General features: G+C 62.4%; 416 protein-coding genes, 1 tRNA gene, 3 pseudogenes and 3 riboswitches (2 of these 423 only partly in view). Of the genes and pseudogenes, 221 read left to right on the forward strand and 199 right to left on the reverse strand.

The window, feature by feature from the left end:
• A protein-coding gene (locus A0W34_RS03035; RefSeq protein WP_081557295.1) for an NAD-glutamate dehydrogenase domain-containing protein crosses the window boundary here: on the forward strand, positions 1-2,261 show its 3' portion. It extends 946 nt beyond the left edge of the window; the window shows 2,261 of its 3,207 coding nt (coding positions 947-3,207); its start codon lies off the left edge, out of view; it ends in the stop codon at positions 2,259-2,261.
• On the opposite strand, the gene A0W34_RS03040 is transcribed toward A0W34_RS03035, so the two are convergent.
• Positions 2,238-3,755 (reverse strand): PucR family transcriptional regulator, encoded by a 1,518-nt coding sequence (locus A0W34_RS03040; RefSeq protein ID WP_064074534.1) that lies wholly within the window; start codon positions 3,753-3,755, stop codon positions 2,238-2,240. The genes A0W34_RS03035 and A0W34_RS03040 overlap by 24 nt on opposite strands.
• Positions 3,756-3,883: 128 nt before the next feature.
• Here A0W34_RS03040 and gabT point away from each other — a divergent pair, with 128 nt between their 5' ends.
• Together gabT and A0W34_RS03050 are read left to right on the forward strand one after the other, a co-directional pair.
• Positions 3,884-5,248 (forward strand): 4-aminobutyrate--2-oxoglutarate transaminase, encoded by a 1,365-nt coding sequence (gene gabT, locus A0W34_RS03045; RefSeq protein ID WP_007727077.1) that lies wholly within the window; start codon positions 3,884-3,886, stop codon positions 5,246-5,248.
• Position 5,249: 1 nt separating this feature from the next.
• Entirely contained in the window at positions 5,250-6,695 is a 1,446-nt protein-coding gene (locus A0W34_RS03050; RefSeq protein ID WP_064074533.1) for an NAD-dependent succinate-semialdehyde dehydrogenase, read from the forward strand.
• A gap of 52 nt (positions 6,696-6,747) precedes the next feature.
• On the opposite strand, the gene dszD is transcribed toward A0W34_RS03050, so the two are convergent.
• The 3 genes from dszD to A0W34_RS03065 all read right to left on the reverse strand — a co-directional run bounded on the left by dszD (position 6,748) and on the right by A0W34_RS03065 (position 9,127).
• The gene (gene dszD, locus A0W34_RS03055; protein WP_003941189.1) at positions 6,748-7,326 is read right to left on the reverse strand and encodes an NADH:FMN oxidoreductase DszD; all 579 of its coding nucleotides are present in this window, start codon (positions 7,324-7,326) and stop codon (positions 6,748-6,750) included.
• A gap of 208 nt (positions 7,327-7,534) precedes the next feature.
• A complete protein-coding gene (locus A0W34_RS03060; protein ID WP_003941167.1) occupies positions 7,535-8,008 on the reverse strand; it encodes a YbaK/EbsC family protein in 474 nt (157 codons plus the stop codon).
• A 15-nt stretch (positions 8,009-8,023) separates the two neighbouring features.
• Positions 8,024-9,127, reverse strand: a complete 1,104-nt coding sequence (locus A0W34_RS03065; protein WP_075832018.1) for a hypothetical protein — start codon at positions 9,125-9,127, stop codon at positions 8,024-8,026.
• 126 nt (positions 9,128-9,253) lie between these two features.
• Between A0W34_RS03065 and A0W34_RS03070 the strand changes: the two genes are divergently transcribed.
• The 3 genes from A0W34_RS03070 (at position 9,254) to A0W34_RS03080 (ending at position 13,812) form a co-directional block, all read left to right on the forward strand.
• Positions 9,254-9,838 carry a TetR/AcrR family transcriptional regulator gene (locus tag A0W34_RS03070; RefSeq protein ID WP_029254386.1) on the forward strand — a complete coding sequence of 195 codons (585 nt, stop codon included), beginning with the start codon at positions 9,254-9,256 and terminating at the stop codon, positions 9,836-9,838.
• Positions 9,839-9,883: 45 nt separating this feature from the next.
• Positions 9,884-10,057: riboswitch (M-box (ykoK) riboswitch) on the forward strand.
• Positions 10,058-10,404: 347 nt separating this feature from the next.
• On the forward strand, positions 10,405-13,098 hold the full coding sequence (gene mgtA / locus A0W34_RS03075; RefSeq protein ID WP_081557296.1) for a magnesium-translocating P-type ATPase: 2,694 nt from the start codon (positions 10,405-10,407) through the stop codon (positions 13,096-13,098).
• 9 nt (positions 13,099-13,107) lie between these two features.
• Entirely contained in the window at positions 13,108-13,812 is a 705-nt protein-coding gene (locus A0W34_RS03080; RefSeq protein ID WP_003941187.1) for an MgtC/SapB family protein, read from the forward strand.
• A gap of 18 nt (positions 13,813-13,830) precedes the next feature.
• On the opposite strand, the gene A0W34_RS03085 is transcribed toward A0W34_RS03080, so the two are convergent.
• The 5 genes from A0W34_RS03085 to A0W34_RS03105 form a co-directional block, all read right to left on the reverse strand.
• Complete coding sequence (locus A0W34_RS03085; RefSeq protein WP_064074530.1) at positions 13,831-15,192, reverse strand: lipase family protein; 1,362 nt, start codon at positions 15,190-15,192, stop codon at positions 13,831-13,833.
• Positions 15,193-15,256: 64 nt separating this feature from the next.
• A complete protein-coding gene (locus A0W34_RS03090; protein WP_081557297.1) occupies positions 15,257-15,706 on the reverse strand; it encodes a GNAT family N-acetyltransferase in 450 nt (149 codons plus the stop codon).
• A gap of 18 nt (positions 15,707-15,724) precedes the next feature.
• On the reverse strand, positions 15,725-16,201 hold the full coding sequence (locus tag A0W34_RS03095; RefSeq protein WP_081557298.1) for a GNAT family N-acetyltransferase: 477 nt from the start codon (positions 16,199-16,201) through the stop codon (positions 15,725-15,727).
• 175 nt (positions 16,202-16,376) lie between these two features.
• Entirely contained in the window at positions 16,377-17,498 is a 1,122-nt protein-coding gene (locus A0W34_RS03100) for a DUF475 domain-containing protein (protein ID WP_046377871.1), read from the reverse strand.
• A 137-nt stretch (positions 17,499-17,635) separates the two neighbouring features.
• On the reverse strand, positions 17,636-18,211 hold the full coding sequence (locus A0W34_RS03105; protein ID WP_003941199.1) for a TerD family protein: 576 nt from the start codon (positions 18,209-18,211) through the stop codon (positions 17,636-17,638).
• A gap of 243 nt (positions 18,212-18,454) precedes the next feature.
• Between A0W34_RS03105 and A0W34_RS03110 the strand changes: the two genes are divergently transcribed.
• The 9 genes from A0W34_RS03110 (at position 18,455) to A0W34_RS03150 (ending at position 28,722) form a co-directional block, all read left to right on the forward strand.
• Positions 18,455-19,600, forward strand: coding sequence for a hypothetical protein (locus A0W34_RS03110; protein ID WP_007727045.1), 1,146 nt, complete (start codon positions 18,455-18,457; stop codon positions 19,598-19,600).
• Positions 19,601-19,692: 92 nt separating this feature from the next.
• Positions 19,693-20,850, forward strand: coding sequence for an HpcH/HpaI aldolase/citrate lyase family protein (locus A0W34_RS03115; protein ID WP_070161536.1), 1,158 nt, complete (start codon positions 19,693-19,695; stop codon positions 20,848-20,850).
• On the forward strand, positions 20,847-22,136 hold the full coding sequence (locus A0W34_RS03120; protein ID WP_081557300.1) for a phosphoribosyltransferase family protein: 1,290 nt from the start codon (positions 20,847-20,849) through the stop codon (positions 22,134-22,136). The genes A0W34_RS03115 and A0W34_RS03120 overlap by 4 nt, the downstream gene beginning before the upstream one ends.
• Positions 22,133-23,242, forward strand: coding sequence for a cysteine protease StiP family protein (locus A0W34_RS03125; protein WP_003941082.1), 1,110 nt, complete (start codon positions 22,133-22,135; stop codon positions 23,240-23,242). Before A0W34_RS03120 ends, A0W34_RS03125 begins: the two co-directional genes overlap by 4 nt.
• Positions 23,239-24,096, forward strand: coding sequence for a hypothetical protein (locus A0W34_RS03130; protein WP_007727039.1), 858 nt, complete (start codon positions 23,239-23,241; stop codon positions 24,094-24,096). The genes A0W34_RS03125 and A0W34_RS03130 overlap by 4 nt, the downstream gene beginning before the upstream one ends.
• A 27-nt stretch (positions 24,097-24,123) precedes the next feature.
• The gene (locus A0W34_RS03135) at positions 24,124-25,533 is read left to right on the forward strand and encodes a TerD family protein (RefSeq protein WP_054187881.1); all 1,410 of its coding nucleotides are present in this window, start codon (positions 24,124-24,126) and stop codon (positions 25,531-25,533) included.
• 158 nt (positions 25,534-25,691) lie between these two features.
• Positions 25,692-26,585 (forward strand): SGNH/GDSL hydrolase family protein, encoded by an 894-nt coding sequence (locus tag A0W34_RS03140; RefSeq protein WP_042922710.1) that lies wholly within the window; start codon positions 25,692-25,694, stop codon positions 26,583-26,585.
• 40 nt (positions 26,586-26,625) lie between these two features.
• Positions 26,626-28,182: a TerD family protein gene (locus A0W34_RS03145; protein WP_081557301.1), complete on the forward strand. Its 1,557-nt coding sequence runs from the start codon at positions 26,626-26,628 to the stop codon at positions 28,180-28,182.
• Positions 28,183-28,266: 84 nt separating this feature from the next.
• Positions 28,267-28,722: a tellurite resistance TerB family protein gene (locus A0W34_RS03150; RefSeq protein ID WP_003941110.1), complete on the forward strand. Its 456-nt coding sequence runs from the start codon at positions 28,267-28,269 to the stop codon at positions 28,720-28,722.
• Positions 28,723-28,778: 56 nt separating this feature from the next.
• On the opposite strand, the gene A0W34_RS03155 is transcribed toward A0W34_RS03150, so the two are convergent.
• A complete protein-coding gene (locus A0W34_RS03155; RefSeq protein WP_003941084.1) occupies positions 28,779-29,300 on the reverse strand; it encodes a 2-oxo-4-hydroxy-4-carboxy-5-ureidoimidazoline decarboxylase in 522 nt (173 codons plus the stop codon).
• Positions 29,301-29,865: 565 nt separating this feature from the next.
• On the opposite strand from A0W34_RS03155, the gene A0W34_RS03160 reads away from it, so the two are divergent.
• A complete protein-coding gene (locus tag A0W34_RS03160) occupies positions 29,866-30,315 on the forward strand; it encodes a hypothetical protein (protein ID WP_003941092.1) in 450 nt (149 codons plus the stop codon).
• A 296-nt stretch (positions 30,316-30,611) separates the two neighbouring features.
• On the opposite strand, the gene A0W34_RS03165 is transcribed toward A0W34_RS03160, so the two are convergent.
• Positions 30,612-30,848 (reverse strand): hypothetical protein, encoded by a 237-nt coding sequence (locus A0W34_RS03165; protein WP_054826767.1) that lies wholly within the window; start codon positions 30,846-30,848, stop codon positions 30,612-30,614.
• A 463-nt stretch (positions 30,849-31,311) separates the two neighbouring features.
• On the opposite strand from A0W34_RS03165, the gene A0W34_RS03170 reads away from it, so the two are divergent.
• The gene (locus A0W34_RS03170) at positions 31,312-32,007 is read left to right on the forward strand and encodes a hypothetical protein (RefSeq protein WP_081557302.1); all 696 of its coding nucleotides are present in this window, start codon (positions 31,312-31,314) and stop codon (positions 32,005-32,007) included.
• A gap of 151 nt (positions 32,008-32,158) precedes the next feature.
• Here A0W34_RS03170 and A0W34_RS03175 read toward each other — a convergent pair whose 3' ends face one another.
• From A0W34_RS03175 to A0W34_RS33605, 3 genes are read right to left on the reverse strand one after another with little or no spacing between them, the layout of a single operon-like run.
• A complete protein-coding gene (locus A0W34_RS03175; RefSeq protein WP_198035684.1) occupies positions 32,159-33,130 on the reverse strand; it encodes a CehA/McbA family metallohydrolase in 972 nt (323 codons plus the stop codon).
• The gene (locus tag A0W34_RS33785; protein WP_074447135.1) at positions 33,114-33,476 is read right to left on the reverse strand and encodes a DDE-type integrase/transposase/recombinase; all 363 of its coding nucleotides are present in this window, start codon (positions 33,474-33,476) and stop codon (positions 33,114-33,116) included. The genes A0W34_RS03175 and A0W34_RS33785 overlap by 17 nt, the downstream gene beginning before the upstream one ends.
• Positions 33,477-33,503: 27 nt before the next feature.
• Positions 33,504-33,635, reverse strand: coding sequence for a hypothetical protein (locus A0W34_RS33605; RefSeq protein WP_257237336.1), 132 nt, complete (start codon positions 33,633-33,635; stop codon positions 33,504-33,506).
• A 216-nt stretch (positions 33,636-33,851) separates the two neighbouring features.
• On the opposite strand from A0W34_RS33605, the gene A0W34_RS03185 reads away from it, so the two are divergent.
• Positions 33,852-34,982 carry a lipase family protein gene (locus tag A0W34_RS03185; RefSeq protein WP_232329971.1) on the forward strand — a complete coding sequence of 377 codons (1,131 nt, stop codon included), beginning with the start codon at positions 33,852-33,854 and terminating at the stop codon, positions 34,980-34,982.
• A gap of 375 nt (positions 34,983-35,357) precedes the next feature.
• Here A0W34_RS03185 and A0W34_RS03190 read toward each other — a convergent pair whose 3' ends face one another.
• Positions 35,358-35,765 carry a DUF6301 family protein gene (locus tag A0W34_RS03190; protein ID WP_232330045.1) on the reverse strand — a complete coding sequence of 136 codons (408 nt, stop codon included), beginning with the start codon at positions 35,763-35,765 and terminating at the stop codon, positions 35,358-35,360.
• Between A0W34_RS03190 and A0W34_RS33350 the strand changes: the two genes are divergently transcribed.
• On the forward strand, positions 35,715-35,900 hold the full coding sequence (locus A0W34_RS33350) for a hypothetical protein (protein WP_230793181.1): 186 nt from the start codon (positions 35,715-35,717) through the stop codon (positions 35,898-35,900). The genes A0W34_RS03190 and A0W34_RS33350 overlap by 51 nt on opposite strands.
• A 61-nt stretch (positions 35,901-35,961) precedes the next feature.
• Here A0W34_RS33350 and A0W34_RS03195 read toward each other — a convergent pair whose 3' ends face one another.
• Complete coding sequence (locus A0W34_RS03195) at positions 35,962-37,188, reverse strand: MFS transporter (protein WP_065456192.1); 1,227 nt, start codon at positions 37,186-37,188, stop codon at positions 35,962-35,964.
• Positions 37,189-37,493: 305 nt separating this feature from the next.
• On the opposite strand from A0W34_RS03195, the pseudogene A0W34_RS03200 reads away from it, so the two are divergent.
• A pseudogene (locus A0W34_RS03200) lies at positions 37,494-37,700 on the forward strand (lipid-transfer protein); the annotation flags it as partial.
• Here A0W34_RS03200 and A0W34_RS03205 read toward each other — a convergent pair.
• Positions 37,700-38,521, reverse strand: a complete 822-nt coding sequence (locus A0W34_RS03205; RefSeq protein ID WP_156888901.1) for an HAD-IIB family hydrolase — start codon at positions 38,519-38,521, stop codon at positions 37,700-37,702. The pseudogene A0W34_RS03200 and the gene A0W34_RS03205 overlap by 1 nt on opposite strands.
• A gap of 636 nt (positions 38,522-39,157) precedes the next feature.
• Positions 39,158-39,706: an AAA family ATPase gene (locus A0W34_RS03215; RefSeq protein ID WP_021333803.1), complete on the reverse strand. Its 549-nt coding sequence runs from the start codon at positions 39,704-39,706 to the stop codon at positions 39,158-39,160.
• A 343-nt stretch (positions 39,707-40,049) separates the two neighbouring features.
• Between A0W34_RS03215 and A0W34_RS03220 the strand changes: the two genes are divergently transcribed.
• Both A0W34_RS03220 and A0W34_RS03230 read left to right on the forward strand, forming a co-directional pair.
• Entirely contained in the window at positions 40,050-40,190 is a 141-nt protein-coding gene (locus A0W34_RS03220) for a hypothetical protein (protein WP_156888902.1), read from the forward strand.
• A gap of 773 nt (positions 40,191-40,963) precedes the next feature.
• Positions 40,964-41,758: a hypothetical protein gene (locus A0W34_RS03230; RefSeq protein WP_021333806.1), complete on the forward strand. Its 795-nt coding sequence runs from the start codon at positions 40,964-40,966 to the stop codon at positions 41,756-41,758.
• A gap of 328 nt (positions 41,759-42,086) precedes the next feature.
• Here A0W34_RS03230 and A0W34_RS03235 read toward each other — a convergent pair whose 3' ends face one another.
• Together A0W34_RS03235 and A0W34_RS03245 are read right to left on the reverse strand one after the other, a co-directional pair.
• Positions 42,087-43,121, reverse strand: a complete 1,035-nt coding sequence (locus A0W34_RS03235; RefSeq protein ID WP_081557307.1) for an AurF N-oxygenase family protein — start codon at positions 43,119-43,121, stop codon at positions 42,087-42,089.
• A gap of 788 nt (positions 43,122-43,909) precedes the next feature.
• The gene (locus A0W34_RS03245; protein WP_081557308.1) at positions 43,910-44,173 is read right to left on the reverse strand and encodes a hypothetical protein; all 264 of its coding nucleotides are present in this window, start codon (positions 44,171-44,173) and stop codon (positions 43,910-43,912) included.
• A gap of 456 nt (positions 44,174-44,629) precedes the next feature.
• On the opposite strand from A0W34_RS03245, the gene A0W34_RS03250 reads away from it, so the two are divergent.
• Together A0W34_RS03250 and A0W34_RS32695 are read left to right on the forward strand one after the other, a co-directional pair.
• Complete coding sequence (locus A0W34_RS03250) at positions 44,630-45,079, forward strand: hypothetical protein (protein WP_156888903.1); 450 nt, start codon at positions 44,630-44,632, stop codon at positions 45,077-45,079.
• Positions 45,079-45,225, forward strand: a complete 147-nt coding sequence (locus tag A0W34_RS32695) for a hypothetical protein (protein ID WP_156888904.1) — start codon at positions 45,079-45,081, stop codon at positions 45,223-45,225. Before A0W34_RS03250 ends, A0W34_RS32695 begins: the two co-directional genes overlap by 1 nt.
• Positions 45,226-45,509: 284 nt before the next feature.
• Here the strand turns inward: A0W34_RS32695 and A0W34_RS32700 are convergent, their stop codons facing one another.
• The 3 genes and pseudogenes from A0W34_RS32700 to A0W34_RS03265 all read right to left on the reverse strand — a co-directional run bounded on the left by A0W34_RS32700 (position 45,510) and on the right by A0W34_RS03265 (position 47,593).
• Entirely contained in the window at positions 45,510-45,851 is a 342-nt protein-coding gene (locus tag A0W34_RS32700; RefSeq protein ID WP_156888905.1) for a hypothetical protein, read from the reverse strand.
• A 555-nt stretch (positions 45,852-46,406) separates the two neighbouring features.
• Positions 46,407-46,902 (reverse strand): annotated as a pseudogene (locus A0W34_RS33355) (transposase); the annotation flags it as partial.
• A 97-nt stretch (positions 46,903-46,999) separates the two neighbouring features.
• Positions 47,000-47,593 carry a TetR/AcrR family transcriptional regulator gene (locus A0W34_RS03265; RefSeq protein ID WP_021333814.1) on the reverse strand — a complete coding sequence of 198 codons (594 nt, stop codon included), beginning with the start codon at positions 47,591-47,593 and terminating at the stop codon, positions 47,000-47,002.
• A gap of 140 nt (positions 47,594-47,733) precedes the next feature.
• On the opposite strand from A0W34_RS03265, the gene A0W34_RS03270 reads away from it, so the two are divergent.
• Positions 47,734-48,630: an SDR family oxidoreductase gene (locus A0W34_RS03270; protein ID WP_065456185.1), complete on the forward strand. Its 897-nt coding sequence runs from the start codon at positions 47,734-47,736 to the stop codon at positions 48,628-48,630.
• Positions 48,631-49,117: 487 nt separating this feature from the next.
• Here the strand turns inward: A0W34_RS03270 and A0W34_RS03275 are convergent, their stop codons facing one another.
• Together A0W34_RS03275 and A0W34_RS03280 are read right to left on the reverse strand one after the other, a co-directional pair.
• Positions 49,118-51,097, reverse strand: a complete 1,980-nt coding sequence (locus tag A0W34_RS03275; RefSeq protein ID WP_081557309.1) for an amino acid permease — start codon at positions 51,095-51,097, stop codon at positions 49,118-49,120.
• A gap of 4 nt (positions 51,098-51,101) precedes the next feature.
• On the reverse strand, positions 51,102-51,920 hold the full coding sequence (locus A0W34_RS03280) for a polysaccharide deacetylase family protein (protein WP_007727026.1): 819 nt from the start codon (positions 51,918-51,920) through the stop codon (positions 51,102-51,104).
• Positions 51,921-52,042: 122 nt separating this feature from the next.
• On the opposite strand from A0W34_RS03280, the gene A0W34_RS03285 reads away from it, so the two are divergent.
• From A0W34_RS03285 to A0W34_RS03295, 3 genes are all read left to right on the forward strand, one after another.
• Positions 52,043-53,572 (forward strand): LCP family protein, encoded by a 1,530-nt coding sequence (locus A0W34_RS03285; protein ID WP_231915144.1) that lies wholly within the window; start codon positions 52,043-52,045, stop codon positions 53,570-53,572.
• 133 nt (positions 53,573-53,705) lie between these two features.
• Positions 53,706-53,912: a hypothetical protein gene (locus tag A0W34_RS32710; RefSeq protein ID WP_124568973.1), complete on the forward strand. Its 207-nt coding sequence runs from the start codon at positions 53,706-53,708 to the stop codon at positions 53,910-53,912.
• 46 nt (positions 53,913-53,958) lie between these two features.
• The gene (locus A0W34_RS03295) at positions 53,959-54,789 is read left to right on the forward strand and encodes a crotonase/enoyl-CoA hydratase family protein (RefSeq protein ID WP_081557310.1); all 831 of its coding nucleotides are present in this window, start codon (positions 53,959-53,961) and stop codon (positions 54,787-54,789) included.
• Between the two features lie 125 nt (positions 54,790-54,914).
• On the opposite strand, the gene A0W34_RS03300 is transcribed toward A0W34_RS03295, so the two are convergent.
• Positions 54,915-55,406: an inorganic diphosphatase gene (locus A0W34_RS03300; protein ID WP_003941181.1), complete on the reverse strand. Its 492-nt coding sequence runs from the start codon at positions 55,404-55,406 to the stop codon at positions 54,915-54,917.
• Positions 55,407-55,509: 103 nt separating this feature from the next.
• On the opposite strand from A0W34_RS03300, the gene dacB reads away from it, so the two are divergent.
• The 7 genes from dacB (at position 55,510) to A0W34_RS03335 (ending at position 65,310) form a co-directional block, all read left to right on the forward strand.
• A complete protein-coding gene (gene dacB, locus A0W34_RS03305; RefSeq protein ID WP_081557311.1) occupies positions 55,510-56,919 on the forward strand; it encodes a D-alanyl-D-alanine carboxypeptidase/D-alanyl-D-alanine endopeptidase in 1,410 nt (469 codons plus the stop codon).
• On the forward strand, positions 56,919-57,992 hold the full coding sequence (locus tag A0W34_RS03310) for a zinc-dependent metalloprotease (RefSeq protein WP_075832045.1): 1,074 nt from the start codon (positions 56,919-56,921) through the stop codon (positions 57,990-57,992). The genes dacB and A0W34_RS03310 overlap by 1 nt, the downstream gene beginning before the upstream one ends.
• A complete protein-coding gene (tilS, locus tag A0W34_RS03315; RefSeq protein ID WP_075832047.1) occupies positions 57,993-58,970 on the forward strand; it encodes a tRNA lysidine(34) synthetase TilS in 978 nt (325 codons plus the stop codon). It abuts the gene before it with no gap.
• A gap of 3 nt (positions 58,971-58,973) precedes the next feature.
• Positions 58,974-59,528: a hypoxanthine phosphoribosyltransferase gene (gene hpt, locus A0W34_RS03320; protein WP_003941159.1), complete on the forward strand. Its 555-nt coding sequence runs from the start codon at positions 58,974-58,976 to the stop codon at positions 59,526-59,528.
• 122 nt (positions 59,529-59,650) lie between these two features.
• Positions 59,651-60,316: a DUF4190 domain-containing protein gene (locus tag A0W34_RS03325; protein WP_075832049.1), complete on the forward strand. Its 666-nt coding sequence runs from the start codon at positions 59,651-59,653 to the stop codon at positions 60,314-60,316.
• 22 nt (positions 60,317-60,338) lie between these two features.
• Positions 60,339-62,651, forward strand: a complete 2,313-nt coding sequence (locus tag A0W34_RS03330; protein WP_223304573.1) for an outer membrane protein assembly factor BamB family protein — start codon at positions 60,339-60,341, stop codon at positions 62,649-62,651.
• A 46-nt stretch (positions 62,652-62,697) separates the two neighbouring features.
• Positions 62,698-65,310, forward strand: coding sequence for a DUF7937 domain-containing protein (locus A0W34_RS03335; protein WP_156888906.1), 2,613 nt, complete (start codon positions 62,698-62,700; stop codon positions 65,308-65,310).
• A gap of 32 nt (positions 65,311-65,342) precedes the next feature.
• Here A0W34_RS03335 and A0W34_RS03340 read toward each other — a convergent pair whose 3' ends face one another.
• On the reverse strand, positions 65,343-66,752 hold the full coding sequence (locus tag A0W34_RS03340; protein WP_081557313.1) for an acyl-CoA synthetase: 1,410 nt from the start codon (positions 66,750-66,752) through the stop codon (positions 65,343-65,345).
• A gap of 28 nt (positions 66,753-66,780) precedes the next feature.
• Positions 66,781-68,121: an SLC13 family permease gene (locus A0W34_RS03345; protein WP_042451970.1), complete on the reverse strand. Its 1,341-nt coding sequence runs from the start codon at positions 68,119-68,121 to the stop codon at positions 66,781-66,783.
• 99 nt (positions 68,122-68,220) lie between these two features.
• Here A0W34_RS03345 and A0W34_RS03350 point away from each other — a divergent pair, with 99 nt between their 5' ends.
• From A0W34_RS03350 to A0W34_RS03415, 14 genes are all read left to right on the forward strand, one after another.
• Positions 68,221-68,868: a FadR/GntR family transcriptional regulator gene (locus tag A0W34_RS03350; RefSeq protein ID WP_064688650.1), complete on the forward strand. Its 648-nt coding sequence runs from the start codon at positions 68,221-68,223 to the stop codon at positions 68,866-68,868.
• A gap of 267 nt (positions 68,869-69,135) precedes the next feature.
• A complete protein-coding gene (gene ftsH, locus A0W34_RS03355; protein WP_081557314.1) occupies positions 69,136-71,682 on the forward strand; it encodes an ATP-dependent zinc metalloprotease FtsH in 2,547 nt (848 codons plus the stop codon).
• A gap of 59 nt (positions 71,683-71,741) precedes the next feature.
• Positions 71,742-72,359, forward strand: a complete 618-nt coding sequence (folE, locus tag A0W34_RS03360) for a GTP cyclohydrolase I FolE (RefSeq protein ID WP_019746783.1) — start codon at positions 71,742-71,744, stop codon at positions 72,357-72,359.
• A gap of 5 nt (positions 72,360-72,364) precedes the next feature.
• Positions 72,365-73,225 (forward strand): dihydropteroate synthase, encoded by an 861-nt coding sequence (folP, locus tag A0W34_RS03365; protein ID WP_020968349.1) that lies wholly within the window; start codon positions 72,365-72,367, stop codon positions 73,223-73,225.
• Position 73,226: 1 nt separating this feature from the next.
• Positions 73,227-73,592, forward strand: coding sequence for a dihydroneopterin aldolase (gene folB, locus A0W34_RS03370; RefSeq protein ID WP_003945780.1), 366 nt, complete (start codon positions 73,227-73,229; stop codon positions 73,590-73,592).
• Positions 73,589-74,092 (forward strand): 2-amino-4-hydroxy-6-hydroxymethyldihydropteridine diphosphokinase, encoded by a 504-nt coding sequence (folK, locus tag A0W34_RS03375; protein ID WP_064075118.1) that lies wholly within the window; start codon positions 73,589-73,591, stop codon positions 74,090-74,092. Before folB ends, folK begins: the two co-directional genes overlap by 4 nt.
• Positions 74,093-74,109: 17 nt before the next feature.
• Positions 74,110-74,577, forward strand: a complete 468-nt coding sequence (locus A0W34_RS03380; RefSeq protein ID WP_153213529.1) for a DUF3180 domain-containing protein — start codon at positions 74,110-74,112, stop codon at positions 74,575-74,577.
• Positions 74,578-74,645: 68 nt separating this feature from the next.
• Entirely contained in the window at positions 74,646-75,767 is a 1,122-nt protein-coding gene (locus tag A0W34_RS03385; protein WP_198035685.1) for a DUF6779 domain-containing protein, read from the forward strand.
• A gap of 110 nt (positions 75,768-75,877) precedes the next feature.
• Entirely contained in the window at positions 75,878-76,819 is a 942-nt protein-coding gene (locus A0W34_RS03390; RefSeq protein ID WP_003945822.1) for a Rossmann-like and DUF2520 domain-containing protein, read from the forward strand.
• A complete protein-coding gene (panC, locus tag A0W34_RS03395; RefSeq protein WP_175280118.1) occupies positions 76,812-77,744 on the forward strand; it encodes a pantoate--beta-alanine ligase in 933 nt (310 codons plus the stop codon). The genes A0W34_RS03390 and panC overlap by 8 nt, the downstream gene beginning before the upstream one ends.
• 27 nt (positions 77,745-77,771) lie before the next feature.
• Positions 77,772-78,218: an aspartate 1-decarboxylase gene (gene panD / locus A0W34_RS03400; RefSeq protein ID WP_003945761.1), complete on the forward strand. Its 447-nt coding sequence runs from the start codon at positions 77,772-77,774 to the stop codon at positions 78,216-78,218.
• 3 nt (positions 78,219-78,221) lie between these two features.
• Entirely contained in the window at positions 78,222-79,037 is an 816-nt protein-coding gene (locus A0W34_RS03405; RefSeq protein WP_007726991.1) for a type III pantothenate kinase, read from the forward strand.
• A gap of 261 nt (positions 79,038-79,298) precedes the next feature.
• Positions 79,299-79,817 (forward strand): cysteine dioxygenase, encoded by a 519-nt coding sequence (locus A0W34_RS03410; protein WP_007726989.1) that lies wholly within the window; start codon positions 79,299-79,301, stop codon positions 79,815-79,817.
• A complete protein-coding gene (locus tag A0W34_RS03415; RefSeq protein WP_003945445.1) occupies positions 79,814-80,236 on the forward strand; it encodes a rhodanese-like domain-containing protein in 423 nt (140 codons plus the stop codon). Before A0W34_RS03410 ends, A0W34_RS03415 begins: the two co-directional genes overlap by 4 nt.
• 21 nt (positions 80,237-80,257) lie before the next feature.
• On the opposite strand, the gene A0W34_RS03420 is transcribed toward A0W34_RS03415, so the two are convergent.
• Positions 80,258-81,217: an AraC family transcriptional regulator gene (locus tag A0W34_RS03420; protein ID WP_081557316.1), complete on the reverse strand. Its 960-nt coding sequence runs from the start codon at positions 81,215-81,217 to the stop codon at positions 80,258-80,260.
• Positions 81,218-81,297: 80 nt separating this feature from the next.
• On the opposite strand from A0W34_RS03420, the gene A0W34_RS03425 reads away from it, so the two are divergent.
• From A0W34_RS03425 to A0W34_RS03460, 9 genes are all read left to right on the forward strand, one after another.
• Complete coding sequence (locus tag A0W34_RS03425; RefSeq protein WP_042451954.1) at positions 81,298-82,131, forward strand: NAD(P)H-binding protein; 834 nt, start codon at positions 81,298-81,300, stop codon at positions 82,129-82,131.
• On the forward strand, positions 82,128-82,631 hold the full coding sequence (locus tag A0W34_RS03430) for an anthrone oxygenase family protein (protein WP_054826783.1): 504 nt from the start codon (positions 82,128-82,130) through the stop codon (positions 82,629-82,631). Before A0W34_RS03425 ends, A0W34_RS03430 begins: the two co-directional genes overlap by 4 nt.
• Before the next feature lie 11 nt (positions 82,632-82,642).
• Entirely contained in the window at positions 82,643-84,154 is a 1,512-nt protein-coding gene (lysS, locus tag A0W34_RS03435; protein WP_003945834.1) for a lysine--tRNA ligase, read from the forward strand.
• 225 nt (positions 84,155-84,379) lie between these two features.
• A complete protein-coding gene (locus tag A0W34_RS33090) occupies positions 84,380-84,532 on the forward strand; it encodes a hypothetical protein (protein ID WP_198035686.1) in 153 nt (50 codons plus the stop codon).
• Positions 84,533-84,796: 264 nt separating this feature from the next.
• Complete coding sequence (locus A0W34_RS03440) at positions 84,797-85,135, forward strand: histone-like nucleoid-structuring protein Lsr2 (protein ID WP_003945673.1); 339 nt, start codon at positions 84,797-84,799, stop codon at positions 85,133-85,135.
• A gap of 150 nt (positions 85,136-85,285) precedes the next feature.
• A complete protein-coding gene (locus tag A0W34_RS03445; RefSeq protein ID WP_047269726.1) occupies positions 85,286-86,182 on the forward strand; it encodes an esterase/lipase family protein in 897 nt (298 codons plus the stop codon).
• A gap of 38 nt (positions 86,183-86,220) precedes the next feature.
• Positions 86,221-87,078 (forward strand): esterase/lipase family protein, encoded by an 858-nt coding sequence (locus A0W34_RS03450; protein ID WP_058039262.1) that lies wholly within the window; start codon positions 86,221-86,223, stop codon positions 87,076-87,078.
• Positions 87,079-87,375: 297 nt separating this feature from the next.
• Positions 87,376-89,919, forward strand: coding sequence for an ATP-dependent Clp protease ATP-binding subunit (locus A0W34_RS03455; RefSeq protein WP_003945604.1), 2,544 nt, complete (start codon positions 87,376-87,378; stop codon positions 89,917-89,919).
• 77 nt (positions 89,920-89,996) lie between these two features.
• Positions 89,997-90,476, forward strand: a complete 480-nt coding sequence (locus A0W34_RS03460; protein WP_054825400.1) for a nucleoside deaminase — start codon at positions 89,997-89,999, stop codon at positions 90,474-90,476.
• 57 nt (positions 90,477-90,533) lie between these two features.
• Here the strand turns inward: A0W34_RS03460 and fadD5 are convergent, their stop codons facing one another.
• From fadD5 to A0W34_RS03475, 3 genes are all read right to left on the reverse strand, one after another.
• Complete coding sequence (gene fadD5, locus A0W34_RS03465) at positions 90,534-92,123, reverse strand: fatty-acid--CoA ligase FadD5 (RefSeq protein ID WP_003945871.1); 1,590 nt, start codon at positions 92,121-92,123, stop codon at positions 90,534-90,536.
• Positions 92,124-92,218: 95 nt separating this feature from the next.
• Positions 92,219-92,998 carry an enoyl-CoA hydratase gene (locus A0W34_RS03470; RefSeq protein ID WP_003945899.1) on the reverse strand — a complete coding sequence of 260 codons (780 nt, stop codon included), beginning with the start codon at positions 92,996-92,998 and terminating at the stop codon, positions 92,219-92,221.
• Positions 92,995-93,984: an NAD(P)H-dependent flavin oxidoreductase gene (locus tag A0W34_RS03475; protein WP_064075123.1), complete on the reverse strand. Its 990-nt coding sequence runs from the start codon at positions 93,982-93,984 to the stop codon at positions 92,995-92,997. The genes A0W34_RS03470 and A0W34_RS03475 overlap by 4 nt, the downstream gene beginning before the upstream one ends.
• 339 nt (positions 93,985-94,323) lie before the next feature.
• Between A0W34_RS03475 and A0W34_RS03480 the strand changes: the two genes are divergently transcribed.
• Both A0W34_RS03480 and A0W34_RS03485 read left to right on the forward strand, forming a co-directional pair.
• Positions 94,324-95,547 (forward strand): TetR/AcrR family transcriptional regulator, encoded by a 1,224-nt coding sequence (locus A0W34_RS03480; RefSeq protein WP_232329972.1) that lies wholly within the window; start codon positions 94,324-94,326, stop codon positions 95,545-95,547.
• A 98-nt stretch (positions 95,548-95,645) separates the two neighbouring features.
• Positions 95,646-96,080 (forward strand): OsmC family protein, encoded by a 435-nt coding sequence (locus A0W34_RS03485; RefSeq protein ID WP_042923588.1) that lies wholly within the window; start codon positions 95,646-95,648, stop codon positions 96,078-96,080.
• Here A0W34_RS03485 and A0W34_RS03490 read toward each other — a convergent pair.
• Both A0W34_RS03490 and A0W34_RS03495 read right to left on the reverse strand, forming a co-directional pair.
• Positions 96,055-96,537: a hypothetical protein gene (locus tag A0W34_RS03490; RefSeq protein ID WP_050656738.1), complete on the reverse strand. Its 483-nt coding sequence runs from the start codon at positions 96,535-96,537 to the stop codon at positions 96,055-96,057. The genes A0W34_RS03485 and A0W34_RS03490 overlap by 26 nt on opposite strands.
• Positions 96,534-97,049, reverse strand: a complete 516-nt coding sequence (locus A0W34_RS03495; RefSeq protein WP_003945701.1) for a DUF4352 domain-containing protein — start codon at positions 97,047-97,049, stop codon at positions 96,534-96,536. The genes A0W34_RS03490 and A0W34_RS03495 overlap by 4 nt, the downstream gene beginning before the upstream one ends.
• Positions 97,050-97,073: 24 nt before the next feature.
• On the opposite strand from A0W34_RS03495, the gene A0W34_RS03500 reads away from it, so the two are divergent.
• The 3 genes from A0W34_RS03500 to A0W34_RS03510 all read left to right on the forward strand — a co-directional run bounded on the left by A0W34_RS03500 (position 97,074) and on the right by A0W34_RS03510 (position 99,852).
• Positions 97,074-98,429, forward strand: coding sequence for a sensor histidine kinase (locus A0W34_RS03500; RefSeq protein WP_081557318.1), 1,356 nt, complete (start codon positions 97,074-97,076; stop codon positions 98,427-98,429).
• A gap of 48 nt (positions 98,430-98,477) precedes the next feature.
• Positions 98,478-99,131, forward strand: coding sequence for a response regulator (locus tag A0W34_RS03505; RefSeq protein ID WP_042451934.1), 654 nt, complete (start codon positions 98,478-98,480; stop codon positions 99,129-99,131).
• A 91-nt stretch (positions 99,132-99,222) separates the two neighbouring features.
• Positions 99,223-99,852 (forward strand): DsbA family oxidoreductase, encoded by a 630-nt coding sequence (locus A0W34_RS03510; RefSeq protein WP_228232432.1) that lies wholly within the window; start codon positions 99,223-99,225, stop codon positions 99,850-99,852.
• Here A0W34_RS03510 and A0W34_RS03515 read toward each other — a convergent pair.
• Positions 99,831-101,099, reverse strand: a complete 1,269-nt coding sequence (locus A0W34_RS03515) for a GAF domain-containing protein (protein WP_020968367.1) — start codon at positions 101,097-101,099, stop codon at positions 99,831-99,833. The genes A0W34_RS03510 and A0W34_RS03515 overlap by 22 nt on opposite strands.
• Positions 101,100-101,176: 77 nt before the next feature.
• The gene (locus A0W34_RS03520; RefSeq protein WP_081558742.1) at positions 101,177-101,956 is read right to left on the reverse strand and encodes an acetoin reductase; all 780 of its coding nucleotides are present in this window, start codon (positions 101,954-101,956) and stop codon (positions 101,177-101,179) included.
• A 219-nt stretch (positions 101,957-102,175) separates the two neighbouring features.
• Between A0W34_RS03520 and A0W34_RS03525 the strand changes: the two genes are divergently transcribed.
• Both A0W34_RS03525 and A0W34_RS03530 read left to right on the forward strand, forming a co-directional pair.
• Positions 102,176-103,321 carry a hypothetical protein gene (locus A0W34_RS03525; RefSeq protein WP_081557319.1) on the forward strand — a complete coding sequence of 382 codons (1,146 nt, stop codon included), beginning with the start codon at positions 102,176-102,178 and terminating at the stop codon, positions 103,319-103,321.
• A gap of 140 nt (positions 103,322-103,461) precedes the next feature.
• The gene (locus A0W34_RS03530) at positions 103,462-105,297 is read left to right on the forward strand and encodes a flavin-containing monooxygenase (RefSeq protein ID WP_081558743.1); all 1,836 of its coding nucleotides are present in this window, start codon (positions 103,462-103,464) and stop codon (positions 105,295-105,297) included.
• Positions 105,298-105,356: 59 nt separating this feature from the next.
• On the opposite strand, the gene A0W34_RS03535 is transcribed toward A0W34_RS03530, so the two are convergent.
• The 3 genes from A0W34_RS03535 to mhuD form a co-directional block, all read right to left on the reverse strand.
• Positions 105,357-106,133 (reverse strand): CbtA family protein, encoded by a 777-nt coding sequence (locus A0W34_RS03535; RefSeq protein WP_007726928.1) that lies wholly within the window; start codon positions 106,131-106,133, stop codon positions 105,357-105,359.
• Positions 106,124-106,318, reverse strand: a complete 195-nt coding sequence (locus A0W34_RS03540) for a CbtB domain-containing protein (RefSeq protein ID WP_003945915.1) — start codon at positions 106,316-106,318, stop codon at positions 106,124-106,126. Before A0W34_RS03540 ends, A0W34_RS03535 begins: the two co-directional genes overlap by 10 nt.
• Positions 106,319-106,343: 25 nt before the next feature.
• Positions 106,344-106,482, reverse strand: a riboswitch (cobalamin riboswitch).
• 88 nt (positions 106,483-106,570) lie between these two features.
• On the reverse strand, positions 106,571-106,879 hold the full coding sequence (gene mhuD, locus A0W34_RS03545; RefSeq protein ID WP_007726927.1) for a mycobilin-forming heme oxygenase MhuD: 309 nt from the start codon (positions 106,877-106,879) through the stop codon (positions 106,571-106,573).
• Between the two features lie 45 nt (positions 106,880-106,924).
• Here mhuD and A0W34_RS03550 point away from each other — a divergent pair, with 45 nt between their 5' ends.
• Positions 106,925-107,662, forward strand: a complete 738-nt coding sequence (locus A0W34_RS03550; RefSeq protein WP_081558744.1) for an alpha/beta fold hydrolase — start codon at positions 106,925-106,927, stop codon at positions 107,660-107,662.
• Here the strand turns inward: A0W34_RS03550 and A0W34_RS03555 are convergent.
• Positions 107,647-108,072, reverse strand: a complete 426-nt coding sequence (locus tag A0W34_RS03555) for an HIT family protein (protein WP_003945905.1) — start codon at positions 108,070-108,072, stop codon at positions 107,647-107,649. The two genes, A0W34_RS03550 and A0W34_RS03555, sit on opposite strands and share 16 nt — an antisense overlap.
• A 39-nt stretch (positions 108,073-108,111) precedes the next feature.
• A complete protein-coding gene (locus A0W34_RS03560; protein WP_081557320.1) occupies positions 108,112-110,799 on the reverse strand; it encodes a helix-turn-helix transcriptional regulator in 2,688 nt (895 codons plus the stop codon).
• 226 nt (positions 110,800-111,025) lie between these two features.
• Here A0W34_RS03560 and A0W34_RS03565 point away from each other — a divergent pair, with 226 nt between their 5' ends.
• A complete protein-coding gene (locus A0W34_RS03565) occupies positions 111,026-111,937 on the forward strand; it encodes a hypothetical protein (protein WP_054781752.1) in 912 nt (303 codons plus the stop codon).
• A 59-nt stretch (positions 111,938-111,996) separates the two neighbouring features.
• Positions 111,997-113,022 carry a hypothetical protein gene (locus tag A0W34_RS03570; protein ID WP_232329973.1) on the forward strand — a complete coding sequence of 342 codons (1,026 nt, stop codon included), beginning with the start codon at positions 111,997-111,999 and terminating at the stop codon, positions 113,020-113,022.
• On the opposite strand, the gene A0W34_RS03575 is transcribed toward A0W34_RS03570, so the two are convergent.
• The 10 genes from A0W34_RS03575 to A0W34_RS03620 all read right to left on the reverse strand — a co-directional run bounded on the left by A0W34_RS03575 (position 113,019) and on the right by A0W34_RS03620 (position 122,798).
• Positions 113,019-113,900, reverse strand: a complete 882-nt coding sequence (locus tag A0W34_RS03575) for an A/G-specific adenine glycosylase (RefSeq protein ID WP_081557322.1) — start codon at positions 113,898-113,900, stop codon at positions 113,019-113,021. The genes A0W34_RS03570 and A0W34_RS03575 overlap by 4 nt on opposite strands.
• 116 nt (positions 113,901-114,016) lie before the next feature.
• Complete coding sequence (locus A0W34_RS03580) at positions 114,017-114,541, reverse strand: hypothetical protein (protein ID WP_081557323.1); 525 nt, start codon at positions 114,539-114,541, stop codon at positions 114,017-114,019.
• Positions 114,538-115,776, reverse strand: a complete 1,239-nt coding sequence (locus A0W34_RS03585) for an MlaD family protein (protein ID WP_064688636.1) — start codon at positions 115,774-115,776, stop codon at positions 114,538-114,540. Before A0W34_RS03585 ends, A0W34_RS03580 begins: the two co-directional genes overlap by 4 nt.
• Positions 115,773-116,846 carry an MCE family protein gene (locus A0W34_RS03590; protein WP_081557324.1) on the reverse strand — a complete coding sequence of 358 codons (1,074 nt, stop codon included), beginning with the start codon at positions 116,844-116,846 and terminating at the stop codon, positions 115,773-115,775. The genes A0W34_RS03585 and A0W34_RS03590 overlap by 4 nt, the downstream gene beginning before the upstream one ends.
• Positions 116,846-117,925, reverse strand: a complete 1,080-nt coding sequence (locus tag A0W34_RS03595) for an MCE family protein (RefSeq protein WP_081558745.1) — start codon at positions 117,923-117,925, stop codon at positions 116,846-116,848. The genes A0W34_RS03590 and A0W34_RS03595 overlap by 1 nt, the downstream gene beginning before the upstream one ends.
• A complete protein-coding gene (locus A0W34_RS03600; protein ID WP_232329974.1) occupies positions 117,922-118,914 on the reverse strand; it encodes an MCE family protein in 993 nt (330 codons plus the stop codon). The genes A0W34_RS03595 and A0W34_RS03600 overlap by 4 nt, the downstream gene beginning before the upstream one ends.
• Positions 118,911-119,921: an MCE family protein gene (locus A0W34_RS03605; RefSeq protein ID WP_081557325.1), complete on the reverse strand. Its 1,011-nt coding sequence runs from the start codon at positions 119,919-119,921 to the stop codon at positions 118,911-118,913. Before A0W34_RS03605 ends, A0W34_RS03600 begins: the two co-directional genes overlap by 4 nt.
• Positions 119,918-121,102 (reverse strand): MCE family protein, encoded by a 1,185-nt coding sequence (locus A0W34_RS03610; protein ID WP_081557326.1) that lies wholly within the window; start codon positions 121,100-121,102, stop codon positions 119,918-119,920. Before A0W34_RS03610 ends, A0W34_RS03605 begins: the two co-directional genes overlap by 4 nt.
• Positions 121,099-121,944, reverse strand: a complete 846-nt coding sequence (locus A0W34_RS03615; RefSeq protein WP_003945610.1) for an MlaE family ABC transporter permease — start codon at positions 121,942-121,944, stop codon at positions 121,099-121,101. The genes A0W34_RS03610 and A0W34_RS03615 overlap by 4 nt, the downstream gene beginning before the upstream one ends.
• Entirely contained in the window at positions 121,944-122,798 is an 855-nt protein-coding gene (locus A0W34_RS03620; RefSeq protein WP_232329975.1) for an MlaE family ABC transporter permease, read from the reverse strand. The genes A0W34_RS03615 and A0W34_RS03620 overlap by 1 nt, the downstream gene beginning before the upstream one ends.
• A gap of 228 nt (positions 122,799-123,026) precedes the next feature.
• Here A0W34_RS03620 and A0W34_RS03630 point away from each other — a divergent pair, with 228 nt between their 5' ends.
• On the forward strand, positions 123,027-123,665 hold the full coding sequence (locus tag A0W34_RS03630; RefSeq protein WP_003945421.1) for a carbonic anhydrase: 639 nt from the start codon (positions 123,027-123,029) through the stop codon (positions 123,663-123,665).
• A gap of 97 nt (positions 123,666-123,762) precedes the next feature.
• Positions 123,763-124,506: a DUF4232 domain-containing protein gene (locus tag A0W34_RS03635; protein WP_007726893.1), complete on the forward strand. Its 744-nt coding sequence runs from the start codon at positions 123,763-123,765 to the stop codon at positions 124,504-124,506.
• Between the two features lie 25 nt (positions 124,507-124,531).
• Here the strand turns inward: A0W34_RS03635 and disA are convergent, their stop codons facing one another.
• The gene (disA, locus tag A0W34_RS03640; RefSeq protein WP_024487741.1) at positions 124,532-125,617 is read right to left on the reverse strand and encodes a DNA integrity scanning diadenylate cyclase DisA; all 1,086 of its coding nucleotides are present in this window, start codon (positions 125,615-125,617) and stop codon (positions 124,532-124,534) included.
• A gap of 96 nt (positions 125,618-125,713) precedes the next feature.
• Here disA and A0W34_RS03645 point away from each other — a divergent pair, with 96 nt between their 5' ends.
• Positions 125,714-126,274: a PaaI family thioesterase gene (locus A0W34_RS03645; protein ID WP_003945494.1), complete on the forward strand. Its 561-nt coding sequence runs from the start codon at positions 125,714-125,716 to the stop codon at positions 126,272-126,274.
• 23 nt (positions 126,275-126,297) lie between these two features.
• Here A0W34_RS03645 and radA read toward each other — a convergent pair whose 3' ends face one another.
• Both radA and A0W34_RS03655 read right to left on the reverse strand, forming a co-directional pair.
• Positions 126,298-127,731, reverse strand: a complete 1,434-nt coding sequence (gene radA / locus A0W34_RS03650) for a DNA repair protein RadA (RefSeq protein ID WP_081557329.1) — start codon at positions 127,729-127,731, stop codon at positions 126,298-126,300.
• Between the two features lie 98 nt (positions 127,732-127,829).
• On the reverse strand, positions 127,830-128,465 hold the full coding sequence (locus tag A0W34_RS03655) for a lipoprotein (RefSeq protein WP_007726888.1): 636 nt from the start codon (positions 128,463-128,465) through the stop codon (positions 127,830-127,832).
• A 265-nt stretch (positions 128,466-128,730) separates the two neighbouring features.
• Between A0W34_RS03655 and carD the strand changes: the two genes are divergently transcribed.
• Genes carD through rlmB form a run of 5 tightly spaced genes read left to right on the forward strand, consistent with a single transcriptional unit; the run spans position 128,731 to position 132,797 of the window.
• Positions 128,731-129,219, forward strand: a complete 489-nt coding sequence (gene carD, locus A0W34_RS03660; RefSeq protein ID WP_003945666.1) for an RNA polymerase-binding transcription factor CarD — start codon at positions 128,731-128,733, stop codon at positions 129,217-129,219.
• 22 nt (positions 129,220-129,241) lie between these two features.
• Complete coding sequence (gene ispD, locus A0W34_RS03665; RefSeq protein WP_039972758.1) at positions 129,242-129,940, forward strand: 2-C-methyl-D-erythritol 4-phosphate cytidylyltransferase; 699 nt, start codon at positions 129,242-129,244, stop codon at positions 129,938-129,940.
• Positions 129,941-130,417 (forward strand): 2-C-methyl-D-erythritol 2,4-cyclodiphosphate synthase, encoded by a 477-nt coding sequence (ispF, locus tag A0W34_RS03670; protein WP_047269647.1) that lies wholly within the window; start codon positions 129,941-129,943, stop codon positions 130,415-130,417.
• An 11-nt stretch (positions 130,418-130,428) separates the two neighbouring features.
• Positions 130,429-131,823 (forward strand): cysteine--tRNA ligase, encoded by a 1,395-nt coding sequence (gene cysS, locus A0W34_RS03675; protein WP_003945830.1) that lies wholly within the window; start codon positions 130,429-130,431, stop codon positions 131,821-131,823.
• A 2-nt stretch (positions 131,824-131,825) separates the two neighbouring features.
• A complete protein-coding gene (gene rlmB, locus A0W34_RS03680) occupies positions 131,826-132,797 on the forward strand; it encodes a 23S rRNA (guanosine(2251)-2'-O)-methyltransferase RlmB (RefSeq protein ID WP_003945749.1) in 972 nt (323 codons plus the stop codon).
• A gap of 34 nt (positions 132,798-132,831) precedes the next feature.
• On the opposite strand, the gene A0W34_RS03685 is transcribed toward rlmB, so the two are convergent.
• The gene (locus tag A0W34_RS03685) at positions 132,832-134,613 is read right to left on the reverse strand and encodes an ABC transporter ATP-binding protein (protein WP_081557330.1); all 1,782 of its coding nucleotides are present in this window, start codon (positions 134,611-134,613) and stop codon (positions 132,832-132,834) included.
• Entirely contained in the window at positions 134,610-136,238 is a 1,629-nt protein-coding gene (locus A0W34_RS03690; protein WP_075832090.1) for an ABC transporter transmembrane domain-containing protein, read from the reverse strand. The genes A0W34_RS03685 and A0W34_RS03690 overlap by 4 nt, the downstream gene beginning before the upstream one ends.
• Positions 136,239-136,438: 200 nt before the next feature.
• Between A0W34_RS03690 and A0W34_RS03695 the strand changes: the two genes are divergently transcribed.
• Positions 136,439-137,428 (forward strand): iron-siderophore ABC transporter substrate-binding protein, encoded by a 990-nt coding sequence (locus A0W34_RS03695; protein ID WP_232329976.1) that lies wholly within the window; start codon positions 136,439-136,441, stop codon positions 137,426-137,428.
• Positions 137,429-137,432: 4 nt separating this feature from the next.
• On the opposite strand, the gene A0W34_RS03700 is transcribed toward A0W34_RS03695, so the two are convergent.
• Together A0W34_RS03700 and A0W34_RS03705 are read right to left on the reverse strand one after the other, a co-directional pair.
• Positions 137,433-138,230, reverse strand: coding sequence for a helix-turn-helix domain-containing protein (locus A0W34_RS03700; protein WP_081557331.1), 798 nt, complete (start codon positions 138,228-138,230; stop codon positions 137,433-137,435).
• A 180-nt stretch (positions 138,231-138,410) separates the two neighbouring features.
• Positions 138,411-139,130: a hypothetical protein gene (locus A0W34_RS03705; RefSeq protein ID WP_003945935.1), complete on the reverse strand. Its 720-nt coding sequence runs from the start codon at positions 139,128-139,130 to the stop codon at positions 138,411-138,413.
• A 365-nt stretch (positions 139,131-139,495) separates the two neighbouring features.
• On the opposite strand from A0W34_RS03705, the gene A0W34_RS03710 reads away from it, so the two are divergent.
• Positions 139,496-140,137 carry a hypothetical protein gene (locus A0W34_RS03710; RefSeq protein WP_047269642.1) on the forward strand — a complete coding sequence of 214 codons (642 nt, stop codon included), beginning with the start codon at positions 139,496-139,498 and terminating at the stop codon, positions 140,135-140,137.
• A gap of 88 nt (positions 140,138-140,225) precedes the next feature.
• Here A0W34_RS03710 and A0W34_RS03715 read toward each other — a convergent pair whose 3' ends face one another.
• The 7 genes from A0W34_RS03715 to A0W34_RS03745 form a co-directional block, all read right to left on the reverse strand.
• Entirely contained in the window at positions 140,226-140,918 is a 693-nt protein-coding gene (locus A0W34_RS03715) for an LpqN/LpqT family lipoprotein (protein WP_065352850.1), read from the reverse strand.
• Between the two features lie 77 nt (positions 140,919-140,995).
• Positions 140,996-141,868 (reverse strand): biotin-dependent carboxyltransferase family protein, encoded by an 873-nt coding sequence (locus tag A0W34_RS03720; protein ID WP_007733989.1) that lies wholly within the window; start codon positions 141,866-141,868, stop codon positions 140,996-140,998.
• 56 nt (positions 141,869-141,924) lie between these two features.
• The gene (pxpB, locus tag A0W34_RS03725) at positions 141,925-142,542 is read right to left on the reverse strand and encodes a 5-oxoprolinase subunit PxpB (protein WP_081557332.1); all 618 of its coding nucleotides are present in this window, start codon (positions 142,540-142,542) and stop codon (positions 141,925-141,927) included.
• Entirely contained in the window at positions 142,539-143,300 is a 762-nt protein-coding gene (locus A0W34_RS03730; protein WP_081557333.1) for a LamB/YcsF family protein, read from the reverse strand. The genes pxpB and A0W34_RS03730 overlap by 4 nt, the downstream gene beginning before the upstream one ends.
• 34 nt (positions 143,301-143,334) lie before the next feature.
• Positions 143,335-144,216 (reverse strand): metal ABC transporter permease, encoded by an 882-nt coding sequence (locus tag A0W34_RS03735; RefSeq protein WP_003945811.1) that lies wholly within the window; start codon positions 144,214-144,216, stop codon positions 143,335-143,337.
• Positions 144,213-145,091, reverse strand: a complete 879-nt coding sequence (locus A0W34_RS03740) for a metal ABC transporter ATP-binding protein (RefSeq protein ID WP_081558747.1) — start codon at positions 145,089-145,091, stop codon at positions 144,213-144,215. The genes A0W34_RS03735 and A0W34_RS03740 overlap by 4 nt, the downstream gene beginning before the upstream one ends.
• 84 nt (positions 145,092-145,175) lie before the next feature.
• Positions 145,176-146,126, reverse strand: coding sequence for a metal ABC transporter solute-binding protein, Zn/Mn family (locus tag A0W34_RS03745; protein ID WP_042920537.1), 951 nt, complete (start codon positions 146,124-146,126; stop codon positions 145,176-145,178).
• A gap of 139 nt (positions 146,127-146,265) precedes the next feature.
• Here A0W34_RS03745 and A0W34_RS03750 point away from each other — a divergent pair, with 139 nt between their 5' ends.
• Positions 146,266-147,354: a LacI family DNA-binding transcriptional regulator gene (locus A0W34_RS03750; protein WP_003945452.1), complete on the forward strand. Its 1,089-nt coding sequence runs from the start codon at positions 146,266-146,268 to the stop codon at positions 147,352-147,354.
• Between the two features lie 3 nt (positions 147,355-147,357).
• Here A0W34_RS03750 and otsB read toward each other — a convergent pair whose 3' ends face one another.
• The gene (otsB, locus tag A0W34_RS03755; RefSeq protein ID WP_081557334.1) at positions 147,358-149,898 is read right to left on the reverse strand and encodes a trehalose-phosphatase; all 2,541 of its coding nucleotides are present in this window, start codon (positions 149,896-149,898) and stop codon (positions 147,358-147,360) included.
• An 87-nt stretch (positions 149,899-149,985) separates the two neighbouring features.
• Entirely contained in the window at positions 149,986-150,624 is a 639-nt protein-coding gene (kstR, locus tag A0W34_RS03760) for a cholesterol catabolism transcriptional regulator KstR (RefSeq protein WP_003945752.1), read from the reverse strand.
• Positions 150,625-150,718: 94 nt separating this feature from the next.
• Between kstR and A0W34_RS03765 the strand changes: the two genes are divergently transcribed.
• From A0W34_RS03765 to A0W34_RS03790, 6 genes are all read left to right on the forward strand, one after another.
• Complete coding sequence (locus A0W34_RS03765) at positions 150,719-152,881, forward strand: acyl-CoA dehydrogenase (protein ID WP_042920534.1); 2,163 nt, start codon at positions 150,719-150,721, stop codon at positions 152,879-152,881.
• Between the two features lie 83 nt (positions 152,882-152,964).
• Complete coding sequence (locus A0W34_RS03770; RefSeq protein WP_058039246.1) at positions 152,965-154,005, forward strand: acyl-CoA dehydrogenase family protein; 1,041 nt, start codon at positions 152,965-152,967, stop codon at positions 154,003-154,005.
• Positions 153,990-155,141 carry an acyl-CoA dehydrogenase family protein gene (locus A0W34_RS03775; RefSeq protein WP_007734012.1) on the forward strand — a complete coding sequence of 384 codons (1,152 nt, stop codon included), beginning with the start codon at positions 153,990-153,992 and terminating at the stop codon, positions 155,139-155,141. Before A0W34_RS03770 ends, A0W34_RS03775 begins: the two co-directional genes overlap by 16 nt.
• A 7-nt stretch (positions 155,142-155,148) precedes the next feature.
• The gene (locus A0W34_RS03780; RefSeq protein WP_050657067.1) at positions 155,149-156,150 is read left to right on the forward strand and encodes a bifunctional MaoC family dehydratase N-terminal/OB-fold nucleic acid binding domain-containing protein; all 1,002 of its coding nucleotides are present in this window, start codon (positions 155,149-155,151) and stop codon (positions 156,148-156,150) included.
• A gap of 2 nt (positions 156,151-156,152) precedes the next feature.
• Positions 156,153-156,593, forward strand: a complete 441-nt coding sequence (locus tag A0W34_RS03785) for a MaoC family dehydratase (RefSeq protein ID WP_007734018.1) — start codon at positions 156,153-156,155, stop codon at positions 156,591-156,593.
• Entirely contained in the window at positions 156,590-157,759 is a 1,170-nt protein-coding gene (locus tag A0W34_RS03790; RefSeq protein ID WP_081557335.1) for a lipid-transfer protein, read from the forward strand. The genes A0W34_RS03785 and A0W34_RS03790 overlap by 4 nt, the downstream gene beginning before the upstream one ends.
• Positions 157,760-157,866: 107 nt before the next feature.
• Here A0W34_RS03790 and A0W34_RS03795 read toward each other — a convergent pair whose 3' ends face one another.
• Positions 157,867-159,183 carry an HNH endonuclease signature motif containing protein gene (locus A0W34_RS03795; RefSeq protein WP_081557336.1) on the reverse strand — a complete coding sequence of 439 codons (1,317 nt, stop codon included), beginning with the start codon at positions 159,181-159,183 and terminating at the stop codon, positions 157,867-157,869.
• 85 nt (positions 159,184-159,268) lie between these two features.
• Between A0W34_RS03795 and A0W34_RS03800 the strand changes: the two genes are divergently transcribed.
• From A0W34_RS03800 to A0W34_RS03825, 6 genes are all read left to right on the forward strand, one after another.
• Positions 159,269-159,835, forward strand: a complete 567-nt coding sequence (locus A0W34_RS03800; RefSeq protein ID WP_050655865.1) for a GNAT family N-acetyltransferase — start codon at positions 159,269-159,271, stop codon at positions 159,833-159,835.
• 31 nt (positions 159,836-159,866) lie between these two features.
• A complete protein-coding gene (locus A0W34_RS03805; protein ID WP_063315047.1) occupies positions 159,867-160,868 on the forward strand; it encodes an AraC family transcriptional regulator in 1,002 nt (333 codons plus the stop codon).
• Positions 160,869-161,003: 135 nt separating this feature from the next.
• A complete protein-coding gene (locus tag A0W34_RS03810) occupies positions 161,004-161,414 on the forward strand; it encodes a VOC family protein (protein WP_003945857.1) in 411 nt (136 codons plus the stop codon).
• Between the two features lie 180 nt (positions 161,415-161,594).
• A complete protein-coding gene (locus A0W34_RS03815) occupies positions 161,595-162,734 on the forward strand; it encodes a serine hydrolase domain-containing protein (protein ID WP_232330047.1) in 1,140 nt (379 codons plus the stop codon).
• Positions 162,735-162,837: 103 nt separating this feature from the next.
• Positions 162,838-163,686: a mycofactocin-coupled SDR family oxidoreductase gene (locus tag A0W34_RS03820; protein ID WP_003945658.1), complete on the forward strand. Its 849-nt coding sequence runs from the start codon at positions 162,838-162,840 to the stop codon at positions 163,684-163,686.
• A complete protein-coding gene (locus A0W34_RS03825; RefSeq protein WP_081557338.1) occupies positions 163,683-165,143 on the forward strand; it encodes an MFS transporter in 1,461 nt (486 codons plus the stop codon). Before A0W34_RS03820 ends, A0W34_RS03825 begins: the two co-directional genes overlap by 4 nt.
• Before the next feature lie 30 nt (positions 165,144-165,173).
• Here the strand turns inward: A0W34_RS03825 and A0W34_RS03830 are convergent, their stop codons facing one another.
• Entirely contained in the window at positions 165,174-167,132 is a 1,959-nt protein-coding gene (locus tag A0W34_RS03830) for a glycoside hydrolase family 71 protein (RefSeq protein WP_232329977.1), read from the reverse strand.
• 44 nt (positions 167,133-167,176) lie between these two features.
• Here A0W34_RS03830 and A0W34_RS03835 point away from each other — a divergent pair, with 44 nt between their 5' ends.
• The 3 genes from A0W34_RS03835 to A0W34_RS03845 are packed head-to-tail and all read left to right on the forward strand — an operon-like array spanning position 167,177 to position 169,590.
• Positions 167,177-168,133, forward strand: coding sequence for a daunorubicin resistance protein DrrA family ABC transporter ATP-binding protein (locus tag A0W34_RS03835; RefSeq protein ID WP_019746865.1), 957 nt, complete (start codon positions 167,177-167,179; stop codon positions 168,131-168,133).
• Positions 168,130-168,930, forward strand: a complete 801-nt coding sequence (locus A0W34_RS03840; RefSeq protein ID WP_003945537.1) for an ABC transporter permease — start codon at positions 168,130-168,132, stop codon at positions 168,928-168,930. The genes A0W34_RS03835 and A0W34_RS03840 overlap by 4 nt, the downstream gene beginning before the upstream one ends.
• A gap of 30 nt (positions 168,931-168,960) precedes the next feature.
• Entirely contained in the window at positions 168,961-169,590 is a 630-nt protein-coding gene (locus A0W34_RS03845) for a TetR/AcrR family transcriptional regulator (RefSeq protein WP_007734052.1), read from the forward strand.
• On the opposite strand, the gene A0W34_RS03850 is transcribed toward A0W34_RS03845, so the two are convergent.
• Positions 169,581-170,375, reverse strand: coding sequence for a putative protein N(5)-glutamine methyltransferase (locus tag A0W34_RS03850; RefSeq protein WP_081557340.1), 795 nt, complete (start codon positions 170,373-170,375; stop codon positions 169,581-169,583). The genes A0W34_RS03845 and A0W34_RS03850 overlap by 10 nt on opposite strands.
• 207 nt (positions 170,376-170,582) lie before the next feature.
• Between A0W34_RS03850 and A0W34_RS03855 the strand changes: the two genes are divergently transcribed.
• Complete coding sequence (locus A0W34_RS03855; RefSeq protein ID WP_081557341.1) at positions 170,583-171,743, forward strand: lipase family protein; 1,161 nt, start codon at positions 170,583-170,585, stop codon at positions 171,741-171,743.
• A 10-nt stretch (positions 171,744-171,753) separates the two neighbouring features.
• On the opposite strand, the gene A0W34_RS03860 is transcribed toward A0W34_RS03855, so the two are convergent.
• Positions 171,754-172,320 carry a TetR/AcrR family transcriptional regulator gene (locus tag A0W34_RS03860; RefSeq protein ID WP_081557342.1) on the reverse strand — a complete coding sequence of 189 codons (567 nt, stop codon included), beginning with the start codon at positions 172,318-172,320 and terminating at the stop codon, positions 171,754-171,756.
• Positions 172,321-172,447: 127 nt separating this feature from the next.
• Here A0W34_RS03860 and zapE point away from each other — a divergent pair, with 127 nt between their 5' ends.
• Entirely contained in the window at positions 172,448-173,395 is a 948-nt protein-coding gene (gene zapE, locus A0W34_RS03865) for a cell division protein ZapE (RefSeq protein ID WP_081557343.1), read from the forward strand.
• 9 nt (positions 173,396-173,404) lie between these two features.
• Here the strand turns inward: zapE and A0W34_RS03870 are convergent, their stop codons facing one another.
• Entirely contained in the window at positions 173,405-174,154 is a 750-nt protein-coding gene (locus A0W34_RS03870; protein WP_058227273.1) for a helix-turn-helix transcriptional regulator, read from the reverse strand.
• Here A0W34_RS03870 and A0W34_RS03875 point away from each other — a divergent pair.
• Complete coding sequence (locus tag A0W34_RS03875; RefSeq protein WP_007734065.1) at positions 174,129-174,974, forward strand: ABC transporter ATP-binding protein; 846 nt, start codon at positions 174,129-174,131, stop codon at positions 174,972-174,974. The two genes, A0W34_RS03870 and A0W34_RS03875, sit on opposite strands and share 26 nt — an antisense overlap.
• Entirely contained in the window at positions 174,971-176,278 is a 1,308-nt protein-coding gene (locus A0W34_RS03880; protein WP_081557344.1) for an FtsX-like permease family protein, read from the forward strand. The genes A0W34_RS03875 and A0W34_RS03880 overlap by 4 nt, the downstream gene beginning before the upstream one ends.
• A gap of 18 nt (positions 176,279-176,296) precedes the next feature.
• On the opposite strand, the gene A0W34_RS03885 is transcribed toward A0W34_RS03880, so the two are convergent.
• From A0W34_RS03885 to A0W34_RS03900, 4 genes are all read right to left on the reverse strand, one after another.
• Positions 176,297-177,145: a sterol desaturase family protein gene (locus tag A0W34_RS03885; protein ID WP_081557345.1), complete on the reverse strand. Its 849-nt coding sequence runs from the start codon at positions 177,143-177,145 to the stop codon at positions 176,297-176,299.
• A gap of 82 nt (positions 177,146-177,227) precedes the next feature.
• The gene (locus tag A0W34_RS03890; RefSeq protein WP_003945630.1) at positions 177,228-178,037 is read right to left on the reverse strand and encodes a PE-PPE domain-containing protein; all 810 of its coding nucleotides are present in this window, start codon (positions 178,035-178,037) and stop codon (positions 177,228-177,230) included.
• Positions 178,038-178,225: 188 nt separating this feature from the next.
• Complete coding sequence (locus A0W34_RS03895; protein WP_198035687.1) at positions 178,226-179,413, reverse strand: serine hydrolase domain-containing protein; 1,188 nt, start codon at positions 179,411-179,413, stop codon at positions 178,226-178,228.
• 133 nt (positions 179,414-179,546) lie between these two features.
• The gene (locus A0W34_RS03900) at positions 179,547-179,834 is read right to left on the reverse strand and encodes a MerR family transcriptional regulator (RefSeq protein WP_003945791.1); all 288 of its coding nucleotides are present in this window, start codon (positions 179,832-179,834) and stop codon (positions 179,547-179,549) included.
• 484 nt (positions 179,835-180,318) lie between these two features.
• Here A0W34_RS03900 and A0W34_RS32715 point away from each other — a divergent pair, with 484 nt between their 5' ends.
• Positions 180,319-180,555: a hypothetical protein gene (locus A0W34_RS32715; protein WP_007734072.1), complete on the forward strand. Its 237-nt coding sequence runs from the start codon at positions 180,319-180,321 to the stop codon at positions 180,553-180,555.
• Between the two features lie 136 nt (positions 180,556-180,691).
• Here the strand turns inward: A0W34_RS32715 and A0W34_RS03905 are convergent, their stop codons facing one another.
• The 3 genes from A0W34_RS03905 to kstD form a co-directional block, all read right to left on the reverse strand.
• Positions 180,692-182,455 (reverse strand): cholesterol oxidase substrate-binding domain-containing protein, encoded by a 1,764-nt coding sequence (locus A0W34_RS03905; RefSeq protein WP_042449392.1) that lies wholly within the window; start codon positions 182,453-182,455, stop codon positions 180,692-180,694.
• Positions 182,456-182,524: 69 nt separating this feature from the next.
• Positions 182,525-183,382: a MaoC/PaaZ C-terminal domain-containing protein gene (locus tag A0W34_RS03910; protein WP_003945880.1), complete on the reverse strand. Its 858-nt coding sequence runs from the start codon at positions 183,380-183,382 to the stop codon at positions 182,525-182,527.
• Entirely contained in the window at positions 183,372-185,096 is a 1,725-nt protein-coding gene (gene kstD / locus A0W34_RS03915; protein WP_007734077.1) for a 3-oxosteroid 1-dehydrogenase, read from the reverse strand. The genes A0W34_RS03910 and kstD overlap by 11 nt, the downstream gene beginning before the upstream one ends.
• 115 nt (positions 185,097-185,211) lie before the next feature.
• Between kstD and A0W34_RS03920 the strand changes: the two genes are divergently transcribed.
• The 6 genes from A0W34_RS03920 to A0W34_RS03945 are packed head-to-tail and all read left to right on the forward strand — an operon-like array spanning position 185,212 to position 190,791.
• Positions 185,212-186,810, forward strand: a complete 1,599-nt coding sequence (locus A0W34_RS03920; protein ID WP_042449394.1) for an FAD-binding protein — start codon at positions 185,212-185,214, stop codon at positions 186,808-186,810.
• 3 nt (positions 186,811-186,813) lie between these two features.
• Positions 186,814-187,599, forward strand: coding sequence for a 2-keto-4-pentenoate hydratase (locus tag A0W34_RS03925; RefSeq protein WP_042449395.1), 786 nt, complete (start codon positions 186,814-186,816; stop codon positions 187,597-187,599).
• Positions 187,600-187,607: 8 nt separating this feature from the next.
• Positions 187,608-188,510, forward strand: coding sequence for an acetaldehyde dehydrogenase (acetylating) (locus A0W34_RS03930; RefSeq protein ID WP_081557347.1), 903 nt, complete (start codon positions 187,608-187,610; stop codon positions 188,508-188,510).
• Positions 188,507-189,550, forward strand: coding sequence for a 4-hydroxy-2-oxovalerate aldolase (gene dmpG, locus A0W34_RS03935; RefSeq protein ID WP_007734084.1), 1,044 nt, complete (start codon positions 188,507-188,509; stop codon positions 189,548-189,550). The genes A0W34_RS03930 and dmpG overlap by 4 nt, the downstream gene beginning before the upstream one ends.
• Positions 189,551-189,553: 3 nt before the next feature.
• Entirely contained in the window at positions 189,554-190,306 is a 753-nt protein-coding gene (locus tag A0W34_RS03940) for an SDR family NAD(P)-dependent oxidoreductase (protein WP_081557348.1), read from the forward strand.
• A complete protein-coding gene (locus A0W34_RS03945) occupies positions 190,303-190,791 on the forward strand; it encodes a VOC family protein (protein WP_042449402.1) in 489 nt (162 codons plus the stop codon). The genes A0W34_RS03940 and A0W34_RS03945 overlap by 4 nt, the downstream gene beginning before the upstream one ends.
• Here A0W34_RS03945 and A0W34_RS03950 read toward each other — a convergent pair.
• Entirely contained in the window at positions 190,778-192,385 is a 1,608-nt protein-coding gene (locus tag A0W34_RS03950) for an FAD-dependent monooxygenase (protein ID WP_081557349.1), read from the reverse strand. The genes A0W34_RS03945 and A0W34_RS03950 overlap by 14 nt on opposite strands.
• A gap of 813 nt (positions 192,386-193,198) precedes the next feature.
• Between A0W34_RS03950 and A0W34_RS03960 the strand changes: the two genes are divergently transcribed.
• The 6 genes from A0W34_RS03960 to A0W34_RS03985 all read left to right on the forward strand — a co-directional run bounded on the left by A0W34_RS03960 (position 193,199) and on the right by A0W34_RS03985 (position 197,751).
• Positions 193,199-194,374 carry an alkane 1-monooxygenase gene (locus tag A0W34_RS03960; protein WP_003945652.1) on the forward strand — a complete coding sequence of 392 codons (1,176 nt, stop codon included), beginning with the start codon at positions 193,199-193,201 and terminating at the stop codon, positions 194,372-194,374.
• Positions 194,371-194,541, forward strand: coding sequence for a rubredoxin (locus tag A0W34_RS03965; protein WP_007734092.1), 171 nt, complete (start codon positions 194,371-194,373; stop codon positions 194,539-194,541). Before A0W34_RS03960 ends, A0W34_RS03965 begins: the two co-directional genes overlap by 4 nt.
• Positions 194,542-194,571: 30 nt before the next feature.
• Positions 194,572-194,763, forward strand: coding sequence for a rubredoxin (locus A0W34_RS03970; RefSeq protein ID WP_007734094.1), 192 nt, complete (start codon positions 194,572-194,574; stop codon positions 194,761-194,763).
• The gene (locus tag A0W34_RS03975; protein WP_064688611.1) at positions 194,763-196,019 is read left to right on the forward strand and encodes an NAD(P)/FAD-dependent oxidoreductase; all 1,257 of its coding nucleotides are present in this window, start codon (positions 194,763-194,765) and stop codon (positions 196,017-196,019) included. Before A0W34_RS03970 ends, A0W34_RS03975 begins: the two co-directional genes overlap by 1 nt.
• A 74-nt stretch (positions 196,020-196,093) precedes the next feature.
• Positions 196,094-196,720 (forward strand): TetR/AcrR family transcriptional regulator, encoded by a 627-nt coding sequence (locus tag A0W34_RS03980; protein WP_007734097.1) that lies wholly within the window; start codon positions 196,094-196,096, stop codon positions 196,718-196,720.
• 197 nt (positions 196,721-196,917) lie between these two features.
• The gene (locus A0W34_RS03985; protein ID WP_075832140.1) at positions 196,918-197,751 is read left to right on the forward strand and encodes a hypothetical protein; all 834 of its coding nucleotides are present in this window, start codon (positions 196,918-196,920) and stop codon (positions 197,749-197,751) included.
• A gap of 70 nt (positions 197,752-197,821) precedes the next feature.
• Here A0W34_RS03985 and A0W34_RS03990 read toward each other — a convergent pair whose 3' ends face one another.
• Both A0W34_RS03990 and A0W34_RS03995 read right to left on the reverse strand, forming a co-directional pair.
• On the reverse strand, positions 197,822-198,193 hold the full coding sequence (locus A0W34_RS03990) for a hypothetical protein (RefSeq protein ID WP_003945499.1): 372 nt from the start codon (positions 198,191-198,193) through the stop codon (positions 197,822-197,824).
• Positions 198,194-198,195: 2 nt separating this feature from the next.
• The gene (locus A0W34_RS03995; protein ID WP_003945847.1) at positions 198,196-199,356 is read right to left on the reverse strand and encodes a Rieske 2Fe-2S domain-containing protein; all 1,161 of its coding nucleotides are present in this window, start codon (positions 199,354-199,356) and stop codon (positions 198,196-198,198) included.
• Between the two features lie 195 nt (positions 199,357-199,551).
• Here A0W34_RS03995 and hsaA point away from each other — a divergent pair, with 195 nt between their 5' ends.
• Genes hsaA through hsaB form a run of 4 tightly spaced genes read left to right on the forward strand, consistent with a single transcriptional unit; the run spans position 199,552 to position 203,099 of the window.
• On the forward strand, positions 199,552-200,727 hold the full coding sequence (gene hsaA / locus A0W34_RS04000) for a 3-hydroxy-9,10-secoandrosta-1,3,5(10)-triene-9,17-dione monooxygenase oxygenase subunit (RefSeq protein ID WP_039973406.1): 1,176 nt from the start codon (positions 199,552-199,554) through the stop codon (positions 200,725-200,727).
• Positions 200,728-200,737: 10 nt separating this feature from the next.
• Positions 200,738-201,616, forward strand: a complete 879-nt coding sequence (gene hsaD, locus A0W34_RS04005; RefSeq protein ID WP_003945808.1) for a 4,5:9,10-diseco-3-hydroxy-5,9,17-trioxoandrosta-1(10),2-diene-4-oate hydrolase — start codon at positions 200,738-200,740, stop codon at positions 201,614-201,616.
• The gene (hsaC, locus tag A0W34_RS04010) at positions 201,616-202,518 is read left to right on the forward strand and encodes an iron-dependent extradiol dioxygenase HsaC (RefSeq protein WP_003945585.1); all 903 of its coding nucleotides are present in this window, start codon (positions 201,616-201,618) and stop codon (positions 202,516-202,518) included. Before hsaD ends, hsaC begins: the two co-directional genes overlap by 1 nt.
• Complete coding sequence (gene hsaB / locus A0W34_RS04015; RefSeq protein ID WP_003945677.1) at positions 202,515-203,099, forward strand: 3-hydroxy-9,10-secoandrosta-1,3,5(10)-triene-9,17-dione monooxygenase reductase subunit; 585 nt, start codon at positions 202,515-202,517, stop codon at positions 203,097-203,099. Before hsaC ends, hsaB begins: the two co-directional genes overlap by 4 nt.
• Positions 203,100-203,166: 67 nt before the next feature.
• Here the strand turns inward: hsaB and A0W34_RS33360 are convergent, their stop codons facing one another.
• The gene (locus A0W34_RS33360; RefSeq protein WP_081557350.1) at positions 203,167-203,991 is read right to left on the reverse strand and encodes an Abi-alpha family protein; all 825 of its coding nucleotides are present in this window, start codon (positions 203,989-203,991) and stop codon (positions 203,167-203,169) included.
• Positions 203,992-203,993: 2 nt separating this feature from the next.
• Complete coding sequence (locus A0W34_RS04025) at positions 203,994-205,268, reverse strand: DUF445 domain-containing protein (RefSeq protein WP_003945674.1); 1,275 nt, start codon at positions 205,266-205,268, stop codon at positions 203,994-203,996.
• Between the two features lie 330 nt (positions 205,269-205,598).
• Between A0W34_RS04025 and thrS the strand changes: the two genes are divergently transcribed.
• Positions 205,599-206,819, forward strand: a complete 1,221-nt coding sequence (gene thrS / locus A0W34_RS04030) for a threonine--tRNA ligase (RefSeq protein WP_081557351.1) — start codon at positions 205,599-205,601, stop codon at positions 206,817-206,819.
• Here the strand turns inward: thrS and A0W34_RS04035 are convergent.
• Complete coding sequence (locus A0W34_RS04035; RefSeq protein ID WP_003945852.1) at positions 206,816-207,262, reverse strand: MarR family winged helix-turn-helix transcriptional regulator; 447 nt, start codon at positions 207,260-207,262, stop codon at positions 206,816-206,818. The genes thrS and A0W34_RS04035 overlap by 4 nt on opposite strands.
• A gap of 143 nt (positions 207,263-207,405) precedes the next feature.
• On the opposite strand from A0W34_RS04035, the gene A0W34_RS04040 reads away from it, so the two are divergent.
• The gene (locus A0W34_RS04040) at positions 207,406-208,602 is read left to right on the forward strand and encodes an MFS transporter (RefSeq protein WP_081557352.1); all 1,197 of its coding nucleotides are present in this window, start codon (positions 207,406-207,408) and stop codon (positions 208,600-208,602) included.
• 81 nt (positions 208,603-208,683) lie between these two features.
• On the opposite strand, the gene A0W34_RS04045 is transcribed toward A0W34_RS04040, so the two are convergent.
• The 3 genes from A0W34_RS04045 to A0W34_RS04055 form a co-directional block, all read right to left on the reverse strand.
• Entirely contained in the window at positions 208,684-210,741 is a 2,058-nt protein-coding gene (locus A0W34_RS04045) for a neutral/alkaline ceramidase (RefSeq protein WP_081557353.1), read from the reverse strand.
• A 95-nt stretch (positions 210,742-210,836) separates the two neighbouring features.
• Complete coding sequence (locus A0W34_RS04050; RefSeq protein ID WP_042920495.1) at positions 210,837-211,565, reverse strand: acetoacetate decarboxylase family protein; 729 nt, start codon at positions 211,563-211,565, stop codon at positions 210,837-210,839.
• The gene (locus tag A0W34_RS04055) at positions 211,562-212,422 is read right to left on the reverse strand and encodes an SDR family oxidoreductase (protein ID WP_064075148.1); all 861 of its coding nucleotides are present in this window, start codon (positions 212,420-212,422) and stop codon (positions 211,562-211,564) included. Before A0W34_RS04055 ends, A0W34_RS04050 begins: the two co-directional genes overlap by 4 nt.
• Before the next feature lie 139 nt (positions 212,423-212,561).
• On the opposite strand from A0W34_RS04055, the gene A0W34_RS04060 reads away from it, so the two are divergent.
• Positions 212,562-213,767 carry a cytochrome P450 gene (locus A0W34_RS04060; protein ID WP_081557354.1) on the forward strand — a complete coding sequence of 402 codons (1,206 nt, stop codon included), beginning with the start codon at positions 212,562-212,564 and terminating at the stop codon, positions 213,765-213,767.
• Here the strand turns inward: A0W34_RS04060 and A0W34_RS04065 are convergent.
• Positions 213,756-214,190 (reverse strand): cupin, encoded by a 435-nt coding sequence (locus A0W34_RS04065; RefSeq protein WP_003945598.1) that lies wholly within the window; start codon positions 214,188-214,190, stop codon positions 213,756-213,758. The two genes, A0W34_RS04060 and A0W34_RS04065, sit on opposite strands and share 12 nt — an antisense overlap.
• Before the next feature lie 125 nt (positions 214,191-214,315).
• On the opposite strand from A0W34_RS04065, the gene A0W34_RS04070 reads away from it, so the two are divergent.
• Complete coding sequence (locus tag A0W34_RS04070; protein ID WP_232329978.1) at positions 214,316-214,672, forward strand: hypothetical protein; 357 nt, start codon at positions 214,316-214,318, stop codon at positions 214,670-214,672.
• 17 nt (positions 214,673-214,689) lie between these two features.
• Here the strand turns inward: A0W34_RS04070 and A0W34_RS04075 are convergent, their stop codons facing one another.
• Positions 214,690-215,634 (reverse strand): alpha/beta hydrolase family protein, encoded by a 945-nt coding sequence (locus A0W34_RS04075; protein WP_081557356.1) that lies wholly within the window; start codon positions 215,632-215,634, stop codon positions 214,690-214,692.
• A gap of 118 nt (positions 215,635-215,752) precedes the next feature.
• Between A0W34_RS04075 and A0W34_RS04080 the strand changes: the two genes are divergently transcribed.
• Entirely contained in the window at positions 215,753-216,352 is a 600-nt protein-coding gene (locus tag A0W34_RS04080; protein WP_007734129.1) for a TetR/AcrR family transcriptional regulator, read from the forward strand.
• A gap of 12 nt (positions 216,353-216,364) precedes the next feature.
• On the opposite strand, the gene A0W34_RS04085 is transcribed toward A0W34_RS04080, so the two are convergent.
• The 4 genes from A0W34_RS04085 to A0W34_RS04100 form a co-directional block, all read right to left on the reverse strand.
• Positions 216,365-217,447: an ABC transporter substrate-binding protein gene (locus A0W34_RS04085; RefSeq protein ID WP_198035688.1), complete on the reverse strand. Its 1,083-nt coding sequence runs from the start codon at positions 217,445-217,447 to the stop codon at positions 216,365-216,367.
• Positions 217,448-217,525: 78 nt separating this feature from the next.
• Positions 217,526-218,323, reverse strand: coding sequence for an ABC transporter permease (locus A0W34_RS04090; protein WP_075832156.1), 798 nt, complete (start codon positions 218,321-218,323; stop codon positions 217,526-217,528).
• A complete protein-coding gene (locus tag A0W34_RS04095) occupies positions 218,320-219,150 on the reverse strand; it encodes an ABC transporter permease (RefSeq protein WP_075832158.1) in 831 nt (276 codons plus the stop codon). Before A0W34_RS04095 ends, A0W34_RS04090 begins: the two co-directional genes overlap by 4 nt.
• Complete coding sequence (locus A0W34_RS04100) at positions 219,147-219,980, reverse strand: ABC transporter ATP-binding protein (RefSeq protein ID WP_003945415.1); 834 nt, start codon at positions 219,978-219,980, stop codon at positions 219,147-219,149. The genes A0W34_RS04095 and A0W34_RS04100 overlap by 4 nt, the downstream gene beginning before the upstream one ends.
• A gap of 97 nt (positions 219,981-220,077) precedes the next feature.
• Here A0W34_RS04100 and recC point away from each other — a divergent pair, with 97 nt between their 5' ends.
• The 3 genes from recC to recD are packed head-to-tail and all read left to right on the forward strand — an operon-like array spanning position 220,078 to position 228,545.
• Positions 220,078-223,359 (forward strand): exodeoxyribonuclease V subunit gamma, encoded by a 3,282-nt coding sequence (gene recC, locus A0W34_RS04105; protein ID WP_081557358.1) that lies wholly within the window; start codon positions 220,078-220,080, stop codon positions 223,357-223,359.
• Between the two features lie 3 nt (positions 223,360-223,362).
• Positions 223,363-226,680, forward strand: a complete 3,318-nt coding sequence (locus A0W34_RS04110) for a UvrD-helicase domain-containing protein (RefSeq protein WP_081557359.1) — start codon at positions 223,363-223,365, stop codon at positions 226,678-226,680.
• Entirely contained in the window at positions 226,677-228,545 is a 1,869-nt protein-coding gene (gene recD, locus A0W34_RS04115; RefSeq protein ID WP_081557360.1) for an exodeoxyribonuclease V subunit alpha, read from the forward strand. Before A0W34_RS04110 ends, recD begins: the two co-directional genes overlap by 4 nt.
• A gap of 26 nt (positions 228,546-228,571) precedes the next feature.
• Here the strand turns inward: recD and A0W34_RS04120 are convergent, their stop codons facing one another.
• Together A0W34_RS04120 and A0W34_RS04125 are read right to left on the reverse strand one after the other, a co-directional pair.
• The gene (locus A0W34_RS04120; RefSeq protein WP_064075155.1) at positions 228,572-228,940 is read right to left on the reverse strand and encodes a cupin domain-containing protein; all 369 of its coding nucleotides are present in this window, start codon (positions 228,938-228,940) and stop codon (positions 228,572-228,574) included.
• A gap of 245 nt (positions 228,941-229,185) precedes the next feature.
• A complete protein-coding gene (locus A0W34_RS04125; protein ID WP_081557361.1) occupies positions 229,186-229,749 on the reverse strand; it encodes a TetR/AcrR family transcriptional regulator in 564 nt (187 codons plus the stop codon).
• Between the two features lie 242 nt (positions 229,750-229,991).
• Between A0W34_RS04125 and A0W34_RS33790 the strand changes: the two genes are divergently transcribed.
• Genes A0W34_RS33790 through A0W34_RS04135 form a run of 3 tightly spaced genes read left to right on the forward strand, consistent with a single transcriptional unit; the run spans position 229,992 to position 231,942 of the window.
• Positions 229,992-230,336 carry an amidohydrolase family protein gene (locus tag A0W34_RS33790; RefSeq protein ID WP_442971945.1) on the forward strand — a complete coding sequence of 115 codons (345 nt, stop codon included), beginning with the start codon at positions 229,992-229,994 and terminating at the stop codon, positions 230,334-230,336.
• Positions 230,336-231,073, forward strand: a complete 738-nt coding sequence (locus A0W34_RS04130; protein WP_442971946.1) for an amidohydrolase family protein — start codon at positions 230,336-230,338, stop codon at positions 231,071-231,073. The genes A0W34_RS33790 and A0W34_RS04130 overlap by 1 nt, the downstream gene beginning before the upstream one ends.
• Complete coding sequence (locus A0W34_RS04135) at positions 231,070-231,942, forward strand: alpha/beta hydrolase (RefSeq protein ID WP_081557362.1); 873 nt, start codon at positions 231,070-231,072, stop codon at positions 231,940-231,942. The genes A0W34_RS04130 and A0W34_RS04135 overlap by 4 nt, the downstream gene beginning before the upstream one ends.
• A 163-nt stretch (positions 231,943-232,105) precedes the next feature.
• Here A0W34_RS04135 and A0W34_RS04140 read toward each other — a convergent pair whose 3' ends face one another.
• Positions 232,106-233,416 carry an NAD(P)/FAD-dependent oxidoreductase gene (locus A0W34_RS04140; protein ID WP_042449434.1) on the reverse strand — a complete coding sequence of 437 codons (1,311 nt, stop codon included), beginning with the start codon at positions 233,414-233,416 and terminating at the stop codon, positions 232,106-232,108.
• A 257-nt stretch (positions 233,417-233,673) separates the two neighbouring features.
• Entirely contained in the window at positions 233,674-235,014 is a 1,341-nt protein-coding gene (locus A0W34_RS04145; RefSeq protein ID WP_081557363.1) for an MFS transporter, read from the reverse strand.
• A 400-nt stretch (positions 235,015-235,414) separates the two neighbouring features.
• Here A0W34_RS04145 and A0W34_RS04150 point away from each other — a divergent pair, with 400 nt between their 5' ends.
• A complete protein-coding gene (locus A0W34_RS04150; RefSeq protein WP_041814672.1) occupies positions 235,415-236,632 on the forward strand; it encodes a PucR family transcriptional regulator in 1,218 nt (405 codons plus the stop codon).
• Between the two features lie 642 nt (positions 236,633-237,274).
• On the opposite strand, the gene A0W34_RS04155 is transcribed toward A0W34_RS04150, so the two are convergent.
• The 3 genes from A0W34_RS04155 to A0W34_RS04165 form a co-directional block, all read right to left on the reverse strand.
• Entirely contained in the window at positions 237,275-238,699 is a 1,425-nt protein-coding gene (locus tag A0W34_RS04155) for an outer membrane protein assembly factor BamB family protein (RefSeq protein WP_081557364.1), read from the reverse strand.
• Between the two features lie 142 nt (positions 238,700-238,841).
• Positions 238,842-240,143: a TrpB-like pyridoxal phosphate-dependent enzyme gene (locus A0W34_RS04160; protein ID WP_003945451.1), complete on the reverse strand. Its 1,302-nt coding sequence runs from the start codon at positions 240,141-240,143 to the stop codon at positions 238,842-238,844.
• A gap of 257 nt (positions 240,144-240,400) precedes the next feature.
• Positions 240,401-240,859, reverse strand: coding sequence for a PaaI family thioesterase (locus A0W34_RS04165; protein ID WP_003945940.1), 459 nt, complete (start codon positions 240,857-240,859; stop codon positions 240,401-240,403).
• Positions 240,860-240,944: 85 nt separating this feature from the next.
• Between A0W34_RS04165 and A0W34_RS04170 the strand changes: the two genes are divergently transcribed.
• The 3 genes from A0W34_RS04170 to A0W34_RS04180 all read left to right on the forward strand — a co-directional run bounded on the left by A0W34_RS04170 (position 240,945) and on the right by A0W34_RS04180 (position 243,375).
• The gene (locus tag A0W34_RS04170; protein WP_007734151.1) at positions 240,945-241,520 is read left to right on the forward strand and encodes a TetR/AcrR family transcriptional regulator; all 576 of its coding nucleotides are present in this window, start codon (positions 240,945-240,947) and stop codon (positions 241,518-241,520) included.
• Between the two features lie 72 nt (positions 241,521-241,592).
• Positions 241,593-242,096: an SRPBCC family protein gene (locus A0W34_RS04175; protein ID WP_019746932.1), complete on the forward strand. Its 504-nt coding sequence runs from the start codon at positions 241,593-241,595 to the stop codon at positions 242,094-242,096.
• 28 nt (positions 242,097-242,124) lie between these two features.
• Positions 242,125-243,375 carry an NADH:flavin oxidoreductase/NADH oxidase family protein gene (locus A0W34_RS04180; RefSeq protein WP_081557365.1) on the forward strand — a complete coding sequence of 417 codons (1,251 nt, stop codon included), beginning with the start codon at positions 242,125-242,127 and terminating at the stop codon, positions 243,373-243,375.
• Here the strand turns inward: A0W34_RS04180 and A0W34_RS04185 are convergent, their stop codons facing one another.
• Together A0W34_RS04185 and ald are read right to left on the reverse strand one after the other, a co-directional pair.
• Complete coding sequence (locus tag A0W34_RS04185; RefSeq protein WP_063315018.1) at positions 243,376-244,251, reverse strand: aldo/keto reductase; 876 nt, start codon at positions 244,249-244,251, stop codon at positions 243,376-243,378.
• A gap of 68 nt (positions 244,252-244,319) precedes the next feature.
• Positions 244,320-245,420 carry an alanine dehydrogenase gene (ald, locus tag A0W34_RS04190; protein WP_081557366.1) on the reverse strand — a complete coding sequence of 367 codons (1,101 nt, stop codon included), beginning with the start codon at positions 245,418-245,420 and terminating at the stop codon, positions 244,320-244,322.
• Between the two features lie 109 nt (positions 245,421-245,529).
• Between ald and A0W34_RS04195 the strand changes: the two genes are divergently transcribed.
• Positions 245,530-246,051 carry an Lrp/AsnC family transcriptional regulator gene (locus A0W34_RS04195; RefSeq protein ID WP_003945867.1) on the forward strand — a complete coding sequence of 174 codons (522 nt, stop codon included), beginning with the start codon at positions 245,530-245,532 and terminating at the stop codon, positions 246,049-246,051.
• A 7-nt stretch (positions 246,052-246,058) separates the two neighbouring features.
• Here the strand turns inward: A0W34_RS04195 and A0W34_RS04200 are convergent, their stop codons facing one another.
• Genes A0W34_RS04200 through A0W34_RS04210 form a run of 3 tightly spaced genes read right to left on the reverse strand, consistent with a single transcriptional unit; the run spans position 246,059 to position 248,466 of the window.
• A complete protein-coding gene (locus A0W34_RS04200; protein ID WP_081557367.1) occupies positions 246,059-247,123 on the reverse strand; it encodes a maleylacetate reductase in 1,065 nt (354 codons plus the stop codon).
• A 1-nt stretch (position 247,124) separates the two neighbouring features.
• Positions 247,125-247,913 (reverse strand): pirin family protein, encoded by a 789-nt coding sequence (locus tag A0W34_RS04205; protein ID WP_081557368.1) that lies wholly within the window; start codon positions 247,911-247,913, stop codon positions 247,125-247,127.
• A gap of 37 nt (positions 247,914-247,950) precedes the next feature.
• On the reverse strand, positions 247,951-248,466 hold the full coding sequence (locus A0W34_RS04210) for a VOC family protein (protein WP_081557369.1): 516 nt from the start codon (positions 248,464-248,466) through the stop codon (positions 247,951-247,953).
• Between the two features lie 111 nt (positions 248,467-248,577).
• On the opposite strand from A0W34_RS04210, the gene A0W34_RS04215 reads away from it, so the two are divergent.
• Positions 248,578-249,048: a MarR family winged helix-turn-helix transcriptional regulator gene (locus A0W34_RS04215; RefSeq protein ID WP_081557370.1), complete on the forward strand. Its 471-nt coding sequence runs from the start codon at positions 248,578-248,580 to the stop codon at positions 249,046-249,048.
• A 62-nt stretch (positions 249,049-249,110) separates the two neighbouring features.
• Positions 249,111-249,929 carry an HAD family hydrolase gene (locus A0W34_RS04220; RefSeq protein ID WP_081557371.1) on the forward strand — a complete coding sequence of 273 codons (819 nt, stop codon included), beginning with the start codon at positions 249,111-249,113 and terminating at the stop codon, positions 249,927-249,929.
• Between the two features lies 1 nt (position 249,930).
• On the opposite strand, the gene A0W34_RS04225 is transcribed toward A0W34_RS04220, so the two are convergent.
• The 8 genes from A0W34_RS04225 to A0W34_RS04260 form a co-directional block, all read right to left on the reverse strand.
• A complete protein-coding gene (locus A0W34_RS04225) occupies positions 249,931-250,818 on the reverse strand; it encodes an alpha/beta fold hydrolase (RefSeq protein WP_007734173.1) in 888 nt (295 codons plus the stop codon).
• A 225-nt stretch (positions 250,819-251,043) separates the two neighbouring features.
• A complete protein-coding gene (locus A0W34_RS04230; protein ID WP_058227646.1) occupies positions 251,044-251,709 on the reverse strand; it encodes a hypothetical protein in 666 nt (221 codons plus the stop codon).
• Positions 251,710-251,831: 122 nt separating this feature from the next.
• Positions 251,832-252,596, reverse strand: a complete 765-nt coding sequence (locus A0W34_RS04235; protein ID WP_054827265.1) for an SDR family NAD(P)-dependent oxidoreductase — start codon at positions 252,594-252,596, stop codon at positions 251,832-251,834.
• 146 nt (positions 252,597-252,742) lie between these two features.
• Positions 252,743-253,795 carry an acyl-CoA dehydrogenase family protein gene (locus tag A0W34_RS04240; RefSeq protein WP_081557372.1) on the reverse strand — a complete coding sequence of 351 codons (1,053 nt, stop codon included), beginning with the start codon at positions 253,793-253,795 and terminating at the stop codon, positions 252,743-252,745.
• Positions 253,792-254,757: an acyl-CoA dehydrogenase family protein gene (locus A0W34_RS04245; RefSeq protein ID WP_007734178.1), complete on the reverse strand. Its 966-nt coding sequence runs from the start codon at positions 254,755-254,757 to the stop codon at positions 253,792-253,794. The genes A0W34_RS04240 and A0W34_RS04245 overlap by 4 nt, the downstream gene beginning before the upstream one ends.
• Positions 254,754-255,914, reverse strand: coding sequence for an acyl-CoA dehydrogenase family protein (locus tag A0W34_RS04250; protein ID WP_007734181.1), 1,161 nt, complete (start codon positions 255,912-255,914; stop codon positions 254,754-254,756). Before A0W34_RS04250 ends, A0W34_RS04245 begins: the two co-directional genes overlap by 4 nt.
• Positions 255,914-256,786 (reverse strand): enoyl-CoA hydratase, encoded by an 873-nt coding sequence (locus A0W34_RS04255; protein ID WP_007734183.1) that lies wholly within the window; start codon positions 256,784-256,786, stop codon positions 255,914-255,916. Before A0W34_RS04255 ends, A0W34_RS04250 begins: the two co-directional genes overlap by 1 nt.
• Positions 256,783-258,324: a FadD3 family acyl-CoA ligase gene (locus A0W34_RS04260; protein ID WP_021332413.1), complete on the reverse strand. Its 1,542-nt coding sequence runs from the start codon at positions 258,322-258,324 to the stop codon at positions 256,783-256,785. The genes A0W34_RS04255 and A0W34_RS04260 overlap by 4 nt, the downstream gene beginning before the upstream one ends.
• 55 nt (positions 258,325-258,379) lie before the next feature.
• On the opposite strand from A0W34_RS04260, the gene A0W34_RS04265 reads away from it, so the two are divergent.
• The 4 genes from A0W34_RS04265 (at position 258,380) to A0W34_RS04280 (ending at position 262,329) form a co-directional block, all read left to right on the forward strand.
• On the forward strand, positions 258,380-259,609 hold the full coding sequence (locus A0W34_RS04265) for an acyl-CoA dehydrogenase family protein (protein ID WP_007734188.1): 1,230 nt from the start codon (positions 258,380-258,382) through the stop codon (positions 259,607-259,609).
• A complete protein-coding gene (locus tag A0W34_RS04270; protein WP_003945582.1) occupies positions 259,609-260,421 on the forward strand; it encodes an SDR family oxidoreductase in 813 nt (270 codons plus the stop codon). The genes A0W34_RS04265 and A0W34_RS04270 overlap by 1 nt, the downstream gene beginning before the upstream one ends.
• 76 nt (positions 260,422-260,497) lie before the next feature.
• Positions 260,498-261,169, forward strand: coding sequence for a TetR/AcrR family transcriptional regulator (locus A0W34_RS04275; RefSeq protein ID WP_003945807.1), 672 nt, complete (start codon positions 260,498-260,500; stop codon positions 261,167-261,169).
• 11 nt (positions 261,170-261,180) lie between these two features.
• Positions 261,181-262,329: an acetyl-CoA C-acetyltransferase gene (locus A0W34_RS04280; protein ID WP_007734192.1), complete on the forward strand. Its 1,149-nt coding sequence runs from the start codon at positions 261,181-261,183 to the stop codon at positions 262,327-262,329.
• A gap of 54 nt (positions 262,330-262,383) precedes the next feature.
• Here the strand turns inward: A0W34_RS04280 and A0W34_RS04285 are convergent, their stop codons facing one another.
• Both A0W34_RS04285 and A0W34_RS04290 read right to left on the reverse strand, forming a co-directional pair.
• Positions 262,384-262,701, reverse strand: a complete 318-nt coding sequence (locus A0W34_RS04285; protein WP_232329980.1) for a DUF4333 domain-containing protein — start codon at positions 262,699-262,701, stop codon at positions 262,384-262,386.
• Between the two features lie 98 nt (positions 262,702-262,799).
• Entirely contained in the window at positions 262,800-264,200 is a 1,401-nt protein-coding gene (locus tag A0W34_RS04290) for a cytochrome P450 (protein WP_007734205.1), read from the reverse strand.
• A gap of 96 nt (positions 264,201-264,296) precedes the next feature.
• On the opposite strand from A0W34_RS04290, the gene A0W34_RS04295 reads away from it, so the two are divergent.
• Positions 264,297-264,884, forward strand: a complete 588-nt coding sequence (locus tag A0W34_RS04295; protein WP_003945528.1) for a TetR/AcrR family transcriptional regulator — start codon at positions 264,297-264,299, stop codon at positions 264,882-264,884.
• Positions 264,885-264,931: 47 nt separating this feature from the next.
• Here A0W34_RS04295 and A0W34_RS04300 read toward each other — a convergent pair whose 3' ends face one another.
• Positions 264,932-265,942, reverse strand: a complete 1,011-nt coding sequence (locus A0W34_RS04300; RefSeq protein ID WP_063315157.1) for an ABC transporter substrate-binding protein — start codon at positions 265,940-265,942, stop codon at positions 264,932-264,934.
• A gap of 82 nt (positions 265,943-266,024) precedes the next feature.
• On the reverse strand, positions 266,025-266,903 hold the full coding sequence (locus tag A0W34_RS04305; protein ID WP_003945620.1) for a bile acid:sodium symporter family protein: 879 nt from the start codon (positions 266,901-266,903) through the stop codon (positions 266,025-266,027).
• A 132-nt stretch (positions 266,904-267,035) separates the two neighbouring features.
• Between A0W34_RS04305 and A0W34_RS04310 the strand changes: the two genes are divergently transcribed.
• From A0W34_RS04310 to A0W34_RS04320, 3 genes are read left to right on the forward strand one after another with little or no spacing between them, the layout of a single operon-like run.
• The gene (locus A0W34_RS04310) at positions 267,036-267,308 is read left to right on the forward strand and encodes a DUF2277 domain-containing protein (protein WP_003945457.1); all 273 of its coding nucleotides are present in this window, start codon (positions 267,036-267,038) and stop codon (positions 267,306-267,308) included.
• Positions 267,309-267,313: 5 nt separating this feature from the next.
• Positions 267,314-268,735 (forward strand): alpha/beta hydrolase, encoded by a 1,422-nt coding sequence (locus A0W34_RS04315; protein ID WP_081557374.1) that lies wholly within the window; start codon positions 267,314-267,316, stop codon positions 268,733-268,735.
• A 23-nt stretch (positions 268,736-268,758) separates the two neighbouring features.
• Entirely contained in the window at positions 268,759-269,250 is a 492-nt protein-coding gene (locus A0W34_RS04320) for an NUDIX domain-containing protein (RefSeq protein ID WP_080961083.1), read from the forward strand.
• Between the two features lie 384 nt (positions 269,251-269,634).
• On the opposite strand, the pseudogene A0W34_RS04325 reads toward A0W34_RS04320, so the two are convergent.
• The 11 genes and pseudogenes from A0W34_RS04325 to A0W34_RS04375 form a co-directional block, all read right to left on the reverse strand.
• A pseudogene (locus A0W34_RS04325) lies at positions 269,635-269,961 on the reverse strand (transglycosylase family protein); the annotation flags it as partial.
• 484 nt (positions 269,962-270,445) lie between these two features.
• A complete protein-coding gene (locus A0W34_RS04330; protein ID WP_003945519.1) occupies positions 270,446-271,351 on the reverse strand; it encodes an oxygenase MpaB family protein in 906 nt (301 codons plus the stop codon).
• Between the two features lie 24 nt (positions 271,352-271,375).
• Positions 271,376-271,933: a hypothetical protein gene (locus A0W34_RS04335; protein WP_047269603.1), complete on the reverse strand. Its 558-nt coding sequence runs from the start codon at positions 271,931-271,933 to the stop codon at positions 271,376-271,378.
• A complete protein-coding gene (locus tag A0W34_RS04340; RefSeq protein ID WP_058227636.1) occupies positions 271,920-273,140 on the reverse strand; it encodes an MlaD family protein in 1,221 nt (406 codons plus the stop codon). The genes A0W34_RS04335 and A0W34_RS04340 overlap by 14 nt, the downstream gene beginning before the upstream one ends.
• Positions 273,137-274,201, reverse strand: coding sequence for an MCE family protein (locus tag A0W34_RS04345; protein WP_081557375.1), 1,065 nt, complete (start codon positions 274,199-274,201; stop codon positions 273,137-273,139). The genes A0W34_RS04340 and A0W34_RS04345 overlap by 4 nt, the downstream gene beginning before the upstream one ends.
• Positions 274,198-275,295, reverse strand: coding sequence for an MCE family protein (locus tag A0W34_RS04350; protein ID WP_081557376.1), 1,098 nt, complete (start codon positions 275,293-275,295; stop codon positions 274,198-274,200). The genes A0W34_RS04345 and A0W34_RS04350 overlap by 4 nt, the downstream gene beginning before the upstream one ends.
• The gene (locus A0W34_RS04355) at positions 275,292-276,347 is read right to left on the reverse strand and encodes an MCE family protein (protein WP_007734231.1); all 1,056 of its coding nucleotides are present in this window, start codon (positions 276,345-276,347) and stop codon (positions 275,292-275,294) included. The genes A0W34_RS04350 and A0W34_RS04355 overlap by 4 nt, the downstream gene beginning before the upstream one ends.
• On the reverse strand, positions 276,347-277,378 hold the full coding sequence (locus tag A0W34_RS04360; protein WP_058039203.1) for an MCE family protein: 1,032 nt from the start codon (positions 277,376-277,378) through the stop codon (positions 276,347-276,349). The genes A0W34_RS04355 and A0W34_RS04360 overlap by 1 nt, the downstream gene beginning before the upstream one ends.
• Complete coding sequence (locus A0W34_RS04365; protein ID WP_007734237.1) at positions 277,375-278,598, reverse strand: MCE family protein; 1,224 nt, start codon at positions 278,596-278,598, stop codon at positions 277,375-277,377. The genes A0W34_RS04360 and A0W34_RS04365 overlap by 4 nt, the downstream gene beginning before the upstream one ends.
• A gap of 3 nt (positions 278,599-278,601) precedes the next feature.
• On the reverse strand, positions 278,602-279,459 hold the full coding sequence (locus A0W34_RS04370) for an MlaE family ABC transporter permease (protein ID WP_003945491.1): 858 nt from the start codon (positions 279,457-279,459) through the stop codon (positions 278,602-278,604).
• Positions 279,459-280,268 carry an MlaE family ABC transporter permease gene (locus tag A0W34_RS04375; RefSeq protein WP_003945485.1) on the reverse strand — a complete coding sequence of 270 codons (810 nt, stop codon included), beginning with the start codon at positions 280,266-280,268 and terminating at the stop codon, positions 279,459-279,461. The genes A0W34_RS04370 and A0W34_RS04375 overlap by 1 nt, the downstream gene beginning before the upstream one ends.
• A gap of 541 nt (positions 280,269-280,809) precedes the next feature.
• On the opposite strand from A0W34_RS04375, the gene A0W34_RS04380 reads away from it, so the two are divergent.
• Both A0W34_RS04380 and A0W34_RS04385 read left to right on the forward strand, forming a co-directional pair.
• Positions 280,810-282,069: a TetR/AcrR family transcriptional regulator gene (locus A0W34_RS04380; RefSeq protein ID WP_232329981.1), complete on the forward strand. Its 1,260-nt coding sequence runs from the start codon at positions 280,810-280,812 to the stop codon at positions 282,067-282,069.
• A gap of 34 nt (positions 282,070-282,103) precedes the next feature.
• On the forward strand, positions 282,104-283,309 hold the full coding sequence (locus A0W34_RS04385; protein WP_081557378.1) for a winged helix-turn-helix domain-containing protein: 1,206 nt from the start codon (positions 282,104-282,106) through the stop codon (positions 283,307-283,309).
• A 246-nt stretch (positions 283,310-283,555) separates the two neighbouring features.
• On the opposite strand, the gene A0W34_RS04395 is transcribed toward A0W34_RS04385, so the two are convergent.
• Positions 283,556-284,701, reverse strand: a complete 1,146-nt coding sequence (locus A0W34_RS04395) for a Rieske 2Fe-2S domain-containing protein (RefSeq protein ID WP_081557380.1) — start codon at positions 284,699-284,701, stop codon at positions 283,556-283,558.
• Between the two features lie 293 nt (positions 284,702-284,994).
• On the opposite strand from A0W34_RS04395, the gene A0W34_RS04400 reads away from it, so the two are divergent.
• Positions 284,995-285,675, forward strand: a complete 681-nt coding sequence (locus A0W34_RS04400; RefSeq protein WP_223257971.1) for an IclR family transcriptional regulator — start codon at positions 284,995-284,997, stop codon at positions 285,673-285,675.
• Positions 285,676-285,752: 77 nt separating this feature from the next.
• Here the strand turns inward: A0W34_RS04400 and A0W34_RS04405 are convergent, their stop codons facing one another.
• The 4 genes from A0W34_RS04405 to echA20 are packed head-to-tail and all read right to left on the reverse strand — an operon-like array spanning position 285,753 to position 289,255.
• The gene (locus A0W34_RS04405) at positions 285,753-286,814 is read right to left on the reverse strand and encodes an NAD(P)H-dependent flavin oxidoreductase (RefSeq protein ID WP_007734249.1); all 1,062 of its coding nucleotides are present in this window, start codon (positions 286,812-286,814) and stop codon (positions 285,753-285,755) included.
• Entirely contained in the window at positions 286,811-287,566 is a 756-nt protein-coding gene (locus A0W34_RS04410) for a CoA-transferase subunit beta (RefSeq protein WP_042920450.1), read from the reverse strand. The genes A0W34_RS04405 and A0W34_RS04410 overlap by 4 nt, the downstream gene beginning before the upstream one ends.
• Positions 287,563-288,471, reverse strand: a complete 909-nt coding sequence (gene ipdA, locus A0W34_RS04415; protein ID WP_003945662.1) for a cholesterol ring-cleaving hydrolase subunit IpdA — start codon at positions 288,469-288,471, stop codon at positions 287,563-287,565. The genes A0W34_RS04410 and ipdA overlap by 4 nt, the downstream gene beginning before the upstream one ends.
• Positions 288,472-288,478: 7 nt before the next feature.
• Entirely contained in the window at positions 288,479-289,255 is a 777-nt protein-coding gene (gene echA20, locus A0W34_RS04420; RefSeq protein ID WP_003945611.1) for a (7aS)-7a-methyl-1,5-dioxo-2,3,5,6,7,7a-hexahydro-1H-indene-carboxyl-CoA hydrolase, read from the reverse strand.
• A gap of 102 nt (positions 289,256-289,357) precedes the next feature.
• On the opposite strand from echA20, the gene A0W34_RS04425 reads away from it, so the two are divergent.
• On the forward strand, positions 289,358-290,272 hold the full coding sequence (locus A0W34_RS04425; RefSeq protein ID WP_003945561.1) for an SDR family oxidoreductase: 915 nt from the start codon (positions 289,358-289,360) through the stop codon (positions 290,270-290,272).
• A 67-nt stretch (positions 290,273-290,339) separates the two neighbouring features.
• Here the strand turns inward: A0W34_RS04425 and A0W34_RS04430 are convergent, their stop codons facing one another.
• The 4 genes from A0W34_RS04430 to A0W34_RS04445 all read right to left on the reverse strand — a co-directional run bounded on the left by A0W34_RS04430 (position 290,340) and on the right by A0W34_RS04445 (position 293,230).
• Positions 290,340-291,011 carry a GNAT family N-acetyltransferase gene (locus A0W34_RS04430; RefSeq protein WP_003945460.1) on the reverse strand — a complete coding sequence of 224 codons (672 nt, stop codon included), beginning with the start codon at positions 291,009-291,011 and terminating at the stop codon, positions 290,340-290,342.
• A gap of 94 nt (positions 291,012-291,105) precedes the next feature.
• The gene (locus A0W34_RS04435; RefSeq protein ID WP_007734258.1) at positions 291,106-291,519 is read right to left on the reverse strand and encodes a hypothetical protein; all 414 of its coding nucleotides are present in this window, start codon (positions 291,517-291,519) and stop codon (positions 291,106-291,108) included.
• 57 nt (positions 291,520-291,576) lie between these two features.
• A complete protein-coding gene (locus tag A0W34_RS04440) occupies positions 291,577-292,065 on the reverse strand; it encodes a nitroreductase family deazaflavin-dependent oxidoreductase (RefSeq protein ID WP_050655745.1) in 489 nt (162 codons plus the stop codon).
• A 1-nt stretch (position 292,066) separates the two neighbouring features.
• Positions 292,067-293,230: a steroid 3-ketoacyl-CoA thiolase gene (locus A0W34_RS04445; protein WP_003945509.1), complete on the reverse strand. Its 1,164-nt coding sequence runs from the start codon at positions 293,228-293,230 to the stop codon at positions 292,067-292,069.
• Positions 293,231-293,404: 174 nt separating this feature from the next.
• Here A0W34_RS04445 and A0W34_RS04450 point away from each other — a divergent pair, with 174 nt between their 5' ends.
• Positions 293,405-294,655 carry a cytochrome P450 gene (locus A0W34_RS04450; RefSeq protein WP_007734267.1) on the forward strand — a complete coding sequence of 417 codons (1,251 nt, stop codon included), beginning with the start codon at positions 293,405-293,407 and terminating at the stop codon, positions 294,653-294,655.
• Positions 294,656-294,849: 194 nt separating this feature from the next.
• Here the strand turns inward: A0W34_RS04450 and A0W34_RS04455 are convergent, their stop codons facing one another.
• The 6 genes from A0W34_RS04455 to A0W34_RS04480 form a co-directional block, all read right to left on the reverse strand.
• Positions 294,850-295,230 (reverse strand): VOC family protein, encoded by a 381-nt coding sequence (locus A0W34_RS04455; protein WP_020906296.1) that lies wholly within the window; start codon positions 295,228-295,230, stop codon positions 294,850-294,852.
• A gap of 173 nt (positions 295,231-295,403) precedes the next feature.
• Positions 295,404-295,814, reverse strand: coding sequence for a nuclear transport factor 2 family protein (locus tag A0W34_RS04460; RefSeq protein ID WP_007734269.1), 411 nt, complete (start codon positions 295,812-295,814; stop codon positions 295,404-295,406).
• A gap of 9 nt (positions 295,815-295,823) precedes the next feature.
• On the reverse strand, positions 295,824-296,687 hold the full coding sequence (locus tag A0W34_RS04465) for a TIGR03619 family F420-dependent LLM class oxidoreductase (RefSeq protein ID WP_019746978.1): 864 nt from the start codon (positions 296,685-296,687) through the stop codon (positions 295,824-295,826).
• A gap of 36 nt (positions 296,688-296,723) precedes the next feature.
• Positions 296,724-297,905, reverse strand: a complete 1,182-nt coding sequence (locus A0W34_RS04470; RefSeq protein WP_007734272.1) for a thiolase domain-containing protein — start codon at positions 297,903-297,905, stop codon at positions 296,724-296,726.
• On the reverse strand, positions 297,905-298,975 hold the full coding sequence (locus tag A0W34_RS04475) for a thiolase domain-containing protein (protein ID WP_003945801.1): 1,071 nt from the start codon (positions 298,973-298,975) through the stop codon (positions 297,905-297,907). Before A0W34_RS04475 ends, A0W34_RS04470 begins: the two co-directional genes overlap by 1 nt.
• A 10-nt stretch (positions 298,976-298,985) precedes the next feature.
• Positions 298,986-299,963, reverse strand: coding sequence for a Zn-ribbon domain-containing OB-fold protein (locus tag A0W34_RS04480; protein ID WP_019746979.1), 978 nt, complete (start codon positions 299,961-299,963; stop codon positions 298,986-298,988).
• A 73-nt stretch (positions 299,964-300,036) separates the two neighbouring features.
• Between A0W34_RS04480 and A0W34_RS04485 the strand changes: the two genes are divergently transcribed.
• Positions 300,037-301,074 (forward strand): LLM class F420-dependent oxidoreductase, encoded by a 1,038-nt coding sequence (locus tag A0W34_RS04485; protein ID WP_047269595.1) that lies wholly within the window; start codon positions 300,037-300,039, stop codon positions 301,072-301,074.
• 175 nt (positions 301,075-301,249) lie between these two features.
• A complete protein-coding gene (locus A0W34_RS04490) occupies positions 301,250-302,224 on the forward strand; it encodes a hypothetical protein (protein ID WP_081557381.1) in 975 nt (324 codons plus the stop codon).
• 137 nt (positions 302,225-302,361) lie between these two features.
• On the opposite strand, the gene A0W34_RS04495 is transcribed toward A0W34_RS04490, so the two are convergent.
• Positions 302,362-303,186 (reverse strand): crotonase/enoyl-CoA hydratase family protein, encoded by an 825-nt coding sequence (locus A0W34_RS04495; protein WP_007734275.1) that lies wholly within the window; start codon positions 303,184-303,186, stop codon positions 302,362-302,364.
• A gap of 79 nt (positions 303,187-303,265) precedes the next feature.
• Between A0W34_RS04495 and A0W34_RS04500 the strand changes: the two genes are divergently transcribed.
• Entirely contained in the window at positions 303,266-304,939 is a 1,674-nt protein-coding gene (locus tag A0W34_RS04500; RefSeq protein ID WP_081558749.1) for an acyl-CoA synthetase, read from the forward strand.
• On the forward strand, positions 304,939-306,054 hold the full coding sequence (locus A0W34_RS04505; RefSeq protein ID WP_003945863.1) for an NAD(P)H-dependent flavin oxidoreductase: 1,116 nt from the start codon (positions 304,939-304,941) through the stop codon (positions 306,052-306,054). The genes A0W34_RS04500 and A0W34_RS04505 overlap by 1 nt, the downstream gene beginning before the upstream one ends.
• A 55-nt stretch (positions 306,055-306,109) precedes the next feature.
• Here A0W34_RS04505 and A0W34_RS33100 read toward each other — a convergent pair whose 3' ends face one another.
• The 6 genes from A0W34_RS33100 to A0W34_RS04530 all read right to left on the reverse strand — a co-directional run bounded on the left by A0W34_RS33100 (position 306,110) and on the right by A0W34_RS04530 (position 312,652).
• A complete protein-coding gene (locus A0W34_RS33100; protein ID WP_003945810.1) occupies positions 306,110-306,265 on the reverse strand; it encodes a hypothetical protein in 156 nt (51 codons plus the stop codon).
• 67 nt (positions 306,266-306,332) lie between these two features.
• On the reverse strand, positions 306,333-307,070 hold the full coding sequence (locus tag A0W34_RS04510; protein ID WP_050655749.1) for a FadR/GntR family transcriptional regulator: 738 nt from the start codon (positions 307,068-307,070) through the stop codon (positions 306,333-306,335).
• A gap of 60 nt (positions 307,071-307,130) precedes the next feature.
• Entirely contained in the window at positions 307,131-307,949 is an 819-nt protein-coding gene (locus tag A0W34_RS04515; RefSeq protein ID WP_003945888.1) for an ABC transporter ATP-binding protein, read from the reverse strand.
• Positions 307,946-310,024, reverse strand: coding sequence for a dipeptide/oligopeptide/nickel ABC transporter permease/ATP-binding protein (locus tag A0W34_RS04520; protein WP_198035704.1), 2,079 nt, complete (start codon positions 310,022-310,024; stop codon positions 307,946-307,948). Before A0W34_RS04520 ends, A0W34_RS04515 begins: the two co-directional genes overlap by 4 nt.
• A complete protein-coding gene (locus A0W34_RS04525; protein WP_081557383.1) occupies positions 310,024-310,983 on the reverse strand; it encodes an ABC transporter permease in 960 nt (319 codons plus the stop codon). The genes A0W34_RS04520 and A0W34_RS04525 overlap by 1 nt, the downstream gene beginning before the upstream one ends.
• 43 nt (positions 310,984-311,026) lie before the next feature.
• Positions 311,027-312,652, reverse strand: coding sequence for an ABC transporter substrate-binding protein (locus A0W34_RS04530; protein WP_003945716.1), 1,626 nt, complete (start codon positions 312,650-312,652; stop codon positions 311,027-311,029).
• Between the two features lie 274 nt (positions 312,653-312,926).
• Between A0W34_RS04530 and A0W34_RS04535 the strand changes: the two genes are divergently transcribed.
• Genes A0W34_RS04535 through nagB form a run of 9 tightly spaced genes read left to right on the forward strand, consistent with a single transcriptional unit; the run spans position 312,927 to position 321,304 of the window.
• Positions 312,927-313,985, forward strand: coding sequence for a Gfo/Idh/MocA family protein (locus A0W34_RS04535; protein ID WP_042449499.1), 1,059 nt, complete (start codon positions 312,927-312,929; stop codon positions 313,983-313,985).
• Positions 313,982-314,977: a Gfo/Idh/MocA family protein gene (locus A0W34_RS04540; protein ID WP_042449501.1), complete on the forward strand. Its 996-nt coding sequence runs from the start codon at positions 313,982-313,984 to the stop codon at positions 314,975-314,977. Before A0W34_RS04535 ends, A0W34_RS04540 begins: the two co-directional genes overlap by 4 nt.
• Positions 314,974-316,032, forward strand: coding sequence for a Gfo/Idh/MocA family protein (locus tag A0W34_RS04545; protein ID WP_081557384.1), 1,059 nt, complete (start codon positions 314,974-314,976; stop codon positions 316,030-316,032). The genes A0W34_RS04540 and A0W34_RS04545 overlap by 4 nt, the downstream gene beginning before the upstream one ends.
• A gap of 46 nt (positions 316,033-316,078) precedes the next feature.
• Positions 316,079-317,008, forward strand: coding sequence for a dihydrodipicolinate synthase family protein (locus A0W34_RS04550; RefSeq protein WP_007734313.1), 930 nt, complete (start codon positions 316,079-316,081; stop codon positions 317,006-317,008).
• 1 nt (position 317,009) lies between these two features.
• A complete protein-coding gene (locus A0W34_RS04555) occupies positions 317,010-317,939 on the forward strand; it encodes an ROK family protein (RefSeq protein ID WP_050655753.1) in 930 nt (309 codons plus the stop codon).
• Positions 317,936-318,643, forward strand: coding sequence for an N-acetylmannosamine-6-phosphate 2-epimerase (locus A0W34_RS04560; RefSeq protein WP_047269588.1), 708 nt, complete (start codon positions 317,936-317,938; stop codon positions 318,641-318,643). The genes A0W34_RS04555 and A0W34_RS04560 overlap by 4 nt, the downstream gene beginning before the upstream one ends.
• A complete protein-coding gene (locus tag A0W34_RS04565; protein ID WP_047269587.1) occupies positions 318,640-319,332 on the forward strand; it encodes an SGNH/GDSL hydrolase family protein in 693 nt (230 codons plus the stop codon). Before A0W34_RS04560 ends, A0W34_RS04565 begins: the two co-directional genes overlap by 4 nt.
• Positions 319,332-320,513, forward strand: a complete 1,182-nt coding sequence (locus A0W34_RS04570; protein ID WP_042449511.1) for an N-acetylglucosamine-6-phosphate deacetylase — start codon at positions 319,332-319,334, stop codon at positions 320,511-320,513. Before A0W34_RS04565 ends, A0W34_RS04570 begins: the two co-directional genes overlap by 1 nt.
• Positions 320,514-320,524: 11 nt before the next feature.
• On the forward strand, positions 320,525-321,304 hold the full coding sequence (gene nagB / locus A0W34_RS04575; RefSeq protein WP_081557385.1) for a glucosamine-6-phosphate deaminase: 780 nt from the start codon (positions 320,525-320,527) through the stop codon (positions 321,302-321,304).
• A gap of 9 nt (positions 321,305-321,313) precedes the next feature.
• Here nagB and A0W34_RS04580 read toward each other — a convergent pair whose 3' ends face one another.
• The 3 genes from A0W34_RS04580 to A0W34_RS04590 all read right to left on the reverse strand — a co-directional run bounded on the left by A0W34_RS04580 (position 321,314) and on the right by A0W34_RS04590 (position 325,322).
• Positions 321,314-322,945 (reverse strand): long-chain-fatty-acid--CoA ligase, encoded by a 1,632-nt coding sequence (locus A0W34_RS04580; RefSeq protein WP_081557386.1) that lies wholly within the window; start codon positions 322,943-322,945, stop codon positions 321,314-321,316.
• A 61-nt stretch (positions 322,946-323,006) separates the two neighbouring features.
• The gene (locus tag A0W34_RS04585) at positions 323,007-324,128 is read right to left on the reverse strand and encodes an acyl-CoA dehydrogenase family protein (protein WP_058039188.1); all 1,122 of its coding nucleotides are present in this window, start codon (positions 324,126-324,128) and stop codon (positions 323,007-323,009) included.
• Between the two features lie 12 nt (positions 324,129-324,140).
• Positions 324,141-325,322 (reverse strand): acyl-CoA dehydrogenase family protein, encoded by a 1,182-nt coding sequence (locus A0W34_RS04590; protein ID WP_003945878.1) that lies wholly within the window; start codon positions 325,320-325,322, stop codon positions 324,141-324,143.
• Between the two features lie 265 nt (positions 325,323-325,587).
• On the opposite strand from A0W34_RS04590, the gene A0W34_RS04595 reads away from it, so the two are divergent.
• The 12 genes from A0W34_RS04595 to A0W34_RS04650 all read left to right on the forward strand — a co-directional run bounded on the left by A0W34_RS04595 (position 325,588) and on the right by A0W34_RS04650 (position 337,531).
• Positions 325,588-325,779, forward strand: coding sequence for a ferredoxin (locus A0W34_RS04595; protein WP_007734330.1), 192 nt, complete (start codon positions 325,588-325,590; stop codon positions 325,777-325,779).
• Between the two features lie 109 nt (positions 325,780-325,888).
• Positions 325,889-326,806, forward strand: a complete 918-nt coding sequence (locus tag A0W34_RS04600) for a 3-oxoacyl-ACP reductase (protein WP_050655759.1) — start codon at positions 325,889-325,891, stop codon at positions 326,804-326,806.
• Positions 326,807-327,308: 502 nt separating this feature from the next.
• Complete coding sequence (locus tag A0W34_RS04605; protein WP_003945687.1) at positions 327,309-328,073, forward strand: MlaE family ABC transporter permease; 765 nt, start codon at positions 327,309-327,311, stop codon at positions 328,071-328,073.
• A gap of 64 nt (positions 328,074-328,137) precedes the next feature.
• The gene (locus A0W34_RS04610) at positions 328,138-328,989 is read left to right on the forward strand and encodes an MlaE family ABC transporter permease (protein ID WP_003945759.1); all 852 of its coding nucleotides are present in this window, start codon (positions 328,138-328,140) and stop codon (positions 328,987-328,989) included.
• Between the two features lie 11 nt (positions 328,990-329,000).
• Positions 329,001-330,185, forward strand: coding sequence for an MCE family protein (locus A0W34_RS04615; RefSeq protein WP_042449518.1), 1,185 nt, complete (start codon positions 329,001-329,003; stop codon positions 330,183-330,185).
• Positions 330,185-331,204 carry an MCE family protein gene (locus A0W34_RS04620; protein ID WP_007734337.1) on the forward strand — a complete coding sequence of 340 codons (1,020 nt, stop codon included), beginning with the start codon at positions 330,185-330,187 and terminating at the stop codon, positions 331,202-331,204. The genes A0W34_RS04615 and A0W34_RS04620 overlap by 1 nt, the downstream gene beginning before the upstream one ends.
• Positions 331,201-332,259, forward strand: coding sequence for an MCE family protein (locus tag A0W34_RS04625; RefSeq protein WP_021342936.1), 1,059 nt, complete (start codon positions 331,201-331,203; stop codon positions 332,257-332,259). The genes A0W34_RS04620 and A0W34_RS04625 overlap by 4 nt, the downstream gene beginning before the upstream one ends.
• Positions 332,256-333,560, forward strand: a complete 1,305-nt coding sequence (locus A0W34_RS04630; RefSeq protein WP_007734341.1) for an MCE family protein — start codon at positions 332,256-332,258, stop codon at positions 333,558-333,560. The genes A0W34_RS04625 and A0W34_RS04630 overlap by 4 nt, the downstream gene beginning before the upstream one ends.
• Entirely contained in the window at positions 333,560-334,807 is a 1,248-nt protein-coding gene (locus A0W34_RS04635) for an MCE family protein (RefSeq protein ID WP_007734342.1), read from the forward strand. Before A0W34_RS04630 ends, A0W34_RS04635 begins: the two co-directional genes overlap by 1 nt.
• The gene (locus A0W34_RS04640; protein WP_019747002.1) at positions 334,804-336,198 is read left to right on the forward strand and encodes an MCE family protein; all 1,395 of its coding nucleotides are present in this window, start codon (positions 334,804-334,806) and stop codon (positions 336,196-336,198) included. Before A0W34_RS04635 ends, A0W34_RS04640 begins: the two co-directional genes overlap by 4 nt.
• A complete protein-coding gene (locus A0W34_RS04645) occupies positions 336,198-336,986 on the forward strand; it encodes a hypothetical protein (RefSeq protein ID WP_081557387.1) in 789 nt (262 codons plus the stop codon). Before A0W34_RS04640 ends, A0W34_RS04645 begins: the two co-directional genes overlap by 1 nt.
• A complete protein-coding gene (locus tag A0W34_RS04650) occupies positions 336,983-337,531 on the forward strand; it encodes a hypothetical protein (RefSeq protein ID WP_007734345.1) in 549 nt (182 codons plus the stop codon). The genes A0W34_RS04645 and A0W34_RS04650 overlap by 4 nt, the downstream gene beginning before the upstream one ends.
• 88 nt (positions 337,532-337,619) lie before the next feature.
• Here A0W34_RS04650 and A0W34_RS04655 read toward each other — a convergent pair whose 3' ends face one another.
• Positions 337,620-339,083: an alpha,alpha-trehalose-phosphate synthase (UDP-forming) gene (locus A0W34_RS04655; protein WP_085989962.1), complete on the reverse strand. Its 1,464-nt coding sequence runs from the start codon at positions 339,081-339,083 to the stop codon at positions 337,620-337,622.
• A gap of 103 nt (positions 339,084-339,186) precedes the next feature.
• Complete coding sequence (locus A0W34_RS33105) at positions 339,187-339,360, reverse strand: hypothetical protein (RefSeq protein ID WP_164490548.1); 174 nt, start codon at positions 339,358-339,360, stop codon at positions 339,187-339,189.
• Between the two features lie 156 nt (positions 339,361-339,516).
• On the opposite strand from A0W34_RS33105, the gene A0W34_RS04660 reads away from it, so the two are divergent.
• Entirely contained in the window at positions 339,517-341,271 is a 1,755-nt protein-coding gene (locus A0W34_RS04660) for an ABC transporter ATP-binding protein (protein ID WP_081557388.1), read from the forward strand.
• Between the two features lie 23 nt (positions 341,272-341,294).
• The gene (locus A0W34_RS04665) at positions 341,295-343,070 is read left to right on the forward strand and encodes an ABC transporter ATP-binding protein (RefSeq protein ID WP_042920544.1); all 1,776 of its coding nucleotides are present in this window, start codon (positions 341,295-341,297) and stop codon (positions 343,068-343,070) included.
• Positions 343,071-343,114: 44 nt separating this feature from the next.
• Here A0W34_RS04665 and A0W34_RS04670 read toward each other — a convergent pair whose 3' ends face one another.
• On the reverse strand, positions 343,115-344,050 hold the full coding sequence (locus A0W34_RS04670; protein ID WP_007734348.1) for a methionyl-tRNA formyltransferase: 936 nt from the start codon (positions 344,048-344,050) through the stop codon (positions 343,115-343,117).
• Positions 344,051-344,160: 110 nt separating this feature from the next.
• Here A0W34_RS04670 and A0W34_RS04675 point away from each other — a divergent pair, with 110 nt between their 5' ends.
• The gene (locus tag A0W34_RS04675; RefSeq protein WP_003945829.1) at positions 344,161-344,964 is read left to right on the forward strand and encodes an alpha/beta fold hydrolase; all 804 of its coding nucleotides are present in this window, start codon (positions 344,161-344,163) and stop codon (positions 344,962-344,964) included.
• A gap of 59 nt (positions 344,965-345,023) precedes the next feature.
• Here the strand turns inward: A0W34_RS04675 and A0W34_RS04680 are convergent, their stop codons facing one another.
• The 3 genes from A0W34_RS04680 to A0W34_RS04690 form a co-directional block, all read right to left on the reverse strand.
• Positions 345,024-345,293 (reverse strand): metal-sensitive transcriptional regulator, encoded by a 270-nt coding sequence (locus A0W34_RS04680; RefSeq protein WP_007734349.1) that lies wholly within the window; start codon positions 345,291-345,293, stop codon positions 345,024-345,026.
• Positions 345,294-345,383: 90 nt separating this feature from the next.
• The gene (locus A0W34_RS04685; RefSeq protein ID WP_003945447.1) at positions 345,384-345,794 is read right to left on the reverse strand and encodes a DUF302 domain-containing protein; all 411 of its coding nucleotides are present in this window, start codon (positions 345,792-345,794) and stop codon (positions 345,384-345,386) included.
• Between the two features lie 103 nt (positions 345,795-345,897).
• Positions 345,898-348,045: an MMPL family transporter gene (locus A0W34_RS04690; RefSeq protein ID WP_081557389.1), complete on the reverse strand. Its 2,148-nt coding sequence runs from the start codon at positions 348,043-348,045 to the stop codon at positions 345,898-345,900.
• Positions 348,046-348,188: 143 nt separating this feature from the next.
• Between A0W34_RS04690 and A0W34_RS04695 the strand changes: the two genes are divergently transcribed.
• The 4 genes from A0W34_RS04695 to A0W34_RS04710 all read left to right on the forward strand — a co-directional run bounded on the left by A0W34_RS04695 (position 348,189) and on the right by A0W34_RS04710 (position 367,310).
• Positions 348,189-348,773 carry a class I SAM-dependent methyltransferase gene (locus A0W34_RS04695; protein ID WP_003945672.1) on the forward strand — a complete coding sequence of 195 codons (585 nt, stop codon included), beginning with the start codon at positions 348,189-348,191 and terminating at the stop codon, positions 348,771-348,773.
• An 85-nt stretch (positions 348,774-348,858) separates the two neighbouring features.
• Positions 348,859-365,568, forward strand: coding sequence for a non-ribosomal peptide synthetase (locus A0W34_RS04700; protein WP_081557390.1), 16,710 nt, complete (start codon positions 348,859-348,861; stop codon positions 365,566-365,568).
• 150 nt (positions 365,569-365,718) lie between these two features.
• Positions 365,719-367,065 carry a lysine N(6)-hydroxylase/L-ornithine N(5)-oxygenase family protein gene (locus A0W34_RS04705; RefSeq protein ID WP_007734359.1) on the forward strand — a complete coding sequence of 449 codons (1,347 nt, stop codon included), beginning with the start codon at positions 365,719-365,721 and terminating at the stop codon, positions 367,063-367,065.
• The gene (locus tag A0W34_RS04710; protein ID WP_003945538.1) at positions 367,062-367,310 is read left to right on the forward strand and encodes an MbtH family protein; all 249 of its coding nucleotides are present in this window, start codon (positions 367,062-367,064) and stop codon (positions 367,308-367,310) included. Before A0W34_RS04705 ends, A0W34_RS04710 begins: the two co-directional genes overlap by 4 nt.
• A gap of 83 nt (positions 367,311-367,393) precedes the next feature.
• Here A0W34_RS04710 and A0W34_RS04715 read toward each other — a convergent pair whose 3' ends face one another.
• Positions 367,394-368,821 (reverse strand): threonine/serine ThrE exporter family protein, encoded by a 1,428-nt coding sequence (locus A0W34_RS04715; protein ID WP_007734361.1) that lies wholly within the window; start codon positions 368,819-368,821, stop codon positions 367,394-367,396.
• A gap of 122 nt (positions 368,822-368,943) precedes the next feature.
• Between A0W34_RS04715 and A0W34_RS04720 the strand changes: the two genes are divergently transcribed.
• Positions 368,944-369,015, forward strand: a tRNA-Thr gene (locus A0W34_RS04720).
• Between the two features lie 70 nt (positions 369,016-369,085).
• Here A0W34_RS04720 and A0W34_RS04725 read toward each other — a convergent pair.
• From A0W34_RS04725 to A0W34_RS04745, 5 genes are all read right to left on the reverse strand, one after another.
• Complete coding sequence (locus A0W34_RS04725; RefSeq protein ID WP_003945473.1) at positions 369,086-369,883, reverse strand: GAF and ANTAR domain-containing protein; 798 nt, start codon at positions 369,881-369,883, stop codon at positions 369,086-369,088.
• A gap of 478 nt (positions 369,884-370,361) precedes the next feature.
• A complete protein-coding gene (locus tag A0W34_RS04730; RefSeq protein ID WP_003945831.1) occupies positions 370,362-371,177 on the reverse strand; it encodes a hypothetical protein in 816 nt (271 codons plus the stop codon).
• Between the two features lie 47 nt (positions 371,178-371,224).
• Positions 371,225-371,539, reverse strand: a complete 315-nt coding sequence (locus A0W34_RS04735; protein WP_007734365.1) for a DMT family transporter — start codon at positions 371,537-371,539, stop codon at positions 371,225-371,227.
• Between the two features lie 14 nt (positions 371,540-371,553).
• Positions 371,554-371,619, reverse strand: a riboswitch (guanidine-III (ykkC-III) riboswitch).
• Between the two features lie 43 nt (positions 371,620-371,662).
• A complete protein-coding gene (locus A0W34_RS04740; RefSeq protein ID WP_081557391.1) occupies positions 371,663-372,934 on the reverse strand; it encodes a hypothetical protein in 1,272 nt (423 codons plus the stop codon).
• Positions 372,921-373,421, reverse strand: a complete 501-nt coding sequence (locus A0W34_RS04745) for a hypothetical protein (protein ID WP_081557392.1) — start codon at positions 373,419-373,421, stop codon at positions 372,921-372,923. Before A0W34_RS04745 ends, A0W34_RS04740 begins: the two co-directional genes overlap by 14 nt.
• A gap of 146 nt (positions 373,422-373,567) precedes the next feature.
• Here A0W34_RS04745 and A0W34_RS04750 point away from each other — a divergent pair, with 146 nt between their 5' ends.
• Both A0W34_RS04750 and A0W34_RS04755 read left to right on the forward strand, forming a co-directional pair.
• Complete coding sequence (locus A0W34_RS04750; protein ID WP_007734368.1) at positions 373,568-374,284, forward strand: response regulator transcription factor; 717 nt, start codon at positions 373,568-373,570, stop codon at positions 374,282-374,284.
• Positions 374,281-375,732, forward strand: coding sequence for a sensor histidine kinase (locus A0W34_RS04755; protein ID WP_081557393.1), 1,452 nt, complete (start codon positions 374,281-374,283; stop codon positions 375,730-375,732). Before A0W34_RS04750 ends, A0W34_RS04755 begins: the two co-directional genes overlap by 4 nt.
• Positions 375,733-375,757: 25 nt before the next feature.
• Here the strand turns inward: A0W34_RS04755 and A0W34_RS04760 are convergent, their stop codons facing one another.
• Positions 375,758-377,068: an alanine racemase gene (locus A0W34_RS04760; RefSeq protein ID WP_054781563.1), complete on the reverse strand. Its 1,311-nt coding sequence runs from the start codon at positions 377,066-377,068 to the stop codon at positions 375,758-375,760.
• Between the two features lie 47 nt (positions 377,069-377,115).
• Complete coding sequence (locus A0W34_RS04765; protein WP_058039182.1) at positions 377,116-378,591, reverse strand: amidohydrolase family protein; 1,476 nt, start codon at positions 378,589-378,591, stop codon at positions 377,116-377,118.
• Positions 378,592-378,794: 203 nt separating this feature from the next.
• Here A0W34_RS04765 and A0W34_RS04770 point away from each other — a divergent pair, with 203 nt between their 5' ends.
• The 7 genes from A0W34_RS04770 to A0W34_RS04800 all read left to right on the forward strand — a co-directional run bounded on the left by A0W34_RS04770 (position 378,795) and on the right by A0W34_RS04800 (position 386,959).
• The gene (locus A0W34_RS04770; protein WP_007734371.1) at positions 378,795-379,640 is read left to right on the forward strand and encodes a M55 family metallopeptidase; all 846 of its coding nucleotides are present in this window, start codon (positions 378,795-378,797) and stop codon (positions 379,638-379,640) included.
• Positions 379,641-379,848: 208 nt separating this feature from the next.
• The gene (locus A0W34_RS04775) at positions 379,849-381,129 is read left to right on the forward strand and encodes an MFS transporter (protein WP_037132270.1); all 1,281 of its coding nucleotides are present in this window, start codon (positions 379,849-379,851) and stop codon (positions 381,127-381,129) included.
• A gap of 14 nt (positions 381,130-381,143) precedes the next feature.
• Positions 381,144-382,001, forward strand: coding sequence for a tryptophan 2,3-dioxygenase (locus A0W34_RS04780; protein WP_003945883.1), 858 nt, complete (start codon positions 381,144-381,146; stop codon positions 381,999-382,001).
• A gap of 143 nt (positions 382,002-382,144) precedes the next feature.
• Complete coding sequence (locus A0W34_RS04785; protein ID WP_081557394.1) at positions 382,145-383,239, forward strand: M20 family metallopeptidase; 1,095 nt, start codon at positions 382,145-382,147, stop codon at positions 383,237-383,239.
• Between the two features lie 68 nt (positions 383,240-383,307).
• A complete protein-coding gene (locus A0W34_RS04790) occupies positions 383,308-384,180 on the forward strand; it encodes a GNAT family N-acetyltransferase (protein WP_070161505.1) in 873 nt (290 codons plus the stop codon).
• Entirely contained in the window at positions 384,177-385,292 is a 1,116-nt protein-coding gene (menC, locus tag A0W34_RS04795) for an o-succinylbenzoate synthase (RefSeq protein ID WP_081557395.1), read from the forward strand. Before A0W34_RS04790 ends, menC begins: the two co-directional genes overlap by 4 nt.
• Before the next feature lie 47 nt (positions 385,293-385,339).
• Complete coding sequence (locus tag A0W34_RS04800) at positions 385,340-386,959, forward strand: PucR family transcriptional regulator (protein ID WP_058039306.1); 1,620 nt, start codon at positions 385,340-385,342, stop codon at positions 386,957-386,959.
• A gap of 71 nt (positions 386,960-387,030) precedes the next feature.
• On the opposite strand, the gene A0W34_RS04805 is transcribed toward A0W34_RS04800, so the two are convergent.
• From A0W34_RS04805 to A0W34_RS04815, 3 genes are all read right to left on the reverse strand, one after another.
• Positions 387,031-387,927: a serine hydrolase gene (locus tag A0W34_RS04805; protein WP_007734380.1), complete on the reverse strand. Its 897-nt coding sequence runs from the start codon at positions 387,925-387,927 to the stop codon at positions 387,031-387,033.
• 156 nt (positions 387,928-388,083) lie between these two features.
• Positions 388,084-388,719 carry a ScbR family autoregulator-binding transcription factor gene (locus tag A0W34_RS04810; protein ID WP_081557396.1) on the reverse strand — a complete coding sequence of 212 codons (636 nt, stop codon included), beginning with the start codon at positions 388,717-388,719 and terminating at the stop codon, positions 388,084-388,086.
• A gap of 238 nt (positions 388,720-388,957) precedes the next feature.
• Entirely contained in the window at positions 388,958-389,386 is a 429-nt protein-coding gene (locus A0W34_RS04815; RefSeq protein ID WP_064074148.1) for an HIT family protein, read from the reverse strand.
• An 87-nt stretch (positions 389,387-389,473) separates the two neighbouring features.
• Here A0W34_RS04815 and A0W34_RS04820 point away from each other — a divergent pair, with 87 nt between their 5' ends.
• A complete protein-coding gene (locus tag A0W34_RS04820; RefSeq protein WP_007734387.1) occupies positions 389,474-390,715 on the forward strand; it encodes a glycosyltransferase in 1,242 nt (413 codons plus the stop codon).
• A complete protein-coding gene (locus A0W34_RS04825) occupies positions 390,712-392,859 on the forward strand; it encodes a glycosyltransferase family 39 protein (RefSeq protein ID WP_081557397.1) in 2,148 nt (715 codons plus the stop codon). Before A0W34_RS04820 ends, A0W34_RS04825 begins: the two co-directional genes overlap by 4 nt.
• Positions 392,860-392,944: 85 nt before the next feature.
• On the opposite strand, the gene A0W34_RS04830 is transcribed toward A0W34_RS04825, so the two are convergent.
• From A0W34_RS04830 to A0W34_RS04855, 6 genes are all read right to left on the reverse strand, one after another.
• Positions 392,945-394,261: an HNH endonuclease signature motif containing protein gene (locus A0W34_RS04830; RefSeq protein ID WP_081557398.1), complete on the reverse strand. Its 1,317-nt coding sequence runs from the start codon at positions 394,259-394,261 to the stop codon at positions 392,945-392,947.
• Between the two features lie 70 nt (positions 394,262-394,331).
• The gene (locus tag A0W34_RS04835; RefSeq protein WP_003945821.1) at positions 394,332-394,979 is read right to left on the reverse strand and encodes an ABC transporter ATP-binding protein; all 648 of its coding nucleotides are present in this window, start codon (positions 394,977-394,979) and stop codon (positions 394,332-394,334) included.
• A 1-nt stretch (position 394,980) separates the two neighbouring features.
• The gene (locus tag A0W34_RS04840; RefSeq protein ID WP_081557399.1) at positions 394,981-395,898 is read right to left on the reverse strand and encodes an oligopeptide/dipeptide ABC transporter ATP-binding protein; all 918 of its coding nucleotides are present in this window, start codon (positions 395,896-395,898) and stop codon (positions 394,981-394,983) included.
• Positions 395,895-396,716: an ABC transporter permease gene (locus A0W34_RS04845; protein ID WP_081557400.1), complete on the reverse strand. Its 822-nt coding sequence runs from the start codon at positions 396,714-396,716 to the stop codon at positions 395,895-395,897. Before A0W34_RS04845 ends, A0W34_RS04840 begins: the two co-directional genes overlap by 4 nt.
• Positions 396,709-397,743: an ABC transporter permease gene (locus A0W34_RS04850; RefSeq protein WP_081558750.1), complete on the reverse strand. Its 1,035-nt coding sequence runs from the start codon at positions 397,741-397,743 to the stop codon at positions 396,709-396,711. Before A0W34_RS04850 ends, A0W34_RS04845 begins: the two co-directional genes overlap by 8 nt.
• Entirely contained in the window at positions 397,740-399,362 is a 1,623-nt protein-coding gene (locus A0W34_RS04855) for an ABC transporter substrate-binding protein (RefSeq protein WP_081557401.1), read from the reverse strand. The genes A0W34_RS04850 and A0W34_RS04855 overlap by 4 nt, the downstream gene beginning before the upstream one ends.
• A gap of 171 nt (positions 399,363-399,533) precedes the next feature.
• On the opposite strand from A0W34_RS04855, the gene purD reads away from it, so the two are divergent.
• Together purD and A0W34_RS04865 are read left to right on the forward strand one after the other, a co-directional pair.
• Positions 399,534-400,790 (forward strand): phosphoribosylamine--glycine ligase, encoded by a 1,257-nt coding sequence (purD, locus tag A0W34_RS04860; RefSeq protein WP_007734401.1) that lies wholly within the window; start codon positions 399,534-399,536, stop codon positions 400,788-400,790.
• Between the two features lie 242 nt (positions 400,791-401,032).
• Entirely contained in the window at positions 401,033-402,601 is a 1,569-nt protein-coding gene (locus A0W34_RS04865) for a GMC oxidoreductase (protein ID WP_007734403.1), read from the forward strand.
• Positions 402,602-402,675: 74 nt separating this feature from the next.
• Here the strand turns inward: A0W34_RS04865 and A0W34_RS04870 are convergent, their stop codons facing one another.
• Positions 402,676-403,131 carry a MarR family winged helix-turn-helix transcriptional regulator gene (locus A0W34_RS04870; RefSeq protein ID WP_047269576.1) on the reverse strand — a complete coding sequence of 152 codons (456 nt, stop codon included), beginning with the start codon at positions 403,129-403,131 and terminating at the stop codon, positions 402,676-402,678.
• Between the two features lie 99 nt (positions 403,132-403,230).
• Here A0W34_RS04870 and A0W34_RS04875 point away from each other — a divergent pair, with 99 nt between their 5' ends.
• Entirely contained in the window at positions 403,231-404,313 is a 1,083-nt protein-coding gene (locus A0W34_RS04875; protein ID WP_232329983.1) for an ABC transporter substrate-binding protein, read from the forward strand.
• On the opposite strand, the gene A0W34_RS04880 is transcribed toward A0W34_RS04875, so the two are convergent.
• On the reverse strand, positions 404,249-405,082 hold the full coding sequence (locus A0W34_RS04880; protein ID WP_232329984.1) for a phosphatase PAP2 family protein: 834 nt from the start codon (positions 405,080-405,082) through the stop codon (positions 404,249-404,251). The two genes, A0W34_RS04875 and A0W34_RS04880, sit on opposite strands and share 65 nt — an antisense overlap.
• A gap of 117 nt (positions 405,083-405,199) precedes the next feature.
• Between A0W34_RS04880 and A0W34_RS04885 the strand changes: the two genes are divergently transcribed.
• Positions 405,200-405,874 (forward strand): response regulator transcription factor, encoded by a 675-nt coding sequence (locus A0W34_RS04885; protein ID WP_037132434.1) that lies wholly within the window; start codon positions 405,200-405,202, stop codon positions 405,872-405,874.
• 3 nt (positions 405,875-405,877) lie between these two features.
• On the opposite strand, the gene A0W34_RS04890 is transcribed toward A0W34_RS04885, so the two are convergent.
• Positions 405,878-407,266 carry a sensor histidine kinase gene (locus A0W34_RS04890; protein WP_081557402.1) on the reverse strand — a complete coding sequence of 463 codons (1,389 nt, stop codon included), beginning with the start codon at positions 407,264-407,266 and terminating at the stop codon, positions 405,878-405,880.
• 82 nt (positions 407,267-407,348) lie between these two features.
• On the opposite strand from A0W34_RS04890, the gene A0W34_RS04895 reads away from it, so the two are divergent.
• Positions 407,349-408,158 (forward strand): COG4705 family protein, encoded by an 810-nt coding sequence (locus tag A0W34_RS04895; protein WP_064688689.1) that lies wholly within the window; start codon positions 407,349-407,351, stop codon positions 408,156-408,158.
• 51 nt (positions 408,159-408,209) lie between these two features.
• Here the strand turns inward: A0W34_RS04895 and A0W34_RS04900 are convergent, their stop codons facing one another.
• Genes A0W34_RS04900 through A0W34_RS04910 form a run of 3 tightly spaced genes read right to left on the reverse strand, consistent with a single transcriptional unit; the run spans position 408,210 to position 414,661 of the window.
• On the reverse strand, positions 408,210-409,607 hold the full coding sequence (locus A0W34_RS04900; protein WP_007734413.1) for a serine hydrolase domain-containing protein: 1,398 nt from the start codon (positions 409,605-409,607) through the stop codon (positions 408,210-408,212).
• A gap of 20 nt (positions 409,608-409,627) precedes the next feature.
• Positions 409,628-412,996, reverse strand: a complete 3,369-nt coding sequence (locus A0W34_RS04905) for a serine hydrolase (RefSeq protein ID WP_081557403.1) — start codon at positions 412,994-412,996, stop codon at positions 409,628-409,630.
• 54 nt (positions 412,997-413,050) lie between these two features.
• Positions 413,051-414,661, reverse strand: a complete 1,611-nt coding sequence (locus A0W34_RS04910) for an ABC transporter substrate-binding protein (RefSeq protein WP_042452661.1) — start codon at positions 414,659-414,661, stop codon at positions 413,051-413,053.
• 162 nt (positions 414,662-414,823) lie between these two features.
• On the opposite strand from A0W34_RS04910, the gene A0W34_RS04915 reads away from it, so the two are divergent.
• From A0W34_RS04915 to A0W34_RS04935, 5 genes are all read left to right on the forward strand, one after another.
• On the forward strand, positions 414,824-415,984 hold the full coding sequence (locus A0W34_RS04915) for a pyridoxal phosphate-dependent aminotransferase (RefSeq protein ID WP_037132442.1): 1,161 nt from the start codon (positions 414,824-414,826) through the stop codon (positions 415,982-415,984).
• Positions 415,985-416,048: 64 nt separating this feature from the next.
• On the forward strand, positions 416,049-416,654 hold the full coding sequence (locus A0W34_RS04920) for a TetR/AcrR family transcriptional regulator (RefSeq protein WP_003945736.1): 606 nt from the start codon (positions 416,049-416,051) through the stop codon (positions 416,652-416,654).
• A gap of 55 nt (positions 416,655-416,709) precedes the next feature.
• Positions 416,710-418,131: an adenylosuccinate lyase gene (purB, locus tag A0W34_RS04925; protein WP_081557404.1), complete on the forward strand. Its 1,422-nt coding sequence runs from the start codon at positions 416,710-416,712 to the stop codon at positions 418,129-418,131.
• 66 nt (positions 418,132-418,197) lie between these two features.
• Positions 418,198-418,611, forward strand: coding sequence for an HIT family protein (locus tag A0W34_RS04930; protein ID WP_042920316.1), 414 nt, complete (start codon positions 418,198-418,200; stop codon positions 418,609-418,611).
• Between the two features lie 55 nt (positions 418,612-418,666).
• The gene (locus tag A0W34_RS04935) at positions 418,667-420,055 is read left to right on the forward strand and encodes a DUF1254 domain-containing protein (RefSeq protein ID WP_058039304.1); all 1,389 of its coding nucleotides are present in this window, start codon (positions 418,667-418,669) and stop codon (positions 420,053-420,055) included.
• Between the two features lie 13 nt (positions 420,056-420,068).
• Here the strand turns inward: A0W34_RS04935 and fes are convergent, their stop codons facing one another.
• Positions 420,069-421,304 carry an enterochelin esterase gene (fes, locus tag A0W34_RS04940; RefSeq protein ID WP_003945472.1) on the reverse strand — a complete coding sequence of 412 codons (1,236 nt, stop codon included), beginning with the start codon at positions 421,302-421,304 and terminating at the stop codon, positions 420,069-420,071.
• 66 nt (positions 421,305-421,370) lie between these two features.
• Between fes and fepB the strand changes: the two genes are divergently transcribed.
• From fepB to A0W34_RS04955, 3 genes are all read left to right on the forward strand, one after another.
• Entirely contained in the window at positions 421,371-422,366 is a 996-nt protein-coding gene (fepB, locus tag A0W34_RS04945; RefSeq protein WP_039973419.1) for a Fe2+-enterobactin ABC transporter substrate-binding protein, read from the forward strand.
• A 147-nt stretch (positions 422,367-422,513) separates the two neighbouring features.
• Positions 422,514-423,791, forward strand: coding sequence for a sensor histidine kinase (locus tag A0W34_RS04950; protein WP_007734428.1), 1,278 nt, complete (start codon positions 422,514-422,516; stop codon positions 423,789-423,791).
• Entirely contained in the window at positions 423,788-424,450 is a 663-nt protein-coding gene (locus tag A0W34_RS04955) for a response regulator transcription factor (protein ID WP_003945911.1), read from the forward strand. Before A0W34_RS04950 ends, A0W34_RS04955 begins: the two co-directional genes overlap by 4 nt.
• Positions 424,451-424,546: 96 nt before the next feature.
• Here A0W34_RS04955 and A0W34_RS04960 read toward each other — a convergent pair whose 3' ends face one another.
• Positions 424,547-425,479, reverse strand: a complete 933-nt coding sequence (locus A0W34_RS04960; protein WP_081557405.1) for a tyrosine-protein phosphatase — start codon at positions 425,477-425,479, stop codon at positions 424,547-424,549.
• Positions 425,480-425,729: 250 nt separating this feature from the next.
• On the opposite strand from A0W34_RS04960, the gene A0W34_RS04965 reads away from it, so the two are divergent.
• The 3 genes from A0W34_RS04965 (at position 425,730) to A0W34_RS04975 (ending at position 429,924) form a co-directional block, all read left to right on the forward strand.
• Positions 425,730-426,764 (forward strand): ABC transporter substrate-binding protein, encoded by a 1,035-nt coding sequence (locus A0W34_RS04965; protein WP_081557406.1) that lies wholly within the window; start codon positions 425,730-425,732, stop codon positions 426,762-426,764.
• A 155-nt stretch (positions 426,765-426,919) separates the two neighbouring features.
• A complete protein-coding gene (locus tag A0W34_RS04970; protein WP_003945463.1) occupies positions 426,920-427,813 on the forward strand; it encodes a phosphoribosylaminoimidazolesuccinocarboxamide synthase in 894 nt (297 codons plus the stop codon).
• Positions 427,810-429,924, forward strand: coding sequence for a S9 family peptidase (locus A0W34_RS04975; RefSeq protein ID WP_081557407.1), 2,115 nt, complete (start codon positions 427,810-427,812; stop codon positions 429,922-429,924). Before A0W34_RS04970 ends, A0W34_RS04975 begins: the two co-directional genes overlap by 4 nt.
• A gap of 44 nt (positions 429,925-429,968) precedes the next feature.
• Here A0W34_RS04975 and A0W34_RS04980 read toward each other — a convergent pair whose 3' ends face one another.
• Both A0W34_RS04980 and A0W34_RS04985 read right to left on the reverse strand, forming a co-directional pair.
• The gene (locus A0W34_RS04980) at positions 429,969-430,658 is read right to left on the reverse strand and encodes a response regulator (protein ID WP_003945570.1); all 690 of its coding nucleotides are present in this window, start codon (positions 430,656-430,658) and stop codon (positions 429,969-429,971) included.
• Positions 430,655-432,241 carry a sensor histidine kinase gene (locus tag A0W34_RS04985; RefSeq protein WP_064111810.1) on the reverse strand — a complete coding sequence of 529 codons (1,587 nt, stop codon included), beginning with the start codon at positions 432,239-432,241 and terminating at the stop codon, positions 430,655-430,657. The genes A0W34_RS04980 and A0W34_RS04985 overlap by 4 nt, the downstream gene beginning before the upstream one ends.
• Before the next feature lie 119 nt (positions 432,242-432,360).
• On the opposite strand from A0W34_RS04985, the gene A0W34_RS04990 reads away from it, so the two are divergent.
• Positions 432,361-433,773, forward strand: a complete 1,413-nt coding sequence (locus tag A0W34_RS04990) for a C4-dicarboxylate transporter DctA (RefSeq protein WP_007734438.1) — start codon at positions 432,361-432,363, stop codon at positions 433,771-433,773.
• A 128-nt stretch (positions 433,774-433,901) separates the two neighbouring features.
• Here A0W34_RS04990 and A0W34_RS04995 read toward each other — a convergent pair whose 3' ends face one another.
• The 3 genes from A0W34_RS04995 to A0W34_RS05005 all read right to left on the reverse strand — a co-directional run bounded on the left by A0W34_RS04995 (position 433,902) and on the right by A0W34_RS05005 (position 437,349).
• Positions 433,902-435,125: an acyl-CoA dehydrogenase family protein gene (locus tag A0W34_RS04995; RefSeq protein WP_081557408.1), complete on the reverse strand. Its 1,224-nt coding sequence runs from the start codon at positions 435,123-435,125 to the stop codon at positions 433,902-433,904.
• Entirely contained in the window at positions 435,122-436,399 is a 1,278-nt protein-coding gene (locus A0W34_RS05000; RefSeq protein ID WP_042452652.1) for an acyl-CoA dehydrogenase family protein, read from the reverse strand. Before A0W34_RS05000 ends, A0W34_RS04995 begins: the two co-directional genes overlap by 4 nt.
• Before the next feature lie 125 nt (positions 436,400-436,524).
• On the reverse strand, positions 436,525-437,349 hold the full coding sequence (locus A0W34_RS05005; RefSeq protein WP_232329985.1) for a sucrase ferredoxin: 825 nt from the start codon (positions 437,347-437,349) through the stop codon (positions 436,525-436,527).
• Positions 437,350-437,626: 277 nt separating this feature from the next.
• On the opposite strand from A0W34_RS05005, the gene A0W34_RS05010 reads away from it, so the two are divergent.
• The 4 genes from A0W34_RS05010 to A0W34_RS05025 all read left to right on the forward strand — a co-directional run bounded on the left by A0W34_RS05010 (position 437,627) and on the right by A0W34_RS05025 (position 441,516).
• Positions 437,627-438,565 (forward strand): ABC transporter substrate-binding protein, encoded by a 939-nt coding sequence (locus A0W34_RS05010; protein ID WP_042452648.1) that lies wholly within the window; start codon positions 437,627-437,629, stop codon positions 438,563-438,565.
• 47 nt (positions 438,566-438,612) lie between these two features.
• The gene (locus A0W34_RS05015; RefSeq protein ID WP_003945816.1) at positions 438,613-439,110 is read left to right on the forward strand and encodes a glutathione peroxidase; all 498 of its coding nucleotides are present in this window, start codon (positions 438,613-438,615) and stop codon (positions 439,108-439,110) included.
• A 94-nt stretch (positions 439,111-439,204) separates the two neighbouring features.
• Entirely contained in the window at positions 439,205-439,909 is a 705-nt protein-coding gene (locus A0W34_RS05020) for a DUF2334 domain-containing protein (RefSeq protein WP_007734443.1), read from the forward strand.
• Positions 439,910-440,136: 227 nt separating this feature from the next.
• Complete coding sequence (locus tag A0W34_RS05025; protein ID WP_081557409.1) at positions 440,137-441,516, forward strand: Ig-like domain-containing protein; 1,380 nt, start codon at positions 440,137-440,139, stop codon at positions 441,514-441,516.
• 8 nt (positions 441,517-441,524) lie between these two features.
• On the opposite strand, the gene A0W34_RS05030 is transcribed toward A0W34_RS05025, so the two are convergent.
• The gene (locus tag A0W34_RS05030; protein ID WP_054781003.1) at positions 441,525-442,172 is read right to left on the reverse strand and encodes an MBL fold metallo-hydrolase; all 648 of its coding nucleotides are present in this window, start codon (positions 442,170-442,172) and stop codon (positions 441,525-441,527) included.
• A 165-nt stretch (positions 442,173-442,337) separates the two neighbouring features.
• Here A0W34_RS05030 and purS point away from each other — a divergent pair, with 165 nt between their 5' ends.
• Together purS and purQ are read left to right on the forward strand one after the other, a co-directional pair.
• Positions 442,338-442,577: a phosphoribosylformylglycinamidine synthase subunit PurS gene (gene purS, locus A0W34_RS05035; RefSeq protein ID WP_003945817.1), complete on the forward strand. Its 240-nt coding sequence runs from the start codon at positions 442,338-442,340 to the stop codon at positions 442,575-442,577.
• Complete coding sequence (gene purQ / locus A0W34_RS05040) at positions 442,574-443,251, forward strand: phosphoribosylformylglycinamidine synthase subunit PurQ (RefSeq protein ID WP_003945887.1); 678 nt, start codon at positions 442,574-442,576, stop codon at positions 443,249-443,251. Before purS ends, purQ begins: the two co-directional genes overlap by 4 nt.
• Before the next feature lie 79 nt (positions 443,252-443,330).
• Here the strand turns inward: purQ and A0W34_RS05045 are convergent, their stop codons facing one another.
• Positions 443,331-444,551 carry a pyridoxal phosphate-dependent aminotransferase gene (locus A0W34_RS05045; RefSeq protein WP_058227295.1) on the reverse strand — a complete coding sequence of 407 codons (1,221 nt, stop codon included), beginning with the start codon at positions 444,549-444,551 and terminating at the stop codon, positions 443,331-443,333.
• A 136-nt stretch (positions 444,552-444,687) separates the two neighbouring features.
• Between A0W34_RS05045 and A0W34_RS05050 the strand changes: the two genes are divergently transcribed.
• Both A0W34_RS05050 and A0W34_RS05055 read left to right on the forward strand, forming a co-directional pair.
• Positions 444,688-446,094 carry an aminotransferase-like domain-containing protein gene (locus A0W34_RS05050; RefSeq protein WP_042452643.1) on the forward strand — a complete coding sequence of 469 codons (1,407 nt, stop codon included), beginning with the start codon at positions 444,688-444,690 and terminating at the stop codon, positions 446,092-446,094.
• A 57-nt stretch (positions 446,095-446,151) separates the two neighbouring features.
• The gene (locus A0W34_RS05055) at positions 446,152-446,598 is read left to right on the forward strand and encodes a MarR family winged helix-turn-helix transcriptional regulator (RefSeq protein ID WP_007734451.1); all 447 of its coding nucleotides are present in this window, start codon (positions 446,152-446,154) and stop codon (positions 446,596-446,598) included.
• 6 nt (positions 446,599-446,604) lie between these two features.
• Here A0W34_RS05055 and A0W34_RS05060 read toward each other — a convergent pair whose 3' ends face one another.
• Positions 446,605-447,813 carry a macrolide family glycosyltransferase gene (locus tag A0W34_RS05060; RefSeq protein WP_081557410.1) on the reverse strand — a complete coding sequence of 403 codons (1,209 nt, stop codon included), beginning with the start codon at positions 447,811-447,813 and terminating at the stop codon, positions 446,605-446,607.
• Between the two features lie 163 nt (positions 447,814-447,976).
• On the opposite strand from A0W34_RS05060, the gene A0W34_RS05065 reads away from it, so the two are divergent.
• Positions 447,977-448,267: a YiaA/YiaB family inner membrane protein gene (locus A0W34_RS05065; protein WP_081557411.1), complete on the forward strand. Its 291-nt coding sequence runs from the start codon at positions 447,977-447,979 to the stop codon at positions 448,265-448,267.
• Here A0W34_RS05065 and A0W34_RS05070 read toward each other — a convergent pair.
• Positions 448,251-449,357 carry a sensor histidine kinase gene (locus tag A0W34_RS05070; protein ID WP_087503886.1) on the reverse strand — a complete coding sequence of 369 codons (1,107 nt, stop codon included), beginning with the start codon at positions 449,355-449,357 and terminating at the stop codon, positions 448,251-448,253. The genes A0W34_RS05065 and A0W34_RS05070 overlap by 17 nt on opposite strands.
• Positions 449,354-450,067, reverse strand: coding sequence for a response regulator transcription factor (locus A0W34_RS05075; protein WP_081557412.1), 714 nt, complete (start codon positions 450,065-450,067; stop codon positions 449,354-449,356). The genes A0W34_RS05070 and A0W34_RS05075 overlap by 4 nt, the downstream gene beginning before the upstream one ends.
• A gap of 216 nt (positions 450,068-450,283) precedes the next feature.
• On the opposite strand from A0W34_RS05075, the gene A0W34_RS05080 reads away from it, so the two are divergent.
• Positions 450,284-450,934, forward strand: coding sequence for a DUF305 domain-containing protein (locus A0W34_RS05080; protein ID WP_081557413.1), 651 nt, complete (start codon positions 450,284-450,286; stop codon positions 450,932-450,934).
• A 112-nt stretch (positions 450,935-451,046) separates the two neighbouring features.
• Complete coding sequence (locus tag A0W34_RS05085; RefSeq protein ID WP_081557414.1) at positions 451,047-453,125, forward strand: heavy metal translocating P-type ATPase; 2,079 nt, start codon at positions 451,047-451,049, stop codon at positions 453,123-453,125.
• 18 nt (positions 453,126-453,143) lie between these two features.
• On the opposite strand, the gene A0W34_RS05090 is transcribed toward A0W34_RS05085, so the two are convergent.
• The 4 genes from A0W34_RS05090 to A0W34_RS05105 form a co-directional block, all read right to left on the reverse strand.
• The gene (locus A0W34_RS05090) at positions 453,144-453,914 is read right to left on the reverse strand and encodes an alpha/beta fold hydrolase (RefSeq protein ID WP_081558753.1); all 771 of its coding nucleotides are present in this window, start codon (positions 453,912-453,914) and stop codon (positions 453,144-453,146) included.
• Between the two features lie 142 nt (positions 453,915-454,056).
• A complete protein-coding gene (locus tag A0W34_RS05095; RefSeq protein ID WP_232329987.1) occupies positions 454,057-454,638 on the reverse strand; it encodes a hypothetical protein in 582 nt (193 codons plus the stop codon).
• Between the two features lie 8 nt (positions 454,639-454,646).
• On the reverse strand, positions 454,647-456,248 hold the full coding sequence (locus tag A0W34_RS05100; RefSeq protein WP_081557415.1) for an ABC-F family ATP-binding cassette domain-containing protein: 1,602 nt from the start codon (positions 456,246-456,248) through the stop codon (positions 454,647-454,649).
• 218 nt (positions 456,249-456,466) lie between these two features.
• Positions 456,467-457,021 carry a hypothetical protein gene (locus A0W34_RS05105; RefSeq protein ID WP_003945732.1) on the reverse strand — a complete coding sequence of 185 codons (555 nt, stop codon included), beginning with the start codon at positions 457,019-457,021 and terminating at the stop codon, positions 456,467-456,469.
• 96 nt (positions 457,022-457,117) lie between these two features.
• Here A0W34_RS05105 and A0W34_RS05110 point away from each other — a divergent pair, with 96 nt between their 5' ends.
• The 3 genes from A0W34_RS05110 to A0W34_RS05120 all read left to right on the forward strand — a co-directional run.
• Positions 457,118-458,935 carry a penicillin-binding transpeptidase domain-containing protein gene (locus A0W34_RS05110; protein ID WP_081557416.1) on the forward strand — a complete coding sequence of 606 codons (1,818 nt, stop codon included), beginning with the start codon at positions 457,118-457,120 and terminating at the stop codon, positions 458,933-458,935.
• A 107-nt stretch (positions 458,936-459,042) separates the two neighbouring features.
• On the forward strand, positions 459,043-460,722 hold the full coding sequence (locus tag A0W34_RS05115) for an NTF2-like N-terminal transpeptidase domain-containing protein (protein WP_003945897.1): 1,680 nt from the start codon (positions 459,043-459,045) through the stop codon (positions 460,720-460,722).
• Between the two features lie 30 nt (positions 460,723-460,752).
• On the forward strand, positions 460,753-461,373 hold the 5' portion of the coding sequence (locus A0W34_RS05120; protein WP_003945554.1) for a sulfite exporter TauE/SafE family protein. 117 nt of this gene lie beyond the right edge of the window; only the first 621 of its 738 coding nucleotides appear in the window; its start codon is at positions 460,753-460,755; its stop codon lies beyond the right edge, outside the window.

Consider the following 461,373-nt stretch of genomic DNA (forward strand, 5'->3'; position numbering starts at 1 on the left):
AGACCCAGAGCGTGAAGAATTCCCCGATCGTTCCTTCGGGTGCCAAGGGCGCGTTCGTGGTTCGGGGCACGTCGTCACCGACTCCGGCGCAGGTGCAGGAGTCGTACAGCACCTTCATTCGCGGCTTGCTGGACGTGGTGGACAACATCGTCGACGGCGCTGCGGTACACCCGGCAGAAGTAATCGAGTACGACGGTGAAGACTCCTATCTCGTCGTGGCAGCAGACAAGGGGACCGCACGGTTCTCGGACGTCGCGAACGGCATCGCCGTCGAGCGTGGTTTCTGGCTCGGCGACGCTTTTGCTTCCGGCGGTTCGGCCGGCTACGACCACAAGGCGATGGGCATCACCGCTCGCGGCGCCTGGGTAGCGGTTCGACGGCACTTCGCCGAGCGCGACCTCGATGTCGACACCGATCCGTTCACCGTCGCGGGTATCGGGGACATGTCCGGCGACGTGTTCGGCAACGGAATGTTGCTCTCGCACAAGATCCGTCTGGTCGCGGCATTCGATCACCGCCACATCTTCATCGACCCGAACCCTGACACCGAGACGAGCTTTGCCGAACGCGCTCGCCTCTTCACCGTGCCGCGCTCGTCCTGGGACGACTTCGATCGCACCGTGATGTCGCCGGGCGGTGGCGTCTGGCCGCGGAGCGCGAAGTCGATCCGCCTTCCGCTCGAGGCGCGTGCGGCCCTCGGAATCACCGAGGAGAACTTGACCCCGCAGGAACTGATCCGAGCGGTCCTGTGTGCTCCGGTGGACCTGTTGTGGAACGGCGGCGTCGGTACCTACGTGAAAGCGTCGACCGAAAGCAACGTCGACGCGGCCGATCCGTCCAACGACGCAGTTCGCGTCAGCGCTGACGAGTTGCGTGCAACCGTGGTGGGTGAGGGCGGCAACCTGGGTTTCACCCAACGTGCCCGCATCGAATATGCCGCTGGCGGAGGACGAATCAACGCCGACTTCATCGACAACGCGGCAGGCGTGGCTACCTCGGACCGTGAGGTCAACATCAAGATCGCACTCGCAGAGTTGGACGCGACCTCGCGCAATGAACTACTTGCGGCGGCCCAGGACGAGGTAGCCGCATCGGTACTCGAGGCCAGCGAAGATCAGACCCTCGCGATCAGCCTGGCCGAGCACCGCGCTCCCGCCCTACTCGATCAGCACGAACGGTTGATCGAGAACCTCGTCTCGGCGGGCGCCATGAAGCGACTGGAAGAATCTCTGCCCGACGCCAAGGCGCTGGCGGTCAGGGCGCGTGCCGGGCAGGGTCTCCTGCGGCCGGAACTTGCTGTGCTGGTGGCGCAGTCGAAGAACGTACTGACTGCGGAACTGGGCGCATCGACGGTCCCGGACAATCAGATCTTCGCCGATCGTCTCCCGCAGTACTTCCCGCTCTCCGTCGTCGAGGCCGCACCGGACGCAGTCCGCGCACATCGGTTGGGCCGCGACATCATCATCACCTCGGTGGTCGACGAACTGGTCAACCGCGTCGGCCCCGGCGTGCTGTTCCGGCTCGAGGAACACCTCGGAGTCCACAGTCCGGAAGCGGCTCTGGCCTACGCAGTGGTCAGCGAAGTGCTTGGAACGGAGGACCTTCGACGTGAAATCCTGAACTCCGATCTCAGTGCCACCGAACAGCTGAAGGCTCTCGATCGCTTGCAGCAGCTGTTGGAATCCGAAATGAGCTGGGTGTTGCGCCGCCCGGGTGCTGCCGGCCGGTTCACCGTGAACCCGCGCGCCGACATCGATCGGTGGGCAGCCCCGGTGCGGGAACTCACCGACGGTTTGTCGACAAGCGAGCGCATCGAGGCGTCTTTCGGAGCGCTCGCCCTGGCAGACATTGCACTGCAGGAGAATACGACGGCCGCGGCCGCAGCCGCGATCTATCGGGAACTCTCCGACGCTCTCGATCTGGGCGATGTTCTCGGGGGCGTCGACGTTGCCGTCGGTGCCTCGCATTGGGAGGTCATGGGCAGCGCTGCCGTCCACGCCAGGTTGACGGCGCGTTTCGCAGACCTCGTGTCCGGAGCGCTCGGAGAAGGTATTCCGGAGGTCGTCGAGCTGTGGACCGCCGCCAATCCGCAAGCGGTGCGCCGGTTCACGGCTTTGATGTCGAGTGTGAGCCGCAGTGGAGCGCTGGACACCGCCCGTCTCTGCACGGTCGACGCCGAACTCGAACTACTCGTCCGCGGTGCGTCGAGCTTCGCTTCGGTGCATGCGGAGGAGCGTTCAGCGGCCCTCCCAGGCGAGTAGCGATAGCAGTAGTTCGGCTCTGACCCTGGCCTGCCCGAGGTCGCATTGCAGCAGTTCCTCGATGCGTGCGATGCGGCCTCGGAGGGTGTGCCGATGAACACCGAGTTCGGCTGCGGCCGACTCCCATTGGCCGTTTGCCTCGAGATAGGCGCGCAAAGACGCGGCCAGTGCGGTTCCGTGTGCCTGGTCGTGTTCCGTCAGCACCGGGATGGTGTCCGCAGCCATGGCGATCAATGCCTCACGGGCAGACTCGGATGCCAGAATCGTCGAACCACTCAGAGCGTCGAACTCGAGAATACGCGCCGTAGCCGTCGTGAGGTTGGCCGCGGCGCGGGCCTGGACGAGTGCGCGGGGTGCGTCGAGAAGACGGTGAGGGGTGCTGATTCCGGCACGCACGGCTTTCGCTTCGGTGGGGGAGAGCTGCGCCAGTAGTGTTTTGGCGGTGTCGATTGTGTCGGTTCCGCGGAGGAGGACGGTCAGCGAACCGTCCTCGGATTGCGCGAACAACGGCCGGCCTGCTCGCGCGAGAGCGTTGTCGAGTTCGCGAAGAACTGGGCCGAGTCCGGATCCGCGAACGTGGACGACACGAATGTTGCCGTGCGTGTCGCTTGCCTCGTCCAAGTACGACGGCACACTGTCTTCGGGGATTCGGCCGTCGAGTAAGAGCCCGAAAGCCATGGCGTTGAGTCGAGTTCGCTCGGCCCGTAGTCGAACCGGTTTCTCGAGTTCGAGAGTGAGCAGCGAGACCGCATGCCCGAGCAACACTCTGTCGATATTGCTCAGGGGCCCGGCGCCCGCCATGGCGAGGTAGCCGTGCCAACTGTCGGTGACGCCGACGGGGGACAGTGTCAGCGTCCGTTCGGGTGTGCTCTGCGAGATCGACGCCGGAGCGTTGGGATCGCGGGTGGTGGCCGCGACCGCGCGAACCTCGGTGATCAACGACTTCTGGTTTGCCGGATGCACCGCGGTGATCCGATCACCGACAAACGCCACCGAAGTTTTTGTGGCCGTGGCTAGTTCACGCACGATCGCCGACACGCCACCGCGCAGTGCAACGCGGGTGATGCGTGTCTGTACTTCTGCCGCGCGGAGTACCGATTCGTATTCCTGCTGGCTCAGACGGGTCATCACCGCGCGCGTGACCGCCGCGAACGGGGTCGTGAACGGCACTTCCAGCAGGGGGAGCCCGCGACTGCGGGCGGCGGCAATCAGGTCTGCGGGCACACTCTCGTGGGAAAGGCCGGTCCCGAAACCCAGAGCCGATACTTCTGCGGCGGCCAGACGGCCGATGTACTCGCTGTAGTCGGTGGCGTCCGCGCCCACCAGTGCCAGCCCGGTGGTGAGCACCAATTCGCCGCCGGAAAGCCACGGGGTGGGGTCCGTCAGCTCTGTGGCCTGCGCGAACGTGACGGGGTGGGTGGCAGCTGCTCGGTCGGTGAGCAGAGCCAGCGAGAGGTGTTTCTGGCGCAAGAGCCACGAGATCGGAACCGTCACCTGATCAAGGCTAGCTGTCGTTGCCGATATGGAGTAGCCCTGGAGCTCCGGGTATCCATTTCGGCAGTGCTTGCGATGCTTCGCGCGTCGCATACTCGAATGCAATACACAACCGAGAGGGTGGTCACATGAGTGCAATCGAATACCGGCTTCCGCAGGAGCGTCGCATCGTCACGGAGTTCCCGGGCCCGCGCTCGGCTGCGCTCGCCGAACGCCGTAAGAAGGTCGTCGGCGCCGGCGTCGCATCCACCCTCCCGGTCTACGTCGCCGACGCAGACGGCGGAGTCATCGTCGACGTCGACGGCAACTCGCTGATCGACCTCGGTGCCGGTATCGCGGTGACCAGCGTCGGCGCCTCCAACCCGGCCGTCGTGTCCGCAGTTCAGGATCAGGTCGCGCACTTCACCCACACCTGTTTCATGGTCGCTCCGTACGAGGGCTACGTCGAGGTCGCCGAGCGTCTCGCCGAACTCACCCCCGGTGACCACGAGAAGCGTTCCGTGCTGTTCAACTCCGGCGCAGAAGCCGTCGAGAACGCCGTCAAGATCGCCCGTCACGCAACCGGTCGCGACGCAGTCGTCGTCTTCGACCACGCGTACCACGGCCGCACCAACCTCACGATGGCACTGACGTCGAAGTCCATGCCGTACAAGAGCGGCTTCGGTCCGTTCGCCCCCGAGGTCTACCGCGTCCCGATGTCCTACCCGTACCGCGAGGGCCTCAATGTCGACGGCTCCAAGATCACCGGTGAGCAGGCCGCACAGCGCGCCATCACGATGATCGAGAAGCAGGTCGGCGCTGCCAACACGGCCGCCATCCTCATCGAGCCCATTCAGGGTGAGGGCGGATTCATCGTTCCCGCAGAGGGATTCCTCCCGACGCTCGTCGCGTGGGCCAAGGAGAACGGCGTCGTCTTCATCGCCGACGAGGTTCAGGCAGGCTTCGCTCGTACCGGCGCCTGGTTCGCCAGCGATCACGAGGGCATCGTGCCCGACCTGGTCACGCTCGCCAAGGGCATCGCAGGCGGCATGCCGCTCGCCGCTGTCACGGGCCGCGCCGAGCTCATCGACGCTGTCCACCCCGGCGGCCTCGGTGGCACCTACGGCGGTAACCCCGTCGCCTGCGCCGCTGCATTGGCGTCCATCGACCAGATGCGTGAGCTCGACCTCTGTGGCCGCGCACGCACCATCGAGTCGACCGTCGTCGGCCGAATGAACGCACTGGCAAAGGAACTCGACGTCATCGGCGACGTTCGCGGTCGCGGCGCCATGCTCGCCATCGAGCTGGTCAAGCCCGGTGGGCAGGAGCCGGACGCCGACATCACCAAGAAGATCGCCGCCGAATGCCTCGCTGCCGGCGTCGTGATCCTCACCTGCGGTACCTACGGCAACGTCATCCGTCTGCTCCCGCCGCTGGTCATCTCCGAAGAGCTGCTCGACGACGCGTTGACCGTCCTCGAGACCGCCATCCGCACTGCAGCACAGGGGAACTGACATGTCCAACGTCTCGGATCTTCTCGACTCGGTACCCAAGGATCTCTGGCTCGGCGGCAAGCTCGTCCCGGCCGAGAAGACCTTCGCGGTCTACAACCCGGCAACGGGTGAGGAACTCGCCCAGGTAGCCGACGCCACCGCTGCCGACGGTATCCGCGCGCTCGACCTCGCCGCTGCGGCGCAGGAAGACTGGGCGGCCACTCCGGCACGTGTACGCGGCGAGATTCTGCGCACCGCCTTCGAATTGCTGCACGCCCGCGCCGAGGACTTCGCGCTGATGATGACCCTGGAAATGGGTAAGTCGTTGGCAGAGAGCCGCGGTGAGGTCAACTACGGCGGCGAATTCCTGCGCTGGTTCAGCGAGGAAGCAGTACGCATCGGCGGACGTTTCACGCAGGCTCCGGCCGGTAACGGTCGCATCCTGGTCACCAAGGAAGCCGTCGGACCGGTCCTCGCGATCACCCCGTGGAACTTCCCGCTCGCCATGGGCACACGCAAGATCGGACCGGCGCTGGCTGCCGGTTGCACCATCATCGTCAAGCCCGCCGAGGACACGCCGCTGACCATGCAGCTCCTCGGTCAGGTGTTCGCCGACGCAGGTCTGCCCGACGGTGTGCTCTCGATCCTCCCGACGTCCGACGCGGCCTCCATCAGTGGACCGCTGATGGAAGATGCGCGTCTGCGCAAGGTCACCTTCACCGGCTCCACTGGCGTCGGAAAGTTGTTGGTGCGCAATGCTGCTGACAAGCTGCTCCGCACGTCGATGGAACTCGGTGGCAATGCGCCGTTCATCGTCTTCGACGACGCCGACATCGACGCAGCTGTCGACGGCGCAATGCTCGCGAAGATGCGTAACGGCGGCGAGGCCTGCACCGCGGCCAACCGCATCTACGTCGCCAACTCGGTGCGCGAAGAGTTCACCGACAAGTTCACCGCCAAGGTTGCGGCCTTGAAGGTGGGCGCCGGTGACGCCGAGGGCACCAACATCGGCCCGCTGATCAACACCAAGCAACTCGCAACCGTCACCGGACTCGTCGACGACGCCGTGTCCAAGGGTGCTCGCGTTCGCACCGGTGGATCGGCACCCGAAGGCCCCGGGTTCTTCTTCACCCCGACGGTCCTCGACCAGGTGCCCGCCGACGCGCGCCTGCTGAAGGAAGAGATCTTCGGACCCGTTGCGGCAGTGGTCGGTTTCGACACCGAAGACGAAGCGATCGCGGCTGCGAACAACACCGAATACGGCCTCGTGGCGTACTTCTACACCCGCGACATCGACCGTGCGATGCGCGTCTCGGCCAAGCTGGACACCGGCATGGTGGGCGTCAACCGCGGCGCGATCTCCGATGCTGCCGCGCCGTTCGGTGGGGTGAAGGAATCGGGCTTCGGCCGTGAAGGCGGAACCGAGGGTATCGACGAGTATCTCGATACCAAGTACGTAGCGCTCTAACTTGCTGTGCGCCTTTATTAACCGCGGGCGGTTAATAAAGGCGCACAGTTGTCTATTGACCTAACGGAGTGGGGCGGTAGTACTTGCCCTCGTGGTAGAGCAGCGGTGCGGCAGCGGATTCGTCGTCTTCTTCGGCGTGAACCCGCGTGACGAGTCCGATGACCAGCGTGTGATCGCCGACAGGGATCAGCTGGTCGACCTTGACGCGCATCCAGCTGGGGGTGCCGTGCAGCACCGGTTCCCCGGTGTCGAGCACTGCCCACAGTGACTCGTCTGCAAAACGCTGATCGGCACTACGCGCAAAGCGCTGGGCCAGATGCTGCTGATGTTCGCCGAGAAGGTGGATCACCAAGGACTCGGCTGCCTTGAGTGCATTGATGCTCGACGACGTCTCCGCGATGTTGAACGAGACGAGCGGCGGCTCGAGGGAGACGGACGAGAACGAGGTGGCGGTGAAACCCACCGGGCCGGTACCCGAATCGAGGGTCACGACGGTGACACCGGCGGGGTGGCGGCGAAGCGCAGCGCGGTAGTCACCGGCGCAGATGCCGGTGGACAACTCGGGCGTCGCCGCTACTTCGGGGACGTCGGGGGTGGTGTGGCTGGAAACGGCATTCGGCTTGTCAGACAACGGGAACTCTCCGGCTGGAACTCGAGGTGTGCGGTGTGGTCGAGGTGACTGCGCTCGGCATACACAGACATGCGTCGGTGCGGCACAGATCTACGTGCCGTCGACGCCAGTGGTTGCCGGCCGGGGTCCTGGTTGCAGTGCACATGGTGCGTCCAACTATAGGTGGACGCACGTCTGAGTGGTTTCGGACCGGGCTGGCTGAAGTGCTTCAGTCCATGTCGACGGCGAGGCCGGCGGTGATTCGGAGGAGTTCGGAGTACGTCGTGCGAAAGACCGTGTTGGGGTGCCCGGCGGCTGCCCACAACTCGGGGTACTGCTCGAGGGCGGTATCGATGTACGTCGGCAGGTTGGTGGGATGCCCGAGCGGAGCGACCCCACCGATCGGCTGGCCCGTCGCCGACTTCGCCATCTCCAGCGGCGCCCGCGTGAGCTTGCCTTCGAGGCGTTCGCCGGTGGCCTTCAGATTCACCTGATGCGCGCCGGAGACCAGCAGCAGGACCGGATCGTCGTCGAGAAGGAACACCAGTGACTTGGTGATCGCGCCTACCTCCACCCCGACGGCCGCCGCTGCCTCGGCCGCGGTGTGCGTGGCGTCGGGCTGCGTGACGATGACGCCGTGGTGACCCCGCGAGATCAGTGTTTCGGCGACGTGCGAGGCGTTGGGGTGGAGGAGGCTCGTCATGAGTTCAGACTAGGACTAGTCGGCGTTCGCCACAGCTGGAGTCGGCGTCGTGTCGGTGGACTTTCGGTTACGACGGATCGTGAAGCCGAACAGCATGACCGCACCGATCAGCGCGTAAAGGAACAGCGTCAGAGCAGGCTGGCCGACGCCGACGTTGTTGAAGTAGACGATGCTCCGGACGCCTTCGGTGCCGGCGCCGGGTGTGATCCACCGGCCGATGGCGGCGTAGAACGAGGGAATCACGTTGGAGCCGAATGCGCCTCCCGCACTGGGATTGCCGAGGATCACGAAGACGGCGATAGCCAGCGGGACTGCCAGAACGCCGATGGCGGCGCGCAATCCGAGTGTGAACATGGCGGTGCCGAACACCACGGCTGTTCCCAGGATCCACAGCGGGAACCAGTGGCCCGCGAAAGTTCCGAGTACGTGTGAGGTGATGAGGGCGCCGAGGGCTCCCGAGATGATCGAGTAGATCGCGATCACGCCCGTGTGTGCGCTTGCCTGGCGGAGAGTCTTCGGCGCACCGATGAACAGTCCGATGGCTGCCGCAAGGAGATAGCCGCCGACGACCCAGCCGACCGAGAGGTAGAAGCCGGAGAGGCCGCGGTTGTCGTGGGCTCCGACGGGGATCTCGTCGCGGACGACGAACTGTCGGTCCTGTGTCGCCTCGACCTTCGTGAACACCGCTTCGAGCGACGTCGCGATGGAGCTGCCTCCCGCGCTCGCGGTGATCAGGGTGTCCGCTCCGGCCGGGTTGATGACAAACGCGCCCTGGATCTCGCGGTCGTTGATCATGCGGCGAGCGGTCGCCGTGCTGTCGACCACCTGAGCGTCGAGCGGGCTGCCGTCGATGGCGTTGAGTTTGTCGGCGATCTGCTGATCCATGCCGTCCGGTGTGCCCTGATCGGCGATGACCGCGATTTCGATGTCTCGCGGAGTCGGCTGATGGAAGGCGGCGACGTAGCTGAGGATGAAGCCCATCTGCAGCAGGAGCACGCCGACGAACAGCGCGGCCATCACCTTGGGCGCGCCGTATTTCACGAGCAGATTGTCGTGGTGGTGTTCGTCGTGGGTGGAGCTGTTGTCTGGTGCGGCGTGTGCCGGATGCGTAGTGGTCACGAAAGAGTCCTGATCTTGTCGAAAGTAAAGAGCTTGTCAATACCCGAGGTATTGAATACTCTAGGTATCGTGACTGAATCTCGTCAACCGGACTGGACGCCGGTAACCCGCCCCGGACGTGACGTGGTGCGGCAAAGACTGCTCGACGCTGCGGCGGAAGAGTTTGCGGAGCGCGGATTCAGTGCTGCACGTCTCACTGAAGTTGCCCGCCGCGCGGGCTTCACCAAGGGGGCTGTCTACTCCAACTTCGAGTCGAAACAAGATCTGTTCGCCGAACTGTTCGCGCAACGGTCTCTCGAACTGGCCGGCCGTGTGCTTGCCGAGATCGCCGGGATGAACCCGGCCGACGCGGCGGGCAAAGGTGGCGAGGCCATTGCAACATGGATGGTCGACGACCCGGGGTGGTCACTGCTCGTCCTCGAATTCGGAGTGCTCGCCGGACGTGATCCGCAGATCGCTCAGGCGTACTTACGTGAGCGTCGCCACTTGCGCAGTCAACTCGTGGAGTTGATCGGTGAACGTGCCCGTGAATGGGGAGTGGACGATTCCTTCGATGTGCGGACCACTGCAATCTCGTTGATGGCGTTGATATCCGGGCTCGTTCTCGAACACTCCGTGGATCCGGAAGAAGTTGATCAGAGCGTCATGGGTGCCGCCGTGACGGCACTCTTCGCCGGCGCCGTCGCACGGGCAGGATTGCCCGCCGTCTGAGTTGCTCGGTTGACAGGCAACAGATTTGAGAACTACCCTCTGGGTGCAGTACCTCGTTAGGTGAGGCTTCTGCACGAACACAGGCCACTGATCTCACGACGTCGAGAGACGCCCAAGGTTAGGACAGATCTCCCCGGCTTAAGGGGTGATCCAAAGTGGCTTCCCGGTCTTGATCGGGACACGTCGTGCAGTGCCAAAACTCGGACGTGGAGGTGTTTTCGCAGCTTGATGCCGGTTTCTTCCGGCGAAGGCGAGAGTACGTCGATATTCGGTTCTCCTGGCGTGTGCTGTGCGCATGTACTTTGTGTGGCGTCATCGGACGCCCCGAACTTTCAGGAGGTGACCATCGTGGACGACCCGCCGAGTCGATATTCGACCCATCCTTCTGTTCTTACCGACGGTGCTCACCCCGGCATTTTGCTCGTCAGTCTCTGACCTTCGCACCCTCGGTTTCATCTGCGCGGCGTTGTCGCGTCCGCTGACGACTTCCGTTGTCGTTCAGCGCATTCTGCTGCCCTCATGCACTGGCACTGTCCCGTGCACGCTGGCAGTCGAGGAGATTCGTCATGTCATTTTCCGTTCTCGCATTGCGGCCACGGCCCACGAGAAACAGTGCACAACAAACACATTCAACAGTCCTGGCAAAGGAAAGCGCACAGGAATTGGTCGACTACTCGGCCTCGGACACGCGCACCGTCCTCGCCGATCTGACCACGACGGCCAACGGCCTTCGCGACGATCAGATCGACGATCTTCGTCGGCAATACGGGCGCAACGATGTCCGCCACGACCGCCCGGCGCCGGCAATCGTGCAGTTCGCGGGGGCCTTCAAGAACCCGTTCATCCTGATCCTGGTGTTCCTCGCCCTGATCATGGTCGGGACCGACGTGGTCTGGGCGGACCCCGAGGACGGTCCTTCCTACGAGGGCATCATCACTCTCGGGTTGATGATCTTTGTCAGTGTCTCACTGAGGTTCTGGCAGGAATACCGTTCGAGTCGCGCCGCCGAGGCGCTCAAGGCGATGGTTACGACGACCGTCGCGGCCACCCGCAAGATCAACAACACCGTGGTCACGGCTGAGATTCCGATCGAGCAGTTACTGCCGGGGGATGTAGTCCAGCTTGCCGCCGGCGACATGATCCCGGCCGATGTCCGCATCATCCGGGCCAAGGATCTACAGGTCAATCAGTCAATGCTCAGCGGTGAATCGATGCCGGCCGAGAAGTCGGCGGACCCGTCGTCGGGGATCGACGTCGATCGCCTGCTCGAAGCCGAGAACATCGGGTTCATGGGTACTTCCGTCGTGTCGGGCAGTGGCACCGCCGTTGCGGTACACACCGGCAAGCGGACTTACTTCGGTGCCATGACAGCACAATTGGCGTCCAAGCGACCCGAAACCAGCTTCGACGTCGGGGTGCGCAGTGTCAGCTATCTGCTGATCAAGTTCATGCTGATCATGGTTCCCGCGGTGTTCATCATCAACGGACTGACCAAGGACTGGAGCCAAGCACTACTCTTCGGCGTCGCCACCGCGGTGGGGTTGACTCCGGAAATGTTGCCGCTCATCGTGACGGCGAACCTGGCCAAGGGTGCGCTCCACATGTCGCGCAAGAAGGTGATCGTCAAGCAGATCAACGCGATTCAGAACTTCGGTGCCATGGACGTTCTGTGCACGGACAAGACCGGAACTCTCACCGAGGACCGCATCGTTCTCGGTGAGCATCTCGATACTGCCGGACGTAAGTCCGAGGACGTATTGCGGCTAGCGGCGGTCAATTCCGTGAATCAGACCGGATTGCGCAGTCTTCTCGACGACGCGGTGATCGAGGCCGCCGGTCCCGAAGTGGTCGAGGAGATCTCGCGTCGCCACGGGTTGGTGGACGAGATTCCCTTCGACTTCAAGCGCCGTCGACTCTCCGTGGTGGTCGACCACGGAGACGCCGATCTGATCGTAACCAAAGGTGCAGTGGAAGAGCTCCTTTCGGTCTGTGAATCGGTGGAACTGGACGGGGTGACCCACCAATTGACACCGGGATGGCTGGCCCGAGTCGACCGTCTGGTCGCGGAGCTGAACGGTCAAGGTAAGCGAGTGCTTGCGGTGGCAACCAAGACAGTCGTCGAAGAGCAGCGCCGCGAGTACTCGACGGCCGACGAAGAGGGCATGACCCTGGTTGGACTGCTGGCCTTCCTCGACCCGCCGAAGGAATCTGCGGCCGGGGCGATCGAAGCCCTCGCGAGCCACGGAGTCGCGGTCAAGGTAGTGACGGGTGACAACGAACTGGTCGCCGAAACCGTCTGCGGCAAAGTCGGTATCGACGTGGGAACTGTTGTATCCGGCGCCGAGATCGAAGCGTTGAGCGACGACGCCCTCGACGAGTTGGTGCAGCGGACAACCGTATTCGCGAAGACGGATCCGATGCAGAAGGCACGCATTGTCGAATCGCTGCGCCGGGTCGGCCACACGGTTGGTTTCCTCGGTGATGGTGTCAACGACGCACCCGCACTGCGGGCTGCGGACGTCGGCATCTCCGTTGACACAGCGGCGGACATCGCCCGCGAATCCGCGGACATCATCTTGCTGGAGAAGGACCTCGGTGTACTCGAACAAGGAGTCATCGAAGGGCGTCGTACCTTCGGAAACATCCAGAAGTACATCAAGATGACTGCGTCGTCGAACTTCGGGAACGTCTTCTCGGTGCTCGTCGCCAGTGCCCTGCTGCCGTTCATCCCCATGATTCCCGTAGTTCTGTTGTTGCAGAACCTGATCTACGATCTCTCGATGCTCACGATCCCGTGGGACCGTGTCGACGACGACTTCCTCGCGAAGCCCCGCAAGTGGGAGACCAAGAGCCTTCGCCGGTTCATGGTGTTCATCGGCCCGATCAGTTCGATCTTCGATATCTCGACGTTCGCGCTGATGTGGTTCGTGTTCGCCGCCAACTCTCCCGAGCATGCAGCGCTGTTCCAATCGGGTTGGTTCATCGAGTCATTGATCTCGCAGACGCTGATCGTTCACATGATCCGCACCCGCAAGATCCCGTTCATCCAGTCGCGTGCATCGCTGCCGGTACTGCTCAGCACGGGCGCTGCCTGCGTCTTCGCGCTGGTGCTCCCGTTCACGTCCTGGGGTCATTCCCTCGGGTTGGTTTCACTGCCGTGGAACTACTTCCCGTGGCTGGTCCTCACCCTCGGGGCATACTGCGTCGTCACGCAGGTGGCCAAGGGAATGTTCATTCGTCGATTCGCGACCTGGCTCTAGGAGTTCACCGTGGAAATCCACGTCATCCTTGTGCGGATAGCGCTCGGGCTCGTCCTCGGCGCTGCCGTCGGGATCGAAAGGCAATGGCGCGCAAGGATGGCGGGTCTGCGAACCAACGCGTTGGTGAGCTTGGGTGCGACGCTCTTCGTCATCATGGGCGCGTACGGGTTTCAGGGCCCGGACGCCGATCCGACGCGCGTCGCAGCGCAGATCGTCTCGGGGATCGGTTTCCTCGGTGCTGGAGTGATCATGAAGCAGGGTGCGTCGGTCACCGGCCTGAACACTGCCGCCACTCTGTGGGCCACGGCCGCCGTCGGCGCACTGGCCGGAGGCGGAATGTACTGGGTCGCGGTGTTCGGGGCCGGCGCAATCATGTTGGCGAACACGCTGTTGAGGCCGTTGGGTCGGATGATGGATCACCAGCCTGCCCGAACCGGACGCGAAGAACCGCCCGCGGACTACACCTTCGAGGTGACCTGTCACGGCGACGCCGAAGCTCACATCAGAGGTCTTACCGTGCAGTCCATTTCGAGGCCCGAGTTTCAGCTCCGGTCAGTGCAGTCCTTCGACATCCCGGACAGCGACCGCGTGCGGGTGGTGGCCGAACTGGCTGCCGCGGAGCGTGACGACGGACTCCTGGAATCCGCCGTCAGCCGGCTTAGCCTGGAACCGTTGGTGACTCACGTTCGCTGGGAGGTGGAGCCGTCGAAGTAGATTCGGGGTCGCTGTCAGTCAGCGCGCATGTTCTTGCGGCGCAAGTGAGTTCCCCGGTGCAATGTTCGCGCAGTTGGACGGTGCAGGCTTGCCGTTCAAGCGGTCGTCGACCCAGGCGAGCGCACCGGGGAGCCAGAGCATGGCGCCGAGGAAGTGGCTGATGGTGTCGTACTGGTCGTACTGAATCGCCAGGCCGGCGTCGCAGTACTTGCGTGCGAGGGTGCGGACGTCGCCCGTGATCATCACGCCGTCTCCCGCTCCGACACCGGGGCCGCCGGGTTGGGTGCCCTCGATGGTGCCGTTGGCCGCCTGCGCGATGAACATCGGAATGGTCGGTGTCGCCGCGGTGCCCATGTTGATCTTGTTCACGACATCGACGTACTCGGGAACCGTATTGGGATCGGCGTACTCGGGTTTGACCAGATCCTGCCAGGTCAGTCCGGGATACTGTGCCAGCACATTGCCGATGGACGCGTCTTCGAGTCGAGCCATGACGTCGCGTCCACGGTCGCTGAGATACTTCCCGAAATCGATGTCGTACGAACGCGCAACGCCGACGACTGCCATGCCGACAACGCCACCCCACCCGATGCTTCCGCTCGCGTAGCGAAGGTTGTTGGCCGGATTGACCAGCACGCCGCCCTGCGCGGCACCGATCAAGTTGTCGTTGATCTCCGGTGCATATGCGGGAGCGAGGATCGAAGCCCAGTTGGTGGCGATCGCTCCGCCGGAGTAACCCATCAGCGCGATCTCTGCGTCGTCGGTGATTCCGGTTTCCGGGACATCGCGGGCGGCACGCAGAGCGTCGAGCGTCATCATCCCGTATTCGGGTCCGGCAGCGAAGTTGGCGTCCGGGCCTTCGGTGTCCGGGACGACGATCGTGTAGCCCAATGCGAAGAGCGGCCCGAACAGCGCGGCTTCGATGCTCGTGAAGGTACCGCCGATGTTGAAGTTGCGTCCGCTGGGAGTCCAGTCGCCGATCGGGGTGTTACCCGCGATGGCTCGCGACGGGCTGTCGTCGGGGTTCAGCGAATCGTAAAAGGACTGGTACGAAACAACTTTGTTCGGTTGGGCGTTGGCCGGGCGCAGGATCGAGGTGACGTTGGCGGACGGCTGTCCCAGGGCGTCGGTTGATCGGTAGAGAACCTGCACTGCCTGTATCGGGGTCGGGATGTTGAGCACGGTGTACGGCACGGTGCGAGTCTCGAGGACCGCACCCGGAGCGTACGACGAGAGGGGTGCCGCGCCGTCGTAGCTGTAGAAACCGTCATCGGGGGACTTGGCAAGGACTGGCTGCGCGAGCGCTACCGGTGCGCCGACGCCTGTCAGTGCAAGCGCGAGTACTCCGACAACTGCGCGAGATAAGACCCTTGACGACATACTCGTCCTCCACATTGGTGTGCCACGCCCCACCCTGAGATCGTGGTGTGACGACCACCATATATTACTCGTGGGTAATGTGGGGATCGGTCAGATCGGTCGTCGTATCGAGGTCTCGACGTAGGAAGATTTCGGAGGACTCGCCTGGGAGTAACAGAACTCCCGCGTCGGTGTATCCCATTGCGCGATAGAAGTTCTGGGCTGATTCGTCGGCGAGTGTGGAGGTGAGGACCTGCGAGTGTCCCGCGCGGCTCATGCGTTTTTCCCAATCTGTGACCAAAGCGCGCCCGATGCCTTGGCCGCGGTTCGAAGACAGGACGGTCAGCATGTTCATGAACGGAATCTCGTCCCAGAACAAGCCCCAGCGCAGCCATCCGATTGGATTACCGTTGTCCTCGGCGACGAGTATCCGGCCGCGTTGGACCACTGACGCGAGTTCCTCGGCTGCGATGTGTGAGTCGTGCTCACGTAAGAACGGCAAGTCTGTCTGCGCTGCGACGCGAATGTTCACCACAGAAGTCAGTATCGCCGTTCAGTCGGAGTTGATGGCGTTCGGCTTGGACAGGTAGACGACTCCGGGGATGTGGCTGGGGTCCGGCGGCAATTGGGAGTAGCCCGCTCGGGTGTACAGGCGAATGTTCCGCAGGCTCCTGCTTCCGGTGAACAGCTCGAAACGTGTGATGTGCTCCGGAGCGTTCTGTTCCACGTGCTGCAAGAGGCGTCGGCCGAGGCCGTTGCCCGCCAAGTCCGGTGCCACCATGAGGCGACCGATCTGCCATGCGGTTCCGTCCGCGGTTCCTCGCACGGCCCCGACGAGTCGGCTGCCGCGTCGTGCGGTCCAGACAGTCGACTCCTGAACCCAGGCTCGGACCGTGGGTAGGTCCTCGTGGAGCGGGGGTATGTCCATGCTGTTGTTGGAGATTGCTTCCGAAACCCAGCAACAGCGTTGTAGAACAAGGATTTCCGCGGCGTCCTCGTCCGTTGCGCGCTCTATGACTATCTCGTTCATGGTTTCCCTTACAAATAGGTTCTTCGCACCCGCAGGGCAATTGTTCACCCGCAGGCTGAATTTGGCGCGCGGCTGAGCAATTGGCGCGCGGCTGTGAATGCAGAGAGTTTCAATTCCGGCATAACAAACAAAACGCCCGCAACCAATTGGTCGCGGGCGTTTCGTGAAAAGAACGTCAGACAGTTGCCGGAGTGTTCTCGTCCAACTTCGGATCTTCGTTCGCGATTCGCTTGTTGCGAATGAGGCTGCTGATGAAAGCAGCGCCGATCAAGAAGACACCGACCAGGCCGGTGATGATCTCGTTGATGTGAACGCCGATGGACACCATCAAGATGACGGCCAGAGCGCCGATGGCCCAGTGCGCACCGTGCTCGAGGTAGACGTAATCGGAGAGCGTGCCCTTGCGGACCAGGAAGACCGTGATGGAACGGACGAACATCGCGCCGACGAAGCCGAGGCCGAGAGCGATGATGATCGGGTCTGCCGTGATGGCGAATGCGCCGATGACGCCGTCGAAGGAGAAGGACGCGTCGAGGACCTCGAGGTAGAGGAACAGGAAGAAGCCGGCCTTACCGGTCGCTTTCGCGAGCTGCGTGGGGCCGCCGGACTTGGCGGTTTCTTCCTCTTCGCCTTCTTCCGGCAGATTGAACAGTTCACCCAATCCGTTGACCGCGATGTAGGTGATCATGCCCAGAACACCGGAGATCATGACGGTGGAAACCTTGTCGTCAGCAGCGAGGAAAGAACCACTGAGAACCAGGACGATGCCGGCCACGACGACGGAGAGCTGATCGAGCTTGCCGATGCGAGCGAGGGGCTTCTCCAGCCAAGACAGCCAGGTGATCTCACGCTCTTCGAAGATGAAACCGAGGAAGAGCATCAGCAGGAACATGCCACCGAAGGCAGCGATCTGCGGGTGAGCGTCGGTGAGGATGGTTTCGTAGCTCGGCTCGCCGTTGGCGAAGTACGCGGCGTCGTCCGCAGGCGGGTTCAGTGCGAGGTCGAGTGCAGCTACGGGTCCGAGACCGGATGCAGCCCAGACGATCACGAGCGGGAACACCAGACGCATACCGAAGACGGCGATGATGACGCCGATGGTGAGGAAGATCTTCTGCCAGAATTCACTCATTCTTTGCAGAACAGTGGCGTTGATGACGGCGTTGTCGAAGGAAAGCGAGATTTCCAGAATCGACAGGATGATGACGAGGAACAGTGCCTCGGGTCCGCCGTAGATGAACGCAACGATCATCGCGAGGATCGAAATTGCGATGGATAAACCGAATATTCGCAGTACCACGGAGCGTGGCCCTTTCTAGTTGGTCAATGCAGAGTGGTTACTGCAAGCGGTCTCTCACCGCATCCGAACGTGAAAACGGGGAGGGTTCCACAGACTACTGCGGAACCTTCCCCGAGTCAGCTCGTCGAGAGCGAAGATCAGACGTTGACGCCGTAATCGCGCGCGATGCCCGCGAGGCCGGACGCGTAGCCCTGGCCGATTGCGCGGAACTTCCACTCTGCACCGTTGCGGTACAGCTCGCCGAAGACCATGGCGGTCTCGGTGGAAGCGTCCTCGGAGAGGTCGTAACGAGCGAGCTCGTTGCCGTTCGACTTGTCGACGACGCGGATGTACGCGTTGCGGACCTGGCCGAAGGACTGCGAGCGAGCTTCTGCGTCGTAGATCGAAACGGGGAAGACAACGCTCTCGACCTCGGCAGGAACCGCTGCGAGGTTCACGTCGATCTGCTCGTCGTCGCCTTCGCCTTCGCCGTCCGTGTTGTCACCCTTGTGCTCGATCGAGCCGTCGGGCGAACGGAGGTTGTTGAAGAAGATGAAGTGCTGGTCGGAGAGGACCTTCTTGTTCGAGCCTGCGCCGATTGCGCTGGCGTCGAGGTCGAAAGCAGCTCCGGTGGTGGAACGTGCGTCCCAGCCCAGGCCGACGACCACTGCAGTCAGGTTCGGGGCCTCCTTCGTGAGAGAGACATTGCCGCCTTTGGTCAAGCTGACGCCCATTCAGGGGTCCTTTCAAGAGGAGAGACAAGGCCCACTACGACGCGAAGTCGTCTTGGGAGTGTGTTTACCTCCACCACCCTAACCGCAGTTCCGGTGTGTTCGCCGTAACAGCAGAATTACGAACCGAGAAGCGAAGTGCTGGACCCGTAGGATTCAATCGTGGTGGGAAGATGGTCGGAGCGCTTCAATCGGGGGGCAAGAGTGGGGGAGTCGGTCAGTCGTGCGCGGGAGGCGCAGACGGCCATGGTTTCGGCGTTCCTCGACATGGACAAGCGGCAGACCATCGCGTCGGCAGCAGTCGACGCTTCCGCCGAGCTGTACCCCGAGCGAGGGCTGCGCGCTGCGTGGGAACCCGTTCGGGATCGGTGCTTCCAGGCTGCGTCGGACTACCTCGACACATCCGAGCGCTATGGCAACGATCAGGTACTTCACCAGAACCCGAACGGTGCTCGGGCGGCGTTCGAAAAGTCGGTAGCCGAACTCGTCGAGGCGGCAAAGGGCGTCGACGCCTTCTACAACGGGCATCGTGCGCACCTCGAGCAGGCGACGGTCACGATGTCCGCCATTCCCGTCCTCGGCCAGCAGGCCCGAACCCTGGCGAACGCCGTCCGGGAAAAACTGGCTGCCACCGATCAGCGCTATCGCGAGTACCCGTCGGTGGTGACGGCCTCCGAACACCTCGACGACGCGGTTGCAGCGCTCGACAATGCGCGCTCATCCGGTCGCGCCGACGCAGTCCGCACGCGGGCCGAGAGTGTCCGCGAAGCGGTATCGGCGCTCGAGGAAGCATTGGCAGAAGCCCCGTCGACCCAGCACCGTGCCGAGATGACGATTTCCTCGGTCTCGACCAGGTTGTCGGCAGTGCGCACTCGAGTGGACCGCCTGGATCCGGCGTACTCCGCATTGCTGCGCGAGTTCAACGCCGCGAGTTCCGCTGACCTCGTCGACAACAGCAGTCGCAGCCGAGCGCATATCGATCAGGCCGACATCGATCTCAAGGAAGCGAAGCAGTCGTTGGCTGCGGGAAACCCCGAACATGCACTGGCTTTGATGGCAGAAGCCCGCGTGCACCTCGCCGACGCCGAAGCGTGTGCCGACGCCGTGACGGACCGTCTCGCTACTCTGCGTGCAGTCCGGGCAGATCCGAGCCAAAAGGAACGTGAGGTTCGTTTCCGGCTGAAAGACGCCCAGATGTTCGCTGTTAACCAAGGGTTGGTGGCGGAGTGGGGCTCTGTACTCGATGCTCAACTAGCAAGGATCGAGCGAGCGAGTGCGTCACTGTCGGGAACTCATCCGGACTACTGGTCGTATGTATTACAGCTGGACTCGGTATCGACGTTCATCACCGAAGTTGTCGAGAAGATGCGGGCGCGAGCCGGCAAAAACTGAATGGTCGGGCCGATCGGGGGATCGGAGTTGCCCGACGCGTTGTCACAGGGGGTCGTTTCATGGACTTGATTGCGGTTACAGAGAGAAGAGAAATGCAGCACTTTCAACATCTCGAGGATGACGTGCGGGAGCAACTGTTCCTGCATGCGCCTCGATCGTTCGCGGATTCCGACGAGAGGGATCTGCTCGCGATTGCTCTGGGTGCAACTCTCTACGTTCCTGCCACCCGGGCCGGGTTGGCCGACATCGTGTGCAAGCGTGCGTCCGAGGGCGTCAGCTCGATGGTGCTCGATCTCGAGGATGCCGTCGCCGATCACGAGGTCGAATCGGCGCGAGCGAACGCGGTCGAAGCTCTCGACAAGATCGCGTCCACCGACGCCGTCGGCATGCTGCTGTTCGTACGGGTCCGTGAAGTCGCGGACATCCACAAGGTCGCCGCGTCGTTGACCGAGGGGCGCGCCGCGCTCACCGGGTTCGTAATCCCCAAGTTCGGCAGCGAGTCCGGCCCCGTGTTTCTCGACGCCGTCGCGGACGCATCCGAACTGCTGGGTAAGCATCTCTACGCGATGCCGGTACTCGAATCACCCGCGCTGGTGCACCGCGATACGCGTGATCTCGAATTGCGCACCATCAGTGGGATTCTCGGGCAGCACCGCGATCGCATCCTTGCCGTCCGCATCGGCGCCACCGACATGTGCAGCACCTTCGGCATCCGTCGTGACCGCGATCTGACCATCTACGACGTGCGCGTGGTGGTCGACGTCATCGCCGACATCGTCAACTATCTCGGGCGCGCGGACGGTTCGGGTTTTGTCATCACCGGGCCCGTGTGGGAGTACTTCGCCGATCACGAACGCATGTTCCGGCCGATGCTGCGCGCCACCCCGTTCGAGGAACACGACGCCGTCCGGTTTCGTCAGCATCTCGTCAGCCGCGACCTCGACGGTCTGCTCCGTGAGATCGCGCTGGACCGAGCCAACGGAATCCAGGGCAAGACGGTCATCCACCCGTCGCACGTCGCAGCGGTCAATGCACTGTCCGCTGTCACGCACGAGGAATATCACGATGCCCTCGACATTCTCGGTGCCGACGCCGGGGGAGTTCAGGCGTCCGGCTACCGGAACAAGATGAACGAGATGAAGCCGCACCGCAATTGGGCCCATCAGACTGCGCTCCGAGCTCACGTGTTCGGTGTGACCAACAAGGGAATCACGTTCGTCGAGTTGCTGACGGCGTTGGTCGATCGATGACAGAGCTTGTCCAGTCCAAGGACGTTCCCTGGGCTACAGCAGAATTCGGCTTGGACCTCGTTCACGGTGATTCGTCACTCGGGCATTCGGTGCCCGATCTGGTGATCCCGGGACTTCGGCGGAATCCGCGTCGCGCTCATCTGCTGGTGTCCACTGTGCTGGGAAAGCACGTGCCCACCGAGCCGTCCGTGGTCATCGGTGCTGCCGACGACCTCGGCGATCTGGTGCGGACAACGCTCGGTGAGGGTGTCGACGTCGTCGTGCTCGGGTTTGCCGAAACCGCAACAGGTTTGGGTCATTGCGTTGCGGCCCGTCTGCGCGCTCACTGCTACCTGCACTCGACTCGTCGCGACGTACCAGGTGCTACGACGCTCGCCGGGTTCGAGGAGGGGCACTCGCACGCCACGAGCCATCTGATGCAGCCGACGTCCGCCGAACTGTTCGAGAACGACCTGCCTCTGGTCCTCGTCGACGACGAGATCTCCACCGGCGCCACCGCGATCGATGCCATCCGGGCGCTGCACGGGCAATGCCCGCGAAGCCGCTACGTCGTGGCCTCGCTGGTGGACATGAGAACCGAGGAACACCGAGTCGCCGGCGAAGCCGCGGCGGCAGAGTTGAATGTACGAATCGACTACGTCTCTCTCGCTTCGGGTTCGACGGTCCTGCCCGACGGCCTGACCCAGCGCGTCACGGCGCTGGATGCTCCGGATCTGAATCCGATCGGTGATCGCCGCGGCACGCTGTCTCAGATGGATCTGCCGTGGCCGGCACATGTCCCCGACGGTGGCAGGCACGGCTTTCTCGACGGCGACACCGCGGCATTCGAGTCAGCCGTCGAGGCAGCGGTGTTCATTCTCAAATCGTCGATCGACGCGTCGCGTGCTGTGATCGTGATCGGTCACGAGGAGTTGATGTACCTGCCACTGCGCATCGCTGCGGGCTTGGAAAGCTCTGGGCGAGCAGTTCGTTACCAGACCACGACGCGTTCACCCGCCTACGTCGTTGACGTGCCGGGATACCCGCTGCGTCGCGGGTTCACCTTTCCGGCGCCCGAACTGGGCGAGAACGAACCCCGATACGTCTACAACGCGCAGTGGCCTGATGCGGCGGTCGACGCCCTTGCGTTGCTGGTCATCGACGAGCCCGCCGACACCGATCGGTTGACGGCGATGGACGGAGTGGTCGAGGTGTTGCGGAACTCCGGCACCGACGTCCTGATCGCCACCGTTCGCGGGGCCGATCCGTCGGCGCTGCGAGATTCCAGAGCAGGGAGCTCGTCATGAACGAACCATTGGTCGGGCCCGAATTCGGTTCGTACGCGCCGGGCGAAGTGAAGTGGCTGCTCAAGGATCTCTCGCACGTGGATCTCGAAGCGGATGTATCCGTGCGCGAGAAGCGTATTCAGTCGGGTGAGGCGCACTATGCCGAGTCTCTCCCCATCGAGTACCAACCCGATCAGGCATACCGGGATCTTTTCGAGACGGTGCTCGCCGAGAGCGCTCCACGGTTGGCGCGCGCTGTCGGGACCGTGATGGACCTGGTCTTGGCCGAGCGGGGGAGTGACATCACGCTGGTCTCACTCGCCCGGGCCGGAACACCGATCGGGATTCTGATGCGGCGCTGGGCCCAGCAGACCCGCGGGTTGACGTTGCCGCACTATGCGGTGTCCATCGTCCGTGGCAAAGGAATCGATTCCGTCGCACTCGATTATCTTGCGCACCATCACGACTCGGAGAACGTCGTCTTCGTCGACGGCTGGACGGGCAAGGGCGCCATCGCCCGCGAACTCGACGCAGCGTTGACGGAGTACCACGAGGCAGGCGGAGCGAAGTTCGACTCCGATCTGGCTGTTCTCGCCGACCCCGGACACTGCGTGCGAACGTACGGGACCCGTGACGACTTCCTGATCGCGTCGGCGTGCCTCAATTCGACGGTGTCCGGCTTGGTCTCACGAACTGTCCTCAACGACACCCTCATCGGGCCCGGCGATTTCCACGGCGCCAAGTTCTACGCCGACCTCGCCGACGTCGACGTTTCCAACAGGTTGCTCGACGTGGTCTCGGCCGAGTTCGATTCGGTTCGCGGCGACGCAGCGGATTCTCTTGCTGCAGTGCTCGATTCCGATCGGACGCCGACCTGGGCCGGTTGGGAGTCGGTGGAGAAGGTGCAGGCCGAGTACGGGATCTCGACGGTCAACTTCGTCAAACCCGGTGTCGGAGAAACAACCAGGGTGCTGCTGCGCCGGCTTCCCTGGAAGGTTCTGGTGCGCGAACTCGAAGCCCCGGAGCACGCACACATCCGGTTGTTGGCACAGGCCCGTGGGGTCCCGGTCGAGGTCGTCCCGGATCTCGCCTACTCGTGTGTCGGCCTGATCAAGGACATCACGTGAGCCGTGTGGACACCGCTGCGTCCCAGGTCCTGATCGCCACGGATCTGGACCGCACGATGATCTATTCGCAGGCCGCGATCGGCGGCGATCCCAGTGGCTCCGACCTGGATTCGGCACCGAGCCCGCTGTGCGTCGAGTACTACAACGGCGGTCCGCTCTCGCACATGAGCGTCGAATCGATCGAACTGCTGACCGCGCTCAGCTCGCGGGTTCCGGTGATTCCGACGACGACCAGGACCATTGCGCAGTTCCAGCGGATCGATCTTCCCGGCGGACCGTGGAAGTACGCGATCACGAGCAACGGCGGAAACATCCTGGTGGACGGCGAGGCCGATCGCGACTGGCGAAACGAGATCGACCGTTCGACCCGTAAGTCCGGCGCCGAGTTGCCGCAGGTTCAGGCGGAACTGGAATCGCGGATCGACTCGAGTTGGGTCAGCTCCATTCGTGTTGCCGACGACCTGTTTCCATACCTGGTCGTCGATCTGGCCGTGATGCCGAGTGATTTCGAAACCGAATGGAATGGGTGGTGCGTGACGCGGGGCTGGAATGTCTCGCGTCAAGGCCGCAAGATCTACACGATGCCCGACGCGGTCTCGAAGTCACGAGCGCTGGCAGAGGTGCGCCGCAGACTGGTCGAGTCGGGTGATCTGGATCAGTCCGCCGTCGTGATCTCGGCTGGTGACGGCGCATTGGATGCGGACATGCTCGAATACTCCGATTTCGCGATCCGGCCCAGGCACGGTGAGCTGGAAGAACTGAATTGGCAACGGCCGACCGTTACTGTGACAGAAAGGTCCGGTATCGCAGCGAGCGCGGAGATCTTGCGGTGGTTCTCTTCCGCGCTCGGGTAATACACGCTCTCTATGAAGGGGATTTAGTTGTCTGTATCGCTTGCCAAAGGGCAGAACGGCCCGCTGGACGTCTCGGATGTAGTTGTCTCGGTTCAGCTGGCTGCGGCCGCTGACCTGTCTGCACTCCTCGTGACGAGCAACGGAAAAGTTCGTTCCGACGCCGACTTCGTCTTCTTCAACCAGCCGACCGGACCCGGCGTGCAATTGGTACCCAACCCGGGTGGCATTGCCTCACTCCGAGTCTCACTCGCCGGCGTACCCGCCGATATCGAGCAGGTTCGCGCCGTCATCACGCTCGACGACGCTTCGTCGAACTTCGGGCGCACTGCTGCACCGACCGCTCGGGTCTCCGATGCGGCCGGGAACGTGTTGTACGAGTACGTGATCGACGGCCTCACCACCGAGTCCATCGTCATCGCGCTCGAGGTGTACCGACGCCAGGGTGCATGGAAGGTGCGCGCCGTCGGCCAGGGGTACGCGGGTGGATTTGCCGCGCTGGTCACCGATCATGGTGTGTCCGTCGACGATGCACCACCGCCGCCTCCCACTCCGGTCGCGGCTCCGGCGCCGATCACCCCGCCCTCGTCCGTCGCTCCTACACCGCCGGCGTACAACCAGCCGCCGCAGCAGCAGCCTTCGTACAACGCGCCGCCGGTTCCGCCGGCCCCGCCCGCGTACAACCAGCCGCCGGCCTACAACCAGGGACCGACGCCGCCGGCCTACCCGCCGGCGCAGCAGCCTGCCTACAACCAACAGCCTGCGTACAACCAGCAGCCGACGTACAACCAGGCGCCCCCGGCGCCTCCCGTGCAGAACCAGCCGCCGGCCCAGCAGCCCGAGGTGAGCCTGGTCAAGGGACGCCCCGTCAGCCTGACCAAGGGACAGAAGGTCACACTCCGCAAGGAGGGCGGCGTCGCGCTCACCATGATCCAGATGGGTCTGGGTTGGGATCCGATCAAGAAGAGCGGCCTGTTCGGAAGCCGTACCGCCGATGTCGACCTCGACGCTTCGGCACTCCTGTACGCCGACGGCAACCTCGTCGACGTCTGCTACTACGGTCAGTTGACGTCCAAGGACGGCTCGGTCCGTCACATGGGTGACAACCTGACCGGCGACGGAGACGGCGACGACGAGGTCATGCTCGTCGATCTTCAGCGGGTCCCGGCTCACGTGACCACCGTGATCTTCACCGTGACCTCGTACCGCGGACACACGTTCGAGCAGGTCTCCAACGCTTTCTGCCGTCTCGTGGACAGCACCACCAACTCCGAGCTCGCTCGATACACGCTCCAGGGCGGCATGGCTTTCACCGGAATGGTGATGGCAAAGGTGTACCGCGTGAACGGTGAATGGAAGCTGCAGGCCATCGGTGAAGGTATCCAGGCCAAGCACGCAGGAGAAGCTGCGCCGCAGCTGGGCCGTTTCCTCACTGCTTGAGTCGAGACTGCATACTCGAGATGAATCCGGTTCGGCGGTAGGTGATTTCGATCGCCGTCCGTCGAACCGGACATCGTTTCCCCCTCTGTGCGTTAACCTCATGCGGCATGTCGAGCCGTCAGTCGAGCGGCCGTGCGCGAGAGGACTTGGCACAGTAGATGATCATTCGAGGGAAACTTCTCGGTCGGGCGGCGGCCGTCGCAGGCGTTGTGCTGGCGCTCGTGAGCACCGGAATCGCGCAGGCTTCGGTGCCCCAGTCGGAAACTCGGTCAGGAGTATCCGGCACCGGGATCAAGTACGTCGCCCTCGGTGACTCCCGTGCCTCCGGTCCAAGGCTGGAACCGATGTACCCCGACGCCTGTTCGCGTTCGTACGAGAACTTCGCGGGCAAGATCTCTCGGGCACTCGAGGTCGCGGAGTTCACCGACGTCTCTTGCAGCGCGGCACGCGCCGAGAACATCATCGACACTCCACAGCTGATTCCGAACTACTGGCCTGTCCAACTCGATGCCGTTCACCCGGACACCGACCTGATCACCATCTCGATCGGCGGCAACGACTCCAACAGCATCTTCCTCGGCCCCCTGTGCGTCGCTCCGGGGCCAGGAACCGATCGTGGATGCCGGTACGACCCGCTCGCGAATTCCGTCGCCCAATCCGGAATCGACCGGGCTGCCGGAGAATTGGATCGCATCCTGACTGCGGTCACGCAGCGCGCGCCTAACGCTCGCATCTACCTGATCGGTGAGGGCGGCATGATCTCCTCTCGCGGATGCTGGCCGAACATTCCGTTCTCAGACGCCGACGCATCCTGGTTCATGGACTACTTCGCTCGCTACAACACGAAGTTCGACGAGGTGGCCCACGCCCACGGTGTGCGCACTGTCGACATTGCGGCGGCGAGCATCGCCGGCGGGCACGACGCATGTGCGAGTGCAGATCAGCGTTGGTTCGAAGGCCTGTTCTCGGAGTCGACGGCGCAGCGCTTGCACTTCACGGACGCTGGGATGACCGCGGTGGCCGATCTAGTGGTGGCGGACGTGCAAGGCTGACCGAGAGAGCCCGGTCATGGCATAGTTCGCTGCTGTGGGTATGACTTTTGTTCCCGGACAGAACGCGTCGCTGCAGGCGCCCGTGGTGACGTTTCGAGCCGAGAGCCAGACGCCGTTCGACGTGTCGGCGCTGGTAGCGGACGCGAACCTGCGGGCATTGACGTCCGCGGACTTCGTGTTCTACAACCAACCATCCACCGCTGGAGTGCAACTCGACCAGAGCGGCATCCGGGTGGAACTCGATCGACTTCACCCCGATGCCGCGGCCGTGTTGTGCATCGTCAGCGTGGATCCGGCAGCGACGGCCGCGGGCGCCTTTCGCACGGCCGGGCTCTCCGCCACCCTGAGCGATCAATCCGGTTCGGTCCTGGCCGAATTCGCGATCCCCACCGCAGGTACCGAGACAGCGGTCATCTGCTGGGAGCTGTACCGAAAGTCCAGTGCCTGGAAGATTCGGGCCGTAGGGCAGGGCTATGCGGGTGGTCTGGCGGAACTGATCTCGGTGCACGGCGTCGAGGTGGACGACGAGCCGGCACAACCAGGCCCGACAGCTGCGCCCGAGTGGGACTCCGCCGTGGAGCCGTTGGAGGTGGGCCGCGGCCTCGAGCGTGCGTGGATGATCTTCGAGGACGCCTCGCGTTCTGCCGCTTCCTTCGTCTCCAGCAGCGAGTACGCGCTTGCCCGTTTGGACGAGGATCTGACCGCAGCCGTCGCAGATCCGTCGTTGCGGAACTCGGCAGCGGGAGTGGCGGCGCGCGATGCCGCACAGAAGCGTCACGACGACCTCGTCTCACTCGCGCGGGACAATCACGCCCGCGACAGCGCTCAGCTTGCGCACGAACTCGGCGTGATCGACGGCGTGCTCCCACGGTCGATGGCGTCGTGGAAGTCGGTGTCCTGGGCGGGTACAACCGATCCGGCCCAGATCACGGCCGTCAGCGACGGAATGCGTCTTGGCGAGCTGTCGGCTCCGGACCGCGGCACACTCACCGTTCCCTACTGCGTCCCGTTGCCACTGCGCCGGCCGATCTGGGTGGACAGTACGTCGAGCAAAGCAGCGCTCGGTCTGATCAGTGCCGTCACCGTGCGCGTCATGGCCGCCGGCCCGATGCCGCTACTCGACGTCGTCGACCTGACCGGCTCGCTCACGCCACTGACCGACCGACTGGCACCGATGCTCGCGGGGCCGGTCATCACCGCTCACACCGAGATCTCGGCGCGCTTGCGGGCACTGGCCGAGGCCGTCGACATGGGCGAACTCGCGCGAATGAGTGGTGTCGCAGATGGCCCGAGTTCCCTGCGCCTGTTGATCCTCAGCGATTTCCCGCACGGATATTCCGCCGAAGACGCACAGACCATCATGTTCCTCGCCGAACGCGGACCGGCAATCGGTTTGTCGATACTGATTGTCGGAGAGGATGAGTCGAACTTCGCGGAAGAATCCGTCGCCGCGCTGTCCGAGGGGTGCCAACATCTTTCGGCAGCAGGGCAGACGGAGGTTCACGATCCGTGGACCCGCACGCAATGGCACTTCACCCCGGACGTGCTCGACCCGATCTCCGAGTCGCGAATTCTGGCAGTGTTCGACCGCACCTAGCGGCCGATGGCGGATTGCCGAGCGCACAGGCAGAGTGGTGGTACGACCACGCGCGGTGTGTGGCGGCAATACTCGAGGAGACTCATGGCATTCTGGGATCAGTTGAAGGCTAAGGCTCAGGAGATGAACGGCCAGCTCAAGACAAAGACCAGCCAGTTCCAGAACAAGGAATTCAAGAACGCGAGCATGGCAATGTGCGCGTTGATCGCCGCCGCAGACGGTTCGATCGATCCGTCGGAGCGTCAGAAGACCGCCGCGCTGATCATGAGCAACGAGTCGCTCGCGGTCTTCCCGCCGGACGAGCTTCGTGAGCAGTTCGACTGGTACTGCAGCAAGCTGTCCTCGGACTACGAGTTCGGCAAGGTCGAGGCAACCGCGACCATCGCCAAGCTCAAGTCGAAGCAGGATCAGGCCCGCGCAGTCATCCAGATCGGCATCATCATCGGCGGCGCGGACGGCAACTTCGACGAGCACGAGCGCGGCGTCGTACGCGACATGTGTTTTGCAGTCGGAATCTCTCCGGCCGAGTTCGATCTCTGATCGATTCAGAGCATGAAAGCGGGTGCGGCGCGAAAGCGCTGCACCCGCTCTTCTTTTCAGTACTCGGGATAACCGTCCTCGGGTCCCAGCATGCGCTCGATCCTCGTCCGCGTGATCTTGGCGAGCTCGTCGACGCAGACCTTGCGCTCGACGGACCGTTCGTTGGACATGCGCTGGCCGATGTTCTCGAGCAGGTCGTCGGCGTCGTGGCCGTGCGAACACCACAGATACCGGAAGCCGAAGTTCCGCTCGTACTCCTCGCCGGCGCGATAGATGGTTGCCATGACGGCGTCGTCCGGAACCCAGATCGAGCATTGCTCGAGGTGGGACGGCACGCTGTTCCTACGGACGCCGACCGGTGGATGGCATTGCAGGGCGCGTTCGACGTCGACGTCCGAGAGGTTGAGAATCGCGTCCTCGGCGCGCGAGAGGATCTCCGCGTGGTCGGCGAACGGACGTCCGTCGCTGACCCACCCGGCCCACGTCAGCGAGCAGCAGCACTCGAACAATGCGTGAACTGCCTTCTGCCGCGGTAGTTCGTTGAAGCGCTCCAACCCGATCGATTGATGTAGCAGCATGTGACCTCCCGGCCCGTTGTGCCTTCAGGCGCGCTCGACATGCCGCGCGGTAACCAGATGCGCGACCACTTCGATAATCCGCCGCTTCACCTGGGAAAGGAAGGTTTGCTCACCGAGTTTTCAGGTTCTTAACGCGGCGTAACGAGCTGACCCACACAACGCAGGAGCCCCACCGGCGACAACCGGCGAGGCTCCAGACCGGGAATCTCTAGAAGGAAAAACCCGATCATGACTGACGCTATTCGCCGGCGGGCCTATATCCAGCCAAGGCGCTCGCTCTCGCGATCGCCATTGCCCTCGGCATCACCGCCTGGCGCATTCGTACATTCCTTGGGCCATCACCGGGACCGGTTCTACGAGCCGCACTCGAGGATGCGTGGAAGACGAGATTGCGGCCACCCACTGCTCCAGGGAACAAACGACGATCATCCACATTTCGCCACCATCGCTGCGGACGAGCGGCAATCGCGCAGATTGTTGCCGACTGCCGCATAGACGCCGTGCTCGACGACCCACGATTCGAGCAGCCCCTACTAGGCGTAGTGGTGCCTGTAGCGTTCATGGCATGGGCTCCCGAAATTCCCGGCGATGGGGATATGCGCTGACGGCATTGGCGGTCATCGCGGCCGGTATCTCGGTCTTCGGCCCACAGAGCTTTCCGGGGCGAGAGCCGACATTCACCGGGGCCACAGCCTGGAACATCGATCCTGACGGCACCATCACTGAGATTACGGATTCGGACCTCGTTGCCGAAACCACGTTCGAGGACCCGCCGCCGCTCCGGGCAAGCGCAGTCGTCCGTGAGTTCCACGCCGAGGAAGGCTGGGGTGTACTCGACGCCGCCGAAATTCCCGGCGGTTGTTGGGTGTTCTACTCCGAGATTGTGGCGACTGGGTACCGCGTCCTGACTCCAGGCCAGCTAGTGGACCTTGAATATGAGGACCTTGTTGCGCAGTACGGTTCCGATGCGCACCAGGATGGCTACCGTTATCGTGCTACGTCCGTCCATCCGTGAGCCGCGCTGGTCTGGTAACGCGGATTTGGACCGCTTTAGGTGTGCGAAGTGGAATACCGGGAGTGCACCGACGGCGGACTCAGACACCCAGCATTCAAAGGTTTGCGCTCGACAAGTCCGCTGACGAAGTCAACCCGCCGGGTCGTCACTGATTCAGTGCAACAGCACAATTGAGGAAGGTTCGTTGTGGACAATTGGTGGTTGTACTGGAGCCCGTTTCCTCAGCCTGTCCGTGAGTGGCTGTGGATGATCGTGCAGCAGGTTTGGCCTAGCTGAGAATGGGTTACGGCCATCATTCACGCCCTGCCCTCGTACAGATCAGCTGCGATATCGATGGTCAACCCGGAACCGTGCGGGCCACCGCCGAGGTAGTAGATCCCGGAAATCCGCTTGGGATAGGAGTTGGCATCGACGATCGCCTCGGACCAGGCGTCTAGATAGGAGAGCAGTTCGTCGAGGTCGTCGCCGAGCGCATCGAGTCGACAACCTGCGGTATCGCTTCCATACGTGGTGAATTTGGGTTGGTGAAGCACATGCCGCTTCAGCGCAAGGCCGCGAGGTCGGTAGTGAGAAGGGTAAAAATTACCGGGTGCGCGACAACTGAACTCCGCTGCGCCAGACAACGAACCCAGTGAGCGCTCCGACCGCAGCGCTGGCCAGTGGCCCGACGATGAGATACAGCGTCGGGCTCTCATCACTGCCAGGGCAGAGGGAGATCGTAGGTAAGTTGGTCGGATCCGTGATCTGCGATGTCAGAGGTGCGTACGAAGAGCAATGGGTCGGTTGTCCGAGCCACCAAAGCACGAAGCCAACGCAGATAAGACCACCAATCAAGAAGGTTGCAGCCCCCGCTGCGATCAACGTACGCATCTCAGCATCCTTCCATGGTCCTCCAACGTAAAGAATGATTGTGGAACAGATTTGGTCTGGCTGAGTCTGCAGCCGGTCGGCGGCGGAATACGATCTTGTAACACCCGGCGGCGAGAGGATCACAAGATGTCGGAACGTATCAATTTCGCCTACGTACGGTCCACTCCGCAGTGGGATGCGCACGTACTGCGCAGTGGTCAGGTCTTGCGGCTGGCTGGCGAACAAATTCCGAACCCGGTACTGAGGGAGAAGCTCGATGCCCTGAACCGTCCTGAACGATCTCGTACCGAACAACTGATTCGTAGCCGAGATCTCCCCGACTGGCGGCGACTCCCGCAAGCCGATTCCAACCTTCGCGCTTCATACGACATATCCCTACCGTTCCCCGCCGACCCCGGCTTCGATCTCCGGTTGACCAACCTGCAGCTATTTCGTACTGGGCTCGCATTCCATGTCGTAGCGCACGAACCCACGCCCGAGGAGATGCCCTCCCTCGCCCAGCCGAGCAACGAACAGATGAATTTCGGATCCCGGATCAAACCCGTTGAACCGCACAGAATTCGACTCATTGTCGACACCATCACCGGGCCGATTCTCGCGAACTCGACCCACCCCGGCGACTACCCCGACGACCCGAATGAGCCGTGGTTGTACAGTGGCCGTTCGTGGCGTGGTATCGCCGAGAACCTGTTCGGCATCACCACCGGCGGCGAATACTTTCTCAGCCCGCCCCCTCAGGGGCCCTTGTGGATCACCGTGGCATATCCCGAGTTCGGCCTGGCTCCGACAACGATCGAATTCGAGTTACCGCAATTGCTCTGAAGGAATACTGTGCGTTTCGAATGCTGCACATCCGCCAGTCAACCTCCCGGGGCCGTAGTCGGAGCGGTCGCGGGCCGCGTTTCATTGCGCGTCGGCTATCGCTTGAACCGTCTTCGTCAGAGGTTCTCCTGTGAAGGTGTTCTCCTGTCCCTCAAGATGACTGGTTGCTGAGTGCGGCCATGTGACCGGTTCGTGAACGCACCTCTGCGCGGACGAACGTCGAAGTTGGAGGGACAGGACGCGACAGTTCGCAGGTTCCGCTGCCGGGCAACGATTCTGAGTGAATTGGTCCTGCATCGGTGTGAATGGTGACGGTGCCGAACGGCACGCCGTGGACGGTGGCCTGAACCGTGGCCGATTTGCCATGTGTATCGAGCTCGTCGCCGATCTGTGCGCACTGATCGTCAAAAGTTGCCATGAACGACAGGTCGACGGTGGTTGCGGCTGAGATCCAAGTCCGGCCAGCTTTGATGGATGTCAGGAGATCGTCTGTGTTCAATCGTTCGGCTGCAACGACATTGTGGGGTAAGCCCATCTGGCTTCTCAGATGCGTATCGCTGTTGCCGATCGCGGGGGTCCAGCGCCCGGCTGGAACGTCGACAACGAACTGACGTGCCCAATGTGCAAGGGCTCGTTCGTTGTCTGCTTGCCACGGTAGATCGGACTCCCAAGTACCGTTCCAGACTTCGACGGCATCGAACCCGACGTGCGAGTAAGCGAAGGTACCTGACGGGTAGGGCGCGTATGGGTGTGCCACGACGCATATTCCTCCGGCGTCGTGGACGAGGTCACGCTGGGCGTGGAGACCGACGACGTCGGCGTACTGCCAGTCAACGAGATGTCCGGGTGGGAGTCCGAGAGCGAGCCAATGTCCGTGAGGGGTGGTGACTTCTTCTCTGAGGATTACTGCGAACTCCTGAGCGATGTTTTCTTGTTGCCACGCGTGGTGAGCCGCGGTTGTGTTGTGATCGGTAGTGGCCACGAAGTGCAATCCCAGTAGACGAGCGGTCTCCGCCAATTCCGGTGGAGTTTGCTCCCCATCGGAGTAGATCGAGTGGATGTGGCAATCACCTCGGAACCACAGAAGCTCAGTGGGCTGTACTGGGTCAACCTTGTCGGTCATCACCACATCGTCGCAGAGGTTGCTCGGCTATAGACCTCTCGGCCATGGCCCTTCTGCTCGATCTCGACAACACTCTCGTCGATCGAGATGGGGCTTTCACGAATCGGGCGTCAAATCTATTGCGCGCCTGGGGTGGTGACGCCACAGACATGAGTGCGTCCAGACAGTACGTAATCCCTTCTCGCCGTTGGGTCCAGATCGCATGTTCAATCGCATCAGCCACCAACGATGTCATCATCGTCCTAGCCGTCCTCCAGCCCGGAATCTGCCGTGAGTGCACATCCATCACGAACGCGACATAAACCCAACCCGACCACGCCGAAACGTAAGTAGATCGGCGACCCACAACATTTTGGCGTCACAGGGTTGAACCTCACTGCACCAGATCGTCCGCGCGATGTCCTTGTGGATCGGCGATGGCGGTGCGCTTGGTCATGCCTCTTCGTGCGCATTCGAGCCCGAAGACACCCATCAATCGTGCACCGTGCCACATCAATGCCCTCACTACGCATTTCCAGCTACACCTTGTGTGCACCGTAGACCGAATAATTCTCGGTATGCACAGGGCTGACCTCGGCTTGAAGTTCTTCGTCGCGCACAGTCCGCTGGCCCCTCGACTGCAGGAGCGGCACCCGAAGATGGTCGAACCGGTGTACCGGCACCCCCGGTTCGCGCAGAATGGTAGTCGGCGTACACGCGGATGAATCCGGGGAGCGGGGCAATGATCCGACGACGGCTCGGCCAAGTATTGATGGTGATCGCGCTCGCCTTCGCGGCCGTCTCGACCGCGCCCGTCCACGCGCAGGAACCGGCGCCAATCACGACGCCGGGCACAGTGACCGCGGCAACTTCCCTGCCGCACTCCTTCTGGATTCCCGGCGCCGCCAACGCATCAAAGCTCACGTACTGGTCCACGGGACCGCTGAACCGGCCCGCTTTGAGTACGGGCGCGCTCTTCCTGCCCCCCGGCGATCCACCCGAAGGCGGTTGGCCGGTCATCTCGTGGGCTCACGGCACTGTAGGTATTTCCGACCAGTGCGCTCCCACCGTGACCGGGACCGTCGGCAGTCCATACCTCACGAACTGGCTCTCGCAGGGCTACGCGATCGTCGCGACCGACTACGTGGGGCTCGGCACGCCGGGAATCCACGCGTACCTGGACGGACCGTCGGCGGCGCACAGCGTGATCGACATGGTGCGTGCCGCGCGTGCGGTCGAACCGTCGCTCTCACCGCGGTGGTTGGCACTCGGACAGTCTCAGGGCGGGCAGGCCGCTATGGTCACGGCAGCGATCGCCACACGGTACGCACCCGAATTGGACTACCGGGGCGCGGTCGCGACCGGGGCGCCGTCCAATCTGGAGAACCTTGCACCACTCGTGGGGCCGGACTTTCCCCGCCTGCCACTGACCGGCAGCACCGTGTTCGTCTCGTACCTCTTGGCAGGACTCCGGGCGGCGCGACCCGATCTCGACATCGATCGCTACCTGACACCACGCGGCACGGATGCCCTGGCCCGAGCCGAAACCGACTGCTACCAGGACATGGCATCGGGCCTCGGCGACGTCACGATCGGCGATCTGGTGAACCGGCCCCTCGACGATCCCGCGGTGCTGGCTGCTGCTCGCGGCATGCTGGAGATCCCGACGACCGGGTACGACCGGCCAGTGTTCCTCGGGCAGGGGCTGACGGACGAGATGGTGCCGGCACCGCTGGCTTTGAAACTCGCGGCCGAACTCGCCGCCAACCGCCAGCCAGTCACATTCCGCACATATCCGACCGGTCATATCGAGACGATGCGGGCAGCGCTCCCCGAAAGCCTCTCCTTCGTCCGGAATCTCTTCCAGCCATAAGTGAATCATGCGTTTCGTGAGAGCTTGTCCGACCCACTTTTGATCTTCTCAGCACCGTCAGGAGTGCGCGGCTGACCGAGGATCTGCCGAAGCCGAGCGTTGCAGCTACGGCGTCGAGGCTCTTGCCCCCGCCGCAGGTTGGACCGTCACCGAACATCGGGAGCGAGGCGCGTCAATAACCATAGACCTCAACATCGCATGTCCTGGGGGCCGCGGATCTAGACACGTACAGCGTCCAGGCGATCGACTTCGACGTTACGGATCGCTTGGGGCCACAGTGCGATGCACCAGGCGAACCGACTTTGACCGTTCTGCTGAAATATTCTTCCTGGCAACAAAATTCGACTGAACCTGGTCAGGAGATGACCTCGATCGCTAGTCCTCGTCCTCGTACTCCGGTTCGGGCTCATCCGCCCATGCCTGATATCCCGGACTCTTCAGATGCAGGTGGATCGCACTGACACCCCGGTTCAGTGTGATGACCGCTTTCGGCAGATCCCACCGGATAGTTGCCTCAGGTTCGGCGCTCGTGGCTGTCCCCAGGAGTGCAGTTAGTGCCACATCGAGGTTCGTGAATCCTTCGACCAGCAACGGACGCACCACGGTCATGGGCGTAGCATCATCTGCCACGTCCGTGACTAAGATCGAGATCGAATCCATTCTGTGTTGCCGCCCGAACATGTTCGCCGTCGGCCGGCTGACATGAAAGTTCGTCCGAATCGAGCCGCCAGCATGCCTGAGTTCGACGAGGTCCCATCCAGCCTGTGCGCAGAATGGTTCCAGGTCGTCGCCGGCCCAGGTCCAGTCGAATTCTGCGGCGAGGCGGGCGATCCGGGTGGCACCCTCGATGTCGACGTGCATGCGTGGATGCTGTCTGCGAGTGTCAACATGACCTGCACCTGGAACGGACGCTCCTAGGAATTACACGCTGTCAGAGAACTTGGCCGCCGCGGAGGTAGACCTGCGCTGAACGCCGAGGTCAGAGATCCCGCGCCGAGTGTCGCAGCGGCGAGAACGCCAGTGTGCCTGCTGCGATGGCGAACACGATGGTGACGCCGATCAGGGTGGGGCGTTCGCCGATCGCGCCGACCAACAGGCCTGCTGTCACGGCGCCGAGGGCGGCCATGGTGCGGTTGACGGAACGCCGGGCGGCATTCACGCGCCCGAGAAGCTCATCGGGGGTGTGTGCTTGCCAATAGCCCATCTCGTTCGCGTTCTCCGCGCCTGCCGCCAAGCCTTGCAGGCCAAGAGCTGCGAAGAGCAGGAGATGGCCAACAATTGTGTCGGTCGCGAAGGTAACGAGAAGCCAGGTGAGGGGATACAGCGAGCGGGCGAGGATGACCGTTCGCCCTGGTCCGATTCGCGTGCCGATCGCATGTGCACTGGACGCTCCGAGGAGGCTTGCGACACCGAACGTCGTCAGAAGCAAGCCGTATGTGTAGGCGCTGAACCCGAGTGAGCGGAGGGCGAAGAGAGACAGCACAGTCAACGCGGCTCCGTTGGCGAGGAACCACACGTGTGTCGATATTGCGAGTGGGTTGAGAGTGCGGTGACGGTAGGTGAATCTCAGACCCTCACGCACTTCGTTCATCAGGTTGCGGGAGCGAGAAGCGGGTCGCGGCTCGTCTACGTCGAGACCGGAATTGAGTGCGGCATCAGCGAGATAGCTGATTGCGTCGACGGCAATCACCACGGGAGCGCCGAGCAGGCCTACGAGTGCGCCCCCGACCGTTGGCCCCAATGTCGTTGCTGCTGCGTCGGCTTGGTCGAGTCGAGCGTTTGCTTTCACCAGTTGGCTGCGTGGAACCAGCCGGGGTAACAAGGACTGCATCGCAGCGAAGCCGAACACCGAGAAGGAGCCGAACAACAGCAACGCGATGACCAGGACCCAGATGTGCAGAAGGCCGGCGAGCCACAGAAGCGGAACAGTGCCGAGTGCTACCGCTCGACCGACGCTGGCCCACACTAGGATTGGCTTGCGCCGCCACCGATCGACGTAAACCCCCGCGAACAACCCGAGCACCGCATAAGGAATCAACTGAGCCGCGTTCACCATACCGACTTCGAAGGGCGTCGCGTCTAGAAGCTGCACTACCAAAATGGGCATCGCCACCGCTGTCACCGACGAGCCGGCCGAACTGATCACCGCGGCCGTGAGGAAGCGGCGAAATGATGAACGATTGACGGCCGGAGAAACCTCACTCATCGCTTCTACTCACGATGCCGCCACATGTCCGACTCCGCAGGTCCGTCCCATGTAGGGGACTGTAGTCGAGCACGCCCGATATGGTGCTGAGCCCGGGACGGTTGTTTGGCATTGCGAAGTTGACAGAAGTACTCGACATGGTGACAGGGGGCGACTCTACCGATTCGAGGGAAGGCATCATAATGATCGAAACAGGCTCTCCCACAAGCATTTTCGTGACACCCGCACTGACGAACGCGATGGGTACGAGAATGAGTGCTTCACCCATTACGTCCAAGACATGTTCCACCGCTGGATGTCAGGGCGCCACAGGATCTTCGGCCCTTTTCCTCGCACGCCAAGCCGTCGCCAGCGGCACCGTCGAATGCGCATTGGCTGTCGGCTTCGAGCAGATGAAACCCGGCGCACTCAAGCGGGTCTGGGACGACCGCCCAGCGCCGATGTTCCGTTTCGACGATCTGATGACCGAGATCCAAGGCGTCCACGACGCGCCGCGCACAGCCCAGATGTTCTATCGCAACCATGTCGACAATGCGGTGGCAAGACCGTCCTCGGTGCCTGGTGGGCAGATCTGGTCGGCTGCGGCAAGCACAGAAGCGGGTGCGTGACCCATGGCCACGCCGTGAGCGGCCCAGTCCAGCATTTCCAGATCGTTGATGCCGTCACCGACGGCTAGGGTCCGTGTTGCGGCGACGCCCAGGTCGATGCGCAGCCTTTCCAGCATCGCAGCCTTGCTTACGCCGGCTGCGGTCAAGTCGGCCAGTGGTTCGTCTTCGTAGCACAGGCTTCGAATGCCGGGGAGATCGAGAGCAGACAAGACTTCGGTCAGCTCCTGCCCACTGCGTCCAGGCCAGTGGATCGCCCGTCGGGTGGTCGGCGTGGTCGCAAGTTTGTCGATATCGACCAGCTCGACCTCGCCATGGTGCATATCCGCGTCGTCGACACGGCCGGTTGCTCTGACCCCGATGCCCGGGTTCTCGGCTACGAAGATCGCGCCGGGTAGTTGTTCGCGTAGTACCGCGATGGGAGTGCGTAAATCGAAGACCACTTGCTCCGCGATTTTCCCGGTTGCGGCATCGATCAGCACGGCCCCGTTGGAACAGATCGCGAACCCCGTCATGATGTCGAGCTCGAGTAGGAACGGTCGTGTGGCGGGGGCGAGTCTGCCGGTACACAGCACGACGTGGGCTCCGGATCGAACAGCTGCCCGCACAGCCGATCTCACTGCGATGCTGATCGTTTCGTGCGCGAGCGGATTCGTGTCTTCCGCGACGTGCAGGGTGCCGTCAATGTCGAGGGCAATCATCATCGGGTGGCCGGATTCGAAAACCAAGTGTCATCCTTCGATAGTGTCAACTCGACAAAATTCACCGGTAGATCGTGTGTAGGTCGGTTCGGTTGCAACATACTCGAATCGGTATTCGTCGCCCAAACAGAAGCGGTGTCCGCCACGTCATCGGCACCGTCCACACACTCGGCGGTCGCGGCATCGCATTCCGCGCCCTCACAGAAGGATTCGACACCACCGAGGATGGACGGCGGTTCCTGAGCTGCGGTCACTGGATCACGCGAGGCCGCCCGCGGCCATGAAATGCCCGAATCAGAATTGTCAGACCTGTTCAATGAACTCCCCACAAGGTGAGACGGGTTTCTCGGACACGCTGTCGATTCGACAACTGTTGAAATCGATTTCGCTCCGGAACCGTTTTCTGTCGGCGGACGAGGGTTAGCTGGTGATCTGCACTCATTTTCTCAGCCACATAAGGGAACATGTCTCATCCTCCGGTGCCTCAGAAACAGCCTTGGTCTCAACAGTTCACGGCCGATTCTGAGACTGACAGCGAAAGCCGAGACCGCAGTCGGCGAACCAAAGAGGGCTTTCCACTCCGGTTGAAGGGTCCCTGGCTGGTATGCCTCGTATGGCCCGCGAGATGGCCTGCAACAAGACGGTTTCCGGCGGATTGAGCCGCTACTGTGCAAAGAGTCGGAAACGGTCGTCGCGAATGGCCGCTGCCACTTGTTGGGCACTCTGTTCTTCCTCGTCGCCCGACGTGTCCAGTACATGATCATCGAGCTCGCCGAGGTCGGAGAACTGATCCCACATCGAGAGGATTGGCCCCTCGTCGATCAAGGCGCTTGGCGCGGTTCGGGCTTGGGCTCGCTTCAGCGTGATGTCGCGCTGCGGCCGGAGCACGATGTAGTGGACCGCCAAGTTCGGGTGCTGTGTCGCGTGTGTTCGGAAGTGGGGGAGCATCCACGGCCCGATGATTCCGTCGATCACCGTGGTGAAGTCGCCGCGAGCATAGGTATAGGCGGCGCCGGCGATCACATCCATGACAGTCTGGTTCTGCGCATCGGACGTGGGCTCGTACGGAGGTATCGCGCCCGAAACGATGCAGTGCCAGAAGTCGTCTGTGTGCAGATGAACGCCTTTGCTGTAACCGCGGGCAAGTTTCGCGGCGAGGGTCGACTTCCCTGCCCCTGGTGGGCCGGTCAGAATGATCACTTGTGCGCTCACGCACCACAACCTATCCCTATCGCGACGGCTGAAGCACCCGATTTTCCCGGCCTAGGTCCAGTGTTCTCGCCGAACGACGCGGCGATGTCGTGCGAAGCGTCGCCGCCGTTGTGCTCGCGGTTTGGCCGCGAACATTTCGGTCCCGAAATCGCACTCCGAGTTGGCCCGCGCTGGCAATTCGCCGCCCTGCACCCGGATCGTGCGTTCTCGTGCGGGTAGTGCAAGCAGGGCGGGGCGGAGGGTTTCGCGGTTGTCGACGCCGTCGAAGTCTCCTATGGCATCTCAGATGGAGATACGTCCAACCCTGGGTCAGCTTCGCCGGAAAGTCGAGTATGGTCCGGTCATGGGCCGACTCACAGAACTACTCAAGACCGTAAAATCACTCGGATCACGCAAAGACACCGCCGCCAAGCAGGAAAAACGCGCACTGGATCGGTGGGAAAACGAAGGCGGCCCTGTCGCAGAGGATCCACGACAACGCTGACCCCGGACGAGTGCCAGCGCGCCTGGACCGATCAACCCAGCCAGAATTGGCCGCAACTACCTGATCGGCGCCGGCAGTGCAGACCTCGACGCACACGGAAGTACAACAGACGTTTTCGATGGCTGAGTTCGGTTGCACTACGTCGGGGGCAGTGACGAATCCCCGTGGTGACCGGTGGCTATGACGACCACCTGAACAACAGCGTCTTCAGGCATCTCGGGGTAGTAGTTGACCCGGAGTTGTCTTGCGAAATTCGTCATGTCGGTGCCGGGTGGCTGGCGGGCTGCTAGCGGCGACAGATGAGCGAGATCGTACGTTTCTACAGCGGTGACCTGTCCTGAAAGGGGGCGGGCGGTCGGGTGATTTATCGAAGATGAAAATTGCCGGCCCTTCGTGAATGTCTTCGCGCCAGCGGACGGTGGAAACTTTCGCGCCAGAAACCACTGCCGTGTAATGCTTCTGATGAAAGTGCACGGTTTGAGCAGGAGCGCAGGTCGTCATGTTCGCATTGTCCACTAAGCACGGCCAGCACCAAGGCGGTCCTACCCTCGACGGCGGCGGCCGAAAGCGTGGCCTTCGCGCGGGGTGACCGAATCCGACTTCATCACGGTTGCAGGGTTGATCCTGGCCGCGGTGACGATTGCCAGAGTCCGGCGCGGCCGGCGATCGAGTATCGAATCCTGAGCTGGTACCTCGTTCGTCAGATGTAGTACTGCAGATGGATGTGCAGTCGAGTACCTGCTGATTGACTCTCTCCCGGAAGGGAGTCGTCAATGAGCACGTCCGTCAACCGAAGCCGCTGGTCGATCGTTGCGTTGTCATGCGCCGGAGCGGCATTGGTGGCCGCGTTCGTTTTGGGCCCGGCCGCGTTGTTACGCGGACGCTATCCGCAGTTCCAAGATCAATCCGTCATGAGTGTGCTGCTCGGCCGCGGCTTGGTCGACTACTGGGGTAGCGGAGTCCGCACCTATCCTCCCGGCTTGGCGGAGATGGTGGACTACTGGTTCGAGTGGCACGCGATCAAGATCGTCATCTCGGTGCTGCTGACCGCGGTTCTGGGTCTGCTCGCGGCGACTCTGTGGCGGCGATCTCTGACGGCCGGCGTAGGTTGCGTGGTCGCGGCGGCCACTACGACTGTGCTGTCATTGTTTTCGGTGTTTGTGGCTGTGCTCAACATCCAGTCGACGGTCGCACCCGTAGTCGCGCTGCTTCCGATGCTCTCCGCTGACAACGCGGACGGGCAGACAGCGCAGTCTCTGATCGAGAACGGTGTGCAGAGCGGAGACTCCGGGCCGCCACTGCTCGAGTTGCTCACACAGGTTGAGCACTACAACTGGGCGGCGATTGTCGCTACCGCCGTGGTGATCGCTGTAGTCGCAACCGGAACCCGCATCGCCTTCCGACGCTACAGGTCGTCGGACACGATCAACGGTGCCCACTGTCGGATGTTCGTCGCCCTCGGATCGCTCGGTGCTGTGATGACCATTGCGATGGCGCTGCTGTTCGTTGCGGCCGTTGTTGCCGTCGTCGATCCAGGAGAAGCTCTGCTCGGCGTGGTCGGGCTGTGACTCTATTGCCGGACCAAGATGAAGGGCGACGGCGTATCCATGACCGAATCGCGGAAGTGCTGAACGTCGCTCGCAGTACGTTGTGCCGAAACCTGTAGTAGCAAAAGTGAATTCGCTATGTCATTGGAAATGTTGCGTCTTCGCCGGCACTGATGTCGCCGGTTCGGCCTCGATGGATGTGCTTCCTACAATTCGATGGGGCGATTCGGGTGTGGGCCTGTGGTTGGCGCGCTGATATCTGTGCGCCATTGCCTCGACCGCGGTGAGTGGGTAACGCAGCTGTCTGTCGAAGTGGGAGAGGGGCAGCTGCGTCGCGGGTTGCAGATCGTCAAGCCGCGGCCCTCGACGGCTCGTTGCGGTAACGCGACAGCCGGCCGTCGGTTCCGGTAAGCCGCCAGGACCAGAGGGTGAGCCGGGTGCGCATTCCGTTGGCGTCGGCGAGGCTCCGGACGTCTGCGCAGGACTCTGCAAGGAGTCGCCGGAAATCGGGGTTGCGCATCGAATAGGTCTCGCGCAGAACATTGCGGGGGATACCCAGCAACGTCGCGTCCTGCCGGCTAGGGACGACGATGGACCAAAACCCTATGCGCATGACTACAGGCGTGGTGAGGCCGAGTGCGAGGCGGTTGAATCGGCTCATGCGCGGAGCGTGATGGCGCAACCATGCATGGGCGAACCCGATGTGACGTGCTTCCTCGGCGAGATGGATCTGCATGATGCGGTCGGTGAGCGGGTGAATGCCACCGCCGCGCATGATGCTCTTCTGGATGTGGTCGATCGGCTCCTCTCCAGCGAGGATGATCTGAAAGAAGAAACTCGGCCACAGCGATCCCAGCGAACCGACCAGGGGGAAGGCCTTGACAAGCCACGTTGGGGCACCGTGTACCTCCGGAGCCACCCGGTTGGTGAACTCCTGAAACATCTGGATGTGGTGTGTCTCTTCGGTGAGTTCGTGCATGAAGTAGCGGAATTCGGGGTTCTCGTTCGCCAGGCCCATCAAGAACTGGGTACCGCCGAGAAGGAGCAGTTGCTCGAACTGGGAGCCGGTCTTTGTTATAGATGCGAGCCGAATCCGGGCAACCCGCCGTTGTTCCTGGGGTGAGAGCGCGCGGTACCAGTCGGTGTGGGACAAGGGGTCGACCGCGGGGAGTGTCCATCTTGGGTCGTCCGCGGGGGCGGCGAACTCGGGCGAATTCCAGGCGATGTCTTTGAACGCCTCGAAGTGGAGCCCTGTCGAGGATGCCTCGGACAGTGTGCGCAGAGTGTCGTGGTAATCGCGATGTTCGTTGACGGTATTGCGCCCCGGAGCTAACCGGACAGATGGCGCGTTACGCCGCGTGCGACGAAGTGTTAGGAACTGCATTTCGGGCTCCTTTGTGGCATCTACCTCAGATGTGCCCACAGTAAACTAAGTGTGACTACGCGTCCACAGTAACTGTATGAGTCTGCACGTCCACGGGTAAGTCCGGAAGGGCGAAAGGGACGCTCAATATCGCACCATGCACGCAGCTCTCGGCATTTGATGGTGGTGTGGGTCCTGCTGTCGAGACGACGGCGCTGGACGTGGTCGACGTTAGTCCGTTGTGTGCATCTGCCGACCTATACGGTGGGATAGGTGCAGGACGAGGTTCTCGCGATCTCGTCACGGTCGGTGTCCCGCTTGATCGGGTCGGAACTCACCTCGCCGAACTCGCGTCCCTGCACCGCGACGACATCCGAGGCGGCGCAGACAGTTGATCATGTGGATCGGCCCGCACGTCTTTCGTCATGCGACGGGGATCCGATGGACCGTGGTTTGTTGCTCGGATGGCGATCGGTAACAGTGCAAATATCTCACCGGTAACTTTCAATTTGTGTCAGTTCTCTTTCTTAAGTGATTGTGTAACAACCAGTTTCGATGGAAGTCGCTATCTGAATTGAAATTCTGGGCGGAAATGCACGACGACCAATGGCTCTGGCAGGGGTAACTGTGCGCGTCACCGATGGCGACGGAACCAACAGCGTCGAGATCGACATGCTCGTGACCGCCGACGCCATCACCGAAGTGCCGTCGGTTGGCTGAGACTTGTTCAGTGCCGAGCCCTGCAAGAGCGGAGTTTGCGTCGGGCGCTCCCGGTAAATCGGCGGTGGCCTTCATGGTGTGATCGCGCTCTATACGGCACTGGCTTTAGTGGTGGGTGTTGCTGTCGCGGCGCGGCGCGGCGTCCTGTGGGCGGCAGGAAGAATCTGGCCGACGTGTTCGGCGGGACCGAGCATGAAGCGGTCCAAGCCGGAACGCGTTGGGCTGTAGACGAGGTGGGCGCCCCAAGTGTGCATCGCCACCGCTGTCACCGACGAGCCGGCCGAACTGATCACCGCGGCCGTGAGGAAGCGGCGAAACGGTGAACGATTGACTGTCGGAGAAACCTCGCACATTGCTTCTGCTCACGATGCCGCCACAAATCCGACTCCGCAGGACCGTCCTATGAAGGGGACTGTAGTCGAGCACGCCCGATATGGTGCTGAGCCCGAGACGGTTGTTTGGCATTGCGAAGTTGACGGAAGTACTCGACATGGCGACAGGGGGGGCGACTCTACCGACTCGCGGGAAGGCATCACCACGACCGAAACAGCTGCTCCCACACGCTGTGTCGTGATACCCCGCACCGGAGAACGCGGCGGTACGAGAACGAGGACTTCACCCACTACATCCAAGACAACGGCGGCCGCTGCTGCCTGCGAGAACCGATGGTCCAGCCGGACGCGGAATGGCTCGCGAACAACATGAACAGCGCCACGGAGTCCGAAACGCTGTTTGGCAGGTCAAGCGGACTGCGCGTGTTGCACCCACGCAGCGGCGTGCTCGCGGCCGGTGTTTAGCAGGTGCGCCGGGTGGTCCAGCTCTCCGGACGCGGCGCCGATCACGTGGGTGATCCGCGCTATCTGACTTCGGAACGAGCGGTCAAGGAGTCCGGGATGGATTGGACAATTTTGCGGCCGTCGTCGTTTTACCAGAACTTCGACGAGGGTTTCTTCCGCGACGCGGTGCTCTCGGGATCGCTGATCCTGCCGGTGGGTGAGGGCAAGGAGTCGTTTATCGACGCATGGGATATCGCAGAGGTTGCCGTTGCCGCACTGACCGATTCGCGCCACGCGGGGTGCACGTACGAACTTACTGGTCCCCGCGCCTACTCCCTTAGCGAAGCGTTCTCTCTTATCTCCGCTGCGGCCGGCCGCGAGATAACTTTCGCCGACATCGCGCCTGTGGAGTTCAACACCGGTCTGATCGCTCGGGGCTTCCCGAAGCAGACGTCCAGGTTCTCGATGGATACCTGGGCCTGATGCGCGACGGAGAAGCGGCGGCTGTCACCGACACCGTCCAGCACGTCCTGGGTAAACCCGCGCGCGACTTCGAGTCCTACGTCGCCGCTGCCTCGTGGAACCCGACAATTAAGCACCCGATCGATCCAGTGAACATCGCGGAATGAACGCCACACAGCCGGTATCGACCAGTTACGAGAGTTGTCTCCAGTGCTCCTACAGCGCTGAACCGCGCGGATCTTGCCATGTTCAGGCCGACACTGCCTGAATTAATGCGTTAGAACATGATTCGAGACGGTTTGCATCGGACCGGAATTCGGCTCACCTGCTCGGCAGTCAGTAAAGAAATCTCGACAGAGGTCAAGGCGCAGGCATACTAAGAGCCATGAGCTACAACCTGGCGTTCTGGGCGGGAGGCGATGATCTCGACCTCTCCCACGTCTACGCGCGGCTAAACGACGAGCAGCACGTGAGCGGCGTCGATGCTGTAGACCGCGATTGCATCTTGCAGGCATTTGTGGAGGATCTCCCAGGTTGGGCGTGGGACGGGCAGTTCTTGCGCCCGCCAGGGACTGCCGCGGAGGGCACCCCAATGTTCGATGTGTACATCGGTGAGCAATTGATCGAGTTCATTGGCTACGGATTCCAAAGCGAGCATGCGAATGCGGTCATCGACGCGATGCGCCCCCTCGGCTACCAACTCTTCGATCCACAGGTCGGTGAACGGTTCGCCTGAGCCGCCATCGCGGGCAGCGCGCCAGCCGATGGCTTCTTTGATCGGCAAGCGTGCCACCCGATGGCTCCTTTGATCGGCAAGGTCGGGCACGTCTGAGTACTTCGAGTTTGCAATCCAAGTGCGAATAATGATTGCCGATAACCAACATATGGTAAATGCCATGCACTGCAACGAATTACAATCCCACGCAGGTCCTGCCGGGCGATGTCGCGCTCTACCAGAGCGACAGTGGGAGGCCTCCGTCCTCGGCCGCCTGAATACGTTGATCGATGGTATCGGCGTCTTCGTTTCGAGCGATTGTGGTTCGAATGGCGGCGGCAATGTCGCGAGTGCGACCTGCAGGTCCGCGAACATCGCCAAGTGCCCCCAAAAAATGGGGGCACGGCACGAAGATTCTGAGCGAGCGCACGGTGCATGGTGGTGGCGAAAACACCAGGTTCAGGCCGTCAGATAGCTGAATTACCTGCTTCAGACATGCGAAGGCGGGTGTGCTGTGGAGAGAATCCGCGAGGGTCTTACGGTCATGCGGGGTATCCGGTGGCCATGTCCAACCGAGTTCATCGCGGGTAAACGCTCCGAAGGTTCGAAGAAAGCAAGGACATTCCGAGAAACCTCCTTGCTAGACGGAACGCTTCTGTCCGCAATCCCGAAAACTGTGTCTTTCGAGACCGTTGCCCCATAGACGTCCTGGAAGTGGTCGGACACTTCCCCGGTGGTTATTCCTTTTGCGGACAAGGACAATACGATCTCGTCGATACCGGCCAGGCGGCGTTGTCGCTTCTTGACGATCTGCGGGGCGAACGAGGAATCGATGTCCCGCGGGACACCGATCTCCGCCGATCTCCACCGGTACAGTCTCGGTGAAGACCGTTTTCGACCGGTACCGTTTCGAGAGTTTGCCGCTGCCCCGGTCGGCCGAGTCGTGCCTGTCGTAGCCGAGGTGCTCGGTCATCTCCGCATCCAAAGCGAGGACATCCTTGGCGAGTTGATTGAGCAGTCCGTTCGGGCCCATCAACTCCACGCCGTGCTCCTTGGCTTGTGCCAGAAGTTGCTCGGCCAGCTGTTTCTGATCCACCTCGGCCGCCATGGGATCCAGTGTTTCGGTCATGATCGATCCTTCTCGCCTAGCTCAGCTCGGCGTGTCGAACCAAGACCGAATCAACCGTTTATCTGATAGTTCCGATTGACATATTCAGGAGCCATGATCACGCGACGAGCAAGCGTTCGAGTACGCGCAGTGCCGCGGACGTGGAGTCGGTGTTCGCGTTGTGGGCGAGCACCCATCGGTCGACTTCCGTGAGGACGGCGATCAGTAGGTGTAGTTGAAGCTCCAGGGGGGTGTCGAGGTCAATCTGGCCGAGGTCGCGGCCTCTTTCGAGTGCGTGTGTGAGCCAGGTCGTTATCGAGTGGCGAAGAGCGTCGAGCGTGGGTGAGGGCGGGACGTCGGCGGCGTGAAGCAGGCGTCCGACAATCTGGGTGCGTGGGTCCGAGGTGGCGGCGGTCTGGAGTTGATCACCGAGGTCACGTATCTGCGGCCAGAAGCTGTGCTGATCGAGTGAGTCGATGTTCGGTGGTATCACCGCTGCGCGCAGCGCGTCCATTCCGGCTTCCACGGCGCGCTCGAACAGTGTCGTTTTGTCCCCGAAGTAGTGGTAGAAGGAGCTCTTCGGGAATCGCGCCTCGGCCAGTATCGAGTTGAGCGAGGCCCGCTCGAAGCCGTGTGTTGCGAATGCGACGCCGGCGGCATCGAGTAGCGCGCGAGAGCGCACAGGGTCCAACGGTCGTGCGGGACGCGCCATCACGTTTCCTCCATCTCATTGTCGCCGGCTATCCGAGGTGGCCCGACGTTCCCATTGTCCAGGTGGGCCGACAGGAACTCCTTTGGCGTGTCGAAGTCATCGCATGGCAGTACTGTATTCTTGGACTAGGCAGTACATGAATGGAAGGGGAGCACGTGGAAGCGCAGACCGTACTAGTTGCCGGGGCGACGGGGTATATGGGTAGGTATCTGGTGCGTGAGCTCCATCAACGCGGCTATCGGGTGAGGGCGCTGGTGCGTTCACGCGATCGGGCAGAGGGCTCGGGGGCGTTCGGAGCTCCATCTCTAAGCGGCCTGGTAGACGAGTGGGTGATCGGAGACATCGGCGATCGCAGTACGATTCCAGGTCTGTGTCACGGTGTGCACCGGGTGGTTTCAGCGTTGGGTGTGACGAGGCAGCACGCTGACCCCTGGGACATCGATTTTCAAGCAAACTTGCGTCTGCTGCAGTTGGCGGAGCAAGACTCGGTGTCGTCGTTTCTGTTTGTCAACGTCATGCATGTCCACGAGGGCACCTCGATGGTGATGCGGTCGAAGGCGGCGTTCGTGGAGGCGCTGCGGCGGAGCGAGGCGGCTTCGCAGATCGTCAATCCCTCGGGGTACTTCTCGGACGCTTCCGAGTTCCTCGACATGGCTCGTCGCGGCCTTGCGTTCGGCCTCGGTGCCGGAACTGCGCGACTGAACCCGATCCACGGCGCCGACCTCGCAGCCTTCTGTGTCGACCGACTCGGGGACGGGTCCGGTGAGTGGAATGTCGGTGGCCAGGACATCTACAGGTATCGCGACATCGTGGACTTGGCGTTCGCCGCGGTGGACAAGCGGCCCCGAATGGTCTCGGTCCCTGCCGGATTCGTCCGGCCTGTCATCTGGACCGCGGATCGCCTGGGGCCGCGCCCGTCGTCGCTGGCTCGATTCTTCATCGAAGGGCTCCAACGTGAGTCGGTGGGCGAGCGGACTGGCACTCACCGTCTCTCCGACTACTTCCGCGACCTCGTGTCAGCGGATCAGGAATCGTAATTGACCCTTTGCGCAGCGCATGACACTGCCAAGCCCTCACCCTGAGTAGTGCTGAGCCGTGCCTCGGGTGGTGAGGCGCTATCGCCTTCACAGGATTGGAGCTGCGGAACAGGACATTTTCACGGAGAAACTTTCGCGGGGATAAACGAATCGATTCTGGTCGAACCCATGAGGGGAAACATGACTATCTTCTTCGACATCATGCTCGTACTCTGCGTCGTCTCCATAACAGTGTTTTCTGGATACGTTCTTTATCGCTTGGTGACAGACGAATCGAACCTGCGATAGCCAGTCGCTTCGACGTGTGGGTGCAGCGGGGGCCGATCGTCCTATAGATCCGCACCATCGCAATGGGTTTCAGGGCGAGCCTCGCACGCAAGATGTGATATCCGCGAGTTTCGCCTGAATATAGGCACGCAGCACTTCTTTCTGTGCGATCTTCCCTGGTGCATGGCTTGGACCAACCCTCTGCTCATCGTTTGCCGCGTCAACCGACGTGGACGTGTGGCCGGCGGGACTGGTCGGGTTCGGCGCGGCGGAGGACCTCACGGGTCACGGGAGCTGTTTCGCCTTCACCGATGAACAGGAAGCGGAGCAGGTACATGATCGGGTTTCCCTCCGTCCACTCGAAGTAGACGTCGGGAATCACGCCGGTGATATCCCTCGTCCGCAGGAGAACCGCCGCAATGGTGTTGGGGACGGCCGGGCTGTCGACCCACAGAATCCGGTGCTCACCGCGCTGTCGGCCGTGGACGAGGAGGTCGGTGCTGAATTCGGAGGAGTCCGTGACGTTTACCTCGATGAAGATGATCGACTCCGCCTCCGGGATGTTGCTTTCGGCGCGCTGCTGCGATTCCTTCTGCCGATACTCGTCCTCGTCGAGACGATCGACGTCGTGCGCCACCATCGCGAGGTAGCCCTTCTCGGCCGCCTCGGTGATGAATCGCAGTGCAGTCTCGTCGAGTTCGACGGAGGTTGCCCGAAGTTCGAAGGCTCGCGAGATCCGGGAAAGGAAGGACACCACCATGATCGCGGCGATGAAGAACGACGCCACTTTCACACCGTCTGGACGTTCGAAGATGTTCGCGATCGTCGTGTAGACGAACAAAACTGCAACAAAACTGAACCCCACGAACAGTTTTCGCTGACCGTGCTTACGAGCGGACAGTGCAACGGCGACGGTCGCCGACGAGATGAGCACGAGGACACCGGTTGCGTACGCGGAACTCTGAGCGTCGACACCGGCGTCGAAGTAGATCGTGACAGTGATGGCGATGACGCTGAACACGAGGACCAGCGGACGCACGGCGCGGGCCCACGACGGCGCCATGCCGTAGCGGGGGAGATACCTCGGAACAAGATTGAGCAACCCTGCCATTGCCGACGCACCGGCAAACCAGAGGATCAGGATCGTGCTGAGATCGTAGACGGTTCCGAAGATCTCACCCAGATAGTCGTGCGCGAGGAAGGCAAGCGCGCGACCGTTGGCAGCGCCTCCGGGTTGGAACTCGTTTTCTGGGATCAGGATGGTGGTGACCAGGCTCGACGTCAGCAGGAATCCGCTCATGATCAGCGCCGCAGTGGTGAGCAGGCGCCGTGCGCCTTTGATGCGGCCACGTGGATTCTGTTCCGTGTCGTGCGGATCGCCCTTGATCTGCGGCATGACCGCGACGCCGGTTTCGAAGCCGGACAGACCGAGAGCCAACTTCGGGAAGACGATCAGCGCGATCAGGATCATCATCGCCGGGTTTCCGTGCTCGGTGGTCATGGCGCGCGTCCAGTCGGTGACCAACGACGGCGCGGTCGCGATGTGCCACAAACCTACGGAGATGACCACCACGTTCAAGGCGAGGTAGACGGCGACCAATCCGACCGCGATACCGATCGCTTCGGTGAATCCGCGGAGGAAGACCGCAGCGAGGAGCGCGAGCAGAACCAGGGTGACGGCGACGGTGTGTCCGGAGAGAAAGGTTGGAGCAAAAGGGTTCTCGACGAGGTGCGCCGTGGCATCGGCAGCCGAGAGCGTCATGGTGATGAGGAAATCGGTGGCCGCGAAGCCGAGAAGCACGAGAACGAAGATCTTGCCGCGCCACTTGGGCAGCAGCTTCTCGAGCATGGCGATCGAACCCTCGCCGTGCGGACTCTCGCGAGCCACTCGCCGGTAGACCGGTAGAGCGCCGAAGAGTGTCAGCAGGATCAATACGACTGTCGCGATGGGAGCCAACGTGCCGGCCGCCAGTGCCGCGATACCGGGTTGGTAACCGAGAGTGGAGAAGTAATCGACACCCGTCAGGCACATCACCTTCCACCACGGGTGGCGCTTCTCCTTCTTCGGCGCCATCCGGTGTGGCCCCAGATGTCCGGCTGGTTCCTCGGTGATGTCCGCGAGCAGCCAGGCCTCGGTGCGTTGTTTCACAGACGGAGCCGTGTTGTCGGCCGGGACCTCGTTGTCGGCTGCGGTCACCACGGCGTCACGGCTTCAGATAAACATCGTTGAGCGTGACAGTCCGCAGGTTTCGGCTCCGGATGATGTCCACCAGTTGCGGATACACGTGGGTCACGGGCAGATAGTTGAGGTGCCCGATCACGATGGCCCCCGGATTGAAGTACTGGTTCGCCATTTGGAGGATGTACTCCTCGGTGATCAACGAAGAATCCGACAGTGATCCGTACCAGAGGGTGGGCACGGTGTAGCCGACGCTCGCGGCCACGGAATCGACTGTCGCGTTGTGCCTTCCGTACGGCGGCCGAAAGTACGGCGCCGCGTCCACGCCGTAGGTGTTGCGCAGGAACGTGCCGTTCTTCGTCAGCTCGTCTGCGATCTGCTGCTTCGACACGGACGTCAGATCCGGGTGCGAGTAGGTGTGATTGCCGAGCTGAATTTGTCCGCTCTCGACCAGCGGTCTGAGAAGTCCGGCGTTTTCGGTCCACGAGTTGTATTGCCCGTTGACGAAGTACGTCAAACGGATGCCGGTGTCTTTTGCGAACTGTGTGTAGAGGCGCACGACTTCGGAGCTGGCTCCGTCGTCAACCGTCAGGGCAAACAGATCCCCACCGCCGGGTAACGCGGTCAACGATCCGCCGGCGGGCAGCGGCACCCGGGCAGACGGCGGTGGAGGCGGCAACAAGGCAGGCGGGAGATCCGGGACAGGGACGGGGTCGGTTGGTTCGTCGGCTGCGGCGATTGCCGTGCCGACCGAACGTGACGAACAAGCGGTTCCCATGGTCACCGCGGCGGTTCCGGTCAGAGTTGCTGCTGCGAGGGCACTGAGGAAGCGTCGGCGGTCCACAGGGCGGAGCCTAGAGCAGATTTGCCTAATTCGGACTTCATTCTCAGCGTTCTTTCAGCGAAAGACCAGCCGTGTCCGGTATCGACAGGTTCTACTCAGGAACGGTGGATAGCGTGTCGGCCGTGGAACCGCGACCTCGACACTCGGCAACCAGGCACAGGCGTAGGCGTCAACCGCAGCGGTCGACGCTCTCGGTGGGGCGCAAGCTGGCGGCGGCGTCCCTGTCGACGACGATTCTGGTGGGCGTCGGAATCGGCTGGTACGTGCAGTCGGATCTCACGTCGGGGCTGTATCGATCGGACGCGCTCTCCGCCCTCGGTGACGACGCCGGCAGTTCGCTCGACGGGGATACCAACATCTTGTTGATCGGGCTCGACAGTCGTAAAGCGATGGACGGCAGCGACCTGCCGGCCGAGTTCGTCACCGACAAGCTGCATGCGGGGGACAGTGATGTGGGTGGATACAACACGAACACGCTTATCCTGCTCCATGTTCCGGGCGATGGCGGCAAGGCCAGTGCAGTGGCGATCCCACGCGACGACTACGTCGCGGTACCCGGCTACGGAATGGCCAAGATCAAGGAAGCGTACGGAATGGCGAAGGCTGATGCGGACGCCAAACTCATAGCGGACGGTGTGACGGATCCTGCTGCACGAGAACAACAAGCGCGTGAAGTCGGAAGACGGTCGACACTGACCACCGTGCAGAATCTGCTCAAGGTTCCGATCGATCACTTTGCCGAAGTGAACCTGATGGGCTTCTACGACGTCGTCTCGGCTATCGGCCCCGTTCAGGTGTGCCTCAACAATCCGGTGCAGGATGACTTCTCGGGCGCCAACTTCCCGGCCGGAGTTCAGACTCTCGATGCGTCACAGGCACTTTCGTTTGTCCGTCAACGCCACGGCCTGGACAACGGGGACTTGGATCGCACCCACCGGCAGCAGGCTTTCATCAGCGCGGTGATCGCCAACTTGAAGGGCTCCGGCGTCATCGGAAACATTCCGAAGATGACGGCACTGACCGACGTGGTGAAGAAGGACGTGGTGATCGATTCTGCCATGGATCCCGTCCGATTCGCTTCTCAGGCAAGCGCTCTCGCAGGTGGGAACATCGACTTCTACACCCTGCCCATCGAGGGATACGAGACCGTCGACGGCCAGGACGTCAACATGGTCGATCCGGCGCGTCTGCGTAGTGAAGTGTCGCGGATCTTCGCGGGAGGTGACTCGGCATCTGCACCTGCGATGGACACTGCTGTCTCGACCGGGAACGAAGTTGTGGACATCCGCAACGGAACCGCGACGGACGGGTTGGGCGCCGCGTTGGCAGCGGCGACGAAAGCGTCGGGAGTCGAAGTCGGAGAGGTGAGCACCGCAGTTGCGACGGCAAAGTCGGTGGTCAGCTATGGAGTCGGCGCCAAAGCCGTCGCAGAGGCGCTGGCCGAGCAGTTGGGCGTGGCCGCAGTGCCTAACGAGCAGGCAGCGGCCGAATCAGTGTCTGTACTGATCGGTGAGGACAATGCGCAGACCGTGTTCTCGGCCGCTCCGGCGCAGTCGGACTCGTCGGTATCCGCCGGCACCGTTCCCGATACGGGAGCGCAGGGATCACCCATCCGGGCCGACGCGAATGGCGGCATTCCCTGTGTGGACTGACTCTCAGGTAATTCGCACCAAACTCACGCTGACTTCTTCGATCTGCGGGTCTACATTGGAGAAGTCGAACTCAGTCGGGTACTTCACCTTTGGGGTACCTGACTGAGATTGCGTAGTTGAAAGGATCACCGACATGGCTACAACAGCAGCGGTACAGAATCCGACACGCTCACGTGCCAGGACCATGTCCTTGTCCGAGTACGTGGCCGAGCATCCGGCGCAGCGCGTTTTCCCACCGACCAGTGAGCGGGCGGCCAGGATGGCGATGCTCATCATGTTCGCCCTGATGGCCGTCACCCTCGTCGTACTGGTACTTGACGAGGCAGGAATCTTCGGATGAAGGCAGCGGTCTTCGGCTGAGCCCGACCTTTAGTTACTCTTGAGTAATGACTGAACAGAAGAGCTGGAATGCGTTCACCGTCGAGCGCGAAGACAACATCGCCCAGGTGACGCTGATCGGGCCGAGCAAGGGCAACGCGATGGGGCCGGATTTCTGGAGTGAACTCCCCGAAATCTTCGCCGACCTCGACGCCGACCCCGAGGTGCGTGCAATCGTCATCGCCGGTTCCGGCAAGCACTTCTCGTTCGGACTGGACCTGCCGGCGATGAGCGGTGAATTCGGTGCCGTCCTCGCAGACAAGGCTCAGGCAGGTCCGCGCACCAAATTCCACGACATGATCAAGCGCATGCAGTCGGGCATCAATGCCGTCGCAGACTGCCGCAAGCCCGTCGTCGCGGCTGTGCAGGGTTGGTGCATCGGCGGCGGCGTCGACCTCATCACGGCGGCGGACATCCGCTACGCAAGTGCCGATGCCAAGTTCAGCATCCGCGAGGTCAAGGTCGCGATCGTCGCAGACATGGGCAGCCTCGCGCGGCTGCCCGCGATCATCGGTGACGGACACCTGCGTGAGTTGGCTCTGACCGGCAAGGACATCGACGCAGCGCGCGCCGAGAAGATCGGTCTCGTCAACGACGTGTTCGAAGATGCCGACGCAGTGCTGGCCGCGGCGCGCGCGACCGCCAAGGAGATTGCGCTCAACCCGCCGCTCGTCGTCCACGGGATCAAGGACGTGCTCGATCACACCCGCAGTGCGAGCGTGAACGACAGCCTTCGCTACGTCGCAGCCTGGAACGCGGCGTTCCTGCCTTCACAGGATCTGACCGAGGCCATCACCGCCGTCTTCCAGAAGCGCCCGCCGGTCTTCCACGGTGAGTAGAAACTGCAAGGGTGAGTAGAAACTGCAAGGGTGAGTAGGAACTGCAAGGGCGAGTAAAAACAGCACAAAAATCCCCGCACATCTTCCGATGTGCGGGGATTTTCGTAAGGCCTGAGAACTCGAGCTCAGTGACCGCCGTTGGCAGCGAGACGCTTGATCGAAGCCTCGATCTCGGCCTCTGCCTCGGCGCGGCCGACCCAGTTGGCTGCCTCGACGTGCTTGTTCGGCTCGAGGTCCTTGTAGTGGACGAAGAAGTGCTTGATCGCATCGAGCTCGAACTGTGAGATGTCACCCAGATCCTGGATGTGATCCCAGCGGGGGTCACCGGCCGGAACGCAGAGGACCTTGTCGTCTCCGCCGGCCTCGTCGACCATCTTGAACATCGCGACTGCGCGAGCCTCGACGATGACGCCGGGGAAGACCGACTCGGGGAGCAGGACCATGGCGTCGAGCGGATCGCCGTCCTCACCCAGGGTGTTTTCGATGAAGCCGTAGTCGGCCGGGTAGCCGAAAGCTGTGTAGAGGTAGCGATCGAGTTTGACGCGACCGGTTACGTGGTCGACCTCGTACTTGTTGCGCTGACCCTTGGGGATCTCGATGGTGACGTCGAACTCCACGCCGATTCCTCGCTGTCGTGTCGGTAATGATTCGTCGGAAGGATATCGGGTCAAGGATAAGGTTGCCTGACCACCCAGTAGGCAGAGCACAGACGGAGGGGCGTTGGCGGGCCAAGGAAAGAAGAAGATCGGCTCGTTGGAAGAGAGTCGGCGGCGTAACTTCCGCATCCTTATGGCGGTCGGTGCAGTGGTTGTACTGGCCGTCGCCGGAGTTGTCGTCGTGAAACTCGGTACGTCGAACGACACCGCGGGCAGCGCGACCGTGACTACGTCGCCGCAGCCTGCGCTCGTGACGCCGTCACCCCAGGTGGTGCCCGTCCCGACGGACGCACCGATCCCGAGCGCGTCGGGAATCGCAGCGGCGATCGGCCCGGCCGTGGCCAACCCGGATCTGGGGAAGTTCACCGGAGTAGTCGCTGATGCGCTCACCGGAAACATTCTGTGGAGCGCAGACCCGTCGACGCCGATGACACCTGCGTCCACGACGAAGGTGCTGACCGCATCGGCGGCACTGCTGAAGCTGCCGCTCGACCACCGGCTGGCCACGACGGTGGTCCCCGGAGCGAGCCCCGGGCAGGTCGTTCTGGTCGGCGGCGGTGACCCGACGCTGACGGCGACGCCGAAGGGGCAGAGCGGTTACTACGCCAACGCAGCGCACATCGCGGATCTCGTCGACCAGATCAAGGCTGCCGGTACGCCGGTGACCAGCGTCGTGGTGGACTCGAGCTTGTTCAAGGGCGACAACATGGCCACCGGGTGGTTCCCCGCTGACATCGCGGCCGGTTACATCACCCCGATCGAATCGGTGATGATCGAAGGTGGGCGGTACGACGGCACTCAAGACGAGTCGCCGCGTTCGGAAACTCCCGCGTTGGACGCGGGCAAGGTGCTCGCTCAGGCGCTCGGTGTCGATCCCGCCAACGTGAGTCTCGGCGCGGCGCCTGCCGGTGCCAAGCCGATCGCCACCGTGCAGTCGGCGCCGCTGAGCGACCGGCTGCTGCAGATGATGGAACATTCCGACAACGTGCTCGCAGAGACCATCGGGCGTGAGGTCGCGATTGCCTCCGGAATCGAAGCCTCGTTCACCGGAGCCGTCGACGCGACCGGCAAGACCCTGCAGGCGGCCGGGTTCGACTACACCGGTGTATCGCTGCACGATTCCAGCGGACTGTCCGTCGACGATCTCATTCCCGCTCAGGTACTCGATCGCGTCATGACGGCTGCGGCCGGTGACGGTGATCCGAAACTGCGTCCGCTGCTGGACTACCTTCCGGTGGCCGGCGGAACAGGAAGTTTGTCCGACCGCTACGCGTCCGGAAACCGAACCGGTGCGGGTTGGGTACGGGCCAAGACGGGAACTCTCTCGACGGCCAGCGCGTTGTCAGGGTTCGTGGTCGATCAGAACGGGCGAGTGCTCACCTTCGCACTGATGTCCAATGACCGGCCGCCAGAAGTGAGCCGTCCTGCCCTGGACGCGATTGCCGGAGCATTGAGGAATTGCGGGTGCCAATAGTGGCCGAAAAGACTCCACAAGATGATGAAGCCTCGGCTCCGCTCGGTGGTGCCGTCGACTGGAGTCTTGCCGCCAAAGCCGGGATAAAACTGGCGCGCGGTGGCCCCGCGATGTCTCGCTACACGGCCGAGACGGCAACCGCAGAACTCGCCGAGGCATCCAAGCGTGCAGAACTGCCGGTTCGTGAAGTGACCGGGCTGGCCGACGGTCTACCGGTCCCGGCCGCTGACGTGCTGGACCGGGCCGGGTGGATCACGGCGGCCTCGCGGTCGATGGCACATCTCACCGGCGCGGATCCAGACGGCAGTGGCAATCTCATCGTCGGAAAGCCGGCGGGCTTGCAGGCCGGCGCCATGCTGGCGTACCTGTCTTCGGCGATCCTCGGGCAGTACGACCCGTTCACCGGCGAGCACGGCACCCTGCTTCTGGTCACACCGAACATCGTCTCCGTCGAACGGTCCCTTCGGCTGAATCCGAGTGACTTCCGGTTGTGGGTCTGCCTGCACGAGGTCACTCACCGGGTTCAGTTCTCGTCCTCGCCGTGGCTCGCGGAGTACATGAAGGAATCCGTCGAAACGCTTGGTGCGACGGTGGACGAGTCGATGACCGACGTTGTCGGGCGCCTTGCTGCAGAGCTGCGCTCGCGGAAGGAACCCGACTCCAGTGACGGTGCGACGGCGGGCGGCATCATCGGACTGCTGCGCGCCTCGCAGGCGGAACCTCAGCGTGACGCGCTGGATCGGATGCTTGTACTCGGCACCCTCCTCGAAGGGCATGCAGACCACGTGATGGACGCCGTCGGCCCCGCCGTGGTGCCGTCGGTGGCAACGATCCGCGCGGCCTTCGACAAGCGTCGGCAGCGCAAGTCCAACCCCGTGCAGCGGATCATCAAGATGCTTCTCGGCATGGACGCCAAGATGGCGCAGTACGTACGCGGCAAGGCCTTCGTCGACGCGGTAGTTCTCAAGGTCGGCATGGAGCAGTTCAACACCGTCTGGACCGGGCCCGAGACCTTGCCGTTGCTCGACGAGATCGACAATCCCGACGCGTGGGTAAAGCGCGTTCTCGGCTAGATGCTGCTGCCTGAGACGCCTGCCCTACTGGCGCTGCGACAGGCCGTGCGGGCGTGGACGGTCGCATTCGAGCCACGACGCCGTGTGGTCGTCGCCCTGTCCGGGGGAGCCGATTCGTTGGCGCTGACAGCAGCAGCGGTGGCGGAAACCGATTCGGTCGACGCGTTGATCGTGGACCATCGCCTACAAGATGGTTCGGATGCCGTCGCATGCTCGGCCGCAGACCAGGCGCTGGCGCTGGGTTGCCGGACCGCGACGGTGCTGACAGTCGACGTAGCCGATGGTGGGAGTCTCGAAGCCGCTGCGCGTGAGGCTCGGTACAACGCTCTCCGCGGCGCCAGAACTGACCTCCCGGTTCTGCTCGGACACACGCTCGACGATCAGGCCGAGACCGTGCTTCTCGGACTCTCGCGCGGGTCCGGTGGGCGATCGATTCAAGGTATGGCTGCATTCGACGCTCCCTGGGGACGGCCGCTCCTCGGCCTCCGGCGATCGGTGACCAGGGCGGCCTGCGTCGACCTGGGAATCACGCCGTGGGAGGACCCGCACAACAACAATCCCGAGTTCACTCGCGTGCGTCTGCGGCACGAGGCGTTGCCGCTGCTCGAAGAAATTCTCGGCGGGGGAGTTGCCGAGGCGTTGGCCCGAACCGCGACGCAGTTGCGTGAGGACGGCGAGGCGCTCGACGAGTACGCCGAGGCCCTACTCCTACGGGTTGTCGTCGACGGAGAAGTGGAAGTGGACACACTTGCCGAAGCGCCCACCGCAATCCGCCGACGCGCTCTGCGAGCGTGGCTGCTGCAGGGTGGCGCAAAAGCATTGACGGACAAACAGTTACGGGCGGTCGACGCCCTGGTGATCGACTGGCGGGGGCAAGGCGGCGTCGCGATCGGGGGCGGAACACCGGAGGCGAGGTTGGTGGCGGCCCGGCGACGTGGCAGGCTGATCCTCGGATTCGAAGACCGACGAAGGGTTTGACGCGTGTACGAGGGCGACATCGCATCGGTACTGATCTCCGAAGAACAGATCCGTGCACGAACGGCGGAACTGGCTGAGGACATCGCCAAGCGTTACCCGGCAGGCGCCCCCGAAGGGGATCTCCTGCTGATCGGCGTCCTCAAGGGAGCGGTCTTCTTCATGACCGACTTCGCCCGCGCCCTGCCGATCCCGTCGCAGATGGAATTCATGGCCGTCAGCTCCTACGGATCCTCGACCTCGTCTTCGGGCGTCGTCCGCATCCTCAAGGACCTCGACAAGGACATCGCCGGTCGCCACGTGCTGATCGTCGAGGACATCATCGATTCCGGTCTCACGCTGTCGTGGTTGATGCGCAACCTCAAGACGCGTAACCCCGCTTCGCTCGAGGTCGTCACATTGCTCCGCAAGCCCGACGCGGTCAAGATCGACGTCGACGTCCGCGACGTGGGCTTCGACATCCCCAACGAGTTCGTCGTAGGTTACGGCCTCGACTACGCCGAGCGGTACCGCGATCTGCCGTACATCGGCACCCTGGACCCCGAGGTCTACGGCGGCTGAGCCTGCTCGCCGGTTAGGACTCTTCACATTTCGGCACCTCTGCATCAGTCCGCCGAACGGACGACAGACAGGTCTCCGAGGCGTCGCTAGATTCACGGAATGCGCTATCGACGGCTTATTCGGTGACCCTTCCGCCACCACCGCCACCGCCACCACCGCCCCCGCCTGGTGGGGAGCAGCAGTACTGGAGTGCCCAACCGCAGGGCGTTCTGTACCAACTTCCGACCACAAACGGCCTCGCAATTGCCGCCCTGGTCGGGGCGCTCGTGCTGGCGCCGGTCGGCATTGTGCTCGGCCACATTTCGCTGGCGCAGATCAAACGAACCGGTGAGCAGGGGCGAGGACTTGCAATCGCCGGTCTGGTCATCGGCTACATCTTCACCGCGCTTCTGGTGCTGTCGATCGTGTGGATGTTTCTCATTGCCAATGCAGTCACCCGCGCGTTCGACGACTACGACAGCGCGTCTTCTCTCTACTACACATCTGAATCGTCGAGTACGACTTATCCGACGTATGCGACCACCACATCCCGGACGGTGGCGCCGACGTACAGCGGAAGCGACACGGCGTCGGTCATCGCCAATGCCTCGGTAGGTGACTGCGTCGTACGAAGGCTCGGGGCAGACAAGGGCGACGGGACCAGCGAGACATACGTCAGTCCGGTCTCATGCAGCTCGAGCAGCGCCACTCACCGGGTAGTCAGCCGCGGCACGTCCACATCTTCGTGCACCGCCGATTGGGTTCGCAAAGAGAGTCCTGTCGTAGTGCTTTGCCTAGCGGACGAATGATCGACAGAGGGAGACACAACCGATGACGTTGCCGCCCCCGCCCCCACCTCCCCCACCTTCACCACCGCAGGCTCTGGTTGCCGGACATCCTCCGCCCTCTCGATCTCGTGGCCGAGGATGGATTGTTGCCGTTGCAGCCCTTACCGCCGTCGCGGCCCTCGCCGCAGGCGCCGTCACCGTTGTCACGATTCTCCGGTCGGGAGACACCGATGGACCGGTGGCAGGCCAGCTGGTCAACACTTACCCGACGCAGCCGACGCCAGGGTGGTCGTTGGACGTTGACGAGGTTCTGCCGGGCGGAAGATTTCTGTGGCCGGATTCGCTCGGTGCGAGCTATGGAACGGCGAGATTCATCGACGTGGGACAGACTCTGATCACTACGGTCGGTCCACAGCAGGGCCAGCAGTCCCAACTTGTTGCAGTCGACGCCGAGAGCGGATCCATTCGATGGCAAACGCCGGTCGCCGGCACGGTGTCGTGTGCGACCACCGCGATCGATGCAGCCCTACCTTGTGTCGTCAGGAACCCTGGTGGAACAGCTCGAGTCGTTTCCTTCTCGCTCGACTCGGGGGCGATTCGTTCGAGTGTCGACACCGATACGGCCACCTTGGTCGAGGTTTCCGACGGAGCGGTCTTCACTGTCGGCGGTAGCCAGTCCGGGCTGGTGATTTCGCGCGGAACCCCCACCGACCTCGATGCGGCGTGGACAACGACAACTCCACCGGAAACCGACTGCGTCGGATCCGGCGATTCGCATTCGTTCGAGATCGTCGACGGCATCGTCTATTACTCGAGCATCGGATCTACGGCGCTCAACGCGGTCGATGGCGCACTGCTTTCGAATCCGAATCTGGGTGGCTACGAGGCACTTCCAGGACAAGGTTTTGCCGGCGTCCTCTGTGCGATGCCATTTGCGTCGGACGGATACTCCAGCATCGTGTCCGACCGTGACGGTGCCGAGAGATTTAGAGTTGACGAAGACGCACCGGCATCACCGTGGCTTGTCTCGGCATCGAAATCTCGTCCGTACATCGGCTCGCACGGTGCCTACGACATGAACGACGGCACCGAGCTGTGGTCGGTCATCGGCGGAGACCACTTCTCGCTACGCCGGATCGTCGGCGACATCGTGTTGGGCAACGACTCGGACACGCTCTCGGCCTACCGAATCGACACCGGGGAACAGTTGTGGTCGACCAAGATCGGCGACTACTTCTCTTACTCGGTCTCGGACGGTGAGCGAATTCTCGTCCATCCTAACGACGGCAGGGTACTCGCCGTCGAACTCGACGACGGCTCTGTCAGTTGGTCCCTCGATTCCCACACCAACCACTGGTCTTGGTCGAAGGCCCACGACGGACTCGCCTCGATCTCCAATGACAGATTCCTCTACTACCCACCGACCGGCGGACCGTCAGGAGCACCGGGCAGGCTGCCCGCTGTCCCTGAATTCGACGGAGGCAACGAGTACGTCACGAAATGCGGCCGGACACCGACCCTGACGCCGGTTGAATACCGCACGCAGGCAGAGGGTCTCGTCGTTCTAATGGAAATGAAAGCATCATGTCCCGGCGGAGACATCGTCTCCACCGACGCGCTTCGTGTATCGATCACCGACACCGGCCAGAGCGTTGCATCGGCGGTGTTCGACTTCTCCGATGCGCCGATCTATCTTCCCCGAACCGATGGGACGAACACGACGAACTCGATCCAGCGCGAGTTCCTGTACGACCTCGGTAGCTTCTGGAGGCTGCCGAACACTCTCGGTGAGTCTTCGAGTCTGACCAATTCGAGAGCGTCAGGTGCTCAACTCGTCGAATGCGAGGACGACGGGACGAGTAATACCAGCCTGACATCCGGGCCGGCATCGCGAAGTGACACCAATACGCCGATCCGACCCACACGTAGCGCGCAGCCGACAACGGGCGACGTCGAATCTGCGAGTCTCGACGCCCTCCGGGCTCAGGCCGACGCCGATCGCCCCTTTGTGATCGGTGACCTCGCGAACAGGTGGGTGGCTCAGATCTCCTCCAAGCGGGTCGGACTCGATGCGGCGGATATCAATGGCGCTCAGGTGCATTGGACTGCTGCCCAGATCCTGCGACAGCATCTCGAACTTCGTCTCATGTATCCGGAGGTGCGTCTGCTCTGGAGTGACGAATGGCGGACCTTCGATCTCCGGGGTTGGTGGATAACCGTCGCAGGCTTGACGTTTGCGGATGCGGATGCGGCCAATGGGTGGTGCGATTCGAAGCGGATTGCCAACGATCAATGCTTCGCCAAGATCGTCAGCAACGATCGCGATTCGTCGGGGACCACCAAATATCGGCGATAGTACCTGACCCGTTCGGCGCACTTCCCACATCTGAGGAGCTTGGCGAATGACCGAAGACAACTCGCGTCAACCCGGTGAACCATCAATAAGCAGTTCGCCCCAGTCGCACGGCATGTATCTACCGCCACAGAGCTATTCACCGACGCGATCTGCGTTCGTGGATATTCGGATCGGTGACTACACCCGCGACGGGACAGCCGCGGCACTGCTGTTCGTGTCGCTCTTCTTACCGTGGAGTGCGACCGTCGGAATAGCCCGCGTCGGTTCGAGTGCTCTTGTGCTGCTTCTGGTTCTGCCGACACTGCTGTCGCTGGCGTCGCTGTTACTGCCGTACGTGGCGCGACTCGGAATGCTCGGGCCGAATTGGAATGTCGGGCAGATACGTGTGCTGCGTCTGGTGGCCAACGGACCCCTCATTGCCACTGTTGTGGGTCTTGTCGTCTACGACGTCATTCGTGGAATGTTCCGATTCAGTGAGAGTTCGAGTATTTTCACCGGCAACGGGGTTGGCGCTGGAGCGTGGTTCGGGCTTGCCGGCGCCCTGCTCGCAGCTCAACCGCGCGCGGCCGAAATTCGCATCGACCCTCGAACCGCGCCGCGATGGTTGGCGTTGGTGAAGCCGCTTGTGTTTGTGGCTTGGGGGTCGTCAGTGGCCTCGGCGCTACTCGCGCTGATCTACATCCTGGTCTCCGTCAGTCGCTACCGATATTACGACGGGCCGCAGACATTCGAGAGCCTGATCGTTCTCTTCGTGTCGTCGGCCGTTCCGATCGTCGTGGTGGGTGTTGCGGCAGTCGGTCTCGCCAGACGGTTTGCGTCCTGGCGCCTCACCATCGCCGCGCTCGGCATCGCTCTCCTCGCAGCCGGATTACTCCACTCGATCAGCGAGGGCACAAGTGTCGAGCTGTTCCACACGGTCACGGCTAGTCCCTACTACGGCATCACGCTCTTGATTGCCGCAGCCGCAATTACATTCATTCCATTCGGTGTTGCGTCCGTCGGCGACGGGACGCACCCCGGATACGTCTGGCTCGGAGCGGCACGAAACGGCATGCTGTTGATCGCGGTGTGGAGCTTCGGTGTTGGATTCTCTCAGATCGCAATGGCAGCAACGCAATTTGGCATCGTGCCGTGGGGAGATGCGTTAGTGCTCGCTGTTCTCGCGATACTCTTCGGGATTCTTGCCGTTGTCGGAGTCAGATCACTGTCGCTTCGGTATTCTTCGCTCGACCCTCGCCCGTCACGCGAGGTCGGTCTCGGAGTCTGTCTCGGCTTGCTCGTCCTGATGATCGCTCGTCTCGTGGTGCAGTCGGCCATGTATGGCGAAATATATTACAGTGCATGGATATTCGATCTCGCCATGGCGATGCTGGTGGTTCTGGTTGCTCTCGTTCTCACAGTCTCACCGGCTGTTCGGAATTTGTATGCGGGGGTGCAACTGTTCGCGTCGGCCACCACGGTTACAGCTGCGGTACCGAATCTCGGACAGCCCGTTCGGCCTTCGGGGCGTGCTCTCGAGGCTGCGGATCCGCGGACTCCGGCGGCGGTGCTGTTTGAGATTGCGTCGAGTTCGCCGGAGTTGCGGCCGGCGATTGCTGCGAATCCGTCGACGTACGACGATCTTGTGACGTGGCTCGAAGCGCTGGGTGATCCGGCTGTGGATGTGGCGTTGGACCGAAGGGCTGCTGGGCAATTCGGTCTACCTGAACCTGAACCTGGCCGTGTGCCCGTGCCCGTGCAGTCTTCGAGACGTGCTCTCGAGGCTGCGGATCCGCGGACTCCAGCGGCGGTGCTGTTCGAGATCGCGTCGAGTTCGCCGGAGTTGCGGCCGGCGATCGCTGCGAATCCGTCGACGTACGACGATCTTGTGACGTGGCTCGAAGCGCTGGGTGATCCTGCTGTGGATGCAGCGTTGGACCGAAGGGCTGCCGGGCAATTCGGTCTACTCGGACCCGAACCCGAACCTGCGACCGAGACGTTCATTTCGAGCGGACCGGAGTCCAGCTCCAGCGGCGAAATTGTGCAACCGTTCGCACCGCGATCGGCCGTGCCGCAATTTGCCGTGCCGCCACCGGACCCGGGGTATGGGCCGACCGGCGTTCCACTCCGGCCTGGTGGGTTTCGGCCGGCCGGAGCCGGGATACGAGTTGCCGCGCGGTTCATCGATTTTGCCATTCTCGCAGTTGTGTCGGTCGTCGGCGGAATGATCTCCACCGCGACGCTCGGAAACGGATTCGACTTCGATTCCTACCGGACAAGTTCGGGTCTGATTGGCCTGCTGATCGGGATCGGTTCGATCGTGTACTTCGTATGGGGAGAGTCGGCATTCGGGGTAACCCTGGGCAAACTCGCCCTCGGAATAGGCGTTCGCTCGGTAGGAGGTGCGCGTCCGGCCCTGGCGCAGTCCTTCAAACGGAATGCATTCGTGATCCCCATGTACCTCGGATCGGCTGTTTCGGCGTTGGCCATGCTCGGTAGTGATGACGAGCTCGTCGGCATGCTGAATTCGATGTCGTTGGGCAGTGTCGCGAGCATTCTCGGTTCTCTGGTAACAGTCGCTATTTCGATCGCGATCATCGTTTCGATCAGTAGCGCACCGGACGTCCGCGGCTTCCATGATCGGATGGCTGATGCCGTCGTCGTGGTCACCAGGCAGTGAGCGAGCACGCTTCGAGTGAAACAAGCACACCTTCAGGGCGTCAGCAGCTTCTTCTGGACCTTGCCCATAGCGTTGCGCGGCAAGCTGTCCACCAGACAAACCTGGCGTGGGCGCTTGTGGATCGACAGTGATTCGGCGACGAAGTCCGAAACCACAGCGCAGTCGGCTACGTCGCCGACGATGAAGGCGACTATGCGCTGGCCGAGATCGTCGTCCGGCATACCGACGACGGCGGCCTCGCGAACGCCGGGGTATGCCAGAAGTGCCTGTTCCACCTCGCCTGCACCGATGCGGTATCCACCGGACTTGATCATGTCGACCGACTCGCGACCTACGATGCGGTGGAATCCGCTGTCGTCGATCACCGCGATGTCGCCGGTGCGGAACCAGCCGTCTTCGGTCATGGATTCCGCTGTCTTCGAGGGGTTCCCGAGGTACTCGTCGAAGAGGACGGCGCCCGCAACTTCCAGTTGCCCAAGCTGCTCTCCGTCGTGCGCCGACAGTTCGCCGTTCTCGCCGCGCAACCTCGTCCTGACTCCCGGAACGGCGTGCCCGACCCAACCCGGGCGACGTTCGCCGTCGTGCGTCGTGCTGACGGTGATGAGGGTTTCACTCATTCCGTAGCGCTCGACGGGAGCCAACCCGGTCAGCGATTTCATCCGCTCGAACAATGGAACCGGAAGTGGTGCACTTCCGGACACGAGCAAGCGCGCGGATCGCAATGCTGCTGCCGCCGAGGGATCACCGCACACGCGTGACCAGACGGTCGGAACACCGAAGTACAACGAGCCACCCGCTGCGGCATACGAATCCGGAGTTGGTCTGACGGTATGAATCAGCGGCGAACCCACGCGCAAGGCGCCCAACACGCCGAGAATCAACCCGTGGACGTGGAAGAGGGGCAGTCCGTGGACGAGTGTGTCCTCTGGCGTCCAATTCCACACATGAGCGAGCGCGTCGAGATCCGCTGCGATCGATGCTCGCGAGAGGACAACGCCTTTCGGAGCTCCGGTGGTTCCCGAGGTGTACATGATCAGTGCAGTAGCTGCCGCACTCGGTTCGGGATAGGACGTCGCGGATCGCGCGTGAATATCGATGGGAATCAACGGGATACTCGAATCCGTCGGCCCTTCTCCGAGTATCAGTTCGGCCTTGGAATCGGCGATGATGTGCTGACGTTCGAGCGGGCCGGAGTCGGGCGGGATCGGGACCACGGCAACACCGGCGATCAGTGCGCCGGCGACGGCGACCACTGTCTCGAGGCCGGCGGCGGCTTGTACTGCCACTCGCTGTGCACCATGGATTTGATCGGCGACCGCGGTGGCGGCGGCAAACAAGTCGGCGCGAGAGAGGGTTGCGCCTTCGCCGAAACTGACCGCCGCTCCGTGATCGTCGAAGATGCGGGGGTCGAGGGAGCGCAGAAGTGTGGATTCGCTGTTCATCGCGAGTTCCCTTTCTTTGAGCGAAGATTCAGACGGACCAGGGAACAACGAACAGCAGCCAGGCGAGAATCGGCGTCACCACCATGATGGTCATGCCCCACCGCATCGTCAGCCCGAACACCACGTCGCGTTCTTCCGGAGCGGCGTTCGCGACCACCAGCGCGCCGTTGGTCGAGAACGGACTGCAATCGACCAGAGACGAGGAGATTGCCAGCGCGATGACCAGACCGGTTGCATTGACCTGACCGGTCATGAGGAATGGAATTGCCAAAGGGATGAGTGCGCCGAGGATTCCCGTGGTGGATGCAAACGCCGACACGATCGCGCCGATCAGGCAGATCAAGAAGGCTGCGAGAAGTGGAATCCCCACGTGTGCAACAGAATCCCCGAGCCACTGGACGGTGTTCTGGTTCTGCAGAAGAGCGACGTACGTGACGATTCCGCCGATGAGGAGCACGGTGCCCCAGCTGATCTTGTCGACGGCGCCGCGGGCGGAGGCAGGGAAGATCAGGGTGAGAAGTACCGCGACGGTCAGTGCGGTGAATCCGACGTCGAGGTCGAACACCAAGGCGCCGAGTGCAAGCGACGCCAGTCCGAGCAGGGTGAGTCGGCGCTCGAGATTGAGTGCTCCCTCGTGCGGAGCGGTCCCACCGGAGGACTTGCCGCCACCCTTCGAGCTGTCACCGGAACCCGAACCGGTGATGGTGTCGCCACCGCCAGACGCGTTGCCGACTGCGTTGACGAGCACGCGCTCGGAGGCGCCGCGCGCAATCAGTGCGCGACCGCCGAACGAGACGTACGCGATGGCAGCAACAACGGCCGCGGCCGCGAAGGTCGAGACGAACAGCAAGGCCGGGCTCGACGGGAGGCCGTTCTGGCGCATGACGTCGTTGGTGATCACGCCGAAGATTCCGATAGGGGAGAAGCTGCCCGCCGTTGCGCCCTGGACGACCATGAAGCCCATCAGCATGGGGTGGATCCGGTAGCGGGTGGCGAAGCCCATTGCCACCGGCGCGATGATGGCGACGGCAGCGGGACTGACCGCGCCCATGGCGGTCACGGCCGCGCACACCGCGAACATCGCCCACGGCACGAGGGCCACTCGTCCTCTGACCGCGCGGACTGCCGCGTGAATGATCCAGTCGACCGTGCCGTTGTTTCTGGCCAGCGCGAACAGGTAGGTGACGCCGACCAGGATGACGAAGAGGCTGGCCGGGAAGCCGTCGAGGATCTCGCTGGTATCGACGGTGAAGACCAGTGTTCCGACGACGAAGGCAGCCACCAGGGCAAGCGCACCCATGTTCACCGACCTCACGGTGGATATGACGAACACCAGGACAAGTACTGACAGGGCTATGACATTTGCCATCGAACTCTCAATCCGTTCGCGACCAGCTTGTGGTCTGCATCACTTGGAATTGGCCTAGCCTCTCTGCCACTGCTCCATTTGTCAAGTACACTCCGAGGCATGAATTCGACGTCATCGCCCGGCTCGCGCTCGGGCCTGCCCGGACGATTGAAGCGTCCGCGCCTGTACGAGCAGTTGGCCGAGCACATTTCGAATTTCATCGAGGCTCAAGGTCTTTCGCCCGGTGATCGGCTTCCTCCCGAACGCAGCCTGGCTGCCGAACTCGGCGTGAGTCGCGCGTCGCTGGCTCAAGCGCTCGTTGCCCTCGAAATCCGAGGCCGAGTCGAAATCCAGCACGGTAACGGTGCAGTGATTCGTGAAGCTCCGACGCCCGACGCGGGCCGCTCTGCGGACTCGGGAGTGCGGCTACAGGACCGAACCGTCGACGAACTGACTGCCGCCAGGGAGGCGATCATGGCCGGCCTGGCTCGGGCGGCGGCGTCGAATCCCAACGCTGCGCTTCGGGTCGCGATGCTGACCGACGACGGGACCGCGAGAAACTTCGCCGAGACATGGCGCTGCGTCAGGCACCTGGCCGGTGGCGGCTTACTGGCTGACCTCGACGAGACCATCGCCCAGCAGGCGGACGTGCCCGAATCCTCGGCTCGACTGTCTTCGCGACTCGATCATCTCGCTCACCGCATCATCGACGGTGACCAATCGGGCGCCGCTGACGCTGTTGCGGGAATCCTCTCCGACACGGCCTGACGAATAACGACGGACAAGCGTCGGAAAAACGCACGATAACCACTATGAGCATGTTCGCTTACAGGAAACTGTGCTGCGACGTAGCCCGGGAACCTGATCGGCAATGCGCACGTTGAACACCGTGACGACCGTTCCAACCAAGCGGCACGGCCGCTGGCGGGCATCGATGGGGCCGATCGCGGTAACCTGCAGGTGTCCGGTTGGCAGCCGGAAGGCGACCTGGCAGACCCGCACTCTCGAAAGGACCGGCCACATCGGCCGACCTGTATGAACCGTAAGACTGTGTTCCGTAACGTGCTACTCGTAGCCGTCGTGCTGTTGGTGATCTATGCCTTCAGCTACTTCAGCAACGACACCCGCGACTTCAAGACCGTCGACACCTCGGTCGCGATCTCCCAACTCGACGCCAAGAACGTTGAGTCGGCGCAGATCGACGACCGTGAGCAGCAGGTTCGTCTGTGGCTCAAGAACGGCAACGACGCCACCGACGGTAAGACGCAGATCCTGGCGAAGTACCCCGCGAGTGCGTCGGAGCAGATCTTCGACAAGGTCGAAGGCGCCGGTGCGGACAAGTTCAACACGACGGTCACTCAGGAGAGCTGGCTGACGTCGATCCTTCTGTTCGTGCTGCCGATGATCATTCTGTTCGGCATCTTCTTCTTCGTCATGAACCGGATGCAGGGCGGCGGTGGTCGCGGCGGAGTCATGGGATTCGGTAAGTCGAAGGCCAAGCAGCTCACCAAGGACATGCCGAAAACCACGTTCGCCGACGTCGCCGGTGCGGACGAGGCTGTCGAAGAGCTGTACGAGATCAAGGACTTCCTGCAGAACCCGGCTCGCTACCAGGCGCTCGGCGCCAAGATTCCGCGCGGTGTGCTGCTGTACGGCCCTCCCGGAACCGGTAAGACGCTGCTCGCTCGCGCTGTCGCAGGCGAAGCCGGCGTCCCGTTCTTCACCATCTCCGGTTCTGACTTCGTCGAGATGTTCGTCGGTGTCGGTGCTTCGCGTGTTCGCGACATGTTCGAGCAGGCCAAGCAGAACAGCCCCTGCATCATCTTCGTCGACGAGATCGACGCCGTCGGTCGTCAGCGCGGCGCAGGCCTGGGCGGCGGACACGACGAGCGCGAGCAGACACTCAACCAGTTGCTCGTCGAGATGGACGGCTTCGGTGATCGCACCGGCATCATCTTGATCGCCGCAACCAACCGCCCCGACATCCTCGACCCCGCACTGCTGCGTCCGGGACGCTTCGATCGCCAGATTCCGGTCGGCGCCCCCGACCTCGCCGGTCGCCGCGCGATCCTGCGCGTGCACTCGCAGGGCAAGCCGATCGATCCCAACGCCGACCTCGAAGGTCTCGCCAAGCGGACCGTCGGAATGTCGGGTGCTGATCTCGCCAACGTCATCAACGAGGCTGCGCTGCTCACCGCACGCGAAAACGGAACCGTCATCACCGAAGCCTCGCTCGAGGAATCGGTGGATCGTGTTGTCGGTGGACCGCGGCGTAAGAGTCGCATCATCAGCGAGCACGAGAAGAAGATCACGGCGTACCACGAGGGCGGTCACACGCTGGCTGCTTGGGCAATGCCTGACATCGAGCCGGTCTACAAGGTCACGATCCTCGCTCGCGGTCGCACGGGTGGCCACGCGATGACCGTGCCCGAGGACGACAAGGGTTTGATGACGCGTTCGGAGATGATCGCTCGTCTCGTCATGGCAATGGGTGGACGCGCCGCCGAGGAGTTGGTGTTCCACGAGCCCACCACCGGAGCGTCGTCCGATATCGACATGGCGACCAAGATCGCCCGCGCGATGGTCACCGAATACGGCATGAGTGCCAAGCTCGGCGCGGTTCGCTACGGACAGGAGGGCGGGGATCCGTTCCTCGGCCGTTCGATGGGCGTTCAGTCCGACTACTCACACGAGATCGCCCGTGAAATCGACGAAGAGGTGCGCAACCTCATCGAGGCAGCGCACACCGAAGCGTGGGCAATCCTCAACGAGTACCGCGATGCGCTCGACCTCATCGCTACCGAACTGCTCGAGCGTGAGACGTTGACTCGCAAGGACCTCGAGAAGATCCTTGCCGGCGTCGAAAAGCGTCCGCGCATCACGGCTTTCAACGATTTCGGTGGGCGCACGCCTTCGGATCGTCCGCCGGTGAAGACTCCTCGCGAACTTGCGATCGAGCGCGGCGAAACCTGGCCGGAGCCCGCTGCCGCACCTGTTCTCGTCAAGGCAGGTGCACCCAACAGCGGTGCCCCCAACGGTGGTCTCCCCAACAACGGCAACCAGGGACCCTCGAACGGCTACGCACAGCCTTCGTACCCGCAGCCGAGTGCTCCGCAGCAGACTCCGCAACCGGGAACACCCGACTACGGAGCGCCCGCCGGATGGTCGGCACCGGGTTGGCCTCCGCGTGAGAACCCGTCGCCGACGTACCCCGGACAGCAGTCGGGTGGGTACACCGGTGGACAGAATCCGACCCCGCCGAACCAGTCGCAGGGCCAGTACGGTCAGCCCCAACACGGTCAGCCCCAGCCCGATCAGGGGCAGTACGGTCAACCGCACCCGGGGCAGCAGGCGTACCCGGAGCAGCCGCATCCCGGCCGCCGTTACCCCGCGCAGCCCGATTACCCGGTGCAGTACCCGGACAGTGGACCCTTCGCCGATCCGAACCGGGGAAACCCGACCGGCGAAAACCAGTGGCAGAGCCCCGCACCGGAACAGCCGCAAACTCCTCCGCCGCACCATTCGGCTGAGGACGAGGGACCGAGCACCGTTCGCTGGGACGGACCGGACGGATCTCGCTGACCTTGCGCCACTAGGCTCTGCGGCGGGGGAACTGTGAACAATTCTCGAGGAGAGTTCGGTTGTCGGTGAATGATGTGGCCAGTGAACTGGTGTCGCTCGGAACGGGCCGCCCGTTCGATCAGGCGCGGGCAGAGGCTGCCGTACGGGAATTGTTGATCGCGGTCGGTGAAGATCCGGAGCGCCCAGGCCTGCTCGATACGCCGGCCCGGGTTGCGCGCTCGTACAAGGAGATCTTCGCGGGTCTGTACTCCGAACCTGACGACGCGTTGAACACAACTTTCGACGAGGGTCACCAGGAGTTGGTGCTCGTGCGAGACATTCCGATGTTCTCGACGTGCGAGCACCACCTGGTGTCCTTCCACGGTGTTGCTCACGTTGGCTACATCCCGGGAAAGTCGGGCAAGGTCACCGGTTTGTCGAAGCTCGCGCGCGTCGTCGACCTGTACGCCAAGCGTCCGCAGGTTCAAGAACGCCTGACCAGTCAGATCGCGGATGCTTTGATGCGCAAGCTCGACCCGCGCGGAGCCATCGTCGTCATCGAAGCCGAGCATCTGTGCATGGCGATGCGCGGTATCCGCAAGCCCGGAGCCAGCACGACCACGTCTGCGGTTCGTGGGCTCCTGCAATCCAGCGCGGCCTCGCGGTCCGAAGCGCTGGACCTCATCCTGCGTAAGTGAGCAAGATGTCCGCGGCTCCCGTTGCAGGCAGCGATCCGGCCCGGATGGTCGTGATGGGGATTCTGAACGTCACCGCCGATTCGTTTTCCGACGGTGGTCAATTTCTCGATCGTGACGCGGCGATCGCTCGCGGACTCGAACTGCAACGCATCGGCGTCGACATCGTCGACGTCGGCGGCGAGTCGACGCGGCCCGGAGCCACCCGCGTCGATCCGAAACTCGAGGCGGACCGAATTGCCCCGGTGATCGAAGAACTCGTGGCAGCCGGAATTCGCGTCAGCGTCGACACGATGCGTGCTTCCGTCGCCGCCGCCGCGATCGAAGCGGGCGCAGGCATCGTCAACGACGTATCGGGCGGTCGCGCAGACCCCGACATGGCCTCCGTTGTGGCCGACGCCGGAGTGCCCTGGATCCTCATGCATTGGCGCTCGGCCGGCGACTACGTCCATCGTGGCAGCGCCGATCACTACGACGACGTGGTCCGCGACGTCCGTGACGAACTGCTGTCGCAGGTCGATCTGGCGTTGAAAGCAGGGGTCGATTCGTCGTCGATCATCCTCGACCCCGGCCTCGGGTTCGCTAAGAACGCCGACCACAACTGGGCACTGTTGCGAGCACTACCCGAGTTCAACGCGACCGGATTCCCGGTACTGGTCGGCGCTTCCCGAAAGCGGTTCCTCGGGTCTCTGCTCAGCGATCCCGACGGCAATCCGCGTCCACCCGGTGGCCGCGAGACTGCGACGGCCGTGGTCTCCGCCCTTGCAGCGCGCGAAGGCGCCTGGGGAGTTCGGGTGCACGACGCACAAGCCTCGCTCGACGCCATTGCCGTGGTCGACGCCTGGAACCGTGGACGAGAAAGGGCCTGACATGGGGGACCGAATCGAATTGCGCGGACTGAAGGTTCGCGGCAATCACGGAGTGTTCGACCACGAGAAGCGTGACGGTCAGGACTTCTTCATCGACATCACCGTATGGATGGACTTGGCTCCCGCCGCGGCGTCGGACGACCTGACTCAGACCCTGCACTACGGCGAGTTGGCGGAAGCCGCCGCAGCGATAGTCGCCGGCCCGTCGCGCGATCTCATCGAGACCGTCGCCGCGGAGATCGCCGACGACGTCATGAAAGATTCGCGAGTCGAGAGCGTCGAGGTTGTTGTCCACAAACCGTCGGCACCGATTCCGCTGGTTTTTGCGGACGTCGCCGTCGTCGCACATCGGACCAGATCGGCATGACGCGCGCTGTTCTGTCGATCGGTTCCAACATCGGCGACAGCGTGGCTCACCTACAGTCCGTTGTCGACGGGTTGGGCAGCGCCGTCGTTGCTGTCTCACCGGTCTACTCGACCGCGCCGTGGGGTGGCGTCGAGCAGCAGGATTTCTACAACGCGGTGGTGGTGGTCGACGATCCCGAAGCCGATGCCGCTGAATGGCTTCGCCGCTCGCAAGCTCTCGAGGAAGCCGCAGACCGGGTGCGCGAACAGCGGTGGGGGCCGCGGAGCCTGGACGTGGACGTAGTCGACTGCGAAGGCGTCGTCAGTTCCGATCCCGTGCTCACACTTCCGCATCCGCGCGCGCATCTTCGGGCATTCGTTCTCGTTCCCTGGCTGGACGTCGAGCCTGACGCGACGCTGATCGTCGACGGCCAGGAGTTGCCGGTGGCACAAATTCTCGACGGCCTCGATCGCACTGAGCGCGAAGGTGTCCGCACTACCGATGTGGTGCTTGCGCGGTGACCGAAAACGACAAGGGTTTGAAGCCGACCCGGATCAGTGAACTCGCGGTACTCGCCGCAGTGGCGGCCGTGGCCACCTGGATTCTGATTCGCGTGTTCTACGGTTCGATGCCGCCCATCCCTGTTTATGCGGGAGCGTCGCTGTACTTCGTGGCCGTTGCCGAGGCCGTCTTCGCTTTTGTCATTCGTTCACGCGTCAAGAACCGGCAGGTCGGCGACGGGCTCAGACAGCTTCATCCGATCACCGCCGCCCGAGCGCTGGCATTGGCCAAAGCATCCGCTTTGGTCGGTTCAGCTACCGTCGGTGTCTGGGTCGGAGTGCTGGTGTATCTCATCCCACAGCGCTCGGTTCTGCAGGCTGCAGCCTCCGACACGCCGGGCGCGTGGGTGGGGTTGGGCGCCGCAATTGCGCTGGTAGCGGCAGCTCTGTGGCTCGAACATTGTTGCAAGACGCCGGAAGATACACCTGACGAGCCTGCGCACTGACAGCCTGGTCGGCAAATCACCCACCGAGGTACGTGGCGACCCCGGTCTCGGCAAGTACCCTGGCAACCATGACAAATTCTGGTCGATCGAAGTCTGCGCGCCGAAGCAAGCGCAGCGCGAGCCAGATGATCATTGCTGCTCTTCTGGCACTTGCTGTCATTGCTTCGCTGTTTCTGATTTTCAGCAACAGCGTTCAGCTTCTTCGGGTGGGTCTGGTCGTCGCTCTGTGGGCAGCCACCCTCGGCGCTATCGCCATGACCAAGTATCGGCGTGAGTCGGCACTGGACAAAGCCAAGGTTGCCGATCTGCAGACCGTGTACGAACTGCAGCTCGAACGTGAAATTTCTGCTCGACGCGAGTACGAACTGAGCGTCGAAGGTCGCGTGCGACGTGAGGTGACCGCGGACGCGGAGGAGCTGGCCGGGTTGCGCGCCGAATTGGTGGCGCTGCGCCGAAACCTCGAAGCGCTGTTCGAAGGTGGGCTGCTGCCCGAACAGACCGCGCTCAAGACCGATTCGACGCGAGTGCCGGAACTTGGCGGTAGTTCGTACGGCGCGTACCAGCCGGCACCGTCGGGGTTGTACGTTCCCGGCGCCGGCCAGAGCGGGCCCAGCCAACCGGCACCGAACGTCGGCGGCTTGGCTTCGCCCAACGACGATCCGGTGACTGCTGAGACAACCGTCGTGTTCGCGGAGACGTCGTGGCGTGACAGCAGCTTCGTGGCGCCGCGCGTCATCCCGACCCAGAAGTCTCGAGAGACGCAGAAGCCACAAGAGACACAGAAGCCCCAGAGCGGGAACCAAGCACCGAGTTCTCCGGTGAGTTCCTCGCCGACACGAACGGTGAAAGACGTTCCGGTGAAGAAGGATTCGGAGCCGGTCGCGCCGGTCGAGCCTGAAGTCAAGGCTCCCGCCCAGGCCCCGAACATCGAAGATGCCGTCATCGAAGACGCTGTCGTCGAAGAGGTGCCCGAGGTTGTTCGCGCGGTTGTTCCCGAAGCTGTCGCGGAAGCTGAACCCGAATCCGCTGCGGAGCCTGACGCGGAGCCGCGACGTCGTCGCCGTGCCGCTCCGGAAGATGCCGCCAGTGGTGCTCATTCCAACGGATTGACCGTCGCCGAAATCATGGCAAACCTGAGTTCGAACAACCCGTCCGAAGGCTCCGGTCGACGCCGTCGCCGAGAGGACTGAGTCGCAGATCACTCGCCCGGCCATGGCATGACGGTTCGGGCGAAGGATATCCTCGGACGCAGAACGTCTGGTACCCGCCGAGCGGGACTGGAACGAACGAGAGGAATCCGGTGACTTCCTTCGGGATCACTAATGGACCTGCACCTGCGCGATTGACGGTAGGAATTGTCTCCGCAGGCCGGGTCGGAACAGCTGTCGGTGCCGCATTGGAGCGAGCCGGTCATGTTGTCAGCGCTTGCTCCGCCGTCTCCAGCGCCTCGGTCGCCCGCGCTGTGAAGCGGCTTCCCGATACCGAAATTCTTCCGGCTGCCGACGTCGCAGCTCGTTCCGAGTTGCTGATTCTCGCCGTTCCTGACGATCAGCTTGCGGATCTTGTTCGAGGTCTGGCGGCCACCCATGCCGTCAAGCCGGGCACGCTCGTCGCCCATACGTCCGGTGCCAACGGGATCGCGATCCTGACTCCACTCACCGAACTGGGCGCACTACCCCTGGCTATCCATCCGGCGATGACGTTCACCGGTCACGACGAGGACACCGCACGGCTGTCGTCGGCATGCTTCGGAATCACCGCTGCCGACGACATCGGTTACGCGATCGCGCAGTCACTGGTCCTCGAGATCGGCGGCGAGCCCGTCCGAGTGCGCGAGGAGAACCGCGCGCTCTACCACGCCGCACTGGCTCACGGCAGTAATCACCTGGTCACGCTCGTGGTCGACGCCGTCGAGGCCCTGCGAGCGTCGTTGCAAGGTGACGAGCTGCTCGGTCAGCAGTTGGTCGACGGCGATCCGGGTGGAGTGGCCGAGCGAGTCCTGCAGCCGCTGCTGTCGGCGGCCTTGGACAACGCGCTACGACGCGGTCCCTCGGCGTTGACCGGCCCGGTGGCACGCGGCGACGCTGCTGCTGTCGACACACATTTGCGCGTACTGACAGACCTGGATCCGGAGCTCGCTGCCGGCTATCGGGCGATGTCCTTGCGATCGGCCCAGCGGGTGGGCGCCCCCACCGAATTGTTCGACATCTTGACTGAAACGGGAGGTGACCGTCGTGAGTGATCTGCAGGGCGGATACAAGCGCGGCGAACTGACGGTGCACCACGATCCGGACAAGCTTCGGCGCGTCTCGCGGGCACTGCGAGGTGTCGGGCGTCAGGTGGCGCTCGTTCCGACGATGGGTGCGCTGCATGCCGGCCACATCGAACTGGTTCGTCAGGCCAAGGTCACCGGCGCCGTCGTGATCGTTTCCATCTTCGTGAACCCGCTCCAGTTCGGTGCCGGTGAAGACCTGGACGCGTACCCGCGCACTCTCGATGCGGATCTCGACCTGTTGCGCGCCGAGGGCGTCGAATTGGTGTTCGCGCCGAGCGCCAAGACGATGTACCCGCGGGGCCAGCGCACCACCGTCGTGCCGGGCCCGTTGGGTAGCGAACTCGAAGGCGGAGCGCGCCCCACTCACTTCGCGGGAATGCTGACGGTAGTGGCGAAGTTGCTGCAGATCGCGGCACCCAATCACGCGTACTTCGGTGAGAAGGACTACCAGCAGCTGACGCTCATCCGTCAGATGGTGTGGGATCTCAACTTCGATGTACAGATCATCGGAGTTCCGACGGTTCGCGAGTTCGACGGTCTCGCGTTGTCCTCTCGCAATCGCTACCTCGACGAGAACCAGCGCGCGGCAGCGGTCGCGCTGTCCGCCGCTCTGATCGCCGGTGCACACGCGGCGGCTGGGGGAGCGGAAGCAATCCTGGAAACCGCACGCGCTGTTCTGGCAGCTGTTCCGGAAATCGAGGTCGACTACCTCGAGGTTCGGGGCGTCGATCTGGGCCCCGCGCCCGAGCGAGGTGACGGTCGACTGTTGGTGGCCGCCAAGCTCGGAACCACCCGTTTGATCGACAACGTCGGTGTCGCGGTGGGAACCGGCTTCCTCGAGCGTGACACCGACCCATCCGCCGACGCCATCGACGACCTGCTGTCTCACTGAGCACTTTTCACGAGTAAGGACCTGGATATGTTTCGCACGATGATGAAGTCGAAGATCCACCGCGCCACCGTGACTCACGCCGACCTGCATTACGTCGGCTCCGTCACCGTCGACCAGGATCTGATGGACGCCGCAGACCTCCTCGAAGGCGAACAGGTGTGCATCGTCGACATCGACAACGGTGCGCGTCTCGAGACGTACGTCATTGCCGGCGAGCGCGGAACTGGTGTCATCGGAATCAACGGTGCGGCAGCGCATCTGGTCAAGCCAGGCGACCTGGTCATCCTCATCGCCTACGGCGTGATGAACGAGCAGGAAGTCAAGGAGTACTCCCCGCGCGTCGTCTTCGTCGATGCCGACAACAAGCAGATCGAACTCGGTTCCGACCCGGCTCACGCGCCGGAGGGTTCGGGTCTGATCACCCCACGCATGCTGTCGACGCTCGAGGCCTCGCGCGAATCCAGCCTGGTGTAATCCATGCTGCTCACGGTCGACGTCCGGAACACCAACATCGTTCTCGGTCTGTTCTCCGGGACTGGTGAGTATTCGAAGCTGTTGCAGGACTGGCGAATGCGAACCGATCCTCGGATGACTGCCGACGAGTTGGCGTTGACCTTCCGTGGGCTGTTGGGTTCTCATGTCGATCAGATCACCGGCGTTGCGGCGCTGTCGACAGTGCCGTCCGTCTTGCGTGAAATCCGTGTGATGCTCGAGCGGTACTGGGGTCACGTTCCCCATGTGGTGGTCGAACCGGGTATTCGCACCGGTGTGCCACTGCTGGTGGACAACCCCAAAGAGGTGGGAGCCGACCGGATCGTCAACAGCCTTGCCGCTCACCATCTTTACGAGGGGCCGTGCATTGTCGTGGACTTCGGTACGTCGACCTGTGTCGACGTCGTTTCCGCCAAGGGTGAGTTTCTGGGCGGCTGCATCGCGCCCGGACTCGAGATCTCGACCGATGCCTTGGCGTCGCAGTCCGCTGCGCTGCGCAAGGTCGAATTGGTGCGCCCGCGTTCGGTGGTCGGCAAGAATACCGTCGAATGCATGCAGTCCGGTGCGGTATTCGGCTTTGCAGGCCTCGTCGACGGATTGGTCAACCGCGTCCGCGACGAACTACCGGAGTTCGGTGGTGACGACGTCTCCGTGATCGCGACCGGGGACAGCGCACCGCTGATCATTCCCGAGTCCGACACCATCGATCACCTCGAACGGGACCTCACCCTCGAGGGGCTGAGGTTGGTCTTCGAGCGCAATCAGGCGCGTCGTGGATCCGGTCGACGACCCGTCGCCTGATCGATGGTTTCGTTCCAGCGGTTTCGCGATTGCAAAAGTTATGCCACAATGGTGCTCGTGAATCGCTGCATGGGTGCTCAGGAGTGTTGTCGAGGCTGACCGCTGCCTTGACCAATTCACATTCCTTGGAGCTAGCTCGTGCTATCCACATATTCTGCAGATCTCTCTGTTTTGACCCCGACTCTCGCTGCTGATCGTGCTGTTTCCGCAGGTCGTAGCGCTAATCGTGGGGCGTCCGGACGCCGTCCGAGTGGTGCGTCGTTGCCTACCCGCCTTCGCCCGGCCGATCTGCTGCGTCTGACCGACGAGGGAGCAAACGGCGTGCTCGACGGCCGTTTCGATCACCTCATCCCCGACACCTTCCCGACGCTCGACCGTTGGTCCACCCGCTTGCACGCGGACGACGACGTCGATGTGTGGCTCATCAGTTGGGTGCCCGAACGCAACACCGAATTGCACGACCACGCAGGCTCGTTCGGCGCCTTGACCGTCCTCAGTGGTTCGCTCACCGAATTCCGTTGGGCCGGTGACGCCCTGGTGGAACGCCAGCTCGACGCCGGCGACCAGGCTTCGTTCCCACTCGGCTGGGTTCACGATGTCGTGCGTTCGACGGATGCTCCCGGTGCTCCGATCGAAATCAGCTCTGATGCACCGACTCTGAGCGTTCACGCGTACTCGCCGCCGCTGACGGCAATGTCCTTCTACGAAGTGACGGATCACCGGACACTTCGCCGCACCCGTACCGAGCTGACCGACCTGCCCGAGGGGGGCACCAAATGACCATCGACCAAATGCTCGACGACGCTCGCGCACAGATCGATCGTATGTACGTCTTCCAGCTCACCGAAGCCTTCCACCGCGGCGCGATCTTCGTCGACATTCGCCCGCAGGCGCAGCGCGCCATCGAGGGAACTCTTCCCGGCGCACTCGCGATCGAGCGGAACGTGCTCGAATGGCGCCTCGACCCCACCAGCAGCGCACACCTCGCGTTGGCCACCGACCACGACGTCGAGTGGGTGATCGTCTGCTCCGAGGGTTACACCTCGAGCCTGGCCGCAGCGTCGTTGCAGCAGTTGGGTCTGCACAAGGCCACCGATCTCGTGGGTGGATACCAGGCGATCAAGGCCGCCGGCCTGCTCGGTGCGCTCAGCGGAGTGCGTCATTGCTCCCGCGAGTTGGCGGCGGTTTCGGCTCATTGAGGTATTTGCTGTGCGCCTTTATTAACCGCGGGCGGTTAATAAAGGCGCACAGCGGGTCTGGCGGTACATCTTCGGGCTCATTCCGTGATGACGGGTGAACGCGGTTGTGAGGGCGAAGGGGCTCGAGTAACCCACTTCTCGCGCGATCGACGACACCGTTCGTGCCGGGTCTGCGAGCAGATCTGCCGCCACGGACAGTCGCCACTCGGTCAGATAGCCGACAGGTCCGAGCCCCATGAGGCTGGTGAACCGGCGCGCGAAGGCCGCTCGCGAGCTGCCGGACTCCTGGGCCAGGCTCGCGACCGTCCAGGGGTGCTCCGGCCGATTGTGTATGAGCCGCAAGGCATGCCCGATGACGGGATCCTCGTAGGCCTTGATCCAACGCGGTGATCGATTCGGGTTCTCGGCGAACCAGGTCCGGGCCGCTGAGATCAGGACCAGGTCAAGGAGCCTGTCCAACAACACTTCCTGTCCGGGCCCGTCGGCGGCGATCTGTTGTTCCAGAAGGTTTGTCATCGGCGCGGTTTCGATGCTGCGTCGCACTACCGCGACGGGTGTCAGGCTGTCGAGGATCTGACGGCTGACATAGGAGTCCAAACGGTATGTGCCCGTGAGCATGACGGTCTGACCACTGGTCGAGTTGCCCCAGGTGCGAACGCCGAGAACCGACATGTCCTCGAGCGGTGTGCCGTCGACCGCAGCGCAATTCTGTGCTTCGTCGATCAGTACGTGGACTGGTGTGTCCGGGTGATCGGCGACCGTATACGGATCGGGGCCGCGCAACAGTGCAACGTCGCCGGCCTCGAGTTCTTCTGTCTGGCCGGTGTCGGAGACGACGACCGCGCTGCCTCGAACCAGAACCAGCACGGTGATCGGTGCGTGGTCCTCGATACGTAGTGACCACGGTGGATCGAGCAGCGAGCGCAGTAGAAAAGCGCCCTCCGCCCGCGATCCCGCCAGCATCATCGACAATGCATCCATGCTTCGACCGTAGACGCTGGCGTATGTTTCTGCGACCTTCGGCTATGGATCGTATTGATGCTCCGCGGTCGAATGAGTGCATGACGACAACAAGCGACATTCAATCGGCAGTAGTGATCGGTGGTACCGGTAAGACCGGTGCGCGCGTTGCGCAGAGGCTGACTGCGGTGGGAATCCGTACCCGAATCGCGTCGAGAACATCCGGGACGCGTTTCGACTGGAACGATCAGGCGACGTGGCAGCCAGCAGTGTCCGGCGTCGACGTGGCATATGTGACGTATGCGCCAGATCTGGCTGTTCCGGAATCGAGCACCCACATCGAGGAGTTCGCGGAGCTTGCGTACCGCGAAGGGGTTCGTCGCATGGTGCTCTTGTCCGGGCGCGGTGAACCGGCGGCGCAGAAAGCCGAGCAGGTTCTCGCCGACAGCGGTCTGGAATGGGCTGTGGTGCGGGCCAGTTGGTTTGCCCAGAACTTCAGTGAGGGGTACCTACTCGATCCGATTCGGGAAGGCCACCTGGCACTTCCGGTCGGTGAGGTGGGGGAGCCGTTCATCGACGTCGACGATCTCGCCGACGTGGCGGTGGCCGCATTGACTCGAACCGACCTCCTCGGCCGAGTTCTCGAGGTGACAGGTCCGGAGTTGCTCACTTTCGCGGCGGCGGTGGATGCGATTTCGACGGCGTCGGGTCGTCTCGTGACATTCGAAAGAATTGGACTCAAACAGTTTTCCGACGGCATGGCGGAGGTCGGCGTCCCGAGTGACGTCGTGGAGTTACTCAGGTACCTGTTTGCCGAGGTTCTCGACGGACGAAATCAAAGTGTGACCGGCGTCGTCGAAGAGGTCCTGGAACGACCCGCTCGAGATTTCACCACTTTTGCCGCCGAGGCTGCCCGAACGGGGGTCTGGTCGTGAAGAAATCCGAGATTTTCTTGGAGCTGCTGCTCGGGGTGACTGCGCTCGGCGCGCTCGTCGCCGGTGGTGCGTTGTTTGCCTTCTCGTCCTTCGTGATGCCCGCTCTGCGGTCGGTCGATGCACATACCGCGATCACGTCGATGCAGGCGATCAACGTCGAAGCGCCGCGTAGTGCGTTGATGCTGCCGCTGGTCGGATCGGCGCTCACCGCGATCGCCGCTGGAATCTGGGCAGCGATCTCCAGACCGGACGGCTGGGTCCTTGCTGTCGTCGGTTGCGTCGGGGTGCTCGCGTCCTTCGCGGTGACCGCGATCTACCACGTCCCTCGCAACGACGCGTTTGCCTCGGTCAGCACTACCGACGCGGCCGCATGGGCGTCGTACGAGGCGGGTTGGACTATGTGGAATCACGTTCGGGTCGGGCTGTACCTGCTGTCGGGAATCGTGCTCGCGGTGGCCGCGGTGCTACCAGCAACAAACGCGGTGGACACGGCCCAGTAGTCTTGTACCCCGTGAGTGATGTAGAAGCCCAGCCAGTCGACGACACCCCCGAGCAGCTCCGTATCCGGCGCGAGAAGCGTGAACGGATCCTGGCGCAGGGGCAGGAGGCGTACCCGGTTTCGGTCGATCGCACCCACACGCTCGCGCAGATCCGCGCGGAGTACCCGGAACTCGAGCCGGACACGGCGACTGGTGTGCTGGTCGGCGTCGTCGGCCGCGTCATCTTCATGCGCAACACCGGCAAGTTGTGCTTCGCGACTCTGCAGGAAGGCGACGGTACCCAGCTGCAGGCCATGATCAGCCTCGCCGGCGTCGGCGAAGAGGCACTGGCTGCCTGGAAGTCCGACGTCGACCTCGGCGACTTCGTCTTCATCCACGGTGAGGTCATCAGCTCCCGTCGCGGCGAGCTCAGCGTGATGGCCGATGCCTGGCAGATCGCATCCAAGTCGCTGCGCCCCCTGCCGGTCGCTCACAAGGAGATGAGCGAAGAGTCCCGGGTGCGTCAGCGCTACGCGGATCTGATCGTTCGCCCCGAGGCTCGGGACAACGCCCGCAAGCGCGTCGCAGTTGTCCGTGCGCTGCGCAATGCACTCGAGAGCCGCGGCTTCCTCGAGGTCGAGACGCCGATGCTGCAGACGCTGCACGGCGGCGCGGCAGCTCGCCCGTTCGTCACGCACTCGAACGCCCTCGACATCGACCTGTACCTGCGTATCGCGCCGGAACTGTTCCTCAAGCGTTGCGTCGTCGGCGGTATCGAGAAGGTCTTCGAGATCAACCGCAACTTCCGCAACGAGGGCGTCGACTCCACTCACTCGCCCGAGTTCGCGATGCTCGAGACGTACGAGGCCTACGGCACGTACGACGATTCCGCGAAGATGATTCGTGAACTCGTCCAGGAAGTTGCGCAGGAAGCATTCGGCACGCAGGTCCTCACCCTCGCCGACGGTTCCGAGTACGACGTCAGTGGCGAGTGGCAGGTTCTCGAGATGTACCCGTCGCTGTCGGCTGCCATCGGCACCGAGGTCACGCCGGATACAACGGTCGACGAGCTTCTCGCTCTGGCGGAGAAGGTCGGCCTCGAGGTTCCCAAGGACAAGGGCTACGGCCACGGCAAGCTCGTCGAGGAGCTGTGGGAACACCAGTGCGGCGATCAGCTGTACGTGCCGACGTTCGTCCGTGACTTCCCGGTCGAGACGTCGCCCCTGACCCGTGATCACCGCAGCAAGAAGGGTGTCACCGAGAAGTGGGACCTGTACATCCGCGGATTCGAGTTGGCGACCGGCTACTCCGAACTTGTCGACCCGGTCATCCAGCGTGAGCGCTTTGTCGACCAGGCGCGCCTCGCGTCGGCAGGCGACGACGAAGCGATGGTGCTGGACGAGGAGTTCCTCGCCGCGATGGAACAGGGCATGCCGCCGACCACCGGCACCGGCATGGGAATCGATCGACTGCTGATGGCTTTGACTGGTCTCGGTATTCGCGAGACGATCCTCTTCCCGATCGTTCGTCCGTCCGCTCGCTAGCTTTACTTCGATCAAGGTTCGGCCGCACATGTTGCGGCCGAACCTTTTTCAGTTGGGGCGCTCCCAAGGTATTCGATAGTTCCCAACGACATTCGCCTGCGGCAAAGGATTCATCCATGCGCGGTCGCCCGAGTTTCGGACTCTCGAATTGTTGCGATGATTTGGTCGATCGTGCCCTGGTTGAGTGCGTCAGGTAGTCCCTGATCCGACTGGACAAGGAAGACCATGACCTCGGCTGTGGAGTATCCGGGTGTGGTGACGACATCGAATTGTGCTGAGGGCGGATCGCATTCGTTGTCCGCCGGGATATTTGTGACGGTTGCGGCGTACCGGATCGCAGGGCGTCCGGAGATGGTGAAATTCGTGGGTCCGCCGTAAGCGATACTGGCGAGAGTGCTGTTCTTGGAGGCGAAGATTGCGCTCGGTAGAGGTCTTTTCTCGAGCCGTCGTCTGTCATGATTCCCCCGTCTGGATGCATCCCCCGATGCGTCGCGAGGAGTGTATCGGCACTGTCTTTGTCGCAAGACAAGTCGACCGGCATACCCGGCGGCGAGAAGTCCCAATCATCCTGACGAGCCAAGACAGGACGTTTGTCCAGGTGCTATTGTCGCTGCTTATCGAAGGATCTGGGGAGGAATGGTCGTGGTGAAAAAGGTTGTTGTCACGATGGTTGACGATCTGGACAAAAAATCGCCCGCGGACGAAACTGTGGAGTTTTCCGTCGACGGAGTTGCTTACGAAATCGATCTCACCGCCGCTCACGCCGCGGAACTGCGCGATGCACTGAAAAAGTGGATTCCTCATGCGAGAAAGTCGAATTCCGCCAAATCAGTCAACGGAGCGGTGACCAAATCCCGTCCCGTTGCCGACCGCGATCAGAGTGCCGCCATCCGCGAATGGGCCAAGGGTGCCGGCTTCGAGATTTCGGCCCGCGGTCGTATTTCCACCGAGGTGCGCCGAGCCTACGAAAAGGCCGTCTGAAATGGATCGCGAATGGATTCGGGCGCATTTTGCCGAAACGGATTGATAACGCGTTCTAGTTTGTTAGCGTCTGCACGGTTCGCATCTCTCGTAGAGGAGTCGGTCGTGCACAGAAACAGGTTGTTCGGGGGCGTGGTTCTTGCCGCTCTGATGCTCGTCGGGTTCACCTCCGTGGCTTCGGCTCAGGCTCCGTTGCCCGTGCCCAATGCCTTCCTTGCCGGTGTTCCTCAGGAGTTGGGAAATCCTGGCGGTTCAGCTCCGGGATCCAATGACTTTTCGTGTAAACCGACTGCCGAACATCCCAATCCGGTTGTGCTCGTTCACGGAACGGGTGGAAACAGGCAGACCAACTGGGCCACCTATGCGCCGTTGCTCGCCAACGAGGGCTACTGCGTCTTCGCGCTGACGTACGGCAACTTCCCCGAGCAACCGTGGCCGTTGTCGGCGATCGGTGGAATGCAGGAAATTCCTTCCAGCGCAGCACAATTGTCGAATTTCGTCGATCAAGTACTTGATGCCACGGGTGCTACATCGGTAGATCTGATCGGACATTCCCAGGGCACCATCATCAACGGGTACTACGCGAAGTTCCTCGGTGGTGCCGACAAAGTGGACAACATCGTCTCGGTGGCGTCGCTGTGGAAGGGAACGCTCGGAAACGAGCAGGCAAGTGTCGGCCGCAGCCTTCGCGAACTCGGGGTATCCGAGGCAGCGCAGGCCGGATTCCCGATCTGCAAGGCATGTCTGAACATGGGGGCAGGCTCGGAGTTCATCGAAAATCTCCGTGCGGGAGGCGTTTACGCGCCGGGTGTTCACTACACGAACATCACGACCCGCTACGACGAACTGGTGCTGCCGTATACGAATGGGCTGGAGCCTGGGCCGAACGCCACCAACATCGTCGTCCAGGACGGTTGTGAGCAAGACATCTCCGATCACCTCGCCATCGCGGCATCGCTGCGCGCCGCGACTTTTGCTCTCAATGCACTCGACCCCGCGCATCAGCGGCCGGTACCGTGCAACTCGGTATTGCCCGTCGTGGGTTGATCACTATGCGGAGGCCTTCGGTGGGGATTCGAACATGCGTGGGCGCTCTCGCTGTGGCGGGAGCCGTGGCCGTGTCCGCGCCGTCTCTTGCGTCGGCGAACGAACCTCTTCCCGTTCCGTCCGGTTTCCTCAGTGGAATCGCCCTCGAAGCGACCAGCCCGGGCGGATCGGCCCCTGGCACCAACGACTTCTCGTGCACGCCTTCCGCTGCTCATCCTGATCCCGTCGTCCTGGTGCACGGGACGGCGGCCAACCGTCAGACCAATTGGGGCGTACTCGCACCCGTACTGGCCAACGAGGGATACTGCGTTTTTGCGCTCACCTTCGGGAATCGAACGGACCAGCCGTGGCCGATTTCCGCGGCCGGCGGTCTCGCACCACTCGGAGACAGCGCAGGGCAGCTGTCGGACTTCGTCGACGACGTTCTCTCTGCGACGGGTGCCTCGAAGGTCGACCTGATCGGGCACTCCCAGGGGACGACGGTCAGTGCCTACTACGCCAAGTTCCTCGGCGGTGACACGCACGTTTCCAAGATCGTCTCCATCGCTCCGTTGTGGGACGGCTCGGAGGTCGGCCCGCCGGAAGGCGTCGGGGGACCGGATTTCGACAACGCCAGCTTCGTCACCGAACTGCGCGACGCGGGCGTCTACTCCGATGACGTCGAGTACACCAACATCGTGACTCGGTTCGATCAAGTGGTCGTTCCGTACAGCAGCGGAATACTGGCCGCGTCGAACGCGTCGAACATAGTTGTTCAGGACGGTTGCGAGCAGGACCTGTCGGATCACATCGCGCTGGTGGCGTCGCAGCGAACGGCGACTCTGACGCTCAACGCGCTGGATCCGTCGAATCCGCGTGAGGTGCCGTGCGCTCGGGTACTCCCGATATTCGGCTGATCAGGCGTCGAAAATCGCTGTTCGCTTCAGGCGTACAGGAACCGGGAAACGATTCCCTCAGCTGCGACGTTGTGAACGGTAAGCAGTCCGGCTTCCGCCGCCAATCGGGTGGAGGAGCAGCAGGTGGACTTCGCGCCCTCTAGAGTAATAAGTGGGGTCGTGCAACCTTTGTCGATTCGTGGACGTCAGTCCGCTGACCGGCGAGGCGATCAGTCTGTAGTGCCGGAGCGAAACGCGGCGACCAGGGACGAGACATCCGGTCTCGAACCTGCCCGCCGGAGAGTGTGAGGGAGAGCGATGTTCGAGAGGTTCACCGATCGCGCGCGGCGCGTTGTTGTCCTGGCTCAAGAAGAAGCCAGGATGCTCAACCACAACTACATCGGCACGGAGCACATCCTTCTCGGCCTCATTCACGAGGGCGAAGGTGTCGCAGCCAAGTCGTTGGAGTCGTTGGGTATCTCCCTCGAGGGAGTCCGCAGCCAGGTCGAGGAGATCATCGGCCAGGGCCAGCAGGCTCCGTCCGGTCACATCCCCTTCACACCGCGCGCCAAGAAAGTCCTCGAGCTGAGTCTGCGCGAAGCGCTGCAGCTCGGACACAACTACATCGGTACGGAGCACATCCTGCTCGGTCTCATCCGTGAGGGTGAGGGCGTAGCAGCCCAGGTTCTGGTCAAGCTCGGTGCCGATCTCAACCGCGTCCGCCAGCAGGTCATCCAGCTGCTGTCGGGCTACCAGGGCAAAGAGCCCACCGAAACCGGTGGCACCCGCGGAGAGGCCGGCACGCCGTCCACCTCGCTCGTGCTCGACCAGTTCGGTCGCAACCTGACGCAAGCTGCCCTCGAAGGCAAGCTGGACCCGGTCATCGGCCGCTCGAAGGAAATCGAGCGTGTCATGCAGGTTCTCTCGCGTCGTACCAAGAACAACCCGGTTCTCATCGGTGAACCCGGTGTCGGTAAGACCGCTGTGGTCGAGGGCCTGGCTCAGGCAATCGTCAACGGTGAGGTCCCCGAGACCCTCAAGGACAAGCAGCTGTACACGCTCGACCTCGGGTCGCTCGTGGCCGGCAGCCGTTACCGCGGTGACTTCGAAGAGCGCCTGAAGAAGGTTCTCAAGGAGATCAACACCCGCGGCGACATCATCCTGTTCATCGACGAGCTGCACACCCTCGTGGGTGCGGGCGCGGCCGAGGGCGCTATCGACGCGGCCTCCATCCTCAAGCCCAAGCTTGCTCGCGGTGAGCTGCAGACCATCGGTGCCACCACGCTCGACGAGTACCGCAAGTACATCGAGAAGGATGCTGCCCTCGAGCGTCGTTTCCAGCCCGTTCAGGTGGGCGAGCCGACCGTCGAGCACACCATCGAGATCCTCAAGGGTCTTCGTGACCGCTACGAGGCTCACCACCGTGTCTCCATCACGGACGGTGCTCTCGTGGCAGCGGCGACGCTGGCCGACCGCTACATCAACGACCGCTTCTTGCCGGACAAGGCGATCGACCTCATCGACGAGGCGGGCGCGCGAATGCGCATCCGTCGGATGACTGCACCGCCGGACCTGCGCGAATTCGACGATCGCATCGCCGACGCGCGTCGCGAGAAGGAGTCCGCGATCGACGCGCAGGACTTCGAGAAGGCTGCGAACCTGCGTGACAAGGAGAAGACCCTCGTTGCTCAGCGCGCTGAGCGTGAGAAGCAGTGGCGTGCGGGCGACCTGGACGTCATTGCCGAGGTCGACGACGAGCAGATCGCCGAGGTTCTGGGCAACTGGACCGGTATCCCCGTCTTCAAGCTCACCGAGGAGGAGACCACTCGTCTGCTCCGCATGGAAGAGGAACTGCACAAGCGGATCATCGGCCAGGAAGAGGCGGTCAAGTCCGTCTCGAAGGCGATCCGTCGTACGCGTGCAGGTCTGAAGGATCCCAAGCGTCCCTCGGGCTCGTTCATCTTCGCCGGCCCGTCCGGTGTCGGTAAGACGGAGCTCGCGAAGTCGCTCGCCAACTTCCTGTTCGGTGACGACGACGCTCTGATCCAGATCGACATGGGCGAGTTCCACGACCGCTTCACCGCTTCGCGTCTGTTCGGTGCCCCTCCCGGGTACGTCGGATACGAAGAGGGTGGCCAGCTCACCGAGAAGGTGCGCCGCAAGCCGTTCAGCGTTGTGCTGTTCGACGAGATCGAGAAGGCACACCAGGAGATCTACAACACCCTCCTGCAGGTGCTCGAGGACGGCCGTCTCACCGACGGTCAGGGACGTACCGTCGACTTCAAGAACACGGTGCTGATCTTCACGTCCAACCTCGGTACGTCTGACATCTCCAAGGCAGTCGGCCTGGGCTTCAGCTCGGGAACGGGCACGGAGTCGAACTACGAGCGCATGAAGCTCAAGGTTCACGACGAGCTGAAGAAGCACTTCCGTCCCGAGTTCTTGAACCGTATCGACGACATCGTCGTCTTCCATCAGCTCACGAACGAGCAGATCGTTCAGATGGTCGACCTGATGCTCGCTCGCGTCGAGGCGGCACTCAAGAACAAGGACATGGCCATGGAGGTCACCGACAAGGCCAAGTCGCTTCTGGCCAAGCGCGGATTCGATCCGGTACTGGGTGCACGACCGCTGCGTCGCACCATCCAGCGCGAGATCGAGGACCAGATGTCCGAGAAGATCCTCTTCGGAGAGATCGGACCCGGCCACATCGTGCTCGTCGACGTCGAGAACTGGGACGGCGAAGGCTCGGGTGAGGACGCGAAGTTCACGTTCACGCCCACCAAGAAGCCGATCGACGTGCCGGACGCACCGCCGATCGAGCTGACCAAGGCCGGCGAAAGCGAAAGCGCAGCAGAGTAGTACAGCAGAGTAGGTAACGAACGGGCGGCACCTCACCGGTGCCGCCCGTTTCGTGTATCACGGGAGAGGGCGTACACATGAACGACATCGAACTGGGTCACCTGCGCCGTTGCGTCGAATTGGCAACGGAAGCATTGGATGCCGGCGACGAACCTTTCGGTTCCGTCCTGGCAGCGGCCGACGGAACATTTCTGGCGGAGGACCGAAACCGGATCGCGGGCGGCGACAACACTCGCCACCCCGAGTTCGAGCTGGCTCGGTGGGCGGCTCAGTACCTGACGCCGGAAGAGCGTTCGACGGCAACGGTATTCACCTCGGGAGAGCACTGCGCGATGTGTTCGGCCGCGCACGCGTGGGTGGGCCTCGGACGTATCGTCTACATCTGCTCTTCGGCTCAACTCGGCGACTGGCTCGCGGAGTGGGGTGTGTCCCCGGCGCCGGTGAAGTCTCTGTCCGTCAACGAGGTTGCGCCGAACGTCCCGGTCGAAGGCCCGGTGCCGGAGTTGGTTCCGCTGGTGCGAGAACTGCATCGGAAGTTGCATTCGCCGAGTGCTTGACGGGCACACACAAACGGGCGGCACCTCGCTGGAGGTGCCGCCCGTTTGCGTGTGAAGTCAGGAAACTGCGTCGACCGCTCGAACCTTCTCTCGCAGTTCACCCTTGACGACCTTGCCGCTTGCATTGCGCGGCAGTGCTTCCACGACGACGATGTCCTTCGGGTGCTTGTAGCGCGCGAGACGATCGTTGAGGAAGCTGCTCAGCTCCTCGATGGTCAGGTCCACGGCTGAACCTGGCGCCATCGCGACGATCGCTACGGGCACCTCGCCCCACTTGGCGTCGGGGCGGCCGACGACGGCCGCTTCGACGATCAATTCGTGTTCGTAGAGGACGTTTTCCACCTCCGCGCAGTAGATGTTCTCTCCGCCGGAGATGATCATGTCCTTCTTGCGATCCACGACGTAGACGAAGCCTTCGTCGTCGACTCGAACGAGATCGCCGGAGTGGAACCATCCACCGTGGAAGGCGTCAGCGGTGGCGGTGGGGTTGTTCCAGTATTCGCTCATCATCGTGGGCCCGCGGTAGACGATTTCACCGATTTCACCGGGCGCCACGTCGTCCATGTTCTCGTCGACGACCCTGGCCGAGATGGTCGGGATGACCCGACCGACGGATCCGAGCTTACGAATCGCATCCTCGCCGTCGAGAACGCAAGTGATGGGCGACATCTCGGTCTGACCGAAGACCGCGACATTGAATGCGTCCGGGAAGGTTTCGGCCATTGCCCGCAGGATCGTATCGGACGACGGTGCGGCGCCCCACGAGATGTTCTTCAGCGACAGTGCTCGCGGTTGCGCCTTCTGTACGGCGCACACGGCCTGCCATTGCACGGGCACGAGGAACAAGCTGGTGACCTTCTCGGCTTCCAGGATGTCGAGTAGTTGACCCGGGTCGAATGCGCCGACCGGATGGATCACCGTGGTCGTGCCGAGTTGCAGGCTCGGCGCTATGGAACCGAGGGCTGCGATGTGGAACATGGGCGACGCGCAGAAGCCGATGGAATCGGCATTGAACAGGTGGAAGGCCCTGATACAGGTCAATGCTTGCGAAGACAGGTTGGAGTGGGAGAGCACCGAGCCCTTGGGGCGACCGGTGGTTCCCGAGGTGTACATGATGAGTGCAGGAGTGTCGTCCGGGATGTCGACGAACGCGTGCGACTCGCCCTCTTCGCTGATCAAGTCCTCGTAATTCAGGCTGTCACCCTCGGCGGGGGCGCCTACGGTGATGGAGATGTCGATACCCTCGGACGCGGCTCGCGCAGCTCCGGCCAACGGAGCCAACGGTCCTTCGGCGACAATGACTTTGGAGCCGGAGTCGTTTACCAGATAAGCGACCTCGGGTGGTGTCAGACGGAAGTTCACCGGAACAGCGATGGCGCCCAGTGCGTTGGTCGCGAGCACGACCTCGAGGTATTCGGGGCGGTTGAGCATCAGGATGAGCACGCGGTCGCCGAAGCTGACGCCGCGTCGGGCAAGAGCGTCCGCCAGCTTCTCGACGCGTGCGTCGAGGGTGCTCCAGGTGATGGAATCGCCCAGGAATCGCAGTGCGGTGCGATCGGGAATCATCTGCGCATGCCTGGCGATCTGATTGTTCCAGTTGGTGCGGCGTGAACGCTGCGCCTCGGAGACTGCATCGGTGGAGGCCATCGATGGGTTCCTCTCATGCGTGGGTGATTGTGTGACTCAGGCTACAGTGAGCCGTCGATTCGTACAGTGGTTTTGTTAACGAAAATTCGCAGTGATTACTTGAAGTGGGGCGCGCGTTTCTGCAGCATCGCCATCGCGCCTTCTTTGAAGTCCTCGCCAGTGAGAAGTTCTGCCTGGCCGGTATTTTCGAGCTCCAGCGCAGCATCGAGGCGGTCCAGTGTCGCCGCATTGAGTGCGCGCTTGGTGAGTTCGAGGGCGCGTCGGGGAGCCTTCGACGTGCGATCGACGACGGAGTCGACGAGTGCGTCGAACGCGTCGTCGGCGACGGTGCGGGACACGAGCCCGAACCGCTCTGCGTCCTCGGCGGAAACTCGCTCGCCCAGCAATGCCATCTCGGCCGCTCGGGCGCGTCCGATCGCTGCCGGTACCAACGCACTGGCGCCGCCGTCGGGCATCAAGCCGATGTTGACGAAGGAGAGGAGGAAATAGGCGCTCGATGCGGCGTACGTCAGGTCCGCGGCTAGAGCGATGGACACGCCGACGCCGGCGGCCGGGCCGTTGACCGCGGCGATCACCGGGACCGGGGCGCTGGTGATGGCGCGAATCAGCGACGTCGCCGCATCCATGACGACTTTCGGGTCTGCGGGGTTGACGGCCGCTGCGGCGAGGTCGGCTCCGGTGCAGAACGCTCGACCGGATCCGGTGATGACGATGGTGCGAACGGCCGGGTCTGCGCCGCCGTCGTGGACGGCAGCTGCGAAAGCAGTCATCGTGGGCAGATCGATCGCGTTCATCCGCTTCGGGCGGTCGAAGGTCAATCGCAGTACACCGTCGGTGATTTCGGAGCGAAAGCCCGTCTCGGCGGTGGCGGTCATGCCGCGCTCACAGCGGTGACGAATCCGGAAAGCCGTGAGGTGATGAGGTGTTCGGCCTCCGAGACCATGCGGTCGATCATGTCGGCGACGGTCGGGATGTCGTTGATTAATCCTTGGCTCTGTCCGGCGGACCAGATGCCTGCATCGAGGTCGCCGTCCTCGAAGACCTTGCGTCCGCGGGCTCCGGCTACCAGATGCTGAATGTCGCTGAACTGCGCGTCGCCACGTGCTTCGATGTCGACGACCTCGGCACTGATCGCATTCGCGGCTACGCGCGCGGTGTTGTGAAGCGTCCGGAAGATCAGCTTGGTGTCGCGTTCGGTGTTTGCGACAATCTGCTCTTTAACCGATTGTGCGACAGGGGATTCCGCGGTACACATGAAGCGAGTTCCCATGTTGACGCCGTCTGCTCCGAGCGCAAGCGCCGCGACGAGTCCACGTGAATCTGCGATTCCGCCTGAAGCGATCACCGGAATCGTGAGTTGCTGCGTGGCCGCCGGAATCAGAATGAGCCCTGGTATGTCGTCCTCGCCTGGGTGCCCGGCGCATTCGAAGCCGTCGATGCTGACGGCGTCGACGCCCAGTCTCTCGGCTTTGACCGCATGTCGAACTGCAGTGCACTTGTGGATAACCTTCACGCCCGCGTCCTTGAAATGCGGAAGATGATCGATCGGATTGGAACCGGCGGTTTCGACGATCTTGATCCCGGATTCGATGATCGCCTGGCGGTATTCGGCGTACGGCGGCGGCGTGATCGACGGCAGAATAGTGAGATTGACGCCGAAAGGCTTGTCGGTGAGATCGCGGGTTCGAGCAATTTCCTTGACGAGGTCTTCCGGTGTGGGTTGAGTGAGGCCCGTCAAGAACCCGAGGGCGCCGGAATTTGCCGTGGCCGCAACAAGTTCTGCCCGTCCCACCCACATCATGCCCCCTTGCACGATGGGATGGTCAACGCCGAACATTTCGGTGAAGCGAGTGCGAATCATCTGCTCACAACTACTTTCTTACGGTCGGTCATTCGGCATCGAACCCTCTTGCGGGCGAAGAAAACTTCACGCCGCAGGGAACGAGCCCGCCAGCGGACTACGTGCGAGGTTGTGCGAATCGTCACTAACATAACACCGCTGAGAGAGCGGGTGTCAAGACTCTTTTTCCGGAATCCGTCCGCCCCTACAACTGCGTTGTAGGGTTTCGGGTGAAGCAGTACCGGGCGCGAATTGCGACCTTCGCGACGGTTAACATGATCCGTTCGGACTCGCGCCCGTGGAAGTGCGGTGCAGCGGACGAAGGCAGTGCAAGAGAAAGCAACGGAAGTGGAGGGTCAGGTGCCCGGACAGACACGCGTCTCCGTGCGTGGCGGCGACCCTGCACCACGGACGCGTCCGAAGAATCGGAAGGCGCAAATCGCGGCCGCTGCTGCGGAAGCATTCAGCGAACGTGGCTACCACGCGGTGGGCATCGACGAGATCGCAGCGAAGGTCGGAATTTCCGGTCCGGCCCTCTATCGTCATTTCCCCACGAAATACGCCCTGTTCGTCTACACCGTGAACAACCTGACGCAGGCGTTGTTGGATGCCAGCGATCCAGCTGTGCACGGAAACGAAAATCCACGCGAGCAGTTGAACTCCACGATGGTGGGTGTCATCCGCGCGACGATCGAGAATCGGCGCCGGGGAGGGCTCTACCGATGGGAGGGCAGGTATCTGGTCGACGAGGATCGTGAGCAATTGCGGGTGGGAATGCGCACGCTCAATCTTCGGATCGCCGAGCCGCTGGCAGCGGTTCGTCCGGAACTCGACCCGGCGGATGTAGAACTCATCGCGCCCGCCGTGCTCAGTGTGATCGCCAGTATCACCGGTCATCGATCCGCGTTGTCCGCCAAGCAGATCGAAGCGCTGATTCTTGCGGCATGCTGGTCCGTCATCGGCGTCGAATTGCCCGTTGCCGAGGAGGACGGCGCGAGGGCAGGGGCGTCCGAACGCAAAACAGGCCTCGTACGGACGTCGAAACGCGAAGTGCTGCTTCAGGAAGCAGTGTTGCTGTTCTATCAGCGCGGCTACCACGACGTGAGCATCGAGGAGATCGGTGCCGCGGCGGGTATCAACGCGTCGAGTGTGTATCGGCACTTCGCGAGCAAGGCCGACCTTCTTGCTGCGGCCTTCCACCGTGCGTCCGATCGTCTGACTATGACGTTGGGCTCGGCGTTGGCTGAGTCGGAGACTCCTCTCGCGGCCGTCGAGACGTTGGCGAAGATGTACGTCGAGGTTTCGTTCGGAACCAGCGAACTGTTGGCCGTGTACTTTGCCGAGATCGGCAGTTTGCCGGATCGATCACGGACCGAGTTGCGCAACATTCAGCGTTTGAACGTCGAGGAGTGGGCGCACTTGTGTGTCGAGGCGCGTCCGGAGTTGTCGATCGTCCAAGCGCGGTTTCTCGTCCACGCGGCGCTCGGACTGGTCTTCGACATCGGCCGAATCGTGCACTTTTCCTCGGAGAACTCCGCGCAGGCCCGCGTCGAGAAACTGCTGTCCGCGACGCTCCTCGGGTAGTCCCGCCCGAAACAGTAGGTGTGACTTCACGTATCGCGGGTAGGTTCGTGATCGCAAGGCGTTCACCGAATCATGTGAAGACGGAAGTAGGGACAGCAATGCCAACTCGTACCGCACGCACCGCCTGGAACGGCACCCTCGAGGCCGGATCGGGACAGGTGGAACTCACCAGCTCGGGCGTCGCCACCTTCGACGTGTCGTTCCCCAAGCGCGCAGCTGAGGAGGCCGGCGGAACCACCAGCCCCGAGGAACTCATCGCCGCGGCGCATTCGTCCTGCTACGCGATGCAGTTGTCGGCCCTGATCGCCGAGGCCGGCGGGACCCCGCAGAGCCTCGACATCACCGCGGACGTGTCACTCGGCCCCGACGCGGTCGGATTCAAGCTCACCGGAATCAAGCTCACCGTTCGCGCCGAGGTCGACGGCCTCGACGCCGACGGTTTTGCCAAGGTTGCCCAGGCGGCCAAGGAAACCTGCCCGGTCAGCAAGGCGCTGACCGGCGTCGACATCACGTTGGATGCGGCCCTGGACTGATCATCTCGCGCTCGGGCGCCCCCTCCGGCGCCCGAGTGCGGTTGTGTGTGACGACCAGATAGCTCGCGAACAGGATCGGGAGCACCCACAGGTCCGAGGGATCGCGATAGACCAGGATCGGCAAGAGATCTCCGCGGAATCCTCCTGCGGTCAGGCGGAGAAACCCGATCACCCACTCGTATGCGTCGCCGATCGGCGATATCACCTTCACGGCGGCGAAGCCGATCCCCGTGACTGCGATGGACCAGGCGATCGCTGCTCGCCCCACCAGACTTCGCCTGAGCACCTCGAGAACCGAGAGCAGAAGCAGGGGAAGCAGGAACACACCGGCAACGTCGGACAGCTTGCCCGTCATCGTGTTCCCGAATGCCCCTTTGAGTACGTGGTCGTTGATCAAGATGACGGCCACCGAGACCAGTGCCCACGGATTCAGCAGCAGATCGCCCGGACGGTTCACGACAGGTTGATGGTTGCCGAGCCGGACGAGAACAGATCGCACTTGAACTGAAGGCGCAGACCGGTGGCGGCTTCGGGGACCTCGTACGCCAATTCGCCTCGTTTGGCAGCGCCCGGCGCGAGCTCTCCGTCGACACTCGACGTGCTGCTGTCGGTGAACGTGATGTTGTACGACTTGTTTGCCGAGTCCTGCAGTTCGAAGCACATCATCGACGAGACCGTCGACGGCTTGTCACTGTTGTTGGTGACCTCGGTGTCGACCACGACGTAGCGGTTTCCGGGATCAGCGGTGATGAACTGATTGGTCGAGACGTAGGGATCTACGACGCCGTGTACCTGGACGCGCCAGTCGCCCAGTTCGACGACGTCACCGATTCCGAAGGCGGCCGCAGGTGCGGCGGAAGAACCGTTGTCGTCGACCTTCTTCGCTTCGTCGGTCTCGCCCGAGGCGATGGTTGCGAACAGGGCTGCGCCGACGGCGAGGAGGGCGAGGGGAGTGCGGAGTGATCGCATGATGTGCGCCTTTCGAGAGTTGGTATGGCACAAGTCAACGATGTGAGGACTGCTCACCGCTTCGGTCGAAAGATCGGTCCGCCTCATCCTTTCGGTCGGAGCCTGGCGGTTCGTCCACCCGTTCGGCTGATTCGAGGCGTCGGTGGCGGTGGATACGCTTGCTCGGTGATCACCACCAAAGGAACCGTTGTGCGACGACGCGTATGGACTACCGCCGCTGTCGCGTTCAGCCTTTTCTGTTCCTTCATGACGGTGGGCATCGCAGGCGCGTCGGGAAATATGCCACCGGTATTGGTCGGTATCGGGTTCGTCCTGGGCGTGGCCGGTGGGATATCGCTTGTGTGGCGCCATCAGTATCCCTGGGTGGTTCTGGCGATCACGCTGGTCGGCCCGTTGTTCTTCCCCACCGATGCGACGGCGGCGCTCATCGCATTGTTCGCCGTTGCTCGGATCGCGCGTGGGCCTCGGCTTGCTGCCGCTGCGGCAGCTGTCTTCGTCGCGTGCGGAATTTCGTTGACCTACGACGCTTTTCGCAATCGTGAGTACTCCGTTCTCACGATGGGAACGATGAAACCCAAGGACGGTTCGGCGGTTGTTCAATACGACGTCGCCATCTGGATCCCGTGGCTCGTCGCAGCCGTCATGGTCGGCATCGTCGTGGCGCTCTCGCTCCTGATTCGGACCAGAACCGAACTCGTCGAGGCCGAACACGTACGGGATCTTGCCACCGAGAAAACAGACGTGATGCGCGACGAGATGATTCGCACCGAGGAACGAACGCGGATCGCGCGCGACATGCACGACACGATCGCGGCCAGTCTGAGCCGGATTTCGTTGTTCGCCGGTGGGTTACAGGTCAGCGCGGCAGACAATCCCGAGAAGGTCGTCAACACCGCTGCGATGATCAGAACCACCGCGCACGAGGCTTTGGACGAATTGAAGGGAATCGTCGGAGTGCTCAGGGGAAGCGGTGATCGCCGCGAACACGGCGGGCACCAGGGGATCGACGCGATCGGCGATCTGGTCAACGGTGCACGCGCCGCGGGCATTCACTGCCGTCTCGAATCGGAGCTGCTCCCGGGTGATGTCGGAATGTTGGCGGGGCACGTCTGTTATCGCGTCGTTCAGGAATCGTTGACCAACGTCCAGAAGTACGCGAGCGACCAGATGCTCGTCATTTCGGTGACCGGGTCGCCGCACGACGGAATTCGTATCCTCGCACGCAACAAGCTGAGCGAGCTTCCACCCATGACGTCGATCGGTTCGCGGTCCGGCTTACGCGGGTTGGCCGAACAGGCAAGAGAAATCGGCGGCAAGGTGGAGGCAGGCGCGCTGGGGGACGATTTCCTCGTCAGTTGCTGGGTGCCCTGGTCGTCGTAACCCTCCCACCCTCCGACTGTCGGGGGCTCTGGGTAATCTGAGCGCACTATGGACGCTGACTCGCGCATCACAGTTTTGATCGTCGACAACGACGCCTGGGTTCGGCGCGGAATGAAGGACATCCTGGAAGCAGCGCCGGACATCGTGGTGGTTGCCGAGGCCGAGGACGGCGATCAGGTCGCAGCCAAAGTCACTCGGTTTCGTCCGCACGTGGTGCTGATGGATCTGAAGATGGCACGGGTCGGTGGCTTGGAGGCCACCCGAGAGTTGATGACCATGAGCAATCCGCCGAAGGTCATTGCGATGACCGCCTTCGACGTCGACGACATGGTCGTGCAGGCGGTCGAGGCGGGCGCGCACAGTTTTCTGAGCAAGGACGCGGCCCCACAGGCGTTCCAGCAGGCAGTACGGGTGGTGGCGTCGGACCACTCGTTGTTCAGCTCCGATTCTCTACGTGCCATCGTGGCCTCGGCGCCGCGTCGGCAAGCACCCGACCTGACTCCCCTCGCTTCGCTCACCGAGCGTGAGCGCGAAGTGCTGACAATCCTGGCGACAGGCGCGGCCAACAGCGTCATCGCGGAGCGGCTGTACCTCGGTGAGACCACCGTCAAGACGCATATCTCCTCGTTGTTCGCCAAGCTCGGTGTGCCCAACCGGGTGAGTGCGTCGTTGATCGCGTTCCGGTGTGGTCTGGTCACGTGATTCTGTGACCTCGTGACGCGAGCCGGGACTAATCCCGGCCCTGTTCGTTGTTGCACCTTCGGTGACTGATCAAATCGTGATTGACCAAGACGTGACCATCGAAGTGTGGTCTGACGTCGCTTGTCCGTGGTGCTACATCGGAAAGACCAGGTTCCTTTCGGCTCTGGATCGTTTCGAGAACAAGGACCGCGTCAACGTCATCTGGCGCTCGTACCAGCTCGCTCCGGAGACCCCGGTGGGAGAGGGACGAACCGAACTCGACGCCTTGGTCGAGATGAAGGGGATGGCGCCTGAACAGGTACGTCAGATGTTCGCCCACGTCAGCGCGACGGCAGCCGAGGTCGGCTTGACCTTGGACTTCGACACCGTGATCGCCGCCAACACCTTTGATGCGCACAGGTTGCTGCATCTCGCGGGTGAGCGGCAGAACGAACTCCTCGAAGCGCTGTTCAAAGCGCACTTCAGCGACGGCAAGGTGATCGACGACCGTGAGGTGCTGGTCGAGCTGGCCGTGAGCGTCGGCCTCGACGCCGACGTCGTGCGCGAGCAACTGGGCTCCGATGCCGCAGCCGAGGCTGTTCGCGAAGATCTGTCCATGGCCCGCCAACTGCAGGTCAGCGGCGTTCCGTTCTTCGTCGCCAACCGTGCGGTCGCAGTATCCGGCGCTCAACCCGAAGAGGTGTTTCTGCAGTTGCTTACTCAGGCCTCCGAACCGGCCTGAGTAAGGCGAGCGGCACGAACTGCCGGGGCGTTCGAGAACGGCAACAGATGTGCACCGTCGTCGGGGCAGGAAAGCGTGACGTGCGCTGCATCGACGAACCGGTACGGCTGCGCTGCAACAACTCCGGCAAGGTTCTTGCGCAGACGCGACATCTCGGCCCGCGCGGTCACCGTGCGGGCCGGGTCACCGAAAAGATCCTGCGCCAACCGCGATGCGGTCAGTCCACGCCTCTCGGATCCGAGGAGAAACAGAATCTCCGCATGCCGCTGGGTCGGGGAGTAGGCCCATTCGCCCAACCCCGACGTGACGGTCACCGACATGTTCTCGGAATCGCGCAGATCGATATGCACCGTGGGCGCACTGATTTTCTCGCCGGTGGCGATCGGCCGGACCACCCACCCGCCGGGAAGTGGATCCAGTTCGCACAGACCCAAAGCGGGGAACCACGTCCTGCCGGGAGCCAAAGCCGCGGGGAGCAGCACGCGCGAGCGATGAGGTAGCGCATCGACCGCCGCTACCCAGCCATGAGTATCGATCACCAATGCCGGTGATCCGCTACGTGCAAGCATCGGCCCTGCAACAGAACGCAATTGATCGAGATTGTCCCGATGCTTGTCGCGTAGGTGTGATTGCGCGAGGCGTGCGACGGCGTCGACCAGAGCGAGTGTGGTGGGGTGGACGGTCTTGGCGGGACCACTGATGTCGACGACGCCGATGACACGGTCGTCCCGCGGATCGCGGATGGGTGCCCCCGCGCAGGTCCACGGATGATGGCTGCGCGCATAGTGTTCCGCCGAGAAGATCTGAACCGCCTGTCGTGACACCAATGCCGTTCCGATGGCGTTGGTGCCGACGCTGTCCTCGGCCCAGTTCGCACCCTCGACAAATCCCAGACGCGCAGCTTGGTCCAGTACTCGATGGGACCCGCTGCGCCACAGAACAGTTCCGCGAAGATCTGCGACGACCATGATGTTCTCACCGCTCGCGGTAACCGATTCGAGTCCACGCGTCACGTCGTCGAGCACGTCGTACAGTCCGGACTCACGACGACGGAGATCGAGTTCGGCGACGTCCATGGACGGTTCGACCCGGTTGTGTTCGGGGTCGATACCTAACTCGCGCAGGCGTTGCCACGATTGGCGGACCACGTCCCTGGGGCGGGCCGGTGCGCGGTCTCCGGCCATCGTCGCGTCGTACACCGCGGCGAGGGTCCTCGCGTAGTCGCGAGGATCCTCGCCGGGCGGCATCGCGGGCTCGGGCAACCGCTTTTTCAGCGAAGATACCGTTTTCAGCGAAGACACCGCTTTCAGTGAAGACACCGCGGTCAGCGGTAGACGAGGCCGCCGTCGATGAGACCGGCCTGACCGGTCATGTAGTCGGAATCGGGCCCGGCAAGGTACGAGACGAAACCGGCGACATCGTCGGGGGTTTCAGCTCGACCCAGCGCAATTCCGCCGACGAACTTCTCGTAGGTGGCGCCCTCTGGTGCACCGGTCAATTCGGCGAACCTCTTGTCGATCGTCACCCACATGTCGGTGCCCACGACGCCGGGGCAGTACGCGTTGACGGTGATTCCGTCGGACGCGTATTCCTTGGCCGCAGCCTGAGTGAGGGCCCTGACCGCGAATTTTGTTGCGCTGTAAACACCTAACATGGCGAACCCGTCGTGGCCGGCGATGGACGACGCGTTGATGATCTTTCCGCGCTGACCCAGAGCTTGGAACTTTGCTGCTGCAGCTTGAATTCCCCACAGGACACCGTCGACGTTGACGCTCCAGATCTTGGAGACCTCTTCCGGCGTCGCGTCGGAGATCGGGCCGACGAGAGCGATTCCCGCGTTGTTGACGATGACGTCGAATCCGCCCAATTCCTGGTGTGCATGTTCGACGGCTGCGTTGACCTGCGCTCGATCGCTGACGTCGGCGACAAACGTCGTTGCACGACGGCCGATCCGTCTGATCTCGTCGGCAACCGCATCCAGCTTGGTCTGGTCGAGGTCGACTAACGCGATGTCGGCGCCGTCGTGGGCGAGGCGGAGAGCGATTCCGCGTCCGATGCCTTGGCCGGCGCCGGTGACCAGTACTACCTTGCCCGTGATGCTCATGCAGATCTCCTCGTAAGCAGTGAACCAGTCGGTTGTGAACCGGTGAGTGATTTGTATGTGACGGCGACCACAATGCGGAAGGGTTGCACCGTGTTGCAATTCCGGAAAATCGGACAGCAGTTGCAACCCTTGGCAACCCTCCCGGTACCCCGCGCGACGGTTCCATAGTTGCGCCACCACTTCGCGAATCATCTTGCGAGACAATCTGGGAGAGGGCACATGACCGCTACAGTCGACACACCCACGGAACCGGCCACGCCGAGCCGACAACCGTCACGCCGCTGGATCGGGTTCGGGATCGCGAACCTCGTGATCGTTCTCGTGCTGGCCGTGGCGAGTTGGTACCTTCTGGCCGATCCGACCACCAGTCCCTGGAGTTTCTATCCTCTGCCGTTCAACGCGGCGCTTTTCTGGGCAATCCTTTTTGTTGTGTTCATCGGCTTCAACTGCGAGTTCGCCGGCTTCGACCGACTCCCGCAGCCGGCGAAAGGCCTGGCGATCATGGTCGCGACCGCGGTCTTCGCCGTCGTCGTGACGTGGCTCCTGGCAAACGGCTTGGGGAGTTTGTACCCGGATTTCGCGGCCGATCGTGAGGGCGGCCTCGGATATTTCGCGGGTGCGCTGTTCGTGCTCTTCGGCTTCGGGACCTGGGTGATGGTGGTCCTGAACTGGCAGCATTGGCCGTGGACTTCCCTGGGGATGAAGCAGCCGTTGGTGGGTTTGTGTGAGATCGCGTTTGTCGCCGTCCCGACGCTGGCGCTGTACTTCGTGTTCGGTCTGCCGTCCGTGTCGCTGTCCGCCACGGATCCGTTGATGACCGTCGACACCGTGCTCGGGTGGTTCTACTGCGTCGTGGTGGTCGTGATCCTGACTGGCCAGACGCTCGACAACTGGCCGTGGCGACTGTTCGGCGGCGGGGGTAAGACGGCGCTCGCAGCCACGATCGGTAACTTCGCCGTCGGAACCGGCTTGTACTTCGTGCCACTTCCGGTCGTGAAGACGCTGGTGGGAAGCGATGCCGTTGCCGAGTTGGGCGGTGTGATCCATCAATTCCCGGCGCAGCTCGGGGTGTGCTGGGCTTTCTGGATGATCTTCTGGGCCAACGCCTTCGGTAACAAGCCCACGGGCTTTGCGGACGGGGTCAACCTGGCGATCCGCGCGCTGCTCACGTTTGCGCTCGCGGTGGTCACATTCTTGTTCTATTACCGCTTTGCGGCAGAGTACATTCTTCACGAGCCGGCAGTTGTCGACGGATTGCACGGCAATGCACTGGGTTTCGTGGATTGGGCCGTGTTGTGGACGCTGTTCTACGTCGTGGGATTTCAGTCGCTGGGACTCGGCAGATTCAAGCCTGCTGAGGGGTGAGTCGGTTGCCCGCACCTCGGTGCGGGTAACCGGTATCGGACGCCGGCACCGCGTCCACTGATTGCAACAGACTGCAACGCTTGTGACCGGGGCCACTTATGGGATGTGCTGTGTGTCACATTCACAAACAAGGAGAAGTGATGACGCAAACCATCGATTCCGCAGTCACCCCCGAGGTGAAGTTGACGGCGGTGACACCTCAGGAGCGCGTCGACGCCTGGCTGGCGGATTTCGAGTCGGCCCTCGCGGCTCGTGACATCGAGCGTGTGGCAGGCAAATTCGCACTCGACAGCTTCTGGCGAGACCTGGTGTCGTTCACCTGGAACATCAAGACCGTCGAGGGTCGCGAGCAGATCGCCGACATGCTCTCCGCGCGACTCGACGACACCGATCCTTCGGGATTTCGGACGACCGAGACACCCGACGAGGCCGACGGCGTTACGTCAGCCTGGATCGAGTTCGAGACTGCAACCGGTCGCGCGCACGGGCACCTTCGTTTGAAGGGAGATGAAGGTTGGACCCTGCTGACGTCGCTGCAGGAGTTGAAGGGACACGAAGAAGGCAAGGGCACTCGTCGTCCGCGCGGCGCCAAGCATGGGGCAGACCCGAACCGCATCACGTGGGCCGAGCAGAAGGAGATCGAAGACCGCGAACTCGGTTACACCACACAGCCTTACGTCGTGATCGTCGGCGGCGGCCAGGGCGGCATCGCGCTCGGCGCCCGGATGCGTCAGCTCGGAGTACCGGCCATCGTGATCGACAGCCACGAGCGACCCGGCGATCAGTGGCGCGGACGCTACAAGTCCCTGTGCCTGCACGATCCGGTTTGGTACGACCACCTGCCCTACATGCCGTTCCCCGACAACTGGCCGGTGTTCGCGCCCAAGGACAAGATCGGCGACTGGCTCGAGATGTACACCAAGGTCATGGAGGTTCCGTACTGGAGTTCCACGACCTGCACCTCGGCGTCGTTCGACGAGAAGACCCAGGAATGGACCGTCGAGGTCAACCGCAACGGCGAGAAGTTGACGTTGCGTCCCAAGCAGTTGGTGATGGCGACGGGTATGTCCGGCAAGGCCAACGTTCCGACGTTCCCCGGGCAGGACAAGTTCCTCGGCGATCAGCACCACTCGAGCAAGCACCCCGGCCCGGATCAGTACGTGGGCAAGAAGGTCGTCGTGATCGGGGCCAACAACTCCTCGCACGACATCTGCGGCGCACTGTGGGAGAACGGTATCGACGTCACGATGGTGCAGCGCAGCTCGACGCACATCGTGAAGTCGGATTCGCTGATGGATTTGGGCTTGGGCGATCTGTACTCGGAGCGAGCACTGGCCGCCGGCATGACGACACACAAGGCGGACCTCACGTTCGGTTCGCTGCCGTACCGGATCATGCACGAGTTCCAGATCCCGGTGTACGACGCAATCCGTGAGCGCGACAAGGATTTCTACGATCGCCTCGAGAAGGCGGGCTTCGAGCACGACTGGGGCGACGACGGTTCGGGCCTGTTCATGAAGTACCTACGCCGTGGCTCGGGCTACTACATCGATGTCGGCGCTGCCGAACTGGTTGCCAATGGAGACATCAAGCTCGCGCACGGCAACATTCGTGAGCTGACCGAGAACAGCGTGATCCTCGAAGACGGTACGGAATTGCCTGCCGACGTGGTGGTCTACGCGACCGGCTACGGCTCGATGAATGGCTGGGTGGCGGATCTGATCGGTCAGGACACCGCCGACAAGGTCGGCAAGGTGTGGGGCCTGGGCTCGAATACCACCAAGGATCCGGGACCGTGGGAAGGCGAGCAGCGCAACATGTGGAAGCCGACGCAGCAGGAAGCGCTGTGGTTCCACGGAGGCAATCTGCACCAGTCGCGCCACTACTCGCTGTACTTGGCGTTGCAGTTGAAGGCGCGTTACGAGGGCATCCCGACGCCGGTGTACGGACTGCAGGAAGTGCATCATCTGAGCTGAAAAAGAACTGCTGTGCGCCTTTATTAACCGCGGGAGGTTAATAAAGGCGCACAGCAGGTTCAGCGAAGGGCGTACTTCTTTGCTACTTCGGTGTTCTTGGTCGCGCGCTCGGTAAGGAAGGCGAATGCCAACCCGAGTACGAGCCAGAGCGTCGCCTGCGTAGCGAGCGAGGAAAGTCGGAACTCCCACAGCAGAGTTGCCGGGAAGTCCTCGCCCACCTCGTTGATGCCGGGAAGCGAGACGTAACCGATCGCGACGATCACCAGGAACGCAGCCACCGGAGCAGCGATGCGCACGCTGAGGAACTCGTGCCCGGAAACTGCCTTTGCCGCCGCTGCTGCCGCGGTGACGGACAGCAGCCCGAGAATCACGGCGGCCAGCCACAGCAGTGTGCGCTGGTTGATGGTGTCGGGATCTCCGACGGCCGGCGGATTGGCCGGGTACTTGAAAAAGGGCACGGCCTCGATAGCCAGCCAACCACCGACGGCGATGGTGATCGCCAACAACGGCCCGGACATTCCGGTGAGTCGTCGAGCGTAATTGGCGACGACCGAGAAGATCGCCCCGAGTGCCAGTCCGGCAAGCGCTGTGGCCAGGAACAGCCCGGCGCGCTGCCCGTCGCGGCTCACCAGTGGTTCTTCTTCGTCACCGTGCGAATGCCCAGCGGCTTCGCCGGAAACCTCACCGGTGGCGCTGTTGGCTTCTTCGATCGCAATGGCAGCGTTGACGTGCGGTTCACCCAGCACGAATGCAACTCCGCCGGCAAGGATGCCTGCGATCAGACCAGCCAACAAACCACGAATGAGAAGCTTCGTGAAATTGTCGACTAGTGGCACGGCAGGCCCATCAAGTGTCGACCGTCGTGCATCAATTCATGCATGTACATGCCGGTGCGAGAGATAGCGCCCTGGTCGAATCCGACCAGGTAGAGAGCCAGCATCGCGAACAGAACTACTGCAGCGGCGAGGAAAGCAAGACGAGTCGAATCGATCGACGTATCGGGAGAATAGGCGAGAGCCATCGAAGCCTCCTGGGATTTTCGCGTCCCCTAGGTCCATGCGATGGCCGAAGTGTCTGGCTGTCGAAATAGTCGTGCCGAAAAAGGCACTTCACCTCGAATTACAGTGGCGCGACCGCTCCGGGCTTTCACCGGATTCCTGTCGGACCATCGCGTTTACATGCGAACTTTTGCACTACAGCCCGCACCGTGTCAACGCGTGAAGCCGAGATGACCGTCGATTGTGCCCGCCAAGGCAGGCACAATCGCTCGAGATCAGCTCTTTGCGGCGACGTCCAGGACAACTTCGAATTCGAGCAACGACGCACCCGAAGCGACGGGCTTCGCGCGCTCGCCGGAATGGGCTTCACGGGCGGGGCCGTCACGCCAATCGGCGAACGCCTGCTCGGACTCCCACTGAGTCACCACGAAGTAGCGGCTCTCACCGGCGGTGGGGCGGAGGAGTTGGAATCCGAGAAAGCCCGGGGAGTTCTCGACTGCGTGAGCGCGTGCTGCGAAGCGCTTCTCCAGTTCGGGGCCGGCGCCCTCGGGGACCTCGATTGCATTGATCTTCACGACTGCCATGCAAGCGACATTACCCGCGCACCTTCACCGCGTACCGTGACACTCGTGTTGCATGACGAAGGTGGAACGGGACAACCGATTCTGTTGTTGCACGGCCTCATGGGCAGCTCCCGAACGTGGCGACGCCAGGTGCCGTGGATCCGCGAGTTCGGCCACGTCTACACCTTTGACGCTGCCGGTCACGGCAGGCCGGCGCCAGCGGCACTGACTACCGAGGCATTCGTCGAGGACCTGACATCGGCCGTTGCGTCCATCGAGGAGCCGATGATCGTGATCGGTCATTCGATGGGGGCTCTGCATGCGTGGTGCTTCGCCGCCGCGCATCCCGAAAAGGTTTGTGCGCTGGTCCTCGAAGACATGGCCCCGGACTTTCGTGGACGCACCGCTGCGGACTGGGCGCAGATGATCTCGGCGTGGCCGCAGCCGTTTGCTTCCGAGGAGGCGATGAAGGAATTCTTCGGCCCCGTCGCCGGCCAGTACTTTCTCGACTCTTTCGACCGCCGCGACGACGGGTGGTACCTGCACGGCGACGTGTCGACCTTCCGCGACATCTCGGAGGAGTGGGGCACGAGGCATTTCTGGGATCAGTGGAAGGCGATCGAGGTGCCGACCTTGCTGATCGAGGGAGAGTTCACCATCACCCCTGAGGGACAGATGCGCGAGATGGCCGAGAGGCCGGGAACTCGGTACGTATGTATTGCCGATGCAGGCCACCTGGTCCACGACGATCAACCGCAGCGCTATCGCGAAGTGGTGACGGAATTCCTTCAGACCGTGAGCTGACTTCGGATCGACGCGCCCACCTGCTCCAGCTCGACGGCTCGCCTGGCGAGGAGTCCAGCAGCGAACTTCGCCTTGTCGCCGCGATGGCGGGGGACGACGTGCAGGTGCGAGTGGAACACGGTTTGGCCCGCGGCACGCCCGTCGTTGACGAGAAAGTTGACTCCGTCAGCGGCAATGTCGCAGCGGCGTAGAGCTCCGGCGATGAGCGTGCCGACGCGGAACATCTCTGCGCCTTCGTGACTTTCGAGAGCATCGAGGTTCTCTGCATGACGCTTGGGGACCACCAGGGTGTGTCCGCGACTCACCGGCCGTGCATCGAGGAATGCGAGAGTTGTCTCGCTCTCGTGAACGAGAATCGCCGGCTCGGTCAGCGCGACGATCTTGCAGAAGACGCAGGAATCGGTGCTCATGCCTACAGAATGTAGTCCGAAATCAGATCCGACCCCGGACTACAGCAAGCGCAGTTGGCGTGCCCTCGTGATCGCTTCGTTTCGATTGTGTACGTCGAGCTTCTTGTAGAGAGTGCGCAGTTGAGTCTTGACGGTGTTGACGGACACGTACAGTTTGTCGGCCATCGCAGCCGACCCCATGCCGAGCGCCAGGAGTGAGAGGACTTTCTGTTCGCGTTCGGTCAGCTCCACGATATGTACGAATTCCGGAAAAGATTCCGCAGGAGCCCTTTTCGAGAATTCGGCGAGTGCACGCGATTTCGTTTCGGCCATCGATTCGAGTTTCTCGACGTCCGACGATGCGATGGTCGCGAACGAACGTAGAAGTCCGGTCTGATCCGCGATGCTGCACGCTCTGGACCACTCCTGAGAGGCGAGGCGTGGCTCACCCAGCTCGGAGTGGGCAACCGCTTGCACCAGAAGCGATTCCATCTGTGCCCGCGGATAGGATACGCCAGACCAGTCGAACTGGTGACACAGCGCCACCGCGGCCTCGTTCTGGCCGATCCGCTGACGTAAACGCGCCACCGACGTGAGCGTCCACGGGTTGGCTGCAGGATCGATGATCTCCTTGGCCAGTGCTACGGCATTGTTCCCCTGTCCGAGAGCGAGCAAGAGATCGATCTCTGCGGATTGCAACAGAGGAAGCGCGAAAGATGTAGCCGTGTACTGCTTGGAATGTGCTTCGATCGCATTGTGGAGCAACAGTAGTGCCGCAGTGTGGTCGCCGGAGGTCAAGGCGAATTGGCAATGCGCATAGACGACGAATGCCCACAGTTCCTCGGTGTCGGACGGAAGACCGAGTTCGGTCAATGCGAGACGTGCGTCGTCGAAGTCGAGTGTGTCGAGAGCAGTGAGCGCCCGCGCTGTCAGGCCGGCGATCTTGACCACAGGTTCGAGCCAACCGCCGGGGTCCGGATGCTTCTGTTCGAGTTCGGACCAGTGTGTGGCCTGCCGCGGCTCACCAGCCAGCGCCCAATTCAGGGCGGCACTTCCCGCAGAGTTACGAGCGATGAAGTCGACTCCATGAGACAGGGCGCCGTGGTACGCCATTCGAGCCTTGATCGTGGATTCTGTGAACCTGCCGCTCAATTGAAAATTGATCGCCCATTGAAGTCGCATGAGAGGGAGCTGTGCGCTGACCGCTTCCGGGTTGTTCTCCAGCGCACTGCGACTGAGATGAGACAGGCGCCTGGTGGTTTCTGCTGCGAGCCCGTATTCGCCTGCCATCCTGAGCATGATCGATTGAACGCAGGCAATGCTCAAGGCGTCCTTCGCGCCGGATTCAGCGCCGAGAGCCCACAGTTCTGCCGGCGATTCGGGTAGCAAGTCGACTACCGTCGAGCGCTCGCTCGGATGCATCGTGAACAGTGCGCGCCCCGCCTCCACGGCAGAGTGTTTGTCCGCAGCTTCCGCCGGAATCCGTTGGAGAGCAGAGCGAACCGAGTCCAGATTGTGGACGATCATCGTCACCCAGTGTTGCTCGACGATGTCTACTGCCAGGGTCCAGTTCTGTGCCTCGACCGCGTAGTCCAGCGCCGACGCGTGATGACCGTGGTCGAGTCGGTTGTGTGCGAGGAACGAAAGACGTTGCGCCGGATCGACTCCAGCGCGCTTTTGGTGCGCGAGTATCGATCGACGAATGGCGGGAGGCAGCTCCCAGGTTTCTTCGGCTTCGGTCTCGACCCGTGACAACAACCCGGCTGTCTCCAGTATCGCCAGGCGCACGCGAATCTGATGAACAGTCTCGCCATCCTCAGGGTGTTGGGACTCGAACAGCATGGCGGCGATGTCGACGGTGATCGATCGCGCAAAGGCCGTCGCGAGCAGGAACTCGAGTTGTTTCACATGATCAGCGGTCATGAGAACGGATTTGTTCACGTAGTCGTCGACCGCCTGCGCGGTGTTATTCCTGATCATCTGCTCGCGGTTGCGGCTACCCGATGTCTGGACGGCGGGAACGGCGACACGAACCAGCGCTGGCAGCCCACCTGTCAGGGATGTGATTTGTTCGGCATCACCGTCAGTCGTGTGTACGTCAGCTTGTGCGAGCAAATGGGCGGTATCGGCTCTCGTGAACAACAGCTCACTCGCGCTTATCACCTCGTGGTCGGTGTCGAGCAGGTACGGCTCGGAGAACATGCCGAAGCCCGAGAGTGTGACCACGAGGTCCAGGTTGTGGCAGAGGGTGAGGAGTTCGATCAACTGATCGTCCAACTCTGGTTCCGATATCAGATCCGGCCTGATCAGCACGAGCAGCACGGGGCGGCTGAGGGCGTTCAGGGATTTGGCGACAGCGGTGAAAGGATCGGCGAGATCGTCGACGTCGGGCAGTGCGATTCCGGCAGCGTGGATTCGATCGAGGACAACGGCCCAGAAATCTTCGAGTGTCGACGAGGGCCGTGGGGCCGAGACCCAGACGAGTATTCGTTCGGATGCCAAATGGGCGCGCAGCCACGATGCGATCAATGACGATTTCCCGTGGCCGTTCGGTGCACGGACGATGGTCAGCGCGGCACGTCGGTCAAGTTTGTCGAAGAGCGCTTGCCGGGGAATCGACGTCGCGAGGGTGCGCCTTTCGGGAATAGCTGCCCAGTCGTGGCCGTCCATCCCGAACATCAGCGCGGACCCTTTCTGCTTTCGCGCCCCGCAATGATTGAAGAGTTTGGGCGGATTGTCTCGATCCATCTATCTACAGGGAGGAGCGTAGCTGGTGCGAATCCAGAGCGTGCCATCCCGGGCAATTCACCCGGGAATTCACCCCGGCTGAGAGAAGTTCACCCACACAATCACGCCGTCACCATTGGCTTTCGAGTCCCTCGAGCGACTTCTATTGAACGTAGCTCGGGATTCGCCAAATGTGGCCGCGAGCGCCTGTCGGAGGCCCGAGAGAGTCAGACATCGAAGGAGCGTCGTGAGAACTCGTCTGTCAGAGGTGCGGTCGAAGGCCGTTGTCGTCGGACTCCGGCCGAGAGCGTGGCGCCGAGGAGTGCGAGGTATCGGCATAGTTGTCGTGACCGGGGCTCTGGTGGTCGGCGCTGCTGCGCTCGGCTTGCTGCCGATGCAGTCGGATGTTCGATTGGCGGCCGAGGGAGAGTTCGTGCCTCCCTTCACCGTCGAGCTGACGGCGATTGACGGTGCACCGCCCTTCGATCCCGCTGACGGTCCAGGGCTCGATTCGGGACCGTCCAACGGCATTGTCCGAGAGGGTGATCCGGTGACGTATGTCATCGACATCGGTGTCCGGGGCAACCCGCTCTCCGACGTGGTCGTGCAACTTCCGGTGCCTCGAGGTTTCGTTCTGCCGTCCGTGCCTGATTACTGCGGAGACGGCTCGGGTGTCGACGAGGTCGGATTACATTGCCTGATAGGCAATCTGGAAGCGGACCGGTACTTCACCCGAACGGCGACGATGACTGCGGGAAAGCGGGAAGACGCCGACGGTCTACCGATCGCTGCACTGGTCACCGCAGATCGGGGGGCGGTTCGCGTGCGGTCGGGCGATGTCACGGTGCGGGTGGCGACCACCCCGGGAGTGTGTGATCCGTACGGGATTTCTGTTGGTGGTCAGAGAAGCCAGTGGGCTGCTGTCTCGGCAGATGGACGAATCTCAGGTCTGGTGACATCGGGCATCTCGGAGGCGGTGGTGATCGACGGCGTCGATCAATGCGGGCACGCGACAGCGCGGACGGTGAAACCGTTCGAGGGTCACTTCTCGTTTGTCGGACTGCTACCGGGGACGTATCGCGTCACGGTCGACGGCCGAGCGCCGGTGGATGTGGTGCTGGAACCAGGTGCAATGGCGGTCGGTGGCCTGACGTTCTGATACTGCTTCGCAGGAATGGCAACACTCGTAACAGTCAGTAGCAGTCAATGGAGGATCCAGTGCGTGAAAGCCTGGGCGTTGTATTCGAAAATCAGTCAATTTCAACAGCTCTCGTAGATGCGGACACACCCCTTCTTGGCTCGATCGACGAGTTCCGTCACCCCTGGGGTGCAGACGGGACTGTTCCCTCTCCGCAAGCGTCGGCGCGCGCACTCGCCTCCGCGGCCGAGGTCGCCACCGGTCGAGCCCTGCGCTCGAATCTGTGCCCCACCGTCGTCGGAGTGATGTGCGAGCGTGCGGACGTGCGCGAACTTGTCTCGGATTCGTTGTCCTCCAGTCCTTTCGAGAACATCGAGTTGGTCAACGGTCTCGACGCACGGCTTGCCTACCTGCGGACGGTCGACGCTCTCATTGGTGTTTCGCCGATTCTCGCGTTCTGGCCGGACGGCAGTGAGACCGTGATCGCGGCCGTCGACCCGAGAGCAGGCGTCGTGGACTCGGCGCATCGTTACGACACGGCCGAGTTGCTTGCGGACAGCTCGACATTTGCTGCGACATTGGACCTCCTCGTCGCCGAACGAGACCCTGTGCCCAAGATGCTCGTCGCGATGCTCGTGAAGGAAGACTCTCGGCAGCCGTCCGCGGAAGCCGCTGAACTGGCAGGTCTCGGCTTCCTGTTTCTCGGCGAGCGGACCCAACTGGCGATAGGGGCTGCGCTGGTAGCGGCCGATCGCGGAAGCGAAGTTCGGTCCGGTGACGGCATGGCTGTCCGGCCCGTCAACAGGGTCCGGTGGGCGGCGGCAATAGTACTGCCGCTTCTACTCATGTTGACGGGGTTGCTGATCGCGCTGTCCCCAGACGGGTCGCGCGCGGTGTCCACGGATAGCCCGAACATCGGCGCCGAGTCGGCGACCTCCACCAGCGGGCCCCCGCCCGGCGCTGCCCTACAGATTCCGACACTTGCGCCTTGCGATCCAGTGGTGCCTGCCGTTCCTGCTGTACTTCGGCGTTCTGATCCGGAAGTCGCACCGCTCCAGACCGACGAACCCACAGCCGAAGAATGCACCCCGCTGCGAGTCGGCTAAGCCGTACCCTCTCCGGCCAGCGCAAACAGGCCGTCGTCGGTCTGCTCGACCAGTCCGTCGACCAGCAGTGAATGCAACGCACGGTCACGCTGACCCGGATCGGCCGGCCAGACGATGTCGAGTTGCGCGCGCTCGACCGGACGGTGACTCTCGCGAAGAACGGCCATCAATTTTCCACGAACCTGGCGATCTGTGCCCGCGAACTTCTGCACCTTCTTGGGTGGTCCGGTGTGTGCCGGTTTGCCAGAAGCGACCCACGCGCAGTTCGGCAAAGGGCAGTTCTCGCAGTTCGGGTTCCGCGCCGTGCAGATCAGTGCACCGAGTTCCATGAGAGCTGCGCTGTAGGTGGCGGCGCGCGCACGCGTCCTCGGCAGCAGCGCCGCGACGTCGGCGAGGTCTCGCGTGTTGGACGGGTTCCCGGGTTCCGCATTGCCGTGGACGGCTCGCGCAACTACGCGTCGTACGTTGGTGTCCACCACAGGCACTCGCTGTCCGTAGGCGAAGCACGCCACGGCGCGGGCGGTGTACGAACCGATTCCCGGTAGGGAGAGCAGAGTGTCGACGTCTTCCGGGAGCACGTCACCGTGCTCGGCAGCCAGGACGCCCGCGCATTCGTGTAACCGCAGCGCGCGGCGTGGATAACCGAGTTTGCCCCACGCGCGAAGCACTTCTGCCTGGCTCGACGCTGCCATCGCCGACGGTACCGGCCAGCGCTCGACCCACTCTTCCCAGATTGGCGCAACGCGCACCACCGGCGTCTGCTGGAGCATGATCTCGCTCATCAGGATCTGCCAGGCACTGACGCCCTCGCGTCGCCACGGCAGGTCGCGAGCCGTCTCGGAGTACCACTTCAGCAGCACCGAAGATTCCACTGCCACTGCTACCGACACACTCCTCGAACCTGCGCTCCCGGTCGACGAAGGAGACGTCGACTTGTGGGGGCCACTTTATCGGCAGTCGCCGACACGGCTGTCTTTGACGCCCGACCGCCGGGTCACAACAACTGCACGTTGCTCAGTTTCCACTCGCCGTCCTCGCGGACCAGCGAAAGTTGCATCCGGTTGCGGTCGATTCTCGGATCGGGGGAGTTGGTGTTCGTGATCGTCTGATCGAGGAACACGAGCACCTCGGCGTTGTCGCGATCACTGCTCGCCAACCCGGCTGAAATGATCTGAGCGGACGAGGTCGCCTGATACTGCACGATCATGTTCTGCAAGTTGGCTGCCACCTGGGCGTACTGACCGGCGAATTCGCCGACAGAATTGTCACGGACCACGGAAAGATTCTGATCGAGGTTCCGGAAGTTGTACGTCGCAAGATCAGTGGCGAATTGCCGTCCGCTGTCCAGGGCGCTGATACGCGCGTTTTCGTCGACCGATTTCTGCCAGGTCGCGAATGCGCCCCATCCGAGCGCCGCGACCACGACCAGGGCGCCGGCAACGATCGCTACGGTCTGCTTGCGAAGCCGCTTGGGCTTGTCGACGATTGTGGGCGTCTGGGGTTCGGTTGTCTCGGTCATTGCGTTCCTTGTACTAGTAGTGCGGCAAACGAGTTGTCACCGAGAACGGTGTTCTGACCACCGTTGAGGCCCAGACGAATCGACGTTCCGTCACCGGCTGCGACCGTTCCGAGGGCAGGATCGTATTCAGCAACCCCGTCGATCGTTCCAGTTCCGGTGGGGACGTTCTGCGATCCGCGATTCTGGATCCGGCCCGACTGGTCCGCGCAGTGTTGGTTCTTGTCGAGCGTGGTCGGTGAGGTGTCCTGTACCGATCGCCGGGGCGTGTCGTAGATACAGACCGGGCCGAGTGCTGTGATCAGATCAAGCTGTGCCCGTCCGTCTTTGACGATACTTCCGAACTTCTCGAATCCTTTGGGCACCACCACCAACAAGGCATCGACGGCGGGCATCCGTGCAGTGACGATCTGAGTGGAGACGAGAGAATTGGCCAACAGCAGACTGAACGGCTCACGACTCTGTTCGATGAGAGGCAGTATCTGATTGTCGAGAACACTCGGGCTTCGATCGAGGAGTGTGCGCAGTTGCGGATCGGAGTTTCGTACCTGATCTGTCAATTGGCGAAGTGTGAGTGCAACTTCGGGAAGAGCGTCAACATTTTCCTCGTTCGCAGTGAACAGTGAGCGCGAGTTCTCGACGAGTGTGTTGACACGCGGTTGATCGGATTGGACAGTGCGCGCGAGCATGTCGAAGTTGTCGACGAGCGCCTGCAGATCCGGACCCAATCCGTTCAATCCCTCGCCGAGTTCGTGCGAGAGGGTTCGCAGGTCTGCCGGATCGACGGTGTCGGCAGCAGCGTTGAAATTCGCAATCACGGTTCCCAACGCGACCGGGATCGAAGTGCGCTCAGTCGGAACAACGGAACCTTCAACCAGATACGGGCCGCCGTCGGTCTGCGAGGACAACTGAACTTTCAATACCGGAACGGCGGTGTCCTGGCTGATGGCCACATGCGAATCGTTGGGGATCTGTTTGTCGGCGGCGATGCTCAACGTCATCACGACGAGGTCCTGGGCAGAGTCCACCTCCACCGACTCGACGTCGCCGACGGTGACTCCGCGATAGGCCACTTCCGAACCGGGAGCGATTCCGGCCGCGTTCTCCAATTCGACGATGACCGAGAAGGTTCCGGTGAACGGATCTCCGGCACCGACTTGCCGGAGTACGTACGTCGTGCTGACCACCGCGATGAGGAGAAAGGCGGCGATCTCGAAATAGACGGTTCGGTTCTTCATCGCGTTCCTCCTTGCAGGGGTGTCGTGATCGGCAGTTCCCGATCGGAGGCGGGCAGAGGTGGCAGTGGCGGTGCGGCGCCCGGGATTATCTTGTTGAGCACTCCGGTCACGGTGCCCTCGACATCGACGTCGAGGTCGATGTTCACGTAATCGCCTGGGCTGGCACGCTCGAGGAGCACTCTTGCGTTGTCCAGGTTGGCCATCGTCTCACCCAGTGTCGGGCCCATTGCCGAGAACTGGTCGAGGATGGGTGACAGTCGTCCGGTGATCTCGGAAATCTGGTCGGACGACTGGTCGAGTACGGAATTGGTTGCGGTACTGAGCCGATCGGTTTCGTCGAGTAGATCGAGGAGCGGTTGTCGTTGGTCGGCGATCACGCCCAATGCGGGTGTGAGTGTGCGCAAGTCTTCGTCGATCGTGGTGCTCTCGTCACCGATCAGAGCGCTGAGCCGGTTCAGTGAATCCAGTGCCGAATTGATCGATTCCTTTCGGTCGTCAAGTGTTCCGAGAAAAGTGTCAAGGCGTGCAAGCAGATCGCGGATCGTCTCCTCCCTGCCGTCGAGAATCTGATCAGCCTCACTGACGATGTTCTTGACCTGCGCCAACCCACTGCCGTTCAACAGAGTTCCGACGGCGCCGAGCAGTTGTGCGACATCGGGTCCGCGCACGGTCTCCGATCGCTCGATGGTGGAACCTGGTTCGAGAATGGGGCCCGCTGGATCGACCGGAACTTCGAGGTTGACGAACGCATCGCCGATCGGGGTCGACAGCTCGATCCGAGCGCGGGTGCCGACAGGTAGTTCGATGTCCGACGCGATTTCGGTATGTACCACGGCTGCAAAGGTTTGCGCGCTCATCGACGTGACTCTGCCGACGACAGCCTGCCCGATCCGCACCTCGCCGCCGACGGGAAGTAACGACGCGTCGACGAATTCCATGTTCAGCGGGTACGACTCTCCTGGCAGACCGCGTCCGAGGGGGAGGTGCTGGAAGTTGAGACTGCAGCCGGTCAATGGCGCCGCGATGACAAGTGCCACGACAACGCTCACCACGGACTTGTTCGACGCCATCAGTTGCCCCCACCGAGGATGCGTGCCAGGTCGGAGCTGCCTGCCGAAGGAAATTCGATGGGATTGACGATTCCCGGCCCGGTGCACAGCGGAATCGGCATCTTCTCGCACAGTTCTCGCGTCGTGTCGAACTGTGAGAGATCGGTGGCGACGTTCAATCGCGCCCTGGCTCGGCCTTCTTCGGTGACGAGGTTGGCGACGTTCTCGAATCCCGTTGGTGCCGTTTCGATGATCTCGCGCAGTTGATCCTGTTTGGTCGCGACTGCACCGGCCAACTGCGCGAGCGTACCCAGATCGGCGGTGACCGCCTCGCCGTGTTCGGCGAGTAGCGCTGAGACCTGTCCGAGCAACGTGGTCAGGGAATCGAGCGCCCCGCTGATGTCTTCTCGCTGGGCGCTGAACGTGCGGGCGGTGACTGTCACCGAGTTCGACAGAGAGTCGACCTTGGTCTGGTTGTCCGCGATCAACTGCACGAGGGTGTTCAGGTTCTTCACCAGTTCGGAGATGTCGGGACTTGCACCCGCCAGTACCGAACTGGCCTGTGAGATGGACCGAACGGCATCGTTGAATGCTTGCCCGTTGCCGTCCAACGCGTGGGCGCCTTCTCCGATGAGGTCACCGATCCCGCCGCCGTCGGCGCCAGGGCTGAGCGCCACCGTCAATTCGTTCACCGATGCGGTGAGTTGGTCCCACGTCAGGGGGGAGTGAGTGCGTTCGAGAGGGATCACCGCGCCGTCGGTGAGGAACTCACCGTCCTCGTAGCCGGGGCCGAGTTCGATCGTGCGGTCACTGATGACCGAGGGAGACAGGACCCAGGCCTGCGCGTCGGCGGGTATACGTGTTCCGGATGGCAGGCTCAGCGCCACTCGTACCCGGGACCCTTCCGGCGTGACGCTCTCGACCCTCCCGCTGGGAACTCCCAGAATCGTCACTGTGTTCCCGGTGAAGATAGCGTCGGTCGAGGTGAATTCGGCGGTGAGAGTGAGTCTGTGTTCGTCACGCGTGACGACCAGGACGGCACCGATCGCGCAGATCACTATCGCTGCCAGCACGGCGAGTTTCTTGACGGTCGTGGTCATCGACACCCCTGAACGAGCCCGACGACGCACAACCAGTTGTCCGGGATGAGGGTGGAGGGTGAGTTGAGGTCGAGCCAGTTGCCGTTACCGGTTGCGTTGGTGACGTAGCGGACGCTGGGGGCGAAGTTGTCGAGCAGTGTGGTCAGTGATTGTTCGTTCTCGGACAGAACTCCCGTCACCACGTGGATGTCTCCCATGACCGAGTCGACCAAAGCCTGGTTGTCGCCCAGGAACTGGGCAAGTGTGGTGCTCAACTGATTCAGGTCTTGTACAAGCGCATTCAGCACATCTCGCCGGTCGGCGATCGTGGACATCACCAGATCCGCATTCCCCAGAAGGGTTTCCAGAGTGTCCTTCTGCTCGATCAGTGTTGCGGTCGTCTGCTGCGCTCCGGTGAGAAGGGAACGGAGCGCAACGTCGTTGTCGTTGACTACTCCGGAGAGTGCGTCGATTCCCTCGAGTGAGCGGCGAATGAGTTCGGGATCGTCCGGTGAGTTGTCGGACACCACGGTCAGCATGTTTCGCAGTTGTTGCAGATCAAGGTTTTCCGACGTGGATTGTGCTCCTCGACCGAGATCGTCGAGAGTGAACGGAACGCTCGTGTTCTCGATGGGGATGGTCGAACCTGCGGGTAACGAGCGCGATCCGTTCGGAGTGACGTCGAGCGAGCGTCGGCCGAGCAGAGTCGAGATCTTGATGTCCGCACGGGAGTCTTCGCCGAGAGTGACGCCGTCGTCGAGTCGGAAGGTGACTTCAACCGAGTTGCCGCTGACCGCCAACGAGGTGACCACCCCGCTCGGGACTCCCGCGACGTTGACCGGATCGTCCTGCGTCAACCCGGTGGCGTTGGCAAAGACAGCGTGGTACTCGTTGGTCTTGACCGTCAAGATCAGTTGAGGGACAACGAGTGCGGCCAGAACCACACCGACTCCGACGAGGATGCAGATGATTCCGTTGCGGACCGGGTTCTTGACGGTGAGCCAGTTCATCGGCACACCGCCGAACGCTCGGGGCCGCCGAGGGTCACCGATTGGTCCAGCGCGCTGAGCCGGAAGTTGCAGATGTAGATGTTCGCCCAGCTTCCGTAGCTCATCGCGATCCCCAACTGGGTGAACAGTTGATCGAAAGCGGTGATACCGGTCGCCAGCGACTCACGGTTGTCGACGACGACGCTGGCCGACTGATCGATCGAAGTCAGCGCGCCAGCCAAGTCCGGTTCCACGCGCGTCACCAAGTCCTGAAGTGAAGAAGTCAGGGCGCCTGCGGAATCCACTGCGGCCGAGATCTGTTGGCGGTCCTGTGCCAAACCGCCGACCAGTGCGTCGAGCGTGTTGATCATCTCGACGAAGTTGGGTCGATTCGTCGTGGTCACGGTAAGGACCCGGTCGAGGTTGTTCAGTAGTTGGTCCAAGATCGCGTCCCGGGACGTCAAGTTCTCGGTGACGGCAACAGTGCGCTCCAGCAGGCTTTCGATGGTGGAACCTTGTCCTTGGAATACCTGGACGACCTGTGCGGCAAGCTCGTTGACTTCTGCGGGGTCAAGTGCGTCGAAAAGGGGACGGAATCCGCCGAGGATGTCGGTGAGGTCGATCGCCGGCTGAGTCTGTTCCACGGGAATTGTGGCCCCGGGGGAGAGGTAGTTGCCTGTTGCGCGTTCGGCCTGTCCGGGTTCGATCGAAATTGTTCGCGCTCCCAACAGGTCTGCGTACCTCACCACAGCGCGACCGTCGGACGGAATACGTTGTGCAGATTCGAGTTCGAAGCCGACGACGGCTTGGTTGTTCACCAACTCGACGCTGTCGACGCGCCCTACTCGCACCCCGGCGATCTGAACATCGCTGCCGGTGACCAGGCCGGAGGCATTGACGAAGACGGCCCGGTACTGCGAACTAGACCCGGAGACTGGGTTGATCAGAGTGCTCACCACAACCACGGTGGCGAGAATCGACAGTGCAACAAACAGTCCGAACCTGATCAGAGATTTCTTCACGCTCATCCGCCCATCACCGTCGTGCCGCGAAATACCGGCCCCGCCACGAGAGTGTCCAAAGCTGTACCGCCCTGGGTGAGAGCCGAGATCAGGGACTGTTCGGCAGGGCTGCCGACCGGGCCGACGGTTCCGCCGAACGCGGTCGCGGCGGCAGGACAGTTGGGTCCGCGGGTTCCGTCGTACTGTGGGCAGTCGGTCTTTCCGTACGGATACAGATCTGTGACGGACAGCCGTAGATCGGTGCTGAGCCACGGACCATGCGCCAACGCGGGCGGGAGCTTGATCGTGAGATTGCGCAGGCCGTTGTAGAAGGTCGTGATGTGGTCCGGCCGCGAAGTGATTGCGCCGGTCAGGGAATCGGCGTCGTCGACCAAGGTGATCATGCGGTCGCGATTGTCACCGATCAGACTCGTGGCAGCAGCTCCCGTGCTGGTGCCGGCACGCAGAAGCCCCGCCAACCCGTCGGATTTCTCGACGACGGTCTTGGATGTGGTGATGGAGTTCTCGAATGCGGCGAGCATGTCCGGCGCACTCGTCGAGAGACTGTCGGCGAGGGTGGCTATGTCGTCGAGGTCGTCACCGAGTCCGTCGATGACGGGCTGCGCACCGACCAACGCTTGGTGGACTGAATCGAGCGATTCGCCGATCTGGTTTCCCTTGCCGCTCAACGCGTCCGAGACTGCCGTGAGTGCGACGTTGATGTCGGCTGGGTCGAGGGAAGAAACGAGCGAGTAGATCCGTGAGATCGATTGGTAGAGCTGGACCGCGACTTCGGACTGATCGGATACCAACTCGGTACCCGGCACGAGAGCAGGACCACGCGAGAGTCCGTCAGGTTGAATCAGGTCTACGAAGAAGTCGCCGAAGATGTTGCGGGGCATCAGTCGCACCTGACTTGTCGACGGTATGTCCTCGAACGCTCCCTCGTCGATCGCGAGTGAGACAGTCGAAGCGGTGGTGCCCGGCTCGATCTCGGCCACAGCGCCGACGACGACGCCGCGGTACTGTACCGAGGATCCGACTCGCAGCGCACCGGCACTGGCGGGGACGACAGCACTGACCTGCGGTGTGGAACCGGTGGAGTCCGTACCTCTGCTGAACAAGAAGACGTAGGCGAGGATCAGGATGACCACGGCGAGTAAACCCCGCAGTGCCAGGGTGATTCGGCTGGAATTCGTGACGATCATCCGGTCAGCCCGGGTACGTGAGGTTTGAGTCCCCACAGCGCAATGGTCATCGCGACGTCGGTGAACGCAAGGAAGACGATGCTGGTGCGCAACGCTCGTCCGGCGGCTCGTCCGACGCCTTCGGGTCCACCCGTCGCGGTGTAACCGTAGTAGCAGTGCACGAGGGTCACGACGACCGCGAACACCATGACTTTTATCAAGGACAACCAGATGTCGTTGGGAGAGAGGAAAAGACTGAAGTAGTAGCCGTACGTTCCCTCCGACTGGCCTTTGACCCGGATCACCGCAAGCGCCGTTGCCATGTACGAAGCAAACAGGCCGACCAGGTACAGCGGGACCACCGCGATGAGCGCCGCGATCATTCGGGTGGTGACCAGGTACCGCAGCGAGGGAATCGCCATGACTTCGAGCGCGTCGATTTCCTCGGAGATCCGCATCGCTCCGAGCTGCGCGGTGAATCCGGTTCCGACCTTGGCTGCCAGGGTGATTGCGGCAACGAGTGGTGCCACCTCGCGAGTATTCGCGATGGCGGACATCACGCCGGACAGCGGTGCGAGGCCGACGAGGTTGAGTCCGCGGTAGCCCTCGAGTCCGATCTGGGAACCGGCGAAGAACGAGATCGCGAAGATCACGACGACGCTGCCGCCTCCGGCGAGCAGGGTGCCCGAACCGAATGCCACCTGGGCGACGAGACGGGCGACTTCACGCCAATAGCGCTTGAGGGTTGCCGGAATCGAGGTGATGACACGCGCGTGGAACGTGAACTGATCGCCGAGCCGACTCAGGCCGTCGACGGTCCGCGAACTGACCCTCTTGGCACGAATTGCGATGGGCAGGTGCATCAATAGGCACCTTTCATCGAGACGAACAGTGGGTAGAACTGAGTAATTGCGAGGTTGGCGACAAACACGAGGACAAACGAGAGCACGACGGTCTCGTTGACTGCGTCGCCGACGCCTTGAGCTCCGCGCTTGACGGTCAGGCCCTTGTAGCAGGCCACGATTCCCGAGATGAGAGCAAAGGCAACGGCTTTGATGCCGGAGACGACGAAGTCGCTGGGTTGACTGAATTGAACGAGATTGCGCAGGAAACTCTGTGCGTTGCCGTCGAGTATCAGGACGTGAACGAAGAGGCTTGCGCCCAAACCGATTACGAGAACTATCGAGTTCAGTAGGAGGCAGACGACGGCAATGGCGATCATCCGGGGTACGACCAGGCGTTCGAGCACGGGTAGACCGAGCACTTCGAGTGCATCGATTTCCTCGCGTATCGTTCGCGCTCCAAAATCTGCGCAGATTGCGGAACCGCCGACACCGGCGATGATCAGGGCGCACACCAGGGGGCCGGCCTGTCCGATGATGAGGAACGCGACGACGGCACCGCTGTACGCACCCGCACCGATTTGATCTGCGAGCGCACCGATCTGCAGTGCTACCCCGACACCGAGGGGAATCATCACCAGAGCGGACGCGACCGAGGTGACGTGGGCGAGAAACCACATCTGGTCGAGCGCCTCACGCCAGGCGAGACGCTTGTGTCGAAGAGATGTGAACCCCGCAACGCACACGCGAACGGTGAAGGTGAAGAGCAGTCCGATCTCGGAGAGCAGGTTCGAGAACATGTTCGTCTTGGCGGGGGAGACAGCAGTTGTTTCCCCGGTTGTTCCATTCCCGGTCGTCGTAGCTTCGGTGCTCACGTCATCCCCCTCTCCGGCCGAATCGTTCTGGTCGGGTTTCTTCGATCACACTCGGGAGCTCGAAGTGCTCCAGGTCACGTTCGGAGACGGTATCAGGAAACTGACTCTGAAGTAAGTTCCATTCCGGCCACTTCATCACCGGGCGCGAATGTCGACGCGGAACTTTCGTTTGCGTCCACGCAACCTTCCCGGCGAGAGCCCGAAATGCGGCGGGTGCACAATGAGTGAATGCCACGATCAAGCCCCATTTCCGCTTGGAAGTCCCTTCGCGAAGGCAACGAGCGATTTGTCAACGACGCGTCCATTCACCCCAGCCAGGGAATCGCGGACCGCGCGAAACTCGTCGATGGGCAGCACCCCACAGCGGTGCTGTTCGGTTGCGGTGATTCGCGCGTAGCCGCCGAGATCATCTTCGACCAGGGTCTCGGCGACATGTTCGTCGTGCGCACTGCAGGTCACGTGCTCGACGATTCGGTGCTCGGTTCCATCGAGTACGCGGTTCACGTGCTCAACGTGCCGCTCATCGTCGTCCTCGGGCACGACGGTTGCGGTGCCGTGAAGGCAACGCTCGACGCCCTGGACGAGGGCGCAGTTCCCGACGGATTCATCCGCAGTGTGGTCGAGCGTGTTGCTCCGTCCATCCTGATGGGCCGCAACGAGGGCTTGTCCACCGTGGACGAACTCGAAGGCCGTCACGTCGTGGAGACCGGCTCGCTGATCATGCAGAGGTCGCGGATCATCGCCGACAAGGTGGACAAGGGTGCGTGCGCGATCGTCGGCGTCACGTACACGTTGTCCGACGGTCACATGCGAGTTCAGGGCGCGGTCGGCGACATCGGCGAGAGCGTCGAGACCGTCGAGGGTTAGATCTTCCGGGGCAGTGGTACCTGGCAGCAGACAATGGGTACCGACACGCCGCCTCAGCTGACGGTTAGTGGACCCTGCGCCAACTACCGTTGAGTCCGTGTTGGAACCTAATGGACCACTGCCCCCCGAGATCTACTGGCGTCGCCGGGCGCTGGCCATTGGTGCCGCCGTCATTGCACTGGCGTTGATCATCTGGGCGGCGTCCGCCCTCTTCGGCGGTGGAAGTGATACCCCGGAGGCCGATTCGGCCGCTGCGAGTTCCTCGCTGACGACGGACGTCTCCTTCACCCCCAACCCTTCCGGCTCCAACGCGCCGGACGGTGGCGGTGGCTCGGGTGGCGGCGCTGCCGGTGGATCAGGTGGCTCGGGCACGCAGGCTTCGGGATCGTCTTCGTCTTCTTCCTCTTCGTCGACCACCGGGGCTCCGGTCCCGGCCGGTCAGTGCGCCGACTCGTCGCTGGCAGTCAAGGCCACCGCAGACAAGGCGACCTTCGCTCCCGGCGAAGAGCCGTCGTTCACGATCGTCATCACCAACATCGGTTCGGCACCCTGTGATCGAGATCTGGCGGGCGGCCTTCAGCAGGTGCTCGTCTACAGCATCGACGGCAAGACCCGGTTGTGGTCCAACGTCGACTGCTACCCACAGCCCGCAGCCGACGTACGCAATCTCGCGCCCGGCGAGCAAGCTGCGTTCAAGGTCGCCTGGTCGGCCACGACGTCGACCCCCGAGTGCGCGACCGCGCAGAACCCCGAGCGCAATCCGGTGGGCGCAGGCGCTTACACGGTTGTCGGGCAGCTCGGTGCACTGCGAAGCTCCCCGGAGCCGTTCAACATCGCATGAGCGCGGGCAAGCCTGAACAGGCCCGCTAGTTGAAGGATCCGGTGATCGACGTTTCCGCGAGCCGGGAAAGTCCCTCACGGATGTGACGGGCCCACAGCCCGCCGATGCCCTCGACCGACTGCAGATCGGCAGCCGTAGCGGCCAGCAGCGACTGGAGAGTGCCGAAGGATCCGACCAACCGGTGGATCTGATGGAACTGCAATCGAGGTACACGCATCAGCACGCGATATCCGCGAGGAGTCATCGGAGTGTCGAGGGCTTCGATCGTGCCCGGATAACCGAGAACACGCGCAAGAGTCGTGAGATCGAGTAGATCGGCGTCGGTGACGCGATCGAGTGCGACGAGGACGTTGTCCATCGCCGCGGTGCCGATGGGTTCGGGACCGGCAAGATAGTCCCGAACGATGAGTTGACGTGCAATGTCGTTGTCGCCGACCAGTTCTTCGAGCTGCAGTGCCAACTGGCGACCGTCGGTGCCGAGTTCGAGGACATCCTGTTCGATTTCGATCGACACGCGGCGAACCATTTCGAGGCGCTGTACGACGGTCAACGCGTCGCGCAGAGTCACGAAATCCTCGATCTCGACGACCGACAGTTGCCGTGTCACTTCGTCGAGTCGCGCTTTGTATCGTTCGAGCGTCGCGACGGCCTGGTTGGCGCGCGAAAGTATGGTGGCCGAGCCGTCGATGACGTGCCGAATGCCGCCGACGTACACACTGACGATCGACATCGACTGACTGACCGAGACCACGGGATAGCCGGTCTGAATTGCCGTGCGCTCGGCAGCGCGGTGCCTCGTGCCGGATTCGACGGTGGGAATCTTGTGATCGGGAACCAGCTGGACGTTGGCACGCACGATGCGTGTGCCGTCCGTCGAGAGGACAACCGCGCCGTCCATCTTCGACAGCTCGCGCAATCGGGTCGGTGCGAACTCCACGTCGAGGTTGAATCCGCCGTCACACAGCGCTTCCATTTCCTCGTCGTATCCGAGGACGATCAGCGCGCCGGTACGGCCGCGCAGAATTCGTTCGAGCCCGTCTCGCAAAGCGGTACCCGGCGCCAACCTGGCGATGGTCTCTCGCAATGCCGACGACGACTGTGTGTCCGCCATCGCACTGATCATTGAGAAACTCCCTGCTGAGGTCGATGTCACTTCGGTCGGGTCCGATGCCTGCGCCGGACGGATCCCCGTTTAGATTACCTATCCATGAGTAGTACCTGGACCCTGCCTGATGACCTGACTGTCCCGGAGCCGGTCGAATTCTTTCCGGCCGCCGGCGAGAAGCTGCCTCAGCACTGGTCGAAATGCTTCGGCTGCGGCGACGACCAGCCTGCGGGAATGGCGATGAGTTTCAGGGCTGGTAACGGACTGGAAGTGACCGGTCGTCTGGAGGTCGCCAAGAAGTATCAGGGCGGTCCAGGTGTCATTCACGGCGGCATTCTGTCGACGGCATTCGACGAGGCTCAAGGTATGGCATGTATGGCTCTCGGCTCGCCGGTGGTGACCGGGCACCTCGAGATCGACTTCGCCCGGCCGATCCCGTTGGGATCGGTGCTCGAATTCCGGGCTCGCATCGACGGTGTTGTACGCCGCAAGGTCTACACCAGTGCAGAAGCGGTGATCGTCGAAGGTCCGACAGCGGATCCGGACACGGTGGTGGGAACCTCCCGCGGACTGTTTCTGACCATCACCTCGGAACACTTCGCCAAGACCAAGGAGTTCGTGGACGGCGAACCGACGTCCCCGTTCGGCACCTCGTCGGTCTGACGAGGTAGTCGGCCGAACGACGATCACTTCACCGGCGTGAGCTTGGGGCGAGACGGGGCTTGTTTGCCGCCCATCAATCCGGCGTAGGCCAGTGCCTCGGCCAGATTCGCCACTTCGTTGACGCGCATGCTGGGAATGTTCGGGCCGGAATCGACCGGCACGATGGCGCTGGTGAATCCCAGTCGGGCAGCTTCGATCAGCCGTCGGTTCACCCCGGCAACCCGTCGAACCTCCCCGGCGAGTCCGACCTCGCCGAGGATGACGAGCCCCTTGGGGACGGGTTTGGCTTTCACGGCGGAAGCGACCGCAATGGCGAGAGCCAGATCGGCACCCGGCTCGGTCATCCGCATACCGCCGACGGTCGCGGCGTAGACGTCGGCCTTCGAGATCGACACTCCGACGCGGCGTTCCAACACGGCCAGAACCATGGCCACACGGGCGGTGTCGAGCCCGCTGACGGCTCGGCGAGGTGTCGGTAGCGGCGTGGCGGCGACGAGCGCCTGAACTTCACCGAGTAGAGGTCGCTTACCGTCCATCATCACGGTGACGGCAGTGCCTTCCACAGCTTCTTCACGGTGATGCAGGAACAGGCCGGACGGATCGCTGATCTCGTTGATGCCCTGCTCGCTCAGCTCGAAGCATCCGACCTCGTCGGCCGCACCGAATCTGTTCTTCACGCCGCGGACCATGCGCAGGGTGGAGTGCTTGTCACCTTCGAAGTGCAGAACCACGTCCACGAGATGCTCGAGCGAGCGCGGACCGGCGACGGCGCCGTCCTTGGTGACGTGGCCGATCAGAAGCACCGGGATTCCACTGGCCTTTGCCAGGGAGGTCAGGGCGCTGGTGACGGCCTTGACCTGAGTCACGCCGCCGACGACCCCGTCGACGTCGGCAGCAAGCATGGTCTGCACCGAGTCGACGATGACCAGTGTCGGTTTGACCTGCTCGATGTGGCCGAGGATGGTCGCGAGATCGGATTCGGCCGCCAGATACATCCGTTCGTGGACAGAGTTGGTGCGATCTGCCCGAAGCCGAACCTGACCGGCGGACTCCTCGCCCGTGACGTACAACGCTCGATCATCCGCGCTGCGCATCGCCCAGCGGTAGACGACCTCGAGAAGTAGCGTCGATTTTCCGACGCCGGGCTCGCCCGCGAGCAGCACCACCGAACCCGGTACGACGCCACCGCCGAGGACGCGGTCCAACTCACCGATCCCCGTGGGTTTGGCCTGCGTCGAGGTGCTGTCGATCTGTGTCAGCGGCGTGGCCGGCGTCGTAGGCAGCACGGCGCTTGATCCTGCTTTGGCGAGTGAGGCGCCGGCGCGACTGGCGACGGGTGCCACTACGGCGACCTCGGTCATCGAGCCCCACGAATCGCAGTCCGGACATCTACCGACCCACTTGGGCACTACCGACTGGCATTCGGAGCAGCGGTAGTTCGATTTCACTTTGGCCACCGGGACAGACTAGAGGCGGGGTCCGACATGGACCCCGCCTCTAGTGTGATTTTGAAGCTGTTCTGCGAGGCGCATTGTGCGCCTTGGTGATTCGAGGCTCAGTGCCCAGCTTCTGCAACGTCGGGTGACTTGTCCGACTCGTTGCGCTCGAGCTGCGGGCCGGCGTCGACAGGTACGTCGACGGTGACCGATCCGGCCTTCTCGAACTTGAAGGTGATCGGGACGGTCAAGCCGGGGCGAACCCCTGCCTTGATGTCCTGCAGAACGACGAGAGAGAGCGCAGCGGGTGCGTCGTCGTTCTCTTCGTTGTTCTTGATCTGGGTCTCGGCCTCGGTCGCGGCGCCTTCGCCTGCGGGCAACTGACCGGCCTGCAGCGACGTCTGCGGCTTGATCGTCAAGCCACCTACCTCTTCACCTGCGATGACGCGTGCTGCGTAATCGGTGGTGATGCTGACGAGCTTGTCCGTGGTCTCGGCGCTGTCGTTCACGACGGTGAACGCGAGCACGGCGTTGCCGCCCGGCTCGATGCTGTACTCCTCGGACGAGGGGTAAGCGATGTGCACGTTGCGCAGTGCGATCTCACCGAGGTCGGCGCTGTTGCCGTTCACGGCGGCCTGCTGGACGGCGGTCTGGCTCACCTGTCCGGAACCGCAAGCGGACAGCGCGATGGCTGCGCCTGCAGCCAGTGCAATGGCGGTAGCGACTCGACGAGTCGGCTTACGGATAGCAGTCACGATTTGTCCTCCACGGCGTCAGGTTCGCACTCCACTAGGCAGAGTAGTAGATAAGGTCCCGCGGGCTGGCCGTCGGGTCGCCACAACGGTTGTCTGCGTGGGCTTTCAGTCCGTTACGCAGGGGTGCTCCAGACCAGTTGAATGCACGTACAACAAGCCCTGTCAACCCCTACGCTCGAGCAAGGATGCCCCTGACCTGCACAGTTGATGAGTGGTCGGTTCTTTCACGTGTTAAACTAGTGGAATCGAAAGGGGCACGGGACACATGATTTTCAAGGTCGGAGACACCGTCGTATACCCCCATCACGGTGCGGCGCTGATCGAAGCTATCGAAACCCGCACCATCAAGGGTGAGCAGAAGGAGTACCTGGTTCTGAAGGTCGCTCAAGGCGATCTCACAGTACGGGTTCCTGCAGACAACGCAGAGTACGTCGGAGTTCGTGACGTGGTCGGCCAAGAAGGCCTCGACAAGGTTTTCCAGGTTCTGCGAGCACCGCACACCGAAGAGCCCACCAACTGGTCTCGTCGATACAAGGCAAATCTCGAGAAGCTTGCCTCAGGTGACGTGAACAAGGTTGCAGAAGTTGTTCGTGACCTGTGGCGTCGTGAGCAGGACCGCGGACTTTCCGCTGGTGAGAAGCGCATGCTCGCCAAGGCTCGTCAGATTCTCGTCGGAGAGCTCGCGCTCGCCGAGGGCACTGACACCGAGAAGGCAGAGACCATTCTCGACGAGGTCCTCGCGGCCGCGTCCTGACTGCAACACAACAAAGCTGACAGTGGCAGTAGTAGCCCTGGTACCTGCCGCAGGTCGGGGAGTGCGATTGGGCGAGAAATTGCCCAAGGCATTTGTCGAACTCGGTGGGTGCACCATGCTTGCACGCGCGGTCGATGGACTCCGGAAATCCGGAGCGATCGACCGCGTTGTTGTCATTGTGCCGCCTGAACTGGTCGAATCCGTCGTAGCCGACCTCGGTCGTGCAGCGGACGTCGACGTCGTCGGTGGTGGTGCCGAAAGAACCGATTCGGTTCGAGCCGGCCTCAGTGCTGCCGGCGACGCAGATTTTGTACTCGTGCACGATGCCGCACGGGCATTGACACCGCCGGCGTTGATCGCGCGCGTCGTCGGTACTCTCCGAGCCGGCAGCTCCGCTGTTATCCCGGTACTTCCGGTTACCGACACGATCAAGTCGGTCGACGTACTCGGCGCAGTCACCGGTACGCCTCTGCGTTCGGAGTTGCGTGCGGTTCAAACTCCCCAAGGATTCTCCACCGACGTCCTGCGCAGTGCGTACGACGCCGGTGACGTCGCCGCGACCGACGACGCCGCTCTGGTCGAGCGTCTCGGTGTTTCGGTGCAGACGATTCCCGGCGACGCCCTCGCCTTCAAGATCACCACTCCGCTCGACCTGGTCCTTGCACGGGCGCTCCTGAGCTCGGAGACAGCGTTGAGTGCGGATTCACAGGACGGAAATTAGATGCGCGTCGGTCTCGGCACGGATGTTCATCCCATCGAGGTCGGTCGTCCTTGCTGGATGGCCGGGTTGCTGTTCGAGGAAGCAGACGGGTGCTCGGGCCATTCGGACGGCGATGTCGCCGTCCACGCGCTGTGTGACGCGTTGCTCTCTGCGGCGGGCCTCGGTGACCTCGGTTCGGTTTTCGGCACCGGCAGGCCCGAATGGGACGGCGTGAGCGGCGCTCGAATGCTTGCCGAGGTTCGCCGACTGCTCGAAGAGAACCAGTTCGCCGTCGGCAACGCCGCGGTGCAGGTCATCGGCAACCGTCCGAAGATCGGGCCACGTCGCGACGAGGCACAGAAGGTGCTCTCGGACATTCTCGGCGCGCCTGTTTCGGTGTCCGCGACCACCACGGACGGCCTCGGCTTGACCGGTCGCGGCGAGGGGATCGCCGCCATGGCCACCGCGTTGGTCATGACAACCGAACACGACAGGTAAGATCGCTGGTCGTGACCCTGCGCCTATACGACACCGGTACGCGGGCCCTTCGGGATTTTGTTCCGTTGGCCCCCGGACATGCATCGGTGTACCTGTGTGGGGCGACAGTTCAGGGTGATCCTCACATCGGACACGTTCGTAGCGGCGTCGCTTTCGACGTGCTGCGACGCTGGCTGTTGGCGCACGGCAACGACGTTGCCTTCGTGCGCAACGTGACGGACATCGACGACAAGATTCTCAACAAGGCCGCCGGCGCCGGTCGACCTTGGTGGGAGTGGGCGGCGACGTTCGAGCGGTCGTTCACGTGGGCCTACGACCAACTGGGTGTGCTGCCGCCGTCCATCGAGCCGCGGGCCACCGGTCACGTGACGCAGATGGTCGAGATGATGGAACGTCTGATCGAGAACGGCCACGCGTACGCGGCGGGCGGTGACGTCTACTTCGACGTGCAGAGCTACCCCGAGTACGGCGCACTGTCCGGCCACAAACTCGACGACGTTCATCAGGGCGAGAGTGCGGCCGAGGGCAAGCGTGATCCTCGCGACTTCACCCTCTGGAAGGCCGTCAAGCCCGGTGAGCCCTCGTGGCCGACGCCGTGGGGACCCGGCCGTCCGGGCTGGCACCTCGAGTGCTCGGCCATGGCGGAGTTCTACCTCGGGGCGGCATTCGACATCCATTGTGGTGGACGCGATCTCGTCTTCCCGCACCACGAGAACGAAATTGCGCAGGCCAAGTGCGCCGGCGACGATTTCGCTCAGTACTGGTTGCACAACGGCTGGGTCACGATGAGTGGCGAGAAGATGTCCAAGTCGTTGGGCAACGTTCTCTCGGTGCCGAACGTGCTCAAGAAGGTTCGTCCGCAAGAACTTCGGTACTACCTCGGTAGTGCGCACTACCGTTCCAATCTCGAGTACTCGGACGAGGCGTTGGACGAAAGTGCGAAGTCCTACCAGGGGCTCGAGTCGTTCGTCCTGCGCACACACAAGCGTGCGGGTGGCGTCGAACTCGGTACGTGGACCGAAGGTTTCGCGGCGGCTCTCGACAACGACTTGTCGGTGCCGATCGCGTTGGCCGAGATTCACGGCAAGGCGAGCGAGGGTAATTCCGCGCTCGCTGCCGGTGATCTCGACGCGGCTCGGGTGGCTGCCGGCCAGGTGCGGGCCATGCTCGCGATCCTGGGCGTCGACCCACTCGACGAGCATTGGACGCAGTCCGGTGGCGACACCGAGACGGCAATGGAAGCTTTGGACGTGTTGGTGCGGGCCGATCTCGATCGTCGGCAGCAGGCACGTACGGAAAAGAACTGGGCGGTGGCGGACGAGGTCCGCGATCGCCTCATCAAGGCGGGTATCGAAGTAACCGATACTCCCGACGGACCCGAATGGTCCCTTAAGGCAGGGCAGTAACAATGGCTGGAAACTCGAGCAGGCGCGGCGCAGTCCGGAAGGGCGGCACCAAGAAGGGCCAGGTTGCCGGTTCCGGCGGTAAGCACCGTCGCGGTCTCGAAGGGCGTGGCGCTACGCCGCCCGCCGAGGCACGCACCAAGCATCCCGCGGCAAAGCGTGCAGCGCGCGCCGCACGTGCCGACGAGAAGCAGGGCCGCGGTGGCCGTCCGGGTCCGGGCCGCAAGGTTCTCGACGGTCCCGAGACAGTGCTCGGACGCAACCCGGTGGTCGAGTGCCTACGCGCCGGTGTTCCGGCGACTGCACTGTGGGTCGCCGTCGGCACCGAGAGCGACGATCGACTGAAGGAATCCGTTCAGCTCGCTGCGGATGCCGGCATCTCGATCCTCGAGGTCCCCCGCACCGATCTGGATCGCCTCAGCGCCAACGGTCTTCACCAGGGCATCGCCCTGCAGGTTCCGCCGTACCGCTACGCGCACCCGGACGATCTTCTCTCGGAGGCACGCAAGCATGCCGAGCCGCCGCTGCTCGTCGCGCTGGACAACATCACCGATCCCCGCAACCTGGGTGCCGTCGTGCGCTCGGTCGCAGCTTTCGGTGGACACGGCGTCGTGATTCCGGAGCGTCGTAGCGCGAGCGTGAGTGCTGTCGCTTGGCGCACCAGCGCCGGCGCTGCCGCTCGTTTGCCGATTGCTCGGGCAACCAACCTCACCCGCACGCTCAAGGACTGGGCATCGAAGGGTGTTCAGGTCGTCGGTCTCGACGCCGAGGGCGACACCACTCTCGACGATTTCGACGGCAGCGGTCCCGTTGTGATCGTGGTCGGTTCCGAGGGCAAGGGCCTTTCGCGCCTCGTCCGCGAGAACTGCGACGCGATCCTGTCGATTCCGATGGCCGGTCCGGTCGAGTCGCTCAACGCCTCGGTTGCCGCCGGAGTCGTCCTGGCGGACATCGCCCGCAGGCGTCGTAGCAGCTGAGTTGTAACGGCTTTCGGGTGAGTCTGGCTGGGTTCTAGCTCCGCACCGACCAGGCTTCCCACAGTGCAGCGTAGGAACCGTCCGCGCCGATCAGTTCGTCATGTGTCCCGCTCTCGACTACGCGGCCACCGCTCATGACGAGTATGCGATCGGCGCGGACTGCTTGGCTCAGCCGGTGTGCGATCACCACGGCGGTCCTGCCGGTGACTGCGAGCTCGGCTGCCTGATCGAGTAGACCGGCTGCGGTGGTTCCGGCTTCGGCAGTCGCCTCGTCGAGGATGACGACGGGAGGATCGAGCAGAGCCAGTCGGACGAGGGCTATGTGCTGTGCCTGCGCCGCCGTCAACTGGTACCCACCGGCCCCGACCCTGGTCTCGAGTCCGTCCGGAAGTTCATGAATCCATTGAGCTTTCATCGTGTCGACGGCTTCGGCGATCTTCGCATCGTCCGAATCTGGTGCACACAACCGGAGATCGTCGGCGATCGTCCCGACGAACACGTGAACTTCCTGGCTGACGAGGACGACTTCGTGCCGAAGTTCGGCATCACTCAGGTCGTCAATCAGTGTGCCGTCGACGGTGATTCGCCCGTCCCCGACGGGAATGATGCCGGCAATCAGTTTGGCGAGCGTGGTCTTTCCGGCGCCGCTGCTTCCGACGACGGCGATTCGTTCCCCCGGTGCGATCGAGATCGAGATCGAATCGATCACCGGGGTGGAGTTGTCGTACGAGTAGGAAACCCGGTCCACCTCGACGCCGATGGGTTCGGACCGAGCCGAGGCAGGAATGCTCGTGGGCCGCCCGGGCATCGCGGTGACTCCGATCAGGCGAGCGAGGCTGGCACCCGCATCCTGCAATTCGTCGATGTTCGAGAGAAATACCGCGATGGGGCTGAACAGACTGTGGAAGTAGAGGGCGGCGGCGGTAGCGGCCCCGATGGACACCGAGCCTGTGGTCACGAGCCAGTAGCCGACGCTCAGGACGGCGGCCAGTCCGAGCAGTTCGGCGCCGTTGAGTTGGGCGAAGAAGTTGGTGCGCAGGCGAACTGCCTGCATGTCGAAGCTGATGGCATGCTCGGAGGTCTCGGCGATTCGGTCGATGTGCTCGTCTGTTCGCCGCAGGGCACTGACAGTGCCTGCGCCTCCGAGAGTTTCGATGAGCTGTTGTCCCCGCCTGGCCTGCGCAGCGCGAGAGCGTCGGTAGACGGGTCCGGAGCGTCGGAGGAAATGACGAAGAGCGAAATAGTGAATCGGCGCAACGGCAACGATTGCCACGGTGAAGCGCCAATCGATCACTCCCACACCGACAAGCGTCAGTGAAATCATGAACAGGGCAGACACGGTGGCGGGTAGTACTCGCGCGATGACGGTGTTTACCGCTTCGACGTCGCCCGAGACCCGGGAAATCAGATCACCGGTTCCGGCATCCTCGACCAGTGACGACGGCTGCGCGAGGGTGGCGGCGAACACGTCCTCACGAAGATCGGCCAGCACGTTCTGCGCGACGTTCGCCAGAAGCTGTGTGCTCCACCAGGTCAGCGCAACCCCTGCTGCCGCTGCGCCGAGCATGAACGCGGTGATACGCAGGAGTGAGGCAAACGGTTTGCCCTCCGTGACCGCATCGACCATGAGTCCGAGCAGTGCCGGGGTGGACAGGCCGCAGGCCGTAGCAGAGAGAAGTACGACGGTCGTGAGTGCGAGCGCTCGCTTGCGTGGCCGAAGCAGTGCGATCAATGCGCGGACGGTCTGCTTGGTCGACGCGATCGGCAGGGCAGATACAACCGGAACAGCAGATGCATCCGGAAGGGTATCGGTCACAGCGACTCTCCCTCCCGAACGCCGTGGTCGATCGTGACGACACGGTCACACGAATGGAGCAGGGTCGGGCTCGAGGTGATCACCAGAATGGCCTTGTCGGGGAAGTTTCTCAGCGAGTGTGCAATCCGATGCTCGGTGACAGAGTCCACGGAAGTGGTGGGTTCGTGGAGGACCAGGATCGGCTGGGGTTGATGGAGAGCGCGGGCGAGGAGAAGGCGTTGGCGTTGACCTCCGGAGAGTTTCTTTCCTTGCTCGCCTACCTCGGAGAGGTGGCCGTCGGGCAGATGCGTCAACACGTCGTCGAGCGCAGATGACGTCATTGCCGACGAGTCGACGTTCGGTGCAGCCAGATTGTCGAAGACGGTGCCGGTGAACACGGTTCCTTCATGGGCGGAGACGAACACCTGATCACGAACTCCGTCCGGGCCGAGGTCGGTTGCATCGGTGCCGAATACGAAGTAAGAGTCGGGGGCGAGCGGGGTCTGATAGGCGAGTTGTCGTGCCAGTCGGTCGGCGGAATCGTCAGCGCGCACACCCACCACTTCTCCGCGGCGAGCTGAGACGACGGTTCCGTTGTCCGCCGAAATCAATAGGGCGTCTTCAGTTCTGGCAGGTTCGGTCGCGGCCGTGGGGGCCAGCGATTCGATCAGGTGTGGCTCGGCCAACAGTTCGGACAGTCTGCGCGCGGAACCTCGCTTGGCAGCGAGTTCGGCACCGAAGAACCCCAGCGTTTCCATCGGACCGGCAATCACTCTGCTCAAGCCGACAACGGTGACGAAGTTGCCCACGGTGATCGTGCCTTGATGCGCCATCCACGCGGCTCCAAGCGCAACCGAAGCCAGCACCAACGCGGAGACCCCGGAATTGAGCGCGGTCAGGCTGGACATTGCTCTGACCGTCCGGATCGCTGCCTTCATCGACTCCCGGCTCGCGTTGACGTATCGCGACAGGGCGGTGGGTTCAGCCCCGAAACCCTTCAGTACCCGCAGTCCCAGCGTGAAATCCGTTGCAAGCATGCCTGCCTCGGCTGCCTTCTTCTGCTCTGCATACACGCGCTCGTCCAACGGACCGCTGATCTTGTGGATGAATATGAGCTGCGCAGCGGTGATGAGTACGACGATCAGTGCGAGCGGCCACGAGACGAAGGCAAGCGAAATCACTGCCGCGGCGAGCCCCGCAAATGCCGAGCCCTGTTCGGCGACAACCCAGGAGAAGCCCGAGACGTGTGAGGCATCCGAGGTAGAGATGGTGAGAACTTCACCGGTCGAACGCTGAGCTTTCATCCCTCTGGCATCGAGTATTCGTCTGGCAGCATTCAGTCGTAGGTCGTGTTCGCCGTAGACGAAGACCTGCGTGTTCAGGCGAACTGCGATGCGCCACGACAGAGCGAGTCCCACGAACAGAGCACACAGCACCGCAAGCCACACGAGAAGTGCTGTGCTGTCGGACTTTCCGATTGCCCGGTCGACGACGGTGCCGATCAGCACCGGGATGAGGGCTTGAGCTACCTGATACGACGCCTGCCCGGTGACGGCTGCAACCAGTCGCGGGCCGCGTCCGGAGGAGAATGATCCGACTCGGATCATCTCCATCGGACCGGAACGAGTTTCGGGCAGCGCTGACACTCGTGAAACTCCTCGCCCAGATCTGAACACTCGTTGTGCAGTTCTACGGTAGAGCCGGTGCGAGTGCGGAAAGTGCTCGCAGATGCCAAGGGCTACGCGGCAGCGGCCAGATGGAGTATCGACACCCCATTACTTGGATCGGGTCTCGATATACCTGGCTGGTCGAAACAAAGTACGTTTGCGAAGAGAGCTGACAGAAGATGAAGAGCACTACCCGAATAGTGGCTGCGTTGGCCGCGATTGCCCTGCTCGCAGGCTGCCAGAGCAGCACCGAGTTAACAGCGTCGGAGGGCACGACGCAGTTGGCCGAGGCCGGCGCGCTGCCGGTCACCGTTGATCACGCGTACGGGTCGACCACCATCGAGACCGAACCTCAGCGGATCGTGACGATCGGCTGGAACAGCCAGGATTCGGTCCTCGCACTGGGCAAGACACCCGTCGCCATGGAGTCGTTCAGTGGGGCAGGCTTGGAGAACGGCATCCTGCCGTGGGACGAAGAATTGTTGGGCGATGTCGAACCCACGTTGCTCGACAGCACGTCCGGTGTGCCGTTCGAGCAGATCCTGGCGTTGGAGCCGGACGTGATCATCGCAGTGGTCTCGGGAATCACCGAAGACGACTACGCACGTCTTTCCCAGATCGCACCCACCATTCCGTTCAAGGAGACCGCATGGGCGACCACGTGGCAGGAACAGTTGTCGACCATCGGATCAGTACTCGGCCAACCGAAGCGGGCTGCCGAGCTGATCGAGGAAACTGACGATTCCATAGCCGACCTGGCTGCCGGATCCCCGAATCTGAACGGGAAAACCTTGACCTTCCTCTCGGGAAACATCGACGGCCTCACCAATTACTGCGCTGACGACGGCCGAGTCATCCTGATGTCCCAGCTCGGACTGAAGCAGTCGGCCGGAAGCGCAGAGCTGTGCGGCGACACCCAGGGGTCGGTGACTGCATCGCGCGAACAGTACAACGAACTGGACGCGGACGTGATCGTGCTCAACGACGCGAGTGGGCAGGGGCTCCCCGGATTGATGGGGGACAAGTTGTTTGCCGACCTGCCGGCAGTCAAGGACGGCAGGCTGATTCAGCAGCTCGGTCTGGCACGAGTCATGGCCTTGGCTTCACCCACGTCGCTGAGCGTCAAATATGCTTTCGCGGAACTGGTCTCGAAGATGAACGGGTTCTGACCAGTTAGGCTGACAACTCGCACGCGTCCGAGTAGTAGTTCTTCGGTGTGCGTCCGGTGACCTTGCGGAACACGCTGGTGAAGGCGCTGGGGGTTTCGTATCCGACGCGACGGCTTACCGTCGAAACAGGAACGCCCGCAGCGAGATAGGACATCGCAGCGCGGACGCGAACTTGAATTCGCCACTCGGTGAAGGACATCCCCGTGCCTTGAGAGAACACGCGGCTCAGGGTGCGGGGGCTTCCGCCGACCACGTAGGCCCAATCGGCAAGCCCGCGTTGATCGGCGGGGTCGGCGATCAGGCGGCGTGCGACGGCGAGGGCCCGGGGATCGGCGGGCATCGGTACTGCGACATCAGCCGCCTCGATGGGCGCGAGCGTGTCGAAGACTACGGATTCGGCGCGCAAGCGAGCCTCGGTAGGCATATTTCGCTGGTGCAGATGGATGAGCATCGTCTTGACGACGTCGTCGATGCCGATGATCGCGGGTTTTGTCCACGGGTGGGGGAACGACTCGGGCCGGAAATAGGTGAAACGAGCCTCGGTGGATGCGCCGAGCGTGATGCGCCGTGGAGTTCCAGCTGGAATCCACATGCCGACCGTCGGTGGTATCTGCCAACGAACGTCGTCGATGTACGCGCTCATCTCGCCGGAAGCGCCCCAGAGGAGTTCGTGTTCGGGATGGCGGATCTCACGCCACGCGCGCTTCTGATCACGCCCGATGGTGGACGTCGTCATCGAGAAGGGGAGCGGAACGTACCGGCCTGCCGGCACAGCCCAGCACGGAAATCCTGTGGAACTCATCGGTGGATCATACCGCGAATGACTTAGGTAATGCTTTCCTATTTGGTTCTTTGATGCAGGCGCGACGGAGTGCGATCGCGACAAAAGATCGAGGGTGGCACCGAGTCCGAAGACTCGATGCCACCCTCGAACACATTCCCCGACGGAGTGTTTACAGGTGGAGCAGGCGGAGCGAGTGAATCAGCTGCCGTTGGCCAGGACACCGCTGATGATGTCGGAGATGAAGCCGGCCGGGTTGTCGAGGATGGAGGATCCGGCCGAACCGGTTCCGCCCTCGCCGTCAGAAGAGCCGAAGCCCAGATCTGCCGAGCCCGATGCGGCCGCCTCGCCGGGGTTCTTGGCGCGGATCTTGGCGTAGACGCCGCTGATGTTCTGTTCGGTATTGAACGTCGAGATACCGATCGAGCTCGACATTTCCTGGTACGAGCCGATCGGTGCATCGTCGGCGACGAGGTACTGCGCCTCGATCGTCACGGTCTTGCTTCCGGTGGGTGAGATCAGCCAGCCGGTGCTGGGTACATTCACGGTTCGGGCGGCAGTGTCAACCGAAGGCGTGACGGATTCGGTCTTCTGACCGCCGATCAAGTGCCACGCGTTGACCGTCGCCGTGCCCTGGATGTACTTGAACGTGGCGGGGTAGCGGTCGACGAACTGGTCGACGTAACGCTCGGGGTGGCCTGTTGTGGAAATGACCGTGCGCACGGTGACTTTGCCGCCGGGTGCAACTTCGCCGTCGCCCACGATGCTCTTGGTGATCCGGACGTTGGAGGAGTTGACCGTTGCCGCGGACGGGTGGGTGGCATCGGCGCTCGCGGTGCCTGCGGTCATCACGAGTCCGCTGGTTGCAAGTGCCGCGATTGCGATTCCGGTAAGTGTTTTGCGCATTGAAAAACGTGACATGAAATTCTCCGTTCGAGGGGTTCACGCTGACGGCGATGGGATGACTCTTCGAAGGTTGCGCCGCGGTAACCATTGAAACCTATCGGACGCTTGCCTATGTATCAGTTCGGCAGAATTTACGGAAAAGTCCGAATTGAGAGGACTTTTTCGGTGTCGATTGCCTGCTGTTAACTGATTGTCGACTATTTCGACGAAAAGCTGGGCGAATGTCCAGGTCGACTGTATCGTACTTCGAGAGTCGGGTTGCAACAAGTTCCAGTAATCAATGAATTCGGTTGTCCTGGAACCACACAGAGTGGAGATTGTTCGTGGCAAAGTTTGGATCCAGGAATCGTAGTCTGTCCACCGTTGGAGCTGGTTTGGGGGTGATTGCTCTTGCTGTGGGCGCAAGCGCGCTGGGTGCGGGAGTCGCGACTGCCGAGACAGCAACTTCCGGTGCCTACACATTTACTCGCACCGTGGACAATGCGTCGCCGAAGATCGGTGACACGATCACCTACACGACAGTGTCGAAGAAGAGCGGAATCGACGGGTATATCAGCAGGTTCACCGAGACGCATGCCGCATGCTTGACCTTTGTCCCGGGCTCGGCGAAGGTCACGAAGTTTCACGTTGGCGGGACGATGACCGAAACCACTGAAACGCCGGAACTGACAGCCACGACGCTCGAGGTGACCAGTGCCGGCTGGATCAACAACGGCAGCAAACCGGTGACCATGAAGACCAGCTACACGGTTACTGCTTCGTGTGCGCCGGGAACCGTGTACGGAAGTGGATTGGCGGTAGGTGCCACGGTGATGGGCAACGGATTCCAGTCGAGTGCGAATTTCGCCAACTTGGGCCCGTCCATCACTGTCCGCGCCGCGGATGTGGTCGATCCGGTTGACCCGGTTGATCCCGTTGATCCGGTTGATCCCACTGGCCCCGGAACCGGTGGCGGAATCGGATCGCTCGGCTCGTTGAGTGGTGGCCTCGGTTCCCTCAGCGGCCTGTTCGGTTCGAGCTAGGCGAGAGTTGTGAAACGGCGGGCCGAGACTGTCGTGGTCTCGGCCCGCCGCGGTTGTTCGGTGATCGGGTATTCAAACCATCAGGTGCTCAGCCGAATTCGATCGAGGTGTTGATTTCTTCCACCTGGTTGGAGGTCTGCATGTTCGTCGTGTCGGTGAACTGGTTTGCAAAGCTGACCAGGTAGACCGGCGAGTTGTCGTCGGCTTGGTAAGCGACGACCGTCATGACGGCGTAGAGCGGAACGTCCAGGTTTGGGGCGGTCCAGGTTCCGGAGAGGCGGAAACCCTGCTGTCCGTCGACGTCGATCTCGGTGTACTTCACCTCGGTCCACCCGTCGAGAGTGGCGATCGTTTCACGCGCAGCGGCAAGAACCTCGTCTTTTGTTGCGGTGCCCTGGTTTTCGACCGTCACCGTGGTGTTCGGCATGAAACCGCTGGGTTCCTGGCTGTTGCTGGACAACGCGTCCGTAACGCCGGCAGGGATGTTCTCGCCGTGAGTCCAGCTCGGCGGGAGGCTGACGCTGATGCTCGGCGCTTCGGGGTCGTCGCCGGTTTCGATCGTCGTCCGCTCACCGATGAACGGTGTTCCGTCCCGTAAAGTCGGCTTCGCGGCAGCGGCAGACGGTGAGGATGCAGAGCTTTCGGAAGCGGTGGTCTCACTGGTGTTGGTATCACTGGAGACGGCGTCGCCGCTTTCCGAACTGCTGCATCCGGACAAGACGAGTGCAGCAGTGATCAGTGACGCTATTCCGAGAGCAAGTGTGCTGCTCTTAGGGCTCATAGTGTGACAGTCCTTCAGGTTCTGGCGACGGCCGAGCGCCGCCGGCAGCATTGCTGGCGCGGCTGAGACTATCAGCGCTACGACGGCCGAGTAGTGGCCTTGAAGGTAATGGTGCTGCCGGGCCGCAGCTGTGCCAGCGACGCAATCCCGGCGTCGGAAACGACGGCGATGACCGGGTATCCGCCGGTCACGGGATGGTCGGCGAGGAACACGACGGGCTGGCCGCCTGGCGGCACCTGGATGGATCCCGTCACGACGCCTTCGCTCGGCAATTCCCCGGTGCGTGAGCGATGCAAAGGCCCTTGGCCCTGTAGCCGGACCCCGACTCGGTTGGTGTGTTCGGTGACTTTCCACGTGGTGTGAAGGAGCGCGTGAACGGATGCGGCGGTGAACCAGGAATTTCGGGGGCCGAGCGTGATCTCGATCGGAACTGCGCCGAGTGCAGGTGCGGGCGGTGGAATCAACTCTTCGGTGGGCCACGTCCCTTCCTCGGCCCCGAGGAGGACTAGATCGCCGGCGGCGAGCGGCGGCGGCCCGAGTCCGGAGAGCGTGTCGGTGGATCTGCTTCCGAGTACCTGCGGGACGTCGACGCCACCGCGTGCAGAGATATACGTTCTCAACCCGGTTGTGCTGTAACCCAATTCGAGAATGCTGCCACTACCCAGATGGATGCTCGCGTAGTCAGGTGCCGGCCGTCCGTCGACGGCCAGCGGCACCCGCGCGCCTGTCGCTGCCACCGTCATCGAACCGACGGCCCGCATAGCGAAACCCCCAGCGGTGACTTCGATGGTTGCTGCTCGAAAAGTGTTGCCTACGAGTCTGTTGGCGCTGTCATGCGAGATCATGTCGACGGCGCCGGATCTTCCGACCCCGAGGGCGCCGTAGCCTCTCCGCCCGCGGTCCTGAACTGTGGCGAGCGGGCCGGTACGCACAACCTCGAGCCAGGCCATGAATCCATTGTCCCGCAACAGCGCGGTGAAGACACCAAAATCATGCTTGCACCAAATCATGCACGGACAAAGGTGACTGTGGTGCCGGGTAGAAGCAGCGCCGGCGGGCGGCGCTCGGCATCCCACACCGACAGTTCCGTCGTTCCGATCAACTGCCAGCCGCCCGGGGAGCTACGCGGGTAGACGCCCGAGAACGGTCCGGCCAACCCGACTGCACCGGCCGGGACCTGCCTGCGCGGGTCCGATCGACGTGGAACTTCGAGCTTTCTCTCGTTGCTGGTCAGATACGCGAAGCCGGGGGCGAAACCGATGAACGCGACGGTCCACGACGCAGACGTGTGAGCGTCGATCACACCGTCGACCCCGAGGCCGGTCAGCTTGCCCACCTCTACGAGATCGGTGCCGTCGTAGCGGACCGGAATCTCGACGGCAGGCCGCCCACTCTCGTCAGCTGTGAGTTCGATCGGTACGGCCCCACGTACCCATTTCTCCACCAGTTGGTGCGCGGTGATCGTGTTGTCGTACTCGATCAAGATGGTTCGCGCCGCGGGAATCAGGTCGATCACGCCGGGGATCCGACTGGCGTCGAGAGCCCTGAAGTTGCCCAGCACACTCGGCAGTTCGTCGTACTCGACGAGGACTGCGGATTCACCGGCGGGCAAGATCGCGATCATGTGAACGGCGTGATCTCGACGTCGGAAGATTCGAGGAGAGTGCGGATTGCCACGGCCATGTCGACGGCTGCCGGACTGTCACCGTGCACGCACACCGATGCGGCAGCGACTTTCAACGTGCTCCCGTCGACTGCGTCCAACTCGCCGTCGACGACCATTCGCCGAACCCGTTCTGCAACAAGCGTCGGGTCGTGCAGAACGGCGCCCGACTCGGTGCGGGGGACCAGGGTGCCTTCCGCCGTGTACGCACGATCGGCAAAAGCCTCGGCGACCACGTCGAGACCGGCCTCGCGCGCCTCTTCCAGAAACACCGAACCAGGTAGTCCGAGAACAGGTAGCGAACTGTCATAGGCAACGACGGCGGCGACCACGGCCCGCGCCTGCCGTCGGTGATGGACTATTGCGTTGTAGAGCGCGCCGTGGGGTTTGACGTACGTGACCCGCGATCCGGCGACACGAGCCAAACCGTCGAGTGCCCCTATTTGATAAATGACGTCGGCGGTGAGGTCCTTCGGGGAGACGTCGATGAAGCGTCGGCCGAAACCGGCGAGGTCTCGGTACCCCACCTGCGCGCCGATCCGCACGCCGCGGGTGGCTGCGGATTCGCAAGTCGCCAACAGCGTTGTCGGGTCGCCGGCATGGAATCCGCAGGCGATGTTCGCGCTGGTGACAAGTTCGAGCATGGCGTCGTCGTCGCCCAGGGTCCAGGCTCCGAAGCCCTCGCCGAGGTCGCTGTTCAGATCAACGCTGTAGCCCATACCTCGATTCTAGGTAGGTATGGGCTCTCGGTGTTCAGGCGTGCGCCGGAATCCGTCCCGCATTCTTGCGGCGTGCGGATCCGAAGAGTCGGCATATCAGGTAGATCACGAACGAGACCGAGGTGACGAAACTCGAGACGGGAACGCCGGGGGCCAGCGAGAGAAGGATGCCGCCGACGGCTGCCAGTTCGGCGAACACGACGGAGAGGATCGTGGCCTTGAGTGGGCTTGCCGTGACGTACGCGGCGGCCGCTGCGGGGGTGATCAGCAGCGACATCACCAGCAGAGCACCGACGATCTGTACGCCGAGTGCTGCGGTGATGCCGACCAACACTGCGAACACGATCGACAGTGCCCGGACCGGAACACCGCGAGCTGCAGCAACTTCGGGGTCGGTGCTTGCGAACAGCAAAGGGCGGTAGATAAATCCGAGTGTGCCGATCACGATGACCGCGCACAGCAGCAGAAGTTCGAGACCGCTGTTTCCCGGCGCCACGATCTGTCCGACCAACAACGAGAAGCTGGTTCCCGTGCGACCGTCGTACGCCCAGAGGAACAACACCGACAGGCCGAGGCCGAAAGCCATGATCACGCCGATCACCGAATCTCGGTCGCGCGCTTTGGCTCCGAGCAGTCCGAACAGCACTGCCGCGACCACGGATCCGACGATGGCACCGAAGCCGACGCCCACACCGACGAGAAGTGCGGCGGATGCGCCCGTCAGTGACAGCTCACTCGTTCCGTGCACCGAGAACGACATCTGACGGCTCACGATCAGCGGCCCGATGATGCCTGCCAATAATCCGAGGATGGCACCGGCAATCAACGCCTGTTGGACGAAGTCGTACTGCAGTAGGTCGACGGTGGCGGACACGTCGAACATCCGCGACATCGCGTCGGTGAACTTGTTACTCACTGGTGGTGATCCTCATCAGAATGGTGAACGCCTTCTCCCGGGCGTAGTCCGCCTGCGCTGCCGAGCGCGTCGATGGCGTCGCCGGTGCCGATCACGACGAGGCGGCCACGAACCTGCAACACTTCGACGTCGGTGTTGTACAGATCCGAGAGAACCTCGGACGTCATCACTTCGGCCGGCGTCCCGATCCGGAATTTACCGTCCACCAGATAGAGCACTCGATCCACCAACGGCAGGATCGGATTGATCTCGTGCGTCACGAACAGCACCGCGGTGTCATGGCTGCGCCGCCGCTTGTCGATCAGCGTCGAGACCAGGTGCTGGTTGGCGAGGTCGAGGCTGAGCAGCGGCTCGTCGCACAACAGTATCCGCGGGTCGCCGACCAAAGCCTGTGCGATCCGCAGTCGCTGCTGCTCACCGCCGGACATGGAACCGATGGGAGCGTCGGCGAACGACTGGGCGCTGACCTGTGCGATGGCGTCGTCGACGATCTTGCGGCGACGACCCCGACGCAGTAGGCCCGTACCCCACTGGTGACCGTCGACGCCGAGGCCGACCAGGTCGCGGCCGCGGAGCGGGAGGCCGTCGTCGATCGATTTCTGCTGCGGGATGTACCCGACGTGTGAGTTCCCGGCCCGTGCCGGCGTGCCGACGATCTGTGCACTACCGCCGCTGAGTTGTAGTTGGCCCAGCAGAATCTTCAGGAGCGAGGTCTTGCCCGACCCGTTCGGCCCGAGTACGGCGATGAACTCACCTGGCTGTACCTCGAGATCGAGCCCGTCCCACAATGTGCGGGCGCCGAAGGACAATCGAGCGTCCTTCAGCGTCACAGCGGGCACGGAGGCCGCTGAAGGCGCGGTGCTACCAGAAGGCACGGTGTTACCAGGGGGCACAGGAGTATTCGCGGAAGTTTCTGTCACAAGCCGATCGGTTCTTCTCGGAAATGGTGGGGCAAATAATTACTGGGCAGAGAGGGCGTTTGCGAGCGACTCCGCGGTCTGCGTCTGCCACTGAATGTAGTCCAGGCCCTCGGGGAGAGTCTCCGTAACCTCGACGACGGGCACTCCGGCGGTTTCGGCGGTGGTGCGCATATCCTGGGTCACTTTGTCCTGTGTCTGGATGTTGTAGACCAGTGCGCGGGCCTGCTTCTCCGAGAGGAGCTGGCGCGTTGCGGCGATTGCGGCCGGTGAAGGATCGTTGCCGTCTTCGATGGCACTGGTGAACTCTTCGGGAGTTGCGTCCTTCAGTTCAGCTGCGACCAGGAGGTAGTGCGCGATCGGCTCGGTCTGCGCCACCGGTGCGCCTGCGTGGGCAGCGGCGATGGAATCGGTGATCGCTGTGACGCCGGCGAGCTTCTGGCTGTATGCCTTCGCGTTGTCCTCGTAGGTCGCCGCGTTGTCCGGATCGAGAGCGCTCAGCTGATCGGCCACCGAATGTGCGACGGCGTCGACGGTCGGGATGTCGAACCAGACGTGTTCGTTGACTGCGCCGTGGGTGTGACCGTCATGCGATTCGCCCGCGGTTTCGCCGGCGTGGATGCCGCCGTCGAGCAGGTTGTAGGCGTTGACCGTCTTCTGCTCGCCCTTGCCTGCGTCGAGGACGTCGGTGATGAACTGGTCGTAGCCGCCACCGTTGTAGACGACGAGCGATGCGTCGGTGATCTTGGCGGCATCGGCGGGAGTCGCCTCGAACGAGTGCGGGTCCGCGGACGGCTCGTTGATGATCGACGTCACGGTCAGCTTGTCGCCGGCGACGGCCTGCGCGACGTCGCCCCACACGTTCGTCGATGCGACGACGGTGATGCCGTCGTCCTTCGAGGAGGTTGAGCTGCACGCGGTGAGCGCGAATGCTGCGGCGACCGAGACGGCCGCGAGGGCGGTGGCGGTGCGGAATTTCGACGACGAACGCACGTGCTTTTCTCCTGAACAAAGGCTGGGCTAAATGCTATTGGAAACCGTTACCGTTACACATTAGCGCATAGTCGCTGGTAGTTCACCTTCGGTTCAGCCCCAACGCGCCGTCTGCGGGCACTACGGCTAACGTCCGTTTATGCCCCGGTCCCGTCAGCCACGCCGTCAAGCCACTTTGGCGTCGCTTGCCGCCGAGCTCAATGTGTCGAGAACTACAGTCTCGAACGCGTACAACCGACCCGATCAGCTCTCCGTCGAGCTGCGGGATCGAGTGCTCCAAGCGGCCAAGCGACGCGGATACCCCGGACCTGATCCGGTCGCCCGCTCCTTGCGAACTCGCAAAGCCGGCGCCGTCGGTCTCCTGCTCACCGAAGCACTCAGTTATTCGTTCCGCGACCCGGCCGCCATGAGCTTCCTTGCCGGTCTCTCGGAATCATGTGAGGACGCCGGCCAGGGCTTGCTGCTCATCCCGGCCGGGCCCGGCCGCGACGAGGTGGATGCTGCAGCCGTGGTCCAGCAGGCGGGCGTCGACGGCTTTGTCGTCTACTCCGTGGCCGACGACGACCCGTATCTTGCCGCCGTGCTCGAGCGTCACATTCCGATCGTCGTCTGCGACCAGCCCCGCGAGATTCCCGGTGCATCGCTCGTGGGCATCGACGACCGCGCTGCCATGCGCAAGGTCGCCGACTACCTCATCGGTCTCGGACACCGTGACATCGGCGTGCTCTGCATGAGGCTGGGGCGCGACCGGATGGACGGCGTCGTCAGCCAGGAACGACTCAAGTCCCCACACTTCCACGTCCAGCGTGAGCGGATCGAAGGAGTGCGCGACGCGATGGTGGCGGCCGACATGGACCCACTCTCACTCACCGTGATCGAGCGGTACGTCCACACATCGCAGTCCGGGCACTCGGCGGCGGCGGAAGCTCTCGCGACCAACCCCGAGATCACCGCACTGGTCTGCACCACCGATGTGCTGGCTCTCGGCGCCTTGGACTGGGCGCGCTGGCAGGGCATAGATGTACCTGGCCAACTGTCGATCACCGGATTCGACGGCGTTGACGAGGCGCTGCGTGAATCACTCACAACGGTGCGCCAGCCCCAGGAAGAGAAGGGCCGGCGTGCCGGTGCGCTCTTGATGTCGCCGTCCGGATCCGGCGTTCCGATAGTCGAGATGCTCGACACCGAACTACTGGCCGGGCGAACATCAGGTCGGATCAAGGGGTAGCGCTCACGCCAGGAGTTGGGCGCAGCGCAGCAATCCCAGATGGCTGTACGCCTGGGGGTGGTTGCCCAGTGAGCGTTCCGCGATGGGGTCGTACTCCTCCGCGAGCAGTCCGGTGGGACCCGCTGCCGCGACCAACTGGTCGAACAGTGCCTCTGCTTGCAGGCGTTGCCCGATCAGTAGGTATGCCTCGACGAGCCAGGCGGCACAGAGATGGAATCCACCTTCGATGCCGGGCAGGCCGTCGTCGTGATGGTAGCGGTATACCGTTGAGCCGCTGCGTAGTTCGGCCTCGGTGGCTACGACGGTCGCTGCAAAGCGCGGATCCGTCGGATCGATCAGCCCCGACAGCCCGATGTGCAGAGTCGCCGCGTCGAGATCGGTACCGTCGTAGGCTGCGGTGTACGACTGGACGTCGTCCTTCCAGCCCTTGTGTCGTACTTCGTCGGCGATCTGGTCACGCAGTTCCACCCACTCGGGCAGGGCCTCGCGAGAAAAGCGGGTCGCAAGATCGACGGCGCGGTCGACGGTGACCCAGCCCATAACCTTGGAATAGACGTGGTGGCGCGGGTTGTCGCGAATTTCCCAGATGCCGTGATCGGGTTCGAACCAGCGCCGCTGCACTGCTTCGACCATGGCGCACACCAGTTCCCAGTCGCGGTCGCTCAAAGGATCGGGATCACCGGCCTTTTCGCGTGCATTCGCCAGTTCGACGATGAGCTCGACGATCGGGCCGAACACGTCCAGTTGAACCTGCTGATTCGCGGCGTTTCCGACGCGGACCGGCCGGGAGCCGGCGTATCCGGGGAGTGAATCGATGACGGCCTCTGGCGGTAGCGAAGTCCCGTGGAGCGTGTAGAGGGGGTGCAGGCGCTCGGGTCCCGGCAGTGTTTCGAGCACGCGGTGGACCCAGTCCAGGTAGTTCTCGGCCTCGTCGGTGGATCCGACGCTCACGAGAGCTGTTGCGGTGAGGGCGGCGTCGCGCAACCAGCAATAGCGGTAGTCCCAGTTGCGGACTCCGCCGATCTCTTCCGGCAGGGACGTCGTCGCGGCAGCCATGATGGAACCGGAATCGGCGTGGACCAGCCCGCGCAAGGTCAGTGCAGAGCGTTTCATCAAGTCCGGCTTCAGCTTCGGGAGTTCGAGCGTCTTGGCCCAATCGGACCAGTAGGCCTCCGAGGTCGCTCGACGCTCGAGCTCCGGAACGTCGGACGGGCCGATTTCTTCTGTTCCGCAGCGCAATTCGAGGACGACGTCACCCTTGGACGGCTCGACGATGGCGTGGGCGGTCTGCTGGTTTCCGTCGGTGGCGATGTTCCACAGCACACCGGGGGAGCGGAGCACGTACGGCTCGTTGGTGCCGAGGACCCGAATGCCCTCGTCGACGACCTCGAGCGTGACCTGACCCTGGCCGAACTCGGGACGGGGTGCAAACGAGACGATCGCGTCGGCCTGACCGGAAATGATGCGGGTCAGGTCGGTTCGTCCCTGTGGGACGTCGTGGGGGAGGTAGTCGGTGACGGACAGGCTCGCCCAGCGGGTCTGAACTGTCATCGTGCTGTCGATGTACTTCTGGCTCAGCGGCAAGGCTGTGCGTCGAGGCCCGACCGAGAAGTGGCCGGCCCCGGTTCCGCCGAGAAGGTGTGCGAAGACGGCCGCTGAATCCGGTTCCGGGTGACACAACCAGGTCAGCGTCGCATCCGGGGTCACCAAAGCGACGGTGCGCGGACTGGCGAGCATCGAGAGCCGCTCGATGGGCGGAGCGTCGGCGCCGGAAAGCCACGTACGACGCTCGTCGAGCAGGAACGCCAGAGCAGCAGCGACGTCCTCGGTGCTGTCGACGCGATAGTCGGCGACGGTGTCCCCGCTGCCGACCTTGATTCCGATGTCCGGCCCCTGAAGCCTGCTGAACGCCTTTTCGTCGGTCACGTCGTCGCCGATGAAGACGGCAGCGGTTGCGCCGTCCTGATGGCGAATCAAGTCGAGTGCGTGCCCCTTGTCGGTGGCGATGACAGCCAACTCGACCACCGATTTGCCCTCGGTGACCTGAACGCCTGGCCAGAGTGCCGATTCGGTGCGGACGGCGATGAGCGCCTTCTCGGCGTCGTCGGCACTGGTGTTGCGTACGTGCAGTGCAACGCTGGCGGGCTTCTTCTCCACCGTTGCCCCAGGGGTGTCGGCGGCGATTCGGCCCAACTCGGTGACGATCTCGTCGAGCAGTTTCCTGGCGTCGGCGTCGACCGCGTGAACGAATCCGATGTCGAACTCGGAGCCGTGGCTGCCGACCAATTGCACTTCGGCGGGAAGTCGGGACAGCGCAGCCAGATCCTTGAGGGCGCGGCCCGAGATCACGGCAGCCGTCGTCGACGCGAGGCTGGCGAGAGAGCGAAGCGCACGCACCGTTTCCGCCCGGGGATACGCCTTGTCCGGGTTGGCGACGATGGGTGCCATCGTCCCGTCGTAGTCGGAGGCTACGAGCAGACGCGGCGTGCGTGCCACGCCTGACAGCGCTCGGCGGAGTTCGATGGACAGATCTTGTGCGCTCACCTCTTCAAATCTAGGTGATGCAGCGACTCCTGGCTCGATACGTTTCCGGCCGATCAGTGCAAAAATGACAGATGCGACAAAGGATGTCTATTCGGGTTTCCGAGTTCCGTCACCGAGCAGCAGTTCAACCGTCAATTCCAGTCGATTGGCGACATCGGTAGCCGAAGAGCGTCGCGTGAGCCATGCCACCAAATTGGACAGCCACACATCGGAGATCACGCGCGCGATCGCCAACTGCTCTTCGGTTGGCTCCTCTTCGGTCATCGCTCGTGCGAAGAGGCGGTCCATCAACTGGCCGACCTGATCGACCTCGGCCGCTGCGGAGGCGTCGGCGAACATGAACGCGCGAGTCATCGCTTCGGTGAGGAGCGGATCGCGCTGCATCGCGCGGGTGATGAGGCTGAGGATCAGCTGCATCCGCTCGAGCGGACTGGTTCCAGGCGGGATCTTGCCCTTGGAATCGATCTTCTCGAATTCGCGTGCCAGGGCGGACACCAGTAGGTGAACCTTGGACGGGAAGTAGCGATAGAGCGTTCCGACTGCGACGTCGGCACGCTCGGCCACGGCGCGCATCTGAACAGCCTCGTAGCCCCCCTTGGACGCCAAGGCGAGTGTTGCGTCGAGAATCCGCTTGCGGCGTTCACGTTGCGCGTTGGAGCTGAGATCGTCGTCCCCGAGCGTTGCAGAAGCAACCGCGTTGGAGCGGGATCGGGATGTTGTGGTCATCGACAAATTCCTTCGCGCCTTGACTCTTGGCCAGGTGTCATATTAGAACACGTTCTAAACAATTGTGTCACTTATCGAGAGGCGGGAACCAGTTGTGACAATCGCCACGACCGATGAACAGCGGGCGGTCCAGGAATCGATAGAGGCCTGGGCTCGCTCGGCCACGCCGATGGACATGGTACGCCGTGGACCAGCAGTTTCGTGGCGGGAGAAATGGTCCGAGTTCGCGTCTCTCGGGATATTTTCGGTCGCCGTTCCCGAAGCGGTAGGCGGAGCCGGGGCCGAAATCGTCGATCTCGCAGCAATGCTCGAGCAGGCGGCAATCGAACTCGTGCCGGGTCCTGTTCTCACGACTGCACTCGCAGCTCTGGTGGTGGGGCGTAGTTCGTCGCCCGCTGCCAAGCGATGGTCCGAAACGCTCGCCGACGGTGCGCTGCCGTGTGCCGTCGTATTGGACGAAAGTCCAGTTGCGGCAACGGCGAATGCGTCCGGCGGCATCGAGCTTCATGGCGAAGGAGGTTACGCCTGGGGCGGCGATTCAGGCGTATCGGTACTCGTGTCGGCGGGCGTCGTGTCCGAAGACGAAGGCTCGCGTGTCGTCTGGGCTCTCGTCGACGGAGACAGCGAAGGCGTGACCTACGAAGCGGTCGACACGATCGACAAGTCGCGACCACTGGCGCGAGTCTCCTTCGATCGAGTGACGGTCGATGCCGACCGGATCCTCGATGACATTGCGCCAGGATCGGTTTCCGACCTAGCGGCGGTACTTGGGGCTGCCGAAGCTGCCGGAATTGCGGCGTGGAGCCTGCGTACTGCGGTGGAGTACGCGAAGATTCGCGAACAATTCGGAAAGCCCATCGGCTCGTTCCAGGCGATCAAACACATCTGCGCCGAAATGCTGTGTCGCGTAGAGAATGCCGGAGCCGTCGCCTGGGATGGTGCGGTCGCTGCCGAGTCGGGCGACGAACTTCCGATCGCCGCAGCAGTGGCCGCCGCGGTGTCGCTGGATGCCGCTGTCGACACGGCAAAGGACTGCATTCAAGTGCTCGGCGGCATCGGATTCACCTGGGAGCACGAGGCGCACTTCTACCTTCGTCGAGCACTGTCGCTCCGGCAGATTCTGGGCGGATCGTCTCATTGGCGCGCACGCGTCGCGGAATTGACGATCGGCGGCGCACGGCGTCACCTTCAGATCGACTTGAGTGAGCTCGAATCCGACCGGTCCGAAATTCGCGAAGAGGTAGCGCAATTGGTGGCGCTGCCCGAATCCGAGCAGCGCAACGCGTTGGCCGAATCGGGCTACCTTGCGCCGCACTGGCCCAAGCCGTACGGCCGGGGCGCCAAGGCCGCGCAACAGATTCTGATCGAAGAAGAGTTGGCGGCCGTCGGTATCGGCCGACCCGATCTGGTGATCGGCTGGTGGGCAGTGCCGACCATCCTCGAGCACGGCAGTGCGGAGCAGATCGAAAGATTTGCGACTCCGACGCTCAAGGGCGAGATCACCTGGTGCCAGCTCTTCAGTGAACCCGGCGCAGGTTCGGATCTTGCGGCACTGCGCACGACCGCGGAAAAGGTCGACGGCGGTTGGAAGCTGAACGGCCAGAAAGTCTGGACTTCGCTTGCGCGTGAAGCTGACTGGGCCATCTGCCTCGCCAGGACCGATCGCGAGGTTCCCAAACACAAGGGCATCACGTACTTCCTTCTCGACATGAAGACGGCTGGGATTCGAATCTCGCCGCTGCGCGAGATCACCGGAGATGCCCTGTTCAACGAAGTCTTCCTCGACGACGTCTTCGTCCCGGACGAGTGCGTCGTCGGCCAGCTCGGTGGAGGCTGGAAACTGGCCCGAACGACCCTCGCCAACGAGCGGGTCGCAATGAGCGGTGGCTCTTCGCTCGGCGGTGCGATGGAGGAATTGCTCGAGCTGGCCGGCGACCCCGATCCTGTGGTGGCAGACAAGCTCGGTGGGCTGATCGGAACCGCCATGGTGGGCTCACTGCTGGAATTGCGCACGACACTGCGGCAATTGGACGGTCAGGATCCGGGTCCGGCGTCGAGCGTCCGCAAGCTGGTGGGCGTGCGCCAGCGTCAGAATGTCGCAGAGTTCGCCATGGAATTGGGTGGCCCGGCCGGATGGGTGGAGGGTCCGCTCTCGCGTGAGTTCCTCAACACGCGATGCCTGTCGATTGCCGGCGGAACCACGCAGATTCTGTTGACCGTCGCCGCGGAGAGAATTCTGGGCCTGCCCCGTGATTAGACGGCGTGAGTAGAGGCCTTTAGAAATGTCCACGTTGGTGATACAACTAGAACACGTTCTACATCAGAGACAGGATTGCCAGCGTGGACTTCACTCCCGATGAAACCCAGGAAGCGGTAGCCGAGGTGGCTACCGCGCTCCTTGCCCGCGAACTGGAGCCGGACGCGCTCTGGGCGGCATTCGCCGATGCCGACCTGCTCACGTTGGCCCTGCCCGAGCGTCTGGGCGGCGAGGGACTCTCCGTCGCCGACGTCGGTTCCCTCCTCGTCGAGGTCGGCCGGGCCGCTGCTCCAATTCCGGCTCTCGCAACCCTCGGCTTCGGTGTACTCCCCATAGTCGCTCTGGGGACCGACGCTCAACAGGAAGAATTGCTCACCGGAGTCGGCGCCGGACGGGTGTTCACCGCGGCGCTCGGTGAGCCGGGTCAGCAGTTCCCGGCACAGCCGTCGACCACCGCCCATCAGTCGGGCGACTGGTATCGCGTCAGCGGGACGGTGCTTGCCGTGCCTTTCGCGGCGAGCGCACACAGAATTCTTGTGCCCACCGACGCCGGAGTCGTTCTCGTCGATCCGACCGCCGCCGGCGTCGCATTGACGCCGACTCCCAGTGCGTCCGGCAGTCCCGAGTTCGCAGTCACCATGGACGAGGCAGTCGGTGAACTTCTCGGTGCCGGCGAGGAAGCCGTCCAGACGCTGTACCGGATCGCCACGGCAAGCATCGGAGCCGTTGCAGACGGTTTGGTGTCCGGTGCCGTCGATCTCACTGCGGCGCATGTCGGCTCGCGTGAGCAATTCGGTAAGCCGCTCGCCACGTTCCAGGCAGTCTCACAACAGATAGCCGACGCGTACGTCACCTCCCGGACCCTTCATGTCGCGGCGTTGTCGGCGTCCTGGCGCGTGTCGGAGGGCCTGGACGCCCAGTCGGACCTCGACGTCATGGCGTACTGGATCGCCCAAGAAGTGCCTGCCATGATGCAGGTGCTTCACCACCTGCACGGTGGTCTGGGCGTCGACGTCACGTATCCACTTCATCGTTACTACTCGACTGCAAAAGACCTGGCACGCCTGCTCGGCGGTGCTTCGCAGCGACTCGACCTCGTGGGGGCCCGGTGTTCATCGATCTGACCGACAGTCAGCGCGCATTGCAAGCTGAACTTCGACGCTACTTCTCGACGCTGATCTCGCCCGAAGAGGCCAAGATCATGCGCGTGGAGCGGCATGGCCCTACCTATCGCGAGGTCATCCGTCGTATGGGCAAGGACGGCTGGCTCGGCGTCGGCTGGCCGGTGGAGTTCGGCGGACGTGGGTTCGGTGAAGTCGAGCAGCAGATTTTTGTCAACGAGGCTGTGCGGGCGGATGTCCCACTGCCTTCGGTGACTTTGCAGACCGTCGGTCCGACCCTGCAGAAGTACGGCAGCGAGGAGCAGAAGCAGAAATTCCTGCCCGCGATCCTCGCCGGTGAAGTGCACTTCGCGATCGGCTACACCGAACCGGAAGCCGGCACCGACCTTGCAGCACTGCGCACTTCGGCGGCACGAAATGGTGACGAGTACGTCGTCAACGGCCAGAAGATTTTCACCACCGGCGGGCATGACGCCGATTACGTGTGGCTCGCCGTGCGGACAGGGTCTGCCGATTCAAGGCACCGCGGCATCTCCATCCTGATCATGGACACCAAAGATCCCGGCTACACCTGGACCCCGATCATCACCTGCGACGGTGCGCATCACGTCAACGCCACCTACTACGAGGACGTTCGCGTTCCGGCGAACATGCTTGTGGGTGAGGAGAATCAGGGCTGGCGCTTGATCACGACGCAGCTCAACCACGAACGCGTCATGCTCGGTCCGGCAGGTCGTGTCGCAGGGATTTACGACCACGTCTTCGATTGGGCCAAGCGTGAAAACCTGCTTGATCACGTTGACGTACGGCGCGCGCTCGGCGAAATTCATGCGACGTACCGCCTCAATGAGCTGCTCAACTGGCAAGTGGCGTCGAGTGATTCGGATTCGGTGGATATCGCCGACGCTTCGGCAACCAAAGTGTTTGCGACCGAGCGTATCCAGCGGGTCGGTCGACTGGCGGAAGAGATCGTCGGGCGGTACGGAAATCCGATCGATCCCGAAACTGCTGATCTCATGGAGTGGTTGGACATGCAGATCAAGCGCAACCTGGTGATCACCTTCGGCGGTGGAGTCAACGAGGTGATGCGCGAACTGATTGCGACCGCCGGCCTGAAGCTTCCTCGCGTTCCGAGATAGGAAACAAATCGTGTCAGATCCCATTCTCACTGCTGCCGAGCGGGTTCGAGAGGACGGGCCAAGCGCTCCTCGCGCCGGCCGGGACCCCGTGAACCTGCCGATGATCCGCAACTGGGTCGAGGCGATCGGTGACGAGAACCCGATCTACGTCGACGAATCGGCTGCCCGCGCCGCCGGACACGACGGAATAGTCGCACCGCCGGCGATGGCGCAGGTATGGACGATGCGCGGTCTGGGGGCAATTCGAGAAGCCGACGATCCGTTGGGACGGATGACGGACATTCTCGACGAGGCCGGATTCACCTCCGTCGTCGCGACCAACTGCGATCAGATCTACCACCGCTACTTGAAGCCGGGTGAAGAAGTCACCATCTCCTCGGTGTTGGAAGACGTAGTGGGACCCAAGAAGACAGGTCTTGGTGAAGGGTGGTTCTTCACTACCCGTAGCTTCTGGCGGGTCGGCGAAGAACTGGTCTCGGAGATGATGTTCCGGATCTTGAAGTTCGCGCCGCCAGTCAGCGAGAGTTCCTCCACTGACGTCCCTGCGGACCTGGACGCATCTCGAATGCTGCGTCCGACAGCATCCCTCGACACGCAGTTCTTCTGGGACGGTGTCGCCGCACACGAGTTGCGTATTCAACTGCGTGCGGACGGTTCGGTACAGCACCCGCCGGTGCCCGCGATCTGGAAAGACAAGTCGGAGCAGACCGACTACGTGGTGGCGTCAGGTCGGGGAACGGTCTTCAGCTTTGTCGTTCACCACGCCCCCAAGGTTCCTGGTCGGTCGTTGCCGTTCGTCGTTGCCCTGGTCGAACTGCCTGAGGGTGTGCGGATGCTCGGCGAATTGCGCGGTATCGATCCGTCGAGTGTGTCGATCGGAATGGAGGTGGAGGCGATCTACCTCGACTTCCCCGGAGACGACGAGACCGGGGGAACTCCCTGGACTCTGTACGCCTGGCAGCCGGTTTCTGTGTCTGCGGTGTCTGCGGTTTCTGCGGTGAAGGAGTGACGATGACTTCGACGACGGATATCACTGTGGGAGAGGTTCTTCCGCAGCTTTCGATTTACGGCGACCCGACGTTTGTGGTCTCGGCGGCGCTCGCTACCCGCGATTTTCAAGATGTTCACCACGACCGCGATCTCGCACAGAAACGCGGCTCGAAAGACATTTTCGTCAACATCCTCACCGACACCGGCTTGGTGCAGCGATTCGTGACCGATTGGGCCGGACCGCGGGCTGTACTCACGTCGATCAAACTCCGCCTCGGAGTCCCCTGGTACGCCTACGACACCTTGACGCTCTCCGGAACGGTGACCTCCTACGACGAGGATCTCGTGTCGCTCGCGGTGGTCGGCAAAAACAGCCTGGGAGATCACATCACCGCACAGGTCACACTGGCATTTCCGGCGTCGGGCTCGAATGGAGACATTGAAAACGGAGACATTGAATGAGCGTATTGTCCGGCAAGGCAGCGATCGTCGGAATCGGAGCCACGGATTTCTCGAAGGACTCCGGTCGCAGTGAACTGCGACTGGCCGCCGAGGCTGTTCAAGCCGCGTTGGACGACGCCGGTCTGACACCCGCCGACGTCGACGGTCTTACCTCGTTCACCATGGACACCAACACTGAAGTGGCAGTAGCTCGTTCGGTGGGGATTCCGAACCTCAAGTTCTTCAGCCGCATTCACTACGGAGGCGGTGCCGCTGCGGCGACGATTCAGCAGGCCGCCATGGCTGTTGCCACCGGCGTCGCAGACGTCGTCGTCGCTTACCGCGCGTTCAACGAGCGATCGGGTGCCCGTTTCGGGCAGGTGAACTCCGGCCTTGTGGCGCAGGTCAATTCGTCGGGCACGGATAACGCTTTTTCCTATCCTCACGGATTGGGTACTCCTGCATCGTTTGTCGCGATGGTCGCGCAGCGATACATGCACGTATACGGAGCGTCCAGCGAGGACTTCGGTCGAATCGCCGTCGCCGACCGTAAGCATGCAGCCACCAATCCGAAGGCGTTCTTCTACGGAAAACCGATTACCCTCGAGGACCATCAGAACTCGCGATTCATCGCTGAACCTTTGCATCTCCTCGATTGCTGCCAGGAATCCGACGGCGGCATCGCGATCGTCGTCACCTCGGCAGAACGAGCCAAAGATCTGAAGAACACCCCCGCCGTTATCGCTGCCGCCGCACAGGGCAGCGGGGCAGATCAATACATCATGACCAGCTATTACCGCGACGGTTTGACCGGCCTACCGGAGATGGGCCTTGTCGGCGATCAGCTCTGGTCACAAAGTGGGCTGCGCCCGTCGGACATGCAGACGGCGATCTTCTACGACCACTTCACGCCCTATGTTCTGATGCAGCTCGAGGAACTCGGTTTCTGTGGCAGGGGAGAGGCAAAGGACTTCATCGCCGGTGGCGCAATCGAACTCGGCGGCAAGCTTCCGATCAACACCCATGGTGGACAGCTCGGCGAGGCATACATTCACGGGATGAACGGTATCGCCGAGGGTGTTCGGCAGATCCGCGGTACTTCGGTCAACCAGGTCGACTCCGTCGAGAATGTACTGGTGACTGCGGGAACGGGCGTTCCGACATCGGGGCTTGTGCTGACTCGCTGATTATCGTGGGCACAGCTTCATCAAGCGTCACGGCCGGTTGGCACCGCATCGAGGTCTCCTTCGATGCGGTGCTCGGCCGTGTTCTGTTGTGCCCGAGGAGTACTACCTCAGGTTTTGAAGGTGGTGTTCGCCGGCCTGGGTTGCTGCCCGGGGTCGATCGAGGGCGGCGGGATGAACCAGGGTTTGTTGTCGGCGCCGATTCGGATTTCCCATTTCCCGACGAACCCTGATTTCCGGTGCATCAGTCGGTGATGTGAACGGCACAGCAGGACCAGGTTGTTCATCACCGTCGGGCCGCCGTTCGCCCAGTGCCGGATATGGTGCGCATCCGTCCAGGCCGGTACACATGTGCAGCCGGGGAAGGCGCAGCCTCTGTCTCGGGCGATCAACGCCACTCGCTGTTCGGCGTTGACCAATCGTTTTCCTGGTTTCGCATCGAGCGGTGCGCCGTGATCGTCGAGCAGCACGGTCGACAGGAAACAATCACACCCGAGAAGTCGGGTCTGCGACACCGACAGTGGCCCGAGCCAGGGCATGTGCCCGACATCAAGATCCGACAAGTCCAGATCGGGTGAGCCTTCGTCGTCCACATCAGAAGGCGACGCGGCGCAGTCCCGATGCTCAGCCAAATCACGAGCATTGATGTGCACGTTCACATGCGGACGCTGACCACCATCGGTACCGGTTTTCGCGCAGTCCAGATACCGGCGGATCAGTTCGGTGAACCCGTCCGCGGTGCGTTTCGCCGCCGACCGGGCATCCGGCGTCCCATCCGGTGCTGGGGTCGGCATCGTCAGATTCGACAACGCCGAGAGCAACATTTCACCGGTGAGGGCATCGAAATCGCCACGCACCACCACTCGACCGTTCAAGGTCGACGCGATCCGCAACTCGTTGAGATCGACATCCTCGGCGGGCGGAATCTCATCGGATTCGAAAATTCGCTCCAAGGTCGCGATCACGTTCCGCACTTTCGTCGTCGTCGCTTCCACCCCCGACGCGGCAGCCAACAACAAATCGATGCACTTCGGTAGCGCCTCCTCCGGCATGCCTTTCGGTGGTGATTCACAGAACGCCACGATCAACACGGCATGATCGAACGAACAGTCCCCGCAATCGAACCGAGCCGCCACCGCCGGAAACGGCCGCAAAGCCGCACCCAACGCGGCGATCTTCTTCCCGTCCCGAACCTGCAACATCGTGTTCGCCGCCAACCACGCACCCACCCCGCGGCTGGCAATCACCTGATCATCGGAACGCAACGAAAGTTCGTCGACCACTGCCACCCGCACAGCCTCGAGACGAAGAATCTCCGCGCTCGCCGACACCGCAGCCGCGCGTAACTCAGCAGCCGACAACTGCCACAGACGTCCGCGTAACCCCACCGCAGAACCCGAAACCACGTCCGACAACAAGACACTCATTGAATCCCCCGATCCCCTCCCCAAATCATACTCGAACATGCGTTCGAGTCAAGAGGTGCTTTTGGGCTCGCTCTAGGATCGCTGGATGTTCACGTTGACTACGGAACGCCTTGTTCTTCGAGATTTCACTGCCGCGGATGAAGGTGCCGTCCATCAGTACGCGTCCGACCCTGCCGTCTGTAGATATGTTGATTGGGGGCCGAACACCCCTGCGGTGACCAGGGCGTTCCTGGCTGACGCTGCACTAGAAGCTGCGCTCGTCGAACGTCGCACGTTCACCCTGGCCATTACGTCGAAGGCCGATGGAACGGTCATCGGTTCGGTAGCTGTGTGGGAAGTATCCGCCGCGCACCGGCGGGCGGAACTCGGTTTTGTCGTGAACCCGAAGTTCCAAGGGCGAGGCTATGCGTCGGAGGCGGGGCGCGCGGTTCTGGAATTCGCCTTTGCTCGCTTCGGAGCGCAGCGAGTGCAGGCAACGTGTCGTCCGGAGAATTCGGCGTCGGCGTCGGTGCTCACCAAAATCGGAATGGAGGAGGAGGGGCGAATGAGGGCACACATGGTGATCCGGGGGACCGCGGTGGATTCGCTGCTTTTTGCTGCAACACGACCCGCCGCCGTACAGCCAGAGATCACGTCAGCTCACTTCGCGTGACCTTCCCGGGCCCTGGTGCGATACTCGAACCATGTTCGAGGATGCCTTGCTCATCGACGCGGCCGGCCAGCCCACTATGCAGCATCACCAGGCCTTTTCTCGGGACTGGGACCGCATCAAGGAGTGGTCCGACAACATCTACATGCCGTATACGGTCACGCCGATCGGAAGTCGGTTGAAGCCGGCTTCGGACATGTACTCCGCGGCAGTCGGCAAGATCGACGTCACCAGATTCTGTTACGGGATTCCGGTCTCCGTCGGTGAATGTTCGCCTGAGGCCGGAAACATTCTGGTTCTGACGACTATCAGAGGCAACGGTCGACATGCCCTCGGCGGAGGAACTGCGGTGAATACTGCCGTGGGGGAGACCTTTGTCGCCGACTGTAGCCGGACCGACTACTTCGTCGAATTCGACGAAGATCACCTGCAGCTGAATCTCACTGTGCCGCATCAGCTTGTCGCCGATCACGCCATGCAATGGTTCGGGTCGGTTCCCGACGACCGTCTGTGGCGGCACAAGTGCACCATCGGCGGGCGGGGCTCGAGTTGGCTGGCATTGATGGACTACGTCGTTCGCGCAATTGCAGACTCGCCTGAGGCGATGTCGAGCGAAAGGCTGGGTGCCAGGGTTCAAGAACTCATCGCGGCTCAGCTTCTCGACGAGTGGGCGACGCAGGCCGGGCTGCAACTCGGCGTCGACGTCGCCTCCGCCGAACCTGCCTACGTGCGATCGGCAGAGGAGTACATCGATACGTTTGCTCGCTCGGTGCCGACGGCATCGGAGATCGCGGCTGCGGTGGGTGTCAGTGTCCGGGCGCTCACTGCGGGATTTCGACGGTACCGAGACACCACACCGGGGCAACGATTGCGCGCGCGTCGGTTGGAGGGTGTACGCGGCGAACTGTTGCGTTCCGACGGGAGAACCGTCTCCGAAATCGCCAACGCCTGGGGCTACGTCAATCTGGGTATGTTTGCGGCCACATACCGGAAACGGTTCGGAGAGTTGCCTTCCGAGACCCGGAATCGACTCTGAGGACAGTTGTTTGAACGGTCATGACGATCGGTTTACGCACTCGATGAACTGCGATGATCCGTTGTTTCGTGTCGGAGCGTTCTGCAAGGATTGAAATCGAACGTGACAGCAATCCCCCCGAGCTAGGAGTACGTCATGGCAACTCGACTCAATCCGTACATCAGTTTCAACGGTAACGCGCGTGAAGCGTTGGAGTTCTACAAGGGCATTTTCGGTGGCACGCTGGCGCTGAGCACGTTCGGTGAATTCGGCAATCCCGGCGAAGGCGGGGACAAGATCATGCACGGAATGCTCGAGACCGATCAGGGATACACCCTGATGGGTGCTGACACTCCGCCCGGCATGCCGTACAACCCCGGCGACAACATCACGGTCAGCCTCAGCGGCGACGACGGCGACGTGCTGCGCGGGTACTGGGAGCAACTGTCGGGAACAGGTACGGTCAGCGTTCCGCTCGAGAAGCAGATGTGGGGCGACGAATTCGGCGCCTGTACAGACAAATTCGGCATTTCCTGGCTGGTGAATATCGGAGCGCCCCAGAGCTGACTCCAAGCTCTGCCCGGTTCTGCCGAAACGAGACAGTTTTCCTGCCGTTTCGAGGCAGAACCGGGTATGTGATCGCCGTTACATTCTGTTCGACAAGACAAGTTGCAAGTCGGATGGAGAAATGCAGTGACGATCGAAGATATTGCGCGGAAGCCCCTTTCGAAGCAGCGCCTCGACGACGTGCTGGCGCGAGCAACTCAGGGGGCTGATCGCGTCCCGGGTGTGGTCGCGATGATTACGGATCGAGAAGGCAACATCTACGAGGGTGCTGCGGGCGAGCGGACTCTCGGTTCCGGCGTTCCGATGACCCTCGATACAACCTTTGCGCTCTTCTCCACCACCAAGGCGATCACCGGTACCGCTGTCCTGCAATGTGTGGAGGAGGGATTGCTCGATCTCGATGCACCTGCAGCGACCTATGTTCCCGACATCGGTGAGCTGAAGGTCCTGGACGGTTTCGACGCCGGCGGAAACCCCGTTCTTCGGGAACCCAAGCGTGACATCACCACTCGCATGCTGCTCCTTCACACTGCAGGGTTCGGCTACGACTTCTTCAACGAGTCGTACAACCGGCTCTCACAGGAACATGGGCAGCCCAGCGTGATCACGTGTAGCAAAGCGGCGCTCACGACACCGCTGCTCTTCGACCCGGGTGAGAAGTGGGAGTACGGCACCAACATCGACTGGGCCGGACAGGTCGTCGAGTCGATTCGAGGTCAGCGACTCGGCGATGTCATGCGCGAGCGCATCTTTGAACCTCTCGAGATGGCCGATACGGCATTCACGATGAGCCCGTCGATGAAGGATCGACTTGCGCCGATCCATCAGCGTGAGAGCGACGGAAGCCTCACTCCGCTCATCGGATTCGAGCTTCCGGCCGAACCCGAGGTGCACATGGGTGGTCACGGTTTGCACGGCACTGTCGGCGACTACATGAAGTTCATTCGTATGTGGCTCAACGACGGCGCGGGCACTTCGGGTCGCGTGTTGTCGTCGGAGACGGTAGCTGCAGCCGTTCAGAACGGGCTCGAAGGCCAGCACGTGGGGTTGTTGCCCGGAGTTCTCCCGACGCTGTCCAACGATGCGGAATTCTTCCCCGGTGTACCCAAGGGATGGGCATACTCCTTCATGACAAATGAAGAGGTGGCACCCACCGGTAGGCCGGCCGGATCGCTGGCTTGGGCGGGTCTTGCCAACCTCTATTACTGGATCGACCGGCAGACCGGCGTCGGCGGGTTCTGGGCAACGCAGATTCTGCCGTTCGCGGACCCTGGATCCATCAACGGATACCTGGAATTCGAGACCGCCGTTTACCAGTAACCGGCTGGATTCCCGCTGTCCGGGATCGACTGTTTCTTTCGGGCGGGTTCGGAGTACGCATGCAGTACAGCGCACGCTTGCATACGACGAACTAGGAGACGGCATGAACAGCCTCGAAGGCAGCTTCGAAGGAAAAGTTGCACTGATCACCGGCGCCGCACGCGGTCAGGGGCGCGCCCACGCTGTCGCATTCGCGGAGCGTGGCGCGGACATCGTGATCTGCGACCGGTGCGAGAACAGTGATGTCGTCGCCTACCCCCTCGCAAACGAGGAGGATCTGAAGGAAACCGTTCGTTTGGTGGAAGCCACCGGTCGTCGGTGCATTGCCGTCAAGGCAGACACTGCTGATCGCGACGCAATGGACGCGCTCGTTGCCCGCGCTGAAGCCGAGTTCGGCCGTGTCGACATCGCCGTCGCGAATGCCGGTGTGTCCGTGCCCGCTCCGATCACGTCGATGACGTCGGCGCAGTGGAACGAAGTCATCTCGTCGAACCTGACCGGTGTGTTCAACACCGTTGCGGCCGTGTCAGGTGGAATGGCGGAACGTGGTTACGGTCGCATCATCACGATTTCCTCGATGATGGGTCGCTCCGGTGGCACCCAGATGGCTGCGTACGGCGCCTCCAAGTGGGGCGTCATCGGTTTGACGAAGAGTGTGTCGCTCGAACTGGCAAACTCGGGTGTGACCGTGAATGCTATTGCACCGGGGAACATCTCGACGCCGATGATTCACAACGACATGATGTACGCGATGATGCGGCCTGACCTCGAATCGCCGACGGCAGACGACGTCGAACCCGTGTACGCGACTCTGCATGCGCAGCCGGTCGGTTGGCTGGATCCCTTCGAGATCACGCGAGTAGTCCTGTTCCTCGCCGCCGACGCGAGTGCCCACATGAGTGGCATCGTGGTTCCTGTCGACGCCGGAGTAGCCGCTCGCTCGAACGCTTGACGGACAAGACTGTTCGCGCGAAAGCGCGGACCGGGTGGGTCGTCGGCGTCCTGAGTCTGAGCGGTGTGGTGGTCGCGCTGCAACAGACCTTGGTGGTGCCGGTCCTGCCTGCGTTCGCGACGGCATCGGGAGTATCGTCCTCCACCGCTTCCTGGCTGGTGACCTCGACGTTGCTGACCGGTGCCGTCGCAACCCCTCTCATCGGCAGACTCGCCGACATGTTCGGTAAGCGCGCGATGATGCTCGTCTGTCTTGCCGTGATGATCGTCGGCTGCATGGTTGCGGCGCTCAGCCAGAGTTTCTGGTTATTGATCCTCGGGCGCTCGTTGCAGGGGTTCGCGACGGCACTTCTGCCCGTCGGAATCAGCATCATGCGCGATGTCCTTCCTCCGGAAAAGCTCAGTGGTGCAGTAGCTCTCATGAGTGCGACGTTGGGGATCGGTGGCATGTTCGGTATGCCGATGGCTGGGGTGATCTCGGCGCACTGGGGACTACCCGCGCTTTTCTGGGTCACCGGTGGATTCGGGGTCGTACTGATAGTCGTCTTGCCTCTGGTGGTGCCGGAATCGGCTGTGAAGAGTCGCGGACGCTTCGACTTTCTGGGAGCCACAGTCCTCACGCTCGCTATGACTGCACTGCTGCTGGCCGTTTCGAAAGGAACCGAATGGGGCTGGGCAAGCCCCGAGGTTCTGGTTCTGATCGCGTCCGGCGTGGTCTTGCTCTGTGGATGGATTCCGTGGGAACTGCACACGCCGGCACCGCTGGTCGATCTGCGGACTTCACTTCGCGCTCCGATTCTGGTTTCGAACGTCTGCGCAGTATTACTCGGTTTTGCCATGTTCATCAGCGCGTTGGCGGCAACGCAGGAACTTCAGTTGCCCCTGGCGTCGGCGGACGGTCTCGGACTCTCGGCTGCCGAAGCCGGACTGGCGATGATGCCGGGCGGAGTCCTGATGATCGGATTGGCGCCGGTGTCGTCGAAGGTGACGAGGCGATGGGGAGCGAAGGCCACGTTGGCCTCAGGAGCGATCGTCATCGCAATCGGATACGTCTTGCGTGTGCTGTTGACGCCGACGCTGGTCAATATCGTGATCGGCGCTGCCGTGGTATCGGCCGGTGTGGCATTTTCCCTGGCAGCCATGCCGACTCTGATCACCGAATCTGCGCCGATCCATCAGACTGCCTCGGCCAACGGATTCAACAGCCTGCTCCGTTCGGTCGGTACCTCCACCGGAAGCGCCGTTGCGGCAGCGGTATTGGCCGGTTCGACGGTGGTGATCGGTGCGAGCACTGTGCCGACCCTGCATTCGTTCGCGGTTTTGTACTGGATCGGAGCGGGCGTATCGGCACTGGCGGCCGCGGTGACCTTGGCAGTGAGGGTGGAGCGGACGGGGGCGGTATCGGGGCCCGAGTTACCAATTGCAGCCGAAACCGATGGCGCAACGAAGATCGGGTGAGTCGACGGACTCACCCGATCTTCGTCACCGTTATCTCCGACTGGAATCGACCAGGTACTCGAGATTCTGGTTGTACGGTGTGGCCGTCACCGCCGCGTGCGAACTCACCCGAGATACCTCGGTAGTGCCGCGAACGACAGAGGCCTTGATGGAACCTACTTTCAACGGGGCGATGCAGCTGCTCATCCCGGCCGGGGCATTGCAGGTGGTAATCGTGGTTCCCACCGTCACTTTGACGACTGCGGGAGCGGTCAAGAAGGTGAGAACCTCGACGGTATCGCGAGCGGGGGATGACCATTGGCGCAGTGTCATAGGGGCAGCAGAGCGATTGACGGGGACCGCGGAGACCGACTGATTGCGGTAGACGAGATACGCGGTGTCGCGAACAATCGCGGGTGAGGCGCCGGTGCGAAAGCTGTACAACCCGTAGGAACTCATGTCGAGCAACGCACGCCCATGGCCGACGCTGGGCGCGAACGACGTTCCCTCGCTGTAGTCGTTCCAGGTGACGAGCTGTACCCATTCACTGTTGGACGCAATCGCAATCTGCCACATGTTCTGCAGATTCTGTGAATTCTGTGCCTCGTCGTAGATCGACTGACTCGGACGAACATCTTGGAAGGCGACTGGCTGCATCCATATCTTTCCCAAGGAGTGAGCGGCAGCAGCAAGCCCCATCGGAGAGTTCGGGTTCGATCCCGAGAGCGGATTTCCTGCCGGATTTCGGTTACCCCAATTCGACATCCCGTAGCTGATCGATGCAAAAGAATTCCGGTTGGCTGCTGCGTCGAGGAAAACCGGAACAAATGCCACATTTATTCCGTAAGAATTTTTCATAATAGTGATGAACTCCGACCACCAGCCCGCAGTCTTGTTTTCGGCAAGAAATGGCGAGATCACTAGTCGTCCGTCGTTCAATTTGAACGATGATGCCATGGTCGAATACGGTTTCATCTCTGCGGCCATTTGAGCTGCGGTCATGTTTTTGAACGCGCCGTTCATATCAGGCATGAGCATGATCTTGAAATTCGGATCGACTGCTGCGGCCGCTTTGATCAGGGCGGTGGGCACGGTGGAACCCCACCAACTGGTGTCGGTTGCCTTGGCGATGATGTCGACGGAGAATCCGTCGATGCCCGCGGCGATTGCCGAACGAACTTCGTTTTCGAGGTCGCGTTGGCGCCACTGCGTATCGGCGATGGGTTGCCGCGGTGTCGGCCGATCGCGGAGGAATCCTCCGTAGCGAACGTGTTTGTTGTTCTCGCCGTTGACCGTAAGATATTGTGTCGCATAGTAATCGCCAGACGGATTCGCATTGTCGATCGAAACCGGATAGGGCGGGAAGTAGTGAGCGAAAACCAACTTTCCGTTCAGTGCCGACTTGGGTGGAATGTCGAAGGGCAGCGCTGTAGATTCAGGATTCGCCGAGAACGAGGCCAGCGTGTACGTCGGCGCGGAGCGCGGTTGTGTGTTGTACGCGGCGATCAGTGCGGCCGCGACAATCACGGCCAGGGTAAAGCAGATGGTCTCGAAGGAATATTTCGCCGTTTTTCGGATCCACGGAGTTCGGATGTATCGAGTTCTGATACTCATGGCACAGTCAGCCTTTCTCGATCCCCCGAAGTGTGAGTCTTCCCCGCGTGCACTGAATCGGTGATTCAATTCTTTTCGGCCTCTGTCTGATTTGTAATTCGAGATTCGACACCATAAGTCAACCGTCACCGGCCCGAGTGTCACTTGCTGTACGAGTGTAACGCTGCCGCGTTCATCATGAATACCTGAAAGCGGTCTTTGTTCAAGAATTTCGGGTTTTTCTTTCCTGTATATATCCGTCGAAAGGTCGGTGAAATTTATCGGCTGTATTGGACAGGACTGGGACGTGTGGTCTGTTCCGTACCTCGTGGCCGAAAGGCACCGGCGAAACCAGGGAGGTGATTGCAGCCGGGCAACTGACGAAATTTCCTGGAATGTGTCGGCCTCCTGGGTCACACTGGGGAACGGACTACCGACGGATTACCGATGCGGGAGGGCTCATGACCGAAGCGATTGTGGCCGAGGGGCTGGTCAAGAAGTACGGCGACGTCACGGCATTGGACGGCATCGACCTGGAAGTGCGCGAGGGTTCGGTGATGGCTCTATTGGGCCCCAACGGCGCCGGAAAAACCACTGCGGTAAGGATATTCACGACGCTGCTCATTCCGGACGGTGGACGCGCCAAGGTTGCCGGGCTGGACGTGGTCGAGGATGCGCGGGCGTTGCGATCCAAGATCGGTGCTTCGGGTCAGTACGCCGCGGTCGACGAGTACCTGACGGGCTATGAGAACTTGGACATGGTCGGGAGGCTGTATCACCTCGGCGCCCGAAGCAGTAAGGCCCGAGCGCGTGAATTGCTCGAGCAGTTCGATCTCGTCGAGGCTGGAGATCGGCCGGTCAAGGGCTATTCCGGCGGAATGCGGCGACGTCTCGATCTCGCCGGCGCATTGGTTGCTCGGCCGCAGGTGTTGTTTCTCGACGAGCCGACCACCGGCCTCGATCCTCGGGCGCGACTCGGTCTCTGGGACGTCATCGAAGGGTTGGTGGCTCAGGGGACCACGCTGTTGCTCACGACGCAATACATGGAGGAAGCCGAGAGGTTGGCCGACCAGATCGCCGTCATCGACCGCGGCTCGGTCATCGCGCGCGGTACTGCAGACCAGTTGAAGGCGCGGGTCGGGGGTGAGCGCATCGAATTGAGCGTGCACGAGGTCGAACATCTCGACATCGTCCGCGAGGAATTGCGCTCGCTTGCCGTGGGGGACATTCAGGTTCAAGAGAATGTCCGTCGCGTCACCGTTCCTGTCGACGACGGCACCGACGCGTTGGTGGCGGCGCTGAATCTTCTGTCGGTACGAGGCATCCGCGTATTCGACGTCGGCTTGCGCAGACCCACTCTCGACGATGTCTTCCTCACACTGACCGGGCACCAGGCTGAACTGGAGGATCAGAAATGACCGTGCAGATGGCGCTCGAAGACGGTTTGACCATCGCCAGGCGAAACTTGATCAAGATCAAGCGCGTTCCGGATCTGCTGGTGTTCACCACTTTGTCGCCGATCATGTTCGTGCTCTTGTTCGCGTATGTGTTCGGCAGTGCGATCTCGGTCCCGGGCACGTCGTATCGAGAATTCCTGATCGCCGGAATCTTCACGCAGACGGTCATATTCGGTGCGACCTGGACTGGTTTGGGGATGGTCGAAGACATTCAGAAAGGAATCATCGACAGATTTCGATCGCTGCCCATGGCTCCGTCTGCCGTGCTGACCGGCCGAACATCGAGTGACGTGTTGATCAACGTCATCAGTTTGGTGGTCATGTCGTTGACCGGTCTTCTGGTCGGGTGGCGGATTCACTCCAGTTTCCTCGAAGCGGTGGCGGGTTATGCGCTGCTTCTGTTCTTCGCGTACGCGTTGTCGTGGGTCATGGCTGTTGTCGGGCTTTGGATCCGGACACCGGAGGTATTCAACAACGCGAGCTTCATCGTCATCTTTCCGCTGTCGTTCATCGCGAACACTTTTGTCGAGACCACCAATCTTCCCGGCCCGCTCAAAGTGATCGCCGAATGGAATCCGGTGTCGGCGGTTACCCAGGCGGTGCGTGAATTGTTCGGCAATACCAATCCTGCGATGACGGTTCCGGATGCGTGGCCATTGCAGAATCCGGTCATCGCGTCGTTGTTGTGGACTTTCGGTTTGCTGATCGTCTTCGTGCCGTTCGCTATTCGTCGGTATCAGAAGGCAGTCAGCCGCTGACCTGGTGATTCCGGCCGGTAGGGTGGATATGTGCCGGAGCCCGAACGCATCGACAAACGCAGCCTGAGATACGCCGGGCGACGTGAGGAGTTGCTCGACGCGCTGACCCGCTACGTCATCGACAACGGTGTCGGGGAATTGACGGTGAGGCAGCTCGCCAAGGCCGTGGGTGTGTCGCATGCGTCGTTGCTCAACCATTTCGAGAGCAAGGAGAATCTGCTCTCCGAGGTCATCGAGAACATGCGTGGTGAGTCCATTCCGATTGCGGTGCCGATGAAACCGGGGGTCGATCCGGCGACAGTGCTGACTGCGTGGTGGACCGAACGTACGACGCCGGAGGTCCTGCCGCGGTTCCGGGTGATGGTCGAGATCTACGCCCTCGCGCTCGGCGACCGCGACCGCTACGGACGGTTCCTGGACCGTTTTGTGGGCGATTGGATCGAGGCACTGGAAGCCGGTCTACGACAAGCGGGTTGCCCCGAGGACGATGTTGCCTCTGTCGCTACTCTGTTGCTCTCGCAAATGCGGGGTCTGTCGATGGATCTTCTGGCCACCGGGGACCGGGCCCGCGTCGATCGCGCGTTCGGGCTTTTTGTCGACGGCTTTGCCGCCCGCGCTCGGGAGTGGTCCACGCCAGGATCCGATCGCCTTCAACGCTGACCGATCACCACGGTCGACGCGGTCTCGCTGTAGGTTGCCACCCGAGTGAGAAACCCTCCCCGAGTGAATGTTTCAACAGTCATTTCGACCTGCTCCGTACTCGTCTCGACGAGAAGACAGCCACCCGGTCGTAGCCACGGCGCGGCGTCCGCGATGATGCGACGCTGCAGGTCCAGTCCGTCGGTACCGCCGTCCAACGAGACCAGCGGTTCGTGAAGACGGGCTTCGGGCGGCATCAGCCTGATCGATTCGGTGGGGACGTAAGGTGCATTGGCGACGACGACATCCACGCGACCGAGTAATTTCGTCGGCAGTGGTTCGAACAAATCGCCTTCGAGTACGCGCTCGGGCGGTGTGATGTTTCGGCGAGCGCACCGCACTGCGGCCAGTTCCACGTCTACCGCGTACAAATCGACGGGGTCGAGCGTCGACTGCAGGACAACACCGACAGCTCCTGAGCCGCAACACATGTCGACGACGACGCTTCCTGGGGTGACAAGTGAGCAGGCCTGCCGGGCGAGGAACTCGGTGCGCCGGCGTGGGACGAAGACTCCGGAGTCGATGTGAATGCGCAAGCCGCAGAACTCGGCCCATCCGAGGACGGGCTCGAGTGGTTCGCCGGCAACTCGTCGGTCGACCATCGCGTCGAGTTCATCGCGAGAGCGTGCGGTGTCAAGAAGTAGGCGAGCCTCGTCCTCGGCGAAGACGCAACCTGCTGCTCGGAGGATCGCGGCCACCGACTTCTGCTGCGAAGCAGGGAAGGTCGGGAGATCAGGTGCTGACATGAGAGCCTTTCGGCCTCCTGATCTCGCGGGGGACCTGCACGTATCGAACACCGCCACCCTACCCGAGCAGGCGTGTCACGACGGTCGATGCGGAGCGGAAATTTAGGTTGACCAAATGGTAAGGCTGTTCTATGGTCTGAACTCGATCAGCTGATGTGGGGCCGATCACCACATATGCACCGTCACCGCAATCGGTAGGAGAAGTACGTGAGTAAGCGACTGTGTAGGACGCTCGTCGGACTGAGTGCGAGTGCGTTGGTGGCGTTGACAGTTGCGGCGCCGGCCGGAGCGGAACCGAACGATGCTCCGGGTGCTGTCGTGAGTCAGGAGTTGCTCGGTCCCGACCAGGTGATCCCGGGTGCCGTGAGCGCAACGAAGGTGACGTACTGGTCGACGGGCCCGAAGGATGCGCCGATGACGAGTACCGGTGTGGTGTATCGCCCAGAGGGAGCTCCGCCCGAGGGTGGTTGGCCGGTCATCTCCTACGCGCACGGGACGGTGGGTGTCGCGGATCAGTGTGCGCCGAGCAGCAGTGTTCCACTCGAACGGACCGCGACGCATCTGGGTCACTGGCTGGAGCAGGGATACGCGGTCGTGACCACCGACTACGTGGGGCTCGGAACACCCGGTGTTCACCCGTATCTCGACGGTCGTTCCGCTGCACACAGCGTTGTGGACATGGTGCGTGCCGCTCGTGCGGTCGACGACGACCTGTCGAGCGCATGGGTTGCGATGGGGCAGTCGCAGGGCGGGCAGGCGACTATGTTCACCGCTTCGCTTGCCACTGCTTACGCGCCGGAGTTGGACTACCGCGGCGCTGTCGCCACTGGTGTCCCCTCGAACATCGAGAATCTTCTACCGCTCGGTGGTCCGGCTTTCCCGGCGCTTCCGCTCAAGGGTACGACGGTCTACATCGCGAACGTTCTTGACGGACTGCGTGCTTCGCGGCCGGATATCGACATCGACTCGTATCTGACCCCGCTCGGCAAGACCATCCTCGACGACGTCGAGAACAACATGTGCTACACCGAGGCGCGCACGAAGTACGGAACCGTCACACTCGGGCAGGTGCTGACGAAGTCGCTGGACAATCCAGTATTCATGGAGGCTGCGCGTGACTTGCTCACTGTGCCGACCGCAGGATACGACCGCCCGTTCTTCATCGGTCAGGGGTTGTCGGACATCGATGTTCCGGCACCGCTGACACTGAAGTTCGCGGCCGACCTTACTGCCAACGGTGTCGACTTTGCATTCCATACCTATCCCACTGATCATCTGGGAACCGTTCCGGCTTCGGTTCCAGACAGTACCCCGTTTGTCGCGGCACTGTTCTCTGGTCAACGGCCATGCACCGGAAGCCTCTGCTGACCAACATCTTTCAGGCGGCAACAACTCCGCGCAGATAGATGTCGATCGGGATCCGAAGTTGCCGAACGGTTTCGGAGGAGCGGGGATCTCGGCTACGCGCTCCGAGGCAGTAGTCGAAGATCAAGCCCTCCAGAAGGCTCAGAAAATTTGCGGCGGCGACGTCAGGATCGTCAACGCCAACGATGTCGAAGACAGGCCTTGCCTTCTCCCGTGAAAACAGGCTGTCTTCGAGGAGTTGGTGCAATGCCGAATCTCGGGGAGTTTCCAAGAGCAGTGCATATCTCGCGATCAATTCGTGTCTGCGGTGCGAGAGAAGATCATCGAGATACTCGGCCGTCAGGGCAGCAGGATCGCTGGGCCTCTCGCGGAGTTCGTCGAATATCGAACGTGACCGGTGCACGATGTGCAATGCGGTTGCTTCGAGTAGTGCCTCGCGAGTGCGGAAATAGTACGACGTCGAACCGGCAGGAAGTTCCAGGGACTGATCAACCGCCCGATGGGTGAGTGCACGCGGGCCCTGCTCGGCGATGATCGTGACGGCGGATGCCGCGATGAGGGCTCTGCGATCAGGCTTCATGTCGTTCCTTGTTGTCGATGTTGCATGCTGCCGGAGTTGAATGTTGCTGATGGTGCGTCGTGAGGGTCACATTGACTCGATTTGCCTTCGATCACTAGCCTCGACTCTACAGACGTAGAGGAGTCTTATGCTACTGGACAAAGAGCAGTTGGCGGCACGCGAAGCCCTCGACGCACTGCAGGCCCGGATCTCGGGCGGTGAGGTCGGGGGTGGGATCTATCTCTGGGGTAGCGTCGGCCGCGGGAAGACGATGCTCATGGACGAGTTCTACGACGGGCTCCCGGTCGGCAAGCGGCGCATTCACTTTCATCGGTTCTTTGCAGATCTGCACTCTCGGGCGCATGAACTCGGCTCGATGGGCGTGGCACTGGATCACGTCGTCGATGGAATCCGTGTGCTCTGTTTCGACGAGTTCCACATCGACGACGTCGCCGACGCCATGTTCATGGCAAGGGTTCTCGACACAATCGTCGCGAAAGGCGTGACTGTTGTCGTCACGTCCAATGTTCCGCCGACCGATCTTCTTCCCAATCCGCTTTTTCACGAGCAGTTCGTTCCGTCGATCGAGTTGATCGAACGGACTCTCGAGGTGATCGAGTTGGGTGGCTCCGTCGACTATCGGACGGCGGGACAGCCAGGTGCCGGGGACTACCGATTTGCGACAGGGGAATTCCTCGTCGGCTCGGGAATTACGCGGCCTTCGGGCGAAAGTGTCGAATTGACGATAGGCACACGCACATTGGAGTGCTCGGCGATTCGAGACGGTGTCGTCTGGTTCGACTTCGAGGTGCTGTGCACTGGTTCGACCTCGGCTGCCGATTACCTCGCGCTCGCCGCCCGCTTCGACGACTGGGTGATCTTCGGAGTGCCGGTGCTCGCCGAGGCGTCGGAATTTGCCCTTCGCCGTTTCGCGAATGTCGTCGATGTTCTCTATGACGTCGATGCGCGGCTGACGATCTACGCCGACGCTTACGTCGAAGAAGTGGCAGGCAGCCTCCGGGACGTGCCGGGGTTGGCGCGCCTCTACAGTCGTCTGTCGCTACTGGCGAGGTCGGCGGTGGGCAGCATCAGTTGAGGAGCAGCGTCAATTCCAGGTGAGATCGCCGGTCGCGGCGCTGGGCGTGAGTCCGAACATGCTGTGGCAGATCCGGTTGAGATGGGCGCTGTCGGTGAAGCCGGCCTCGTGTGCACTGGTTGTCAGGCTTGCGCCACCGCTCATCACTTCCATGGCGCGTCGTAGCCGCAACCAACGAATGTAGGTCGAAAAACTCATCTGCAGTTGATCGTTGAAGATTCTTCCCAATCGGCCGGGCGAGATGGAGACCAGCGCGGCGGTGTCCGTCACCGTTATCGGCCCCGAAAGTCGCTCGGGCAGTATCGTCAGAGCATGCTCGAGTGCAGGGTGAAGAGCGCCTAAGTTCGACGGCTGTCTACTTTCGGACAGTGAATCGATCAGCCTCGCTGCGTATTCCAGATCCGAATCAGCGCCACGGTCCGTCATCGCTACTGCGGTCCGCCCACGGTCCGACCAGTCGGCCACACCACCGTGCTCGGATACAGGCGGCCTGATGCGCCGGCCCATCCCCGTGGTGGAGTCCACGTAGATCGCTCGTCCCCGCGCACCCTCGGAGGCGGACAACGCGTGGACCGCCCCGGATGGAATGACCACGGACCGCACGACTTCACTGTGGCCGTCCCCGTCCGTGACCGTGACGTCCCCGTCGTCGACGATCATGATCTGAACGGCGGCATGCGAATGCATGTGCGCGGATCCCACTGCGCCGGTGAACATGAGAATTCCGGGCTCCATGTGGACGGCGCCGGACCAGGTCATGTCGGAAATCATAGTGACGACCCTGACAGAGCTCGGGGTCCGGTCATCCTCCGGTAGGACCGCACTCGGTTCGAAGATCGTGCGCTGGGCCGATGTGCTGGCGAGGGGTTCACGAGAAGGTGGAATCATGAACAACGCACAAGCACCCGCAGTCCTGTCGGTCCACGCGCTGGGCAAGTCGTACGGCGACGTTCCAGTGCTCCGAGGTGTATCGCTGGAAGTGCGCGCCGGTACTGCTACGGCCATCATGGGTCCTTCAGGGTCGGGCAAGTCGACTCTGCTGCATTGCATGTCAGGAATCGTCAAGCCCGACTCGGGAGCAATCCTGCTGAGCGGCAGGCATATCGAGAACCTCGGTGAGAACGACCGCAGCCGCCTCCGACGCGAGTCGTACGGATTCGTTTTTCAATCGGGCCAACTGTTGCCGGAGCTTCCGGCGATCGAGAACGTCGCTTTGCCCTTGGTGCTCAACGGGTTGTCCATCGCCGAAGCCAAGCGGACGGCGCACGGCTTCTTCGCGCCATTGGGACTGGACGGGCTGCAGGACCGTCGCCCGGGTCAGATGTCGGGTGGGCAGTCGCAACGTGTGGCGATTGCGCGAGCGTTGGTGACCAAACCCGCCGTTCTCTTCGCGGACGAGCCGACCGGTGCCCTCGACGCGCAGACGAGTTGGGAAGTGATGAGGGTGTTGCGTGATTCGGCTCAACAGATCGGTTCTGCGTTGGTCGTCGTCACTCACGATGCCGAAGTCGCTCGGTGGTGTGATCGCACGATGATGATGCAGGCCGGTTCGCTCGTCGGGACACAGGTGGCGGCATGAAGGCCACAGCGCGCGTTGCATTGATGACGGTGCGAGGTGAAGGCCGAAAGGCGTTGAGTACCTTTGCGCTTCCCGTAACGGCCTTCGCCGCGTCAACGACCTTGCTACTCACCGTTCTCGGCGGCTACGGTGCATTCGCGGGCAGATCGAGCGAACCCGAAGCCGAGGCGTACCTAGCACTCGCAGGGGTTGCTTCGGTGTTGATGATCGTTCCAGCCGTCACTCTCGGCCTGGCGGCGGCCCGCTTGGGCGCGCGCCGTCGCGACGAACGACTTGCCTCGCTGCGACTCATCGGATCCACCCCTCGCCAGATCGTTGCGCTGTGCGCTGCGGAATCGGGTATCCAGGGCTTGGCCGGTGCGTTGATCGGTGTGGTGGGATACCTCCTCGCGTTGCCGCTCGTAGCTCTCTTGAGATTTCAAGGTCGGACATTCGAGTGGAGTGAGCTTTGGGTAGGCGCACTTCCGCTATTGGGCATCGTATTCGGAATGACCATCCTGGCTGCTTTGACGTCGATGCTCGGGATGCGCCAGGTGTTCGTGAGCCCGTTGGGCGTCACGGCGGGCAATCCCAGCGCCGCACCGAAGATGATCTTCGCGGTGGCTGGGGTGGGGGTTCTTGTGGGGTGGAGTGCATTCGGGGGCTCCGCGGCAAGCATCGCGGCAATCCTGGTGGGCCTTGGTCTCTGCTTCGGCGTTGTTGCGTTGGTCGGTCCGTTCGTCATTTCGCTGCTTGGACGGATCATGCTCAAATGCGCCAAAGACGGTGCTTCGCTGATTGCGGCGCGTCGGGTCTTGGATAATCCGAAGGCTGTGTGGCGCACGGTCAGCGGTGTGACGATGGCCAGCTTTGTTGCCGCAGGCACATCTCTCCTCGCCGCGATCGGCAACGGGGAAGGGCAGGATTTGCAGCCAGGGCAGGAGTTCCTGTTCGCGGACATGAGAACCGGGGTGTTGTTCACTCTCGGAGCAACATTCACGTTGGCGGCAATCTCGTCTGCGCTCACCCAGGTATCCGGGATCCTCGACAACCGTGAGCTGTATCGGAGTCTGACTTTGGCCGGCACACCTGTCGAGGTGATGGACAGCGCCCGCATGAGGCACGTTCGCACTCCCGTGGTGGTGATGGCACTGGCCGGCGCCGGCGCTGCACTGCTGTTCCTCTTCCCGCTGGCAGGGGCAGCCGTATTGACCACTCCGATGGCGCTGGTTCAGTTGGGCGTCACCCTGGCTGTGGGGATCGCGTTGGTGTTGGCCAGTGCGTTTGCAGCCAAGCCCGTCATGCGACGGGTACTCGCGGGCTGAATCTCCGCCCCTCGTCCGTCAGTTCTGTCTCCGGAACGGTTCGGCCAACTGGCCGAGGTAGTCGTCCGGGTAGTCGGGCTTGGCCGCCATTCCGAGATCGTCACTGCTGAAGCGCTTTTCCGGATCGAAAGAATAAGTGCGGAACAGGTGATCCCAGATCAGAGTGAACAAACCGAAATTGACGTCACCGATTCCCGCCCACTTCAGGTGATGGAATCGGTGGCCGGCGTTGAGGGCGAGTATCGGACGCAGGGGGCAGATGCGGTAGTCGGCATTCGAATGCTGAAGCAGGAGTTGGACAGCGACACAAACCGCGAGCGCCGAGGCAACTGGAACGGGCATCCCGAGGAGGATCAGTGGCAGGACGCCACCGGCGGTTTCGAAAGTCTGATGCACGGGGTGCTTCATCAGTCCGTTCATACCGTAGAACCGTTCGAGGCTGTGATGAACCGCGTGGAAACGCCACAACCATCCAACCTTGTGGCTGATCAAATGCACCACGGTGATGCCGAAATCGGCAACCAACACTGCGAAGACGACCTGAAGGACAAACGGAAGACCGTTCGGCCACAGCCCGTCGAACGGAATCACCGCGGCCATCAACGGGATTACCGCGACGCTGACCAAGATGAGGGATTCGTTGACAAACGCATGGACAGCGTCGCGAAACCTGTCCGGTCCCGGGGCATTCCACGAAGATTCGTAGGGAAGCGCCCGTTCGGCCGCGAAAGAGCAGGCCACTGCGAAGAGAATCAATGCCACCAGTGACCATTTCGGCGCGCCGGATGCCGCCAGCGCGATTGCGGCTCCGTTGATTCCCAAGAGCATGAACGGGACGTACCCGTATCTGACGATGAGGGTGAGCATGTATTCGATGGTGCACGGCGCGGGTGGTCCTCGACTTGTACGAATCGGTCGACTTTCAGTCAGCCGAACAAGTGGTGTCGCGTTACTTCGTCAGCACGGTGGCGAGTGCAGCGCTCAGATACGGAGTGATGTTCTCGACGACCCGTGTCACGATCGCAGTGGCGACGTCGGCGGGTTGCAGTGGCACCGACGGTGTCTGCGGCAATGCCGGGGGAGCAGGCGGAGCGGGCTCGGACATCATCGGCGTGTAGGTGTTGTGCTTCGTGAAGTAGCCGAAGACCGAATCCACGAACACCTCGGGCGCATCACGCGGCTTGGGCATGTTGCAGATGCCGTCACCCTCGATGCAGACTTCCTGTACTGCGATGTCTCCGAATCCGCCGCGTGCTCCGGACATCGTCGCTCCCGGAACGACATTGGGCACTACGGTTTCGATGCCCCCGGCCGAGTTGCGAGGGTCGGCGTAGAGGACGCCTTCGACTTGCGACTGCGGAATGGATCCGTCGCGTGCGATGTCACCGAGCACGTCGCCGGCAATACGCGCTCCCTGTGAGTATCCGGTGACGACGATCTCGCTGCCCGGGCACTGAGCGTGGAAAGCGTTGACTTCAGTGCGAAGCGTCTGGGCGCCGGCGGCAACGCTCTGGTCGTACGTCTGTTCGCCGAGCGGCCAGAAGCTGGCGGGGTAGGTCACCGGCTTGGAGGCGTAACCCTGGGCGACGTAGCGGTCGGTGACGGGTTGCGTCGTTTGTCCCGTCGGATCCCACGTTCCGCCGACCGCGAATACCGCACCGGCCGGGCACGACCCACCGTCATTCGGGTCCGCTCCGGCAGGTACCGACATCACAAGAGTCACCCCCGCTGTGACTGCAACCGTGCATGCCACTGACATCGCGTATTTCCTCATCGGGCCTGTCCCCATCTATCTACGTTCTCGTTCACTGGCGAGACAACCCGCGGTCCGACGCGTTTCGTTCGGTACTGAAGAGAATGGTGATGGGGCGATAAGTCCTGGAGGTAATCCGTGCGTAAACAGGAAGTTGCCGACCGGCGCTGTTTACTACCAGCGTGTGTGGGGCGTCACGGCGTCGGTACCTGCGGCGGGTGATTCGGCTCGAGGAGGGTTCCGATCTCCTTCCCCATCGACACGGCGTTGTTGAGGTCCGCGTTGGTTGTCGGCCCGAGTGTGGCGTAGACGACGATCGTCGTCTTCGAATCGGGGTAGTAGAGCGCGAGACCGTTGTAACCGCCGTACGACGGGTTCATCACCAGCCAGCCGTCGAGGTGCCCGGTCCCGAAGGAAAAGAACTTGTCCGCCGTCATACTTCCCAAGCCCGCAGTCGTCGGCGCCATCTGCTGCTCGAAAGCCTTGTCGGAGAGTAACTCTCCCGTTCCCAGCGCGCGCACCCACTTTCCGACGTCGGCGACAGGCGCGTTCATGTTTCCGCTGTGCAGGAACGCCGTCGGATTCCAGAAAGTGGAGTCTTCGAATACTCCACGTTCATTGGTGTAACCGTGCAGGATCGGTTCGTCCATCTGCGACGTGAGTACAACGCTGCTGTGATCCATCCCGAGTGGATCGAAGACGCGCTGCTGAAGTAGTTCGCCCAGCGGTTTGCCGGTCGCCTTCTCCATGACGTCGCCGAGCAGCGTCAGGTCGCTGTGCGCGTACGCCCAACTGGTGCCGGGTTCGAACAACGGCGGGCGGGAGTTGGCAAGATCCAGGATCTCTCGAGAAGTCCAGCCCTTCATCGGGTTGTCCGTGAAGAGTTTGAGGAACTGTGGATCGGTCACGTAGTCGGAGATGCCCGACGTGCTGTTGGCCAGCATTCGCGGAGTGATGGTGTCTGCGCGTGGAAAGTTCGGTTCCCACTTCGCGATCGGTTGATCGAGGGGAAGCGTTCCCTCTTCGTCGAGTTGCAGCAGGACTGTCGAGAGCATCGGTTCCATCGGTTGGCCGACGCGCAACTGCATGTCGGTTGTCGCCGGAACTCCGACAGGGGACTCTCCGACGGCGCCGAGAGCAACTTCGTCGTCGCCTCGCCACACCCCGAACACAGCGGCACTGAGGCCCAAGTCGGCCACTTGGCGGCGGACGATGTCCGTGATCTCGGTGGATTCCCGACTGCTCGAGGTGCTGGGAGAGGCGCTGCCCGTGTTTGTTGCGGAGTCATCGTCGGAACTGCACGCAGCGGTTGCAATGGCAACGGTCAAGGCGATCGACAGAGCAGACAGCCGCACCCGAGCGCGGTGGTGGGAGGAAGTCATGCCTGCGATCCCTTCGATGTGGAAATCGAGCAACCGACGCCGAGCAATGTCCCAATTGGCCGAATTTACCGCAGTTGGAAGGAGGAGGGGTCAGATCGACCGTATAGGCGCAACTGCTGTTCCAGAGCCATCCTCATTCGGGTGCCGCGTCCGGTTCCTCTCGCAGGTCCTGCGCTTGCTGAAGCTCGGCGTTGATGCGACGGGCTTCGGTGAGTTGGTCTTCGAGGATGATGATGCGGCAAGCCGCGTCGAGCGCCGTGCCGTTGGCTACGAGTTCGTGCGCGCGGGCTGCGATGCGCAGCTGGTAGCGGGAGTAGCGGCGATGTCCGCCCTCAGAGCGTTGTGGGGTAAGCAGTTTCGCGGCATCGAGGCTACGAAGGAAAGCTTGCCTGACACCGAGGATCTCGGCCGCATGTCCCATGCTGTACGCAGGATAGTTCTCGTCGTCGAATCTGCCGGAGGGGTCCCCCGGTGGTGTATCTGCCGGAATGGCTCGCTTCTTTCGCTGAACGGACGGGGCCCCCGGCGCGAGGAGCGCCGGGGGCCGGATGGGGTTGAACTTACTTACATAACTGCATTCTTTCGAACTTCCGGACTCGCACAAGACATCCGGTAGCCGCTTTGAAGGGGGGTGCCGGGTCCGACTACACACTCACACACGAATTCGGCCCCGGCACGTCCCTGCCCTGCGGTACTGCTTGCGGGTAGTTCATCTCTCCCGCATCTCTTGACTCGTTCCTTGCTACGAGAAAAAAGATACAACAGCCTCGCGAGAATGTCTACCCTGACGGCTGTAGATATTTTGTTGCGAACATTCTAGGTGTTGATATTCAGGAACGGCCTGGTCGCCGGGGGTGAGAGCGCTCAATGTGAGTCATAGGAGATGGATCTGGGACAATGCTCCGATGCGAAATACCCCGAAGTCCGAGTCGTTGTTGCGCGCCCGCGCGGAGAGGGAAGAGCGCACCGGCTCCTCCGAGCATCCAGCTGGTGGCGCGCCGAACCCCGGAGAGGACTCGTCGTCGTCCGAGCCGGGGGCACGCAGCGACAGCGCCACGATTCGGTCGGCTCGGTCCGAGCTCTCAACTCACGCCAGGGCAGTGGAAAGTATGCACGAGGCGATCCATCCTGATCGCGATTGAGGCAGCTGCCTCGTCGGGATGCGGGGGGACTCCTTCATCCCGCTCACTGCAACGCACGACGGCCGCCGCACTCCCGAAAGTAAGGGGAGTGGCGACGACCGTCGAGTTGTCAGAGTGTGCACTCAGTACTTGAACCTCAAGGCAGCAACTGGTCCAGGAAGGTGTTGCTGAAGACCTTGTGCGGATCCAACGCGTTGAATGCGGCGTTGGCGGTGTCCCAGTTGTCGCTCGATGGGACGCCGTCGCGGTAGGTCTGGGGGAGGCCCTGGGTGATGATCGGGGTGTCGGTGTACGGCTTGTCGGGGCCGAACGCCCAGCCCTTGGACCACTCGGGGCGGAAGGTGGCGTCGTTGTTGTTGTAGTGATTACGCATCCACTGTTCCATTTCGCGGTAGAACGCGAACATGCCGGGGGTTCCGGGGACGCCGAGGACGTTGAGCCAGATGGCAGTGTCCCATTCCGGATGGTCGGGGCGCGGGCGCATGGCCGAGATGGTGGGGGCGCCTGCCGAGTCGACCTCGACCTCGGATGGTTGATCGAGGCCGCAGCAACGGATTTCGACGGGCCCGTTGAGGGGGAACTGTCCGATGGAGCGGTAGTACTCCATGCGGCCGTTGAACCACTGGGTGAAGTCGTGGATGACCTGGCCGATGTTGGCGCGCGAGGTGATGACGGCTCCGCCGCCCTCGGTCAGGCGCAGGGTGGTGGCCCGGATGTAGAACTGGACGTCCTTGGACCATCCCCACAGGTCGTTGGAGAACGTCGCGGCGAGTCCGGCAACGGTGGTGGCGTACATGATCTGCCCGAATGCCGGTGCGATGCCCGGGTTTCCGGAGTTGATCTGGCCGATCATGTCGGTGACCGGCTCCGGGAGGTTGTCGGAGAAGATGTAGTTGTACGGTCCGGTCACCTCACGCGAGAACGGCGGCTTGGTGGGTGCAAGTGACCACACCTTCATCCACGGGCGTTCGGTGAAGGGGTACCAGATTGCTTCTGCGCGACCGTTTTCGCGGACGAACTTCTCGAAGGTGCGTCCGGACGCTCCGCGGGCGCCGAAGAGTTCCTGCCAACCGATGTCGGTGTGGCTGACGCAGCGCATGCGGTAATTGGGGGCGGCCTGCAAGGTGACGGAGGTGAGGAAGGTGCGTCCGAGGTGAGTCAGCAGCGGCTTGATCGCCGCGTCGCTACGTGCATACGTCTTCAGCGCGTACTCGCTGCCGTTCCAGACCACTGCGGTCAGGGACGTGACGAGGTTGGAGAGTGAGCCGAAAGTCTGTCCGGGAACGTGTGCTTCGCCTTCGGCGGGAAGAGCTGCGCCGTGAGCGTCGACGGCGAGGCAGCCGGCAATGGTCAACACACCCGGCGCCGGCAGGTTCGCGAACCCGAGGCCCTGTGCCTGCAGTGCGGTGGTGATGGCGTCGAGGGTCGCGCCGGGTCCTGCGGTGACGGTGGCTGGGCTGCCACCGGCGTTGACGGAGACTCCGGTGAGGTGGACCGTGGTGTCGGCGAGGATGACCTTGTCGACCGGCGCACCGTTGACGATGGTCAGCGGCGTCCAGCCGTGCATGGCGCCGCGGGGACGAATGGTGTAGCCGTTGGCATGACCCCAGTTAGCGAGGCGGACTACGTCTTCGGGCGTCTTGGGCGAACAGGTCCAGATCGCGTCGAGCATGATCTCCTTGGACCAGTTCTGATATGCCTGCTGGTACAGCGCGATGCCTTCGGGGAAGGCAGGCGGCGGCGTGAGGGTGGACACGGGACCACCCGCGGAGCCGGAAGAGCCGGCGGGGACGGCGTAGGCCGGCGTCCAGCCGGCGAATGCGGTCGCTGCCACGGCGCCGGCTCCAGCGGCCATGAAACCTCGTCGGGACAGTCGGAACTTTTCGTCTTGTGCCGTCATCTTCGGGCTACTCCATCGGGTTCGAGAACTACGGTGAGTTCTAACAGGTGGGTATCAGACAGGTTGGTATCAGACAAGAGTGAGAACTACGTCAGCCAGGGCAGGAGCTTCGCGCTCCAGTACAGAAGCTGAGATCAGGAGTCGCCCATTGTCTTTCCAGATCTGGATACTCAAGTTCTCGCCGGGAAATACGACCCCGGCAAAGCGGGCCCGAAATCCGGCTACCCGACTGCTGTCGCCGTCGAGCATGGTATCCACTGCGGTCTTGCAGACCATTCCGTAAGTACACAGTCCATGCAGGATAGGCGCTGGAAAGCCTGCCGCGGAGGCGAATTGCGGATCCGAGTGCAACGGATTCCGATCACCACACATCCGGTACAGCAAAGCCTGCTGTGGAAGCACAGGCGTCACCACTGTCTCATCTGCTTCGCGATCCGGAAGCGTAATCGACTCCGACGGACCACGTTCACCCCCGAAACCACCCTCGCCGCGGGCGAAAATGGACGAGCGAGCTGTCCACAGCGGGTTGCCCTCGGCGTCAACCGTGACGGATTCCTGCACGATCACCGCGGCCTTGCCCTTGTCCCAGACCTCGGCGATTCGAGTTGTAGTGCGGCCACTTCCACTTGCCGGGATCGGCTGATGGACAGTGACTTCCTGGCTCCCGTGGACTACCTTCGCCAGATCGATTTCGACGCCGGGGAACGACACCTTCGGTGCTTCGGTGGCGTGGAAGTTGGCGGCGACGGTGGCAAAGGTGGGTAGTACCTGAGGCTTTTCGTCGTCGAGGTATCGAAGCTCGTTCGGATCAAGCGGACGAGCACCTGCCCCCAGGGCCAAGTGGTAGTGCTGCACGTCCGACGGGGTCCACGAGAACTCTTGTGGCGCAAGCTCGGCGCCGAGTGCGATCTTCGGATCAATTGGCATGGTCGACCGCCGTCTTTTCAGCTGCAGGTGCTTCGGTTGTCTCGGCCTTCTTCGCACGCTCGACGATGTCGAGTACGGCCAAGTAACCGAAAGTCATTGCGGGACCGATGGTCGCGCCTGGTCCGGCGTAGGTGTGGCCCATGACCGGAGCGCTCGCGTTGCCAGCCGCGTAGAGGCCGTCGATGACGCTTCCGTCTTCGCGTAGTGCTCGGCCGTTGACGTCGGTGCAGATACCACCCTTGGTGCCGAGGTCACCCGGAACCATCTTGATGGCGTAGAACGGAGCCTTGCTGATTTCGGCGAGGCTGGGGTTCTTCAGTCGGGGATCGCCGTAGTACGCGTCGTAACCACTGTCACCGCGTCCGAAGTCCTCGTCCTTGCCGTTGCGCGCGAAGCCGTTGAACCGATCGACGGTTTCGGTCAGCGATGCGACGGGAAGCCCTGTCTTCTCTGCCAATTCGGCGATGGTTCCCGCCTTGACCACGATGCCGGCCTTGAGCCAGCGGCCGGGGAAGGGGGAGCGGGGAGTGATACCGGCAAACGTGTAGCGGTTGCGGTAGCGCTGATCGAGAATCATCCACGTCGGGATGTTCTCGCCGGGGCCCTCGCCCTGACCGTACTCACCGCCGTACATCGCATGGGTTGCCTCGACGTACGGAGCCGCCTCGTTGCCGAAGCGCTTGCCCGACATGTTGACCATCATGCAGCCCGGGAGGGTGCGCTCGGAGAGAGCGAACCACGGTCCGCCGGTCAGCGGAATGGACGGGCCCCACCAGGCGTCGTCCATGAAATCGACTGCAGCGCCCACTTCTTGGCCTGCGCGGATACCGTCGCCGGTGTTTGCCTTCGCGCCGACGGTCCATTCGGTGCCGATAGGTGCGCGCTGGTACTTCTCACGCATTTCCTTGTTGTGCTCGAATCCGCCGGATCCCAACACGACTCCGTGGCGAGCGCGGATGACCTGCTCCTCGCCGTCGACGATGACGTTGACGCCGCGAACTGCGCCGTCTTCGGTGTACAGGGAGGTCAGCGGGGTGTTCAGCAGGATGGGTACTCCGGCGGACTGAAGTCCGAGTCGAATACCGGCGACCAGTGCCTGGCCGCGAACCAGCAGATCCTTCTTGGTGGCCTTCGCTGCGAGGAATCGCATGCCGACCTTCATGGCGCGCAGGGGTCCGCGAGGATTGCGCATCAGCAGGTTGAGCCACTTGTAGTCGGCCTGGGTGATGACGAAGTTCTTGGGGGCCTTGACGTAGTCGGGCTCGAGGTTCTTGCGGTCGGCGCCCAACTTGTTGCCGTCGAACGGGGTGGGCTCGACACTGCGGCCACCGAGGCGTCCGCCGGGTGCTTCCGGGTAGTAGTCGGAGTAGCCGGGAACCCACTGCAGCTCGAGCGGGCTGTTCTTCAACACGAACGAGAGCATCTCGGGACCGCGCTCGAGATAGGTGTCGATGCGTTCGGGAGCGACAACGTCGCCGATGATGCTGTGCAGGTAGGAACGTGCGGCCTCCGGTGTATCGGTGACACCGTCCGCTTGAAGTGCCTCGTTGTTGGGGATCCAGACCCCACCACCGGAACGGGCGGTCGATCCGCCGTAGTGGGCGGCTTTCTCCACGATGACCACACTCAAGCCCTGGTGGGCTGCGGTCAAGGCCGCTGTCATACCTGCGGCACCACTGCCGACGACGACGATGTCGTATTCCTGCTTGCTCATGTAGAACACGTTATAGAATGATGGGGGTGTCAGTCCATGCTTTCTGCCAGGAAGTATTTCCGGACGTTGTCATTGATAACGAAACACGTTGCAGTGAGATTGAGGATGGTGCGGTGTGACCTGGGATACTTCGGTTGACGTCCTTGTGGTCGGGTTCGGTGTGGCGGGCGCCAGTGCGGCGCTCGAAGCTGTAGCGGCCGGTTCGTCGGTTTTGGCAATCGACCGAGCACTCGGTGGTGGTGCCAGCACGATTTCCGGAGGAATCTACTACGCCGGCGGCGGCACCGTGATTCAAAAGGAAGCCGGTGTCGAGGACAGTCCCGAAGCCATGCTCGCCTACCTGAACCGCGAGGTCGGTGACGCGGTGACGCCGCAGACTCTGCGCCGGTTCGTCGACGAGAGCCCGGCGTCGATCGACTGGCTGCGCAGTCACGGCGTGCCGTTCGAGGCCTCACTCTGTCCGTACAAGACGTCGTACCCGAGCAACAAGCACTACCTCTACTTCTCGGGTAGCGAATCGGCCGGCGGGTTCCGTGACATCGCAAAACCTGCTCCGCGTGGTCATCGCGCCAAGGGGCGTGGCACGTCGGGAAAGATGCTGTACGGCCCGCTCGCGAAGTCCGCGGAGGCGAAGGGCGTCCAGTTGCTCGGCCAGACGCGAGCGGACCGGCTGATCATCGAGGACGGCCGGGTGATCGGCGTCGAAGCACTGACGCTGCGTGACGCACCCGCCGGAGTTCGTCGCCGTCACGCGACGCTCGGGTCCTTGTCCTCCAAGCCCGGCGTCTACGCACCGCAGTTGCGCACGATTCTCGACGCACTGATCGCGAAGATCGAGAAGAAGCACGCCAAGCGGATTCGTATCCAGGCACGCGGCGGCGTGATCCTCAGCGCCGGCGGCTTCGTGTCCAATCGCGAGATGATGCGTACCCATGCTCCCGCCTACAAGGGCGGTATCCCGCTCGGCACCTCCGGGGACGATGGCAAAGGCATCAACCTCGGTGTCGAAGCCGGGGGAGCCACCGACAAGCTCGGCAATGTGTCCGCCTGGCGATTCATCGTCCCGCCGAGTGCTTTTCTCGGTTCCATTTTGGTGGGTGAATCCGGTGCGCGAATCGTCGACGAGTCCCGTTACGGTGCCGCTCTCGGTCAGGCGATGGCGGAGAAGAGCAGCGGAATCGGTTGGCTGCTGGCAGATTCCGAACTCGTTCGCGAAGCGAAATCGCAGATAAGTGACCAGTCGATGTGGTTCCAGCGGGTACAGACCACCGGAATGATGCGTACTGCAGTGCGTGGCAACACCATTGCCGAGGTCGCCCGCAAAGCGGGGATAGACGTCGCCGGCCTTCAAGCCACCGTCGACGCGCACAACTCCGCTGCCGCTGCCGGACAACCTGATCCGATGGGTAAACCGTCGGACTTCGTCAGGCCGATACTGTCTGCGCCGTTCACGATGTACGACGTCTCGATCAAGCCCAACATGATGAATCCGTGCCCGATGCTCACGCTCGGTGGATTGGTGGTCGACGAATCGTCCGGCATGGTGAAAAACGAGGCCGGGGAGGGTATCCCTGGTCTGTACGCCGCCGGCCGTACCGCGGTCGGTATCTGTTCCAACTCGTATGTGAGCGGCTTGTCGCTCGCCGACTGCGTATTCTCCGGACGACGAGCCGGTCAGCACGCAGCCGCATTCTCCACAGTCGGAAAGGCCTGAACGATGCTCTCGACGCAGATCCGCGGCGAACTTGCCGACCATCTTGATTCGGCGGAACGGGATCGCGCTCCGATCAGCCCGCTGATCGCCACGTATCCGGACATCGACGTCGTCGACGCCTACGAGATCCAGCTCATCAACATCCGGCGTCGTGTTGCCGGTGGCGCAAAGGTGGTCGGACACAAGGTCGGACTCTCGTCACTGGCGATGCAGCAGATGATGGGCGTAGACGAGCCAGATTACGGTCACCTGCTCGCCGAGATGGAAGAGTTCGAGAACCGTCCGGTCGACACGTCGCGCTTCTGCTTCCCGCGCGTCGAGGTGGAGGTCGCCTTCATTCTGGGAGCAGATCTGCCGGGCGCCGGGTGCACCGAACAAGACGTCATCGACGCTACTGTCGCCTATGCGCCGTCCATCGAGTTGATCGACAGCCGGATCAAGGACTGGAAGATCGGCCTCTCGGACACCATCGCGGACAACGCGTCCTCCGCCGGGTTCATCCTCGGCAAGGAACGAGTTCGCCCGTCGGACATCGACATCAAGGCCATCGACGCGGTGCTGACCTGCAACGGGGAGCGGATTGCGGAGGGGCGCAGCGATGCGGTTCTCGGTAACCCGGTCACCGCTGTCGCGTGGTTGGCGCAGAAGGTCGACACGTTCGGAGTTCGGCTCAAGGCCGGCGACATCGTTCTGCCGGGTTCGTGCACGCGAGCGATCGACGCTCATCCAGGCGACAACTTCCGAGCCGAGTTCAGCGGCCTCGGTTCCGTCTCTCTTCAGTTCACGTAGGAGTAGTCATGACCAAGGCAAGTGTGGCGATCGTCGGATCGGGAAACATCAGTACCGATCTGTTGTACAAACTGCAGCATTCCGAGTGGCTCGAACCGCGATGGATGATCGGAATCGATCCCGAGAGTGAAGGATTGGCGCGCGCCCGCAAGATGGGACTCGAGACCTCCGCCGAGGGCGTCGACTGGTTGCTCAGCCAGGCGGAGAAACCGGACCTGGTCTTCGAGGCGACGTCGGCATACGTGCACCGCGAGGCAGCACCACGCTACGAGGCCGCCGGTATCCGTGCCATCGACCTGACGCCGGCCGCGGTCGGCCCGGCTGTGGTTCCGCCCGCGAACCTGCGTGAGCACCTGGACGCACCCAACGTCAACATGATCACCTGCGGTGGGCAGGCAACCATTCCGATCGTCTACGCGGTATCACGTGTCGTCGACGTGGCGTACGCCGAGATCGTCGCCTCGGTTGCATCGTTGTCCGCCGGCCCGGGAACTCGCGCGAACATCGATGAGTTCACCAAGACCACCAGCCGCGGTATCGAGACCATCGGCGGCGCACAGCGCGGCAAGGCGATCATCATCCTCAACCCCGCGGACCCGCCGATGATCATGCGCGACACAATCTTCTGCGCTATCCCCGAAGACGCCGATCAGGCCGCGATCACCGACTCCATTCACCGCGTCGTCAAGGACATCCAGCAGTACGTGCCCGGCTACCGGTTGCTCAACGAACCGCAGTTCGACGAACCGAGCGTCGTTTCCGGTGGCTATGCAACGGTCACCACGTTCGTCGAGGTCGAAGGCGCAGGCGATTTCCTGCCGCCGTACGCGGGCAACCTCGACATCATGACGGCAGCAGCCACCAAGGTGGGCGAGGAAATCGCCCAGAAGCTTCTGAGTGTGAAGGCATGAGCGACATGATTCATTTCGATTCGAGCTGGGACATCCGCGTCACCGACACATCGCTGCGCGACGGCTCCCACCACAAGCGTCATCAGTTCACCGTCGACGAAGTACGAGCCATCGTCGGTGCCCTCGACGGAGCCGGAGTGCCGGTCATCGAGGTCACTCACGGCGACGGCCTCGGCGGGTCCTCCTTCAATTACGGCTTCTCGAAGACTCCCGAGCAGGAACTGATCAAAGCTGCAGTCGAGACGGCGACCAACGCGAAGATCGCCTTCCTGATGCTGCCCGGATTGGGCATCAAGGACGACATCGTCATCGCACAGGACAACGGTGCGTCCATCTGCCGCATCGCAACTCACTGCACCGAGGCAGACGTATCCATCCAGCACTTCGGCCTCGCGCGTGAGCGTGGACTCGAAACAGTCGGATTCCTCATGATGGCTCACTCGATTCCGCCGGAGAAGCTGGCCAAGCAGGCTCGCATCATGGCCGACGCGGGTTGCCAGTGTGTGTACGTGGTCGACTCGGCCGGCGCGCTGGTACTCGAGCAGGTATCCGATCGCGTCGAGGCGCTGGTTCAGGAACTCGGCAACGACGCTCAGGTCGGCTTCCACGGCCACGAGAACCTGGGCCTGGGCGTCGCCAATTCCATTGCGGCAGTTCGTGCGGGAGCCAAGCAGATCGACGGTAGTACCCGTCGGTTCGGTGCCGGCGCCGGCAACGCCCCGGTCGAGGCCTTCGTCGGTGTTTGCGACAAGATCGGCGTCAAGACCGGTATCGACTTCTTCGCCATCGCCGATGCAGCCGAAGATGTTGTGCGCCCGGCAATGCCGCAGGAATGCCTGCTCGATCGTCAAGCACTGATGATGGGCTACGCCGGCGTGTACTCGAGCTTCCTCAAGCATGCCGAGCGTCAGGCCGAGCGGTACGGAGTGTCGTCCGCGGAGCTGTTGGTGCGCGCAGGTAAGCGCAAGTTGGTCGGCGGACAGGAAGATCAGTTGATCGACATCGCGCTGGAACTCCAGCGCGAAGCAGCGGCTTCCTAGGTCATGGCAGACGTACTGGCCGGAAAAGTGGCCTTGGTGACCGGCACGTCCTCAGGGTTGGGGCGCGCGGTGGCCGAGATACTCCACCGCAGGGGCGCACAGGTTTTCGGTATCGCCCGCGACAAGGAAAAGCTGCGACAGTCGATGGTCGAGGTGGTCGGCGCGGATGGAGAGCGTCGTTTCGCGGCGACGGACGTCTCGGATTCCGCTCAGTGTGATGCGGCCGTGCAGGCGTGCGTCGACGAACTCGGTGGTATCGACATCCTCGTCAACGTGGCGGGATCGCACTCGCTTCGTCATACGGCGGATATTGCGGATTCCGAATGGGCACATGACCTTGCGGTCAATCTGAACGGACCGTTCTTCCTTTCCCGAGCAGCACTGCCGCACTTGCTGGAACGGGGCGGCAACATCGTCAACGTCTCCTCGATCGCGGGACTGGAAGGGCAGGCGTACTCGGCTGGATACTGTGCTGCCAAGCACGGACTCATCGGACTGACCCGAGCGATGGCGATGGAGTTCACCGGAAAGTCTCTGCGTGTCAACGCAATCTGCCCCGGCGGCATGATGACTCCTCAAGTCACCGGATTCACCTTCCCCGACGGAGTCGACTTCGACCTCGTCATGAAGGTTGCCTCGCCGCGTGGCTTGATGGAAGCCGAGGACGTTGCGAAGATGGTGGCTTTCGTCGCCTCCGACGACGCCTCGGCGATACACGGGGCCGTCTACTCGGTGGACAACGGAAAAATGGCATGACCCCGTTGGTCTCGGGACCGATCTTCCAGATCTGCTGGGTGGTCGAGGAGATCGAGGCCGCCGAACAGGAGTTCACTCGGCAGTGGGGAGTGGAGCGATGGCTACGTATGCCAGACATCGCCTTTGGTCCCGAGAGCACAACGTATCGAGGTGAGCCCGCGGACTATGTCGTTCACGTGTCGATCGGATATGCGGGCAGCCAACAGCTCGAGTTGATCCAATCAGTGTCCGGACGCAACCTGTACACGGAGTTCCTGGAGACTCACGGCGTCGGAGTTCATCACCTGGCTTGGGTTCCTGACGATTACGAGGCGACGTTGCTCGAGGCCGAGCGTCGCGGAATGTCGGTGGTGCAACAAGGTCGGGTAGAGGGCGCCGGCATGGAGTTCTCCTACCTCGATGCCGGGCCGTTGGGTGGATACGTCGAGTTGATGAAGCTCTCGCCCGAGATTCGGTTGATGTTCGCTTCGCTCATTCCTGATTGACGGCAAACACTTTCGTGAAGTAATCGGAAACGTTCTCCGGGTGACCACGGAATCCGAGGTAGCCGTCGGGGCGAATGACCAGCGCCGCCGTACCTTCGACCCCATACGCGGCGCACAGTTGCGAGGCGTTGTCCTCGATGATCGGCACCAGCGAGTCGACGGTCACGGTTCCCGGTGGCACTATCGCGTAGACGTCCAGCAAGCCGTGCGCTGATCGAACTGCGGCGTCGGCGACCTTCTCCAGACCGTTGATGCTCTCCGCGGATCCGTCCGAAGTCAGCAGTAACGTGTGGTCGACTCCTGACAGCAAGTCGAACAACCGAATTGGATACTGCACACCGTCTCGGCGCATTCCGCGTGCATCGGGTGCACGCTCGCCCGGTTGAACGTGTGGACTCGAAGAATTACGCCCGGTGTTCAGCGGACTCTCCGAGTAGTCGATCAACAATTGAGCCTGGCGCCGCATTGCCGTGTCGATGGAAGACTCTCCCGAACCGATTCCTTCTCGAGCATTTCGGACGGTCATCCCGACGACTTCTTCACCGACCGGCCGTCTTTCGGCATCGTAGGTCTCGAGAAGATCTGCTGTTGCAACGCCTTTGACGGCGAGCGCTATCTTCCACGCAAGATTGTGGGCGTCCTGGATCCCGGTGTTCATGCCCTGCGCGCCAGTCGGGGGATGGATGTGCGCGGCGTCGCCGGCGACAAAAACCCGTCCGCGACCGTAAGCGTCGACGATGCGGTGGCTGATGCGGAAGACCGAGGACCATCGCAGCATCGAGGCGGTTGTCGGTTCTGGGGACAGTCTGTCGAGCACGGCCTGGATGTGATGGAGTTCCGGTGTCTTGCCGGTTGAAAAACCGTGTTGTACAGCGGCTTTGTTCGACGATTCGTCCGGCATCAAATCGTCCGGAACGAGCATCGACATGCGGTACCGCTTGTGTCCGGGAAGTGGGATGCAGACGAGTAGATCGTCGGTGGTTCCGTCGTCGGCGGTGTGGTTGGCGCGGACGGAGTAGCCGCTGGGGATCGACCAGTCGACTTCGACGTCGCCGAGCATGTAGCTCTCGGCAAATGCGCCGCCCTCGAAGCTCAGGCCCAGCCCTTTGCGGACCACGCTGTGCGCGCCGTCGGAACCCACCAGGTACTGAGCCGTCACGGTACTGCCGTCGCTGAGGGTGCAGGTGACGGCGTCGTCGGATTGTTCGAATGCAGTGAGGCCGACTCCGCGTTCGACGGTTGTTCCCAACTCGGTGAGGCGCTCGGTGAGGATGCGCTCCGTCGAGTACTGAGGCAGACAGAGAAACCAGTAAGGAACGTCCTCGGGGAGGGTGAGGTCGACGCGGCCGACCTCGACGCCGTTCGTGTACATGATCTGACCGCGCATCAATGTCGAGACGTCGAGTGCCTGGCGGAGCACCCCCATGTTCTCGAAGAGTTCGAGAGTGCGTGGCTGAATCCCGACGGCTTTCGCGTATTGCCGCGGTTCGTCGAGCGGGTCGACTATTCGACAGGAGATACCGCGTCTGCGCAGCTCGATCGCGGTGGTCAAGCCGATCGGGCCGGCGCCCGCTACCAATACGTCGGTATCCATGAGGACCCACTCACGTCGGGGACAGTCGGTCATTTCAGTATGGGTAAGCGAACTTTCGTTTTGGGGAAATTCGCGCAAATCGGACATCGAGAGGTTGCGTCTCGCGCCGACTGTCCGTCCGCGCACCGACTGTTTTGCGCTATTGCTCGTCTTCGAAGCCGAGCGCGATTCTCCTGCACAGAAGCGTGAGCTCGACCTCGTCGACGCGTGGCGCGTCGTCCCATGAATCGACGTCGTTCCAACTCACTGAACTCGGAGCGCCGAAAGGTCTGACGAAAACGTGCTGATGAAAGTGGGGGACGCTTAGCCCAGCGATCGCGGAGAACACGAATTCCGGAGTCAATTCCGAGTCGAGGGCACGTGAGACGCACCAGACCGCGTGTGCGATGGCGAGTGCTTCAGGTTCGGATAGTGAAGGCAACCCGGACACGTGTCGACGGGTCTCGACGAACACATATCCAGGAACCGAACGTCCGTGTGGTGGAGGGGGCCGATGGGAGACAACGACGAAGTCGTCCTCGAATATTCGAGGGCTGACGAGCGGGCCTGTTCCTCGGTGTTTGGCGCATATTGCGCACGTTGACGTCCCCATTCCACTTTTGTAGCGAGTGTGGCGCGGTGGCGGAAGATTTGCGATCAGCCCGAACGGAGGGTTCATCTAGATGTACAAATTGACATGTTTGTAAAAGTTTTACCTTGAAAATCGTTGACAAAACGCCATCATTTGTCCACTCTCTATACATAGATGTTGTTCGTGTCGCGGATTACCGCGCAGGACGCACTCACTGATCCGAACGAGAACTGGAGAATTCGATGGCGGCGTTGGTGTACACCGAGCCAGATGGTCGGCTCGCAACTTGGAGAGACCGGAAACGCTACTTGTGGCTGTTGGCGCTGATTCCGTCATCGGCAACTTTCATCGCCGTGGGGCTTGTTACCGCCACCGGATGGAATGTCTTCTGGTGGACCGGCCCACTGATCGCGTTTGCTCTCATTCCCGTCATCGACATCCTGGCGGGTGAGGACGGGAAGAATCCGCCCGACGAGGTGATCGACGAACTCGAGAACGACCGCTTCTACCGGTGGTGCACCTACGCCTATCTGCCGCTGCAGTACACGGCCTTCTTCCTGTCCTGCTACATCTGGGCGCGTTGGGATTTGAGCGTTCTCTCCAATATCGGACTCGCAGTGACGATCGGTGTGACGGCCGGAATCGGCATCAACACAGCCCACGAACTCGGGCACAAGAAGGAGAGCGTCGAGCGCTGGTTGTCCAAAATCGTTCTCGCACAAAGTGCTTACGGTCACTTCTACCTCGAACACAACCGTGGCCACCATGTGCGAGTGTCGACTCCGGAAGATCCGGCGACCTCGCGCTTCGGTGAGACCCTCTACGGTTTCTGGCCGCGCAGCGTCGGCGGGGGATTGAAGTCGGCGTGGCATCTCGAGAAGACCCGCTTCGAGCGTTTGGGCACCACGCACTGGAGCATCAAGAACGACGTGCTCAACGCCTGGCTCATGTCGGTTGTTCTGTTCGGTGTCGCGCTTGCAGTATTCGGGATCGGCATCGCGCCGTACCTCGTGATCCAGGCGTTCATCGGGTTTTCGCTGCTCGAAGCGATCAACTACCTCGAGCACTACGGACTCCTGCGTCAGAAAACCGCAAGCGGACGGTACGAGCGATGCACGCCGGCGCACAGCTGGAACAGTGATCGCATCTGCACCAACGTCTTCCTTTATCACTTGCAGCGGCACAGCGATCATCATGCGAATCCGACACGGCGCTACCAGGCGCTTCGCAGTATGGAAGAGGCCCCTCAGCTCCCGAGCGGCTACGCCAGCATGATCATGCTCGCCACAGTTCCGCCCCTGTGGCGCAAGGTGATGGACCACCGCGTTCTCGAGCACTACCGAGGTGACATCACCCAGGTCAACATCGCGCCGAAGAAGCGGGCCAAGATCCTCGCAGCCTACGGGGTGAACGCATGAACGCCTACATCTGCCCGATCTGCGACTACACGTACACCGAATCGACAGGCGCTGCGCGAGAAGGCTTTCCGCCCGGCACGCCGTGGTCGAGTATTCCGGACGACTGGTGCTGCCCCGACTGCGGCGTCCGCGAGAAGGTCGACTTCACCCTCGTCACGCAATCCTGATCGAAATACCCACCGGTGAAAGGAAAACCGATGTCCGAGACTGCCACTGCTTACAAATTGTTCCGCTGCCTCCAGTGCGGGTTCGAATACGACGAAGCGATCGGCTGGCCCGACGACGGTATCGAGCCGGGTACTCGCTGGGACGAGATTCCCGAAGACTGGTCCTGCCCTGATTGTGGTGCCGCCAAAGTCGATTTCGAAATGGTGGAGGTGGACCGCTGATGACAGCGGTCAGCGAGCCCGACACACGCACCGTCGTGATCGTGGGCACGGGCATCGCCGGTTCCGGTGCCGCGCAGGCCCTGCGCAAGGAAGGGTTCGGCGGCAGCATCATCCTGATCGGCAGCGAACCTGAGGAGCCGTACCGCCGCCCGGCGCTGTCGAAGGAGCTACTGTCCGGGAAAGCGTCGTTCGATCGGGTTCGGTTGCGGCCGTCGACTTTCTGGAACGAGCAGGGTATCGATCTTCGGATCGGCGCAACTGTCACGAGTATCGACACAGATTCCCGCACAGTACTTTTAGCCGACGGTGACAGCATCGACTACGACGTTCTGATTCTTGCCACGGGTGGACGGTCCCGACGGTTGGAGAACGAAGATTCCGAGCGCGTTCACTATCTTCGAGATATCGCAGACATGCGACGCTTGCAATCCCAGCTGATCGAAGGATCCTCGCTATTGGTGGTCGGCGGTGGCTTGATCGGATCGGAGGTGGCGTCAACGGCACGCGACTTGGGTTGCAGTGTGCAGGTTCTCGAAGCGCAACCGGTGCCCCTGTCCAGGCTGCTTCCACCGTCGATAGCGGAGAAGATCGCCGCGCTGCACGTCTCGGCGGGCGTCGCCTTGCAGACGGGAGTTGACCTCGAGACGCTCACGACGGGTGCCGACGGCGTCGCCGCACGTGCGCGTGACGGACGCGAGTGGACAGCGGACTTGGCCGTCGTCGCAATCGGATCCTTGCCCGATACCGATGTGGCTGCTGCGGCGGGTATTGCGGTGGACAACGGGATTTCGGTAGACGGATACCTCCGGACCTCCGTCGTTGATGTGTACGCGATCGGCGATGTGGCCAACGTGCCCAACGGTTTTCTCGGCGGCATGCACCGTGGTGAGCACTGGAACACCGCGCAGGACCACGCAGTTGCAGTTGCCAAGACCATCGTCGGGAAGGAAGAACCCTTCGAATCCGTCCCTTGGAGTTGGTCGAACCAATTCGGCCGCAACCTTCAAGTAGCTGGTTGGCCAGGCGCGGACGACACCGTGATTGTTCGAGGAGACTTGGACTCCTATGACTTCACTGCGATCTGCATGCGCGACGGAAATATCGTCGGTGCTGTGAGCGTGGGCCGGCCGAAGGACATTCGCGCCGTCCGAACCCTTATCGAACGCTCGCCGGACATCAGCGCCGACGTACTTGCCGATACAAACAGGGATCTGACCGAACTTGCGGCGGGTCTTGTCGCCTCACCGGTGCTCTGAGTGCACTCGTGACTTCTGTGGCTTGCGTGTCCACCGTTTTGACACCGAGCACGGGCGATGGAAATCTTCCCGATATGTCCACCGCTCGTGCCCGTGTCCCGTACCACGAGGCAGCTCGTCAACTCCTCCGTGCGTCAGCGCTCGACGCCACACGCGAACTCTTGACCGAGAAATCGTGGAACGACATCACGATGGCGCATATCGCGGAAGCTGCGGGCATGAGCCGGCAGACGTTGTACAAGGAGTTCACGTCCCGCCAGGGATTGGCGTCCGGATACCTCATCCGTTTCGTCGACGAGTTCCTCGAAGAGGTGGAACGCGAAGTAACGCTGCATCATTCGGATCCGCGTGGCGCGGTCTCGGCAGCCTTCCGTGCCTTCTTCGACGCCGGTGCACGGGATCCGATGGTGGTCAGCATTGTCGGTCCCCGGCCGCAGCACGACCTGCTGAGCTTGGTCACCACTGACGGGACTCCGCTGCTCGAACATGCGAGCGCGAGGTTGGCCGAGATCTTCATGACCAGTTGGGCGAACGTCGACCGCATCCATGCCGAGATGTTCGGCAGCACGATAGTGCGTCTGGCGATCAGTCACGTGACGTTGTCTTTCGGTACCCCCGATCAGATCGCCGAGAACCTGGGGGAGATGTTCGGGCCGTTCCTCGATCAGGTCATCGGTTCGGGCACAGTCGAACCGAACTGAGCCGACAGGATCGATACGGTTTCCGGGCTAGGACGGAAGTTCGATCGAGCGTGATCGCCGTAGTTCTTTGGTGGGAAATATCGTCGTTATGTGTGAATCCGCGTCTCACTTCTCGGTAGCGTGCCGGGCGTAGATCGAGGTGCGATCCGCAGGGGGTGGCTCTCGTGAATTTCCGTCAACGGTGGAGGAATTCGAAGATGAAGAGCCGCAACAAATCTCGAGTGATGTCGACAGTCGCGCTAGTTGCAACATTTGTCATGGCCGGTGCAGGTGTGGCAATTGCCGACGAATCATCGTCAGGGTCTTCCGGCAGCGGATCGCTCGGTTCCTCCGGTGCGGCAGCGGTTGATCCGTTGACCTTCGACGGTTGGGGCACGTGCCCGATCGAGGATCTCGAGGTGACGACGTGCGCCAGCGTCGTAGTTCGCGGAGGGACCATGAAATTGGGCGCACTTTCGGTGCCGATCCCGGACGGAAGCCTCAAGGTTGCGGGCGGAGTGAAATACGCGACCCAGCCGGACAACAGTTTCATCGAGACGTTCGTCGCCAAGCAGGACGGGTCCAACGGGGTCTATTCCAATCCGATTTCGGTACCCGGAGGTGCTCTCGGGATCGATACTCCGCTGGGACTGACTCAGATCAGCGCGACGGTGGAATCGGTGGGAGTCCCGGATCTGAAGGTTCTCGAGCAGGAACTCACCATGCCTGTTCGATTGAAACTGTCTAATCCCTTGCTCGGTGACGATTGCTACATCGGTTCGGTTTCGAATCCGATCAACCTTCACCTGACCACAACCGGAAACCCTCCGTCGGAAGCTATCGGTGAGTTCCCCGGTGCAGTGTTCCCGGCAGTCCCACATTCGGATGCGGTGTTTGCGGCGCCGGGAGCCAGCGGGTGTGGACCGCTGGGTGCGCTCAACTGGGCCGTGAATCTACGCGGGGGAGTGCCGGCGGCCAGCGGAAAGAACTCTCTCACCACGTCGAGCGACGTCTACGCGGTGGCTGCACGAAAGGTGCGACCGCCTGCCTGACGGACGCGCGGGCGCTGGAACGTAAAACGAGGGCCGACCCGTGGGTCGGCCCTCGTTCTACACAATCAGGTCAGCTGACCTCGGGATCACGCACCGTGATGGTGCCGTCCCTAACCGCGTCGGCGATGCTGTCGTGCAGTTTCGGGCATCCGTCTTTCAATGCCGACGACTGCCCGGAAGCAATTGCCTCTTTGAAGGTGTGGCAACGCAGCGCCGGGTCGGAAGTCCACTGAACGCTGGTGTGTTTGTACGTGTTCTTGCGAACCAGTACGCACGCGCCGCATGCCTTGCAGTCGACTTCCTGCAGACCCGAGTCGAGGTATTCGTGCTTGTCCTCGATCGTCTGGGCCGCGATCGCCTCGAGCCGTTCCGTTTGCCCGGCAAAGTCCGGTGCCTTGGCCCAACGAGCCCACCGTGCGTCGGTTCCGATCGAGGCGCTCACGACTAGACCTCTGCTTCCTTCTTTGCCGCTTCTGCTGCAGCTTCCTTCTCGGCCTTCTGGCGTGCGAGGTTTTCCTCGACCTCGGCGTGCCAGGCTTCGTTTGCCTTGGTGGTGTCCACCTCGAACTCGAAGCGCTGCGTCATCTTCTCGGTGACGTCGGCCTTGTCCACGTAGAACTGCTCGTACCAGCGTCGTAGCTGGTAGACGGGGCCGTCTTCTTCGCAGAGAAGGGGATTCTCGATCTTGGTCTTGTTCTTCCAGATCGCGACGTCCTGCAGGAATCCCTCGCTGATGCCCTCGGTGAACTTGCCGGCCAACTTGTCGGCCATCTCGTCGGAGACACCCGTCGGCTTCTTCACCGTCACGCCCCACTGCAGCACGAACGAGTCCGGGCTGATCGGGTAGTGGCAGTTGATCAGAACACTCTCGACCTCGTATCCGCTGTAGCTGTTCCACAGGGGATTGACCATGTACGACGGTCCGTAATACGCAGCTTCGGAGCGAAGCAGCGTGTCGCCGCCGTACTGGGAGGCCATTCCGATGTCGGGACGGCCCGTGGTGTTGAGGTACTGAGTGGCGATCTCACCTTCGAAGACGTTCTTGAAGTACGTCGGGAAGGCGTAGTGGATGTAGTAGAAGTGCGCCATGTCGACCACGTTGTCGATGATCTCGCGGCAGTTGGACCCCTCGATGACCATGGAGTTCCAGGTCCAGTCGGTCCATTCGTCGCTGTACGCGCCCTCGATACGAGGAATCACGATCTCTTCGGGCGGCGGATTGCCCTCGGGGTCGTTCCAGACGAAGAGCTGACCGTTCTGCTCGAGGGTCGTCCACGCGCGGGTGCGTGCGAGCGGAGGCACGCGGCGGGCATAAGGAATGCCGGTGCACTTGCCGTTGCCGCCCCAGCGCCAGTCGTGGAAGGGGCAGGCGATGGAATCGCCCTTGACCTCGCCTTGTGTGAGGTCACCACCCATATGACGGCAGTATCCGTCGAGAACTTTGATGTCGCCCTTGCTGTCGGCGAACACCACGAGCTTCGTACCGAAAGCCTCGATCGCGTGCGGTTTGCCGTCCTTGAAGGTCTTCAGTAGACCCAGGCAGTGCCAACCGCGGGCGAAACGAGTTTGCACCGTTCCGACGTCGATCTCGCGAATCTGCGCCATTGTGACCTCACATCCCTTCTAGCTGTTAGTAGAACACGTTATAGAACTCGATCCGGTTCCGCCAGATTTTGGGGGCACTTGTTACAGCATTGCGGCCACAAACGGGACCTTTGTCAGCGTCTCGACAGAAAAGAGAACGTGTTCTAGTCTCAAGTGTAAGTGAACCAACCGATCGAGGAAGACGGGAGCGTCGAAGTGGGTAACCATGACAGCCACGAGGTGATGCAGAGGCTCGACGCACTACTGCCGGCACTGCGCGAGCGCGCACAGGAGACCGAGGATCTGCGCCGTATCCCCGACGAGTCCATCAAGGCTCTTCAGGAAACAGGCTTCTTCCGCTTGCTGCAGCCGAAGCAGTGGGGCGGATACGAAGCCGATCCGGTGCTGTTCTACTCCGCGGTCAAGAAGATCGCCAGCGCGTGTGGTTCCACAGGGTGGGTCTCCTCGATCATCGGGGTACACAACTGGCACCTCGCCCTCTTCTCTCAGCAGGCGCAGGAAGACGTGTGGGGCAACGACACTGACGTTCGCATCTCGTCCTCTTACGCCCCGATGGGTATGGGTGAAGTAGTCGAGGGCGGATACAAGGTCAACGGTGCGTGGGCGTGGTCTTCGGGTTGTGACCACGCCAGCTGGGCCGTTCTCGGTGGTCCGGTGTTCAAGGACGGCCGCGCAGTCGATTTCGTGAGCTACCTGATTCCTCGCGAGGACTACCAGATCGACGACGTGTGGAATGTGGTCGGTCTGCGTGGAACCGGCTCCAATACCGTTGTGGTCAAGGATGTTTTTGTTCCCAAGCATCGCGTTCTGAGCTTCCGGGCGATGAGCGAACTGACCGCCCCGGGCCTCGAGAACAACACCGCGCCGGTCTACAAGATGCCGTGGGGAACCATTCACCCCACGACGATCTCGGCACCGATCGTCGGAATGGCTTACGGAGCTTACGAAGCGCACGTCGAGCACCAGGGCAAGCGTGTGCGCGCTGCGTTCGCCGGCGAGAAGTCGAAGGACGATCCGTTTGCCAAGGTGCGCATCGCCGAGGCGTCCAGCGACATCGACGCCGCGTGGCGTCAGCTCTCCGGCAACGTCGCCGACGAGTACGCGTTGATCCTTGCGGGCGAAGAGGTTCCGATGGAACTGCGGCTGCGCGCTCGACGTGACCAGGTGCGCGCCACGGGCCGCGCGATCGCCTCGATCGACAAGCTCTTCGAGAACTCCGGCGCCACGGCGCTGCAGAACGGCACTCCTATCCAGCGTTTCTGGCGCGATGCTCACGCTGGTCGCGTCCACGCCGCCAACGATCCCGAACGCGCCTACGTCATGTTCGGAACCGGCGAATTCGGTCTGCCGATCACCGACACGATGGTCTAGAGGAGGCTCAGTGACAACCACCGAAGAAGCCCTCACCTACGAGTCCACTTCACGGTTCGCGCAAGTGCGCCCCGATCTGAAACTGCACTTCCACGAGGCGGGCGTCGGAAACGACAAGACCATCGTGCTGCTGCACGGCGGTGGCCCAGGCGCGTCGTCGTGGTCTAACTTCGCCCGCAACATTCCGGTGTTGGCGAAGAGCTTTCACGTCATCGCGGTCGATCAGCCCGGTTACGGGCAGTCCGACAAGCCGACGGAGCATCCGCAGTACTTCGTTCACAGTGCGTCGGCGCTCAACGATCTCCTGGACACGCTCGAGATCACCGGTCGCGTTGATCTGCTGGGCAATTCGCTCGGTGGTGGCGCTGCTGTTCGCTTTGCGCTCGACTACCCGGACCGTGCGGGTCGCCTCGTTCTGATGGGCCCCGGCGGTCTGAGTGTCAACCTGTTTGCGCCGGACCCCACCGAGGGCGTCAAGAACCTCGGAAAGTTCAGCTACCAGCCCACCCGAGAAAACCTCGAAGCATTCCTGCGGATCATGGTCTTCGATCAGAAGCTGATCACGCCGGAACTCGTCGACGAACGTTTTGCTGCCGCCAGCACTCCCGAGTCGCTGGCTGCGGCCAAGGCGATGGGTAAGTCCTTCTCCAGCGGTGACTTCGAGCTCGGCATGCTCTGGCGCGAGGCGTACAAGCTTCGTCAGCGTGTGTTGCTGATCTGGGGCCGTGAGGATCGGGTCAACCCTCTCGACGGCGCACTGGTCGCGCTCAAGATGATCCCGCGCGCGCAGCTCCACGTCTTCGGCGGTTGCGGTCACTGGGCGCAGCTCGAGAAGTTCGACGAATTCAACCGGCTCGCAACCGACTTCCTGCTCGACGGAGGTAAATGATGGGTATTCGATCTCTGGCGTACATGCGCATCGGGGCCACCGACATGGCTGCGTGGCGCGAATACGGACTCAAGATCCTCGGAATGATCGAGGGCAAGGGCGTCGACGCGGAATCGCTGTATCTGCGTATGGACGACTTCCCGGCGCGTCTTGTCATCGTTCCGAACGACACGGACCGTCTGCTCGTCTCGGGTTGGGAAACCGCGAATGCCGCTGAGCTGCAGGATATCCGTGACAGGTTGTCGGCAGCCGGTGTTCCGTTCAAGGAAGGCACGGCGGAGCAGCTCAAGGACCGTCGCGTCGTCGAGATGATCGCGTTCGAGGACACCTCGGGCAACTCCCTCGAGGTGTTCCACGGAGCTGCTCTCGAACACCGCCGGATCGTGAGCCCGTACGGGCACAGGTTCGTGACGGGTGAGCAGGGCCTCGGCCACGTCGTGCTCACCACCGATGACGACGATGCTTCGCTGCGGTTCTACCGCGACGTACTCGGATTCAAGCTTCGCGACTCGATGCGTCTGCCTCCGCAGATGGTCGGCCGGCCCGCGGACGGCGACCCGGCGTGGCTGAGGTTCCTCGGCTGCAACCCGCGTCACCACAGCTTGGCGTTCCTGCCGTTGCCCAACCCGACGGGCATCGTGCACCTGATGCTCGAAGTGGAGAACTCCGACGACGTCGGACTGTGCCTCGACCGGGCACTGCGCAAGAAGGTCAAGATGTCGGCGACTCTCGGTCGCCACGTCAACGACGAGATGCTCTCGTTCTACATGAAGACTCCAGGTGGGTTCGACATCGAATTCGGTTGTGAGGGGCTAGAGGTCGAGGACGAAAACTGGATCGCGAGGGAAAGCACGGCCGTGAGCCTGTGGGGTCACGACTTCACGGTGGGAATGAAGCCGTGAGTTCGCCCGACGCGTCGGTGAGTGCGGAGCAGGCGATCGATCCACGCCAGTTCCGCACGGTTCTCGGGCAATTCTGCACGGGTATCACCATCATCACGACAGTCGACGACGGTGAGCCTGTCGGGTTCGCATGTCAGTCTTTCGCGGCCCTGTCACTCGACCCGCCTTTGGTGTTGTTCTGCCCCACCAAGGGTTCTCGGTCGTGGGCGGCAATCGAGCGGACCGGTAAGTTCGCCGTCAACGTGTTGGCGGAGGAACAGCAGGCGGTGTGTGCTCGTTTCGGGTCACGTGAGCCGGACAAGTTCGCCGGCATCGATTGGACGCCATCGCCTCTGGGCTCGCCGATCATCGACAAGTCCCTTGCACACATCGACTGCACGGTGGAAACCGTCCACGACGGTGGCGATCACTACGTCGTCTTCGGTCGGGTGTCGTCGATGAGTGAGATCAAGACCGAACGCCCGCTGCTCTTCTATCGCGGGCAGTACACGGGCATCGAGCCGGACAAGACTGTTCCGGCTACCTGGCGTGACGATCTGGAAGCGTTCCTGACGACCACGACAGAAGATACCTGGCTGTAGGGGGCAGGCCCCCTGTGCGCCTTTTTGGTAGTGGTAACTACCAAAAAGGCGCACAGGGCCGGAGGCCCTACAGCGAAAAACAGGTATGACAGAAGTCGTCACCGAACGGCGTCAGCAGGATGCTACGACGCACAATCCTGTTGGATCGTCCGGCTCGCTTGACCGCCTCGATCACCGACGGCTGCACCTCGACCACCTGGTACCGGTCGGCCTCGACGGGCTCGCGTGAGAACGCCACCAAACCGAGCCGATGCAGGTTGTTCAGGTACGCGCTGATGCGGTCCAGATGTCGACATCCCGCCAGTTCTCCGATCATCGACAGACCCTCGTCGATCATCTCCGAGCCGACTCCGAACGGCCGCGCCGTGCGCACGTCGACGCTCGGTTGTGCGCCGGAGGTGGCCAGCAACCGAAGAATTCGAGCTTCGTCTGGTGCGATCTCGTCGAGGATCCGGTCGTAAGCCGGGTGCAGATCGTCGCGATCGGTCACGTCCGCGGAACGATCCAGCAACCTGTCACCACGTGCCCGCAGCGCCGCGAGAGTGGCCTCGACGCTCTGTTTGCGATTGGTACGAGTAGCCATTGCCGCCCGCAGGTTCTCCGTCCGCGAGCCGTCTCCGTTGGTGTTCTCGGCCCGACGTTCGGATTGCACGTTGGCGGATTCTGCAGCCTCTGCCGCGGCTTCGGCGGCGGCCTGAACGATCTGCCGCGTCGCCTCCTTCGCCGTTCCGAAAGCCCAACCCGTCAGCTTGATCGACGTGAGCGTCGTCGTGGCGGTAAGCCCGACAAGGCTACGGATCAGACGCTTTTCGACGGATTCGACCGGCGTGATGTCCGCAGCCCAGTCGTACGATTCCGCTTCGACGATCATGCGATGGTCGTGCTCACTCATGCTCATACTCCGAATATTGCGAGGTGTAGGAAACCGGCAAACGAGCCCAGCACGGCCCCGTGTACGAACAACAGCCACTCGTCCTGCTTGACGGCTGAGCGTAGTAGTTCGCTGAAATCTTCCGGTGAAAGGATGCTCATGCGTTCGGTGACGAAGACACGAATCTTCTCCGACTGGTTCTCGGCGAACTCCGCGTCCTCGAAGACCCTTGGGTACAGGTCGAGCACTTCGGTGGTGGCCAGGCCGGGCAGACGCTTGTAGCTCTGCGAACCGACGGTCATCTTGACCACCGACTTTGCCCAGCCGGCTGCGTCGTCGACGGATTCGCGCAGTACCTGATCGAGCATCCGCCGCGTTCGGTCCGAGCGGGGACCTTCGAGGAGTTCGGTGCCGATGTTCTCGAGCGTCACGACGTGATCGGCGAGGGTTTTTGCGTACCCGGCGATGATCTCGGTGCGTCGCTTCAGGAAGAGCCCCTGCCTCCACGGCACCCAACGGTTGGGGGTGATCGGCTCGAAGATCATCGTGATGCCGAGGTAGTTCACGATGTATCCGATGATCACACCGCCGATGGGAAGCACCCACCACTGCGGAACCAGATGGAGGATTCCGACGAGCACGAAGCCCATCGGGAATCCGAAGTAGAAGCCGAAGTTCTGCATGAACCTGAGCTCTTTGTTGCCCATCGTGCGGAAGATGTCGTTGAGCAGTTTGGGATGCGAAGAGAGGTAGCGGATCACCATCAGCTTCGCGTCGATGAACTCGTCGATGTCCTCTTCGATGCGGTCGGTGATCATACGCACGCTGGCCGGCAGATCGTCCTCCACCTTGCGGAAGACGGCCTCCTTCACCGACGTCGGAAGGTTGTGCCAGAGCTGAGGATTCTCGGCCGTCATGATTCTGGTGACCACGCCGCGCACTTCACTGCGAGAAATGTTCACCAAGTGCTCGGCGATGCTGTCCGGGTCCAGGACGCGATAGAAATCGGCGATGCTGCCGACTTTCGCGAGGGATTTGTCGACGGCGATCGACGCCATCTTCTCCGCCCGCGAGGGGACGATGCCTTGCCAACCGAATCTGCCGTCGCTGGTGATCGCGGGGATCACCTGGACGCGTCGGGGGAGGAACGGGAAGAGCAGTTTGAGGCCGGGCACTTTGATCCCGTGGAAGTTGATCGGCGCAAACAGCATCAGGACGCCCGACCAATTGGTGATGTACCCGATGATTCCGGTGAACAAAGGAATGGTGATCAACTGTTCGAGCAAGTGGTCCGGCACCGTCGCACATCCTCCTCATATCCGAGAACCTCACGTTCGGACATGATTGCCGAAACTTCGCTCTTCGTGGGTGTTTCGTTGGCTACTGCTGCGCCTTCCCAGTTGCGTCAGCATAGAGGCCCGACAATTCGGGCTGTAGGTGGGTAGGAAGTTGATGTAACCTCACGTACATGGTCAGTATTGCGCACAACACGACGACGCCGGTTCTCTTCCGGCGCATCGTTTAGGAACTGCTGACCGAACCCTTTCAGCCCCGGGAGTTATCGCCCCGGGGCTTTCCTGTTTCGTCGCTCCGTGTGCGTCTCCCCTTGAACGATTTGGAGACTTCTCATGAGCGTTGACCACCGCGAACTCGGGCGCGACCTGGAGTTTTTCGCCACCATCCCCACCGTCGGGGCCGGCCTCCCACTCTGGTTACCGGACGGCGCGATCATCAGGAACGAACTCGAAAAGTTCGCCGCCGAACAAGCAGCGCGATCCGGATGCCGGGGTGTCTATACCCCCGTTATGGCGAAGAAAGAGTTGTACGAGAGATCTGGGCATTGGTCCAAGTTCTCGGACGACATGTTTCCCGAAATGAAGATAGGCGGAGAGTCATTTCTCCTTCGTCCGGCTAACTGTCCCCATCACGCTCAGGTATTCGCCGCTCGCGGTCGTAGTTATCGCGAGCTACCTTTCCGCGTTCGTGAACTCGGCTCGATGTTCCGTAGCGAACTCTCCGGAGTTCTCAGCGGATTGAGTCGAGTCAGACAGATCAATCTCGACGACGCACATGTCTTCTGTAGTCGTGAACAAGTGCAAGCGGAAGTGATCGTCGCGCTCGATGCGATCGAGCGCTGCTACTCGACTCTGGGGATTGCCGAACGGGGGTACCGACTCTCGATCAGAGGGGGAGAGGGGCAGTACCTCGGCACCGACGAGCAGTGGGTGGACGCCGAGGATCACCTTCGCGGGGCGCTGAATGCACGCTCGATCGAGTACGTGGAAGCGAAGGGGGAGGCAGCGTTCTACGGTCCCAAGATCGACGTCCAGGTGCGAGACGCGCACGGCCGCGAGGAAACACTCTCGACCGTGCAACTCGACTTCAATCAACCGGAGCGGTTCGACCTCGAGTACACCGCTGAGGACGGATCCAAGGCTCGCCCCGTCATGATCCATCGGGGCTTGCTCGGATCGATGGAACGCATGACTGCGCTTTTGATCGAAAGGTTCGAAGGGCGGATGCCGCCGTGGCTGGCACCCAACCAAGTCTCGATTCTGCCCGTCGGCGACCGGCACCAGGTTGAGGCCGAGCGTTTGCGGGCCGATCTCGAGGCTCGCGATGTTCGAGTGGCGATCGCGCCTGACGGATCGTTGGGACGTCGCATCCGCGAGGCACGCACTCACCGTGACCCGTACATCGCGGTGATCGGGGACAACGAGGTGCACGGCGGCACCGTCGACGTTCTGGTCCCCGCGCGTGGTGGGCGCGTGGTCGTCGATGCGAGTGTGTTTGTCGCTCAGGTGGTCTCGGGCATCAAAGAGCGTGCCCTGCTTCCGGCAGGCTTCTAGCCGACGGGGAGCTCGTGGAGGGCGCGCACCAGTGGCGCGAGTTCGGGTGTCTTGCATGCCTCGTCGAGTGCGGCTTCGAGGGTGGCGTCGTGCGTCGGCCGTGCGCTTTCGAGAAGCTCGCGGCCGGCCGGCGTCAGCTCGGTGTAGATGCCTCGACGGTCGTCGGCGCACAGGATGCGCGTCAATAGTCCTCGATCTTCGAGTCGATTGACCAAGCGCGTCGTGGCGCTGCTGCTCAGTGCGGCAGCGCGAGCCAACTGAGCCATCCGCATGTGCCAGCCATCCTGGCGGCTCAGTGCGTCGAGCACGGTGTATTCGACGACGGACAGTTTGTGCTCACGCTGGAGCGCGCGTTCCAGTTCGGTGTCGAGGGCGCCGTGCAGTGCTGCGAGCGTGCGCCACCCTTGCGAACGGATTTCGACGGCGTCGTCGGCGATCCCCATGTGATTCTCCTTGTCCGTTTCCTGCGACTCCAGGTTACCAGCTTGCGCATGTAGCGCGCGCGTGCAACTATTTATAGCGCGCCTGCAACTAATGCACACGCCCGCTAACGGCTTACGCGTAAATCTGTGAAAGGAACATCGAGATGACATTGGGTCTCATTGCCCTCGCTATGGGCGGGTTCGGGATCGGCCTCACCGAATTTGTCATCATGGGCCTCCTGCCCGAGGTCTCGGCTGATTTCGAGGTCACCGAGTCCGTCGCGGGCTACCTGATCTCGGGCTACGCACTGTCGGTGGCGATCGGCGCGATCCTCCTGACCGCTGCCGTCACCCGCTTCGAGCGCAAGAAGGTCCTTCTCTCGCTCATGGTGCTGTTCATCATCGGCAACCTGATGTCCGCGCTCGCTCCCTCCTACGAGGTCATGATGGGCGGACGCATCGTCGCGGCGCTGTGCCACGGTGCGTTCTTCGGAATCGGCTCGGTGGTTGCCGCCGACATGGTCGCGCCCAACAAGCGCGCCGGCGCCATCGCGATGATGTTCGCGGGCCTGACCATCGCCAACGTTCTCGGCGTTCCGTTCGGCACGCTGCTGGGCCAGCAACTCGGATGGCGCTCGACGTTCTGGGCCATCACCGTCATCGGCGTCATCGCCCTGATCGGAATTGCAGCACTCGTCCCGACGACGCCCGCCAGCACGACCGGTGGCGGATTGCGCGGAGAGTTGGGGGCATTCCGCAACAAGCAGGTATGGCTCTCGATCGCCATCACCATCCTCGGCTACGGCGGAATGTTCGGAGCCTTCACCTACATCGCCTTCACCCTCACCGAGGTCACCGGCTTCGCGACGTCCAGCGTTCCGTGGCTGCTCATCCTCTTCGGCTCGGGCCTGTTCGTCGGCAACTTCCTCGGCGCCAAGGCGGCCGACCGTTCGCTCACGAAGGCGCTGGTCTGGATTCTCGCGATCCTGACCGTCGTTCTGATCGTGTTCGCCGCCACCGCGGAGAGCAAGGTCATGACCGTGATCTCGCTGTTCTTCATGGGCGCCTTCGGTTTTGCGACGGTTCCCGGTCTGCAGATGCGGATCATGAACTACGCTTCGGCAGCACCGACCATGGCATCGGGTGCCAACATCGCCGCCTTCAACGTCGGCAACGCACTCGGGGCATGGCTGGGCGGAATCACCATCGCCGCGGGACTCGGCTTCACCTCCCCGATCTGGATGGGAGCGGCAGTCACTGTCGCCGGTCTGCTGGTCTTGCTCGTCGCGGCGAAGATCGACCGCCCGGCAGCGTCAGAGCCGTCGACGCCGACCACCTCGCTGCACCCGACCGCCGCCTGAACCTGTCCATTGCGCTCTGACCCCATCGCGTGAACGTATCGCTCCCCTTGTCCAACAAGGGGAGCGATACGTTCACGCGGGTCAGGTGAGGCGGAATTCGGCGGTCACCCCGGAGAAAGGCGTGATCGCGCCGCTACCCCGAGCCTTCGACGCACCGAAGTGTTGGACTCGATACGTACCCGCCGGAGTATCGGCCGGAACATCCCACGTGATGCGCACGACGGAACCGTTGCTCCCGACCCGGCGCCAGTGCAGTTTGGTGGACCAGTCGTTGTCGTCGGCGACCCGTGTCCAGGATCCGCCGGTATTGCGCTGGATCTCGTAGAAGGTCCCGTTTCGGTGAGTGTCGTTCTTGGGGTGGCCGGTGACGAACTCGACGGCAACCTGCGCACCCGGTGAGCTGTCGCCGGGCTGGACGGTCGCATCGCCGAATTGTGTTCCCGGCAAGGGCTCGTCGAAGTCGACGCCAGGTCCGAAGCTGGGTTGGAACCCGGACAGGTCGGCCGGAGCGGGGCCGCGAGGAGGTTCGGTGCCGTCGCGCATCGCGGCTGCAAGGGCGGCATACCCCTGCTGATAGGCCGGCAATGTGTAACGACCGAACATCGTCGAACCGCCCTCGTACTGCTGCGAATCGTATTCCTGTGGTGTGGTGCAGTAGCTCGAGTACGAGTTCGCGTATCCCTGGAAGATGACGTTCTCGAGGGGAACCCCAAGCTCCTCGGCGACGGTTCGACGCACTCGTAATCCGGAGACGATGGTGAATTCCGCAGGGCCACCGACGATGTAGAACTGACCGATCCGCAGGATCTGGATCTTGAGTACGTTCGGCACCCATCCTCCCGGTGGCAGCAGGCCGACCGGAACGACTACGAGTTTGGGCGCCTGTGCATCCTGAAGCCATTGAGGCACAGGAGCATCCATACCGCCCAGGGCGTCGATCATGGGGTTTCGGGTGCCCTCGGGGAAGATCGGGATTGCCGGTCCGTCCTCGACGCTTCCGGCGCTCATTGCCGCGCCGATCGCAGCCGGCGCGGTGCGATGCTCGCGCCCGTCGGGAGTGAATCTTCCACTCACCACCTGATTTGCCATGTCCAGGTACATGATCCGACTGTCGACGCCACCGGTGACGGTGTCGGACGCCGCGTCGAAGGCAGTTCGAGCCGCCGCTACCTGGCGCAGCCCGATGATGCGTGCGTTCTCGAATTCGTCTTCGGTCGGTCCGCGTCCGGGCTCGAGGAAGAGGTTCGGTGACATGTCGCCGCTGTTGGTCTGCGGAAAAGCAGCAATGAAGCTGGTGTCGCCGTCGAGGTAACGCACACCCCGGTCGTCGTGCTCCCAGAAGTACGCCGCGGCGCCCTTGTTGTCCCCGGAGATGAGATGGTTCTCGTTCGTGAGCGAGGCGCAGTGGGTGGCGAACCAGTTGATCGCCCCGATGTCCTTGCTGCCCCGACTGATACGCATGACACGCATGTGGTGGTCGTTGCCACCGGGGTAGTAGGCCTTGTCCTCTTCGGGATTGAGGTCGAACGCCACTCGCGATCGGTTGACGCTGGCATCGGTGAGATCGGACCGCCCGAAACGGACTGTGCCTGGCGCCAGGTTCTCGTGCGCAGCGCTGATCGCCTCGACCATGCCGTTGACCTCGGCTTCGAACACCTGCAGTTCGAAGCCGAGAACTGCGAGGTTGTACGCGTAGTTGTGCGAGGCCCCACCACATGCCGCGTGTGAATGGATGGCCGTCAACATGACGTTGCGCTCGGTGTAGATGTCACCGAACCTCCCGGCCAGTCGGCGCAGGACCTCGTCGTGAACGGACTGGAAGATCATGCAGTTGTCGACGCACACGTAGGCGACCCGCGACCCGCCGGACTCGAAGATGAAGGCGCGTGCGCGCATTCGCTGGTGCAGGCCTTCGGCGCGTTGGTCGAAGCTCGAGTAGCCCATCATGCCGACTTCGGCGACCGGTCCGGTCACGTCGGAAATTCCGACGCCCACCTGCAGTGACGCCGACGACTTGTCGGTGCGTGCGGGTGAAACGGTGCGTGCCGGCGAAGCTGCGACGGCCTGGTTCGTCGACAGAGCGGCGAGCGCAGGTGCGGCGGCAGCGCCTGCCAGTACGGTGCGTCGGGTGATCTGCACGAGTGTCCTTTCGGGCGGTCTGACGCGAGTTGGTCAACCGTCCAGGAGTGTAGCCCGAGTCACACGTGACCGAAAGGGGTGCCGTCGGCCGACACTCAGATTGTTGTGGCCTCCCCGAACGTCATCGCCAGGTTCTTGATGGTCGTGGTCATCAGGGCCCGGCGGGGGAGTCCCAGTTTCCGAAGCTCCGCCGCCATCGGGTGACTGCCCAGTTGAACCTCGGCTCCACCAGGGCGAGATTTGACGCCGGTCGGTGCCATGTCCCACGACGTGCACCTGGTGGCGCCGTCGAGATGTGAGTACGCGGCCAACGACATGTTGGCTCCGCCGCCCGGCACGCTGACGCCGGATTTCACACTCAACTGTGTGATGAGTTTGCCGTCGCGAGAGACCGATCCGCGCTTGACCGAGCCGACGTGCTCGGTGTCGAACTCGGCGAGCACCTTCGGGAATCCCCAGATTTCCCGGCCGGCGGCCTTGGTGAACTCGCCGTCCACCGGCAACTCGTGAATGAGAGCCCCTGCAGTTCCGGCAGCGAGCGAACGTAGATCTCCCAGCACCGAGGTTTCGGGAGGCGCAGTGTGGCTGCGCACCATGTACGTCACTCCGAATTCGTTGTACGGCCCCAGATCCCCGTCGATGTAGTCGACAAAAACCAGGCCGCACAGCGCCCGGCCAGGACGGTACTGGAGCACGGTCAAGCCGGTGTAATCGATGATCGACTGCGCGGTTGTGCTCGGTACCGAGTACAACGCCATGAAGGCAGACGCGGTGCGAACTTCGACGGGCATCTCGACCCTCTTGCCCAGAATCGTGTAGCTCATGGCGCTACCACCCCACGGAGTCCGTCGGAGCCGTAGACGGGTTCGAGCATCGAGCGGAAATCCGGTCCGCGGCGCAGCATTTGGCCTCCGTCGACGTTGATGATCTGCCCGGTGATCCAGGTGGATTGCGGTCCGAGTAGGAAAGAAGCGAGTCCGGCGACGTCCTCGACCTCGCCGACGCGTTCGAGCGGCGTGTTGGCCAGGTAGTCGTCCAGGATGGGGCCACCGTCGGTGATGAGCGCGACCAGATCCGTTCGGGTCAGACCCGGCCGGATCGCATTGACACGAATGTTGCTGGCGCCCAGTTCGTCTGCCGCCAATTGCACCAGGTGGTCGACGCCGGACTTCGAGACGCCGTACGCGCCGAACCAGCGATGTGTGTTGCTGCTGGCGATCGACGAGATCGCGACGATGGATCCACCGCCTCCTGCCACCAGTGCCCGCGCGCCGTGCTTGATCGTCAGCATGGTCCCCGTGACGTTGAGGTCGACGGTGCGGCGCCAGGCGTCGACGTCGAGTTGCGTGACCGGTGCGATGGTTTCGTTCCCGCCGGCGCAGGCCACGACTCCGTCGAGCTTTCCGGTGACGGACACCGCCGCGGCGACAGCGGCGACGACGTCTGTCTCGATCGTGACGTCGGCGGGGGAGACGCTGACCGATCCTGCGGCAGTCGCCTGCCGGATCGATTCGGCGGCAGCATCGAGTTTCTCCTTGTTGCGTCCGCAGATCGTGACGTGAGCGCCGGACGCAACGAGCGAACGAGCGATGCCCAGGCCGATGCCACTACCGCCGCCGGTCACCAGTATCGATGTGCCGGTGAAAGTGGGTATGCCCGCTGAGGCGGTGTCGTCGTCCATGCGTGTCTCCTGGTCGTTGCTCCGGCGGGCTCGCGTGCTGCTTCTGGAGGTTTTCCGGTCCGGCTTCGGTGAAAACGCCCCACGCTATATAGGAACAGGTTCTACTTATTGAGGCAAGGGTTGTGCGAGAGGTGGAGTGATGGCTACCAGACCGACCTTCGATTTGATCGACGGACGCTTCTACAGCGGAGACCTCGGGAATGTGCGCGACGCATACGCCTGGATGCGTGATCACGAGCCCGTGTACCGAGACGACGCCAACGGAATCACCGCGGCCGCGAGTTACGACGCCGTCGTCGCAGCCGAGCGGGATCCCGAACTGTTCTCCAACGCCGGTGGCATCCGCCCCGAAACCGGTCCATTGCCGCAGATGATCGACATGGACGACCCGCAGCACCTCACACGTCGACGCTTGGTCAATGCGGGTTTCACACGTAAGAAGGTCGAAGCCAAGGCCGGCCGTATCCGGGAGATCTGCGATCAACTGATCGACGCCGTCTGTGAGAAAGGGGAAGCCGACTTCGTCGCAGACCTGGCGGCACCGCTGCCGATGGCCGTCATCGGCGACATGTTGGGTGTCCGTCCGGAGGAACGCGCGTTGTTTCTGCGGTGGTCGGACGATCTGGTGAAGGCATTGGGAAGCAACGCTTCCCAGGATCAACTGCAGGCCATGATGGTTGCGTACGTCGATTTCACCGCGTACATGATGCGAACCATCGCCGAGCGGAGGAGCGACTCGGCCGACGATTTGGTGAGCACGTTGATTCACAGTGCGGTCGACGGCGAAGCCCTCTCCGATCAGGAAATCGTCAACGAATCCCTGCTGATCCTGATCGGCGGTGACGAGACCACACGGCACGTGCTCAGCGGCGGCATGGAACAGCTACTGCGCCATCCGGACCAGCGCCGGGAGCTAGTCGACGATCCCGATGCCATTCCCTTGGCAATGGAGGAGATGCTGCGGTGGTCCTCGCCGATCAAGAACATGGCTCGAACCCTGACCCGTGACACCGATTTCTTCGGCGCGCAGCTGAAGGCAGGTGAGAAGATGCTGCTGCTCTTCGAATCGGCAAATTTCGACGAGTCCGTGTTCCTGAACGCCGAACGGTTCGATGTCGGCCGCACACCGAATCCGCACGTGGCCTTCGGCTTCGGAACTCATTTCTGTCTGGGTAATCAGCTGGCCAGGCTCGAGGGACGGATCATGTTCGAGCAACTCTTCGCCAGGCTGCCGGGAATGGCACTTGCCACCGACGCGCCGCTGCAGCGGCGTGCCGCCAACTTCGTGTCCGGTCTCGAATCGATGCCGGTGCGGTTTACCGCTTCGGCGCCGTCAGCCGGGTAGTTGGCAGTTGGGAGGCGCAGCATCTTCGGAGAGGGGGCTGCCCGCCGGATTGACGTAGACGACCTCGAGTACCAATGGTGTTGTCTGCGAGTTGTTTCCGATGTGCACATGATCTGAACCGCTCGGTTCGATCAAAGTATTTCCGGCGCTGTAGATCCCGTCGACGGAGCAATCGGATCGGTAGTGGCTCAACGTGCCCTGCGCGATCAGTGCGTAGAGCGTCCCGTCGTGGAAGTGCCAACCGGTGGAACCGCCGGGGTCGATGGTGATCTGACGCAGGATGTAGTCCTTGCCGTCGAAAGTCACCTGCCCGAGAATTTCACCGTGTACTCCCGTGCTCGGTGTCGCCGACGCATTGATCGGCGTCAGAGACAGCCCGATCGCTGCGGACACTGCAAGCAGAACCTGATGGCGTTTACGCATGAGCGGCCCTCCCAGACGGATGTGCTCCTGAGTGTCCTCCGTCGATGCCCGGTTTATCCCAGTTTTCGTGGATCCAGCACTGCGAAGGCAGAGGTATGCCCTTGAGAGGCGGTTACGCTCGTGCCATGCTGCAAGTCGCGACGAGGCGCCGGAGCCAGCCGCCGCCTGCGCGCTTCATGTTCGAGGCATTGATCGATCCGTACCGCCAGCCCGCCCGGCACTGGCTGGAACTTCTCGAGAGCGAGATCGCACCGGAGATCGTCAGGGCTGAAGAACCGGAGCTGGTGATCTGGTCGTCGATCTGGCCAGCCCGACCCGACGCCGTCATCCGATTCGACATCGAGGCGGTCGGAAACAGCACGATGCTGCGTTGGACGCTCTTCCTCGCAGATCCGATACCGTCGGAGGCGGAGGTTGTCGGGATGCGAAAGCGGCTCAATACCTTGATAAATGCGAATCTCAGGTTCAACTTCGGCCAATAAGTTGGATCACTGCCGCATTACTTGGTGTCGACTCGGCCGATCGGGTCGGCGTTGTCGCTGAATGCGGCCCGGGCCGCTGGCCAGCTGGTCTCATCGATGCGCAACGCGGTCCGAAGGTAGGCAGTACTCATCCGTTGGATGGCGGCGACCCGCTCTGGGTTCTCGTCGGTGGTCTCGGCGACTTCGTATCCGACGATTCCACCGAGTGCGTGCTCGGCACCGTAGAAGGAAAGGAGGTCGGTGGCTCCGGGGCTGTGCGTGTAGGCGTCGGTGAACCAGTCAGGTCCGCGGCTGGACATCTTGGACTGGTCGTGGTCGCCCGCGACGACGAGTGTCGGCGTCGTCAGTTCCTGGAACGAGGGGCGCATGAACGGGAAGTTCGCCTGCGCGAACGGATGCAGGTTCTCGCCGCCGAGACCGGTTGCTGCGAACAGGATTCCCGCGGTGACGCGACTGTCGGACATGTCCTGGCCGACCTGGCCGGCCTCGTCGAAGATCCTTGCTCCGAGGAGCGACTGAGCGGTTTGCCCGCCCCAGGAGTGACCAGTGGCGGCAACTCGACTGCGGTCGATGCGGCCGGCAAGCCCGGGCACGGCAAATTCGATGGTGTCGAGCTGATCAAGGATGCGTGTGAGATCCGCGATTCTCTCGGTCCAGATCGTCGGGAAAACCGGGTGGTCGAACCCGAAACCGTTCCGGCGCGAGTCCAGATGTGTCGGCTGGATCACCACGAATCCGTGGGATGCCCAGAATGCCGTGAGTGGCGAGTATCCATCGAGGTTCCAGCCGTTGCCGTGGGAGAACACCACAACGGGGAGGTTCGTGCCTGCTGCCGGAGCAGACACACGTACTTCCAGCGGGACAGGTCGATCGGGGGCGAACAACTCGACGGGGGCAACGGAGACGACCGGGGCGCCGGCGCCGATGATGCCGTTAAGAGTGTCGATCATTGATGAGGTCATGGCAAGTTCCTTGCTGAGGCTGCACCCTGCGATACTGTTTATCGGAGCGTCGCTCCGCAACATTACGGAGCGTTGTTCCGTAATGCAAACATATGTTGTGAGTCAGCGAGGAGTGCACATGGCTGATGCCCAGGACGAGCAGTCGCGCGTCGCGTCTCCCAAGCAAGTCGGTCGCCCACGTCGAAGCGAGCAGGCGCTGCTCGACGCGGCGGCAGCAGTGTTCGTGGAGTCCGGAGTCGACGCTCCGGTGCGGGAGATTGCGGCGAAGGCCGGCGTCGGCATGGGGACGATCTACCGCCACTTCCCGACGCGTCCCGAGTTGGTGGTAGCCGTATACCGACACCAAGTCGAGGCGTGTGCGGACGCGGGCCCACAGATGCTCGCGGAGAGTGCAACGCCCGAGGCGGCTTTGCGGGCATGGGTGGCTTTGTTCGTGGAGTTCCTGGTAACCAAGCATGGGCTCGCCGGTGCACTGCAAGGAGACAGCGCCGGGTCCGACGCTCTGCATATCTACTTCGTCGACCGCCTCGTTCCGGTATGTGACTCCCTCCTCGCGGCAGCGCTCGAGTCCGTTGGCACTGCTTCGCGGGTCGATGCGTACAACGTGCTCAAAGGCATTGGGAACCTTTGTATCGGTGCTGGGTCCGATGACCGGTACAAGGCCGAGGTCCTTGTACAGCTATTCATCTCGGGCGTACTCGCGCGAGAGGTTCGCTGACGCTCGGCTCAGTCAGATCAACTCCGGATTCTCGGCGTACACCTCTTCGAGGATCGACATGTCGAACAGTTGCTCCGCTGTAATCTCCAGCCCAGCTTTCGACAGTGCCGCGATGTTCTGTTCGATCAGTTGGGGTGTCATCGTGAACAACCCGTTTGCTTTGGTATCTGCCGACACCACAAGATCGTTCTGTGCGGTGGCTTCCTTGATCTGCTCTTCGAGTTCCAGGTTCTGGTCCTTGCCGTAGACCTCGACGGCAAGCCGCGCCGACTCTGCCGGATCAGCGACCGCGTCCTTCCAACCCTGGATCTCGGCCTTCAGGAATGCCTTGAGCTTGTCCCTCTCGTTGTCGATGGTGGACTGGAGAACCGTGAACGATTGGGCGACCAACGGCAGGTTGTAGTCCGCGAAGAGGAAGTGGGCGTTGGGGAAACCTTTGGCGGCCAGTGTGATCGGCTCATTGGTCACGTAGGAGACCCAGCCGTCCACCTCGCCGTTCGCCAAGGGGCTCGGATCGAACTGCGCGGGCACGATCGTCATCTGGCTTTCGGTCAGGCCGTTTGCTGCCAGGAGAGCTCCGAAGACGAGCTGATTGGAATCCTGGACGCCGATCTTCTTGCCGATCATGTCCTGTGGTGAGTTGATCGGTGCCGCAGCGGAACTGACAATCGCAAACGGATTCTTCTGGAATGTCGCACCGACGATCTTTGCCTCCAGTCCGTCGAGTACGGCGGGGGCTGTGAGCTGCGGTGCGGACATTCCGATCCACACCTTGCCGGTGTCCCGGCCGGCTTCGACGCCGGTGCCGGCTGCGCCACCTGCCACCAGGTCTACATTCCCGAACCCTGCATCCTTGTAGTACCCCTTGTCGAGAGCGAAGTACTCACCGGCGAACTCGATGTTCTTGATCCAGGACAACTGCACTGCAACTGTTCCGAATTCGGAACCGTCGTCCGTGGTTCCGCCACTCGAACTGCTGGAGTCACTGCTACACGCGAGCAATGACGCACTGCCGGCGACTGCGATGCCGGTCAGCGCGGAGTAGCGGAAGAAGGCCCTGCGGTCCAGCTGGCGGACGGGCTTGAATGGCGTCATGAATCGGAACACTAGGGCCAGTCGGTTTCGTTCAGTTTGCTTGGGAGAGAGAGTTTGTTGAGGTCGTGTTAACAGATGTCACGACTTGCCCGCCGAAGGACCGAAACGAGACAGAGCGATGCTTTCGAAGATCCCGACCACGGCGTAGAGGACGATCGACACCACGGTGATCACCACGATAGATGCCCACAATTCGTTGTACTGGTAGCGCGGAATGGCTTTGATCATGCTCGAACCCAAGCCTTGGCCGCTACCGAGCCATTCGCCGATCAGTGCTCCGATCAAGGCGCCGGGTACGGATACTCGTGCAGCGGCGAACACAGCCGGAAGTGCGGACGGCACGGACACCATTCGCAATGCGGTCCAACGACTCCCGCCGTAGGCAGCGATGAGGTCTTGTGCCTGAGCCGGAGCGGCACGTAGACCGACCATGATCATGACGAGGGCTGGGAAGAACACCACTATCGCAACCATGACTGTCACACCCACGATTCCGCGGCCGAATATCAGGACGATGATCGGGGTCATCGCAACGAGAGGAACAGATCGTAGAAGCATTGCAACGGGCATGAAAGTCTGTTCGACAGTGCGGGAAACGACGAAGATCGATGCCACCACGAGCGCGGCAGTCATTCCGATGGCAAAGCCGACACCGGCGTCGCGCAGAGTGATGAACAGGTTGTCGATGATGCCCGAACGAGCGTCGGCGGATTTTGGGCCGGAGAACAGGTACTCCCAGACGTCGGCCGGCGTCTTTCCCACACGCGGGCCGACCTGAGGAAAGGCGTTGAGGAAGACCACCCAGATGACAAGCAACAGCGCCGAGGCGATGGCAATCGGGGCGAGGAATCTCAATGTTCCTCGTACCGAAGTCATTTCTGTGCTCCCGGAACGCTCGTCCACGGGGTGACGAGCCGGGCGATCGCTGCGACGACGGCGTACCCCAGACCGGCGAGCAAGGCGGCGGCGATAGCCATTCCCCACGTTCGCGGGACGTTGTACGACGTCTGAGCGGCCGTTAGTGCGACGCCGATCCCGCTGTCCACCCCGCCGAGATACTCACCGAGAATTGCACCCAGTACGGCCGAAGGTGCAGCAATCTTGAGGGCAGCAAAGGTGCTCGGAAGTGCGCTCACAAGTTGAACTTTGGTGAACTTCTGCCAACGCCCACCGCCGTAGGCGGCGACGAGATCGAGGCTCGTCTTGTCGGCCGATCTCAGGCCGGCGAGTGTGCCGACCATCGTGGTGAAGAAGCAGTACATTGCGGCGAGAAAGATTGTGGGGGTCCGGCCGCCGAAGACGACCAGGATGATTGGGCCAAGCGCCAACAGCGGTGTGCAGTAGCTCAGGATCGCCAGTTGTGTGGCCAATCCCTCGATGGGCGGAATGAGAACGACAAGCACGGCAAGCGTTATCGCCAGCAGGTTTCCCCAGAGAAAGCCCTGCAGCGCACCGGAAGCCGTGACGGTGAAATTGGGTCCGTACAGCGACCAACCGTCGTCGAACATCGTCGAGACAACTACCCACGGCGTCGGAATCGTGCCTCCCGCAACACCGGCCGCCGCCAGAATCCACCATAGAGCGATCAGTCCGCAGATGCCGACTGCACCGCCGAACCACGTTGGACGCTTCAATCGGATCCGGCGCGGCACAGATGGCTGCGCCGCCGCGGTCGCGACGTTCTCGATATCGGTAATTGTCATGCGACGCCTGCTTTTCCGAAGAGCAGTCCGGAGAGGTAGTCGTGGATCTCGTGGAACTCGGGTGTACGCATCATCTCGGGTGTACGCGGGCGCGGCAGGTCGATCGGCACGACTTCGAGGACGCGTCCGGGCCGCGGCGTCATGACGGCAACGACGTCGGAGAGGAACACGGCTTCGGCGATTCCGTGAGTCACCATCAACGTGGTCGCCGGTTTCTCGGTCCAGATCCTGAGCAATTCGATGTTGAGCCGTTGACGGGTCATGTCGTCCAGCGCGCCGAAGGGTTCGTCGAGTAGGAGGACACTCGGCTTGACCACGAGCGATCGTGCGATCGACACACGCTGACGCATACCGCCGGACAATTGGGCGGGCTTGGCCTTCTCGAATCCTTCGAGGCCGACGAGCGCGATCAGGTCGGCGATCAGGTCGGGGTCGGGATCGATGCCGGCAACCTGAAGGGGCAGTTTGATGTTGGAGGCCACTGTTCGCCACGGCAGCAAAGCCGAATCCTGGAAGGCGATTCCGAGTTCGCGGCGCTTGCGTAACTCGGCCGGCGACTGTCCGTTGACAAGGGCCGTTCCCGACGTCGGACTATCGAGGCCCGCAAGGATGCGGAGAACGGTGGACTTCCCACATCCGGACGGCCCGAGCAGAGACAGAAACGAGCCTTCGCTGGTTTGGAGGGACACGTCGGTCAGCGCGGTCACCGACCGACGACCCATCTCGAAGGTCTTGCCGAGGCCGGAGATGTCGAGACCGGTTCCAGCGGGGCGAGGTGTGGTGACGGGACTGGTCATTCCCGCACAGTACGAACGTCCGGTTGCGGTCATGTTGCCTGCGCGTCACCGCTGCGTGAGGCTGGTTCGGCGTCTCCTGTCACAGCGCCGTGGTGAGATGGACGTCTGGACGGAGTGAGGGGAGCGAAGATTGCTGAAGTTGTACCGGGCCGAGCGTTCGGACACCTTGGTCTCGGCGTTGGCCACGCTCCTCCGTACCCCGCTGTCGGATCCATTCGCCCGGGAAACTGTTGCGGTGCCGGCCAAGGGCGTCGAGCGTTGGCTCAATCAGCGGCTGTCCTCCCAGCTAGGCACGTCCGGACCGTCAGCAGTGGACGGAATTTCTGCGAACATCGCGTTTCCTTCACCCGCGCGCCTGGTCGCGGAGTCCGTGGCCGCGGTCAGTGGAATCACGGCTGACGACGACCCATGGTCGCCGACGCGATTGGTGTGGACGGTTCTCGATGTGATCGACGAGTCCCTCGGCGAGCCCTGGTGCGGAGTCCTGGCGAAACATCTCGAAGGCCATCGTGAAGGTCGACGGTTTGCCTCCGCCACACATGTCACCGAACTCTTCCGCAGTTATGCCGCGCAACGCCCGCAGATGCTGATCGACTGGGCCGCCGGGCGGTTGACCGACGGACACGGATTGGCGCTGTCGGAGGATTTCGAATGGCAGGCACGTCTGTGGTGCATCGTCGCGGACAAGATCGACGTTCCGGGGCCCGCAGAGCGACTGGGGCAAGTGAGCCGCGCACTGGTCGAGGACCCGGCCTTGGTCGACCTACCGGAACGTCTGTCGGTCTTCGGGCCGACCCGGCTGCCGGTCGATCAGCGAATGATCTTGAGCGCACTCAGTGCGAATCGGGACGTGCACATCTGGCTCCCGCATCCCAGCCCCGCGCTGTGGACCAAGATGAGCTCGCGCATACCGCCTCGAAGTGAGAGCACGATCCGACGTTCGGAAGACGGGTCAGCGCTGATATCCGCCAATCCGTTGCTGTCGAGTCTTGCTCGCGACGTTCGTGAACTTCAGATCAGCCTCGGTGCCGCCGAGTTCGAGTCGGTGCATCTTCCCGAACCAGCCGGCCCGAAATCCCTCCTGGCGACGGTCAAGGCCGATGTCATCGCAGATCGTGCTCCCAGCGTTGCAGCGGAACCGGATGGGACAGTTCAGGTCCACGCTTGCCACGGGCCGGCACGGCAGGTCGAGGTGCTCCGCGAATGTCTGCTCCGATTGTTCGAGGACGACCCGACATTGCAGCCGCGCGACGTACTCGTGATGTGCCCGGACGTCGAAACGTACGCACCTTTGGTTCGTGCTGCATTCGGGCAAGGCGTCCATGGCCACCCGGGGCATCTCCTTCGAGTAAGGCTGGCAGACCGCGGATTACGTCAGACCAATCCTGTCCTGGCCGTTCTCGGCTCTCTCCTCGAATTGGCCGACGGCCGGGCCACAGCCAGTGAGGTTCTCGACCTGGCCGCGACCGAGCCTGTCCGCACACGTTTTTCGTGGGGCGACGACGAGTTGGAAAGACTGCGGGAATGGACGACGGAAGCGGGTGCTCGCTGGGGAATCGGTAGTCGGCAGCGTGCCACGTTCGGCCTCGACGCATTTCCGCAGAACACCTTCAACACCGCCATGGACCGAATCTTGTTGGGGGTCAGCGCGGACGAATCGGAAAATGCCTGGTTGGATCTCGCGCTACCACTCGATGACGTGGACGGCACAGACATCGACCTGACTGGACGTTTCGCAGAGTTCGTCGATCGCCTGGCCGTCTCGCTTCGCGATCTTGCCGGCCCACATTCACCGGCCGAATGGCTTCGTGTGCTGATGCGGGCCCTGGATCTGCTGACCGACACAGCGCCCGCAGATTCCTGGCAGAGCGCGGGGGCCCACCGCGAACTGGTAGCTGCTGTGGAATTCGGCGGAGAGACGGTGTTACGTCTGGCCGATGTTCGCGCGATGCTCTCGTGCAGCCTCGCGGGCAGACCGACGCGTGCCAACTTCCGAACCGGCGAACTGACGGTGTGCACGATGGTTCCGATGCGTTCGGTACCGCATCGCGTGGTCGTGCTGATCGGACTCGACGACGAGGTGTTCCCTCGAACCGGTGGAGTCGACGGCGACGACATCTTGTCCCGTGATCCCGTTGTGGGGGAGCGTGATCTGCGCAGTGAAGACCGGCAACTGCTTCTCGATGCCGTGATGTCTGCGGGCGAACATCTGATTCTGTTGTATACCGGTGCCGATCCGGTCACCGGTGTCGTCAGACCACCGGCGATCCCCCTCAGTGGCCTTCTCGACGTACTCAGTGCGACGGTGGGTCCGGAAGCGATCAACGGAGTGCTGACACGGCATCCGTTGCAATCGTTCGACAATCGAAACTTCGCGCCGAACAAGCCGTTCAGCTTCGACACGGCAGCGCTGGCCGGTGCGAGGGCTGCCTCCGGAACACCGGTCGAATTGCCGACAGTCTTGTCGGCCGAGCTACCCGAGGTGCATCCGAAGGAAGTGAACCTCGCCGACTTGGTGAACTTCCTGGTACATCCCGCGCGTGGTTTTCTGCGCCAACGCCTCGGCGTCCGGGTACCGGAACTCGACGACGACATCGCGGATTCGCTGGCAACCGAGCTCGATCCACTGTCCACCTGGGCTCTGGGTGACCGAATGCTTCTCTCGCGCTTGGCTGGACGCAGCTCGGCGGATTTCCGTGCAGCCGAGTGGCGCCGCGGTACTTTGCCGCCCTACAACCTGGGCGCCACGGTTCTGGGCAACGTCGAGTGGGTGGTAGACCAACTTGCCGGTCTTGCCTTGCCACACCTCGAGGGCGACTCCGAGGCCGTCGACGTCGACATCGACCTCGGTGACGGGCGTCGTCTCACCGGAACGGTAACCGGTGTGCACGGCAATTCAGTGGTGGGAGCGTCGTATTCCTCACTGGCGCCTAAACATCGGATGACGGCCTGGATAAACCTGCTCGCCTTGAAAGCGCACGGACGACCCGGTGCGCTCGATGCAGTCTCGATCGGACGGGGTCGGGGAAAGATCGCAGCGGCACGGTCGGTGCTCGATGCGCCAGGCAATGCGGTCGAGATCCTGCAGCAACTGGTGGACCTACGCGAGCGGGGGCTGCAGCGTCCGTTGCCGATGTGGGCCGCTACTTCAGCCGAATATGCGCGCCGACGCTTTGGTGGCGAGTCGGTCGACGATGCGACAAACGGTGCGGACACCCAGTGGACCGGGCAGTACGGCGAGATGATCGATCCAAGCAACGCTTACGTTTTCGGAGAAGCTCGAACACTGGCGGAGTTGGCTGCGGATCCGCCGTCGGACGACGAATTCGTCTGGGCCGAGGAACCGACTCGATTCGGAGTTCTCGCCCGACGACTGTGGGATCCGTTGCTGACCAACGAAAGAGCGGAGTAACCCGTGGACTTCGATCTATTGGGGCCACTGCCTACCGGCACTACGGTGTTGGAAGCGAGCGCCGGAACTGGCAAGACCTACGCGATCGTCGGACTCGCGACCCGTTGTGTTGCCGAAGGTCTCGCCGACATTTCGCAAGTTCTGCTGGTGACATTCAGCCGGGCCGCCACTCAGGAACTTCGTGAGCGTGCCAGGGAGAGGTTCGCGGGAGTGTCCGCCGCTCTGGTCGACCCGGAGGCGGCGAGGCGGTCGGATGATGATCTGGTGGCGTACCTCGCCACAGCTGACGACGAGGAGATCGGCGTGCGGCGTCGTCGACTCCTGCGCGCTCTCGCGGAGTTCGACGCCGGCACCATCACGACCACCCACAGTTTCTGTCAGAGGATGCTCGACGGGCTGGGCATCGCCGGGGAACGTGAACCGGACACAACTTTTGTGGAGTCGGTCGACGACCTGATCAGTGAGGTCGTCTCGGATTTGTACCTCAGCCGCTACAGCCGGACGGACTCGTCTCCACCGTTCTCCACGAAGGACGCGCTGGCCATCGCCCGAAGCGCAGTCGGCGATGGTCAGGCAATTCTCGAACCCGACAGCGAGGAGGAGACCGCACCCGGTCAGCGCGTCCTCTTCGCGGCTGCTGCTCGTGTCGAGGTCGAACGACGTAAGCGGACCAAAGGAATTCGCGACTTCAACGATCTGCTGACGCTGTTGCACGGCGTATTGACCGATCCGGAATACGGTCCCGTCGCGTGTCGTCGGGTGCGCGAGAAGTTCAAGGTCGTGTTGATCGACGAGTTCCAGGACACCGATCCGTTGCAGTGGGACATTCTGCGTTTGGCCTTCCACGGTCACACCACCCTGGTCCTGGTCGGTGATCCCAAACAAGCCATCTATGCGTTCCGCGGGGCAGAAGTTCTGAGTTATCTCGATGCGGTCGATCAGGCGGATGCGCACCAGGAGTTGACCACCAATTGGCGTAGCGACCCAGGGTTGTTGGCGGCACTCGAACACCTCTACGGTGGTGCCGCACTCGGCAACGAAGGCATCGTCGCGCATCCGGTGGAGGCTTCGCACAAAAAGTCTCGGTTGTTCGGCCCGGTGCCGATGCGTGTACGCCATCTGCCCCGTACCGGAGCCGGACCGCTCAATCGTTCGGGATTTCCGGCCGTAGGCAGACTTCGCAGTCGCGTCGCGGACGACGTCGCAGCAGACGTGGTCGCGCTCCTGGGCGGCGATGCCCGCTTGGCAGTCGACGGTGTTCCACGCCCGGTCGAACCGGGAGACGTCGCGGTGTTGGTGCGCACCCACAAGCACGTGGCGATGATCCGCGATGCTCTCGATGCCGTCGGTGTACCTTCCGTTTTGACCGGAGGGTCCAGTGTTTTCGCGACACCCAGTGCGACCCAGTGGCTGTGGCTGTTGCAGGCGATCGAGCAGCCCCATCGCTCCGATCGGGTCCGGTTGACGGCCCTCTCACCAATTTTCGGGCGCACCTCCGAAGAACTGGACAAGGATGGCGACAACATCGTCGCGGAACTTGCCGGTCAACTGCGCTCCTATTCCGGGCTGTTCGCACGCGTCGGGTTTGCGGCTGTGTTCGAAAGAATCTCTGCCGAAACAAATCTGGAGAAGCGTGTACTCGCGGCCCCGTCCGGCGAACGAGATTTCACCGATCTGCGGCACGTCGCACAACTCCTCGGTCGCGTCGCGACCGAGGAAGCGTTCGGGTTGAGCGCACTGGTTCGCTGGCTTTCCGATCGGATCAAGGACCCGACGTCCGGGAGCGCCACCGATCGAAGCCGCCGCCTCGACAGTGACGCTGCCGCAGTGCAAATCGCTACGGTGCATGCCACCAAAGGGCTCGAGTTCCCGATCGTCTACGTCCCGTTCAGTTGGGAGAGCGTTGGCGGCTTCAACTCGCCGACGCAGCTGTTGCACGACCCGGAGGGACGCCGCATCCTCGACGTCGGCGGGCAGGAAGGCCCGGGGTACAACGCCAGAAAGACTGTTGCGGAGGCCGAAGAAGCGGGCGAAGAACTGCGGCTGCTGTACGTGGCGCTGACCCGGGCGCAGTGCCAACTCGTGCTCTGGTGGGCACCCAGCTACGGGACCTCCCGCTCGCCGCTGCACCGGTTGATGCTCGGACGTACACCCGGCATCGCCGAACCTGCTCGGGTAGTGAAGGTGCTCGACGACGGTACAACCGCAGCACGGCTCGCAACCTGGCCGGCAGCAGCTTCCGACGTGATCTCGGTGGAACCTGTTGGTCCCCATCCGCCCTCGCCCGTCCACTGGTCCAGAGCGGCTGCGGACGTGACCGAACTGGCCGCGGCGCGTTTCGATCGAGACCTGGACACTCTGTGGCGTCGTACGTCGTACTCGGCACTCACCGCCGGAGCGCACCACGCGGTCACGACCACGGGCAGTGAGGTCGAGGATCCCGAAAAAGACGACGAGCCAGAGGATTCCGTAGACCTCGAGAGCATTACCCCCTCGCCCCTGGAGGCGTTCCCTTCACCCATGAACGGACTTCCCGCGGGCGCCGCATTCGGCACGCTGGTGCATGAGGTGCTCGAGGTGGTGGACACGGCTGCGGCAGATCTGAGAGCGGAACTCGGGATGCGTTGCGCCGAGGCGGTCTCGGTTCGGGCGGCCGAGGTCGACTCCGAAGCACTCGCGGATGCGCTGTATCTGGTGATGCAGACTCCCTTGGGATTCGGAACCTTGGCCACGATCGCGCCGAAAGATCGTCTTCCCGAACTCGATTTCGAACTCCCACTGGCCGGTGGCGACGATCCGGTGTCGATGAGTGTCACACTCCGCGGAGTGTCGGAACTGTTGAGGCGCCACCTTTCCTCCGACGACATTCTGGCGTCGTACGCCGACTATCTGGACCGTGTCGAGACGTCACCGATGCGCGGATTCCTGACGGGCAGTATCGACGCAGTCTTGCGGATCCCGGGCCCGTCGTTCGTGATCGTCGATTACAAGACCAACCGGATCGGTCGCGGCGATCTGACGGCTGCCAACTACACGCGTGAACTCATGGCGACGGAGATGATGCGCTCGCACTATCCGCTGCAGGCACTGCTGTATTCGGTTGCACTGCATCGGTATCTGCGGTGGCGCCTGCCCGACTACGATCCGCACCGTCATCTCGGGGGCGCGCAGTATCAATTCGTGCGTGGGATGCTCGGCCCGGACAGCCCGCCGGAATGCGGTGTCTTCGAATGGAAACCGCCTGCTCAGCTGACGGTTGAACTATCGGATCTGCTGGCCGGTCTTGATGCGTCCCACACAGTAGGGGAGAAGATTCGATGACCGAGGCGCAATTGGCTCAGCGCGCCAAAGGGATCGTGCGAATCTTCAACGAAGCCGGGGTTCTGGTTGCCGCCGATGTTCATGTCGCGACGAGAGTGTGCAGCCTGGGCGGTGAAACTTCCGAAGAAGTGATGCTGGCCGCGGCGTTGGCAGTTCGGGCCGTGCGATCAGGTTCGGTGTGCCTCGATCTACGACGGATGCGTGATGTGAGCGTCGACAATGCGACGGAGGAGGAACTTACGTCGTTGCCGTGGCCCGAACCGTCGGAGATCGTTGCCGCCCTTCGGCTGAGCCCTCTGGTGATCGGCGGAAACGCCGGACCTCTCAGACCGCTCCGGTTGGTCGACACGGACGACGGTGAACTCCTCTACCTCGATCGATATTTTCTGCAGGAGCAGACGATTCGGCGAGTGCTCGACGAGCGGGCGTCCACGTGGCCGCCCGCCGACCTGAAAGCGGTCCGAACGCGGCTGGATTCGCTGTTCGTCGACGAGAACGGGCCGACCATCGCGCCGGATCGTCAACGGATAGCAGCTGCTCTCGCCGCGACACAGTGGACCACCGTCATCGCCGGTGGGCCCGGAACCGGCAAAACCCATACGGTCGCACGTATTCTCGCTCTCCTGTCGGAGGAATTGGGTTCGAATGCTTGCATCGGTCTGGCCGCACCGACGGGTAAAGCCGCAGCACGGCTGCAGGAGTCCGTACGTGAGCAGACCGCGAGCCTTGGCCTTCCCGAAGAACTCGCGGCCATGACCCTGCACCGCCTACTCGGTTGGCAGCGGGGGAGTTCGAGTCGTTTCAAATACAATGCGACCAACAGACTTCCCTACGATGTGGTCGTCGTCGACGAGACGTCGATGGTCTCCCTCACGTTGATGGCGCGCCTGCTCGAAGCCGTTCGCCCCGATGCCCGGCTACTGCTCGTCGGCGATCCCGATCAGTTGACCTCAGTCGACGCGGGCGCTGTTCTTGCTGATCTTGTCGCCCGCCCGGTAAACGTCAGTGGAAATCCGACGCTGACACAGTTGGTGGGTGACGATCTCACGGCCACTGGTTCAGAAGAGGCATTGAGTGCGGATGAGCAGGATCGTCTGCGGGGCGGGATCATTCAACTCTCACGCGGGCGCCGCTTCGACGGAACCATCGCGTCGTTGGCCAGGGCAGTTCGAGCGGGAGATTCCGCTGAGGTTCTGCGTATCCTGCGCAGCGGTGATCCTGCCGTCTCCTTCCATTCGCCCGAGGATGTTGACGCATTGCGCGCCGACATCGTTGCGAGTTCAGAGGTGGTGACTGCGTCGGCCGAGGTGGGTGATGCGATCGGCGCACTGAAAGGCCTGGAATCGCACCGCCTTCTGTGCGCCCACCGTGACGGACCGTACGGTGTCGGGAGGTGGGCGCAGCAGGCGATGGAGTGGGTCGGCACGGCATCAGGGCAGTTTCTTGACCCGACGCGGTGGTATCCGGGCCAACCGCTGCTCGTGACGGCCAACGACTACGAGGCGAAGATCTACAACGGGGACGCCGGGGTGATCGTGCAGCGTGAGGATGGCGTGCCTATTGCCGCATTCCAGCGGGGCAGTGATGCGTTTCTGATTCACCCGAGCCAACTCTCGTCGGTGCAGACTGTTTACGCGATGACGATTCACCGGAGCCAGGGCAGCCAGTACGACACCGTATCGGTGATGTTGCCGGCCGAGGCGTCGTCACTGCTGACTCGGGAGTTGTTGTACACGGCGATCACTCGCGCCAGAAACCATGTGAGAGTAATCGGCACCGAGGATTCCGTGAGGGCGGGAGTGCAGCGACAGGTACTCAGGGCAAGTGGGCTGCGTCGTGAGATCCGTCCGTACGACGGGCCGTGAAAGTCGGATGTTGCGGATTCTCTCGGTCATACGTTGTATACGACGAACACCTTGCGTACGGTCTCGGTGACCGTCCACGTACCCTTCCATCCGATTGGGAAGATTGCACTCGTACCGGCAACGAGATGTACGGGATCGCCGTAGTCCTCCTCGACGGTCATGGCGCCGGAGACGATGGTGATGATCTCGCCGCGGGTGAGGAACTCCCACCGCGACTTTCCCGGTTCGCTCTCCCAGACTCCGGATTGAATGCGGCCGTCGGCACTGGTGAACTCGACATCTGCACGAGTGATGATGTCTCCGCCGAGTGGCTCTGCACTGGGTTGGCCGAGCAGTGCTTGCTGGAAGATCCCACTTGCGCTGTTCAACTCTGCGGCACGGAAGGTAATGGTCACAATTCAATCCTGACTTTCGAAACTCATGTGAATCATCGGACTTGTCGATGATGTCGTGTGTCTGCTGGGTCGGGATACATTCACTTGTCGCATCTTTCGGCACTTCGCTCGTACAGATGTCGAAAGTGCGATCGGCCACCATTCAACCGGGGTTCAGAGACCCGTCTCACGCCGAAACGTGACCGAGCCAATGGCAAACGGCCCCGCGTCGGTGATTTCGAACGAGGGTGATCGGTTGTGAGGCCTTACGTGGTGGACGCTGTCAACGAGGTGATGAAGCGCTCGGCTGCCGCGTCGACCTCGGCGTCGGGGGTGAGCAACCTCTGCAACAACAGTCCTCGCAGACATGCGGTTGCGATGATGCTCTGCTGCTTTGCATCCACCACTGTGAATCCTTCGCGAAGGGCTGCCGCTTCAAGGAGGTGCGCCAAATCGTCGAGGTCGGCGGCGAAATCTTGAAATGCTTTGTGCTCGTAAACCGCAAGTCCGGCCAGGTGAAAAAAGGTGCGGCTTCGATCTTCGTGCTCGGCGTTCGAGTAGAAGGTCCAGATCGCCCTGCACAGGGCCGCGAACCCGAGATCCTTGCCCATCGCGGCGATGACGAGGTTGTCACGGCGGCGAGCTTCCGACAGCACGGCGCTGAGGAGTCCCGGTCGTGATCCGAAGTGATAGGTCAGCAGCGTGTGGTGCACTCCGAGTCGCTCCGCTACTTGGCGCATCGACAGCTTCGGGCTTGGGCCGGTTTCACCGAACTCGTCGAACAGTGCCTGCAACAGTCGCTCTCGACCCTCCCCAACCGGCGATCTCACGCTACCTCCATTGACGGGTTCACCACTGTTGAGTACGGTACCGCATATCGAATTCACCAGTGTTTAGGAGAGTGGTTTCCAATGCTCGGGAGGTCCCTTTGACTGACGTATGGTTTGCCGGCGGCATGGTCGCGGATGGATCGGGCACCGACCCGGTCGAAGTCGACGTGTGCGTGAGTGGCGGCATTGTCACCGCGATCGGACAGGCGCCGTCGGGTTCGACGACAGTTGACTTGGACGGCATGCTTCTGACTCCGGGGCTGATCGATGCTCATGTGCACCTGGGTATTTCGAGTCCGATCCGAAGGCAATTCGGGTTTGAGCTCTCGGCAGCCGAACTGGCTGCGGGCATCTTCGCCACCGCGGGCGATGCCCTCGACGCGGGCTTCACCACGTGCGAGACGTCGGTGGCATCGACGGCGGAGTCGTCGACGTTATTGCGAGCGGCAAGGTGCGTGGTCCGCGTGTCCTCTCGTGCGGTCCTGTGCAGTGCCAGACCGGTGGACACGGCTACTACGGGGCCGCATGGGAGCCGACCGAGCTGTGGAACATGCACCACATTCCAGGGCTCTGCGCCTTGTCCTTGATGTCGGGTAATGCCGACGAGCTACGACGCAACGTGCGCGAGTCGTTCCGCCGAGGCGCAACATTTCTGAAACTGTGCGTCACCGGCGGTGTCGTCGGAGGCCATGACAGCCTCACCGACACACAGTTCACCGTCGAGGAAATCTCCGTGGCAGTGGAAGAAGCAGCGTCGCGCGGCACCTACGTCACGGTCCACGCGCACAACAATGCGGGCATTCGCAACGCGGTGCGGGCCGGCGTCCGGTGCGTGGAACACGGCACCGACATCGATGCGGAGACGGCCCAGCTGATGCGGGAACATGACGTGGCACTTGTCCCCACCTTCGCCGTGGTCGAGCAGTTGGCGGACACCGAAAGCATGGACCTGGACCCGGCAATACGAGAGCGTGCAGCCGGAGTGCGTCAACGCATGGCCAGAGCGCTCGAGGCCTCTCGCGCAGCAGGCCTGAGGATCGGCCTGGGCTCGGACCTCATCGGGCCGCACCAGCAGCGCCGAGGCGAGGAGTTGCGCTTGCGGGCCGAGTTGGAGTCGCCGATGCATGCTCTCGTATCGGCCACCAGCGTCAACGCCGACATCCTCGGTATCGGGGACACCGTTGGAACTATCCGCGTCGGAATGCAGGCGGACATGGTCGCCTGGCAGCAAGACCCGCTCCACGACGCCAAGGTGTTCGCCGATCCGGACATGGCTGTTCTCGTCGTGAAGGCCGGCCACGTAGTGAAGGGAGAGGTTCGATGAGCGCAATGCTGCACGGATGCTTTGCAGACACGGAGTACTTCGAAATCACGGCGAAGTCGGGGTACAGCTACGGCATCTGGGTGACCACACCCCCCGGCTACGCGGACTCCACGGATCCCTTACCGCTGATCTACGTGATGGACGGCAACTGGGCTGTAGGTCTTACCGCCCCGCTCATCGTCACGCAGGCAGACCCGTATCTGACGATCGCCCCGTACATCCAGGTCAGCGTCGGTTATGCCGGTGAAGAAGCTGCCAACTGGGCACGACTACGCAACCGCGATCTCGTGCCGCCCGGGGAACCGGTAGGCGAAGAAATGACGGCCACTCTTGCCGCTGCTCGCGACTCGGGTGCAATGACCCAGGAGTATGTGGACGCCTACCTCGAGGAGCTGGCAGACACCCACGCGGACGTCTTCCTCGACTTCCTGACCAACGAACTCCACCCTCGCCTGTACTCGTCGGAGCTACGTGTCAGCGAGTCCGGGCACGGACTCTTCGGGTACTCGTACGGAGGCCTTTTCGCCCTCTACGCATGGCTGCGCGACGCGCCCCCATTCGCGACCTTCGGTGCGGGTAGTCCCGGAGTTGTGAACGCCGACAGCCAGATCCACACACTGGTCGAGGCACTGCCCGAGCGTGGCGTGGGCTCAGTTGTTCCGCAGCTGCACGTCACGCTGAACGAAGCCGAACTGACTGGACCCATTCCGATCTATCGCGGACTGTCACGCAACGTTCTCGCCGTCGTGGAGCAGTTGCATGGCAAGGGACGGTCGCAGGATGTTTCGACCGCGTTGTTGCACGAGACGCACGTAACCGGGCTGCAGGCATCGTTCCTGAGCTACTTGAAGAGCTGCCATGCACGTTAGCTCTCCGTCCCGGAGGCGATGTGCCGCTGACACGTTCTAGGGCGATTTTCCGTAGACGCCGTTGAAGGAGAAGTCGGCTGTGGGTGTCCACCACGTGGTGGACACCCACAGCCGTGTCTATTCAGTTGTCGCGGCTATCGATTCTCCAAGCCGGACAAGACTTCTAACCCATGACCGTCCCGGTCGACTCGGCATTGGGTGCCCGAAGGCGGGAGAATGCGCCGAGGTCGATTTCGAGCCCGGTGTGCATCCCGACATAGGTCAGGGGATCAGCGTCGTGATCGTGTCCAGCTTCCACCTGGTCGATGATCCTGGACATGAGGCGCCCAGCGATGGGCGCATTTTTGAATTGGTTCCCGCTGGTGCCCATGGCGACGTAGAAACCTTGCCTGTCTGTCTTGTCATAGATCGGGGTCCAGTCGGATGCTGCGTCGTACACGCCGGCAATACCTTTCGGTTGTGACGGGACCTCCAGGGTGGGGAAACGCCTGGCGGCGCGGAAAACCTGCGCTTCGAACCGGGCAACAGTGCGATTCGGGTTGGCGGTATCAGGGTCGTCGATCCACTCGAGCGGATCGCAATCCGGTTCGGTTCCGCCGACAAGGAAACCGTTTCCAGGTTCGGCTCGCATGTAGGTTCCGAGATCCAAATCGGCGATCATCGGGCCGAGGATCTCGTCGTCGTTGTAGCCAGTGGGTGCGGTGACGTGATGAACTTCCTGGCGCAAGGGCCGAACCGAAACCTTGAAGTCGGCCCCGACGTTCGACAGCTTGTTGAACGCTCCTGACCAGGGGCCGGCGGCATTGACGACAATCTTGGATTTCACACTTTCCCCGTCGTCGAGCCCTAGCTGCCAGATGCCGTCAGGCAACTGCTCGACTGCCACTACACGCGTGTTGTATGCGAAAACCGCACCGTGCGAACGTGCTGCCGCAGCAAGATTCGCGGCAGCCAGTTGCGGGTCGTCGACGAACCCCGCCTGAGGTGTGTACAGCGCGCCGAGCGTGGTTTCGGCATCTGCGAAGAAGGACTCCGAGTCGACTGGCTTCGGAGGATAGTATTTGCCGGCGTCGATACCGGGAATCTTCTCGACGAGTGTCGTTGCGTCCCAAAGCTGGTAATCGATTCCTATCTTCTCGAATAATCCGATCGTGCGCGCGTGGGGCGCGACGTCGACATCGAGCAGTGCCATCCCGCATTGCCGAAACTTCGCAAGCGCGCCGTCGACTGTCGCGTTGAGATGCTCGCTCCAGTTTTGCCAGCAATGCAGCGACTCCCAAGCCGCAGCCATACCGTCGAATGTGGAGTAGTTGAACCGGATAACCGCACTGGATGCACTGGTCGAGCCGTAGCCCGGACCACCAGACTTGTCGATGACCAGGACTTCGTAACCTCGAGCGGCCAGTTCGTAGGCGATGGAGCTGCCGATCACTCCAGCTCCGACCACAACTGCATCGGTCTTGTCGGTAGGCACTTTCGGCCTCTCTTTCTACTGATGGCTTCGCCGGATCGAAAGCACAGCTGTTCGATCCGGCAAGCTTGGGTTCTGGTAATTCCGACGCCGTCGACTTCCTCTGGAGAGCTTCATCCCGACTTCTCGGATTCGGCTCTGCCTTAATGAATTTGGCACCTGAAAGTCCAGAGGTGTTCGTCGTCCTCAACTCTCTCGTGGCGGCCATCGGAACGCTATCGACAGCTGCGCAAAAAATCACAGCCGTGGCGCGTCCGTTGTCAGAAATGCTTCGTCGGGCTGCCCTGCGTGGCAGACCAGTTTTTCGTTTCCGGAATCCCTCGCCACAGAATGGGAAGCGCGATCAAAGCGATGGCGGTCGCATAGAAGGCAGGCGACAGATCGCTTCCAGTGGCGTTGACCAGTGCTGCGCACACCAGAGGAGCGGTCCCTGCAAAAAGTGCATATGCGATGTTGTAGGGGATTGCCGTGCCGGTGAATCGCGCATGCGTCGGCATCATTTCGAGAATTACGAGCAAAGCGGACGCGAGTAAGGAAAGCGCGAGGACCAGAGAAGCCAGTGCAACGGCAATCGCGAAAATGTTTCCGGTACCGATGAGCATGTAGCTGGGCACCGAGACGAAAACTGACATCACCATGCCGATTCTGACGAGTGGCCTCCGGCCGATTCGGTCGACTGTGGCGCCGAAGAAGATGAACAGCGGTACTGCGAGAACCAAAGCGCCGGTTGTCATCAGCAGTGCAACCGTGCTCGGAACATCGGCTGAGAGAACCAGAAATGTCGGCATGTAGCCGAGCAGCATATGAGTAACGACACCGAGCGAGGCGAAGTACACGAAGGACGTGAGCAGAGTCCGCCAGTGATTGCGGAACAGATCTGCGAGTGGGCGGTTTGGAAGGGAATCGTTTTCTTGCATTTCCTTGAACGCCGGAGTCTCCTCGACGGCAAGCCTCATGAACAGGCCCACCATGGCGACAACGCCTCCGATGATGAACGGCCAACGCCATCCTCCGTCGGCGAAGTGCTCAGCGCCGACCGAGCTGAATGACAAGACTGTGACCGTGGCCAAGATGCTGCCGACAAATGACGAAGAGCTGATTATCCCTGCGTACAAGCCTCGGCGGTGGGACGGCGCATGCTCGACGACGAAGGTGGCAGCTCCGGTGTATTCGCCCCCGGCCGAGAATCCTTGAACCAATCGGCACAGCAGCAGCAACAGCGGTGCGGCAACACCGATCGAAGCGTACGTCGGTAGGAGACCGATTGCCGCCGTCGAGCAGCCCATGAGCGTAATTGCCAGGGACAGTGACCTCCGTCGGCCGAGGCGGTCACCAAGCCGTCCGAAGAATATGCCGCCGGCAGGTCTGGCCAAGAAGGCGACTCCGTAAAGAGCGAAGGTGGCAAGCAGTGCGCCACTGCCGAACTCCGGAGGGAAGAACACTGTCGCGAGAACTGCGGCAGTGAAACCGTAGATCGTGAAATCGAACCATTCGACGATGTTGCCTGTCGCCCCGGCGATCAGGGCCCTACGGCGCGCCGATCGACGTCCAGGTGGAGTCTCGGTTTGATGCCCTGCAGGAGCATTTGCTGTGCCGGTCATGATGATTCCTCTCGGGATATGCTGAATGGCAACGGCTTTGCGACATCACGGTCACCGATGTCATTCGAGGTATTCGACATTGAAAGAGGTCGGTGGGATTCGATGTTGAACTGGCGAACGAAGGTCGTTGTCGATTTCGGGTCGGAGGCGACTTCGTCTGAGGGAGATCGTGCCGGCCGGCCTCGCGCCCCACTATGCAAATCCCACGGCTGCAACAGATCTCGTCGCTGCCACGTCTGACGGGTTGCGAACCGAGTGAAGACGTCACGGGTCTCGAGTGCTTGGCATGAAGCGAGCCTATGGTGCAAAAGTTAGTTGCATCACTGTCATGTGTTCAATTTTCTACGTAGAAATTTGGGCATATGTTGCAAACCGGAGAGGGGGCTCGTACAGTTCGACCATGGTCGGAGAACTGCAGCATTTGGTGGACACTACCGGGCGCCGACTGGACCGTTCCGTTGCGATCGATGATGTACAGATTCGTCTGCTCGCGTACAACTCGCATGACAGTGCCGTCGATTCAGTCAGAATGAATTCCGTTCTACAGCGGAATGTTTCACGCGAGATCGTAGACTTCATCTACGCGAGTGGAGGCCGTGAAGCCCTCGATCTCTTCACTGTTCCCGTCAACGAAGAACTAGGGCTGACCCTTGGCCGGGTCGGGATGCCGATCCGGTACCGCAATGCGCTGCTGGGCTTCGTCTGGCTGTTGACTTCGGAGGGCGAAGTTGACGAGGATCAAGCCGAGGTCTTGAGGCGCACGGCTGATGCGGCAGCGATGATCCTCCACCGCGAACAGTTGCTGGACGAGTTGTCCCGAAGTCGGGAGCGGGAACTTACTCGAGACGTCCTGTCGGGCGAGCGGTCGCTGCGCGAGGACGCGGCAAACAGGTTGGCCGAGGAGGGCTTGTTGGCTGCGGGTCCAGCAGTCGTGGTCACTGTGTTGCTCCGTCCTGGCGACCAGTCGACATTGACCGAAAGAGATCGTCTGAGTGTTGCCGTCGGCGTCGATCAGCTTCGTCGGAGGCTCCCGCGGAACAGTGCAATCCAACTCGACCGCCCCGACCACAGTCTGTTGATCGTATCGGTGGCCGAACGCTCGACTCAAACCCATCTGGACTCGCTGATCGTGGCAGCCCGGGAGCGAGTCTTGTCTGAAAGTGGGCGCCAGAACATCGAATGTTGGGTCGGTATCGGTGAACCGCGAACCTCGGTTGCGGATGTGCGCGAATCCTACGAAGAGTCCAGACGTTCCGCAGATGTGGCCCAGGTCGTCAAGGTGCTCGGAAATGTTGTGCGTTATCGGGATCTCGGCGTCTACGGACTTCTGGCCGAACTGTCGGAGGATCGACTCGAGAACAGTATTCACTCAGGTTTGCAGTCCTTGCTCAGCCATGAGGACTCGAAAAGTGAGGCTCTTCTCGCGACGCTGGAGAGCTTTTTGGACAATGCCGGTGACGTAAAGCGAACGTCAGAGGCGCTCTGTGTGCATCGAGGGAGCTTGTACTATCGCTTGCGGCGAATTCAGGAGATAACACGAGCAGACTTGGCAAACGGCGACGACCGGTTGGCCTTGCATTTGAGCCTGAAAGTCGCGCGGCTGTTGGATCTCCGATGATCCCGATCCGAGAAGAGGGGACTGCGGAAGAATTGAGCGGCTCAACGTAGTTGGCGGCTTTCGATCGTCAAGCATGATGGTTCTGGGGTGGGAAAGGAAGCGCGTCGTACATCGGCCGGGGTGGGTTGGCTTGACCTGCTGAGACGTTCATACGTTTGATCGGGCACCTTCTATCCTCCTGTCGGCAGATGCGGCGGAGTGCAACTTTTTCGGGCATTGAAAGTGCAGAATCGTCCAGATGGGTGTCGAGCTGCGTGAAGAACGCGCGTTTTTGCAAACCGAAATGACGACGAATTTGGTCTGAGTTCGGTCCCCCGGTACGCAGATGTTCGCGCGCGAACTGGACTATTTGTTGCCGACTGCAAATTGGGGATTTCGCATCCATTCCCGTTGGCTCCCTTTATCGTTGGATTGGATCAGATACCTGAGTCGGTGCGATTCGTATGCACCCCTTCACCGCAGGTCTGGTCTGATCTTTCCGAAGTCGGAGTCGCGGAGATACATGCAGTTGTTCGAGATCGTTCCCCCGAAATTGAACAAACGCGCCAGACTGGATTGTGGCCATCGAGGCTGTACGTCTATCCATTTGCTGGTTGCTGAGCCGGCTGGTCAGTACGACATTGAACCGGTGATGTTGCCGGCCTATCGCCAAACGGTGAAGTGGTTTTGCCAGGAGAACGACACGTTTTTGCCGGCATTCGAGACGACGACTCCGCGCGGATCGACCTCTGGCGGAAGGGGGACCGACCACATCATCTTTCCGTCGCGAGCCCTGATCGAATGCATGCCGGTGTAGTCGCTGAAGACGAAGTGATCGCCATCAGTCGCACCGCTTCGAACCCAGTACGCGTCTTGCCAGGGTGTTTGCCACAGTTGTCGGCCACTCTCGACGTCGAGACCCGAGATTGTGCGGGTCTCCGGCGACGTGACGAGGATTGTTTTTCCTACCACTGCGGCGATGGCGCTTCCTGTCCCGGCCGTCGCGGTGTTGACGATTTGTGAACTGCGCCAGAGTTCGTCACCCGACTCCGGATCGTAGGCGCCGTCGCCGAGAAACATCGGCAGGCCCGTCGAGGGCTTACTCGGGTAGGACGACGATGAGTACGAGGGAATCGGTATCGCACGAATCGTGGATCCGTCGGAAGCCAAGAGGTTTTGGGTTCCGGCATATCCCGACCGGCCGCCGACACTGGTGAGGAACAATCCGTTCCCGGTAGGGACAAGCGAATCGCCCTCGAATCGGAATCGTTCGGCGCCGGACTGCAGATCGTAGATTCGATAGCGGTACTGCGGGTCCCCGCCGTCGCCCTGTTCCATCGCAATGACAGTGTCGGTGTGAGGGACCGTGTAGACGGCTCCGAACTTCTCACTTGGTTCGAAGGTACGCACGAAGTTGGCAGTCAAATTGGTTGTGGTGCCGCTGGCAAGAATTCGTGTTCGAACCGTTCCGTCCATCCTTTCGCCGGACGTGTACACGGTGTCTCCGGCGATGGTGGCGCCATTGAGATCGAAGTCGGTTCCGAGGTCGGACATCAGAGTTCCGGTCGCGGTATCGACAAAGATCATCCGTCGATCGCCCCAGCACGCGATGATCGTGGATTCGTTCTGCTGACTGCACTGGCCGATGACTCCGCCGATTCGCGTTTTCCACAGCGGACTTCCGTCGTCGGGATTCACCCCGACGAGTGTGACGGCACCGACTCCCTGACTCGACGAAGACTCGTCGGTCTTGGGAAGCGGATAAGCAGTCGCGGCCACCAGCACGTCACCGACTTGGTACGTGTTGCCGTAGCCGTAGTAGCTATCGAGCGTGGAAGGCATCGACAGCAGCACGTCCCCGGGGTTGTCCGTGAGCGCTCGGACATCGAGTTCCCAGGCTTGTTGCGGAGGATCGGAGAGGTCTACGTCGACAACGCCTTGCTCGACGATCGGACCGCCTGTCTTCTGCTTCGGCCATGCCGCATCACTGGAGTCGGAGATTACCGATACGACGATGAACGCGATCGCCACGAGCAATGCCAGTCCGAGTGCGACCAGTTTCCAATGTTCCTTCAACCGAAGCTGCATCGAAAGACCGTAACCGATCGATCAAACTGATCGGTTCGTTTCGCGGACGGCCGGCACGATGTCGATCGCGAGATCGAGCCCACGTGCTCGGTGTGACGAAGTGTGGTGGCCTCGTACGCACGAGACCACCACACCGACGGCGTCAGACGTAAGGCGAGTACGCCGGAAGATCCAACTGACCGTTGCCGGACAGCCCGATCACGATCACCTCGGGTTCGGTGACGGCACGGGCGTGAGCGATAGCGCCGGCAACCGCGTGGGTGGATTCCGGAGCCGGGATGATTCCTTCGGCGCGGGCGAAAATCAGACCTGCCTGGAGTGCGTCGTCCTGATCGACGGCAATTGCATCCATGAGTCCGAGGTTGACCGCGTGCGAGACCATCGGCGACATGCCGTGGTAGCGGAGGCCACCGGCATGGATGGCCGGCGGTACGAAATCCTTACCCAGAGTGTGCATCTTGAGCAGCGGCGTCAGGCCGGCGACATCACCGAAGTCGTAGCGGTACTCGCCCTGGGTGAGGGACGGGCATGCCGACGGCTCGCAGGCGACCAGACGAGTCTTGGTGCCTTCGCGAAGGTTTCGTCCCAGGAACGGGAAGGTGAGTCCGGCGAGGTTGGAACCGCCACCGGCGCAACCGAACACGGTGTCGGGGACGGCGTCGCCGGCTTCTTCGAGCTGGACCATTGCTTCCTGACCGATCACGGTCTGGTGCAGCATGACGTGGTTCAGCACGCTACCGAGTGAGTAGTGCGTGTTCGGATCCTGCGCAGCGACCTCGACGGCCTCACTGATGGCCATACCGAGCGAGCCGGTGGTGTCGGGATGCGACTTCAACAGTGCGCGTCCGGCTTCCGTCAGGTCCGAAGGCGACGGGTGACAGATTCCGCCGTACGCCTCCATCTGGATGCGTCGGTACGGCTTCGAATCGAAGGACGAGCGAACCTGCCATACCTCGACGTCGAGTCCGAGCAGCGCGCCCGCGAACGACAGCGACGCACCCCACTGTCCCGCACCGGTTTCGGTGGTGAGCTTGGTGGTTCCCTCGATTGCGTTGTAGTAAGCCTGCGCGACAGCAGTATTCGGCTTGTGTGAACCGACCGGGCTCACGCCTTCGTACTTGTAGTAGATGCGGGCAGGTGTGCCGAGAGCGCGCTCGAGTCGATGCGCGCGGAACAGGGGAGAGGGCCTCCACATGCCGTAGATCTCGCGAACCGTCTCCGGGATCTCGATGTAGCGCTCGGTTGCGACTTCCTGCGCGATGAGGTTCATCGGGAACAGCGGCGCCAAGTCCTCGGGGCCGAGCGGCTCACGAGTGCCCGGATGCAGGTGCGGGGGAACAGGCTCGGGGAGGTCAGCCGCCAGGTTGTACCAGTGCGTCGGCACTTTCGACGGGATGGAGACGCCCAAAGGCTCGAGCGAACGGTTGAGTGGGGTGGTGGTCAACTAACTCTCCTTCGTGGATTCGGTACCTGATCTTGGCGGTCGTAGCGACGACGCGTACGGCATTTGCCGGATCGGGGATCCTGAGAGGAGCCTGCTGGACCACCCGATATCGGTCCGGGCAGCACGCAGTTGCGGCTGACCGTCAGCGGTCGGGCCACCAGAGGTGCGCAGTGAGCAGGGTCACGAGCCGATCGTACATCGGCACTCGCACCCTGCTCACGTCGGGCGCAGCTACATTCTCGCCATCCTTCGTCGGCTCAGCGAAAAATCATGCACGTCGTGGTTCCATGCGCCACCAACTTGCCGTTCTTGTCCAAGACCTTGCCCTCTGCCGTCGCGGTACGCCCGCCCACGTGAATGACGCTGCCGTGGGCTGTCAGTTCGTCACCGTCGAGAGGCACCGTGCGGATGTAGTTGAGCTTGAGTTCGAGGGTCGTGTAGCCGACGCCGGCCGGAAGCATCGTGTGTACCGCGCAGCCCATGACCGAGTCGAGCAGCGTTGCGCAGATGCCGCCGTGCACAGTGCCGAGCGGGTTGCTGAAATCGGCACGCGGGGTCAGGGCGAAGCTCACCGATCCCTCGTTGACCTCGCGCATCTCCATGCCGAGGAGGCGTCCGATGCTGGGTCGGTCGTTGACCTGCGTTCCCATCCAGCGGAGAAGTTCGAGGCCTGTCATCTGCGCCGGATCGACAGTCGCGGTTGTCTCGTCACTCATTGTTTCATCCCATCACTATGTAGGTCGTCATACATAACGTAGCGTATGAGTCGACAGGTGTACCGACGGCCGAAGGATCTGTGACATGGCAGAGCTGAGCTCACGTGATCGCATGATTCGTAGTGCGGTCGAACTGATCAGCCGCAACGGCGTCGATGCGACATCCTTCAGCGACGTCATCAAGCACAGCGGCGCGCCCCGTGGGTCGATCTACCATCACTTTCCAGGCGGCAAGACCGAGTTGATGGTCGAAGCTGTGCGCGCGGCCGGTGCGATCATCACCAGACGAATCAGCTCGGCTGCGGCTACCGGTTCCACGGCCGACGTGATCGAAGCGGTCGGAGACATCTGGCGACTCAATCTCACACGCTCGGACTTCGCGATCGGCTGCCCGGTGATTGCCGGCGGGTTGGCGCGTGCCAGTGAGCCAGAAGTCGCGGAAGTGTCGGCTGAGGTCATGCTGGGATGGCAGAAGTTGATCGAATCGCAACTCGAAACTGCGGGTTATCCTGCAGTGCAGGCAAAATCGATGGCAAACCTGACGATCACGTCGGTCGAAGGTGCAGTGGCGGTGTGCCAGACGACTCGAAGTATCGAGCCGCTCGAACAGGTCATCGCTTCACTGCAGGGGCTCTCTCGTTCTGAGGCTTGGTCCCGCTGAGCCTTCGGGGGTTGACTTCGGTCGTCAAGTATCCGTAACTTCATGTAACGGCTAATTGGGCAGGAGTAGGCGATGACACATTGGTTCGACCTCGAACCGGTCGGTGTCGATTTCTTCGACACGGCACCGCATATCTTCACGTACTCGATCGATCTCGCCGCCGAACCTGACGCCGTCTGGGCCGGTCTGACCGCCGACGAGCCTTTGTCGTGGTGCCGACTGCTCACAAAAGTGCACTACACCTCGCCGCGCCCCTACGGCGTCGGCACGCGCCGAATCGCGGAGGTGGGCGGCGGTGCGATGCAGATGCGCGAAAAGTTCATCACCTGGGACGACGAAACGCGTCGGCACTCGTTTTACGTCGAACAGTCCAATGTTCCGCTTTTCCAATCCTTCGCGGAGGACTACCGCGTCGACGAGCTCGCAGTGGGTTCGAGACTGCAGTGGAATTTTGCATTCTCGCCGCGTCCGAAGCTGTCGCTCGCGGTGCGCGGCGGGCTACCGGTCAACTCGCTGATCTTCTCGAGCTTCGTGCGCGATACCAAGCGGCACTTCGGTTCTGCGCCACGCCATTGACTTTCTTCCCTTCATACGAGAGGCATCCATGACCACGCTCGGAGAATCGTTGACTTTGCCCTGCGGGCAGATCCTGCGGAATCGCACGATGAAAGCTGCGCTCAGCGAGGCTCTGGGTGACCGCACTCATGGACCGTCCACTCGCTTGGAAACGCTGTACGGTCGTTGGGGCAGTGGCGGGTTCGGTTTGCTGATCACCGGCAATGTCATGGTCGATCGATCGCAGATCGCCGAACCGGGCAATGTCGTCGTCGACGACGACCGTGATGCCGAAGCACTGACTGCCTGGGCCAAGACCGCCAAGAACGGCGGCGCCGAGATCTGGATACAGCTGAACCACCCAGGGCGGCAATCCAACCCGATTGCCAGCAGAGGTAGACCGGTCGCCCCGAGCGCGATCGCGCTGAAGATTCCGGGAATGGCGACGCCGCGAGAACTCTCGACCGCTGAGATCGACGAGATCATCGACAAGTTCGCGGAAACCGCTCGCGTCGCCGAGTCCTCCGGCTTCGGGGGCGTGCAGATACACGCAGCGCACGGTTATCTTGTTGCGCAGTTCCTTTCGCCCTTGTCCAATCAGCGGACGGACGAGTGGGGTGGAGATCCTGAGCGTCGACGACGCTTTCTGATCGAGATCGTTCGGCGCATACGCTCTGCCGTTGCTCCGGGATTCGCGGTCTCGGTCAAGCTCAACTCGGCTGATTTCCAACGAGGTGGATTCTCGGAAGACGAGTCGCGAGAAGTAGTGCGCGCGTTGACCGAAGAGTCGGTGGATCTCATCGAGATCAGCGGTGGCAGTTATGAATCGCCGGCCATGATGGGTAAAGCGCAGAAGCAGAGCACTCGCGATCGAGAGGCATATTTCCTCGAGTACGCCGAGACAGTCCGAGCGATTGCCGGCGACATTCCCTTGGCGGTCACCGGCGGCTTCCGCTCGCGATCGGCGATGGTCGAGGCACTGGCTTCCGGCGCGTGCGACGTGATCGGCCTCGGCCGGCCGACGATCACGATCCCCGACGCGGCAACCGTTCTCCTGGAATCGGATCGGGAACGATTGACCGTGCCGACTGTTGAGTTCGGAGCGCGGAAGTTGTTGGGGAAGGTTGCCGACATCTCGATGCTCGACGGTGCACTCGACCTGCAGTGGCATACCGATCAGCTGCACCGGATGGGCGACGGAAGCGAGCCGGATCCGGCTCGGCCGTGGTGGAAGACCCTCGGAACGATGGTGAGGCGAAACGGATTCGATGCGCTTCGCCCCACCAAACGAGCGGCTTGATCAGTTCGGTGCACCGATGTTGAGTTCATCGGGATGCGCGCCGACGCGGGTACCGTCGTCGAGCGTATCGATTTCGCTCAGGTCGAGATCGGTGAGTTCGAAGTCGAATACGTCGATGTTCTGAGCGATTCGAGCATCGTGTACGGATTTCGGGATGACGATCAGGCCGTTCTGAAGGTGCCAACGGATCAGGACCTGCGCGGCAGTCTTGCTGTGGCGGTCACCGATTCGAGTGATGATCGGGTCGGTGAGCAGGGTGTTGGGCTTGGACGCCTTACCCCAACCTGCGTTACTGGTACCGCCGAGTGGGCTCCACGATTCGACCTTGATCCCGTGCTCGGCGGCCTTGTCGCGAATGGCCTGCTGCGTGAGGTGCGGGTGCAGTTCCACCTGATCGACTGCGGGCAACAATCCACCGCGTTCGACGAGAAGCTGCAGATGATGCGGCTCGAAGTTGCACACCCCGATTGCCTTGGCGCGGCCCGATTCCGCGATCTTTTCGAGTGCGTCCCACGTGCGGAGGAGTCGGTCGTTGTCCTGCAGAGGCCAGTGGATGAGGTAGAGATCGACGTAGTCGACGCCGAGCTTGTCGATGCTGGTGTCGAAAGCCTTCAACGCCGGCTCGTAGCCCTGATCTGCATTCCACAGCTTCGTAGTGAGGAAGATGTCCTCTCGCGCGACGGACGAGTTGGCGATACCTCGTCCGACGCCCTCTTCGTTTCCATAGGCGGCAGCGGTGTCGATGTGCCGGTAGCCGGCCTCGTCGAGTGCGAACCGTACTGCATGCTCGGTTTCGTCGTTGGTGGCCTGCCAGACTCCGAGGCCGAGTTGCGGGATCGTGGTTCCGGAATTCAGCGTGATGTCAGGAATGCTCATGGATCAAGGCTAGCGATCTCGAGCTGTCCTTGCCTGGGTCAGAGCTGCCTGGGTCAGAGCTGCCTGGGTCAGAGAGTGGTAGCCGAGTACCCATGCGCCGCTGCAACACTGTCGGACAGGAGCAGGCCGTCGTGTGTGCTCAGACCTGACCCCAGGCCGGGAACTGTCGCGACCGCGTCCTTCCACCCCTTGTCGGCCAAGGCGACGACGTACGGAAGCGTCGCGTTGGTGAGTGCGTAGGTGGACGTACGGGGGACCGCTCCGGGCATGTTCGCAACGCAGTAGAAGACCGAACCGTGAACCTGGTACGTCGGATCGGCGTGCGTGGTCGCGTGTGAATCCTCGAAGCAGCCGCCCTGGTCGATGGCGATGTCGACCAGGACAGAACCCGGCTTCATACGCGCCACCAGGCTGTTGGAGACGAGAGTCGGCGCCTTCGCCCCGGGGACCAGCACTGCGCCGATGACCAGGTCGGCGTCGAGTACTGCCTGTTCGAGTTCGAAGCTGTTGGACGTGATGGTCTTGACCTGGCCGTGGTACAGCTCGTCGATTTCCCGCAGGCGCGCGATCGACAGGTCGAGAACGGTGACGTCGGCCTGCATGCCGTAGGCCACGGCGATGGCGTTCTTGCCGGAGACTCCCGCACCGATCACCACGACCTTGGCGGGGCGCACTCCGGGTACGCCGCCCATCAGCACTCCGCGTCCGCCGCCGTGACGCATCAAGTGATAGGCGCCCGCCTGCGGTGCCAGGCGTCCGGCTACTTCACTCATCGGGGCGAGGAGGGGCAGTGAACCGTCGGAACCGACAACTGTTTCGTAGGCGATGGAGGTGGTCTTCGACGTCAGGAGCGCGTCGGTGCATTCCTTCGACGCCGCCAGGTGCAGGTAGGTGAAGAGAACCTGATCCTTACGGAGTCGCGAATACTCTTCTGCAATAGGTTCTTTGACCTTCAGGAGTAGATCTGCGTCCGTCCAGACCTGATCGGCAGATCCGAGGATCTGCGCGCCCGCGGCCTTGAAATCCTCGTCACTGAACGAGGAGCCGACGCCTGCACCCGTTTCGATGACGACTTCGTGTCCTCGGCCGACCAGTTCGTGGACGCCTGCTGGGCTGATGGCCACGCGGTACTCGTGGTTTTTGATCTCGCGAGGGATTCCGACCTTCATGACACGGCTCCGAACTGAGTCTGTTGTTTCTTCGAATGGCAGGTGCCAAGCATGAAGTTTCGTCGCCAGATAGTGAAGAGAAGTGAAGATAATTCTCTAGGCTGTATTCATGGTGCGCGAAAGTTCAAAAATCGGTATTCAGACGGCCGCCTCGCCGAAGCATGTTCGGGCAGCAATGAAGTTGGACGAGATCGACCGGGTTCTGCTCGAAGAGCTGGCGAAAGACGCGAGGATTCCGAACAATGCGCTTGCTGCGATCGCGGGAATTGCGCCGTCGACATGCCTCGGCCGTGTGCGCGCCTTGGTGGACAACGGCGTGATCAGGGGATTTCACGCGGACATCGACCCCGCCGCTCTCGGAATGGATCTGCAGGCGATGATCGCAGTTCGACTGCAGGCCAACGCACGGTCGCACCTCAACCGGCTCGGCGACGATTTCGCCAAGCTGGACTCCGTGCTCAACGTGTACTTCGTTGCCGGTGTCGACGACTACATGCTGCACGTCGCAACGACGGATTCGGCGCAGTTGCGTGACTTCGTCGTCAACAATCTCTCGGCGCATCCGGCGGTTGCTGCGACCGAGACGATTCTGATCTTCGAACATGTCAGGCCGCGAGGCGGTACTGCCTGATTCGTTCTCACCTGATGGCGGGTCGACGCCCGGACCAGGCGTTCTCGAGGAGTTCGCTCAGGCCTGCCGGGGTGATCTCACGCGGGTTCGGATAAGCGGCGGCGTTCGCGAGTTCGACTGCACGGCCGATCTGATCGTGACTCATTCCCACCTCTCGCAGAGAGGTCGGTCCGCCGCATGAGGTGACGAGGTCGAAAACGCCGGTGGCGGCGTCGGATACACCCAAGGCAGTCGCTATTCGAGACATGACTTCCGGGACGCCAGGCGCGTTGAACGCCATTGCCTGGGGAAGGACAACGGTGTGGGTGGGAGCATGCGGCAAACCGAAGCTGCCACCGAGGGTGTGGCACAACTTGTGATGAAGCCCCATACCGACCGTGCCCAAGCAGGTTCCGGCTAACCAGGCTGCTTGCAGTAGTTCGGCCCTACCTTCCAGATTTTTCGGATCATCGACAATGCTCGGCAGCGCACGGGCGATCCCGGAGATCGCCTCGATCGCCATCAAGTCCGTGATCGGGTTGGACTCGGTGGAGTACAACGCTTCAACCGCATGCGCCATCGCGTTGACGGCACTGGTGACGGTGGTATCCAGCGGCAGATCGAGAGTGAGGTCGACGTCGTAGATGACGGTTTCCGGTCTGATGTGGGGAGAGGAGCGAGTTGTCTTGCGTCCGTTGTCTGTTTCACCCAACACCGGAGTGACTTCTGAACCCGCATACGTCGTCGGAACGATGATCTGATCGACCCCCGCTCGTAGTGCCAGTGCCTTGGACAACCCGGTTGCCGAACCGCCGCCGATCGCGACGACGATGTCCACGTGATGGGTCTCGGCAAGCTTCAGCGCGGCTGTCGTGACTTCGGTCGGAGTATGCATCACAGCGCCGTCGAAGCGGACGACGGCCATGTCGCCGAGAGATTCGGTGACGTCGGCGGCAAGCGCGTCCAGTCGACGGCTTGCCAGCACCATCACTCGGCCGCGGCCGAGCCGCCGCACTTCTTCGGCGATCTCGCGGATCGTCCCTTGGCCGAAGACAATTCGAGCCGGTGAAGCGTCGTACGAGAAGGACTTCATGTCATCCCTGCGAAACGGTGGCGTGCATTTCCCAGACGATGACCTCGGCACCGGTATCGGAACTGACCTGCTGGCCTCCGCCGCCGGACACGCGTACCGCGTCACCTTGTTCGAGCACGCCGACGCCTTCCATGGCCGCCTGACCGTCGGCGACAAAAACGTGCAGGAACGGTGCGTCGGGCAGGGTCACGGGCTGTCCGGGTTGCAGACGCGCGACGTGCATCGCGGCGTACTTGTTCTTGATCCGGATTGCCGAGTGATCGGCGTACGCGTCCATGCCGGAGGCGACGGGAACCAGACCACCGGCAAGCAATTCGGCGTCGATCTCCAACTGCTCGTAGCCGGGAGTGATTCCGGCTTCGTCGGGGACGACCCACATCTGGATGAAGTGAACCGGGTCGCTGTGCTTGTCGGAATGGCTGCCGGCCACGTCACCGAGTCGCCACGAATCGTTCTTCTCCGAATGCAGGATTCCCGTTCCAGCGCTCATCCGCTGGGCAAGACCGGGGTAGATGACGCCCGAATGCCCCATCGAATCCTGATGTACGAGAGAACCTCTCAGTACCCAGGTGACGATCTCCATGTCCTGGTGGGGATGGGTGTCGAATCCCATTCCCGGCGTGACGATGTCGTCGTTGTTCACCAGAAGAAGACCGTGGTGAGTGTTCTTCGGGTCGTAGTGATTGCTGAACGAGAACGAGTGCTTCGAGTCCAGCCAGCCGGCATTGGACTTGAAACGATCCCCGGATCGACGGATATCGAGGTTCGGCTGAGACAGAGTGGAGGTCATGGTGTGCCTTCCGAATGGTATGGGGGAGAGCAAGTTTTCAGAGGACGTGATTGCCGTACATCTCACCGAGTGGGTCTGCGATCAGTTCGAGTCGAGCGCCGTCGGGATCGCGGAAGTACAGCGAAACCTCACTGTGCTCGATCAGTTCGACGCCGGCCTCGGTCAGTCTGGTACGTAGCTTCGCCCACTTGGCAGGTTCGACGCTGATCGCGATGTGGTGGAGGCCGCCGAGTACTTCTTGGTACGGGCCCACGTCGAGTCCCGGGAAATCGAAGAAGGCCAGGAGGTTCCCGTTGCCGATGTCGAAGAAGAAGTGCGACGACCCGGGATAGTCACGGTTCTCGATCAACTCGGTGAGTGGGAATCCGAGGAGATCCTGGTAGAACTTCACGGTTCGTTCGACGTCACTGCTGATCAGGGCCGTATGGTGCAGGCCGCGTGCGGTCGATGCGGGTCGTTTGTCGGCGGGGAGCAGATGTCGATCCCTGATCCCGGCCCGGCGTTCCTCGAACCGCACTGCGTTGTCGACCTGCACTGCGTTGTCGTCGCTCATGGCGCCCGCCTCCCGGTTGAATCTTCACTTCGAACAAGTAGTTGACTGATCAACTACATTGAGAATAGCTCATTTGATTTCGTTGTCAACTACTTCGGATATGCTGGCGTTATGGAATCAGTGCGGTGGTTGACCGACTCGGAGCAATCGGCCTGGCGGGCGTATCTGGACTCGACGCGACTGCTGCAGCGTGTGCTCGACCAACAATTGATGCGAGACTCCGACATTTCGTTCACGGACTTCGAACTGTTGGTTGCTCTATCCGAAGCGCCTGGGCGGCAACTGCGCATGAGTGAGCTCGCCGACGCTGTGATGGCTACCCGAAGTGGTGTGACCAGGGCCGTCAATCGGCTGGTCGGTGCCGGGTGGGTGCGCCGGGTCGAGTGTGTCGACGACAAGAGGGGCGCTAATGCGGAGCTGACCGACTCGGGTGCCGAGAAATTGGCGTCGGCAAGCCCGGCGCACGCGGCCGCTGTACGGGAGAGCATGTTCGACCTGCTGAGCCCGCGAGATGTCGAGCGGCTGGGTGTGGTCTTCGGTGAGATGCGTCGGCACCTTCTCGAGGCCCAAGCAAGTAATTGACAGAGCAACGGCCCATGTCACGTAGTTGGTGAGGGCTGCGAACGGACTGCCATCATTGTCTGGTGACCCGTATTCGTATGTTCGCAACCGACCTCGACGGCACCCTGCTGCGCTCCGACCGAACGATTTCGGCGCGCACCGCGCAGGCCATGGAGAACGCGCGGCTCGCGGGGATCGAAGTTGTGTGGGCGACGGCCCGCGCCCGGCATTCGGTACACACGTTGGCGAGTTCGTGCGGATTTCGCGGCAAGGCTGTGTGTGCCAATGGTGCTGTCATACTCGACCTCGCCGACGGGACTCCACGGATCGTCGACACCGTCTCGATCGAAATATCCTTGGCTGCAACGGCTATGGAGCAAGTTCGGTCGCTGGTTCCGGGTGTCGTGTTCGCGAACGTCGGACCCACCCAATTCTTTGCCGAGCCGGAGTACGCCGCTCTGTGCGAGTTCGCGGACCATCACCGGCACCTGCACGAGATGGTGCTGGCCGACACCTTGCCGCTCGATGTCGAGCCGATGGTCAAGATCGTGGCCCGGCATGCGGAGGTTTCCAGCGCCGACCTGTACCGAACAGCGGTCGCTGCGGGCATCGAAGGCGTGGAGTTGACCCACTCCGGGGCCCCGTACATGGAAATGGCTGCAGCGGGCGTCTCGAAGGCCAGCGCTCTCGCGCAGTTGTGCGCGATCGACGGCATCGACGCGTCGGAAGTGGCCGCAGCCGGTGACGCCTTCAACGACGTTGCCATGTTGACCTGGGCGGGAACGGCTCTGGCGCCGGCCAACGCCAGAACCGAGGTCATCGAGCTCGCCGACCGAATTCTGCCCAAGAATGACGAGGACGGAGTTGCGAGCTACCTCGAAGAGCTGGTTGCGGGGCGCTAGTTCAGCTGCTGACGGCCTTGGGTCCGGTGCCGATACCGACTCCGCAGTCCGTCATGAATTCGGAGAAGACACGGTCGAAGCGATCCGGGTAGTCAAGGTGCGGGAAATGTCCGGCGCGCTTGAAGATCTCCACCCGCCCCAGCGGTAGTTCCGCGCGGGCGTTCTCGGTGTGGGCGTTGGGGATGATGGTGTCTTCCTCACCCCACACCAGTAATGCCTGCAGATTCTTGAAGTTGGCGAAATGCGGAGTGGCATTGACGGTTTGGCCGTTGTAGTTGATCACCGATCGCGCGGTCGCCAGAAATGCCTGACGTGTGGACGCGTCCGACACCGAAGCAAAGCTCTTACGGGCCTCACTCGCGCTGGCACCGAGCTTGAACAGGCCGATCTTGTTGAAAAGTCCGAGCGCTTTGTCGGTCACGTCGGTCAGCGTCCGGGACGCGAGGACGGGAAGTACCAGTTCGCTGCCGGGCAGAGTCGCCGCGCGCAGGAGAGGGCTCACCTCGGGGCCGAGTCCGCCGCTGGCTACCAGGCACAGTCGCTCCACACGCTCGGGGAAGAGGTACAGCGTCTGCATCGCGATCCCACCACCGAGGGAGTGACCGACGAGGGTGGCCGACGGAATGTCGAGGGCCTCGAGGAGGTCACGCACAGTGGCGGCGTGAGCACTGAGTGAGTAGTCGCCGGCCGGCTTGTCCGACGCACCGTGTCCGAAGAGATCAGGAGCGATGACGCGGTAGTGGCGCGAGAGCGTCTCGATCTGCGGCTCCCAGTTGGAGTGCGCGCCCAGCAGGCCGTGAATGAGCACCACAACGGGGCCACTGCCTTGGTCGACGTATTTGAGCTGGTCGCCGTGCAATACAACCGTCTGTAATTGGTCGGTTGCCATGATTGAACCTTTCGGAGCCGCCAGTGTCTGTGGCTGCTCGCGTGTTGTCGGACCGCACCCGCCCCGACGCGGATCCACGGGTATTTGTGACCGGGAGTAACCCCAGTTCCCTCAGTATGCCCACCGAGGGGCCCGATGTCGTCGCCATCGGGCGTGTTGTGACGAACCGTGAGCCGTCGGCTGAGGGGAGACGTACAACTCACCGCCGTGTGTCGGCGCCGCTGATCAGGCGAAATCGACCAGTTTGCCGAAAGTGAGGTTGATGTCCCACGGTGTGACGCCCCACGTCTCGATCGCTGATACCGCGAAGATTCCGGCAGCCTCGATGGTGTCCTGTGAGGCTGGTGCCGAAACGGAAACGCCGGTTTGTCCGCTCGGAACCTCCGGCCAGACGCCGGTTCCGGCGGGCGCGGGGGTGGCCTCCATGACCGCGTTGGCCAGTCCCGATTCGTCGACGGTCGTGAAGAGGCAGTTCGGCTCGTGCGGAGAATCCCACCCGCCGAGTTCCGCGAGCCAGAATTCGCCACGTCCAGCAGCGGAGATCGCGACCGACGCGAGTACCGATTCGAGATCTTCCCAAGCGTCGGACGTCGGGGCCGACGCCTCGGTGAGCTTGAACGGTGCGGCAAGTGCAGTGCTGTCAGGGGAAGCGAAGCGCGGCTGCACAGTGAGGGCCTGGGTCTGGGTATCCAGAAACGCAACCTCTCGGAACTTGTTGTCCGGCAGGGTCGTACGGGCTACGAGACCGCGTCCCAACAGTGCGCCGAGCGCCGCGGGATCGTCGACGCTCCACAAGCGGGTCTCGTCCTCGGACCACGTGCGAATCATTCCGCCGACGACGGGACTGATCAGCACGGGCTCGAGGTTCGTAGTGCCTGTTGACTCGCTCACCGCTGGCTCCCCACCGCACGTCGTACCGCCGGACCGGTTCCGGACGACGAGATAAGTATGCCGCCTCGCTGCTGTGCGCCTTTATTAACCGCCGGGGGTTAATAAAGGCGCACAGCAAGTGGTCACATATGCGTGCCGCCGTCGATGCGGATTTCCGTTCCGGTGACAAACGAGCCGTCTTCGGAAGCGAGCATCGCGATCACGCCGGCGACGGCGGACGGGGGCGCGAAACCCTCACCGATTGCCGGGGCCAGCTTGCCGAGCAGCGTGAAGTCGATGTCGGCCGGGAAGCCGGGATCGGAGGTCATGCCCGAAGCGATGCTGCCGGGTGCGACGGCCACGGCGCGAAGGCCCTGCTTGCTGTACTCGAGTGCAAGTGCGTGCGTGAAGGATTGGATTCCACCCTTCGACGCCGCATATGCCGTCATATACGGGTGGGCGAAGGTGGCCGACGTGGAACTGAAGTTGACCACGACGCCTGCCCCGCTTTCGAGCAGTGCCGGCAGGGACTCCCTCGTCATGAGGAATGTTCCGGTGAGGTTGACCCCGATGACGGTGTTCCAGAAATCGAGTGTCATCTCGTGGGTGTGTGCGGAGCGCAGAATGCCCGCCGCATTGACCAGCACGTCGAGGCCGCCCAGAGCCTTGAGCGCAGCGCCGACCTGTTCGCGAACAGACTCTTCGCTGGAGATGTCGACCTTCACCGTGGTGAGGCGATCGGAGTGGCCGGCGTCCTTCGCGGTGTTCAGCGTCTGTTCGAGGCCGGTCTCGGAAATGTCGGCGGCGACGACGGTGCCACCTTCTGCCAGGATGCGGGCAACGGTGGCCTGGCCGATTCCGGATCCTGCGCCGCTGATGAGGACGCGCTTGTCGTCGAATCGATTCACGAGAAAACTCCGGTCTGTGGGATGGACAGCTGTCTGGTGACCGATTCTGCGCGATCCAGCGCTATTAATCTGCTGGGCATTCCACTGACTGGGCACCAGTGGTGCTTGTTCGCTCGCAATCCCGAGCGAACAAGCACCGACGTCTCCTAGAGGCCCGCTGCCTGCGCGAGGCTCGGCAGGTAGGTGCTCGGCTGACCGAAAAGCTGAGCGCTGCCGTGTGCACGCTTGAAGTACAGCTGAGCGTCGTGCTCCCAGGTGATCGCGATTCCGCCGTGCAGCTGAACTGCTTCGGAGGTGATCTGCTGCAAGGCTTCCGAGCAGTAGACCTTCGCCACTGCCGCGTCGTCCGCCGACTGCGTCGCCACGGCGGCGTACGTCATCGACCTCGCCGTCTCGACCAACGTGTACATGTCGGCCATCCGGTGCTTGAGGGCTTGGAAAGAACCGATCGCGCGACCGAACTGCTTGCGCGACTTGGTGTATTCCACGGTCTGTTCGACGATCGCTGCTGCCGCTCCGACCTGTTCAGCAGACAAGGCGATCAGAACGACGGTTCGGATCCGATCGACCAGATCTTCGGACCACTCCAGTGGCCGACCACGAACACCGGAGAACGTGACCTCCGCCAGCGTTCGCGTCGGATCCATGGTGGGGACGCGTCGGCGGGAGACGCCTTCGGTCGCTGGATCCACTTCGTAGAACCCGTCGGCCGTGAGAACGAGCAGGGTGTCTGCGACGTGTCCGTCGAGGACGTACGACGCCGTGCCGGTCAACGCGTCTTCGGTTGCCTCGACGCCGAAGGTGCTCCAACCCGCGGCACCTGCCCAGCACAGAGCGAGCGTGCTCTCGCCGGACGCGACACCGGGCAGCAGTCGCGAGCATGCGTCGTTGTCACCGGAAAGCAGCAGTGCCTGTGCGGCAAGAATCGCCGAACCCAGCATCGGTGACGGGGTCAGCGTGCGGCCCAATTCCTCCTGGACCACGTGTACTTCGCCCAAACCTGCTCCGACGCCGTCGAACTCCTCCGGAATCGCCAACGCGGCGACGCCGATCTGCTCGCACAGCTTGCTCCACAAAGCGGCGTCGTAGCCGATCTCTGTGGTGATGGCGGCGCGGACGGCAGCGGAGTCGGAATGCTTGCTCAGGAGATCGCGTACCGATGCGCGCAATGCTGCCTGGTCTTCGGTGTCGATGCTCATGATGCAACCAGCGCTTCGACGACGCGTGCGCGATGCTCGGACGGTGTGCCCCACGCGGTGAGCAGCGCCCGTACCTTGGTGAGCCACAAGGAGAGATCGTGTTCCATCGTGTAGCCGATGGCGCCGTGAACCTGGAGTCCGACGCGAGCGGCCTTGTACGCAGCATCCCCGCACGCGACCTTGGCCGCAGAGATGTCACGCGAGGCGTCGGCCGACTGATCGCGAACCGACAGTGCGGCGCCGTGCAGCAGGGGGCGAGCCATCTCGAGGGAGACGGCAACCTCGGCCAGGTGGTGCTTCATGGCCTGGAACTGTCCGATGACCTTGCCGAACTGCTTGCGCTGCTTCGCGTATTCGGTGGTGACCTCGAGCAGTGTCTGGCCCAGGCCCTGCAACTGCGCGGCAGTGGCAAGAGCGCCCATGTCGAAGGCGGCCGAGAAGTCGGCGGAGCCCAGCGATTCGCCGGCTGAAACCTCGTAGAGCTTGCGGGAGAGATCCACTGATGCCTTGGCTTCGCCAGGGACGCCGAGTGATACGGCACCGTCCTGCGCTAGCAGAACCAGATCCACCGCATCGGCGTCGAGCGCGAACGGTGTGCGCGGGGGAGCTGCGACGGTTGCCAGCGAACCCTCGGCGAGAGCAGAGAGACGTTCCGGTGCAACGGAAGCCAGGAGCGTCGGCGCCACGGCGATCGTTTCGACGACCGGTCCGGGTACTGCGTGCCGACCGAGCTGTTCGAGCGCAACGACCAGGTCGACGGCGTCGGCGCCGAGTCCGTCGTGCTCTTCGGAGATGACGAGACCGTTGACGCCGGTCTCGGCGAGGCGCTGCCAGAGCTTCTTGCCCGGCTCGGTGTCACCGTCGTTCCACGAACGGATGACGGCGGGCATGTCGGACTTGGTCAGCAGTGCATCGATGCTTGCAGCGAAGTCCTGGTGGGAGGAGTCGAGCGCGAATCTCATCGGTCCGCCTTCGGTAGGCCGAGCAGACGCTCAGCGATGACGTTTTTCTGAATCTCGTTGGTGCCTGCGTAGATCGGGCCGGACAGGGAGAACAGGTATCCGTCCATCCAGTTGTCGGCCAACTCGGCTTCAGGGCCCTGAAGTTCGAGAGCAGTCTCGTGGGTGGCGATATCCCACTCGGACCAGAAGACCTTGTTGATCGAGGACTCGGCGCCGAGCTGTCCACCGTCGGCCAGACGGGTGACGGTGCCGAATGTGTTGAGTTGGTAAGCGCGAGCGCCGATCCAGGCGTCGGCGACCTGGTTGCGCAGAGCGCTGTCGTCGGTGCGTCCGCTGGACTTGTACAGCTCGAGCAGGCGGTCGACGGTGGCGAGGAAGCGGCCGGGGCTGCGCAGCGAGAGACCACGCTCGTTGCTCGCGGTGCTCATCGCGACGCGCCAACCTTCGTTGACGTTTCCGATCACACCCGACTCACCTGGGTTGGCCGGGTCGTCCGGAACGAAGACGTCTTCGAGGAAGATCTCGGCGAAGCCGGGCTCACCGTCGAGCTGATCGATCGGGCGAACGGTGACACCCTTCGACCGGAGGTCGAACATGAAATACGTGATGCCCTTGTGGCGCTGCGCATCCGGATCGGAGCGGAACAAGCCGAAGCCCCAGTCGGCGTAGCTGGCACGCGAGCTCCACGTCTTCTGCCCGTTGAGCAGCCAGCCGCCGTCGACCTTCTTCGCACTCGAACGCAGGCTAGCGAGGTCGGAACCGGATTCGGGCTCGGACCAGGCCTGGGCCCAGATGTCGTCGGCACGAGCCATGCGTGGCATGATGCGAGCCAACTGCTCGGCATTTGCATGCTCGAACAGTGTGGGAGCCAACAAGAAGATGCCGTTCTGGCTGACGCGGCCGGGCGCCCCCGAGCGGTAGTACTCCTCCTCGAAGATGACCCATTCGAGCAGGGATGCATCGCGTCCGCCGAGTTCCTTGGGCCAGGAGACGACGGCGTAGCCGGCGTCGGCGAGAGTGTGCTCCCACTGACGGTGCTCTTCGAAGCCTTCGGCGGTATCCATCGACTTCAGGGGAGTTGCGGGCACATTCGCTTCCAGGAACGAGCGAACCTCGTCACGGAATGCGGTTGTGGCGTCGTCGAATACGAGATCCACTAGTTTGTTCCTTCCTGCGGTGCGCGAGCACTGGCAGCCATAGCTTTGGCGTCGAGTCCACCAAGCGAGTCTTTGCCGACTTCGGCGTTGTGAGCGTGAGCGAAGTGATGCAGACCGAAGACGGAGTCGATGCCGTTGCGCATCCCCATCTGATCCTCGCACTGATTGACGGCCTTCTTGGTCAAAGCCAGTCCGAAGCGCGGCATCTCGGCGATACGTCCGGCGAGCTCGAACGTCTCCTTCTCGAGATGCTTGCGGGCGACGACGCGGTTCACCATGCCGATTTCGTATGCACGTTGCGCGGTGAACCTATCGCCGGTGAAGAGCATTTCCTTGGCGAATCGTGAACCGACCATCCACGGGTGCGCGAAGTATTCGACGCCGGGGATGCCCATGCGGACAACGGGATCGGAGAAGAAGGCGTCGTCGGCCGCGACGATCATGTCGCAGACCCAGGCGAGCATGAGCCCGCCGGCAATGCAGGCGCCTTGCACCATCGCGATGGTGGGCTTGGGGATCTCCCGCCAACGGCGGCACATGCCCAGGTAGACCTCCATCTCGCGGGCGAAACGCTGGTCACCGCCTGGCTTGTCGACGTGATCCCACCACATGGTGGCCTTGTTCTCGTACTCGACGTGATGGTCGCGTCCCGGAGTTCCCAGGTCGTGACCGGCACTGAAGTGAGGTCCGTTGCCTGCCAGGACGATCACCTTCACCTCGTCGTCTTCGACGGCGCGCTGGAATGCCGCGTCGAGGGCGTACGTGACCACCGAGTTCTGGGCGTTGCGGTAGTCGGGTCGATTCAAGGTCACGACGGCGACCGAGTCACGAACCTCGTAGGTCACGACGTCGGCTTCGAAGGGAACGGTCATGATTGTTCCTCGCGCAGAACCGTTTTGAGGACCTTGCCCGAAGGGTTACGGGGCAGGTGATCTACGAAGCGCACCTCGCGGGGCACCTTGAAGCCTGCGATCTTCTCCTTGAGGAAGGCGATTACCGACTCTTCGGTGAGGCCGGCACCGTCGAGTTGGGCGATGTAGACGCGGCCCACCTCTCCCATCCGGTGATCGGGGATGCCGATGGCAGCAGACTCGTGGACGCCGGGCAGGCGAGCCAACATGCCCTCGATCTCGGCGGGGTAGACGTTGAATCCGCCGCTGACGTACATGTCTTTCAGACGGTCGGTGATGTCGAGATATCCGCGCTCGTCGAGGGTTCCGACGTCTCCGGTGTGCAGCCAGCCGTCGACGTCGATTGCCTTGGCGGTGGATTCCGGGTCGTCGAGGTACCCGAGCATGACGTTCGGTCCGCGAAGCAGGATCTCGCCTTGGTCGCCGATCTTGACCTCGAAATCGGCTGTCGCGCGGCCGGAACTGGTGGAGACGGTGACCGGGTCGTCGTCGGTGCGGCACATGGTCGCAACCACTGCCTCGGTCAAACCGTATGCCGTGAGGACGGCGTCGAAAAGCTCTGCTTGCATGCGCTCGACGAGGGCAACCGGCACGGGTGCTGCGCCCGTGATCGCGATGCGGAGCGAGGACAGGTCGTATTCGCTGCGGCGGGGATGATCGAGGATGGTCTGGTAGATCGTCGGGGCGCCAGGCAGGATGCTGATCTTCTCGCTGCTGACCAATGCGAGGGTGTCGTCGATGTTGAAGACGGACACCGGCACGATCGTCGCACCGTTCAACAGGCAGACCAGGATTCCGGCCTTGTACCCGAAGGTGTGGAAGAACGGGCTGATGATGAGGAAGTTGTCGTCGGCGGTGACCTCGGCGCATTCACCCCACGACTTGGCGACAGCGATGGACTGACGATGCGCGGTGATCGCACCCTTGCTGCGCCCCGTGGTGCCGGAGGTGAAGAGGATGTCGCTGACGTCGTCTGGCTGCACCTTCGCAGCACGCGCGTCGGCTTCGGTGCGGGCGGCGTCGGTGGCGAGCGCGAGGAAGTCCTCGAACTCGATGACGCCGTCACGGTCGTCGTCCCCGTCGATCGGTACCTGGATGACGGTGGGGATCCTCAGGTCCGGATTGGCGTCGAGCAACTGCTGGTACCGATCGGCCTTGAGGAACGTGCCGACGACCACCAGGGCAGCTGCGTCGACGCGCTCGATGATGTCGAGTGCTTCGGTGCCGGTGTAGCGCGTGTTGATCGGGATGATGGCTGCGCCGGCGTACTGAGCGCCGAGCAGGGCGATCACCCAGTGGTACGTGTTGGGCGCCCAGATGACGACGCGGTCGCCTGCCTTTACCCCACGGTTGATCAGTGCGCCGGCGAAATCGCGGACGCGCTGATGCAGCTGTGCGAAGGTCAGTCGGGTGTCGCCATCGGCGATAGCCGCGCGCTCACCGAACTCCTCGGCGGCCCGGATGAGGGCTGATGGGATGGTTCTCGGTTGTTCGGTCACTGGACTCCTACCTGACACGCTACCTAGCAAGTGCTTGGTAGGTTATCTTACATATGTGGACCAGAGCGAGAGCCCGGACGGGCAGATGACGGACGACGAGTTTGCGGCCACGGTCGCGCAGTGGTTGGCCGAGAACTTGACGGGCAAATTCGCCCAGCTCAAGGGTAAGGGCGGCCCCGGCAGTGAGCACGAGTTCTTCGAGCAACGACTCGAGTGGGACAAGCACCTCGCAGCGTCGGGGTGGACGTGCCTCGGGTGGCCGAAGGAGTTCGGCGGGCGGGGAGCAAGCATCTCCCAGCAGGTCATCTTCCATCAGGAGTACGCGAAGGCCGGTGCGCCCGCTCGCGTCAGCCACATCGGTGAAGAGCTGCTCGGCCCGACGCTGATCGCGTACGGCACCGACGAGCAGAAGCGCCGATTCCTTCCTGGCATCAACACGGTCAGTGAACTGTGGTCGCAGGGCTACTCCGAGCCCGGCGCCGGTTCCGACCTCGCGAACGTCTCCACGACCGCACGCCTCGAAGACGGCAAGTGGATCATCAACGGCCAGAAGGTGTGGACCTCACTGGCTCACGTCGCGCAGTGGTGCTTCGTGGTCTGCCGCACCGAGGTGGGCTCCAAGCGTCACCAGGGGTTGAGCTTCCTGCTTGTCCCGTTGGATCAGCCCGGTGTGACAGTTCGGCCCATTCAGCAGCTCACCGGCACATCGGAGTTCAACGAGGTCTTCTTCGACGACGCCGTCACCGATGCCGATCTGGTGGTCGGGGAACCCGGCGAGGGCTGGAAGATCGCGATGGGGCTGCTCACCTTCGAGCGCGGTGTATCGACGCTCGGACAGCAGATCGGATTTGCCCGCGAGCTCCAAGGCGTCGTCGACCTGGCGAAAGCCAATGGCAGTGACCAGGATCCGCACATTCGCGAAAAGATCGCCCGCGCGTGGGTCGGACTGCGCGTGATGCGCGCCCACGCGATGCGCACTCTCGACGCGGTCGACGCCGGAACCGGTGGCGGAGAAGCGTCCGTCGCAAAACTGTTGTGGGCCAACTGGCATCGTGATCTGGGACAGCTGGCGATGGACGTGCAGGGTGCGTCGTCGTTGGTTGCACCGTGGGCGGATTCCGAAGGCAATGCCTCGGACATCACCGATCCCGAGCACCTCGAGCTCGACGAATGGCAACGCCTCTTCCTCTTCACCCGCGCCGACACGATTTACGGCGGCTCCAACGAAATTCAGCGCAACATCATTTCCGAGCGCGTGCTCGGTCTTCCCCGAGAGGCCCGTTAATGTCTGACACCAAAGCCGCGTCCCCGCTTTCCGTTGCGCCGGAGGAAACCCCGGGCCACGGACTGCTCGCGGGCAAGAAGGCGATCATCACCGCCGCAGCCGGAACCGGCATCGGTTTCTCCACTGCGCGCAGGGTGCTTCTCGAGGGCGGCGACGTTCTCGTCTCCGACTTCCACGAGCGTCGACTCGGCGAGACGGTGGAGAAGCTGAAGGCCGAATTCCCCGGTCAGCAGGTCGAATCGATCATCTGCGATGTATCGAGCACCGAGCAGGTCGACGCGTTGTTCGTCGGCGCCGCCGAGAAGTTGGGACGTATCGACATCGTCGTCAACAACGCGGGCCTTGGCGGTGAAACTCCCGTCGTCGACATGACGGACGATCAGTGGGATCGCGTTCTCGACATCACACTCAACAGCACCTTCCGTTCGACGCGCGCCGCCCTGCGGTACTTCAAGAGCGTTCCCCACGGCGGTGTTCTGGTGAACAACGCGTCCGTTCTCGGTTGGCGCGCGCAGCATTCCCAGGCGCACTACGCCGCAGCCAAGGCCGGCGTCATGGCGCTGACTCGGTGCAGCGCCATCGAAGCAGCGGAGTACGGAGTCCGTATCAACGCGGTCTCGCCTTCCATTGCGCGTCACGCGTTCCTGGCGAAGGTCACCAGTGAGGAACTGCTCGACCAGTTGGCTTCCGGTGAGGCCTACGGCCGCGCCGCGGAGGTCTGGGAGATCGCAACGGTCATCGCGATGCTCGCCAGCGATTACTCCACCTACATGACCGGCGAGATCGTCTCCGTTTCTTCGCAGAGGGCCTAGCGTCCCCGTGCGCGGTTAAGGAGCCCCTGGACTCGCTGACCGCGCACAGGGGAAGGCCCTGGATAGGATTGAATACATGACGCCACCTCGAAATTCCGACGAATCAAACGGCAAGTCCGGGCGCCGCGACGAGCTGCTCGAGATCGCGGCGGGGCTCTTCGCCGATCGCGGAGTGCGCGCGACGACCGTCCGCGACATCGCCGACGCCGCCGGGATCCTGTCCGGCAGCCTGTATCACCATTTCGATTCCAAGGAGTCGATGGTCGACGAGATCCTGCACCAGTTCCTCGACGAACTCTTCGGAAAATACCGCGAGATCGTCGCGGCGGGGTTGGACAGTCGCGCGACGCTCGAAGCACTGGTCGTGACGTCGTACGAGGCCATCGACGCCTCACATTCGGCTGTGGCGATCTACCAGGACGAGGTCAAGCACCTCGTCGGGAACGAGCGCTTCGCTTACCTGGCCGAGCGCAACACCGAATTCCGGGACCTGTGGGTCGGCGTCCTCGAAGCCGGCGTCGCGGACGGGACCTTCCGCTCCGACATCGACGTCGAATTGGTCTTCCGCTTCATGCGCGACACCGTGTGGGTCGCGGTTCGCTGGTACCGCCCTGGTGGATCCCTCTCGGCTCACGCCGTCGCGGCTCAATATCTCGCGATCGTGCTCGACGGGCTCTCCGATCCGGCCACAACTTCAGACGCTATTGCTGAATCAACTTCAAGAACTATTGCTGCACAACGAAACTAGGAGCTAACGCTATGTCCGAGGTTTACATCGTCGACGCCATTCGCACACCGATCGGCAAGAGGGGCGGCGCGCTGTCCGGCGTGCACCCCATCGATCTCGGTGCGCACGTCGTCAAGGCACTGGTCGAGCGCACCGGTATCGACCCCAGTGACGTCGACGACGTGATCTTCGGTTGCGTCGACGCCATCGGCGGCCAGGCCGGCAACATCGCCCGTATGTCCTGGCTCGCAGCGGGATTCCCGGAGCACGTTCCCGGGGTGACCGTCGACCGTCAGTGTGGTTCGAGCCAGCAGGCAGTGCACTTCGGCGCTCAGGCCATCCTGTCGGGCACCGCGGATCTGATCGTTGCCGGCGGCGTTCAGAACATGAGCCAGATTCCGATCTCGGCAGCGATGATCGTCGGTCAGCAGTACGGATTCGACACGCCGACTTCGGGTTCGGTCGGTTGGACCGAGCGCTACGGTGACCAGGAGGTCTCGCAGTTCAAGGGCGCCGAAATGATCGCCGAGAAGTGGGACATCAGCCGCGAAGAGCTCGAGAAGTGGGCCCTGCAGAGCCATGAGCGCGCCAAGGCTGCAATCGCCGCAGGTCGCTTCGACAACGAGATCGTCGCCATGGGTGACGCGACCGTCGACGAAGGACCCCGCGAGACCAGCCTCGAGAAGATGGCGACGCTCAAGGTTCTCGTCGAAGACGGACGCATGACCGCAGCAGTGGCCAGCCAGATCTCCGACGGTGCGAGTGCGCTGCTGCTGGCGTCGGCGGAAGCGGTGGAGAAGTACAACCTCAAGCCCCGCGCCCGGATTCATCACCTCAGCGCACGCGGCGACGACCCGATCTTCATGCTCAGTGCGCCGATCCCGGCCACGAAGCATGCTCTCGCGAAGGCCGGCCTGAGCATCGACGACATCGACATCGTCGAGATCAACGAAGCTTTTGCCCCGGTCGTCCTGGCCTGGATCAAGGAAATCGGCGCAGATCCGGCCAAGGTCAACGTCAACGGCGGCGCGATCGCACTCGGTCACCCGCTCGGCGCGACCGGCACCAAGCTGATGGCAACCCTGCTCAACGAACTCGAGCGCACCGGCGGTCGTTACGGCCTGCTGACCATCTGTGAAGGTGGCGGCACCGCGAACGCGACGATTATCGAGCGTCTCTGACGCCTTGCTGTGCGCCTTTATTAACCGCCGGCGGTTAATAAAGGCGCACAGCAGTTAGTTGTTCGGCGCATCCGCGACCTTGATGTCGAAGTTCGCACTTTCACCGTCAACGCTGGTCACGGTAGCTGTGACGTCGTATTCGGTGCCCTGCTCGGTCAGGACGCACGTGATCGATGCGCCGACTTCGGCGTCGAGGTTCTCCGGACACGTCACGTCGTCGGGTGGCTCGCCGATCTTCTCGGCTAGTTGAGTGGAGATCTGACTTGCGACTTCGGACTTGTCCACTTGCGGCGTCCCGACGCTTGCCGAGCAAGCTCCCGTGGCCAATGCCGCCGAGAGTAAGACGATTCCCACTGCAGGCCTCTTTGTCATGTGAACTCCCAGGGTGCGCCGGTGCTCGCTGCTGCCACCTCAGGGATTACCGCATTCGGGACTGTTTCAACCGAGTTGCGCGACGCAGTTTTGCGAGGTCAGCGTCGGCGGACCGTCAAGTTGAAGCCTTCGGGCATCAGGGTGAGCCGTTCGGCTACCTTCAACTCGTAGTCCGGATCGGCCTCGATCGTGTATTTCTGCAAGATGGTGCCCAACACGAGGACCGCTTCGTGAATAGCGAATTGTCTTCCGATGCAGGCGCGTTCACCGGTTCCGAACGGCTTGTACACGTGCGCCGGCCTGGCTTTGATGTTGGCGGGCAGGAAGCGATCCGGATCGAACGCCTCGGGATCGTTGCCCCACACCGGATCACGATGAAGTGAGGGGATGAGCACGAGCATCCAATCGCCCTTCTTCATCGGATACTTGCCGACGAGCGTCGTGTCTTCGAGCGCCGCGCGCCCGTAGGCGGGAGCGGTCGGCCACAGACGCAATGATTCGTCGAGGACGCGTCGTACGTATCGAAGTTTCGCGATCTTCTCGAAGGCGGGCTCCTCGCCCTCCCATACCTTGTCGACCTCGGCTTGCGCCTTGGCCAGCACGTCAGGGTTTCGTGACAGGTAGTACAGCGCGAACGACAATGCGCCGGAGGTCGTTTCGTGTCCGGCGACGAGGAAGGTCACGACCTGATGGCGGATGTTCAGTTCGTCGATACGGTTGGGATCGTTCTCGCGTGCCGCCCGCAGCATCAGTTCGAGAAGATCTTCGGGCCCCGGTTCGGTACTTGTCCGCCGGGCACGGATCACTTCGTCCACAACCTCGGCCATGTACGCCTTGCGGACCTCGTCACGTTGATCGGCGCGACGTGCGAGCACTCGCCCGAGGGCGGTCGACTTCAGGAACGTCGTGCGCTGCGAATGGGAGAGTGCGCCGACCATTGCCTTGACGAACGGATGCTGTTCTTCACGTTCGAAGGAGTCGAACGAGTAGCTGAATCCAGTGCGTCCGATGGTCTCCAGCGTCAGCTTGGTCATGTCTGCGGAGACGTCGATGGGGGAGTCACTTTCACGACTGTCCCAATGGTCGACCAACTCGCCGGCCACGTCGAGCATGGTGCGGTGGTACGAGCGCATCGCAGTCTGGCTGAACGCCGGTGCCAGGAGATTGTGCGCCTTGCCCCAGTTGGGTTCGTGGTTGTACGCCGTGAACAGGCCGTCGCCGCCGATTCCGCGGAGTGCTTTGACTCCAGGTGCAAGGTGCTTCGCGAACCGGGACTCGTCGGACAGTTCTGCCACCATGTCCGCGCCCGAGGCGAAGACGAAGCGATTTCCCAGGACATTTCTCTCGAAGATCGGGCCGAGTTCGCGGCCGATGCTCACGGAGTTCTGCAGCGGTGTCCGGATATTGATCCCGAGAACGTCCCCGAGGACCGGCAGGCGCCACGCCGGATGCGGTATCCGAGCATCGGTCGTCGCCTCTGGAGTGGTGTCGACGCTCATTGTGTGTCCCCCGGGGTGAGATCGCTTACTGAATTGATGTCTAGTACGCAAAGTACGCCTTACTGAATCGGTGTCAAGTAGTAATCTGACTTGCCTATGGTCGCACCACGAAAACGCCTGGACCGAGAGCAGCGGCGCACGCAGTTGCTCGACATCGGCGCGCAACTTTTTGCCGATCGCTCGTACGAGGATGTGTGGATCGAAGAGGTCGCCGAGATTGCGGGCGTCTCGCGCGGGTTGATGTACCACTATTTTCCGACCAAGCGAGACTTCTTCGCCGCAATCGTCGAGCGCGAATCGCAGCACCTGCTCGAGGTGACCGCACCCGATGCGACGCTACCGGTGCGCGAACAGGTGGCAGCCGGGTTGGACGCCTACTTCGCGTACGTGAAGTCGCACAGCAGGGGAGTGCGCGCCATCAACGTCGGGACGCTCTCGGCCGAGGCCGGTATCCGGGCGATTGTCGAGCGCGAACTCGAACAGCAGCAGATTCGAATCCTCGATGCACTGGGATTCGAGGGCGAAAGAAGACAGCTCGCTGCCGTTGCAGTTCGGGGATGGATCGCGTTCGTCCGAGCTGTCTGCCTCGACTGGCTCGATCAACCTTCCATACCGCAGGAAGAGTTGAGAGTGATCTGTCTGCGGACCCTCTCCGGAGCGTTGGGCATCGACCTCGAAACGTGAAATGCCGACCGCGCGGGAGCGGCCGGCATTTCCACGGACAAGTCTGATCAGTCGAGCGTCGAATAGAGATCGTCCCAGCCCTTGGCGACGTACATGTTGGTGTAGATGGACCCGTAGTACGTACTTCCTTGCAGAACGGTGACGTTCCCGGCCTGCACAGCCGGAAGTCTTTGCCACAACTTGGTGTCCGAGAGTTGTTCGAAGGTGGTGTCATTGCTGTCTGTGACAGAAACCATGAACGCGTCGCAGCCTTGCAGACGATCCATCTCTTCGATGCTCAGTCGTCCCTGATTGTCGAAACCGGTTGTGTTCAATGTTCTTCCGCCGATATCGGCGAGCGTCATGTCGGTGGGTTGACGATTCTTCTTTCCCGTTTCCTCCGACACGGGCAGGCTGTCGATGTAGATCGTGGCCTTGTCCGGACTGTAGGACAAGCTTGCGACGGTTTTGCCCGCGATCGCGGAAGCGTGTCGAGTGCGAATGTCGGTGATCAGAGCGTCATAGTCGGTGATCAGGCGATCCATGGTGGGTGTTCGGCCCAGCCAATCGGAGAGCTGGGTCAGGTTCTCCCGCCACGTCTGCTTCGATTCGGTCGTCAGGACAGGAGCGATGCCTTGGAGCTTTGCAGCGGGCCAGTACTCGTTGTCGGCGTTGACGCAGATGATGAGATCGGGTGCGAGTCCGAGGATCTGCTCCAGATTGGGCTTGTCGCTGAGGTATTCGGCCGAGCCGTCGGCGGGAACCCACTTGGTGACGGGCGAGATGTTGTATCCGAACACCGGTAGTTCCAGGGCAATGGCGAGCTCGAGGTCGGTTCGGGCGTCGACGGCCAAGACCCGCTTGGGGTTGGTAGGTATGTCGTAGGTCCCCAACGGCGTGGTGACGGTGCGCATTTGAGCGTCATCATCGGCCCCTGAACCGTCGCTGGAACTGCAGGACGACAGAATAGTTGCGACTGCTGCCATCCCGGCTCCGATGCCGAATTGGCGACGGGTAAGTGCGTCGACTAGCTCTTGCCAGACGCGTTCGTCCGGCACGGTAGGTGTGTTGGTCAGCATTTTTTCGATACCCTTCGGTCTGAGTCCGTATCGATCGTAGGGTTGGCGATACCAGATCACCTATATCGAAAACCGCCTGATATTAGTCGATTTCGGCCATGGTCCGTGACTTTCGGGTGATGGCGGCGCCGAAGGCTGCAGCGAGCGGGAACATCAGAACGCCGTACACCGCGGCCGGCACTGCCAATTGCACGTTGTCGAGGAGACTGACGGCGATGGTGATCGCCAACGTGCTGTTGTGGATGCCGATTTCCATGGAACTGGCGATGGCCTGACGATCCTCGATGCCGAATATCCGGGGAACGACGTAACCGATCGAGAGGCTCAGTAGGCAGAACAAGGCAGCGACGACGCCGATGTCGACGAGATAGTCCGCGATGTTCTCGCGCTCGGAAACAACCGTTCCGACGATCACCAGTGCCAGAACCACCGCGGATCCGATGCGGACGGGCTTGTCCATGCGCTCGGCAAAGGCGCTCGAGCGCAATCGAACCCACATTCCGAGGGCGACAGGAATCAGTACGACGGCAAAGACCTGAAGTACCTTCGTGAACTGCAGTCCGAGGGTGCCGTCCGCGTCCTCGGGTTCGAAGTAGCCCAACGCGAAGTTGGTGATGAGCGGAAGGGTGACCACCGCTATCACCGAATTGACCGCAGTGAGTGTCACATTGAGAGCGACATCGCCGCGGAACAGATGGCTGAACAGGTTTGCCGTGGTGCCGCCCGGTGATGCGGCGAGGAGCATCATGCCGACAGCGAGCAGTGGGTCGAGGTCGAACAACGTGACCAGACCGAAGGCCGCGGCCGGGAGCAACAACAACTGACAGATCAGGGCAATCGAGACGGCTTTCGGCGCTTTTGCCACGCGGGCAAAATCTCCGACCGTCAAGGAAAGCCCGAGGCCGAACATGATGATGGCGAGTGCGGCGGGTAGGCCGACGGAGGTGAGTGCAGAGTCCATGAGTTAGTGGCTACTTCCAGTCACTGGGGGAATTTCACTGAAACTACCGTGATGCCCGGATCTGCGTGGCAGTTTGGATACATTGATGTATCGAACCGTGACGGCGTCGGTGAGCAGGGTTATCGTCGAATTATGTGCCGAAACATCACTGAACTTCGTGGACTCGAGCCCGCTGCTACGCCGGAGGAGATCGAAGCGGCCTCTCGCCAATACGTACGTAAGGTGAGCGGAATAGCCAAGGTGTCCGACGCGAACCGAGACGCCTTCGAACAGGCGGTGCGTGAGGTGACCGAAACGACGACGCGCCTGCTCAGTGCGTTGCCGCCTCGCAGACAGCCACCTCAGACCGTCCCTCCGTTGCGTCGCCCGGAAGTACAGGCTCGGATCGCTGCTCGTTCGTCCTGACCCGAGTGGATCTCACAGATATCGACGTATGGGACGTCGAAGCCTTGGATCAACTGTCTGCTGGGTTGGAAGGCGTTCTGGTCGCTCACCGCGTTCGCGACATCCGTCGACGGCTGGATACGCTGCGCAAAGAGGCCGTCGCCGACGACTTGCATATTCGTCAGGATGGAACCGTCTTTGCCATTGCGCCCATCGCCGACGGTCACCCGCTCCACGTGCACGCCCAGTTGCTCGAGGTCGCAGTTCGAGAACTGATCGGTGAGGCACTGCTGGTCAGCGCGGATCTTCATCATGCGTTGTCTCTGCGGTCTCAGGTCGGCACCGACCTCCGTGACAAAGCTGTGCGTGTGGGGGAGGAGTGGCGAGCGTTCAGCCCTGATCGGCAGCGTCAGATGTTGCGTCATGCACCAGGCCTGATCGCCAACCTCGACGGCATTCCTGCTGTGATTCGCAGCCCGGCCAATCTCGATCGAATTCAATCGGAACGAGCACGGCTGCAAGATGATTCAGTCCGAATCTCGCAAGAACTTCACCGCGAGTTCTTCGGCGGCAGACTGAGTAACACCGGGGCGGGCCAGTGGTACGCCGAACGCAAACTCGAGGATCTGGACGCGCTCGACGAGTTGTTTCGCGCCGAACCTGATCGACGGTTACTGCTCATGGACATGCGCTCGGGCGAACGCGGCTTCGCTGCAATTGCGATCGGTGATCCGGACACAGCGGATCACATCTCCGTGACGATTCCCGGACTGAACACCAACGTCAAGGACTCGATGCGCGGAATGGTCGGAGAGGCAACGCGATTACGAGCCGAGGCGATGCAGCAGCTCGAACTGGCCGGCCGAAAGGAAAGCGTGGCCACCATCGCCTGGATCGGATATGACGCGCCACAGGTGATCGGGCCGGGAAAGTTCGACATCGGTCGGGCCAGCTTCGACGTCAGTCGATCGTCCAAAGCAGGCATAGCCGCCGACGCATTGGGTAGCTTCTTTCACGGTCTTCGTGCCGCGTCGGTCAACGACGGAGTCCATATCACCGCGTTGGGCCACTCCTACGGATCCCTCGCGACTTCTCTTGCGCTGCAACGCGGGGCAAGCGCAGCGGTCGACGACGTGGTGTTCTACGGTTCACCCGGGGTGCGAGCCAAGGTGGAGTCGGACCTCGGTATCGCCGACCGGCACGTCTACGTCATGAAAGCGGAAGGCGACAGTATCGCGGGGTTCGGCCGTTTCGGTGGCGATCCGACGCGCACCGAGTTCCATCGGTTGTCCACGGCCGAGGGGATCACCCCGGATGGAGTGAAACACGAGCGGGCGTTCGGGCATGCGGAGTACGCGAGGACCGGAGACAACGGAGAACTGCGGATGTCGGGATACAACCTCGCGGTTGTGGTTGCCGGACTGCCGGAGTTGGCCGTTATGGCCTGACCTGCTGGCTTACAGTGGCACTCATGCGTCTGAGGCATTCGGCCAGGGGGTTGGTCGTTGACGACCAGTCCCGTCTTCTGCTTTACCGATTCATCGCGCCCGGGGGAGGGCTGACGGTCTGGTGTCCTCCGGGCGGAGGCTTGGAAGGAGACGAAACCCCGTCCGAGGCGCTCGCGCGCGAATTGGACGAGGAGATCGGCTTGCGCGACTACGGCGCAGCCACCCATGTGTGGCATGAGGAGATCCGTGACCCGGCGATATTGCCGGGTTGGGGTGGTGCGATCAACGACTACTTCCTCGTGCCGGTGGCGACCGCATTCGAGCCCTGTGGGTCGTTGGGGCGCGAAGCGCTGGCCGCCGAGCTGGTCGAGCACTTCGAGTGGTGGAGCGTTGACCGTCTCTTGTCACACAGTGGTCGAGAAGTGTTCGGGCCACGCGATTTACCCGACCGGTTTGCACGCCTGGTCAAGGATGGGCCATCGAGTGCGCCGGATCGATTTGTTCGGTCGCCGTGAGGGATGCGAGGTAGCGATTGAAAACGAACATTTCGGCATCGAAACACGGCTACGCTGGGGTTATGGAGCACTACGTGCGTAAGGACCCCATCCCGTACGCTTCTACGGCTGCGCTGGTCAGTTCTCACAACCGGTTGGCGAGGGCGGCCCAAAAATTGTGGATGGCTCTCCGAGGGCTGATGCGTGATCGGAAGGCGAGTCGGTACACCTCGCTCGCTCCGCGTCATCCCGACGGATCACGTACCGCCGTAATGTCTTTCAACAGCAGCGGCGGAGGGGCCGGATCAGGCGGGGCATGAAGGTCGCTAGTGCGACGCTGCCCGGGGCCCGTCGAATTCTCGACGAACACCGGGCAGTGACGCACTACTCGAACTGGGGTCAGCGGAGGTACTGTCCGCACACCGGCCACGCGCCGGCGCCCTGACCGGCAAGGACGTTTTCAGCAACGCGGACCTGTTCTGCCTGGCTGGCGTTGGCGGCGCTGCCCGCTCCGCCGTAGGCCTCCCACGTGCTCTGGCTGAACTGGAGTCCGCCGTAGTAGCCGTTTCCGGTGTTCGCGGCCCAGTTGCCCGAAGATTCGCATTCTGCGACACCCGACCAGTCGTGGGTGGCTGCGGATGCGGTGCCTGCGCTCAGTCCGAGGGCTCCGGCCGCGAGGGCTCCGGCTGCGGCGACAGAGGCAAGTGCACGGGTAACGGTGGTCTTGGTCATTTTCGGTAAATCCTCTCGAGTCCCGCCGACGGAGGACGGTGACCGTCTCAGCTCCGCTCCCACCACTAGGAATGTTGTCGAGTCCGAACCGCGGGGTGGGACGGGCGGTGGCGATTCGGTAATGCCCGGTTGATCGGGCTGTCACCAACCATAAGAGATGATTACGGATTGGTCACGGGTCGGCGTGTCGACACATGTTTGTGCAACAGAAATGCATCAAAGAGTGTTTTCCCAGGTCGCATGGCGATATGCCACCTCTCCCGGCGTTACATAAACGAGATAAAATGTGATGTAAGTCACCTTAAACGTGCCTCGACGGCGTCGATATGCGGCGAATGTGACACTCAATCAGCCCGGTTTGTCGGCTTTTCGACCCGGTTTCCAGTCGTGCTGGAACCCATGTCCAGCCGTGATCTGTTGTCGACCGACCGGCCCGATTTACCTGTAGGGCAGCAGAATTGACAACGAATAACGCGCCGCTGGCTCAGACGAGATTCTTGCTCGCCTTGATCCGGCGGCGAATGTCGCGCATCTGAATGGTGTTGCCGGCCTGACGAACGGAGCGTGGGATGAACCTGTTGACGAACGACACGAAAATGAAGAGGTGTTCGAACCGGCGGCGGTCGTCTTCGGTCCACTCGAGATCGAGTTGGTCGCGGTAGATCGGTGGAAGGAATCCGACCGTCAGGAACCGCAACAAGTTTCGGAACACCAGGCGTATCGGCCACGCGATCATCTGTAGGTTGACCAAGTCGATCAGGTACTGCTTGGTGCGTTCGTCGATGACGACGCGTTCGCAACCGAGGTTCCAGTAGCGCTCGAAGTCGGCACGTGTGGCCGGCCACATCTCTTCGGTGACCTGCAGCGTCGTTCCCAAAGTTGACGCGGACTTGTAGAACGACTCCGCCTGTTCTTCGGACATCTTGCCGTGCAGCAACTGATGACTGTCTTCGAAACCGATGAACAGGCATGCAGCAACCCATAATTGGAGTTCGCGATTGAAGGCGTTGTACTTGACCGGGCTGTTTGAATCCGACTTCACATGTCGGTGCACCGAGTTCACGGCCTCGCGGTAAGCCTTTCGCTCTTCCTCGTCACCCAGGATCGCGACCGTCAGGTACTGCGTCGTGGTTCGTGCACGCTTCCACGGATGCGCTGTCAGAGCACCCGATTCGACCTTGCTCTCCATGACGCCGTACGCCACCTCGGGCCAACCGAGTTGCAGGATGACGTTGGCAGCGGCTCCGGCGAACGACCAGAAATCGAGTGCGTCGGTGATGTGTGCGGGCTTACGTGCCCACCGTCTACGCTCGGCCGTGATGGTGATGCGTGTCTGATCGGTGCGAAGCGACGACTCGGACTTTTCCGAATCCAGGTAGTGAGTGGGCATGGATCTTCCTCCGCGTGTGGTGAGTTACTTGGTCTCGACGTTGCTCACGAGCCACCGGTCGCCCGAGCGGACCAGGGACACGACCATGCGGTACTTCTGTGTGTTTCCCTCTGGCGCTGCGACATTCTTGGCTTGTTGGTCGACGAACACGAGCACCTTGGCCGACGAATCGTCCAGTGATCCGATGCCGACGTCTGTCGCCGTCGCGCTCGCCTGACCTTGGCCCCCGGCAACGACTTCCCTCAGGGAATCCACCATCGTTCGGTAGGTGCCGGCAAACTCGTCGGTCGACATCGAGGCGATAGTGTCCTTGTTGACATCGAGGTTCTGATAATCGAAGGAGGACATGATGGTTGAGTAATCCCGTGCGGTGTCCAAAGCCTCCTGCCGCAGCGTGTCTTCCTGATTCGCCGAGTACATCTGGAATCCGAGCACCGCCAATGCTGCGACCAGCGCTACCGCCATTAGTGAGATCAGTGCGTTGCGTGGCTCCTTCAGGCGGTGAAGTAGCGACGGAGAAGTCGGATGTTCGGCCACCTCGGCTTCTGTCTCGTCGAGTAGTGCGTTGTCACCGTGTGCCATTTCCCAGTCCTTCCAACATCAATCTCCAGTAGTTCAGGGCGTCGACTCCGGTCGGGACGAGAATCGGATCTGCGACGACGGGCGGTCCGATCGGAGTGCCCGGGACGGTCGAGTTCTGCAAACCGAGGTCGTTCGGACGCGGAGCATTCTGTGCTCCGCGTTGGACGAGGTCGTCGGCGGGGGGACAGTACATCGCCAGACTCGGACTGGTGGGAGACAGATCGCCGACCTCACGCCGAGGGGTGTCGTAGTTGCAGACCGGCCCCTGGGTCGCAACCAAGGCAAAGTCGGCGCGATCGCCTTTGACGATGGATGCCAGTTTGGCGAGACCTTCAGGAATCGTGACAAGTCCGGTTTCCAGGGCCTCTGTGCGGTCGGAGATGATCGGTGCGACAGTGACGAGATTGGCCAGGACCGCTCCGAAAGTGTTGTGGTACTTGTCGAACAACTGTTGAGCGCTGTTCAGGGCGGCGGGCGAATGATCGGTGAGGTAGATCAGCACCGGCGCATTGGATTCGAGTTGTTCGGTGAAGTTCTTGGCAGCTGCCATTCCCCGGACGAACGAATCCGATTGTGTCGCCATGGAGTCCACCAACGTGGAGGTTCGCGACAGCAGCGCAGCGAGTTCGGCCGACTGGTCGTTCAACTGCGCCGACATGGTCCCACCGTTGTCGATCATCGTCGCCAAGCTCGGGCCGAGCCCGTTGAACGAATTCCCCAGCTCGGTCCCGATGTCGCTGATCGCTTGTGGATCAATCCCTTCCAAGACACCGGACGCCTGAAGCATCAACTGGCTCATCTGGACCGGTTGCTGATCCGCGGGCATGGCGATCTCGTCGCCGTCCCTAAGATACGGGCCGTGGTCTGTGTTGGGGTAGATGTCGACATTCTGAATTCCGGCTGCGGTCCCCATCGTCACCTTGGCGACGCTGTCGGTAGGTATCTCGGTGTTGTCGTTGAGTGAGAGTTCCACCCGAGCCGTGCGGGTGCCTGCGTCGAGTTCGACTTCACTCACTTTCCCCACCTGTACGCCGCGATACGTGACGACCGTGCCCTTGGTCAGTCCGAAGGCGTCGGACATGTTGGCGTGCAGCAGGATTTGACCCCCGAAACCCTGAGGGCCGACCACGTAGACGATCCCGAAAGGGATGACCACAGCAGCGATCAGAGCGAACAGGACAAGTTGAACAAGCGCAAGGCGACTCAACGCAGACCTCCCTGAAGTAGATCGGTGAGAGTTCCCGCTGGTGCGATCGATTGACCGGCCATACCGCCGCTCCAGAGCTTGTCGATCGTTCCCGGAATATCCAGGGCGCCGTCGAAAACGAGGTAGTCGCCCTGCACTGCACCGGTGAAGTTTTCGAGCAACCCGTTCATGTTCGTCAGCGTCTGGCCGATCTCCGAGTTGAACGAATCCAGAGTCCCGACAACGGTCGACGCATCGTGCAGCATCGCGTCGAGGCCGTTGGGAGACGAGTCGAGAATGGTGTTTGCGTTGGTGGCGAGCTGAACGGTCGAGTTCAACAGGCTCGCAATCTGATCCTTCTGTCCCACGAGAATCGACACCACCTGTGGAACGGAATCGAGGTAGTTGTCGACAACTACGCGTTGGCCGGCCAGTTGGGAGGAGACCCGGGCAGCGAGGTCGACGGCCTCGTCGAACTCGCTGCGGTGACTGCTTGCCTCTGCCATGAGCGAGGTGAGGGTCTCGGTCAGAGAACGAACTTCACCGGAGCGCCCGGAAAACGCGGTGTTCAGCTCGCGCACCACGGTATCGAGTTGGTCGATGCCGCTTCCGGTCAGAACCGTGCCGAGGGTGGCAAGCGCACTTTCGACCTGCGGACCGATCTCGGTGCGAGACTCCGGAATTGTGTCTCCGTCGCTGAGCGTGGAGCCGGACGGAACTTCCGGCACCAAGAGTCTGATGAACGGATTGCCAAGTGCGGACGGGAGTTCGACGGAAGCTTCGACGTTGTCGGGCAATGGCGTCGCGGCGTCCAGACTCAGAGTCACATCGGCTCCGACGACATCGGCTGACAGCGCGGATACTCGACCGATGACTTTCTGGCCGCTGCGGACGTCTGCTCCCAACACCAGGCCGTCGGCGCCGGCCAGCTGCAGCGCCACGTTGTACGCGTCACCGTCGGCCGAACGACCGAGGGGTAGGTCTTGAATGCCTGCGCTACAGCCGCCGAAGGCGAACACGGCCGCGGAACCCACACCGATGATCGCGATACCGGCGATTATTCGAACTGATTGCCGCGTCAATTGCCACCTCCGGGGACGGCTCCGCCGGAAATCGCGGAGGCGACGCCGAGCGGATCAGAAGTGCTGAGGGGGAAGGAAATCGGATTCGTGAACCCGGCTCCGGTGCAGATCGGCAACTTGTAGGTGTCGCACAGCGGTTTCGCCACCGCGAACTGAGTCAATGCAGTCGAGACGTTGAGCCGAATGCGCCCGCGCTGATCAGGACCGATTGTCTGGGAGAGGTTCTGCATCATCAACGGCACCAGGTCCATGAACTCGGCGAGGCCGGGTTCTTTGGCAGCCAGAGTGTCACCGAGAACTCGCACGTTGTCGGCTATGGCACCGACATCATCGCCGTGAGTTGTCATGAAACTGTTCAACTGGTCGAAGACCACCTGCAGATCCTGCAGAGGCTGTGAGATGTCCATGTTCTGGCTCGCCCATTGATCACCCAGGACGCCGAGGTCGCCGACAAGTTCGTCGAGGCTGACCTGCCGTGCGTCCAGAGCATTCATCAAAGTGTTGAGATTGTCGACAAGGGCACCGATGTCTTCCGACCGAGCGCCGACAACTCCGGTTGCCGTGCTGAGGTTGCGAATTGCGGTGTTGAATTGATCGCCCTGGCCCTGCCACCCGGCGGCGCCGCGGCTCACGAGATCGCCGAGATTGCCCCCATCCCCGGCAAATGCGTCGGCCAAAGTGCTGACGCTTCCCATCAAGCCGTCGAAATCTATGGGGGAGTGGGCACGTTCGATCGGAATCTGGTCGCCGTCTTTCAGTGTCTCTCCGCCGGTGTACGCCGGGCCGAGTTCGATGTGTCGATCGCTGATCACCGATGGATTGAGGACATAGGCCGAGGCGTCGGCGGGCAGGTCCACGGAGTCGGGCATCGACATCGCTACTCGAACAGAAGTTCCGCGAGGTTCCACCGACGTGACCGTCCCGACGCCGACTCCGAGGACGGTGACCTTGCTTCCCTCGTAGATTCCGCCGACGTAGCTGAAATCGGCGTAGACGGTCTTGGACTGATCTGTTCGTCCGAATATGTACCAACCGGGCAGGGCGATCGCCAAGGTCACTACCAGCATGGCCGTGACGGCTTTTCGTGTATTCACTTGCAGCCCTCCATGATGCCGAGCGCGCAGAGCAGATTGTCCGGGATCACGGCCGCCGGCGCGTTGACGTCGGTCCAATTGCCGGTGCCGGTTGAATCGGTGACCGAACGCAGCGCGGAAGGAAGACGAGTCAACAGCAGGTCGATCTGATCTGCGTTGTTCTTCAGCGTGGTGGTGACCGCGACGAGGTTGTCGGTCATGGCTCCGAACTCGTCCTGACGATCGACGAAAGTGGTGGAGAGCTTCGAGATGATGATTGTCAGGTTGTCGACCAGCTGAGTCAGTGCGTCCTTGCGCATCGCAAGAGTTCGAACGATCGTCTGAGCATTGGCCGCAGTACCGACGATCGAATCGGTTTGTGCCGCAGCCATGTCCGACAGCTCACGAGACATGATGAGAATCTGGTCGATCTGTTCACTGTTCTGCGCGAAAGCCGCCGAGGCGCCGCTGATTCCGGCCAGAGCCCGGCCCACCTGATCGGAATCAGTGGGAATCACCTGCGAAAGGGTGTTCATCATGGACTCCATCGCCTGTAGGTCGACGCCTGTTGCCGCAGTGGTGGCATCACTGCTGACGTCGTCGAGGCTGTACGGCACGGTTGTGCGGGAGAGCGGGATGACCCGCGCCTCGGAGTCGTCGACCACTCCGGCCGGCACGATCTCCAGGTAGCGCTTGCCGAGGACCGTCTTGAGCCTGACCGTCGCCGTGCTCTGGTTTCCCAAAGGCTGGTCCTTGTCCAAGCGGAAGTTGACGACGACGTGGTCGCCGGCAAGGTCGATCGAATCCACTCGGCCCGCGGGAACCCCGGCCACGTAAACCGGATCGGTGTCGGAAAGCCCGCTGGCATTGGCTAACTCGGCTGTGTATGCCGACGTGCGTACGTTGTACCAGAGCTTCGGAATGCCCAAGGCGGCGCCGAGTCCCACCACCAGAACGAAGATTCCGAGACTGCCCAGGGCGAGAGCGGTGCCGCTTCCGCTGCGACGGCGATCCCCTTTGAACAGGAAGAGCATGATGCCGACGAACACGTCGATCAGCTTGACCAGGAACATCATGAGCACACCGGCGAGTGTGTCGGACCGAAGATGTTGGCTTCCATGTCGCCTGCCTTCAGAGTGAAATTGCACAGATACAGGCTGATGAAACTTCCGTAACTTCCAATCCGGTTGGCGGCGTCGGCGAACTGGGGAAGGTTGACGAGAAGTCTGTTGAACTCGTCGGTGCTCGCAATCCAACTCCCGGTGACACTTTCGAGTTGTTGCACGGTCTGACCGAATGCACCGTTCGACCCGGCCATGATCTGAGCCAAGGACGAGACAGTGCGGTTTCCCTGATCCAAGAGCGAGACCAGTTGATCGTTCTGCCCGACGACGGAAATACTCAGATCGTTCAAACCGTCCAACAGACCGACCAATTCGGGTTGACGCTCGTCGACGGAGGTGAGAAGAGTGTTCATGTTCGTGAGTAGTTGCGCGAAGACGTCCTGACGGTCGACCAGGCCGGAACTCATGGTCGCGATCTGGTCGAGCAGGGTGGTCATTGCCTGGCCCTGGCCGTTGAAGGTTTCGACAAAACTTCGCGTGAGCGTGTTGACCTGCTCGGGCTGCAGCGCGGCGAACAACGGTTTGAACCCGTTCATCAGGGCCGTCAAGTTGATCGGCGGTGTTGTCTGCGCCAGCGGTATCGTGTCACCTGGTTCGAGCTGTCGTGCGGATACCGTTGTTGCGCTGTCGTCCTGCGTCAGTGCCAGATATCGAGCACCGAGCATGTCGCCGTAGCGCACGGCGGCACGGACATCCGACTCGAGGGAATATCGCGACTCGATTTCGACGTCGACGATCGCCTTGCTCGTCCCGCCTCCGTTGTCGGCGAACGCAACCGAGTCCACGCGGCCGATACGCACACCCGACATGGTGACCGGGTTGCCCGGGTTGAGTCCTTCGACGTCGGTGAACTCGAACGAGTACGAATCGGTGCTTCCGCGAACCGGGACCGACAACGTGTTCGCCACGAACGACGCGCAGGCGACGCCGGTGAGACAGAAGAGTGACAACCGAATTACCTGGCCAGGACGGACCTTCACGGGACGGTCACCTCGTTACCTCTGACCATCGGCCCCAACATCAGTGTTGTTGCCGGGTTGGGGGTATCCGAGGGTTCCGGCGATCCGCCCAGTAGTTGATCTTCGAGGTACCGCAGGGGGGCCGCTTCGGCTACGCCGCCCACGACCGGGGCACTGACGGGTTGTTCAGGCGTCAGGTTGGAGCCCGAACACTGTGCTCCGCGCGAGTCACCGTACTGCGGGCAATCATCACCCGTGTATGGGAGCGGTTCGGCGAACGTGGCAACTGCTGTGATGTCGAACTTTCCGGTGGCGAAGACTCGAGCGCCCGCGGCGCCGAACGTACTGGCATTGGCGAGGGTGGAACGCAGTCCTCCGGGATTGGCCGCGGTGGTTGCGAGTATCTTTCCGGCGGAATCGATCACAGTGATGATGTTTCGGTTGTTCGCCCCGACAAAATCGTCGACGGTAGCGGCGAAGACTGCGGCCGCGCCGATCGAGGACTCGAGATTCGCTCTGTTGGCGACCATGTCGTTCGAGACGGTTGTGGCGGCTGCCAAGGTATCGAGAATGTCGGGGGTCGCACGGTCCAACGCGTCGACGACCGACTTGAATTCGGGTGTCGATTCGAGGAATTGGTGTGCGGCGGGTGTCAGTACGCCGGACGCGGCACTGAGATTGTCTATCGTGGTACCGATCTCGGCTCCGTTTCCGTCGAGCGCCTGGCCCAGCGCAGTCAGGGCTGTCTGCAACTTCTCGGGCTGCATCGCAGTGAGGACGCCCACCAACTTGGTGTACACGTCGTAGAGCGCAACGGCTTCGGGACCGTCGTCCATGTGGATCTCGTCTCCGTCCGCCAGAGTCGTCTGGCCCTGCTCATTCGGACTGTCCACGAGCTGCATGTAGATGTCGCCGAAGAAGGTGCGTGGAACAACGCGAGCCACCACGTCAGCGGGAATCTTCGACGCGTCATCGGTCTGAATCTGCAACTGCACAACGGATTCGGCGGTTCCTGATTCGATTTCGCCGATTCGGCCGACGTTGACGCCGTGGTACCGAACCGGAGCTTCACCGCTGATGAGACCGGCTGTGGCTGGAACAGCGACGAAGATGTCGGTGCTCTGCTCGAGATTTCCCGAACCGCGTAGAACCATTGTCACGGCGGCGGCGACGGCTACGACTATGGCGATCGCGCCGCGAAGGGCGTACACGATCTTCGTGCGTGTAGTGAGTCTGTCCACGGCTCAGACCCCCATTCCCGGGATCTGGGGCACGAGGCCCCACAGCGCGAAAGTCATCAGTACGTCGAGGATTCCGATCGCGAGGATCGCAGTCCGGAGCGCGCGCCCGGCCGCTTGCCCGACGCCGGCCGGACCGCCCGATGCGTAGTAGCCGTACGCGCAGTGAACCAGCGCGACAACAGCGGCGAACACCACGGCCTTGAGACCCGAGTACAGGAGATCCTGCGGAGAGATCGCCAGATGGAAGAAGTAGTCGTAAGTACCTGCCGATGCGCCGTTGAAGAACACGACGACCAGTCGGGTCGAGAGGTAACTGGCCAGGAGTCCGATCATGTAGATCGGGATGACACAGATCATGGCAGCGATCACCCGGGTACCCGCGAGGAAGGGGATCGATCGGATCGCCATCGAGTCCAGCGCGTCGATTTCGTCGGAGATACGCATGGCCCCGATCTGGGCGGTGAAACCCGTTCCGACCTTGGCGGCCAACGCGATCGCGACGACAACAGGGGCCAGTTCACGGGTGTTGGCAACCGCAGACAGCATGCCGGAGAGCGAGGTCATCCCGACAAGCTCGAGGCCCCGGTGGGTCTCGACGCCCAACATCATCGCCGCGGCCAGCGACATCGCGAAGACGATCCCGATGGTGCCGCCGCCGGACAACAAGGAGTTCGTGCCGAAGCTGACCTCGCTGATCTGACCGAGTACATGCTTGCGGTACTTGGTGAGCGCAAAGGGGATCGATGCGATAGTGCGGACGTAGAAAGTGACGTGCTGACCGAGGGAGACGAGGCCGTCGCCCGCGGTTCGCAGGGGTCTGCTCGCTTGACGTGCTCGAACACGGAGATCGACGAGCGACATCAGAATTCACCGACTGCCGGGACGATTACGGTGTAGAGCGCGGACAACACTGTGTTCACGATGAAGACGAGCGCGAACGCGATGACCACGGCTTCGTTGACTGCGTCGGCAACGCCGCGTGGGCCACCTTTTGCATGTAGACCTTTGAAGGTGGCGACCAAAGTCGAAGCGATGCCGAAGACCGCAGCCTTTACCAAAGCCATGACGAAGTCGGAAGATCGCCCGTACTGACTGAACGTTGCCATGAATGTTCCGGCCGGAAGATGCTGGACGTAGATGTGGTACAGGTAGCACGCGATCACACCGCCGAAGGTGACCATCGAACACAATGCAAGGGAGACGATCACTGCCGCAACCAATCTCGGTGCGACGAGGCGCTCGATCACGTCGATGCCCATCACTTCCATCGCGTCGATCTCTTCCCGGATCTTTCGTGAACCCAAATCCGTGCAGATCGCCGATCCTGCGACACCGGCCATCATCAACGCGCACACCAGCGCCGCGGCCTGACCGACGATGATGAAAGCTACGACAGCTCCGGAATATCCACCGGCTCCGATCCGGCCGGCCAGTTCACCGACCGAGACGGCGATGAATACACCGATCGGAATCATGAGAAGCAGCGACGGGCCGGTGCTGACGCGACCGATGAACAGGGTCTGAGTAACCGTCTCGTGCAATGAGAGTCGTCTGCGCAGGATTGCCGTGAACAGGCCGAAGAGTGCCTGAACCGAGAATCCGATCAGATAGCCCCCCTGTAACGCTACGTCTCGCACCGGGCCCTTCGCGGCTGGCAGCTCGTACGTCATCTAATTGAATTCCTTTGCAGATCAACAGTGTTCGGCACGGAGTTCGAACTGTTCGAGCGCTGGCGGTCGAGCGAACTGCCTGTGAAGCATCTCACACATATATGTGTCCAAGCAAGCATTATGTGAACCGAAATTCTCGTCGAACTGTCAGCCCTGTTGACCGAGTTTCCTTCATTGACGTGGAGATATCGGAACTGTTCATATCGACATCCTGTGTATGTTTACGAATATTCCGAATCTGTCAGTCGGATTGCTTCGTGGATGCGGGCTGGATGCTTCGAGCGGTGACCCTACCCACTGCTGGTGGCCACAGGCAACGTTTTGTTAACGAAGATTCTCGGTGGAAGCAACGGGGGAGGTGGCGAATGGCGAGTGGTGTGTTCTGATCAAAGGCAGTGTTACCTGCATGTATGAAACTCTAGACGCGCGATGTGCTGAAATCGGTGTACGAGTTTTCAGAATCATGCTTATGCTGATTCTCGTCTGATGAGCAGGCGGATCGAAGTGCTTCGTGCGTGAGGGCTGGAGAGTGGGGTACACGGTGAGCCTGAACGATCAGTTCGTCGACGCGCAGACGTCGAATGGGATTGTTCGGCAGCCGAGGTCCGACTCCGTCAAGAGGCGACCGAAGGACCGCAAGGCGCAGATTGCGGCAGCAGCGGCAATCGCGTTCAGTGAGCGCGGATATCCTGCTGTCAGTGTCGACGACATCGCGTCGGCGGTCGGTATTTCGGGTTCGGCGCTCTATCGGCACTTTCCGAACAAGTACGCGATGTTCCGCCACGCGGCACTGGAGTTGACCGGAGCACTCGCCAGTGCCCTCGATGCCGTTTCGGTTGCGCCTGCGGCAACCGATGCGCAGCGGTTGCGCGAAGATCTGATTGCAGTGATACGAACGACGATCCGCAATCGGCGTACGGCCGGAATCTATCGTTGGGAGAGCCGGTTTCTCGACACCGATGATCGGAAATCCGTTCGAGCGCAAGCCAGTACGGTCAATCGCCGAGTAGCCCGGTATCTTTCGCGCTCCGAACCCGCGATGGCGGCGAGGGACGAGACCCTTGTCGTGGCAGCGATGTTCAGCGTCATCGGCAGTATCACCGTCCATAACCTGTTGCTGCCCCAGCGAGCGATGGAGAAGGTTCTGCTCGACGCGTGTCTGGCGATAGATCAAGGTGAGGGTGCAATCACCGCTAGCCGCTTGGAGCAGTCCTCGTTACCTCGAACCGTGACCACGAACAAACGTGAACGTCTCTTGCAGGAAGCCGTGCGCCTCTTCGACTCTCGCGGGTATCACGACGTCAGCATCGAAGAGATCGCCGCGGCCGCCGGCTTGAACGCGTCCGGTATGTACCGCTACTTTCCCAGCAAGGCAGAGCTTCTCGGCGCCGTGTTCTATCGAGCTGCAGATCGCTTGGACTTGGCGACGGCAGCGGTCTTCGACTCCGCGACTTCGCACGAACAAGTGCTCCGGTCACTGTCGGCGATGTACGTGGAGTTGTCGTTTGCACAGCACGAATTGATGTCGGTCTACTTCTCCGAGATGAACAACCTTCTGCCGAGTCATCGAAGCGATCTGAAGAATCGCCAGAAGCTTTACGTGGTCGAATGGGCGCGAGTGCTCGGAGAGATTCGTCCTGAGCTGTCGGCAGTAGAGGCGAAGTTCGTAGTTCACGCTGCGCTCAACCTGGTCCCGGATGTCGGCCGCATGATGAAGTTCGACGCTGCCGCAGAGAACGCGGCCATGTTGCAGGTGTTCATGTCGGCAGTACTGTTCGGCCGTCGGGCTTCGGCCGCCTGAAGCGTGTCGGTGAGTGTGCGTAGTCTGGCCCACTATGAGCGAAGTCGTGTCACTGGCAGCTGCCCGTCGCATAGCGCTTGCCGCTCAGGGATTCGGCAAATCGCATCCCACGACGGTGACGCGTCGCAATCTGGTCGGCGTGATGGACCGGCTGCAGGTGCTGCAGATCGACTCGGTCAATGTCTTCGAACGCAGTCACTACCTACCCGTTTATGCGCGATTGGGCGCATACGACAAATCCAGACTCGATCAGCTTGCCTTCGCCCCCGGTTCGGGATACCTCGAATACTGGGGCCACGAAGCAACGTTCTTGCCGGTGGACATGTGGCCGTTGTTCCGTTGGCGGATGGACCAGTTTCGCGCCAAAGCGTTGAGTGACAAGGACGGGTGGGCTTCCGATCGGAGTGTCTTCCTCGATTGGTTGCGGCAGGAGTTGCGCGACAACGGTCCGATGGCGGCGAGCGAGATCGAACACGAGGCGAACACACGGCGCGGTCCGTGGTGGGGGTGGTCCGACGTGAAGGTCGGGCTGGAGACGCTGTTCCGTTGGGGCGAGGTGGTCTCGGCGGGGCGCGCCGGTTTCGAGCGTCGTTACGGCCTGGCCGAGCAGATGCTTGCACCCGAGATACTCGACGCACACGTCGAGCGGTCGGAGGCGATACGCGAACTGGTGCTGCGGGGTGTGACGGCACACGGTCTCGGCACCCTCGACGACATCGCCGACTACTTTCGTCTGCCCAGCGCAGAAGCACGAACGGCATTGCAGGAACTCGAAGATGCCGGCAGTGTGCGCCGGGTGTCCGTCGACGGCTGGGAGCGTCGAGGCAAGGCAAGGGAGGTGTGGATCGATCCGCGAGCGAAGCGTCCCAGGTCCATCCGTGCGGAAGCGTTGTTGTCACCCTTCGACCCGGTAGTGTGGGCACGCGATCGAGCGTTGCGGCTCTTCGACTTTCACTACCGGATCGAGATCTACACTCCGGCGCACAAGCGAGTTCACGGATACTACGTGCTTCCGGTCTTGATCGACGACAAGATCTGTGCCCGAGTCGATCTGAAGAACGACCGTCAGAACCGTCGACTGCTTGTCCGCGCGGCGTGGGCCGAACCCACCGCGGACGCCGACACTGCGCCGCGGTTGGCGGAACTCCTTCGGAGAACTGCGCATTGGCAGGGCTGCGACACCATCGAGGTGGAGAACAAAGGCACGTTGTCTCAGCAGTTGGCCGCCGCCATGAGGTGAGCCTTCAAGGCCGCGAGGGAGATTGTCATTCGGGAACGGTTATGCGTCCGTCGGTCGCTGCCTGATTGATGGAATTTCTCAATGCGGAACAACTTCCGGATCGAATTCTCGGCGATGCAGCGTCGTCACGGTACTCCAAACATGCGGTGCGCGAATCTGATCGCCACTGGGTCGACGTGTGATGCCAGCTGTTCTTCTCCACGAGGACGTACGTTCCACACCGCTCGCAGTCCAGCGGTTCCATGGTCATTGCGGCGCTCCGGCAGCGGCCTTGCGTGCAAGGTTGTCCGCGACTTCCTGCTTCCACACTTCGATGGGTTTGCTTGTGTCCATCTCGAATTCGAAACGGTCGACCATCTCGGGCGTGACGTCGGCGACGTCCACGTAGAACTGTTCATACCACCGCCTCAGTTGGTATACCGGACCGTCCTCGGTGCAGAGCAGCGGATTGTCGATGCGGGTCTTGTTCTTCCAGATCTCGATGTCCTGCTCGAACCCGACACCGATGTATCCGATCATCGCGTCGACGGTTTGGTCCGCGATCCCGGCGGGAAGGTCGTCGGTCTTCTTGACGGTGATGCCGTACATCAGGACAAACTTGTTCGGGCTGACCGGATAGTGGCAGTTGATCAAAACCGAATCCACCTTGAATGTTTCGTACTGGTACACCAGATCATCGATCATGAACGACGGTCCGTGATAGGCGGCCACCGAGAAGTTCGAGACCAGCTTCGGCACGTCGGGATCCGTCCAGGTCACGATGTCGTCGCGGTTGATACCGCTCTGCTCCTGGATGGCGACGTGTCCTTCGAAGACGTTCTTGAAATAGGTGGGGAACGAGAAGTGCACGTAGAAGAAGTGCGCCATGTCCACGACGTTGTCGACGATTTCTCGACAGTTGGTGTCGATGACGATTGACTTCCATACCCAATCGGTCCATTCGTGGTCCGGAGTTTTGATTGTCGGTATGGCGACTTCGGCCGGAGGCGGATTGCCTTCGGGGTCATGCCAGACGAAGAGCAGTCCGTCTTGTTCGAGGGTGGTCCAGGCGCGAGTTTTGGCAAGCGGTGGAACGCGGCGTGCATAGGGGATCGCGGTGCATTTGCCGTTGCCGCCCCAACGCCAGTCGTGGAAGGGGCAGGCGACTGAATCGCCCTTGACCGTGCCCTGACTGAGGTCGCCGCCCATGTGACGGCAGTAGGCATCGAGGACCTTCAATTCGCCCTGGCTGTCGGCAAATACGACAAGCTTGGTGCCGAAGGCCTCGATCGGATGTGGGTTCCCGTCGTGGAAATCCGTTGCAAGTCCGAGGCAGTGCCATCCGCGGGCAAAACGTTCGGGCGCAGCGCCCTCGTCGATCATGCGGATCTCGTCGACTTCGCCGAGGTCCATTGTGGTCGTCACGTCTGTGGTCAAAACGTCGTCCTTTGTTCAGTGATCTGTGTTGGCCACTGTGGTGAGGAGTTGGTCCAGGTTCAACGGGGGTAACCGGTGATCGGTATAGCTGCAGGTGGAGTGGCCAGGCAGGTTTGTCTCCCGCACGGTGGGAAACACCCTGGCGGTTCGTCCGGTGAAGGCCCAGATTTGCAGTCAGCAGAGCACGCCCAGCGCTGTCCTCTCGACGGGCGGATCACCGAAACGGAGACGCCATGTCGGTCGGACCGATCACAGAAGAGCCCATCCCTATGTCAACCCTCGACAGGTTGGCGATGGTGGTGGATTGCTTTCGTGACACGCCGCGGTTGACGCTGGGCGAGGTGGCCCGTCGAACCGGGATTCCGCGATCGTCCGTGCACAGGATGCTTCTGAAGCTAGTGAGGATGGATTGGCTTCGCAGAGAAGGCCTCGAGTACGAAATCGGCGACAAACTCGGCGATCTTGGGGCAATCTCGTTGTATCGAAACAAGTTCGAGAGGGTGGTGGTGCCGTTGTTGTACAACCTGCACCTCGTCACCAATCAGGCCGTACATCTCGGGGTCCTCGAGGGAAGCAACGTGCGATACCTTCAGAAGATCGGCAGCCAGGCGATACCTGACCTCCAGACAGGCGTCGGCTCTCGCATCCCGGCGCGATCCTCGGCAATCGGCAAGGCACTCTTGGCAGCGGGCCGCCGTTCGACGGTCGCGCAACATTCCGCAATAGCCAACCATCGGTACGGCGTCGTATTCGGTACGTGTACTTCGGGTCTCGGCTGCATCGGTGTGCGGGTGGGTGCGCTGGGTGAAGCGGAAGTCGGTCTGTCGATCAGCGGCCCACTCGTTCGAGGCAAGATCGACGATCGACACGTTGCACCGGTACAGATGGCCGCGGTGGCAATCTCCCAGTATTTCGAGGTGCCGGGTGGTCGTCACCAGCAGACCGGTTAGCTCGGCAATGCGCAGAGTGCGCCTCCTCCGACTCCGCGTAAAGCGCAGTGGGGGAGACGCACTCGGATGAATCTGCGTCAGCGAAGAGCCGCAAGCGCGTCGATACGCCCCGCGGCACCTTCCATGATGCTTTCGATCAGTTCCTTGCAGCTGGGCAGATCGTTGATCATGCCGACAACCTGACCCGAAGCAAGAACACCGGCTTCCGTGTTGCCCTCGACCAGTCCGGCCTTGAGCAACATCGGTGTGTTGGCTGCCATGATGATCTGCATCAGCGTGCGGTCACCCGACCGCTTCATTGCGAGACCGTCCTTGGCGAGGGTCGACCACTTCATGCCCGTCATGGCCTTGAACTTCGTGGCATTCTTGGCCGCGGCGATCAAACCGGTTGCATAGCTGGAACCTTCGAGGCTGTTGACCAGGTCGGTGTTGAGCACACGATGAGGCATGCCGTCGACCTTGCGGGAGACAGTCGTATCCGTCAGTCCGCGCTTGAGATACTCCTGTTTGACGGAATCGGGCACCGAAGAGTCGCTGGTGAGAAGGAATCGCGTTCCCATCGCGACACCGGCAGCGCCGTACGCCAGTGCGGCAGCCAGCCCGCGGCCGTCGAAGAATCCGCCACCGGCGATGACCGGAATATCGACCGCGTCGAGAACCGAGGGGAGAAGCAATGTCGTGGCCACACCGCCGGTATGGCCACCACCTTCGCCGCCCTGGACGATGACGGCGTCCGCGCCCCAGGATGCAACCTTGACCGCGTGCTTCGCGGCACCGATCGAGGGCACGACGACGATGCCGTGGTCCTTGAGCTTGGCGATCAGTTCCTTCTTGGGAGCCAACGCAAACGACGCGACCTTGACGCCTTCACGGATCAGCAGATCCGCGCGTTGCGGGGCGTCAGTGGCGTCGGCACGCATGTTGACGCCGAACGGCTTGTCCGTGAGCTGCTTCGTCTTCTTGATCGCGTGCTCGAGCTCGTCGTACGTCATCGTGGCCGAAGCCAGGATGCCGAGACCACCGGCGTTAGCCGTTGCCGACGTGAGAGCGGGACCGGAAACCCAGCCCATACCCGTCTGCACGATCGGGTACTCGACACCGACCAGTTCGGTCAGCGCGGTCTTCAGGGTGGGGGTCATGCCGAGACCTCACGGTCCCGGAGGTTGCGCGGATCGAGGGTTTCGCGGATGAGGTGAAGTTCTTCGACGGTGGGGTCACGGGTGATACCGGCCTCGGCGAGTCCGGCAACCTCGAACGAGGTGTTCTCGGCTACCTCTTCGGCGGTGACGCCGGGGTGAAGGCTCAACGCGCGGAAGGTGTTTCCTGGTCCGCCGAAGTCGAAGACACCGAGGTTGGTGACGACGCGGGGGATGTTCAGGTACTTGTAAGCCGGATTCTCGGGATCGATCTGGTCGTAGCCGACACCGCACACCACGTCGACCTTGTCGACGAACACTCGCTTGGAGTGCTTGGGGACGAAGTAGCTCGTCGCGTGGTTGATGGTGTTACCCGGGGCGCCGCGCACACCGAACATCTGACGCGTCGGCTGCTGAAGCGGGCCGAAGGCGGAGAGGTTCTGGTTGCCGTGGCGATCGAGCTGATTGGCGCCCATGACTACGTGACGGCGGCCGGAAGCGACGACGTCGAACACCTTGCGGAAAGGCATCCATCCTTCGACGGGGCCCTTTGTTCCGACGGCCGGAGTGTCCTCGAGAATGAGGGCTTCACCATCGGTAATCAGCAGGTCGGGTTCGGTGGTGAGTCGAGCCAGGCGAGCGCCGATGGTGGACGACGTCGACATCGGGCTGGCCATGATTTCGCCTGCACCGGAGAAGATTTCAGCGCAAGCGAGAACAACGTACTCTGCGCGGGTGACGGTGGATTCGCTCATTTTGCCTGCTCCCCTGCCTTTGATGAATCGGCAAACTTCTTTACTGCGGCTTGGTAGTCCTCTTCGCTGCCGGAGAGGAAGGTGTCGACGAACGCCTGCCACGACTCGGGGGTCTTGGCGGACTCGGCGTAGTGACGCTGGAACTTCTCGTCGCGGCCGTAGCTTTCGCCGGCCAACGTGAAGTGCGCACCATTGGGTGCCTCGACGACGGCGTCGACCATCATGCGGTTGAGCAGAAGGTTCTGCAGTGGAACGGATTTGACCAGTTCCTCGGTCTCGACGATGCGTTCGACGGAGACGTAACGCTTTTCGGCCGCCATGCAGTACAGGTCGTCGAAGTACGGGTCGACGCCGTTGTACGCGGCATTGCCGTGCTTGTCACCGAGATTGAGGTGAACGAACGACGCATCGAGGTTGAGCGCAGGCATCGCGATCAAGGTCTCGGAGCGGCCGTCGGCCTCGGGGTACGGGGAGGTGACGGTCTTGAGTTCGTCGCCCCAGAAGTTGCGGACGTCCGAACCCAAGCCGGCGCGGATCGGGAGGAAGGGAAGGCGAGCGGCAGCTGCTTCGAGGCCGCACTTGACCATGCCCTCGTCCATCTCGCGGACTTCGATCTCACCGGCGGTGCGTGCCTTGGCAAACCACGGGTCGTAGAACGGCGCGGAGTCGAGGGACACGAAACCGTAGTACGCCTTCTTGACCTTGCCGGCCGAGCACAGCAGTCCGAGATCCGGTCCGCCGTAGGTGACCACGGTCAGGTCCTTGATGTCCGAACGCAGAATCGCACGCACGAAGGCCATCGGCTTGCGGCGAGATCCCCAGCCGCCCAAGCCGATCGTCATTCCGCTGCGGAGTTCGCCGACTACCTCGTCGAGCGACTTCGTCTTGTCACGCTTGCTAGCCATGTTTGTCTCAGCCTTCCTTCTGGGTTGCGTTCTCGCGCGGCTTGCCGGTGGCGACGAACTCGTCGCGGTGTTCGTCGGACACGCCGAGGAGGTTGAGTTCGAAGGTGTAGCCCTGCTCGAGGCGGTAGCTGCCCTTGACGTCCACCGGGTCGATGCCGTTGATGGCTTCCTTGGCGCACCGGATGATGCGGGTGTCCTTGGCAGCGATCTTCGCGGCGATCTCGCGAGCGCACTCGTCGAGCTTCTCGCGCGGGACCACGTCGTAGACGCTGCCGAACTGCTTGAGTGTGTGTGCGTCGACGCTCTGTGCGGTGTAGTAGAGCGTGCGCATCATGTGCTGTGGCACCAGCCTCGAGAGGTGTGTGGCAGCGCCGAGTGCGCCGCGGTCGACCTCGGGGAGGGAGAAGATCGCGTCGTCGGAAGCGACGATCACGTCCGCGTTGCCGACGAGTCCGATGCCGCCGCCGACACAGAATCCGTTGACGGCCACGACGACGGGTACAGCACAGTCGTAGACGGCAGCGAAGGCCGCGGCGCAACCGCGGTTGGCGGCGACCAGCGCGTCGAATCCCTCGGTGGCCTGCATCTCCTTGATGTCGACGCCGGCGTTGAATCCGCGTCCCTCGGCTCGCAGGATCACCACGTGAGTGTTGAGATCCTTGCCCGCGTCGAGGATGGCGTCGGCAAGCTCGAACCATCCCTTGGACGGGATTGCATTGACCGGCGCGTAGTCGATGGTGACCGTGGTGATGCCGGTTCCGTCGGAGGAGGTGCTGATGCCCATATCGGGATTCCTTACGTCTGTGTACCAAACCAAGCGATTGCTTGGTAAGTTAGCACACAAGCGGAGCCGACAAGCCCGAGCAGAGTGCATTAGGAGACAAATATGAGTGGATTGGTCGACGGACGCGTAGTCATCATCACCGGGGCTGGCCGCGGTATCGGACGTGCGCATGCATTGGCATTTGCTGCCGAGGGCGCCAAGGTCGTCGTCAACGACATCGGTGCGGGTGCCGACGGTTCCGCGACCGGTGAGAGTCCGGCCGAGCAGGTTGTCGCGGAGATCATCGCCGCCGGTGGCCAAGCAGTGGTCAACGGAGACGACGTCGCCGACTGGGCGGGCGCCGAGAATCTGATCAAGACCGCGATCGACACCTTCGGTGGCCTGGACGTACTCGTGAACAACGCAGGCTTCCTGCGGGACCGCATGCTGGTCGGCATGAGCGAAGGCGAGTGGGACGCGGTGATTCGCGTGCACCTCAAGGGGCACTTCGCGCCGCTCCGTCACGCAGCTGCCTACTGGCGCGCCGAGGCCAAGGCAGGCAAGACCGTCGACGCACGCATCATCAACACCAGTTCGGGTGCAGGACTGCAAGGTTCGATCGGCCAGGGCAACTACGCCGCGGCCAAGGCCGGCATCGCCGAGATGACCATCCAGGCCGCCGCCGAGCTCAAGAATTACGGAGTCAGTGTCAACGCGATCGCGCCTGCTGCGCGCACACGCATGACTGTCGGCGCGGGCGGGGCGATGGCAGAAGCGATGGCAGCTCCGGAAGAGGGCTTCGACGCCATGGCTCCCGAGAACATCTCGCCGCTGGTCGTCTGGCTCGGTAGCGCCGAGTCCAAGGACGTCACGGGCCGGGTGTTCGAGGTAGAGGGCGGAAAGATCACCGTCGCGGAGGGCTGGCGTCACGGCCCGAGCGAGGACAAGGGAGATCGCTGGGACCCGAAGGAGATCGGGCCCGTCGTGGCAACGCTGCTGGAGAAGGCGGAGATTCCGACGCCGGTGTACGGGGCGTAGGGCCTCCGGCCCCGTGAGTGGTTAAGGAGTGCAGGAACTCCTCAACCACTCACAGGCGGCGTGCCGCCTACGCGGGCGCCCGAACCACCAACACGGTGCCGGGGAACTCAGCTGCGAGTTCGCGCCGCGAATGCTTCACGCAGGCGGTGCCGTAGCCCTTCTTGCGAGATTCCGGCGCGATCCAGATCGCCACGTTCACCTCTTGGCCGTCGAGTTCGCCGAATACCAGGCCGACGCTCTTCGGGCCGTCACCGGAGACGTCCTCGGCGACGAACCAGGCAGCGCTCTCGTCGTCGATCCGACCGAGACCGCCGACGCGCTCGGCTTCGATCCGATCCTCGCTCCACGGCTTGCCGTCTTCGCCGAGCTGCTCGGCCGAGCGAATCGTGAACAGTGCCTTGTCTTCTGCGCTGTCGCTGAACGGACGCAGGGTGAAGTTCTGCCCGCTGCTCGCGGGACGATCGAGCGTCGTCCATTCGAGAGTGGCGTCGAGATTCTCCAGCTCGCCCTGGATGCGATCGCGCGCTGCCTTGGTCAGTGCGCTGAACTTGAGGCTCAGAACTGCTTCGGCATTTGCTTCCGACGTGCCGAGGAGTTCCGCGACGGTGGTCAGTGCCTCCTGGTGGTCCTTGCTGTCGACCACTGCGTCCAGCACCTCGTGGCGACGCTCCAGCGCACGCACGAGGGCTGAGGTGATCTCGCGTCGGTCCAGGATTTGATCTTGAATATGCGTCGTCATATATGCGACTCCTTGCTGTGTTCGAGGCTCTGTCGAAACGCCGTGCGGACCGTACGAGTCAATAGTGCTCCAACTCGCCGGTTATGGCACGCGTTCAGCCTCCGGTGCGGCGAACGAGCCGTTCGTAGCGCTGGCGGGCGGCTTGAGTGCTTCCGAGTCCCAGTCCGAAAGCGATGTCCTGCCAGGTCATGCCCCGTTCGCGGGCAATCCCGAGGAACAGTGCTTCCAGCTGTTCCATTTCGGCTCGGGCCTTGGGGATCAGAGTCAACGCGGCCATGACGTCGGCATCGTCGACCTCGGGTTCGTTCGGCTGCGGTGTGTCGGTGCCACCCGCAAGACGAGCCACGACGCGCACCGCGCCGTAGGGCTCGAGCATCTCCGGATGAGATTGCCGCGCGCGCTGGCTTGGGGTCGCGCCGTGGCGCTCGCTGATTCGAAAGAGTCCGGCGTACTCGCGATGTGCGCGTTCGCGGCCGGAATCGATCGGTCTGAACTGGTCATCGGTCATGAACCCAGGGTGGCACGAACCCGGGTCAATGTAAACGTTTTGTTGTAAACAGTTCGTTTAACTCTTCAGTGGCTCGCACACGATGACGGGAATGACCCGGTCGGTCCAGGCCTGATAGTTGTCGAAATCCGGATACATCGCCCTCAACATCGGCCACAGCCGAGCGCGCTCGTCCTCGGCCGCGACGCGGGCTTTCATCGAGCGGATCCGAGACTTGATCTGCACCGTCACCACCGGGTCTGCCTTGATGTTGAGGTACCACATCGGGTTCTTCGGAAGACCGCCTTGCGACGCCACCAGAATCACGTTCTCGCCGTCCTCGAGGAACAGCAGCGGGCTGATCCGCTCCTCGCCGGATTTGCGACCGGTGGTGGTCAGCAGGCAGATCGGCAGCCCGCGAGGGAACGCGCTGCCGACCCGCCACTTGCTACCCAGCCGCCCGTCGGTGGCGCGATACATCGCGACGTTCGCCTTCGACATCCACTTGATGATCTTGACCGTCGCCGGAGCGTCGAGTCCCTTGGGTTTGGCTGGGGGAGTAGTCATCTCAGATACGCTCGATGATGGTTCCGGTGGCCAGTGCGCCGCCGGCGCACATCGTGATCAGAGCCGTCGAGCCGTTGCGACGCTCGAGTTCGTGCAGTGCGGTGGTGATCAGGCGAGATCCCGTGCTGCCGACCGGATGGCCGAGAGCGAGCGCGCCGCCGTTGACATTGACGTTGTCGAAGTCAGGTTCGTGAACCTGAGCCCAGGACAGTGCGACGGATGCGAATGCTTCGTTGATCTCGAACAGATCGAGATCGCCGATCTTCATTCCGCTCTTCTCCAGGACACGGCTGGTTGCCTGCACCGGTCCGTCGAGGTGGAATTCCGGTTCCGAGCCGACCAGCGCCTGGGCGATGATGCGGGCTCGCGGCTTCAATCCGAGCGCGCGAGCCTTGTCCTCGTCCATGAGCAGGACTGCGGCCGCGCCGTCGGAGATCTGGGAAGACGTTCCGGCCGTGTGAATCCCGCCTTCGAGGACGGGCTTCAGTCGGGCAAGGGACTCCGCCGTCGTATCGCGCAGGCCCTGATCGCGATTGACGACCTTGGTCTCGCCCGTGAGGTTTCCTTCCTTGTCGACCTGGGGTGCCGAGAGTTCGAGAACCTCGCGGTCGAAACGTCCTTCCTCCCAAGCCTGCTTGGCCAGCGCCTGCGAGCGGACGCCGAGGGCTTCGACGTCGTCGCGGGTCAGTCCGCGTCGACGCGCGATGCGTTCTGCAGCTTCGAATTGGTTGGGCATGTCGATGTCCCACGTCGCGGGTCGGCGCGGTCCGGCCTGATCGCCGACGTTGGCGCCGAGGGGAACCTGGCTCATGGCTTCGATGCCGCAGGCGATACCGGCGTCGATGGCGCCGGTGGCGATCAGACCGGCGATCAGATGGTTCGCCTGCTGGGCCGAACCGCACTGGCAGTCCACGGTGGTTGCGCCGGTCTGCCACGGAAGTCCGGCGTGCAGCCAGGCCGTGCGCGTGATGTTGTTGGACTGAGCGCCGGCCTGGGTGACGCAGCCGCCGATCACCTGCTCGATCAGCAACGGGTCGATTCCCGACCGGTCGAGAACTCCCTTTTGTGCAGCTCCGAGGATCTCGGCGGCGTGCAGACCGGCGAGCCAACCTCCGCGCTTGCCGATCGGTGTACGGACAGCCTCGACGATTACTGGTGTGCCCACAGCGGGCTCCTTTCCTTGTAATGAAAAAGTAGAACAGGTTCTCTGCGGGAAGCAAGACCTGCCGACGTTTCCTTTCCTAGTAAGCAGGCTTGTGTTTCAATGAGAGTAGAACGTGTTACACATCACGGATCCCCATCACCCCTGTGATGAAAAGGCTTAGGGCAGGAGACATCAGTGGCACAGCCCGCATTCCCCGAGGGAATCGACTTCACGGACCCCGACATCTACGCGGAACGCATGCCGTTCGAGGAGTTCGCCGAACTCCGGAAGACGGCCCCCGTGTGGTGGAATCCGCAGCCCCCGGAAATCGGTGGATTCCAGGACGAGGGCTTCTGGGTGGTCACCCGTCATGAAGAGGTCAAGGAAGTTTCGCAGCGAAGCGACATCTTCTCGACCCACGAGAACACTGCGATTCCTCGCTTCGCCGACGACATCCCGCGTGAGAACGTCGAGATGCAGCGATTCATTCTCATCAACAAGGACGCTCCGGAGCACACCAAGCTGCGCAAGCTGGTATCTCGTGGATTCACCCCGCGCGCCATCAACAGCCTGCGCGAGGAACTGACCGAGCGTGCCGAAAAGATCGTCACGACCGCGGCTGCCGGCGGTGCCGGTGACTTCGTGGTTCAGGTCGCGTCCGAACTTCCGCTGCAGGCAATCGCCGAGCTTCTCGGTGTGCCGCAGGAAGATCGAATGAAGCTCTTCGACTGGTCCAACCAGATGACGTCGTACGACGATCCCGAGTTCGACATCGACCCGCAGGCAGCGTCGATGGAGATTCTGGGATACGCGTACCAGATGGCGGATCAGCGCAAGAAGTGTCCCGCCGATGACATCGTCACCAAGCTCATCGAAGCTGACATCGACGGAAATGAGCTCTCCCCAGAGGAATTCGGCTTCTTCGTGATCCTGCTTGCGGTCGCGGGTAACGAGACCACTCGCAATGCCATCACACACGGCATGGTTGCCTTCCTCGACAATCCCGACCAGTGGGAGCTGTACAAGAAGGAACGCCCCAAGACGGCGGCCGACGAGATCGTTCGTTGGGCGACCCCGGTGACTTCCTTCCAGCGCACCGCGCTCGAAGACACCGAACTCGGCGGACAGAAGATAAAGAAGGGCGATCGCGTCGTGATGATGTACGCGTCGGCCAACTTCGACGAGGACGTCTTCGAGAACCCGACGAAGTTCGACATCATGCGTGACCCCAATCCGCACCTCGGATTCGGCGGCACCGGTGCGCACTACTGCATCGGCGCCAACTTGGCCCGTCTGGAAATCGATCTGATCTTCAATGCGATCGCCGATCACCTACCCGACATCACCAGGCTCGGGGATCCCCGACGCCTTCGCTCGGGCTGGCTCAACGGCATCAAAGAGTTTCAGGTTGATTACAAGACATCGGGCTGCCCGGTCAAACACTGATCCGGACATATACTGACCTGGTAACCGGCGAGTAGGTTCTGTGTAGGTTTTCGGGAGTTGCCTCTGCACTCTCGAACACGCAGAACTACAGTAGACGTTCCGGGGAGCCACTTGTTGGCAACCTGGAACTGCGGCGGCGTCTGCGGGATCCCTCATCTCCCGTAGGCGCCGCCGTTTGTAGTTCAATCTCCAATTCAGCCGCCGTACGGTTTGGTGATGGCTTCCAGGAAATGTCCCGACGGGTCGAGGAAGTAGACCCCACGCCCACCGTCGTTGGTGTTGAAGCCGGTACTCGACTGGCGCGGATCGGCCCAGTGATCCAGTTTCAGCGCCTGTATCCGCTGGTAGATGCCGTCGAAGTCATCCTCGGAGACGAGGAAGGCATAGTGCTGAGACGCAACCTCGGCGCCTTCTTCCACCTGTGCGAAGTCCAACGTCACGCCGTGCTCGAGTTCAACGCCGAGAAAGTAGCCGGCTTCGACCGGGCCTGGAAGGCCGAACATGTGAGTGAAGAACCACGCAGACTCTTGTCGGTCTTTTGCGGCGATGATGGTGTGATTGAACGAAATGGTCATGAGTGACCCCTTGCGGTACGACGCCTCCATGCCTGACGCAGTCCGTCATCGACACGCGACGTTGGGAACCAGGAAACCATTTCGAGCTTCTCGGTGCAAGTACGACAGGCTGATTCGAATACGACGAGCGCGGCCCCGGTCGATGACCGGGGCCGCGCTCGTACTGTGGGTTCTCAGGCTTTGCGTGCCGTCTTCATTGCACGGTCCACTTCCCAGAATGCTCGAAGCGACGCGATCTTGCCGTCGTCGTTCACCCGGTAGACGAACACGCCCTCGGCGTCGATGATCGAGCCGCCGATGGTGGTTCGGATCTTGCCGATGTTGACGTTCTCGTTGCCGCACACCAGGGAATCGTCGATCAGAAATTCGAGCTTGTCCGCGTTCGCGATCGTCATGTCGTAGAACTTGGAGATCGCTTCGCGCCCGTGATGGCCTTTGCCTTCGGGATCGAAGCCCGAAGGCCCGACCGGATCTTCCACCCAACCGTCCTCGGCGAAGAGGTCCAGCCAGGCTTCCTTGTTCTTGCCACTCGCTGCGGCGCGCGAAGCGTTACCCGCGACGCGGGCGGGGTGTTCGTCGGTCATCGCGGCTCCTCAGTTGATGTACTGCTCGGCGAATTTGCGCATCGAATCCTGCTTTGCCTCCAGTGGGGCATCGAATCCGATTCCGTCGAAAACCCAAGGCACGGTAATGATGTCCGTGACGCCGGCATCTTCGAGCTCTGCGTAACCGTCCTTGCCGAAACGGTCGATGCACACCGTCTGGATTTCGAACGGCTCGTTCTCGCGGCCGTACTCGGCGCGCAGTTCGCGTAGTCGTGCGATCACACCCACCAGGTCGTCGAACTTGATCATCGCCGAGGTCCAACCGTCGCCGACTCGCGCAGCACGCTTGAGTGCGACCTCGGTGTGGCCGCCGACGTAGAACGGAACCGGCTTGGTGGGGGCCGGGCTCATCTGCAGGCGATCGAAATCGAAGAACTCACCGTGATACTCGACCATGCCGCCGCCGAGGATCAGTTTGAGGACGTCGATCATCTCGTCCACACGTGCGCCCCGACGCTTGTACGGAGCGCCGCACCACTCGAACTCTTCCGGAGCCCAACCGATTCCGACGCCGAAGCCGAAACGGTTGTTCGTCAATGCCGCCACCGAACCGACCTGCCGCGCGAGCAGGACGGGATTGCGGCTACCCAGCTTGAGCACCTGGGTGTAGAACTCGATCTTCTCGGTCACCGCGCCCATTGCAGCCGCGGCGATGAGCGGATCGACCCAAGGGGTCTCGGCATTCCACATCCGAGACCCGTCCGGGGTGTACGGGTAATCCGCCGCCTGTGTTTCCATGAAGAACAGTGAATCGGGGAGAGCGATCGACGAAAAGCCGCATTCCTCGGCAGTTTTGGCGATACCGGCTAACTGGTCCAAGGGGTTCATGGCAACCCCGACGGTGTACTTCATCTTCGGCCTCTTCCTGATCGGCGTGTGTGCTGCTGCTTACGTGGTGGGACGTTCGGAGCCGACGACCCACATCGAGAAGTACTGCGAGCCACCGCCGTAGGCATGGCCGAGCGCCTTGCGAGCATCGGCTACCTGGTGATCGCCGGCGCGGTGCATGACCTGCATCGCCGACTCGGCAAATCGGATCATGCCCGAGGCGCCGATCGGGTTGGAGGAGAGAACACCGCCCGAGGCATTGACCGGGAGCTTGCCGCCGATCGCGGTTTCACCTGCCTCGGTCAGCTTCCAGCCCTGGCCTTCCTCCGCGAAGCCGAGGTTCTCGAGCCACATCGGCTCGAACCACGAGAACGGGACATAGATTTCGGCGCAGTCGATCTCGTTCAGCGGATCGGTGATTCCCGCTGACTTCCACAGTGCTGCTGCAGCGTCACGGCCGGCCTGCGGATTGACCTGATCGCGTCCGGCATAGAAGGTCGGCTCGGTGCGCATGGCCGTCGCGTGGATCCACGCGACCGAACGACCCTCGGCCTCGACCTGTGCGGCCGCTTCCTCGTTGCCGATCACCAGAGCGCACGCGCCGTCCGAGGACGGGCAGGTCTCGTCGTATCGGATCGGATCCCAGAGCATCTGAGATGCCTGTACCGATTCGAGAGTGATGTCCGGCTGCCGCAAGTGCGCATACGGATTGAGGCTGCCGTTGAGCCGATCCTTCACCGCGACGAGGTAGCCGATGTGCTCCGGTGCGCCCGATCGACGAATGTACGAACGGACGTGCGGGGCGAAGTATCCACCGGCACCGGCGCCGACCGGCATGTTGAACGGAACCGGTACGGACAGCGCCCACATGGCGTTCGACTCGGACTGCTTCTCCCAGGAAACCGTCAGAACCCGCTTGTGGACACCGGATTTGACCAGGCTGGAGGCGACGATAGCCGTCGAACCGCCCACCGATCCGGCAGTGTGAACACGCAGCAACGGCTTTCCGTTTGCGCCCAGAGCATCCGACATGGCGAGTTCGGGCATCATCGAACCCTCGAACAAATCGGGGGCCTTTCCGATGACGACGGCGTCGATGTCGTCCCAGCCGACGTTGGCGTCGAGCATCGCGGCGTCGATGGCTTCACGGACCAAGCCCGCCATCGAGACATCGTGACGCTTTGCGACGTAGTGAGTTTGGCCGGTGCCGAGCACGGCCGCGAGTTGAGGCGTTCCGGCCATCAGTTCCGTCCCTCCAAGACTGCTACCAGGTTCTGCTGCAGCACAGGGCCGCTTGTTGCATGGGCCAGAGCGCGATTCGCCTGGCCGTCAAAGATTGCCTTGGCGGCGTGGCCGATTCGTTCCAGACCACCGGCGAACAGTGGGTTGCCGCTGAGCGGACCGCCGGACGGGTTGATCGTGGTGGCGTCGGTCAGGCCGATCGCTTCCTTCAAGATCAATTCCTGGTGAGTGAACGGTGCGTGCAGTTCGGCGACGTCGATGTTGCCGACCTCGCCGCCCGTTGCCGCCTTGGCTGCCGACGTAGTAGACGGTGAGGTGGTCAGGTCACGTGCACCCAGGTTGGGGGAGTCGATGCGATGCTCGAGTCCGGTGATCCACGCCGGCCGCTCGCAGAGATCGCGGGCGCGGTTACCCGAGGCCAGGACGATTGCTGCCGCGCCGTCGGTGATGGGCGCACAATCGTGTGCGCGCAACGGATCCGCGAGGAACGGGCTGGCGAGAAGGGCCTCGATGTCGACCTCACCTGCGAGCTGAGCCTTCGGATTGCTCAGCGCGTGACGACGGCTACGAGCGGCAACCTCCGCCATGTCCTCTTGTGTCCACTTACCCGCGTCGAGTCCGAGTCGGGCTTGAAGTCCGGCGATCGAGACGGAGTCCGGCCACAGCGGAGTGACGAGGTACGGATCGAGCTGCATGGACAGGATCTTGCGCAGGTGCCCGGCGGAGGACTTGCCGAATCCGTACACCAGCGCGGTCTCGACCTCACCGGTCAAGATCTTGATCCACGCTTCGTAGAAGGCCCACGCGGCGTCCATCTCGACGTGAGATTCGTTGATCGGCGGGACCGCTCCGATGGAGTCGATGGCCGAGATGAAGGAGAACGCTCGTCCGGCCAGGTAGTCGGAAGATCCGGAGCACCAGAAGCCGATGTCTGACTTGGTGATTCCCAGATCGCTGTAGAGCTGCTGGAAGCACGGGACGAGCATCTCGACGCCGTTGGTGGTGCCGTTGGTTTCGCGGACGTGGGGTGCCTGAGCAAAGCCCACGACTGCGATGTCTGCAGAAGTCATTTCAGGAGCCTCACAGGTGGTGTTGGAAGGTGGAGTACTCGGCGTCGGGTTCACCTGTCGGCCGGAAGTATTCGATGTTCTCGAGGGTGTAACCCCACTCTTCGCGAGGCTTCCACTTGGCTTCGACGCGCATGCCCATGCGTACGTCCGCGGCATCACATTCGAGAATCAAGTGCAGGAACGGAATGTCGGCCCCGTCGAGAAGCACGTAGGCGGCCACGTAGGGCGGTTTGATTCGCTGCCCGAGGAACGGGACGTTGACGATGCAGAAGGTGGTGACAATTCCCTTGTCCGGCAGTTCGATCTGCTCGCTCGTCGGCTTCCCGTTGGTGGGATTCGCGCCGCGCGGTGGGATGTAGATCTTGTCTTCGGGTCCGCTGCGACCACCGATGAGCTTGCCTTCTGCGAGACCGCGGAGGTAGAAACTCTCCTCGGCCGAAGCGGAATGCATGAAGTGCAGGTCGACAGGCGTCGTGATCATGGTGACAGGATCGGCGCTGGAATCGACTGTCGCGATTCCATTTTCGCTCTCACCTGGTTCGAAGCACTCGATGTCCTTGATCTGCCCGATCCGCTCCGACGCCCAGCGAGCACGGACCCGCAGGCCGGTGCTGATGTCGTCGGGGGAGTCGACGTCGACTGCGTGGAGCATGGACGTGTCCGCGCCGTCGAGCTTGATCAGGGCCCACGCGAAAGGCTTCGTCAGGGGTTGACCCTCGATGGGTTCGGGCATCCACGTCCAACTCACGACCGTTCCGCCGTCGGAGACTCCGACGAAGTCGGTCAGTGGTTCGGCCGTGTCCGGATCGAATTCCGGTGGCGGCACGAAGACACGACCGTTCGACCCGCGTGCGCCGATCACCTTGCGATCACGCAGGGCAGTCACGAACGCGCCGATGGTCGGTCCCGTCGATCTGGTGTAGTCGAAATGGAGATTCAATGGTGCGCTCAGGGGCTTGTCGGCCACCCCGCTCTTTCCGATGGTCACAAGATCGAGTAGAACAGGTTCTAGAGATTGTGGCAAGAGTCACTTCTGATCACCGGCAATGTGGAGGCCTGCGATGAAGCTTGGGTTGCAACTCGGATACTGGGGCGCACAGCCGCCGGCAAACGCCCCGGAACTGATCGAGGCCGCGGAAGGCGCGGGATTCGACGCGGTCTTCGCGGCGGAGTCGTGGGGCTCGGACGCTTTCACCCCGCTCGCCTGGTGGGGATCGCGCACCGAGACGGTTCGGCTCGGTACTTCCGTCGTACAGATTTCGGCGCGAACACCGACCAGCTGTGCCATGCACGCGCTCACTCTCGATCACCTCAACGGTGGGCGAACGATCCTCGGGCTCGGCGTATCCGGACCGCAGGTCGTCGAAGGTTGGTACGGCCAGCCGTTCGAGAAGCCGCTCGCGCGCACCCGCGAATACGTCTCGATCGTGCGCCAGGTCCTCGCCCGTGAAGCGCCCGTCACCAGTCCCGGTCCCCACTACCCTCTGCCGTATGCGGGACCGGGTAGTTCGGGACTTGGCAAGCCGCTCAAGCCCATTACGCACCCGCTGCGTGCGGACATCCCGATCTGGCTCGGCGCCGAAGGGCCGAAGAACGTCGCGCTCGCCGGTGAAATCGCCGACGGCTGGCTGGCGATCTACTACACCCCGCGCCTGGCCCCGATGTACAACAAGTGGCTCGACGAAGGGTTCGCGCGCGCCGGGGCCCGTCGCAGTCGCGAAGACTTCGAGGTGGCCGCCACGTGCCAGGTCATCGTGACTGACGATCGCGCCGCTGCCATCGCTGCTCTCAAGCCGATGACCGCCCTCTACGTGGGCGGAATGGGCGCCCCGGAGTTGAACTTTCACGCGCAGGTCTACAAGCGGATGGGCTACGAGAAGGAGGTCGACGAGATCGGTCGCCTCTTCATGTCGGGCCGCAAGGACGAAGCTGCTGCCGTCGTCCCCGACGAGATGGTCACCGAGACCATGATCATCGGCAACGTCGACGAGGTGCGCGCGGACGTGAAGCGTTGGGAGGAAGCCGGAGTCACGATGCTGCTGGTGACCTGCCGCGACGCCGACCATGTGCGAGAGCTCGCGGCCGCGGTGGGTGGTTGAGCGGGGCACCCCCCCCATTTTCGAGCGGTACCCCCCTTTTTCTTCGAGCGAACGGCACGTTCAGCGCATCTGAGGCGCTGAACGTACCTTTCGCTCGCCCAAAGTTATCCACAGGCGCACCGAAACCCCAGTTCGCCGCCGGGGCCCGCGCTGATGCTCGAGTCATGCTGCAACCATGCGGCGAGGAACGTGGGGCGATGATCTGGACGCGATTTACCGCGTCAGTCGAAGCGGAGTGATCCGAACGGCGGAGTTGGCGCGATTGGGCGTGTCCAACTCCGCAGTGCACACCCGGTGTCGGGTAGGTGGACCGTGGCAGCGCATATTGCCGGGGGTCATTCTGCTCAGAAACGGTCAACCGACGCCACGTCAACGCTCGATCGCTGCGCTCATGTTGAGCGGTGACGATTCCCTGCTGACCGGGCGATCAGCCATGTCGGAGTACGGATATCGAACGCACTCGGGGGATGTGCAGGTGCTCATCCCCATCGACCGTCGAGTTCAATCGGTTGGGTTCGTCACGGTGGAGCGCACTGTTCGACTGCCCGAGCCGGAGATTCGGAACGGTCTGCGCTGTGCTCCGCTGCCGCGAGCGTTACTCGACGCTGCGAGGCGGTACAAGGCGCTCGATCCCACACGGGCACTCATCGCTGAGGCTGTTCAGCGCGGCGATGTCTCGGTGCGCGAACTTGCGAAGGAACTCGAAGCGGGTAGCAGTCGGGGTTCCGCGCTACCTCGGGTCGTGTTGCGCGAAGTGAACGCGAACGTCCACTCGGTTCCGGAGGTTCACGCGCGAAAATTGTGGCAGCGGAGCGGGCTGCCGGAAATGTTGTTCAACCATGAGATCCGGGATGCCAACGGGGACTTCATCGCAATTCCGGACGGATGGATCGATTCGGTTGCCTTCGCGTGGGACATCGACTCCTTGGAATGGCATGCCGCGCCGACGGACTACAAGCGCACGGTGGAGCGTCGGACGCGTATGCAGAATGCGGGAATCATCGTGTTGCCGACGGTGCCCAGTGCACTGCGAACGGACCCTGATCGCGTGATCGAGGACCTGCGTGCGCACTACAGATTGGCGCAGTCACGTCCCCGGCCGCAGGTGTTCGCGAGGTCGAGATGGGTGAAATTGGACGAAACCGGCTGAGCGAAAGTGCCTTTCGGCGCACTGAAGGCGCCGAAAGGTACGTTCGCTCGAAAAGGGGGTGGGTGGGACCGAGAGCGGACAGGAAAGGGGGCTCAGGCGGGGGTCGGTCAGACGGGGGTGGCTCAGACAGGGGTGGGTCAGACACCCTTGAACTGGGGCGCCCGCTTCTCACCGAAAGCCCGCGGGCCCTCCTTGGCGTCGGCGCTCATGAACACCTTCATACCCAGCTGTGCGTCGATCTGGAAGGCCTCTTCCTCGTGCATGCCCTCGGTGTCGCGGATGGTCTTGAGAATCGCCTGCACGGCGAGGGGGCCGTTGGCACTGATCAGGTCCGCGAGCTCCAGCGCCTTGTCGAGGGCTTGGCCGTCCGGGACCACGTGGCCGATGAGCCCGATCTCCTTGGCCTCCGGAGCCTTGATGTGACGACCGGTGAGCAGGATGTCCGCCGCGATCGTGTACGGAATCTGTCGCACCAGACGCACTGCGGAACCGCCGAGCGGGAAGAGCCCCCACTTGGCTTCGGAGACGCCGAACTTGGCGCTCTCACCCGCGACGCGGATGTCGGTGCCCTGCAGGATTTCGGTTCCGCCGGCGATGGCTGCACCCTCGACGGCGGCGATCAGCGGCTTGGTCAACCGACGGCCCTTGAGGAGGCCTTCGATCTTGGACATGTCGACGCCACCGCCCGCGAAGGAATCTCCCGGCGGCTTGGCGGACATGTTCTTGAGGTCGGCGCCGGCGCAGAAGTCGCCGCCCGCACCGGTGAGGATGGCGACACGGATCTCGGGGTCGTTGTCGACCTGATCCCAGGCGTCGACCATGATCGCCATCATCTCGCCGGTGATGGCGTTCTTACGCTCGGGGCGATTCATGGTCACGATGAGAACGTGGCCACGCTTCTCCACGAGGCAATGCGGCGCGGTTTCCGAAATGTCTGATTTTTCGGTCGTCGAAGTGGACACTGATGGCTCCTGGCGGGTCTGTGAGCTGGCTCTCAAATTGGGTCTTGCCAGAAACGGTAACACGTTCTACTTTGAACTCGTGGCCCTTAACATCGCAGACTTCGTAGAGCACGCAATCGACCTCGTTCCGGACCGCGTTGCGCTGGTCTCGGACAACCGCGAGATGACTTATGCACAGTTGGAGGACCGAGCAAACCGCCTCGGTCACTACCTGCGTGAACATGGCGTTCAGCCGGGTGACAAGGTCGGCATCTACTGCCGGAACGTCATCGAGGCGATCGAGTCCATGGTCGCGGTTTTCAAGATCCGGGCCGTGATGGTCAACATCAATTACCGGTACGTCGAGAACGAGTTGCAGTACATCTTCGACAACTCCGACATGGTTGCCCTCATTCACGAGCGCCGCTACTCGGACAAGGTCGCGAACGTCCTGCCGAACACTCCCAAGGTCAAGTCCGTCATCGTGGTCGAGGACGGCACCGATCTGGACTTCAGTGCTTTCGGCATCGGCTACGAGGACGCACTCGCGCAGAGTTCGGGTGAGCGTGATTTCGAAGAGCGCAGCAACGACGACATCTTCATGCTCTACACCGGCGGCACCACCGGAAGTCCCAAGGGCGTCATGTGGCGTCACGAGGACTGGTGGCGTGTTCTCGGCGGAGGCATCAACTTCGTCACCGGAGTTCCGGTCGAGGACGAGTACGAGATGGCGAAGGTCGGCGCCGCCAACCCGAGCATGATCCGCTACCCGATCCCCCCGATGATTCACGGCGGTTCGCAGTCGGCGGTATTCCACAGCCTCTTCGGCGGCGGAACCTGTTTGATGCACCCGGAATTCGACGCCCACGAGGTGTGGCAGAACATCGACAAGCACAAGGTCAACCTGATCTTCATCACGGGTGACGCGATGGGCCGTCCGATGCTCGACGCACTCATCGCCGGAAACCCGGAGACCGGTGAGCCGTACGATCTTTCGACGCTCTACGTGATGGCCAGCAGTGCTGCACTCTTCTCGCCGAGTATCCAGGAGCAGTTCCTCGAACTGTTGCCCAACCGCCTGCTGACGGACTCCATCGGAGCATCCGAGACCGGCTTCGGTGGACTCGCCGTGCTGAGCAAGGGCCAGAAGCACACTGGCGGTCCGACGGTCAAGATCGACGCCTCCACAACGGTTCTCGACGACGACGGCAACGAGGTCGAACCCGGATCGGGCAAGCGCGGCATGCTCGCTCGCAAGGGCAACATCCCGCTCGGCTACTACAAGGACGAGGTCAAGACGGCCGAAACCTTCCGCACCATCAACGGCGTTCGCTACTCGATCCCCGGCGACTATGCGCAGGTCGAAGCCGACGGCACGGTCACGATGCTCGGCCGCGGTTCGGTGTCGATCAACAGCGGCGGCGAGAAGGTGTACCCGGAAGAGGTCGAGGGCGCTTTGAAGGCGCACCCGGACATCTTCGACGTCCTGGTGGTCGGTATCCCCGACGAGCGCTTCGGTCAGCGCGTTGCCGCAGTGGTCCAGGTACGCGAAGGCACGTCGCCGACGCTGCACGACATCGCCACCGCAGCACGCAAAGAGATTGCCGGATACAAGGTTCCGCGCAGCGTGTGGTTCGTGGACCAGATCAAGCGCAACCCGGCAGGCAAGCCCGACTACCGCTGGGCGAAGGCCGAAACGGAATCGCGCGAGGCCGATGATCACAACGGAAACGGCGCTCCTGTGGCGTCCGCAAACGAAAGCGTGGAAGCCTGATGCGTTCGGATCTCGCCGACAAGTTCGGCATCGAATACCCGATTTTCGGATTCACTCCTTCCGAGCACGTCGCGGCCGCGATCAGCCGCGCGGGAGGTCTGGGCGTGCTCGGTTGCGTCCGGTTCAACGACCCGGAAGAGCTCGAAGCCGCACTGACGTGGATGGACGAGAACACCGACGGTAAGCCGTACGGCGTCGACATCGTCATGCCGGCCAAGGTGCCGACCGAGGGCGGCGCCGTCGATCTCGACAAGCTGATTCCGGAGGAGCACCGCGCCTTCGTCAACCGCACGCTCGACGAGCTCGGTGTGCCGCCGCTTTCCGACGACGTCGAGCATGCGACCGGCGTACTGGGATGGCTTCACTCGGTGGCGCGGTCACACGTCGATGTTGCTCTGGGACACCGGATTGCGTTGATTGCGAATGCGCTGGGATCACCGCCGAAGGACGTCATCGATCAGGCGCACGAGAAGGGCGTACCGGTAGCAGCGCTGGCCGGCGCCGTCGAGCATGCGCGTCGTCACGTCGAGAACGGTGTCGACATCGTGATCGCGCAGGGCTACGAGGCAGGCGGTCACACCGGCGAAATTGCGTCGATGGTTCTCGTTCCGGAAATCGTTGATGCACTGGGTGATTCAGCTGCTGTGCTGGCTGCCGGGGGTATCGGCAGCGGCCGTCAGGTGGCTGCCGCACTTGCACTCGGTGCGTCCGGAGTGTGGATGGGCTCGTACTGGCTCACCACGTCCGAATACAAACTCGGCAGTGCATCGGGCGAGGGCCCGTCCGCTATTCAGCGTGCACTGTTGGGCGCGACGTCGGCCGACACCGTTCGTTCGCGCATCTACTCGGGTAAGCCCGCTCGGTTGCTCAAGACCAAGTGGACGGAAGCCTGGTCGAACCCGGGAGCACCGGCGCCCTTGCCGATGCCGCTGCAGAACCTTCTGGTCAGCGACGCTCATCAGAGAATCGCTGCATCGGAGAACCCGGAAGTTGTGGCAATGCCCGTCGGTCAGATCGTGGGACGGATGAACGAGATCCGCCCGGTCGCCGAGGTCATGGCAGAGCTGGTATCCGGGTTCGAGGACGCGCGAACCCGACTGGATTCGATGAAGTAGTAGATGACACGTGCGTGTGCCCTCGGCCGAGTTTCGGCCGAGGGCACACGTCGTTTCAGCCGGCGAGGTCGTCCGGTCCGACGGTGTCCGACAACCATTCTCCGCGGCTGAGGGCGCCGTCGTCGCGGCGGCGTGCGATCACGAAAATGACCAGGGCGGCAGCGAGGACAACTGCGAGAACGCGCGAAGGCGTCAGGTTCGGGTTCTTCATACCCGTAATTTTGCCGGAAGAACGGGCGCGATGGTGAGCCAGCGGAGCAAAATCACGTGTTTCGAAATTACTGCGCTTCGGACGCATGGAGACTGGCGATCCGCTCGCGCAGGCCACCGAAGTGCACATCGAGAGTGTGCGCCGCCTCGACTGCATCACCCGTACGGATCGCATCGAGAATCGCACGGTGCTTCGACGCGATGTCGATCAGTGGCGTATCCGAATGCCCGATGGCCTGCTGTATCTCGCTGTACACCTGCCAGAAGACGTCCATCAACTGACCGAGGACCTGGTTGTCGAGAGGGGAGTACAGGCGGGAGTGGAAGGTCGCATCGATGTCGGAGAAGTTCTTCCCGGCAGCGGCACGGACCTCCATGCCGGTGACGAGTTCGTCGAGGTCGGCGTGGTCGGCCGACGTCATCTCGGCCATCGCCGCACCGATCAGTCCGGTCTCGAGTGCCTGACGAATGTCGACCAGTTCCATCGCCTCGTGCCCGGTGCCCTGCAAGGACAACCGGCCACGGAAGGTCAGGCCGTCGGCGAGAGCGTCGAAGTTGCTAGGGGCGACGAACATTCCGAAGCCGTGACGGATCTCGACGACGCCCAAGGCCTGCAGAACCTTGAGCGCCTCCCGGAGCGTGTTTCGGCCGATACCCAATTCCTCGGACAGTTCGGCCTCGGTGGGCATCGGGTCGCCGGGGGAGAGCCTGCGTTCGAGGATCAAGTTCATGATGTCCGTCTGAAGTGCGCGCATGCGGTTTTGCGCGCTGAAACGAGCGCCCTGTGTGCCACTCCGGACAGACATCGATTCCCCTTTTCTGATACGAACGTCCTTCATCCTATGTCCGGTCATCCGCTCCATTGGTCAACCCACGTCAACGGTGCGTTGCAGGAGGCTGGGCGCCGCACCCAGCAGTTTGGCCGTGTACGCATCGGACGGGCTGTCGAATACTTCCTGGGCCGTTCCCTGCTCGACGATCCGCCCGGCGTTCATGACGACGATGGTGTCGGAGACGTACCGCACCGTCTGTATGTCGTGCGAGATGAACACCATGCCGAGCCCCAACCGAGCCTTGATGTCGCTGAGCAGATTCAGGATCTGCGCTCGCACCGAGACGTCGAGCGCCGACGTCGGCTCGTCGGCCACGATGACGTCAGGTTCGAGCGCGAGTGCACGCGCGATCGCGACACGTTGCCGCTGACCGCCGGAGATCTGGCTCGGGATGACTTCGAGCGCAGATTGGGGGAGTCCGACCAAACCGACCAGCTCGCGAACTCGGGCGGTTCGGCTCGCGCGGTTGCCGATGCCGTGGACGTCGAGTGGATCGGTGAGGATGTCGGCCACCGTCATTCGGGGATTGAGCGCGGTAGCCGGATCCTGGAAGACGATCGAGATCGCTCGGCCGAACTCCTTGCGCACGCCGGCCGACCGGGTCAGAGCGCTTCGGCCGCGAAAGACCACGTCGCCCGACGTCGGCTTCTGCAGTCCGACCATGACTTTGGCCAGAGTGGACTTGCCACAACCCGACTCGCCCACGATGCCGATCGTCGTCCCTCGTCGTACGTCGATACTGACATCGTTGACCGCGTGAACCGTGCCCGGTTTGAACAGTGATCCCGAACGGGTCTTGTGGACGACGTGAATGTTCTTCAGTTCCAGGATGGGTGCTTCAGCTGTAGTCATCGCACGCTCTCCAATTCCGATTCTGTACGTACGGGAGTCGCGGACTGGCTGGCGAACCAATGCTCGGTCCCGTCGACCCGGACCATCTCCGGCTTTCGGAGGGGGTCGGAGTCCGGGCGAGTGGAACGCTCGGCGAAACGGTCACCCGGCGCGAAGTTTCCGGGCGAGGGAACAGTTCCCTGAATCTGATGCAGCCGCGGCGCTTCGTCCTCGATCGAGAGAACGGCCCCGAGAAGGCCCTGGGTGTATTCGTGGCGGGGATCGACGAGCAGATCACTCGTGGGCGCCGACTCGACGACCTGACCGGCGTACATCACCGTGATCTTGTGAGCGAGTGAAGCAACGAGTGCAAGATCGTGGCTCACGAAAACCATGGCAAACCCCAGCTTTTCCCGAAGGTCGTTGAGCAAGTCCACGACCTGGGCCTGGACGGTGACGTCGAGAGCGGTGGTGGGCTCGTCCGCGACGATCAACCGTGGACTGCGGGTGAGCGACATGGCGATCAGAACGCGCTGGCGCTGACCACCGGAAAGCTCGTGTGGGTAGCTGGCGAGAGTGCGCACCGGATCGAGTCCGACGAGTTCGAGCAGTTCCTCGGCTGTGCGGGTACCGCCGCGCTTGGTGAGCTGCTTGAACTGCGCGCGTATCAGCATCGCCGGGTTCAGTGAACTCAGCGCATCCTGGTAGATCATGGCCATGTCGTGTCCGCGTAGCTTGTTTCGCTCCCGGTTGTTCAGCTCGAGGACGTTGACTCCGTCGAACAGGATCTCGCCGGTCACCACTGCCGTCTTGGGTAGCAGACCCATGATCGCCAGCGACGTGAGCGACTTTCCGCAACCGGACTCGCCGACGAGCGCCATCGTCTCGTTCGGGCGGACGGTGAAGCTCACGTTGTCGACGATCGTCGTGTCTCCGTAGCGTTCCGGGAACCGGATCGTGAGATTGCGGACCTCGAGGAGTGGTGCGGCATCGCCCTCGTACACAAGACGATCGGAGCGGGACCGCTCGGTTTCCGCCAGGATCTTCAGGTGCGTTTCGAGAGGAGTCGGCTCGGCGGCCGGCTCGAGAACATCTTTCACGACGCTCGGATCGGCGAAGTCGTCTATCAACTCCGGAGTGTCGGTGACCGATGCGGCTTCGTCCTCCAGAATGAGCTCGTTGGAGGTCTCCTCCGCTGCAGCGGTCTGCGCTGCTTGGAGCGCGGAGGGCGTCTTCTTGGTCTTCTTCAGACTCGGATCGGCCATCGCGTCCGTCAGGCCCTCGGCGAGCACGTTGAGGGAGAGCACCGTCAGCAGAATGAGCAGGCCGGGGAACACCGTTGCCCACCAACCACCGAGGAGGACCATGTTCTTGCCGTCCGCGATCACCGATCCCCACGACGGGTCCGGGGGACGCACACCGGCGCCGATGAACGACAGGCTGGCTTCCAGCACGATGGCGTCGGCGACCATGACAGTGCAGAAGACGAGAACGGGCGCAGCACAGTTGGCTACGACGTGCTTGACGACGATGTGTGAAGTTCTTGCGCCGATGACCTTTTCGGCCGCGACGTAGTCCTCGCCGTACTGAGCGAGAACGTTTGCGCGAACGACGCGAGCCACCATCGGTGTGTAGAGGAACGCGATAGTGACGATCAGAACCGGGATCGAACCACCGAAGGCTGCGACGAGTACGGCAGCGAGCGCGATGCCCGGGAACGCCATGACCACGTCGAGCACACGCATGATGGTCTCGTCGACGCCTTTTCGGCTCGTTGCGGCCACCGATCCGATGAGAGCGCCGGCGCACAGTGCGAGGAAGGTGGAACCGAGACCGATGGTCAGCGACCAGCGTCCGCCGTAGAGCAAGCGGCTGAACAGATCTCGACCGAGACTGTCCTGACCGAACCAGTGCTCGGCGCTGGGGCCCGCGGTACCCACCGCCTGTTCGAGCGGGGTGTACTGCGTGATCAGCGGCGCGAAGAGGCAGGCGAGCACGATGATCGCGAGAACCGCCATCGACAGCCAGGCCGAGAGGGGGAAGCGAGAAAAGGTGATGCCGGGTCGCGAAAGCTCCTCGGTGAGTTTTCTTCTCATCATGCTGCGCTCCGAAGTCGTGGATTGACGAGCAGGTAGAGGATGTCGACGGCGAGGTTGACGACGACGAAGCCGACCGCGATGACGATGACAACACCCTGAACGACTGCGGGGTCACCGTTGGTGACGCCGTTGATCATGAGCTGACCCATGCCGGGCAGGCCGAAGATCTGCTCGATGACCACAGCGCCACCGAGGAGATAACCGACTCGTAGACCCAGGACGGTGAGCGGGTTGATCAGCGCGTTACGCAACACATTCCGTCCGATCACCACGTGATAGGGCAGGCCGCTGCCGATCGCGGTCCGGACGCAGTCTTTGTCCAACTCCTCGACCATCGACGTGCGGATGATGCGCGTGAGTTGTGCTGCGACGGGCAGTGACAGGGACAGCGCCGGGAGCGCCATGTACCAGAGCCAGTCGCTGACGGAGTCGCTCGGATTGACGTAGCCACCGGTGGGGAACCATCCGAGTTGAACAGCCAGATACTGAATCATCAGCAGTGCCAACCAGAATGACGGTGCCGCCACACCACCGAGGGAGATCACTCGGATGACCTGATCCGGCCAACGATCGCGGAACAGTGCGCTGGTGACGCCGAAGATCAGCGAGAGCACGATGGCGATCACCAGTCCGAGAACCGTGAGCTGAATGGTCAGTGGCAGAGCGGTGGAGATCGAATCCAACACCGGGGTACCGGAAATCAAACTGTCACCCATGTTGCCGCTGACCAGATCGGTCACGAAGTGAACGTATTGCAGCGGAAGCGGATCGAGCAGTCCGTTCTCTTCCTTGAACTGCTGCAGCTGTTCCGCAGTCGGGTTGCCACCGTTGAACGCCGCGGTTGCGGGATCGGTGGGCGCGAACTGCATCACGATGAAGACGAACGCGATGATGCCGAGGATCAGGGGGATCAGTATCAGTAATCGCCTGATCAGCATGGGGAGGACTCTTGCCATCGGGGGATCTCTCAGTTGTGGGAAACGGCCGAGCGGGCGGGTATCAGGCCGGCTTCGCCTGAAGCAGGTTGACGCCGGGGTACGGCAGCGGAGTGACGTCGGCGATCTTCTTCGGATCCCACGCAGTCAGGAGTTCCTGATGGAGAACCGGGTAGTAGACAGCATTTTCGGCGATCTGGTTCAGGTACGACTGCACGAGGGTGCTGCGCTTTGCCGGGTCGGTCTCGCGGGTGGCTTCGTCCATGGTGGCGTAGATCTTCTGCGCTTCGGGGGTGTCGTCCCACTTGGCGTAGGTCTTCGTCCACAAGCCGCCCTTGCTGTACGTGTAGCGGACGAGAAGGTCGACGTCGCTGCCGAATGCCTGCGGGTTGGACGTACCGGCGGCGATCTGGAACTTCTGGCCGCTGTTGAGCTTGCTCACCATGGCGCTGGTGTCCTGCGGTTCGAGCGTCGTGTTGAATCCGACTGCGTCCCAAGACTCTTTGATGGTCGGCAAGCAGTCGGCCAGCCAGCTGACGTTGGTGGAGAGCAGTGTCAGGTCGAGGCCACTGACGCCGGCGGCAGCGAGGAGTGAGCGGGCCTTGTCCGGATCGTACGAGTAGACGGTGGACGCTCGCGCGTAGTCGGGGTTGCGCTCGTACAGGTAGCTCGTGGCCGGTGCTGCCTTGCCGCCGAGGGCGATCTCGATCATCTTCGGGGTGTTGATCGCGTAGAACATCGCCTGGCGAACACGAACGTCGTCGAACGGTGCCTGAGTGGTGTCGAAGAGCAGGTACATGAGGTTCATGCCCGGGTTGCCCTCGACGGTGCGCCCACCGGAGGTCAGAGTGGGGACGTTGGCGACGGGGATGTTGTCGGCGAGTTGTGCACCGGCATTGTTGCCCGAGACGCGCGCGATGCGTGAGGAGGTGTCGACGATGGAGAGCCAGTTCATGGTCGCGAAGTTGGCCGGACGCGGCCCGTTGTACGCCTCGAAGGCCTCGAAAGCTGTATTGCTCTTGGGGGTGTGGCTCTTGAGCTTGTACGGACCGGAACCGACGACCAGCGCTCCGGACTTGGCCTCGTCCCAGTGGCCGTCGAAGACGTGCTTGGGCATGATCTTGGCGATCGAGAGACGCTGTGCGGCAGCGCTGAACGGGTAGTTGAAGTTCAGGGTCACCGTTTGGTCGTCGACCTTGGTGACGGACTGCAGCCAGGAGGAGAAGAAGGAGCGGATCAGTACGTTCTGCTGTGGATCGAGGATGCGATCGAAGGTGAAGACGACGTCGTCCGAGGTGACCGGAGTGCCGTCGTGCCAGGTTGCTCCCTCGCGGATTTTCATGGTCCAGCTCGAGGCAGTGGCGTCGGTCGGGACGGCCTGTGCGAGCGCCGCATACGTCTCACCGGTGCCTGGATCGTTTTCGAGCAGTCCCTCGTAGACGTGGTTGACCGCTGCCATGAGGAAACCGGATGCAGTCTGCATCGGGTCGAAGCTCTGGTCGTTGCCGTATCCGATGGCGGTGGTCAGATCGCCGGTGCTCGCGGAACCGCCGACAACCGAGGTCGACGACGGCCCGCCGCCACAGGCCGCGAGAGTCGCGGTGATACCTGCTGCAGCTCCCAGTAGCCCGGTGTACCGGAACAGGTCTCGGCGGGTGAACGCGGAGCTCAGCGGTCGTTCGTTCTTCAAGGCGGCCTCCAAGGCGGGGAGCGGGACATCAAGGGAGTGGATAGGGGATGTCCTATGTTCGACGTCCGATGTTGCGTAACTTACATTGTGGATCAGAAAGCGTCTAGAGAATCTTCGGAACTGGCGGCGCCGAACTTCGACGTTTTGCCGGATTCGAGCCAAAAATAGTGCACTCACCTGCATAGATGAAGACTGTGTTACCGGCGTCGAATTGACGAGCGATGAGGCTGGCCGTATAACATAGGACATCCCTCATCCAATCTTTGGAGACTTCATGACCCGATACAAAGTCGGTGTGGTCGGTTGCGGATTCTTCGGTAGTTCCCTCGCTCGCGAGCTGGCTGCCCATCCACGTTTCGAACTGACGATGCTGTGCGACCGTGACTTCGAGCGGGCCAAGGACGTCGCCGCAGAGTTCTCGGCAACCCCGACAGACGATCACGACGCGGTGGCCGCTCACCCGGAGTTGGCCCTCGTTGTCGTCGCGACGCCCAATCACGCGCACGCCGAACCTGCCATCGCGGCGCTCGAACACGGCAAGGCAGTTTTTGTCGAGAAGCCACTCGCCGTCGAACTGGTCGATGCGCAGAACATGATCGCGAGCGCCGACGCGAGCGGTTCGCCGTTGATGGTCGGGCACATCATGCGGATGATGCCGGGTGTACGACGTCTGGCGGACCTGCTGGCGTCGGGGGAGCTCGGCGAGGTCGCTGCGATCGAAACGTCTCGCTCACGCTGGATCGACACCGACGGCGCAGATCCACAGTGGTGGAAGCTCGACAAGAGCCGAACGGGTGGAGAACTGACTCACGAGATTCACGAACTGGACCTGATGTGCTGGCTCGGCGGCGAGGTGACTGCCGTGTCGAGCATCGCCACCGCGGACGACGGCTTCCGCAACACAGTGGTGTCGTTCGCCGGCGGCGCGATCGGCAGACACACCATTTCGACGCGGTCACACACTTCGTCGTGGCAGCTGACCGTCGATGCCACCGAAGGTTCGGTCCACGCGGACTTCCACACCGGCCGGGTCAGCCGACTGCGCGGGGGACAGGTCGTAGAGTCGTGGCCGATCTTCGACGTCGACGCCGAGAACCAATCGTTGATCGACGCTGCGAGCAGGACGCAGAAGTACAACTCGGGCAACGGAGGATCCTCGCTGTGGATGCAGGCTGCGATTCGTCACGAAATCGACGAGATGGCAGCAGTTCTCGACGGCAAGGCTGATCCCGACTCGCCGTTGACGTACGCACGTGAACGCGCACTCGTCGTCGCCGAACAGGTGCGACTCGGTGGCGGCGAACCGGCAGCGCTCTCGGGAAGTGCCAAGTGACGGTGCGTGTAGCCGTCATCGGTAGCGGCGGAATCGCGCGGGACCACGTCAGCGCCTTGGCGCGCATCCCGTCGGTCGAAGTCGCCTACGTATTCGGCAGTGACTTGGACCGGGCCGCATCGGTTGCGGCGTTGGCGCCGGGCGCGAAGGCCAGTACCGATCTGGCGAAGATTCTCGCCGACCCGAGCGTGCAGGCGGTCAACGTCGTCGGGGCCACTCCCGACCACGCACCCGTGACGATAGCCGCGGGCCGCGCGGGAAAGCATGTGCACGTGGAGAAGCCGGCCGCGCTGACAGTCGCGGACTTCGACGCCATGGTCGAGGCCACCGAAGGTGGCGGCACCTCACTGATGGTCGGACAGACCGTACGATTCCAGCCGTCGATCACCTCGATCGGAAACTCGGTTGCACAAGGTGCCATCGGCGACCCCCGGTTGATCCATCTCAGTTGGTACACCGGCCATGTCTGGCCAGGGGGCTGGCGAGGCTGGCAACACGACAAGGAACGTTCGGGTGGTCACCCCGTTCACAACGGAACCCACGCACTCGATCTGGTGACGTGGCTGATCGGTCGTCGTCCGACCCGTGTGTTCGCTCGTAGTTTCCCCACCTTCGCGGCGGGAATGCCCGTGCACGACAGCTTCCATCTGACCGTTCGCTTCGAGGACGGATCGCTGGCTCTCATCGAATTGGCCTACGCGCTACCACAATCGGGAAAGATGGTACGCCGGATCGTGGTGTCGGGGACTTCCGGCACGCTCGCGCACGACACCGGCGACGACCCGGGACTGATGACGGACACGACCAACGCGCCGCCGTCGTCGATCGAGGACGCGATGTCGCATCAGATGCGCCACTGGATCGCCACTCTCGACGGTTCAGCGACCCCGATAGTCGAGAACTGGCAGGTGCGTGCAGCTCTCGCTACGGCCATCGCTGCACAGCAATCACTCGACACCGGCCGCGCGATCTCGATCGGAGAACACCAATGACCGGCACCGCTTCGATCCGCGTCGGATTTGTCAGCGGCGTCAGGCATGCCGGCTCCTATGCAGACCTGTTGCGTTCCGATCCTCGAGTGAGCCTGGTCGGGGCCTCCGACGAATCCTCGGTCCCCGATTGGATTCGTGAGGACGGAATCGCGATGGCAAAGGCCGCAGACATCGAGTGGATCGACGAACTCGGCGAGCTGCTCGACCCCGAACGGATAGACCTGGCGATCATCTGCAGTGAGCCGACCAGGCATGCACGGCTTGCGATTTCCGCACTGAACGCGGGACTCGACGTCCTGGTGGACAAGCCGGTGGGTATCGACGAGTCGGAGGCCGCGGCGGTCGAGGAAGCGGCACGGTCGAACGGGCGAATCTGTACGGTGGTGAACCGCACTCATTCACCTGCGCTCCGGCGACTGCGCCGCTGGATCGACGCCGGAAATCTCGGACTGCCGCGCCACGTGGACATCGAGTTCCTCGCAAGCGGAACACATTTCGCGACGTCCGTCGAGCGTCCCGAACTGGTGGTGGATCCCGCGCTTTCCGGCGGGGGAGAAGTAGTGAACTTCGCCGGTTACGCCGCCGACTACCTCAGATACCTCACCGGCCTGGACGTCACCGAGGTGTACGCCGAGACGAGCACACTGTACGGCGGGGCCCACCAGCAGTTCGGCGTCGAAGACACGGCGTTGATCTCGCTCGCCCTGGAAAACGGAGTCACCGCGACGGTGACCGTCGGAAGAATCCCCGCAGCACCGGGTTTCGGCGCGAATACCGCGACGGTTCGGGTCCTCGGCTCCCACGGATACGCGAGTTCCGACGACGACAAACCTGCCGTGACCCACTTCGTCGCCTCGGGAGACGTGACCGCACTACCCATCGGCGGCTTCGGTTCCGACAACGCGGTGTCGAGCTTTCTCTCTCACGTGCTCGATCGACTTCCCACACGGACCGAACCCGACTACACCGTGGCAGACGCCCGAGCGTCGATGCGCGTGATCGATGCTGTCTATCTGTCCGCGTCGAGCGGTCAGCCGGTCTCCGTTTCTCTCTGACAGCCGCACCCACAACTCAATCCGACAACCAACATATGGAGACCCCATGAGCACGGAAACCACCACCTTCAGCGGAATCGTCCCGCCGATCGTCACACCACTGACGCTCGAGGGCGAGGTCGACACCACGTCGCTCGAACGCCTGCTCTCACTGCAGATCGAAGCCGGAGTCGACGGCTTGTTCGTCCTCGGTTCCTCGGGTGAGGTCGGTTACCTCACCGACGCTCAGCGCGCCCAGGTGGTGCAGACGGCCATCGGTCACGTCGGCGGCCAGGTACCGGTCCTCGTCGGAGTGAACGACATGACCACCAACCGGGTCATCGCCGTTGCCGAGCAGGCGCGTGAAGCGGGCGCGGATGCCATCGTCGCGACGGCGCCGTTCTACGCGATCACCGATGCAGCCGAGACGGCAACGCATTTCCGCTCCATCCACGCCGCAGTGGATCTTCCGTTGTTCGCCTACGACGTCCCGGTTCGTGTCCACAGCAAGCTCAGCCCGGCAATGCTGGTCGAGCTCGGTCGCGAGGGAGTCATCGCCGGCGTGAAGGATTCGAGCGGCGACGACGTCAGTTTCCGTATGTTGCTCCGTCAGTCGGCCGGGCTCGAAAACTTCGCCGTCTTCACCGGGCACGAGGTAGTCGTCGACGGATGCCTGCTGATGGGTGCTTCGGGCGCAGTGCCCGGCCTGGCCAACGTGGACCCGCACGGCTACGTACGACTGTGGCGCGCTGCGCAGGCAGGAGACTGGGCCGCAGCGAAGGCCGAGCAGGATCGACTCACCGATCTGTTCTCCATCGTCGAGGCGCCGACACCGGGTCGCGTCAGTGCCGGTGCCGCGGGTCTTGGCGCGTTCAAGACGGCTCTGGCCCTGCGCGGCGTCATCACCGGCAACACGATGTGCGCGCCGATGCTCTCGCTCGACGAGTCCGAGACCGCAACGATCAAGGTCGTTCTGGAACAGGCCGGGCTCCTCTGACATGACATCTGGGCAGAAGCGATGGATCGGTATCGACATCGGCGGCACCAAAGTGGCTGCCGCGGTCGTGACGTCCGACGGAGACGTGATCGACACCGTTCGTGCGGCAACACCGACGGCGGGTAGGGAAGCCGTTCTCGGGACCGCTACCGCGTTGATCGACCGTCTGAGGGCGAATCACACGGTAGCCGGAATCGGAGTCGGTGCACCGGGAATCATCGATCGGGTGCGTGGCCGCGTCGTCTTCGCCTCCGACATTCTGTCCGGATGGAGTGGCGCCGAGGTTCGCGGAGAACTCGAGGCACACTCAGGCCTACCGGTGACGGTGGACAACGACGTGCGCGCGATGGCCCACGGCGAGAACATGATCGGCGCCGGACGCGGTCGAACCTCTGCACTGTTCGTCTCGATCGGTACCGGAATCGGTGGCGCGTTGACCGTGGGCGGTCAGCTGTACCACGGTGCCCACGGAACAGCCGGCGAACTCGCGCATCTGTTGGTTCCGGTCTCCGGGGCGATAGGTTGCGGTTGCGGCAGAACCGATCACCTCGAGGCAGTCGCGTCTGGCCCGGCGATGGCAGCCGAGTACGCAGCGCGGGCGGGTGTGCCCACTCAACCGTTACAGGCAGTGGTGGCGCTCATGCACTCGGGCGATCCGATCGCCCGTGCCGTGGTCTCCGACGCAGGTACTCTGCTGGGCCGCGTCCTGGCCGGCATCGCCACTGCATTCGATCCCGAGGTGATCGTCATCGGCGGCGGCGCAGCCCAGATCGGAACCGACCTCCTGTCTCCGCTGACGTCCGCTTTCCGGGTGGAAGCGATGGGCCCCATTGCCGAAACCGCCATTCTTCCTGCCCGTTTGGGCACCGACGCGCCGCTCGTCGGCGCTGCGCTCCTGGCCGCCGCAACACGAATCGAGGTAACACCGTGACTGTCGAAGAATTGCTCACGATCATCAGCGGGAAGCTGATCGTGTCCTGTCAGGCCGGACACGGCCATGCCCTGCGCGACACCGGCACCATCGAGAGGATGGCCCGCGCCGCGGTCGACGGCGGAGCAGTGGCGATCCGCTGCGGCGGTGTGGGCGGAACCCCGGATGTCGCCGCAGTCGTGTCGGCAGTGAAGGTACCGGTGATCGGTTTGACGAAGATCGGCTCGGAAGGCGTGTTCATCACGCCGACAAGGGAATCAGCCCTCGAAGTCGTGGATTCGGGTGCGCAGATCGTGGCTGCCGACGCCACGCTGCGGCCTCGTCCGGACGGGCTGACCTTTGCCGACACCGTCGACGCGGTCCATGATCGCGGCGGCCTCGTCATGGCCGACTGTGGAACACTCGAGGACGGCATCGCTGCCGCCGCGGCGGGCGCCGACGTCATCTCCAGCACACTGGCGGGATATACCGAGAACAGCCGACGGCTGGCCGGCCCGGACCTGGAGCTGATCTCGGAACTGCGGCAGGCACTTCCAGATGCAGTCCTCATCGCCGAGGGGCGGTACCACAGCCCGGAGGATGCGGCACGCGCCATCGCCCTGGGTGCAGACTCGGTGGTTGTCGGAACCGCAATCACGGATCCGGCGTTCATCACGTCGAAATTTGCAGCCGCAGTATCGGGCGCCGGAAGGCAGAGGGTGTGACCCCGACGTCGAAGGGTTTGAAGTCCAGGACTGCTGAACGGATTCGACTGGAGACTTTGCTCGTAGACTCCTCGACGCCGATACGGTGGGTCTTCACCGGCGACAGCATCACTCAGGGATTGACGCACACCGACGGTCATCGAAGTTACGTCGAACACTGCGCCGAGCGCATCCGTGGTGAGCTTTCCTTGTTCAACCACGTCCTTGTCAACACCGGGGTGAGCGGCAATCGATCCTCCGATGTGCGTGCGGGTTTCGCACACCGCATCGAGGTGTTCGAACCCTCGGTGGTGTTGATCATGCTCGGTACGAATGACGCATTGGATGGCGAAGAAGGACTGGAGCGGTTTCGAGACGACCTCTTGGACACGATCTTCCGGACACGAGCGATCGGTGCGGTGCCGATCCTGCAGACGCCGCCACCGATCGACGTCGAGAATGCGCCCACCAGAGCGGGATTGGTTCAGTACGTCGAGGTCGTGCGGCAGGTTGCCGCCTCGACGCGCGTGGTGTTCGTCGACCACTACGCGCAGTGGACGGCCCATTCTCCCGAGGGCCCACCGCCGGCTCTCCTGGCTGACGCATTCCATCCGAACGAACAAGGGCACTACGTGCTCGCGGACGCCGTGCTCCGTGAGTTGTCGATCGCGGATACCGAAGTTCCCGTTGTACCGCAGGTGATGTCGTGATGCATCGTAGACAAATTCTTCGTGGACAACTGGTGACCGGTGGGCAACTGCTTCCGGACGGTGTCGTCGAGATTTCCGGTGATCGTGTGGTGTGGGCCGGGCCCGCGTCGCAGCGAACCGACCCGTTACCCGAACGGGCAGCTGCGGGGACAACGATCATCCCGGGGTTGGTGGACGTTCACTGCCACGGCGCCGGCGGATTCGGTTTCCCCGAGGCAGACGAGTTCGGATCCACCGTGGCTGCCGATCACCACCGGACGAACGGCACGACCTCGGTGATCGGCTCGCTCGTCTCCGCGCCGCCGCAGATCCTGCGCAGTCGCATCGAGCTCCTGGCAGGACTGGTGGACGAGGGCACGCTGGCCGGAATTCACCTGGAAGGTCCATTCCTGTCGGTACTCCGTTGTGGCGCCCAGGATCCCGACAGCATTCTCGACGGCGACCCGGCTCTGCTCGAGTCGCTGCTCGAAGCCGGCCGCGGGCACATCCGCTCGATGACGATCGCTCCGGAGACAGCACACTTCGGCGAACTTGCCTCATTGCTGGAGCGTCACCGGGCCGTCGTGAGTATCGGACACACCGATGCGTCCAACCCGATTGCGACACGTTCGATCGCACACTCGGCGCATGCACCGCTCAGTGCCACTCACCTGTTCAACGGTATGGCTCCGATGCATCATCGCGCTCCCGGCGCAGTGGCGGCGTGTCTTGCCGCGGCCGCGAAAGGACAGATGGTGGTCGAGTTGATCGGGGACGGAGTACATCTCGCCGACGAGACGGTGGCGACGGTGTTCGATCTGGTCGGTCCGCATCAGATCGCGTTGGTCTCCGACGCGATGGCTGCGGCGGGAATGCCCGACGGGCGCTACCCACTCGGACCTCTCGACGTCGACGTGGTCGGTGGCGTGGCGCGGCTGGCCGGCCAGGGGGACACGGCCATTGCCGGCGGGACGAGTCGGTTGATGGACATTGTCCGCAGAGCCGTCAATCACGCGGGCGTCGATCTGCTTTCGGCTGTCATCGCAGCGACGGCAACGCCTGCTGCGCTGATGGGGCTGGCCGGAATAGTCGGCGATCTCGTGCCGGGTTGCCGGGCCGATCTGATCGTCACCGGTCCAGAACTCGAAACCCGCGCCGTCATGGCCGCTGGGAACTGGCTCATGAACTACACCGAAAGCTGAGGAATCAACCGATGGAAATTGTCATTGTCGACAGTGCGGAGGCGGCCGGCACCGTTGTTGCCGACATCTTCGAACACGCGGTGCATTCAGGTGCACGGACTTTGGGCCTGGCGACAGGATCTTCACCGCTCTCGGTGTACCGCGAACTCGCGCGCCGTCACCGCGAGGAAGGGTTGAGTTTTGCCGGCGTGCAGGCGTTCCTGTTGGACGAATACGTCGGCCTGCCGGAAGGCCATCCGGAGTCGTATGCCCAGGTGATCCGCACCGAGCTGGTGAATCACCTGGACCTGGACGCGGCAAGGGTATTCAGCCCCGACGGAACCGCGCCGGATCCATTTGCCGCCGCGGCGGCCTACGACCGGGCGATTGCGTCGAATGGTCCGGTGGACGTTCAACTTCTGGGCATCGGCGGCAACGGTCATATCGGTTTCAACGAACCGACGTCCTCACTGAATTCGAGGACCAGGGTCAAGACGCTGACGGAACAGACTCGAACCGACAACGCCCGGTTCTTCGAGAGTCCGGGCGACGTACCACGGCATGTGATCACCCAGGGCCTCGGAACTATCTGCGAAGCAAAGCATCTGGTGATGATCGCGACCGGCGAGCACAAGGCCGCTGCGATTGCCGCTGCCGTCGAGGGGCCGCTGGCCGCGGTGTGCCCGGCATCGGTCCTCCAACTGCATCCACACGCGACAGTGGTGATCGACGAGGCAGCGGCGTCACAGCTTCGGCTCACCGAGTTCTACAAGACGGTGTCGGCGCACAAACCGCTTGCTCAGCACTACTGAGAATTCGGGCTAGACGGGCTCTCGCGTCTTCTCGAGTCCGAGTGCCATTTCGGGAGTGAGTAATTGGAAGTCGGATTCTCCACGCCGTCGGATCCACACCGGATCGGAGGTGTTCCAGCGTTCGGCGCTCTGCGTTCGAGTGACCACCTTGAACGTCGCCGTTCTCGGGAACTCACTGCACACTCGGATCAAGGTCGGCTTCTGCTTCGGCCCGAGTTCCGGCCGGGAATCGATGTATTCGGCGACGGCTACCGGATCGAAGTTGTCGACATCGCCGACCGGAATCACCGACGCCATGACGCGGTCGCCGACGTCGCTGTCGGGGACTGCGTACACGGACACCTGCGCGAAGCCCGGGTAACCGACCAGGGAGCGTTCGATGGGTGCGGCACCGATGTTCTCGCCGTCCACTCGCAGCCAACCGGAACTGCGTCCCGCGAAGTAGACGTAACCGTCGACGTCGGTGTACGCCAGATCGCCACTCCAGTACTGGCCGTTGCGCATTCGCTCGGCGTCGGCTTCCGGATTCTTGTAGTACCCGGCGAACGTGCCTGGGCCGGTGACATTGACCAGTTCACCAGTTGCCTCGTCGGCATTGGTGATCCGGCCGTCGGCATCGAAGACTGCAGGCGGGCATGGCGCTCCGGTCTCGGGATCGAGGATCTTGACGCCGTCCGGGAGCAGTCCGAGGGCGCCTGGCCGGGGAACCGGTGCCGCGGAGATCGAAATGCCGCCCTCGGTGGAACCGAACCCGTCGATGACGCGAGCGTCGAAGCGCCGGACGAAGGTGGCGACGGCGGGCGCCGAACCCTCGTTGCCGTACATGATCTTCAAGGTGTTGTCCCGCTCGTTCGGCACCTCGGGGGTGGAAGCGATGAAGGACAACGGCTTTCCGACGTAGTTGGAGTACGTGATTCCGTACTTGCGAACGTCGGGTAGAAAACCCGAAGCGGAGAACTTGCGTCGCATGGCAATTCCCGCACGAGCGTGCAGCGCGACCGTCCACGCCGCCATCATCGCGTTGGAATGGAACATGGGCATCGCCATGTAGACGACGTCGTCGGCGCCGAGCCCGAAACGATCGGCAAGCATGACCCCGGGAGAGGCCAACTTGTGGTGCGTGCACCGAACCGCTTTGGGATCACCGCTGGTTCCGGAAGTGAAGATGAGCATCAACAGATCGTCGGGCTGCGCCGTCGACGCGTAGGCCGGCGTATCGGCGAAGGGCGCCAACAATTCCGCCCAGGCCGGAGAATCCACGTTGATCACCCGGACGTCGCCGAGATCGACGTCGTCGAGTAGATGTGCCTGGTTGTTCTCGGTGAAGATGACCTGGCAGTCGGAGAGCGCAATGTCTCGCGCCAATGCCGGGCCGCGCCTGGTCGTGTTCAGCCCGGCGGCGACCGAACCCGAGAACGATGCCGCTCCGAGCAGTAGCGAGAACTCGGGGACGTTCTCCATCAGAAGTCCGAAATGCCTGGGGCGCGTTCGATCGAGCAGCGTGTCCAGCAGCGCTGCTCGATCGAACGAGCCTTGAACGTGCTCGCGCCAGGTGATGACCTGGTCCTCGAAACGGATACCGCGGTCGTCGATCTCGCTGACTCCGAGGAGTAGATCGGAAACAGTGGGGCTCTGACTCATAGCTGCATCATCATCGATTCGTCTCGGACCAGGTCATGGATTTCCACTCGGTGGGACGCACTCAGGCAGGGACTGCGGCAAGTACCTTGCCGAGCGCGCGAAGCTGATCCGTTGCGTTGCCGAGCAGGAACTCGTGATGCTTGGCCGCGAGGAAGTAGCGGTGAACCGGATGGTCCTCGTCCAGACCGACACCGCCGTGAACGTGAACCGCAGTGTGCCCGACACGGTGTCCCGCATCTGCAGCCCAGAACTTGGCCGTCTGTACAGCGCCGTCGGAAGGAAGTCCTTCGCTCAGACGCCACGCGGCAGCCCACAGAGTCAGACGAACACCCTTGACGTCGATGTATCCGTCTGCGAGGCGCTGGGCCACGGCCTGGAAACTACCGATCGGTCGACCGAACTGCACACGCTCGGTGGCATATTCGGCGGTCAGCTTCAACGCTTGATCGAGCACTCCGTACTGGTAGGCGGTCGAACCGAGCTGAATTCGCTCGACGATCCACGCCGCGATGTCCGATCCCTGGGCAACCGAGCCGAGAACACGGTCGGCCGGAATCTGCACCGAATCGAATTCGACGAGACCCGCGCTCGAGAAATCTGTGGTCGATTGCCTGGTAATGCTCACGCCCGCGTCCGACGGTTCGACGAGGAAGACCGCGACGCCGTCCTCGGTGATGGCGGGGACGAGGAACAGATCTGCGAGCGGTGCACTGTCGACGGTGATCTTGGCTCCGTCGATGCGCCAACCTTCGGCGGTCTTCTCGGCACGCGTGATCGGGTGCGCCGGGTCGTCGTTGTATTCCTCGGCGAGGGCCGCGGTGAGTATCTTCTCACCGGCAGCGGCAGCGCTTGCCCAGTCGTCGCGCTGCTTGTCCGAGCCGAATTCGGCTATCGCTGCGGCGGACCCGACGATGGACGTCAGGAACGGAACAGCTGCGACGCCGCGGCCAAGTTCGGCCAGGATGCTGCACTGCTCGAGGACACCGAATCCGTCGCCGCCCACCGATTCCGGAAGGGCCGCACCGAGGACGCCGGCCGAAGCCAGCGCATTCCACAAGATGGCGTCGAAGCGGTCTTCCGCGGCGTCGAGTTCACGAAGGCGATCGTTGGTGACCAGTTCGGTGACTACGGATCGTGTCAGGCCGGACAGGTCCTGCTGGGCCTCGGTAAGGGTGAATTCCATGATCGTGGGTCCTTATCGCTTCGATGCGGGAAGCCGCAGAGCTGTCATTCCGATGATGTCGCGTTGCACTTCGTTGGTACCGCCGCCGAACGTCAGGATCAGCGAAGAACGATGCATACGTTCGATGCGGCCGCGCAGAAGAGCGCCGGGGGAGTTCTGCCTGATCGTGGCGGAGGATCCGAGGATCTCCATCAGCAAGCGGTAAGCCTCGGTGGCGAATTCGGTACCGAACACCTTGTTGGCCGACGCAGCTTCGGGGCCGGGAGCGTGATCGGTTGCGGAGGCGATTTCCCAGTTCATCAACTTCAGGTACTCGGCCTTGGCATGCACGCGAGCCAGATTGATCTGCACCCATTCCTGGTCGATCATGCGTCGGCCGTCGGGCAGCTTGGTGTTCTGTGCCCACTCGCGGACCTCACGCTGCGCGGTCAGAATCGGTCCGGCCGAGGTGAGGGCAACACGCTCGTGGTTGAGCTGATTGGTGATCAGTGCCCAGCCGCCGTGTTCCTGGCCGACTATCGACGACGCCGGGACCCGTACGTCCTGGTAGTAAGTGGCGCTGGTGTCGGGGCCGGCCATGGTGTGAACCGGGGTGTAGGAGAAGCCTTCTGCGGTGGTCGGGACGATCAGCATGCTGATTCCCTTGTGCTTCTTGGCTTCCGGATCGGTGCGGCACGCCAACCACACGTAGTCGGCGTACTGGATCAGGCTCGTCCACATCTTCTGCCCGTTGATGACGTAATCGTCACCGTCACGGACGGCCGACGTGCGCAGAGACGCCAGGTCGGTGCCGGCCTCGGGCTCGGAGTAACCGATCGCGAAGTGGAGCTCACCGCGGGAGATCTTGGGCAGGAAGAAGGCCTTCTGCTCGTCCGTCCCGAAATGCATGATTGTCGGCGCTACGGAATTGATCGTCAGGAACGGCACGGGCGCACCGGCAATGGCAGCTTCGTCGGTGAAGATCAGCTGGTCCATCGCGGAGCGTTCCTGTCCGCCGTACTCTTTCGGCCAACCCAGCGTGAGCCAGCCGTCCTGGCCCATCTGCGCGACGACTTCGCGGTACACATTGCCTTCGCCGTACTCACCCGTCGTGGCAGCGAGTGCTTCACGCCGCTCGGGAGTCATCAGTTGTGCGAAGTAGGCACGCAACTCCTCCTGGAGCTGTTGCTGCTCAGGGGTGTAGGTGATGTGCATGGTTACCTCTCCATAGAGATACGAATCAAAGCGTCAACCATTCGATTGACACAGGTTCTATCGATGCGTACATCGGCGACAAGGGACGCTCTCGCCGTCTCCGGCGGATCGTTCGACGTCCGTTCTCGGTACTTTTTCGAATCATTGCACACGACTGAAACAGGTTCTAGTGTTATCGCCAGGAACGGCGTGCGGCACAGCCCTGCGGCACTCGTTTCGTATCCGTGTTCGTGTGAGCAGTTGTGAGTAGAGAAGAGGAATCGCCATGGAGGTCAGGGTTGATCTGGACCGTTGCGAGGCAAACGGTGTGTGCGTCGGGATCGCGCCCGATATTTTCGACCTCGACGACAACGAGGAGCTCGTGATCAGTTCTGTGCGCCCACCGGAGGATCGCTGGGAGGATGTCCGTTCCGCGATCGCTCAGTGCCCGCGTGCGGCACTGACCGAACATCCGTGACGATGGTTGCCCAAAACAAGAACACGTTCTAAAGTTGCGAACTCGTGGGTCACGGCAATCGAGCCGGGTAACTCGACACACGACCGCAGAGAACCGGGAGAGCGCTTCGATGAATGCTGTGAACAGCCCAGAAACCAGTCTCGAAGGCAAGGTCGCCATCGTGACCGGTGCCGGATCGGGGCTTGGAAAGTTCGAGGCCATCGGTCTGGCGAAGGCCGGTGCGTCGTTGGTCGTCAACGATCTGGCCCCGAACGAGGCCGTCGAAGCGACGCTCGAGGAAATCCGTGGTCTCGGCGCCAAGGTCGAATTCGTGGCAGGCAACGTCGGTGAGCGTTCTACCGCCGACGCTCTGATGGAAGCAGCGCAGGGGCAGTTCGGCAGTGTCGATATTGTCGTCAACAATGCCGGCGTCGTACGCGACCGGATGCTGTTCAACATGTCCGACGAAGACTGGGATCTGGTACTCGAAGTTCATCTTCGCGGCCATTTCCTCCTGTGCCGCAACGCCGCTGCCTACTGGCGGGCGAAATCCAAGGAAGCCGGGGCGCCGGTGTACGGGCGCATCGTCAACACTTCTTCGGAGGCGGGTCTCCTCGGACCGGAAGGGCAGCCCAACTACGGCGCTGCAAAAGCCGGAATCACGGCGCTGACGTTGTCGGCCGCACGTGGGCTCTCGCGCTACGGCGTTCGGGCCAACGCGATCTGCCCGCGGGCACGGACGTCGATGACCGAAGGTGTGTTCGGTGACGCGCCGGCCGACGGCATCGATCCGCTCTCGCCCGAGCATGTGGCATCGCTCGTCTCGTACCTGGCGTCACCGGCGGCCGACGCCGTCAACGGTCAGGTATTCGTGGTGTACGGACCGATGGTTGCGCTGATGGCGGCGCCCGTCGTCGAGCAGCGGTTCGACGCCGAGGGAGATTCTTGGTCGCCGGAAACGCTGTCCGCGGTGATGGGTGACTACTTCGCTGACCGTGACCCGGCAAAGATGTTCTCGGCATCGGCGGCCCTGCGCGTGTTGGGCTGATCGACGGGTCTGATTCTCGGGTGCGCGACACGTAGAACCGTTGTTCACACTCAGACGGTCTACGTGTCCACTTCCTGGTAGAAATAGCGTGTTCACGAGTCGGTGGGCGCGGCAGTTTGCCTGCGTTCTGTAACGAGACCAACGGTCTCGAAAAAACTGGACTGTGTTCCAATTTTGCATTCCTGTGAACGATGCGATATTCGATCGGCGTGCCCAGTCAAGGCTCTCGCATGGCTGAATTTCGAACCTGGCGCCGAAAGGCGCCGATCATTCAAAAGTATTAATTTCCAGGATATTTCGGCGAAAATCGCATCGAAAAGGGATGCTTCCCATGTCTCCGATCTTCCGGTTTCGGATCGGCGCCGTGAGGCTACTCCTTAGAGTTGGACACTTGTTTTTGACAGGTGAACACGTTCTAGTTAATATGACCTGAGTCACAAGCTGTCGGGGGCTGGACTATGAGAACAGACAGTACTGCGGCAACCAAGGACGAGGAGGGCGAATGGTAGACCTCGTCGAGGTGCCATTACGAGCGGTCGGTGGCTTCTTTCAGATGTCCGCCCAAACCTTGAGGGCAGTCTTCTCCCGCCCTTTCCAGCGGCAAGAGTTCATCGATCAGGCCTGGTTCGTGGCCCGAGTCTCGATGGTGCCGACGGTGCTGGTCGCAATCCCGTTCACTGTGCTGGTCAGCTTCACCATCAACATTCTCTTGCGCGAGATCGGTGCAGCCGACCTCAGTGGTGCCGGAGCTGCCCTCGGCACCGTCACGCAGGTCGGCCCCATCGTCACCGTGCTGATCGTCGCCGGCGCCGGCGCAACCGCCATCTGCGCGGATCTTTCGGCCCGAACCATCCGCGAAGAGATCGACGCCATGAAGGTGCTCGGGATCAATCCCATCCACCGGTTGGTCGTTCCCCGAGTGCTCGCGTCGACAGGTGTGGCGCTGCTCCTCAACGGACTGGTCTGCACCATCGGCATCCTCGGCGGTTTCGTCTTCTCCGTGTTCATCCAGGACGTGAACCCCGGCGCGTTCGTCAACGGCATCACACTGCTCACCGGATTCGGTGAGCTCATGCTCTCCATGGTCAAAGCAGGGCTGTTCGGCATGATCGCCGGCCTGGTTGCGGCCTACCTCGGACTCAACGTCAAAGGCGGCGCCAAGAGCGTCGGTGACGCGGTCAACCAGACCGTCGTGTTCGCGTTCATGGCGCTCTTCGTCGTCAACGTGCTCATCACGACCATCGGTATCAAGTTGACGGCCGGATGAGGCCCACGGCAGTCGGAGAGATCGAAGTGGACAGAACGACAAACGACAGACGGGAGGAGATCTGATGGCGTTGGCCGCAGCGGGACGCTTCCCGCGCACACGTCGACAGATCGGTTCGATCTCTCGCAGTATCGACAGCATCGGTGATCAAGCGCTGTTCTTCGCGAAGGCTCTCGGTCACGCTCCCAAGGCGCTGATGCGCTATCCACGTGAAACTCTGCGACTGATCGCCGAGATCAGCATGGGCACCGGTGCGCTCGCCGTCATCGGTGGCACCGTCGTGATCGTCGGATTCCTGACACTGTTCACCGGTGGCACCATCGCCGTTCAGGGCTACAGCTCGCTGGGCAACATCGGCGTCGAAGCACTGACGGGCTTCTTCGCCGCCTTCATCAACGTTCGCATCGCAGCGCCGGTCATCGCCGGAATCGGCCTCGCCGCGACCATCGGCGCCGGCTCCACCGCGCAGCTCGGTGCGATGCGCGTCTCCGAAGAGATCGACGCGCTGGAGACGATGGCGATCCCGTCGATTCCGTATCTGGTCAGCACCCGCGTCATGGCCGGCATGATCGCGATCATCCCGCTGTACTCACTGGCGGTGATCGCGTCGTTCGTCGCCAGCCGCTTTGCGACGGTGTTCCTCTACAACCAGTCCGGCGGCGTGTACGACCACTACTTCACGACCTTCCTGATACCCACGGACATACTGTGGTCGTTCGCCCAGGCGATAGTCATGGCGCTGGCCGTCATGCTCATCCACACCTACTACGGATTCAACGCAACCGGTGGCCCGGTCGGCGTCGGTGTCGCGGTGGGTAACGCAGTGCGCGCCTCGTTGATCGCGGTCGTCACGGTCACCCTGCTCATCTCACTCGCCATCTACGGCGGGTCCGGCAACTTCAACCTGTCGGGATAGGCGGGCAAGCGATGACCGTACCCAGATGGCACAAGAAGTTGGCCGCAGCCGGCCTGGTCCTCGGACTCGTGGCGATCGTCGCCGTTGCTCTCACCATGTTCTCGGGTGGGTTCACCAAGAGCACGCCCATCACCGTGACGTCCACGCGTGCCGGCCTCGTCATGGAACCCAATGCCAAGGTGAAGTTGCGTGGAGTGCAGGTCGGCCGCGTCGAATCGATCTCCCTCGACGGGGACCAGGCAAACCTGAAGTTGGCGATGGACCCGGGCCAGATGTCGAAGATTCCGTCGAATGCCCGGGTGGAGATCAAGACCACCACGGTGTTCGGTGCGAAGTACGTCAACATCGTGATCCCCGACGATCCGTCGACCCAGCCGATCCAGGAGGGTGCTGTCATCGCTTCGGACAGCGTCACCGTCGAGTTCAACAGTGTCTTCGAACATCTTTCGGACGTACTTGCGAAGATCGAACCGGAAAAGCTCAACGCCACACTCGGCGCGATCTCCACCGCACTCAACGGGCGCGGCGAGTCGCTGGGTGAGGTTCTCGAGCTCGGTGACACCTATCTGAAGAAGATGAATCCGGTTCTGCCGCAGCTCCAGGAAGACTTGGTCGGCGCCGCCGATGTCACCAATCTGTACGCCGACGTGGCACCGGATCTGATGCGCATTCTCGACAATGCCACCGCGACAAGCGGATCGATCGTGGCCGAGCAGGCAAACCTCGACTTGCTGTTGCTCAACGTCACCGGCCTCGCGGACACCGGCAACGCGTTGTTGACCGACAACGAGCAGAACCTGACCACCGCCCTCGACACTCTGACCGCGACGACGACCCTGCTCGACAAGTACTCGTCGGGTCTGACGTGCTTCATCGTCGGGTTGAACGACGGCCGGATCAAGTTCGAGCCACTGGCAGGCACCGGGGACAAAGCGGCGCTGATGCTGAGTGCGAGCTTCATGTACGGCGCCGAGGCGTACCAGAATCCGCAATCTCTCCCCAAGGTCGCGGCCTCCGGCGGACCCAATTGTTATGGTCTGCCCGAATTCGATCCGAAGGTCGACGGGCATGCACCGTTCGCAGTCACCAACACCGGCAACGTGCCCTTCGTTCCCAACACCGAACTGCGCGTTACCGTGCCGACCATTTTCCAGTATCTCTTCGGTGACTCCTACGAGCAGGAAGACGGGAAGTGATGAGACCGACCACGGTCAAGCTGCTGATTTTCACCGTCGTCATGGCGGTCATCTTCGCCGGACTGGCGATCGTCTTCAGTCAGGTGCGCTTCAGCAGCAGCAACGGATTTCACGCCACCTTCTCGGACGTCTCGGGACTCAAGTCCGGCGACAAGGTCCGCATCGCCGGTGTTCCGGTCGGGTCGGTCACCGGAGTGTCCATCGGTGACTCCAACCAGGCCGAGGTCGAGTTCGACGTCGACACCAAGTACTCGCTGATGAAGAGCACCAAAGCGACTGTGCGCTACGAGAACCTGGTGGGCGATCGCTACATGGAACTGCTCGAGGGCGCCGGTTCCACCGAGACGCTTCCGTCGGGAGGATCCATTCCGGTCGATCAGACGTCGCCCGCTCTCGATCTGGATCTGCTGCTCGGCGGATTCAAGCCGCTGCTTCGTTCGCTCGACCCGCAGCAGGTCAACGACCTCTCCGGGGCCCTGCTGCAGGTACTCCAGGGCCAGGGCGGAACGCTGGTTTCGTTGCTGGGAAACACCAGTTCGTTCACCAGCACGTTGGCGGACCGAGACCAGCTGATCGGGGACGTCATCACCAATCTCAACGATGTACTCGGCACCATCAACGACAAGGGCGATCAGTTCTCCACCACGATCGATCAGCTCCAGCAGTTGGTCAGTGGATTGGCGAAGGACAGTGGCCCGATCGGTAATTCGATCACCGAGATCGCCGGTGCCACGGGAGATCTCGCGTCGTTGCTGCAGGCGACACGTCCGGACATCCAGACGCTGATCGGGGAGACCAACCGAACGATGACGCAGCTGGACCTGGGCAAGGACGACATCAACACCGCTCTCGATCGTCTGCCGTCCGACTACCGGAAGCTGATCCGAGTGGGCACGTACGGAGCGTTCTTCCAGTTCTATCTGTGCGCCAACACTTTCAAGTTCTCCGGACCTGACGGAACGACGATCATCTTGCCCACGGCAGTCCAGGACACGGGAAGGTGCGCAAAAGTCTCATGACCCCTACCCGTGAACGTAATCCGGTACAGATCGGTGTCATAGGTCTCGTCCTGGCGGTGGCAACCGTCGGTGCCACGCTTCAATACGATCAACTCCAATTCATCAACGGCGGCATTCGCTACTCGGCGTACTTCCAAGATGCCGGCGGCTTGGTCGCCGGCGACAACGTGACCATGGCCGGCGTGAATGTCGGCAAGGTCAGCGACGTCGAACTCGACGACCAGAAGGTACTGGTCACCTTCACCGTTCAGGACGGCGTCGCCCTGGGCGAGCAGACAGCGGCCGATATCAAGACCAACACGGTTCTCGGCCGAAAGTCTTTAGCGGTGCGGCCGGAAGGATCCGGACTGCTGCGGACGGACACGCCGATTCCTATCGAGCGCACCAACTCCCCGTACTCGCTCAACGACGCTCTGGGTGACCTCGGGACAACGGTGTCCGAACTCGACACGGAACAGATCAACGATTCGCTCAACGCGATCTCGGACACCCTGGCCGATACTCCGCCAGAACTTCGCACCGCATTGGACGGAATGACGCGGCTTTCGCAGAGCATCAACTCACGCGACGAGAGCCTGCTCCAATTGCTCTCGCGCGCCGAAGATGTCACCAAGATCCTTTCCGACAGAAGCGGTCAGATCGATTCGTTGCTGGTCGACGGCAACAAGTTGTTTGCCGAACTGAGCTTGCGGCGTGACGCGATCAGCGAACTGATCGTCAACACCGGCGCAGTCTCACGTCAACTGTCAGCGCTGGTGCAGGAGAACGAGGCCCAGATGGGGCCGACCCTCGAGAAGCTGAATTCGGTCGCCGAGGTTCTCCAGCAGAACAAGGACAACATCGCGGGAGCGCTCGACGGACTCGGACCGTACATCACTGCGCTCGGTGAGACCGTGGCCAGCGGCCCGTTCTTCGACGCCTTCATCATCAACATTCTGCCGAGCAACTGGTGGAAGACCCTGGTGGACACCAGCGTCGCGCCCGAGCAGGTTCCGGGCGACCTGGAAGACTTCTTCCCCGGTATTCCACCGACGATCAGGGGGCCGGGAGAATGACCGAGACCATGACTTCACAGGATCCACAGGGCTCCACCAACCCACGCAAGAAGTGGGTGCTGATCGGAGCGGGTGTGCTGGTCGCGCTGCTCGTCGCCGGTGCGGCCTACCTCTTCATCCCAGGCCTGGGCAAGACCAAGATCTCCGCGCACTTCGTCTCGACCACCGGTCTCTACGAGGGCGATGTCGTGCGAGTGCTCGGTGTCAACGTCGGCAAGGTGACCAAGATCGAACCGCGTGATCGGGACACCTACGTCGAGATGAAGATCGATTCGAGCGTCGACGTTCCGGCAGATGCCAAGGCGCTCATCGTTGCTCAAAGCCTCGTGTCCGCACGCTTCGTGCAATTGACCCCCGTGTACTCCGGCGGGGAACAGATGCCCAACGGCGGCGAGATCCCGATCGAGCGCACCGCCGTTCCGGTGGAGTGGGACGAGATCAAGACCGAACTGACCAAACTGTCGGACGCACTCGGACCGGAGGGTCTGGACGATCAGGGTTCCCTCGGTCGATTCATCGACACCGTGGGAACGAACCTCGACGGTAACGGTGAGTCGATTCGGTCGACGCTGCGCGAACTCTCGGCCACGATGCACACGCTGTCCGAAGGCCGGACCGATTTGTTCTCCACCATTCGGAACCTGCAGGCATTTGTCACTGCGTTGTCCTCGAGTAACGAGCAGATCGTGCAGTTCAGCGGTCACCTCGCTTCGGTGACAAGCGTTCTCGCAAGCAGCTCCGACGAGTTGGGTACCGCCCTCAGTGATCTCGACCTGGCCGTCGGCGACGTCCAGCGGTTCGTCAAGGACAACAGCGAGGGACTGAGCGAATCGGTTGCGCGTCTCGCCGATGCCACTCAGGTACTGACTGACAAGCGCCCGGAGATCGAGCAGGTTCTGCACTCCGGACCGACGTCGCTTGCCAACTTCTATCAGATCTACAAGCCGGCTCAGGGCAGTATGACCGGCGCAATTGCACTGAGTAACTTCAAGAATCCGATCCAGTGGATCTGTGGTTCCATCGAAGGTATCGAGAGTGGTAACTCCCAGAACAGTGCCGACCTGTGTAAGCAGTACCTCGGGCCGGTGCTCAGCACGATGATCGGCAACTACCCCGGATTCCTGTTCAACCCGGTCGCGGGCGTGCAGGCTTTCCCGGATCAGATCGTCTACACCGAACCGGGATTGGAAGCGGCAAGTCAGAATCAGCCGGAAACCGTCGCAGGACCGATGTCGGGTGCTCCCATGACGAGTGTTCCCAAGGATCTCGCCGAACTCTTCAACATGGGCGGAGGGAACTGATGCGGGTAGCTCGCAAGACCACGGTTGCGGTGTTGGCCACGGCAGTGGCTCTCGGCGCCAGCGGTTGTGAATGGAACGGTCTCAACTCGGTGCCGATGCCAGGCACTCAAGGCCGGGGCGAAGGCGCATACGAGGTTCAGATCGAGATGCCGAACGTGACTACGCTGTCGCAGAATTCGCCCGTCCGGGTGGATGACGTGGCAGTGGGAAGCGTTTCGAACATCGAGGTTCAAGGCTGGCACGCTCTGGTGACGGTGTCGCTGAATCCCGAGGTTCAGTTGCCGGCCAACGCGACGGCAAAAATCGGTCAGACCAGCTTGCTCGGCTCTCAGCACATCGAGTTGGCGCCGCCGGTTGGAGAAGAGCCCGAGGGCCGACTCGAAGCCGGTGACCTGATTCCGATCGAGCGAGCGGGCGCTTACCCGACGACGGAACAGACGCTGTCGTCGCTGTCGGTTGTTCTCAACGGCGGCGGTCTCGCTCAGGTTCAGGACATCACGAAGGAACTCAACGCCGCTCTCGGTGGGCGTGAAGATTCCGTTCGAGACCTCCTGCCTCAGCTCGATCAGCTGGTCGGAAGTCTGGACAAGCAACGAGGCGACATCGTTTCGGCGATGGAAGGACTCGATCGACTGTCCTCGACCGTCCAGGCACAGCACGACACCTTGAACAAAGCGCTCGAAGGTATTCCGCCGGCACTCGAGATTCTTGTCGCTCAGCGTCAGGACATCACCAACGCGTTGACCTCCCTCGGTGGTCTCAGCGAGGTGGCCAGTCGCGTCATCCAGGAGAGCGGCGACGATTTCGCGACCAACGTTCGGGCTCTTTCGCCGACTCTGAAGGCCTTGGCGGATTCGGGTAACGCTCTCACTCAGGTTCTCGGAGTCCTCTTGACGTTCCCGTTCCCACAGAACGGAATCGACAACGTCATCCGCGGTGACTATGCCAACCTGGCGATGACCATCGACATCTCGCTGCCCCGACTCGACGCGAACTTCCTCACCGGAACTCCGTTGGCCGGAACACTCTCCGGACCAGAAGGCGTGTTGGGTAAGCAGGCGGGGCTCGCCGGACAGACAGGCAACCCGTTGAGCGATCCGCTCAAGCCTGCCGCACCGCCGGCACAAGCTCCCGCCGGACAGGCTCCCGCTGCGCAGGCCCCGGCAGCGGATCCGAATACCATTCAGATTCCGGGACTTCCGCCGATCAACATTCCAGGACTTCCTCAGGGGGCACCGGCACCATGATGCTCACAAAGTTCGTCCGTATCCAGCTCACCATCTTCGCCGTCTTGACGGTCGTCGGTTTGATCGTGATGGCCACTCAGTACGTGCGTGTTCCCGCTATGGTCGGTATCGGCCGATACGACGTCACCGTCGAATTGCCCGCCACCGGTGGGCTGTACAAGAACTCGAACGTCACCTACCGCGGTCAGACCATCGGCGTCGTGAACGCGGTGGAGTTGTCGGAAACGGGCGTGAATGCGCGTCTGTCTCTCGAGAGCGGCGTCAAGGTGCCCTCGGACGTCGACGCTGCGGTCAAGAGTGTGTCGGCGATCGGCGAGCAGTTCGTCGATCTGATTCCGCACACCGACAGCTCCGGAGCGATCGTGGTCGACGGGCATCTGGAAAACGGATCGGTGATTCCCGAAGACCGAACCAGCATTCCGCAGGATGTCGGCGCGATGCTCGATCAGGCAGATCTGTTGCTGCAGAGCATTTCCGACACCAAGCTCAAGACTGTCATCGACGAATCCTTCAAGGCGTTCAACGGTGCCGGCCCGGATCTGCAGAAGCTGATCGACTCGGCTCGGCTGTTCGTCGAGGAGGCGAACAACAACTCCGACGCGACCAAGACCCTGATCGAGCAGGCCGGTCCACTCCTGGACACCCAGGTGGTCAGCAGCGATGCCATCCGTTCCTGGACAAGCAATCTGGTGACGTTCACCGATCAGCTCCGAGCCAGCGACCCTGATCTGCGTGCCGTCATCCAGAAGGGGCCGGCGGCAGCGGCGGAGGCGAATGCTCTTCTGCAAGACATGCAGCCGACATTGCCGATTCTTCTGGCGAACCTCGTGTCCGTCGGACAGGTCGGCGTGATCTACAACAACGCGATCGAGCAGATTCTGGTCATCTACCCGCCGCTGGCCGCAGCGCTGGTCACGGTGGCAGGCTCCGGCCCGGCTGCGGATGGTGCACTGGTGGACTTCCACATGGAGGTCAACGACCCGCCGCCGTGCACTACAGGATTCCTGCCCGCAGAGCAGTGGCGCAGTCCGAAGGACGAATCACCGATCGAGACGCCGTCGGATCTCTTCTGTCAGGTTGCCCAGGATTCGCCGATCGCCGTGCGCGGCGCGAGAAACCTTCCCTGCGAGGAGTATCCGGGACGTCGTGCGCCGACGGTCGAACAGTGCCGTTCCGGCTACGTACCGATGGGCACGAACCCGCAATCCGGGCCTCCGGAACCGATTACCGCGACCCCGAGCTCGTACACGTCGACGCCTTCGGTCTCGGCTCGTCGGTACGATCCGATTACAGGCACGTACATCGGGCCGGACGGAAGGACGTACTCGCAACCGAACCTCGGTGGCGGCGACGTCAGTCTCGAACAGTTCATGAAGGGTCAGCAGGGTTGATGACAGACGAAGATCCACAGGCCGGGCAGCGGGTGCGCCGTCGCGCGTCCCGCAGCGCCGGACCCACGGGTGCGGATGCAGACGCTGCCGCGGTAGTAGTGCCCACCGAAAAGAAGTCGGCCGAACAGAAGTCGGCTGAGCAGAAGCCAGATGAGCAGAAGGCGGCGGCGCCAGTTGCTTTGGGTAAGCCCGATACTCCACCTGAGAAGGTCGTCAGCGGTGATCAGGTCGCGACCAAGGCCGAGCCGACCGGTACCGCCGAAACCCCCGCAGAAACTGCTGTGGACACCCCTGTTCGTTCGAAGCCCAAGGCCGGGTTGGTAGTCGGGATCGCCGTTGCTTCGGTGATCGCTGTTGCTCTTGCGGCCTTGACGGTGTTTCTTCTCGTCGACCGGAACAAGGCGTCCAATGCCGACGAGGACCGAGCCCGCTACGTGGCCGGTGCCCGGACCACCGCACTGAATCTGACGACACTGCACGCGGATACGGCGGCTGCCGACCTCGACAAGTTTCTCGCCGGCACCACCGACGAGTTCAAGTCGCAGTTCGACGGACGCAAGGATTCGTTCGTCAACGTCCTCGGGCAGGCCGGAGTTCAAACCGACGGCGAGGTGCTCGAAGCCGGGTTCGAGAAGTCGGACGGTGATTGCGGGACTTCTCTTGTCGCGGTGCGCGCGATGCAGAAGAACGGCGACGAAGCGCCCGCCGAACGCAACTACCGACTCCGAATCACCATGTGCGACGTCGACGGGCAGTTGCTTGCCTCGAATGTGGAGTTTGTGCCATGACCCCAGAAGTGAACCCCGAGACGTCCAAGCAAGTTTCGCCGAAGCCGAAGCGCGCCTCACCGCTCGCCATCATCCTGTGCGTCATCAGTGCAGTGGCCATCGCGTTGGCGGCAGTGTCGGCGTATCTCTACTTCGGTCCGGACGGAACGCGTGACACCGCAGCGATCGATCAGACCAGAGACGAAGTGGCACAGGCCTCTTCCGATCAGGCGGTAGCGATGTTCCAGTACGACTACAACAACGTCGACCAGCAGTTGCATGCAGCCACAGACGGTTTGACGGGCGATTTTCAAGGCACGTTCACCAATCTGATCGAATCGGTGATCATTCCGGGAGCCAAGGAAAAGTCGCTGACCGTTCAGGTCGTCGTCCAGGGCGCCGCGGTTCTCGACGCGGAGGCGGACAGCGCGACGACGATGCTGTTCCTCAATCAGATCACCACGTCTTCGGAATCGCCCGAAGCCGTTGCCAGTGGCAGTCGCGTGAAGATGAGTCTGGAGAAGCAGGACGGACGTTGGCTCGTGAACAACGTCCAACCCTTCTGATCAAACACACGAAGGCTGGAGTCGGGTACGAAAGAGGCTGGGGCCGCGGAGATTCACTCTCCGCGGCCTCAGCCTTTGTGCACTGTCCTCAGTGGTCTTGGGCTTCGGCCGGGGCGATCAGCGCCGGGCCTGCGGCACCGCCGTGTGCGAGCGCGTCGAGGAACGAGCGCGCCCAGCGGTCGACGTCGTGCGTCAGGACCTGACGACGTAGCGCACGCATGTGGCGCCGGCCGTCCTCGCGCGGTTGATTGAGGGCCTTCTCCATCGAATCCTTGACGTCGTCGAGGTCGTGGGGATTGCACAGAAATGCCTGGCGGAGTTCTGCTGCGGCACCGGTGAATTCGCTGAGCAGCAATGCACCACCCAGATCGCTTCGGCAGGCGACGTACTCCTTGGCGACGAGGTTCATGCCGTCACGCAGCGGCGTGACGAGCATGAGATCGGCGGCGACGAAGAACGCGACCAGTTCGTCGCGTGGGATCGGCCGATGGATGTAATGGACGACGGGGCGGCCGACTTCGCTGAACTCGCCGTTGATTCGGGAGACCTTCTGCTCGATGTCTCCGCGCATCTGTACGTAGCTTTCGACGCGTTCGCGGCTCGGGGTCGCCAACTGCACCATGACGGTGTCGGCGGGGTCGATGCGCTTCTCCATGAGAAGTTCGTGGAGCGCAGCGAGCCTGACGTCGATGCCTTTGGTGTAGTCGAGGCGGTCGACGCCCAGCATGATGTGCTTGGGGTTTCCGAGTTCTTTGCGAATCTGCTTGGCGCGGTCTCGAATTGCCTTGGTGCGCGAGAGCTCGTCGAGCTTGCCGGAGTCGATGGAGATAGGGAAGGCGCCGACGCGGACGCTACGGAAACCTACTTGCACCACACCGAGTTTGGAGCGGACGCCGACGGTTCCACGTGAAGTCTGTTGCCCGGCAAGGCGTCTGGCCAGGTACAGGAAGTTCTGTGCGCCACCCGGAAGGTGGAAGCCGATGAGGTCGGCGCCGAGGAGGCCTTCGACGATCTCGGTGCGCCACGGCATCTGCATGAACAGCTCGACCGGGGGAAACGGAATGTGTAGGAAGAAGCCGATGGTCAGGTCGGGGCGCAGCATCCGCAGCATCTTCGGTACCAACTGCAGCTGGTAGTCCTGGATCCAGACTGTCGCGCCCTGTGCCGCTGCCTTGGAGGTGGCTTCGGCGAATCGCCGGTTCACCTCGACGTAGGCGTTCCACCATTCGCGGTGGTACTCGGGTTTGACGATGACGTCGTGATAGAGCGGCCAGAGGGTGGCGTTGGAGAATCCCTCGTAGTACTCGTTGATCTCCTCGGCGCTCAGCGGCACGGGGTAGAGCTCGAGTCCGTCTTCGACGATGGGGTCGAGCTCGGCGTCCGCCACCCCCGCCCAGCCCACCCACGCGCCCTGATTGCTGCGCAGGATCGGCTCGAGAGCGGTGACCAGTCCGCCGGGGCTTCGCTTCCAGCGGGTGGTGCCGTCGGGAAGCCGTTCCAAGTCGACGGGCAGGCGGTTCGCTACGACAACGAACTCAGCCTGCCCGGACACGGCTTCACCGGTCGAAGAAGCAGGTGCGCTGTCAGAAAGGGTTGAACTGGTCGAATCCGGACTGACAGGCACGTGGTTCCTTCTCGGTCGGTGAGGGAAAGATTCAGTCGAGCTTGGCGGCGGGGGAGATACCGAGCATCGAGAGCAGCATCCTGCACTCGTCGGCATCTTCCGCGTAGGCAGCGACGACGCGCTGTGCCTGACGAGCAGTTTCGTCCGCTACGGGCTCGAGGTCCTCGTCCGCGATCTCGGTTTCGACGGTCGTGTTCTCAGCCATCATGTTCCTCTCGTGCTTGCCTGCACGGCGCAAGCAATGGTTCTTACTCGCGACTCTATGAGAACTGGGCGTGTCGACGCTAGTTGCTCATGTATTAGGGTCGACTTACTTATCCCTGTACTCAACTTTATCGCTTCCATCGATGCTTGGAGTTCCATGAGTTCGACCCCCTCGAGTGTGACCGTCGACTCGGACGAGCCGGATAGTGGCAATCACAGCGGTGCTGCGATTTTGCGACGTGTCCTCGTCCGTAACCGTGGCCCGCTCGCCATCGGCACGGTTCTGGTCTGTCTGCACCAACTGACCGAGACGGCGGTGCCGATCTCCATCGGTGTGATCATCGACCGTGCGGTGGAGACTTCGGACACCACGGCCCTGATCGTCTCCATCGTCGGTCTCGCGGCTCTGTTTCTCGTTCTGACGGCCGCGTGGCGCTTCGGCGCACGCTTCATCGTCACCGCGATGCAGCAGGAGGCTCATCGCCTCCGGCTCGAGGTGGCGCACCGCGTCCTCGATCCGCGTGGGGTGCGCACCGATCTGCGTTCGGGTGAATTGCTGACAGTCTCGACATCCGATGCCGAGCAGACTTCGTGGATCGCGGACATCGTCCCGCGCGCCGCTGCGGCCCTGACAGCTGCGGTGGCGTCGGCGGTGGCGTTGGTGTGGATCGACCTCTGGCTGGGGCTGGCCGTTCTGATCGGAACGCCGGTCATTCTCGGTCTGCTGCAGTTGGCGGCGCCTCTCATCACGTCGAGGGCCACCGGTCAGCAGGCGTCGATCGCTCGGGCGTCGGCGATGGCTACGGATCTGGTCAGCGGATTGCGTCCACTGCGCGGTATCGGTGGTGAGAAGACCGCGTCGGCTCGCTATCGCACAGTCAGCCGTCAGGCGCTCGCGTCGACGATCGGCACGGCCAAGGCGACCGGTATCTACACCGGCGTTGCCGCGACCGTCAGTGCGTTGCTCGCAGTCGGTGTTGCGGGCTTCGCCGGATACTTCGCTTTGCAGGGCCGGATCACGGTCGGTGAACTGATCACCGTGGTGGGGCTTGCGCAGTTCATCATCGAACCGCTCGGATTGCTTGCGTCCATCCCCGGATACTTCGCGGTGGCGCGGGCGTCGTCGGATCGACTGGCATTGGTCTTGGACGCGGAGCCACTGCGGGGCGCGGGTTCGCAGACCGAACTCGAAGGCACCGACCTGACCCTCGACGGAGTCGAGTACAAGTCGCTCAAGGGCATCGACTTGCACCTGCCTGCGGGAGAACTGCTGGGCGTCGTGGCTTACCAGCCGCAGGACGCCGACGCCCTTGTCGCGGTCCTGTCCGGTCAGCTGGCGCAGGACGCGTATCGCGGAGTGGTGAGGGTTGGCGGAATCAGCCTGTCCGACATGGACTTGCGATTGGCACGTCGGACGGTGTTGGTGGAGCCGCACATCACCGATCTGTTCTCCGGGTCGCTTGCGTCGAACGTCACCGCGGGCGCCGGTGATGGCGCTGCTCTCGACATCCAGAGCGCTCTGGTGGCGTCGGCAGCGGCGGATGTCGTCGATGCACATCCGGACGGTCTCGACCTCGAAGTGACCGATCGGGGCGCCAGTTTGTCGGGAGGCCAGCGGCAACGCGTCGCCCTCGCGCGCGCCCTGGTGGCACAGGCACCCGTGATGGTCCTGCACGATCCGACGACGGCGGTGGACGCGGTGACCGAGGCGTCGATCGCCGAAGGAATCGCAGAACTGCGGCACGAGGGTGCCGGTGGCATCCACACGACGGTATTGATCACCAGCAGCCCAGCCTTGCTGGCCGTGACGGATCGAGTGATCGTGTTGAACGACGGAGTGATCGCCTCGATCGGCACACATTCCGAACTCTCTCGCGGCGACGCGAACTACCGAGGAGCGGTGCTGCGGTGACGGCCACGGACACGACAACCGAAATGCCGGCCGGGGAGAATGCCGAGAAGGTGACAGAGCGCGAGTTGTTGCCGATCGCGAGTGGTCGCCAGACCTGGAAGTGGTTGCGGGCGGCGCTGACCGAACACCGGATGCAGAGCCTGCTGGTCCTGATCGTCGCGGCTTCGGCGTCGGCGATGGCCTTGGTGCCGATTTACGTCTTCGGCGTCCTGGTCGACCGGGTCCGGGACAACGCGCCCACGTCGACGATCGTCGGGGTGGTCGTGATCATCGCCGCTGCCGCAATCGTGGGCGGTGTGTTCACCGGTGTGGCTGCCTATCTGATCAAGCGGCTCGGTGAGACGATCCTGGCGGATCTGCGAGAGCGGACCGTGGACCGGGCACTGCGACTGCCGATCCAGACCGTCGAGAAGGTCGGTAAGGGCGATCTGCTCTCGCGTGTCGGCGACGACGTGTCGGTGATCGCCAAGGCCGTGTCCGACGTGGTTCCCGGCATGATCGCGGCGGTTCTGCTCGTGGCTCTGAGCATGGTGACCATGCTCGGACTCGACTGGCGACTCGGTCTGGCCGGAATGGTCGCGCTGCCGATGTACGCGCTGGCGCTCAAGTGGTACCTGCCACGATCGGCTCCTGTTTACGCAGCCGAGCGGGTAGCGATGGGGGCTCGTTCACAAGCGCTGATCAGCAGTCTCCAGGGTGCGAAGACGGTCCGCGCGTACAGCCTCGAGAAGGAACACCTCGGGCAGATCGATGCGGCGTCGGCAAAAGCGCGCGATCTGGCAGTCGGAGTGTTCGGCCTGTTCACGAGGTTCGCCGGTCGAGGTAACCGCGCCGAATTCGTGGGCCTGTCCATGATTCTCGTCGTCGGATTCCTGCTGGTCCGTGAGGACGTCGTGACAGTCGGCCAGACGACGACTGCTGCCCTGCTGTTCCATCGCCTGTTCAACCCGATCGGCTCACTGCTCTACACCTTCGACGAAGTGCAGTCGGCCGGCGCAAGCCTCGCGCGACTGGTCGGCGTCGTCGAGATCGAGGAAACGGAGCCTTCGACGGATGCAGGTTCCGTTCCGGCCGACGGTTCGCTGCGTCTGGATGACATTCGGCACAGCTACGACGGTGGTCATGAGGTTCTCCACGGAGTGAGCCTCACACTGCGAGCGGGGGAACGCGTGGCGCTCGTCGGTTCGACCGGAGCCGGAAAGACGACGCTCGCGGCGATCGCTGCCGGTTCGATCACTCCGACGTCGGGCCGGGTGTCGATCGGCGGTGTCCCGCTTGCCGACCTCGATGACCTACGACGCCACATCGCGATCGTGAGTCAGGAGGTTCATGTCTTTGCCGGACCCCTGATCGAGGATCTGAGATTGGCGGCTCCCGAATCCTCGGACGAGGACGTTGCCGCGGCACTGCGGACGGTCGGCGCGTACGAGTGGGTGGAGGCTCTCGACGAGGGAATGCTGACCGTCGTCGGCGAAGGCGGGCACGAGATGACAGCGGCGCAGGCGCAGCAGTTGGCTTTGGCGAGACTGGTGTTGGCCGATCCCGCCGTCGCCGTACTGGACGAGGCAACAGCGGAGGCGGGCAGCGCCGGAGCGCGGGAACTGGAAGCGACTGCCGACGCCGCTACGGAGGGCCGCACCACTCTGGTTGTCGCACACCGGCTTACCCAGGCCGCGGGCGCCGACCGAGTGATCGTGCTCGAACACGGTCAGATCGTAGAAGAAGGCCCGCACCGCGAACTGGTGTCCGCGGGCGGGCGTTACGCACAACTGTGGGCGGCCTGGGAAGGTCGCGACTGAGGGGTTTGTACTGGGTTTTGTACTGAGGGGGTCTGATCCGGCGATCAGGTGAGGTACCCGCCGCCGTGGGGGAAGAACTCGGCGGCGGTGTACTCGCTGCCGTCGTCGAGTCGGACGCGCTCGATCCGCAGTCCCTTGTTCTTGCCCGACCACGCGTCGGGGCCCGCGACGATCACCATGCCGTCGTCTTCCTGGATGAACACTCGGCCGGGGGTTCCGCCGTAGTGCCCGCGTGAGACGGACGCCTTCAGGATGCGGATGCGCTGGCCCTTGAACTCGGCGAAAGCGTTGGGGTACGGATCGGACTGTGCCCGGACGAAACGTTCGATGACCTCGGCGGGCCAGGACCAGTCGACGTGGCTGTCCTGCGGTGCACGCTTGTGGAAGAACGTGGCCTGCGATCGGTCCTGCGGCGTCCAGTCGGTACGGCCGGACGCGATCAGATCCAGGGCGTCGAGTGTGATGGGGCCGATCATGTCGATCGTGCGGTGGAACAGATCGGTGACGGTGTCGGTCGGGCCGACCGTCGTCGATCGCTGCAGCACGATGTCGCCCGCATCGAGTTCCTCGTCCATCAGGTGCGCCGTAAGGCCGACTTCTTCTTCGCCGTTGATCAGAGCCCAGATGAGCGGGGAGAATCCCGTGTACTTGGGCAGCAGCGAATCGTGGATGTTGAGGGTGCCGTACTTGGGTGCGTCGAAGACCTCCGCAGGCAACCAGGTACGCCAGTTGTTGGCGACGATGATGTCGGGAGCTGCTTCGGCCAGCGCGGCTTTGAAGGCATCGTCAGGCTTGTTCGCCACGTGAACGGGTACACCGTTCTCGGCCGCCAGATCTGCAACCGAGTCCGCCCACATCTGTTCGTAGACGTGTTCGCTCTTCGGGTGTGTGATTGCCAGCACGACCTCGTGATCGGAGTCGATCAAGGCCTGCAGGGTACGGTGGCCCCAGGTTTGGTATCCGAGCGTAGCGACTCTCAACGGGGGTCCTCCTGGACGAGCATGGGCTGGGGTTGCGGTCACACGACCGCCCATCAGCTTAGGCTATCCAACCAAAATTGTTGATCACACGTACGAGGAGGAAGGCTGACATGACGGTCGCCACAATCAACGGAATCCCCATCAATTACCAGGTCAAGGGTGATGGAGATCTGGTGGTGCTCATCATGGGGACCGGCAGCCCCGGCCGCGTCTGGGATCTGCACCAGACCCCGGCGCTGGTGGCCGCCGGCTACCGAGTCTGCACCTTCGACAACCGCGGAATCGCACCGTCCGGCGAGAGCCTCGGCGGCATCACGATGCCCGACATGGTCGCAGACACCGCCGGACTGATCGAGCACCTCGGTGGCGGTCCGGCCCATGTCATCGGCACCTCGATGGGCGCCCGGGTGGCGCAGGAACTGACGCTCGCCAGGCCCGATCTGGTTCGCAAAGCAGTGTTCCTCGCCGGTCACGCCCGGATGGATCATTTCCAGCAGGTCCTGACCGAGGGTGAGCGCCAGTTGTTCGACAGTGGCGTCGCTCTGCCGGCCAAGTACCGTGCCGCAGTGACCGCGGTGATGAACCTCTCGCCGGCCACGCTGGCAGACGATCACTCCGCGCGCGACTGGATGGACATCTTCGAGTTCACCGGCGGCGCAACGTCACCGGGTGTTCGCGCGCAGCTCGGTATGGACCGCGCCTTCGATCGACGGGGTGCGTACAAGTCGATCATGCGCCCGTGCCTGTCCGTCGCTTTCGCCGACGACCGCATGATCCCGCCCTACCTCTCCCGCGAGGTGGCGGACTGCATCGCTACGGCGTCGTACGAAGAGATTCCCGACGCCGGGCACTACGGCTACCTCGAGCGTCCGGAGGCCGTGAACAAGGTGCTGATCGACTTCCTGGCGAAGTAGTTTTCCGCACGCGAGAAAGGGCCTGACCTGCTAACTGCAGGTCAGGCCCTTCTCATGTTTCAGGCCAGTGCCAGGAACAGCTTCTCGAGTTCGGCCTCGGTCATCGGTTCCTGACCTTCCGCGCTGTCACCGCTCAGGCATTCACGCAGCCCGGAAGCGACGATCTTGAACCCTGCTCGGTCCAGCGCCTTGGACACGGCGGCGAGTTGCGTGACGACGTCCTTGCAGTCGCGGCCGTTCTCGATCATCGAGATGACCCCGGCAAGTTGGCCGTGGGCACGACGCAGTCTGTTCAATACGAGCGCAATGCTCTCTTCGTCGCCGGTCATGGTGGCCCCTTCTCGAGTGTTCGTGCTGCGGTCAAGGGTACCCCTGGGGGCATGTCAATGCTTGATTCAGTGTTTGATCCGGCTGCGGTGTCAGATCAGCGAGTCGACGGCCGCGCGCAACTTGACGGCTGCGTCGGCTGCCACGGACTCGAGGCCGGGTTCGCCGGAAACCTGAACCATGAGAGCAGGATTCATCGCTTCGACGAAGAACGAATTCTCGGTAGTCGTATCTTCGCGGACGACGACGTTGCACGGCAGTAGGAGGCCGATCTGACGATCCACCGAAACTGCCCGATGGGCCAACGGTGGGTTACAGGCACCCAGGATCAGGTACTTTTCCATGTCCTCGTCCAGCTTCGCCTTGAGTGTTGCTTGCATGTCGATCTCGGTCAGGATGCCGAAGCCCTGCTCGGCGAGAGCGCCACGCGTGCGGGTGACGACGTCGTCGAATGTTCCGGTGACCTTGGTTGCGATCGCTATCGGTTCTGTGGGTGTTGTCATTGCGCGCTCCTCGTCGTTGGCTGTCACTGTCGCCGGCTTTGATTTCTCTTGTCTCCATCATACCCCTGGGGGTATCAGTAGGACAGTGATGTCGGGTACACGATCAGCCATGCGAGAAGCTGATGTTCGGCAGGACGCGACGCAGCCATGCCGGCGCCCACCAGGCTGCCCGGCCGGTGAGGCGTAGGAGAACGGGCAGCAGCACCAAGCGGACGAGCACTGCGTCCAGGAGCACAGCTACGCCGAGGATGATGCCCATTTCCTTGGGTGGCAAGGGATCTGCGAGCGCAAAAGTGAAGAAGACCGCAACCATCACCGCTGCTGCCGCCGCAATGACCCGACCTGAATGCGCGAGGCCGTCGATGTGTGCGATCGCGGGGTCGCCTGTGCGTTCGTAGTGCTCCTTGGCACTCGAAAGCAGGAACACGGTGTAGTCCATCGCGATCGCAAAGATCATGGCGAAGAAGAAGACCGGACCCCACCCGTTGAGGAAACCCTGGGGGGTGAAGCCGAGTAGGCCTGCTCCGTGACCGTCCTGGAAGATCAGCTTCGCGATTCCGAATGCGGCCCCAGTGGACAGCAGGCTGACCAGCGTGCCGATCAAGGCGATCAAAGGCGCCTGGAGGGCGATCAGCAGCAACAGGAATCCGAGCGTCAGAATCACGACCACGACGATGGGAAGGTAGTCGTCGAGTGCCTGCTGAAGGTCGAGATTTTCGGCCGGAGCGCCGCCGACGAGCGCCGATTCCGGCAGTTGCGACCGAAGGTCGGCAAGGATGGTTTCCATCGCAGGATCTGACGGGTCGACGGTGGGAACTGCTTGCAGCATAACAAGATCGGACCCGTCGGCAGCTTGTTGCGCTGGGGTGACCATGGCCACGCCGTCAACGCTCATGGCAATACGTGAGGTGTCGGCTGCATCGTCGGCGGACGTGACGATCTGCAACATCCCCGGGGCGCCGTCCCCGAATTGCTGCTGCACCAGTTCATAGCCCTGGCGAACCGGGGCGTCCTCGGGAACCACGGCGATGGAGGGCATTGCCACCTTCAGTCCGAAGACCGGAACAACGAGTGCGATCAGGATGAGTAAGGCGCCGAAGCCGAATGGCCACGGGTGCTTGTGCAGCAATGATGCCCAACCTGCGAACATTGGGGAGCGGTGCTGCTGGCGCTTTGCATACGGTAGAGAACCGCCGTTGACCTTCGCGCCGATCCTGCCGAGCACGGCAGGCAACAGGGTGAGTGTTGCGGCGAGAACGAAGATCACAGCGAGCATGATTCCGACAGCCATCGTGCGTACGGCCGGGGCTGGAACGATGAGAACCGCAGACAAACTGACCAGAACTGTGAGGCCGGAAAGGACCACAGCCTTGCCGGCGGTGTCCATGGTTTGAGCCACGGCGGCCCTTGGATCCGGATCGGCTCGCAATGCATCCCGGAACCTGGCGACGAGGAAGAGTGCGTAGTCGATGCCCAGCGCGAGAGCGAACATCATCGCGAAGTTCATGGCCCACACGGAAATCGGCGTGATCTCGTTGAGGATTACAAGCCCGCCCGCCGAAGCGACCAGGCCCGCAAGCGTCAGCAGTAGTGGTAGACCCGCGGCAACCAGGGAGCCGAAGGCCAACACCATGATCGCGAGAGTGACGGGCCACGACATCATTTCGGCTTTGATCATGGCTTCGTGATTGGCCTTGTTGAAATCGCTCCACAACGCCGACGCACCCGTCGGGTACACCTCGATCGTGTCGGTGGACAAGCCCGTGAGCTTCTTGCCGAGTTCGTCTACCGCGCTGACCATCTCGTCGGTACTCGCGTTGGCGCCCGCGACCATGATGCCGGTATGTCCGTCCGGGCTGATGGTCATACCGGGCTGCGGGGCGATCACTTCGCCGAAGCGAGGGTCCGCGGAAAAGATTTCCGTTGCCGCGGCCAGGGTTTGCTGCATCGACGGATCCGTGATGGGTAGAGAATCCGAGTGAACGACCACCTGTACTGCGGCGGAGGAATTTCCACCGAAATGCTGCTCGGCCAACTCGCGAACTTGCACGGATTCGGATCCGTTTGCCTGCCAACCCGCGCCGGCCAGGGAGGTGAAGACGCTGGGTGCTGCGGCGCCGAGTGCGATCAACGCGATCAACCAGACGCCGACGACGAGGTGGGTGTGAGTCGCCATCGATCGACCGAGACGCGCAAGTATGCCGTCGGCTCGGGTGGGTGGGTCCGCGGTGACTGTTCTGGTCGCTGACATCTTCACTCCTGATACGGGTGGGGGTATTCCTGTCCGTCACCTGTATACCCCCAGGGGTATCGATCTGTCACATTCGAGGGTTCTCTATGCTGCTGGGGGCACCGTCCGATCTGAAACGGTGAAACGGATATGGGAGAGCAATCATGGACGCACGCGACTGGGACGAGCGATACCGAGCGGTGACGGAGCCATGGGGAGTCGACCCGGCGGGAACCGTCGCAACAAGAATTTCCGATCTGAGACCAGGCACCGCGATCGATCTGGCCTGCGGCGACGGCCGTCACGCGCGGTGGATGGCTGGGCAAGGTTGGTCGGTGACTGCGGTCGACTACTCGTCGGTGGCGATCGATCTGGCACGGGCGAGTGACGGGGACAAGGCTGTCGACTGGCAGGTCGGCGACGCGACCGAGTGGCAGCCGGAAGGGCTGGTCGACCTGGTGTTGGTCAGCTTTCTTCACCTCGAGGTCGACCATCTGGCCGCAACCTTGAAGCGCGTCGGGGAGTGGCTGACGCCCGGCGGACGGGTCCTCTATTTGGGGCATTCCATCGAGAACTTCCATCGTGGTGTGGGCGGTCCACCCGAACCGACCATTCTGCCCGGTATTTCCGATCTCGCTCGCGCTGCGGAGGGATCGAGGGTCTATGCCCTCGAACATGTCGTTCGGCCGCAGGACGGTAAGACGGCAATTGACGTTTTGCTCGAATTCGGTCCGTGGGAACAGGTCTGACCAGGGCGGGAGCGCACCTTCACGTTCCTGGGTAGCCTACCCTAAACTTGCGAGGGTGTTCGTCGTTCGATGAGCATGAACGACGATGATCGGATTCTTGATGTCTGACCACTCTCAGGTAGCTCACCCGGCGGTATCGGGCGGTGCCGATCTGGACGCAGCGCTCCCGGCGACGGCCGCTCAGCGTGAGGTGTGGGTTGCTCAGAACGTCGATCCGAGCAGTCCGGTCTACAACATCGGACTTGTCGTCGAGGTCGACGGCACGATCGACATCGAGCGCGCGGCAGCGGCGATCGAGGCCAGCGTCGGACGCGTCGAAGCGCTGTTCGTGCACTTCGAGGTCGATGCCGACAACCAGCTGATCCAGGTGCCGATTCCGGATGCGCGCTGGGACGTGGAAATTCTCGACCTTCGGGCCGAGGCGGATCCCGATTCGACTGCGCAGTCGTGGATGGACACCGACATGGCTCGGGTCTTCGGTCCGGACGATCTGCTGTTCCGCCAGGTGCTTCTGCTGACCGCTGACGACCGAGTCATCTGGTATCAGCGCTATCACCACAGCGTGATCGACGGGTACGGCATCTCGCTCATCGTCGCCGACGTCGCCGAGCGATACGACGATCCGAATCTCGGGACTGCCGCGCCGCAGTGGTCACTCGACGCCGTGGTTGCAGCCGATCTGGATTACCGGAACTCTCCGCGATTCCAGACCGACCGTCAGTACTGGGTCGAACGCGTTGAATCGGGACCGGAAGCGACGCGGATTCTGCATGGGCAGGTGGATGATTCGCTGCCGCCGATCTCAGCGATACTCACGCTCGACGCTGATCGCGCGGCACAGCTCTACCGCTATGCGGCCGACGCCGGGATTCGACGAACTCGCCTGCCCATGGCCGCGCTGATCGCGTACATCGCACGAACCACCGGAAAGCACGACGTTGTCGTCTCGGTACCGATGGCCGCTCGGGTGGGGCGCGACATGCGTCGCACTCCTTCGATGGCGTCGACGATTTTGCCGCTGAGTATTCGGGTAGAACGCTCGGAAACCATCGGCCAGTTGGCAACTCGTCTCGACACCGCCCTGGTCTCGATTCTCAAGCACGGGCGGTACCGAGGTGAGGATCTCGCTCGCGACATTCGGGCGATCGATCCCGACCGTCAGGTCTTCGGCCCCGGCATCAACTCGATGATGTTCGAACACACACTCACCTTCGGCGGATGCCCGGTGCGCGTGCGTAATTCGGTAACCGGTCGAGTCAGTGACCTGGATCTGAGTGTGCGCGGTGGTCAGGACGGGGAACCGATCGAGATCGACGTCCGCGCCCCGGCCGGATTCGACAGGGAGTTGGCCGATCACACCGCCAGAATCGAACAGTTCCTCGATCGATTCGTAGCCGAGCCGCAGCTTCCGATCTCGGCACTCGACCCCATGTCGCTCGCGGAGAGAGAACTCGTGCTCCACGGGTGGAACGACACCGCAGAGCCGCAGCCCGTGACGACGGTGCCGGATTTGTTGCGCAGCAGCTTCTCTGCCGATCGGGGCGCCGTCGCCGTGGTCGACGGCGATATCCGGCTGACCTACGGCGAACTCGAAAGTCGGGTATCACAGCTCGCCGCGCACTTGATCTCTCGCGGTGTCGCGACCGAAACCGTTGTGGCGATCGGCCTTCCGAGATCCGCCGAGATGGTGGTGGGGTTGTTGGCCGTCATGTGCGCCGGCGGTGCCTTCGTTCCGCTGGATCCGTCATGGCCCGCAGAGCGCCGCGAATCGGTACTCGCCGACGCGGGCGCCACACTGGTGCTCACCTCGGACGGTGTAGACGACTCCGTTCCGGTCGATCTCTCCGCGTGGGCGTACGAGGACGGGCCCTCGGACCTGTCCGAGACAATGACCTCCGACATTCGTATTCACGGTGCCCAACTCGCATACGTCATCTTCACGTCCGGTTCGACCGGACGTCCGAAGGGCGCCATGATCCGCCACGAGGCAATCTGCGCAAGGTTGCTGTGGCAACGGGAGCGGATTCTCGGGTTCGGGTCCGGCGATGCCTCCTTGTTCAAAGCCCCACTCTCGTTCGATATCTCGATCAACGAGATCCTGCTCCCGCTCGTCTCCGGCGGTCGATTGGTGATCGCGAAGCCCGAGGGGGAACGCGACCCGCAATACCTGCTCGACCTGATCGCCGGAGAATCGGTCACCTTCGTCTACCTGGTCTCGTCCATGCTCGACATACTGCTGGACCTGGCGAACGAGACCGATCAGCTCGATTCGTTGAAGCACGTGTGGTGCGGCGGTGAGGTTCTCACGCCTGAACTCTTCGACCGGTTCCGTGCCCAACTGTCCACGACGCTGTATCACGGCTACGGCCCGGCCGAAGCGACCATCGGTGTCTCCCATGTGATCTACCGAGAGGACGCGGAACGAATCGCGACCTCCATCGGGCGGCCGAACCCCAACACTCGTCTGTACGTGTTGGACGGCGACTTGCAGCCGGTTCCGATCGGCACCGGCGGCGAACTCTACGCCGCGGGCTTCCTGCTGGGACGCGGATACGTGGGTGCTTCGGCACTGACCGCATCTCGCTTTGTCGCGGATCCCTTCGTCTCAGGTGATCTGGCCGGATCCCGCATGTATCGCACCGGTGACTTGGCCAGATGGACCGCCGACGGCACCCTCGACTTCCTCGGACGCACGGACAATCAGGTGAAGATCCGCGGCATGCGCCTGGAACTCGAGGATGTCGAAGCCGCCGTGATTTCGCACCCCGCAGTGCGTCACGTGGCAGTTCTGGTGCGCCAAGCACCAACCGGTGCAAAGTATCTCGCCGCCTACGTGAGCGCAGCGTCGGGGACGAACCTCGCGATCGACTCACGTGAGCTTCGCGAGTGGGCTGCGAGCAAGCTGCCCGACTACATGGTCCCGACCACCGTCACCGTCCTCGACAAGTTTCCGCTCACGGCAAACGGCAAACTCGACCGTCGCGCGCTACCCGAGCCCGATCTCGCCGAACTGAGTGCACATGTCGCTGCGAGAAACGAAGTCGAACAACAGTTCTGCACGTTGATCGCGTCGGCAGTCGGCCTCGATTCGGTCGGCGTTACCGACGACTTCTTTGCACTGGGCGGCGACAGCATCGTCGCGATCGCACTCGTGACCGCGGCTCGTGCTGCCGGTTTGTCGATCAGTCCTCGCGAGGTGTTCCAACTGCGCACCGCCGAGGCTATGGCGCGTGCCCAGTCCTCCCGAGTGGCTGAGATCGTCGACCACGCGGACCAACCGATCGGCCACGTAGCCACGACGCCGATTGCCGCCAGGGTTCTCGGAGTGTCGGACGCAGTACGAACCTTCCACCAGCGTGCGCTGATTCAGACCCCGTCAGCCTTGACGTCCGAGCATGTCCAGGCGGCGCTCGACGCCCTGGTGGCGCGCCACGATGCACTTCGTGCGACGTTGACGCCCGAAGGAAGACTGCTCGTCCCGGAGACAAACGAAGTGGCTGTGGTCTTCGAGACCCGTGCACTACCGGCACCGCTCGAAGAATGCGGACCGTTGATCGTCGCCGAGACCGAGCGAGCTGTCGGCCGTCTGAATCCGGCCGACGGCACGATGGTCAGCGCTGTTCTGTTCCGCCCTGTGACCGGTCCCGGACGGCTGTTGCTTGTCATCCACCACGCGGTGGTCGACGGCGTCTCGTGGCGCATCATCCTCGAGGACCTCGCGCGCGCCGGCATCGCAGCGATGAATGGCGACGAACCCGCACTCGCTCCGGTCGGCACGTCGGTGCGAAGGTACGCCGAACTCGTCTCGGATGCGGTCGGAGCCGGGCGACTGGACTCGGAAATCGAGTTCTGGGACTCGGTGACGTCCGCACAACGGGCATCTCTCGGCCGTCGGGCACTCGACCCGGCAGTTGACCTCGCGCGCACCGCTGCAGCGCGGTCGATCACCCTACCTCCAGAACTTGCAGATCAGCTGTTGGGCAGTGTCCCACGGGCGTTCGGAGCCGATGTGAGCGAAGTGCTGGTCACCGCACTTGCCGTGGCGCTGACCCGTTGGAGCGGTGCCGGATCGGTGACGATCGACCTGGAGGGGCACGGACGCGACGAGGACATCGTTCGCGGTGACGGCGCTGCGCACGTCGACCTGACTCGTACCGTCGGATGGTTCACCACAGTGTTCCCGGTGGCGCTCGAGATCGGTACAGCCGCTCCGGATCTCGACGCGAGCGGCGAGTTGGCGGGGGTTCTCAAGAGCGTCAAGGAGCAACTTCGACGGGTCCCGAACGCCGGCTTCGGGTACGGAGCATTGCGATACCTCGGCGGCTCGGATCAGTTGCGTAGTTTCGCAGCGCCGGAGGTGGTGCTCAACTATCTGGGACGCACTGCCGCAGCGGAGGGGGACTGGTTCCCGGTGTCGATGGACGGTGCTGCCGATCCGTCCATGCCGCTGGGACACGCGTTGTCTGTCGACGTCGTAGCCGAGGACGCCGCCGGTGGACCACGCCTGCGAGCCACCCTGACCTGGGCGTCGAACATCTTCCTGCGTAGCGACATCGACAGGTTTGCGCGGTTGTGGCTGGACTCGCTCGAGGCCGTGTCCGGGCTCGCAGCCTTCGGCGGAGCCACACCCTCGGACTACCCTCTGGTGGCGCTCGCTCAGGCAGACGTGGACGGGTTACCGAAGGCTGAAGAGATTCTCCCACTCACTCCGCTGCAGGAAGGGATCTACTTCCATTCGGCGTTTGCCGATCCGGGGGCCGATCAGTATGTCGTGCAACAGGTTGTGGAACTGACCGGAGCCGTGGACAGTGCGGCGCTGCACCGCGCGCTGCAATCCGTCGTCGATCGGCATGAGGCGCTGCGCACCGGATTCTCGGTCCTGGGTGACGGCCGGGTCGTGCAGGTGGTGCACCCGAGCGCTGTCGTGGAGATGGCGGTAGTCGAGGTGGCCGGCGCCGATGTCGATGAACTGCTTTCCGCCGACCGCGCGCGCGGGTTCGACCTGGCGCAACCGCCGCTCGTCCGTTACACGCTTGTCCGTGCCTCTTCGGAGAAGTACCTTCTGCTGCAGTCGATTCACCATGCGGTCGCAGACGGATGGTCGGTTCCGGTGATGCTGCGGGAGCTGATGGCGTCGTACAGCGTTGGCGACTCCGGCGTGGTGCTCCCGACTCCGGCGCCGTACCGCAGCTATCTCGAATGGTTGGCCCGCCACGATCACGAGGCCTCGGCAGCGGTGTGGAGAGAAGCGCTGAACTCTCCCGGGCCCGCGGTCGAACTTCCCGCGCCGAGCGCGGGCAGCAGCGGCGTCTGTGCCACCCGAGTCGAGCTGTCCGACAGTAATACTCGCGCACTGGCGATCAACGGACGCTCCCATGGCCTGACGCTGAGTACGCTCGTGCACGGCGCCTGGGGGCTGGTGCTCGGCCGAATGACCGGCCGAACAGACGTGCTGTTCGGATCGACCGTATCGGGACGCGGTGGAGACCTGCCCGGGATCGAGTCCATGGTGGGCTTGTTCATCAACACCGTGCCGGCTCGGTTGCGGTTCGATCCGGCAGAGACAGCCGCGCAAGCGCTTTCCCGTTGGCAGAGGGAACAATCGGAACTACTCGACCATCAGTACCTGGGGTTACCCGAACTGCGACGGACCGGCGGACTGGAGCAGGACTTCGAATCACTCGTCGTGTTCGAGAACTATCCACTCGGTGACACGGCAATCGCTGATCCGACGAACTCGGTGCGACTGACGGGAATTCGATTCGACGAGCGACCGGCCTACCCGTTGACCCTGATCGTCGTCCCCGGCGATCGATTGGCGTTGGAGCTCAAGTACGACGCTGCTCAGGTGGACGGCGACGCCGCTGCGTCGCTGGCCGAAACTCTCGCAGTCGTACTCACCGAGCTCTCGCGCGATCTCGATCAGGTCATCGGCCGGATCGCGCTGGCACCCGCACAGCCGGGGAGCGTCGGCACGGCCTTGGATCGGCCGCGCGCAACGCTGACCGAGCTGCTGAAGGATCAAGCCGGGCGTACGCCCGAAGCCACCGCAGTGATCTTCCGTGAAGAGTCGTTGACCTACGCCGAACTTCACTCTCGCGCTGATCGTTTTGCGCATCTGCTGCGCGAACGTGGCGTCGGACGCGAATCGTTGGTAGCGGTTGCCTTGCCTCGCTCTCCTGATCTGATGGTCGCGATACTCGGCATCGGAAAGGCCGGGGGAGCATACGTTCCCCTCGACACCGGCTACCCGGCGGAGCGGCTGACGTACATGCTGGGTGACGCCGATCCTGTGTGCGTCGTGGTGTCGGAAGATTCTTCACTCGATTCGGGTTCGGTTCCGCGGGTGACGGTATCGGAGTCGGCGCAGTTCCCCGCCGATCCGCTGAGTGTCCCAGGATCGCCCGCGGATGCCGCGTACATGATCTACACTTCGGGTTCGACCGGTCGCCCCAAAGGCGTTGTGGTCAACCACGAGGGTGTGGTCAACCGATTGCTCTGGGCACAGCAGATACGTCCGATGGACGTCTCCGACCGGATGCTGCAGAAGACCCCGTCGAGCTTCGACGTCTCCGTTCCCGAATTCTTCTGGCCGTTCCTGGTGGGGGCAACTCTCGTGATGGCCGAGCCGGACGGGCACAAGGACCCTGGCTATCTGGCCGACGTCATCGTCGAACATTCCGTGACCCGAGTGCATTTTGTTCCGTCGATGCTCGACGTGTTTCTCGCGGAGCCGAAAGCAGCACTGTGCTCTTCGCTCGAGATCGTCAACTGCAGCGGCGAGGCACTGCCCGTTCACGTTGCGCGCAAGGTCTCCGAGATCCTGCCGAATACTCTGGTGGACAACCTCTACGGCCCCACCGAGGCCGCCGTCGACGTCAGTTGGCAGCCGTCGGTGCAGGAAACTCCGGCAGACGCCGTCAGCGTCCCGATCGGCGCACCTGCCGCCAACACCGGCCTGTTGGTTCTCGATCCCTACCTGCAGAACGTCCCGGCCGGTGCCACCGGTGAGCTCTATCTGGCAGGGCCACAACTGGCACGTGGTTACCACGGACGTGGGGGATTGACCTCCGAACGATTCGTGGCGAATCCGTACAGCGACGGCGGCTCGCGGATGTACCGGACCGGTGACATCGTGCGGTGGAATGCCGACGGCGTTCTCGAGTACCTCGGCCGTGCCGACGAGCAGGTGAAGGTTCGTGGATTCCGAATCGAACTCGGCGAAATCGAAGCGCAATTGGCGCTGTGCCCCGGAGTCACGGCAAGTGCCGTGATCGTCCGAACCGACGGTCCGAGCAACCGCGCACAGGTGGTCGCCTACCTGGTCGGAGATGCTGATGATGTTGCGGTTCGAGCTCAGTTGTTGTCAGTGCTACCGGAGTTCATGGTGCCAAGTGCCTTCGTGCGGCTCGAGTCGCTGCCGCTGAGCCCGAGTGGCAAGCTCGACCGAAAAGCACTACCTGCACCGGATTTTGCGGCACAGGTGGGCGACTTGACGGGAGTGGTTTCCTCGGGCGTTGCAGACCTCCTCGCCGGGCATTTCGCGACGGTTCTCGGACTGCCCCGTGTCGGGGTGCGCGACGATTTCTTCACTCTCGGCGGCGACAGTATCCTGGCGATCCGACTGGTCAACCTGGCTCGTCGTGATTCGGTAGTGCTGACCCCGCGTCAGATCTTCGAATTGCGCACTCCCGCTGCGATCGCTGCAGCGGTGGGTGATGTCGCCACCTCGGATGCCACCGTCACGGCCGACATCGGCGTGGGTGAGCTGGTTCCGCTGCCGGTGGTTCACCGCTTGTCCGAATGGACGGGTGGTACCGACCGCTTCAACCAGGCAGTTCTGATCCACTCTCCGGCAACATCTCTCGGTTCGATCACCGGCGCATTGCAGGCCGTGCTCGATCACCACGACGGACTTCGCCAAACCTTGATCCGACATGACCGCGGGATGTGGTCGGCGCGGATCGAGGAACCCGGTAGTGTCCGGGCAGCGAACCTGGTCGAACGCGTTGATGCTCGGGGACTGGATGACTCCGAGTTGCGAAGACTCGTCACTGAGCACTCTGAAACTGCGACCAGTCGATTGGATCCGTCTGCAGGGCGGATGGTCTCGGTGGTCTGGTTCGATTGCGGCGCTGAGAGTCTGGGCCGACTCGCGATAGTCGCGCACCACCTGGTCGTGGACGGGGTTTCCTGGGGAACCCTGCTCGAGGATCTCGCGATGGCCTGGGTGGCAGTCGAAGCCGGAGAGCCCGCCGCACTGGATGCCGTCGGAACTTCGCTGCGTACCTTCTCCCGTACGGTGGCCGAACACGCATACAGTGCTCATCGATTCGCCGAACTCGATCACTGGCTGACCGTGACCGCTCCGGGCGCGCAGTTGATCCCCGACGCCGCGGGCGATGCCGTCGTATCCGGAGGCTCGAGGCGCACGGTCACGGTGGACGGAGCAATCTCCGAGGCAGCACTTGGATCGGTTGCGGCAATGGTGGGTGCCGAGGGAACGGATGTTCTGTTGGCAGCGCTGACGATGTCCGTCGATCGCTGGCGCCGCTCCACCGGCCGCAGTGAGCACGAATTGCTGGTCGATCTCGAACGGCACGGCCGCGAGGAGTTGGTGGCGGGCATCGATCTGTCGCGAACAGTCGGCTGGTTCACCACGATTGCCCCGATGCGACTGCACGGCGGAATCGACCCGGTGGACACGCTACGCGAGGTGAAGGAGAGCCTGCGGGCGGCTCCGGACGGCGGTATCGGCTACGGGATGCTGCGATACGTGAATGCCCGCACGGCATCGACATTGGCGGGGCGCTCCGAATCTCAGATCCTGTTCAACTATCTCGGACGTACGACGACAGTAGGATCGACAGCATGGTCCTTGGCAGCGGAATCCGAAGCCTTGTCCACCGATCCCGACGCAGACATGGGAGGCCCGTACCGACTGATCGTGAATGTCGTCAGCGTGGATTCGGGGCTCCGCGCCGAGTTTGCCTGGGCAAGTGAAGATTTGTCCGAGGAGGACGCGCAGTCACTCTCCGACGGCTGGGTTTCGGCCCTCGGCGATCTGGCGGCTGCGGCCGCGCGTCACGCCGGGCCTCCCATTCTGACCCCGTCCGATGTGACGTTGCTCGACCTGAGTCAGACCGAGATCGACGCGATAGCCGATGCGAGTCCGGCAGGTGTCAGCAGCATCCTCCCACTCTCACCGTTGCAGGAAGGCCTGTACTTCCAAGCCGGCTACGCGGGCAGCAGCGACAGCAGCAGTGGTGGGGACATCTACACGGCACAGTTCTCGATGGACTTCGGGCACACCCTCGATGTCGACAGGTTGGCTGCGGCCGCCCGGACACTTCAACGACGAAATCCCACGTTGCGAGCGGGTTTCGTGAGCGAAGGGCTGAACGAGCCGGTGCAGTTCTTCAGCGCTGGACTCGATGTTCCGGTCGTCGTCCACGATCTCCGTGAACTCGACGACTCGGTTGCTCGTGAGCGTGCCGAGGCCGTCGCCGCCCAAGACCGAGTGACGCCATTCGACCTGACCGCGCCGCCGCTGTGGCGTATGAGTGTGCTGCATCTGCCCGGCGGCCAGGATCGTCTGGTGATCAACAGGCAGTTCCTGCTGTGGGACGGCTGGTCCAACGGCCTTGTCGTCAGTCAGCTTCTGGCGCTTTACGATACCGGCGGCGACGACAGCGCATTCGGCGAACCCGAGGGGTCGTTCGAGACATACCTCGCCTGGTTGGCCGATCGCGACGGTGCAGGCGCCGACGAGGGGTGGCGCGGAGCGCTCGCAGGACTCGAGGAGCCGACGCTTGTTGCCGAGCCGATGCCCGGCGTCGAAGTTCAGCTTCCGGATCGCCGCGATGCGGTTCTGTCGGAAACGCTTTCGCGTGCGTTGCGTGAGCGCGCTGCCGCGTCCGGCGTCACGTTCAACACGGTACTGAATGCAGCGCTGGCCCTCGTGCTGGCGTCGGCCACCGGTCGACAGGACGTCGTCTTCGGCTCCACGGTTGCCGGACGGCCACCGGAGGTACCGGGAATCGACACCGTGGTGGGAATGTTCCTCAACACCGTTCCCGTTCGGCTGCAACTGGATCCGAACGAGAGCGTCGAGGAACTTCTTCGTCGGACACAGGCGGATCGGCTTTCGCTGATGCCTTTCGACTACCTCGGTTTGGCATCGATCCAGCGTGTTTCCGAGCATCGTCAACTCTTCGACGTGCTGATGGTCCTGCAGAACTTCGTGGACGAGAGGCAAGTCCACGCGCTCAACGCCGCTCACGACGTGAGTGGAAGCGACAGTATCGATCACACGCACTATCCGCTGACCGTCGTGGTCACACCGGGTGCCACCGTCAACGTCAAGTTCGAGTTCCATCCGCATCTGGTGACCGCGCGCCGGGCCGAGGACCTACTGCGTCACTTCGTCGACCTGCTGCAGAGTTGGTCGCAGGACATGGCGGGATCGGTTGTTGCGTCTCCGGTTCCCGCAGTAGCGCAGCAGACGCAGATCCGGGAGTTGCCGGAGCGTACCATTGCCGACCTGTTCGAAGAAGTCGCGTCGGCGCAACCGAACGACACGGCACTCGTGTTCGGGAAGCGCCGGATGACCTACGCCGATCTCGACGGCGAGATCAACCGGATGGCGCGGTTGCTGATCAATTGCGGCGCCGGCCCGGAAAAGATTGTCGCTCTTGGCCTACCACGTTCGGTGGACATGGTCGTCGCGCTCTTCGCGGTATTGCGCACGGGTGCTGCCTACCTACCCCTCGAACTCGACCATCCGGCCGAACGGTTGGCCGTGATGATCGACGACGCGGATCCTGTCGTGTTGCTGACAACCGTTTCGGCCTCACCGAGGTTCGAAGGTGCCGACGTCCGCACTATCGTGATCGACGAACCTGATACAGCAGCAAGGAGACTGACGATCTCGGCGCGGGCACTCTCCGCGTCGGAACTCGGAGCATTCGCCCCGGGGGCACCGCATCGACTCGACCACCCCGCGTACGTCATCTACACCTCCGGTTCGACCGGCAAGCCCAAGGGCGTGGTCACCGGTTACCGCGGCTTGACGAACATGCAGTTCAACCACCGCGAGGCGATTTTCGAACCCGTGATCGCCGCGGCGGGCCGGCGCCTGCGGATCGCGCACACCGTGTCCTTCGCCTTCGACATGTCGTGGGAGGAACTTCTGTGGCTCGTGGAAGGCCACGAGGTGCACATTTGCGACGAAGATCTGCGTCGTGATGCCGAGGCACTCGTTGGATACTGCGACGCACTGGACATCGACGTCGTCAACGTGACACCGACCTACGCGACGCACCTGATCGACAGCGGGCTTCTCGACGACGGTGTGGGACACCACCGCCCTCCGTTGGTCCTGCTCGGCGGTGAAGCCGTTCCGGATTCGGTGTGGAACAGGCTGCGCGACACCGAGGGAACCGTGGGCTACAACCTCTACGGTCCGACGGAATACACGATCAACACGCTCGGTGGCGGAACGTCCGACAGTGACACCCCGACCGTCGGCAAACCGATCTGGAACACGGCCGCGCATATTCTCGACGGCTGGCTGCGCCCGGTCCCCGATGGAGTTGCCGGCGAACTGTACATTGCCGGAGCCGGTTTGGCTCGCGGCTACCTCGGACGCTTCGCGCTCACGTCCGAGCGCTTCGTCGCAGATCCGGCTGGGACCGGAGAACGTATGTACCGCACCGGGGATCTCGTGCGGCGACGCGGTGACGGCAACCTGGACTTCCTCGGCCGCACCGACGATCAGGTGAAGATCAGAGGTCACCGCATCGAGCCGAGCGAAATCGTCTCCGTTCTCGAATCCGACGAACATGTGCGGCAAGCGGCAGTGGTGGTCGACGTCGGGGCAGGTGGAGTCAAGAGGCTCGTCGGCTACGTGACACCCGTGCGACTCGGCGCCGGGCACGACTACCGCGCGCAGGCGCGAGTTCTCCTACCCGACTACATGGTTCCGGCCGTGGTGATCGAGGTGGAGACACTACCGATGACCGTCAACGGCAAGCTCGACGTCAAGGCACTGCCCACCGCCGATTCGGTGCTGGGGGAGCGGAGTGGGGAGTCGATCGCACCGCGTAACCACACGGAAGAGGTCCTCTGCGACCTCTTCTCCGACGTACTCGATGTGGACGATGTCGGGGTCGACGACAACTTCTTCGACCTCGGTGGGCACTCGCTTCTGGCCACCAAGCTGATCAGTCGAGCTCGGATCGCCATTCCGAACAGTCTGACCATGCGTGATCTCTTCGAAGCGCCGACGGTGGCGGAACTCGCGGAACGTATTGCGGCCGAGCAGGGATCGACGCGACCGGTACTGGTAGCGAAGCCGCGGCCGGACCACCTTCCTCTTTCTGCCGCTCAACAGCGATTGTGGCTGATCGGACAGATGGAGGAGAACTCCGCGGCCTACAATTTCCCGATCGTGCTCCGTTTGGACGGCGCACTGGACGCGGACGTCTTCGCCGCGGCGCTCGGCGACGTCGTGGAACGACACGAATCCCTGCGTACGGTGTTCCGGTTGGTGGACGGATCGCCGGAGCAGATAATTCTCGAATCGGCGACGATTCCGGTCGAGACAGTTCATCGAGACGAATCCGGTGTCGCCGGTGAAATTGCCGTGGCAGTGGGTCGTCCGTTCGACCTGTCTGACGAGATTCCGATCCGCGCACGTCTGATCCGGGTGGACGGTGCCGAGGTGGACGGTGCCGTAGTGGTCGTGATCGTCCTGCATCACATCACTACGGACGAATGGTCCGATCGGCCATTCCTGCGCGATCTGATGTCGGCCTACTCCTCTCGGATCCAGGGCGAAGATCCAATTTTCGAACCGCTTCCGGTTCAGTACGCGGATTACACTCTGTGGCAACGGGAATTGTTGGGCAGCCCTGACGATCCGTCGAGCATCCTGAGCACGCAGTTGGACTTCTGGGCGAAGAGTTTGGACGGAGCCCCCGAAGAACTGCTGCTTCCCACCGACCGGAGCCGACCGGCCAGACCGAGTTTCTCCGGTGGCGCAGTGGTGACACGGTTGGGTGTGGACACAACTGCCGCACTGCGAGATCTGGCGCGCGAGAGCCGGAGTTCGATGTTCATGGTCCTGCACGCGGCGTCGGCGGCGTTGCTGACTGCGCTCGGAGCGGGTGAGGACCTTCCCCTCGGCGCTCCCGTAGCCGGACGTAGTGAACAAGGGCTCGACGACTTGGTCGGCTTCTTCGTCAATACGATTGTGCTGCGCACGGATACGTCAGGTAACCCGACGTTCTGGGAGTTGGTGGATCGCGTTCGTGAGAGAGACCTCGAGGCCTTCGCCAACGCCGACGTTCCCTTCGAAACTGTGGTGGAACGCCTCAATCCGTCGCGCACCTTGGCACGCAACCCGCTTTTCCAAGTCATGGTCGGCTATCACAGCCGGGAGGAGATGGGAGGGGATCCGTTCGAACTCGAGGAGTACACAGCCAAGTTCGATCTGGTGTTCAACTTCACCGAGTACCTCGGCGACGAAGGCTGCATCGACGTCCGACTCGAATACGGCAGCGACCTCTTCGATCGCGAAACAGCACAGCGGATTTCGAACCGATTGGAATCGGTGATCGCGGCAGTCGTGGAATCGGCCGACATCGAGATCGGCGACATCGACATCTTCTTGCCAGGCGAACTCGAGCAAGTTGTCACCTCGTTCAACGACACCGCCGTCGACGTGCCGGAAGAGACGTTCTACGACGCTTTCGCGCGTGGAGTCGTTGCTACGCCCGAGGCGATTGCGGTGCGCGACGAGGCGGGGCAGGCCACGTACCGCGAACTCTCCGAGCAGTGTGATCGGATCGCCGGCGTGCTGTATCGCCGCGGAGTGTCGGTCGAAGACGTGGTGGGGCTTGCCGTCCCGCGCTCGGTGGAAATGGTCGCGTCGGTCCTCGCCGTGCTCAAGCTGGGGGCCGCGTATCTACCCCTGGATTTGAGTCACCCGAGCGAGCGCATCACATACATGCTCACCGATTCCCGCGCCTCGGTACTTCTGTCCACTGCGGAGGAAAGCTCGCGGATCGAGGATGTGGTCGGCGTCGAGCGAATCCTCCTGGACGATCCGCTGATCCGTGCGGAACTGGACGAGGCAGTGATCGTCGAAACTCCCCGGCCACCAGTTGGCGTCAGCCACGCTGCCTATGTCATCTACACCTCGGGATCGACCGGCAAGCCGAAAGGAGCCGTCCTCTCCCATGACGGTATTCCGAGTCTTGTTGCCACAGCTGAGGTTCGGATGCGACTGGTACCGGGTTCGGTGGTGATGCAGTTCGCTTCGGTCGGCTTCGACGTCGCGGTATTCGAGCTGGCGATGGCACTGTGCACGAGCAGCACCCTGGTGATCGTGCCGCAGAATGCACGAGTTGCCGGTCCGGCGCTGACCGATTTCATGACGAGCAATCGTGTCACCCACGCGATCATCCCTCCCTCGTTGCTGGCCGCTCTGCCGGCAGGATGTGAAGTGCCGCAGGGCTGCACCGTGTTGGTCGGAACCGAGACGGTGCCACCGGAGCTGATCGGGCGATGGGCGGAGCGGCTGAATTTGCTTGCCGCGTACGGACTCACCGAAGCCACGGTGAACAACACACTGTGGCAGGCGGAACCCGGTTGGAACGGTCCCGTGCCCATCGGAATCCCTGACCCCAACGAACAGGCGTACGTGCTCGACGATCAACTCCGTCCGGTTCCGCCGGGAGTATCCGGCGAGCTGTACATCGCGGGACGCGGCCTGGCGAGAGGCTATCTGGGCCGATTCGATCTGACGGCGCAGAGATTCATCGCCGATCCCTTCACCGCGGGCGATCGCATGTATCGCACCGGGGACCGCGCGCGGTGGCGCACTGACGGGAACATCGACTTCCTCGGCCGCGTCGACGATCAGGTCAAGATCCGCGGTTTCCGAATCGAGTTGGGCGAAATCATCGGAGCTCTCAGTGCCCATCCTTCGGTGAAGCAGGCAACGGTCGTCGCGGATCGGCAGGGCGAAATCACGCGCCTGGTCGGTTACGTGTCACCGGAACCCGGTGTCGTCGTCGACACGACGGCAGTGCGGAACCTCGCGGCACTGTCGTTGCCCGACTACATGGTTCCGACCATGGTTGTCGCCCTTGACGGTCCGCTGCCGTTGACGCCCAACGGAAAGCTCGACCGCAAGTCGTTGCCCACTCCGGACTGGTCGGAGCTGGCGGGTGATGTTGCTCCTCGCACGGCAGTGGAGTCCACGGTTGCGGCTGCGTTCGCGGAAATCCTGCAACTCCCGAGTGTCGGAGTCCACGACAGTTTCTTCGAACTCGGCGGCCATTCGATGGCTTCGATGAAACTGGTCGGTCGCATTCGTGAAGCGTTCGGCGTGGACGTCAGTATTCGAGACGTATTCGACGCGCCGAGTGTTGCGGAGTTGGCGGCCGTCGTCGCGCGTTCGGAAGGTGGGCGTCCGATCCTGGCGCCGGCGGTGAAACGTCCCGAGACGATGGGTCTGTCTACGCCGCAACGTCGTCAATGGGAGTTGTTCCGCGCGTCCGGCGCGCAACCGCAAGCAAGCCACGCTCTGGCGCTGACCCTGAAATCGAAGATCGATCCGGAGGTTCTCGGGCACGCCTTGGACGATGTCACTTCGCGGCACGAACCCCTGCGGACCACCTTCGTCGAGGTCGACGGCATCGTCGTGGCAAGAGAATCGGTGCGTCCGACTGTCGATGTGGTCGATGTCGGCGCCGGCGATGTGGGTCGAGTGGTGTTCGAACTGGCTCAACTTCCGATGGATCTGCGTGAGCAATCACCGTTGCGGGTTCATCTGGTGCTCGGTGAAGACGGCTCTAGGACACTGCTTCTCGTCATGCACTACATCGCCGTCGACGAGTGGTCAGTAGTGCCGCTGTTGGGAGATCTGGTCTCTGCTTATGCAGCCCGGTCGCAGGGAGATCAACCGGTTTGGGACGAGCTTGCATTGACGTACGCCGATTACACCGTGTGGTCGGACGAGCTGTTGGGAGACCCCCGAGACGTCGACAGCCGTGCGTCGAAGCAACTTGCATATTGGCGGGATGCGCTCGACGGAATACCGACCAGTGTGAATCTTCCGTTGCCGGAAGGTGACTCGGAGCCTCGAGGTGACGTGATCGCCGTCGACATCGACGCGGGTCTGCACGCCGGAATCGACGCCCTGGCTGCGCGCACCGGCACGAGTATGTTCATGGTCCTGCAGGCCGCACTGGCCAGCGTTCTCACGAAGGCCGGCGCGGGTACTGATCTTCCCATCGGTTCATTGGTTGCGGGCAGGTCGGATCCCCGTCTCGAACCGATGATCGGATCGTTCTTCAATGTTGTACTCCTGCGCACGGATACGTCCGGTAGTCCGACGTTTGCAGACTTGCTGGCTCGCATCCGGGAAAACAATCTGGAAGCGCTGAGCAATCAGGACGTCTCATATGTGTATGTCGAGCAGGCGCTGGGTAATCCGGCGTCCATGAGGCCTCAGGTGATGGTGATCCATCATCAACAGGCCGATTTGGACGGGCTCGGCGACTTCGGTTCTCTCGTACCGATTCCGGTGGGAGTGCCCGATGCGGATGTGACGTTGAGTTTTTACGAGCCGGTGGGCGATGGGCCTGTCTTTGCAACTCTCGGGTTCCGTGCCGACCGCGTCGATGCGGGTGCAGTCCGCGTATGGGCAGGTCAATTGGTCGACGTGATCGAGGCTGCAGTCGCCGCCGAAGGGGATGACGCGAGCGAGGGGGCAAAACTATGACATACGTCGCATCGCTCCGTGGGGTCGACCGCTATACGGGGGCTCACAGTGTTGATACCCTCACCTCATTAAGGGTAGCCTTTGCTACTTACTTCGGGACATCGATTGGCGGCCGTACCAGGTCGTTCCGTCGGGGATGGACTACCTGTAATGAGTGAATCACCAAGAGACTCCAGCGCCGAACCTGCCATTGTCGACATCGTCGGCGTCGGGTTCGGTCCGGCCAACCTCGCGTTGGCCATTGCTGTCGAAGAACACAATGCAAATTGTGCGGCCGTTGATCGGGTGAACGCGCGGTTCTTCGAAAAGCAGTCTCAGTTCGCGTGGCATCCCGGGATGCTGCTCGACGGTGCCACCATGCAGATCGCGTTTCCGAAGGACCTGGTGACGTTCCGGAATCCACAGAGCGGATACAGCTTCTTCTCGTATCTGTTCGAGCAGGGTCGACTGGTCGACTTCGTCAACCACCAGACCTTCTTCCCCACGCGCCACGAATTCAACGACTACCTGTGCTGGGCAGCTCGACGAGTCGACGCGGACGTGCAGTTCGGTACAACCGTCGACGGGGTCGAGGGCATCAAGAACTCCGACGGCGTTGTCGATCGCTTTGCGGTTCGCACCGCCGACGGTGAAACGGTGATCGCGCGCAACATCGTTGTCGGAGCCGGACTGAAAGAGCGGATCCCGGAGTGGGCGACGCCTTCGTCGCGGTGCTTCCACAATCACCAGTTCCTCTTCCATCTCGAAGCAATGCCGGAGCCCGTACACAACCGGTTCGTCGTTCTCGGCGCCGGCCAGAGTGCCGCGGAGATCGTGGACTACCTGCACGCGAACTACCCGAACGCCGAAGTTCACAGTGTTTTTGCCCGCTACGGCTACAGCCCGGCAGACGACAGCCCGTACGCGAACCGCATCTTCGATCCCGAAGCCGTCGATCAGCTGCACGGTGCAGACGCCGCGGAACGACGCCGACTTCTCGATCTGCACCGCAGTACCAATTACTCGGTCGTCGACATCGAACTGATCAACAAGCTGTATGCCACCGAATATCAGGAGATGGTTCGTGGGCCGCGGCGACTGTTCATGCGTCGGGCCTCGGAGATCACGAGTGCCGTGGAGACCGAATCCGGCATCGAACTGGCTGTCCGTAGCAATCTCGACGGCTTGACCGACACGCTGGCGTGCGACGCACTCATTCTGGCCACGGGTTTCACCCCGGCACCTCTGGACGATTTGTTGGGTGAACTCGTGCCGGATTCGTCCGTTCCGCGTAACGTCAGTCGGGATTATCGACTGGCTGTAACGGAGGACGTGACAGGCGGTATCTATCTGCAGGGTGGGACAGAACAGACTCACGGATTGACGTCGTCGCTGCTGTCGAACGTGGCAGTGCGGGCGGGGGAGATTCTGGCGTCGGTGCTGAGCCACCAGAACCGAACTGGTGCGCTTGCTAGTCTGGGCGCACAAGACACGTACGTAACGAGTGAGGCGAGATGAGCACTAACCCTTTCGATGACGAAGACGGCCGCTTCTACGTGCTGGTGAACGACGAGGACCAGCACTCGCTGTGGCCCACGTTTTCCGAGGTCCCCGCCGGCTGGCGAGTGGTGTTCGGTGAAGACAGCCGCAAGGCGTGCCTCGAATACGTCGAGGCCAACTGGACCGACATGCGTCCGAAGAGCCTGCGTGAGGCCATGGAAGCCGATCAGGCTGCCGGTGGAAAGCACGCAGTCGAGAGCTGATTCTCTCACCGCTCGGAACCCCCGACTGAACAGAAAAGAGCTGGGCACCGTCAGGTGCCCAGCTCTTTCTGCTTGAACGACGCCTACTTCTCGGTGACGGGAACTCGACGCCTGCGCTTGCGGACCATCGGGCGACGTAGCGAGTCCACGCGCATCAGAATCCGTGGACGACGCAGCGTGCGCGCTCCCCATTCGCCGAGCGTGACGCCCGCGGCCAGGGCGCAGCCGATGCCGAAGGCCGACAGCAAGGCAGTCAATCCGATCAGTACCTGGTCGTTGAGCAGCGCGTACAGGCCTCGGTACAGCGACAGACCGGGGAGCAGCGGAGTGATGCCTGCGACCGCGACAACCAGCGGAGGCGTCAGTGCGCGGCGAGCCATCAGGCCACCGGCAAGACCGACCACGGTTGCGGCGATTGCGGCGGCGATCACGGGACCGACGTCGAGTGTCTGCACGAAGATCGACACACCACTGCCTGCCGCACCGCCCAGGAACGCCGCGGTGAGTGCACGCCGCTCGGCGTAGCAGGCGAGCGCGTAGAACACCGACGCACACGCACCGGAGAGCATGAGGATCGGCAACTGTGTGATGGTGGAGACTTCCACATTGATCGGTGGAAGCGTCGAACCCAACATCCCGGTCATTCGCAACGAGATTGCGACGCCCGCGATGATGCCGCCCGTCATCATCACCACTTCGAAGAATCGCGCGACAGCTGTAATGGGTGCACCCATGATCGCGTCCTGGACCGAGCCCACCAACGACAGCCCGGACAGTAGAACGACCACTCCGGCCGCGATGACCAACGACGGCCGGATACTGATCCCCAGCTGGTCCTGAAATGTATAGAGCGTGGCGGCAGGCGCAGCCGCGATGAGACCACCGACAACCTGCTGGAAGAAGAACGGCAACCCGAACCGGTTCAGTACGCGGTTGACTCGATCGATGACCATCGTCGTCAGAAACGCGACTGTGGCAACGAGGAACCCGCCGCCGAGCAGGACGGAGACCGAAGCCGCCATCGCCGCCCAGGCCATGGTCGCGGTCCACCGGTTGTACGGGTGCGGCGCCGTCGTGATGGCTGTGAGCGCGTCGTGCGCTTGGTCCGGTGTGATCGCCTCACGGCGGATACGACGTGTCAGACGGTCGACGGCCGCCAGCCGCGTGAAGTCCATCGAGCGGTAGTGGACGATGCGCATCGTGCTCGCCGGCGGTCGCGTCGGGCCGCGATAGGCAGAGAGCACAATCGAGTTGTAAGTGACGTCGACGTCACACTGGGCAAGGCCGTACGTGGCGGCGATGAACTGCACCTGCTCAGCGGTGTCCATGGCCGCGGTTCCGGATGCGAGGAGGACTTCGCCCACCCGAACCGCGAGGTCCAGGACCTCTGCGACGACGGCGTCGTCTGTCAGGTCGATCGGTTGAAGCGGTGCGGGAGCCGACGTGACCGTGTCGACGGTGGCTTGCCGGTTTCCCGTCAGGCGTGTGAGTACTTCGGTGAATTTCGCCATCAGGGGGCGGAGTGGGAGTTGCGCATGGGGCCCACGCTATCTAACGTGACCCGCGCGCGGCCACCGCGACGGCTTGGATATGATGGCTCCGCAAAGTCAGTCGCGGCAACGCGTCGGTCTTCGCCTCCTTAGCTCAGTGGTAGAGCACTCGCCTTGTAAGCGAAAGGTCGTCGGTTCAATCCCGACAGGAGGCTCCGAAAGAGGAGGCACTCACCAACGTGGTGGGTGCCTCTGTATTTGCTGAGGTGCCGATAGGCGCCCGGTTCAGTTGGTCTCGGGCTTGTTCGTAGCCTGGCGCGGGTCGATCGCGCCGTCGATGTACTGCTGGGCGATCACTCGCAGTTTGACGTTGCTGCGCTGCGAGTCCTGGATGAGAATGCGGAAGGCTCGGTCGGCGTCGACGTGGTGGGTGCCCATGATGATGCCCTTGGCCTGTTCGATGACGCCTCGCGATTCGAGTGCTCGCTCGAGGTCCATTGCGTGCTTTCTGGCGATGTCGAGGCGCTGCGAGCTGTGCAGCGCGTAGGCCGAGGTTACGGCGAACAGTTGGAGCAATGCCACGTCGGCGCCGGTGAAACCTCGGAGGTCGTGGCTGTAGAGATTGAGGGTTCCGAGCGGGCGTTCCCGGCCAGGCAGTGGCATGGACAAGAAGCTGACGGCGCCGACTGCCTTTGCCGCGCTTGCGAATTGAGGCCACCGGCTGTGGGCTTCGCTGGCATGTGCGCGGACAACGGTTCCCGTGCGTGACGACGTCACACTCGGTCCGTAGTCCAGTCGGAATTGGATCGAGTCGACGGTGCGAACAAGTTGGTGGGTGGCGGCGACGGTTCGGAATGTCGTGTCCGAACCGCCGATGGTAATTCCGGCCATGTCGGCGTCGGCGATGAGATCGACGGCATGCCTGCAGACTTGTTCGAGAAATTGCTCGGCCTGGGCATGTGGATCGAGGTGCGCGTACAGCGATTGCAGGGCGTCCGAGGCGGCGTCCAGGCTGTCCTGCGACGCGGAATTTCGGCCCCCGGTAGGGCCGCGGTGTCCTCTGGCGATGCGCGGCGCCGTCATTGTCTCAACCACCCTTCCCCATCACGTCGCAGGCATGTCCGATTCGTCTCATTGTTGCACCGGACTAACTGTTGTGCACTCTGTTTCGGTGGACAAGTGTCTGATGGGGCGGACGGTTATGTGAAGTGGTCTGCGTATGCCCAATCGTGATGTTTGATTCGGCCGTTAGCGGGTAGTGCGCCGATCTTGGAATTATGTTGTCCTGCAACAGTTAACGTGGAAACTGCGACCGGGGTACAAGTTTTCTCCGCAATGGCGCGCAGGTCACGAACTTGGCCTATTGTCAGCGCCAGCGCACAATCTTGTACGCGTAACCCGTAGACAGTGAAGGGGATACGACGATGAACGGACTGATCGCGGCTCTGAACAGTGGAATGACCGTTGGCTTGGCCAACACGATCCTGACTTTCGGCGGAATCATCATCAACCTCAACATCGTGATCAACAACTGACCGCGTAATCGGCGAGTAACCGTTTGTTATGCCGATTCGATCGGAAGGTCAGGCCCTGGGCGGTCGCTCTTGCTCTTGAGCCACCGGTTGGGAAGTTTGCCGGCAAGTTCTCCGAGTGGACCGACTGCAGCGCTGAGGATTCCGACGGTTTCCTGAAGGACCTCGATGCTCGCGCTCATCCGCTCGAGGTTGGGGGCGAGGGAAGTCAAGGTGTCGGACAGTGCAACGATCTGGTCAAGCGGGCCGCCTTCGGCGATGAGCCGTTCGAAGGCGCCGTTCTCTGCCAGGAGTGTTTCGAGGATGCCGTTCTCGGCCAGTGCGCGATCGATGACACCGTCCTTGGCAGTCAGGCGTTCGACGGCACCGTCTTGCGCTGTCAGGCGTTCCAGCGGACCGTCCTCCGCCATCATTCGGTCGAGGAGACCGTCCGGCGCGAGCAAGCGTTCCAATGCGCCGTTCTCGGCGAGCACCCTATCCAGCGGTCCGCCGGGGGCAAGAAGTCTTTCGAGTGGTCCGCCGGGAGCGAGCAGTCGTTCGAGAGTGCCGTCGGGTGCAGTCAGTTTGTCGACCGGGCCGCCGGGAGAGAGAAGTCGATCGAGTGGCCCACCGGGGGCCAAGGCCTGCCCGATGGGCCGATCGTCAGCGGTGAGCGATGACAACTGCTGGATCATCTGCATGGGTCCGCGGGGGCTTGCCAAGCCGGCAGCACCCGCCGTCACGGCGCCGGTATTACCGACGGCGATACGAACTGTCGTGACCGTCAGCTCGGCGATTCCCAAACTGATCTCTGCGGCTGCAATGCCCGCGCGTAGGGGAAGCGTGAGCATCTCCAGCAGTTTCATGCGTTAACTGTAACCGGTAACACACAAACACTCACCAGGATCGCCGGTCAGTGAAGGACCTTCAGACCGACGACACAGCCGACGATGCCCAGGATCAGCAGTATCTTGACGATCGACGTGGACTCCGCGCCGGTGATCATCGCATATCCCACGGTCAGGGCGGCGCCGATGCCGACCCAGATCGCGTAGGAAGTCCCGATGGGAAGGGTACGCATTGCATACGCGAGGCCGGCCATACTGACGATCAGGCCGAGGACGAAGACGATGGTAGGCGACATCTTGCTGAATCCGTCGGACTTACCGAGTGCGGTAGCCCAGACAGCTTCGAAAAGTCCGGAAATGACGAGCACGATCCATGCCATGGTGAACAACTCCCAAGGCACCGTCTTTTCGCTGGCCGGGTACGGTGCGCTCGTCCGGATGTCGTCGTTGACCACCCAACCATAGCAACAGAATTCTGCGTTCCGACCCGATCAGCTGGCGATTTAGGTCACCACCGCCGTTCGAACCCGCTTCAGATGGATGGTCGACACGGCCACCACGATCGTCGCCGTCGCAGCGAGAACAGTCAGAGGAATCGGCGTGTTCACGGCGGCCGGTCCGTGTTCGACGAGCACACCGGTAGACCACCCGAATTCCCGCGAGCCCGGGTCCAAGAAGGTCGGTGAAACCGAGAACAACGTGAAAGCGACGGGCAACATCGCCCCGCTCGAGACTGCTCCGACGGCAACAGGCATGCATGACGTGACGGCCAGTCCCAGCGCAAGCGGGAGGACGAGGACGTAGGCAACCGTGGTCGGGGCGGCATCCAGCAATCCCGAGAGTGCAGTCACGGCAAGGAGTCCCAGCCCGAGTTGCGCCATCGGTCTTCTCCAGCCGACGACGACGCCCAACGCCAGGGCAGCAGCTCCCGCGGGCATCGCCCAGGTCCAGTCGGATGGAAAGGAAATCGAGCTGACCGAAACCGCGCTGACTGCCATTCCGACGAGTACGAAACGACCGTCGTGTGGCGGCAACCGCCAAGCCAGTGCGACGGTAACGGCAACCGCCAATACCACCGCGATCACCCATGACCCAGGTGATGTCGTCGAGCCCAACCACACATAGAGAGCCGTGAATACCAGGGGCAGAACAACTCCCAGCTTCACCAGGCGTGCGTCGATGTCGCCCGGCTCCTGATTCGGTCGTGAGAGTGCGGCGACTCCACCCACGAGAAGAGTTGCGGCGAGCAGAATCCAGACGGGAACCGTGGACGGCACGGGGTAGGAATCGCCCGGAAGTGTGAGCGACCACCTGGGGACGCGATCGCGCCACAAGTCCGCTGCGCCGAAGTACAGGGTCGTCGTGGTTACGCCGAGTCCGAGAGCGGTTTGTGCTCCGCGGTGACCCTTCGTCGGAAATGCCGCTGCCGCGAGGAAAGCGCCTGCTCCGATTGCGTTCAGAGTCACCGAAATCTGGGCGGAGACGGGGACGAATGCAGGTAGCGCGATGGCGAGGGCGCCGACTACAGCGAAGACACTCGCGAGACCGCCACGTCCCCAGCGATGCAGTAGCGCTACGCCGACGGCCGCAACCACAGCGGCAGTTGCTCCCGCCCACTGCGGCGTGATCACCACCGAGATAACGCCGGCGTCGGAGAAGGAGAAGTCGTCAACTCGGGACTCGGCCACTGCGTACGCGGCTACCACACCGCCGACCAGCGCGGACGCCACAGGACCGTAGAGCTGAGCGATTTGAACTGGGCTACGTTGCTGCATAATTCGTCGAATTTTTGCACAACTCGCCTATACGACTTATCGTCACATCGCCGTGCGGATCAATCCACACCGGTTCCCCGTCTCGAAGTCGAGGAACCAGCAGATGGCGTCCTCGACTCGGCCACTGAACGAAGTCGTAGCCGGCCAAATTTGTCTGAACTGCGTCGGCGACCCACACCGCAGCGTCCGCGAATGCAGTCTCCATCGACAGTGCGTTGAAGTAGCTGAATCCGCTGATGTTACGTGTGCCTTGCCAGCCGATCGTGACGTTGTAGTCGCTGTTGATCGAAAATTCCCAGATCAAACGGTCGACAACAACTTCAGGTCCGAATCGCAGGCAACGCAGATCTTGGGCAACACCTGCGAGGGCCTGTGCCCAAGACTCCGGTGGCGCGAAGCCGGGATCCTCGCCGGTATCGGAGTTGTTGGTGAACAGAGGAATACGCCAGGTCAAGCACTCCATGTTCCACAGTGGGGGTAGTGACATGCCGCATCCTTCCGATTCGTGGGCCTGCACCCCAGCTTTTCAGCTGCACCCGGCTTTTCACCTGTACCTAGTCCATCACATGCACTCGGCCGTTCACAGGAAGCTCCCAGGGAACATACAGCGGGAATCCAGTGGCAGGGGAGAAGATGGTTCTCGTGACCGACAAGACCCCCGAAGCCCGCATCCTCGTTGTCGACGACGAACCCACCATCGTGGAGTTGCTCTCCGTGAGCCTCCGATTCCAGGGTTTCGAGGTGGCAACTGCTTCGAGCGGCGCCCAAGGCCTGGACGTCGCACGGACATTCCGTCCCGACGCGATCGTTCTCGACGTCATGATGCCCGGGATGGACGGCTTCGGTCTGCTTCGACGCCTGCGCGCCGACGGTGTGGACGCGCCCGTCCTGTTTCTGACGGCGAAGGATTCGCTCGACGACAAGATCAGCGGCCTGACCCTCGGCGCGGACGACTACGTGACCAAGCCGTTCAGCCTCGAAGAAGTCGTGACGCGGTTGCGGGTCATCCTGCGCCGCGCCGGTCGCGGGGTCGCGCCGGAGCAGTCGCCGCGGGTGAAGTTCGCCGACATCGAACTCGACGACGACACCCGCGAGGTCTGGAAGAAGGGCGAGTTGGTTGCACTCTCGCCCACCGAGTTCACACTGCTCCGATACTTCATGGTCAACGCCGGGACGGTTCTCAGCAAACCGCGGATTCTCGACCACGTCTGGAATTACGACTTCGGTGGGGAGGTCGGAGTTGTCGAGTCCTACGTTTCCTACCTGCGGCGCAAGGTGGACACGGGGGAGACACCGCTGATTCACACATTGCGTGGGGTCGGCTACGTGATGCGTGAACCGCGGCAATGATCGCCGCCGCGGAAAACGATCAGCTTCCGAAGCGGGGTCGTTTCCGTCTCCATTCACTGCCGCTGCGCTTCACCCTGGTTGCGGCCTTGCTGGTGTTGGCCGCGCTGGGTCTGTTGGCGTCGGGTGTAGCGGTCACTTCTGCTCTCGAGAATTCACTGACCCAGCGAACCGACAAAACGCTGTACGAAGCGGTCGACGGTTGGGCAAAGCCGCACAGCAGAGATCTGCAGCCGCCCAGTGACGTCGGCCCGGGCACCCGCCCACCCAGCCCCTTCTTCGTTCGGACCGTGACCCCGGACGGACGGGTGATCATCCTGAACGACAAGTCGACGACGACCGAACCCGACCTGTCGAAAGATTCCACCAACGGCCCGATCACCGTCGGATCGAGCGACGGTTCGGACGTGAACTGGCGGGTTCTCACGACGGTCCGCGACGGCACGACCACGACTATCGGTGTGCGACTGACGGATAACGAGCAGACCGTCGACGACTTGGTCGGCCTGCAACTCGGCATCGGCCTGGTTGTCCTGCTGATCCTCGGCGGCGCAGCGTATTTCGTGGTTCGTCGGAGCCTCCGTCCGCTTGTCGAGGTGGAGGAAACTGCCGCTGCCATTGCCGCCGGCGACCTTCATCGACGTGTTCCGGAGCGCGATGACCGCACCGAGGTCGGTCGACTGTCCGTGGCGCTCAACGGAATGCTCGCGCAGATTCAGCACGCATTTGCCGCGACCGAGGCTTCGGAGGAATCGGCCCGGCGTTCCGAGGAGAAGATGCGTAGGTTTGTCGGCGACGCGAGCCACGAGTTGCGCACACCCTTGACGACTATTCGTGGGTTCGCCGAGTTGTATCGCCAAGGCGCCATGACTAATACGGAAACGCTGATGAACCGGATCGAGGGCGAGGCGTCGAGGATGGGACTTCTGGTCGAAGATCTGCTCATGCTGGCAAGACTCGACGAACAGCGTCCACTCGAGAACAAGCCTGTGGATCTGCTTGCAGTTGCGGCGGATTCGGTACAGGCGGCACGAGCGATCGCACCGGATCGAACTGTCGAACTTCAGATGACCGGCGGCCCAGGCCTGCCCGAAGTGCATGGTGACGAGGCCAGACTGCGTCAGGTAGTTGCCAATCTGGTGGGCAACGCGATCAAACACACGCCGCCGGATGCGCAGGTCACCGTTCGTGTCGGTACGACCGAGAACTCCGCGGTGGTCGAGGTTTCGGATACCGGTCAGGGTTTGAGTGACGAGGATGCCGCGCGGATCTTCGAGCGTTTCTACCGCGCCGACACCTCTCGCACCCGTGAGACCGGGGGCGCCGGTCTCGGCCTGTCCATCGTTTCGGCTTTGGTTGCAGCGCACGACGGAACCGTCAGCGTCGAGACCTCCCTCGGGCAGGGGACGACGTTCCGCGTCGAATTGCCGCGTGACCCGAAGGACGACTGACGCCGGATTGCCGCAACCGGTCCCCTCAGAAGTAGGTGTGCACCGTGCCGACGACGCGGTAATCCGAATCGACCTCGGGAATCAGTGACCATTTGTCGAATGTGGTGCAGGGATGCGAGATTCCGCAACCGAGCAGATCGCCGACCTTCACGTCGAAGTCAGCCGGAACGTCGACGTACGCGTGCTGGTCGTTGAGTGCGGTGATCGTCAGCTCTCGCGCTGATCGGTTGGATCCGTTGCGTCGGCGCCACAGGACTATGGGAAAGCCTGCGTCGGAACCGACATCGCGGCGGCCGAAGCCCAGGATCACCCGTCCGGGTTCAGGTATGGAAAGCACTACACCCCAGACCTCTGCGGCTCCCTGCAGAGTTCGCGGACCGTCAGCCCACGGCGAAGTTTCGGCATAGAGACCGTGATCATGGGTGATATAGCAACCGCTGCGCAGCACGATGCGTACACCGTTGTCGAGTGCCCACCGGCCGGCCAGCTCGCGTACGACCAGATCGTGAAACGCACTGCCGCCGAAAGTGACCAGTGGCCGGGGAGCCTTCGCGGAGTTGTTCTCGAACAGGTTCTCGGCAACACAGATTTCCGTGAAAACCCGCGCGGATTTGAGATACGAATCGACGGAGATACGGCGGGCTGCTACCGAGGCTCCGGGCATCATGCCCTCGAACCCCTCGACTCCGGTGAGAATCAACGAAGGTGCCTGCGATGCTGCGCGTGCGACGTCGAGTGCTTGCTCGACAGTGCGAGCGCCCGCGCGTCCGCTGTCGTAGCCGAGTTCAACGAGAACCCGGATACGGCTGGCCGGTGAGACTTTCGCGATCAACTGTTCCATCAGGCGGACGCTCTCGACCGAGTCCACGAGGGTGGTGACGAAGAAATCGGGGTCGGTGGCCTGGGCGTCGCAGATCCACCGAATACCGGCGGGATCGAGAACCTGGCTGGCGATGATGATGGTGTCCACACCGAACTCACGCAGAATGCGTGCCTGCGCAACGGTTGCCGCCGTCATCGCCCAAGCCCCGGCGTCGAGTTGCCGTCGAACCAGTTCGGGGCTCATCGTGGTCTTCGCGTGAGGCGCCAGATCCACATCGTGGTCGGAGCAGAACTGCGCCATGAGGTCGACATTGTGCGCGATCGCTGCACGGTTGAGTGTCATCACGGGTAGCAGGAGGTTGCCGTCGAGTGCCGAGATCCCCAGCGGCTCGAGGTCGGAACCGTCGCGACCTTCGAGGTCGGTGCCGAAGGCCTTGTGCTGCCAACCGATCGGGGGGTTCGCGAAATCCGTCATGGCATCGATTGTGCCGTTGATTGCAGACGATGTGTTCATGTGTGGTGACTTTCTGTCAGAACTATGCAGGTCAGAATGAGATCCGGCTACGAGCGGCGTACCGGGCGACCAGGCAACGCGTCCTGGACCACGACACCGTCTTCGACGACGGGTACTCCGCCGACCAGCACGCGGCTGATACCGGTGGAGGGGCGGGTGCCGTCGATGTACGTGGCGTTGTCGGTAATTCGCTCGGGGTCGAAAACGAGGATGTCCGCGTCGCTACCGGGGCTGATCCGACCTTTCGTCGCCATCGAGGGAACCGACTCCTCCAGAATCTGCGCAGGGATCAACGAGCAGCGCGCGATTATCTCCGACAGCGACAGCAGTCGACGCTCGCGGTACAGCGTACGAATCGCACGTGCATAGGTGCCTGCGCCGCGGGGGTGGCCGAGTGCCTTCTCCGGCAGTGGCCACTGCAATGAGTCGGCAGGCGAACGGCCGGGCCAGGTCAGTGGCATCGCGTCGCTCGCGATGGCGGCGCGATCGAAAGTCATCGCCCGTTCGAGGAATTCGCGCTGCACGGTGTCGTTCTCGTCGAGGAACTCCACCAGCACCAGTCCACCGGGGTCGGTGGCCCGAAGATGTTCCAGCTGCTTGCGGTCCGCGATACGTTCACCGGTGGGTACGAATGTCAGCGACCGTGGTGTCAGATTCATCAGGTGCAGCTTGTCGGGATCGAGAAATGCAGCTCCGACGGCCGTCGACCCGGAACCGTACGGATACGCCTCCGTCGTGACGCGCGATCCGGCTGCCTGAACCTGTGCCACCACCGACAGCGCGTGGTCGACGTGCATTCCCGAGGTGCTGTTGACGTGGCAGTAGTGCATGTGTGCGCCGGTTTCGGCTGCTGCACGGGCGATTTCGACGGCACCATCCACCGGGCTCGACGGATCGGCCGAGATGAGAGGGCGCGCATGGGTATAGGTGGGAACACCGGCTCGCGCCGCGAGATCCGCCACCTGTAGGTACTCCACCGGATCGGATTTCGGCGCGTACCCGACCACCACGCCGATGCCGAGAGCGCCTGCGGCCAGATCGTTTTCGAGGAGTTCGAGAATGTGGGCGCGCTGAGAGGCGGTGGGCTCGCCCTGCCAGCTCGGGGAACCGAGATGGTGCAGGAGCGTTCTGATGTCGCCGTCGGGATCGGCCCCTGAGAGTTCGATCATTCGGGCGTGCGCCCACGACGTCGCGTAGCCGTAGTTGATCGGGCGGCCCTCGGCGCCGGCCCGGGCATATGCCTTTGCAACAGGAATGACGCCGGCTTCCAGTTCGAGGGCCGTCGTGACTCCGTCCAATGCCTGAAGTCGCTGCTCGGCGATTTCCTGTCCGTGGCTGTGCAGGTCGATGAATCCGGGGCAGATGACCTGACCGGTCACGTCGATCGTCTGCCGGGCTTCGATCGCGTCGCGACCCCACGCCGAGACCTTGCCGTCGGTGATCGCGATGCCCCGTACCTCGTCTGTCCCCGATGCGGGATCGACGACACGGCCGCCGGTGAACACGATGTCGTGGACCTGCATCAGCGCTGCACTCCTGTCGTTGGTCGAACCGCCTGGCCCGGCGAATGTCCCGATGGTTTCACGGCTCGGGTATCGGATTCTGGTGTGAACGTCCCAAATGGAGGCCGACTCACCGTTCGAGCGGACAAGAAACGGATGCGCTCGAGTGTGAAGGTGAAAGCGAAGTTATCAATTCAGCCGATTGAGATCGATGGAGGACAGGAATGCACGTCTATATTTCGGTGGACATGGAGGGTATCGCGGGTATCGCGACGCTCGATCAGACGATCCGCGGCGGTGGCGGCTACCACCGTGCGCAGATGCTCATGACCGCCGAGACCAATGCCGCGATCGCCGGTGCGTTCGACGCCGGTGCGACGAGCGTCCTGGTCAACGACAGCCACGGAACGATGGACAATCTGCTTCACGCCGACCTGGATCCACGGGCGCGTCTGATCTTCGGAACACCGAAGATGCAGTGCATGGCGGAGGGACTGACGTCCGATCACGACGTCGCGCTGTTTGTCGGCTATCACGCACCCGCCGGTGGGCCCGGCGTCCTGGCGCACACGTTCTCGAGCTTGTTCGCCGACGTCCGCCTCGACGGCAAGTCCGTCTCGGAGACCGACGTCAACACCCTCTACGCTGCCACCCAGGGCGTTCCCGTCGGCCTGGTGACGGGTGACGACATCATCTGCGGCTTGGTCGACGCGGCCTCGCCGACAACCGAGACCGTCGAGGTCAAGAAGGCACATGGATGGTCGGCAACCAATTCGCTGCCGCCGTCGCTGGCGTGCGAGCAGATCCGAGCAGGAGCCGAGCGCGCAGTGCGTAAGGCCGACACACTGAAGCCGGTCGAGCTGCGTGACGAATGGACCCTCGAGATCGTTCACCCCACCACCACGGGAGCTGAACTCGCCGAGGCTGTTCCCGGCTCGCGACGGATTTCGGATCGTACGATTTCGCACACACTCGGCAGCGTCGACGACATTCTCGGTCTGATCACTGTCAATGCCCGGCTTGCAGCCGCAGGCGTCTCGACGATCGTGGCAGTCGCCAATCGCACGTAGTGAAGTAGCGACTCCATCGCGAAATGCCGCCGACGCCGTGTGCGCCGGCGGCATTTGTCATCTCTTGGGGCAGAACATGTTCCGACCGACCAATCGTTGCTTCGGCTATTGGTGAAACGGACCAATGCGGTAGACGTGTTCGCTGTCACACTTCATCAGTCTTTTCGATGTTCCAGTCCATGCGGCACAAGACAATTCGGGAGGCTTGATGAAGGCGGAACGCGTCACAGTGGAAGGACCGTCGCGGGCGAGCGACGGTCCGGTTCGAAATATGATGGACAACAGGTCGATTCGTCGTACGACCACCGTTACGGTGGGGCTGCTCAGTACCATCTGGTTGATCGACATGGTGGATCGCGTCATGATCGGGCTTGCGCTTCCGATGATCGGCGACGAATTCTCGCTCAGCAGTACGCAGTTGGGTGGCGTGGTCTCGGTATTCGCGATCTTCTACATGCTCGGGCAGGTCCCCGGCGGAATGTTGGCCGACCGCTTCGGACCCAGGCCCCTGTTGATCGTTGCTTTGATCCTGTGGTCGGTGTTCACAGCGTTGACAGGGTTCGCGTGGGGTCTCGTCTCGCTGATGGTCATGCGTGCGATGTTCGGCATCAGCCAGGGGCTCTTTCCAGCGGCGTCGTTCAAGGCTTTGGCTGAGCGGACGCGTCCGAAAACCAGAGCGACCGCGATGGGTTTCATGCTCGGCGCCAACAACCTCGGCCCCGGCATCGCACCGCTGATCATCGCGCCGGTCCTCATGGCCGTGGGGTGGCGTGACGCGTTCTGGCTGGTGGCGATCGTCGGCGCAGTGATCGGCACGGTGGTGTGGTTGGTGCTGCCCGCACCGCTGGACACGGAAATCTCGGAAGATCCCGAGGCAGCCTTGCAACCTCTGGCGAGCGAGCACTCTCGCGCCGCGGTGTTCAAGTCCGCGTCGGTGTGGAAGTTCGCGATTCTGTTCTGCCTGGCCAACATGTCCGCGTACGGGCTGATGACCTGGGTGCCGAGTTATCTGCTCAACGACAAGGGACTCTCGCTGATCGACACGGGAATCTTTGCCGCAATTCCCTTCATCGTCACGGCGCTGGCCACGATTGTGGGCGGGCGGTTGGTGGACAAGTACTTCCACGACCGGGCCAGGATCCTTCTGGTTCCGTGTATGGCCACGTCGGCAGTCCTTTTGTTCCTGATGACCACCGCTGACACCGTCGCGATGTTCACGTTCTACGAGACGTTGGCTCTAGGCATCAGCGGTCTGTGTTCGATGTCGATCTTCGCGATGCCGTTGCGGGCACTTCCGGCCGAATTCCTCGGTTCCGGAATGGGTTTGATCAACGGTTGTGGTCAGTTCGCCGGTTTCATCACCCCGCTCGTGATGGGATGGATGGTGGACCAGTTCTCGTACATGGCTGCATTCGGAGTCCTGGTCGGAGCGACGAGCGCTGCCGCATTGGTGGCCATGATCGTTCCGCAGACCCCGGCGAAATTCTGACAAGGAGACCGAAGATGTCGGCAACGGACGGCACACGAAAGATCGAAGACGACGTCGTCACCGATTTTTCCGGGAAGATGAGTTACGGGGCCTACCTCGGACTCGATACCCTCCTGGATTCGCAGCACCCGGTGAGCGAGCCGGAACACCACGACGAACTCTTGTTCATCATTCAGCACCAGACCAGCGAGTTGTGGCTCAAGCTGTTTCTCCACGAGATTCGGGCGGCCAGAGCAGCGATCGCTGCCGACGACATTCGGGTCGCGTTCAAGCGGATCGCACGTGTCAAACACATTCAGGCCACCTTGACCGAGCAGTGGTCGGTGCTGGCGACACTGACGCCGGCGGAGTATGCGGAGTTCAGGGGCGTTCTCGGCAACTCGTCGGGGTTCCAGTCGTACCAGTACCGCGCCGTGGAATTCGTGCTCGGAAACAAGAACGCGGGCATGCTGAAGGTGTTCGAATCGGATCCGTCCGCCCATCGATTGTTGGAGACCCTGCTCGGGGAGCCGACACTGTACGACGAGTTCTGGCGGTACCTGTCCAGGCAGGGGTACGACGTTCCGGCGTCGGCTCTCGAACGAGACGTCAGCGCGCCCTACGTGCGAAACGACGAACTGATTCCGCTGGTCAAAGCAATCTACGAGAACGTCGAACAGCACTGGACGGCGTACGAGGCGTTCGAGGAGTTGGTCGACCTCGAGGAGAGCTTTCAGCTGTGGCGGTTCCGGCACCTTCGGACCGTGCTGCGGGTGATCGGCATGAAGAAGGGGACCGGCGGTTCGAGTGGTGGTGCCGGCTTCCTGCAACGTGCGCTGGAGTTGAGCTTCTTTCCCGAGCTGTTTGCCGCCCGAACAGAGATCGGTACCTGACACACCTGCTTGATGACACCCAGCTGTTCGTGACACACGACGAATCCGAGCCCGAAGGACAGGAGTCTTGGACAAGATCCGACAGGGTCGCTTCGACCAAGCTTGACTGCGAAGTTGCAAGTCGGTGACAGGAGAGCGTCGGAGTGGACAAGAAATCAATGGTGGCAGACCTGGCGGCGTTGGTAACCGCCGAGTCGCCCAGTTCCGATCTCGGCGCAGTCGATGCATGTGCGGACGTGGTGGCCGAAATCGGCGAACGCCACCTCGGAAGCACCCCCGAACGTATCCGCATCGACGGGCGCCAGCACTTGCGTTGGTCGTTCGGCGCGGAGCCGAAGGTGATGCTCCTGGGCCATTTCGACACCGTCTGGCCGCTCGGAACGCTCGCGGAGTTGCCCTGGTCTGTCACCGACAACATCGCCACCGGACCCGGAGTCTTCGACATGAAGGCCGGCATCGTCCAGCTCTTCCACGCGCTCGCATCGCTTCCGTCGCTCGACGGGGTGGTCGTGCTCCTCAATTCCGACGAGGAAATCGGCTCCCCGACCTCGCGCGCACTGATCGAGGAGCAAGCACGTCAGGTCGACGCGGTGCTGGTCCTCGAAGCCGCAGCCGACGGCGCAGTGAAGACCGCGCGCAAGGGTATGTCGCTGTACTGCGTCGACATCGAGGGACGCGCTGCACACGCCGGACTGGAACCGGAACGAGGTGTGAACGCTGTAGTGGAGCTCGCACACCAGATTCAGGCCGTGGTGGAGCTCGCGGACCCGGTGGCGGGAACGTCGGTGGTGCCGTCCGTGATCAGTGGCGGCACGACCACCAATACCGTTGCAGCGCAAGCGCAACTGTGGTGTGACGTTCGCATGTGGTCGGCGACGGAACAGGAACGCATCGACCGTTCGATCCGTGCACTGACACCGGCGCTGGCCGAAAGTCGAATTTCGGTGTCCGGAGGCCCCAACCGTGGACCACTGGAATCAGTGTCTTCGGAGAAGCTGTACTTTCTCGCTCACCAGGTCAGCAGTGAGAGCGGTTTGGGGATGCTGCGCGACTGCGCCGTCGGCGGTGCATCGGACGGAAATTTCACTGCCGCAGTAGGAACTCCCACGTTGGACGGCCTCGGTGCCGTCGGCGGTGGCGCCCACGCAGCGACAGAACACGTAGAGATAGATCAGATGATCCCGCGCGCCACCTTGTTGGCCGGTCTGGTGACTCGAATCCTGGAGGGAGGACTGTGACTATGACGTCGCCGAACAATGTCCAACGCAAGACCGTTCAACCATTCGGAGGTGTATCGCCTTCACGGATGCGGCAAGCAATCAGCCAGGCCGAGCAGGCCGCCCTGCTTGCATGTGTGACTATCGAAACCGTCACCGGGCATGCCGAGTTGGAACAGGTATTCGGTCTGTTCGAGAAGGTATGGCAGCCGGAGAGCGGTAACCCTCCCGTCCATCGGGACATGATGAAAGCGCTCGCACACTCCGGTAACTACGTCGCCGGCGCGTTTCGTGGCGGGGATCTGATCGGCGGCTCGGTTGCATTCTTCGAGGAACCGCAACACCGTTCGTTGCATTCGCACATCACGGGGATCCTCCCGAACGTGCAGAACGGGCACATCGGCCTCGCGTTGAAACTGTTCCAGCGTGCGTGGGCACTGGAACGGGGAATTCTCCACGTGCGGTGGACTTTCGACCCGCTCGTCGCACGCAATGCCTACTTCAACGTCTCGAAACTCGGTGCGTTCCCGATCCAGTATCTGCCGCGTTTCTACGCGCCGATGAACGACAGCCTCAACGGCGGCGCAGACAGCGACCGGTTGTTGATCGACTGGGAAATCGGTAGTAGCAAGGTTGCCGACGTCGTCGCCGGTTCGGGAGAAGTCCCGACTCCCGAGTCCTTGGGGGCGAGCGAACTGCTGTCCGTCTCCGAAGCCGGCCTGCCCGTGTTGAAGTCGACCAAGAATCGATTCGTCACGGTGGCTACACCGAATGACGTGTACACACTGCGTAAGTCGGACCCGACGGCAGCGAACGACTGGCGCCTGGCAGTCCGCGAGACTCTCGGTGGTGTGCTCGCCGAGAACGGAGTGGTTCTCGCAGTTACCAGAACCGGAAAGTACGTGCTGGACCGTGCGCCGGGAACACAGGCAGGCAGGACAACAGCGGAGGTTACATCGTGAAGATCGAAGGAGTTGAATTACGCCGGGCGGCAATGCCGTTGAAAGCGCCGTTCCGTACCTCGTTCGGCACCGAGACCACCAAGGACGTGTTGTTCGTCAAGGTCGTCACCTCGGAGTCGGAGGGCTGGGGCGAGTGCGTGGCGATGTCCGAGCCTCGCTACTGCTCCGAATACACGGACGGCGCCGCCGAAGTCCTTCGTAAGTTCCTGATTCCGTCTCTGGGTGAACTCACCGATCCCGACGTGCACGCACTGAGCGCGACGATGGAACAGTTCGCCGGGCACCCCATGGCCAAAGCGGCATTGGAAACCGCATTTCTCGACGCCGAGTTACGGGCTGCCGGGACGAGCATGTCTTCGTACCTGGGTGCAGTAGTCGATCGCGTACCCGCGGGTGTCTCGGTGGGTATCAAGAATTCGATCGATGAGCTGCTAGAGGAGGTAGGCGGGTTCCTCGATGCCGGATACCTGCGCATCAAACTGAAGATCGAACCGGGCTGGGACATCGAGCCGGTTCGCGCAGTCCGCGAGAGGTTCGGCGACGACGTACTCCTCCAGGTCGACGCGAACACCGCGTACACCCTGGCTGAAGCCCGCCATCTCCAGCGGCTCGACGACTTCGACCTCCTGCTGATCGAGCAGCCGCTTCCCGAAGAGGAACTGCGTGGCCACGCCAGGCTGGCCGAGATGATGCGGACGCCGGTCTGCCTCGACGAGTCGATCACCTCCGCGAAGGTCACCGCCGACGCGCTGGCAATCGGTGCGTGCAGCGTGGTGAACATCAAACCGGGACGTGTGGGCGGTTATCTGGAATCGCGTCGTATCCACGACGTCTGCAAGGCCAACGGAATTGCCGTGTGGTGCGGCGGAATGCTCGAGACCGGAATCGGCAGGGCCGCCAACGTCGCGCTTGCCGCGCTCCCCGGATTTGCCCTACCAGGCGATACATCGGCTTCCGACCGGTACTTCGCCGAAGACATCACCGAGCCGTTCGTACTCGACAACGGTTACGTGAAGGTTCCGGAAGGACCGGGTATCGGCGTCGAACCGATCCCCGACCTGCTCGAAGCAATTACCACGTCGGTCGAATGGATCGGCATGGATCGGCTTTGACGAATCACTATGACACACTTCGTTCACCGGACGAAGGAGTGATAGACGTGGGCACCGTACGACCTCGCATCAGTTTGGTGCGGCTTCTCGAAGACGTGGGAACTACGGTGCTGAATCCGGTTGTCGGCGACCCGGAGGCGGTCCAGGAGATCGCCTCGGTGGTCATTCACGACCCCGACGACGACTCACCCTCGACACCGGACTCCATGGTGCTGCTCGTCGGCGTCACCGGAGGCGAACGTATCGCGGAGTCCGTGGCCGGCCTGGCCGAGCGCGGAGTACGCGTGGTGGTCGCGCGAGTGACCGCCGAGGTCAGCGATGCGGACCGCGAATCCGTCATCGCCTCGGGCGTCGTGCTGTTGGCCTTGGCGCGAGGAGTCTCGTGGGTTCAGCTGACAAGCCTGCTTCATTCGGTGCTCTCGGCCCGAAACGAAGTCGGGCACATCCACTCACGCGGAGGCGGCCCGGCCGGCGATCTGTTCGCCTTCGCCAACGCTGTCAGCGCACTTCTCGATGCGCCGATCACGATCGAGGACCGCAGCTCACGGGTCATCGCCTTCTCCGGCCGCCAGGAAGAAGGAGACGGTCCACGTATCGCGACCGTTCTGGAGCGGCAAGTTCCTGACCAGTACATTCGAGTGCTCGAAGAGGCCGGGGTCTTCGACCGGCTCTATCGCAGCGACGATCCGGTGTGGGTCTCGGCCGAGACCCTCGGTACCAAAATGGGTCGTATCGCCGTGTCCATCAGAGCCGGCGACGAGTTCCTCGGCTCCATGTGGGTGGCAACCGGTGAGCCGATGTCCGACGACCGGATGCGTGCTCTGCGCGATTCAGCTGGGTTGATCGCGCTGCAGATGTTGCGGTTGCGCGGCGGCGCCGACGCCGAGCGCCGACTGCGCGCAGACCTGATCGCAACCCTTCTCGACGGTGGGTCAGGTGCGGTCGACGCGATGAATCGCCTCGGCCTCGGGACCGGCCCCGCACTCGTGATGGCTTTGGGTCGTAGGTCTTTCGAAGGATCGTCGAAGCCGGACGATGCCGCCCACGTGGTGCGACTGACCGACGCTCTGGCCATGCACCTCGGCGCCGTCCACTCGCAGTCGGCGGCAGCCTTGGTCAACGGAACCGGCTACGCGGTGCTGTCTGTGCGAGGGCATTCCCCGGCCGAGGCCGAGTTGCAGGCGTTCCGTGTGGCCTCGGACTTCCTGGACCGGACCGGAGCGTCCGGCGACACGATCATCGGGATCGGCCGGGTCGTGACCAGACCGGCGCAGCTGAGCCGATCGAAGCGCGACGCCGAACATGCCCTCGAAGTGTTGTTGGCGGGACGAGCGTCGGGCAGCGTCGCCACCTTCAGTAGCGTCCACGTCGATGCCATCCTGTTGGAGATCGCGTCGGAAGCTGCAGCCGAAGGGTTCTCGGACCTCGGACCGATCGAGGCGATCGCCAGCCACGACGCCGCTCATGCGACCTCGTTCGTGGACACTCTCGATGCGTGGCTCAACGCGTTCGGTGATGTCGGTGACGCCGCGGCGTCATTGCACGTGCACCCCAACACCTTTCGGTATCGTCTCAGCAAGTTGAAGGGTATGGCCGCGTTGGATCTCGACGACCCCAACGTCCGCTTCCGGTTGATGGTGCATCTTCGTCTGCGCGGTCCACGCTAGCTCGAAAGCCGAAAAATGCGGGTCGCACTGATTTCTCAGCGCGACCCGCATTCTTTGTCAGTGGGTTCGGATCAGCTGTTGTTGCGAAGTGCTTCGACAGCGATGCGGCCGACGGTTCCGATGGAGGCGTCGATCTTCGGGGCGCGGTGGGTGAGCTCGTGGGACTTGGTGAAGACACCGACGGCGTAACGCTTGCCGTCCGGGTACGCCACGACGCCGGCTTCGTTTCGTACCAGTCCCAGCGTTCCGGTCTTGGCGGCGACAGTGACCTCGTCGGGGAAACCGGACGAAAGGCGGTGCGGCCAGACCTGCTTGCTCATGATGGTTCGGACCTCTTCACAAGCCGATGCGGGGCCGGCTTCATCCCTCCAGATTGCAGCCAGCAACATTGTGATCTCACGAGGAGTACTGGAATTGGAGCGGGCGGGATCCATGACGGAAATTGTCCGAAGAATTTCGATGGGGGGCATTTCCAGCAAGGTGCCCTTGTCGACGCCGAGGTCGTCGTAGACCGTCTTGAAGAGGCCTCGGCAGTCACGGACCAAGTTGGTCTTCTCCAAACCGAGCCCGCGCAGCGTTGCGACGATGTTGTCGAGTCCGAGACGCTCGTACAAGAAATCCGTGGCGGCGTTGTCGCTGAAGCTCATCATGAGCAGAGCGAGGTCTCGCCAGCTTGCAGTCACGTCGTCGGCGCAGCCGCCGATACCGATGCCGCCGGAGCGGAACTCGGCGGTCACCGTGGCGTGCTCGGTCGGATCAAGGGTGCCTGCCGCTACTTCACGGGCGTACTGAAGCACAACAGGAATCTTGAAAACGGAGGCGAGGATGACACCTTCGTCCGCGCCGTAGCCGAACTCTTCGCCGGAATCGATGTCGCGTGCGTGGACGTAGGCATCGGTCTTCGCTTCGGCGAGTACAGCAGCGATCTCCTGCTGTGCGCTCTCAACGTACGTGGCGGTTTCGGTCATTCGAGAAGCCCTTTCGTCGGTATCCATGTATCTGGGTTATTCGTGGATCTGACGATAGTGAGTCGACGACGGGGGGTCTTGTACGAATCGACGAAGGTTGGCGCACGGTTCGGTGCTGATACGCCGAATCATCCGGGCGTCGGGGTGTTCTCCGGATCAGGACGCATAAGTTTCGAGGCGACATCCGACCAGTTCGGCGACGCCGCTGCGTCGCTTGTCGGAGACCACGCCTGCCAACAGGAGGGTGAACAATTCGTCGATACGGTCGTTCAAATCGCTTCGTCTGGTGAGCACGTTCGAAACCAGTTGAACGCCGGTGAATGCCGAGATCACTACGCGACCCACCGATTCCGGCTCCACATCGTCGCGGATGTCGCCTTCGAGCTTCGCGGCCTCGGCCAGTTTTCGAAGCTCGCGGATCCACGCGACGTACGGGCCTTGCGAACCGTCGGCAGAGGCCAACTCGAGGGTAAGTCGGATTCCCGCACGAACAATAGGTTCTGCGACGAGTTGGCGGCCCATCTCGTGGCACACCATGACGAGCTGTTCCAGTGCCGGTGCGCCTGTGGCTGCAACTGCGGTGAAGGCACTGATCGAGATCTGGTGCTGTTCTTCGATCACCGCCTGAGCCAGTTCGTCTTTGGACGAGAAGTGAAAATAGACCGCGCCCTTGGTCATCTGCGCCGCGGACACGATGTCATTCATGCTCGTGCTGCCGTACCCCGTGACTTCGAACCGATCAGCAGCACCTTGAAGAATCTGTCGGCGACTGATCTTGGCACGTTCCTGCATTGCTCCCTTGTCCTCCGACTGTTAACACGTGAACCAGTTTTAGGGCCCTAGGTCCCGGACCAGCGACCCACGGTAGCAGCGAATCTCGTGCTCGCGCGACAGCGCGAAACGGACTGTTCGGTGTGCAATCGCAGGTCACGGTCGGTAGGAGCGACAAATGCGACCGCCGCAACCTCCGTTGGAGGCTGCGGCGGGGAGTCCAGTTATCGGCCAGCGAAATTCGGTCGAAGGTATGCGATCAACGAGTCGAGACAGTTGCCTCGAAGCCGAGGTCGCGTAGCGCCGACTTGAGTTTGGTCTGTGCCTCGTCGAGAGATTCGGGTGACGGCGAGGTGTCGGCGCCACTGATGTCGAAGTTCCCCATGTCGTATGCGGGGAAAACATGAACGTGAAGATGCGGAACTTCCAGACCTGCGATGAGGAGACCCGCCCGAGGCGCGTCGAACGCCTTCCGCACGGCTTGGCCGAGGTTGCGGGCAACAGCGGTGACCTTGGCAAAGAGTTCAGGATCCACGTCCTGCCACTGATCGACCTCGGCTCGCGGAACCACAAGCACGTGGCCCTGCGTTACCGGCGCGATGGTCAAGAACGCGACGACGTCCTCGTCCTCCCACACGAAACGTCCTGGTAGATCCCCGTTGATGATGGCACTGAAGACTGAAGGCATACCCCGAGATTAGCCCGCGTCCGGTTGCCAGGAAACTCCCAGGCTGGACGCAGGTTCGTCGGAGCCGGCCCGACAAATCTAGGACGCATGACGACAGAAGCCATGCAGACCGCGGGCAGCACGGACGCAGAGGAGGTCTCCGCGACGACTGTAGTGCTGGACGTGGTCGTCCCGGTATACAACGAAGAGGCAGGCCTCGAGACGTGCGTGCGGCGCCTGCGCCGGCATTTACGCACGCAGGTGCCATTCTCTGCACGAATTACCATCGCGGACAACGCCAGTGTCGACGGCACGTTGGCACTCGCACGTTCCCTCGCCGAAGAATTCGACGACGTCCGGGTCGTCCACCTGGATGCGAAGGGTCGTGGTCGAGCACTGCGGCAGGTATGGAGCGACTCCGATGCCGACGTGGTCGCGTACATGGACGTCGACCTCTCGACCGACCTCAACGCCCTGATGCCGTTGATTGCTCCGTTGCTCTCCGGACACTCGGACATCGCCATCGGTTCCCGGCTGGCACGATCGTCCCGCGTGGTGCGCGGCCCCAAGCGTGAGTTCATCTCACGTAGCTACAACCTCATCCTCCGAAGCGCACTGCATGCTCGCTTCTCCGACGCCCAGTGCGGATTCAAAGCCATGCGCGTCGATGTTGCACGGCAACTACTTCCGCTGGTGGAGGACACCGGGTGGTTCTTCGATACCGAATTGCTGGTGCTGGCCGAGCGAGCGGGCATGCGGATTCACGAGGTCCCTGTCGACTGGGTGGACGACCCGGACAGTCGGGTGGACATCATTGCCACGGCAGTTGCCGACCTCAAAGGTGTGGTCCGTGTCGGGCGAGCACTGTCTACCGGTTCCCTTCCATTGGCCGAGCTCAGGGCAAGTTTCGGACGTGAACCGTTGGTTCCCGGAGTTCCACGAGGAATGGTCGGGCAGCTCTCACGCTTTGCCGTGGTGGGAGTCATTTCGACGCTCGCGTACGCGCTGCTCTACCTCGCTCTGCACTCGATCATGGGTGCGCAGTGGGCCAACGCCGTCGCATTGCTGGTGACCGCGGTATTCAACACCGCCGCCAACCGGGCCTTCACCTTCGGGATCCGAGGGTCGGAAGGATCCGCTCGTCACCAGATGCAGGGCCTGCTCGTGTTCGGGTTCGGTCTTCTGCTCACCAGCGGATCGTTGTTCGTGCTCGACGTCATGGCGCCCGATGCTTCCAAGCACGTGGAGCTTGCCGTACTCGTCATCGCCAATCTTGTTGCCACAGTCAGTCGATTCATCGCACTGCGCTGGGTGTTTCGCACCGCACAATCCGTAGGAGCCAATCGATGACCGCCACTGCAGAGACACTCGCCGCGCCGCTGCCAGCGCCGGAACCGCAACGTCAGGTGCGCTGGGAACCGTGGGCACTGGGAGTGTTGTTGGTGGGCACCGGAGTCGCCTACATCTGGGGCCTGGGTGCATCCGGATGGGCCAACTCGTTCTATGCCGCTGCGGTACAGGCAGGTTCGGTGTCGTGGAAGGCTTTCTTCTTCGGCTCCTCGGACGCTGCAAACTCGATCACCGTCGACAAGCCGCCCATGTCCCTGTGGTTGATGTCGCTGTCGGTTCGCATCTTCGGACTCAATTCCTGGGCGATGTTGGTGCCGCAGGCACTCCTCGGGGTCGGATCGGTTGCACTGTTGTGGGGAACGGTTCGACGGTATTTCGGTGCGGCCGCCGGCCTCCTCGCGGGCCTGGTACTTGCGCTCACACCCGTAGCGGCGCTGATGTTCCGGTTCAACAACCCCGATGCTCTGCTGGTGCTCCTGATGATCTCAGCAGTGTGGGCGATGATGCGCGCCGTGCAGGACGGCCGCACCCGCTGGCTCGTGCTGGTCGGTATCTTCTGCGGATTCGGTTTCCTGACAAAGCAATTACAGGTCATGTTGGTGGTTCCACCGCTGGCGCTCACCTATCTGATCGCCGGACCGCCGAAACTGGGTAAGCGCGTACTCCAACTGTTCGCGGCACTGGGCGGACTGATCGTCTCCGCCGGATGGTGGTTGGCAATCGTCGAACTGTGGCCGGCCGACTCGCGTCCGTGGATCGGTGGTTCACAGAACAATTCGATTCTCGAACTGACGCTCGGCTACAACGGGCTCGGGCGCTTGAGCGGCAACGAGACCGGAAGCGTCGGCGGCGGCGGAATGCGCGGTGCTGGTGATGCTGCGGCCGGCGCTGCTGCGGGCGGTTTCCCCGGTATGGGCGAGGCCGCAGGTGGTATGGCAGGGGGAGGTATGGCACCAGGTGGTGGGGCCGGCGGTGGTATGTGGGGGAGTACCGGCATTACCCGACTGTTCGAATCGGCCCAGGGCGGACAGATCGCCTGGTTGATTCCTGCTGCGCTGATACTTCTGGTGGCTGGAATCGTGCTGCGAGGCAGGGCACCCCGCGCTGATACACAGCGCGCGTCATTCATCGTCTGGGGACTGTGGCTGTTGGTGACCGGACTGACCTTCAGTTTCATGGCGGGAATCTTCCACGCCTACTACACCGTTGCGCTGGCGCCGGCGATCGCCGCGCTGATCGGTTCAGGATCGGTAGTGGCGTGGCGTCATCGTGACGTCCTCTGGGTTCGCATCATTCTGGCGGTGTCCTTGGCCGCAACCGTCGCGATGGCGTGGGTACTGCTCGGACGCTCGCCTTCGTTCGTACCGTGGCTTCGCTGGACCATTCTGGTGGTCGGCATCGTCAGCGCCGTGGCAGTGCTGATTCCGGCAGTGACGCGGGGTCGATTGGCTGTGGCAGTGATTCTCGCAGCGATCTTCACCGGTCTGGCAGGTCCGACTGCATACGCGATCGACACGATCAACACTCCGCATACCGGTTCCATAGTTTCGGCCGGACCGAGCGTCGAAGGTGGAATGGGCGGGCCCGGCGGTGGCCGCGGAGGCTTCGGTGGATTCGGTGGCACGGCCGATGGCGGTAACCGTCGGACTGACGGGGCTGGGACCGGAATGCCGGGCATGCCCCCTGCAGGAATGGGTCAGATACCCGGTGGTGCAACAGTTCCGGGCGGTACCACGCCGACCACCGACGGAACGCGAGGCGCAATGGGAGGCGGTGCCGGTGGTCTACTGCAGGGCAGCACGCCGGGAGCCGCTGTTGTGTCCACACTCGAAGAGAACTCCGACCAGTTCACGTGGGTAGCCGCGGCAATCGGGTCCAACAGCGCCTCGGGTTATCAGCTTGCGACGCAGTCACCAGTCATGGCTATCGGAGGGTTCAACGGGAGCGATCCGTCGCCGACGCTCGCGCAGTTCCAGCAGTACGTGGCAGAGGGCAAGATTCACTTCTTCATCGCCGGCGGTGGGATGGGTGGCGGTATGAACGCCGAAGGCACCGCTACCGCTATCTCGACGTGGGTGACCGAAAACTTCACCGCCACAACGGTGGACGGAGTAACCCTCTACGACTTGACGGTTGCAGGCTGACCAACAGGAACGCACGCCAGGTCCGCATCGGAGGTGCTTCCTCCGATGCGGACCTGGCGTGAAGTTGTATGCCTGAGGTTCGTCCTCAGGTTTTGAAGGTGGTGTTCGCCGGTCGCGGGTGCTGCTGCGGGTCGATCGAGGGTGGTGGGATGAACCACGGTTTGTTGTCGACACCGATCCGAATCGCCCATTTCCCGACGAACCCGGATTTTCGGTGCATCAATCGATGATGTGAACGGCACAGCAGGACCAGGTTGTTCATCACCGTCGGGCCACCGTTGGCCCAGTGCTTAATGTGGTGCGCATCGGTCCAGGCGGGTACGCATGTGCAGCCGGGGAAGGCGCAGCCTCTGTCTCGGGCGATCAACGCCACCCGTTGTTCGGCGGTCACCAACCGTTTCCCGGGTTTCGCATCCAAGGGCGCGCCGTGATCGTCGAGCAGAACGGTCGACAGGAAACAATCACACCCGAGAAGCCTGGTCTGCGACACCGAGAGTGGCCCGAGCCAGGGCATGTGCCCGACATCAAGATCCGACAAGTCCAGATCGGGTGAGCCTTCGTCGTCCACATCAGAAGGCGACGCGGCGCAGTCCCGATGCTCAGCCAGATCCCGAGCATTGATGTGCACGTTCACATGCGGACGCTGACCACCATCGGTACCGGTCTTGGCGCAATCGAGATAGCGGCGAATCAGTTCGGTGAACCCGTCGGCAGTCCGTTTCGCTGCCGACCGGGCGTCGGGGGTTCCGTCCGGTGCCGGGGTGGGCATCGTCAGATTCGACAGGGCCGAGAGCAGCATTTCGCCCGTGAGGGCATCGAAATCCCCACCCACCACCACCCGACCGTTCAATGTCGACGCGATCCGCAACTCGTTCCGGTCGACGTCTTCGGCGGGTGGAATCTCATCCGATTCGAACAACCGCTCCAAGGTCGCGATCACGTTCCGCACTTTTGTCGTCGTCGCCTCAACTCCGGAAGCAGCCGCAAGCAGTAGGTCGATACAGCGAGGGAGCGCGGCGTCTGGCATGCCCTTCGGTGGTGACTCGCAGAACGCCACGATCAACACGGCATGCTCGAACGAGCAGTCCCCGCAATCGAACCGAGCAGCCACCGCCGGAAACGGCCGCAAAGCTGCACCCAGGGCGGCGATCTTCTTCCCGTCCCGAACCTGCAGCATCGTGTTGGCCGCCAACCAGGACCCCACACCGCGGCTCGCAATCACCTGATCATCCGGGCGCAACGAGAGTTCGTCGACCACGGCCACTCGAACGGCTTCCAGGCGCAGAATCTCCGCGCTCGCCTCGACAGCAGCAGCGCGCAACTCGGCAGCAGTCAACTGCCACAACCGTCCGCGTAACCCCACCGCAGAACCAGACACCACGTCCGACAGACAAACACTCATTGAATCCCCCGATCCCCTGCCCAAATCATACTCGAACATACGTTCGGGTCAAGGGTCGATTTCGCAGGGGCTAAGCGCTGATACTGTCGAGGTCGTGGACCACGTCGCAGCAGGCGCCGAGTAATTCGCGATCATGGCTGATGAGTAATACACCGACGCCGGTTTCGGCGGCGCGACTCTCGATCAACCGAATGAGCGCGGCCGTCGTGGCGGCGTCGAGCATCGCCGTCGCCTCGTCACAGATGAGGTATTTCGGTTGTTGCGCCAGCGATCTCGCCAGGCAGGCGCGCTGTAGTTGGCCGTCGCTCACCTGGTGTGGTCTGCGCGACAAGAGATCGGGAGTGAGGCCCACTTCTGCTGCCAGCGCGGCCACATCGATTGACCTACTGGCAATGTCACCGGGTTGGCCGATGATCGAGGCGAGCGTCTGCCGAGGGTCGGTCGATGCGCGAGGTGACTGAAACAGCATGGACACCGTGCCGCGTAGTGCCGCGGGTACCGAGAATTTGGTACCCACAACGGGTGATCCGTCGATCCGCACTTCGCCTGACCACGGTGCATCCAGCGAAGCGAGAATCCTTGCAAGTGTTGATTTTCCGGTGCCCGAAGGCCCGGTCAGGCCGATCAGCTTTCCCGACGGAATCTCGAGCGAGACGTTCTCGAGAACTGGCCGGTTGCGACGGTAACCGCTGGTGATTCCCAGAGCTTGCAGACTCATGTCAGCCCACCTTCCGCAGCGTTCGGTACGTGCGGTCACCCAATGTGACGAGTTCGGTCGGGCCACCGGATTGTTTCGACTCCGGGCGTCGTAGGTGATAGACGCACTCCTCGGGGAGATCGGTGAGTTGCGGTGGCGATCCCGGCATGGGAGTCAAACCTCTGGAAGGTAAGGCGCCGAGAAGGTCTCGGGTGTAATCGTGAAGCGGATCTTGGAACACCAGCGCGGCCGGACCGGTCTCCATGATGCGTGATGCGTACATGACGGCAAGTCGATCCGCGACACCGCTGCGGGTGAGGGATGCCAGGTCATGGGTGATGAGCAGGACCGCCGCTCCGGCGTCCGCGCACTCTCGAAGTAATCCCATGACGTGGTCGGTGAGTTCGCGGTCGAGGTTGGCGGTGGGTTCGTCTGCGACGATCACCGACGGATTCCCGGCCAGCGCACCGGCAATGGCCACGCGTTGCGCCATGCCGCCCGACAGTTCGTGCGGGTAGCAGTCCAGGGCCGACGGTTCGAGTCCGACGCGAAGTGCCAAGGCATCGCAAGTGTGATCGCTGCCGAGTGCGTCGATCGTCTCCTGTAGCTGCGATCGCGCAGTGCGGACGGGGGTGAGATGTGTTGCGGCGGATTGTGGAACGAGAGCCACGTGCCGCCCACGGAACGCGGCGCCGGAGAAGACGTCGATCTCGAGGTCCGGTGTTCCGACGGTGACCGTTCCGGTTCGAGAAGCATTCGGCGGCAACATGTTCATGACCGAGGTGGCGATGATCGACTTGCCACACCCCGATTCCCCGACAAGTGCGGTCACCGTGCCGGCTTGAACGTCGAGGTCGATGTCGCTCGCAGCGTGAACTACCGATCCTCCGAGTAGAGGGATCCTGACGGTGAGAGATTCGATGCGCAGGCCGTGGTTCACAGTCGCAACTCCGAAGGTCGAGGGGGCGTGAGCATCGACCGCAGGGCCGAACCGGCGACGGCAACTGCGACGGTGGCGATCACGAGAACTGTGGCGGGGAATACCAGCGTCCACCAACCGCCGAAGAGCAGAGAACTGCGTGCCTCTTCGAGAAGCGTCCCGAGACTGGGCTTGTGCGGGGGAAGGCCGAATCCCAGGAAGGACAACGTCGATTCGTGCCAGACGGCGTGGGGCAGCAGGAGAACGACTGCGATCAAAGCCTGTGGCGCCGTCGCCGGCACGAGGTGGCGCATGATCACGTGACGTCGACTGGCTCCCGCGAGAATGGCGGCGTCGATGTAGGGACGCTCGCGCAGACTCAAGATCTCGGAGCGGATGATCCGGGCCACTTGGGTCCAGTGGGTCAGTGCGATCGAAAGCACGATGGCGGCAATGCTTCCACGGAACATCGCGACGATGACGATGCCGAGCAACAGGTGGGGGAGTGCGTTGACGGCATCGGTGCCGCGCATGACGAACCTGTCCACCCAGCCGCCGACCAGTCCGGCCGTAGTGCCAACGGCGACGCCGATCACCGTGGCGAGCAGCGCGCAGGCGAGTGCGATCAGAAGTGAGGTTCTGATGCCTGCAGCTATGCGCACGAATAGATCTCGGCCCGCCGAGTCCGTTCCGAAGGGGTGATCGAACGACGGAGCCAGGCGAGCCGCCGAGAAGTCTGTGACTCGGTCGTCGACGTCGGCCAACCATGGGACCAACGCCGCGTACAGCGCCACGAGGATCAGCACGCCGAGGGCGATCTTGAAGCGTCGTTCAGCCATCGGTACTCACTCTCGGGTCGAGTACTGCAACGAGGACGTCGGCAAGCAGTGAGCCGAGCATGACCGTCAATGTCGTACCGACGGTGAGGAACGCGAGCAGTGCCATGTCGAGGTCACGGGCTGACGAGACGATGGCGCCGGCGATCCCTGGCCAACTGAAGACCTCTTCCACCAGCACTGCCCCGACTATCAGCTCGGGCAGTCGCACGCCGACGATGTTGACGAAAGGCGCCAGTGAGGTCGGCAGTATGTGGCGTTTCGTGATGGTCGGCGTCGGGATTCCGCGTGCTACGGCGCCCGCGACAAATCCCTCACTTTTCGAACCCACGACGGATTCTCGGACCGCGAGTAGGAGCCACGGCATCTGCGAGATGGAGAGGACCGTCACCGGTAGGACCAAGTGCCGGATCACCTGTCCCGGTGTAGGATCGGCACCCCCGTCGGTCAACCCGGCGACGGGGAGCCAGCCGAGAGTCAACGCGAAGAGCGCGATGGCACCCAGCGACAAGACAAACGGCGGAAGTCCTTGGACCACGACGCTCAGCCCGGACACGGTCTTGTCCAAGAATCCTCCACTGCGGATTCCGGCGAGAACACCGAGTGTCAGCGAGGCGAGAATCGCGATGAGGAGTGAGATACCGACCAGCAGCAGGGTCCATGGCAGACGCTCGGAGATAACTTGGGAAACAGGCTGATTGAACGATCTGGAGATCCCGAGATCACCGGTGAACACGCCCTGGAGCCAATTCCAGTACGTGCTGTACCAGGGGTTGTCGAAACCCATCTGATCGGCGATCAACGCTTTGTCCGCGTCGCTGGTCGTCATGTATCGCGTGCCCAGGTAGCCGACAAGTGGATCGAACGGTGAGATCGCGGCGGCGGCAAAGAGTCCCGCGGACACCACGGCGATCACCGGCACGATGAACAACGCCCGCCGACCGACCATCGTGAGGATGGCCTTTCGGCGGGAGTTGCCACGGTGGTCGAGCGATTGCCGCACGTCTACCCGAACGTCGACAGCTGTCATTGCCCTCTGGCCCACGTCTGCAGTGACCACCACGGGCCCCAGGTCACACCGTGTGAGTGTGGCTCGAGTACAGGTCCGGACATCTGCCAGTCGGAATCCTTCGAAACGTACGTATGGTCGAGGAATACGAGGATGACAAATCCGGGATCCTCGACGTACGCCTGCTGCACGTCGCGATACGCGGCGTCACGCGTTGCCTGATCCAGGCTGCGGCGTCCTACTTCCAGGCCTGCGTCGACTGCTGGATTGGAGTAGTCGCTGGCGTTGTCGTAGATGCTGCCGACCCCGGGCGCTATGTACTTCGAGTTCAGCGCGTCGTACGCCTGCGTGTCTGGATCGAAAGGTTCGTCTCCACCACCGAGAAGCGTCGAATCCTGGTTGATTCGAGGGTCTATGCGGTCCCAGGAGAGCGCTTCGAGATCCACCTCGATGCCGACAGCGAGAGCATCGGAGGCAAATGCCTGAGCGAGATCACGTCGAACGGTGTCGACGGAGTTGTACATGATCGTGAACTGCGCCCGCTGACCGTCTTTCGAACGGATTCCGTCGGCACCTTCGATCCAGCCCGCTTCGGTGAGAATTCGCTCGGCCTCGGCCGGGTCGTAGGCGAAGGTTGCGTTCGGGTTGTACGAATCGCCGTAGACCTCGGGGATCGGAGTGGCGGCGACGCGGCCGTGTCCGCCCAGGACGTTGTCGATCATCGACTGGCGATCGGCGGCTAGGTTGAGCGCCATCCGTACGGCTTTGTCGCCTGCCACGGGATTGTTCGTCGGAAGTGAGAGACCGCGCCAGTCCGCTGACTGATGGGCAGTCACCGACATGTTGTCTTTGCCCGAGAACGTATTGGCAAGCAGTGGAGGGAGATTGGTTCCGTCGATCTCGCCGGACACCATACGTTGGGCGCGGGTGTTGTCGTCCGGAACGTAGAGGAGAGTGAGCTTCTTGATCTCCGGTGCACCGTCCCAGTAGTTCTCGTTCGCCTCGAAGACCGCTCGATCCGGTGAGAGATCGACGAGTGTGTACGGACCCGTACCGACAGGCGCGGTGTTCAACGGCGATTCGGCGGCCAGTCCGGGTGTCGCGAGGGACTCCGACGGAACCATGCCGATCAGCATCTTCGTCAGCAGGGGCGCATACGAGTAGGCGAGACGAAACTCGACTGTGCTGTCGTCGACGGCCACGACGTCGCTGATCATGTCGTACGACGACCGCGCTTCCGAGGCGGAAGCCGGATCGAGGATCGTCTTGTACGTGGCAACCACGTCGTCGGCGTCGAAGGTCGACCCGTCGGAGAAGGTGACCCCGTCGCGGAGTTTGACCGTCCAGACCGTCGCGTCGGCGTTGGCAGTGGGCATCTCCGCGGCCAGAGACGGCTCGAAGCCCGGCATGCCGGTCCCTCCGGTGAGTCGGACGAGGCCGTCGTACATCTTGGCCTCACCGGCAGCGCCGAAGCCTGCGACCGGGTTGTAGCCGCCCAGCTCGTAGCCGTCGGCCAAGACCAGGCCGTCGTTGTTGCCCGAGGAGTCGGTGCCAGTCGGGCTACTGCACGACGTGATCAGAAGTGCGCCGATTGCGGCGGTTGCGGTGAGCGTCAGAACGCCTGGTTTGTGGAGTTTCACGGGTGTCCTTTCCTTGGTGGACAGGTGTACGAAAACATCTGTTCACCTATTCAGGTATTCATATGATCTCATCTCGAAACGGATATTTCGCACAAAGGCCGAACGCTGGGACCTTGGCCCCGCCAGTGGCACTCCGAGAGCCCTGTTATCGCAGGCCGTAGTCTGTTCACCGTGCGCGTACTAGTAATCGGCTCCGGAGCCCGTGAACATGCCCTCCTTCTCTCTCTTGCTCGCGATCCAGGTGTCACGGCCCTGATCTGCGCGCCTGGCAATGCCGGGATCGCAAAAATCGCCGAGCAGCACCCCATCGACGTCGCTTCGGGTGACGCGGTTACCGCGCTGGCCCAGAAGGTCGAAGCCGACCTCGTCGTCATCGGACCCGAGGTTCCGCTGGTCCTCGGTGTCGCAGACGCGGTGCGCGCAGCAGGTATCGCCTGCTTCGGGCCTTCGGCCGACGCCGCCCGCATCGAGGGATCGAAGGCTTTCGCCAAGGACGTGATGGCTGTCGCCGGCGTCAAGACCGCTCACAGCGAGATCGTCGACAATCCGGCCAAGCTCGACGAAGCACTCGACCGCTTCGGTCCCAACTGGGTGGTCAAGGACGACGGATTGGCCGCGGGTAAGGGCGTAGTCGTCACGACGGATCGTCTCGCCGCGCGCGATCATGCCGCAGAACTGCTCGAGACCGGACACCCGGTTCTCCTCGAGTCCTTCCTCGACGGTCCGGAAGTTTCGCTCTTCTGCCTCGTCGACGGCGAAACCGTGATCCCGCTGCTCCCGGCTCAGGACCACAAGCGAGTAGGCGACGGAGACTCCGGACCCAACACCGGCGGCATGGGCGCGTACACCCCGTTGCCGTGGCTGCCCGACGAGATGGTCACGCAGATCGTCGACGACGTCGTCAAGCCTGTCGCTGCCGAGTTGGTCGCGCGCGGTAGCAGTTTCTCCGGCCTTCTCTACGCCGGTCTGGCGATCGGTGTCGACGGCCCGGCCGTCGTCGAATTCAACTGCCGGTTCGGTGACCCCGAAACCCAGGCCGTGCTTGCTCTCCTCGAAACGCCGCTGGGCGGTCTACTCAATGCGGCCTCGACCGGAACACTCGATTCGGTCGGTCCGTTGCAGTGGCGCGACGGTTCCGCTGTCACGGTCGTGATTGCCGCGGAGAACTACCCGTCAACCCCACGCACCGGCGACGTGATCACCGGAGCCGACGCCGACGGAGTCCTGCACGCCGGTACCAAGAAGCGTGAAGACGGTGCCGTCGTCTCGGCCGGCGGGCGTGTGCTGAGTGTTGTCGGAGTGGGCAAGGATCTGACCGAAGCTCGCGACGACGCCTACGCAAAGATCGCCGACGTCAAGCTTCCCGGCGGTCATTTCCGCAAGGACATCGGACTCGGCGCCGTCGAAGGTCGCATCTCAATTCCCTGACTCGTTCTTTCGGAGGGCCGGTGAACTTTCTGTTCATCGGCCCTTTTCATGGAAAATCAACGGTTCCTCGAAGTTACCCACGAGTATGGACTTCTCGTTCGGTCTCTCCCGGTATATCTCAGCGCGGGGGTCACGGAAAGAGAAGGGCACACTTGAGCATTCGCGCTGGATCCAACGAACGGCACGCACGTACCAATTCCACGCTCTCGCGTAGGAACTTCTTGGCAGCAACAGGATTAGCTGTGGGGGCCGCCGCACTCTCGTCCTCGTGGACCACGGCGGCCGCTGCGCCCAGGCGAGCATTGAACGACGGAGACCGTGTCCCCGCGCTCGTGATCGGCAGTGGATACGGCGGTGCCGTTGCGGCACTTCGCCTGACACAGGCCGGTATCGACACGCACATGGTCGAGATGGGGAAGTCGTGGACCACACCAGGGTCCGACGGCAAGATCTTCTGCCCGATGCTCTCGCCCGACGGTCGGTCCTTCTGGCTCAGAGACCGTACAGTTCAACCGGTTTCACACTTCTCCGGCGGCTCGGTGGACAAGAACATCAGCCGCTACGTCGGTGTTCTCGACGCCGAGGACTTCGGCGGGATCAAGGTCTACCAGGGCCGAGGGGTCGGCGGTGGGTCGCTGGTCAACGGCGGTATGGCCGTCACACCCAAGCGTAACTATTTCGAAGAGATCCTGCCCGGTGTCGATTCCAACGAGATGTACTCGACGTATTTCCCGCGCGCGAACGCTGCGCTCGGAGTCAACAACATCGACCCGGCCTGGTTCGAATCGACCGAGTACTACAAGTTCGCGCGGACGGGGCGAAAGACCGCTGAGAGATCCGGTTACACAACAACGTTCGTGCCGAATGTCTACGACTTCAATTACATGAAGCAAGAAGCTGCCGGCCAGGTCACCAAGTCTGCTCTGGTCAGTGAGGTCATCTACGGCAACAATGCCGGAAAGAAATCTCTGGACAAGACGTACCTTGCTGCGGCATCCGCCACCGGCAAGCTCACCATTTCAGCTCTGCACGTCGTGACCTCGGTTGCCCCGGCCGCGACCGGCGGCGGCTATCAAGTGGTGATGAACCAGATCAACGAGCAGGGCAATACTGTCGGCACCAAGACAGTGACGGCGGACAAGGTCTTCTTCGCGGCCGGCAGTATCGGGACCAGCAAGCTCCTGGTCGCGATGAAAGCGCAAGGGCAGCTGGCGAATTTGCCGGGTGCAGTTGGACAGGAATGGGGTCACAACGGCAACGTGATGGTGGGCCGCGCCAATCACATGTGGGACGCCACCGGTGCGAAGCAGTCGGCGATCCCCGTGATGGGTATCGACAACTGGGCCGACACATCCGCTCCCGTCTTTGCGGAAATCGCACCCTTCCCGGCCGGTACCGAACTGTGGGTCAGCCTGTACTTGGCGATTGCCAAGAATCCGCAACGTGCTCAGTTCCAATTCAACTCGGCAACAGGCAAAGTCGGATTGAACTGGCAGCGCTCGCAGAACCAGCCGTCGATCGACATGGCGAAGAAGCTCTTCGACAAGATCAACAAGAAGGAAGGCACGATCTACCGGACCGACCTCTTCGGCCCGACGCAGACGTGGGGCGATCAGTTGACGTACCACCCCCTCGGCGGTTGTGTGCTCGGCAAGGCGACCGACGGCTACGGTCGTCTGCCGGAGTACCCGGGTCTGTACGTCATGGACGGATCCCTCGTACCGGGCAATGTGGGAGTCAATCCGTTCGTCACCATCACCGCTCTGGCCGAACGGAATATCGAGAACATCATTGCGAACGACATGAACTAGGGCGGTAACTCGTCAGCAGGTGCGGTGCGGTGCGGCAGGTGCTGCACCGCACCGCTTCTGTGTGTCCCGGAGTGTCACCGCGGTGCGTGATCTCGCAATGATCGATTGACCCGGTCGAGGATGTCGATGGCAGCGGACAATGTGTCGAGGTCGCCCTCGTCGAGGGACGCCAATTCTTCGGCGAGAACGCCGATGCGTAGTTCGGATCGACGGTCTCGTCGCGCGCTTCGCTCGTCCTTCACGAAAAGTGTGCTCACTCGGCCGTCCGTGGGATCGGGCCGTCGCTCGATCAGATCTTTGTCGGAGAGTGTGCGCACCAGTGTGCTGACGGTGTTCGGGCGTCTGGAGAGACGGTCGGCGACAGCCCCGATGCGAGTGCCCGGGTGTTGTGCGACATCGTGAAGTACTTCGGATTGTGCCTCGGGCAAAGTCGCGTCGGTGCCTGACGTAGCCATGTATTCCCGCAGCGCTCGACGCAATTCGAACGCCGCAGCGATGAGTGATCTCGATGCTTCTTCCGCGGTGGGCACGTGATCAGAGTAGCGATCGACCCCGTGTGATCCACGCCCTGGAACTGTATCTGACACAGATATAGTTTACAGTTCTTCAAAGGGTAGGGTCACCTAACCATGACGGAAGATGAAGCTGTCATGCTTCACGACGTACGGGACACGATCATGAATTTTCGAAAGAAGTCACGCAGTGTAATGCTGATCGGCGCACTGACATTGGTGGCAGCTCTCAGTGGCTGCTCGAGCGAGGACGCGTCGCCCACAGATGCCGAGATCAGTGCGTCAGCTCCGGCGGACTCTGCGTTTGTCGCTCCGCGAGAAGTCCCGGTTGGAATGGGGAGCGGAAAGTCGGACGGCGAGTTCCCTCGTACCGTCTCACACTTCAAAGGGGACACCACGATCGAATCGCAGCCCGAAAAGGTTGTCGTCATCTCGACCGGGCAAGCAGATGCACTCCTGTCGCTCGGTGTCGTGCCCGCAGGTTCGACGCGTGGTGACGGTGCGGACCTGGTGCCTCCGTACTTGTTGTCTGCGTACCCCGAATTCCGTACTCAGCTAAGTGATGTCGTTGACGCAGGTGGACGCTTCACACCGAATTTCGAAGCGATCGTCACGCTCGATCCTGACCTGATCTTGATGAATGTTGCAGGAAAGGACGCTGATTCGCTGTACGACCAGCTTTCCGCCATCGCACCCACGGTGGCAACACAGGGAACCGGCGTCTACTGGAAGCAGGACTTCCTGCTGGTTGCCGACGGGGTAGGTAAGACGCAGCAGGCGGCGGCACTGCTGGATACCTTCAATACCGATGCCGCGGCCCTCGGTGCTTCCCTCTCGTCGCCGCCGACGGTGTCGTTCACGCGCCAGAACGGAAATCGTCTGCGCATCTTCGGTATTCCTTCGTTCACCGGCAGTATCGCCGAGGATGCCGGCTTGACCCGTCCGCAGTCGCAGCAGTTCGACGACACTTCCCGAGACATCAGTGAAGAAGAGTTGAACGTGGCGGACGCCGACTGGATCTTCTACGGCGTGCAGGGCGGGGACCCGGCGACATTGACGAACGCGCCGTTGTGGGCGCAGTTACGTGGTGTGGTCGCCAACCAAACCGTCGCTGTTGACGACGACGTCTTCTACCTCAATACCGGGCCGACTGCGGCTCGTGAAGTGCTGAAGGTTCTGCAGAGCGCATTGCAGCAGTAGTCGATTCAGCTTGGTTGTGAGTGCCGACGAATCGGAAGAGGGCTCCACCCACCGTGACGGCAAGCGTCGCGAGAATGGCTCCGGCGATGACGTCGGTGAGCCAGTGCGCACCCAAGTAGAGGCGAGTCAGCGCGACGACGACGGTGACCGTCACGGCGAGGAGCATCAGAAGGCGTTTGACGGCCGCTGTTCGGTCGACGCTCACAACGAGAACGGCAATGCCGAACAGCGCTGCTGTGCCCGTCACGTGACCGGAGGGGAACGAGTGGCCGGTCTCGAGAAGAACCTGGATGTTGGTCGGCGGACGTTCGCGACCGACGAGCGCTTTGATTACCGTGCTGGCGACCGCCGCCCCGCCAACGGTTCCGATCACGATCAAGCCCGGAACGACCGAACGCGCTCGCCATGAGATGAGCACTCCGCAGGTGATCCCGAGTAGCGCGGTGGCGACAGGGCTACCGAGATCTGTGACGGCGACCGCGATCTGGTTCAGGGCGCCGCTCCGATGATCGACCATCCAGTCGGTCACCGGCCCGTCGAAGCTCGTCAACCACCCGCTTCCATACACCTGGATCGACAGCGTCACCAGTGCAAGCACGAGTCCGCACGTGCGAAGGGCTGTAGACCGAACGCTGGAAGCTCGGTAGATCGAACCGAACGCGCACAGAGCTGCGGCCGCCACGATTGCGGCAACCGCGATCTCTGCGGTGGTGCTCTCGGTCAGGACTTCGGTGACCACGTTTCGCACGGTCGACACAGTTGCAGGCATGAATGCAGTGTGACGAGCCGAAGCTGAAGAAACGCTGAACGGAACTCGGCTCTGGGTCTACCGTCTGCTCTACTGGGTGCATCCGAACAACTGCGTGGCGACGAAACGGGGCCGGTGGTGCGAGTACTGGTGGTCGAAGACGAAGTGCGCCTGGCCGAGACGATCCGGCGGGGATTGGTGGCCGAGGGATTCGTGACCGCGGTCGAACTCAACGGTGACGACGGATTCGCGACTGCGTGCAGTGACGAATTCGACGTGATCGTTCTCGACATCATGTTGCCGGGCAAACACGGGTACGACATCGTGCGGGATCTACGCGCCCGGGAGATCTGGACGCCGATCCTCATGCTCTCGGCAAAGGACGGCGAATACGACCTGGCTGATGCATTCGATCTCGGCGCCGACGACTACCTGGTCAAGCCATTCTCGTTTGTCGTGCTTCTCGCTCGGCTGCGCGCACTGGTGCGTCGCGGCGCTCCACAACGTCCGGCGATACTCTCCGTTGGAGACCTGTCCCTCGACCCGGCCAAACATCAGGTGAGCAGAGCGGGAATCGAATTGACCCTGACGCCAAGGGAGTACAGCGTTCTCGAATTCTTGATGCGCAACAATGGTGTGGTGGTCACGAAGACCGAGATCGTTCGCTCTGTCTGGGACACCAACTACGAAGGTGACGAGAACATCGTCGAGGTGTATATCGGTTACCTTCGTAAGAAGCTCGACCTCCCGTTCGGAACTCAGAGCATCGAAACGGTCCGAGGCGTCGGGTACCGCTTTGTCGGCACTGCCTGATCGTCAGTCGTTCGGTACCGGAATCGTCACCTCGAATCGACTTCCACCGCCCGCCCTCTCGCTGACGGAAATGGTTCCGTGGTGCGCCGCAACTATTTCCGACGCGATGGCGAGTCCAAGTCCGGACCCGCCTCCCTGCCTCGACCGCGGCTGGTCCAGGCGGACGAAGCGTCCGAAGATTCGTTCGCGTTCTGCTGCAGGGATTCCGGGCCCGTCGTCCTCGATCACGATGTGGGCTTCGTTTCCGGCTTCGGAGCACTCGAGATACACGAGGGTCTCCGCATGCCGCACTGCATTGTCCACGAGGTTTCGCACCATCCGCGTCAATGCTCTCGGGTCTCCGGAGACCCGAACCGGAGCCACGGCAGCGGCGACCGTAACTGCGGAGATACCGTCGATCCTTTTCTGCTCGGCGAACAAGATGTCATCGAGGTCGACGTCGACGACGATGCCGAACTTTTCGAGTTCGCTTTCGTCCGAGCGCGCGAGAATCAACAGGTCTTCGATCAACTGCCGCATTCGGCGCGCCTCGGGAAGTAGTGCGTCTTCGATCAACGCGTCGTCGAGGAGATCCGGGCGTCGGTGTGCCAGTTCGAGGGCCGTCGTGATCGTGGACAGCGGACTGCGTAACTCGTGTGAGGCATCGCTGACAAATCGTTGCTGGGCCAGCGCACCTTCGTCGAGGCGCGCCAGCATGTCGTTCATTGTTGTTGCCAGTCGGGCTATCTCGTCGTTCCCTGACGGGACAGGCACTCGTTCACCTTGACGCCCACTCGAAATCGATGCTACCCGAGCGCGGATGCGTTCGACGGGAGCGAGGGCCGAACCGACGAGGCGGTAGGTGGCAAACGCTGCCAGCCCCAGGACCAGAGGTCCGACGATGGCCAGCAGAACGGCAACGGTCGTCACCACGGTTTCAACCGGTTCGCGGTCGGCGCCGACGAAGACGGTGACTGGTCCGGTCGCCGTCTGAGCGCCTCGCCCGATCAGCCAGTAGTCCTCGTCGTCGGACTTCTTGACCCTTCCGAGAGCGTCCGACTCGTCAGGGCCGAGAAAACGTTCGGACAGGAGGTCGCTGTCGGTTCCAGGTGATTGGGCGACTATTCGGTGATCGGCGTCGACGATCTGGACGATTCCGATCTGACTGTCTGTGGACAGAAGCGAAGGGTCGAGATCGGCCGGGTTTTTTCCGTTGAGCTGCTGGACCAATTGCGTGGCGCGAGCGTCGGAGCTGTTCAGCGCGGACAGATGCAGGGAGTTTGCCAGCACGAAAACCAGTGCAAGCCCGGCGATCACCAGGCAGGAGGCGATCACGAGTGTCGAAGCCACGGTCGACCGCGCGCGCACGCTCCACCGGGACGGGTGCAGAATCGACGAGGCAAGATGCTCCATGGCGTCCAGTCTGTACTCTCCGGCGCAATCGCGGCGAACGTTCTCAGCTTCCCTTCAACAACCAGGTGCCACGCTGGCCGACATGGCGTTCACGCGTGAAATGGCGAGCAAGGTCCCAGAGGTCACACTGTACTTCTGGCTGATCAAGATTCTGGGCACGACGGTGGGGGAGACTGCCGCGGATTCACTCGACGCGGATCTAGGTATCGGACTGATCGGCACCGCTGCGTTGACTTCGGTGTTCTTGGTCGTCGCGCTGATCATCCAGTTCACGCGGAAACAGTATGTACCGTGGATTTATTGGCTGGTGGTAGTTCTGATCAGCGTAGTCGGAACGCTCATCACCGACATTCTGACCGACGATCTCGGTGTACCGCTCGAAGTGAGTACGGGAGTCTTTGCGGTTGCCCTGGCCGCTACGTTCGGGATCTGGTTTGCCAGTGAACGGACGTTGTCCATCCACAGTATTCGCACGCCGAAGCGCGAAGCGTTCTACTGGTTCGCCATCCTGTTCACATTTTCACTGGGAACGGCGGCAGGAGACTTGATTGCCGAACAGGTGGACCTGGGGTATGCGAAGTCTGCTGTGTTGTTCGGCGTCGTGATCGCCGTAGTGGCCGCCGCGCACTTCGGCCTGAAACTCAATGCTGTACTTGCATTTTGGATCGCTTATGTTGTCACTCGTCCATTGGGAGCGTCCATCGGTGACCTGTTGACCCAAGACCGAGATGAGGGCGGCTTAGGATTCGGGCCGACGGTGGTGAGCATTGTCTTCACGATCGTGATCGTCGCGCTGGTCGCCTTTCTCACTGGCACCAAAGTCGATGTTCTGCCAGAACCGAGCAATGAACGGCAGCCCACAGACGCACAAACGGGTGACGCGGTCCGGTGAGATCGGCGAGTTCGATCGCACTTGTTCGGACCGCGTCACCCGTCTAGAGGATCAGGCCACTCGCTTGGCGGTGCGGCCGCCGAATTCGAGCATCACGGCGCGACCGGTGTCGTCGGTGACGAAGCGTCCCAACGCCCGGGTGGTGTCGGCGCGCGCAGCGAAGTCACGGTCGTTGAGGAATGCGATCGGGATTGCCGGCGGCCAGACGATGTCCTCGTATTCACCGAGATCCTGCGCGCTGCCCATCCGGATGCCGATTCCCTCGTCACCGGGGGCGACGGTCATCGTCAGTGAGCCGGCCTGATACTTGCCCAGGACTGCGTCGACGGCAGCGGGTTCGGGCTCGACCACGTCGAGGGATGCCGGCGTGGGTAGTTCAGTGAGGTTGGCCATGCACCAGTCGACGATCTTCTTGCCGATTCCGCCGCCGAGGGCGTTGGTCAGCACGGTGACGGCGAAGTTCTTCTCGGGCACTGTCATGAACTCGGAGACCTGGAGGTTGCTCACGTTTCCGCCATGCCGGACTACCTGTGTGGTTCCGTATCGAGTCAACAGCCATCCCAGGCCGACTTCTTCGAACATCATCGCGGCGGGACGCTGCGGCTTCTGCATCAACAACCGGGTGGACTCGTCGAGCGGCTGTCCTTCGCCGGGGTGTTCGCCAGACAGTGCGTAACGTGCCCAGACGAGTTGGTCTCGCACCGAGGACCACATTCCGCCGCAAGGGATCATGCCGCGGTCCAGCCCGGTTTCGTTGGACACGAACGGCACACCGTCGCGGATGTAGTGACCGAGTGCGAACCGGTGGGTCATCACGTCCCAGGGCAGGAAGGCCGAGTTCTTCATTTCGAGGGGGTCGAGCACGCGCTGCTTGACCAGCTCTTCGAAGGTCAGTCCGCTGATCTTGGCCACGACATGTCCGGCGAGAACGAATCCGGAGTTGCTGTAGGAGAAGACTTCTCCGACGGGAAATTCTTGTCGCAGTTCGTTCAGCCGTGAAACCGAGCGTCCCAGGGCGTCTTCGCCCCAGCCTGCCGAGAGGCCCGCGTCGCCGGTGAATCCGCCGGTGTGGGTGAGGAGGTGACGCATCGTGACTGTGCGCGTGGCTGTTTCGTCGGCGAAGGTCAGTTCGGGGACGTACTCGACCAACGGGGTGTCGAGATCGAGTAGGCCGTCCTCGACGAGTGCCATCGCGGCTGTTGCGGCGAACACCTTTGTGGTGGAGCCGATCATGAACATCGTCTTGTCGGTGACCGGGAGTTGGGTTTCGACGCTCTCGATGCCACTGGTGACGACGATGTCCTTGTCGCCGTGCACGATGCCGACGGAGACGCCGGGGATGTTTGCCTCGACCCTCCACTGATCGACGAGTTCTTGAAGCTGTTCTTGCATCTTTGATTCCTCGAGTTCGCTGGCGTTCTGTGTTTCGGCGTTCTGTGTTTCCGTCATCGTATGTGTATCGGTCATCGTCACGCGTTAACCCGTGGTAGGAAGCGGAATCCGACGTACACTCCGTCTCGGTGCGGCCGTACCGTCGTCCAACCGGCGGCCCCGGGTTGACGGGTGGTCCAGGTCCCCGGGATCTGCGACGGTACGAGAGTGGCTACCGTTGCAGGCTTCTTCGGAGCTGTTTCGTCTTCCTCGGGATTCGGGATTACGTCGCCGATGACGGTGATCACGGCCTCGTCAGCGGACTCTCCACGACGGAACTCGATTGCTATTCCGCCCGAGCTGTACTTTCCCAGAACCGAATCCGGAATCGACTCCACACTCGCGGGGTTCGGGGCGAGGGCTTGCGGAGGTTCGAGTCCGACCAACGCGGCCGCGGCTTCGGTGAAGAGATCACGGTAGAGGCCGTCGGCCTTGCCGCCGCTGGTCAGCAGTGCGATCGCGACATTGTGGCGGGGGAAGATACGCAGATATGCGTGCTGCCCGATGGTGCTGCCGTCGTGCCCGAAAATCTCTTCGCCCGACCAGGTTTCGTGGAACCAGCCCAAGCCCCAACCCGACTTGTCCGGGAACAGTTCGCTGATGTCGATTTCGGGTGTGCGCATCGCGGCGGCTGACTTTTCCGACACGATCCGTACGCCGTCGACGCTCTGTCCTTCGAGAAGACCGAGTTCCGCGAACGTGAGTAGATCTCCGATGCTGGCAGTGATGCAACCCGCGGGCCCCATCGAGCGCGTGATCGGCCAGACGGGCATCACGACGGAGTTCCCCGTATGACCCGCTGCCACAGAGTATCTCGGTGTATCTCCGGTCAACGTGAGTGTGTGCGCGAGGCCGAGCGGATCGATGATCCGCTCCTTGAGGATGTCGTCCCAGATGCCGCCGCGAAGAACCTCGACGATACGAGCTGCAAGGACGTACGCGGAGTTCGAGTACGCGAAGCCGTCTTCGAGTGGATGAACCTGACGGAAGTCACGCAGGCCCTCGACGTAGCGTTCGACGACGTCGTCGCCGCGACCCTTGTCGATGAACAGGTCACCGTCGATTCCGTTGCGATGGTTCAGAAGTGCGCGAACCGTGATGCGGGCAGCTGTTTCCTCGTCCTGCAGTGCGAAATCGGGCAGAATCGACCGGACGGTTGCGTCCAGGTCGAGCAAGCCTTCGTCGACAAGCTGCATGACCAGCATCGCGGTCCATACCTTGGTGATGGATCCGATCTGGAACAGGGAGTCGGTGGATACCTCGACCCCGGTGTCTGCATTGATCACGCCGGAAGCCACCGTCGTACGGGTGATTTCCTTGCCGTTGGAATCGAGTGTGAGAATACCGAATTGAGCACCGGTGACGCCGTAACGCTCACACAGTACGTCCAGCGAACGCTTCCACGCGTCGGCTCCGGCAGACGCGTTGGCCAGGCCGGTCTTGGGCAGCTTCGCGGAGGTGTATCGCTTCACCCACTCGATGAGTCGTGTGCTGTAGTCGATTCGGTGCGAGATCGAGCCGTTGACGAGGAACCCGTGGCTTGCACCGGGATACGCCACCAGACGGGTGGGTACGTGCTGCTGGCGCAGTGCGGCGAACCAGGCCTCGGCCTGACCCAGCGGGCACCGCTCGTCCGACTTTCCGTGCAGGATCAGCGTCGGGGTCACCACGTTCTTCACGGCGGCGAGCGGTGAGGCTGCCAGGAGCCCCGCGGAGTTCTCGGGAACAGTCGTGCCGGTGGCGAGTGACGCGAGGTGCGGACCGAAATCGCAGACTCCGGCCATGGCGTTGAAATCGCAGATCAGCCCGCCGGCAACCGCAGCGGCAAAACGATCCGTCGCGGACGTCAGGTGACACGTACTGTATCCGCCGTAGCTGTACCCGGTGATCGCCAGACGGTCCCCGTCGACAAGTCCCTCGGCGACAAGCGCGTCGATCGGCTCGAGGAAGTCGGCTTGGTCGGAGGTACCCCAGGCGCCGTTGACGGCGTACATGAAGTCTGCGCCGTACCCGTCCGACCCACGTGGATTGAGGGTCAGGATGCGCCAACCCTGGGCGGCGAGAACCTGGTGGGCGGGGTGATAGGTATCTGCAACGCCGGTCCACGCGTTGTGCGGTCCGCCGTGAATGTCGAGCAGAAGGGGTGCGGCACCACTGGTTTCGGGAGCGGACAGCAACCAACCATGCACGGTGCGGCCGTCGGAGATGGTGAACTCGCGTTCCTCGGCGGCAAACAGTGTCACCTCGGGGAGTGCTTCTGCGGTGAATTTCGTCAGCGTGGTGACCGCGCCGCTGTCGAGATCGACGAGTGCGACCTCGCCGAAGGACTGCTGCGTGGTGACGATGACGGAGGCGACGCGGGCGTCACGGGCAACGGAGAGCGCCGAGACGACCTCGTTGGGATTGGCGACGAGGGATCGAGAGGTGCCGGTTTCGATGTCGGCCGCGTACAGATGCGTCCATCCACGATCGCGTAGGCAGAACACGATTTCGTCGCGAGTATTCGACAGTGCCGGTGTGCCGCCGGGGTAACCGGGTGCACCGGGCATCACGTTGCGATCGAGATGAGCTGTGAGGGTGACGTCGACCGGTGTCTCGGTTGGGCCGGGGACGGACAGCCGGATCAGGTCTGCAGTTCCGACACGGACCTCGGGAGTGCCGATGGCGACGACCGAATCTCCCTGCGGATGCCACAGTGTGGAGCCCTGCACTCCGGTGGCATGACCGAGTCGCTGCGGGGGAACCGACAGATCGTCGACGAGGATGCGGTAAGCGCTGAACGTGAGGTTCAGATCGCTGTCCGGTTCGAGATTCGCGGTGAAGGCAAGGGCCGTGCCGTCGGGCGACCAGGACGGAACGTCGGCATTCCAATCACCGTCGGTGAGCCGTCGAACTGCCTTCGTCTCCAGATCGACGGTGTGAAGGTGGCGACGGAAGCTGCCGAGCCAACCGGCACCGTCCACCTTGTATCCGAGTCGGTCGGTGACGATGGGAGCCTTCGGATCGGCGGAGTCCGAGCGTGAGACCACAGCGGCGAACGCGATGGCATTTCCGTCCGGGCTCCAGGCTGCTGCACCGGCGCCGAGGGGGAGTGATGCTGATGTGGTGAGAGTTTCGGCCTCGCCACCGGCGAGCGGGATCAGGTGCAGCTGCGCGGAGTCGCCGACCTTACGCAGGAAGGCAATCGAGGTTCCGTCCGGAGAGAACCGAGGGGCAGAATCGGCGGGCCCTGCGGTGAGGCGGCGAGCCTGGGAATCGCGGGACACCGCCCAGAGCGATGTAGTTGCCTTTCCGGCAACAATTTCCGAGCGAACGAAGACGACCACGGTGCCGTCGGGAGAGATTGAGGTCTCAGTGGGTGTGACCACACGGTGGAGGTCGTCGAGAACAAATGGACGGTCAGTCATGTAGATCCTTCGAATCGGAGAAATAGATGCAGACGTAAAGCTTTGTCTTCCGGCTTATTTCAGAACGCGAATGCCAGGGCCGGCCAGGGTGCCGCCAACTGGTGCATACAGGGCCGTTGCACCGTTGAAGAACATGAAGTTCGGCGACGTGGACACCGGAATGACGTCGGACGAGGTGAACAGTGCTTGTTCCGCTTCCTTCCACACCGAGCAGGATTCCTGCCCGGGCAGAACCGAGGCCTTCGCCGCCAGTTCGGCGTACTTTTGATTGTCGATCGATGCGAAGTTGACACCCGACGGTGGGGTGGGGCCGGCGAAGTACGGAACGAAGATGCTGGGGGTATCGCTCTGGACGGTCAGTCCGATCGAGATCGACCATGACGTCAGGTCTTTCGCTGCGAATGTGTTGGAAATGATGAAGTTGTTGTCACCACCACGAAGCTCTACCTTCGCACCGAGCTCCTGCCACTGCTTCATCGCGTATTCTGCTGCTGCAGAGGTGGTGTCGCGGTAGTTGGCAAAGATGACCGTCAATTGCAGCGCTTGACCGTCCTTGGTCAGGACACCGTCGGATCCGGGCTTCCAACCGGCGTCCGCAAGAGTCTTTTTCGCAGCGGCCATGTCGAACTTCGGAACTACACCGGTGACGCTGTCGAAGTCACACGCCCGCGGATCGACTACTGCCAGTGCCGTAGCTCGTGAGCCTTTGCCACCGGTGTTGATGTCCGTGTAATCGTCGAGATCGATCGCTTGCACGAGTGCGGTGCGTACGGCTTCGTCCTTGGTGGGGAGAGCCGCATTGTGGTTGAAGATGAACTGTCCGCTCAGGGTGTTGGACGTCATCGACTCGAGGCCTGAAGCTTCCACACGTTCGATATCCGCGCCGGCAACCGGGGCCGCGTTGACCGTTCCGGTGAGGACGAGATTCGCCGTCGTCGCGGCGTCGGTCACGACCTTGATCGTGACCGTCTTGGGCACTCCGAGCGTGTCCGACGTGGTTTCGCCGTTCGGCCCCCAGTTGTATCCGTCGCGGCGTTCGAGCGTGACGTGATCGTTGGCCACTACTTCGGTGATCTTGAACAGTCCGGTTCCGTTGCTGCTGCCTCGAACACTGGCAGGGTCGTCGAGGGCTGCCTGGCACGCCATCTTGAGAGCGCCGATGCGCTCGAGGAGGAAGGGCGCGGGTTCCGTTGTCTTGATCGTGAGCTCGTCACCATCAGCGGTTGCTACCGCAGTTTCGGGTACGGATGCTCCCAACCACGGCGAGCCGTTGGTCGTGTCGACGACCCAGTTGATGTTGTTTGCCGCTGTCTGGGCAGTGAAGGTCGTGCCGTCTTCACACGTGATCCCCTTTTTGAGGGTGAAGTTCAGCGAAGTTCCGTTCTCGCTCCATTTTTCGGCCAGATACGAGCCCGCTGCGCGGGTTTTGGGGTCGATGGCCAACAACGAGTCGTTCGTATAGCTGTTGATCGCCTGCGTGGCAGTCAGATTGGTGATCAGGGGATGAAGGTTGCCGGGATCGGTGTTCACGATCGTGGTGAAACTGCCGTCCTTCGCGTAGTCGCCGGAAGAATTGCCGCCAGGATCAGAGGTGCTTCCGCACGAGGCAACCGTGAGAACGCCGATCGTGACCAGAGCCGCAGTGGGCACTGAGCGAGCTTTCATCTGATGCACCTTTTGATCGAAGGAAGTCGTTGATCAATGTTGCGCGAGGGACGTGGCCCAGGTCTCGTTGAATCGACTCATGCTGAGCGCCTGAATCTGTCGGATCGTCACAATGGGTGGTCGTCGTTTCTTGCCGCACCACGGTTCGACTACCGTCGGAGTGTGCGCTCAGAATCTCGTCGATCAGATATCCAGACCTTCCATGTCATGGATGTATGGAAGGCCGCGACCGAACGTCAGCGGACACATGGTGACGTCCTGACCTTGGCGGCAGGTCAACCGTCGACGCCCGCGCCGGCACCGGTGCTACGTGCGACGCGAGAGATTCTGGGCACCGAACTACTCGGGTATACCGAGACTTTCGGGATCCTGCAGCTACGCGAGGCTATTGCGCGCTACCACAGCGAGCGATCGGGAATCGCCGTCGACGCCGAAGACGTGGTGGTGACGACCGGTTCGTCCGGGGCGTTCACCTTGCTCTTCCTGGCCGCGTTCGACGAGGGCGACACCGTGGTGGTTGCTCGACCCGGATATCCCGCGTACCGCAATACCCTTGCCGCTCTCGGCTGCAACGTCGTCGAACTCGACTGCGGGCCGGCAACTCGATACCAGCCGACAGTGGAAATGCTCGAGGCTTTGCCGTCGCCGCCTGCCGGTCTGATCGTCGCGAGCCCGGCAAATCCCACGGGCACGGTGATCTCGCCCGAGGAGCTCGCTGCATTGGCGACGTGGTGCGAGCAGCACGGAACTCTTCTGATCTCGGACGAGATCTACCACGGCATCGGATACGGCGATCAGCACACGTCGAGCGCCTGGGAGACCTCACGCGAATCCGTCGTGATCGGCTCGGTGTCCAAGTACTTCTCGATGACGGGTTGGCGACTCGGGTGGATGTTGGTGCCGACCTATCTTCGGCGCCCGCTGCAGAGACTCGCGTCGAACATGACCGTGTGTCCGCCCGCGATCTCTCAGTACGCCGCCGTCGAGGCATTCTCGGACGAGGCGAAGGTCGAGTTGGACGGGCACGTTCAGCGGTACGCCGTCAATCGTGAACTGTTGTTGACCGGGTTGCCGAAACTGGGCATCACCGAGTTGGCTCCCGCCGACGGTGCGTTCTACGTCTACGCGGACATCGGCCATCTGTGTGGCGACGAGGGCGCCACCGCGTGGTGTGCCCGGTTGCTGACAGATACCGGGGTCGCGCTGGCACCTGGAATCGATTTCGACACCGTCCACGGAAACCGGATGGTCAGACTCTCGTTCGCGGGTGCGACAGCAGACATCCAGGAGGCACTGGCCCGCCTCGAGAAGTGGCTCGGGTAACAAACAGCAGGGTCTTCGAGCTGTTTCGCCATGCGGAGGTGCCCTCTGCTGGCACGATGTCGTGGTGTCTTCTGCAGCTACGCCCAAGGGCGAACGACGTCGCCAAGCTCTGGTGGCGTCCGCTGCTGAACTTTTGCTGGAGGGAGGGTTCGACGCCGTTCGTCACCGAGCGGTGGCAACCAGAGCTGACCTTCCACTGGCTTCGACGACCTATTACTTCGACTCACTCGACGATCTGATCGCGTGTGCCGTCGAGCTCAACGGCAACGCCGACATGGAAGCGATGCGCGCCAGAGTGGCTGCGGTGACCCAACGTCGGCGGGGCGCGGAATCAACCGTCGAACTGTTGGTCGAGCTGCTGCTCGGAGACGAAGAGAAGCGGCCGGAGAGCCGCGAGCGTTTGATCTCGCGCTACGAACGATTCGTCGCGTGTGCCCGTCATCCCGCACTTCGTGACGTGCAGTTGCGCCTACGAGCCCAGCTCGACGACCTGTTGACCGATGCGCTTCGACGCTCGGGCCGGTCGGCTCCCGAGGGGCAATTGCGCCGTCTTGTCGCGATGGTCGACGGTGCGATGATCACGGCTCTGGGGGAGTACGACCCGGACCCACGGGGGTTGGCCAGGGGAATGCTCTTGGAATCGATCGACGTGATGGCGCCGCCGGTCTAGCTCGGTCTCTATCGGGGGTAACGGCACTGCTTGGCCCCCGTTAGACTGAGGCCTCGTGAGCCGCATCCCGAATGTCCTTGCCAACCGCTACGCCAGCCCGGAGCTCGTCGCTCTGTGGTCTCCCGAGTACAAGATCGTGCTCGAGCGTCAATTGTGGGTGGCGGTGTTGCGTGCGCAGGCAGAGCTGGGCATCGACATTCCGGCCGACGCCATCGACGACTACGAGCGTGTCATCGACAACGTCGACCTCGAGTCCATCGCGGACCGCGAGCGGGTCACCCGCCACGACGTGAAGGCACGCATCGAGGAATTCAACGCACTCGCCGGGCACGAGCAGGTCCACAAGGGCATGACCAGCCGCGACCTCACCGAGAACGTCGAGCAGCTGCAGATCGTGCGTTCTCTCGAACACGTCTACAACCACGGCATCGCCGTCGCCGCCCGTCTGGGTGAGCGCGCTGCCGAGTACTCGTCCATCGTTATGGCCGGCCGCTCGCACAACGTCGCAGCTCAGGCCACCACCTTGGGCAAGCGTTTCGCTTCGGCCGCCGACGAGCTGCTGGTTGCACTGACGCGTCTGCGCCAGCTGATCGACCGGTACCCGCTTCGTGGGATCAAGGGCCCGATGGGGACCGCTCAGGACATGCTCGACCTCCTCGACGGCGATGCGGCCAAGCTCGAGCAGCTCGAAGCGAAGGTTGCGGAGCACCTCGGATTCGCTCACGTGTTGACCAGCGTCGGCCAGGTGTACCCGCGTTCCCTCGACCACGACGTCATCTCCGCGCTCGTTCAGGTCGGCGCGAGCCCGTCGTCGTTTGCACACACGATCCGCCTGATGGCCGGCCACGAGTTGGTCACCGAAGGCTTCCAGCCCGGCCAGGTCGGCAGCTCGGCGATGCCGCACAAGATGAACACCCGCTCGTGCGAGCGAGTCAACGGACTTCAGGTGATCCTGCGCGGATACGGCTCCATGGCAGCTGAGCTTGCGGGTGCACAGTGGAACGAGGGCGACGTCTTCTGCTCCGTCGTGCGCCGCGTCGCGCTCCCGGACGCGTTCTTCGCGATCGACGGCATGTTCGAGACCTTCCTGACCGTGCTGATCGAGATGGGCGCGTACCCGGCCGTCATCGAGAAGGAACTGACCAGGTATCTGCCGTTCCTCGCCACGACGCGCGTGCTCATGGCCGCCGTCCGCGCCGGCGTCGGACGCGAGACCGCACACGAGGCGATCAAGGAGAATGCCGTCGCAGTTGCGCTGGCGATGCGTGAAGAGGGCAAGGAGCCCGACCTGCTCGATCGTCTTGCCGCCGACGACCGTTTGCCGCTCGACCGCGATGCACTCGACGAGGCCCTGGCCGACAAGGCTGCTTTTGTCGGTGCCGCTTCGGCTCAGGTCGATGCCGTTGTCGCCGAGGTGCAGAAACTTGTCGACGCCAACCCCGAAGCTGCGGCGTACGCGCCGTCGCCGATTCTGTAAGGGCTACGCCCCGTGCGCCTTTTCGGTGGTCACCACTACCGAAAAGGCGCACAGGGGCCGGAGACCATGGACTGCATCTTCTGTTCCATCATCGCCGGTGAGGCCGAGGCCAGCGTCGTCTACGACGACGCGAATGTCCTTGCCTTCATGGATATTCGGCCGTTCACATCCGGCCATCTCCTGGTCGTGCCGAAGCGCCACGCCAGTGGATTGTCCACGCTCGATCCCGACGACGGTGCCAGGATCTTCGCCGTCGCGCAGAAGATTGCCGCGGCGATGCGTACCGGATCTCTCCCCGTCGACGGAGTGAATCTGCACCTCTCCGACGGAGCTGTTGCGGGGCAGGAAGTCTTCCATGTTCATCTGCATGTCATTCCGCGAAATCGCGGCGACGGCTTCGGCCTGCGCGCCCTACCTCGCACGCCCAATCGGACAATCCTCGACAGCACGGCTGCCGTCATTCGAGGCGCACTGAACTAGAGGTTCACCCGGTGTGGGTGATTCGCGCCGAGGTTTCTCCCAGCACCATCTGGGTATGGCCGACATCGAACTGACGTATTCCTCCGGACTCGTCCCGAGGGACGGAGAGCTTCCCGCTCGCGAAACCATCGCAACGGTCTTCGACGAGCTCGACTTCCAAACAGCAGTGCAGGCGTACTTGTGGGCCATACCCATCGTGTCCTGGGCCCAGTGGATGGACGTGCATACCAACATCTTCGGAGCAACTGCCTCCGATATCGTCGTCTACCGCTCATATCGTGACCGACTAGGCCTGATCACCGCCAACGCGACGACTCCGTACATCTTGAACTTTTTCGATCTCGGTGCAACGGGGCCGTTGGTGATCGAATTGCCGCCAGGGCCGACCGCCGGGGGCATCGCAGATTTCTGGCAACGAGAATTCGCGGTGCTCGGTGAGATGGGCCCCGATGCAGGCAAGGGTGGCAAGACCCTGGTAGTCGGCCCAGGTCAGAGTGTCGAGGACACAGGTGATTACACCGTTGTCCACTCCCCGATGATGCACATCATGTTCGGCTTCCGCACGCTCGATCCCGACCCGGCGCGCTCGGACGCGTTGGTCGACGCCGTACGGGTGTACCCGTACTCCGATCGTGAGAATCCGACTCCGACGCGTCTGGTCTCACCGGACGGCAAGCCCTGGAGCGGAATTCAGCCGCGAGACCTTCGATACTGGGAACTCCTGCACGACATCGTGCAGGACGAACCTGTCGAAGAGCGCGACCGCTTCCCGATGGCGTGGCTTCGGCAGCTGGGGATTGAGAAGGGCAAGCCCTTCGCCCCGGATGATCGAGTGAGAAAGATCTTGCAACGGGCCGTCGAAGTGGGGGAGGTGTTCGCCCAGGCGAATGCGTTCGTCAAACGCTTCCCCGGTTCGCGCTACTGGCCGGATCGCCAGTGGGACTTGGCGATTGTCCTGGACAACTCAGCTCAGCGAGGGGACAACTACGACGAGTTCTACGAACGCGCGTCGTGGTTCTACGAGGCGGTCACCTTCTCCGAGGCGATGAAGAGTACGACGCCCGGACTCGGGCAGGCATATCTGGGTAGCTACGCCGACGCCGAGGGGCACTGGTTGGACGGAGGAAAGAGTTACACACTCCACGTACCCGCCGATGTCCCGGCAAAGTTGTTCTGGTCCGCGACGGTCTACTCGGTCGACACACGCTGCCTTGTCGACAACCAGCAGGGCCGAGGTGACCGTGGCTCGCGAGATCCCGATCTTGTTGTCAACGAGGACGGTTCGGTGGATCTCTACTACGGACCTACAACTCCGGTAGGGAAGGAACCCAATTGGGTTCAGACCATTGCGGGTCAGCACTGGTTCTCGTACTTCCGCTTCTACGGACCGCTCGAACCATATTTCGATCGGACTTGGAAGCTTGGTGACATCGAGCCGGCCTAGAGCGTGGTCTGTCTCACGGACTGCCGATCAGTTCGACAACGGAGTCCAGAAGGACACTGCGCCAGCACAACCAGTCGTGGCCGCCGTCGAAGATCCGACACGACACTTGCGCTCCTGCGGCCTCCAGCGCCTGTGCGACCGCTGCGCTGTGCCCGACCATGTCGGACTCGTGCTTACCTACTTCGAGGACAACGCGTAAACCGTCCGGTACGCCGTCGCGCTCGATCCGTGCGGCTATGTCTCCACCCGGCGGGCCGTCTTCCCCGCGCTTCAAGCCGGTTGGCCACCAGAACGAACCGGACCCGCTGGCGACCAGCGCGAAGTGTTCGGGGAATTCGAGTGCTGCGAACATCGAAGCCAGGCCGCCGAAGCTCTGCCCCGAGACCACCGTTCGCGTTCGATCAGACGAGAAAGGTGTGACGGCGCGCACCTGCGGAAGCAGTTCGTCGACGACTGCACTCCAGTAGTCGCGGTTGCACGGCAATTCCTGCGAACGGCGTTGATTGTCAACGGAATCGATGGCAAGCAGAACGCAGGATTTCAGTTTGCCGGTCTGGACCGCACGATCGAAGGCGGCGCCTGCCGGCATGACCTCGGCCCAGTGACGCCCGTCGAGAAGTATCACGAGCGGCCGTTCTTCGAGCGGTGTCAATCCGTCGTCCACGGTCTCGTAGATCCACACCGGCCGCTCGACGTCCAAAGTCGAACTAGCCCAGGTGAGCTGTACCGACTTCCTGAAAACTGGAGCATCCCAACCGAACTGGACCGGCGCCAAGGGCATCTCGGCGACGGAACGCCTTGTGTCCACACCTGCGGAAAGCGGATTGAGTGGGTCGGCAATTCGGTGCTCGAGCAACCCCAACCAGCGTGTGCGGCGGGTCGAGTCTTCCTTGCCTGCTCCCGGATAGTCGAACTCGTCGACTACGGACTTCGGTACCGGGATGATGCTGTAACTGCTACGCCAGGTGTTCGAGACTTCGGCGGTGTAGAACCACACCGGACTGTCGCCGAGTCGCTGCATCACGCTGAGTTGTTCTGCGTGATGGTCGGTCAGCGAATTTGCATCCAGGTAAACGCGCTCGACCTCGGTCTCCTCGGGCTGACGCCAGAGGAACGTAACTCGAACAGTCTGTGTATCAACGCTTTCGATGATCGGCGTTCCTTGTTGCACTATCCGATTCCAGGACGTCTCGATGTCGGGCGAGGCCGCGAGGGTAGCGGACAATTCGGTCACCGCCTGAGTTAGCATGAGCACAGCCTAACCTAATTTAATGGGCTTTTGAATTCGAGGAGTGGTCCGCCAGTGGGCGTCACAATGAAAAAATCACGCACCCTGAAGGTGCTCTCCGCAGTCTTGGTAGCAGGGTTCGCCCTCGCCGGTTGTAGTTCTGCGGATGCCGATTCCGATGCTGACTCAGCTGCATCGCAGGGTAATTGGCCGCGTACCGTGGAAACGCCGAAGGGGCCGGTGGAGATCACGTCGAAGCCGGAGAGGATCGTCTCGACCAGTGTGACGCTGACGGGCACGCTGTTGTCGATCGACGCTCCGGTGGTGGCTACCGCATCGACGGGACCGAACACCGACGTCTCGGATGCGCAGGGGTTGTTCACACAGTGGGGCGACATAGCAGAAGAACGCGGACTTGCAGTATTGCCGATGGGCGGTGCGAACGCGGAATCCGTTCTGGCGCAGAACCCGGACCTGATCGTCGTCTCGGCAACTGGAGGTGACTCCGTCGTCGATCTGTACGAACAGTTCACGGCCATCGCGCCGACAATCGTGGTGGACTACGGCGGAAGTAGTTGGCAGGAAGTCGCCGCTGTGCTGGGTAAGGCGACAGGTCTCGAAGACAACGCGGCGGCCACGGTCGCGAAGTTCGACAGCGCAGTAGAGGCCGCGAAGGCCAAGATCACACTTCCCCCGCAGCCGACCACTGCGCTGGTCTACTACGAGGACGGCAGCGGCGCCAATATCTGGACGCACGAGTCGGGGCAGGCGAAGTTGCTCACGGCGATGGGTTTCACGGTCGCCGACATTCCCGAGTCCGCGAAGAGCAGTGAATCCATGGGTAAGCGCAAGGACATCATTCAGGTCTCGGCGGAGAACCTCTACGACGGTATCGCGGGCAACACCCTGATCTTGGTCAGTGCCGACGACGGTGCGGTGAAGGCGGTCGAGGCACTTCCACTGTTGGCCCAGCATCCGGCAATTCGTGATCACCACGTCTATGCCGTGGGTCTGGACACCTTCCGTCTCGACTACTACAGCGCAACCAACATGGTGAACCGGTTGGTCGAGCAGTTCAGCTGAGCCATAAGTACTAGGCCTTTCACCTTCAACTAGTGCTTTGGTAGGAGCCGGGAATCGAACATTCCCTTCACGTTCGCCGAATGTGGGACCAAGTGGTGCGCGCATGCCACCATGAACGTCAATCATCGGATGCGGAATGGGGAGTGGATGTTCGACTCGGCTGGTCAGAATGCCCCGGGGCAAGCCCTGGCATCGCGAGGGTGGGGACGTTTCAACCTGAACAACCCGGCCACGGCGGCCGTGATCGTCGGCCTGCTGAGTGTGCCGTGGGTGTTCGGTCTCGCCAGTCTCAAGACTGAACCCGAGACGAGCAATCGAGTGCTGAGCGATCCGGGAACCGTCGTCGGCATCATGGGTTTCCTGACGGTGTTGACCGTCGTGGCGTGTGCGCGCCGGCGGTACCCGATCGCGTACTACCTCCTGACGTTGGCAGGATCCGGCGGATTGATGCTCTTCCTCGGCAGTCGATCGCTGGGGGCCACGCCGCTTTTCTGGTTCGCGATCATGGCAGTGTCCATCCGAGTGACAGGCATGCGCCTGGTCGGACTGCTGGTCCTCGGAATGGCGATGGACGTGATCTTGGCGATGTATCTCACCGAACGGGACGGGCTGACGGTCGCCGAGGTTCAGGTGGGGGAGTTGCCTCACTTGTTCCTCGAACCGGCGGCAAACACCGTCACGAGTTTTCTGGTCGTCGCAGCCATGGGAAAGATCGTCGCGCGCCTGCGAAAACAAGCAGTGGAGAACAGTCAGGCAGTAGCGGATCTGCACCGGGACCGCGAACGCAAGATCGCGAATGCCGTTGTCGCCGAACGGCAGGACATGGCACGTGAACTGCACGATGTCGCTGCCCACCACATGACCGGCATGATCATCCAGGCTCGTGCCGCCGACAAGTTCTTCTCGAGCAATCCCGAACAAGCACAAGCCCTTCTGGGGGGCGTCATCGAGCAGGGTCAGCGGGCCCTCAACAGCTTGCGGCAGATCGTGGGGATACTTCGCCTGGGTGAGGAAGACCCCGATTTCCCGACGCCCATGGTCTCCGACATCGACGAGTTGGTGGACGACTGCAAGCGCACCATCTCGTCGATCTCGTTGGAGAAGGTCGGCCGCTTCGACGACCTGGACAGCGGAGTCCAGTTGACGTGTTACCGCATCGTGCAGGAGGCGTTGTCGAACGTCCTTCGCCATGCGCCGGGTAGCGAGTCCAAGGTGTGTCTGAGTCGAGAAGCCGGTGCGGTGAGGGTACGGGTGGTCAATACTCTCGGGAATGCTCGCCCGGCCTCCGACGGGCAAAACCTCGGAATTGTGGGAATGCGCGAACGCGCGACGCTCATGGGTGGTCAACTGGACGCCGGACCGAATTCGGAAGGTGAGTGGGCTGTGCAGGCACTGGTGCCGGTGAACGGGAGGATCAACGCATGATCGATGTCCTTATTGCAGACGACCAGCAGGTGGTACGGCAGGGGTTCGAGCTGTTTCTCTCCGGTCACCCCGAGATTCGCGTCGTCGGGCATGCCAAGACGGGAGTCGAGGCGTACGAGCAGGTGCGTGCACTGCGACCGGACGTCGTGCTGATGGATATCCGAATGCCGCACGGCGACGGGTTGACTGCGACTCGGGAGGTCCTTGCCGAGTTTCCCGGGACCCGCGTCATCGTGATCACCACGTTCGATCTCGACGAGTACGTTTTCGAGGCGCTCGACAGCGGTGCCGCAGGGTTCTTGCTCAAAGACGCCGATCCCGAAGAGCTCTCGTCGGCAGTGTTGACCGTGGCCGAAGGTGGTTCGGTGCTCTCGCCGAGATTGACGTCGAGACTGATCGTGGAGTTCGCGAGGCGCAAGCCGGCACCGATGTCCACGGCGCGCTCCGGATCGGATCACGGTCTCAGTGCGCGTGAGATGGATGTGGTGCAGTTGCTGTCACAAGGCTTGGGAAACAACGACATCGCAGATTCCCTCAGCCTCGAACAGAGCACGGTGAAGTCGCACATCAGCAACATCTGCAAGAAGCTGCAGGTGCGTACCCGTGTGCAGATCGTCATCTGGGCGTACCGAAACAACGTGATCGCCGTATCGCGCTGACGCACGGGACGCTGCGGCGCATCCGCCGCGGCACGGGCAGAGAAGTACACGTGCCCCGGGTCAGATCCCTCGTCGAACCCGGGGCATCCGTGCCACTCAGCCCAGCAGTTTGGCTTTGAGCGTCATGACAGTCGCCGGGCTCAGACCCAGGCCCTCGGTCAGGTACCGATCGACCGACCCGTAGGTCTGGTCCAACTGGGCGAGACCGGCATCGAGATAGCTTGCCTCGACACCCAACAGAGGCTCCATGTTGACGGCCATCTGTTCGCCCAGGCTCGCCGCGATGCCCGCGCGCGTGGCCTTCATGCCTTCGGCTGTGTACTCGTTGGTCAGCAAGTAGTCGTTCATGATCACCGAGCGGTCGACACCGGCGATACTCAGCAGCAGAAACGACGTCCAGCCGGTGCGGTCTTTGCCTGCGGTGCAGTGGAAGACCTGTGCACCTTCGGTTTCCGCGAGACCCGTGAGCAACTGCGCGAACCCGGCTCGCTCCGTCGCTCCGGTGACGAAGGCGCGGTTCATGTCCTGCATCATCGATCGTGAGTCCTCGGGGGACTTGATCTTCGCGATCATCTCGGCGATGTTCCCGGACAGGATCGGAATGTTCTCGTACGCAACCCCGTCGGGCAAGACATCGGGCTTACTGGCGATCTCGGGTTCAGTGCGCAGATCGTAAACCTTTGTCAGTCCCAGCTTTTCGAGATTGCTCATGTCATCGCCCTTGGGCGTGATCGCGTTCGCGCGGTAGAAGACTCCCTTGTTCACGGGCAGGCCGAAAGTCCCCGAGTATCCGGCGTCGGTGCCTGCGACGTCGCGGAAATTGTCGATCCCGGTCAGCCGCGGCGCATCTGGGGTCTGCTCGGAACTGCCGAGGTTGCTGGATCCGAAATCCAGCGAGCCGAACAGCGGAGCCGAGGGGCCAGGTTCGGCCTGCGCGATCGAGGCGCCGAAACCGGTGATGAGAAAGCTACTGGTCAACGCAATGGCCGCGGCAGACCGTAGTGAGCAGGTACGGGTGGATCGGGACATGTGTGAGCCCTTCGTCGAGCGGAGAGAGTGGCGAGTCGATGAGGTATCGCGAAGGCAAGGTAGCGAGTTCGCGTGTCCGATTCGAGAGGAATCTTGCTTTGCTCCCTCTCAGTGGGAGGCGTGCTGCTGTGAGCGTGGGCGGCTCGGGAGGCGCAGTTCATTCCTCGGGAGCTGTGTTTGTGTAAAGGTCCAGTGCCCTGATATTGGTTAGCCTCACCAAATCAATTCCGGAGCAGTCCGGTGCGTTCAGATGGAGTTCAACATGCGGGTTCAAGGTCTGTCGCGGTTTCGCCGCGCAGTGGTGATCGGCGCAGCAGCTGCGCTGGCGGTCGGCGTCGCCGGCTGCAGCAACTCCGAGGAGGCGTCGTCCGAATCGTCGACGACAGCCGCGAGCTCGCAGACCCGTGTCTTCGAGGCGCAGAACGGATCCATCGAGATCCCGAGCGACCCGCAACGGATCGTGGCCTGCGGATACGCAGTTCTGCCGCTGATTCAGGCGGGAGCGAACCTGGCAGCAGTATGTGAGTGGACCCGTGAACTCGGCAACATGGACGACAAGACCAAGGCCGCTTACGAAGCTCTGCCGAAGGTCGCACCCGACGGCAACGTCTCCCAGCTCAACTACGAGGGAATCGTCGCTGCCGAGCCCGATCTGATCATCATGGGCGTTCCCGCTCGAGTCGAAAGCCAGCTGGACATGGCGCAGCTCGAGGCGGCCGCTCCCGTCGTCTTCCTGGGACCGACGGTTCCTGCTGATTGGCGAGTGCTGGGCGAGCAGTTCGCCGATGCCGCGAATGTCTCCGACACCTACGGCGAGTTCAAGGACGACTACGACGCCAAAACCGCCGAACTGGCCGCGAAGTACAAGGACAAGCTCGGCTCGCTGACCTTCGGCGGCGTGTGCAACGTCTGCAAGCCGGAGGCCGGCACCTTCTCACGCGAGTACGCGTCTTCGTACACGACCAATCTCTTCGACGGACTCGGACTGCAGTTCCCCGGCACCCCCGCAGACCCCGCCGACATCCACGTCGAACAGGTATCCATCGAGAAGATCGGCGAAAATCTCGGAAATGTCGACGTGATCGTCTACGGCCTCAACGCCGACGGCTCGATGTCTCCGCAGTTGCAGGAGCTGGTCGATTCCGAGCTGTGGAAGGAATTGCCCGCAGTGAAGGCCGGCAACGTCGTCCAGGTCCAGCATTCGCTGGCCGCGACCTATCAGACGGCTCTTCTGACGCTGGATTCGATCGACGAGGGCCTGTCGAAGCTGCCCGCAAACCAGTAGTTCATCGACTGTGACGGTGGCCTCTCGCCTGCTGGCGAGGGGCCACCTGCATATCCGGATGAGCAGGGCGGACAGCTCTCCGATCGGCGAGGACGCTTACCTGTCCCGGCTACCGGGGTTCTGTACGAACTGCGAACGCCCGATAGGGTGACCGGGTGCGTCCTACACTTGATTCCTACACTCATCTGGCCGGTGGCAAGGTCCGTGACCTTTACACGATCGACGACGAGCATCTGCTGCTTGTCGCGAGTGATCGGATCTCGGCCTACGACCACGTGCTCAGCACGCCGATCCCGGACAAGGGTCGCGTGCTCACCGCGATGAGCGTGTTCTTCTTCAACGTCCTCGGTGGCACCAACCACCTGGCCGGCGAGCCCGACGACGATCGCATCCCGGAAGAGGTTCTCGGCCGCGCTCTCGTGGTGCGCTCCCTCGACATGGTTCCCGTCGAATGCGTCGTTCGTGGCTTCCTCACCGGCTCCGGCTTGGTCGACTACAACAACACCGGCGCAGTGTGCGGCGTCGCGTTGCCCGAGGGCCTCGTCGAGGCCTCGCGTCTGCCCGACCCGATCTTCACCCCGGCGTCCAAGGCGGCTCTCGGGGATCACGACGAGAACATCAGCTTCGATCAGGTAGTGGAGAAGGTCGGCCAGAAGCTGGCAGTGCAGCTTCGCGAGGACACTCTCGACGTCTATGCCCGCGCCTCCAACTTCGCAGCCGATCGCGGAATCATCCTTGCCGACACCAAGCTCGAATTCGGTCTCGACTCCGCTGGAAACCTCGTGCTCGCCGACGAGGTGCTCACCCCCGACTCGTCGCGCTACTGGCCTCTCGAAGGCTACGAAGCGGGCAAGGTGCAGCCCAGTTTCGACAAGCAGTTCGTGCGCGACTGGCTCACGAGCCCTGAATCCGGCTGGGACCGTAGCTCGGACACGACACCGCCGCCGTTGCCGCAGGAGATCGTCGACGCGACCCGTGCACGCTACATCGAGGCGTACGAGCGCATTTCCGGTCTGTCCTTCGACGATTGGGTCGGTCCCAGCGCATGAGCCTGATCCCGCCGGTCGCAAAGAAGGTCCCCACCGAACGTACCCATCACGGACACACGTTCGTCGATGACTACGAGTGGCTGCGGGACAAGGACAACGCCGAGGTAGTCGCATACCTCGAAGCCGAAAACGCGTACACCGACGAGCAGACGGCCGCGCTCGAGCCCTTGCGCGAGAAGATCTTCCAGGAGATCAAGTCGCGGACGCAGGAAACCGACATGTCGGTGCCCACTCGCATGGGTAAGTGGTGGTACTACTCGCGCAGCGTGGAAGGCAAGTCGTACACCGTCCAGTGCCGGTGCCCCATCGCCGGTGAAGACGACTGGACTCCGCCCGACCTGACGCCCGGCGTCGAGCTGGCCGACGAGCAGATCCTCATGGACGGCAACGTCGAAGCCGAAGGGCACGAGTTCTTTTCGCTCGGCGCGTTCTCCATCAGCGAGGACGGCACGTTGCTCGCGTACTCGGTGGACATCGTCGGCGACGAGCGGTACACCTTGCGGTTCAAGAACCTCGAGACCGGTGAGATGCTCGCCGACGAGATTCCCGATACCGCGCCTGGCGCCACCTGGGCGATCGACCACAGTCACGTCTTCTACATGACGGTCGACGACTCCTGGCGTCCGGACACGGTGTGGCGTCACAAGCTGGGAACGCCGCAGAGTCAAGATGTTTCGGTGTTCCACGAGCCCGACGAACGGTACTGGGTTTCGGTGGGGTCCACCCGCAGTGAGAAGTACCTGATGATCTGGGTCGGTTCCAAGGTGACCAGCGAAGGCTGGATGCTGGAATCGGCGAACCCGGAAGGCGAATTCCGCGTCATCATCCCACGTCGCGAGGGCGTCGAGTACGGGGCCGAGCACGCCGTGATCGGGGGAGAGGACCGTTTCCTCATTCTCCACAACGACGTCGTCGACGGCATCAAGGCCGAGAACTTCGTGTTGGTGGAAGCTCCCGTGTCGGATCCGACGAACATGACGACGCTGATCGAGCACAGCGCCGACGTTCGTCTGGAAGAAGCCGAAGCCTTTGCCGGACACCTCGTCTTGAGCTACCGCCGCGAGGCGCTCACTCGGGTTGCCGTGTGGCCGTTGACGGATGACGGCTACGGCGAACGCCACGAGATCGACTTCGACGAAGAACTCTTCAGCATCGGCATGGGGTCCAACCCGGAATGGGCGCAGCCCACCATCCGGCTCGGATTCACCTCATTCATCACTCCCGGGCAGGTGTACGACTACTACGTCGCCAGTGGTGAACTGGCACTGCGTAAGTCGCAGCCCGTTCTCGGAGACTTCGATGCGAGTAACTACGAGCAGCGTCGCGACTGGGCAGTAGCCGACGACGGAACCCGCATTCCGCTCTCGATCGTGAGGCGCGTAGGTGCGCCGGAAGGTCCCGCGCCGCTGCTGTTGTACGGCTACGGTTCCTACGAGGCGAGCATCGACCCGTCGTTCTCGGTTGCCCGCTTGTCGTTGCTCGATCGCGGTGTCGTCTTCGTCGTCGCACACGTGCGCGGCGGCGGCGAGATGGGCCGTCACTGGTACGAAAACGGCAAGACGCTCACCAAGAAGAACACCTTCACCGATTTTGTCTCTTGCGCAAAGCATTTGATCGACACCGGTGTCACGTCGGCCGACCGGATGGTTGCCGACGGCGGTAGTGCAGGTGGATTGCTGATGGGCGCTGTCGCCAACCTTGCTCCGGAACTGTTTGCCGGCATTCTCGCCAATGTTCCGTTTGTCGACCCGTTGACGTCGATTCTCGATCCGTCGCTGCCGTTGACGGTCATCGAGTGGGACGAATGGGGAGATCCGCTGCACAACAAGGACGTCTACGACTACATGCGCTCGTACAGCCCGTACGAGAACGTGGAAGCCAAGGACTATCCCGCCATTCTTGCGATCACGAGCATCAACGACACCCGTGTTCTGTACGTGGAGCCGGCCAAGTGGGTCGCAAAACTGCGCGCCACCAAGACCGGTGATGCTCCGCTACTTCTCAAGACCGAGATGAGCGCCGGACACGGCGGTGTCAGCGGTCGGTACGAGAAGTGGAAAGAGGTCGCGTTCGAGTTCGCCTGGGTGTTGGACACCGTGGGCGCGAACTAGCTTCTGTGTCAATCAGGTTCGGTGACTGTCAGGTTCTGTGTCAATCAGGTTCTGCGGTAACGAACCTGAGGGCGCCCAGCGCGCCCGTACTCGGTCTCCCGGGTGAGCATGCCGTCGTCTGCCAGCTTTTCCAGGTAGCGCCAGGCTGTCACCCGGGACACGCCGACCGATGCTGCCACCTCGGCGGCGGTCACAGGACCTTCCGAATCCCGGACGGACGCTGCGACGAGTCCGAGTGTTTGAGACGCAAAGCCTTTCGGTGCCGCTGCTCGATCGTCGGACGTTCGTAGCGCGGACATCGCGCGGTCGATGTCGTGTTGACTGACCGCAGACTCTCCAGCGGGAAGCGCTGCACGATATTCGAGGTAGCGCTCGAGCTTGTCGCGGAATGCTGCGAAAGTGAACGGCTTGAGAAGATAGAGGACGATCCCGCGAGCCACGGCGCTTCGGACCACCTCCAGATCGCGCGCCGAGGTAACCGCGATGATGTCCGGACTGGGCCGCAAACCGCCCAGGGCGGAAGCCACGTCGAGACCGCTGGCGTCGGGCAACCCGATGTCGAGCAGGACCAGGTCGATGGGCTGGTCGGTGGCGTTGGCCGCCGTAACTGCACGCACGGCGGCGTTCCCGGAATGAACCACGCCGTGGACCACGAATTCCGGCACACGCTCGACGTACGAACGGTGCGCCTGGGCGATCAACGGTTCGTCGTCGACTATCAGCACACGGATCATCGCGGTGCTTCCGCCTCGCGCAGCGGGATACGGACAACCAGCATGGAGCCCATCGCCGGCTCGCTGGTGAGCGTGCCGCCGTGCCGTTTCACAACTTGAGAGACCAGTGCGAGACCGAGTCCGCGAGAGCCGGATTTTGTGGAGTAGCCACGGCCCTTGGCCTTTTCGAGTGCTTCGGGTGTCATTCCCGGGCCGCTGTCGGCGACGGCAACAACCATCATCGAATCCTCTTCCATTACCGTCACTTCCACCCACGGAGACTCGCTCGCGCGCGATGCGTCAATAGCATTGTCCACGAGATTGCCGACCAGCGTGACCAACTCGCGTGCATTGAGCGAAGGAACCGGACCGAGCGCGGTGTCTTCGGTGATGGTCAGGTCGACCCCGCGTTCGGTCGCTTCACTCATTTTCCCGAGCAGCAGTGCGGCGAGCGCCGGTTCGTGGACCGCATTCATCAGACGATCTATCAACTGTTGGGACACTCGCAATTCATTGGTGGCGAAGGCTACTGCGTCGTCGTTCCGGCCCAACTCGACCATCGTGATGATCGTGTGCAGACGATTTGCACTCTCGTGGGCTTGCGATCGAAGCGACTCGGCAAAACTGCGTACCGAATCCAATTCCCCGAGTACGTTCTGTAATTCGGTGTGATCGCGAATTGTCAGCACGGTGCCAATTCTGTTGCCCTCCCACTCAACCGGGTGTTGGTTGACCACCAGCACACGCTTGTCGGTGAGGTGCACTTGATCCTTCGCGGGAGAGGCGTCGTCGACTCGCATGGTCTCGGGGATGGACGAAAGTGGCACGGGCCCGTCCGGTAGATCGAGGAGGCGACGCGCTTCGTCGTTGACGATATCCACTCGCGCATCTCTGCTTCGGCCTCGCCCCATCACCACCAGACCCTCACCGATGCTGTGCAGGACGGCGTCGTGGTGTTCGTACATGGTGCGCAGTTCATCCGGCGCCATCCCCAAGGTCTGTCGCCGGATACGCCGACTCACCAGAAGTGAACTCAGGAGGGCGGCAAGAAGACCGCCGCCGGCAACGAACAGGATGACCGGAACACTTTGGGCGAACTGCTTGCTGATCTGCTCGCGGGTGACACCGGCAGAAACCAGACCGACCAAGGTTCCGCCGGAATCGTAGACAGGAGTGACTGCGCGGATCGACGGCCCCAGCGATCCGGCGTACGTCTCTGTGAAGGTCACGCCGGCAAGTGCGCGGTCGATGTTCCCGGTGAAGAGTTGACCGATCAGCTCCGGGCTCGTGTGGGTGAACCGAGTGCGATCAGGCGCCATCACCACGATGAAATCGACGCCGGTTGCCTGTCGGATCTTCTCGGTCTGTGGTTGCAGAATCGCGGTCGGGTCCGGACTCGTCAGGGCTGCCGCCGTCGAATCCGACAGGGCGAGAGTCTGCGCTATCGAGCTCACCTGCCTGCGGATCGCGTCGTCGCTGTCTCGGCGTTCGTCGACAACTGCGAGCGCGGCCCCCACGCCGATGACCAGCGCCAACAACGCCAATTGCAGGAGCAGGATCTGCCTGGCGACGCTCATACGTCGGCCGGTCTTTCGTTCGACCATCGAGCGCCTCCTGAACGTAATGAACACAAACTTCCGGGCCCACCTGTTTGCAACAAGAATTCTCCACGACTCGAAGTGATCCCGATCACTTCACAGATATCCGATCCAAAGGACACCCCATGAGCAGCACGGCAACAGGGACAGTAGACGGTTCCCCACAGCCCGAGGGCACCAAGGCAAAGCGCGACAAGACGCATTGGCTCTACATGAGCGTCATCGTCGCGGTCATCGGCGGCATCCTCGTCGGTTGGCTCGCACCCGAGTTCGGTAAGTCCGTCGGTGTACTCGGCACGTTGTTCGTCAGCCTGATCAAGATGATGATCAGCCCGGTCATCTTCTGCACCATCGTGCTCGGCATCGGCTCGGTTCGAGCGGCGGCCAAGGTCGGCAAGGTCGGCGGCCTCGCACTCGCCTACTTCATCGGGATGTCCACCATCGCACTCGCGATCGGCCTGGGCGTCGGCAACCTGCTCAACCCGGGCAGTGGCCTGAACATCACGCCCAATGCGGCCTCCGTGGCCAAGCTTGCAGATCAGGCCCACAGCGCGGGCGGTACCTGGGACTTCATCGCGTCCATCATTCCGACGTCGATGCTGTCCTCCCTCACAGCCGGCAGCGTGCTGCAGACTCTGTTCGTCGCCCTTCTGGTCGGCTTCGCGATCCAGTCGCTCGGCAAGTCGGGTGAACCGATCCTCAAGGCCGTCGGATACATCCAGAAGCTCGTGTTCAAGATCCTGACGATGATCCTCTGGCTCGCCCCGATCGGTGCTTTCGGTGCCATCGCCAGCGTCGTCGGCCAGACCGGTTTGAACGCCGTCGTCCAGCTCGGCACGCTGATGATCGGCTTCTACCTGACCTGCCTGATCTTCGTCTTCGGTGTTCTCGGAACGCTGCTGCGCGCGGTCACCGGATTCAACATCTTCAAGCTGGTCAAGTACTTGGCCCGTGAGTACCTGCTCATCTTCGCCACGTCGTCCTCCGAATCGGCACTGCCGCGTCTGATCGCCAAGATGGAGCACGTAGGCGTCGAGCGCACCACGGTGGGCATCGTCGTTCCCACGGGCTACTCGTTCAATCTCGACGGCACCGCGATCTACCTGACGATGGCCTCGATCTTCATCGCCGACGCCATGGGACAGCCACTCGGTTTCGGTGAACAGCTCTCGCTGCTGGTGTTCATGATCATCGCCTCCAAGGGCGCTGCCGGAGTCAGCGGCGCCGGTCTGGCCACGCTGGCAGGCGGACTGCAGAGCCATCGCCCCGAGCTTCTCGACGGCGTCGGACTCATCGTCGGAATCGACCGCTTCATGTCGGAAGCGCGAGCGATCACCAACTTCTCGGGCAATGCGGTTGCGACTCTCCTGGTCGGCGCCTGGACCAAGACGATCGACAAGGAACGCGTCGTCGAGGTACTCGACGGGAAGATTCCGTTCAACGAAGCCACGATGCTCGACGACGAGGACGAAGAAGAGCAGCACAAGCTCGAAACGGCTCCGACCGGCACCAAACAGTCGTTCGTGAGTCATCACTAGAAACGTCCGCTCTGCTGAACGTTTGACTGCGCTGCAGGCGCGGAACCCGATCTACGATCAGTGATCCTGGTCGTAACGATGAAAGAGACCGCCGCACCAACCGTGCGACGGTCTTTTTCTGTTCGTGGCTAGGTGTACCAGGTCGGTTCGGGAATCTCGCCGGTCAGAAAACGACTACCGACTTCACGGCGCTTGTACGCGAGCGGATCGTGAAGGGTATGCGTCCGGATGTTGCGCCAGTAGATGTCCAGGCCGACGTCGTTGGACGTGGCTCGGGCACCGGTCAGTTCGAAGATCTTGTTGCTGATATCCAAGGAGACGTCGGCGGCGCGAAGTTTTGCGGCCGCAATGCGTACGGCGAGGTCGCCGCGAGCCTGCTCGGTGAGGTTTTCGCGAGCGTCGTGGAGCACGGCGTCGGCCTCACGGCTGACCTGGTCCACGAAGGCCTCCGCTGCCCACAGCTTGGATTGCAAGTCGCCGTAGCCCTCACGGAGGTACCACTCGTCGGTTGCGATTTCGCGGTTGTCACCGCCGTACGGCCATGGACGCGTACGGGTTCGGGTGTACTCGGCGGCAGTGTCCAGTGCGCCACGAGCGATCCCGAGGTAGAAGTTGGCGAACACGATCTCGATCGCCGGGAAGTTCAGGGTGTTGTAGACCAGAGGTTGGAATTCCTTGTCGACAAAGCCTGCCGCACTTGCCCAGTCGACCTCGACGTCGTTGATCTCGACACTGCCGGAATCGGTGAGGCGCTGCCCGAGATTGTCCCAATCACCGCGGAAGACTATGCCGTCCTGAGCAGTCGGCACGATTGCGAACACATGCGTCGCAGTTCCGTCGATGATTCCTTCGACCACCGTGAGGTCGGTGACTCGGCCGCCGGTGGAAAACGACTTCACACCGTTGAACACCAGGGTGTCTCCGCGGTCCGCGACGGTGAGGTCGGTGTCTCGAGGGTTGACCGCGCCGCCGAAGAAGAATCGGTTGCTCGTGTACAGCTCCTCGACAGCGGAGATCTGCGGATCTGTTCCGACCAATCTGGCTGCCCATGCCCACAGGTAGTGGTATCCGAGCAGTTGTCCGATGGAGCCGTCGGCGCGGGCGATCTCCCGAACCACCTTGTAGGCGGTCTCCCATCGCTGCCCGCCGCCGCCGAACTCGACCGGGCCCAGGAGCGTCACAAGACCACTGTCCTTGAGCAGCTGAACTTCTCGGAACGGTGGTTCGCCGGCTCGGTCGCGGGCGAGTGCGTCGGCGGCAAGGATGTTGCTCACCTCGCGAGCCCGGTCGATCCAGCCCTCGGATGTGTCGGGAACGCCGACGAAGACTTCGGTTTCACTGGTCACGGTCATGCCTGTTCATCCTTTTCGGTCGGTGCGGTCCCGATGGCCCACACGTAAATCGGTTCGGTTCCGTTGATTTCGTAGTCGCCGACAACTTTGGATTTGAAGACGACCGGATTGTGGCTGGCGACGGTGCGGGCGTTGCGCCAGAATCGATCGAGATCGAGGTCGCGGCTGACTCCGGAAGCACCGAGTGCGTCGAAGATCTTGGCCGTGGCCGGCACGACGAGTCCGATCGAGGCGACTTGCCCTCGCCCCGAATCGATTTCGGCTGCGATGTTGGCGGCCTTCTCTTCCTCCGGCGAGCCGGAGAATGCGGCTTCGTAAGCCCATTGGGACGACTGTGCTGCGTGCAGTGCAACGGCCTCGGCTGCAAAGGCTGCAGAGGACACCTCGCCGACAACTTGCTGGATCTGCGAATCCTGCGCGTATCTCGGAGCGTTGCCGTGACTGAAGGTTCGAGTGCGAGAGGCAACTCGACGAGAGATCTCGATCGTAGCAGCCTTGGCGATGCCGGCGAGAGTGGCGAGGTGGAACAATTGGTAGAACGCGGTCTGGTATTTGAATCGCGTCGAGAAGTCGAAGATGTTCTCCGGCTGTACAATTGCGTCCTCGTAGACGGACGAACCGGAGCCAGTCGTCTGCTGGCCGAACCCGTTCCAATCGTCACTGTGTGTGACACCGGGTTGTCTCGCCTCGACCGCCGCGATCACGAATGCGCCGGTGTCGGTGCGCTGCGAGTACAGGTCGATCCAGTCGGCGAAGATGGAACCCGTGCTGTAGAACTTTGCCCCGTTCGCCAGGAAATGGTCGGCATCGGGTGCGGGCGAGACCTTGGTGTTGGCTTCGCCCAATGCAACGTCGCCGATTTCGGTCCACGCGTTGCCGACTAACTGTCCCTCCGCAAAGCGTCGGAGCCAGATGTCACGCTCCGGGCCTGGGTCGGCGACCAGTCGGTCTTCGACAAATGCGAAATGTCCGCGCAGGGCCTGGGTGATATTGGAATCGGCGCTCGACAGCTCGACTAGTAAGCGGATCAATTGCGGGATGCTCGCACCGGATCCACCGTGTGTTGTCGGCACCCGAACGGCGCCGAAGCCTGCATTCTTGAGTGCGTCGATCTGTTGGAAGGGAAGTACGTGATCGCGTTCGCGTTCGACGACGCCTTGTGCGATGTCCGCGAAGATCGGACGGAATTTCTCTGCCAGTGTTTCGTAGTCGACCTCACTTTTGATCGGATCAGCAGACCGGGGTACGGCATTCGGCGTCAGTGCGGTGGTCATGGGAAGAATGCAAGCTGTAAACACCAGGGGCGTCGATCCTTCATCGCGACCTGATTCGAAGTGTTGTCAGTCCGCGCAAATCTCGGTTCGATGGCCTGCCGGGCACTCTTGTCGAAATCGAGTGGTCAGTGGGGTTGCTCGTGAACGTGCTCGACGGTCCATCCGCTCCATTCGACGGTCCCTCCGGCACCACAATCATGTCGGAACGGCAGCCCTGGAGGACCGGAGCGAACGACGACGCGAAAGTCTCTCCCCTCCAACCGAAGATCGACAGTCGTGTGTTCTCCGTCGACACTCTCGCTGATGCTCTCGAGTGCGTCCGTGGCGACGATGTCGGTGGCGCGTCGGACAGCATGTTCGGCTGCCTGAGCGGCCTGTGACAGTGCCGCCCGGCCGCGCAGGTGCAGCAGCTCCAATTCTCCGGCTAGGTATTTCTCGGCAGCATCGATTGCGGAGTTGCCGTCCAGTCGGCTGAAATAGACTGCGGCAGGCCACGCAATCATGTTGGCCGCGAAACGATCTCCGCCGATGTGACTGCATTCCCACACATCTGCGATCTGTGCCGCGTTCAGCGCCGAAACGACCGGGCGGCCGAGTTCCGCGCAGCACGCATCCTTCTTTCCATGCGTGCAGACTGCGAAGAGCGGTTCCGTGCGGGAGCGGCCGAAGTCGGGTTCCGCTCCGGTGGCCATCGATTCGAACGGCAGTACCGACAGGTCCTCGTATCGGTCGACCGCCCCTTCCCGCATCCATTGGCGTGTGCCGTCCGTCCAGGCGAGTACACACGTCGGGGTGAGCACCCGGCGGTTGCGGGTCCGCCGGATCACCACGACACGGATACGGCCCTGCGCTGCGTAGATCTTTTCGGTGAGCGCGACGGGGAGAACGTCGTCAGGGGCGGACGCCGGCCAGGGGCCGGGATGCTCGATCAATACCCACAGATGTGTCATTCCGGCGCGACCGACCATAGGTTCGCCGGCGGTCGACGACTGCCGTGTACAGGCGTGAGGGCGTCGACTGGTTTGCGGATTGGCGACAAATTCCGAAAGGCACTGCATAGATCCTTTCCCCAGGACACCGTCGCTGTGGCAGGGGAGGGAAGACATGATGAGGCTCCAGTCTCGTAGGTTAGGCTCACCAGACTATTGGATGGTGAATCCTTTGCTCAGCCGCGGTGAATGCACGTGGCTGTGACGGTCGGAAGCAGTCGGTAACAGGAGTTTGTGAATGAAACGCAGTAACTCGCGGACGAAGTACATGCTGGGTGGTTTTGTCCTCGCCGCCATAGTGGCAACGACAACGGCGTGTGGCAGTGACGACAAGACGGATACCGGCAGTCAGTCTGCCGACACCGTGCACGCGGTCACCCACGCCCGTGGAACTACCGACGTACCGACGGATCCGCAGCGAGTTGTCGTGCTCGAGCCGGTTCAGCTCGACACGTCGGTAGCGCTGGGCGTGATTCCCGTGGGCACCGCGGTACTCAGCGAGACGACCGGCGTTCCGGCGTACCTCGGTGAGAAGGCGGCGGAGATCGAGATGGTCGGAACCGTCGCGGCACCGAACCTCGAGAAGATCGTCGCACTGAGCCCGGACCTGATCATCGGAACGGAATCGCGGCACGGTGATCTGTACGAGCAGCTCGCTGCCATCGCACCGACCGTCTACATGGCAACTCAGACCGATCCGTGGCAGGACAACGTCCAGTTCGTCGCAGAGGCGTTGAACAAGACCGATCAGGCAGGTGAACTGCTCGGTGACTACACGGCACGCTGCGAGGAAGTGGCGAGCAAGCACAGCACCGAGGGCAAGACCGCTCAGCTGATCCGCCCACGCGACGACGTTCTGACGCTGTACGGACCCACGTCGTTTGCCGGAAGCACTCTCGAATGTGCTGGACTCACGATTCCCGCACGCGACTGGGAGAACTCGATCTCGGTGGACCTCTCCCCGGAATTCGTCTCCGGAGCCAACGCCGACCTCATCCTGGTCACCTCCGCGAAACCGGCCGATGCCGGCACGATGCCGAAGGCCGTGGCCGACAACGCCGGATTCTTCCCGAACCCGCATCTGGTGGACATGTCCTACTGGATCACCGGCGTCGGACCGCTCGGCGGCCTCACCGTTCTGGACGACCTCGATCGCATTCTCGGAGCGTCGAATTAGCAGTGCGCGAAGGAGCAGTGCGTGAGAGAGTCGCTAAGTTGGAGCCTATGACAACTCCAGTACAGAACATCGCGATCAACACCCTCGGTGGCGTGCCCACCTCTTTGGGTGAATACGACGGCCGCGCCGTCCTCGTGGTCAACGTCGCGTCCAAGTGTGGACTGACCCCGCAGTACTCGGCGCTCGAGAAGCTGGCCAGCGAGTACGCCGATCGCGGTCTGACCGTGATCGGTATCCCGTGCAACCAGTTCATGGGGCAGGAACCGGGTACCGCCGAAGAGATCGAGACGTTCTGCTCCACTACCTACGGCGTCACGTTCCCGCTTCTCGAGAAGATCGAGGTGAACGGCGAAAACCAGCATCCGCTGTACGCCGAGCTCACCAAGGCGGCCGACGCCGAAGGCGCTGCGGGAGACATTCAGTGGAACTTCGAGAAGTTCCTGATCGGACCGGACGGCACCGTCGTCAACCGCTTCCGTCCGCGGACCGAGCCTGACGCACCCGAGGTTGTCGCCGCGATCGAAGCTGCGCTTCCCAAGAACTAGAGGTTTCCAAGAACCAGTAGGTGCGCTGAAAACTGCCGCCGGATGATCATCCGGCGGCAGTGTGCTGTTCACCCACAGCTGCCACTATCGGAGTATGTCCGCAGAACTGATCGTGTCGGTATCCGGAATCAGAGACGAGACATGTTATCTCGCTGCCGGATTCGCAGACGAGATGGACACTCGAGGTGTCCGCTTGTCGCTCCTGGTGGCGCCGCGACTGAAGGACAAATACCGACTGGCCGACGACGCGGTGACGACGGCTTGGCTGCGTGAGCGTCGCGAGCACGGCGATGCCATCGTTCTGCACGGCTACGACCAGGCCGCGACCAAGCGTCGCCGAGCCGAGTTCGCCACTCTGTCGAAGCACGAAGCGAAACTGCGACTACTCGCTGCGGACCGCGTTCTCGAGCATGCAGGCCTTCGGACCCGGGTGTTCGCACCGCCGCGCTGGGTGGCATCGCCCGGTGCCATGTCGGTGTTGCCGGAGACGGGCTTTCGCACGATGGCAGGCCTCGGGGCAGTACATGATCTGACCCGCGGAACCTTGCAACGGGGAAGGGTTTTCGGGATCGGCGAAGGCTTCAAGGCCGAGCCGTGGTGGTGTCGCGCATTGGTTCTCGGAGCCGGGCGTGCCGCCAAACGTGGGGGACTGGTCAGATTGTCGATCACGGCCAAGCAGTTGGGAAACGAGGGCCCACGTCAGGCCGTCCTCGACGCCGTCGACCTTGCCCTCTTCCACGAAGCCGACTCGCAGGTGTATCGGTGGAACTCCCCGTCTCAGGAGCTCGGCGCTGCCTGAATTCGGCAGTTGGCAACTATTTGATAGCTACGAGAACATGTCGTCTGTCCGGGTTGTCCGAGCGGGCAGACTCTTCGCGTTTCTCCACTTCCTTGCTGGTAGTAGTGCAGAGTGGGTCAAAATCGCATAAAACGGACGATTAATTAGAGCGCTGGGTCAGCCAACTCTCCCACTGCTAGAGTGCGTGCAGTTAATCTGCCGCTAGTAGATGGGATTGGGATCTCGCCATGCGCACGAGAGTGTTCTCCAAGTCGGTCGAGGGTCTTGTCGCCGTGGCTGTGGGCGCAGTCGTCTGTGCTGCGTTCGTTCCGGCGCTCGCGTCTGCCGCTCCGACCGGCGCGGTTCACATGCTGCCGACGGGCAGTGTCGACGGCGGGTCGAGCGGATCGAGCGGATCGAGCGATGGCGTCCGCACCGCAACCGTCGACGATGAAGGTGAGCAACTCACACTGCGCCTTCACAAGATGAACCTGCGGGGATCCGAGTTCTCGATGGCTGTGCAAGACAGCGACGGAGAGCTGACCGACGCGGTGATCCCGGCGCCCCGTTCGTACATCGGCAGCGTGGAAGGGCGTCCGGACGCAATCGTCTCGGCCATCGTCGACTCCGCCGGAACACTGCGCGGGCAGGTGATTTTCGATCGTGGTGTTTCGATAGAGTTCGTCGGATCCGAGGTGGTCGGTCGCAGCACGGCGCCGATCGACGCAAAACCCAAGTGGCCCACCGCGGCCATTGCGCCGGCCTCGGCCGCAAGGGTCGGCAAGACGGTCAAGCAGTTCGTGGTCGGACTGGACCTCAGTGGCGAGTGGTACTCCGCGCACGGCGCAGGCAGTGCCGCCGTCGCTCTGGATCGGGCCGAGGAATCAATGGCCCGCACCGCTGCCATCTGGATCAGAGACGTCGGGATTCGGCCGGTCCTCGGTCGAGTTGTCCTGCGGGCAGATTCCGCCGGCGATCCGTACTCGAGCAGTTGTGAAAATCTCGAGCAGTTGGAAGATCTGTGGTCCGATCAGGTCGGGTCGAGTGTCGATCAGGCAACCGTCGTGTGCGCATCCGGTGGCGGAAATGCCTACTACTCGAAGTTCGAACTCGACCACAGCTACGCGCATGTCGGTGCCGAGTCCGACGGCAACTTCAGCCGCGTTCTCCGCCACGAGTTGGGCCACAACTTCTATGCCGACGACTACCACGGCGGCGGCGCCGAGGGATCGACCATCATGAACGGTAACGACCTCTCGCGCTTCGACGGCACCGAATTCGCTGCCATCGTCGATGCGGCGGAGGTTGCCTCGGCTCGACTCGACGACGTCGGTCGGTACACGGCAAGCCCGATCCCGCCGTACGCCGCACTCGACACCGCGCGGGTCCGCTCAGGCGGCACAGTCACCGTCGACGCCGTCGCGAATGATCATGACAGCAACGGAGATTCGATCAAAGTGACCGGCGTCGGGGCGACGTCACTTCTCGGTGGCACCGTGAAGCTCGAAAACGGCGAAGTGGTGTTCGAAGCCGGAACGAAGGCAGGCACCGACAGGATTCTCTACACACTCACCGACGCAGCCGGTGGCACGAGCACCGGCTGGATCATCGTCGATGTGAGTGCGTGAGAACCGAATCAGGCGACTTCGACGCTCGACTCCTCGTCGAGAACTCGGAACTCGGTGCCGTCGGCAGCCATTTCCGAGTAGCGACCGTAGAAGATGCCTGCGGCCTCGTCGCGGATGATCGCTTGATGAATGGGAACCGCAACGCGCGGCGCCACCGCGCGGAGGTAGTCGATGGCTTCCGAGATCTTGAGCCACGGTGCGGCGGCGGGGAGGGCGAGAACGTCGATCTTTTGTTCGGGGACGTAGAGGGAATCGCCGGGATGCATGAACCGTGCCGGGTTGGTGGCGTCACCGAGGAGGAACGCGGTGTTGTCGATCATCGGTAGGTCCGGATGGATGATTGCGTGCTCTCCGCCCGTTCCGGTCACCTCGACGTCGCCGATGCTGAACCGGTCGCCCGGCCGGACGCCGGTCCAGCGCCCACCGAGCTTTTCAGCCGTCTGCGGATCGCTGTAGAGCACGGCGTCGGGATTCGCTTCGGCCAGTTCGGGCAGCCGCGCCGGGTCGGCGTGATCGGGGTGTTGATGTGTCACGAGGATGGCGTCGAGGCCGGTGATGCCTTCGAATCCGTGCGAGAAGTTGCCGGGATCGAAGAGGATCTTCGAGCCGTTCAACTCCACGAGCACACAGGAATGGCCAAAATGTGTCAGTCGCATGATTTCGAGTATGCGCCGCCCCGAAGGGACTCGCAGGCGGGTTTCACAGGTGGTGGCCGTCACGCCCCGATCACTCGATGCGAACCATCTCGGGTCCGCCCGGTAAACTGGCCATCACCCGAGCGTTTCACTCCGGGTTCGCGCACTAGTACCGAGGAGCAGCACGTGGCCCGTGTCGTCGTCGAAGTCATGCCCAAGGCCGAGATTCTCGACCCCCAGGGACAGGCAATTGTCGGGGCACTGTCTCGCCTGGGCTTTGCAGGAGTATCCGATGTCCGTCAGGGCAAGCGGTTCGAGTTGGAGATCGACGGCAGTGTCGAAGACGCCGAACTCGAGAAGATCGCCGAAGGCCTGCTGGCCAACACGGTGATCGAGGATTGGACCGTCAGGCGAGTCGAGGCATGAGCGCACGTATCGGAGTAATCACTTTCCCCGGCACGCTCGACGACATCGACGCGGCGCGGGCAGTGAACCTGGCCGGCGGTGAAGCTGTCGAACTCTGGCACGGCGATGCAGACCTCAAGGGTGTCGACGCGGTCATCGTTCCTGGCGGATTCTCGTACGGCGATTACCTTCGTTGCGGCGCGATCGCACGTTTTGCTCCCGCGATGGGCAAGGTTGTGGAAGCAGCCAAGGGCGGCATGCCGGTCCTGGGCATCTGCAACGGTTTCCAGATCCTCTGCGAAGCAGGTTTGCTGCCCGGTGCCCTGACCCGTAACCAGGGTCTGCACTTCATCTGCCGCGACGAGTGGTTGACGGTCGAAGCCAACAACACGGCGTGGTCCTCGCGATACGAGGCCGGCGCGCAGATCCTCATCCCCCTGAAGTCGGGTGAAGGTCGCTTCCAGGCGTCCGAGAAGGTTCTCGACGAACTCGAGGGCGAAGGCCGCGTCGTCTTCCGTTACTCGGAGGAGAACCCCAACGGCTCGCAGCGTCGTATCGCCGGCATCTCCTCGGCCAACGGCCGGGTCGTCGGTTTGATGCCGCACCCCGAGCACGCCACCGAGGCTCTCACCGGTCCCAGTGACGACGGATTGGGCTTGTTCTACTCGGCCCTCGACGCGATCGTCACTGCCTGATCGCCTGCTGATTTTCACCACTGAACGCCGACCGGAAATCCGGTCGGCGTTCAGTCGTATGTGGGCCCGGTACCCAGGGCTACTGGCTGTAGGAACTGAGGAAGTTGCCGAGTCGCTCGAGTGCCGTCGAGAGATCGTCGGTGTTGGGGAGAGTCACCAACCGGAAGTGATCGGGTTCGATCCAATTGAACGCGCGACCGTGGCTGACAAGAATCTTCTCCGATTCCAGTAGATCGAGAACGAACCTCTCGTCGTCGACGATGCCGAACTTGTCGACGTCGAGCTTGGGGAACAGGTACAGCGCCCCGTCGGCCTGTTGGCAACTGATCCCGTCGATGCTGTTGAGCGTGGTGTGTGCGAGATCGCGCTGGGCCGTCAGCCGACCTTGTGGAAGCAACAGGTCCTCGATGGACTGGCGTCCGCCGAGTGCAGTCTGGATAGCGTGCTGCGCCGGCACGTTGGCACACATTCGCATGTTGGCCAGCAATTTGATGCCTTCGATGAAGCTCGACGCCCGCTCGAGTGGTCCGGTGACGGCCAGCCATCCGGCTCGGAATCCGCACACGCGGTAGGCCTTGGACAGTCCCGAATACGTCAGACACAGAACGTCTCGCCCGGTCATCGTCGCAAGGTTTGTCATGGATCGGCCGTCGTAGACGATCTTTTCGTAGATCTCGTCGGCGAAGAGCATCAGATCGTGTTTGCGCGCTAGATCCACGAAGCGTTGCAGCACCTCCGTCGAGTAGACGGCGCCCGTCGGATTGTTGGGATTGATGACGACAATCCCTCGGGTGCGCGGCGTGATCCGAGCTTCCAGATCGTCGAAGTCCGGTGCCCAGCCTTGGCTTTCATCGGTGAGGTAGTGGACGGGCGTGCCGCCGGCAAGTGAAACCGAAGCCGTCCACAAGGGATAGTCGGGAGCGGGAATCAGGATCTCATCCTCTGGATTGCAGAGGGCCTGCATCGTCAGGGTGATCAGTTCGGACACACCGTTTCCGAGATAGATCTCGTCGACGGTGACGTCGGTGATACCCCGCGTCTGGTAGTACTGGACCACCGCAGTGCGCGCCGAATACAGTCCGCGAGAATCGCAATATCCCTGCGCGGTAGGGAGATTGCGGATCATGGCCATCATGATTTCGTCCGGAGCTTCGAACCCGAAGGGGGCCGGATTGCCGACGTTGAGTCGCAGGATCGTGTGTCCCTGATCCTCGAGTTCTTCGGTCTTGTCGAGAATTCGCCCTCTGATGTCGTACCTGACATTCTCGAGCTTGCGGGCCTGATCGATGGGTGTGTTCACGCGGTTACGTACCTCCGGTTCGGGTGGGCGAGTTGTGTTTCAGATGAGAAGGGCGCCTCAGGGTTCGGTCTGGAAACGGACATTGATTCGAGATAGCGCTAGCGGCGAAAGAGGAGTAGCGCTACTATGATTCGACATGTCCAATGATAGCAGTTCGAGGATTGTCGCAGCCTTGCGTGAGTGGATCGCGACGGCTCCTCCAGGCGCGAAGCTTCCGTCCACTCGGTCGCTCGTCAGCCTGCACGGGGCGAGTCCGGTCACCGTGCAGAAGGCGCTGCGAACACTGGTATCTCAGGGGGTTGTGGAGGCTCGTCCCGGTGTGGGGACCTTCGTGCGCGCGGCGCGCGTCGTGCGACCCAACGACTACGGGTGGCAGACAGCGGCGCTTGGATCGCCGAACTATCGTCTGCAGCTGCCCATGGCGCTGCAGTCCACCTCCAACGACGTGATCGCGCTGCATTCCGGCTATCCGGCCCGAGAGCTGTTGCCGGAAGGTCTGGTTCGTGCAGCCTTCACCAGGGCGACGCGAACCGACGCCGTGTTCAATCGGCCCCTCGCTGCCGGGCTTCCGGAACTGCAGTCCTGGTTTGCCTCCGAATTGGGTTCCGCCACTCCTGCCGGGATCACGCCGCCGGGGCCGAACGACGTGGTTGTACTTCCCGGCAGTCAGGGCGGGCTTGCGACGTCCTTTCGCGCGTTGGTGGGGGAGGGGCGTCCGTTGCTCATGGAATCGCCGACCTACTGGGGTGCGATCCTGGCCGCCGCGCAGGCAGGAGTCACGGTCATTCCGATCTCCAGCGGCGCCAACGGGCCTGATCCTGAAGAGCTTTCGCGTGCATTCGAACAGACCGGTGCCCGTGCGTTCTACGCACAACCGAGCTTCGCGAGTCCGACCGGAGCGCTGTGGTCGCCGTCGTTGGCCGACAAGGTTCTCGACACCGTCCGTCGGCACGGCGCATTCCTCATCGAGGACAGTTCGGCGCTCGACTTCGGAATCACCGCAGATCCCAGCCCCATCGCTGCACGAGACGACAGCGGTCACGTCGTCTACCTTCGTGCGCTGACCAAGAGCGTGTCCCCGTCGGTGCGAGTTGCCGGATTGATTGCTCGGGGTCCGGCGTACGAGCGGATTCTGGCTGATACACAGGCAGATTCGATGTACGTCAGCGGGATGCTGCAAGCGGTAGCGCTCGACGTCGTGACCCAACCGGCCTGGCGAACCCACTTGCGCAGGCTTCGTCACCAACTCGAGGCCAGACGCGACCTCCTCGTCTCGAGTCTGCGCGAGCACGCGCCGGACGCTCACCTCGATGCCGTACCGAAAGGCGGACTCAACCTCTGGCTTCGGCTCCCGGACACCACGAACGTCGAACGCGTGGTGCAGGACTGCCGGTCGGCCGGCGTCATCGTCGGGGCCGGTGACGATTGGTTCCCGGCAGAACCGACTGGAAAGTTCTTGCGGCTCAACTACGCCGGACCGAACCCGGGTGAGTTCCCCGACGCCGCCCGCATTATCGGCCGAGCAATCACGCAACATATGTAGAACTTCACCTCGCTGGTGGTTGACCTTAACTTCCGTTGAGGTTTTATCGTCGTATGCATGAACAAACAAGCGATGCAGCCACCGGCCAACCAGCCGATCGGATTCTGGACCGCGCGAGCCGGTGAAGCGATTCGCACGCGCACGCGCGGAGCACTCGAAGCGATCGGTGTCACCCAGCCGGGGTGGTGGGTCCTGCACCAACTTTCGCTGCACCCTGAAGGAGTGGAGCGCGCTGTCCTCTTGCGGACGATCGGTCCGAACGAATCCACCGACGTGATCGATGACGCCGTCGACTCTGCCCTCGAACTGGGGTGGGCGCGCGAAGACGGGTCTGTCCTTCGCCCGACTGATGCGGGCTCCGAGCAGTTCGATCGCGCCGCGCGGGTACAGCAGATGCTGCAGGAAGAGCGGATGCAGGGAATCACCGAAGAGGAGTTTGTCACCACCATCACTGTGCTGCAGCGAACCATCAAGAACGTGGGCGGCGACGCCTGGCACTGGTAGCAGACATTATCTGGGCCCGCTGCCGGGTAGAGCGGCTTCGATCAATTCGACGGCACGGGTCACACCGCCCGCCGCTGCGAGTTCTTCTGCCAACTCCGCGCTGCGTCGGCGGAACTCGTCGGCGCTCACCAGAGTCAGCGCCTCACGAAGCTCTACTGCCGTGACGGTAGCGCTGTCGACGCGTACTGCGACACCGGCGTCGACGAGCGAGTCGGCGTTGCCGAACTGATCGACGGCTTGCGGCACTGCGATCATGGGTGTCCCGGTCACGAGTCCCTCGCTGGATCCGCCCATACCCGCGTGGGTCACGAACGCGTCGGCCTGCTGCAGAATCGCGAACTGCGGTACCCAACGGTGTATTTCGACGTTGTCGGGCAATGGTCCGAGATCTGAGATCTGCACCTGCTTTCCGATCTGGAGGACGACGTGCCAGCCGTCCATCTGGCCGAAAGCCTCGACGCAGGTGCGGTAGAAATCCGGATGATCGGTGAATGCTGAACCCAGCGAGATCAACAAGAGCTTGCGTTCGGGATCCGGGTTCACCCAAGGTTGACTGCTCGGTTCGAGTGCGGGGCCGACGAACGTGTAGACGTCGCGGTTCACGCGATCGGCGTTGGGCTGCATCGATTCTGCGATCAGCACGATTGCACGGGGTGGGCGTCCGGTGAACTCACGTGGATCGACCTCGACGCCTTCGGCGCGGAAGAACCGGGTCTCCCGATCGAGCAGGTCACCGCCTCTCGGATCGGAACGAATTTCGTCGTACATCGGTGCGGCGTCGGCTTCGTAACCGTCCCAGGCAACGTACGTCGGCGACAACTGGATGATGGGAACGCCCCACTGCTGAGCCAGTATTCGTGCCGGAATGCCGGCGATGTCGTAGAGAAAGAGGTCAGGGCGATCGTCTTCGTAGATTCGGCGTAGCTGCGGCAGCATCGACTCGTAATCGTCCTGGAAAATCGTCAACTGATCGATCAGATCCCCGTCCCAGCTCTTCTCCGGTTCGGCGCCGTCGGGAGAAGGGACGAGGCTGGGCAGCGTGGAGACGTACGGTGCGAATTCGGCCCCGGTCGCCTCGATGATCTCACGCATCGACTCGTCGTTGGCATAGGTGACGCGGTGACCGGCGGCGACGAGACGCGCGATGATCGCCAGGCTCGGATTGACGTGGCCCGGCGCCGGAATGCTCACCATGGCGATATGTCTGCGGGTCATCGATCACTCCTGCCGTCTGACTGTTCTGGAACAACTCCGGATACCGGACCGAGACTATCCACCAGGATGGGTGACGGCATCTGATTTTTGCCGGGGAAGTACCGTGCGCACTCGAGTAGGACTACGCATCCGAGTGCCGGGATGGGCGAGCAGACTTCGAAGCATGAGCACACCGACAACACCCTCGAAGACCACTGCAGCCTTCTATCTTCAGGCCGGAATAGCCTTTGCCGTCAGTTTTGTCGGCACCCTCCTCGGAATTGCGTATCTTCCGATCGATGCGTGGCAACGCGGATTTCTCGGAATGTCCTTGCTGTTCTTGGTCACCAGTACGTTCACGTTGGCCAACGTGATTCGTGATCAGCAGGAGGCATCCACAGTCAGGGTTCGAGTGGACGAGGCTCGACTCGAGAAGCTGATCGCCGAGCACGATCCGTTCAAAGCGGCAGCCTGAAACCTGTCGGCAAGGTGAGGATCAGCGTGCTGCCGAGAGGTTGCTCGTTTCGGAGCGCCGACAGATCGCCGCCGTGTGCGAGCGCGAGGCTGCGCGCAATCGTGAGCCCCAAACCTGAACCGTCGGATCGATCACCGCGATGGAAACGGTCGAAGACTGATTCGAGTTGGTCTGCGGGAATTCCGTCACCGGTGTCGGTGACGGACACCGAGAGGTGGTCACCCTCCCGTGCGAGTGTCACCGTCACCGAACCTCCGCTCGGAGTGTGCCGCAACGCGTTTTCGAGCAGATTGGCGAGGATCTGTTCGATTCGTTGGCGATCGACCTCGGCCGTGATCGGTTGCGGAGGTAGCGCGGTCGTCAATTCGACTCCACGATCGGCGAAACGTGGCGCCGCTGCTGCCGTTGCGCTGCAAACGATGTCGTCGATCTTCTCATCTCGGCGATCGAGTTCGAGAGCGTGTTCGTCGGCCGCGGAGACGTCCGCCAGATCGCAAGAGAGCCGACGCAGTCTTTCGAGTTGATCGCGCATGACCGACCATGAAGAGTTGTCCGTGGGGAGGACGCCATCCTCGATGCCGTCCACGTACGCAGCCAAAGTCGATACCGGAGTGCGTAATTCGTGGGCAAGATCGGCAAGCAGGCGTTTGCGGACCCGATCCGAATGATCAAGGCGTGCCGCCATGTCGGCAAAGGCAGTTTCGAGACGCGTGAAATCGGCATCTACGTCGGACCTGCCGATAGTCACGTCGAAGTTCCCGTCTGCGACGCTTTGCGCCGCCTCCGCCAGCGTTGAGATCGGGGCCGTGATGCGTCGGACGATGTAGACCGCGGCGATGCCTGCGCCTACCAGTGCGACCGCGATCCCGCACAACAGAGCAATGGTCATGGTCTGAGCGAATGCCTCTTCGGTGTGGGTACGGACATTCGAGTCTTCGATGCCGGCCATCATGAGGTGGTTGTGAAAGAGCGGGGCAGCGACGGCAATGGCGACTGCGGCGATGGCGAGGCAGGAGACGAACAGGACGACAAGCTGCGCCAGCAGCAGTTTTCCGCGTAGCCCGAGTTTCTTCATCACGACCTCGTTCATGACGACCTCAGGGAGTATCCGACGCCCCTGACGGTTCTGATGAACCGAGGATCGGTCGCGTCGTCGCCGAGTTTGCGGCGTAATGCACGCACATGGACGTCGACGATGTGCTGGTCCCCGAACCAGGACGAGCCCCACACCGAGGTGATGATCTCGGCCCGACTCCAGGCAGCGTCGGGTCGGGATGCAAGCGCGGACAACAGGGTGAACTCGGTGGGAGTGAGATCGACCAGGGTGTCGTCGACACGGACCGTGCGGGCCAGGACGTCGATGTCGAGTCCGGGAGGCGTCGGCAGCACTTTTGGCAGCAAACTCGACGCGCGTGGCCGTCTGAGCAGTGCTTTCACTCGCGCAACCAGTTCGCGGGGGCCGAAGGGTTTGACCACGTAGTCGTCTGCGCCGGCCGCCAGACCCGTCACCTTGTCCGACTCTTCACCGCGGGCGGACAGCATCAGGATGTACGCATCGGAGAAGGTACGGATTCGTCGGCAGACTTCCATGCCGTCGAAGCCCGGGAGCATTAGATCGAGCACTATCAGCGCGGGCTCGAATTCGCGCACCGAACGTACTGCGCTCGGCCCGTCGTGGGCGAGGCGCACGGTGAATCCTTCGCGTGTCAGATAGTTGGCGACAACCTTGGCGAGGGCAGTCTCGTCGTCGACGACAAGAACGCGCCCCGGTTCCTCGCCAGGTCGTAGTTCGGCGCTCATCAGACCGAGGTTAGTCGACTGCGTGTCTGCATTGCTGGCGCGTGGTGGTTTCCACTCGACTGTGAAGATTCGATGAAGGAAGCCTGTTCGAGCCGGTTATCGGGCTTCGCGGTGGATTTTCGCCGGTAACGTGGCAACTGTGCATGTGCAGCACTCTTGTCAAATCAATTGTGGTGCAGTGCATATCGAACAGAATCAATTCTCGGGAGTGAAAACATGTCTTTGACGGTCAGGAAGAGCGCCGCGCGGTTCGTTCCGGTTGTGGCAGCGGCAGCACTGTTGATTGCCGGATGCTCGGACAACTCCGGGGAGAGCATCAACCATTCTTCCGAAACAACCAGTGTTGCAGCACAGTCGGAGATTCCTGCGGGTGTCAATGCCGCCGACATCGAGTTTCTCGAAGGGATGTACCCGCATCACGCGCAGGCATTGGACATGGCCAGGATGGTCGACGGTCGAACCGACAATGCCGAACTTCTCTCTCTTGCAGCGCAGATAGAGGCAGCGCAAGGCCCGGAGATGGCTCAGATGACCGAATTGTTGACGGAGTGGGGACGCACCGAGCCTTCGTCGAGTTCGATGGAGGGCATGGATGAGTCGGCGCACGCGGGACACGGCGTCGGGATGGCCGAGATGCCGGGAATGATGTCGGCCGACGACATGACCGCCCTCACCGATGCCAGTGGCGCGGAGTTCGACAAGTTGTGGCTGACGATGATGATCGAGCACCACAAGGGTGCCATCACCATGTCCCAGACCGAACTCGACAACGGGCTCGACCCGTCGGCGGAGAAGATGGCAGAAGCGATCATTGCCGGTCAGCAGGCGGAAATCACTCAGATGGAAGCGATGTTGAAGGGGAGTTGAACAGGAGGCCTTGGCCGCGTGACCTTGCTCGGGTGGCTACCTGGGCATACGTTCGAGGCTGATGGCTTGACCGGTGCTGTGCTGCAATCACACGCGAGGGGATGACCGCCACATGGATCACAGTCAGATGGACCATGGCCAGATGGAGCATAGCGAGATGAGCCATGGCCAGATGGAGCATGGGGCACACGGTGGTCACGGGGATCACGTCGCACAGTTCCGGACGTTGTTTGCAGTCATGCTGGTCATCGCGGTTCCGGTCGTTGCGGCAGACGCGATGTTCGCTGATCTGGTCGGGTACACACTGCCGGAAAACTCTCTGGTGGAATGGATCTCACCGGTACTCGGCACGGTGATGTACTTCTGGGGTGGCAAGCCGTTCCTCACCGGCGCTGTTGCCGAAATCCGTTCTCGGCAGCCGGGAATGATGCTGTTGATCGCGCTCGCGATCACCGTGGCCTTCTTCGCGTCATGGGCTGCGAGTCTGCACTGGGTGGATCACACTCTCGATTTCTGGTGGGAGCTCGCGCTTCTGATCGTGATCATGTTGTTGGGCCACTGGATCGAGATGCGTTCGCTCAGTCAGACATCGAGCGCCTTGGATTCACTTGCCGCTTTGCTGCCCGACGAGGCAGAACGGGTGGTGGGGGAATCGGTGGAAACCGTGCCCACCGCAGCTCTGGCGACCGGCGACCTGGTGATAGTTCGTCCCGGCGCCCGTGTTCCCTCGGACGGAACGGTGGTCGAGGGAAGCGCCGACATGGACGAATCCATGATTACGGGCGAGTCGAAGACCGTCCGCCGGACTGTCGGAGATCAGGTGGTGGCCGGCACGGTAGCCACCGACTCGGCACTTCGGCTTCGAGTCACCGCCGTGGGAGAAGACACCGCGCTCGCCGGTATCCGGCGCCTGGTCGAGCAAGCCCAGAACTCGTCGAGTCGCGCGCAGGTGTTGGCGGACAAGGCCGCTGCTCTGCTGTTCTGGTACGCACTCGGCGCGGCAGTGCTGACCGCGATCGCCTGGAGTATCTGGGGCACCCCGGAGAGCGCAGTCACCCGGACGATCACCGTTCTGGTGATCGCCTGCCCGCACGCGCTCGGGTTGGCGATTCCACTGGTCGTCTCGATCGCGACGGAACGGGCGGCTCGGGCTGGGATCTTGATCACCGACCGCATGGCCCTCGAGGCGATGCGTAACGTAGACACCGTTCTCTTCGACAAGACCGGCACTCTCACCAAGGGGGAGCCCGCAGTGGTCGGTGTACGCGGTGTCGACGGGTATTCCGATGACGACGTTCTCAGCGCAGCGGCTGCCGTCGAGTTCGACAGCGAACATCCACTCGGGCGCGCCGTCGTCGCGGCGGCGCGGGAGTTGTCGCTCGAATTCACTTCGGGTTCCGACTTTCAGGCGCACAACGGGATCGGGGTTGCTGCGGACGTCGCCGGTGCACGCGTCGGTGTCGGCGGACCGGGGATGCTGCGATCGGTCGGGGCCACCGCGATCCCGGGGACCGAAGAGTGGCTCAGTGACGGGTCGACCGTCCTGCATGTAGTGCGTGACGAGAAGGTAATCGGCGCATTGGCATTGGCCGACGAGATTCGCCCGGAATCAGCATTGGCCGTCGACGCCCTCCATGCTCGCGGTGTGCGGGTGGCCATGGTCACCGGAGACGCGGAGGCCGTGGCCCATTCGGTGGCTCGCAGGCTCGGGATCGACGAAGTTTTCGCCGAAGTGCTTCCGCAGGACAAGGGAACGCAGGTATCTCGGCTTCAGGCTGCGGGCCACCGCGTGGCGATGGTCGGTGACGGGGTCAACGATGCGCCGGCACTCGCCCAGGCGGATGTGGGCATCGCGATCGGTGCCGGAACCGACGTGGCGATCGCGTCGGCGGGAGTTGTTCTGGCCAGCGATGATCCGCGTTCGGTGAGCTCGGTCATCGAGCTGTCCCGCGCCACCTACCGGAAGATGGTTCAGAACCTTTGGTGGGCAGCGGGATACAACGCGATCTCGGTTCCCCTCGCTGCGGGAGTGCTGGCGCCCGTCGGGTTCGTGCTGCCGATGGAGGTCGGAGCAATCCTGATGTCGGTATCCACTGTGGTCGTTGCCGCGAATGCCCAGTTGTTGAGGCGCTTGGACTTGCGGCAGCCACCGGTGACCGCGTTGGAGTCGAGAGTGCTCACATCGCAGTAGCGAGAGGTTGAAGGCGGACTACTGTCGGCTCAGGAACGGAATGAGCGCACGCAGTACAGCATCGGAGTCTGCGACTGCGCTTGCGTGGTCAGCCCCTTCGATCACAGTCAAGGCACTGTCCGGGATCAGCGACGCGAGATGCTCGGTATCCGGCAGGCGCTCGCGATCTCTCGATCCGACGAACAACAACGCCGGTGTGGTGATCCGTTGCAGCACGGCGTCGTCGATGCCGTGCTCCTTCTCTGCGCGGCGCATGTAGGCAGCGAGCGCGAGGGCATCATTGATTCGGAAGGCAGTCGCAGTCTGAGGATCCACCGGTTTGCCGCGCCTCACGCCCCAACCGGTCAGAAATCCCTCGATACCGCAGCTTTCGAGTACGTCGATGCAACCCGGGAAGAACAATGCGTCGAACGCGCCCGTCATCGGTCGGCTGCTACCGCCCCCGACGGTCAGCGATCGCACCCGTTCGGAGTGCTCGACTGTCAGCGACATCACCGAGCGTCCGCCGAACGAGTATCCGAGGACGTGTGCCGGTTCGAACGGAGACTCCGTGTCGAGGATCTCCAGGAGATCGCCGACCACCAGATCCATTGCATACGAATCGGAGTCGTGTGGTTTGTCACTGCGTCCGTGACCCCGCATGTCGACGAGGATCAGACGATATTGCTCCTGAAGTGCCTTGACGTACCCGAAGCCACGCCAGATGGAGCGCGACAACGCTGTGCCGTGCACCATCAACAGGGGTGGGCCATCGCCCACGATCTGATAGGTGATCCGCGCACCGTCCACCGGATTTCTCACGTCGTGCAACACCCGTCCAGTATGGGTGCCAGTTGCTACGCACGTGAACTCGAGTAGTCGTCCGGACCCATTCGACGGATGGCGTGGACTCTGACGAACAGTCGGGCCGTCAACTCGGCCTCCCTCAGAGCTACCGGTCACTGCCCGGCGGGGCAGTACCCACTGTTCCAAGCAATGCATCGGTGGAGGGGTCTGCAGTGCTGACGCCTGCGGCTATGCCCCGAATCAGAGCCTCGAAATCAGCGGCGACGATGGTGACCTCCTCGAACTCCGGCTCTCCTCCACGGACAACCTGACCGTCGGGTGCGAGCGCCAAGTACTCGTACCCATTGCGGACCGACATCAGGACCGGGAGGTGAGTGGACCAGAAGGCGTTGATCGCCGCGCGTTCCGCCGGCCCGGAAGCGACCGCCAGGCTCTCGTGCCGGAACGCATTCCAGGGAAACGCCTCATCGCTGACGCCAACGCCACCGGCATAGTTCTCCGCCGAGAGAAACCACACCTGGTCGTCGGAACTGGCAAGTACGGAGAACGAACTCGCCCACACTACGAGTTGGTCACAACCGCCGACCAGTGGTTGCGGAACTGGGGCAGAGGCCGATCGAGTAGGTTCTTCGCGAACCCAACCTGCGAGCGACAGCGCGGCGGTTGCGTCGAGGTGAAGGCACATCGCCCCACGGTAGGCCAGACCGTCGAGCACCGATAGCGTCAACCGTCGGCCTACTCGGGATCGATGTCTCGAATACCATTCTCGTCCATGCTGATCCACCGCGTTATACCGATGTCGCGCAGAAACGGCAGATCGTGACTCACCACCACCATGGCGCCGCGAAAATCGGAAAGTGCCTGCGTGAGGTGGGCGAGACTCGGTAGGTCCAGGTTGTTGGTCGGCTCGTCGAGAAGAAGCAGCTGGGGCGCGGGTTCGGCCAGCAGGATCGTGGCTAACGCCGCACGCAATCGTTCACCGCCGGAGAGCGCGGATGCCGATACGTCGGAATCCGTTCCCCGGAAAAGGAACCGTGCCAACTGCCCGCGAATCTCCTCGGCTGTCGCGTGTGGCGCGGCCAACGCGACGTTGTCCGCCACCGAGAGGTCCTCGTCGAACACGTCGAGACGTTGGGGGAGCGCACGAGAGGCTACGAACGGAGTCGACGCGGCGAGTGCATCGAGCAACGTCGTCTTGCCGATTCCGTTGCGTCCCACTATCGCAATCCGCTCCGGCCCGGTGATCTGGAGCGATACCACTTGGCCGCTCTGCAACGTCACCTCGTCGAGCCGCGCAACCTGCTGCCCCGGATGAACCTCTGTAGCAGGCAGATCCAGACGAATCTCGCGATCGTCTCGAAGGAGTTCCTCTGCCTCCGACAGGACAGACTTGGCCTCGTCCACCTTCCCGATATGGTTGAGGGCCAGCTTTCCCGCTGAAACTTGGGCCTGACGTTTTCGTGTCTGCGCGATGATCGGCGGCATCCGCTTGTTCTCGAACATCTTCTGCCCATAGCGCTTACGCCGGTCCAGTTTCGTTCGAGCGTCGATCAGCTCGCGGCTCTGCTTTGCCAGATCGGCCTTGGCGTCGCGAACGGTGGCGAGTGCGTTTTCCTGCTCAGCGGTCACGACCTCCTGGTAGTGCGAGTAGTTGCCGCCGAACACGCGGAGATCCCCCCGACGTAGTTCGATCGTGTACTCCGCGGTGTCGAGCAGTTCCCGGTCGTGGCTGACGATCAGTACGGTTCCCGGAAACTGTTGGACTGCAGCATGAACTCGTGATCGAGCGTCGCGGTCCAGGTTGTTGGTCGGCTCGTCCAGGAGCAGTACCTGTGGATTCTTCAGCAGCGTTGCGGTCAGGCCGAGTAGGACGGTCTCTCCGCCGGAGAGGGTGCCGACAGTTCGGCTCAATGCTGCGGTATCCGGAGCCACCTTCTCGAGGCCGAGTCGATGCAAGGTGGAGAGAGCGCTCTCCTCGATATCCCAGTTGTTGTCCACGAGCGCAAAGTCGGATTCGGAGCCGTCGCCGGTTTCGATGCGGTGCAATGCGTTTCGGAGTTCGTGGATACCGAGGATGTCATCCACCCGAACGCTCGGATCGAGTGTGATGTCCTGACGGAGGTAGCCGACCTCGCCGGAAGCGGTCACGGATCCGGATTCCGGTGAGAGCTCTCCTGCGATCAATCGCAGCAGAGTCGACTTTCCCGATCCGTTGAGTCCCACGAGACCGACACGGCCACTGGGGAATACAAAATTGGTGTGGGAAAAGACTGATTCGCCGTCCGGCCAGATGAAGGTGAGATCCGAGAGCGACAGAGAAAGATGGGATTGGGTCATGAGTACTCCAGAGGGTGCTTGGACTGTGCGCCCGGCTCAGCAAGTGCTGATGGGTGCGAGTGCCTTCGCGTGATGAACCTCTAGAGGAGCAACGGCCCGTTTCCTGTTCTGTCGGGAATGATTCGTCTTCCAGGTTAGAACACTCGAACGGTCCCGTGCAATCGAATTCTTCTGTGCTGTCGGTCTCGTCGGTGTTCGGTGCTCAGATTTTCGGGCCTTCAGATTTTCGGACCCTCGGATCGGAGGTCGTCGACCTTCGACATCGCTTCGCGGAGTTCGGTGAGCCATTGTTCGCTGTGCTTGCCCGCCAACCGGACTGTCCACATGAGGGCGTCCGCTCGGGAGCGAGCAACACCCGCGTCCACCAGAGTGTCGAGAACCTTGCGTTCGGGCTGACGTAGTCGTGTCATCACCGGAACTGCGAGATGTGTGAACAGGACGGTCTTTTCGTCCAGACGTACACCCCAGGCGACCTTGCGCCCGTAGCGAGCCTCGGCCTCGTCGGCGATGCGCATCCGGTCGGCGCGCGTGGTTTCGCGAAAGCGTGAGATCCTTCCGTCCGCGGCGGCCTCGCCACCGTCGACTGCGGGGAGTTCACCGATCACGACGATTTCTTCGCGGTCGACCTGGACGTCGGCCGTTCCGGTGAACCAGTCATCTGGAAGTCGACCGGCAAACCAGTCGGACGCATCACTCGCGTCGGGAACCGACGCCTGTTGCCAACCTCCGGGACGGCCGAACCTGCGGTCGCCGGAGTTTTGTGAGTTCTTCATGGCGTTCTCCTCGGAGAGCTGGTGGAGTGTGGCGTGCGTTTATTGCACTGATTACATGATTACACCGATAGTCGAACTGGCGCCACAAATTCGGGCATGATCGGAGTCGTGCGCCTTTCACACGCTCGTCAGAGCTTCCGAACTTTCCGTCGTCCCGTGGCTGCCGTGGCTCTGGGGGTATTGGCCGCAGGATCGGTAGTTGCCTGCAGTTCTGGCCCTGACCAGCCGAAATCAGTGGCAGAGGAGTTCGCCTCCGCGCTCACGTCCGATGACGTGCAAGCGGCGGCAGCCCTGACCACCGATCCGGCGGCGGCGTCGACTGCGATTTCGGCTCTGATCGACGGGCTGGGCAAGGACGAGGGAACATTCACCGTCTCCGACGCCACCGAGTCCGGTGATTCTGCGGGGACGTTCACACTCGATGCGGCGTGGAAGTTCGGTGAAGGTCAGGACTGGAACTACTCGACGCAGGGAAACGCGTCGAAAAGCGGGGACAACTGGCTGATCCAGTGGGACCCGGCGCTGTTGGCTCCGGACCTGACCTCCTCGACGACCTTGCGCTACACACCCACCACCGGTGCTCCGCCGTCGGTGCTGGACGCGGCGGGCCAGCCGATCATGGAGCAGCAGGTGGTGACGCTGGTCAATCTCGATTCCGCCGCGGTGCCCCCGGTGGACACGGCAGCCGTGGCGGCCCTTCTCTCGCCCGTCGCACCGACGATCACGGCGGCATCGCTGAGCGGCGATCTTGCGTCGGCAAGTGGGAAGCCGGTCACCGCAATCACTTTGCGGGCCGAGGATCTTGCACCGATCGAGGAGAGGTTGGCGGCGATTCCCGGAGTGAGCTTGGCGCCGCAGGCTCGGTTGCTCTCGGTGGACAAAACTCTGGCGTCGCCGACTTTCAGTGGGTTGTCCGATCTGTGGCAGGAGGGGCAGGACAAGTCCGCGGGCTGGGCGGTACAGCAGGTGAAGCAGAACGGAACCGTCACCACCGTCGCCGGCCAAGACGGGCCGGTTGCTCCGAACATCGCGACAACGATCGACCGACCGATGCAACTCGCGGCCGAGAACGCGCTCGCCGGGGTGACACAACAGGCGGCGATCGTTGCGCTGCAGCCGTCGACCGGAGCGGTGTTGGCGGTGGCCCAGAACGCCCCCGCCGACGCACAGGGTCCGATCGCTCTGACCGGCCTGTACCCACCGGGTTCGACGTTCAAGACCGTGACGACGTCCGCGGCCCTGCAAGCCGGTGTCGCTACACCGGACACCGTTCTGCCGTGCCCGGGTACCGAGAACATCGAGGGCCGTCAGATTCCCAACGACGACGAGTTCGACCTCGGATCGGTTCCGCTGCACACCGCGTTCGCGAAGTCGTGCAACACCACAATGGCGAGGATGGCCGTCGGTCTGCCCGCCGATGCTCTGCACAAAGCGGCGCTGCAGTTCGGGCTCGGCGTCGACTACGTCACCCCCGGACTCACGACGGTGACGGGCAACGTCCCTGACGCGAACACCCCCGCCGAACGCGTCGAGTCCGCGATCGGACAGGGCACGGTGACCGCCACGCCCTTCGGGATGGCTCTCGTGGCGGCCTCGATCGCCAACGGAACGACACCCGCGCCGATGTTGGTCAAGGGACAGCCCGGCGTGGCAGATCAGACCGTTGTACCGGCTCCCGCGGAGGTGACCGAACAGTTGCGGGTGATGATGCGCGAGACCGTCACAGGCGGTACGGCGACGTCGTTGCAGGACATTCCGGGGCTTCTCGGCAAGACCGGCACGGCCGAAACCGAGGGTGGCCCGGCACATGGGTGGTTTGTCGGAATCAAGGGAGACCTCGCATTTGCGGTATTCATCGCGGGTGCGGACAGCTCTTCGCCTGCAGTGCAGGTAGCGGGCACTTTTCTGCGCTGAAACCTGTTTTCCGTTGCAGTTGGATCACACCGTCGTAGCTCAACCGTGACACGTTCGTAGGCATCCCGTGCTTGTTACTCGTGTGACAGAAGTAAAGAGTTACATGCATGGGGCCCGGAGGACAGCACAACCGTCGTGGAAAATATGTCGTTGCGTCGATAACTGCTGTCGTTCTGACAGTGGCGCTCGCGTCGTGTGTCATCGGTGGGGAGAAGAAATCCGACGCCGCCTCGGTGGTGGAGGACTTCGTCACCGCCCTCAACAACCACGACGCCGAAGCTGCCGCGGCGCTCACGTCGTACCCCAACGCGGCGCGGCCGTCGATCCAGCAGATGTTCGACGGACTGGCCGCCAAGTCCACCGACTTCGACGTCGCTCAGGTCATGGATCTGGGTAGCGACTCCGGACTCTTCACACTCGACGCGTCCTGGAACTTCGGCGAAGGCAAGGACTGGAGCTACCAGTCGCAGGGTGAGGTTCGTGATCTGTCGGTCGGCTGGCGTGTGTCCTGGGACCCGTCGGTCCTCGTCCCCGACCTCGGCAACGGTCGCACCGTTTCGTACACCCGCACGGACGCAGCGCCGCCGAAGGTAGTCGACAGCACCGGCACCCTGCTCATGAACGAGCAGACCATCAACGCGATCACTCTCGACCCGGCCACCATGCCGGACCCCGTCGACACCACTCGTCGCCTCGCCACGGTGCTCGAACCTGTCGCCCCGTTGGTCACTTCGGAGTCGATGTTGGCCGACCTCGCCGCAAACCCCGGCAAGCCCGTCACCGCCGTACTGCTCCGCGATCCCGACTACGCCTACCTGGAAAGCGATTTTGCGATCCCCGGTGTCGTCGTGGTCAAGACACCCAAGCTGATCGCCTCCGACCGTCGAATCAACTCGCCGTTGCTGGACCCACTGCGGACCGTGTGGCAGGCCAATCGCGACGCCACCGCCGGCTGGGCGGTCAATCTGGTCGAGCCCAACGGATTCCCGATCAAGCAAGCCGGCTTCCAGGGACCTCCCGGCCCCGACGTCGCCGCGACCCTCGACTCGCACGCTCAACTCGCCGCGATCGAAGCTGTCGTCAGTGCAGGTACTCCTGCGGCCATCGTCGCGATCCGCCCGTCGGACGGCGCCATTCTGGCTGCCGCACAGAACAATCAGGCCATCGAACAGGGCCCGATCGCCTTCACCGGGTTGCGCCCGGCCGGCGGCGCCCTCGATCTGGTCCGTCTCGCATCGTCGATGCAGAACGGCGTCGACCCCGGCGCCGTGTCAGCCGAGCAGTTGGCCGACACCGGGCAGCAACTCGGACTCGGCAACGGCTTCCACATTCAGGGACTCGAACAGCAGACAGCAGTGCTTGCCGCGAACCGCCCCGGCGTGGACCAGGCGATGAACAACGTCATGGCCAACAAGACGTCCAACGACGCGAGCGCGCCGACGGTAACTCCGTTCGGAATGGCGATGCTCGCGGCATCGATCGCCCGCGGCAGTGCCCCGATGCCGATGATGGTCTTCGGACAACCGGCTACCGCTGACGTCACGCCGACGGCGTTGCCCGGCGACGTCAACAATCGTCTGCGTGACGCCATGCGAGGCGCCGGCGGACTGGCTGGGTACCCGGACATGATGGCGGCCGGTGCAGCGAGCGGTGATGATCGCTGGTTCTACGGATCACGCGGAGACTTCGCATTCGCAGTGTTCGTCGCAGACGCCGACGGCGGCGATCGAGCAATGCAGATGACGGACAAGCTCTTCCAGGAACTCGGCAAGCCTGCCGACAAGTAGTACCGGGCACCGCGAGTAGATTCCTGGTTCGTGAACCTGCTCGATTTCCTTTTCCTCGTCGTAGCGGGATTCTTCAGCGGTCTAGTCGGTTTTGTCACCGGTCTTGCATCGATCGTTTCGTATCCGGCGCTGCTGAGCGTCGGGCTCTCACCGGTCAGCGCGAACATGACCAATACCGTCGCGTTGGTGGCCGTCGGCGTCGGAGCGTTGGCGAACTCGTCCCGTGAAGTTGCCGATACCGGTCCGAAACTTGTTCGCTGGTCTCTCTATTCGGCGGCCGGTGGCATCATCGGTGCCCTCATCCTGTGGCTGGCACCGGAAGGTTCGTTCGAATCCGTTGTGCCGGCGATGGTCGTGTTCGCCTCGCTCGCGCTGCTGCTGCAACCGAAGATTCGTGAGTTGTCCGGCGGCGGTGACCGCCCCGGAATCTACTCCGCAGCACTGTTCGCCGTCGCGGTATACGGCGGCTATTTCGGTGCCGGTGCCGGCGTCATCTTCCTGGCTGCGACGCTCATCCTCACTTCCGAAACGGTGTGGCGTGCAACGATCCTGAAGAGTTTCTTTCTCGGCATCGCCAATCTTGTGGCTGCACTCATCTTCGCCTTCTCCGGACAGGTGCATTGGGTGGCCGCGTTGGCGATGGCGCTCGGC

The organism is Rhodococcus sp. BH4, assembly GCF_002079265.1.
GTDB classification, from domain to species: domain Bacteria; phylum Actinomycetota; class Actinomycetes; order Mycobacteriales; family Mycobacteriaceae; genus Rhodococcus_F; species Rhodococcus_F qingshengii.

Coding starts and splice junctions, on each gene's coding strand:
- A0W34_RS04505 (WP_003945863.1), top strand. CDS start 304,939: ATGCGTTCGGATCTCGCCGACAAGTTCGGCATCGAATACCCGATTTTC.
- A0W34_RS33100 (WP_003945810.1), bottom strand. CDS start 306,265: ATGAAGAACCCGAACCTGACGCCTTCGCGCGTTCTCGCAGTTGTCCTC.
- A0W34_RS03975 (WP_064688611.1), top strand. CDS start 194,763: ATGACAGCGGTCAGCGAGCCCGACACACGCACCGTCGTGATCGTGGGC.
- A0W34_RS04280 (WP_007734192.1), top strand. CDS start 261,181: ATGTCCGAGGTTTACATCGTCGACGCCATTCGCACACCGATCGGCAAG.
- A0W34_RS03700 (WP_081557331.1), bottom strand. CDS start 138,230: ATGAGTTCCACAGGATTTCCGTGCTGGGCTGTGCCGGCAGGCCGGTAC.
- A0W34_RS04950 (WP_007734428.1), top strand. CDS start 422,514: ATGTTCGACTCGGCTGGTCAGAATGCCCCGGGGCAAGCCCTGGCATCG.
- A0W34_RS03705 (WP_003945935.1), bottom strand. CDS start 139,130: ATGTCACGTTTTTCAATGCGCAAAACACTTACCGGAATCGCAATCGCG.
- A0W34_RS03910 (WP_003945880.1), bottom strand. CDS start 183,382: ATGCCAATTGATCCGAAGATCGCACTCGGCGCCGAGCTTGCGCCACAA.
- A0W34_RS04590 (WP_003945878.1), bottom strand. CDS start 325,322: ATGCACATCACCTACACCCCTGAGCAGCAACAGCTCCAGGAGGAGTTG.
- zapE (WP_081557343.1), top strand. CDS start 172,448: ATGCTACTGGACAAAGAGCAGTTGGCGGCACGCGAAGCCCTCGACGCA.
- A0W34_RS04630 (WP_007734341.1), top strand. CDS start 332,256: ATGACCGAGACCATGACTTCACAGGATCCACAGGGCTCCACCAACCCA.
- disA (WP_024487741.1), bottom strand. CDS start 125,617: ATGGCGGACACACAGTCGTCGTCGGCATTGCGAGAGACCATCGCCAGG.
- A0W34_RS05020 (WP_007734443.1), top strand. CDS start 439,205: ATGTCCGCAGAACTGATCGTGTCGGTATCCGGAATCAGAGACGAGACA.
- A0W34_RS04185 (WP_063315018.1), bottom strand. CDS start 244,251: ATGAGCATTCCTGACATCACGCTGAATTCCGGAACCACGATCCCGCAA.
- A0W34_RS04520 (WP_198035704.1), bottom strand. CDS start 310,024: ATGAGAAGAAAACTCACCGAGGAGCTTTCGCGACCCGGCATCACCTTT.
- A0W34_RS04615 (WP_042449518.1), top strand. CDS start 329,001: ATGACCGTACCCAGATGGCACAAGAAGTTGGCCGCAGCCGGCCTGGTC.
- A0W34_RS04905 (WP_081557403.1), bottom strand. CDS start 412,996: ATGACTGACCGTCCATTTGTTCTCGACGACCTCCACCGTGTGGTCACA.
- folP (WP_020968349.1), top strand. CDS start 72,365: ATGTCCGCGGCTCCCGTTGCAGGCAGCGATCCGGCCCGGATGGTCGTG.
- A0W34_RS04100 (WP_003945415.1), bottom strand. CDS start 219,980: ATGACCGCAACCGGACGTTCGTACTGTGCGGGAATGACCAGTCCCGTC.
- A0W34_RS05000 (WP_042452652.1), bottom strand. CDS start 436,399: ATGACCACCGCACTGACGCCGAATGCCGTACCCCGGTCTGCTGATCCG.
- recD (WP_081557360.1), top strand. CDS start 226,677: ATGACCGAGGCGCAATTGGCTCAGCGCGCCAAAGGGATCGTGCGAATC.
- A0W34_RS04610 (WP_003945759.1), top strand. CDS start 328,138: ATGGCGTTGGCCGCAGCGGGACGCTTCCCGCGCACACGTCGACAGATC.
- A0W34_RS03335 (WP_156888906.1), top strand. CDS start 62,698: ATGACCGAAGACAACTCGCGTCAACCCGGTGAACCATCAATAAGCAGT.
- A0W34_RS04255 (WP_007734183.1), bottom strand. CDS start 256,786: ATGACCGTTCCCTTCGAAGCCGACGTCGTGACCTACGAGGTTCGTGAC.
- A0W34_RS04515 (WP_003945888.1), bottom strand. CDS start 307,949: ATGACTACAGCTGAAGCACCCATCCTGGAACTGAAGAACATTCACGTC.
- A0W34_RS03170 (WP_081557302.1), top strand. CDS start 31,312: ATGTCGGAACGTATCAATTTCGCCTACGTACGGTCCACTCCGCAGTGG.
- A0W34_RS04880 (WP_232329984.1), bottom strand. CDS start 405,082: ATGCCTGCAACTGTGTCGACCGTGCGAAACGTGGTCACCGAAGTCCTG.
- A0W34_RS04180 (WP_081557365.1), top strand. CDS start 242,125: ATGACCACGCTCGGAGAATCGTTGACTTTGCCCTGCGGGCAGATCCTG.
- A0W34_RS04355 (WP_007734231.1), bottom strand. CDS start 276,347: ATGTTCCTGGTCAAGCTGATCGACGTGTTCGTCGGCATCATGCTCTTC.
- A0W34_RS03645 (WP_003945494.1), top strand. CDS start 125,714: ATGAGTAGTACCTGGACCCTGCCTGATGACCTGACTGTCCCGGAGCCG.
- A0W34_RS33105 (WP_164490548.1), bottom strand. CDS start 339,360: ATGGCTGAGAACACGACCGTCGAAACCGAGATCGCGGACGAGGACCTC.
- A0W34_RS03155 (WP_003941084.1), bottom strand. CDS start 29,300: ATGCTGCTACATCAATCGATCGGGTTGGAGCGCTTCAACGAACTACCG.
- nagB (WP_081557385.1), top strand. CDS start 320,525: ATGGAAATTGTCATTGTCGACAGTGCGGAGGCGGCCGGCACCGTTGTT.
- A0W34_RS03455 (WP_003945604.1), top strand. CDS start 87,376: ATGTTCGAGAGGTTCACCGATCGCGCGCGGCGCGTTGTTGTCCTGGCT.
- A0W34_RS04595 (WP_007734330.1), top strand. CDS start 325,588: ATGGAGGTCAGGGTTGATCTGGACCGTTGCGAGGCAAACGGTGTGTGC.
- A0W34_RS03185 (WP_232329971.1), top strand. CDS start 33,852: ATGATCCGACGACGGCTCGGCCAAGTATTGATGGTGATCGCGCTCGCC.
- A0W34_RS03230 (WP_021333806.1), top strand. CDS start 40,964: ATGAGCACGTCCGTCAACCGAAGCCGCTGGTCGATCGTTGCGTTGTCA.
- A0W34_RS05025 (WP_081557409.1), top strand. CDS start 440,137: ATGCGCACGAGAGTGTTCTCCAAGTCGGTCGAGGGTCTTGTCGCCGTG.
- A0W34_RS04395 (WP_081557380.1), bottom strand. CDS start 284,701: ATGGACCTCGGCGAAGTCGACGAGATCCGCATGATCGACGAGGGCGCT.
- A0W34_RS05105 (WP_003945732.1), bottom strand. CDS start 457,021: ATGAAGAACTCACAAAACTCCGGCGACCGCAGGTTCGGCCGTCCCGGA.
- A0W34_RS03965 (WP_007734092.1), top strand. CDS start 194,371: ATGAACGCCTACATCTGCCCGATCTGCGACTACACGTACACCGAATCG.
- A0W34_RS04085 (WP_198035688.1), bottom strand. CDS start 217,447: ATGACGCCATTCAAGCCCGTCCGCCAGCTGGACCGCAGGGCCTTCTTC.
- A0W34_RS04405 (WP_007734249.1), bottom strand. CDS start 286,814: ATGACCCCCACCCTGAAGACCGCGCTGACCGAACTGGTCGGTGTCGAG.
- A0W34_RS04245 (WP_007734178.1), bottom strand. CDS start 254,757: ATGAGATTCGCGCTCGACTCCTCCCACCAGGACTTCGCTGCAAGCATC.
- A0W34_RS04710 (WP_003945538.1), top strand. CDS start 367,062: ATGAGCACTAACCCTTTCGATGACGAAGACGGCCGCTTCTACGTGCTG.
- mgtA (WP_081557296.1), top strand. CDS start 10,405: ATGTCATTTTCCGTTCTCGCATTGCGGCCACGGCCCACGAGAAACAGT.
- A0W34_RS04995 (WP_081557408.1), bottom strand. CDS start 435,125: ATGACCGTGACCAGTGAAACCGAAGTCTTCGTCGGCGTTCCCGACACA.
- A0W34_RS03850 (WP_081557340.1), bottom strand. CDS start 170,375: ATGTCAGCACCTGATCTCCCGACCTTCCCTGCTTCGCAGCAGAAGTCG.
- A0W34_RS03120 (WP_081557300.1), top strand. CDS start 20,847: ATGACAGAGCTTGTCCAGTCCAAGGACGTTCCCTGGGCTACAGCAGAA.
- A0W34_RS04810 (WP_081557396.1), bottom strand. CDS start 388,719: ATGCAGGAACGTGCCAAGATCAGTCGCCGACAGATTCTTCAAGGTGCT.
- A0W34_RS04330 (WP_003945519.1), bottom strand. CDS start 271,351: ATGCCCACTCACTACCTGGATTCGGAAAAGTCCGAGTCGTCGCTTCGC.
- A0W34_RS03720 (WP_007733989.1), bottom strand. CDS start 141,868: ATGGCCTGGCTCGAGGTTGTGCGTACCGGCCCGCTCGCCACAGTTCAG.
- A0W34_RS03820 (WP_003945658.1), top strand. CDS start 162,838: ATGAACAGCCTCGAAGGCAGCTTCGAAGGAAAAGTTGCACTGATCACC.
- A0W34_RS33790 (WP_442971945.1), top strand. CDS start 229,992: ATGCTTCTGACTCCGGGGCTGATCGATGCTCATGTGCACCTGGGTATT.
- A0W34_RS05005 (WP_232329985.1), bottom strand. CDS start 437,349: ATGACACATCTGTGGGTATTGATCGAGCATCCCGGCCCCTGGCCGGCG.
- purQ (WP_003945887.1), top strand. CDS start 442,574: ATGAGCGCACGTATCGGAGTAATCACTTTCCCCGGCACGCTCGACGAC.
- A0W34_RS03875 (WP_007734065.1), top strand. CDS start 174,129: ATGTGGACGGCGCCGGACCAGGTCATGTCGGAAATCATAGTGACGACC.
- A0W34_RS04805 (WP_007734380.1), bottom strand. CDS start 387,927: ATGACCGAAACCGCCACGTACGTTGAGAGCGCACAGCAGGAGATCGCT.
- A0W34_RS04080 (WP_007734129.1), top strand. CDS start 215,753: ATGGCTGATGCCCAGGACGAGCAGTCGCGCGTCGCGTCTCCCAAGCAA.
- A0W34_RS04475 (WP_003945801.1), bottom strand. CDS start 298,975: ATGACTTCTGCAGACATCGCAGTCGTGGGCTTTGCTCAGGCACCCCAC.
- A0W34_RS03930 (WP_081557347.1), top strand. CDS start 187,608: ATGACCAAGGCAAGTGTGGCGATCGTCGGATCGGGAAACATCAGTACC.
- hsaC (WP_003945585.1), top strand. CDS start 201,616: ATGGGTATTCGATCTCTGGCGTACATGCGCATCGGGGCCACCGACATG.
- A0W34_RS04320 (WP_080961083.1), top strand. CDS start 268,759: ATGCGTCTGAGGCATTCGGCCAGGGGGTTGGTCGTTGACGACCAGTCC.
- A0W34_RS04310 (WP_003945457.1), top strand. CDS start 267,036: ATGTGCCGAAACATCACTGAACTTCGTGGACTCGAGCCCGCTGCTACG.
- A0W34_RS04750 (WP_007734368.1), top strand. CDS start 373,568: ATGGTTCTCGTGACCGACAAGACCCCCGAAGCCCGCATCCTCGTTGTC.
- A0W34_RS03585 (WP_064688636.1), bottom strand. CDS start 115,776: ATGAAGAACCGAACCGTCTATTTCGAGATCGCCGCCTTTCTCCTCATC.
- pxpB (WP_081557332.1), bottom strand. CDS start 142,542: ATGATCGCGATCTTGCCCGCCGGTGAATCCGCAGTCCTCGTCGAGTAC.
- A0W34_RS04335 (WP_047269603.1), bottom strand. CDS start 271,933: ATGGCACACGGTGACAACGCACTACTCGACGAGACAGAAGCCGAGGTG.
- kstR (WP_003945752.1), bottom strand. CDS start 150,624: ATGACCACAACATCCCGATCCCGCTCCAACGCGGTTGCTTCTGCAACG.
- A0W34_RS05100 (WP_081557415.1), bottom strand. CDS start 456,248: ATGACCCAATCCCATCTTTCTCTGTCGCTCTCGGATCTCACCTTCATC.
- A0W34_RS03145 (WP_081557301.1), top strand. CDS start 26,626: ATGACTTTTGTTCCCGGACAGAACGCGTCGCTGCAGGCGCCCGTGGTG.
- A0W34_RS03795 (WP_081557336.1), bottom strand. CDS start 159,183: ATGAGTGTCTTGTTGTCGGACGTGGTTTCGGGTTCTGCGGTGGGGTTA.
- A0W34_RS04765 (WP_058039182.1), bottom strand. CDS start 378,591: ATGCAGGTCCACGACATCGTGTTCACCGGCGGCCGTGTCGTCGATCCC.
- A0W34_RS04370 (WP_003945491.1), bottom strand. CDS start 279,459: ATGTCGCTCGTCGATCTCCGTGTTCGAGCACGTCAAGCGAGCAGACCC.
- A0W34_RS04935 (WP_058039304.1), top strand. CDS start 418,667: ATGGCCGACATCGAACTGACGTATTCCTCCGGACTCGTCCCGAGGGAC.
- A0W34_RS03330 (WP_223304573.1), top strand. CDS start 60,339: ATGACGTTGCCGCCCCCGCCCCCACCTCCCCCACCTTCACCACCGCAG.
- A0W34_RS04850 (WP_081558750.1), bottom strand. CDS start 397,743: ATGACAGCTGTCGACGTTCGGGTAGACGTGCGGCAATCGCTCGACCAC.
- A0W34_RS04425 (WP_003945561.1), top strand. CDS start 289,358: ATGAGTGGATTGGTCGACGGACGCGTAGTCATCATCACCGGGGCTGGC.
- A0W34_RS03980 (WP_007734097.1), top strand. CDS start 196,094: ATGTCCACCGCTCGTGCCCGTGTCCCGTACCACGAGGCAGCTCGTCAA.
- A0W34_RS03495 (WP_003945701.1), bottom strand. CDS start 97,049: ATGCGATCACTCCGCACTCCCCTCGCCCTCCTCGCCGTCGGCGCAGCC.
- A0W34_RS03995 (WP_003945847.1), bottom strand. CDS start 199,356: ATGGCGCAGATTCGCGAGATCGACGTCGGAACGGTGCAAACTCGTTTC.
- A0W34_RS04215 (WP_081557370.1), top strand. CDS start 248,578: ATGGAATCAGTGCGGTGGTTGACCGACTCGGAGCAATCGGCCTGGCGG.
- thrS (WP_081557351.1), top strand. CDS start 205,599: ATGAGCGTTGACCACCGCGAACTCGGGCGCGACCTGGAGTTTTTCGCC.
- A0W34_RS03460 (WP_054825400.1), top strand. CDS start 89,997: ATGAACGACATCGAACTGGGTCACCTGCGCCGTTGCGTCGAATTGGCA.
- rlmB (WP_003945749.1), top strand. CDS start 131,826: ATGGCTGGAAACTCGAGCAGGCGCGGCGCAGTCCGGAAGGGCGGCACC.
- A0W34_RS03840 (WP_003945537.1), top strand. CDS start 168,130: ATGACCGTGCAGATGGCGCTCGAAGACGGTTTGACCATCGCCAGGCGA.
- A0W34_RS03785 (WP_007734018.1), top strand. CDS start 156,153: ATGACTTCGACGACGGATATCACTGTGGGAGAGGTTCTTCCGCAGCTT.
- A0W34_RS04695 (WP_003945672.1), top strand. CDS start 348,189: ATGGACGCACGCGACTGGGACGAGCGATACCGAGCGGTGACGGAGCCA.
- A0W34_RS04930 (WP_042920316.1), top strand. CDS start 418,198: ATGGACTGCATCTTCTGTTCCATCATCGCCGGTGAGGCCGAGGCCAGC.
- A0W34_RS03295 (WP_081557310.1), top strand. CDS start 53,959: ATGACTGAACAGAAGAGCTGGAATGCGTTCACCGTCGAGCGCGAAGAC.
- A0W34_RS03150 (WP_003941110.1), top strand. CDS start 28,267: ATGGCATTCTGGGATCAGTTGAAGGCTAAGGCTCAGGAGATGAACGGC.
- A0W34_RS04135 (WP_081557362.1), top strand. CDS start 231,070: ATGAGCGCAATGCTGCACGGATGCTTTGCAGACACGGAGTACTTCGAA.
- A0W34_RS04770 (WP_007734371.1), top strand. CDS start 378,795: ATGCACGTCTATATTTCGGTGGACATGGAGGGTATCGCGGGTATCGCG.
- A0W34_RS04440 (WP_050655745.1), bottom strand. CDS start 292,065: ATGACTACTCCCCCAGCCAAACCCAAGGGACTCGACGCTCCGGCGACG.
- A0W34_RS04690 (WP_081557389.1), bottom strand. CDS start 348,045: ATGTCAGCGACCAGAACAGTCACCGCGGACCCACCCACCCGAGCCGAC.
- A0W34_RS03175 (WP_198035684.1), bottom strand. CDS start 33,130: ATGACCGACAAGGTTGACCCAGTACAGCCCACTGAGCTTCTGTGGTTC.
- A0W34_RS04780 (WP_003945883.1), top strand. CDS start 381,144: ATGTCGGCAACGGACGGCACACGAAAGATCGAAGACGACGTCGTCACC.
- A0W34_RS04745 (WP_081557392.1), bottom strand. CDS start 373,421: ATGTCACTACCCCCACTGTGGAACATGGAGTGCTTGACCTGGCGTATT.
- A0W34_RS03895 (WP_198035687.1), bottom strand. CDS start 179,413: ATGACTTCCTCCCACCACCGCGCTCGGGTGCGGCTGTCTGCTCTGTCG.
- A0W34_RS04815 (WP_064074148.1), bottom strand. CDS start 389,386: ATGCCTTCAGTCTTCAGTGCCATCATCAACGGGGATCTACCAGGACGT.
- A0W34_RS03110 (WP_007727045.1), top strand. CDS start 18,455: ATGGTTTCGGCGTTCCTCGACATGGACAAGCGGCAGACCATCGCGTCG.
- A0W34_RS04090 (WP_075832156.1), bottom strand. CDS start 218,323: ATGACTTCGGTACGAGGAACATTGAGATTCCTCGCCCCGATTGCCATC.
- A0W34_RS03350 (WP_064688650.1), top strand. CDS start 68,221: ATGAATTCGACGTCATCGCCCGGCTCGCGCTCGGGCCTGCCCGGACGA.
- A0W34_RS03195 (WP_065456192.1), bottom strand. CDS start 37,188: ATGAGTGAGGTTTCTCCGGCCGTCAATCGTTCATCATTTCGCCGCTTC.
- A0W34_RS04385 (WP_081557378.1), top strand. CDS start 282,104: ATGAGCGAAGTCGTGTCACTGGCAGCTGCCCGTCGCATAGCGCTTGCC.
- A0W34_RS03345 (WP_042451970.1), bottom strand. CDS start 68,121: ATGGCAAATGTCATAGCCCTGTCAGTACTTGTCCTGGTGTTCGTCATA.
- A0W34_RS04200 (WP_081557367.1), bottom strand. CDS start 247,123: ATGAAGTCCTTCTCGTACGACGCTTCACCGGCTCGAATTGTCTTCGGC.
- A0W34_RS03235 (WP_081557307.1), bottom strand. CDS start 43,121: ATGCAGTTCCTAACACTTCGTCGCACGCGGCGTAACGCGCCATCTGTC.
- A0W34_RS03520 (WP_081558742.1), bottom strand. CDS start 101,956: ATGAGCATCACGGGCAAGGTAGTACTGGTCACCGGCGCCGGCCAAGGC.
- A0W34_RS04735 (WP_007734365.1), bottom strand. CDS start 371,539: ATGGCATGGATCGTGCTCGTCATTTCCGGACTTTTCGAAGCTGTCTGG.
- A0W34_RS03630 (WP_003945421.1), top strand. CDS start 123,027: ATGCCACGATCAAGCCCCATTTCCGCTTGGAAGTCCCTTCGCGAAGGC.
- A0W34_RS05085 (WP_081557414.1), top strand. CDS start 451,047: ATGGATCACAGTCAGATGGACCATGGCCAGATGGAGCATAGCGAGATG.
- A0W34_RS04510 (WP_050655749.1), bottom strand. CDS start 307,070: ATGTCTGTCCGGAGTGGCACACAGGGCGCTCGTTTCAGCGCGCAAAAC.
- A0W34_RS32695 (WP_156888904.1), top strand. CDS start 45,079: ATGCGCGACGGAGAAGCGGCGGCTGTCACCGACACCGTCCAGCACGTC.
- A0W34_RS04240 (WP_081557372.1), bottom strand. CDS start 253,795: ATGAGCATCGACACCGAAGACCAGGCAGCATTGCGCGCATCGGTACGC.
- A0W34_RS03475 (WP_064075123.1), bottom strand. CDS start 93,984: ATGATTCGCACTCGCTTCACCGAAATGTTCGGCGTTGACCATCCCATC.
- A0W34_RS04650 (WP_007734345.1), top strand. CDS start 336,983: ATGACCCCAGAAGTGAACCCCGAGACGTCCAAGCAAGTTTCGCCGAAG.
- A0W34_RS04645 (WP_081557387.1), top strand. CDS start 336,198: ATGACAGACGAAGATCCACAGGCCGGGCAGCGGGTGCGCCGTCGCGCG.
- A0W34_RS04665 (WP_042920544.1), top strand. CDS start 341,295: ATGCCGGCCGGGGAGAATGCCGAGAAGGTGACAGAGCGCGAGTTGTTG.
- A0W34_RS04625 (WP_021342936.1), top strand. CDS start 331,201: ATGACCCCTACCCGTGAACGTAATCCGGTACAGATCGGTGTCATAGGT.
- A0W34_RS04685 (WP_003945447.1), bottom strand. CDS start 345,794: ATGACAACACCCACAGAACCGATAGCGATCGCAACCAAGGTCACCGGA.
- A0W34_RS03905 (WP_042449392.1), bottom strand. CDS start 182,455: ATGACGGCACAAGACGAAAAGTTCCGACTGTCCCGACGAGGTTTCATG.
- A0W34_RS04955 (WP_003945911.1), top strand. CDS start 423,788: ATGATCGATGTCCTTATTGCAGACGACCAGCAGGTGGTACGGCAGGGG.
- A0W34_RS04980 (WP_003945570.1), bottom strand. CDS start 430,658: ATGATCCGTGTGCTGATAGTCGACGACGAACCGTTGATCGCCCAGGCG.
- A0W34_RS03445 (WP_047269726.1), top strand. CDS start 85,286: ATGCTCGTCGGGTTCACCTCCGTGGCTTCGGCTCAGGCTCCGTTGCCC.
- A0W34_RS04545 (WP_081557384.1), top strand. CDS start 314,974: ATGACCGGCACCGCTTCGATCCGCGTCGGATTTGTCAGCGGCGTCAGG.
- A0W34_RS04170 (WP_007734151.1), top strand. CDS start 240,945: ATGGCAGAGCTGAGCTCACGTGATCGCATGATTCGTAGTGCGGTCGAA.
- A0W34_RS04095 (WP_075832158.1), bottom strand. CDS start 219,150: ATGACAATTACCGATATCGAGAACGTCGCGACCGCGGCGGCGCAGCCA.
- A0W34_RS04400 (WP_223257971.1), top strand. CDS start 284,995: ATGTCAACCCTCGACAGGTTGGCGATGGTGGTGGATTGCTTTCGTGAC.
- A0W34_RS03530 (WP_081558743.1), top strand. CDS start 103,462: ATGACGCAAACCATCGATTCCGCAGTCACCCCCGAGGTGAAGTTGACG.
- A0W34_RS03505 (WP_042451934.1), top strand. CDS start 98,478: ATGGACGCTGACTCGCGCATCACAGTTTTGATCGTCGACAACGACGCC.
- A0W34_RS05015 (WP_003945816.1), top strand. CDS start 438,613: ATGACAACTCCAGTACAGAACATCGCGATCAACACCCTCGGTGGCGTG.
- A0W34_RS04620 (WP_007734337.1), top strand. CDS start 330,185: ATGAGACCGACCACGGTCAAGCTGCTGATTTTCACCGTCGTCATGGCG.
- A0W34_RS04705 (WP_007734359.1), top strand. CDS start 365,719: ATGAGTGAATCACCAAGAGACTCCAGCGCCGAACCTGCCATTGTCGAC.
- A0W34_RS05065 (WP_081557411.1), top strand. CDS start 447,977: ATGAGCACACCGACAACACCCTCGAAGACCACTGCAGCCTTCTATCTT.
- A0W34_RS32710 (WP_124568973.1), top strand. CDS start 53,706: ATGGCTACAACAGCAGCGGTACAGAATCCGACACGCTCACGTGCCAGG.
- A0W34_RS04570 (WP_042449511.1), top strand. CDS start 319,332: ATGCATCGTAGACAAATTCTTCGTGGACAACTGGTGACCGGTGGGCAA.
- A0W34_RS03985 (WP_075832140.1), top strand. CDS start 196,918: ATGAAGAGCCGCAACAAATCTCGAGTGATGTCGACAGTCGCGCTAGTT.
- A0W34_RS04470 (WP_007734272.1), bottom strand. CDS start 297,905: ATGGCCGGAACGCCTCAACTCGCGGCCGTGCTCGGCACCGGCCAAACT.
- A0W34_RS04225 (WP_007734173.1), bottom strand. CDS start 250,818: ATGGCAACCGACCAATTACAGACGGTTGTATTGCACGGCGACCAGCTC.
- A0W34_RS04675 (WP_003945829.1), top strand. CDS start 344,161: ATGACGGTCGCCACAATCAACGGAATCCCCATCAATTACCAGGTCAAG.
- A0W34_RS04895 (WP_064688689.1), top strand. CDS start 407,349: ATGGCGTTCACGCGTGAAATGGCGAGCAAGGTCCCAGAGGTCACACTG.
- echA20 (WP_003945611.1), bottom strand. CDS start 289,255: ATGGGCATCAGCACCTCCTCCGACGGAACCGGCATCACCACGGTCACC.
- A0W34_RS33360 (WP_081557350.1), bottom strand. CDS start 203,991: ATGAGTGAGCACGACCATCGCATGATCGTCGAAGCGGAATCGTACGAC.
- A0W34_RS03610 (WP_081557326.1), bottom strand. CDS start 121,102: ATGATCGTCACGAATTCCAGCCGAATCACCCTGGCACTGCGGGGTTTA.
- A0W34_RS03085 (WP_064074530.1), bottom strand. CDS start 15,192: ATGTCGTCAAGGGTCTTATCTCGCGCAGTTGTCGGAGTACTCGCGCTT.
- A0W34_RS04975 (WP_081557407.1), top strand. CDS start 427,810: ATGAGCCTGATCCCGCCGGTCGCAAAGAAGGTCCCCACCGAACGTACC.
- A0W34_RS04165 (WP_003945940.1), bottom strand. CDS start 240,859: ATGAGTGACGAGACAACCGCGACTGTCGATCCGGCGCAGATGACAGGC.
- A0W34_RS03805 (WP_063315047.1), top strand. CDS start 159,867: ATGTTCGAGGATGCCTTGCTCATCGACGCGGCCGGCCAGCCCACTATG.
- A0W34_RS04130 (WP_442971946.1), top strand. CDS start 230,336: ATGTCGGGTAATGCCGACGAGCTACGACGCAACGTGCGCGAGTCGTTC.
- A0W34_RS03940 (WP_081557348.1), top strand. CDS start 189,554: ATGGCAGACGTACTGGCCGGAAAAGTGGCCTTGGTGACCGGCACGTCC.
- A0W34_RS04875 (WP_232329983.1), top strand. CDS start 403,231: ATGACGGAAGATGAAGCTGTCATGCTTCACGACGTACGGGACACGATC.
- A0W34_RS04730 (WP_003945831.1), bottom strand. CDS start 371,177: ATGAAACTGCTGGAGATGCTCACGCTTCCCCTACGCGCGGGCATTGCA.
- panD (WP_003945761.1), top strand. CDS start 77,772: ATGTTTCGCACGATGATGAAGTCGAAGATCCACCGCGCCACCGTGACT.
- A0W34_RS03880 (WP_081557344.1), top strand. CDS start 174,971: ATGAAGGCCACAGCGCGCGTTGCATTGATGACGGTGCGAGGTGAAGGC.
- A0W34_RS03405 (WP_007726991.1), top strand. CDS start 78,222: ATGCTGCTCACGGTCGACGTCCGGAACACCAACATCGTTCTCGGTCTG.
- A0W34_RS03950 (WP_081557349.1), bottom strand. CDS start 192,385: ATGGATACCGACGTATTGGTAGCGGGCGCCGGCCCGATCGGCTTGACC.
- fadD5 (WP_003945871.1), bottom strand. CDS start 92,123: ATGGCCTCCACCGATGCAGTCTCCGAGGCGCAGCGTTCACGCCGCACC.
- A0W34_RS03810 (WP_003945857.1), top strand. CDS start 161,004: ATGGCAACTCGACTCAATCCGTACATCAGTTTCAACGGTAACGCGCGT.
- A0W34_RS04680 (WP_007734349.1), bottom strand. CDS start 345,293: ATGACCGGCGACGAAGAGAGCATTGCGCTCGTATTGAACAGACTGCGT.
- A0W34_RS04435 (WP_007734258.1), bottom strand. CDS start 291,519: ATGACCGATGACCAGTTCAGACCGATCGATTCCGGCCGCGAACGCGCA.
- A0W34_RS03095 (WP_081557298.1), bottom strand. CDS start 16,201: ATGAACGAGATAGTCATAGAGCGCGCAACGGACGAGGACGCCGCGGAA.
- A0W34_RS03105 (WP_003941199.1), bottom strand. CDS start 18,211: ATGGGCGTCAGCTTGACCAAAGGCGGCAATGTCTCTCTCACGAAGGAG.
- A0W34_RS04145 (WP_081557363.1), bottom strand. CDS start 235,014: ATGACCGGCACAGCAAATGCTCCTGCAGGGCATCAAACCGAGACTCCA.
- A0W34_RS05115 (WP_003945897.1), top strand. CDS start 459,043: ATGGGGCCCGGAGGACAGCACAACCGTCGTGGAAAATATGTCGTTGCG.
- A0W34_RS04535 (WP_042449499.1), top strand. CDS start 312,927: ATGACCCGATACAAAGTCGGTGTGGTCGGTTGCGGATTCTTCGGTAGT.
- A0W34_RS03595 (WP_081558745.1), bottom strand. CDS start 117,925: ATGACCACGACCGTCAAGAAACTCGCCGTGCTGGCAGCGATAGTGATC.
- carD (WP_003945666.1), top strand. CDS start 128,731: ATGATTTTCAAGGTCGGAGACACCGTCGTATACCCCCATCACGGTGCG.
- A0W34_RS04900 (WP_007734413.1), bottom strand. CDS start 409,607: ATGACGGAAACACAGAACGCCGAAACACAGAACGCCAGCGAACTCGAG.
- A0W34_RS03265 (WP_021333814.1), bottom strand. CDS start 47,593: ATGGCGCGTCCCGCACGACCGTTGGACCCTGTGCGCTCTCGCGCGCTA.
- A0W34_RS03615 (WP_003945610.1), bottom strand. CDS start 121,944: ATGCACCTGCCCATCGCAATTCGTGCCAAGAGGGTCAGTTCGCGGACC.
- A0W34_RS04660 (WP_081557388.1), top strand. CDS start 339,517: ATGAGTTCGACCCCCTCGAGTGTGACCGTCGACTCGGACGAGCCGGAT.
- A0W34_RS03970 (WP_007734094.1), top strand. CDS start 194,572: ATGTCCGAGACTGCCACTGCTTACAAATTGTTCCGCTGCCTCCAGTGC.
- A0W34_RS03420 (WP_081557316.1), bottom strand. CDS start 81,217: ATGGATGCATTGTCGATGATGCTGGCGGGATCGCGGGCGGAGGGCGCT.
- A0W34_RS03960 (WP_003945652.1), top strand. CDS start 193,199: ATGGCGGCGTTGGTGTACACCGAGCCAGATGGTCGGCTCGCAACTTGG.
- tilS (WP_075832047.1), top strand. CDS start 57,993: ATGCTGCTGCCTGAGACGCCTGCCCTACTGGCGCTGCGACAGGCCGTG.
- A0W34_RS04485 (WP_047269595.1), top strand. CDS start 300,037: ATGAAGCTTGGGTTGCAACTCGGATACTGGGGCGCACAGCCGCCGGCA.
- A0W34_RS03160 (WP_003941092.1), top strand. CDS start 29,866: ATGGGCTCCCGAAATTCCCGGCGATGGGGATATGCGCTGACGGCATTG.
- kstD (WP_007734077.1), bottom strand. CDS start 185,096: ATGAGCAAGCAGGAATACGACATCGTCGTCGTCGGCAGTGGTGCCGCA.
- A0W34_RS05060 (WP_081557410.1), bottom strand. CDS start 447,813: ATGACCCGCAGACATATCGCCATGGTGAGCATTCCGGCGCCGGGCCAC.
- A0W34_RS32715 (WP_007734072.1), top strand. CDS start 180,319: ATGCGAAATACCCCGAAGTCCGAGTCGTTGTTGCGCGCCCGCGCGGAG.
- A0W34_RS04820 (WP_007734387.1), top strand. CDS start 389,474: ATGACGACAGAAGCCATGCAGACCGCGGGCAGCACGGACGCAGAGGAG.
- A0W34_RS03515 (WP_020968367.1), bottom strand. CDS start 101,099: ATGCCGCCCGGCGAGGATCCTCGCGACTACGCGAGGACCCTCGCCGCG.
- ftsH (WP_081557314.1), top strand. CDS start 69,136: ATGAACCGTAAGACTGTGTTCCGTAACGTGCTACTCGTAGCCGTCGTG.
- A0W34_RS04740 (WP_081557391.1), bottom strand. CDS start 372,934: ATGCAGCAACGTAGCCCAGTTCAAATCGCTCAGCTCTACGGTCCTGTG.
- A0W34_RS03750 (WP_003945452.1), top strand. CDS start 146,266: ATGCCCCGGTCCCGTCAGCCACGCCGTCAAGCCACTTTGGCGTCGCTT.
- A0W34_RS04410 (WP_042920450.1), bottom strand. CDS start 287,566: ATGAGCGAATCCACCGTCACCCGCGCAGAGTACGTTGTTCTCGCTTGC.
- A0W34_RS03600 (WP_232329974.1), bottom strand. CDS start 118,914: ATGAACTGGCTCACCGTCAAGAACCCGGTCCGCAACGGAATCATCTGC.
- A0W34_RS04605 (WP_003945687.1), top strand. CDS start 327,309: ATGGTAGACCTCGTCGAGGTGCCATTACGAGCGGTCGGTGGCTTCTTT.
- A0W34_RS04550 (WP_007734313.1), top strand. CDS start 316,079: ATGAGCACGGAAACCACCACCTTCAGCGGAATCGTCCCGCCGATCGTC.
- A0W34_RS03540 (WP_003945915.1), bottom strand. CDS start 106,318: ATGGCTCTCGCCTATTCTCCCGATACGTCGATCGATTCGACTCGTCTT.
- A0W34_RS04455 (WP_020906296.1), bottom strand. CDS start 295,230: ATGACCATTTCGTTCAATCACACCATCATCGCCGCAAAAGACCGACAA.
- gabT (WP_007727077.1), top strand. CDS start 3,884: ATGAGTGCAATCGAATACCGGCTTCCGCAGGAGCGTCGCATCGTCACG.
- A0W34_RS04210 (WP_081557369.1), bottom strand. CDS start 248,466: ATGAGCGACGACAACGCAGTGCAGGTCGACAACGCAGTGCGGTTCGAG.
- A0W34_RS03485 (WP_042923588.1), top strand. CDS start 95,646: ATGCCAACTCGTACCGCACGCACCGCCTGGAACGGCACCCTCGAGGCC.
- A0W34_RS03860 (WP_081557342.1), bottom strand. CDS start 172,320: ATGAAGCCTGATCGCAGAGCCCTCATCGCGGCATCCGCCGTCACGATC.
- A0W34_RS03835 (WP_019746865.1), top strand. CDS start 167,177: ATGACCGAAGCGATTGTGGCCGAGGGGCTGGTCAAGAAGTACGGCGAC.
- A0W34_RS04965 (WP_081557406.1), top strand. CDS start 425,730: ATGGAGTTCAACATGCGGGTTCAAGGTCTGTCGCGGTTTCGCCGCGCA.
- A0W34_RS03800 (WP_050655865.1), top strand. CDS start 159,269: ATGTTCACGTTGACTACGGAACGCCTTGTTCTTCGAGATTTCACTGCC.
- A0W34_RS03060 (WP_003941167.1), bottom strand. CDS start 8,008: ATGACGAGCCTCCTCCACCCCAACGCCTCGCACGTCGCCGAAACACTG.
- A0W34_RS03050 (WP_064074533.1), top strand. CDS start 5,250: ATGTCCAACGTCTCGGATCTTCTCGACTCGGTACCCAAGGATCTCTGG.
- A0W34_RS04040 (WP_081557352.1), top strand. CDS start 207,406: ATGACATTGGGTCTCATTGCCCTCGCTATGGGCGGGTTCGGGATCGGC.
- A0W34_RS04055 (WP_064075148.1), bottom strand. CDS start 212,422: ATGGACGACGACACCGCCTCAGCGGGCATACCCACTTTCACCGGCACA.
- A0W34_RS03730 (WP_081557333.1), bottom strand. CDS start 143,300: ATGGGCTACAGCGTTGATCTGAACAGCGACCTCGGCGAGGGCTTCGGA.
- A0W34_RS04600 (WP_050655759.1), top strand. CDS start 325,889: ATGAATGCTGTGAACAGCCCAGAAACCAGTCTCGAAGGCAAGGTCGCC.
- A0W34_RS03870 (WP_058227273.1), bottom strand. CDS start 174,154: ATGACCTGGTCCGGCGCCGTCCACATGGAGCCCGGAATTCTCATGTTC.
- A0W34_RS03525 (WP_081557319.1), top strand. CDS start 102,176: ATGACCGCTACAGTCGACACACCCACGGAACCGGCCACGCCGAGCCGA.
- A0W34_RS04825 (WP_081557397.1), top strand. CDS start 390,712: ATGACCGCCACTGCAGAGACACTCGCCGCGCCGCTGCCAGCGCCGGAA.
- fes (WP_003945472.1), bottom strand. CDS start 421,304: ATGCTAACTCAGGCGGTGACCGAATTGTCCGCTACCCTCGCGGCCTCG.
- A0W34_RS03695 (WP_232329976.1), top strand. CDS start 136,439: ATGAAGAGCACTACCCGAATAGTGGCTGCGTTGGCCGCGATTGCCCTG.
- A0W34_RS04070 (WP_232329978.1), top strand. CDS start 214,316: ATGCTGCAAGTCGCGACGAGGCGCCGGAGCCAGCCGCCGCCTGCGCGC.
- A0W34_RS04755 (WP_081557393.1), top strand. CDS start 374,281: ATGATCGCCGCCGCGGAAAACGATCAGCTTCCGAAGCGGGGTCGTTTC.
- A0W34_RS05010 (WP_042452648.1), top strand. CDS start 437,627: ATGAAACGCAGTAACTCGCGGACGAAGTACATGCTGGGTGGTTTTGTC.
- A0W34_RS04465 (WP_019746978.1), bottom strand. CDS start 296,687: ATGAAGTACACCGTCGGGGTTGCCATGAACCCCTTGGACCAGTTAGCC.
- A0W34_RS04285 (WP_232329980.1), bottom strand. CDS start 262,701: ATGACAAAGAGGCCTGCAGTGGGAATCGTCTTACTCTCGGCGGCATTG.
- A0W34_RS04300 (WP_063315157.1), bottom strand. CDS start 265,942: ATGCTGACCAACACACCTACCGTGCCGGACGAACGCGTCTGGCAAGAG.
- A0W34_RS04150 (WP_041814672.1), top strand. CDS start 235,415: ATGGTCGGAGAACTGCAGCATTTGGTGGACACTACCGGGCGCCGACTG.
- A0W34_RS04725 (WP_003945473.1), bottom strand. CDS start 369,883: ATGACGGCGCCGCGCATCGCCAGAGGACACCGCGGCCCTACCGGGGGC.
- A0W34_RS03385 (WP_198035685.1), top strand. CDS start 74,646: ATGACAAATTCTGGTCGATCGAAGTCTGCGCGCCGAAGCAAGCGCAGC.
- A0W34_RS03560 (WP_081557320.1), bottom strand. CDS start 110,799: ATGGATCGAGACAATCCGCCCAAACTCTTCAATCATTGCGGGGCGCGA.
- A0W34_RS04375 (WP_003945485.1), bottom strand. CDS start 280,268: ATGACGTACGAGCTGCCAGCCGCGAAGGGCCCGGTGCGAGACGTAGCG.
- folK (WP_064075118.1), top strand. CDS start 73,589: ATGACGCGCGCTGTTCTGTCGATCGGTTCCAACATCGGCGACAGCGTG.
- A0W34_RS04155 (WP_081557364.1), bottom strand. CDS start 238,699: ATGCAGCTTCGGTTGAAGGAACATTGGAAACTGGTCGCACTCGGACTG.
- A0W34_RS04635 (WP_007734342.1), top strand. CDS start 333,560: ATGCGGGTAGCTCGCAAGACCACGGTTGCGGTGTTGGCCACGGCAGTG.
- A0W34_RS04270 (WP_003945582.1), top strand. CDS start 259,609: ATGTCTGACACCAAAGCCGCGTCCCCGCTTTCCGTTGCGCCGGAGGAA.
- A0W34_RS05110 (WP_081557416.1), top strand. CDS start 457,118: ATGATCGGAGTCGTGCGCCTTTCACACGCTCGTCAGAGCTTCCGAACT.
- A0W34_RS04295 (WP_003945528.1), top strand. CDS start 264,297: ATGGTCGCACCACGAAAACGCCTGGACCGAGAGCAGCGGCGCACGCAG.
- A0W34_RS04700 (WP_081557390.1), top strand. CDS start 348,859: ATGATCGGATTCTTGATGTCTGACCACTCTCAGGTAGCTCACCCGGCG.
- A0W34_RS04640 (WP_019747002.1), top strand. CDS start 334,804: ATGATGCTCACAAAGTTCGTCCGTATCCAGCTCACCATCTTCGCCGTC.
- A0W34_RS04195 (WP_003945867.1), top strand. CDS start 245,530: ATGGTGCGCGAAAGTTCAAAAATCGGTATTCAGACGGCCGCCTCGCCG.
- A0W34_RS03500 (WP_081557318.1), top strand. CDS start 97,074: ATGGCACAAGTCAACGATGTGAGGACTGCTCACCGCTTCGGTCGAAAG.
- A0W34_RS03340 (WP_081557313.1), bottom strand. CDS start 66,752: ATGAACAGCGAATCCACACTTCTGCGCTCCCTCGACCCCCGCATCTTC.
- A0W34_RS05030 (WP_054781003.1), bottom strand. CDS start 442,172: ATGCGACTGACACATTTTGGCCATTCCTGTGTGCTCGTGGAGTTGAAC.
- A0W34_RS04275 (WP_003945807.1), top strand. CDS start 260,498: ATGACGCCACCTCGAAATTCCGACGAATCAAACGGCAAGTCCGGGCGC.
- A0W34_RS03415 (WP_003945445.1), top strand. CDS start 79,814: ATGACCATCGACCAAATGCTCGACGACGCTCGCGCACAGATCGATCGT.
- A0W34_RS04175 (WP_019746932.1), top strand. CDS start 241,593: ATGACACATTGGTTCGACCTCGAACCGGTCGGTGTCGATTTCTTCGAC.
- A0W34_RS33350 (WP_230793181.1), top strand. CDS start 35,715: ATGCCTGAGTTCGACGAGGTCCCATCCAGCCTGTGCGCAGAATGGTTC.
- A0W34_RS04715 (WP_007734361.1), bottom strand. CDS start 368,821: ATGGCGAAATTCACCGAAGTACTCACACGCCTGACGGGAAACCGGCAA.
- A0W34_RS04050 (WP_042920495.1), bottom strand. CDS start 211,565: ATGAGCTACACGATTCTGGGCAAGAGGGTCGAGATGCCCGTCGAAGTT.
- A0W34_RS03605 (WP_081557325.1), bottom strand. CDS start 119,921: ATGAGCGTGAAGAAATCTCTGATCAGGTTCGGACTGTTTGTTGCACTG.
- A0W34_RS03885 (WP_081557345.1), bottom strand. CDS start 177,145: ATGCTCACCCTCATCGTCAGATACGGGTACGTCCCGTTCATGCTCTTG.
- ispF (WP_047269647.1), top strand. CDS start 129,941: ATGCGCGTCGGTCTCGGCACGGATGTTCATCCCATCGAGGTCGGTCGT.
- A0W34_RS04960 (WP_081557405.1), bottom strand. CDS start 425,479: ATGTCCCGATCCACCCGTACCTGCTCACTACGGTCTGCCGCGGCCATT.
- A0W34_RS03115 (WP_070161536.1), top strand. CDS start 19,693: ATGCAGCACTTTCAACATCTCGAGGATGACGTGCGGGAGCAACTGTTC.
- A0W34_RS03900 (WP_003945791.1), bottom strand. CDS start 179,834: ATGGGACATGCGGCCGAGATCCTCGGTGTCAGGCAAGCTTTCCTTCGT.
- A0W34_RS03140 (WP_042922710.1), top strand. CDS start 25,692: ATGATCATTCGAGGGAAACTTCTCGGTCGGGCGGCGGCCGTCGCAGGC.
- A0W34_RS05070 (WP_087503886.1), bottom strand. CDS start 449,357: ATGAACGAGGTCGTGATGAAGAAACTCGGGCTACGCGGAAAACTGCTG.
- A0W34_RS05050 (WP_042452643.1), top strand. CDS start 444,688: ATGTCCAATGATAGCAGTTCGAGGATTGTCGCAGCCTTGCGTGAGTGG.
- A0W34_RS03425 (WP_042451954.1), top strand. CDS start 81,298: ATGACGACAACAAGCGACATTCAATCGGCAGTAGTGATCGGTGGTACC.
- A0W34_RS04490 (WP_081557381.1), top strand. CDS start 301,250: ATGCGGCGAGGAACGTGGGGCGATGATCTGGACGCGATTTACCGCGTC.
- A0W34_RS04890 (WP_081557402.1), bottom strand. CDS start 407,266: ATGGAGCATCTTGCCTCGTCGATTCTGCACCCGTCCCGGTGGAGCGTG.
- A0W34_RS04910 (WP_042452661.1), bottom strand. CDS start 414,661: ATGAAAGCTCGCTCAGTGCCCACTGCGGCTCTGGTCACGATCGGCGTT.
- A0W34_RS04985 (WP_064111810.1), bottom strand. CDS start 432,241: ATGGTCGAACGAAAGACCGGCCGACGTATGAGCGTCGCCAGGCAGATC.
- A0W34_RS04760 (WP_054781563.1), bottom strand. CDS start 377,068: ATGAACACATCGTCTGCAATCAACGGCACAATCGATGCCATGACGGAT.
- A0W34_RS03715 (WP_065352850.1), bottom strand. CDS start 140,918: ATGAGCCCTAAGAGCAGCACACTTGCTCTCGGAATAGCGTCACTGATC.
- A0W34_RS04065 (WP_003945598.1), bottom strand. CDS start 214,190: ATGCGTAAACGCCATCAGGTTCTGCTTGCAGTGTCCGCAGCGATCGGG.
- A0W34_RS03590 (WP_081557324.1), bottom strand. CDS start 116,846: ATGGCGTCGAACAAGTCCGTGGTGAGCGTTGTCGTGGCACTTGTCATC.
- ipdA (WP_003945662.1), bottom strand. CDS start 288,471: ATGGCTAGCAAGCGTGACAAGACGAAGTCGCTCGACGAGGTAGTCGGC.
- A0W34_RS03790 (WP_081557335.1), top strand. CDS start 156,590: ATGAGCGTATTGTCCGGCAAGGCAGCGATCGTCGGAATCGGAGCCACG.
- A0W34_RS04845 (WP_081557400.1), bottom strand. CDS start 396,716: ATGGCTGAACGACGCTTCAAGATCGCCCTCGGCGTGCTGATCCTCGTG.
- A0W34_RS04835 (WP_003945821.1), bottom strand. CDS start 394,979: ATGAGTCTGCAAGCTCTGGGAATCACCAGCGGTTACCGTCGCAACCGG.
- A0W34_RS04790 (WP_070161505.1), top strand. CDS start 383,308: ATGCGGCAAGCAATCAGCCAGGCCGAGCAGGCCGCCCTGCTTGCATGT.
- A0W34_RS04205 (WP_081557368.1), bottom strand. CDS start 247,913: ATGACCTCCACTCTGTCTCAGCCGAACCTCGATATCCGTCGATCCGGG.
- A0W34_RS03470 (WP_003945899.1), bottom strand. CDS start 92,998: ATGACCGCCACCGCCGAGACGGGCTTTCGCTCCGAAATCACCGACGGT.
- A0W34_RS03125 (WP_003941082.1), top strand. CDS start 22,133: ATGAACGAACCATTGGTCGGGCCCGAATTCGGTTCGTACGCGCCGGGC.
- A0W34_RS03220 (WP_156888902.1), top strand. CDS start 40,050: ATGGGCCGACTCACAGAACTACTCAAGACCGTAAAATCACTCGGATCA.
- A0W34_RS33090 (WP_198035686.1), top strand. CDS start 84,380: ATGACCTCGGCTGTGGAGTATCCGGGTGTGGTGACGACATCGAATTGT.
- A0W34_RS04430 (WP_003945460.1), bottom strand. CDS start 291,011: ATGACGACGCATATTCAAGATCAAATCCTGGACCGACGCGAGATCACC.
- A0W34_RS04580 (WP_081557386.1), bottom strand. CDS start 322,945: ATGAGTCAGAGCCCCACTGTTTCCGATCTACTCCTCGGAGTCAGCGAG.
- A0W34_RS03245 (WP_081557308.1), bottom strand. CDS start 44,173: ATGTGCGAGGTTTCTCCGACAGTCAATCGTTCACCGTTTCGCCGCTTC.
- A0W34_RS04555 (WP_050655753.1), top strand. CDS start 317,010: ATGACATCTGGGCAGAAGCGATGGATCGGTATCGACATCGGCGGCACC.
- A0W34_RS03555 (WP_003945905.1), bottom strand. CDS start 108,072: ATGAGCACCGATTCCTGCGTCTTCTGCAAGATCGTCGCGCTGACCGAG.
- A0W34_RS04990 (WP_007734438.1), top strand. CDS start 432,361: ATGAGCAGCACGGCAACAGGGACAGTAGACGGTTCCCCACAGCCCGAG.
- A0W34_RS04075 (WP_081557356.1), bottom strand. CDS start 215,634: ATGACCTCATCAATGATCGACACTCTTAACGGCATCATCGGCGCCGGC.
- A0W34_RS03580 (WP_081557323.1), bottom strand. CDS start 114,541: ATGACCGAGACAACCGAACCCCAGACGCCCACAATCGTCGACAAGCCC.
- A0W34_RS05080 (WP_081557413.1), top strand. CDS start 450,284: ATGTCTTTGACGGTCAGGAAGAGCGCCGCGCGGTTCGTTCCGGTTGTG.
- A0W34_RS03890 (WP_003945630.1), bottom strand. CDS start 178,037: ATGTCAGTGGCATGCACGGTTGCAGTCACAGCGGGGGTGACTCTTGTG.
- A0W34_RS05055 (WP_007734451.1), top strand. CDS start 446,152: ATGAACAAACAAGCGATGCAGCCACCGGCCAACCAGCCGATCGGATTC.
- A0W34_RS03270 (WP_065456185.1), top strand. CDS start 47,734: ATGGAAGGGGAGCACGTGGAAGCGCAGACCGTACTAGTTGCCGGGGCG.
- A0W34_RS03945 (WP_042449402.1), top strand. CDS start 190,303: ATGACCCCGTTGGTCTCGGGACCGATCTTCCAGATCTGCTGGGTGGTC.
- A0W34_RS04460 (WP_007734269.1), bottom strand. CDS start 295,814: ATGACCGACGAACACCCCGCCCGCGTCGCGGGTAACGCTTCGCGCGCC.
- A0W34_RS03925 (WP_042449395.1), top strand. CDS start 186,814: ATGCTCTCGACGCAGATCCGCGGCGAACTTGCCGACCATCTTGATTCG.
- A0W34_RS04830 (WP_081557398.1), bottom strand. CDS start 394,261: ATGAGTGTTTGTCTGTCGGACGTGGTGTCTGGTTCTGCGGTGGGGTTA.
- folB (WP_003945780.1), top strand. CDS start 73,227: ATGGGGGACCGAATCGAATTGCGCGGACTGAAGGTTCGCGGCAATCAC.
- fepB (WP_039973419.1), top strand. CDS start 421,371: ATGAAAAAATCACGCACCCTGAAGGTGCTCTCCGCAGTCTTGGTAGCA.
- A0W34_RS04585 (WP_058039188.1), bottom strand. CDS start 324,128: ATGGAATTCACCCTTACCGAGGCCCAGCAGGACCTGTCCGGCCTGACA.
- dmpG (WP_007734084.1), top strand. CDS start 188,507: ATGAGCGACATGATTCATTTCGATTCGAGCTGGGACATCCGCGTCACC.
- A0W34_RS04525 (WP_081557383.1), bottom strand. CDS start 310,983: ATGGCAAGAGTCCTCCCCATGCTGATCAGGCGATTACTGATACTGATC.
- A0W34_RS04060 (WP_081557354.1), top strand. CDS start 212,562: ATGGCTACCAGACCGACCTTCGATTTGATCGACGGACGCTTCTACAGC.
- mhuD (WP_007726927.1), bottom strand. CDS start 106,879: ATGGCAGTCGTGAAGATCAATGCAATCGAGGTCCCCGAGGGCGCCGGC.
- ald (WP_081557366.1), bottom strand. CDS start 245,420: ATGAAGGTCGGAATCCCTCGCGAGATCAAAAACCACGAGTACCGCGTG.
- A0W34_RS04775 (WP_037132270.1), top strand. CDS start 379,849: ATGAAGGCGGAACGCGTCACAGTGGAAGGACCGTCGCGGGCGAGCGAC.
- A0W34_RS04290 (WP_007734205.1), bottom strand. CDS start 264,200: ATGAGCGTCGACACCACTCCAGAGGCGACGACCGATGCTCGGATACCG.
- A0W34_RS04305 (WP_003945620.1), bottom strand. CDS start 266,903: ATGGACTCTGCACTCACCTCCGTCGGCCTACCCGCCGCACTCGCCATC.
- A0W34_RS04035 (WP_003945852.1), bottom strand. CDS start 207,262: ATGGGGATCGCCGACGACGCCGTCGAAATCCGTTCGCAAGGGTGGCGC.
- A0W34_RS05075 (WP_081557412.1), bottom strand. CDS start 450,067: ATGAGCGCCGAACTACGACCTGGCGAGGAACCGGGGCGCGTTCTTGTC.